The organism is Adhaeribacter terrigena, from assembly GCF_016623615.1.
Taxonomy (GTDB): domain Bacteria; phylum Bacteroidota; class Bacteroidia; order Cytophagales; family Hymenobacteraceae; genus Adhaeribacter_A; species Adhaeribacter_A terrigena.
The window spans coordinates 173,015-628,044 of record NZ_JAEHFX010000002.1; the positions used below are offsets into that span (position 1 = coordinate 173,015).

385 protein-coding genes, 3 tRNA genes, 1 pseudogene and 2 riboswitches (1 of these 391 cut by a window edge) are annotated in these 455,030 nt (G+C 46.4%); of the genes and pseudogenes, 200 read left to right on the forward strand and 189 right to left on the reverse strand.

From position 1 onward, the window contains the following. Window positions 1–88: the end of a GNAT family N-acetyltransferase gene (locus tag I5M27_RS04815; protein WP_200505048.1), read on the forward strand. Its footprint begins 458 nt before the window's first position; 88 of the gene's 546 nt are visible here — the last part of the coding sequence; its start codon lies off the left edge, out of view; the stop codon is at window positions 86–88. Here the strand turns inward: I5M27_RS04815 and I5M27_RS04820 are convergent. The 6 genes from I5M27_RS04820 to I5M27_RS04845 all read right to left on the reverse strand — a co-directional run bounded on the left by I5M27_RS04820 (window position 54) and on the right by I5M27_RS04845 (window position 6,730). Further along, window positions 54–2,132 (reverse strand): thioredoxin domain-containing protein, encoded by a 2,079-nt coding sequence (locus I5M27_RS04820; RefSeq protein ID WP_200505049.1) that lies wholly within the window; start codon window positions 2,130–2,132, stop codon window positions 54–56. The genes I5M27_RS04815 and I5M27_RS04820 overlap by 35 nt on opposite strands. 123 nt (window positions 2,133–2,255) lie before the next feature. Continuing rightward, the gene (locus tag I5M27_RS04825; protein ID WP_200505050.1) at window positions 2,256–4,589 is read right to left on the reverse strand and encodes a GSCFA domain-containing protein; all 2,334 of its coding nucleotides are present in this window, start codon (window positions 4,587–4,589) and stop codon (window positions 2,256–2,258) included. A 143-nt stretch (window positions 4,590–4,732) separates the two neighbouring features. Next, complete coding sequence (gene rplI, locus I5M27_RS04830) at window positions 4,733–5,176, reverse strand: 50S ribosomal protein L9 (RefSeq protein WP_200505051.1); 444 nt, start codon at window positions 5,174–5,176, stop codon at window positions 4,733–4,735. A 15-nt stretch (window positions 5,177–5,191) separates the two neighbouring features. Continuing rightward, window positions 5,192–5,443: a 30S ribosomal protein S18 gene (rpsR, locus tag I5M27_RS04835; protein WP_200505052.1), complete on the reverse strand. Its 252-nt coding sequence runs from the start codon at window positions 5,441–5,443 to the stop codon at window positions 5,192–5,194. After that, entirely contained in the window at window positions 5,440–5,820 is a 381-nt protein-coding gene (gene rpsF / locus I5M27_RS04840) for a 30S ribosomal protein S6 (RefSeq protein WP_200505053.1), read from the reverse strand. The genes rpsR and rpsF overlap by 4 nt, the downstream gene beginning before the upstream one ends. Window positions 5,821–6,028: 208 nt before the next feature. Then, the gene (locus I5M27_RS04845; RefSeq protein WP_200505054.1) at window positions 6,029–6,730 is read right to left on the reverse strand and encodes a uracil-DNA glycosylase family protein; all 702 of its coding nucleotides are present in this window, start codon (window positions 6,728–6,730) and stop codon (window positions 6,029–6,031) included. Window positions 6,731–7,289: 559 nt separating this feature from the next. On the opposite strand from I5M27_RS04845, the gene I5M27_RS04850 reads away from it, so the two are divergent. The 18 genes from I5M27_RS04850 to I5M27_RS04935 all read left to right on the forward strand — a co-directional run bounded on the left by I5M27_RS04850 (window position 7,290) and on the right by I5M27_RS04935 (window position 33,216). After that, complete coding sequence (locus I5M27_RS04850) at window positions 7,290–8,555, forward strand: c-type cytochrome (RefSeq protein ID WP_200505055.1); 1,266 nt, start codon at window positions 7,290–7,292, stop codon at window positions 8,553–8,555. A gap of 39 nt (window positions 8,556–8,594) precedes the next feature. After that, complete coding sequence (locus tag I5M27_RS04855) at window positions 8,595–11,591, forward strand: TAT-variant-translocated molybdopterin oxidoreductase (protein WP_200505056.1); 2,997 nt, start codon at window positions 8,595–8,597, stop codon at window positions 11,589–11,591. Window positions 11,592–11,610: 19 nt separating this feature from the next. Then, the gene (gene nrfD, locus I5M27_RS04860; RefSeq protein ID WP_200505057.1) at window positions 11,611–13,035 is read left to right on the forward strand and encodes an NrfD/PsrC family molybdoenzyme membrane anchor subunit; all 1,425 of its coding nucleotides are present in this window, start codon (window positions 11,611–11,613) and stop codon (window positions 13,033–13,035) included. Further along, complete coding sequence (locus tag I5M27_RS04865; RefSeq protein ID WP_200505058.1) at window positions 13,028–13,555, forward strand: DUF3341 domain-containing protein; 528 nt, start codon at window positions 13,028–13,030, stop codon at window positions 13,553–13,555. Before nrfD ends, I5M27_RS04865 begins: the two co-directional genes overlap by 8 nt. Window positions 13,556–13,614: 59 nt before the next feature. Beyond that, complete coding sequence (locus tag I5M27_RS04870; protein ID WP_234462400.1) at window positions 13,615–14,289, forward strand: c-type cytochrome; 675 nt, start codon at window positions 13,615–13,617, stop codon at window positions 14,287–14,289. Window positions 14,290–14,310: 21 nt separating this feature from the next. Further along, window positions 14,311–15,591, forward strand: a complete 1,281-nt coding sequence (locus tag I5M27_RS04875; RefSeq protein WP_234462401.1) for a quinol:cytochrome C oxidoreductase — start codon at window positions 14,311–14,313, stop codon at window positions 15,589–15,591. A gap of 23 nt (window positions 15,592–15,614) precedes the next feature. Further along, window positions 15,615–16,712, forward strand: coding sequence for a cytochrome c oxidase subunit II (locus tag I5M27_RS04880; protein ID WP_200505060.1), 1,098 nt, complete (start codon window positions 15,615–15,617; stop codon window positions 16,710–16,712). An 18-nt stretch (window positions 16,713–16,730) separates the two neighbouring features. Continuing rightward, entirely contained in the window at window positions 16,731–18,563 is a 1,833-nt protein-coding gene (locus I5M27_RS04885; RefSeq protein ID WP_200505061.1) for a cytochrome c oxidase subunit I, read from the forward strand. A 519-nt stretch (window positions 18,564–19,082) separates the two neighbouring features. Further along, entirely contained in the window at window positions 19,083–19,979 is an 897-nt protein-coding gene (cyoE, locus tag I5M27_RS04890) for a heme o synthase (protein ID WP_200505062.1), read from the forward strand. Window positions 19,980–19,984: 5 nt separating this feature from the next. Next, entirely contained in the window at window positions 19,985–20,593 is a 609-nt protein-coding gene (locus I5M27_RS04895) for a cytochrome c oxidase subunit 3 (RefSeq protein WP_234462402.1), read from the forward strand. 50 nt (window positions 20,594–20,643) lie between these two features. After that, window positions 20,644–21,387 (forward strand): cytochrome c oxidase subunit 3, encoded by a 744-nt coding sequence (locus I5M27_RS04900; RefSeq protein ID WP_234462403.1) that lies wholly within the window; start codon window positions 20,644–20,646, stop codon window positions 21,385–21,387. A gap of 158 nt (window positions 21,388–21,545) precedes the next feature. After that, window positions 21,546–21,890, forward strand: a complete 345-nt coding sequence (locus tag I5M27_RS04905) for a cytochrome C oxidase subunit IV family protein (protein ID WP_200505063.1) — start codon at window positions 21,546–21,548, stop codon at window positions 21,888–21,890. A 56-nt stretch (window positions 21,891–21,946) separates the two neighbouring features. Next, the gene (locus I5M27_RS04910; RefSeq protein ID WP_317193552.1) at window positions 21,947–22,564 is read left to right on the forward strand and encodes an SCO family protein; all 618 of its coding nucleotides are present in this window, start codon (window positions 21,947–21,949) and stop codon (window positions 22,562–22,564) included. Beyond that, on the forward strand, window positions 22,554–23,087 hold the full coding sequence (locus I5M27_RS04915) for a DUF420 domain-containing protein (protein WP_200505065.1): 534 nt from the start codon (window positions 22,554–22,556) through the stop codon (window positions 23,085–23,087). Before I5M27_RS04910 ends, I5M27_RS04915 begins: the two co-directional genes overlap by 11 nt. A gap of 37 nt (window positions 23,088–23,124) precedes the next feature. Beyond that, the gene (locus tag I5M27_RS04920; RefSeq protein WP_200505066.1) at window positions 23,125–23,382 is read left to right on the forward strand and encodes a hypothetical protein; all 258 of its coding nucleotides are present in this window, start codon (window positions 23,125–23,127) and stop codon (window positions 23,380–23,382) included. Between the two features lie 214 nt (window positions 23,383–23,596). Beyond that, window positions 23,597–27,289 (forward strand): sensor histidine kinase, encoded by a 3,693-nt coding sequence (locus tag I5M27_RS04925; RefSeq protein WP_200505067.1) that lies wholly within the window; start codon window positions 23,597–23,599, stop codon window positions 27,287–27,289. A gap of 1 nt (window position 27,290) precedes the next feature. Beyond that, on the forward strand, window positions 27,291–30,749 hold the full coding sequence (locus tag I5M27_RS04930; protein WP_200505068.1) for a hypothetical protein: 3,459 nt from the start codon (window positions 27,291–27,293) through the stop codon (window positions 30,747–30,749). A 541-nt stretch (window positions 30,750–31,290) separates the two neighbouring features. Continuing rightward, on the forward strand, window positions 31,291–33,216 hold the full coding sequence (locus I5M27_RS04935) for a TonB-dependent receptor plug domain-containing protein (protein ID WP_200505069.1): 1,926 nt from the start codon (window positions 31,291–31,293) through the stop codon (window positions 33,214–33,216). Window positions 33,217–33,338: 122 nt separating this feature from the next. On the opposite strand, the gene I5M27_RS04940 is transcribed toward I5M27_RS04935, so the two are convergent. The 5 genes from I5M27_RS04940 to rfaD form a co-directional block, all read right to left on the reverse strand. Beyond that, a complete protein-coding gene (locus I5M27_RS04940) occupies window positions 33,339–33,818 on the reverse strand; it encodes a DUF2231 domain-containing protein (protein ID WP_200505070.1) in 480 nt (159 codons plus the stop codon). A gap of 212 nt (window positions 33,819–34,030) precedes the next feature. Continuing rightward, window positions 34,031–34,240 carry a zinc ribbon domain-containing protein YjdM gene (locus I5M27_RS04945; RefSeq protein ID WP_200505071.1) on the reverse strand — a complete coding sequence of 70 codons (210 nt, stop codon included), beginning with the start codon at window positions 34,238–34,240 and terminating at the stop codon, window positions 34,031–34,033. A gap of 109 nt (window positions 34,241–34,349) precedes the next feature. After that, window positions 34,350–34,802 (reverse strand): SRPBCC family protein, encoded by a 453-nt coding sequence (locus I5M27_RS04950; protein ID WP_200505072.1) that lies wholly within the window; start codon window positions 34,800–34,802, stop codon window positions 34,350–34,352. Between the two features lie 116 nt (window positions 34,803–34,918). Next, complete coding sequence (locus I5M27_RS04955) at window positions 34,919–35,653, reverse strand: hypothetical protein (protein WP_200505073.1); 735 nt, start codon at window positions 35,651–35,653, stop codon at window positions 34,919–34,921. An 82-nt stretch (window positions 35,654–35,735) separates the two neighbouring features. Continuing rightward, window positions 35,736–36,701 (reverse strand): ADP-glyceromanno-heptose 6-epimerase, encoded by a 966-nt coding sequence (gene rfaD, locus I5M27_RS04960; RefSeq protein WP_200505074.1) that lies wholly within the window; start codon window positions 36,699–36,701, stop codon window positions 35,736–35,738. 243 nt (window positions 36,702–36,944) lie between these two features. Between rfaD and I5M27_RS04965 the strand changes: the two genes are divergently transcribed. The 4 genes from I5M27_RS04965 (at window position 36,945) to lpxB (ending at window position 40,676) form a co-directional block, all read left to right on the forward strand. Continuing rightward, on the forward strand, window positions 36,945–37,871 hold the full coding sequence (locus I5M27_RS04965; protein WP_200505075.1) for an ABC transporter substrate-binding protein: 927 nt from the start codon (window positions 36,945–36,947) through the stop codon (window positions 37,869–37,871). Beyond that, complete coding sequence (locus I5M27_RS04970; protein ID WP_200505076.1) at window positions 37,868–38,875, forward strand: FecCD family ABC transporter permease; 1,008 nt, start codon at window positions 37,868–37,870, stop codon at window positions 38,873–38,875. The genes I5M27_RS04965 and I5M27_RS04970 overlap by 4 nt, the downstream gene beginning before the upstream one ends. Window positions 38,876–39,068: 193 nt before the next feature. Next, window positions 39,069–39,497, forward strand: a complete 429-nt coding sequence (locus I5M27_RS04975) for a 6-pyruvoyl trahydropterin synthase family protein (protein WP_200505077.1) — start codon at window positions 39,069–39,071, stop codon at window positions 39,495–39,497. A 69-nt stretch (window positions 39,498–39,566) separates the two neighbouring features. Beyond that, window positions 39,567–40,676, forward strand: coding sequence for a lipid-A-disaccharide synthase (lpxB, locus tag I5M27_RS04980; protein ID WP_200505078.1), 1,110 nt, complete (start codon window positions 39,567–39,569; stop codon window positions 40,674–40,676). A 526-nt stretch (window positions 40,677–41,202) separates the two neighbouring features. On the opposite strand, the gene clpX is transcribed toward lpxB, so the two are convergent. Further along, window positions 41,203–42,423: an ATP-dependent Clp protease ATP-binding subunit ClpX gene (gene clpX, locus I5M27_RS04985; protein WP_200505079.1), complete on the reverse strand. Its 1,221-nt coding sequence runs from the start codon at window positions 42,421–42,423 to the stop codon at window positions 41,203–41,205. A 451-nt stretch (window positions 42,424–42,874) separates the two neighbouring features. Here clpX and I5M27_RS04990 point away from each other — a divergent pair, with 451 nt between their 5' ends. Both I5M27_RS04990 and I5M27_RS04995 read left to right on the forward strand, forming a co-directional pair. Further along, on the forward strand, window positions 42,875–43,027 hold the full coding sequence (locus I5M27_RS04990) for a hypothetical protein (RefSeq protein ID WP_200505080.1): 153 nt from the start codon (window positions 42,875–42,877) through the stop codon (window positions 43,025–43,027). A gap of 535 nt (window positions 43,028–43,562) precedes the next feature. Next, window positions 43,563–47,054, forward strand: coding sequence for a T9SS type A sorting domain-containing protein (locus I5M27_RS04995; RefSeq protein ID WP_200505081.1), 3,492 nt, complete (start codon window positions 43,563–43,565; stop codon window positions 47,052–47,054). Between the two features lie 239 nt (window positions 47,055–47,293). Here I5M27_RS04995 and I5M27_RS05000 read toward each other — a convergent pair whose 3' ends face one another. The 4 genes from I5M27_RS05000 to I5M27_RS05015 form a co-directional block, all read right to left on the reverse strand. Continuing rightward, entirely contained in the window at window positions 47,294–47,992 is a 699-nt protein-coding gene (locus I5M27_RS05000) for a ClpP family protease (protein WP_200505082.1), read from the reverse strand. 124 nt (window positions 47,993–48,116) lie between these two features. Then, window positions 48,117–49,442, reverse strand: coding sequence for a trigger factor (tig, locus tag I5M27_RS05005; RefSeq protein WP_200505083.1), 1,326 nt, complete (start codon window positions 49,440–49,442; stop codon window positions 48,117–48,119). An 89-nt stretch (window positions 49,443–49,531) separates the two neighbouring features. Further along, window positions 49,532–49,613 (reverse strand) — tRNA-Leu (locus I5M27_RS05010). 180 nt (window positions 49,614–49,793) lie between these two features. Then, window positions 49,794–50,528: a hypothetical protein gene (locus I5M27_RS05015; RefSeq protein ID WP_200505084.1), complete on the reverse strand. Its 735-nt coding sequence runs from the start codon at window positions 50,526–50,528 to the stop codon at window positions 49,794–49,796. Window positions 50,529–50,740: 212 nt separating this feature from the next. On the opposite strand from I5M27_RS05015, the gene I5M27_RS05020 reads away from it, so the two are divergent. Then, on the forward strand, window positions 50,741–52,942 hold the full coding sequence (locus I5M27_RS05020; protein WP_200505085.1) for a RelA/SpoT family protein: 2,202 nt from the start codon (window positions 50,741–50,743) through the stop codon (window positions 52,940–52,942). A gap of 352 nt (window positions 52,943–53,294) precedes the next feature. Here the strand turns inward: I5M27_RS05020 and I5M27_RS05025 are convergent, their stop codons facing one another. Beyond that, window positions 53,295–54,305, reverse strand: coding sequence for an acyl-CoA reductase (locus I5M27_RS05025; RefSeq protein ID WP_200505086.1), 1,011 nt, complete (start codon window positions 54,303–54,305; stop codon window positions 53,295–53,297). Window positions 54,306–54,512: 207 nt separating this feature from the next. Between I5M27_RS05025 and I5M27_RS05030 the strand changes: the two genes are divergently transcribed. From I5M27_RS05030 to fabD, 4 genes are all read left to right on the forward strand, one after another. Further along, window positions 54,513–54,860, forward strand: a complete 348-nt coding sequence (locus I5M27_RS05030; protein WP_200505087.1) for a 4Fe-4S binding protein — start codon at window positions 54,513–54,515, stop codon at window positions 54,858–54,860. 332 nt (window positions 54,861–55,192) lie between these two features. Continuing rightward, on the forward strand, window positions 55,193–55,960 hold the full coding sequence (locus tag I5M27_RS05035; RefSeq protein WP_200505088.1) for a phosphatase PAP2 family protein: 768 nt from the start codon (window positions 55,193–55,195) through the stop codon (window positions 55,958–55,960). Between the two features lie 691 nt (window positions 55,961–56,651). Then, a complete protein-coding gene (locus tag I5M27_RS05040; RefSeq protein ID WP_200505089.1) occupies window positions 56,652–59,291 on the forward strand; it encodes a valine--tRNA ligase in 2,640 nt (879 codons plus the stop codon). A 299-nt stretch (window positions 59,292–59,590) separates the two neighbouring features. After that, window positions 59,591–60,490 (forward strand): ACP S-malonyltransferase, encoded by a 900-nt coding sequence (fabD, locus tag I5M27_RS05045; RefSeq protein WP_200505090.1) that lies wholly within the window; start codon window positions 59,591–59,593, stop codon window positions 60,488–60,490. A gap of 91 nt (window positions 60,491–60,581) precedes the next feature. Here fabD and folK read toward each other — a convergent pair whose 3' ends face one another. Then, entirely contained in the window at window positions 60,582–61,082 is a 501-nt protein-coding gene (gene folK / locus I5M27_RS05050) for a 2-amino-4-hydroxy-6-hydroxymethyldihydropteridine diphosphokinase (RefSeq protein WP_200505091.1), read from the reverse strand. A 2-nt stretch (window positions 61,083–61,084) separates the two neighbouring features. Further along, window positions 61,085–61,939 (reverse strand): alpha/beta hydrolase family protein, encoded by an 855-nt coding sequence (locus I5M27_RS05055; protein WP_200505092.1) that lies wholly within the window; start codon window positions 61,937–61,939, stop codon window positions 61,085–61,087. Between the two features lie 101 nt (window positions 61,940–62,040). On the opposite strand from I5M27_RS05055, the gene I5M27_RS05060 reads away from it, so the two are divergent. Then, window positions 62,041–63,021: a polyprenyl synthetase family protein gene (locus I5M27_RS05060; RefSeq protein ID WP_200505093.1), complete on the forward strand. Its 981-nt coding sequence runs from the start codon at window positions 62,041–62,043 to the stop codon at window positions 63,019–63,021. Between the two features lie 174 nt (window positions 63,022–63,195). Here the strand turns inward: I5M27_RS05060 and I5M27_RS05065 are convergent, their stop codons facing one another. Together I5M27_RS05065 and I5M27_RS05070 are read right to left on the reverse strand one after the other, a co-directional pair. Continuing rightward, complete coding sequence (locus tag I5M27_RS05065) at window positions 63,196–64,329, reverse strand: acyltransferase family protein (protein WP_200505094.1); 1,134 nt, start codon at window positions 64,327–64,329, stop codon at window positions 63,196–63,198. A 55-nt stretch (window positions 64,330–64,384) separates the two neighbouring features. Beyond that, window positions 64,385–65,578 (reverse strand): acyltransferase family protein, encoded by a 1,194-nt coding sequence (locus I5M27_RS05070; RefSeq protein ID WP_317193555.1) that lies wholly within the window; start codon window positions 65,576–65,578, stop codon window positions 64,385–64,387. Between the two features lie 184 nt (window positions 65,579–65,762). Here I5M27_RS05070 and I5M27_RS05075 point away from each other — a divergent pair, with 184 nt between their 5' ends. Further along, window positions 65,763–68,039: an aconitate hydratase gene (locus tag I5M27_RS05075; protein ID WP_200505096.1), complete on the forward strand. Its 2,277-nt coding sequence runs from the start codon at window positions 65,763–65,765 to the stop codon at window positions 68,037–68,039. A gap of 485 nt (window positions 68,040–68,524) precedes the next feature. Here the strand turns inward: I5M27_RS05075 and I5M27_RS05080 are convergent, their stop codons facing one another. Further along, window positions 68,525–71,320, reverse strand: a complete 2,796-nt coding sequence (locus I5M27_RS05080; protein WP_200505097.1) for a S8/S53 family peptidase — start codon at window positions 71,318–71,320, stop codon at window positions 68,525–68,527. A 178-nt stretch (window positions 71,321–71,498) separates the two neighbouring features. On the opposite strand from I5M27_RS05080, the gene paaN reads away from it, so the two are divergent. Further along, the gene (gene paaN / locus I5M27_RS05085) at window positions 71,499–73,187 is read left to right on the forward strand and encodes a phenylacetic acid degradation protein PaaN (protein ID WP_317193556.1); all 1,689 of its coding nucleotides are present in this window, start codon (window positions 71,499–71,501) and stop codon (window positions 73,185–73,187) included. A 119-nt stretch (window positions 73,188–73,306) separates the two neighbouring features. Further along, window positions 73,307–73,993 carry an outer membrane beta-barrel protein gene (locus I5M27_RS05090; RefSeq protein ID WP_200505098.1) on the forward strand — a complete coding sequence of 229 codons (687 nt, stop codon included), beginning with the start codon at window positions 73,307–73,309 and terminating at the stop codon, window positions 73,991–73,993. Between the two features lie 92 nt (window positions 73,994–74,085). Here the strand turns inward: I5M27_RS05090 and I5M27_RS05095 are convergent, their stop codons facing one another. After that, window positions 74,086–74,397, reverse strand: a complete 312-nt coding sequence (locus I5M27_RS05095) for a sll1863 family stress response protein (RefSeq protein ID WP_200505099.1) — start codon at window positions 74,395–74,397, stop codon at window positions 74,086–74,088. Window positions 74,398–74,733: 336 nt separating this feature from the next. Here I5M27_RS05095 and I5M27_RS05100 point away from each other — a divergent pair, with 336 nt between their 5' ends. After that, window positions 74,734–75,171: a response regulator gene (locus I5M27_RS05100; protein ID WP_200505100.1), complete on the forward strand. Its 438-nt coding sequence runs from the start codon at window positions 74,734–74,736 to the stop codon at window positions 75,169–75,171. A gap of 78 nt (window positions 75,172–75,249) precedes the next feature. Here the strand turns inward: I5M27_RS05100 and I5M27_RS05105 are convergent, their stop codons facing one another. Genes I5M27_RS05105 through I5M27_RS05125 form a run of 5 tightly spaced genes read right to left on the reverse strand, consistent with a single transcriptional unit; the run spans window position 75,250 to window position 79,324 of the window. Further along, window positions 75,250–76,593: a sensor histidine kinase gene (locus I5M27_RS05105; protein WP_200505101.1), complete on the reverse strand. Its 1,344-nt coding sequence runs from the start codon at window positions 76,591–76,593 to the stop codon at window positions 75,250–75,252. Window positions 76,594–76,597: 4 nt separating this feature from the next. Next, on the reverse strand, window positions 76,598–77,650 hold the full coding sequence (locus tag I5M27_RS05110; RefSeq protein WP_200505102.1) for an ATP-binding protein: 1,053 nt from the start codon (window positions 77,648–77,650) through the stop codon (window positions 76,598–76,600). Then, window positions 77,640–78,053: an anti-sigma regulatory factor gene (locus I5M27_RS05115; protein WP_234462404.1), complete on the reverse strand. Its 414-nt coding sequence runs from the start codon at window positions 78,051–78,053 to the stop codon at window positions 77,640–77,642. The genes I5M27_RS05110 and I5M27_RS05115 overlap by 11 nt, the downstream gene beginning before the upstream one ends. Further along, window positions 78,037–78,447: an STAS domain-containing protein gene (locus tag I5M27_RS05120; RefSeq protein ID WP_200505103.1), complete on the reverse strand. Its 411-nt coding sequence runs from the start codon at window positions 78,445–78,447 to the stop codon at window positions 78,037–78,039. Before I5M27_RS05120 ends, I5M27_RS05115 begins: the two co-directional genes overlap by 17 nt. A gap of 4 nt (window positions 78,448–78,451) precedes the next feature. Next, complete coding sequence (locus I5M27_RS05125; RefSeq protein ID WP_200505104.1) at window positions 78,452–79,324, reverse strand: STAS domain-containing protein; 873 nt, start codon at window positions 79,322–79,324, stop codon at window positions 78,452–78,454. A 352-nt stretch (window positions 79,325–79,676) separates the two neighbouring features. Here I5M27_RS05125 and I5M27_RS05130 point away from each other — a divergent pair, with 352 nt between their 5' ends. The 8 genes from I5M27_RS05130 (at window position 79,677) to I5M27_RS05165 (ending at window position 87,385) form a co-directional block, all read left to right on the forward strand. Next, window positions 79,677–80,228, forward strand: a complete 552-nt coding sequence (locus tag I5M27_RS05130) for a YceI family protein (protein WP_200505105.1) — start codon at window positions 79,677–79,679, stop codon at window positions 80,226–80,228. An 8-nt stretch (window positions 80,229–80,236) separates the two neighbouring features. Next, window positions 80,237–83,140: a ligand-binding sensor domain-containing protein gene (locus I5M27_RS05135; protein ID WP_200505106.1), complete on the forward strand. Its 2,904-nt coding sequence runs from the start codon at window positions 80,237–80,239 to the stop codon at window positions 83,138–83,140. Next, the gene (locus I5M27_RS05140) at window positions 83,137–83,901 is read left to right on the forward strand and encodes a LytR/AlgR family response regulator transcription factor (protein ID WP_200505107.1); all 765 of its coding nucleotides are present in this window, start codon (window positions 83,137–83,139) and stop codon (window positions 83,899–83,901) included. Before I5M27_RS05135 ends, I5M27_RS05140 begins: the two co-directional genes overlap by 4 nt. 423 nt (window positions 83,902–84,324) lie before the next feature. Then, window positions 84,325–85,053, forward strand: coding sequence for a c-type cytochrome domain-containing protein (locus I5M27_RS05145; protein WP_200505108.1), 729 nt, complete (start codon window positions 84,325–84,327; stop codon window positions 85,051–85,053). Window positions 85,054–85,062: 9 nt separating this feature from the next. Beyond that, window positions 85,063–85,431 (forward strand): c-type cytochrome, encoded by a 369-nt coding sequence (locus I5M27_RS05150; protein WP_200505109.1) that lies wholly within the window; start codon window positions 85,063–85,065, stop codon window positions 85,429–85,431. Between the two features lie 13 nt (window positions 85,432–85,444). Beyond that, window positions 85,445–85,864 (forward strand): OB-fold protein, encoded by a 420-nt coding sequence (locus I5M27_RS05155; RefSeq protein ID WP_200505110.1) that lies wholly within the window; start codon window positions 85,445–85,447, stop codon window positions 85,862–85,864. A gap of 55 nt (window positions 85,865–85,919) precedes the next feature. Then, a complete protein-coding gene (locus I5M27_RS05160; RefSeq protein ID WP_200505111.1) occupies window positions 85,920–86,480 on the forward strand; it encodes a YceI family protein in 561 nt (186 codons plus the stop codon). A gap of 8 nt (window positions 86,481–86,488) precedes the next feature. Then, window positions 86,489–87,385 (forward strand): DUF5777 family beta-barrel protein, encoded by an 897-nt coding sequence (locus I5M27_RS05165; RefSeq protein ID WP_234462405.1) that lies wholly within the window; start codon window positions 86,489–86,491, stop codon window positions 87,383–87,385. An 88-nt stretch (window positions 87,386–87,473) separates the two neighbouring features. Here I5M27_RS05165 and I5M27_RS05170 read toward each other — a convergent pair whose 3' ends face one another. The 6 genes from I5M27_RS05170 to sucC all read right to left on the reverse strand — a co-directional run bounded on the left by I5M27_RS05170 (window position 87,474) and on the right by sucC (window position 92,445). Then, a complete protein-coding gene (locus I5M27_RS05170) occupies window positions 87,474–87,851 on the reverse strand; it encodes a VOC family protein (protein ID WP_200505112.1) in 378 nt (125 codons plus the stop codon). Window positions 87,852–87,906: 55 nt separating this feature from the next. Next, a complete protein-coding gene (locus I5M27_RS05175) occupies window positions 87,907–88,737 on the reverse strand; it encodes a carboxypeptidase-like regulatory domain-containing protein (RefSeq protein WP_200505113.1) in 831 nt (276 codons plus the stop codon). A 147-nt stretch (window positions 88,738–88,884) separates the two neighbouring features. Then, the gene (locus I5M27_RS05180) at window positions 88,885–89,490 is read right to left on the reverse strand and encodes a hypothetical protein (protein WP_200505114.1); all 606 of its coding nucleotides are present in this window, start codon (window positions 89,488–89,490) and stop codon (window positions 88,885–88,887) included. A gap of 19 nt (window positions 89,491–89,509) precedes the next feature. Continuing rightward, window positions 89,510–90,157, reverse strand: a complete 648-nt coding sequence (locus I5M27_RS05185; protein ID WP_200505115.1) for a hypothetical protein — start codon at window positions 90,155–90,157, stop codon at window positions 89,510–89,512. A 245-nt stretch (window positions 90,158–90,402) separates the two neighbouring features. Next, window positions 90,403–91,053: a hypothetical protein gene (locus tag I5M27_RS05190; protein ID WP_200505116.1), complete on the reverse strand. Its 651-nt coding sequence runs from the start codon at window positions 91,051–91,053 to the stop codon at window positions 90,403–90,405. A 189-nt stretch (window positions 91,054–91,242) separates the two neighbouring features. After that, on the reverse strand, window positions 91,243–92,445 hold the full coding sequence (gene sucC / locus I5M27_RS05195; RefSeq protein WP_200505117.1) for an ADP-forming succinate--CoA ligase subunit beta: 1,203 nt from the start codon (window positions 92,443–92,445) through the stop codon (window positions 91,243–91,245). 214 nt (window positions 92,446–92,659) lie between these two features. Here sucC and I5M27_RS05200 point away from each other — a divergent pair, with 214 nt between their 5' ends. Beyond that, the gene (locus I5M27_RS05200) at window positions 92,660–95,632 is read left to right on the forward strand and encodes a CHAT domain-containing protein (protein WP_200505118.1); all 2,973 of its coding nucleotides are present in this window, start codon (window positions 92,660–92,662) and stop codon (window positions 95,630–95,632) included. A gap of 131 nt (window positions 95,633–95,763) precedes the next feature. Here I5M27_RS05200 and I5M27_RS05205 read toward each other — a convergent pair whose 3' ends face one another. After that, the gene (locus I5M27_RS05205; protein ID WP_200505119.1) at window positions 95,764–96,492 is read right to left on the reverse strand and encodes a hypothetical protein; all 729 of its coding nucleotides are present in this window, start codon (window positions 96,490–96,492) and stop codon (window positions 95,764–95,766) included. Window positions 96,493–96,549: 57 nt separating this feature from the next. Beyond that, window positions 96,550–97,092, reverse strand: coding sequence for an RNA polymerase sigma factor (locus tag I5M27_RS05210; RefSeq protein WP_200505120.1), 543 nt, complete (start codon window positions 97,090–97,092; stop codon window positions 96,550–96,552). A 198-nt stretch (window positions 97,093–97,290) separates the two neighbouring features. Between I5M27_RS05210 and I5M27_RS05215 the strand changes: the two genes are divergently transcribed. The 5 genes from I5M27_RS05215 to I5M27_RS05235 all read left to right on the forward strand — a co-directional run bounded on the left by I5M27_RS05215 (window position 97,291) and on the right by I5M27_RS05235 (window position 101,942). Continuing rightward, window positions 97,291–97,521 (forward strand): hypothetical protein, encoded by a 231-nt coding sequence (locus I5M27_RS05215; protein WP_200505121.1) that lies wholly within the window; start codon window positions 97,291–97,293, stop codon window positions 97,519–97,521. Window positions 97,522–97,553: 32 nt separating this feature from the next. Further along, a complete protein-coding gene (locus I5M27_RS05220; RefSeq protein WP_200505122.1) occupies window positions 97,554–97,718 on the forward strand; it encodes a hypothetical protein in 165 nt (54 codons plus the stop codon). A gap of 60 nt (window positions 97,719–97,778) precedes the next feature. Beyond that, window positions 97,779–98,450, forward strand: a complete 672-nt coding sequence (locus I5M27_RS05225; protein WP_200505123.1) for an ABC transporter ATP-binding protein — start codon at window positions 97,779–97,781, stop codon at window positions 98,448–98,450. A 489-nt stretch (window positions 98,451–98,939) separates the two neighbouring features. Next, window positions 98,940–99,761 (forward strand): hypothetical protein, encoded by an 822-nt coding sequence (locus I5M27_RS05230; protein WP_234462406.1) that lies wholly within the window; start codon window positions 98,940–98,942, stop codon window positions 99,759–99,761. Between the two features lie 270 nt (window positions 99,762–100,031). Further along, complete coding sequence (locus I5M27_RS05235; RefSeq protein ID WP_200505125.1) at window positions 100,032–101,942, forward strand: RecQ family ATP-dependent DNA helicase; 1,911 nt, start codon at window positions 100,032–100,034, stop codon at window positions 101,940–101,942. Between the two features lie 258 nt (window positions 101,943–102,200). Here the strand turns inward: I5M27_RS05235 and I5M27_RS05240 are convergent, their stop codons facing one another. After that, window positions 102,201–103,400, reverse strand: coding sequence for a phosphoglycerate kinase (locus I5M27_RS05240; RefSeq protein ID WP_200505126.1), 1,200 nt, complete (start codon window positions 103,398–103,400; stop codon window positions 102,201–102,203). A gap of 212 nt (window positions 103,401–103,612) precedes the next feature. Here I5M27_RS05240 and I5M27_RS05245 point away from each other — a divergent pair, with 212 nt between their 5' ends. The 5 genes from I5M27_RS05245 (at window position 103,613) to I5M27_RS05265 (ending at window position 110,007) form a co-directional block, all read left to right on the forward strand. Continuing rightward, window positions 103,613–104,011 carry a hypothetical protein gene (locus I5M27_RS05245; protein ID WP_200505127.1) on the forward strand — a complete coding sequence of 133 codons (399 nt, stop codon included), beginning with the start codon at window positions 103,613–103,615 and terminating at the stop codon, window positions 104,009–104,011. 340 nt (window positions 104,012–104,351) lie between these two features. After that, window positions 104,352–107,057, forward strand: a complete 2,706-nt coding sequence (locus tag I5M27_RS05250) for a D-alanine--D-alanine ligase family protein (protein ID WP_200505128.1) — start codon at window positions 104,352–104,354, stop codon at window positions 107,055–107,057. Between the two features lie 111 nt (window positions 107,058–107,168). Next, window positions 107,169–107,954: a PASTA domain-containing protein gene (locus I5M27_RS05255; protein WP_200505129.1), complete on the forward strand. Its 786-nt coding sequence runs from the start codon at window positions 107,169–107,171 to the stop codon at window positions 107,952–107,954. A 20-nt stretch (window positions 107,955–107,974) separates the two neighbouring features. Continuing rightward, window positions 107,975–109,711, forward strand: a complete 1,737-nt coding sequence (locus I5M27_RS05260) for a T9SS type A sorting domain-containing protein (RefSeq protein WP_200505130.1) — start codon at window positions 107,975–107,977, stop codon at window positions 109,709–109,711. Next, window positions 109,711–110,007 (forward strand): rhodanese-like domain-containing protein, encoded by a 297-nt coding sequence (locus I5M27_RS05265; protein WP_200505131.1) that lies wholly within the window; start codon window positions 109,711–109,713, stop codon window positions 110,005–110,007. The genes I5M27_RS05260 and I5M27_RS05265 overlap by 1 nt, the downstream gene beginning before the upstream one ends. A gap of 51 nt (window positions 110,008–110,058) precedes the next feature. Here I5M27_RS05265 and nadB read toward each other — a convergent pair whose 3' ends face one another. The 9 genes from nadB to ric all read right to left on the reverse strand — a co-directional run bounded on the left by nadB (window position 110,059) and on the right by ric (window position 118,215). Then, complete coding sequence (gene nadB, locus I5M27_RS05270) at window positions 110,059–111,726, reverse strand: L-aspartate oxidase (RefSeq protein ID WP_200505132.1); 1,668 nt, start codon at window positions 111,724–111,726, stop codon at window positions 110,059–110,061. Window positions 111,727–111,890: 164 nt separating this feature from the next. Next, window positions 111,891–112,937 carry a quinolinate synthase NadA gene (nadA, locus tag I5M27_RS05275; protein ID WP_200505133.1) on the reverse strand — a complete coding sequence of 349 codons (1,047 nt, stop codon included), beginning with the start codon at window positions 112,935–112,937 and terminating at the stop codon, window positions 111,891–111,893. Window positions 112,938–112,948: 11 nt separating this feature from the next. Further along, window positions 112,949–113,419, reverse strand: a complete 471-nt coding sequence (locus I5M27_RS05280) for an RrF2 family transcriptional regulator (protein ID WP_200505134.1) — start codon at window positions 113,417–113,419, stop codon at window positions 112,949–112,951. 193 nt (window positions 113,420–113,612) lie between these two features. Beyond that, the gene (locus I5M27_RS05285) at window positions 113,613–113,921 is read right to left on the reverse strand and encodes a phosphoribosylpyrophosphate synthetase (RefSeq protein ID WP_234462407.1); all 309 of its coding nucleotides are present in this window, start codon (window positions 113,919–113,921) and stop codon (window positions 113,613–113,615) included. A 35-nt stretch (window positions 113,922–113,956) separates the two neighbouring features. Beyond that, window positions 113,957–114,328: a metal-sulfur cluster assembly factor gene (locus I5M27_RS05290; RefSeq protein WP_234462408.1), complete on the reverse strand. Its 372-nt coding sequence runs from the start codon at window positions 114,326–114,328 to the stop codon at window positions 113,957–113,959. Window positions 114,329–114,349: 21 nt separating this feature from the next. Next, window positions 114,350–115,678: a heme-copper oxidase family protein gene (locus I5M27_RS05295; RefSeq protein WP_200505135.1), complete on the reverse strand. Its 1,329-nt coding sequence runs from the start codon at window positions 115,676–115,678 to the stop codon at window positions 114,350–114,352. Continuing rightward, entirely contained in the window at window positions 115,662–116,516 is an 855-nt protein-coding gene (locus tag I5M27_RS05300) for a DUF2249 domain-containing protein (protein ID WP_200505136.1), read from the reverse strand. The genes I5M27_RS05295 and I5M27_RS05300 overlap by 17 nt, the downstream gene beginning before the upstream one ends. A gap of 146 nt (window positions 116,517–116,662) precedes the next feature. Beyond that, entirely contained in the window at window positions 116,663–117,160 is a 498-nt protein-coding gene (locus I5M27_RS05305) for a hemerythrin domain-containing protein (RefSeq protein ID WP_200505137.1), read from the reverse strand. A 101-nt stretch (window positions 117,161–117,261) separates the two neighbouring features. Continuing rightward, complete coding sequence (gene ric, locus I5M27_RS05310; RefSeq protein ID WP_200505138.1) at window positions 117,262–118,215, reverse strand: iron-sulfur cluster repair di-iron protein; 954 nt, start codon at window positions 118,213–118,215, stop codon at window positions 117,262–117,264. Between the two features lie 398 nt (window positions 118,216–118,613). On the opposite strand from ric, the gene I5M27_RS05315 reads away from it, so the two are divergent. Then, entirely contained in the window at window positions 118,614–118,865 is a 252-nt protein-coding gene (locus tag I5M27_RS05315) for a hypothetical protein (RefSeq protein WP_200505139.1), read from the forward strand. 57 nt (window positions 118,866–118,922) lie between these two features. Then, entirely contained in the window at window positions 118,923–122,249 is a 3,327-nt protein-coding gene (locus I5M27_RS05320) for a vitamin B12-dependent ribonucleotide reductase (protein ID WP_200505140.1), read from the forward strand. 84 nt (window positions 122,250–122,333) lie between these two features. Here I5M27_RS05320 and I5M27_RS05325 read toward each other — a convergent pair whose 3' ends face one another. The 3 genes from I5M27_RS05325 to I5M27_RS05335 all read right to left on the reverse strand — a co-directional run bounded on the left by I5M27_RS05325 (window position 122,334) and on the right by I5M27_RS05335 (window position 124,813). Then, window positions 122,334–123,578, reverse strand: a complete 1,245-nt coding sequence (locus tag I5M27_RS05325; protein ID WP_200505141.1) for a hypothetical protein — start codon at window positions 123,576–123,578, stop codon at window positions 122,334–122,336. A 138-nt stretch (window positions 123,579–123,716) separates the two neighbouring features. Continuing rightward, complete coding sequence (locus I5M27_RS05330) at window positions 123,717–124,163, reverse strand: hypothetical protein (protein WP_200505142.1); 447 nt, start codon at window positions 124,161–124,163, stop codon at window positions 123,717–123,719. Window positions 124,164–124,180: 17 nt separating this feature from the next. Further along, the gene (locus I5M27_RS05335) at window positions 124,181–124,813 is read right to left on the reverse strand and encodes a thioredoxin family protein (RefSeq protein ID WP_200505143.1); all 633 of its coding nucleotides are present in this window, start codon (window positions 124,811–124,813) and stop codon (window positions 124,181–124,183) included. A 345-nt stretch (window positions 124,814–125,158) separates the two neighbouring features. On the opposite strand from I5M27_RS05335, the gene I5M27_RS05340 reads away from it, so the two are divergent. The 6 genes from I5M27_RS05340 (at window position 125,159) to I5M27_RS05365 (ending at window position 132,035) form a co-directional block, all read left to right on the forward strand. Beyond that, window positions 125,159–125,593 carry a c-type cytochrome gene (locus tag I5M27_RS05340; RefSeq protein WP_200505144.1) on the forward strand — a complete coding sequence of 145 codons (435 nt, stop codon included), beginning with the start codon at window positions 125,159–125,161 and terminating at the stop codon, window positions 125,591–125,593. Beyond that, window positions 125,590–126,996, forward strand: coding sequence for a cbb3-type cytochrome c oxidase subunit I (locus tag I5M27_RS05345; protein WP_200505145.1), 1,407 nt, complete (start codon window positions 125,590–125,592; stop codon window positions 126,994–126,996). The genes I5M27_RS05340 and I5M27_RS05345 overlap by 4 nt, the downstream gene beginning before the upstream one ends. Next, complete coding sequence (locus I5M27_RS05350) at window positions 126,977–128,176, forward strand: proline dehydrogenase family protein (protein WP_200505146.1); 1,200 nt, start codon at window positions 126,977–126,979, stop codon at window positions 128,174–128,176. Before I5M27_RS05345 ends, I5M27_RS05350 begins: the two co-directional genes overlap by 20 nt. A 260-nt stretch (window positions 128,177–128,436) precedes the next feature. Further along, window positions 128,437–130,248, forward strand: a complete 1,812-nt coding sequence (locus tag I5M27_RS05355) for a nitronate monooxygenase family protein (RefSeq protein ID WP_234462409.1) — start codon at window positions 128,437–128,439, stop codon at window positions 130,246–130,248. An 8-nt stretch (window positions 130,249–130,256) separates the two neighbouring features. Continuing rightward, window positions 130,257–130,751: a 6-pyruvoyl trahydropterin synthase family protein gene (locus I5M27_RS05360; RefSeq protein WP_200505147.1), complete on the forward strand. Its 495-nt coding sequence runs from the start codon at window positions 130,257–130,259 to the stop codon at window positions 130,749–130,751. 222 nt (window positions 130,752–130,973) lie between these two features. Then, window positions 130,974–132,035, forward strand: coding sequence for a YncE family protein (locus I5M27_RS05365; protein ID WP_200505148.1), 1,062 nt, complete (start codon window positions 130,974–130,976; stop codon window positions 132,033–132,035). A gap of 358 nt (window positions 132,036–132,393) precedes the next feature. On the opposite strand, the gene I5M27_RS05370 is transcribed toward I5M27_RS05365, so the two are convergent. The 9 genes from I5M27_RS05370 to I5M27_RS05410 all read right to left on the reverse strand — a co-directional run bounded on the left by I5M27_RS05370 (window position 132,394) and on the right by I5M27_RS05410 (window position 140,649). Continuing rightward, entirely contained in the window at window positions 132,394–133,161 is a 768-nt protein-coding gene (locus I5M27_RS05370; protein WP_200505149.1) for an ABC transporter permease subunit, read from the reverse strand. A gap of 14 nt (window positions 133,162–133,175) precedes the next feature. After that, window positions 133,176–133,877: an ABC transporter ATP-binding protein gene (locus tag I5M27_RS05375; RefSeq protein WP_200505150.1), complete on the reverse strand. Its 702-nt coding sequence runs from the start codon at window positions 133,875–133,877 to the stop codon at window positions 133,176–133,178. Next, window positions 133,864–135,186, reverse strand: a complete 1,323-nt coding sequence (locus tag I5M27_RS05380; RefSeq protein ID WP_200505151.1) for a nitrous oxide reductase family maturation protein NosD — start codon at window positions 135,184–135,186, stop codon at window positions 133,864–133,866. Before I5M27_RS05380 ends, I5M27_RS05375 begins: the two co-directional genes overlap by 14 nt. 151 nt (window positions 135,187–135,337) lie before the next feature. After that, window positions 135,338–135,799, reverse strand: a complete 462-nt coding sequence (locus I5M27_RS05385) for a nitrous oxide reductase accessory protein NosL (protein WP_200505152.1) — start codon at window positions 135,797–135,799, stop codon at window positions 135,338–135,340. A gap of 34 nt (window positions 135,800–135,833) precedes the next feature. Next, entirely contained in the window at window positions 135,834–136,445 is a 612-nt protein-coding gene (locus tag I5M27_RS05390) for a hypothetical protein (protein ID WP_200505153.1), read from the reverse strand. 100 nt (window positions 136,446–136,545) lie between these two features. Further along, entirely contained in the window at window positions 136,546–138,576 is a 2,031-nt protein-coding gene (nosZ, locus tag I5M27_RS05395) for a Sec-dependent nitrous-oxide reductase (protein ID WP_200505154.1), read from the reverse strand. A gap of 45 nt (window positions 138,577–138,621) precedes the next feature. After that, entirely contained in the window at window positions 138,622–139,155 is a 534-nt protein-coding gene (locus I5M27_RS05400) for a c-type cytochrome (protein WP_200505155.1), read from the reverse strand. Between the two features lie 293 nt (window positions 139,156–139,448). Further along, the gene (locus I5M27_RS05405; RefSeq protein ID WP_200505156.1) at window positions 139,449–139,697 is read right to left on the reverse strand and encodes a hypothetical protein; all 249 of its coding nucleotides are present in this window, start codon (window positions 139,695–139,697) and stop codon (window positions 139,449–139,451) included. 397 nt (window positions 139,698–140,094) lie between these two features. Beyond that, window positions 140,095–140,649 (reverse strand): universal stress protein, encoded by a 555-nt coding sequence (locus I5M27_RS05410; protein ID WP_200505157.1) that lies wholly within the window; start codon window positions 140,647–140,649, stop codon window positions 140,095–140,097. 243 nt (window positions 140,650–140,892) lie between these two features. On the opposite strand from I5M27_RS05410, the gene I5M27_RS05415 reads away from it, so the two are divergent. From I5M27_RS05415 to I5M27_RS05445, 7 genes are all read left to right on the forward strand, one after another. Further along, on the forward strand, window positions 140,893–142,434 hold the full coding sequence (locus I5M27_RS05415) for a PAS domain-containing sensor histidine kinase (RefSeq protein ID WP_200505158.1): 1,542 nt from the start codon (window positions 140,893–140,895) through the stop codon (window positions 142,432–142,434). Next, window positions 142,431–142,883 carry a response regulator gene (locus I5M27_RS05420; RefSeq protein WP_200505159.1) on the forward strand — a complete coding sequence of 151 codons (453 nt, stop codon included), beginning with the start codon at window positions 142,431–142,433 and terminating at the stop codon, window positions 142,881–142,883. The genes I5M27_RS05415 and I5M27_RS05420 overlap by 4 nt, the downstream gene beginning before the upstream one ends. A 474-nt stretch (window positions 142,884–143,357) precedes the next feature. Further along, complete coding sequence (locus I5M27_RS05425) at window positions 143,358–144,584, forward strand: hybrid sensor histidine kinase/response regulator (RefSeq protein WP_200505160.1); 1,227 nt, start codon at window positions 143,358–143,360, stop codon at window positions 144,582–144,584. Window positions 144,585–144,587: 3 nt separating this feature from the next. Then, window positions 144,588–145,649, forward strand: coding sequence for a response regulator (locus I5M27_RS05430; RefSeq protein ID WP_200505161.1), 1,062 nt, complete (start codon window positions 144,588–144,590; stop codon window positions 145,647–145,649). A gap of 259 nt (window positions 145,650–145,908) precedes the next feature. Beyond that, window positions 145,909–147,501, forward strand: coding sequence for a serine hydrolase (locus I5M27_RS05435; RefSeq protein ID WP_200505162.1), 1,593 nt, complete (start codon window positions 145,909–145,911; stop codon window positions 147,499–147,501). Window positions 147,502–147,960: 459 nt separating this feature from the next. Continuing rightward, on the forward strand, window positions 147,961–149,223 hold the full coding sequence (gene hemA, locus I5M27_RS05440; protein ID WP_200505163.1) for a glutamyl-tRNA reductase: 1,263 nt from the start codon (window positions 147,961–147,963) through the stop codon (window positions 149,221–149,223). Between the two features lie 129 nt (window positions 149,224–149,352). Next, complete coding sequence (locus tag I5M27_RS05445) at window positions 149,353–150,096, forward strand: Mut7-C RNAse domain-containing protein (RefSeq protein ID WP_200505164.1); 744 nt, start codon at window positions 149,353–149,355, stop codon at window positions 150,094–150,096. A gap of 137 nt (window positions 150,097–150,233) precedes the next feature. On the opposite strand, the gene I5M27_RS05450 is transcribed toward I5M27_RS05445, so the two are convergent. Beyond that, window positions 150,234–150,884 carry an OmpH family outer membrane protein gene (locus tag I5M27_RS05450; protein ID WP_200505165.1) on the reverse strand — a complete coding sequence of 217 codons (651 nt, stop codon included), beginning with the start codon at window positions 150,882–150,884 and terminating at the stop codon, window positions 150,234–150,236. A 269-nt stretch (window positions 150,885–151,153) separates the two neighbouring features. On the opposite strand from I5M27_RS05450, the gene I5M27_RS05455 reads away from it, so the two are divergent. Further along, the gene (locus tag I5M27_RS05455; RefSeq protein WP_200505166.1) at window positions 151,154–152,656 is read left to right on the forward strand and encodes a T9SS type A sorting domain-containing protein; all 1,503 of its coding nucleotides are present in this window, start codon (window positions 151,154–151,156) and stop codon (window positions 152,654–152,656) included. 153 nt (window positions 152,657–152,809) lie between these two features. Here the strand turns inward: I5M27_RS05455 and I5M27_RS05460 are convergent, their stop codons facing one another. Next, a complete protein-coding gene (locus I5M27_RS05460; RefSeq protein ID WP_200505167.1) occupies window positions 152,810–153,535 on the reverse strand; it encodes a hypothetical protein in 726 nt (241 codons plus the stop codon). Window positions 153,536–153,766: 231 nt separating this feature from the next. Between I5M27_RS05460 and I5M27_RS05465 the strand changes: the two genes are divergently transcribed. The 5 genes from I5M27_RS05465 to I5M27_RS05485 all read left to right on the forward strand — a co-directional run bounded on the left by I5M27_RS05465 (window position 153,767) and on the right by I5M27_RS05485 (window position 158,543). Further along, window positions 153,767–154,114 (forward strand): DUF1801 domain-containing protein, encoded by a 348-nt coding sequence (locus I5M27_RS05465; RefSeq protein ID WP_200505168.1) that lies wholly within the window; start codon window positions 153,767–153,769, stop codon window positions 154,112–154,114. A gap of 31 nt (window positions 154,115–154,145) precedes the next feature. Then, entirely contained in the window at window positions 154,146–154,823 is a 678-nt protein-coding gene (locus I5M27_RS05470) for a response regulator transcription factor (protein WP_200505169.1), read from the forward strand. Next, window positions 154,824–156,200, forward strand: a complete 1,377-nt coding sequence (locus tag I5M27_RS05475; RefSeq protein ID WP_200505170.1) for a HAMP domain-containing sensor histidine kinase — start codon at window positions 154,824–154,826, stop codon at window positions 156,198–156,200. Between the two features lie 104 nt (window positions 156,201–156,304). After that, the gene (locus I5M27_RS05480; RefSeq protein WP_200505171.1) at window positions 156,305–157,867 is read left to right on the forward strand and encodes a SulP family inorganic anion transporter; all 1,563 of its coding nucleotides are present in this window, start codon (window positions 156,305–156,307) and stop codon (window positions 157,865–157,867) included. A 22-nt stretch (window positions 157,868–157,889) separates the two neighbouring features. After that, window positions 157,890–158,543 carry a carbonic anhydrase gene (locus I5M27_RS05485; RefSeq protein ID WP_200505172.1) on the forward strand — a complete coding sequence of 218 codons (654 nt, stop codon included), beginning with the start codon at window positions 157,890–157,892 and terminating at the stop codon, window positions 158,541–158,543. 126 nt (window positions 158,544–158,669) lie between these two features. Here I5M27_RS05485 and I5M27_RS05490 read toward each other — a convergent pair whose 3' ends face one another. Continuing rightward, a complete protein-coding gene (locus I5M27_RS05490) occupies window positions 158,670–159,551 on the reverse strand; it encodes a hypothetical protein (RefSeq protein ID WP_200505173.1) in 882 nt (293 codons plus the stop codon). Window positions 159,552–160,124: 573 nt separating this feature from the next. On the opposite strand from I5M27_RS05490, the gene I5M27_RS05495 reads away from it, so the two are divergent. From I5M27_RS05495 to I5M27_RS05535, 9 genes are all read left to right on the forward strand, one after another. Then, entirely contained in the window at window positions 160,125–160,469 is a 345-nt protein-coding gene (locus tag I5M27_RS05495; RefSeq protein ID WP_200505174.1) for a hypothetical protein, read from the forward strand. A gap of 167 nt (window positions 160,470–160,636) precedes the next feature. After that, the gene (locus tag I5M27_RS05500; RefSeq protein ID WP_200505175.1) at window positions 160,637–163,105 is read left to right on the forward strand and encodes a type IA DNA topoisomerase; all 2,469 of its coding nucleotides are present in this window, start codon (window positions 160,637–160,639) and stop codon (window positions 163,103–163,105) included. Window positions 163,106–163,259: 154 nt separating this feature from the next. After that, window positions 163,260–163,658: a nuclease A inhibitor family protein gene (locus I5M27_RS05505; protein ID WP_200505176.1), complete on the forward strand. Its 399-nt coding sequence runs from the start codon at window positions 163,260–163,262 to the stop codon at window positions 163,656–163,658. Between the two features lie 278 nt (window positions 163,659–163,936). Continuing rightward, the gene (locus tag I5M27_RS05510) at window positions 163,937–164,755 is read left to right on the forward strand and encodes a metallophosphoesterase family protein (RefSeq protein WP_200505177.1); all 819 of its coding nucleotides are present in this window, start codon (window positions 163,937–163,939) and stop codon (window positions 164,753–164,755) included. Between the two features lie 13 nt (window positions 164,756–164,768). After that, window positions 164,769–165,377, forward strand: coding sequence for a hypothetical protein (locus I5M27_RS05515; protein WP_200505178.1), 609 nt, complete (start codon window positions 164,769–164,771; stop codon window positions 165,375–165,377). Window positions 165,378–165,413: 36 nt separating this feature from the next. Beyond that, window positions 165,414–165,776, forward strand: a complete 363-nt coding sequence (locus I5M27_RS05520) for a hypothetical protein (protein WP_200505179.1) — start codon at window positions 165,414–165,416, stop codon at window positions 165,774–165,776. Window positions 165,777–165,916: 140 nt separating this feature from the next. After that, the gene (locus tag I5M27_RS05525) at window positions 165,917–166,138 is read left to right on the forward strand and encodes a DUF2905 domain-containing protein (protein ID WP_200505180.1); all 222 of its coding nucleotides are present in this window, start codon (window positions 165,917–165,919) and stop codon (window positions 166,136–166,138) included. Window positions 166,139–166,322: 184 nt separating this feature from the next. Next, window positions 166,323–168,098, forward strand: a complete 1,776-nt coding sequence (locus I5M27_RS05530) for a DUF885 domain-containing protein (RefSeq protein ID WP_200505181.1) — start codon at window positions 166,323–166,325, stop codon at window positions 168,096–168,098. Window positions 168,099–168,269: 171 nt separating this feature from the next. After that, window positions 168,270–169,034 (forward strand): YdcF family protein, encoded by a 765-nt coding sequence (locus tag I5M27_RS05535; protein WP_200505182.1) that lies wholly within the window; start codon window positions 168,270–168,272, stop codon window positions 169,032–169,034. A 270-nt stretch (window positions 169,035–169,304) separates the two neighbouring features. On the opposite strand, the gene I5M27_RS05540 is transcribed toward I5M27_RS05535, so the two are convergent. Beyond that, complete coding sequence (locus I5M27_RS05540) at window positions 169,305–170,669, reverse strand: NAD-dependent succinate-semialdehyde dehydrogenase (protein WP_200505183.1); 1,365 nt, start codon at window positions 170,667–170,669, stop codon at window positions 169,305–169,307. 253 nt (window positions 170,670–170,922) lie between these two features. Between I5M27_RS05540 and I5M27_RS05545 the strand changes: the two genes are divergently transcribed. From I5M27_RS05545 to I5M27_RS05565, 5 genes are read left to right on the forward strand one after another with little or no spacing between them, the layout of a single operon-like run. Next, window positions 170,923–171,258: an arsenosugar biosynthesis-associated peroxidase-like protein gene (locus tag I5M27_RS05545; protein ID WP_200505184.1), complete on the forward strand. Its 336-nt coding sequence runs from the start codon at window positions 170,923–170,925 to the stop codon at window positions 171,256–171,258. Then, window positions 171,258–172,313 (forward strand): arsenosugar biosynthesis radical SAM (seleno)protein ArsS, encoded by a 1,056-nt coding sequence (gene arsS, locus I5M27_RS05550; RefSeq protein ID WP_200505185.1) that lies wholly within the window; start codon window positions 171,258–171,260, stop codon window positions 172,311–172,313. Before I5M27_RS05545 ends, arsS begins: the two co-directional genes overlap by 1 nt. 45 nt (window positions 172,314–172,358) lie before the next feature. Next, complete coding sequence (locus I5M27_RS05555) at window positions 172,359–172,973, forward strand: TIGR04282 family arsenosugar biosynthesis glycosyltransferase (RefSeq protein ID WP_200505186.1); 615 nt, start codon at window positions 172,359–172,361, stop codon at window positions 172,971–172,973. 8 nt (window positions 172,974–172,981) lie between these two features. Continuing rightward, complete coding sequence (locus tag I5M27_RS05560) at window positions 172,982–173,503, forward strand: GNAT family N-acetyltransferase (protein WP_200505187.1); 522 nt, start codon at window positions 172,982–172,984, stop codon at window positions 173,501–173,503. Window positions 173,504–173,561: 58 nt separating this feature from the next. After that, window positions 173,562–174,257, forward strand: coding sequence for a DUF2461 domain-containing protein (locus I5M27_RS05565; protein ID WP_200505188.1), 696 nt, complete (start codon window positions 173,562–173,564; stop codon window positions 174,255–174,257). Window positions 174,258–174,291: 34 nt separating this feature from the next. Here the strand turns inward: I5M27_RS05565 and I5M27_RS05570 are convergent, their stop codons facing one another. From I5M27_RS05570 to I5M27_RS05580, 3 genes are all read right to left on the reverse strand, one after another. Further along, on the reverse strand, window positions 174,292–175,638 hold the full coding sequence (locus I5M27_RS05570) for a putative hexosyltransferase (RefSeq protein ID WP_200505189.1): 1,347 nt from the start codon (window positions 175,636–175,638) through the stop codon (window positions 174,292–174,294). Beyond that, window positions 175,635–177,107: a cellulose synthase family protein gene (locus I5M27_RS05575; protein ID WP_200505190.1), complete on the reverse strand. Its 1,473-nt coding sequence runs from the start codon at window positions 177,105–177,107 to the stop codon at window positions 175,635–175,637. Before I5M27_RS05575 ends, I5M27_RS05570 begins: the two co-directional genes overlap by 4 nt. Window positions 177,108–177,172: 65 nt before the next feature. Beyond that, window positions 177,173–177,865, reverse strand: a complete 693-nt coding sequence (locus tag I5M27_RS05580; protein ID WP_200505191.1) for a glycosyltransferase family 2 protein — start codon at window positions 177,863–177,865, stop codon at window positions 177,173–177,175. Window positions 177,866–177,991: 126 nt separating this feature from the next. On the opposite strand from I5M27_RS05580, the gene I5M27_RS05585 reads away from it, so the two are divergent. Beyond that, on the forward strand, window positions 177,992–178,456 hold the full coding sequence (locus I5M27_RS05585; RefSeq protein ID WP_200505192.1) for a peroxiredoxin: 465 nt from the start codon (window positions 177,992–177,994) through the stop codon (window positions 178,454–178,456). Here the strand turns inward: I5M27_RS05585 and I5M27_RS05590 are convergent. After that, entirely contained in the window at window positions 178,453–178,845 is a 393-nt protein-coding gene (locus tag I5M27_RS05590; protein ID WP_200505193.1) for a DUF6265 family protein, read from the reverse strand. The genes I5M27_RS05585 and I5M27_RS05590 overlap by 4 nt on opposite strands. Before the next feature lie 198 nt (window positions 178,846–179,043). Between I5M27_RS05590 and I5M27_RS05595 the strand changes: the two genes are divergently transcribed. After that, window positions 179,044–180,054, forward strand: coding sequence for an alpha/beta fold hydrolase (locus I5M27_RS05595; protein ID WP_200505194.1), 1,011 nt, complete (start codon window positions 179,044–179,046; stop codon window positions 180,052–180,054). A 255-nt stretch (window positions 180,055–180,309) separates the two neighbouring features. Here the strand turns inward: I5M27_RS05595 and I5M27_RS05600 are convergent, their stop codons facing one another. From I5M27_RS05600 to I5M27_RS05615, 4 genes are all read right to left on the reverse strand, one after another. Beyond that, a complete protein-coding gene (locus tag I5M27_RS05600; RefSeq protein ID WP_200505195.1) occupies window positions 180,310–181,635 on the reverse strand; it encodes a 4Fe-4S binding protein in 1,326 nt (441 codons plus the stop codon). 7 nt (window positions 181,636–181,642) lie between these two features. Further along, entirely contained in the window at window positions 181,643–181,861 is a 219-nt protein-coding gene (locus tag I5M27_RS05605) for a hypothetical protein (RefSeq protein WP_200505196.1), read from the reverse strand. A gap of 27 nt (window positions 181,862–181,888) precedes the next feature. Beyond that, window positions 181,889–183,202, reverse strand: a complete 1,314-nt coding sequence (locus I5M27_RS05610; protein ID WP_200505197.1) for an NAD(P)/FAD-dependent oxidoreductase — start codon at window positions 183,200–183,202, stop codon at window positions 181,889–181,891. A 135-nt stretch (window positions 183,203–183,337) separates the two neighbouring features. Next, a complete protein-coding gene (locus I5M27_RS05615) occupies window positions 183,338–183,721 on the reverse strand; it encodes a hypothetical protein (RefSeq protein ID WP_200505198.1) in 384 nt (127 codons plus the stop codon). Window positions 183,722–184,017: 296 nt separating this feature from the next. Between I5M27_RS05615 and I5M27_RS05620 the strand changes: the two genes are divergently transcribed. Then, the gene (locus tag I5M27_RS05620; RefSeq protein WP_200505199.1) at window positions 184,018–184,353 is read left to right on the forward strand and encodes a hypothetical protein; all 336 of its coding nucleotides are present in this window, start codon (window positions 184,018–184,020) and stop codon (window positions 184,351–184,353) included. Between the two features lie 54 nt (window positions 184,354–184,407). On the opposite strand, the gene I5M27_RS05625 is transcribed toward I5M27_RS05620, so the two are convergent. Together I5M27_RS05625 and I5M27_RS05630 are read right to left on the reverse strand one after the other, a co-directional pair. Further along, the gene (locus I5M27_RS05625) at window positions 184,408–184,779 is read right to left on the reverse strand and encodes a hypothetical protein (RefSeq protein ID WP_200505200.1); all 372 of its coding nucleotides are present in this window, start codon (window positions 184,777–184,779) and stop codon (window positions 184,408–184,410) included. A gap of 330 nt (window positions 184,780–185,109) precedes the next feature. Then, window positions 185,110–185,475 (reverse strand): hypothetical protein, encoded by a 366-nt coding sequence (locus tag I5M27_RS05630; RefSeq protein WP_200505201.1) that lies wholly within the window; start codon window positions 185,473–185,475, stop codon window positions 185,110–185,112. A gap of 494 nt (window positions 185,476–185,969) precedes the next feature. On the opposite strand from I5M27_RS05630, the gene I5M27_RS05635 reads away from it, so the two are divergent. Next, on the forward strand, window positions 185,970–186,989 hold the full coding sequence (locus tag I5M27_RS05635) for an SDR family NAD(P)-dependent oxidoreductase (protein ID WP_234462410.1): 1,020 nt from the start codon (window positions 185,970–185,972) through the stop codon (window positions 186,987–186,989). Between the two features lie 109 nt (window positions 186,990–187,098). Here the strand turns inward: I5M27_RS05635 and I5M27_RS05640 are convergent, their stop codons facing one another. The 3 genes from I5M27_RS05640 to I5M27_RS05650 form a co-directional block, all read right to left on the reverse strand. Next, the gene (locus tag I5M27_RS05640) at window positions 187,099–187,824 is read right to left on the reverse strand and encodes an energy transducer TonB (protein ID WP_200505203.1); all 726 of its coding nucleotides are present in this window, start codon (window positions 187,822–187,824) and stop codon (window positions 187,099–187,101) included. A 100-nt stretch (window positions 187,825–187,924) separates the two neighbouring features. Next, entirely contained in the window at window positions 187,925–190,459 is a 2,535-nt protein-coding gene (gene hrpB, locus I5M27_RS05645) for an ATP-dependent helicase HrpB (RefSeq protein ID WP_200505204.1), read from the reverse strand. 463 nt (window positions 190,460–190,922) lie between these two features. Continuing rightward, complete coding sequence (locus I5M27_RS05650) at window positions 190,923–192,380, reverse strand: aminoacyl-histidine dipeptidase (protein WP_200505205.1); 1,458 nt, start codon at window positions 192,378–192,380, stop codon at window positions 190,923–190,925. Window positions 192,381–193,487: 1,107 nt separating this feature from the next. On the opposite strand from I5M27_RS05650, the gene I5M27_RS05655 reads away from it, so the two are divergent. Continuing rightward, window positions 193,488–194,390 carry a hypothetical protein gene (locus I5M27_RS05655; protein ID WP_200505206.1) on the forward strand — a complete coding sequence of 301 codons (903 nt, stop codon included), beginning with the start codon at window positions 193,488–193,490 and terminating at the stop codon, window positions 194,388–194,390. A 24-nt stretch (window positions 194,391–194,414) separates the two neighbouring features. Further along, window positions 194,415–194,756 (forward strand): arsenate reductase (glutaredoxin), encoded by a 342-nt coding sequence (arsC, locus tag I5M27_RS05660; protein ID WP_200505207.1) that lies wholly within the window; start codon window positions 194,415–194,417, stop codon window positions 194,754–194,756. On the opposite strand, the gene I5M27_RS05665 is transcribed toward arsC, so the two are convergent. The 4 genes from I5M27_RS05665 to I5M27_RS05680 form a co-directional block, all read right to left on the reverse strand. Continuing rightward, window positions 194,716–194,931, reverse strand: coding sequence for a hypothetical protein (locus I5M27_RS05665; protein WP_200505208.1), 216 nt, complete (start codon window positions 194,929–194,931; stop codon window positions 194,716–194,718). The genes arsC and I5M27_RS05665 overlap by 41 nt on opposite strands. A gap of 313 nt (window positions 194,932–195,244) precedes the next feature. Beyond that, a complete protein-coding gene (locus I5M27_RS05670) occupies window positions 195,245–196,306 on the reverse strand; it encodes a ferredoxin--NADP reductase (protein WP_200505209.1) in 1,062 nt (353 codons plus the stop codon). A 42-nt stretch (window positions 196,307–196,348) separates the two neighbouring features. Further along, on the reverse strand, window positions 196,349–196,786 hold the full coding sequence (locus I5M27_RS05675) for an SRPBCC family protein (RefSeq protein WP_200505210.1): 438 nt from the start codon (window positions 196,784–196,786) through the stop codon (window positions 196,349–196,351). A gap of 134 nt (window positions 196,787–196,920) precedes the next feature. Then, on the reverse strand, window positions 196,921–197,286 hold the full coding sequence (locus I5M27_RS05680) for a winged helix-turn-helix transcriptional regulator (protein ID WP_200505211.1): 366 nt from the start codon (window positions 197,284–197,286) through the stop codon (window positions 196,921–196,923). A gap of 115 nt (window positions 197,287–197,401) precedes the next feature. Between I5M27_RS05680 and I5M27_RS05685 the strand changes: the two genes are divergently transcribed. The 4 genes from I5M27_RS05685 (at window position 197,402) to I5M27_RS05700 (ending at window position 201,277) form a co-directional block, all read left to right on the forward strand. Beyond that, on the forward strand, window positions 197,402–198,034 hold the full coding sequence (locus I5M27_RS05685) for a nitroreductase family protein (RefSeq protein WP_200505212.1): 633 nt from the start codon (window positions 197,402–197,404) through the stop codon (window positions 198,032–198,034). 153 nt (window positions 198,035–198,187) lie between these two features. Further along, on the forward strand, window positions 198,188–199,135 hold the full coding sequence (locus tag I5M27_RS05690; RefSeq protein ID WP_200505213.1) for an aldo/keto reductase: 948 nt from the start codon (window positions 198,188–198,190) through the stop codon (window positions 199,133–199,135). Between the two features lie 94 nt (window positions 199,136–199,229). Then, on the forward strand, window positions 199,230–200,084 hold the full coding sequence (locus tag I5M27_RS05695) for a pirin family protein (RefSeq protein ID WP_200505214.1): 855 nt from the start codon (window positions 199,230–199,232) through the stop codon (window positions 200,082–200,084). A 185-nt stretch (window positions 200,085–200,269) separates the two neighbouring features. Next, window positions 200,270–201,277 carry an LLM class flavin-dependent oxidoreductase gene (locus I5M27_RS05700; RefSeq protein WP_234462411.1) on the forward strand — a complete coding sequence of 336 codons (1,008 nt, stop codon included), beginning with the start codon at window positions 200,270–200,272 and terminating at the stop codon, window positions 201,275–201,277. Between the two features lie 192 nt (window positions 201,278–201,469). Here the strand turns inward: I5M27_RS05700 and I5M27_RS05705 are convergent, their stop codons facing one another. From I5M27_RS05705 to I5M27_RS05725, 5 genes are all read right to left on the reverse strand, one after another. Further along, window positions 201,470–203,617 carry an FUSC family membrane protein gene (locus tag I5M27_RS05705; protein WP_200505216.1) on the reverse strand — a complete coding sequence of 716 codons (2,148 nt, stop codon included), beginning with the start codon at window positions 203,615–203,617 and terminating at the stop codon, window positions 201,470–201,472. A gap of 442 nt (window positions 203,618–204,059) precedes the next feature. Further along, window positions 204,060–204,632, reverse strand: a complete 573-nt coding sequence (locus I5M27_RS05710) for a GNAT family N-acetyltransferase (RefSeq protein WP_200505217.1) — start codon at window positions 204,630–204,632, stop codon at window positions 204,060–204,062. Window positions 204,633–204,635: 3 nt separating this feature from the next. Next, window positions 204,636–205,124: a GNAT family N-acetyltransferase gene (locus I5M27_RS05715; protein WP_200505218.1), complete on the reverse strand. Its 489-nt coding sequence runs from the start codon at window positions 205,122–205,124 to the stop codon at window positions 204,636–204,638. Window positions 205,125–205,159: 35 nt separating this feature from the next. Then, a complete protein-coding gene (locus I5M27_RS05720; protein ID WP_200505219.1) occupies window positions 205,160–205,993 on the reverse strand; it encodes a GNAT family N-acetyltransferase in 834 nt (277 codons plus the stop codon). A gap of 79 nt (window positions 205,994–206,072) precedes the next feature. Next, a complete protein-coding gene (locus tag I5M27_RS05725; RefSeq protein WP_200505220.1) occupies window positions 206,073–206,993 on the reverse strand; it encodes an NAD-dependent epimerase/dehydratase family protein in 921 nt (306 codons plus the stop codon). Window positions 206,994–207,329: 336 nt separating this feature from the next. Between I5M27_RS05725 and I5M27_RS05730 the strand changes: the two genes are divergently transcribed. Next, window positions 207,330–208,859: a DUF5723 family protein gene (locus I5M27_RS05730; RefSeq protein WP_200505221.1), complete on the forward strand. Its 1,530-nt coding sequence runs from the start codon at window positions 207,330–207,332 to the stop codon at window positions 208,857–208,859. Between the two features lie 411 nt (window positions 208,860–209,270). Here I5M27_RS05730 and I5M27_RS05735 read toward each other — a convergent pair whose 3' ends face one another. Further along, the gene (locus tag I5M27_RS05735) at window positions 209,271–210,401 is read right to left on the reverse strand and encodes an NAD(P)/FAD-dependent oxidoreductase (protein WP_200505222.1); all 1,131 of its coding nucleotides are present in this window, start codon (window positions 210,399–210,401) and stop codon (window positions 209,271–209,273) included. Between the two features lie 85 nt (window positions 210,402–210,486). Here I5M27_RS05735 and I5M27_RS05740 point away from each other — a divergent pair, with 85 nt between their 5' ends. Further along, complete coding sequence (locus I5M27_RS05740) at window positions 210,487–211,194, forward strand: TIGR04283 family arsenosugar biosynthesis glycosyltransferase (RefSeq protein WP_200505223.1); 708 nt, start codon at window positions 210,487–210,489, stop codon at window positions 211,192–211,194. Between the two features lie 74 nt (window positions 211,195–211,268). Here I5M27_RS05740 and I5M27_RS05745 read toward each other — a convergent pair whose 3' ends face one another. Both I5M27_RS05745 and I5M27_RS05750 read right to left on the reverse strand, forming a co-directional pair. Beyond that, entirely contained in the window at window positions 211,269–212,297 is a 1,029-nt protein-coding gene (locus I5M27_RS05745; protein WP_200505224.1) for a hypothetical protein, read from the reverse strand. Between the two features lie 71 nt (window positions 212,298–212,368). Further along, a complete protein-coding gene (locus I5M27_RS05750) occupies window positions 212,369–212,962 on the reverse strand; it encodes a nitroreductase family protein (RefSeq protein ID WP_200505225.1) in 594 nt (197 codons plus the stop codon). A 414-nt stretch (window positions 212,963–213,376) separates the two neighbouring features. Here I5M27_RS05750 and I5M27_RS05755 point away from each other — a divergent pair, with 414 nt between their 5' ends. Further along, window positions 213,377–214,447 (forward strand): fatty acid desaturase family protein, encoded by a 1,071-nt coding sequence (locus tag I5M27_RS05755; protein ID WP_200505226.1) that lies wholly within the window; start codon window positions 213,377–213,379, stop codon window positions 214,445–214,447. A gap of 115 nt (window positions 214,448–214,562) precedes the next feature. Here I5M27_RS05755 and I5M27_RS05760 read toward each other — a convergent pair whose 3' ends face one another. The 3 genes from I5M27_RS05760 to I5M27_RS05770 all read right to left on the reverse strand — a co-directional run bounded on the left by I5M27_RS05760 (window position 214,563) and on the right by I5M27_RS05770 (window position 216,409). Continuing rightward, entirely contained in the window at window positions 214,563–215,324 is a 762-nt protein-coding gene (locus I5M27_RS05760) for a DUF72 domain-containing protein (protein WP_200505227.1), read from the reverse strand. Between the two features lie 254 nt (window positions 215,325–215,578). Continuing rightward, the gene (locus tag I5M27_RS05765; protein WP_200505228.1) at window positions 215,579–215,857 is read right to left on the reverse strand and encodes a hypothetical protein; all 279 of its coding nucleotides are present in this window, start codon (window positions 215,855–215,857) and stop codon (window positions 215,579–215,581) included. A gap of 93 nt (window positions 215,858–215,950) precedes the next feature. After that, entirely contained in the window at window positions 215,951–216,409 is a 459-nt protein-coding gene (locus I5M27_RS05770; protein ID WP_200505229.1) for a hypothetical protein, read from the reverse strand. Between the two features lie 68 nt (window positions 216,410–216,477). Between I5M27_RS05770 and I5M27_RS05775 the strand changes: the two genes are divergently transcribed. Genes I5M27_RS05775 through I5M27_RS05780 form a run of 3 tightly spaced genes read left to right on the forward strand, consistent with a single transcriptional unit; the run spans window position 216,478 to window position 220,844 of the window. Continuing rightward, the gene (locus tag I5M27_RS05775) at window positions 216,478–218,970 is read left to right on the forward strand and encodes a PIG-L family deacetylase (RefSeq protein ID WP_200505230.1); all 2,493 of its coding nucleotides are present in this window, start codon (window positions 216,478–216,480) and stop codon (window positions 218,968–218,970) included. A 39-nt stretch (window positions 218,971–219,009) separates the two neighbouring features. After that, window positions 219,010–219,144: a hypothetical protein gene (locus I5M27_RS18685; RefSeq protein WP_262896441.1), complete on the forward strand. Its 135-nt coding sequence runs from the start codon at window positions 219,010–219,012 to the stop codon at window positions 219,142–219,144. Further along, entirely contained in the window at window positions 219,141–220,844 is a 1,704-nt protein-coding gene (locus I5M27_RS05780) for a sodium:solute symporter (protein WP_200505231.1), read from the forward strand. Before I5M27_RS18685 ends, I5M27_RS05780 begins: the two co-directional genes overlap by 4 nt. A 772-nt stretch (window positions 220,845–221,616) precedes the next feature. Here I5M27_RS05780 and I5M27_RS05785 read toward each other — a convergent pair. Further along, window positions 221,617–222,483, reverse strand: coding sequence for a DUF2911 domain-containing protein (locus tag I5M27_RS05785; protein ID WP_200505232.1), 867 nt, complete (start codon window positions 222,481–222,483; stop codon window positions 221,617–221,619). A 199-nt stretch (window positions 222,484–222,682) separates the two neighbouring features. On the opposite strand from I5M27_RS05785, the gene glgX reads away from it, so the two are divergent. Continuing rightward, a complete protein-coding gene (gene glgX, locus I5M27_RS05790; protein WP_200505233.1) occupies window positions 222,683–224,863 on the forward strand; it encodes a glycogen debranching protein GlgX in 2,181 nt (726 codons plus the stop codon). Window positions 224,864–225,134: 271 nt separating this feature from the next. Beyond that, window positions 225,135–226,310 (forward strand): CapA family protein, encoded by a 1,176-nt coding sequence (locus I5M27_RS05795; RefSeq protein WP_200505234.1) that lies wholly within the window; start codon window positions 225,135–225,137, stop codon window positions 226,308–226,310. 116 nt (window positions 226,311–226,426) lie between these two features. Here I5M27_RS05795 and I5M27_RS05800 read toward each other — a convergent pair whose 3' ends face one another. Beyond that, the gene (locus tag I5M27_RS05800) at window positions 226,427–226,618 is read right to left on the reverse strand and encodes a cold-shock protein (RefSeq protein ID WP_200505235.1); all 192 of its coding nucleotides are present in this window, start codon (window positions 226,616–226,618) and stop codon (window positions 226,427–226,429) included. Between the two features lie 509 nt (window positions 226,619–227,127). Between I5M27_RS05800 and I5M27_RS05805 the strand changes: the two genes are divergently transcribed. Then, window positions 227,128–228,012, forward strand: a complete 885-nt coding sequence (locus I5M27_RS05805; protein WP_200505236.1) for an MBL fold metallo-hydrolase — start codon at window positions 227,128–227,130, stop codon at window positions 228,010–228,012. Window positions 228,013–228,039: 27 nt separating this feature from the next. On the opposite strand, the gene I5M27_RS05810 is transcribed toward I5M27_RS05805, so the two are convergent. Further along, window positions 228,040–228,522, reverse strand: coding sequence for a hypothetical protein (locus I5M27_RS05810; protein ID WP_200505237.1), 483 nt, complete (start codon window positions 228,520–228,522; stop codon window positions 228,040–228,042). A gap of 437 nt (window positions 228,523–228,959) precedes the next feature. Between I5M27_RS05810 and I5M27_RS18535 the strand changes: the two genes are divergently transcribed. The 4 genes from I5M27_RS18535 (at window position 228,960) to I5M27_RS05825 (ending at window position 230,629) form a co-directional block, all read left to right on the forward strand. Beyond that, window positions 228,960–229,148, forward strand: coding sequence for a carboxypeptidase-like regulatory domain-containing protein (locus I5M27_RS18535; protein ID WP_234462412.1), 189 nt, complete (start codon window positions 228,960–228,962; stop codon window positions 229,146–229,148). After that, a complete protein-coding gene (locus I5M27_RS18540) occupies window positions 229,145–229,366 on the forward strand; it encodes a calcineurin-like phosphoesterase C-terminal domain-containing protein (RefSeq protein ID WP_317193557.1) in 222 nt (73 codons plus the stop codon). The genes I5M27_RS18535 and I5M27_RS18540 overlap by 4 nt, the downstream gene beginning before the upstream one ends. 657 nt (window positions 229,367–230,023) lie before the next feature. Continuing rightward, window positions 230,024–230,296: a hypothetical protein gene (locus I5M27_RS05820; protein ID WP_200505238.1), complete on the forward strand. Its 273-nt coding sequence runs from the start codon at window positions 230,024–230,026 to the stop codon at window positions 230,294–230,296. A gap of 96 nt (window positions 230,297–230,392) precedes the next feature. Beyond that, window positions 230,393–230,629, forward strand: coding sequence for a hypothetical protein (locus I5M27_RS05825; RefSeq protein ID WP_200505239.1), 237 nt, complete (start codon window positions 230,393–230,395; stop codon window positions 230,627–230,629). 363 nt (window positions 230,630–230,992) lie between these two features. Here I5M27_RS05825 and I5M27_RS05830 read toward each other — a convergent pair whose 3' ends face one another. After that, window positions 230,993–232,987 carry a cytochrome-c peroxidase gene (locus I5M27_RS05830; protein WP_200505240.1) on the reverse strand — a complete coding sequence of 665 codons (1,995 nt, stop codon included), beginning with the start codon at window positions 232,985–232,987 and terminating at the stop codon, window positions 230,993–230,995. A gap of 312 nt (window positions 232,988–233,299) precedes the next feature. Here I5M27_RS05830 and I5M27_RS05835 point away from each other — a divergent pair, with 312 nt between their 5' ends. The 5 genes from I5M27_RS05835 to I5M27_RS05855 all read left to right on the forward strand — a co-directional run bounded on the left by I5M27_RS05835 (window position 233,300) and on the right by I5M27_RS05855 (window position 242,208). Continuing rightward, window positions 233,300–237,781 carry an alkaline phosphatase PhoX gene (locus I5M27_RS05835; protein WP_200505241.1) on the forward strand — a complete coding sequence of 1,494 codons (4,482 nt, stop codon included), beginning with the start codon at window positions 233,300–233,302 and terminating at the stop codon, window positions 237,779–237,781. 427 nt (window positions 237,782–238,208) lie between these two features. Then, window positions 238,209–239,063, forward strand: coding sequence for a leucine-rich repeat domain-containing protein (locus I5M27_RS05840; RefSeq protein ID WP_200505242.1), 855 nt, complete (start codon window positions 238,209–238,211; stop codon window positions 239,061–239,063). Window positions 239,064–239,867: 804 nt separating this feature from the next. After that, a complete protein-coding gene (locus I5M27_RS05845) occupies window positions 239,868–241,133 on the forward strand; it encodes a M20 family metallopeptidase (protein WP_200505243.1) in 1,266 nt (421 codons plus the stop codon). 18 nt (window positions 241,134–241,151) lie between these two features. Further along, window positions 241,152–241,799, forward strand: a complete 648-nt coding sequence (locus I5M27_RS05850; protein WP_200505244.1) for a trimeric intracellular cation channel family protein — start codon at window positions 241,152–241,154, stop codon at window positions 241,797–241,799. Window positions 241,800–242,046: 247 nt separating this feature from the next. After that, complete coding sequence (locus I5M27_RS05855) at window positions 242,047–242,208, forward strand: hypothetical protein (protein ID WP_200505245.1); 162 nt, start codon at window positions 242,047–242,049, stop codon at window positions 242,206–242,208. A 258-nt stretch (window positions 242,209–242,466) separates the two neighbouring features. Here I5M27_RS05855 and I5M27_RS05860 read toward each other — a convergent pair whose 3' ends face one another. Then, window positions 242,467–243,378: a formylglycine-generating enzyme family protein gene (locus tag I5M27_RS05860; protein WP_234462413.1), complete on the reverse strand. Its 912-nt coding sequence runs from the start codon at window positions 243,376–243,378 to the stop codon at window positions 242,467–242,469. A 424-nt stretch (window positions 243,379–243,802) separates the two neighbouring features. On the opposite strand from I5M27_RS05860, the gene I5M27_RS05865 reads away from it, so the two are divergent. The 12 genes from I5M27_RS05865 (at window position 243,803) to I5M27_RS05920 (ending at window position 257,321) form a co-directional block, all read left to right on the forward strand. Beyond that, entirely contained in the window at window positions 243,803–244,651 is an 849-nt protein-coding gene (locus tag I5M27_RS05865; RefSeq protein ID WP_200505247.1) for a DUF2092 domain-containing protein, read from the forward strand. Beyond that, complete coding sequence (locus tag I5M27_RS05870; protein ID WP_200505248.1) at window positions 244,648–245,010, forward strand: hypothetical protein; 363 nt, start codon at window positions 244,648–244,650, stop codon at window positions 245,008–245,010. Before I5M27_RS05865 ends, I5M27_RS05870 begins: the two co-directional genes overlap by 4 nt. Window positions 245,011–245,050: 40 nt before the next feature. Next, the gene (locus I5M27_RS05875) at window positions 245,051–245,521 is read left to right on the forward strand and encodes a YidH family protein (RefSeq protein ID WP_200505249.1); all 471 of its coding nucleotides are present in this window, start codon (window positions 245,051–245,053) and stop codon (window positions 245,519–245,521) included. A gap of 153 nt (window positions 245,522–245,674) precedes the next feature. Continuing rightward, window positions 245,675–246,394 carry a bestrophin-like domain gene (locus I5M27_RS05880; protein ID WP_200505250.1) on the forward strand — a complete coding sequence of 240 codons (720 nt, stop codon included), beginning with the start codon at window positions 245,675–245,677 and terminating at the stop codon, window positions 246,392–246,394. A gap of 85 nt (window positions 246,395–246,479) precedes the next feature. After that, window positions 246,480–247,337 (forward strand): bile acid:sodium symporter family protein, encoded by an 858-nt coding sequence (locus tag I5M27_RS05885; RefSeq protein WP_200505251.1) that lies wholly within the window; start codon window positions 246,480–246,482, stop codon window positions 247,335–247,337. Between the two features lie 138 nt (window positions 247,338–247,475). Further along, window positions 247,476–249,044, forward strand: a complete 1,569-nt coding sequence (locus I5M27_RS05890) for an arylsulfatase (protein WP_200505252.1) — start codon at window positions 247,476–247,478, stop codon at window positions 249,042–249,044. A 168-nt stretch (window positions 249,045–249,212) separates the two neighbouring features. After that, a complete protein-coding gene (locus I5M27_RS05895) occupies window positions 249,213–250,148 on the forward strand; it encodes an HAD family hydrolase (RefSeq protein WP_200505253.1) in 936 nt (311 codons plus the stop codon). Between the two features lie 73 nt (window positions 250,149–250,221). Beyond that, window positions 250,222–251,622 (forward strand): DUF1254 domain-containing protein, encoded by a 1,401-nt coding sequence (locus I5M27_RS05900; RefSeq protein WP_200505254.1) that lies wholly within the window; start codon window positions 250,222–250,224, stop codon window positions 251,620–251,622. A 97-nt stretch (window positions 251,623–251,719) separates the two neighbouring features. Beyond that, a complete protein-coding gene (locus I5M27_RS05905) occupies window positions 251,720–254,083 on the forward strand; it encodes an arylsulfatase (RefSeq protein WP_200505255.1) in 2,364 nt (787 codons plus the stop codon). A 215-nt stretch (window positions 254,084–254,298) separates the two neighbouring features. Then, a complete protein-coding gene (locus I5M27_RS05910; protein ID WP_200505256.1) occupies window positions 254,299–255,603 on the forward strand; it encodes a carbohydrate porin in 1,305 nt (434 codons plus the stop codon). Window positions 255,604–255,713: 110 nt separating this feature from the next. Further along, window positions 255,714–256,562 (forward strand): hypothetical protein, encoded by an 849-nt coding sequence (locus I5M27_RS05915; protein WP_200505257.1) that lies wholly within the window; start codon window positions 255,714–255,716, stop codon window positions 256,560–256,562. A gap of 42 nt (window positions 256,563–256,604) precedes the next feature. Continuing rightward, window positions 256,605–257,321, forward strand: coding sequence for a DUF2490 domain-containing protein (locus I5M27_RS05920; protein WP_200505258.1), 717 nt, complete (start codon window positions 256,605–256,607; stop codon window positions 257,319–257,321). A gap of 201 nt (window positions 257,322–257,522) precedes the next feature. Here the strand turns inward: I5M27_RS05920 and I5M27_RS05925 are convergent. After that, window positions 257,523–257,597: transfer RNA gene (locus I5M27_RS05925), tRNA-Glu, on the reverse strand. A gap of 203 nt (window positions 257,598–257,800) precedes the next feature. Here I5M27_RS05925 and gap point away from each other — a divergent pair. The 4 genes from gap to I5M27_RS05945 all read left to right on the forward strand — a co-directional run bounded on the left by gap (window position 257,801) and on the right by I5M27_RS05945 (window position 262,059). Continuing rightward, the gene (gene gap / locus I5M27_RS05930; RefSeq protein WP_200505259.1) at window positions 257,801–258,796 is read left to right on the forward strand and encodes a type I glyceraldehyde-3-phosphate dehydrogenase; all 996 of its coding nucleotides are present in this window, start codon (window positions 257,801–257,803) and stop codon (window positions 258,794–258,796) included. Window positions 258,797–259,760: 964 nt separating this feature from the next. Further along, window positions 259,761–260,603 (forward strand): universal stress protein, encoded by an 843-nt coding sequence (locus tag I5M27_RS05935; RefSeq protein WP_200505260.1) that lies wholly within the window; start codon window positions 259,761–259,763, stop codon window positions 260,601–260,603. Between the two features lie 227 nt (window positions 260,604–260,830). After that, window positions 260,831–261,709 (forward strand): diacylglycerol/lipid kinase family protein, encoded by an 879-nt coding sequence (locus I5M27_RS05940; protein ID WP_200505261.1) that lies wholly within the window; start codon window positions 260,831–260,833, stop codon window positions 261,707–261,709. 2 nt (window positions 261,710–261,711) lie between these two features. Beyond that, a complete protein-coding gene (locus I5M27_RS05945; protein WP_200505262.1) occupies window positions 261,712–262,059 on the forward strand; it encodes a translation initiation factor in 348 nt (115 codons plus the stop codon). A gap of 1 nt (window position 262,060) precedes the next feature. Here I5M27_RS05945 and I5M27_RS05950 read toward each other — a convergent pair whose 3' ends face one another. Continuing rightward, on the reverse strand, window positions 262,061–262,666 hold the full coding sequence (locus I5M27_RS05950) for a hypothetical protein (RefSeq protein WP_200505263.1): 606 nt from the start codon (window positions 262,664–262,666) through the stop codon (window positions 262,061–262,063). Between the two features lie 30 nt (window positions 262,667–262,696). After that, on the reverse strand, window positions 262,697–263,431 hold the full coding sequence (gene kdsB, locus I5M27_RS05955) for a 3-deoxy-manno-octulosonate cytidylyltransferase (RefSeq protein WP_200505264.1): 735 nt from the start codon (window positions 263,429–263,431) through the stop codon (window positions 262,697–262,699). Between the two features lie 165 nt (window positions 263,432–263,596). On the opposite strand from kdsB, the gene I5M27_RS05960 reads away from it, so the two are divergent. The 3 genes from I5M27_RS05960 to I5M27_RS05970 all read left to right on the forward strand — a co-directional run bounded on the left by I5M27_RS05960 (window position 263,597) and on the right by I5M27_RS05970 (window position 266,301). Further along, window positions 263,597–264,400 carry a DUF4905 domain-containing protein gene (locus tag I5M27_RS05960; RefSeq protein ID WP_200505265.1) on the forward strand — a complete coding sequence of 268 codons (804 nt, stop codon included), beginning with the start codon at window positions 263,597–263,599 and terminating at the stop codon, window positions 264,398–264,400. Window positions 264,401–264,417: 17 nt separating this feature from the next. Next, entirely contained in the window at window positions 264,418–265,404 is a 987-nt protein-coding gene (locus I5M27_RS05965; protein ID WP_200505266.1) for a septal ring lytic transglycosylase RlpA family protein, read from the forward strand. Between the two features lie 105 nt (window positions 265,405–265,509). Next, window positions 265,510–266,301, forward strand: coding sequence for a TIGR02757 family protein (locus I5M27_RS05970; protein WP_200505267.1), 792 nt, complete (start codon window positions 265,510–265,512; stop codon window positions 266,299–266,301). 422 nt (window positions 266,302–266,723) lie between these two features. On the opposite strand, the gene I5M27_RS05975 is transcribed toward I5M27_RS05970, so the two are convergent. Further along, window positions 266,724–267,170, reverse strand: a complete 447-nt coding sequence (locus I5M27_RS05975; protein WP_200505268.1) for a YhcH/YjgK/YiaL family protein — start codon at window positions 267,168–267,170, stop codon at window positions 266,724–266,726. Between the two features lie 167 nt (window positions 267,171–267,337). Here I5M27_RS05975 and I5M27_RS05980 point away from each other — a divergent pair, with 167 nt between their 5' ends. Further along, window positions 267,338–269,731 carry an endonuclease MutS2 gene (locus I5M27_RS05980; RefSeq protein ID WP_200505269.1) on the forward strand — a complete coding sequence of 798 codons (2,394 nt, stop codon included), beginning with the start codon at window positions 267,338–267,340 and terminating at the stop codon, window positions 269,729–269,731. 216 nt (window positions 269,732–269,947) lie between these two features. Here I5M27_RS05980 and I5M27_RS05985 read toward each other — a convergent pair whose 3' ends face one another. The 9 genes from I5M27_RS05985 to I5M27_RS06025 all read right to left on the reverse strand — a co-directional run bounded on the left by I5M27_RS05985 (window position 269,948) and on the right by I5M27_RS06025 (window position 280,629). Beyond that, window positions 269,948–272,233 carry a phospholipase D-like domain-containing protein gene (locus I5M27_RS05985; RefSeq protein WP_200505270.1) on the reverse strand — a complete coding sequence of 762 codons (2,286 nt, stop codon included), beginning with the start codon at window positions 272,231–272,233 and terminating at the stop codon, window positions 269,948–269,950. A gap of 280 nt (window positions 272,234–272,513) precedes the next feature. Next, on the reverse strand, window positions 272,514–273,530 hold the full coding sequence (gene murB, locus I5M27_RS05990; RefSeq protein WP_200505271.1) for a UDP-N-acetylmuramate dehydrogenase: 1,017 nt from the start codon (window positions 273,528–273,530) through the stop codon (window positions 272,514–272,516). Between the two features lie 143 nt (window positions 273,531–273,673). Beyond that, window positions 273,674–274,870, reverse strand: coding sequence for a BaiN/RdsA family NAD(P)/FAD-dependent oxidoreductase (locus I5M27_RS05995; protein WP_200505272.1), 1,197 nt, complete (start codon window positions 274,868–274,870; stop codon window positions 273,674–273,676). Between the two features lie 145 nt (window positions 274,871–275,015). Next, complete coding sequence (locus tag I5M27_RS06000; protein ID WP_200505273.1) at window positions 275,016–275,621, reverse strand: dioxygenase family protein; 606 nt, start codon at window positions 275,619–275,621, stop codon at window positions 275,016–275,018. Between the two features lie 88 nt (window positions 275,622–275,709). Then, window positions 275,710–276,393: a DUF2461 domain-containing protein gene (locus I5M27_RS06005; RefSeq protein ID WP_200505274.1), complete on the reverse strand. Its 684-nt coding sequence runs from the start codon at window positions 276,391–276,393 to the stop codon at window positions 275,710–275,712. Window positions 276,394–276,566: 173 nt separating this feature from the next. Beyond that, window positions 276,567–277,070 carry an SRPBCC family protein gene (locus tag I5M27_RS06010; protein ID WP_200505275.1) on the reverse strand — a complete coding sequence of 168 codons (504 nt, stop codon included), beginning with the start codon at window positions 277,068–277,070 and terminating at the stop codon, window positions 276,567–276,569. Then, window positions 277,060–277,386, reverse strand: coding sequence for an ArsR/SmtB family transcription factor (locus I5M27_RS06015; protein WP_200505276.1), 327 nt, complete (start codon window positions 277,384–277,386; stop codon window positions 277,060–277,062). Before I5M27_RS06015 ends, I5M27_RS06010 begins: the two co-directional genes overlap by 11 nt. 155 nt (window positions 277,387–277,541) lie before the next feature. Beyond that, window positions 277,542–279,212, reverse strand: a complete 1,671-nt coding sequence (locus I5M27_RS06020) for a DUF262 domain-containing protein (protein ID WP_200505277.1) — start codon at window positions 279,210–279,212, stop codon at window positions 277,542–277,544. Between the two features lie 61 nt (window positions 279,213–279,273). Further along, complete coding sequence (locus I5M27_RS06025; protein WP_200505278.1) at window positions 279,274–280,629, reverse strand: sugar MFS transporter; 1,356 nt, start codon at window positions 280,627–280,629, stop codon at window positions 279,274–279,276. A gap of 712 nt (window positions 280,630–281,341) precedes the next feature. Between I5M27_RS06025 and I5M27_RS06030 the strand changes: the two genes are divergently transcribed. The 4 genes from I5M27_RS06030 to I5M27_RS06045 all read left to right on the forward strand — a co-directional run bounded on the left by I5M27_RS06030 (window position 281,342) and on the right by I5M27_RS06045 (window position 285,476). Beyond that, window positions 281,342–282,514 (forward strand): THUMP domain-containing class I SAM-dependent RNA methyltransferase, encoded by a 1,173-nt coding sequence (locus tag I5M27_RS06030; RefSeq protein WP_200505279.1) that lies wholly within the window; start codon window positions 281,342–281,344, stop codon window positions 282,512–282,514. A gap of 36 nt (window positions 282,515–282,550) precedes the next feature. Next, entirely contained in the window at window positions 282,551–283,432 is an 882-nt protein-coding gene (locus I5M27_RS06035; RefSeq protein ID WP_200505280.1) for a hypothetical protein, read from the forward strand. A 3-nt stretch (window positions 283,433–283,435) separates the two neighbouring features. Further along, window positions 283,436–284,365, forward strand: a complete 930-nt coding sequence (locus I5M27_RS06040) for a GIY-YIG nuclease family protein (protein WP_200505281.1) — start codon at window positions 283,436–283,438, stop codon at window positions 284,363–284,365. 358 nt (window positions 284,366–284,723) lie between these two features. Beyond that, a complete protein-coding gene (locus I5M27_RS06045) occupies window positions 284,724–285,476 on the forward strand; it encodes a 3D domain-containing protein (RefSeq protein WP_200505282.1) in 753 nt (250 codons plus the stop codon). 137 nt (window positions 285,477–285,613) lie between these two features. Here I5M27_RS06045 and I5M27_RS06050 read toward each other — a convergent pair whose 3' ends face one another. The 7 genes from I5M27_RS06050 to pbpC form a co-directional block, all read right to left on the reverse strand. Beyond that, complete coding sequence (locus I5M27_RS06050; RefSeq protein ID WP_200505283.1) at window positions 285,614–285,883, reverse strand: hypothetical protein; 270 nt, start codon at window positions 285,881–285,883, stop codon at window positions 285,614–285,616. An 11-nt stretch (window positions 285,884–285,894) separates the two neighbouring features. Further along, the gene (locus tag I5M27_RS06055; RefSeq protein ID WP_200505284.1) at window positions 285,895–286,185 is read right to left on the reverse strand and encodes a hypothetical protein; all 291 of its coding nucleotides are present in this window, start codon (window positions 286,183–286,185) and stop codon (window positions 285,895–285,897) included. Between the two features lie 108 nt (window positions 286,186–286,293). Continuing rightward, window positions 286,294–286,539, reverse strand: a complete 246-nt coding sequence (locus I5M27_RS06060) for a hypothetical protein (protein WP_200505285.1) — start codon at window positions 286,537–286,539, stop codon at window positions 286,294–286,296. 54 nt (window positions 286,540–286,593) lie between these two features. Further along, the gene (locus I5M27_RS06065; protein ID WP_200505286.1) at window positions 286,594–286,941 is read right to left on the reverse strand and encodes a potassium transporter KefB; all 348 of its coding nucleotides are present in this window, start codon (window positions 286,939–286,941) and stop codon (window positions 286,594–286,596) included. Between the two features lie 80 nt (window positions 286,942–287,021). Next, the gene (locus I5M27_RS06070; RefSeq protein ID WP_200505287.1) at window positions 287,022–287,330 is read right to left on the reverse strand and encodes a winged helix-turn-helix domain-containing protein; all 309 of its coding nucleotides are present in this window, start codon (window positions 287,328–287,330) and stop codon (window positions 287,022–287,024) included. Window positions 287,331–287,337: 7 nt separating this feature from the next. After that, window positions 287,338–287,961, reverse strand: a complete 624-nt coding sequence (locus I5M27_RS06075; protein WP_200505288.1) for a hypothetical protein — start codon at window positions 287,959–287,961, stop codon at window positions 287,338–287,340. Window positions 287,962–288,685: 724 nt separating this feature from the next. Next, window positions 288,686–291,034 (reverse strand): penicillin-binding protein 1C, encoded by a 2,349-nt coding sequence (gene pbpC / locus I5M27_RS06080; RefSeq protein WP_200505289.1) that lies wholly within the window; start codon window positions 291,032–291,034, stop codon window positions 288,686–288,688. 225 nt (window positions 291,035–291,259) lie between these two features. Here pbpC and I5M27_RS06085 point away from each other — a divergent pair, with 225 nt between their 5' ends. Both I5M27_RS06085 and I5M27_RS06090 read left to right on the forward strand, forming a co-directional pair. Continuing rightward, the gene (locus I5M27_RS06085; protein WP_200505290.1) at window positions 291,260–291,724 is read left to right on the forward strand and encodes a LexA family protein; all 465 of its coding nucleotides are present in this window, start codon (window positions 291,260–291,262) and stop codon (window positions 291,722–291,724) included. A gap of 1 nt (window position 291,725) precedes the next feature. After that, the gene (locus tag I5M27_RS06090; protein WP_200505291.1) at window positions 291,726–292,997 is read left to right on the forward strand and encodes a Y-family DNA polymerase; all 1,272 of its coding nucleotides are present in this window, start codon (window positions 291,726–291,728) and stop codon (window positions 292,995–292,997) included. An 82-nt stretch (window positions 292,998–293,079) separates the two neighbouring features. Here I5M27_RS06090 and I5M27_RS06095 read toward each other — a convergent pair whose 3' ends face one another. From I5M27_RS06095 to I5M27_RS06140, 10 genes are all read right to left on the reverse strand, one after another. Further along, entirely contained in the window at window positions 293,080–293,463 is a 384-nt protein-coding gene (locus I5M27_RS06095; protein WP_200505292.1) for an endonuclease domain-containing protein, read from the reverse strand. A 93-nt stretch (window positions 293,464–293,556) separates the two neighbouring features. Then, window positions 293,557–293,805, reverse strand: a complete 249-nt coding sequence (locus tag I5M27_RS06100) for a hypothetical protein (protein WP_200505293.1) — start codon at window positions 293,803–293,805, stop codon at window positions 293,557–293,559. A 53-nt stretch (window positions 293,806–293,858) separates the two neighbouring features. Then, window positions 293,859–299,270 carry an alpha-2-macroglobulin family protein gene (locus tag I5M27_RS06105; RefSeq protein WP_200505294.1) on the reverse strand — a complete coding sequence of 1,804 codons (5,412 nt, stop codon included), beginning with the start codon at window positions 299,268–299,270 and terminating at the stop codon, window positions 293,859–293,861. A gap of 134 nt (window positions 299,271–299,404) precedes the next feature. After that, complete coding sequence (locus tag I5M27_RS06110) at window positions 299,405–299,704, reverse strand: HigA family addiction module antitoxin (RefSeq protein ID WP_200505295.1); 300 nt, start codon at window positions 299,702–299,704, stop codon at window positions 299,405–299,407. A 2-nt stretch (window positions 299,705–299,706) separates the two neighbouring features. Beyond that, window positions 299,707–299,988 (reverse strand): type II toxin-antitoxin system RelE/ParE family toxin, encoded by a 282-nt coding sequence (locus I5M27_RS06115; RefSeq protein ID WP_200505296.1) that lies wholly within the window; start codon window positions 299,986–299,988, stop codon window positions 299,707–299,709. Between the two features lie 43 nt (window positions 299,989–300,031). Further along, on the reverse strand, window positions 300,032–301,126 hold the full coding sequence (locus tag I5M27_RS06120) for an AI-2E family transporter (RefSeq protein WP_200505297.1): 1,095 nt from the start codon (window positions 301,124–301,126) through the stop codon (window positions 300,032–300,034). 110 nt (window positions 301,127–301,236) lie between these two features. Continuing rightward, window positions 301,237–302,076 carry a DUF4349 domain-containing protein gene (locus I5M27_RS06125; RefSeq protein WP_200505298.1) on the reverse strand — a complete coding sequence of 280 codons (840 nt, stop codon included), beginning with the start codon at window positions 302,074–302,076 and terminating at the stop codon, window positions 301,237–301,239. 213 nt (window positions 302,077–302,289) lie between these two features. Next, the gene (locus I5M27_RS06130) at window positions 302,290–303,711 is read right to left on the reverse strand and encodes a Glu/Leu/Phe/Val family dehydrogenase (protein WP_200505299.1); all 1,422 of its coding nucleotides are present in this window, start codon (window positions 303,709–303,711) and stop codon (window positions 302,290–302,292) included. Window positions 303,712–303,878: 167 nt separating this feature from the next. Continuing rightward, window positions 303,879–305,186 (reverse strand): UDP-N-acetylglucosamine 1-carboxyvinyltransferase, encoded by a 1,308-nt coding sequence (murA, locus tag I5M27_RS06135; RefSeq protein WP_200505300.1) that lies wholly within the window; start codon window positions 305,184–305,186, stop codon window positions 303,879–303,881. A 3-nt stretch (window positions 305,187–305,189) separates the two neighbouring features. Then, entirely contained in the window at window positions 305,190–305,855 is a 666-nt protein-coding gene (locus tag I5M27_RS06140) for a DUF4290 domain-containing protein (RefSeq protein ID WP_200505301.1), read from the reverse strand. Between the two features lie 247 nt (window positions 305,856–306,102). Between I5M27_RS06140 and I5M27_RS06145 the strand changes: the two genes are divergently transcribed. Then, window positions 306,103–306,819, forward strand: coding sequence for an endonuclease III domain-containing protein (locus I5M27_RS06145; protein ID WP_200505302.1), 717 nt, complete (start codon window positions 306,103–306,105; stop codon window positions 306,817–306,819). Window positions 306,820–307,004: 185 nt separating this feature from the next. Here I5M27_RS06145 and I5M27_RS06150 read toward each other — a convergent pair whose 3' ends face one another. Next, on the reverse strand, window positions 307,005–307,427 hold the full coding sequence (locus I5M27_RS06150) for a hypothetical protein (protein ID WP_200505303.1): 423 nt from the start codon (window positions 307,425–307,427) through the stop codon (window positions 307,005–307,007). A gap of 20 nt (window positions 307,428–307,447) precedes the next feature. Continuing rightward, window positions 307,448–309,685 carry an ATP-dependent helicase gene (locus tag I5M27_RS06155; protein WP_200505304.1) on the reverse strand — a complete coding sequence of 746 codons (2,238 nt, stop codon included), beginning with the start codon at window positions 309,683–309,685 and terminating at the stop codon, window positions 307,448–307,450. A gap of 775 nt (window positions 309,686–310,460) precedes the next feature. Between I5M27_RS06155 and I5M27_RS06160 the strand changes: the two genes are divergently transcribed. The 4 genes from I5M27_RS06160 to I5M27_RS06175 all read left to right on the forward strand — a co-directional run bounded on the left by I5M27_RS06160 (window position 310,461) and on the right by I5M27_RS06175 (window position 316,419). Next, on the forward strand, window positions 310,461–310,784 hold the full coding sequence (locus tag I5M27_RS06160) for a hypothetical protein (RefSeq protein ID WP_200505305.1): 324 nt from the start codon (window positions 310,461–310,463) through the stop codon (window positions 310,782–310,784). A 3-nt stretch (window positions 310,785–310,787) separates the two neighbouring features. Beyond that, window positions 310,788–314,786 (forward strand): T9SS type A sorting domain-containing protein, encoded by a 3,999-nt coding sequence (locus I5M27_RS06165; protein ID WP_200505306.1) that lies wholly within the window; start codon window positions 310,788–310,790, stop codon window positions 314,784–314,786. A 310-nt stretch (window positions 314,787–315,096) separates the two neighbouring features. Continuing rightward, window positions 315,097–315,759, forward strand: coding sequence for a carboxypeptidase-like regulatory domain-containing protein (locus tag I5M27_RS06170; RefSeq protein ID WP_200505307.1), 663 nt, complete (start codon window positions 315,097–315,099; stop codon window positions 315,757–315,759). 78 nt (window positions 315,760–315,837) lie between these two features. After that, a complete protein-coding gene (locus I5M27_RS06175; protein WP_200505308.1) occupies window positions 315,838–316,419 on the forward strand; it encodes a DUF3109 family protein in 582 nt (193 codons plus the stop codon). A 63-nt stretch (window positions 316,420–316,482) separates the two neighbouring features. On the opposite strand, the gene I5M27_RS06180 is transcribed toward I5M27_RS06175, so the two are convergent. The 10 genes from I5M27_RS06180 to I5M27_RS06225 form a co-directional block, all read right to left on the reverse strand. After that, on the reverse strand, window positions 316,483–317,922 hold the full coding sequence (locus tag I5M27_RS06180; protein WP_200505309.1) for a hypothetical protein: 1,440 nt from the start codon (window positions 317,920–317,922) through the stop codon (window positions 316,483–316,485). Between the two features lie 136 nt (window positions 317,923–318,058). Further along, a complete protein-coding gene (gene accC / locus I5M27_RS06185) occupies window positions 318,059–319,408 on the reverse strand; it encodes an acetyl-CoA carboxylase biotin carboxylase subunit (RefSeq protein WP_200505310.1) in 1,350 nt (449 codons plus the stop codon). 107 nt (window positions 319,409–319,515) lie between these two features. Next, complete coding sequence (gene accB, locus I5M27_RS06190) at window positions 319,516–320,010, reverse strand: acetyl-CoA carboxylase biotin carboxyl carrier protein (protein ID WP_200505432.1); 495 nt, start codon at window positions 320,008–320,010, stop codon at window positions 319,516–319,518. Between the two features lie 16 nt (window positions 320,011–320,026). Continuing rightward, window positions 320,027–320,590 (reverse strand): elongation factor P, encoded by a 564-nt coding sequence (gene efp, locus I5M27_RS06195; protein ID WP_200505311.1) that lies wholly within the window; start codon window positions 320,588–320,590, stop codon window positions 320,027–320,029. Between the two features lie 144 nt (window positions 320,591–320,734). Next, a complete protein-coding gene (locus I5M27_RS06200; protein ID WP_200505312.1) occupies window positions 320,735–321,733 on the reverse strand; it encodes a beta-ketoacyl-ACP synthase III in 999 nt (332 codons plus the stop codon). 33 nt (window positions 321,734–321,766) lie between these two features. Further along, window positions 321,767–322,708, reverse strand: coding sequence for a phosphate acyltransferase PlsX (plsX, locus tag I5M27_RS06205; RefSeq protein ID WP_200505313.1), 942 nt, complete (start codon window positions 322,706–322,708; stop codon window positions 321,767–321,769). Window positions 322,709–322,773: 65 nt separating this feature from the next. Beyond that, window positions 322,774–322,968: a 50S ribosomal protein L32 gene (gene rpmF / locus I5M27_RS06210; RefSeq protein WP_200505314.1), complete on the reverse strand. Its 195-nt coding sequence runs from the start codon at window positions 322,966–322,968 to the stop codon at window positions 322,774–322,776. Window positions 322,969–323,009: 41 nt separating this feature from the next. Further along, window positions 323,010–323,552, reverse strand: coding sequence for a YceD family protein (locus I5M27_RS06215; RefSeq protein ID WP_200505315.1), 543 nt, complete (start codon window positions 323,550–323,552; stop codon window positions 323,010–323,012). 69 nt (window positions 323,553–323,621) lie between these two features. Next, window positions 323,622–324,644 carry a 4-hydroxythreonine-4-phosphate dehydrogenase PdxA gene (gene pdxA, locus I5M27_RS06220; RefSeq protein ID WP_200505316.1) on the reverse strand — a complete coding sequence of 341 codons (1,023 nt, stop codon included), beginning with the start codon at window positions 324,642–324,644 and terminating at the stop codon, window positions 323,622–323,624. A gap of 213 nt (window positions 324,645–324,857) precedes the next feature. Further along, window positions 324,858–326,300 (reverse strand): leucyl aminopeptidase family protein, encoded by a 1,443-nt coding sequence (locus I5M27_RS06225; protein WP_200505317.1) that lies wholly within the window; start codon window positions 326,298–326,300, stop codon window positions 324,858–324,860. Window positions 326,301–326,865: 565 nt separating this feature from the next. Here I5M27_RS06225 and rsmA point away from each other — a divergent pair. The 7 genes from rsmA to I5M27_RS06260 all read left to right on the forward strand — a co-directional run bounded on the left by rsmA (window position 326,866) and on the right by I5M27_RS06260 (window position 338,894). Next, the gene (gene rsmA / locus I5M27_RS06230) at window positions 326,866–327,663 is read left to right on the forward strand and encodes a 16S rRNA (adenine(1518)-N(6)/adenine(1519)-N(6))-dimethyltransferase RsmA (protein WP_200505318.1); all 798 of its coding nucleotides are present in this window, start codon (window positions 326,866–326,868) and stop codon (window positions 327,661–327,663) included. Window positions 327,664–327,839: 176 nt separating this feature from the next. Continuing rightward, on the forward strand, window positions 327,840–328,793 hold the full coding sequence (locus I5M27_RS06235) for an NAD(P)-dependent oxidoreductase (RefSeq protein ID WP_200505319.1): 954 nt from the start codon (window positions 327,840–327,842) through the stop codon (window positions 328,791–328,793). A gap of 107 nt (window positions 328,794–328,900) precedes the next feature. After that, on the forward strand, window positions 328,901–332,638 hold the full coding sequence (locus I5M27_RS06240; RefSeq protein ID WP_200505320.1) for a TonB-dependent receptor: 3,738 nt from the start codon (window positions 328,901–328,903) through the stop codon (window positions 332,636–332,638). A gap of 50 nt (window positions 332,639–332,688) precedes the next feature. Continuing rightward, window positions 332,689–336,840: a T9SS type A sorting domain-containing protein gene (locus I5M27_RS06245; RefSeq protein WP_200505321.1), complete on the forward strand. Its 4,152-nt coding sequence runs from the start codon at window positions 332,689–332,691 to the stop codon at window positions 336,838–336,840. Between the two features lie 19 nt (window positions 336,841–336,859). Beyond that, window positions 336,860–337,915 carry a PorV/PorQ family protein gene (locus tag I5M27_RS06250; RefSeq protein WP_200505322.1) on the forward strand — a complete coding sequence of 352 codons (1,056 nt, stop codon included), beginning with the start codon at window positions 336,860–336,862 and terminating at the stop codon, window positions 337,913–337,915. Between the two features lie 89 nt (window positions 337,916–338,004). Beyond that, window positions 338,005–338,478 carry a transcription elongation factor GreA gene (greA, locus tag I5M27_RS06255; protein ID WP_200505323.1) on the forward strand — a complete coding sequence of 158 codons (474 nt, stop codon included), beginning with the start codon at window positions 338,005–338,007 and terminating at the stop codon, window positions 338,476–338,478. 23 nt (window positions 338,479–338,501) lie between these two features. Further along, entirely contained in the window at window positions 338,502–338,894 is a 393-nt protein-coding gene (locus I5M27_RS06260) for an HIT family protein (RefSeq protein WP_200505324.1), read from the forward strand. A 127-nt stretch (window positions 338,895–339,021) separates the two neighbouring features. Here I5M27_RS06260 and ruvC read toward each other — a convergent pair whose 3' ends face one another. Beyond that, window positions 339,022–339,597: a crossover junction endodeoxyribonuclease RuvC gene (gene ruvC, locus I5M27_RS06265; protein WP_200505325.1), complete on the reverse strand. Its 576-nt coding sequence runs from the start codon at window positions 339,595–339,597 to the stop codon at window positions 339,022–339,024. Between the two features lie 26 nt (window positions 339,598–339,623). Here ruvC and I5M27_RS06270 point away from each other — a divergent pair, with 26 nt between their 5' ends. The 6 genes from I5M27_RS06270 to I5M27_RS06295 all read left to right on the forward strand — a co-directional run bounded on the left by I5M27_RS06270 (window position 339,624) and on the right by I5M27_RS06295 (window position 344,865). Then, window positions 339,624–340,592 carry a lysylphosphatidylglycerol synthase transmembrane domain-containing protein gene (locus I5M27_RS06270; RefSeq protein WP_200505326.1) on the forward strand — a complete coding sequence of 323 codons (969 nt, stop codon included), beginning with the start codon at window positions 339,624–339,626 and terminating at the stop codon, window positions 340,590–340,592. Beyond that, window positions 340,589–341,734: a glycosyltransferase gene (locus I5M27_RS06275; RefSeq protein WP_200505327.1), complete on the forward strand. Its 1,146-nt coding sequence runs from the start codon at window positions 340,589–340,591 to the stop codon at window positions 341,732–341,734. Before I5M27_RS06270 ends, I5M27_RS06275 begins: the two co-directional genes overlap by 4 nt. Beyond that, on the forward strand, window positions 341,715–341,972 hold the full coding sequence (locus tag I5M27_RS06280; RefSeq protein ID WP_200505328.1) for a MarR family transcriptional regulator: 258 nt from the start codon (window positions 341,715–341,717) through the stop codon (window positions 341,970–341,972). The genes I5M27_RS06275 and I5M27_RS06280 overlap by 20 nt, the downstream gene beginning before the upstream one ends. Next, the gene (locus tag I5M27_RS06285) at window positions 341,973–343,154 is read left to right on the forward strand and encodes an ABC transporter permease (RefSeq protein WP_234462415.1); all 1,182 of its coding nucleotides are present in this window, start codon (window positions 341,973–341,975) and stop codon (window positions 343,152–343,154) included. A gap of 4 nt (window positions 343,155–343,158) precedes the next feature. After that, window positions 343,159–344,370 carry a PP2C family protein-serine/threonine phosphatase gene (locus I5M27_RS06290; protein WP_317193558.1) on the forward strand — a complete coding sequence of 404 codons (1,212 nt, stop codon included), beginning with the start codon at window positions 343,159–343,161 and terminating at the stop codon, window positions 344,368–344,370. A gap of 63 nt (window positions 344,371–344,433) precedes the next feature. Next, entirely contained in the window at window positions 344,434–344,865 is a 432-nt protein-coding gene (locus I5M27_RS06295; protein ID WP_200505330.1) for an energy transducer TonB, read from the forward strand. Window positions 344,866–344,937: 72 nt separating this feature from the next. On the opposite strand, the gene I5M27_RS06300 is transcribed toward I5M27_RS06295, so the two are convergent. After that, window positions 344,938–346,404: an O-antigen ligase family protein gene (locus I5M27_RS06300; protein WP_200505331.1), complete on the reverse strand. Its 1,467-nt coding sequence runs from the start codon at window positions 346,402–346,404 to the stop codon at window positions 344,938–344,940. Between the two features lie 2 nt (window positions 346,405–346,406). Continuing rightward, window positions 346,407–347,501, reverse strand: a complete 1,095-nt coding sequence (locus I5M27_RS06305) for a GumC domain-containing protein (RefSeq protein WP_200505332.1) — start codon at window positions 347,499–347,501, stop codon at window positions 346,407–346,409. Window positions 347,502–347,673: 172 nt separating this feature from the next. Between I5M27_RS06305 and I5M27_RS18780 the strand changes: the two genes are divergently transcribed. The 7 genes from I5M27_RS18780 to I5M27_RS06340 all read left to right on the forward strand — a co-directional run bounded on the left by I5M27_RS18780 (window position 347,674) and on the right by I5M27_RS06340 (window position 354,282). After that, window positions 347,674–349,077, forward strand: a complete 1,404-nt coding sequence (locus I5M27_RS18780) for an oligosaccharide flippase family protein (protein ID WP_317193561.1) — start codon at window positions 347,674–347,676, stop codon at window positions 349,075–349,077. Between the two features lie 12 nt (window positions 349,078–349,089). Beyond that, window positions 349,090–350,232 (forward strand): glycosyltransferase family 4 protein, encoded by a 1,143-nt coding sequence (locus I5M27_RS06315; RefSeq protein ID WP_200505334.1) that lies wholly within the window; start codon window positions 349,090–349,092, stop codon window positions 350,230–350,232. Then, window positions 350,232–350,861 carry a polysaccharide deacetylase family protein gene (locus I5M27_RS06320; RefSeq protein WP_200505335.1) on the forward strand — a complete coding sequence of 210 codons (630 nt, stop codon included), beginning with the start codon at window positions 350,232–350,234 and terminating at the stop codon, window positions 350,859–350,861. The genes I5M27_RS06315 and I5M27_RS06320 overlap by 1 nt, the downstream gene beginning before the upstream one ends. After that, on the forward strand, window positions 350,861–351,958 hold the full coding sequence (locus I5M27_RS06325; RefSeq protein ID WP_200505336.1) for a glycosyltransferase: 1,098 nt from the start codon (window positions 350,861–350,863) through the stop codon (window positions 351,956–351,958). The genes I5M27_RS06320 and I5M27_RS06325 overlap by 1 nt, the downstream gene beginning before the upstream one ends. Before the next feature lie 121 nt (window positions 351,959–352,079). Further along, the gene (locus tag I5M27_RS06330; protein WP_200505337.1) at window positions 352,080–352,850 is read left to right on the forward strand and encodes a TatD family hydrolase; all 771 of its coding nucleotides are present in this window, start codon (window positions 352,080–352,082) and stop codon (window positions 352,848–352,850) included. Between the two features lie 194 nt (window positions 352,851–353,044). Next, complete coding sequence (locus I5M27_RS06335; protein ID WP_200505338.1) at window positions 353,045–354,115, forward strand: asparaginase; 1,071 nt, start codon at window positions 353,045–353,047, stop codon at window positions 354,113–354,115. A gap of 76 nt (window positions 354,116–354,191) precedes the next feature. Next, window positions 354,192–354,282 (forward strand) — tRNA-Ser (locus tag I5M27_RS06340). Window positions 354,283–354,550: 268 nt separating this feature from the next. On the opposite strand, the gene I5M27_RS06345 is transcribed toward I5M27_RS06340, so the two are convergent. Continuing rightward, window positions 354,551–355,030 carry a phospholipase D-like domain-containing protein gene (locus I5M27_RS06345; protein ID WP_200505339.1) on the reverse strand — a complete coding sequence of 160 codons (480 nt, stop codon included), beginning with the start codon at window positions 355,028–355,030 and terminating at the stop codon, window positions 354,551–354,553. A 3-nt stretch (window positions 355,031–355,033) separates the two neighbouring features. Then, on the reverse strand, window positions 355,034–355,825 hold the full coding sequence (locus I5M27_RS06350) for a LexA family transcriptional regulator (RefSeq protein ID WP_200505340.1): 792 nt from the start codon (window positions 355,823–355,825) through the stop codon (window positions 355,034–355,036). Between the two features lie 323 nt (window positions 355,826–356,148). Here I5M27_RS06350 and I5M27_RS06355 point away from each other — a divergent pair, with 323 nt between their 5' ends. From I5M27_RS06355 to I5M27_RS06375, 5 genes are all read left to right on the forward strand, one after another. Beyond that, a complete protein-coding gene (locus I5M27_RS06355; protein WP_200505341.1) occupies window positions 356,149–356,571 on the forward strand; it encodes a type III secretion system chaperone family protein in 423 nt (140 codons plus the stop codon). Next, window positions 356,558–357,274 (forward strand): PspA/IM30 family protein, encoded by a 717-nt coding sequence (locus I5M27_RS06360; protein ID WP_200505342.1) that lies wholly within the window; start codon window positions 356,558–356,560, stop codon window positions 357,272–357,274. Before I5M27_RS06355 ends, I5M27_RS06360 begins: the two co-directional genes overlap by 14 nt. A gap of 319 nt (window positions 357,275–357,593) precedes the next feature. Continuing rightward, window positions 357,594–358,238: an OB-fold-containig protein gene (locus tag I5M27_RS06365; protein ID WP_200505343.1), complete on the forward strand. Its 645-nt coding sequence runs from the start codon at window positions 357,594–357,596 to the stop codon at window positions 358,236–358,238. A 2-nt stretch (window positions 358,239–358,240) separates the two neighbouring features. Further along, window positions 358,241–360,412, forward strand: a complete 2,172-nt coding sequence (locus tag I5M27_RS06370; protein ID WP_200505344.1) for a flotillin family protein — start codon at window positions 358,241–358,243, stop codon at window positions 360,410–360,412. Between the two features lie 267 nt (window positions 360,413–360,679). Next, window positions 360,680–365,635, forward strand: coding sequence for a DNA repair ATPase (locus tag I5M27_RS06375; protein WP_234462416.1), 4,956 nt, complete (start codon window positions 360,680–360,682; stop codon window positions 365,633–365,635). Window positions 365,636–365,694: 59 nt separating this feature from the next. Here the strand turns inward: I5M27_RS06375 and I5M27_RS06380 are convergent, their stop codons facing one another. Together I5M27_RS06380 and I5M27_RS06385 are read right to left on the reverse strand one after the other, a co-directional pair. Beyond that, window positions 365,695–368,247, reverse strand: coding sequence for a polynucleotide kinase-phosphatase (locus I5M27_RS06380; RefSeq protein WP_200505345.1), 2,553 nt, complete (start codon window positions 368,245–368,247; stop codon window positions 365,695–365,697). 236 nt (window positions 368,248–368,483) lie between these two features. Beyond that, entirely contained in the window at window positions 368,484–369,854 is a 1,371-nt protein-coding gene (locus tag I5M27_RS06385) for a 3' terminal RNA ribose 2'-O-methyltransferase Hen1 (protein ID WP_200505346.1), read from the reverse strand. A 322-nt stretch (window positions 369,855–370,176) separates the two neighbouring features. Here I5M27_RS06385 and I5M27_RS06390 point away from each other — a divergent pair, with 322 nt between their 5' ends. Next, window positions 370,177–372,756 (forward strand): KAP family P-loop NTPase fold protein, encoded by a 2,580-nt coding sequence (locus I5M27_RS06390; protein WP_200505347.1) that lies wholly within the window; start codon window positions 370,177–370,179, stop codon window positions 372,754–372,756. Window positions 372,757–372,798: 42 nt separating this feature from the next. Here the strand turns inward: I5M27_RS06390 and prfH are convergent, their stop codons facing one another. The 3 genes from prfH to I5M27_RS06405 all read right to left on the reverse strand — a co-directional run bounded on the left by prfH (window position 372,799) and on the right by I5M27_RS06405 (window position 375,875). Then, on the reverse strand, window positions 372,799–373,413 hold the full coding sequence (prfH, locus tag I5M27_RS06395; RefSeq protein ID WP_200505348.1) for a peptide chain release factor H: 615 nt from the start codon (window positions 373,411–373,413) through the stop codon (window positions 372,799–372,801). A gap of 5 nt (window positions 373,414–373,418) precedes the next feature. Then, window positions 373,419–374,828 carry an RtcB family protein gene (locus I5M27_RS06400; RefSeq protein ID WP_200505349.1) on the reverse strand — a complete coding sequence of 470 codons (1,410 nt, stop codon included), beginning with the start codon at window positions 374,826–374,828 and terminating at the stop codon, window positions 373,419–373,421. Window positions 374,829–375,077: 249 nt separating this feature from the next. Further along, window positions 375,078–375,875 carry a hypothetical protein gene (locus I5M27_RS06405; RefSeq protein WP_200505350.1) on the reverse strand — a complete coding sequence of 266 codons (798 nt, stop codon included), beginning with the start codon at window positions 375,873–375,875 and terminating at the stop codon, window positions 375,078–375,080. Between the two features lie 77 nt (window positions 375,876–375,952). Between I5M27_RS06405 and I5M27_RS06410 the strand changes: the two genes are divergently transcribed. Beyond that, window positions 375,953–376,129, forward strand: a complete 177-nt coding sequence (locus I5M27_RS06410; RefSeq protein ID WP_200505351.1) for a hypothetical protein — start codon at window positions 375,953–375,955, stop codon at window positions 376,127–376,129. Between the two features lie 118 nt (window positions 376,130–376,247). Further along, window positions 376,248–376,379 (forward strand): hypothetical protein, encoded by a 132-nt coding sequence (locus I5M27_RS18700; protein ID WP_262896442.1) that lies wholly within the window; start codon window positions 376,248–376,250, stop codon window positions 376,377–376,379. Window positions 376,380–376,412: 33 nt separating this feature from the next. On the opposite strand, the gene I5M27_RS06415 is transcribed toward I5M27_RS18700, so the two are convergent. From I5M27_RS06415 to I5M27_RS06445, 7 genes are all read right to left on the reverse strand, one after another. Beyond that, window positions 376,413–377,039 (reverse strand): hypothetical protein, encoded by a 627-nt coding sequence (locus I5M27_RS06415; RefSeq protein ID WP_200505352.1) that lies wholly within the window; start codon window positions 377,037–377,039, stop codon window positions 376,413–376,415. Window positions 377,040–377,097: 58 nt separating this feature from the next. Next, window positions 377,098–378,324, reverse strand: a complete 1,227-nt coding sequence (locus tag I5M27_RS06420; RefSeq protein ID WP_200505353.1) for a tetratricopeptide repeat protein — start codon at window positions 378,322–378,324, stop codon at window positions 377,098–377,100. A gap of 29 nt (window positions 378,325–378,353) precedes the next feature. Then, window positions 378,354–379,553, reverse strand: a complete 1,200-nt coding sequence (locus I5M27_RS06425; protein WP_200505354.1) for a tetratricopeptide repeat protein — start codon at window positions 379,551–379,553, stop codon at window positions 378,354–378,356. Between the two features lie 6 nt (window positions 379,554–379,559). Next, a complete protein-coding gene (locus I5M27_RS06430) occupies window positions 379,560–380,903 on the reverse strand; it encodes an ATP-binding protein (RefSeq protein ID WP_200505355.1) in 1,344 nt (447 codons plus the stop codon). Window positions 380,904–380,995: 92 nt separating this feature from the next. Next, entirely contained in the window at window positions 380,996–382,417 is a 1,422-nt protein-coding gene (locus I5M27_RS06435) for an RtcB family protein (protein WP_200505356.1), read from the reverse strand. Between the two features lie 115 nt (window positions 382,418–382,532). Next, a complete protein-coding gene (locus I5M27_RS06440; protein ID WP_200505357.1) occupies window positions 382,533–383,600 on the reverse strand; it encodes a nucleotidyltransferase domain-containing protein in 1,068 nt (355 codons plus the stop codon). A gap of 22 nt (window positions 383,601–383,622) precedes the next feature. Next, the gene (locus tag I5M27_RS06445; protein WP_200505358.1) at window positions 383,623–384,381 is read right to left on the reverse strand and encodes a nucleotidyltransferase domain-containing protein; all 759 of its coding nucleotides are present in this window, start codon (window positions 384,379–384,381) and stop codon (window positions 383,623–383,625) included. 141 nt (window positions 384,382–384,522) lie between these two features. Between I5M27_RS06445 and I5M27_RS06450 the strand changes: the two genes are divergently transcribed. Beyond that, window positions 384,523–384,942 (forward strand): endonuclease domain-containing protein, encoded by a 420-nt coding sequence (locus I5M27_RS06450; protein WP_200505359.1) that lies wholly within the window; start codon window positions 384,523–384,525, stop codon window positions 384,940–384,942. 96 nt (window positions 384,943–385,038) lie between these two features. Beyond that, window positions 385,039–386,784 (forward strand): WYL domain-containing protein, encoded by a 1,746-nt coding sequence (locus I5M27_RS06455; RefSeq protein ID WP_200505360.1) that lies wholly within the window; start codon window positions 385,039–385,041, stop codon window positions 386,782–386,784. Between the two features lie 1,522 nt (window positions 386,785–388,306). Here the strand turns inward: I5M27_RS06455 and argH are convergent. From argH to metH, 10 genes and pseudogenes are all read right to left on the reverse strand, one after another. Beyond that, a pseudogene (argH, locus tag I5M27_RS06460) lies at window positions 388,307–389,637 on the reverse strand (argininosuccinate lyase). A gap of 130 nt (window positions 389,638–389,767) precedes the next feature. Next, on the reverse strand, window positions 389,768–390,886 hold the full coding sequence (locus I5M27_RS06465; protein WP_200505361.1) for a M20 family metallo-hydrolase: 1,119 nt from the start codon (window positions 390,884–390,886) through the stop codon (window positions 389,768–389,770). 430 nt (window positions 390,887–391,316) lie between these two features. Further along, entirely contained in the window at window positions 391,317–392,117 is an 801-nt protein-coding gene (gene argB, locus I5M27_RS06470; RefSeq protein ID WP_200505362.1) for an acetylglutamate kinase, read from the reverse strand. Continuing rightward, entirely contained in the window at window positions 392,114–393,076 is a 963-nt protein-coding gene (locus I5M27_RS06475; RefSeq protein ID WP_200505363.1) for a Rossmann-fold NAD(P)-binding domain-containing protein, read from the reverse strand. The genes argB and I5M27_RS06475 overlap by 4 nt, the downstream gene beginning before the upstream one ends. Before the next feature lie 2 nt (window positions 393,077–393,078). Continuing rightward, window positions 393,079–394,218: an aspartate aminotransferase family protein gene (locus tag I5M27_RS06480; RefSeq protein WP_200505364.1), complete on the reverse strand. Its 1,140-nt coding sequence runs from the start codon at window positions 394,216–394,218 to the stop codon at window positions 393,079–393,081. Window positions 394,219–394,228: 10 nt separating this feature from the next. Next, entirely contained in the window at window positions 394,229–395,239 is a 1,011-nt protein-coding gene (gene argC / locus I5M27_RS06485; protein ID WP_200505365.1) for an N-acetyl-gamma-glutamyl-phosphate reductase, read from the reverse strand. After that, the gene (locus tag I5M27_RS06490) at window positions 395,229–396,416 is read right to left on the reverse strand and encodes an argininosuccinate synthase (RefSeq protein ID WP_200505366.1); all 1,188 of its coding nucleotides are present in this window, start codon (window positions 396,414–396,416) and stop codon (window positions 395,229–395,231) included. Before I5M27_RS06490 ends, argC begins: the two co-directional genes overlap by 11 nt. Window positions 396,417–396,566: 150 nt before the next feature. Then, a complete protein-coding gene (locus tag I5M27_RS06495) occupies window positions 396,567–397,151 on the reverse strand; it encodes a GNAT family N-acetyltransferase (RefSeq protein ID WP_200505367.1) in 585 nt (194 codons plus the stop codon). Window positions 397,152–397,718: 567 nt separating this feature from the next. Next, window positions 397,719–398,672, reverse strand: coding sequence for a methylenetetrahydrofolate reductase [NAD(P)H] (gene metF, locus I5M27_RS06500; RefSeq protein WP_200505368.1), 954 nt, complete (start codon window positions 398,670–398,672; stop codon window positions 397,719–397,721). A 247-nt stretch (window positions 398,673–398,919) separates the two neighbouring features. Continuing rightward, complete coding sequence (gene metH, locus I5M27_RS06505; protein ID WP_200505369.1) at window positions 398,920–402,633, reverse strand: methionine synthase; 3,714 nt, start codon at window positions 402,631–402,633, stop codon at window positions 398,920–398,922. Between the two features lie 67 nt (window positions 402,634–402,700). Continuing rightward, a riboswitch (SAM riboswitch) is annotated at window positions 402,701–402,807 on the reverse strand. A 313-nt stretch (window positions 402,808–403,120) separates the two neighbouring features. Next, window positions 403,121–403,227, forward strand: a riboswitch (SAM riboswitch). A gap of 140 nt (window positions 403,228–403,367) precedes the next feature. On the opposite strand from metH, the gene I5M27_RS06510 reads away from it, so the two are divergent. From I5M27_RS06510 to I5M27_RS06520, 3 genes are all read left to right on the forward strand, one after another. Next, window positions 403,368–404,552 carry a trans-sulfuration enzyme family protein gene (locus I5M27_RS06510; protein WP_200505370.1) on the forward strand — a complete coding sequence of 395 codons (1,185 nt, stop codon included), beginning with the start codon at window positions 403,368–403,370 and terminating at the stop codon, window positions 404,550–404,552. Window positions 404,553–404,559: 7 nt separating this feature from the next. Then, window positions 404,560–405,813 carry a homoserine dehydrogenase gene (locus I5M27_RS06515; protein WP_200505371.1) on the forward strand — a complete coding sequence of 418 codons (1,254 nt, stop codon included), beginning with the start codon at window positions 404,560–404,562 and terminating at the stop codon, window positions 405,811–405,813. Window positions 405,814–406,649: 836 nt separating this feature from the next. Further along, the gene (locus tag I5M27_RS06520) at window positions 406,650–406,940 is read left to right on the forward strand and encodes a hypothetical protein (RefSeq protein WP_200505372.1); all 291 of its coding nucleotides are present in this window, start codon (window positions 406,650–406,652) and stop codon (window positions 406,938–406,940) included. Window positions 406,941–407,482: 542 nt separating this feature from the next. On the opposite strand, the gene I5M27_RS06525 is transcribed toward I5M27_RS06520, so the two are convergent. Beyond that, entirely contained in the window at window positions 407,483–408,118 is a 636-nt protein-coding gene (locus I5M27_RS06525; protein WP_200505373.1) for a TlpA family protein disulfide reductase, read from the reverse strand. A 271-nt stretch (window positions 408,119–408,389) separates the two neighbouring features. Between I5M27_RS06525 and I5M27_RS06530 the strand changes: the two genes are divergently transcribed. Then, window positions 408,390–408,677: a cupin domain-containing protein gene (locus tag I5M27_RS06530; protein ID WP_200505374.1), complete on the forward strand. Its 288-nt coding sequence runs from the start codon at window positions 408,390–408,392 to the stop codon at window positions 408,675–408,677. An 83-nt stretch (window positions 408,678–408,760) separates the two neighbouring features. Here the strand turns inward: I5M27_RS06530 and I5M27_RS06535 are convergent, their stop codons facing one another. Both I5M27_RS06535 and I5M27_RS06540 read right to left on the reverse strand, forming a co-directional pair. Further along, the gene (locus I5M27_RS06535; protein ID WP_200505375.1) at window positions 408,761–409,723 is read right to left on the reverse strand and encodes a sterol desaturase family protein; all 963 of its coding nucleotides are present in this window, start codon (window positions 409,721–409,723) and stop codon (window positions 408,761–408,763) included. A gap of 36 nt (window positions 409,724–409,759) precedes the next feature. Then, window positions 409,760–410,200 carry a rhodanese-like domain-containing protein gene (locus I5M27_RS06540; protein ID WP_234462417.1) on the reverse strand — a complete coding sequence of 147 codons (441 nt, stop codon included), beginning with the start codon at window positions 410,198–410,200 and terminating at the stop codon, window positions 409,760–409,762. Between the two features lie 483 nt (window positions 410,201–410,683). Between I5M27_RS06540 and I5M27_RS06545 the strand changes: the two genes are divergently transcribed. After that, entirely contained in the window at window positions 410,684–411,721 is a 1,038-nt protein-coding gene (locus I5M27_RS06545; protein ID WP_200505376.1) for an LLM class flavin-dependent oxidoreductase, read from the forward strand. A gap of 92 nt (window positions 411,722–411,813) precedes the next feature. On the opposite strand, the gene I5M27_RS06550 is transcribed toward I5M27_RS06545, so the two are convergent. The 3 genes from I5M27_RS06550 to I5M27_RS06560 form a co-directional block, all read right to left on the reverse strand. Beyond that, window positions 411,814–412,227, reverse strand: a complete 414-nt coding sequence (locus tag I5M27_RS06550; protein ID WP_200505377.1) for a YeeE/YedE family protein — start codon at window positions 412,225–412,227, stop codon at window positions 411,814–411,816. Between the two features lie 39 nt (window positions 412,228–412,266). Continuing rightward, window positions 412,267–412,824: a YeeE/YedE family protein gene (locus tag I5M27_RS06555; protein WP_200505378.1), complete on the reverse strand. Its 558-nt coding sequence runs from the start codon at window positions 412,822–412,824 to the stop codon at window positions 412,267–412,269. A gap of 404 nt (window positions 412,825–413,228) precedes the next feature. After that, entirely contained in the window at window positions 413,229–414,641 is a 1,413-nt protein-coding gene (locus I5M27_RS06560) for an MBL fold metallo-hydrolase (RefSeq protein WP_200505379.1), read from the reverse strand. On the opposite strand from I5M27_RS06560, the gene I5M27_RS06565 reads away from it, so the two are divergent. Next, entirely contained in the window at window positions 414,640–414,816 is a 177-nt protein-coding gene (locus tag I5M27_RS06565; RefSeq protein ID WP_200505380.1) for a hypothetical protein, read from the forward strand. The genes I5M27_RS06560 and I5M27_RS06565 overlap by 2 nt on opposite strands. 145 nt (window positions 414,817–414,961) lie before the next feature. On the opposite strand, the gene I5M27_RS06570 is transcribed toward I5M27_RS06565, so the two are convergent. Next, entirely contained in the window at window positions 414,962–415,756 is a 795-nt protein-coding gene (locus I5M27_RS06570; RefSeq protein WP_200505381.1) for a sulfite exporter TauE/SafE family protein, read from the reverse strand. A 132-nt stretch (window positions 415,757–415,888) separates the two neighbouring features. Then, window positions 415,889–416,536, reverse strand: coding sequence for a Crp/Fnr family transcriptional regulator (locus I5M27_RS06575; protein WP_200505382.1), 648 nt, complete (start codon window positions 416,534–416,536; stop codon window positions 415,889–415,891). Between the two features lie 565 nt (window positions 416,537–417,101). Here I5M27_RS06575 and I5M27_RS06580 point away from each other — a divergent pair. From I5M27_RS06580 to I5M27_RS06590, 3 genes are all read left to right on the forward strand, one after another. Then, on the forward strand, window positions 417,102–417,935 hold the full coding sequence (locus I5M27_RS06580; RefSeq protein WP_200505383.1) for a serine O-acetyltransferase: 834 nt from the start codon (window positions 417,102–417,104) through the stop codon (window positions 417,933–417,935). 12 nt (window positions 417,936–417,947) lie between these two features. Then, entirely contained in the window at window positions 417,948–418,865 is a 918-nt protein-coding gene (gene cysK, locus I5M27_RS06585) for a cysteine synthase A (RefSeq protein ID WP_200505384.1), read from the forward strand. A gap of 196 nt (window positions 418,866–419,061) precedes the next feature. Continuing rightward, window positions 419,062–420,177 (forward strand): glucose 1-dehydrogenase, encoded by a 1,116-nt coding sequence (locus I5M27_RS06590; RefSeq protein ID WP_200505385.1) that lies wholly within the window; start codon window positions 419,062–419,064, stop codon window positions 420,175–420,177. 240 nt (window positions 420,178–420,417) lie between these two features. Here I5M27_RS06590 and I5M27_RS06595 read toward each other — a convergent pair whose 3' ends face one another. From I5M27_RS06595 to I5M27_RS06635, 9 genes are all read right to left on the reverse strand, one after another. Next, complete coding sequence (locus I5M27_RS06595; protein ID WP_200505386.1) at window positions 420,418–420,762, reverse strand: plastocyanin/azurin family copper-binding protein; 345 nt, start codon at window positions 420,760–420,762, stop codon at window positions 420,418–420,420. Continuing rightward, a complete protein-coding gene (locus I5M27_RS06600; protein WP_234462418.1) occupies window positions 420,759–421,337 on the reverse strand; it encodes a DUF4142 domain-containing protein in 579 nt (192 codons plus the stop codon). The genes I5M27_RS06595 and I5M27_RS06600 overlap by 4 nt, the downstream gene beginning before the upstream one ends. Window positions 421,338–421,721: 384 nt before the next feature. Beyond that, window positions 421,722–422,195, reverse strand: a complete 474-nt coding sequence (locus tag I5M27_RS06605) for a hypothetical protein (RefSeq protein ID WP_200505387.1) — start codon at window positions 422,193–422,195, stop codon at window positions 421,722–421,724. After that, on the reverse strand, window positions 422,192–424,021 hold the full coding sequence (locus tag I5M27_RS06610; RefSeq protein ID WP_200505388.1) for a glycoside hydrolase family 15 protein: 1,830 nt from the start codon (window positions 424,019–424,021) through the stop codon (window positions 422,192–422,194). The genes I5M27_RS06605 and I5M27_RS06610 overlap by 4 nt, the downstream gene beginning before the upstream one ends. 855 nt (window positions 424,022–424,876) lie before the next feature. Then, entirely contained in the window at window positions 424,877–426,313 is a 1,437-nt protein-coding gene (locus tag I5M27_RS06615) for a TolC family protein (protein WP_200505389.1), read from the reverse strand. After that, complete coding sequence (locus I5M27_RS06620; RefSeq protein WP_200505390.1) at window positions 426,303–429,509, reverse strand: efflux RND transporter permease subunit; 3,207 nt, start codon at window positions 429,507–429,509, stop codon at window positions 426,303–426,305. Before I5M27_RS06620 ends, I5M27_RS06615 begins: the two co-directional genes overlap by 11 nt. Before the next feature lie 25 nt (window positions 429,510–429,534). Then, on the reverse strand, window positions 429,535–430,617 hold the full coding sequence (locus tag I5M27_RS06625; protein ID WP_200505391.1) for an efflux RND transporter periplasmic adaptor subunit: 1,083 nt from the start codon (window positions 430,615–430,617) through the stop codon (window positions 429,535–429,537). A gap of 70 nt (window positions 430,618–430,687) precedes the next feature. Then, complete coding sequence (locus I5M27_RS06630) at window positions 430,688–430,933, reverse strand: hypothetical protein (RefSeq protein ID WP_200505392.1); 246 nt, start codon at window positions 430,931–430,933, stop codon at window positions 430,688–430,690. A 165-nt stretch (window positions 430,934–431,098) separates the two neighbouring features. Then, a complete protein-coding gene (locus tag I5M27_RS06635) occupies window positions 431,099–431,470 on the reverse strand; it encodes a hypothetical protein (RefSeq protein ID WP_200505393.1) in 372 nt (123 codons plus the stop codon). 296 nt (window positions 431,471–431,766) lie between these two features. Between I5M27_RS06635 and I5M27_RS06640 the strand changes: the two genes are divergently transcribed. Continuing rightward, entirely contained in the window at window positions 431,767–432,852 is a 1,086-nt protein-coding gene (locus I5M27_RS06640) for an NADH:flavin oxidoreductase/NADH oxidase (RefSeq protein ID WP_200505394.1), read from the forward strand. Window positions 432,853–432,964: 112 nt separating this feature from the next. Here the strand turns inward: I5M27_RS06640 and I5M27_RS06645 are convergent, their stop codons facing one another. Further along, window positions 432,965–436,666, reverse strand: coding sequence for a BamA/TamA family outer membrane protein (locus I5M27_RS06645; RefSeq protein WP_200505395.1), 3,702 nt, complete (start codon window positions 436,664–436,666; stop codon window positions 432,965–432,967). Between the two features lie 173 nt (window positions 436,667–436,839). On the opposite strand from I5M27_RS06645, the gene I5M27_RS06650 reads away from it, so the two are divergent. Beyond that, window positions 436,840–437,688: a hydroxymethylglutaryl-CoA lyase gene (locus tag I5M27_RS06650; protein WP_200505396.1), complete on the forward strand. Its 849-nt coding sequence runs from the start codon at window positions 436,840–436,842 to the stop codon at window positions 437,686–437,688. Window positions 437,689–437,691: 3 nt separating this feature from the next. Further along, window positions 437,692–438,432 (forward strand): (Fe-S)-binding protein, encoded by a 741-nt coding sequence (locus tag I5M27_RS06655; protein ID WP_200505397.1) that lies wholly within the window; start codon window positions 437,692–437,694, stop codon window positions 438,430–438,432. An 814-nt stretch (window positions 438,433–439,246) separates the two neighbouring features. On the opposite strand, the gene dapA is transcribed toward I5M27_RS06655, so the two are convergent. From dapA to I5M27_RS06675, 4 genes are all read right to left on the reverse strand, one after another. Beyond that, complete coding sequence (dapA, locus tag I5M27_RS06660; protein WP_200505398.1) at window positions 439,247–440,110, reverse strand: 4-hydroxy-tetrahydrodipicolinate synthase; 864 nt, start codon at window positions 440,108–440,110, stop codon at window positions 439,247–439,249. A gap of 208 nt (window positions 440,111–440,318) precedes the next feature. Next, window positions 440,319–442,370, reverse strand: a complete 2,052-nt coding sequence (ligA, locus tag I5M27_RS06665; RefSeq protein WP_200505399.1) for an NAD-dependent DNA ligase LigA — start codon at window positions 442,368–442,370, stop codon at window positions 440,319–440,321. 400 nt (window positions 442,371–442,770) lie between these two features. Further along, a complete protein-coding gene (locus I5M27_RS06670; protein ID WP_200505400.1) occupies window positions 442,771–443,277 on the reverse strand; it encodes a DUF4920 domain-containing protein in 507 nt (168 codons plus the stop codon). 100 nt (window positions 443,278–443,377) lie between these two features. Continuing rightward, a complete protein-coding gene (locus I5M27_RS06675) occupies window positions 443,378–444,010 on the reverse strand; it encodes a hypothetical protein (RefSeq protein WP_200505401.1) in 633 nt (210 codons plus the stop codon). A 164-nt stretch (window positions 444,011–444,174) separates the two neighbouring features. Here I5M27_RS06675 and I5M27_RS06680 point away from each other — a divergent pair, with 164 nt between their 5' ends. From I5M27_RS06680 to I5M27_RS06700, 5 genes are all read left to right on the forward strand, one after another. Then, entirely contained in the window at window positions 444,175–444,384 is a 210-nt protein-coding gene (locus I5M27_RS06680) for a hypothetical protein (protein ID WP_200505402.1), read from the forward strand. 1 nt (window position 444,385) lies between these two features. Continuing rightward, on the forward strand, window positions 444,386–444,748 hold the full coding sequence (locus I5M27_RS06685) for a hypothetical protein (RefSeq protein WP_200505403.1): 363 nt from the start codon (window positions 444,386–444,388) through the stop codon (window positions 444,746–444,748). 225 nt (window positions 444,749–444,973) lie between these two features. Next, complete coding sequence (locus tag I5M27_RS06690; protein ID WP_200505404.1) at window positions 444,974–445,606, forward strand: cytochrome c oxidase subunit 3; 633 nt, start codon at window positions 444,974–444,976, stop codon at window positions 445,604–445,606. A 55-nt stretch (window positions 445,607–445,661) separates the two neighbouring features. After that, window positions 445,662–447,689: a M1 family aminopeptidase gene (locus I5M27_RS06695; protein ID WP_200505405.1), complete on the forward strand. Its 2,028-nt coding sequence runs from the start codon at window positions 445,662–445,664 to the stop codon at window positions 447,687–447,689. Window positions 447,690–447,898: 209 nt separating this feature from the next. Beyond that, window positions 447,899–448,360: a hypothetical protein gene (locus I5M27_RS06700; protein WP_200505406.1), complete on the forward strand. Its 462-nt coding sequence runs from the start codon at window positions 447,899–447,901 to the stop codon at window positions 448,358–448,360. Window positions 448,361–448,438: 78 nt separating this feature from the next. On the opposite strand, the gene I5M27_RS06705 is transcribed toward I5M27_RS06700, so the two are convergent. After that, on the reverse strand, window positions 448,439–448,870 hold the full coding sequence (locus I5M27_RS06705; RefSeq protein ID WP_200505407.1) for a DUF2147 domain-containing protein: 432 nt from the start codon (window positions 448,868–448,870) through the stop codon (window positions 448,439–448,441). 159 nt (window positions 448,871–449,029) lie between these two features. Then, a complete protein-coding gene (locus tag I5M27_RS06710) occupies window positions 449,030–449,203 on the reverse strand; it encodes a hypothetical protein (protein ID WP_200505408.1) in 174 nt (57 codons plus the stop codon). On the opposite strand from I5M27_RS06710, the gene I5M27_RS06715 reads away from it, so the two are divergent. Both I5M27_RS06715 and I5M27_RS06720 read left to right on the forward strand, forming a co-directional pair. After that, window positions 449,196–449,372, forward strand: a complete 177-nt coding sequence (locus tag I5M27_RS06715) for a hypothetical protein (protein WP_200505409.1) — start codon at window positions 449,196–449,198, stop codon at window positions 449,370–449,372. The two genes, I5M27_RS06710 and I5M27_RS06715, sit on opposite strands and share 8 nt — an antisense overlap. 591 nt (window positions 449,373–449,963) lie before the next feature. After that, window positions 449,964–450,896 (forward strand): DUF6089 family protein, encoded by a 933-nt coding sequence (locus tag I5M27_RS06720; RefSeq protein ID WP_200505410.1) that lies wholly within the window; start codon window positions 449,964–449,966, stop codon window positions 450,894–450,896. Window positions 450,897–450,983: 87 nt separating this feature from the next. On the opposite strand, the gene I5M27_RS06725 is transcribed toward I5M27_RS06720, so the two are convergent. Further along, window positions 450,984–451,559: a C40 family peptidase gene (locus I5M27_RS06725; protein WP_200505411.1), complete on the reverse strand. Its 576-nt coding sequence runs from the start codon at window positions 451,557–451,559 to the stop codon at window positions 450,984–450,986. A 232-nt stretch (window positions 451,560–451,791) separates the two neighbouring features. On the opposite strand from I5M27_RS06725, the gene I5M27_RS06730 reads away from it, so the two are divergent. The 3 genes from I5M27_RS06730 to I5M27_RS06740 all read left to right on the forward strand — a co-directional run bounded on the left by I5M27_RS06730 (window position 451,792) and on the right by I5M27_RS06740 (window position 454,732). After that, window positions 451,792–452,223 (forward strand): hypothetical protein, encoded by a 432-nt coding sequence (locus I5M27_RS06730; RefSeq protein WP_200505412.1) that lies wholly within the window; start codon window positions 451,792–451,794, stop codon window positions 452,221–452,223. A gap of 131 nt (window positions 452,224–452,354) precedes the next feature. Continuing rightward, entirely contained in the window at window positions 452,355–454,187 is a 1,833-nt protein-coding gene (locus I5M27_RS06735; protein WP_234462419.1) for a M61 family metallopeptidase, read from the forward strand. Between the two features lie 47 nt (window positions 454,188–454,234). Beyond that, window positions 454,235–454,732 carry a DinB family protein gene (locus tag I5M27_RS06740; protein WP_200505413.1) on the forward strand — a complete coding sequence of 166 codons (498 nt, stop codon included), beginning with the start codon at window positions 454,235–454,237 and terminating at the stop codon, window positions 454,730–454,732. Window positions 454,733–455,030 lie beyond the last annotated feature (298 nt).

Consider the following 455,030-nt stretch of genomic DNA (forward strand, 5'->3'; position numbering starts at 1 on the left):
CCAGGCGGAACTCCTGAACGGCGGGTTTCAGGACTTGTACCTGTATTCGCTGCTTAAGCAAGACTGGGAAAAGCATTCGCAGCATTAGACCCCGAAGAATTGATTTGAGCCAACGCTTCCTCTACCGTTTTCACTGGCATCTGGCAGGTTTTATTAAAGCAAACGAAGATCAGGGTTTCATCCGTCATACCCAGGCGGCCTTCCAGCAGCGGTAAAGCGCTTTCGGTTTTATCGCTTCCCACCAGAATGGCATTCGGCAGAAAATAAGTGCTAATCTCTTCCCGCAGCTTTTCAGCTGCCGCACCAGCAATAGCAATTTCGGCGGCAGGTTTTAATTGCTGTAAATAAAAAGAGGCCCAGTTTGCTACATATGATGGTTCTTTCACTACCAGTTCCTGCACTTTTTTTAGCATGTTTACGGCACGTTCGGTATAAGGCCGTTCATAGAAAAACAAGCCTAGTTGCCACAGGTTTTGCGCCATTACCGAGTTAGAAGCCGGAATTACGTTATCGAAGAATTCTTTTTTTCTGGCGATCAGCTTTTCAGCACTTTGGTCGGTATAGTAAAAATGGTAGTCTTTTTCGTCCGAAAAGTGCTGTAATACATAATCGGTTAAAGCCCGGGCTTCGAGCAAATATTTTTCTTCGAAAGAAATCTCGTAAACCCCGATCAACGCTTTGATTAAAAGCGCATAATCCTCCAGGAAAGCCGGAATGCTGGCGTTCCCGCGTTTGTAATTCCGGTACAGCTGCGGCCCGAGCTTCATGTTCTGCAGCAGGAATTCGGCATTTACTATGGCCAGATCCCGGAATTCTTGCTCTCCGAAAGCTTTGTAAGCATCGGTTAAGCCGCGCAGCATTAAGGCATTCCAGCCCAGCAGAATTTTGTCGTCCAGCCCCGGCCGCACGCGTTCCAACCGGGCCTGCAGGATCTTTCGTTTCCAATCCTGCACCAGTTCCTGCACCACTGCCAATTCCAGTTCATTTTCTTGCGCAAAGGCTTCGTCGCTGGTTTTGCGGTGCAGAATATTCTGGCCGTGTTCCCAGTTGCCAGCAGCCGTAACGTTGTAGTATTTAGAGAAAAGCGGTTCCTCGTCGCCTAAAAGCTGCACCAGTTCTTCTTTCGTGAACACGTAGAATTTCCCTTCCACGCCTTCGCTGTCGGCATCTAAACTGGAGAAAAAACCGCCTTCGTGGCCCATTAATTCACGCTCTACAAAATTGATCGTTTCGTAAACTACCTGTTTATACAGCGGCTCTTTGGTAACCATAAACGCTTCGGAATATAAACTCACCAGATGCCCGTTGTCGTAAAGCATTTTTTCGAAGTGCGGCACCAGCCAGTTTTCATCGGTGCTGTAACGTGCGAAACCGCCGCCGGCCTGGTCGTAAATACCGCCGTAAGCCATTTCCCGGAGCGTTAAATGGAGCTGCTCCAGCGCCTTCTCGTTTTTTGAATGCTGATAGTAACGCAGTAAAAACTGGTAGTTCACCGGCATCGGGAACTTGGGCGCCTGGCCCATACCGCCGCGTTTTTTATCGTATCTTTTGCTGAAATTCCGGTAAAGCTGTTCCAGTTCCGTTTCCGAAAACGAATCTTCTTCCGTAAACTTCAGGCCGTATTTTTCCAGTTCGTTCGCGTTCAGATGCTCCACAAACTGCTCTGCCGAAGCGTCTAATTTTTCCCGTTCCTTGAAATACGCATTGGCCACGTTTTCCAGCACCTGAACCCATTGCTGCGGCGGGAAATACGTGCCGCCATAAAACGGTTTGGCTTCCGGGTTCAAAAAAACGTTCAGCGGCCAGCCGCCCTGCAAACCCATGGCCTGCAGTGCATCCATGTAGATCTGATCCACGTCCGGGCGTTCTTCGCGGTCCACTTTTATGCACACGTAGCGTTCATTCATCACCTTAGCGACCTGCTCGTTTTCGAAGCTTTCGTGCTCCATCACGTGGCACCAGTGGCAGGCCGCATAACCAATGCTTACAATGATGAGTTTATCCTCGGTTTTAGCCTTCTCCAGCGCTTCCCTACCCCAGGGATACCAATCTACCGGGTTATAAGCGTGCTGCAACAGGTACGGGCTCGATTCGTGCGATAAGCGGTTCGGTTTTTTAGCGTTTTCGGGCATGAAGATCAGATTTTAAACAAACGTTTTACGGAAGCGCAGTTTTTTGGTCGGAAAAGATACCGTTTTAAAAACGAAAAACCTCACAACCCAGGGGGCGGTAAGGTTTTTCAAGGTTTTACAAGTCTAAGCTTTCGGCAAAGTTTTTTTCTTGCGGCCAGCCGGTTTCGCTGCAGGATTTTTGGTACGGCTTGCTGGTTTCCTGGGTGCTTTCGCGGGCTTTTCAGGCGAAGTTTCCAGAGGGCTGGCCACGTTTTCGGCCGGCATTTCCGGCACTTTGGTTTCCGAAGCTTTTGCTTTCGCCGGGCGGGCGCGTTTGGGGGCCGGTTTCTTGGCTTTTTCCGGGTTTTCAGTTGGTTCTAAAGCTGAAGCCGGCATAAACGGAACGGCGATGGTCCCGGTTAATTCCAGTTCCGAAGCCGGCATAAACGGTACCGCAATGGTTTCCGGAACTGCGTGCGTTTCTTCCTGGGCAGCAAACAAAGCCGGCGTTTTAGGCTTGCGGCCCCGGCCTTTCGCGGGCTTGGGTGCTACCGTTGCTTCAGGGCTTTCTACCGCAGGAATTTCCGCCAGAGCCGACTGGTTTTCCGTGGTTTTTTCAATAGCTGGCGCTTCTGATGTTGTTTCAGGTACCGTTTCTCTGCCTTGGGTTTCTGCCGAAGGTGCCACGAATAATTCCGGGAAGGCTTTTTTCTTCCCGCGTCCGCGGACCGGCTTTTCAGGCATGCTTGGCAGCGGTGCAGATGTGGCTTCGGCCGCAATTGCATTTTCGTCAGGGATATTCGCAGCTGGAAGCGCACCAGGAGTTTCGGCTGCAAAAGGTGGTATTTCGGGAGCTCTTTCTTCTGAAACGGTAGCGTTTTCGCTTGAAAAACTCGTGTCCGGCAATTGTCCGGTTTCGGCGGCAATCATGGTTTCTTCCTGCACAAACATTTCTTCCTGCGGAGTGGCTTCTTCCGGCATTTGCGGGAAACCGGCTTGCTGCAACGCTTCTAAATTCTTTTTCCGGCGGCGGCTTTCGCGGCGTTTCGCCGATTTTGAAAGCGGCTTTTTTACCGGTGCTTCGGAAAGCGTTTCGCCGTAATGCGCGATCGGGTGCGTGGGGTCGGCTAAAATCTCGGCTAATTCCGCTGCCGGCTCGGAGGGCTGTTCAAGCGGTTCAGGTGTTTCTGATGGCGCCGCAGTAGCCACTTCTGAAAGCGAGGTCTCAGCTGTAGCCTGGCCGGATTTTTTCTTTTTGCGGCGCTGTTTTTTCTTGCGTTTCCGCGCTTCCGCCGTTTCTGTTATTTCCTGCGTTTCCGGGTTTTCCGCAGTAACTTCCGGGTTAAGCAGGTCTGCTACCACCAGTTCTTCTTCATCCGTTTCCGCTTCAACCAAAGCTTCCTCCGCTGCGATTTCTTCGTTGAAATAACCGGGAATAGTATCTTCTTCAACTTCGGCTTCTTCCGTTTCTTCTTCGTCGGTTTCTGCTTCCGGTTCCGGTAAAACGATCACCTGGCTTTCAAACCAGGCAAGTTCCCCGGTAACGTTTACGTTTGCCTGCAAAGTGCGCAGTTTTTCCAGCATGTTCTGAATAAAAGCCTGGTGCTGCGCCGATTCCGGGTGAAAAGGCTTGTGCGCCATGCCGCGCAAAATGGTATCCCATTCGGCCGTAAAACTCCGGAAAGCTTCCTCGAAGTAAGTCCCGGTAAATTTCTCCCAGATGTATTTTTCGGCCAGCGGGGTAGGGTGGAGCAGGTCTTCCTGGTAAAAACGGTAATCGCGCAGATCATCGATCAGCAATTCGTAAGCCGGAAAATAGGCGCAATCGGGCAGGCTTTCCGTTAAAAAATGCGTAGCCAGCCGCAGCACTGCTTTGCTTACGCTGTTCAGCTCCAGCGTGTCTTTTAAATGCCGTACCGGGCTCACCGTTAATACCAGTTTCAGGTTGGGGTTCAGCTGGCGCAGCAAACTGTGCGTTTCGGCCACGGCGGTAATAATCTCTTCGGGCAGCAGCGTTTCGCGGGTAAAGTTAGCGGCCGGCAGTTTATGGCAGTTGGCTACGGTTTCGCCGGTAATGTTCAGCCGGAAAACGTTGGCCGTGCCCAGCGTAAGCACCAGCACATCGGCTTTTTTCAGGAACCGGCGGGTTATTACAATGGCTTCGTCCAGCTTTTCGTACAGATCTTCCTCGGTTGCGCCTGAGAAAGAAGAATGAAAATCGTAGGAAAACCAGCGGCCGTTATTTTCTACAAAAGATTCGGCCAGTTCTACATCGGCGCCGGCGCAGATCTGCAGCAGTTTACAGGCCGAAAGCGGATTGAAAAGGGTGCCAAACGGATTGGTAAGGGTTTCTACCTTATATTTTTCCAGCTGGCCACCAATTACATCCGAAAAGCAGGAGCCTACCGTAACGACTTTCGAGGTCAGGTTCAATTGATACGGGGCAGGCTTGGGGTGCAATTCGGTTCTAAAATTCATGCGCAAACGGTATGGTTTCGGGGCGTAAAAGTATAAAATCTGTTTTTAATCTTTCGGATAAAAAGGCTCTAAAGTTGCCTGCGAAAAACAAAAAACGCCCTGTTTTTGAAAACAGGGCGTTCCTTATAATTATTAATGGCTAATTACTCAGCAACCACGTTAAATTTAACCTGGTGTTTTACTTCTTTATGCAGAATAATAGAAGCAGTGTATTCGCCGGCAGATTTCACTTCGCTGTCGAAAGAAATTTTCTTACGATCAACTTCAATGCCTTTGTTTTTAAGGGCTTCCGAGATCTGCAGGGTAGTCACCGCACCAAAGATTTTGCCGGTTTCGCCTACGCGGGCCGGAATTTCCAGGGTCATATCGCCAATTTTGTCAGCAATAGCCTGGGCTTCGGTTTTGATCTTTTCAGCTTTGTGCGCAGCCTGACGAATGTTCTCGGCTACTACTTTTTTATTCGACTTGTCAGCAATAACTGCCATGCCTTGCGGAATGAGGTAGTTACGGCCATAGCCAGGTTTTACAGTAACGATATCGTTTTTGAAACCTAAGCCTTTCACGTCATCTTTCAGAATTAATTCCATTTCTCTTAGATCTTCTTATTTTAACGAATCTGTTACGTATGGTAAAATTGCCAGGTGGCGGGCACGGGCAACGGCCTGTGACACACGACGCTGGAATTTCAGGCTGGTGCCGGTAATACGACGCGGTAAAATTTTACCTTGCTCGTTTACGAATTTCAGTAAGAAGTTACCATCTTTATAATCGATGTACTGGATACCGTTTTTCTTAAAGCGGCAATATTTTTTGCGATTGTCCTGCTTGTGGACTCTTTCGTTTACTAAGCTCATGCTGGTTGTGATTCTTTTTGTTGTTTTGCAGCTTTTTGCATGTTCATTTCGCCGTTGCGGCGACGCTCGTTGTAAGCAACAGCGTGCTTATCAAGGGCAGTGGTCAGGAAGCGAACGATGCGCTCATCGCGGCGGTAAGCCAGTTCCAGGGTATCTACAATAGTAGATGGAGCTGCAAATTCCACGAGCATGTAGAAACCGGTAGATTTCTTCTGAATTGGGTAAGCCAGTTTACGCAGGCCCCAGTTTTCTTCGTGGATGATGTCGGCGCCATTTTCCTTAAGCACCTGTCTGAACTTCTCGACCGTTTCCTGCACCTGAGCCTCGTTCAATAACGGGGTCAAGATGAAGACCGTTTCGTAATTTTTTAATACCATTTTGTTTAAATGTGTATGGTTATGGTTATAAGGGTGCAAAGATAAAAGCTTTTTCCATTTTTTGCAAATCGCTATGCTTTTATCTTGTAAAAGTCAGTAAGTTAACCGGCAACTGCATTTGCTATATAAATAAGGTGTAAGATCCAGTGCAATTCCTGAGGCTGTGGCTGCTTTTTTTTCAAGCTATAATAGAGAGGCAGCAATCCCGTTAACCAACCTGCTGAAAAGCTTGCAGGTATTTATCTATGTATACTTCTTTGGTTTTGGCTTTGTACTGCATAATAAAGCGGGGATGTTCCAGTGCAATTATTTCCTGAAAGAAATTTTCTTTTGCATTCAGCTTTCGCAGAAATTTTTCATTCTTCCCTTTGCCGAAGCAAAATCCAAGGTTCGTAGAAATGCCAAAGGAAAGTTGTTGTTTTAAAGTAGCTACTATAAAATCATAAACTGCTGCGGTAAGCAACGGGTCGTCGTAATAATTGTAGTTCACTTCCTGGCCCCGCGCATTGGTCTTGGTAAAGCCCAGCGGACAAATAGAATGCACGAAAAACCGGCTGTAAAAGGCCGCCGGCCCGCCAAAAGCGCGAATCATATCATACACAAAAACCGAAGAAGGTTCGTGGGTCTGTTTCCCGGAGTATGGTAACTGCAACTCGCTTTCCAGGCGTTTGGTATCGGTAAAAGGAATGCCGGTAACCGCCGAACCGAATCGCCCGGGGTTTATGCCTAGTATCATGTGCCGCGGCCTGGTATCGTTGTAATACCGCCGGTAAAACTCCGAAGAAATTGCCAACGCTTCCGGGCTTTCCCGGAAAGGGTTCATAATTTTTACACCTACTGGCAGAATGCCGGAAAAATGCAATTCTTTGTTAAATTCAATAATTTTATCAGCAAAGGTTTTCCAGCTCATGCAGCAAAAATAAGAAACAGCGGCAAAACGCTACGATTTTAAGGGTGAAAACTCAAGCGATAGCAGATAGGCCTAAAGAAAAAATCAAAATCAGCCTTACAGTGCAATAATTTTACAAATTCAGAAATAGTATTATGCAAATAAAAATTTAACTTAAAAAACGATATGGATGGAGAGCTGATCTTTCAACCGGACCGGCTTAAATTAAAACGCTAGGGTTGGAGCTTAAAAAAGTCAGAGTTGTATAACTCAAAATCGGTGGATTTGTTTTGAACCGGCTTCCCGTTAGTTTAATTTTGTAATATAAACAAGCCCTTAAAACTGCATTTAAACGGCGATTTTCTTATTTGTAAAAATTCTAAATAACGCTAATATTAAAAGTTAAATGATTGATATTGAATTGGTTAAATAAAAGTAATTTGTACTAAAAAAGTGGGAATTAAAAATCAGGAATATTAAGTTTGATTAATAAAAAACGGGTAGTAGATTTGTGGCCGTATTGAAGTTTCAAGTTGCCAAATAATAACAAATCGAAGCTATGATTAGCTGTACCCTTAGAATGAAGTACAAGCCCTTTTTCTCATTTCTCATTGCCCTTTTCTTCGCATTTACTGCTCTTGCTCAGGGCGAGCAGGCTGAAGTTGCCAAAGAAGGCGTAACGGCCCCGGCGGCCGGGGGTGATGCTGCATTGGCCGCTGCCGGCGATGCCTTGTATAAGAATAACTGTGCTTCCTGCCACGCCTTAGACGAAGTAGTGGTTGGTCCGGCCCTGAGAGGGGTAGACAAAAAGCACTCCGAAACCTGGTTGATCAACTGGATCCGGAACTCTTCTAAAATGGTTCAGTCCGGTGATAAAGAAGCTGTAAAGATCTTTAACGAGTTTCAGAAGCAGCAGATGCCAAGCTTCGCTATGTCAGATGAAGAGATCAAATCTATTCTGGCTTATATCAAAACAGCTCCGGCTGGCGGTGCAGGTGCAGAAGATAAAGCTGCAGCTCCTGGAGCCGAAGGCGCTGGAGCGGGTGCCGGCGCGGCCAGCGATGCAGGTAAATACCTGGATCTGCTACTGGTAATTCTGGTGGTAGTGTTAATCGTAATGGTAATTACATTGGTTATCATTGCTACCGTATTAAGCAATTACCTGAAAAAGAACCGTCAGTTAACGGCTGAAGATGAAGAAGTGCTGAATCAGCGTTTCGACATCGGTAAGATCCTGAAATCAAAAGCAGTACGCGGCTTAGCCCTCACCATTTTTGTAGTTGCGCTTCTTAATATCACCCTCGATAAAGTGCTGGGAGTAGGTATTCAGCAGCATTATCAGCCAAAGCAACCAATTGCTTTCTCGCACAAACTGCACGCCGGCGATCATAAAATTGATTGTAACTACTGCCATACTTCCGTTTACAAAGGCAAGAATGCCAACATTCCTTCGGCTAATATCTGTATGAACTGCCATAGCCAGATCAAAAAAGAATCTGCCGAGATCAAGAAGATCTATACCGCGATCGAGAAAAATCGTCCGATCGAGTGGGTTCGTATCCACAACCTGCCGGATCTTTCTTACTTCAACCACTCCCAGCATACCAAAGTAGGCGGCGTAGAATGCCAGACCTGCCACGGCCCTATAGAAACCATGGAAGTTGTTTACCAATACTCACCGCTTACCATGGGCTGGTGTATCAATTGCCACCGCGAAACCCCACTGAATACGCAAGGCAATGCTTATTACGATAACCTCGTGAAACTGCACGACAGCGAGAATAGCGGCAAACCATTCACTGTGTCATCTAACGGTGGTACCGAATGCTCTAAATGCCATTACTAATTAATTTAAAAAACTGTATCTGAGAATTCTATATATAGTATGCAAGAATCTAAAAAATACTGGAAAGGATTAGAAGAGTTAAACAATACTCCGGAATTCGCCCAAGCTGCTCATAACGAGTTCGCTGAATTCCTTCCGGTAAAAGAGACTTTTGGCAGCGATGCCACGGAGGCGGAAGTTGCTCCCCGTCGCGATTTCTTGAAATTGCTTGGTTTTGGTTTGGCTGCTGCTACGTTGGCTTCCTGCGAAGCACCGGTTCGTAAAGCGATCCCTTATCTGAACAAACCGGAAGATGTAGAGCCAGGCATAGCAAACTGGTATGCTTCTACGTATTTCCAGGGTGGCGACTACAACAGCATTTTGGTTAAAACCCGCGAAGGTCGTCCCATTAAATTAGAAGGTAACCCGCTTTCAGGGGTTACAAAAGGCGGTTTAAGTGCTAAAGCGCAGGCAGCAGTGCTAAGCCTTTACGACAATAACCGTCTTTCTGCTCCAATGAAAGCTGGAAAAGCCAGCAACTGGAAAGATATTGACGCGGAGATCATGAACCGTTTGGCTTCTGCAAAAGGCAAAGTGGTTTTGGTTTCTTCTACCATTATCAGCCCAACCACCAAGAAAGCCATTGCCGAATTTGGCGCAAAGGCGAACGGTTTCGAACACGTTGTTTACGATGCGAATTCTGCATCAGGCTTAGTAAAAGCGAACGGCGGCGTAATTCCGGGTTACGATTTCAGCAAAGCGAAAGTAATTGTATCCGTAGCTGCTGACTTCCTGGGAACCTGGATATCTCCGGTTGAATATGCGAAACAGTATATCCAGACCCGTAAGATCACCAAAGATAAGTCCGATATGTCGCGTCACTTCCAGTTCGAGAGCAATCTCTCGCTTACTGGTTCTAACGCCGACGTACGCGTAGCAATCAAACCTTCCGAAGAAGCGTTAGTGGTAGCGGCCATTTATAATAAAGTTGTAGGCGGCATTAGCGCACCTGCTTTTTCTAATAAAGCCCTAGACAAAGCCATCAGCGAATTAACTGCTGCTCGTGGTGCAGCTTTATTAGTAGCTGGCACCAACGATCAGGGGGTGCAAACCATGGTTCGTGCCATCAACCAGGCTTTAGGCGCTGAAGGTACAACCATCAATACAAATGCTCCTTCTTACCTGCGTCAGGGCGATGACACGCAGATGATCCGTCTGATCAACGACATGAAAAATGGTCTGGTTGGCGCGGCATTCTTCTATGATGCCAACCCGGCTTACGATCACCCGATGGCTGAAGAAGTATTGAACGGCCTGAAAAATGTAGATTTAAAAGTTTCCTTCGCCGATCGTATCAACGAGACTGCTAAGCTTTGCGATTTCATCTGTCCGGATCATAACTTCCTGGAAAGCTGGAACGATTTTGAACCGAAAAAAGGCTTCTTAAGCTTATCGCAGCCGGCTATTTCTCCGATCTTCAAAACCCGCCAGGCGCAGGAATCCCTGCTGAAGTGGAGCGGCAACAATACTGATTATTATACTTACCTGAAAAATAACTGGGCTGGATTTACCGGCAGTGGTTCTGGTTGGGACAAAGCTGTACACGATGGTGTACTGGAAAATGTTTCCACCACTGGTCAGGCAATGCCAAATGTAACTGCTCTTTCTACTGGTGAAATTGGGGCTACTTTAAATAAAGGGGCTCAAAGCGGAATTGAACTGGCGATCTACGAAAAAGTTGGTTTAGGTACCGGTTCAATTGAAGCCAATAACCCTTGGTTACAGGAATTGCCGGATCCGATCACCAAAGCTACCTGGGATAACTACGTAACAGTTCCGATTTCCATGGCGAAAGAAAAGGAAATCGAGCAAGGTGACTTAATTAAATTAACAGCCCGTAACGGACAGTCAGTAACTTTACCAGCGCTCATTCAGCCAGGTCAGGCTAAAAACACCGTTGGTGTTGCTATTGGTTACGGCCGTAAACTGGCTGGTAAAGTAGCCGATAATGTAGGTGGTAATGTTTACCCGTTAGCAACTGTAACCAAAGATGGCATCATCTTTAACAGTACTGTTTCTTTCGAAAAAGTAGGAGGCTCCAGAGAGATCGCCCAGACCCAGACGCACCAAACAGTAATGGGGCGTATCGTGGTGCAGGAATCTACTTTAGATAAATACAAAAAAGATCCTAAATCAGTAACCGAATACGTTAAGATCGCTACCCCGGATGGTCCTAAGAAGCCTGCTGCCGTTTCCTTGTGGCAGGATTATGAGTACAAAGACCACCACTGGGGTATGGTTATCGACCTGAACTCCTGCATTGGTTGCGGAAGCTGCGTAATCGGCTGTAATGTAGAAAACAACGTAGCCATTGTAGGTAAGCAGGAAGTAATCAATCGTCGTGAAATGCACTGGATGCGGATCGACCGTTATTACAGCACTGATGCTACCCGCGAAGATGGCTTTACAGAAATGGAAAACCCGGCCGAAAATCCATCGGTTATTTTCCAGCCAATGCTTTGCCAGCACTGTAACCACGCGCCATGCGAAACGGTTTGCCCGGTATTGGCAACTACGCACAGCACCGAAGGTCTGAACCAGATGACTTATAACCGTTGTGTTGGAACGCGTTATTGCGCAAACAACTGTCCATATAAAGTTCGTCGTTTCAACTGGTTCTCTTACCCTGATAACGAAAAATTCACGGATGTAAATACACCGCAAACTACAGATTTAGGCCGTATGGTGCTGAATCCGGACGTTACAGTACGTGCTCGTGGGGTAATGGAAAAATGCTCATTCTGCGTGCAGCGTATCCAGTCAGGTAAATTAGAAGCCAAGAAAGAAAAACGGAAAGTGAAAGACGGCGAAATTGTTACCGCTTGTGCGCAGTCTTGCCCTACCAACGCAATTGTATTCGGTGACCTGAAAGATCCAAACAGCCAGGTTCGTCAGATCATGGCACGCGAGCAAGGCGAAAGAGCTTTCACTGTTCTGGAAGAGATCAACACGCAGCCGAACATCAGTTACTTAACTAAAATCAGAAACCTAGCTTAGATTACTTAATTATAGAATTATGCAGCACGTATCTCCTATAAGAGAGCCTTTAGTAACCGGCGGGAAAACGTACCACGACATTACGCAGGATATTAGTCGCCACGTAGAGTCGAAGCCGAATATGCGCTGGGCTGCCGCCCTGGCCGTATCGCTGTTCTTCCTGGGCGTTTTTCTTTGGTCAGTATACCGCACCCTTTGGTATGGAATCGGGGAGTGGGGTCTGAATAAAACCGTAGGCTGGGCCTGGGATATTACCAACTTCGTATGGTGGGTAGGTATCGGTCACGCCGGTACACTTATTTCTGCTATCCTCTTGCTTTTCCGTCAGAAATGGAGAAGCTCTATTAACCGCGCTGCAGAAGCGATGACCATTTTTGCGGTAATCTGCGCGGCGATGTTCCCGGTACTACACATGGGGCGCCCATGGTTAGCCTATTGGGTTCTTCCTTTGCCAAACACCTTCGGTTCCCTTTGGGCCAACTTTAATTCCCCGCTTCTTTGGGACGTATTCGCGATCTCAACGTACTTCTCGGTATCCTTAGTATTCTGGTACATTGGTTTAGTTCCTGATTTTGCTACCATCCGTGACCGTGCAAAAGGCCCAATAGCAAAAACCGTTTACGGTATGCTGAGCTTAGGCTGGGTTGGTTCCGCTAAACACTGGTCCCGTTACGAAACAGTTTCCCTGATCTTAGCGGGGGTTTCTACACCGCTGGTACTTTCGGTTCACACCATTGTATCCATGGACTTTGCAACTTCGGTTATTCCGGGTTGGCACACCACCATTTTCCCTCCTTACTTTGTTGCTGGGGCTATTTTCTCTGGTTTTGCTATGGTATTAACGCTGATGATCATCACGCGTAAGACTTTCAAACTGGAAGATTATATTACGCTGGAACACGTAGAATCGATGAACAAGGTAATTATCCTTACCGGTTCTATTGTTGGTGTGGCTTATATCACTGAATTCTTCATTGCCTGGTACTCAGGGGTGGAATATGAGCAGTACGCGTTCATTAACCGGGCAACCGGTCCTTACTGGTGGGCATACTGGAGCATGATGACCTGTAACGTTATTACGCCGCAGTTATTCTGGTTCCGCAGTATCCGTCGTAGCTTAACAGCTACTTTTATTATCTCGATTTTTGTAAACATCGGTATGTGGTTCGAGCGTTTCGTTATTATCGTAACCTCCCTGCACCGCGATTACCTGCCATCAAGCTGGGCTATGTTCTCTCCGACAATCATCGACATCGGGATCTATGTAGGTACTATGGGCTTGTTCTTTACCTTGTTCCTGTTATTTGCCAAATATTTCCCGGTAATCAACATGTTCGAAGTAAAAACGATCCTGAAATCATCATCCGGCGTTGCTCACTCTACGCATCATACTTCGATGCACGCAAACGACCCTCAACTTGTTAACCATCCAAAACATGACTAATAAAAAATATGTCCTCGGCGTTTTCGATGATGAAGAAGTACTGCTTCACGCGATACCGAATGTAAGAGCTGCCGGAACAAAGATTTACGAAGTTTTTACCCCATTCCCGATCCACGGAATTGACGATGCCTTAGGGATCGAGCGTTCTAAATTACCAATCGCTGCTTTCTTTTTAGGCTGCTGTGGTCTGGCCTTCGCTTTATGGTTACAGATTTACACCCTGGGTGTAGACTGGCCGATGATTATCGGTGGGAAACCCCACATTGCATTGCCGGCCTTTATTCCGGTAGCATTCGAACTTACTGTTTTCTTTACTGCTCATGGCATGGTGCTTACCTTTCTGATCATATCAGGATTGTACCCTAAAACGAAAACGCAGGTTATGGACCACCGGTCTACGGATGATAAATTTGTGATGGCTATTGAAGTTAAGGAAGGTAAAACCGATATGACTCAATTAAGCAATCTGCTCCGCTCTAACGGTGCAATTGAAGTTAACGAGAAGGAGATAAACGCCTAATGAACAAGTTTTATAAAACAAGCCTTCAGGCCTCAGCTGTACTTTTTTCTTCTGCAATATTGGCAGCCTGCGATATCAATGCTCAGGCAGACCGTGCTATGAGTAATGACCCGGGTACGGAATATGCTCCACAGATGTATAATTCCATCCCTTACGAATCTTTAAAGCAGGAGGAAGCAAACAAATATAACCCTGGTGGATTGAACATGCGGGTTCCGGCCCGTAATACTATTGCCCGCGGCAAAATGGCTTTCGTGGACCATACAGCAGATTCCAGCAATATGGATGTAATGGGAGCGGGGCTTGTGAACCCGATACGCCCTAATGAAACGGTTCTGGAAGAAGGTAAAATTCTATATAACCGGATGTGCTCTGCCTGCCATGGCGAGGGTGGTGCCGGCGATGGTTTGGTTGCTCCTAAATTTAAAGGGGTTGCAAACCTTACCTCTGGGGCTATTAAAGCAAAACCAATTGGCCATATTTATCAGGTAATTACTAAAGGTAAAGGCCGGATGATGCCGCATAACACGCAGGTTAATCCGGAGGAACGCTGGAAAATTGCTATGTATGTAAAGCAGGTAATTCAGGGCGAAGGTGCACCAGCCGAAAGTGTTGACCAGGCTGGTTCAGCAGATAAAACAAATGCTTCTACAGACCAGAATACCAATCCGGTAACTGGAACCTCGGCTCCGGCCCCAGGCAGCACCGAATCTACGAACCCAGTTAAGAAATAAGAAGGATAAACGATTTCAATAATGATTGCAGAAGAAAGACTCATTATTCCAAAAAAGACAAGTAACCGGTTCCTGATGATGATCGGGCTGGGGCTTGTACTCTTGGTGCTTGGTATTATATTAATGATGACGGCAGGGCCAGCTCATCACGATGCGCATGGTGCAGCTGCAACCGGACATCATGCGGTTACCTGGTATGAACGTTTAATGTCGAACCTTTGGTTAAACAGCGTTTATTTTACGGGTATTGCAGTAGTAGGTTTGTTTTTTACTACCGTGCAATATGTAGCTTATGCTGGTTGGTCGGTGCTGATTAAGCGGGTACTGGAAGCTTTAGCATATTTCCTGCCGGTTGGTGGGGTGATCATGATCCTGGTATTTCTTTTACCAATAATTTTCACTGGTCATAATCCTCTTTTCCACTGGACAGACCATTCTTTGTACGAAGTTGATAATGCCAATTACGATCCAATTATTGCTGGTAAAGCTGGTTTCCTGAACCTTCCGTTCTATACCATCCGGATGGTTGCCTATTTTGCGCTATGGATCTTTTTTGCCTGGTGGTTACGGAAACAGTCGGTGGCTGAAGACCTGAACGGTGGCTTATCTTATTATGATAAAAGTATCCGTATCTCGGCCATGTTCCTGGTTGTATTTGGTGTAACTTCATCACTTTCTGCCTGGGACTGGGTGCTTTCGATAGACACGCACTGGTTTTCCACCATGTTCGGCTGGTATGTATTTGCAAGCTGGTTCATTTCTGGTTTAGCAGCAACCACCCTTACTGTTATCTTGCTGAAACAAGCTGGATATATGAAGATGGTGAACGCTAACCACCTGCATGACCTTGGTAAATTTGTTTTCGCTTTCAGTATTTTCTGGACTTACATTTGGTTTTCACAGTTCATGCTGATCTGGTATGCAAACATGCCGGAAGAGGTAGGTTACTTTACGGAACGTTTAGGTGGCTACGGCGGACATTATACCTGGATCTTCTTTACGAACCTGGTTGTTAACTTTGCTTTCCCATTCCTGGTGTTGATGACCCGTGATGCAAAACGTCAGATGATCATGTTAAAGATCGTTTGTATTGTGATTCTGTTTGGTCACTGGTTAGATTTCTACCTGATGATTATGCCTGGTACTTTACGGGGTGAAAGCGGTTTTGGCCTGATTGAATTAGGTACTGCCTTAACGTTCCTTGGTTTGTTCCTGGTACGTTTCACAAAGGGCCTTACCAGTGCTTCACTTGTTCCGGTAAACCATCCTTTCCTGGAAGAAAGTATCCATCATCACGTTTAGAATAAGATTTAAAACGATATATAATGATTAACGTAGCTATAGCCATATCAGTACTCTTAGTAGTAGTGGTATTAGTTTTACTGTTCAGAATACAGACTCTGGCTTCCATTTTTACAGGGAGTTCGGAAAAGCGCGTAAGCCACAGCAATAAAGTAAATGCAATTTTAATGCTTTTATTTCTGCTGATTGGTGGCGCAGCATTTATTTGGTCATGGATCAAAGATCAGGATAAATTTATTCTGCCGGTTGCCTCTGAGCACGGGGTTTGGATAGATGAAATGTTCTGGCTTACCATGGTGATTCTGGGTATTGTGTTTGCAATTACGCAGGTATTACTTTTCTGGTATTCTTATAAATACCAGCACCGCGACGACAAGCGCGCTTATTTTTTCCCGCACAACAATAAGCTTGAAATTTTCTGGACCGTTATTCCGGCAATTGTGATGGCTGTATTGGTTTTCAGAGGCTGGAAAACCTGGACTACTATTACGAACCCTGCTCCGGAAGATGCGGTTGTGGTGGAAGTTGTAGGTAAGCAGTTTAACTGGGTGATCCGTTACCCAGGTGCGGATAATAAACTTGGTAAAGTGAAGCATACCCTGATCGACGGTACGAACGAACTTGGGATGGACTTTTCGGATAAGGCTTCGATGGATGATTTCATCGTAAATGAGATCCACATTCCGAAAGGCAAACCGGTTTTATTCAAAATCAGATCCCGCGACGTAACGCACAGTTTCTATATTCCTCACTTCCGGGCGCAAATGCACGCTGTTCCGGGTATGCCAACCAAGTTCTGGTTAGTGCCTACCAAATCCACAGCAGATATGGCAAACGAAGTTGGAAATCCTGATTTTAAGTATGAACTGGTATGTAACCAGATCTGCGGTCGCGGTCACTTTGCTATGCGCGCGGTGATTGTGGTAGATGAGCCGGAAGATTATGAAGCATGGGTAGCTAAGCAGAAATCATTTATTTCTTCTAACCCGGATCTTCTGACCAATTTGAAAGGCGCAACTGTACCAGCATTAAACGCTGCTCCAGCTGCTGAAACTGAAACACCTGGCGAGAATGCTGCTGAAAAAGCAGAAGAAACTGTTAGGGAAGAAGCTACTTTATAAGAAAAAATTACAAGTATTATGGCGAATACAAATATTACAGCAGATACAGACGTGCACGCGGCACATGCTCATCATGAGCATGATGAGCATCACGATGAACACTGGCTTTTTAAGTATATCTTCAGCCAGGATCATAAAATGATTGCCAAGCAATTCCTTATCATGGGTATTTTCTGGGCGTTCCTTGGTGGTGCTTTATCTAGTTTATTCCGGATCCAGTTAGGCTGGCCTGAGGCTTCTTTCTCCTGGTTAGAACCAATTCTGGGCCAGTGGGTTGAAGGCGGTAAACTTAACCCGGAATTTTTCCTGGCCCTGGTAACCATGCACGGTACGATCATGGTATTCTTCGTGTTAACTGCCGGTCTTAGCGGCACTTTCAGTAACTTCCTGATCCCGTTACAGATCGGTGCACGTGATATGGCTTCCGGTTTTATGAACATGCTTTCTTTCTGGTTCTTTTTCCTTTCCAGCATTATCATGTTCGTTTCCTTATTTCTACAGACTGGTCCTGCTGCGGCCGGCTGGACGATCTATCCGCCATTGAGTGCCTTGCCACAAGCTATGCCAGGTTCTGGCGCCGGTATGACCTACTGGTTAGTTGCCATGGCTTTGTTTATTATTTCGCAGTTACTGGGCGGGGTCAACTATATTACTACCGTAATTAACCTGCGTACCCGGGGTATGTCTATGACCAAGATGCCTTTAACGATCTGGGCTTTCTTCCTGACGGCTGTTTTAGGTTTGCTTTCTTTCCCGGTTTTATTTGCAGCTGCCTTGCTTCTGATCTTTGACCGTAGCTTTGGTACCAGTTTCTATTTATCTGATATCTACGTTGCCGGACAAGCTTTGCCAAATACCGGTGGTAGCCCGATCTTGTTCCAGCACTTATTCTGGTTTTTAGGTCACCCGGAAGTTTACATTGTAATTCTGCCGGCCATGGGTCTGGTTTCTGAAGTATTGGCTACTAATGCCCGGAAGCCGATCTTCGGTTACCGTGCGATGATCGGTTCGATCTTCGGTATTGCGGTTCTTTCCCTGGTGGTTTGGGCGCACCATATGTTCGTGTCTGGTATGAACCCTTTCTTAGGATCGGTTTTCATGTTCCTTACCCTGATTATTGCAGTACCTTCGGCGGTAAAAGTATTTAACTGGCTGGCTACGCTGTGGCGCGGAAATATTGTTTTCACCACCGCCATGCTTTACGCCATCGGTTTCGTATCTATTTTTATTTCGGGCGGTTTAACGGGTATTTTGCTTGGTAACTCAGCCGTTGATATTCAGTTACACAACACGTATTTCGTAGTTGCTCACTTTCACCTGGTAATGGGTAGTGCTGCATTCTTCGGGATGTTCTGCGGGGTTTACCACTGGTTCCCGAAAATGTTTGGCCGGATGATGGATGAGAAACTGGGATATGTTCACTTCTGGTTGACCTTCCTGGGGGTTTACCTGGTATTTATTCCAATGCACTATGTAGGTATTGCAGGTTTCCCACGTCGTTATTACTCCTTTACTGCTTTTGAAACATTCTCGCAGTTTGCAGACCTGAACATGTTTATCAGTGCAGCGGCGATTCTTGCTTTCCTTGGTCAGTTTATTTTCCTGTTCAACTTTATTTACAGCATTTACCGTGGCAGACGCGCAAGCATGAACCCATGGCACTCTAATACCCTGGAGTGGACTACCCCGGTTAATCCGGGACACGGTAACTGGCCTGGCGAAATTCCTGCGGTTTACCGTTGGCCATATGATTACAGCAAACCGGGTGCAGCAGAAGATTTTATTCCACAGAATGTGCCTTTTTCCCAAACGGAATCTTCTAACCTTCCGAATGAAAGAGATTTTGAATAATCCTTTGGACCGTTTACTGACTATATAAGCAAATGACAGACTTTGAACTTGTTTCGGAGTCTGTCATTTGACTGAACAGGCTTTCCGTTTTTTGACTTTTTGTGCTTTAAACCCTAGCGTTTTGAATGCAATCAGTTTGTAATTCTGCATTCTTAATGTGGCCTTTAATCAACGAAGAGCCGGCATTTTGTTTTCGACTTTTTATGCCTCAAAGCCTAGCGTTTTCAGGAGTAAAACAGGTTTACGATAAGGAGTAAAAAGCAATGATTAAACAACTGATCTTAAGTTTGCCGGATAGGTTGGTTTTATTTTAAGCTATCTTCCTTCTTTAACACCAGAAACTGGCTGCCAAAGAATTGCTTTGGTTTTAGTAATTCCGGAAAGAAAGCGCAATATTTAAAGAGCAGGCCATTTTTAGCGGATTGTTTCCGGTAAAGAGTTCAGATTTACATTTTTATAACGTATTTTTACGCCACGAAATTTATAGCAGAAATGCCGGTAAAGGCCTAAGAGAAAGATATGTTGACGCAGCGAATAGAAGAGGAAGTTTCCGTTTCAGGTTTTGGACAAAAAGCAATTGCGTATTTTCAGTTATTGAAATTCCGCTTGTCGCTTACGATTGCCTTTTCCTGTGCAATAGGTTTTTTACTGGGTAGTCCGGAAAGGGACTGGTTCCAGGTTTTACTTGTTGTAATTGGAGGTTTGCTGGTTACCGGTGCTGCCAATATTATCAACCAGATCATTGAGAAAGACTTTGATAAGCTGATGAAACGCACGGCTAAAAGACCGTTGCCAGCGAATATACTTTCAAAGAAAGAAGCCGCAGTATTTTGTGTAATGCTTGCTTTGAGTGGTTTTGTATTACTGGCCGTTAATTTTAACCTTATCAGCGCTGCATTTTCGCTTCTTTCCCTGATTCTTTACGGCTTTGTTTATACCCCACTTAAGCGTATTTCCCCAATCTGCGTTTTTGTTGGAGCTTTTCCAGGAGCGTTTCCTCCGTTAATTGGCTGGGTAGCCGCTACGGGCGTCCTTTCTGCCGAAGCCTGGGTATTGTTTGGTATTCAGTTTATCTGGCAGTTCCCGCATTTCTGGGCCATTGCCTGGGTTCTGGATGATGATTATAAAAAGGCAGGCTTTAAAATGCTGCCGATGGCGGGGGGGAAAAACCTGAAAACGGCTTTCCAGATCATGATTTATACCCTGCTTTTAATTCCGTTGGGCATGCTGCCTTTGCAGTTGGGAATGACTGGAACGAACTCGGCTATAGTTGCAGTGGTTTGCGGCGTGCTGTTTCTGATGCAAACGCTTTATTTAATGCAGACCTGTTCCAAAAAAGCTGCGATGAATATCATGTTCGGTTCGTTTTTATACTTACCAATTGTGCAGATTGCTTACGTTTTAGATAAAATTTAATTACCATGATGTCTCAAGCTTTAGATAATAAATTAGCTGTAAATCTATCCTCAGGAAATTCTGTTGACAGATCACTTCCTTTTAGAATGCTTACCTGGCTTTTGATTGTAAGCATTATTATGTTGTTTGCCGCATTTACCAGCGCCTACATCGTTCGCCGTTCTGAAGGCAACTGGCAGGAGTTCGCATTTCCGCAGGGGCTGCTTTGGAATACTATTGTTATTGTGTTAAGCAGTGTTACTATGCAATTAGCTTATTTTGCAGCTAAAAAAGATAATTTTGGTGCTTTAAAAGTTACTTTGTTTCTTACTTTTGCATTAGGCATCGTTTTTCTGGCCGGCCAATGGTTTGTCTGGGAAGACCTGGTTGCTATAAAGATCTTTTTTGGGGGCAATAATGCGAACCCATCCGGTTCTTTTATTTATGTTCTAACCGGTGTACATGGTTTTCACCTAATAACAGGGTTAGTTTTTCTTTTAATTGTATTAGTATCAACTTTTAATTTTAAAGTTCATTCTAAAAAAATGCTGAGCCTGGAGTTATGCACTACCTACTGGCATTTTTTAGGTGCACTCTGGGTTTATCTTTACGTTTTTTTAACCATCTTTAAATAATTATTAGCCGTAAAACATAAAATTTTAAAACGAATACGAATCACTAAACTATGAACACAACAACACTGGAGCAGCCACGCACAGGTACCTGGGACGGCGGCAACGAGCCATTCAAGGCCAGCTACGGAAAGCTAATGATGTGGTTTTTCCTTTTATCGGATACCTTCACCTTTGCGGCTTTTCTTACCACTTATGGCTTTATCCGTCACAGTCATCACGCGTTTACCGGAAGCCACGATACCTTTAAATTTTCTGTAGACTACTGGCCTGTTCCTGATAAAGTATTCAATGCTTTTCCTGGATTGCATGGCATGGACCTGCCGCTTGCTTTCGTGGCATTAATGACCATGATCCTGATCTTAAGCTCGGTTACCATGGTACTTGCTGTGGAAGCTGGCCACCGCATGGATCAGAAAGATGTTCAGAAATGGTTATTATGGACTATTTTATTTGGTAGCTGCTTTATTGGCAGCCAGGTTTGGGAATGGACCCACTTTATACATGGCACTGAGGCCGGTATGACCCTGGTAGACGGCACGAAGATATTTGGAGCCAACTTGGTTCAGAATCAATACGGGCCGCCCTTGTTCGCTGATTTGTTCTTCTTTATTACCGGTTTCCACGGTACTCACGTTTTGTCGGGTATTGTACTGCTGATCATTATCTTTATCAATACAGTAAATGGCACATACCAGCGTCGTGGACATTACGAAATGGTAGAGAAAGTTGGTTTATACTGGCACTTTGTAGACTTGGTGTGGGTATTCGTATTTACCTTCTTCTACCTGGTGTAATTAATTAGTAATTAAAAATTAAAAATTAATAATTAAAAATTGAATTAATAGTTAAGAATTGATACGATTAAAACGGTATGCTTCTGGGTAAGTAAACCCAGCCTGGTTCGTTTAAAAGTTATTAATTCTTAATTATTAATTATTAATTTAAAAAGAATATGGCTTCACATTCCCACCACGATACACATCACGAGCCGGGCGTTATTCCGCCGGCCCAAACCAAGGCGATCTGGCGTACATTTTTTATTCTGTGCGCTTTAACCGCCGTAGAATTTGCTTTTGCTTTTGCTATGGATCCGGGCATGCTTCGGAACAGCATTTTCATTATTCTTACTATTTTCAAGGCCTTCTTTATTGTTGCTGAATTCATGCACTTAAAGCACGAAACCAAAAGCCTGATCTGGACGATTCTGATCCCAACTGCGCTACTGGTTTGGTTACTGATTGCCCTGATTGCCGAAGGTACTTCTGTAGGCGATTATATTTTTACTTATTTTAAATAATGATGAACACCAAAAAGGTACTGTTTCTAGGGTTACTATTAGTAGTACCTGTTTTGGTGTTTTTGTTACTTAAAGGCCTGGGCACGAATCGTTACGACCTTCGGTATTATTATCCAGAAGTTACCGATGAAGGCGAGGCTTTGGTACAAAAAGGCGATACGGTTTTCCGCAGAGTGCCTGATTTTAAATTAACCTCCCAGGAAGGCAAAACGGTTACGCAACACGACCTGGATGATAAAATTTACGTCGCTAATTTTATTTTTACTTCCTGCCAGGGCATTTGTAAGAAAATGACTTCACAAATGACCCGCGTGCAGGACCGTTTTAAAAATGACCCCTCTGTTAAGATCGTTTCTTACACGGTAGATCCTGAACGGGACTCGGTAGAAACGCTTCATCAATATGCTTCCCTGTATAATGCCGATCCAAAGATGTGGTATTTCCTTACAGGCCCTAAAAAAGAAATTTACGATCTGGCCCAGCACGGGTATTTATTACCGGTGCAGGAAAGTAACGACGGCACCGTTGATTTTGTACACAGCGAAAAGTTTATGCTTGTAGATAAAGATAAACATGTGCGCGGGATCTACGATGGCACCATTCAAAAAGAGGTCGACCGGCTGATCACAGAAATTACGGTGCTGCAGCACGCGTATAAACAAAATGAAAAATAACGATTCCCGTTACCTGGCCCTGATTGCGGTGCTTTCCATTGCAATTCCGGTTGTAGTAGCTTATTTGTTTTACATGCCAAAATCCGGCGATGCTACTCCGGTAAATGTATCCTTCCTGCCTAAACTTCACGCAATTTTAAATACCTGTACGGCTTTGGCGCTTGTAACGGGTTTTTATTTTATAAAAAAAGGAAACCAGGTTGCTCATCGGGCAGCAATGTTTACGGCTTTTGTGCTTTCTTCGCTTTTTCTGGTTTCTTATGTAACCTACCATTATTTTGGCCAATCTACTTCTTACGGCGGCGAAGGAATAATGCGGAGTATTTATTTCTTTATTCTGATTACGCACATAATTTTGGCGGCTATAATTGTGCCGCTCGTTTTGCTTACCATTTATTTCGCCATTACCGGCCAGTTCCGCCGGCATACCCGCATTTCCCGCTGGACATTTCCGGTTTGGTTATATGTATCCGTTACAGGCGTGTTGGTTTATTTAATGATCTCGCCGTATTATAATTTTTAATTAGGTTTATTTTTCTGGGGTTTTAATAAGGTAGATTATGAAAAAGTATCTGCAAGCGTTTTTTTTCAGTTTGTTTCTGGCTGCTTCGCTCAGTTTAATGCCGAATGAGGCCAATGCGCAGGGTTGCGTTATGTGCCGGGCGCAGGTAGGAGAGAGTAAAGATAATGACCATGCAAAGAAAATTGGTACCAGCCTGAATACGGGAATTCTTTACCTGGTTGCTATTCCTTATATCCTGGTAGGTACGGTTGGATTTCTTTGGTACCGGCAGTATAAAAAAAATCAGGTGGCTTAAGCTATCGTATCATAAATTATCCGGCACTTTCTAGGGCCAGAACCATAGCGTTTTCTATTCGTTTTTCTTTTGCAGTTCATCTGGCTGGGAAAAATAGTCTAGAAAACGCTATTGTTTTTCTGTTTAAAACCCGGGCGTATGCTTTAATTTTAAGCCCGATTTGATGAATTGCATGGTTTTTGTTTAACTTGGCCTGTAACCCATTTCCTGCGCATTGAACCTTACCCCCAAATCTTTTATACTCATAATCGGCGTACTGCTTAGCTTGATGTTCGGCTCGCTTTTTCACAGACCTTCCGGCGTGGGTTTGCTTACTTCCGAAGAATCGGTATCGAAGGTGGAAGTGAAGATCGATTCGGTGCTGGCCCGGGCAAACCGCAGTGCCAGCCACCTGGAAGGCGAATTAATGGCCGGCAACCACGACTTCAAAAACCTGCTCACCCATACCCAATACCCGACTTTTATATTTGAAGGAGGCAAACTCCTTTTCTGGTCCGATAATTCAACCCTTTCTGATTTCGAGAATATTTATGAACTGAAAGAAGAACAGCTGGTTGAGAATAAATTCGGGAAATTTATGGTTGTAAAACACGCCGTAGAGCCTGATTTTTTAGTGTTGGTTTGTGTGCCGCTGGAAGTGAATTACGGCATTAATAACCGGTACCTGGTTTCGGGACTGAACCCGGAAATTTTTGGGGATCTGAAGACCAGCCTGGTAGTAGATCTGGCGGCGAAATTACCCGAGATCTATTCGCCCCGCGGAAATTACCTTTTTTCCATTCTCCCGATTAAAGACGACGTTGCGGCGGTGCAACGCAATCTGCCGGCGTTTTTTTTATTTTCACTGGCCGCCATCTTCTCGGTTGCCTTGCTGCATACCTTCCGGAAGCAACTGTGGACTAAAAACATGCCTACCCGGGCGGTGTTGTTCTTTATTTCCGGCATAGTGGTTCTCCGCATTGTACTGCTGGTTTTTAATTTCCCTTCCGATATGCTCCGGATCGGGCTTTTCGACCCGAAATATTATGCGGCTTCCTTCTGGTCGCCTTCTATTGGTGACCTTTTGCTCAACGCATCGCTGGTACTGCTGATCGGGTTTGAGCTGATCGGTTTACAACGCGGTAAATCCGACTGGTACGCCAACCTGAAGCTGAATGCTGAAAATGCGATCTGGCTGAAGATCTTTACTTTGGTAGCATTTTATTTTCTGCTTTGGCTACTGTATCAGTTTTACGTGAGCGTATATACCAACTCGCTGTTGGTGCTGGATATTACCCAAAGCCTGGAATTCGATTTTTATAAGATTGCTTTGCTAACCGGGATCCTGATCAATACGGCAGCTTTCATGTGCTTTTGTTATTTGCTCATGATTGCGTATTTCAGTTTGCCGCGCTTTTCGTTTTACCCGAGTTTGTTTGTGCTTTTCGGCCTGGCGTTCGTGTTTACGATCACCAATTTTATGGAGCTTTCGGGTTCTTTTCTGGTGTTTGCGGCCCTGCTCTTTACCGCCATTTTGCAGGTTTGGGAAGCCCGCGTTACCAGTGCCACCAATTTACCCGACCGCCAGTACCTGTTCGGCATTCTGATCGTGGCGTTGAGTGCCTGGATCGGGAGCATGGCGCTTTACCGGCATTACCACGAACAATTACAGGTGCATAAACAGCAATTTGCCAAAACCCTGACCCAGGAAAACGATGTGGTAAGCGAATTTTTGCTTGAAAAAGTGGCTACCGAAGTGGTAGCCGATCCGCTGATTAAGAAAAAATTATCGGGTGCGTTGGTAGATCCGGAATTTATTAAACAGAAAATTCAGAAGTATTACCTGCGCAACGATTTTGAGAAATACGAAACCGTGGTGAAGATCTTCGATGCTGGCGGAAAACAAATTGGTGCGCCAGATTCCATTAATTCGGTGGTGAAACAGCGCATGTTGCTCGTTACGCGTGCCGAACGGACCAGCTACCCGAATTTATTTTTGCTGCGCTCTAATAATGAACTTAACAGCCGCAGCTACGTGAAAATTATTTCGGTGCCGGTCTCTAATAAAGGCAAAGCTACCATCATTATTGAACTGCATCCCAAAAAGCTAACGCCCCGCAGTGTAATTCCGGAATTGCTCGTGGATCAGAAATCGATCCAGCCCTTGCAATCCAAATCGCTGAGTTATGCCATTTTCAAAGACAAGGAATTGCGTACGAGCTTCGGCGATTATGATTACGGTTACCAGTTTGACCCGACCTGGCTGGAAAGCGAACGCATTTTTACCACCGGCCGCGAGGGCAAACGCCGTGATCACCTGGCCATCCGTCAGGTGGAAGATACCGTGCTGGTTATTTCTACGAACAAATATTTGCTAAGCGATATCTGGTCGAATTTCTCATTTTTGTTTCTGCTGCATTTAACGTTTTTGCTGGCCGCTTTAAGTATTTACCTGGTGGCAAGAGGCGAATTTTTAACGCGTTTCCGCACCAACTTCAGTACCAAGATCCAGCTATTCTTAAACTTCGGGATCTTTGTGCCTTTGCTGCTCATCAGTATTTCCATTGGAAGTTTAATTACCGATTCTTATCAGAAAGACCTTTCCGAAACGTACGAAAAACGCGGGCAGCTTATTCAGGATAATTTAACGGCCGCACTGAAAAACGGTACCGATCTGGCCGATAAAAGTCTGCTGGAAGGCATTCTGATCGATTTTTCGAATCTTTCGGAAACGGATATTAATTTTTACAGCGCCGACGGGAAACTGCAGGCAGCGAGCCAGCCGCTTATTTTTGAAGCCGGTCTGCTTTCCAAGCTCATCAATCCGCAGGCTTACGCAGCGCTTACAGAAGATAAAAAGAAGCACGTGCTGGTAACCGAAAAAGCCGGGTTGCTCAATTTTAGTTCGCTTTACCTGCCGGTTTTCGGCAATGGCAACCAACGACTTTTAGGCTTCATTTCCCTACCGTTTTTCGATTCTGAAAAAGAGCTGAACCTTAAACTGATCGAGCTGGCAACTACCATTCTCAATATTTTTACCCTCATGTTCATCGGGTTTATGGTGCTTACGTATCTGGCGGCCCGGGTACTGACCGTGCCGCTGAACCTGATCACTGAAAAGCTGAAACAAACTACTTTAACCGGCCAGAACGAACGCATTATATATAATTCGAACGATGAAATCGGCTTGTTGGTGAAAGAATATAACCAGATGATCTCGAAGCTGGAAGAAAGTAAGGAAGAGCTGGCGGTGAAAGAAAAAGAAGCGGCCTGGCGGGAAATGGCCCGGCAGGTGGCGCACGAGATCAAGAATCCGCTTACGCCCATGAAGCTTTCGCTGCAATACCTGCAAAAAGCCATTGCCGAAAAACGCGATAATGTGGATGAGCTGATCAGTAAAATTTCGCAGACACTGATCACCAATATTGATATTCTGAGCGATATTGCCACTTCGTTTTCTTCGTTTACCGCTTTGCCGGAACTGAAACCGGAACGCATAAACCTGGCCACTGTGCTGAAACGAAGCGTAGACCTGAATCACGACCCGCTAACGGCGAAGTTTGAAACCATCCTGGCGGCGGATGATGTTTACGTAATGGCGGATGAAAAACTGCTGATGCGGACCTTTAATAATTTGTTTCTGAACGCCTTGCAGGCAATACCGGCAGGCCGCGAACCGTTTATTCAGGTAGCCCTGCGCCAGGTTCCGGAAAATAAAGTGCTGGTGAGCATAAAAGATAACGGTGCCGGCATTCCGGTGGAAGTGCAGGACAAGGTTTTTATTCCGAATTTCAGTACCAAATATTCGGGTTCGGGCATTGGGCTGGCAGTGGCTAAAAAAGGCATTGAGGGCGCCGGCGGCCGGATCTGGTTCGAAACCGTAGAAAACGAGGGCACCACATTCTTTATTGAACTACCTTTGGCGTGATATGCAAAAGCGGCTTAGCTTATTTTTTTTCTTTTTCCTGCTAAGTCAGTTCGCATTTGCCCAGATCTCGAGCCGGCGCTGTAAATGGGTGAACGTTACTGAAAAGAGTTTTGCCCTCGATTCGCTTACCCTTTTGCCCAATTCGGTTACGTTTTTCAACAACGCGCAGGAAGTTCTGGATTATACCTACGACGTAAATACCAACCTGTTTACGTTTAAAAATGTACTCTGGCAGGATTCTATTCTGGTTTGCTACCGCGTATTGCCCCTTAATTTAGGCCGTCCGTATTTTAAACGCGACCTGCTCCGCATGGATTCCGTTTCCTTTGAAAGGGCTTATGCCTTCGAAGATTTTTCGGTGAAGGAAGAGCTTTTTAAAACGCCCGGCCTGAATAAAAGCGGTAGTTACACCCGCGGTCTTTCCTTCGGCAATACCCAGAACGTGTTCGTGAATTCGGCGCTGAACTTACAACTTGAAGGAAAACTTTCGGAAGACATCAACATCATTGCGTCGGTTACCGACCAGAATATTCCGTTTCAGCCGGAAGGCAATACGCAGCAGTTGCAGGAATTTGACCGGGTTTTTATTACCCTGCAGCATAAACGCTGGGCACTTACCGGCGGTGACGTGGTATTACGGAATAAGCCTTCCAACTTCCTGCGGTTCTATAAAAATGTGCAGGGCGGCGCGCTGGAAGTTTTTTCGGAACCGAAGGAACATAAAAGCTCTACCACTACTATTGCCGCCGCCGTTGCCAAGGGAAAATTCGCCTCGCAGAATATTACGCCCATAGAAAGTGTGCAGGGGCCTTATCGTTTGAATGGTATTGGCGGCGATAAATTCATTATTGTGCTGGCGAATTCGGAGAAAGTTTACCTGGATGGCCGGCTGTTGCAGCGGGGCTTCGATTATGATTACGTGATCGATTATAACCAGGCCGAAATTACGTTTACGCCCAAACACCTCATAACCCGCAACACCCGTATCCGGGTAGATTTTGAATATTCGGACCAGAATTACAGCCGCAGCGTAACGCATGCCAGCCATTACCAGACGTTTAAGAACCTGAAATTTCAGCTCAATTATTACAACGAAAGCGATAACCCCAATAACCCCAACCAGGTAGATCTGAAGCAAAACCAGAAACGGCTGCTTTCCCAGATCGGCGACGATCTGAACCAGGCGGTAGTTTCCGGGGCTGATTCGGTAGCGTTCGATGCCAAGCAGGTTTTATACGCGCGCCGCGATACAATCGTAAACGGGCAGGCTTTCCGGATCTTTGTTTATTCCCAGGATCCGGATTCGGCGCATTTTACGGTCCGGTTTTCGGATTTCGGGATCGGCAACGGCGATTATGTGCAGGAAAATACTTCGATAAACGGCCGGGTTTTTAAATGGATAGCCCCGATTAACGGCGTGCGGCAGGGAAGATACATGCCGGTACGGCAGTTACCGTTGCCAATAAAAAAGCAAATGATCACGGCCGGCGGCTCTTATCAGGTTACGAAAGAAACGTCGGTTTTTGCGGAATTTGCCACTTCGCAGTTCGATCGGAACCGTTTTTCGGAACTGGATTCGGAGGATGATAAAGGGCGCGCCATGAAAATTGGTTACGAAATGGTGGACAGGGTTATTCCGGCTTTAAAAAATTATCGCCTTCGCAGCACGCTCAATTACGAGTATACCGATGCCGATTTTGAAGCCATAGACCGCTACCGCGACATTGAATTTGACCGTGACTGGAGCGTGAATACCGATACGGCGCGCCGCAACGACAATATCCTGAATTTCTCGGCCGGACTTTTTAAAGATGAAAAGAACCTGGTGAATTACCGCATTTCGCGGCGTTACCGGCAAGGGCAGGTAGATGGTTTGCAGCATTGGGCCGATGTGGCGCAGCAATTTGATAAACTGGAGCTGAAAGGCAGTTTTTTCCTTTTAAACAATACCGTTTCAGAGTCGCAGAGCGATTGGGTGCGGGGTGATGCGGGCTTTAAATACAACCTGAAATACGTGGTGCCGGGCTACGTTTACCGTTTCGATAAAAACCGTTTGAGTTTAACCAGCGCGCCGGATTCGGTGATCGGTTCGGCTAATTTTTTTGATGAGCACGTATTTTTCCTGCAAAGCAACGATACTTCGAGTGTGCGTTACCGCCTCGATTATACCCGCCGCGACGACCGCCAACCCATTAGCGGCGAACTGCGGCCACGGGATCTTTCGAACACGTATAATGCAACCTTGAGCACGCGTTTGGGGGAGTTCAACGACCTGAATCTGCTTTTGACTTACCGCGACGTAACGACCAACGACACCATTAACGAAAACACTGTACTTTCTAAAATTGACTGGACCGGCGATTTTCTGGACCGGCACCTGCGTTCGGAATTGAGTTATGCAGTGGCCACCGGCCGGGAACAAAAGCGGGAATATGTTTTTGTGGAAACCGTGCACGGCCAGGGAACGCATTATTTGCGCGAAGGCGGCGATCCGAAAAATCTGAACGATTATTTTGAAGCGCAAAGCCCGGAAATTGACCGCCGCACGCACATTAAAGTTTATCTGCCCACGGATGAATACGTGACGGCTTATTCGAACCAGTTTTCGTACCGTTTGAGCGGTTCCATGCCGCGCAACTGGGAAGGGCAGAAGGGCTGGCGGGATTTTGCATCGCGCTTTAATACCGTTACTTATATCAACATCGATAAAAAAACGACCGATAAGAATATTCTCAACCGCCTCAATCCGTTCAGCCTCGATATTGAAGACCTGTTCTTGATCTCTTTGGCCAAATCTTTCCGGAATACGCTTTATTTTAACCGCAGCAATCCCAAATACGGCCTGGAGTTTACCATGCAGCAAAGCCAGCAGAAAATTCTGCTCAGCAACGGCACCGATACCCGCAACCAGAATACGCAGAGCTTTACGGCCCGCAATAACCTGAACGAAGTGCTCGCCTCGAAAGTGCTTTTAGAACGCAATATCCGCGAAAGCCAGTCGAGTTACTTGTCTACCAAGAATTTTAAAATAGAAAGTTATACCGCCACGCCGGAATTAGCTTATCAGCCAACCACCAAGCTGCGTTTCACCGGTAATTATTCTTTTTCCCGCAAACGGAATTTATTTGCGCCTCAGCCCATGCCCGGCCAGGAACCCGGCGAGCGCGAAGAAGCTGTTTTTAATGAGCTGGGCCTGGATTCGCGCCTGAGCCAGGTTGGCAAACGCACAGTAACAGCCACCATCAAATACATTCGCATCGGTTTTACCGGCGATGAAAATTCGGCGGTAGGGTATGAAATTCTGAACACGTTGCGGCCGGGAAACAATGCTACCTGGAATGTTTCGGTGCAGCAACGATTGAGCAACGGCCTTAATATTTCGCTGATCTACGATGGCCGGAAACCGGAGGCCGTGCGGGCTGTGCATACCGGCCGGGCGCAGGTTTCGGTGCTGTTTTAAAGTAACCGGAAAAACGGTAGGGAATAAACCCGAAAAAGTCTGCGATATATAATACGCCTGTTAAAATCTGAATAATTGACGCTTAACGCCTGTTTTTGATTTTCCACAGCAGGTGTTAAAAGTGGATTTCCCGATCATATTCGCCAGGATATACCTAAGTCTTATTGCATGTTAGATCCCGTTAGCGGATAAATTCAGGAATTTTATTCCTTATTTCCTTCAAACTATAAATCTCTTGCCTACATTTGAGCCGGAATTAGACGGTATATCACACGAAAATCCTGAACAAATGATATAATATATTACTTTGCCCTTATGATTCAGTTTTCTAAAAGCGGATGGTATTAGGTTATTATAAGGGATAAAATTCCTAAGTGCCCTAAACAGAGCCCGTTTTAGCCGCTTTCCTTCCAGGAAAATTCCCAAAGGTAAATTCAAAATAAAGTTCAAAACATGTTGCTGCTCTGAAGTCGTTCTGATTTATCCTGATTGGCAGGGTAAGCAAACCCATAAACAAATCTCTCTCTCAAAGCTGTTTATAATGTTTAAAAAATTAACGTTTAGTATTTCGCTGGCTGCGATAAGTTCCATGACTTTACAGGCGCAAGACCAGGCCTTACAAACAGATTCATTGCTTAGCCGTTTAGACGAATCAAAAGGTTCTGGCAAGTTGCTGAACGAGGTAATTATTCAGGAAAACCGCATTCAGTTACCATTTGCCCAGCAGAACCGCAATATCCGTATTATCGATCAGGCTATGAGCCAAATCATGCCCGTACGTTCGGTAAACGAATTACTGAGTTACGTGGCCGGTATTGATGTGCGGCAGCGCGGCCCGAAAGGCGTTCAAACCGACGTGAGCCTGGATGGCGGAACTTTCGACCAAACGTTGCTTTTGCTGAACGGCGTAAAAATTTCCGATCCGCAAACCGGGCACAACATGATGAATATTCCGGTTCCGCTGGATGCCATTGAACGCATTGAAATTCTGCGGGGGTCGGCCGCCCGGATCTACGGGGTAAACGCGCTGACCGGAGCCATCAATATTATTACTAAAACGCCTGAAAAAACCGGGGTTTCGGCCCAGACCTACGCGGGGAGCAGCTTTAAGAAAGACGATAGCACCGGCGATACTTATGCCAGTTTTGGGGTGCAGGCTACCGGCGCATTTGTAAAAGCAAACCAGAACCATGTATTGTCATTGAGCCACGATGCCGGAAATGGTTACCGTTACAATACGGCTTATAGGAACCAGAAAGCATTTTACCAGGGCAGTTTCAGCACCAAAAACCATAGCGAATTTGGAGTTTCGGGCGGGTTTATCCGGAATAATTTTGGTGCTAATGCCTTTTATGCCGCGCCCGGCGATAAGGAATCGGAAGAAACCGTGGAAACGGCATTGGCAGCCATTTCCTACAAAACCCGGATCAATGATTTCTGGACCTTGAAACCCCGGGTAAGCTTCCGCCACAACCAGGACGATTACCTTTACATAAAGCAGATGCCCGATAAATTTCATAATAAGCATAAAAGCCAGACGCTGAATGCCGAACTGAACAATACTTTGGAAACCGGGATCGGAACGTTTGGATTGGGGTTGGAAGCGCGCAAAGAAGATCTTAAGAGTACCAATCTGGGCGAGCGGGAGCGAACCAATCTGGGCGTTTTCAGTGAGTATAAATTCGATAAAGTAGAAAAACTGCTGGTAAATGTGGGGGCTTACACGAATTATAATTCCGATTACGGCTGGGAAGTTTTCCCGGGAATGGATGCCGGTTACGATATTTACCCGAACTGGAAAGTATTTATGAATGTAGGTTCCGGGCAGCGTTTGCCGACTTATACCGACCTGTATTATAAAGGCCCGACCAATATTGGAAACGACCAGTTGAAACCGGAAACCTCGAAATACGGCGAAGGCGGACTGAAATACAACAACCGGTTTTTATTCGTGAATGCCAGCTACTTTTACCGCCGGATCGACAATTTTATTGATTGGGTCCGCAGCGACCTTAGCCAGCCATGGCAACCGCAGAATTTCCAGCAAATAAATACGCAGGGTTATACTTTCAGCGCCGATTACCGCCCGTTTGGTACCGCGCAAAATGCCCGGAACTTCAATTTAACTGCGGGCCTGGCTTACACGTATCTCGATCCTAAATTCCGGAAAACCGAGGAGCAAACGCAGAAAATATCGCGTTATGCCCTGGAAAGCCTGCGAAACCAGCTGACCGCTACCCTTAACCTGGAGTTCTACCGCCACTTTAACGTAACGCTGGCTGCCCGCCATTGCGAGCGCATCAATTACAAGGCTTATACGCTGGTGGATTCGCGCCTGGAATTTAAAGCGAAATACTACAGCATTAATGCCGACGCAACCAACCTGATGGACATAACTTACGTGGAAGCCGGCGCCGTACCAATGCCGGGCCGCTGGTATAACCTGGGCCTTCGGTTTACGATGTGATTTTCCGCCATAAAACGCTAGGGTTTTAAGCTCAAAAAGTGCTTTCGGTTAAGGCTGAAAGCACTTTTTGGTTTCAAGGGTTTGGGCTGCCAGAAAAATTCTAGAGTCTGAAGTGCTTTTAATTAATGCGCATGGTTTTCTGACGGGGCATTCGTTTCGGATACTGAATTTACTTCGGTATGCCGGATCTCGCCGCCTTTTTTACCTGCCCACACCATGAGCCCGCAGGTTGCCAGGCTCAGGAATAATACCAGCCCAACCAGCAAACGGGTTTTCTGAGCTTTGCGCCGGAACATATACAAAGCCGTGGCTGCGCCCAGACCGGTTGCCAGCATGAGCCGGAAAGCCCATTCTGCCATTTCTTCGTGTTCATGAATGGCTTCGTGCGAATAACCGGCCATATTTTCCACAAATTCTTCTGCTTCTTCGCCGGTATGGTTTACCACGATAGTTACCAGTGCCAGGGCGACCAGTAAAAATAAAGCGGCTTTGGTAATGCCTTCGCTTTTCTGGATATAACCCGAGAACAAGAGTATAAACGCAATAAAACTGCCTACTATCGGGAAATGGGTTAGCGTGAGGTGAAGGTAGGTGTCGTTCATCGGTTTAGGTCAGATCAGCGTGAAATTTGTAAAGGAAAATTACCGTTTTAATCCGAAATTAAAAGTGATCCTGACCATACCTGGTGTCGCTTTTTGCAGTTTAATTTTTCAGGCAATGATCCGGACTTATAACGCTTAAAATGAAAATATCGCCGGAACGGTGGTGTTTGTACCTGCTGTTTCCGGCGATATCCTGAAGCAGAAAATAATTCTTACGACTTCTTCATAAATTCGGTTTTTAAAACAATTACGGAGCCGCCAACTTTGCCTTCAATTTCATTGGCGCTGTTGGTTAAGCGGATGTTTTTTACCACCGTGCCGCGCTTAATAATGGAAGAAGAACCTTTCACTTTCAGGTCTTTAATTACCGTTACCGTGTCGCCTTCGTTCAGGATGTTGCCGTTGCTGTCTTTTACTTCCATAGTGGTTTTTTGAATATTATATTAATGAATTAAGCCGAGCCCGGAATTTTTGCAGGATATTTCTGAAAACAAAAACAGCTTTCCGGGAGCGCGGGGTTGAAGCGCGAATTTAACTTTTTTCTGCAACTTTCTTGATCTGTACCAGGATCGGGGTCCAGCCTTCACCGTTGTTGTACATTTCCTGGTAGCGTTTTTCGCCGTTTTCTACGATCTTAAAATCGCCCTGCGTAACGGTTAAATTCGTTTTCCCATTATCACTGGTTAGCGCATAGGTTACGGTCAGGTAGTTTTCGGGTATATCGGGAATGGTAGTATGCGGATCGAAAACGGTGTAAGCCAACATTTCTTCCGGCTGAATGGCTACGATATTTCCTTTTACGGGTACAAAATCTTTGCCTTCGTGCTGCATCTGCCAGAGCAAAGGGCTGCCCGGTTTCCAATCGGAGATCGCTTCGCAGCCAAACATGTATTTTTTGGTTTGTTCCGGTTGCGTTAAAACTTCCCAGACTTTAGTTGGGTCGGCATTTATGGTAATGCTGTTGCGGATCTCGAGTTTTTCCATGGCTTTGGATAGCGTTTTTTACTTGTTTTTTCTTTGCAGGATTTTGATAACTAGGCTACAACGTCTGGGCTAAAAAACGTTTTAATGATTTTTAGCTTTTGTTGGGTTAAGTAATTTTATCTGTTTTGATCACAGGCATCCTCATTTCCAGACAATTCTAAAACTTTATAGAAAAGGTCGTTTAATGCTGTATCATGAGGACTAAATCTATATATGCTTTTGTATAATGGTTCTGGATAACCGGTAGGAAGTCTAAACCCTTTTACACGTAGATACCGGCCGTGAACTCCAGGCACACCATTATCTTCTTTCATTCCCCAGAAATCAGCATACTTTATCGCTTTTTTAAATTCTGCCCAATCTTTATCAAGTAAATCTTTAGTAAAGTTTTTAACTATCCTACAACGGCTGTTTTCATTACCTGCTACATATCGAAAGAAATGAATTTTCATTTTGTCATCCGATTTATAGATGGTGATACTTAAATCATAAGGACAATTATTTCCTTCAAAGTGAAACCTATATGCTTCTGACGCCTTTAATTTGTTCAAAGGAGACAAACTGAGGCAACTTTCTGAATAAGCCCATTTATTTTTGTTTTCTACTAAAAACTCAATTTGATTATTCCGTTCTTTCAAGAAGGCAGTATCATTTCTATAGTAAGCTCTTATATGACTGTAATCAGAATTTAAAGTATCGTGTTCTGGAAGGGAATCTAGTAATGTGAAATATTTTTTTAGTAACTCTTCTTTTGTAGCTGATTTACTTTTCTTCGAGGCTTCTTTACAAGAGAAGGTCATAAAAACAGCCAAAATTATTAAAGTCCCTGCTCTAATTTTTTTCTTTAACATTCTGGTTCTCTTAAATTTTATTTCACCCAACTACTGGATAAACAAAACAACTACGGTTATCAGCATTGTATCCGTAAGCTCCCTAAAAATACTTCCCCTCCAGCAAATAATGCTTCACATAATCCTGCACGCCTTCTTCTAAAGTATGGAACGGCTTGTCATAACCCGCATCACGGAGTTTCTGCATGTTGGCTTCGGTGAAATACTGGTAAGTGTCGCGGATATCCGATGGCGTGTCAACAAAGTCGATTTCGGCTTCACGGCCCATGGCCTGGAAGGTTTGGAAAGCCAGATCGAGGAAGGTGCGGGCTTTGCCGGAACCTAAATTGTAGATGCCGGAATGTTTGCGGTTCTGCATTAAAAAGTAGCAAACTTCCACCACGTCTTTCACATAAATGAAATCGCGCATTTGTTCGCCGTCTTTAAAATCGGGGTTGTGCGAGCGGAAAAGTTTCAGTTTACCGGTTTCCTGAATCTGCTTAAAAGCGTGCAGCACCACCGATGCCATGCGGCCTTTGTGGTATTCGTTCGGGCCATACACGTTAAAAAATTTCAGGCCGGCCCAAAAGAAAGGTTTGGCCGTTTGCTCTAAAACCCACTTATCAAAATCGTTTTTAGAATCGCCGTAGGGGTTTAGCGGGTGCAAAAGCGGAATGATCGTTTCGTCGTCGTCGTAGCCCAGTTTGCCGCTGCCGTAGGTGGCCGCCGACGAAGCATACACCAACGGGATCTGGTATTCGCAGCAGGCATTCCACATTTGTTTGGAGTAGTTCAGGTTCAGCAGATCGAAAATATCTTTGTTGAACTCGGTGGTATCGGTGCGGGCGCCGAGGTGAAAAATGAATTCTACTTCTTCGTAGTTTTTCTCCAGCCAACTGAAGAATTCCATGCGGTCTACATATTCCTTTATCTTTTTGCCTTTCAGATTATTTTCTTTTTTGGCAATAGAGAAATTATCGACTACTACGATGTCGTTAAAATTCGCTTCGTTGAGCCGCGTTACTAAACAACTGGCAATAAAGCCGGCCGCTCCGGTTACTACTATCATCTAAGGGAAGGTTAGGTGCCTGTAAAAATTTGGCTAAATTTACGAAAATTTAAAAGCCCGACTAAGGTTAATCTTTACATGTCATCCCGACGTTAGAAGGGAACTTACGCATACCGAACCTGCTGAAAGGAATTTATCGCTCAAATTCCATAGCAGTACCAGTTAGTCTAGCTACGCTGAATCTGCGATTTCTTCGACAGGCTCAGAATGACGCAATAAATAGAAGTGAATTTTCGACTTTTTATGCCCGAAACCCTATCGTTTTTCCAGAAATTCTTTTTCAGTTTTTTGCTGACAATTTTGCTTTCCGGCTGTGGAGAAACGACTGAAAAAACGCTATCAGATTCAGCCCAAAAAGTCGAAGCAAACAAAATAACCGTTACCGACGATCTGGGGCGCAAGCTCGAAATCCCGGCCCAGCCCAAACGCGTAATGGCGCTTTCAGCCGCGATGACTGAAATGCTTTTTGCTGTAGTGCCGGATTCTTTGATCGTAGCCCGCACCCAGGTTTGTAATTTTCCGGAAGCGGCATTAAAGAAGCCGGTCGTGAATTCGTATCCGCTGGATCTGGAAGGTTTGCTGGTGCTGAAACCGGAAATTATTTTTACCGAAGACGGCATTACCTCTATGGAAACAGCAGCCAAAATTGAGCAGCTCGGCATTCCGGTTTATTTTCAGAAGTACGAAAAAGTGACCGATATTTTCCGCGGCCTGAATGACATTGGCAAAATTATGCGTCGCGAAACCGAAGCCCAAAAACTCACCGATTCGTTGCAAACCGAATTAAACGCTATCGAAAACGAAGTAAAAACCCAGGAACTGAAGCGCGCTTTGGTGGTTATTAATACCGATCCGATCTACGTGTACGGCCGTAACACGCTCATGACCGATAAGCTTGAGAAAGCCGGCGGCCAGAACGCGTTGCAGGAAAACTTTCCGCAGCAATCGCCGCAACTTACCCGCGAATACGTTCTGCAGCTGAACCCCGGTTTTATTTTCGGCATCAGCCAGGTGCAGAACGAGGCCTTTTTCCGGCTTTACCCTGAACTCAAAAAAGTGGACGCCTATAAAAACAAGCGCATTTTTAATTTGAACGATGACCTGGCTGCCCGCCCGAGTCCGCGCGTAGTAGAATCGGTGCGGGAAATCAGAAATTACCTGCAAAAGTGAACCGGCCACTGCTCTACATTTGCATCATGCTGTTGCTCACGTTCGGGGTAACGATTGCCGGCCTGAAACTAGGCAGTTTTGACACAGATTTTCCTACCGTTTGGAACGCCCTTTTTAATCATAACGCAGAAGATCCGGCCCATTTTGCGGTACTGCATCTGCGTTTGCCGCGTTTGCTGCTAGCCATTTGCGTGGGCGCTTCGCTGGCTTTTTGTGGCTACCTCATGCAGGCAATGGTAAACAATGCGCTCGCCGATCCTTACATTTTAGGTACCGCTTCGGGTGCTTCGTTTGGCGCTTCGTTTTGCTTTTTTGCCTTCACCAACCTAACCGTTTTCGGAATTTACCTGCCGCCTTTCGCCGCCTTGCTGGGTTCGTTTGTGGTAACCATTGTGGTGGTAGCACTCGGAACGCGTTCCGGGCAACTGATCCCCTCGCAAATGTTGCTGGCCGGCATTGCTTTAACCTCGCTTATCGGTGCGCTAACCTCGCTTATTACCTTTTTATCTTCCTCCGAAGGCAAACTGAAATCGGTGATTTTCTGGGCGATGGGCGGTTTTGAAAAAGCCAGCTGGGAATCCTTGCCTTATCCGGCGACGGCTTTGATGTTGGCCTTGCTGGTTTTTATGTTCATGGAGAAACGTTTGAACGTCCTTTTACTTGGCCCGGATCGGGCTAAAATGCTGGGCGTAAACGTAGCGCAAACCCGGTGGATCATTTTAATTACCGTTTCGGTGGTAACGGGTTTTGCTGTTGCGCTTTCCGGGCCGGTAGGATTTGTGGGCCTCATCATTCCGCACGTAACCCGTGGTTTATTGGGCATAACCGGCAAACTGAACCTGATTTTCTGCGCTTTAACCGGCGGTTTGTTCATGCTTATCTGCGATCTCCTCTCCCGGATCGTTTTTCCACCCGCCGGATTGCCGGTTGGCGTAGTAACTTCGCTGTTCGGGGTGCCTTTTTTCGTATATTTGCTGCTGAAAAAGAATTATAAGTTTAATTAATGTGCTAATGTGGAGAATATGTTAATGTGCTAATGAGATCCGGAAACGAAATTTTATGCCATCAGGTCAGTTTCTGCTGACTTTTTTAGCCTTAAAGCCTAGCGTTTTTCAGAGAAATTAGCACATTTTATGCACCATATACTACTTAGAAAATTTTCACATTAGCACATTAAAAAATTAGCACATTAAATTAATGATCTACGTAAGCCGGACCGAGCATTTCAATGCCGCTCATAAATTAAATAACCCGAACTGGTCGCAATCCAAAAACCAGGAAATTTTCGGTCCCTGCGCCAATGCCAACTGGCACGGCCATAATTACGACCTGATCGTAACCGTAAAAGGCAAACCCGATCCGGAAACCGGTTTTGTGATCGATCTGAAAAAGCTCAGCACCCTGATCCGCGAAAATATCATCAAAAAAGTAGATCACAAGAACCTGAACCTGGATGTGGAATTCATGGAAGGCAAATTGGCCAGCACCGAAAACCTCATCATCGAATTCTGGAACATCCTGGCGCCAAAAATCGAAAAGATCGCTTCCCCGGCTTCTGGCGCCAAACTCCACAGCCTCAAACTCTACGAAACCCCCCGGAATTTCGTGGAATACTATGGCGAGTAATTTAATTGTTAATTGCTAATTGCTAATTGGTTTTTCTGGTAATTCAATCAACAATTAACAATTCAAAAAGTGAAATACTACCTCATAGCCGGCGAACGTTCGGGCGACATGCACGCTTCCAATTTAATGAAGCAACTCAAACTCCAGGATCCGGAAGCGGAATTCCGTTTCTGGGGCGGCGAGCAGATGCAGGCCGTAGGAGGGGAGCTGGTTACGCATTACCGCGAAATGGCGTTCATGGGTTTCGTGGAAGTAGCGGCCAGTATTTTCAAAATTTCCCGGTTTCTGAAGCAATGTAAACAGGACATTCTAAGCTGGAAACCCGACGTTGTGATCCTGGTAGATTATGCCGGCTTCAACATGCGCATTGCGAAGTTCGCGAAGGAAAAAGGCTTTAAAACGTTTTACTACATTTCTCCGAAGATCTGGGCCTGGAATCAGGGACGCGTGCACGGTATTAAAAAGTCAGTTGACCGGATGTTCGTGATCATGCCGTTCGAAAAGGATTTTTACCAGCGCTTCGATTATCAGACCGACTACATCGGCAACCCCGTTTCCGACAGCGTAAATGCGCATAAAGTTTCCGGAGATTTCCTGCGGAAAAATGGGTTAGGAGCCAAGTCTATCATTGCCGTTTTGCCCGGTAGTCGGAAGCAGGAGATCGAAAATATGCTCCGCATCATGCTCCAGGTAATGCCAGATTTTCCGGATCATCAATTCGTAGTCGCCGGCGTTTCTACTTTTAGTCCGGAATTTTACGCGCAGTTTACGCAAGGAACAAACATTAAAATCCTCTACGAACAAACCTACGATCTGCTTTCGCACGCCGAAGCGGCGTTGGTAACTTCCGGCACGGCTACTTTAGAAACGGCTTTGTTCAACGTGCCGCAAACTGTCTGCTATAAGACCAGCGCCATTTCCTACGCTATCGGTAAAATGGTGATCAAGGTAAACTATATTTCCTTGGTAAATTTAATTGCCGATAAAGAAGTTGTAAAAGAACTCATTCAGGAAAACCTGAACCCGCAGGAAATTTCCGCGGAACTGAAACGCATACTTTTTGATAAACCGTATCGCCAGAAAATGCTGAACGGATACGCTGAAATAAAAGCCAAATTGGGAACCGCCAATACTGCTGAACAGGCAGCCAAATTGATGATCGGTTATCTGAAGGCGTAAAGATTCAATAAGGTAATAATCGGATACCGAATTGATCTGCTACACTTTTTGCCTGATAACAAATCTGCAAAAAAACGCTACCATTTCCAGGTTAAAAAGTCGCAATAATTTAAGGCCATTTACCGTCGCAATACCGTGCGGACAGGTCGCGATCCAATGCCGTCAACTTAAGGGATTTTTTTAAAATTATTAGGTCATCCCTACCTTGGGAGGGAACTAACGCATACTGAACCCGCAAGGAATTTATCGCTCAGACGCTCAAAATTCCATTGTAGTACGCGTTAGTTTAGCTACGCTGAATCTGCGATTTCTTCGACAGGCTCAGAATGACGTAATATTATTTCGCTTAGTATCTTAAGTTGACGGCATTGGGTCGCGACCTGTCCCTGCATATTCACGGGAATCATAAAAATCAAAAACTCACAGTTCAGGCAATAATCCTGAAAATCGTGTTCAAAAAAAAGCTCCGGATCTCTCCGGAGCTTTTTTATATCAGATCGAATAATCGAAAATTCGAAAACCGAATCTACGCAACCTTGAGTTGTTTCAAAGCTGATTTTTCGAATTTTTCGCGGGCATAATCCAGGTCGATCAGCAATTCTTTGGTGTCTGCTTCGGAAGGCAGATCGAACATGGCGTCGGTCATGATGCTTTCGCAGATCGAACGCAAACCGCGCGCACCTAATTTATATTCCGCCGCTTTTTCTACAATGTAATTCAGCGCGTCCTCATCAAACGAAAGCGCAATATTTTCCATCTCGAACAAACGTTTGTACTGCTTCACGATCGAATTCTTCGGCTGCGTTAAAATCAGGCGCAAGGTATCGTTATCCAGCGGATTCAGGAAAGTAAGCACCGGCAAGCGGCCAATTAATTCCGGGATCAGTCCGAAAGCTTTCAGATCCTGCGCCGAAACGTATTTCAGGAAGTTATTCTGATCGGCTTCTTCAATGTGCGTTTTCGCAAAACCAATTGGTTTGGTATTTAAACGGCTCTTGATAATGCGTTCGATACCTACAAAAGCGCCACCGCAAATAAAGAGGATATTTTCCGTGTTGATCGAGATCATTTTCTGCTCCGGGTGCTTGCGGCCCCCTTGCGGCGGAACGTTCACCGTGGAACCTTCCAGCAATTTCAGCATGGCCTGTTGCACGCCTTCGCCACTCACGTCGCGGGTAATGCTCGGGTTGTCAGATTTACGGGCAATTTTATCGATCTCGTCAATATAGACAATACCGCGTTCGGCAGCTTCTACGTTATAATCGGCGGCCTGTAATAAACGCGTTAAAATGCTTTCCACGTCTTCGCCCACGTAACCGGCTTCGGTCAGAACGGTCGCATCGGCGATGCAGAATGGCACCTGCAGCATACCGGCCAGCATTCGGGCCAGAAACGTTTTACCGGTTCCGGTTTCGCCCACCATAATAATGTTCGATTTCTCGATCACCACATCATCTTGTTTCGGAGCTTGCATAAGGCGTTTATAGTGGTTATACACCGCCACGCTCATTACTTTTTTCGCTTCATCCTGACCTACCACAAACTGATCGAGGTATTCCTTCATGTCGCGCGGTTTCACCAGATTGAATTTCGGGGTTTTATCCTTCGACCGGATCTTATTTTCCTCGTTCAGGATCTGCTGGGCCTGGCCAACACAACGTTCGCAAATGTGTGCGTTTACGCCCGAGATCATCACCGAAACTTCTTTTTTCTGCTTGCCGCAAAAAGAGCAAATAATTTCTGCCATATAAAAATGTGGTATTGAAAGGCAATTTTTGCACCCTTCATTTACAAAGGTAATAAATTGAAGATGTTTCCGGATATAAAAAATTTCAACAGTCTGTTGATAACTCAGGCCAAAAATTGCTATATCTTAAAATAAAGATGAAAATATATAAGCCTGCGTTGCGCGTCAGGCCCCTTTTTTTTGTAGAAACATTGCCCGCCAGAATTAAACCAGACGGGCATATTTTTTTGAAACGCTATGCTTTTTCCCGCCAAAACTGCTCGCTGGCCTTACTTTACTCCCTTAATTACTGCATTACGGAGTATTTTGTGAATTTATGGTTCTAAATGTTACGCATAAAAACTTATAACCTTGTAATTATTCTTTTGTTGAAGCGCAGCATGGTAGTCCGTATTTTATTTCTGCTGGTTTTCTTTTTTCTTACGCAAGCTGCTTCTGCCCAATACCACATTTGCAGGACAAATTTTTTGCCGAACGGAACGTAGCGCCCGATACCATTTTTTACCTGAATAGAGTGATGCGCCTCGGTTCTTCGGTCAGGTTCCGGGAACTTGATCAGGTTGCAGCGTTGAAGGCTCATCACGAACAGAGCCGGCCCAGCTAAGCGGGTTTAAAGTCCTGCTTGAAGAATTAGACGAGAAAGTGATCCGGCCCCTGCAGATCCGGGTGCGTGAAAAGCTGGCAGCCATCTTTAACCTCACCTCGGAATGCTTTCCTCTTCCATTTAAGGAGTTGTCTGGGGCTGTTGGTTAAGTTATTGAAAAGGAAGCGAAAAAAAGTGATAACGTTTTTATAACGCTCGTTTCACGGACAATTAAGGGCGCGTTTTCCAGCCTTGGCGCCTGGAAATTTTGCTGTTAACAGTACCAGTTGTTCTAAATGAAATTCCTGGCTTTTGGCAAGTATTATTAAACAGCTCTCAAAGCGGAAAGGTCTTTTGTGTTTGCTTTATAATGGTACTTTAGAAGGGTTTATTTACCTGCGGGGACACTGCGGTGCAAGGTTACAGCTCTTAAATCTACCGTGTTTTTTGTCGAGAATTCGCGCTGGTTTATCGGGTAAAAGTATACTTTGGTCGAAATTTAGAATAAATAGAATGCTACCGTGATAATTTTAGTGAAAAAATAAGTCTGGGGCGTATGTATTTATCTGCTGAAAAAATTTATCGGGTAGGTTTAAAGCAAGCGGGGAAAATCCTGTATTTACTTCTTTTTATCATTTTTACCCAACAGTTTCATGCTTTTGGCCAAACGAAGGGCCTGATCGTTAAAACGGCTTCAGCCGCTACCTCCGGGGTGGGCAGAGCAGTGCTCGATCCGGATGGCGATGGGTACGTTTCAGTAAAAACCAACGGCCTTCAGCGGGGATTTCAAAGCAACGACCTGCTGGAAAGCGAAATTCCATACCGGCCCTTGCCGGTGCCAGCCGCCGAACCAATGAACGATCTGGCCCGCGGCCCGGGTGGTGGTTTTTCCGATTTTGCCGACATGAACAGTACCGTTTATCCGGTATCTTCCTACCTTTCACCGGCGGGCAATCTCATGTTCCGTTTTCGCTTAGGCAGCATTGCCCCTAATTCCAAAGGCTATAGTGTGCTGGTAGATGCCGACGGAAAATTCGGGTTTTCCGGCGCCAACGCAGATCCGGAAGCAAGCATCGATAACCCGGGGTTTGAGTTTGAAATTGTGCTGGCCACCAATTTTGGCGTGCGCCTTTACGATGTGAACAACGCAGCTGGTAATGCGACCCAAAGAGGAACCGATGCCGATCTGCCTTATGCAGTTTATGCGCAGAAAGCCATCGCGTTTACTACCAATTCCGGTGATGCTGATTATTTTTACGATTTCTATATCCCTTTTTCCAGGATCACCCAGTATTTCCCGACTGTTACTGCTGCCACGGCTTTAAGAATGGTAGCCAATACCATTATGGCGCCGCAAAGCGCAATCAAAGGCCCGATTTCCGATATTAGCGGCATCGATGCTACTTATAGCACCGCTTCCGCCTGGACCAAAATAATTTCGGGTTTTGTACCCACACCGGCAGCGGGTACAACTTCTTCTAATTTTCCGGCGGTCCGTTCCGATGCGCCGGTGGTTTCCAGCACGGTTTATGCCGGCACAACCGTGAGCGGCACCTCGTCTGAAGCAACCGGTACGGTAATTACAGTTTATAAGAACGGTACCCTTTTAGGCACTACTTCGGTACTTGCCGGAGGCACTTGGACCCTGAACTCCGGTTCTGTGGCAGTAAATGACCGCATAAAGGCTACGGCAACAGCTTCCGGCGAATCGGTATCTGATCTGTCGAATGAAGTGATCGCGATCCTGAACTGTACTTACAGCCGAACGCCGGAATTAGTTTGTGCTTCGGATAAAGGGTTTTCGGGGCGAGTGCCAGGCGTTGCCGCCAATACCCGCATTAATCTTTACAAGATCGGCGACCCGAATACCATTGTCATGACGGTTTATACCGGCACCAACGGCATGGCAACCGACGAATTCAAGTATCTGTGTTCCGGTAATTATAATAACGCTTCTTATTCAAACTGTAACCCGGGAGGCGGTTGCGTGGGAGCTTCATTAGGAAACGGCTCTTATTATGCCCGGGCGATAGAAACTGTAAACGGGGTTACCTTGTGTGAGTCGCCCAGATCTGGTACGCAATGTGTAGGCAACGGCGGTACCTCAACGGCTCCGACGTTAATAACCGATCCCATTACGCCGGCCACAACCGCTATCTCCGGCACGGGTATTTCCGGTTCGCGCATTGTGGTGCTGGCCGATAATACCTTAGTAGGCTCGGTAGAGATTCCCGCAACCCCAACCGGAACGGCTGTAAGCTGGACGCTTTCCGGCATTGTAGTGAGTGCTGGTAAAACCATACAGGTGCAGCAGGTAGAAGCCGGTAAATGCGCCTCCGGTTTTGTAACCAGATTAGTAACAGATCCAACTTCCACGCCGGTAATAAACGGCCCGGTCTATGCAAATGCCACTTTCATTTCCGGTATTTCCTTAGAACCGGCCGGAACGGTAATTACCATTTACAAAAATGGCATTTCAATGGGCACGGCAACGGTAACCGCTTCCGGGACCTGGACGTTGACTGGGGTAACCGGACTCGTGGCAGGCAATACCATAACCGCAACGGCTTTAGCCGCGAACAAGACCATTAGTGCTATTTCCAATACAATAACCGTTGCTGCCGCACCAGCTGCCACGCCGGCCGTGCCCACCATTACGCTCATTGGCGGGGTGGCTTATAAGGAAGGCGGTACTACTGTAAACGTGAGCGTACCAGCCAATACCCCAACCGGCACGAACATTAATCTGTACATAGATGGCTATCTGCTGCGCACCATTTCCACCACTTCTACCAGTACCAGTGCCGTAATCTGGCCCGTAACCGGTTTAAGTGCAGCCGAATATGAGCTTTATACCGGAGGGAAATTAACGGCTACGTTAGGCACCATCGGCAGCAACGAAAGTGCGCAATCTGCCAGTGTAACGGTAAATTGTATTCCGCCAATAACCAAACCCGCAACGGTGGTAACCAACCCGATCTGTGAAGGCTCGCAGGCGCAGTTCCAGATCGCCAATTCAGAAGATGGAGTAATTTATACGCTGAAAAACGGGGCTTCAGACCGTGGTTCTTCGGTTCTGGGTACAGGCGGCACCATTTCTTTCTTTACCTGGGAATTAAGCACTACCGAAACCTTTACGGTAACGGCCCAGAAAGTATCGGGTGGCACGTGCAGCCCGACGAGTTTTGCCGGCGGTACTATAACCGTAAACCCCAAGCCAAATGCCAGTAATACGGTAACGGCACCAGCCACAGTTTCAGGTGGGGCATCGGTAAATGTGCAGGTGCAGAATTCGCAATTGAATTACCGCTACCAGCTCCGCAAGAATGCGGTGAATATTGGCAGTGCAGTAACCGGAACGGGAGGGAGCATTAACCTGCCAACCGACCCGGTGATGGAAGAAAGCGTTTACGAAGTGCAGGTTACCGATATTACGCGTTCTACCAATTGTACAGTAATGCTTAACCAGGTGGCAAAAATTGCACTGGGCACTTTACCGGTCGAGCTTCTGAACTTCGCGGCAAAAACGCAGCCTAACTCAACTTTAGTTACCTGGGCAACGGCCAGCGAGAAAAATAACGATTATTTCGAGATCCAGAAAAGCTTCGATGGCCGCGATTTTACCGCCATTGCAAACGTAAAAGGCGCCGGCAATTCCGCCACAATTAAAGAGTATGCCTTTGAAGATCGTCAGATAACTTCCGGTTTGGTTTATTACCGCCTGAAACAAACCGATACCGACGGCAATTCTGAATTCAGCAAGATCGTTGCCGTAACCCGTAAACTGGAAAACGCATTTCCCGTGCTTTACCCCAACCCAGCCAGCAATAAATGCTACCTGAAAGTGCAGGCTGGTTACCCGGAAGAAGTTGTGATCGGGATCTATGAAACAAACGGTAGGCTTTTAACCCGGAAAACTGTGAAGCTGACCGCCGGTGAAAACAACATTCCGCTGGAAACCAAAACGTTGCAGCCCGGATTTTACGTGATAAAAATAAACGGTAATACGCTGCAGACTACGTTTAAACTCCAGAAAATTTCGGAATAAAGCCTGAAAAAACGCTATGGTTTGAAGCCTGAAAAGCCGGAAATTCAATCAGAATTTCCGGCTTTTTTTGTTTTGTAATTTTGCAATTTTCCGAAGGTTGGAAAAACGCTATGGTTTTAACCCAAAAAAGTGCTGTACATGTTATTCGCTAAAAGCGCTCAAAAAAGCCCTGCCGAATTTCTTCCGCAAGGCTTTCAAATCTTTTGTTCAATCAACAATTAGCGATCAGCAATGAATAATTACTTCGCCGGTCTTACCAGCACTTCATCGATCAAACCGTATTCTTTGGCTTCATCGGCGCGCATCCAATAGTCGCGGTCAGAATTATCGTGCACTTCCTGGTAGGTTTTGCCGGAATGCTGCGCAATAATGTCGTAAAGTTCTTTTTTCAGTTTCAGGATCTCACGCGCCGTAATTTCGATGTCCGAAGCCTGACCTTGCGTACCGCCCATTGGCTGGTGGATCATAACGCGCGAATGTGGAAGAGCAGAACGTTTGCCGGCTGCGCCTCCGCAAAGCAATACCGCACCCATAGAAGCCGCCAGACCGGTACAGATCGTAGCCACATCCGGACCAACGTACTGCATGGTGTCGTAAATGCCTAAACCGGCATAAACCGAACCACCCGGCGAGTTGATGTAAAGCAGAATATCTTTTTTAGAATCGGAAGACTCCAGGAATAAAAGCTGCGCGGTAATGATGTTGGCAATAAAATCGTCTACCTGCGTGCCCAGGAAAATAATGCGGTCCATGATCAGGCGCGAAAAAACGTCGATCTCACGGAAATTCGTCGGACGCTCTTCAATTACCGAGCGGGTCATATTGTTAATGCTGTGCAGCGTCTGGCTTTCTACGTGGTGCAAATATTGATCTACACCGAGTCCGCTCAAGCCTTGCCCTTTCACGGCAAACTTGCGGAATTCGTCTCTGTTCATCATATCGTATTTTTGAGTTTTTTGCGTTTACCTTATTACAGAAACAAGGTTACACAAATCGTGCGAAAATAAAAAAAGTCCGGCCTTTGTCAGCCGGACTTTTTCTTAAAACGGTATTGAAAATAGCTTAGAAACTCATGTTACGGAACTCTTCGGCCGTTACGGTTTTTTCTACTACTGTCATTTTTTCCTTTAAGGCTTCGATCACTTTCTCTGCCAAAATGGCTTCATATTCGTTCATGTAGTTCTTACCGTTGTCCTGACGCAGGTAATTGTCAGCGAACTGGTTCATGCTTTCCATCATTTCTTCCGAAACTTCCGGCATGTTGAACTGCGCCAGCATTTTTTCTTTGGTGCGTTCTACCACTTCCTGGTTTGTAACTTTCAGGCCGTTATCTTCCACCACTTTGTTGCGGATCATAGACCATTTCAGCTCTTTTTCGTAGTTCTCGATGTTTTCTTCGATCTGCTCAGCTGTCAGTTTGCCTTCGTTCGCCGTCAGTAACCACTTTTTCATGAACTCACGCGGAACTTCAATCTTGGTTTCGTTTACCAGCTTGTCCACAATTTTGTGGTTCAATACTTTCTCGGCTTCCTGCTTGTAGTTCTCTTCGATGGTTTCTTTCACTTTTGCATCAAACTCTTCGCGGCTTTTTACGGCTTCTTTCCCGAAAATCTTATCGAAGAAATCCTGATCGATCGGGGCAGCTTCGGTACGGGAAATATTATCAACTGTAAACTCGAAATTGCCTTTCAGTTCAGCTGCTTTTTCTTTGCCGGCGCCGGTTACGTTCGCTACCGCGTTCACATCGTTGCCGAAAGCTTCCAGCAGGTTAAAGGTAATTACATCGCCTTTTTTCTTGCCGATGAACAGATCCTGGTTGGCTTTCAGTTTGTTTAAAGGCAGCAGGGTAGAGGTTTTGAAATCGCCATCCAGCTGCTTCAGTTCGCCGAAAATATAATCGTTGGCTTCAGAAGTTTCCGGGCTTTCGGTTTTGCCGAACTGGCGCTGCATGTGCTCATAAGCCTCGTTAATGGTTTCGTCATCAACCTCTACTTTGTAACCTTCCACAGAAGCAGTTTCGCCTAAGTTCAGTTCGAATTCCGGCAACAAACCCAGTTCGTAGCTGAAATCGAATTCTTTCTGCGTATCCCAGTCAATATTTTCAACGCGCTCCGGAAGCGGCTCGCCTAAAATTTTGATCTTGTTTTCTTTAATGTAGTTGTTTACCGACTCGTGCAGCAATTTGTTGATCGCATCTACCAGCAGGCTTTTGCCATACATTTTACGGATCATGCCAGCCGGCACCTTGCCCGGACGGAAACCTTTGATCTGCGCTTTTTTGCTGTATTCTTTAACCTGTGCTTCTACGCCCGGAGCGTAATCGGCTTCAGCAAGTTTCACGCGCAAACGGGCGCTGGTCGGGTTTTGTTTTTCTAATGTAATATCCAAGGCTGAAAAGTATTTAGGTTTGGAAAACTGATTTCGGGTTAAAATTTAAAAACCCTCAACAACCTGGGCTATTGAGGGTTTTATTAATGTGCGGATGGAGGGACTCGAACCCCCATGCCTCGCAGCGCTAGATCCTAAGTCTAGTGCGTCTACCAATTTCGCCACATCCGCGGGTAATCTGCTTTTTCTTTAAAGCGTTGCAAAGGTAAAACAGATTTTTTAATTGCGCAATACTTTTTTCAGAGTTTTTTGTGGGAATTTGATAGCGTTTTGTAAGGGGTTTATTCTGAGCGGATTATACTGATTGCTGACTTTTCAGCGTTAAAAGGATAGTGTTTTATTGAGAAAAGCTCAATTATTTCTATCTGCCAGTTCCAGCATTACACCAATAATCTGAAACATCAAATAATAACTTCCTTTATCAATTACCGGTAAATCGGGAATAATAATATTGGAATTTTCTTGTTGCCACGGATTATTACTTATTGGCAAGATGTAGCCTGTTTTCAAACCAAACTTAATATCGTAAACGTGTTTCTTAAACCAACCGGTTTTATAATAGAATTCTGCACCAGCTTTTACATTTATATTTTGTATACTTTTTAATGTAATTAATGAGGAAGCACCTAAAGTTAAATTATTGATAGAATTTGCCGATGCTTTCGAAACACTATCAAACGATAATTGAAAGTTTGAATAATGAGCGCCTAGTGAGGGAAAGTAGATTTGCCATTTTCGTTTATTTAGTAAAACCCGCGATAGGTCGCCACCAGCATATACCCCAGATAAATGTACATAATTATATTTCGAAGCAATTTCGGAATACGTTTGACTTTGGTTTACTTCCAACAAGGTTAGAAACATATTTCCCATAAACACCTCATTCCCTAAATGTAATTGCCATTCTACTGCGCCGGCTTCATGTTCAAGTTTCGGAATTCCCAACGCATTTAAACTTTTGTTTAGTTCTCTGAGATCCATGGCATGGGCTCCTGCATTTAACGAAAGACCAACCAAACTGAAAAGATTATTGTTTTCAGGTATAAGTTCCGGATCAAATTGCTGCGCCCGTACAATTAATGGCAAAATCAGGAAAGTGAGAAATGATATGAATTTCATCAGAAAACTATGGGCTATAAAATTTTTGCTGTTCAAATTTAATAATTATATTTTGTTACGAATTATAAATTAAAAAACAGTATCGCTCGGAGCATAAAAACTCGCGTATAACCTAATATCTTTACCGAATTATTTTCACCCCATTCTGCGCAAGCAGAACCGAATACATAAATTTAGGAATGATCGATCCTGAAGCTGAACGCAAGGAAATTCTGCGCCATTACCGCCGGATTTTAAAATACGCCAAACCTTTCCTGAAAGGCAACGACGCCAAGCTCATAAAAAAAGCTTTTAATACCTCCGTAGAAGCGCACAAAGACATGCGCCGCAAATCGGGCGAACCGTACATTCTGCACCCGCTGGCCGTAGCCCAGATCGTAGTAGAAGAAATTGGCCTCGGCACCACCGGCATTGTAGCGGCTTTGCTGCACGATGTGGTAGAAGATACCGAAATGGAGATATCCGACATCGCGCGTGAATTCGGGCCGAAGGTTGCTAAAATTGTAGAAGGCTTAACTAAAATTTCCGGCGTTTTCGATTACGGTACCTCGCAGCAGGCCGAAAACTTCCGGAAAATGCTGCTTACGCTCTCCGACGACGTGCGGGTAATTCTGATCAAGATCGCCGACCGCCTGCACAACATGCGGACCCTGGATAGTATGCCGCGCGACAAACAGCTCAAGATCGCTTCGGAAACCATGTACCTGTACGCGCCGCTGGCCCACCGCCTGGGTTTATACGCCATAAAAAGCGAGCTCGAAGATCTTTACCTGAAATACACCGATACCGAAACGTACAAAGATATTTCGAACAAGATCCGGCAAACGCGCAGCTCCCGCACCAAATTTATCCGCGATTTTACCCTGCCCCTTGAGGACGAACTGCATAAGCACGGTTTCGAATTTGAGATAAAAGGCCGCCCAAAATCCATTTATTCCATCCTCAAAAAGATCAAGAAACAAAACATCACCTTCGATGAAATCTACGATCTTTTTGCGATCCGCATTATTCTGGACGTGCCGCCGGAAAACGAAAAAGCGGCCTGCTGGCAGGTTTATTCCATCGTAACGGACCATTATCAGCCCAATCCCGACCGCCTGCGTGACTGGGTAAGCACGCCCAAAGCCAACGGCTACGAAAGTTTGCACACCACTGTAATGAGCAAGACCGGCCAGTGGGTGGAAGTGCAGATCCGCAGCAAACGCATGGACGAAATCGCCGAAAAAGGTTACGCCGCGCACTGGAAATACAAACACGGTACGCCGAGCAGCTCTGAAAGTGCGCTGGAGCAATGGATCAACAAAGTGCGGGAAATGCTCGATTCCAACGATTCGAACGCGCTGGAATTCATGGATGAGTTCCGGAAAAACCTGTTCGTGGAAGAAGTGTTCGTGTTTACGCCCAAAGGCGACCTCATTATTCTGCCGGATAAATCTACCACCCTGGATTTTGCCTTCGAAATTCATACCCAGATCGGGTTGCAATGTCTGGGCGCCAAGGTAAACCAGAAACTCGTGCCGCTGAGTTACCGCCTCAAAAACGGCGACCAGGTTGAAATTCTGACCTCCATGAAACAAAAGCCGGCCGAAGAATGGCTCAATTTTGTGTCTACTTCCAAGGCCCGCGCTAAAATAAAAGATTTCCTCCGCGACGAGAAAAAGATCCGGGCCGAAGAAGGGCATATTCTGGTGGAAAGCCAGCTGGCCAAACTCGGCATCGATAGCAATCATCATAATCTAAACCGGTTGCTGATCCATTTCAACGTGCATAGTTTGCCGGAGCTTTATTACCGCGCCGCCACCGATAAACTGGACCTGAATGAAATAACCGAAGATATTTTCGACCCGCATAGCGAAGCTTCCAAAGCGGTTTCCAATAAACTGGAGCCCAAACAATTCGATCTGGAAGTGCAAAAAGCGCGCGGCCTTTCTGCGGATATGCTCGTGATCGGGGAAAATACCTCGAAGTTCGATTATAAAATTGCTACCTGTTGCAACCCGATTCCCGGCGACGATGTGTTTGGTTTTCAGACCGAAGACGAAGGCATTATCATTCACCGTACATCCTGCCCGGTGGCTATAGAATTACTGGCCAACCACGGTAACCGCATTGTAAAAACCAAGTGGACCGATCAGCAGGAACTTGCTTTCCTGGCCGGCATCCGCATAAAGGGCTCCGACCGCGTAGGTTTGGTAAACGACGTAACCCGCATCATTTCCAACTCGCTGAAAGTGAACATGCGCTCCATTACCATCGATTCGGAAGACGGGTTTTTTGAAGGCAACATCATGGTTTTCGTAAACGATACCGCGCATTTAGATAAACTCATCCAACGCCTAAGCAAAGTGAACGGCGTATTACTGGTAGAACGGTTCGATTGATTTAGAATGTAAAATTTTGTAATTAAAATAGTGGGCCATCCCGAGCTATTGCGTCATTCTGAGCCTGTCGAAGAAATCGAAGATTCAGCGGAGCTAAACTAACTGGTACTCCTATGGAATTCGAGCGAAGCAAGGAATTCCTTACTCAAGGCCTGAGATTAGTTTTCGTGCGGGTTCGGTACGCGTTAGTTTCCTCGGCAAGCTCGGAATGACGAAAATTTATTTTTAAGCATGGTATTCACCTGAATACCATGCTTCAGCTCAAAAACGGTATCGAATTCCACAAAAAAAGTCTGGCCTCAGAACCAGACTTTTTTGCGTTAAAACGGTAGCCTTTTCGGGTGAAAACTGCTTATAATTTCGCCAGGAAAGCCAGCGTATCTACGCCGTCCGCATAATCCCAAACCATGGGGCACTGCGCCTGGCCAAACGGGAAACTTTTCGGGTACCAGCCGGCGGAGGAAACCACGCATTGCGTTTTATGTTCTGCTTCCGCCATTTTCCGGTAAAGGTCGGGCAGGCCGTTAAAGGTTTCGTAGTGAATAACCGAAATAGGAGAGACCGTTTGCGCATTTTCGGTTAAAAGCAGAAAGCCGTTATCGAAATGCGGCACGCCGTTTACCAGCAGAATAGATTTGTTGTAGTCGTAATTATTCTGGTAGCGGTGGTGGTCTAAAATGGATTTGTAGCTTTCAATGCTTTCGTAAAATTTATCGAAACGGTAGCCTTCGGGCACAAAAAACTTGGAAATGTTGCGGCAGCCCAAACCGTAATACTGGAAAATATCGTTGCCTAAAGCATGCAGTTCTTCTTCGGTTTCGAAACCGGTTAAAACGGCCACGCTGCTGCGGTTTTTGCGGATAATGTGCGGCCTGCTGGCAAAATAATACTCAAAATAACGCGCCGTATTATCCGAACCCGTAGCAATAATGGCTTCCGATTCCTTTAAAAGTTCAGCAAACGAAATGTAATCGGCAAAACGCGGCTCGATTTGCAGCAATTCTTCTACCACAAATTTCACCAGGTGCGGGTCGTCGGAAGAGGTTTTTACCAAGGCGTGGTGCCCGGAAATTAATACGCTCAGCAGATCGTGGAAACCCACCAGCGGAATGTTGCCGGCCATTACAATGCCCACTTTTTTCGGCGAAATCTGCGGAAAATCGTACACAAAAAGCCACTCCCGCAGATATTGTTCTTCCAGCAGATTAGCAATGCCTTGAAAAGCAGCCGTTACGTTAGGCAGATCGAACCAGGAATTGGCGCTGCGGGCCCGTGAAGCCAGGTGTTGCAGTTCGTCAGGCGAAAGGTTTTTCAAACGCTGGCCTAATGTTGCAAATGCGGCGATCCGGTTCTCTAAGGTCATATTCTTTAAATTTGAAGATTTGAATATTTGGAAATTTGAAGTTCACCTTCGCGGCTCCGGTTTAAAAACGGTATTTAAAAAGGTGATAAAAGTCATTTCCGGGGAATAAAAACTCCGGAAATTTGATTACGTAGGAGATTGTTCCTACTTTTGCGCCGCGAAATTACGGATAATAAACTTTAAAAATATAAAACAGGAGATACGATTATGGCGATAATGATCACAGATGAGTGTATTAACTGTGGCGCCTGCGAACCGGAATGCCCGAACACTGCCATTTACGAAGGCGGTGCCAAGTGGACCTGGGGCGGCGGAACAACGCTTACTGAAGTAGAAATTGACGGTGGCGAAGTGATTGACGGCAAAGCCCCGCAAACCCCGATTTCTGAAGAATTCTATTATATTGTTTCTGATAAATGCACCGAGTGCGTAGGTTTTCACGAAGAGCCGCAGTGCGCTGCCGTTTGCCCGGTAGATTGCTGCGTAGATGACCCCGATTACCGCGAAACCCAGGAAGAACTGGCTGCCAAACAAGCCTGGCTGCACGCCAGCTAATCTGCCGTTTACATTCTTATTATTATGGAAACCCGCTTCGGCGGGTTTTTTTATTCCCAATTCTTTCCAGATTTAGAAGCGAATTTTGATTATTATTTGGGTCTTTCCAGGGAGAATTTAATTAAGTTATGAACCTGATTCAGAAATATTTAATTAAATTTATAGACCTATTAATCGATTTTTGGTTCAGTTTAAATTATTAGGGAATGCGGAATTTATTTACGGGCTTTTTTCTATTACTTCAATTTCAGGCTTTTGCCCAAACTCCCTATACCAGCCTGCCAGATTCTTCCCAATCAACCAAAGTGCGGAATTCAACTCTTACCCAAAAGTTGGAAAAGTTTGGACCCTTCGTTCAGAAATCAAAAGGTTTTGTAAAAGCTGCCTTAGAAACCCCACCCACGCGCGAATTAAAAATTCTGGGAAGATCAGCCCTGGTTATATCGGGCGTAAGTGCGGCAGGCGCGGCTACCTATGCTTTCGGCGACGAACCCTTACGGGATTTTACCCTGGCTAACCGAAGCGATTTTACTTCCAAAGTTTCCGGTTACATAGAGCCTTTGGGCCGCTCGAGCCGCATGATCGTGGCCGCCGGCGGTTTTTACGCTACCGGCCTGGCCCTGAGAAACCCGAAACTGCAACGCGCCGGAATTCTAACTGCCTCCAGTTTGCTCATCAATGATTTTGTAACCGGTAAATTAAAAGACGAATTTCAGCGCCGCCGCCCCGACGCTGCCGATGACAACCATTATTTTGAAGGTGGAGAAGGCGGCCGCAAACATCAGTCCTTTCCCTCGTCGCATACATCCACCGCTTTTACTTTTGCTACCTCTATTGCTACCGTTTACAAAGATCACAAATGGATCCCGCCGGTTGCTTACGGTATGGCTACACTCGTTGGTCTCTCCCGCATTCACGATAACCAACACTGGGCCACCGATGTAATGGCCGGGGCCGCCGTCGGATTTATTACCGCCAAAACCACCAACTTGATCCTGAAACAAACTGAAAAGCAACTTGCAAAACGGAAAGTTAATATTTACCTGGCCCCAAGGGTTTCTACTGGTTTGCTCGGCTTAAGTGTAGGCGGGACGTTGTGATTTACCTATCCAGCAGATGAATCAGGGAAGGGATTTTGTCTGTATTTGGAGGCATCAGATTATAGGATTAAAAGATTTTTCATTCAAGAAAATTTTTCCAATTCCGATTTCACACATATTCCGCCAGCGCAACGTATCCTGAACATCACGTTATTTGGAAGACTAAACTAAAAGAAATCTTACTACGAAGGAACCGACACCAGTTTCTGCGTGCGCGGCCTCCTATTCATACGGTGCATTCAGGCAGGCCGATAGGCCAGTTAGAATAGAAGACACGAACACAGAAACTGAAGATTCAGCGAAGCTAAACGAAGCCACCCGGCTTGAGGGAGAAAGTTTACTTAATAATTAAAAATTAATAATTAAGTAATAAAGTCCGCTATGAAAACGGTATCCTTTCTGCTCCAAAAAGTCAATTGCAAACTTCACTACCAACCTGATAAAATAACTCTGCCATAAAGGAGGCCATAAAAAAAAGGTACTCTTTCCCGCCAAAAAACTCTGCGAAATCCATTAATCCCTTTAATCCACGATCAAAAAACTCCAAAACCAAATTCCCTTCCGCAACATCTGAAAAAATCCCTAATTTTGCTTTTTACAGAATAAAGCCGGTTTAGCCGGGCTGAATACGGAATATGAAGAGCATCATTTTCAGATCTTCAGATTTCCAAATCTTCAAATTGCAAAACAGATGTCGATAGCGAAAACCTATAACCCCAAAGAAACCGAAGAAAAGTGGTATAAAACCTGGATGGAAAACGGCTTTTTCCGTTCCAAACCCAATCCTCGCAAGCAGCCTTATACGGTGGTAATTCCGCCGCCCAACGTAACCGGCGTGCTGCACATGGGCCACATGCTCAACAACACCATTCAGGATATTCTTATTCGCCGCGCGCGCATGCAGGGCAAAGAAGCGTGCTGGGTTCCCGGCACTGACCATGCCTCCATTGCTACCGAAGCCCGCGTGGTGGCCATGCTCAAAGAAAAAGGCATCGCCAAAACCGACCTTACCCGCGAAGAATTTCTGGAATATGCCTGGGAATGGAAAGATAAGTATGGCGGAATCATCCTCGAGCAGCTCAAAAAACTCGGCGCTTCCTGCGATTGGGACCGCACCCGTTTCACCATGGAGCCGGATCTGACTGATGCCGTGATCAAGGTTTTCGTGGATCTGTACCGCAAAAATAAAGTGTACCGCGGCGTGCGCATGGTAAACTGGGACCCGATGGGCCTCACTGCCATTTCCGATGAAGAAGTAATTCCGAAGGAAACCGTAGCCAAAATGTATCATCTGCGCTATTTCCTCGAAGGACCTTCGCAGACCATGGGCTCCGATTATATTACCGTAGCCACGTCGCGCCCTGAAACCATTATGGCCGACGTTGCTGTAGCCGTAAACCCGAACGACGAACGCTACAAACACCTGATCGGCCGCAACGTAATGATCCCGTTGCTGAACCGCGCCATTCCAATTATTGCCGACGAATACGTAAGCGTGGATTTCGGAACGGGCTGTCTAAAAGTAACGCCGGCGCACGACTTAAATGACTACGAACTCGGGCAGCGCCATAGTTTGCCGGTGATCGATATTCTGAACGACAACGGAACGCTGAATGAAAAAGCCGTGCTGTACGTGGGGCAAGATCGTTTTGCGGCGCGCCGGAACATTGTAAAAGACCTGCAGGAAGCTGAATTACTGGCCGACGTAAAAGAATATCCGAGCATTCTGCAAACGTCCGAAAGAACCGGTGCCGTGATCGAACCGAAACTTTCGATGCAGTGGTGGGTGAAAATGGACGCCATGGCGAAACCAGCTTTGGACGCCGTAATGAACGACGATATTAAACTGCATCCGCCGAAATTCAAGAACATGTACCGCTCCTGGATGGAAAACGTGCGTGACTGGTGCATTTCGCGGCAGCTGTGGTGGGGACAACGCATTCCGGCATATTACCTGCCCGATGGCTCGTTTGTAGTGGCCGAAAACCTGCAGGAAGCCCTGGATATGGCGCGCACCCAAACCGAAAACCCGGACCTAACCGAAGCCGACCTGCGCCAGGATGAAGACGTGCTGGATACCTGGTTCTCGTCGTGGCTCTGGCCGATCTCGGTTTTCGATGGTTTCAAAGACCCGGACAACAAAGACATCAACTATTATTACCCGACCAACGACCTCGTAACTGCTCCTGAAATCCTGTTTTTCTGGGTGGCGCGCATGATCATGGCTGGTTACGAATACCGCAAAGAAATGCCGTTCAAAAACGTGTATTTAACCGGTATCGTACGCGATGCGCAGGGCCGTAAAATGTCGAAATCTTTAGGCAATTCTCCGGACCCGCTGGACCTGATCGAAAAATACGGTGCCGATGGCGTGCGTACGGGCATGCTTTACAGTTCGCCGGCGGGTAACGATTTGTTGTTCGATGAAAAGCTGTGCGAACAAGGCCGGAATTTCAGCAACAAGATCTGGAATGCGTTCCGCCTGATCAGCAGCTGGGAGATTAACAATGAACTGGAAAATCCAAACGAAACCGCCATTGCCTGGTTCGAAGCCAAATTCAACCTGGGTCTGAGCCAGATGGAAGAACACTTCGAGAAATTCCGGATGTCGGATGCGCTCATGACGGTTTACAAACTGGTTTGGGACGATTTCTGTTCGTCGTACCTCGAAATGATCAAGCCGGCCTACCAGCAACCGATCGATGCGGCTACGCTGAAAGCCACGCACCAGTTCATGGAAAATGTACTGAAAGTGCTGCACCCGTTCATGCCGTTCATTACCGAAGAGATTTGGCACGAACTGAAAGAACGCCCGATAAAAGACTGCTTAATTGTTGCACCGTGGCCGAAAGTGGGCAAAGTAGACGTAATTCTGCTCGAAAAAATGGACCGCGTGTTAGACGTAGTAGCTGGCATCCGCAACATTCGGAACCAGAAAAATATTCCGAATAATAAAGCCCTCCCATTGCACGTAAAAACGCAATCCGCGCATTATTACGAAGGTTTTGAAAGCATCATCACCAAACTGGCCAATCTGGAAGAAGTAAATTACAGCGAAAATTCCCTGGAAAATGCCATTAGTTTTGTAGAAGGTCCGGATGAATTTTTCGTGCCGATGGAAGGCAACATTGACCTGGCCGCCGAAAAAGAACGCCTCGAAAAAGAGCTCGAATACGCCAAAGGTTTCCTTGATGCGGTAAGCAAAAAACTGAGCAACGAACGCTTCGTGAACGGTGCCCCGGCCATTGTCCTGGAAAAAGAATACCAGAAAAAAGCCGACGCCGAAGCCAAGATCAAAGCCCTGGAGCAAAGTTTAGCCGCATTGGTTTAAATAACGGTATCATTTTCCGGCTGAAAACCCGAATCTACAAACCTCCCAGGTCTTTAAGACCTGGGAGGTTTTTTGTTTGAAAAACGCTATGGTTTTAGCCCAAAAAAGTCGTTAATTTCCGCTGGCGCAAGTGTCGCATTCAGCTGAATACTTGCGCCAGATGCATTAAAAACGCTATGGCTTTGGCCCGAAAACGTCAAAAGCTTTCAAATCTTCGTCGTTCACCAAAATCCATCCGGTTTTTCAGAATTATCGCGTAAATTCGGGCCGAAAACAGATACTGACATTAATTATTTTTTATGAAAGCATATATTTTTCCAGGCCAGGGTTCGCAGTTTGTGGGCATGGGCAAAGACCTTTACGATAATTTTTCGCAGGCAAAAGACATGTTCGAGCAAGCCAACGAAATTCTGGGTTTCCGCATCACCGACCTCATGTTCAGCGGCACCGACGAAGAACTGAAGCAAACCAAAGTTACCCAACCGGCCATTTTTCTGCATTCCGTAATCCAGGCTGCCGTTTTAGCTGATTTCAAACCTGATATGGTAGCCGGTCATTCCTTAGGCGAATTCTCCGCGTTGGTTGCCAATAAAGTGCTGAAGTTTGAAGATGCCTTGCGTTTGGTTTCGCAGCGCGCGCTGGCCATGCAGAAAGCATGCGAATTACAACCTTCTACCATGGCTGCGATCTTAGGCCTCGACGATGAAAAAGTGGTGGATATCTGCGCTTCTATTCCAAATGAAATTGTGGTAGCGGCAAATTTTAACTGTCCGGGCCAATTGGTAATTTCCGGCAGTATTAAAGGCGTGGAAATGGCCTGCGAACAAATGAAAGCCGCCGGAGCAAAACGCGCGTTGATCTTGCCGGTGGGCGGGGCCTTCCATTCACCGCTCATGAAAAGTGCGGAACAGGAGTTAGCCTTAGCCATCGAAAACACCGAATTCAACAAAGCCATATGCCCGGTTTACCAGAACGTAGATGCGCGTCCGCATATCGATTCGGAAGTAATTCAGGAAAACCTGGTAAAACAACTTACCGCCCCGGTTCTCTGGACCCAATCCGTTCAGCAAATGGTAGCCGACGGTGCTTCGTTGTTCATTGAATGCGGTCCGGGAAAAGTATTACAGGGCCTGGTGAAGAAAATCAATAAAGATTCTGAAGTGGCTTCGGCGGTGGTTCCGTCGCCGGCGGCTTCTTAAATAACGCTACCCTTTTAAGCTAAAAAAGTAAAGCCGCCCGGAAATTATTTCCGGGCGGCTTTTTATTGTTAAATACCGAAGAGGGGACAGTTTATAAATCCAGCTTCCCGTGATGATAAATATGCGCCTCCAGGGTATCTGGGCAAATCTGCAAAAGCTCCGAAACCGATTTATGCAACGTGGGATGTACCAGGTCGGGCGCAATTTCAGCTAACGGCAGCAACGTGAAGCGGCGCAAATGCAGCTGTGGGTGGGGCACGGCCAGGTTAGGCATGTTAACCAGAAGTTTCCCGAAGAAAAGGATGTCAATATCCAGTTCACGTGGTCCCCAATGTTCAGTTCTGACGCGCCCGGCCGCTTTTTCGATGTGGTGAATCTGCGCCAGCAATTGCTCGGGCAGGAGCGAGGTTTCCAGTTCCAGCACCTGGTTCAGAAAAGCCTGCTGTTCGGTATTTCCCCAGGCCGCCGTTTCGTAAACGGAAGAGAGGTTTTTGATCTCGCCGGCCGTTTTTTGCAGCGAAGTAATGGCCAGATTCAGAAAAGAAAGCCGGTCGCCGAGGTTGCTGCCTAAAAGTAAAAATGCGTTGTTCATGGCTAAAGTTTTTCGCGGAAAAAGGCTACCGTTTTTTGAGCTACTTTTTGCAGGTCAGCCGGTAGTTTCCGGGTGTTATACGGATGAAAACCACCAAAACTATGATCGGCATTTTCTACAATATATAATTCGGAACCGGGCTGTTTTGCGTGAAGCATTTGGGCGCAGGCCAAAGGCAGCACTTCGTCTTCGGAACCATGAATTATTAAAAGGGGCTGAGTAAGTTTACTGGCAGCCAGGCTTACGTTATAGCGGTCGCCGTGGGCTACGTAATCCTCGTAAAGCTGGTACTTTAGCGGCATTTGCACATTGGTGCGGCCATTCAGATTATACAATACGCCTTCGGCTTCCCATTTTTTCAGCACTTCTTCGCCCCAGCCCGGGTTCATGTCGCATACGCTGGCCCAGGTCGTTACGGCTTTTATTCGGGCATCTTCGGCAGCTTTTAACAACACCAGACCGCCGCCCCGGCTGTGCCCGATAATGCCAATGCTATCCGGATCAAGTTCTTCTTTAAAAAAGCAGTCGTCACTTTCCAGGTAATTCAAAAGCGTATCTACATCGGCCATTTCCAGTGAAAAATTATTATTGCCGAACGCTTCCAGGTCGTGCAGATCTTCGTCGTTTTCGGGGGAGGTGCCGTTGTGCGAGAAATTCAGCTTGATAAAAGCGAAACCCTGCGCCGCAAAAAAGTCCGCCACCAGGTTCCAGCATCCCCAGTCTTTAAAGCCTTTAAAGCCGTGCACGAAAATTATTACCGGTTTCGGCCGGGCATCGGCCAGGAAGCGGGCATCGGCGCTGTAGCGGCGGCCGTGCGAAGGGTGCAAAACCAGCGAATGTTTATGAAGCGGAGTCATAATAGTAGAATGTAGGTTGGAAATAAGAGAAATAATCCGGGTTTTACAAGTGCCCGTTTGGAATAAATACGGAACCGTGGTAATATTGTGCAACCAAGAAAATGAAGATCAGCTTAAACCAGATTCAGGCCCCGATTGCCGCCGAAATGGACCTGTTCGAGAAGAAATTCCGAAGTTCCATGCAAAGCCGCGTACTGTTGCTCGACAAGATCATGAGCTACATTGTGAAGCGCAAAGGCAAGCAGATGCGGCCGATGTTCGTTTTCTTCACCGCTAAAATGTGCCATCACGGCGAAATTACCGATGCTACTTATCGCGGCGCCGCTTTGATCGAACTTTTGCATACTGCCACCCTAGTGCACGACGATGTGGTAGACGATGCCAATTACCGCCGCGGGTTTTTCTCGGTAAATGCCCTCTGGAAAAATAAAATTGCCGTTCTGGTAGGCGATTACCTGCTTTCCAAAGGCCTCTTGCTTTCGCTGGAAAACAACGATTTCGATCTGCTGAAACTGGTAAGCAATGCCGTGCGCGAAATGAGCGAAGGCGAGCTGCTGCAGATCGAAAAAGCCCGTCGTCTGGATATTACCGAAGACGTTTATTTCGATATCATCCGTCAGAAAACCGCTTCGCTTATTGCTTCCTGCTGCGCGGTGGGCGCGGCTTCGGTAAATGCTACCCCGGATGTAATTGAAAAAGCGCGTTTGTTCGGCGAAAAAGTAGGCATAGCTTTCCAGATCAAAGACGATCTTTTCGACTACGGCACCGCTGAGATCGGCAAACCGGTTGGCATCGACATCAAGGAAAAGAAGATGACTTTGCCGCTGATCTATGCCCTGCAAAATACCGACTGGCTTACCAAACGCAAAATGATCTACCTGGTAAAAAACAACGAAGGTAAAAACGACCGTGTGCAGCAGGTAATTGCGTTCGTAAAAAGCAGCGGCGGCCTTAATTACGCCATCGAGCGCATGAACCAGTTCCACTGCGAAGCCCTGGAAATCCTGCACACCTTCGAGCCATCGCCTTCCCGCACCTCTTTAGAACAACTCCTGGCTTACACCATCGAGCGCGAAAAGTAGATTTAAAGTCCTGCTTTTTTTGGTTTAAATGCATACCGTTTTTTACGGTTGAAACGCGATGTTTTTGCTTTTAAAACTTAAAAGTAAAACAGTAAAAGCAAGTCGGGCCGGTACCTTTATTCACATCAAAATTCTGTAAAATTCTCAAATCTGCATCATCTGCGTTCAGAAACGCTATGCTTTTTGCTTTAAAAAGTCGGGCTGCTGCATTTTTTTCTTTAATTCCCGGACATCGAATTTTCTTCTGATGTATTGGTTTACCGGCTCTTCGAATAAATAGTATATGCCAACTGAACAGGCTACCAGGAAAAAGAAAGCGGAAATGCGGCTGGCATGAACATGAAAGTAAAATGCTTCGAAAAACCAGCCGAAGTGAATCAGGTAAAACGCGTACGAACTTTTACCAAGAACTTGAAAGATTCTGGAACTGAGGATTTTACTGAAAACTGTTTGTTCCGAAATCAACCCGAAAAACCAAAGCGTGATAGCTAACGGAAATATAAAATTGTTGATGAGCAAAAAAGGTGAAAACGGAAATTCAAAAGTAAACTGCAGGTCAATTGCGTAGCCAATTACAACCAGGCCGGCAATTATTCCCAGGCTGACCAGCCAGGTAAAAACGCTGCCTTTTCTTTCGCGTTGTTCCCCTGATTTTATAAAGTGCGCTAACTTATAACCGCAGAAAAATTCAAACCCCCGCCCAAAGATCGACCAGCCCAGCATCAGATCATAATTACTTAAAAACGAATCTGAACCGGCTTGTTTGGCAATTAATACGAGCAGGCACCCGGAAGCAATCAATAAAACAACGGTACTTACGCCAATTTTCCGGAAACTCCAGAAAAGCAGCGGCGCCAGAAAATAAAAGCTTTCTTCCACCGTCAGCGACCAGCCCTGTAGAATGCCGGTATACTTTTCTTCCTCGAAAAAAGCTTTAAGCAAACTCAGGTTCAGAAACCACTGCCAGCCCGAATCATTCTGCTGCCAGAGCAACATAAACACCGAAAGCACGAGGTAAAGCGGGTAGATGCGGGCGAAGCGCCGGAGCATGTAGCTGCCAAACGCTATGGTTTTTTCTTTTAAAAGTGCTTCGTAGCGGTGCGCAATTAAAAAGCCGCTCAGCACAAAAAAGATGGTTACACCCGCGCCGCCGCCGGCAATTAATTTCTCCAGCATTTTCGGCAAACTTCCTTCCGGCAACCGCACGTGGTGCGCATAAACCAAATAAGCCGCCAAGGCCCGCACACCGGTCAGGGCCGGAAAATAGGCGGTATACTGTGGCTTACTAAATGCTGGGGCGGAATTCAAAACGGTGGGTTTATTTGCTTATAAAGTAAAATATAGCTTTCAGAATCTTAAAACGCTATGCTTTCTGCCTTAAAAAGTCAGGTTGCTGCTTTATTTTTTTGCGCAATTCCCGGGCATCGAGTTTCCTGCGGATGTATTGGTTTACCGGTTCTTCGAAAAGTAAAAAAATAGCTACCGCCGCTGCGCCGATTAGCAGGAATGAAAAGAACTTGTTGGTGGTAATATTGAAATAGATGAATTTGTAAAATACGCCGGCATGAATGAGGTAAAAAGCATAAGAACTTTTGCCAAAAACCTGTACCGGTTTTAAACTCAGAAACCGGCTGAAAAAGGTTTTTTCGGTAACCAGTCCATAAAACAGAAGGGCTATGCCAATGGGCAAAACAAAGTTGTTGGCCAGGTTCTCGGGCGTGGCCGGAAACGGGAACGTAAATTTCCGGGTATGAGCATAGGCAACCAGGCTAAAAGCCGCCAGGGCAGCTAAAACTCCGGTTACTGTAAAAAAGCTGCCTTTCTTGTCCATATCGGGGTTATGCTTCAGATAAACGGCAAGCCGGTAGCCACAGTAAAATTCGAAACATCGGCCAAAAAAAGTATACTCCATCATGAAAGGGAAATTATTCATGAAAGATAAACCGCCACCTTGCTGCGATAGCATTACTAAACCGATACCAATCAATAAAACTAAAAATACCGCCACGATCCTGAGTTTCCGGAAACCCAGGAAAAGCAAGGGCGCAGAAAAGTAAAAAACTTCTTCCACCGTGATAGACCAGGCCTGCGCGATCCCGGTGAATTTTTCAGCGTCGAAGAAGCTTTTCAGTAAGGTCAGGTTCAAAAACCATTCCCACGCCGAATCGTTCTTTTGCCAGATCAGCACAATAATGATCAGGGTCAGGTAAAGCGGGTAAATGCGGGCGAACCGCAGTAGCATATATTTGCTGAACCTGATGGTACCATTCTGGAAGGCCGTTTCATACCGATAGGTGATCAGAAAACCGCTGAGCACAAAAAAAGCTGGTAAAGCAACGTGAAACGTATACAATATCAGATCAAGAATTTCGGGTAGCTGCCCGGCTTTGGGCCGGTAGTGTTGCGCAAAGATCATGCAAGCCGCCACCGCCCTTACGCCCGTAAGTGCCGGAAAATAGCCAGCAGGCTGGTTAATAGAAGTATTTACCGGGGAAACCAAATGAAAAAAGGAAAGCCTGTATAACCAGCAATTTAACAGAAAGCCGTGGCATTTCAACCTTTTTCTGTTTTGGTGGTTAAAAAGGGTAGCGTTTTAAAGCGAAAAAGTGCAACAAGCCCCAGCTTAATTAGAATGGTTTTAAACAGCCTTTCCTAATAATTAAATTTTTGCTTATAAAAGCACATATTCCTTACATTTGCAAGAAAGATAGAAAATTAACTATAAACCCGAATATACAAAAATGGCATTCGATTTAGACATGATCAAGGCGGTTTACGCCGGCATGGGCGACAAGATCGCAGCGGCACGCACCATAGTAGGTCGTCCGCTTACCATGACTGAGAAAATTTTATACGCGCATTTATACGATGGCAAAGCCACGCAAGCCTTCGAAAGAGGAAATTCTTACGTAGATTTTGCTCCGGACCGCGTTGCCATGCAGGATGCTACTGCCCAGATGGCGCTTTTGCAGTTCATGCAGGCCGGTAAAGCCAAAGTTGCCGTTCCATCTACTGTTCACTGCGATCACTTAATTCAGGCTAAAATCGGTGCCGAGCAGGATCTTCAGATCGCAAACACCGAAAACAAAGAAGTTTACGATTTCCTGGCTTCGGTTTCTAACAAATACGGTATCGGTTTCTGGAAACCAGGTGCCGGCATTATTCACCAGGTTGTGTTGGAAAATTACGCATTCCCGGGTGGTATGATGATCGGAACCGACTCACACACGCCAAATGCCGGTGGTCTGGGTATGGTTGCCATTGGTGTTGGCGGTGCCGATGCGGTAGACGTAATGGCCGGTATGGCCTGGGAGCTGAAATTCCCGAAAGTAATTGGCGTGAAACTGACCGGCAAAATGAGCGGCTGGACTTCTGCCAAAGACGTAATTCTGAAAGTGGCTGGTATCTTAACTGTAAAAGGTGGAACCGGTGCGATCGTTGAATATTTCGGCGAAGGCGCTAACAATCTTTCTTGTACCGGTAAAGCTACGATCTGCAACATGGGTGCTGAAATTGGGGCTACTACTTCCCTGTTCGCCTACGACGCTAAAATGAAAGATTATCTGAACGGAACCGAGCGCGCTGAAATTGCTGCTTTAGCCGATCAGGTAGCCGAACATTTACGTGCCGACGATGAAGTGTATGCCAACCCGGCTTCTTTCTACGATCAACTGATTGAGATCGACCTGAATACCCTGGAGCCGCACGTAAACGGCCCGTTCACGCCGGATGCTGCCTGGCCGATTTCTGAATTCGCAGCTGCGGTTCGTGCCCACGAATGGCCGGCTAAACTGGAAGTAGGTCTGATCGGATCGTGCACCAACTCTTCTTACGAAGACATTACCCGCGCCGCTTCTATTGCCAAACAAGCCACCGACAAAGGTTTGACTGTAAATGCTGAATTTACGGTTACGCCGGGTTCTGAGCTGGTTCGTTACACTGTAGAGCGCGATGGTTTACTAGATACATTTGCGGAAATGGGTGGCGTAGTTTTAGCCAACGCCTGCGGTCCGTGCATCGGCCAGTGGGCCCGCCACACCGACGATCCGAAACGCAAAAACTCCATCATCACTTCTTTCAACCGGAACTTCGCCAAGCGTAACGACGGTAACCCGAACACGCACGCGTTTGTGGCTTCACCGGAAATTGTAACGGCGTTTGCCATTGCCGGCGACCTTACTTTCAACCCGCTTACCGATACGCTGAAAAACAAAAACGGCGAAGACGTAATGCTGGACGAACCACAAGGCGTGGAAATGCCGGTAAAAGGTTTTGCCGTAGAAGATGCCGGTTTCGTAGCGCCGGCCGCCGACGGCAGCCAGGTAAGCGTGATCGTAGATCCGGCTTCTGACCGCCTGCAATTACTGGAAGGTTTTACTCCATGGAACGGCCAGGACCTGACCGGTATGCGTCTGCTTATTAAAGCGCAGGGTAAATGTACCACCGACCATATTTCTATGGCTGGCCCGTGGTTGAAATACCGTGGTCACCTGGATAATATTTCCAACAACATGCTCATCGGCGCGATCAACGCATTCAACGGTGAAGCAAACAAAGTTAAAAACCAGCTGGTAAGCGGCACGCCGCATGCAGAAGTTCCGCAGGTAGCCCGTACTTACAAAGCAGCCGGCATCGGTTCGGTAGTAGTGGGCGACGAAAACTACGGCGAAGGTTCTTCCAGAGAGCACGCGGCTATGGAGCCTCGTTTCCTGGGCGTTCGTGCCGTTCTGGTAAAATCGTTTGCCCGTATTCACGAAACCAACCTGAAAAAGCAAGGTATGCTCGCGCTTACGTTTGCCAACAAGGAAGATTACGAAAAGATCCAGGAAGACGACATCATCGACATTGTTGGTTTAACTACTTTCCAGCCGGGCAAACCGCTGAAAGTTGTTTTGCACCACGCCGATGGCTCATCTGATTCTTTCGATGTGAACCACACCTACAACGAAGGTCAGATCGCCTGGTTCAAAGCCGGTTCTGCCCTGAACCTGATCCGTTTGCAAAACGCGAAAGCATAAGCAAAACGGTATGCTTTTTAACGAAAAAACCTGGCTGGAAACGGTCAGGTTTTTTTATTTTAAGGGTTTTTGATTGGAGCGTAATCCATATAAAAACGCTATGTTTTTCAATTCAAAAACTCAGAAGGCATACCATGTCGCCAGTTTAGGCGCAGCCGCAACTTGTGACGGAAATTAAAAGCCGGTTTTTAACTGGCGGAAGCACCAGGCCTCTTCAATACGACTTTTCTCTGGCTAAACCCTACCGTTTTTATAGATGCTGGTTTATTTGCCCTTCGGGCAAGATCAGTTACAAACTGACCAGAAATTTATCCACAAGTTACGGCTGCGCCTAAACCTGCGGGATATGCGTTTTATTCTGCGATTCTGAAATTCCGGATACAGTATAAACGCTATGCTTTTAGCTGCTAAAACGTTGAAAATTTCAATAAAAAAGCGCAACCGGTTCAGGTTGCGCTTTTCGTTTAGATCAATTCAGTTAAGTATTACCGGACGATCTGAATTTTCTGAGTCTGCACCATCCCGTTATTCCGCACTCTCAGTACATATAAGCCTGGGGCCAGCTGAGAAACATTTAAAGTAGCTCTGGTTCCGGCTTTTATAGTTTTAAAAGCTACCGATTTTCCAACCATGTTTAGCAGTTCCAGGTGCGTATTCGTTTTAGAAAATTGCTTTGGCAACTCCAGATGCAGCAGTTCAGATGCCGGGTTCGGATAAACGCTGATCGGCTGGGTTGCCAGGCCTGGTTTTATGCCCGTATTGGGTTTGGCATAATATTGCAATTGCGCTGCTTGTGCGCTGGCCTGCAGATCGGCCAGGCTATCGCCGGCCAGAATTGCCAGGGCGATAATGGCGGTATCAGTTGGTGCTAGGTCTGGTAATTTTGCCCCGATCACGTACGAAACATCATTCCCGAAAGCCAGGGAACCTGCCGTTTTGCGGGCCACGCCGCCTGCCAGTGCCTGATATTTTTCGGCGTTGGTAAAGCCGTTCGAAATATCGATGGTGCCGGCCGGCGGCGTGTTAAATTCAAACGCATAAAACGACGGTGCGCCGGGGGTAATCAGTTTCATGCCGGCAAAATGGGTGTTTTTGGTGGTGTGGCGTACGTAACCCATTTTGTGCACCGAGTCCCAGGCGGCTACGTTGCGTGCGGCATCAATAACATCCCAATCGGCATACATGCCGGCGTACAGGTTTTGCAAGGTATCGGTGCCCGGGTTTATTACCTGGTATTCCAGGATCACGAATTTATCATTCGGAGCATTTTGCCAGGCCATTCCTTTGTAAAAAACTTTCACGCCTACGTTGTTTACGCGTTGCGGAAAAGAATCCTGCATCATGCCTTCTGCCATCATGTCGGCCCGGGGCAGCGCATTTACAAAATGCACGTTGTTCAGCGAATAAAAATCGCCGTCCGGGTCGAAAGCCTCATTCCGGACATTGTCGGAAACCTTGGTAGGAGAGGAGCCGACCATAAAACCGCCTTCGGCCAGCAGGTTCTGTAGTTTATATCGCACGCCTTCACCTTGTTCCGGGTTCATATCATTATACCCAATATTGCCGCGGCTGGTAATCGTAACGTCCACTTCATTCACGTCTATGGTTACAAAATCCGGATTCAGGAACATTTCAAAATATTCGGAATCTGTAAAAGTGCCATCGGTATATTCGAAACGGATCGCAATTTTTTCGTTTACCGGCGTATTAGCAGCCAGCACAAAACTGAAAGGAATGGCAGTGGTTTTAGTACTCAACGTGGCCATGGCGCCGGCCGGGAAACTTCCCTGCAAAACCGTTACGTGCGGCGAAGCAGCGCTGACCACAACATTCAGGTTGGCAAGCGGGGCCAGGTAATTTTTAAAATCTACCGTTAAATACAAGGTATCGCCGGGATGAAGCACACCTTTTTTATTGGGGTTGATCTGAGTGTAGCGTACCGCTTTGGCATTGGTGGTACTCAGGGCTTTGGCAACATCTAACAGGCCGTGGCCTAATTGTCCGGCCGCACTGGCATTGCCGGGTAAATTGTAAATGCCGGCATTGGCCGTTGCGCGGATCTGTTCGGCTATTTGCTGGGCGTTAAACTGCGGAAATTTTTTCTTCACCAACGCCGCCGTTCCAGCTACCATCGGGCAGGCATACGACGAACCGTTTCCCTGGGCATAGGCGCTGTCGTGGCTGTTGGTAGTGGTAATGATTCCAAATCCGGGCGCCACTACGTCTACTCTATGCCCATAAGTCAGGCCTTTAACATTCTGCTGGTCGGTGGTGCCTACAGAAATTACATTTTTATAAGAAGCCGGGTAGAAATCGAGTTTGGCGCTGGTGTTTCCGGCAGCAGCTACCACCACCCGGTTTTTATTGATCGCAGCATAATTCACCACGTCCTGTTCGTAAAGCGAAGCCGGGTAAAACCCGCCCCACGAAAGGTTGATCACATCGCAACCGTGGTCGGCGGCAAAAACAATGGCTTCGTAACCGGCAAAGGTTCCGGTGGCCGTGCTCGGATAAATTTTTAAGGGCAGGAACTTGCTTTTAAAACCAACTCCTGCCACGCCCTTGTTATTCTGTGTAATAGCCGAAGCCACACCGGTTACCCCTACACCGTGCCCGTTCAGGTTCGCGGTCGCATCATTGTCGTTATCGGCCAGGTCCCAGCCCCGGAAATTGTCTACGTAGCCGTCGTTGTCGTTATCAATCCCATCTACCGGGTCGGCATAATTGTATTTCAGGTTGCCTTGCAGGTCTTTGTGCGAATACCGGATGCCCGTGTCCAGGATCCCGATCACAATGGCAGTATCGCCTTGTTCAAAATCCCAGCCGCGGTAAGCCCGGATATTTTTTAAATGGTATTGCGTATTAGCGGCGGTAGAATCGGCGAGCGGGTCGTTGCTCTGGAAAAGCGGCTCCAGAGCATTTAATTTTTCGACATAAGCCAGTACCCCGGTTTTCAGCAGTATTTTCATAGCGTTTTCCAGCGAAGCATTTTTATCCAGTTTCACTTCGTAGAGCAGCGTCAGATCTACGGCTTCCGGTTTATCAGAAAGAGTAGCTTTCGGGAATTTCTGATGGAGGCCGCCGGCTTTTATGGTGGCCAGGGCCTGGGTTAAAGCGGGCAACTGAATGGTATTTCCTTTGGCAAAGGCTTTATATTCGGGCTTCAGCTTGAAAACCAGTTTGCCGGGAATGGATTTAACCGCCGCCGGACTTTGGGCCTGGGCTGTATAATTGCTTAAAAACGGGAGCAATAACAGTAGTAAAAAGTAAAAACGGTGCATATAAACGGAATTGAAAGATCGGTTTGGTAAAAGTTTAATATCAGTTGTATAAATAAAGATCGGTAAAAATCCGGGAAGAGGTGGTAAGTTTAATACTAATGCCTTAAATTTAGGTTTCAGAATTCCTATTCTGAAGCAAGTTAGTAATTAAATTGCTTAACAACATCCGAAATCATTTTTGTCCTTCTATAGCAACATGACCAACCTGAAAGAAAAACACCAGTCTGCGCTCGATTCGGCCGTGAAGGCTTTGCACGAACGTAAATTCTTTACCTTATACCCGGAAAATCCATCGCCGGAAATTTACGGTGAAACTGCCGACAAAGAGGGCCGCGATAAATACAAAACCTACCTGAACAACAATTTTGCAGAGTTGCTGCAGGAGAATCCGGAGCAATGGGTTGGCCAGGAAGAGTCGCCGTATACCCAGGAAAAGCTGGGCGTAAAATATCCATACTTTTCACCTGAAACCCTGATCGACCGCGCTGAAAAGGCGTTCCACCAGTGGCGTAAAGTTTCCCCAGCCGACCGGGCTGCCGTTTTGGTAGAATCGCTGGAGCGCCTGAAAAACCGTTTCTTCGATATTGCTTACGCTACCATGCACACCACCGGCCAGGCGTACATGATGTCTTTCCAGGCATCGGGCCCGCACGCCGCCGACCGCGCGCTGGAAGCCATTGCGGCCGGTTTCGAAGAGCAAACCCGTTTCCCGAACCAGACCGAGTGGGAAAAACCAATGGGTAAATACAACCTGAAACTGAACAAGATCTGGGTAGCCGTTCCGAAAGGAATTTCCCTGGTAATTGGCTGCTCTACGTTTCCGACCTGGAACACCGTGCCGGGCATGTATGCCAGCCTGGTAACCGGGAACCCGGTGATCATCAAGCCGCACCCGAAAGCGGTTCTGCCAATTGCCATTGTGATTGCGGAAGTGCAGAAAGTGCTGCAGGAAAACGGGTTCGATCCGAATATCTGCCAGTTAGCCGTAGATGCGGAAGATCATTTAATTACCAAAGACCTGGCCGAAAACCCGAAAGTAAAACTGATCGATTATACCGGCGGAACTACCTTTGGTAACTACGTGGAAGGCCTGCCAGGCAAAACGGTTTTCACCGAAAAAGCCGGCGTAAACTCTATCATTCTGGATTCCATGACCGACCTGGATAAAGTAGCCCAGAACCTGGCTTTCTCCGTGACTTTATATTCAGGCCAGATGTGCACTGCGCCGCAGAACTTCTTCGTGCCGGAAACCGGCGTAGTTGTGAACGGCGAAAAAGTGCCTTATGAAACGGTAGCGCAGAAACTTGCCGAAGCCGTAACCGGCCTGGTAAATAACCCGAAAGCCGGTCCGCACGTTTTGGGCGCCATTCAGAACGTAGCCACTTCGGACCGGGTGAAAGATATGGCAGCCATGAAAGGTAAAAGTGTGCTCGATTCCTGCCAGATCCAGAACCCGATGTTCCACGAGGCGCGCACCTGCAGCCCGGTTATTTACGAAGTGAACGCCGAAGACAAGGAAGTGTACAGCAAAGAACTTTTCGGCCCGATCGTGCTGCTGATCAAAACCAAAAACACCGACGAAAGCATTAAACTGGCCAAAGAAATGGCCATGGAGCACGGCGCCATTTCCTGCGGCGCTTACACCACCAATCCGGAGATGAAAGAAAAGATCATGGACGAAATGAGCCTGGCCGGAACCCCGGTGAGCTTCAATTTAACCGGCGGCATTTACGTAAACCAAAATGCCGGTTTCTCCGATTTTCACGTAACGGGCGGTAACCCGGCCGGTAACGCTTCTTTCACCAATCCTGAATTCGTGATCAAGCGCTTTACCTGGGTAGGTTTCCGGGAGCCGGTTGTAGGCTAGTTTTTTGCCCGAAAACGATACCGTTTTTAACAGAAAAACCGCCCCAAAATTCCTCGGGGCGGTTTTTTTGTTTGGATTCTATTGATAACAATGGTAAATAGAGTTGTAATAATAAACCTATGAAAAGAATCTTGTTTATCACTCTTTGTATGCTTTGCAATTTTAAGGCAATGGCGCAGGTGAAATTTGGATTTGAATTAAACGCCTATTCTTCAACTTTTAGAAATATTTCTTCCGATTCCATTGTTCCTTGGGGCTATTCCGGAGCAAAAGTTACCCAGTCGCCTGCTAATGCTTTGGCTCCTGCTTTGATATTGCGAAAGGATGTTGGGAAGAGATTCAGTTTGGAAACGGGTTTAGGATATTGGAGTAATAAATATAAATTAAACCTTCAGGCCTATAATAGATGGTACAAGGCTACAGTAGATTCTACTCTCAATATTTCCTTAAAATATATTCAGGTTCCAGTTTTGGTTAATTATGAAATTCCAATGAAAGGAATTTTAAGTTTCGTTTTTACCGGTGGAATCAATACTAAAATACTCATTCACCAGCAGGATAATTATCAGGATATTATTTTTGAAAAGGTAGGTTTAGGCTCCTTCAATAAATATAAACGGGTTGTTTTAGCCCCTTCAATTTCTTTTGCAGGAAAATGGCAGTTTAATAATACAAATAGCTTAGAGTTAGGCGTGTTTGCAACCAGAGATGTTACGCCCTTTACTGGAAAACATTGGGGATTTTACCAAAATCTCTATCCGGCAAGAATTCTGCAAACCGGCATTCAGCTAAAATATTTCTTATAAATTTTGAAGAAAAACGGTATCGTTTTTAACAGAAAAACCCGGCCTTCTTTTCAGAAAGCCGGGTTTTTATTTATCAAGCAACAACAACAATTTTACATCTTCCCACCGGCAATCAAACCGCGCAGGTCTTCGCCCAGGTTATCGATCTTTTTCTTTATTTCATCCCAGGCACTTTGCGTTTTGGTTTCCGGCGAATCGAGTTTTTCGGCAATTAAGGCGCGTTTGGCTTCCAAAGCTGAAATATGTTCGTGGTAGGTATGGTTCGAGTCTGCAGTGGTGGCATGCACCTTTGCTTTCAGGGTTTTGATCTTATTGTCGAGTTCTTCCAGGCTTTTCTTAATTTCGGTTTCAGACAAATGGGCCGGAGCACGCATGTTTTCGGGTTTCAGGTTGTAAGTATCCATTGCGGTTGGGGTTTAGTTTTTAGCGCCAGAACGATACCGTTTTGGCTTTAAGTTTTTAATACTGCCTTTAGCCCGAAAAAGATTTGCCGGCCAATAACTAAAATTGTGGTTATTCCAGATTCCAGGCGGCTATATTACCATCATGGCAGTTTTAAAATAGATGCCAGGCCTCTAAAGAGTATTAATTGTAAAAACAAAATTTTGATAGAGCGGATCGTAAAAGGTATCTTTGTGTTTTGTACCAATATTTTATAAATCGGGCCGCATTTCTATATCGTATAAAAATTATAAGAAACGGGTTTAGAATTGTTAAGAGATATTGAAAGTAAACGCTACATGAGCAAAGCAATTAAACCACTGAAATTAATATTACTGGTTGACGACGACGATACCACGAATTTTGTGAATACGCGCCTTTTAACCAATATGAATATTGCTGAAGAAATTAAGGCAGTTCGAAACGGCAAAGAAGCGATCGAGTTTTTGAAAAAAGCTTGCTCCGAAAATCCGGAAGCCGGTTTTGTATGTCCTGATCTGATCTTCCTCGATATTAAAATGCCGGTAATGGATGGTTTTACCTTCCTGGAAAAATATAAAGAAGAAGGCCTGGATAAAATGGAGCACGTAATTATTATGATGCTTACTTCATCGGCCAGCTTTTATGACCTGGAAAAACTGAAATCGTACGATACGGTAAAAAAACACATTTCCAAATCCCTCACCGAAGCTTCGGTAAACGAGATCCTGAAACAGCATTTCGGTCAGAAAGCGTAAAAAAAAGAAAACGCTATCAGATCAATAAAAAAACTGCAGCTTTCGGGTTGCAGTTTTTTTTATTAAAATTTTTAAGGTTTAGTCAGCAGTTACAATTTCCCTTGCCGGCCAGTTGAAAACAAACCTCGATCCGCGCCCTTCCGATTGTACCCAAACCTTTCCGCCTTTTTCCAGGGTAATTTTTTTGATAATAGATAACCCTAAACCCATATTGGCGGAACCGCCGGAATTACTGATCGTTTCGAACTGGTTAAAAATACGATCCTGATCAGCGGCAGAAATCCCGGGTCCGTCGTCAGTAACAGAAAAGGTTAAAAATTCAGGATCAGCTTCGCAATTTATCCAGATATTTCCGCCCGGCTGGTCGTGGTGTTTAATGGCATTATTTATCAGGTTGTTAAATATCTGGCGCAGGAAAATTTCTTCGGTAAGTAAAACCGGCATATTTTCCTGGATATGAATTTGAAAACCATCGGGCACATTCAGGAAAGAAGTTACCTCGTAAAGCAGGTTTTCCACGTTTACAGTTTTCTTTGGTAAAGTGTTTTTCCCGGAAAGCGAATACGATAAAATGTCCAGGATCAGGTTGTCCATCCGGTTCGTTTGGTCCATGATCATATTCAGCACCGGCTGGGCTTCATCCAGGTTGCCTGTTTTCAGGTAGGCATCTATCACCATAGCCAGGCCTTTAATGTTCTGTAGCGGAGATCTTAGATCGTGCGAAACAATGTGAGCGAAAGCATCCAGTTCATGATTTTTTCGCTGCAAAAGTTCTGTTTGAGCTTCCCGTTCTGCCAGCAGGTTCGAAATATCTTCGTGCGATGAAAGCAGTTCCAGATTCAGGCGTTTGATCTCTTGCAGCTGGTTTTCCGTTTCCAGATTTTTAACCCGCAATTCTTCCAGAAGCTCGATCAGTTGCATGTTCTGATTTTTCATTTCCGCGTACGGCGAAACAGAGCTTTCCCGCGAAAAATCGGCCACCCAGTTATCGATCACCGTTTTGGTAATAATAGGGTGGGAGGCCGGAATTCTTTTCCGGAGTTTAACCCGCGTTCCTTTTTCGCTCTCGGTATCTATCTGAAAATCGTCTGCCAGGATCCGGGAATTTATAATGCCGTTGCCGCGACCCGTTACCGAAACTTTCTGATCTAAATAATAATCTAAATTGCCAATGCCCCGCCCACGGTCGGTAATATATGCTTCCAGGTATAAAATGCCGTTTTCGTCGGTAATACTGAACTGAATGGAACCTTCGCCCACATATTCAATCACGTTGCGGCAAATCTCGGAAACGGCAGTGGCAAATTTTGTCTGGTTGGGTAAAGCAATGCCGCACCGCTCAGAAAGCTGCATGGCGCGTTTGTAAGCCAGCACTACATCCAGCTCATTCCCGATCGTTATTTTAGTAATACTTCGTTGCATGGTTCTAACTTTTAGCTTTTGCAACAATTACCAGCACATCGTCGGTACCGCGGTTGAAATCCCGGTAAATTATGGCGGCAATCAGGCTGGGGTCGTGGCGGTGCAGGTCAGGGTATTTTGTTACATCCCAGCGCGATTTTATGCCGTCGGAATGCAGAACCAAAAGCTGGCCCATCTGAATTTCGGTACGCAGGTCGTGCATCGTATTCGGAATATTATGCCCCAGGGTACCATTATACGAAACCAGGTTTTTAAGTACACTTACCGTTTTCTGACCGTTGGAGCCAAAGATTTTACCGTTTATATTTCCGATACCACAAAAATCCAATTCCCCGGTTGCTTTATGAATATTGCAAACTGCACCCACCGCGCCCCTGGTCCGGCGGATATCGGCGTGTATTTGCCTTAAAGCATTGCTGGGCGAATCAATTAAGTTTTGTTTAAAGCTTTTTATGGCTTCGGTAGAAGCTGCATTGGCATCCGGACCATGACCTAAACCATCAAATGCTACAATGTAAGTATTCGTTTCGGTCTGAGCCATTTCCCAGCCGTCGCCGCATACAGTTTCACCGTTTTTGGCTACCATAATTGCACCAACTTCCAGCTTTTCCGGTTTTGGAATGGGTTTGCTTAAAAATGGCGAATCTACTACCTGTTTAAAGATCCGCGATAATAATACGGTACCGCTTTCCGGCAAGGTATAATAATCGAAAAAGGCAGATTGCCTTATTATGGCGCCTAACCCCTGCCCGGCCGTACCGTGGGTAGAAACGCCATCTTCCATCATGCGTTCCGGGTCAACCATGCCCGGCCCGTAATCTATGCTGATAATTTCGATGCCCGAGAGATCATCTCCAACTGGTTTTACCAGCACCTCGCCGCCGGCTGATGTGTGCTTTACCAGGTTCGAAACCATTTCCGAAACCACGATATTTATTTTCCCGATCTCGTTTTCGCTGAAGCCGTAATTTTCAGCCAGTTTGGTAATATCGCGTTTTACCAGGTTCAGGTAACTGCGGTCGGCAATAATAAAGCGTTGATGTTGTTTAACGTCCATTCTTCCAGTGGGTGATGGTAACTGTAGTTCCTTCGCCCGGTACGCTTTTAATATCGAATTCGTTTACAAGTCTTTTGGTGCCGGGAAGCCCCAGGCCTAAACTGCGGCCCGTAGAAAATCCATCCTTCATGGCGAGCTGAATATCTTTAATGCCTGGCCCTTTATCTTCGAAAGTAAGTCTTACTCCGGAAATACCGTTTTTACTGATAATCTCCAGCGTCACAATTCCTCCGTTGGCGTATTTCAGCATGTTTCGCACCAGCTCGCTGGCAGCCGTAATCAGCTTGGTCTGGTTTACCAGGCTCATACCAATTTTGGTCGCATATTCTTTAACCCGGCTCCGGAAGGGTACAACGTCCTGCTCCCGGATAATTCCCATGGAATCCTTAGAGATTACGATCATCTTCGTCGGCTTCCTCCTCCTCGTTATTTAACAGGTTTAGTCCGATCTTTTTCTGAAGAAGTTCCATTCCTTTTTCTACGTCCAGCGCAGTATAAACGCCTTGCAGTGTAAGCCCCAGTTCTACAAGGGTTATTGCCACGGCGGGTTGCATGCCAACCACTACGGTTTCGGCATCCATAATACGGGACATGGAGGCAATATTTCCCAATATGCGACCCATAAAGGAATCGACGATGCTAACGGCGGAGATATCGATCAATACGCCTCTGGCCTCCGTTTTACTTACCATGGTTATTAAGTCGTTCTCTAAGTTCAGCGCGAGCCGGTCGTAAAGATCTACCTGAATGGTTACCAGTAAAAAAGGGCCCATTTTAAGAATAGGAATTCTATCCATATACCTACTTCAACAATATATTTGATCTTCTGTCTACTTTTTTAACTTCCACGTTCATCATATCGAAAGCTACGCGTAAGGCACTGGCCAGCGAAGCTTTGGTTTTGATATTGGAAAGGTCGATGCCTAAATGAACGATGGTTTGAGCAATTTCTGCCCTGATTCCGCTAATGATACATTCAGCACCCATTAAACGGGTGGCACTCACGGTTTTAATTAAGTGCTGCGCTACCAGCGAATCTACTGCCGGTACGCCGGAAATATCCAGAATGGCAATGCTGCTGTTCGTAGCTACAATTTCCTGCAACAGGTTTTCCATCACGATCTGGGTACGGGCACTGTCCAGGGTACCAATGATCGGTAACGCCAGAATTCCTTCCCATACGCGGATTACCGGGGTAGAGATTTCGTTTATTTCGTCGGTCTGGCGCAGAATAATTTCTTCACGGCCTTTCAGGAAAGCTTCGAACGTGAAAATGCTTAAGGCATCGAGAATATTATTTACAGCAATTATTTCTTTGTACAGGCTTTCCGGCTCTTTTTTATATTCTTTTTCAATCGCATCGAAAAGGCTTTGTTTCAGGCTTAAAACGAACGAGGCAGTTTCGCGCGGCGAATAACCTCTGCGGGCCCGCATTACCGATATTTCGCCAAGCACATCCCGGATCGGGTCAAATTCGCGGGAAGAAGCATGCAGCGTTTCGCCGGTTTCCATTGCCCTGATAAGTGCATCGAGCAGTAGAACTGACTGTGCATGAAGTTCTTCATTGTTCATCAGATCATCACGAAGACCTTCATCGGTTAACTGGAACTTCATCCAGTTTTCCAGGATCTGGATTTTATTTTTTTTAACGGCCTGCGCTGTTGCTTTTTTCATATTACTGTGGTATGTTAATTAAGCTTCAAAAGTGGTTTTATAGTCAAATAACTTCAACCTTACGTTCATCTGCGGTTTTAAAGGTAAGCATTTAAACTTGATCCTGAAATTGAGTAGGGATGAATATTGATTGTTTTCCGGAATCGGAATGCAGCAACCGGTTTTGTGATTCAGAAATTTCATATCAATACCCGTAGGCAGAGGTAAAAAATAAAAACGCTATGGTTTCCGGGCAAAAAACTGCTCAGGAAAATCCGGGAAACATGGATAAAAAAATTATTGTTTTTTGTTATCTTTACAAGTAGCGAAATCAGGGTTCATCATTGCTGCCGCTAATTTAACAAAGATATTCATGCCGTTTATATTAATACTTTTCGCCTTGCTTTTGCCGTTCCGGTTGCCGGCGCCGCAGCAAACTTTATTCGTGGCCAAAACTGGCAACATCCAGTTTAAATCGGAAGCCCCGCTGGAACTCATCGAAGCGCGTTCGGCCAAAATGAAAGGCGTGATCAACACAGCCGAGCAGACCTTTGCTTTTTCGGTGCCCAATAATACTTTCGAAGGTTTTAACAGTGCCTTGCAGCGTGAACATTTTAACGAGAATTACATGGAAAGCAATAAATTTCCGAACTCGTCTTTTACCGGGAAAATTATTGAATCCATCGATTTTTCTGTTGACGGCACGCACACCGTTCGCGCGAAAGGCAAATTGCTGGTGCACGGCGTAGAACAGGAGCGCATTATTAAAGCTACGCTACAGATCAAAAAAGGCGTTATTTCGGTTTCCTCTAACTTCACCGTGCCGCTGGCCGATCACAACATTACCATTCCAAAAATTGTGTACCAGAAAATTGCCGAAGAAATTCAGGTAGATCTTAACGCCGTACTGCAACCGCAATCTTAAACTTCCCGATGCCGGTTTTTCGCCTGTTTCTGCTGTTTTTTTTACTCCGGTCGCTTGCGGTTTCGGGGCAGGAACTGCATTTCAATACGCGCACGTTTGAACACAACAACGAACCGCTGAAAGTAAAAAAGCTGTATCAGGATGCAGCCGGATTTGTGTGGCTGGGCACCGCGCAGGGGCTTTTTCAATACGATGGCTTTGAAACCAAACCGGTATTCCCGGAAAATTCAGGTCAGGCCATTCCTCCGGTTTCTGCGCTTTTCCAGGACAAGCATAAACGCCTTTGGGTGGGCTGCGAAAACGGGGAAATTTACCGCCTGCATCAGCAGAAGTTAACGCCCTTTAAACCGCAAAAGCACGCTCCCAAATCGGCGGTTTTAGCCATGCAGGAAGACGCGAACGGTTTTATCTGGCTGGCCACTTACGGCGATGGTTTGTACTGCTGGAAACAAAAGTTACTTTCCCGGTTCAATACCCAGACCGGTCTACCGGACGATTACGTGTACGCGCTCACAGCCGACCAAAAAGGAAATATCTGGGCCGGAACCGACCGGGGAATTGCTATCTGTAATTTCAGCACCGCTAAAAAACAGGTTTCTAAAATTGGTACCGCACAAGGCCTGCCCGATAATATTGTAACAGCGCTGGCCATTTGTCCGGGGAAGAAAACGATCTGGGCCGGCACGTATTCGGGTGGTTTTTGCCAGATAGATGCCGAAACCCGGAACGTAACGAAGTTAAAGATAGCGGAAAACTGGCCATACAGCGTGATCTCGGCCATTTTACCTACCACGGCCAGCGCCGCCCTGATCGCCACCCATAACCACGGCCTATTCGAATTTGATGGGGCGGAGCCGGAAAAAATGGTATGGGTGGAAGGCGAAAAACCGGCCGGCTTTAAAATTTCTGACCTGCTTTACGATGCGGAAGGTTCGGTTTGGGTAGCGGGTAATACTTCCGGAATCCGGCTGGCAAAACCAGCGCTGCGCTTTCTCAAATTCCCGGAAAAGCAAACGGCGGCAGGCGTGCTGGCAGTGCTGCCCGATAAAAAAGGCAATATCTGGTTCAGTACCGACGAAGGTCTTTTCTGCGCCCGGAAACAAAACCACGGTTTCAATATAGAACCCGCGTTTTCGGGCTTGCCCTTTCAGGAATTTAAGGTGATCAGTCTGTACGAAGATGCGCAGCAGTTTTTGTGGGTAGGCACCTTTGGCGGCGGCGTTTTCAGAATAGATCCGGAAACCGGAAAAGCCACTCAGTTCACCGAAAAGAACGGGCTGGTAAACGACAACGTGCTTTCCATTGCCGGTTCCGGAAACGAGATCTGGCTGGCAACCCTGGGTGGGGCCTCGCGGTGTAAACTTAAAAACAACCCCGAAGCCTCCCTCCAGTTCCAGAACTATAACCAGCACGACGGCATCGGGTTCAATTACATTTACCAGGTTTTTATAGACAGCAAAAAGCGCGTGTGGTTTGCCACCGACGGAAAGGGTTTAACCAAATTAGAGCACGGCCGCTTCACCAATTATGCCGAAAAAGAAGGCCTAACTTCCCGCACCGTTTATTCCCTGGCCGAAACCCGGGACGGAAACTTATGGGTAAGCACGCCCAAAAGCGGCTTGTTCCGGTTCGATAACCAGCGATTTGTAAATTTCAGTACGCCGGAAGGTTTGCGCGACCTCAACATAAACGCCTTACAAACCGATAATTTCGGCAATTTGCTGGTGCTGCACCAGAAAGGCCTCGATATTTTAGATCCGGAAACCGGGAAAATGCGCAGCCTGGGTTCGGAAAGCGGGTTGCAGCAAATGGGGCAGGACCTGAACACCATGGCCAAAGCAGCCGACGGAACGGTATGGTTTGGGGCGCAAAAAGTGCTGGTGGCTTATAAACCGGTTAAGGCGCAGGTGGCGGATCAGCCTAAGACCAACATTACCAGCGTGCAGCTTTTTTTGAAACCGGTTTCTGCTATTTCCAATACTGCCTTTGCGCACGACGAAAACCACATTTCCTTTGAGTATGCCGGGCTTTGGTTTCAGCAGCCGGAAGAAGTAAGTTACCGCTTAAAGCTGGAAGGCTACGACCGCGAATGGACAGTTTCGAATAACCGCAGCATCACGTATCCTAAACTGCCACCCGGAAGTTATACTTTTAAAGTCAGCGCTTCGGCCACCGGCAACTTTGAAAATGCGCCGGTGCAAACGTATCCGTTTCAGGTGCAGCGGCCTTTCTGGAATACGGCCTGGTTTTATTTGCTCAGTTTTGCGGCGGGCGGCGGTTTGCTGTTCGGTTTTATTAAAAGCCGCGAAAAACGCCTGAAAAAAGCCGAGCGCCTGGAAAAAGATAAAGTTACGTTCCAGTTCGAAACACTTAAAAACCAGGTAAATCCTCATTTTCTGTTCAACAGTTTTAACACGCTCATCGGCATTATTGAAGACGACCGGGAAGCGGCGGTGGAATACGTGGAAAAGCTTTCCGATTTCTTTCGTAACATTCTGGTATACCGCGAAAAAGATACCATTACGCTGGCCGAAGAACTGGAGCTGGTGCAACATTATTACTTTTTACAACAAAAACGCTACGGTTCTAATCTGGCTTTAGAGATCATTGTTTCTGCGAACGAACGCGAATTACTTATTGCGCCGCTAACCCTGCAGCTGCTCGTTGAAAATGCCATCAAACACAACGTGGTTTCCCGCAGTAAGCCGTTAACCGTGCAACTCTTTACCGAAGCGGGCGATTACCTGGTGGTGCGCAATACCCTGCAGAAGAAAAAAATGCCTGAACAATCCACCGGTATCGGGCTGGCGAATATATGTAAGCGCTATGCCATTTTAACCCGAAAACCGGTACAGATCATAGAAAACGCTATGGTTTTTGAAGTGAAAATTCCCTTAATTTCCGCAGTATGAAGGTATTCCTGATAGAAGATGAAGAAGTGGCGGCAGCCCGTATGGAGAAACTTTTACGCCAGCTCGACCCCGATCTGCACATTGCCGGCGTGGCCGACAGCATTGAAAGTTCGGTGGACTGGCTGCGGCAAAACCCGGCGCCGGACCTTATTTTTTCGGATATTCATTTAGCTGACGGCTCGAGCTTCGAGATTTTTAAGGAAGTGGAAGTTACCGCGCCGGTTATTTTTACCACCGCCTTCGACCAGTATGCGCTCGATGCTTTTAAAGTGAACAGCATCGATTATTTGCTCAAACCGGTAAAGCTGGCGGAGCTGGAAAAAAGCCTGGATAAATGGAAGAAACTGCGTTCGCATAACTCCAATCCGGTAATTGATTACCAACAGCTTTTGCAGGCTTTAAAACCAACTCAACAGCATTTCCAGAAACGCCTGGTGATCCGCTACGGCCCGCATATAAAAACCGTGGAAGTAGCCGACGTGGCTTATTTTTTCACCCAGGAAAAAGTGACCTTCCTGTGCACCTTCGAAGGAAAAAAACTGCCCGTAGATTCTACGCTCGATGAACAGGAAAAAGAACTTGATCCATCCGTGTTTTTCCGCATCAACCGCCAGTTCATCATCAACGTGCGCGCCATCGGCAACATGATCAGCTATTCCAAATCACGCGTGAAAATCGAGCTCAACCCGGCCTCCGATATCGAAACCATTGTCAGCACTGAACGCTCCGCCACGTTTAAGAACTGGCTTACCGGAAAGTAAGAATTGTTAATTGTTGATTGATTTTTTTAAGCACTGTCATCCTGAAAAAGAGTTAGCGCGAATGTCCGAAACCCGCAAACATTGATTAGAAGAGGCTTGAATCTGTATAACTGCAACGCTAACGCAGCTTAATAAAAAAGATAAACGCATCCGTTGAGAATAAATAAATCAACAATCAATAATCAACAATCAATAAAGCCGGTTCAGTTGCCACTTTTTCCCGTTCGGCGAAATTTGTTTTTTTCAGGTGATAATAGCCGCTTATTTAGCCGTAGAAATCACCAGAACAGGTTTCCGAATGATGATGGATGAATCCCAATTTCCGGCGGCTGAGAGAATGAGCGGCCGCCGGATTTTGGCCGGTTTATGATCGGAAAAATGAGTAAATTAGAACTGGCAAAAACTGAATCTGCAAACTGCCCGATGAAAGGAATTTTACTGCGATATACCCGTTTTACCTGCTTGCTTTGGCTTGGCTTTTTACTGGCCTGTAAACATGAAATCCCCGTACAGCCGGCGCCGGAAAATCCCGGAAATCCGGGCGGCAATAACCCGATAGATACCGGGCAGCCCTGCGATCCGAACACCGTTTATTTTCAGCGCGACGTATTGCCCATTCTGCTTTCGAATTGTACCATGAGCGGCTGCCATAATGCAACGGACCGGGAAGATGACGTAGTGCTGGATAATTATGCGAACGTAATGGCCACGGCCGATGTAAGACCCGGAAATGCCAGCGGCAGCGATCTGTTTGAAGTGCTGGTAGAAGATGATGAAGACAAGCGTATGCCGTACGGAATGAATAAGCTTCCGGCGGCCCAGATCGCAATTATTCAAACCTGGATAAACCAGGGCGCTAAGAACGAAATTTGTGGCACGAATGCCTGCGATACTGCTTCAGTTACCTATTCGGCCGTGATAAAACCGCTGGTTCAGACCAATTGCTCCGGCTGCCACAACAATAGCTTGGCTTCAGGCGGTTATAATTTCAGTACGCACAGCGGACTGGCCGTGGCCGCCAACAATGGCAAACTGGTAGGCGCGGTTTCACACGCTGCCGGTTTTAAACCAATGCCGCAAGGCGGAAAACTAACCGATTGCCAGATCGCGCAGATCAGAAAATGGGTGAGCTTAGGCGCACTTAATAATTAAAAGAACTTCATGAAAAAATATATTCTGGGCTTGCTGCTAAGCGGAACGTGCCTTTTTTCGGGCTGCTATTACGACGTGGAAAGTGAACTCTACCCCAAAGATCCGAACCAAACCTGCGACACCCTGAACGTGGGGTACCAGGCGCGCATCGAGCCGATCATAAAAAGCAATTGCGTAGCCTGCCACACCGGCAGCGGCGCGGGCGGTAACGTGAGTCTGGATTCTTACCAGGGCGTAAGGGATGCCACAATCAACCGGAATTTGTACGGTGCGGTGTCGCATACATCGAATAAACCCATGCCGCAGGGCGGAAACAAACTGCCCGACTGCGATATTAACGCCATAAAAAAGTGGATCGATAATGGTCATCCGCAATAAGCTGAAGAACAAAATGAAAAAGAAATATTATCTGATCGCGGCAGTCTTGCTCCTGATGCTGGTTGCATTCGGGGCTTACTACCAGTACAATAAGCCAGCCCGCAATCTGGCCAATGAATCAGCCGATCTGAGTTTACCGGCAACGGAACTTTACCGCCAATTTTCTGAAAATGAAGCGGGTGCCAATCAGCAGTATTTAGACAAGGTGATTCAGGTGAAAGGCGTTCTGCAGAACGTAAGCCGCGGCAACGATGGCTCCCTGAACCTGACCCTGGACACCGGCAGCCCGATGGGCGGCGTAACCTGCGAAATACCGGGCACGAATATTCCCGAAGGACTGAGTCTGAAAACCGGCCGCGAAATGACCGTGAAAGGGCAGTGTACCGGATTTTTAATGGATGTGGTGCTGGTAAAGTGCGTAGTTGTGCAGTAAGTTGTAAAGCTTCAAACCATACCGTTTTATTTAATTTCACTTAAATTTTACCAAAATGAGATCTACTTTTTTAACCTTGCTTTTCAGTGGCGTGCTGGCCATTTCCAGTGCTTTCGCCCAGGATAAATATTTTACCAAAAACGGCCAGGTTTCCTTCTTTTCCAGCACGCCCATGGAAAACATTGAAGCCAGCAACAACAATGCAACCAGCGTGATAGATGCGAAAACCGGTAAAATGGAATTTGCCATTCTCATGAAAGCCTTCAAGTTTGAAAAAGCCCTGATGGAAGAGCATTTTAACGAAAACTACGTGGAGTCGGGCAAGTATCCGAAAGCCACTTTTGCCGGCAACATTACCAATCTGAGCGGGGTAGATTTCAGCAAGAACGGCACTTACAAAGTGAACGTGAAAGGTAAAATGACCATTCACGGCGTAACCAAAGACGTGGAAGCGCCGGGCACCATTACCGTAGAAAACGGCAAAGTGAAAGCCAATTCGGTTTTTAATGTGGCGCCGGAAGATTATAAGATCGAGATCCCGAAACTGGTGCGCGAGAAAATTGCGAAAGAAATTAAAGTAACCGTAAATATGGATTACCAGGCCCTGAAAAGCTAACCGCCCCTATGAAGAGCTTCCGGAAATTCTTTTTGCTTGCCCTTACTTTTTTTGCCGTTTTGCCTACTGTTTTTGCGCAGGACGATCTGCTTTCATTAATTGAAGACGATAAACCGACTACCGAGTTTGCCAAAGCCAGCTTTAAAACCACGCGCGTGATCAACAGTCAGTCGCTGGAAAATACCGCGTCCGGCGTGCTCGATATGAAAATTTCGCACCGTTTCGGCCCTCTTAACGGCGGCGCTTATGAGCTTTTCGGCTTAGATGCAGCTACCATCCGGATCGGCCTGGATTACGGCATTTCGAAGCATTTAATGGTAGGCGTGGGCCGGAGCTCGGTGCAGAAAACCTACGATGGCTTCCTGAAAATGAAACTGTTGCGGCAAAGCAGCGGCGCCCGGAGCATGCCTGTTACGGTTATCTGGTTTTCCGGCATGGCTCTGAATTCTTTAAAGTGGCAAAACCCGGAACGCAACAATTATTTCAGTTCGCGTTTGGCTTACACGCATCAGCTTATTTTCGGCCGCAAGTTCTCCGAAGGCTTTACGCTGCAGTTTATGCCAACCTTGGTGCACCGCAACTTAACGGCAACTGACGCCGAAAAGCACGATGTAATTGCCATTGGTGTAGCCGGTCGCCAGAAATTAACCCGCCGCTTGGCCATAAACGCCGAATATTATTATGTACTGCCCGACCAGATTGCTGAAAATATGCGCAATTCCCTGGCCATTGGTTTTGATATTGAGACTGGCGGGCACGTTTTTCAGCTGCATTTTACCAACTCCACCGCCATGGTAGAAAAAGGTTTTATTACCGAAACCGACGGGAATTGGTTTGATGGCGATATTCGTTTCGGCTTTAATATTTCCCGCGTTTTTACCATTAAGCAAAGCAACAAAGATTAGTTTTAGTGCAAAAAACGCTATGGTTTTGAGCCAAAAAACTAAAATGCCTGACCAAGAAATTGGTCAGGCATTTTTAGTTTTTTGGGTTTCAGATTTTCTCCGCAAAAGCCAGCACATGTCCATCCGGATCAGCAACGTAACCAACGGTATGTCCCCAATCACGCGGCTGCATCGCGCTGATCATTTTACCGCCATTTCGCGCCGCACGTTCACAAACTTCAGCAGCATTTTCCTGGAACAAATAAAGTTCGCAACGCGGAATGCCGTTTCCGGAAGCAGGGTGGGGAAGGCGCTCGCCCAAAATTTTTGCTATTCCGTTTTCGGGCATCAAACCAAGTTTGCAGGTTTCGCTCAGGTCAAATTCCGTCATGCCGGACACATCTAAGGACGGCGTTTTTTGTAGCACATTCGTGTAAAATGCTTTGCTGCGGTTTTGGTCAGAAACGTAAAGAATAAATTCTATCATGAGTAAGGCCGGAGTTTTAAGAACTGAAAAGATAGCGTTTTTTGCTTTCTGCTCTTCATTTTTCGTGCACAACGGTAGCCCAGAAACCAAGCCCGGCCGGTACTTCAAACCAATTGCCATGGCTGGTTTTACGGCCGTAACTATCGGAATTAAAGAAACCGGCACTGAAATATAATCCGCGTTGCCCGTAATCTTTTATCCATTCCAGAGTGAGCAGGCAATCGGAATCAATGTAAATATTTTTGTCGGAGAGATCCAGGGTAAGGGTACCGAAATCGCCACTGAAATCCGTATAAAGCGGTTCTTTCAATAGGTTTTCGCCGATCTTTCCATCTTTAAAAGCATACATATTCACCCTGAAAAATACGTTATTATAGCTGTTATTAGCAATGTTGAAGTTTACGTTTTCTACCTTGCCGGGCTTTTTCTTATTGTAGCGCAAAACCGTTCCCACTTCCGAACCCAGATCGTTTGACGTAAAACCCGCCGACATAAACTTCGAATCGGTGGTGTTGCCGGCCGTGATCGTTTTGGTTTTGCGCGGTTTAATAACTACTTCCTGCAAATTGCGGGTTTGAGGCTGCAGCAAAATAGTGCCGTTTCCCTGCGTTAGTTTACTTTCAAAATCAGGCACCGAAAACAAACGGCTTTCATAACCCAGCATCGAAACTTTCAGTGTATCGCCGGAACGGGCTTTTTCGGTGTTCAAAACAAAATTACCATGTTCGTTTGCTACCGTTCCGGCATCGCGGTGCAGAATGCCAATGCTGGCAAATTCAACGGGTTGCTTCGTTTGCGCATCCAGAATCCGGCCTTGTAAGGTTTGGGCTTGTAACGAAAGCGAGTAAAATAAGGCAACCAGAAAGGTAGGAAACAGCTTTTTCATAAACTGGGAATTTTAATGATCATGGGCTTTGCAGAGAAGATGCCGTTTTTACCAGTTTGGTTGTATGAAGCAGGAAAGATTGTTTGAAACGCTATCGTTTTGACGAGTAAAAGTAGAAACGTTCAATCTGGACGTTTCTGTTAATGTTTAATGTCTGATAATGGCCGGAATAACAATTAAAGTTAACGTAGCTGAAACCACAACGCCAATGCCAAAATTCGTCCAGACTTGTTCCTGTTTTTTCTTGTGGGCTCTTTCGCCGTAGCCATTTACATAAGCTCGTTGCGAAAAGAGTATTTCCGATGGATAATTCAGATTATTTTTAGTAGGTCTGCAACTTGAAGTACTAATAGCTACGACCAGGCCAGCCGGTGGAAAAAGTAGTGTGGAAATGAACGTACCCGTAGCTGCTCCTTTATAAGCCTGGTAATATTTTTTCGCATCCAGCCGGCCAAGCTTCTGTAGGCTGTCGGGAGAAATATTTTTCGATTTTAAGGCTCTGATCGCCTCTTCTTTTTCAATGTTTTTTGCCCCATAAACAACCTTCGAACCATTCGCATATTTTATCATAAAGATCTCGGCTTTTGGAATGGTAAAAACCGAATCGCTACGTTCATACATAATGGCTGTTTGGGTTACTTCCTTAATTCTTACAACTATATCGCGGCCGGTTTTGGTCGTGATCAGGTCCTGCGAAAAGGCTTCCGGAAGTAGAAAGAGCAAACAGAAAAATAAGAATAAACGGATTTTCATGAGCAGGGAATAGAAAAAATTACTGCTGGTTGGCCGACAGGATAATAAAGTTTAGCACTACCAGCGAACCAAAACCAATCCCGAAGTTTTTCCAGACTTTGCCGGATTTTATTTTTTTAGCTTTCTGCTCGTAGCCCTTCGCATATTCGCGCTGCGAGAACATAGCGGCATCCGGATAATCTAAATTGTTGCGTGAAGGCGGCGTAACCGAAGTGCCAATTGCCGTGACGAGGCCGGCTGGCATAAACAAAATTGTAGTCAGTAAAGTGGCGGTGCCGGCGCCCTTGTAACCTTTATAATACAAATTCGCATCGTTGCGTCCTTTTAGGAGCAGGTTTTCGCCGGTTGCTTTATCTGCAACCGGCGCCGGCGCATTTACCCGGGCCGGCGCCGAAACGGCCGGCAGTTGCTGTAATTCGTTTGCCGGATTGTTTTCCTGAAAAACCTCCTTGGTGCCGTTTTCATACCGGATCATAAAAATGGAAGTTACCGGCAGCACTACCATTACGTCTGGCAATTCTTTGCGGGTATAACGTACTTCCGTAGCCGAAATTTCCTTTACTTTCCCCTGGATCTCGTCGCCGTTCCGCTTAATAATAGTGTCCTGGCAAAAAGCTTGCTGAAGAAACAGGACTGCAAAGCATAAAATAGCAAGAAGCTTTTTCATATTAAATAAAGTTTAAAGAGTCCTTAACCGCTCAGAAAGTTGTGACTGGGGTCTGAAAAACTGGATGAAATTTGCAGAAAGGTATTTGTTGCAAAATAACAACGAAAGTTTGTGTTATCAAATTTTCGTTGTTGAAAATAAGTACCAATGCTGATTTTTATTTTTGCGGCAATCCGCAGGCAGAACTGTAAAAGTTTAAGGCAAAAAAACGCTATGGTTTTAACCACCAAAACTATGGCTAACCATTATTGCCGCGATACATAGAGAATAGCAAGGCCCAAAGCCGTCCCAAAACCTGCCCCGAAATTGCTCCACACTTTCTTTGATTTTATTTTCCGGGCGTTGCCGTGGTAGCCCCGCACATATTCCGGGTTTTTGCCCAGGCTCGCATCCGGATAAGTAAAATTGCGGGCTTTGGGTGGGGTAGAGGCTGTGGAAATGGCGGTTACCATTCCTGCCGGCCAGAAAAGAAAAGAAGAAATAAAGGTATATGTTCCGGCTTCTTTATACCCTTTATAGTAAATACTGGCGTCGGCTTTACCCAGCGTATAAAGTTCTTTTAAGGTAAGCGTGTCGGCCCGGTTGAATGCGTTCGTTGCCGGTTTCCCGGAAGCGGTCAGCGGAAAATTTGCTTTCGGTTCGGGAGAAGGTTCCGGTAAAACCGGGTTTAGAAATAACTGCGAACCGTTTTCGTATTTTATCAGGTGTATATCCGTTTTAGCCATGGAATAAACCGCCGTTGTATTATCCGTCTTTTTATACCGGATAGTTTGTTCCGTTTCGCTTTCAATTTTCGCATGAAAGGCAATTCCCCTGATGGTAGTAATTACGTCCTGGCCAAATGAGCAGGAAACTTGCAGTAAGAACAGGAAAAGACTCAGAAAAAAAGACTTCATTGTTTGGTAGTAGGAATCAGGCCGGGACCAAGCGTTAATAAAGAAAAAGTTCGTTAATTATCGTTTCAAAGATAACATTTGTTGATTGTTTTAAAACCATAGTTGAATAAATTTGGAGTAGAGGTAACAAAAAAGCCTTCCTCATTGCTGAGGAAGGCTTTTAAAACGGTATGCTTTTCAGCTTAAAAACTAAGCGTTTACGCTTTCAATTACTTCTTTTACTTTCTGAGCAGCATCTTTCAGCAACACGGCAGAAGAAACTTTCAGACCAGATTCGTCGATGATACGCGCGCCTTCTTCGGCATTGGTACCCTGCAGACGAACAATGATCGGAACTTCAATGTTGCCGATGTTTTTGTAAGCTTCAACCACACCGTTAGCAACGCGGTCGCAACGCACAATACCACCGAAAATGTTGATCAGGATCGCTTTCACGTTCGGATCTTTCAGGATAATGCGGAAACCAGCTTCTACGGTCTTCGCGTTTGCTCCACCCCCTACGTCCAGGAAGTTAGCCGGCTCGCCGCCCGAAAGTTTGATGATATCCATGGTAGCCATAGCAAGGCCAGCGCCGTTCACCATGCAACCCACGTTTCCGTCCAGTTTTACATAGTTCAGGTTATGCTCGCCCGCTTCCACTTCCAAAGGATCTTCTTCGGTAATATCGCGCAGGTCAGCCAGGTCTTTGTGGCGGTACAGAGCGTTATCGTCTAAGTCAACTTTAGCGTCTACGGCTAAAATTTTATTGTCAGAAGTTTTCAGAACCGGGTTGATTTCGAACATCGAAGAATCGGTTTCTACATAAGCTTTGTAAAGCGCCGTGATGAATTTCACCATTTCTTTAAAAGCCTCGCCTTCCAGACCAAAGTTGAAAGCAATTTTGCGCGCCTGAAAACCCTGTAAACCAACTACCGGGCTGATATATTCTTTAAAGATCTTATCCGGCGTGTGCTCAGCAACCTCTTCAATATCCATACCGCCTTCGGTAGAATACATGATCACGTTCTGGCCCGTAGCCCGGTCTAATAAAATAGAAACGTAGAATTCTTTGGTTTCAGAAACACCCGGATAGTAAACATCCTGCGCTACGAGTACTTTATGTACATTTTTGCCTTCAGGGCCGGTCTGGTGCGTTACCAGATTCATGCCAATGATCTGGCCGGCAATTTCTTTTACCTGCTCCAGGTTTTTAGCCAGCTTTACCCCGCCGCCTTTACCGCGTCCACCTGCGTGGATCTGCGCTTTAATTACGTGCCAGCCGGTGCCGGTTTCTTCAGTTAAACGTTTAGCCGCTTCTACAGCTTCTTCAGCTGTGCTGGCAACAATGCCTTCCTGAATCCGAACGCCGTAGCGCTTCAGAATTTCTTTTCCCTGATATTCGTGTATGTTCATGAGTACAGTTTAATGGTCGCACGAAAGTAAGGCTTTCCGGTTTTATTTTCAAATTCCGCAGCTTTTTTAATTCCGAAACTGCTATTTATTGTGTGAACTTATTTAAATTATTGCAGCAATTAAGATATTGGTTCAATATTAGAGTTTGTTAACCATATTTAATATTGCCTATTGCCGAAATCCCTTAAATTTGCATTATTATAAAGAGTACCTTATGTTTAAACAAAAATATTTTTCTGCCGGCCTGATAAAAAAACTGATCCTCGCTTTGGTTTTTTGTGGCAGCATTCTGCCGGCCAACGCAACCTTGCCGGCTAAAAAAGTGCAAAATGGAAAAACGTTATTGCTGCAAGGCCAGAAACTAATTCATAGGTTGGCAGCCGATAGTGCATATTTGGCTTTTTCCGATGCCGCCAACTTGCTTAAAGATAAATCGCCTTCAGATTATATGCAGGCCCGGATTGGACAGGCAAGTGCCCTGCTGCAAATGAAAGCTACCTTTACCTGTTATCAGCAAATGCAGGAAGATGAACAGTATTTAAAGCAGCATATCAAGCCGACCGACGAAGCTTATAGCCAGTTTTACCGGCTCAAGGGTGAATTGCACTTTAGTAACCGCGAAGTAGAAAATGCGCTTGCCGCCTGGTACCAAGCCCGCCGATTAACAGTTAAAAAATACGGTAAGAACAGCCTGCAGGCCGTTCGGGTATATACTGATCTGAGTAAATGTTACTTCGCCGGCGGCCGCAAAGATTCTTCTTTCATGTATATCTCCAAAGCGCTTCAGATTGTTAACCAGCAGCCGGAGCCTTTAAAAACAGAGGTTGCCCCAATTGTTTATGCACTTTACGGCATGCATTTCAGAAGCTTTAAATTTGAAGAAAAAAGCAGAATCAGACAAGAAGTAATCCATAAAGGAAAGAAATACCCCACAAATTCCCATGTTAATTTAGCCTATCAGGACAGTGCTGAAATGGCTGCTTTAAATCTTTATGGAAAAGAAAATCAATATTTAGCCAAAATCTATACCCATAAAGCGTTTGCGTATAGTGAAATTGTTGGGGTGGAACCTGATCTGAAAAACAAGTGGGAATTAACGAACATGAAGGTGATTCCCTACCTTAAAAAAGGGATTGAAATTTATAAGAAATATAATAACCCGGAAATAGCCTATCTTTTATTATCACTAGGCGGCACTTCTGGCGAGATAACGAAATATAAAGAATCTTCTGTTGCGGAAAACAATTTGCAAGCCCTAAAGGCCTGTTTGCCAGACTATAAGGGGACCAGCCTTTACCAGGTGCCGGTTTTGACGAATATTCAATCTGAAAATCATCTGGGACTGATCCTGGAGCATATCAGCTACTATTTCCTGGGAAAGTATAATATATCAAAAGATTTAAAAGACCTGGAAGCTTTTAATCAGTATGGTCTCAGAAGCCTGGAGTTAGCCGATTACATCCGTAAAAAGAAAGCTATTTATGCCAGCGAGGACGATGCTCCCGCCATCCTTTTTCAAAACTGGAACTATGGCTTGTCTATTGAATCTGCTCACCTGCTTTATGAAAAAACCGGAAACGAAAAATACAAACAGCAGGCTTTCAAGAATATCGAAAAATTAAAGAATGCGAATTTATTGCAGGCTGCGCTTGGCCATCAGCTGGCCAATACCCTGCAAAACTACGATGTGCTGGATAAAAACTACAAACACCTTACCGCAGAAAACTTACGCAAAGAAGAACAAGCGGAGGTTGCCCGCCGGTATGCAAGTCTTCGCCATATAGCTCCGTTTAAAAATTCTAAAGCGCAGCTGGCATTAACCCGCCGGCAAATGCAGCAATTAACCAACGAAGCCAAAGAGAAATATCCGGCGTTTTACCAGGCCAGAATAGAGCAAAACAATGCTTTAAGCCTGGAAGAAGTGCAAAAGCGGTTGCCTGATGATAAAACGGCTAAAATAAGTTACTTCCTGCATGTGAATTACACCTATGACCGGGAAGTTTACATGCTGGTAGTGCAAAAAAAGCGCTCCGACTTTATCCGGATGGAATTGCCGCAGGACTACGAGATCAAGATCGATTCGCTGGTACAGAGCATTACCAATTCCAATCTGCCGGTTTATCGGAAATTAGCTAGCCAGTTTCACGACCTGCTGGTAAAACCAGCCGATAAAGTACTGGGTAAGCAGATTGAAAAACTCATGATCATGCCCGACGGTTACCTGTGGCAGATCCCTTTCGAAACGCTGCTTACCAAACAGGTGGCTACGTCCGATTACCGGAAAATGCCTTATCTGCTTAATAAATATCATATTAGTTATCAGCATTCTTCTACCTTAAACAAGCTTAGCAACGAGTTGGCCCAGGATCAGAATAAAAAGTTTGACAAACCAATTCTGGCCATGGCGCCTTTTGCCGATAAAAGCCTGGCGGGTCAGATCGCTTCCGGAAAAATAAACCTGATGAGTGGCGAAATGACGGCCGGTACCTACGCAAAACTGCCATATACCATAGATCTGCTGCTTAAACTGCAGCAAAGAGTGAAAGGCCTGTTCCTGATCGATAAGGAAGCCACAGAAGAAAATTTTAAAGCCAATGCCGGCAATTTCAGCATCATTCACCTGGCTACACATGCCGAAACCGATATGGCTAACCCGCTGAATTCTAAGTTTCTGATGGCCAAGGGTGACCAGGAAGACGGCGAACTGCACATGAGCGAATTGCTGAACCTGGACATCAGGCCAAATCTGGCCGTGCTGAGTGCCTGCGAAACCGGAAAAGGCATGATCGACAATAAAAACGATGCGATGACAAGCCTGAGCTGGGGATTCTATTATCTGGGCTGCCCGAGTACGCTTTCTACCCTCTGGAAAGTTGATGACCGCCAGACCAGCACGGTACTTTCAAGCTTTTACGATTATCTTTTTGCCGGCAAAACCAAACAGGAAGCGCTGCAGCAAGCCAAAATTGATTTTATTGCCAAAGCCCGTACTTCCGAAGAAGCAAATCCGTTTTACTGGAGCGGCCTGGTGCTGACCGGCGATGAAGGACTGCTGCCGGTAGGCCAAAAGCCATGGTGGCAGCAAACCTGGTTTATTGCCTCTGTAATAGTGCTGGCGGTGGTGGCAGCCTGGCTTTTTTGGAAAAAGCAACGCCAGGCAGATCCGTTAAGCAAGCAATTTGCCTGATCGCCCCATTTCCATTTGTATATTAATTTGAATAAAAAAATCCGCCGCTAAAGCCATCTGGCTTTAGCGGCGGATTTTTTTAAGGTAATCGGAAAAGGTAATCGTAAGTGAAAAACGCTATGGTTTAAGGCTTAAAAACTGTTTTCAAGAATTTCAACGGAAGCTTCTTGGAATGGATGTTCTTCGTTTGCGGCCATTTTTTGGAAAACAGCCTGAGCTTCCTCTTTTTTGCCGGCCTGCCATAGGGCCATGGCGCTGTAATAATCGGCTTTCTGCCGGAAAGCGGAAGCACTTTGTTTCCGGATCGGATCTAAATAATAAAAAGCAGAATCGGAATTTTGTAGTTTCAACCAGAAAATGCCGCGGTAATAAGCCGTGGTATCGGTGGTGTTGGCCGGTAAACTGTTCAGCGCATTTTTAAACTGCCCCTGGCGGTAAAAGTTCATGGCCTGGTTGTAGGCGCTTTTGTTGTTGCTCATCAGTACGGGTAAGCCCGGATCATTTATTAAAGCAGCCTCCCAGTTATTTTCTTTTTTGTTTTGCTGGTTCCACATAAAAATTCCAGCACCAAATATTGCTGCTACCGAAGCGGCAATGCCCAGTTTACGAAAGGCAATGCGCTGGTAAAATGGTAACGAGGTATGCTGCTGAAGTTGGGCTTCGTAGATGGCCATTTGTCCTAAAAGGCGCTCCCGGTGAAAAGTCTTGATACCCGTTTTTAAGGTTTGGTAAAGCTCAAATTCAGCCATCAGGTTATTATCTATAGCCAGGCGCTGCCGGAAATCTGAAGTTTCTTTCGCGGTCATTAGTCCGCCGGCAAAACGCTCAAGATCTTCCAGGTGTGATAGTTCAGGATTCAAAATGGTATCAGTTTGCGGTTAAAAACTAAATTCAGTCAGAAAAAAATAAGCGGCTATTTACCGGGATTTAAAAATGGAGGCGAGTTTACGCATGCAGTTTGCCTTTTTTACTTTCGCTACATTATCGTTTTTATAATTCAGCGCTTGGGCAATGGCAACCATACTCAGTTCCTGAAAATAAAATAACTCCAGTATTTTCTGACAATCGCCGCCAAGTTGCGTTAACGCGGCGTGTACTTTGGCCTGCTGCTCTTTTTCCAGTTCCGGTTCGTTATCGGTTTCTAACATGTTAATATCCGGAAGCTCGTCGAGGTTAGCGTACATAACAGCTTTTTTTTTGTCTCTCAGAATCTTGTATTTCCCGATCGCAAAAAGATAGGTACGCAGGCTGCTGTTCAGAACCGCAAGTTTGCCGTTGGTTACGTTTTCGTAAAAGCTGATGAGTGTAACCTGGAACATATCCCGGGCATCCTCCTGATCTAAAGAAAATTTCCGTTCGGCCCAATCGGTAAAATCACGACGGTAAAGCGTATAGATTTCCTGCAGACAACTTTCGTCGCCGCGCTTTAACCGTTCTATAAAATCGCTGTCGTTTGCCAAGATGGTTGATAGTTGTGAAGTACTGTAGGGATGTTAATGTTTGTTACGATGAGATCTTAAGCAGGTTATGTTGTATTATTTACAATCAGGCCATTGAAAGTTTTTGCGAAATATACTAACCTTTTTTAAAAAGAAAGTATTAACCTGTTATTAAACCGCCACTCCAGCTCCAATGCATTCACTACTAACCTACAAACAATGAAAATATTATATGCCATAACCTTTTGCGCCAAAAACAAACCGGGTGCAGGCTTGTTGCAGAAAATGAAACTGGTCGCTAAAGATCAGGTAGAAGCCGTGAAATTAGCTTCCCAAAAAGCCGAAGTGCTGAATCTGGAAGTAATCCGGGTAGAAGAGCTGGAACGGGTAAAGCAGGAGGCTGTTTCCATGTTTACCGAGCCGGAATTTAAAGAAGAGTTACGGCAATGAATAAATGTTTAAATTTTTGAAAATCAAATACAATGAAAAAGTGGAGAGTGAAATTCTGGCTAAGCCGTCAAAATGTTCAGCAACAGAATCAGTTGAAAGAAGTGGTGATAAAGGTGAACAGGATCTCGGAGATCCGTCCGCAATTGCAGCTTCACTTTCCTCAATGCCAGATCACTTCAGTAGTAGAAACGGCGTAATTTGGGCTAAAGAATCCGGGCAGCGTTTTCCGGCCGATTTTTTTTAGTAAGTTTGCCATCATGACAACGCCGGAGATACTGCTGCAAGCCACTAATATTTTTAAAAACTACGGTACCCTGCCCGTACTAAAAGGCATAGACCTTTCTATTGCCAAAGGCGAAGTAGTATCTATCGTGGGGGCCTCGGGGGCTGGTAAAAGCACCTTGCTGCACATTTTAGGCACCTTAGATGCTCCCGATCAGGGCGAAGTGCATTTCTCCGGACAAGATCTGACCAAAATGAATAACGGCGATCTGGCCCGTTTCCGAAACAAGTACATCGGCTTTATTTTCCAGTTCCATAATTTACTACCCGAATTTACAGCGCTCGAAAATGCCTGTTTACCGGGGTTTCTGGCGGGCCGCCCCGAGAAAGAAGTGAAAGCGCGCGCTACCGAACTGCTGGAAATGCTGCATTTAGGCCACCGGCTGGAACATAAACCTTCCGAAATGTCGGGCGGGGAACAGCAGCGTACGGCCGTAGCCCGCGCCCTTATCAATTCGCCAGAGATCATCTTTGCTGATGAACCCAGCGGTAACCTTGATTCCAAGAACGCCAATGAACTGCACGAGATCTTTTTCCGTCTGCGCAACGAACTCAACCAAACGTTTGTAGTGGTAACCCACAACGCCGAATTAGCCGGCATGGCCGACCGCAAACTGGTAATGAAAGATGGCCACATGGTGGCGTAATTGCTGATTGCTAATTGTTGATTGCGGATTGATTTTTAGTAATTGTAACCATTTTCCATTTCTACAAACTTTCCCATTTCTACCAACGCGTCACCTTAACCTTGGTCTGTGGCTCACCGACCAAAGCAATCCTGTTTCGGGTTCAGCAAAACAAATGGTTTTAGTGCCTGAAAACTAACGGTTTATCGGTTATTCATTTCCTTTAATGGCGCTGATTTCTGACTTTGTATACTTTCCTACAGCTTAGATAGCGTATTCCCTTTTTCACACTTTTTCAGCCCGAATCCCTGGCGTTTTTCATTGCTTTGTTAATTGTTGTTAAGCGGCTGTAGGTCAATGCTTTAGTAGAAACTAAAATTTTTCTCAATGTACTTGTAACTGCCTGATTATCAGACGGATTAATTGCTTAAAAAAGCTGTAAATTTTGCACTTTTCAGTATGCCTTTCTGTTAAGAAGTAACAAACAGAAAAAGCAAAATGAATCAGGAAATGAGAGAAGATAAAATGGTAAAAAAAGCGAAGGTAGAAAGTTATGACATTTCCCGTTCGGACGAAACCATGCATTTGGCTGTTGATTTAGCCAAGTTTATAAAAGAAAATAAATTATATCAGAATATCCAGGGTAAAGAATTCGTGAATGTGGAAGGCTGGCAATATGCCGGTTCACGTTTGGGGATTTTCCCGGTAGTGGAGCACGTTACTAACATGAGCAACGAGGCCGAAATGAAATACGAAGCCAAAGTTACCTTGCTGAACGTGCGTAACGGGCAAACGGTAGGCGCAGGTTTTGCCATTTGCTCGAACAAAGAGAACGGCAAGAAATATTACCAGGAATTTGCCATTGCGTCTATGGCGCAAACGCGGGCCATTGGTAAAGCGTACCGTAATATCCTGGCCTGGATCATCCGGGCGGCGGGTTACGAACCAACGCCAGCCGAGGAAATGGATTATACCGGTGCTCCTGAAGTAAAAGCAGTAGCGCAACCAACGCTGAAAGCTGAAAAAACGGCTCCGAAAGTTGCCGCGCAGGCAGAACCGGTTACCATGAAAGCAAGCCCGGCAGAAGCCGCGCCGGCCAAACCGGAAGCACCAGCGGCAACCATAGAAGAACCGGTAATGAAATACGCTACCGCCAAGCAGAAAGAAGAAATTATCCGCCTGCTGAACAATGTAGTAATTACGCGTCAGGAGAAAACCAAAATGCTCCTAAACATCAACAAACTGGACGAAGATCGGGCTGCACAGTCTATTCAGAAACTCCGGAAAGTGATTGAAGCCCGCGAAGCACAAAATAATGCCAGCGCCGCTTAATTTTAATTGCTTCCTTTAAAAACAGCGCAGGGCGAAAGTTCTGCGCTGTTTTTTTCCTTCTTTCTTTATAATCAATAAAATTCCATCTCAAAAACGGTAGGGTTTTACGCTTCAAAACTGCCAATAAATCTTCCAGGTTTCCGAGACCTGGAAGATTTATTATTTTCAATAACGCTATCCTTTTCGCCCTAAAAACTCTGCGTCCGAATTCCTGCTATAATTGGTAGTTTTAATTCGTAGTTTTGAAGCCTCAAATCATAGCGTTTTCCTTTGCCTGACATTCACCAGATCTTAAAGCAATATTGGGGTTACGACCAGTTCCGGCCGTTGCAGGAAGATATTATTCAGGCTGCTTTAGCCGGAAAAGATACGCTGGCTCTGCTGCCCACCGGCGGCGGAAAATCCATTTGCTTTCAGGTACCGGCCCTGGCTATGGATGGAATTTGCCTGGTCATTTCACCGTTAATCGCGCTGATGAAAGACCAGGTAATGCAGTTGCAGAAACGCGGTATTGCGGCGGTGGCCATTCATGCGGGCTTGAACAAACGGGAAATTGATATTGCGCTGGATAACTGCGTGTACGGCGCTGTGAAATTCCTGTACCTTTCGCCGGAACGTTTGCAAACCGATATTTTCCGGGAACGGGTAAAGAAAATGAACGTTTGTTTGTTGGCCGTAGACGAAGCGCACTGTATTTCACAATGGGGTTATGATTTTCGGCCGCCGTATCTGCAAATTGCCGAATTGCGGGACGTTCTGCCCGAAATTCCCATTCTGGCCCTTACGGCAACCGCTACCGAAACGGTTAAAAAAGACATTCAGGAAAAGCTGGCCTTTAAGCAGGAAAACGTTTTTCAAAGCAGTTTTGCGCGTGCCAATCTTTCTTATTCCGCCCAACCGGCCGAAGATAAAATAAACCGCCTTTCGGAAGTGTTGAAAAGCGTGCCCGGAACGGCCATTGTGTACGTACGCAGCCGCAAACGCACCGTAGAAATTGCCAACGAGTTGCTGCGACGCGGTTTTAAGGCAGCCCCTTATCACGCCGGACTTTCCTTTGAACAACGCAACCAAACGCAAACTGCCTGGCTCGAAAACCGGGTGCAGGTAATGGTGGCTACCAATGCTTTCGGAATGGGAATTGATAAACCGGATGTGCGTTTGGTGGTGCACATCGATCTGCCCGATACTCTGGAAGCGTATTACCAGGAAGCCGGCCGCGCCGGCAGAGACGGGCGTTATGCGTATGCGGTGGTTTTGTTTGCGCCGAATGATCTGCTGGAAGTGCGGGAAAAAATTGAAGAAGCGCATCCGCCAATAGAAGTGTTGCGCAAAACCTATCAGGCGCTGGCTAATTTTTACCAGATCGCCGTAGGCAGCGGGGAATTTGTGAGCTTCGATTTTAACCTGGAAGAGCTGGTTAAAACCTACAAACTCAACCCGCTGGAAACGCACCACAGCCTGAAAAAACTGGAAACGGAAGGCTTTCTGCAACTCAACGATGCGTATTTTTCGCCTTCCAAGGTATACGTACCAGCCGGTAAAGAAGAACTTTACAAATTTCAGGTAGCCAACCGCGATCTGGACCCCTTGCTGAAACTGCTGTTAAGAATGTACGGCGGCGAACTGTTTACCAATTTTGTGAAAATTTCGGAGCGCAGCCTTTCTCAGGCGCTGAAAGTTCCGCAACCGCAGATCGTAAAGATGTTGCAATTCCTGCACAAAGCCGGCGTAATTGTGTACGAACCGCCGCACGACAAACCGCAGGTTATTTTTACCACACCCCGCTACGATGCTGCCACCATGCCGCTAAACCAGAAAAAACTGCAGGATTTCCGCAAACTGGCTCTGGAAAAAGCTGATGCAGTAGTGCGTTACGTGCAAACCGCAAACCGCTGCCGCACCCAAATGCTGCTCGAATATTTCGGCGAAATTACCGATGAAAGTTGCCGCATCTGTGATTATTGTCTGCAGCAAAAGAAGCTCCGGAAACAACAGCAGGAAATGGCGGAAATTGAAAAGCAGATTCTGGAATTACTAAAAGATGAACCGCTTTTGCCTAAAATACTGGTCGGGAATTTCCCCTCCAAACACCGCGAAACGGCCGGAGTTTTACTCCGCGAAATGATAGACTCAGGGAAACTGAAATACCTTGAAAGCGGAGAGTTAACGGTTAGAAAATAAATGACTTACGCGTAAAGACGTAACTGGCGCAAGTGTTCAGCGAAGCGCCATTTGTGACTAAAACATGCTGGCTAGTCTTCATACTTGCGTGAATACTACAACTTAAAAAAAATCAGAAAGGAAGTCACGTAAGTCTGAAGACTTTCTGAAATGTATCAGGCACAAGTGATACTTCGCTTAACGGTTGCGCCCGATAAAAAAAAGCCCTGCCAGGTCCGGCAGGGCTTTCAAAAAATGCTATACTTTTCGGCGTAAAAACTACACCGTTTGAGTCTCCAAAGCGTGTACGCCCGGCAAGGTTTTGCCTTCCATGTATTCTAATAAAGCGCCGCCACCGGTAGAAACGTAAGAAACCTGGTCGCCGTAGTTAAATAAGTTTACTGCAGCCGCAGAATCGCCGCCGCCAATTAAAGAGAAAGCGCCGTTTCTGGTTGCATCAACTACGGCATCGGCTACCGCTTTGGTACCCAACGAGAAATTCGGCATTTCGAAAACGCCCATCGGGCCGTTCCACAGAATCGTTTTGGAGTTGCGGATCACGGTTTCAAAAGCTTCGCGGGCTTCCGGCCCTATATCCAGGCCCATCCAGTTAACCGGAATATGGTGGTTATCCGCCAGGTCTACGTTGGCATCGTTGCTGAATGCATCGGCAATTACTGAATCCTGCGGCAACAATAAATTCACGCCTTTTTCTTTTGCTTTTTGAATTAAAGTTAAAGCCAGGTCCATTTTATCGGCTTCCAGCAGCGAGTTTCCAATGTCGCCACCCTGCGCTTTGGCAAAGGTATAAGCCATGCCGCCGCCAATAATGAGGTTATCTACTTTGTCCAGCAAGCGCTCGATGATCATGATCTTGTCGGAAATTTTCGCGCCGCCCATAATGGCGGTGTACGGACGCTCTACGTTGTCGAGCACTTTGCGGGCATTGTCAAGTTCAGCCTGCATTACGTAGCCGCAAACGCGGTCGTTCGGGAAATAGCGGGCAATTACGGCGGTAGAAGCATGTTCGCGGTGCGCCGTGCCGAAAGCATCGTTCACGTAAACATTGCCTAAGCGGCTCAGTTTGCGGGCAAATTCGGCGTCGCCTTGCTCTTCTTCTTTGTAGAAACGCAGGTTTTCGAGGAGTAAAATCTGACCTGGTTCCAGATCCTGGGCCATGTGCAGGGCTTTTTCGCTCATGCAGTCATCGGCAAATTTCACGTCGGTATTAAACGTTTTGGAAAGGTGGTTTACCAGGTGCTTCAGCGAATATTTCTCTTCGGACCCGGTTTTCGGACGACCCAGATGCGACATTAAAATTACCGAACCGCCATCCTGCAAAATTTTATTAATGGTAGGAACGACCGCCCGGATGCGGGTATCGTCGGTAATTTTAAAATCTTTATCAAGAGGAACGTTAAAATCTACCCGGATAAGGGCTTTTTTACCGGCAAAATTATACTGATCTACAGTTTTCATAAAGTTTTATTTTGAGAATGAAGCTTACGCTGATAGTAAAGCAAAGATATTATTTTTTAGAGAAAATGCCGGGCTTCGTGCGTAAAATGAATTATATATAGTACTTAAACCTTAATAATTGCAATCTCAGAAGGTATAGCGTTATAAAATGGCATTCTTTAATACAATTTTCTTATTTTGCAGTTCTTATAATTTAAGCTAAACTGGTTGCGATGCTACTTTTACACGAATATCCGTTCCTGAAAATTGAAGTCGATGAAAAAACGGCAACCCTGATCATGAGTTGGAACGGTAAATTTACTTCGATGCAGTACCGGGAAGCTACCTTGAACTGTGTGGAAGCCGTAAAGCAATTCAACCTTAAAAACTGGCTCGCGGATACCAGTAAGATCGGTGAAATAAAGACCCAAGACCAGGATTGGACCAACGAAAATATCCTGATCCCGATCTCAGACCTGGGCGTAAAAAAAGTAGCGCTTATTATACCCGAAGACGTTTATAATCATTTGGCTATCAGTTCGATCATGGTTAAAGGCAAAAGCCGGTTCCGGTTCGAATCGCAATATTTCGTGCAAAAAAGAGAAGCGGTAGAATGGTTCGCTAAAAAATAATTATCACCTTTTTCCAGGCTTTATTTCGCCTTTCCCAGTTAATTTCCAGCTAGTTACCTTTATCCGGCTTTTACTTTTTTCGCCCCAAAGCCTACCGTTTTTTTTAATTCTGCTTTCTCTTTCCTGGCATTTCCTGCCCATAATACCTTTCTGAAAAACCATTTTAGCCCGTTTTACAGCCAGCTTCATCTAAAATCCCACTTCCAGGGGTAATTCCGGTTCATGCAAAATCAAAAAACGCTATGGTTTTCACCTCAAAAACTACCTTCCCGGAATTAGGATAGGGTTGGGGTGGGGTCATCAAAATTTATTAACTTTGCAGCAACTGTACCCATATAGAATGAGAATAGGAATAATTTTCGGGGGCCCTTCGCGCGAGCGGGAAATCTCTTTTGCCGGTGGCCGCACCGTTTTCGATAATTTAGATAAAACACTTTTTGAGGCCGTTCCGGTTTTTGTGGATAGCCTGGGCAACTTTATTTTGCTGGACTGGCACCTGATCTACAAAGGTACCATCCGCGATTTTTACCCGCCCGTAGATACCGTTCCGTATTCAGCGCACCATTTGCAGATCTACCTCGAATCTTTGGGCGAGCTGGAAAAGGAAGAGCTTGACGCCATTATTGGCAAAGTAGGCAAGAAAATTCAGCCGCATAAATTCAAGGAGCATTTCGATTTTGCGTTTCTGGCGCTGCATGGACCTTACGGCGAAGATGGCAACATCCAGGGCTTGCTCGAGTGGTACCGCATTCCGTATTCCGGTTCGGGCATACTGGCTTCGGCCATCGGCATCGATAAAATCGTGCAGAAGCAGTTCATGCAGAACAACGGTTTTGCATCGCCAAGTTATAGCGTTATTCCCGCCGAAGTATGGGCCCGGGTGGAGGACCGTCCGGCCATGTTTGAGCAACTGACCTATGAATTGGGTTTACCATTGGTTTTAAAAGCGCCGCACCAGGGTTCTTCCATCGGGGTTTCGGTTTTAAAAGATCCTGATTTCGAGGAATTTGAAACGGCGGTAAACAAGAGCTTTTTCACCAAAAATATTTCGAAAGACGCCTGGCAGGAACTTGATAATGCCGGCAAAGTAAACCTGGTTAAACAACTCACCGACATTCGCGAAGGCATCGGTTTGCCGGTTATTGCCGACGATGAAACCGAAATTTACCATCCGGAAGAACTGCTTAAACACCTGCAATCGGTTTTCACGCTTACCGGTACCGAATTTGTAAGCCTGACGAACGTGGAAACTGAACCGGCCGTTCTGGTAGAAAGCTTTATCCGGGGCAAAGAATTTTCGTGCATTGTGGTGCAGGACGCCGATGGGAAAGCCGTAGCGCTGCCGCCAACCGAGATCGTGAAAGGCAACGACGTATTCGATTACCGTTCCAAATATTTGCCGGGCTTAAGCCGTAAAATCACGCCGATCGATCTTCCGGAAGAACAAATTCAAAAGATCCGCCAGGAATGCGTGCGTTTGTTCGAAGCTTTCGGGTTTAACGTATATGCCAGACTCGACGGTTTTTTCTCTGAAAACGGTACCATTTTCCTGAATGACCCGAACACCACGTCGGGTATGTTGCCTTCGTCGTTCTTTTTCCACCAGGCCGCCGAAATTGGTCTGAACCCGTCGCAATTCCTGACCTATATCATCCGCACTTCGCTGGCGGAACGCATTAAATCGGGCAAAAACGTGCTGGCTTTAACGCAGATGCTCGAAACCCTGGACCGCGCCATTGCCGGAAACCGCATGGCTGTGCAGGACAAAATGAAAGTGGGCGTAATTATGGGCGGCTACTCATCGGAGCGCCATATTTCAGTAGAAAGCGGGCGTAATATTTACGAAAAACTGGCTTCCAGCGCGAAGTATCAGCCCATTCCGATCTTCTTAACTGGTTCTTCGGAGCAGTACAAACTCTACGAAATTCCGGTGAACATTATGCTCAAAGACAACGCCGATGATATCAAGGAGAAAATTGAATTCTACGAAAACGGCGGTCACGCGCACCCGGTTTTAGATAAGATCCGCCAGGAAGCCATTAGCATTACCGCTACTTTTGCCGGGAATGTATTGCAGGAACCGCAGCAGATCTCCTTCAGCCAGTTGGCCAACATGCTAGATGCGGTGTTCATTGCGCTGCACGGCCGTCCGGGTGAAGATGGCGCTTTGCAGGCGAAACTCGAAGAATTCGGCATTCCTTACAACGGTTCGGGCATTGCTTCTTCGCAGATCACCATTAATAAATACGATACGAACGAAATTCTGCGCAAGCACGGCATGCATGTAGCGCAGCACGCGCTGGTTTCCAAGGCAGACTGGCAGAAAAACGCTACCGATTTTTACGAAAAAGTAGAAGTGAATTTCTCGTATCCGTTCATTGCCAAACCTTCAGATGACGGTTGTTCTTCGGCGGTGAAAAAGATCAAGAACCGCGAAGAACTGGAAGCGTTCACGAATTTAATTTTCCGCGAAGGCGACGACCTGATCCCGGAACATGCCCGCACGCTGGCTTTAAACTACAAAGAGGAATTCCCGAACAAGCAGGTTTATTTAATTGAAAACCTGATCTCGGCGGAAGGCGCGAAGCACTTCCTGGAAGTTACCGGCGGGTTGCTCACGAAGTTTTTACCCGATGGCAAAGTTGCCTACGAAATATTCGAAGCTTCGGAAGCGTTAGCGGTGGGTGAAGTGTTATCGCTGGAAGAGAAATTCTTAGCCGGGGAAGGCCAGAATATTACCCCGGCGCGCTACGATTCGGATCCGGAAAGGCGCCAGGAAATCTCAGATAAAGTGAAAGCTGACCTGCTGAAAGTGGCGCAGATCCTGAACATTGAAGGCTACGCGCGCATTGATGCGTTTGTGCGGGTTTTGGAAAATGACGAAGTGGAAACGATCATCATCGAGGTGAACTCTTTGCCCGGCATGACCCCGGCCACGTGCATTTTCCACCAGACGGCTATAAACGGTTATAAACCTTACGACTTTATCGATAAGATATTGACCTACGGCATGGAACGTAATCATAAAAAAGCGCAGGTACATTAAATTAGTTGTTGGTTGTTCGTTTTTGGTTGTTGGAAAATATCCGGAACTTCATTCAAGAAATTTTTTGACCCCAAAAACTAACAACCAACAACCAACAACGAACAACCAAATATGAGTTTTTTTAAAGCAAATTCTTTTGCCGATGTGCTCAAGCATATCCTGGTAATTCTGGTGGTGGTTTTTATGCTGCTGGGGTTCTTCTTTTTTGTGTATCTGCCCAGCACAACCAACCACGGCGAAACCATTTCGGTGCCTAAAATTACGGGCATGACCTTGCCGGAAATTGAAGATTATCTCGACGACCAGAACCTGCGTTATTACGTTTCCGATTCGAGTTACAACCCGGGCATTAAACCCTACGTGATCTTATCGCAGGACCCGGTGCCGGGCGCCAAAGTGAAAGAGAACCGCAAAATTTACATCAGCGTGAACATGAAGAATCCGCCCATCATTAAAATGCCTAAACTGGTGGATGGTTCTTTGAAAAATGCGCAGATGATCCTGAAAAGCTACGATCTGATGGTAGGGGAAATTACCTACGTACCGGATCTGGCCCAGAACGCAGTTTTAAAGCAGTTCGTAAAAGGTAAGGAAATTAAGCCTGGTGATCCGGTAGCCAAAGGCTCGGTGGTAGATTTAGTGGTTGGCGACGGCGAAGGCAATACGGAATTCGATGTTCCTAACGTTGTAGGTATGCCGGTAGATGAAGCCAGCGTTTTACTGGTAGGGCAGGGGTTGCAGATCGGCAGCATTAATTACGTGCAGGAGGCCGGTAAGCCAAATGGTTCGGTGGTGCGGCAGCGCCCGGTTGCCGGGCAAGGTGCTAAAATTAAAGTCGGTCAGCTGGTAGATATCTGGGTAAATGGCCCGGAACCGGTACAAGGGTTGGAAGAATAAACATATAAACCATACTTTTTATGCGGAAAACGATACCGTTTGCGTTGCTTTTTTTCTTGTTCCAGGTAAGAGTTTTTGCCCAGCTTTCGCTACCGTTTTTCGACGATTTTGCCCGCTACAACAACCGCCTGGATGCTACCAAATGGTTACCCCAAAGCAGCGTTTATGTAAACGATCGTTTCAGCAATAATCCGGTTTCGAAGAATATTGTTACCTTCAACGGGTTTCTGGCCGATGGGAAAATTAATGCCAGCAGCAGCCAGAGTATTGTGGAAGTAGATACGCTTACCTCTCGGCCCATAAACCTGAGCAACCGCAGCGCCGCCGATTCGGTTTACTTAAGTTTTTTTCTGCAAACCGGCGGCATTGGCAATAACCCGGGTTCTAACGCCAGCTTTAAAGTAGAATTTAAGACCAATACGGGCGTTTGGGAACAGGCTTTTCAGCGCAGCGGTACGCCCACGCAGGCGGCTTTGCCAAACTTTACGCCGTTCTTTGTTCGCATTTCCGATCCGAAGTTTTTCCATGCTAATTTTCAGTTCCGCTTCCGGAGCACGGGCCGAACCAGTCTGGTGCGCGATACCTGGAACCTGGATTACGTGCTGCTGAACAGCGGCCGGCAAAAGAACAATGCGTTGATGGTAGACGATGTGGCTTTGATTCAACCGCTCAATTCAATCCTAAAGCGTTACAGTGCCATGCCGGCGCATCAGTTCATCGGCCACGTAGCTACCGAACTGAACGATTCTTTGTATACCGTTCTTAAAAACCTTTCCGGACAGCCCCGCGCCGATAGCTTACTGGCTTTGGTGCAGGTTGGTAACAATGCTCCGGTACGGTTCGATAATTCCATTGTAGCCATTAATCCCTTTCCGGCCACTTATCTTTATAGTGCCACACCAACTGCCGCCCCCTTCAGTTCAGTATCTGGTGCGGTAAATATTAAAAGCATAATAGTAGTAGAAAACAACGAAGCCTCGCTAGCAACCCAGTACAACGATACCATTACCCGCATTACGCCCCTGCAGAATTATTACGCTTACGACGATGGTTCTGCTGAAAGTGTAGTTAGCGTACAGCAAGGTGTAACAGGCCAGATCGCGCATAAATTCACGGTGAATAAAGCCGATATGGTAGAAGCGCTGACGTTTTACTTGCCCAAAGTACAGAATCAGAAAGGCACTTTTGTAAATTTTCGGATCTGGGATGAAGTGAACGGAAACCCAGCGCCAAGCCCGCGGTTTAACTACGGATTTTCCGTGCCTGATATTTCCCGGCTTGATACTTTTATTACCATTCCGGTTAATCCGCCGGTTTCTGTTTCGAGTTCATTTTACGTAGGCTGGAGCTCCAGCAACCAATATTTCTTTTCTGTAGGTTTGGACCGCAACGAATCCTCCCGGGGTAATGCCCGATTCCTTATAGCCGGAAATAGTTGGCAAAATTATTCTAATATTGATGGAGCTATCATGTTGCGGCCGGTAATGAACAATAATATTGTAGGCATTTCTGAGAATCAGCAGGCTAAACCAAACGTTCAGGTTTACCCGAACCCGGCCACCGCCGTTGTAAATATCAAAGGCAATTTTGATGCTGTGCGCTTGCTGACGTTAACCGGCCAGCTTGTTTTGGAAAAAGCCGGAATGGCAGCCGAAACACAATTGCAAACCAGCCATTTAAAACCCGGCATGTATTTGTTACAGGTCGTAAATAAAAACCGCATTCAAACGCATAAACTCATCATTCAACCAAACTAATGAACCAAGATATTACGCCTGCCGAACTGAAAGAACGCCTTGCCAAAGGAGAAAACCCATTTATCGTAGACGTGCGCGAAGACTGGGAGTACCAGGAACAAAACATCGGCGCCTTAAACATTCCGCTTGGTGCCTTGCCTGATCGCCTGGAAGAACTGGAAGACCACAAAAACGACGAAATAATTGTGCATTGCCGTTCCGGCGCCCGCTCGGCTTCGGCCAGAGCATTTTTACAGCAACAGGGTTTTACCAACGTGCGCAACTTAACCGGCGGCATTATGGCTTACAACGGCTAAAATATTGCAGTAAAAAATAAAAAAAGAGCAGCCCGAAAAGCTGCTCTTTTTTTATGTCTTCAGGCTAAAAACGCTATGCTTTCCGGCCGAAAAAGTGCCGGTTGGATTTTTAATGAAGGTCTTTTCGAAGGGTTTTTTGAACCGGTTAATGATAAATGAAACGCTTGCTGCCTTAGAATTTGATTTCGTTTCTACTTCAATAAAATGGCAACCAACGCTTTCGGTCCTATGTAAAGCCGCTTCCGTGATTAGCAAACCAACCTGCGCGAGATTCTGCAATTCCTGCAACGGTACCGAAAAAGCAAATTGCTGTTTAAGCTGCGTAGTTTCCGAAAGCAATTGTTCCAGTTTTTCACGGCATAAAAGCAAGCCCGGCACGGTGCGCACAATGCCCACATACGTCCACATCAGCTCCTGGATTCCTGCTTTTTTTCGCTGAACTTTTTGGTTTGGAAAAACGGGCAACTGAACAGAATTGGTTGTTGTTTCTTCCGGTTTCAAGTCCGAAAACGCTATGCTTTTGAGCGTTAAAAGTGCGGCTTCCGCAGCCCGACGACCAAAGATCCAGCCTTCCGGCAACGAATTGCTGGCCAGCCGGTTTGCCCCGTGAACGCCCGTACAAGCCACTTCGCCGCAGGCATAAAGCCCGGGAATGGAAGTCTGGCCAGAAGCATCCGTTTTAACGCCGCCGCACATAAAATGCGCCGCAGGCACCACCGGAATTAAGTCGGCGCGCATATCCAGGCCGCTTTCCAGGCAACGCGCAAAGATTTTCGGAAACCGAACAGGAATTTCTTCTGAAGGCAAAGGTCGTAGATCTAAATACACACATGCCGCATCTGCCTTTTGCATTTCCTTCTGAATAGCCCGTGAAACCACATCGCGTGGCGCCAAACTTCCCAAGGCATGATAGTTATTCATGAACGCAATCCCATCTTCATTCACCAGTTTCGCCCCAAAGCCCCGAACCGCTTCGCTTATCAGGAAAGTTGGTTTGCCTGGGTCGTAAAGTGAAGTAGGGTGGAACTGCACAAACTCCAGATCTTTCAGTTTAGCACCGGCGCGGTACGCCATCGCAAGGCCGTCACCGGTGGCTATTACTGGATTGGTAGTGTGCTGATAAACCTGTCCCGCTCCGCCAGTGGCCAGCATAACTGCTTTCGCATAAACCGGAAAAACGGTGTCTTTTTCAGTTGAAAAAGTCTGTACGCCAATGCATTTTTTTTCGCCTTCATTATTTTCTGAAAGCAGCAGATCAACAGCAAAATGATCTTCCAGCAGCGTGATATTCGGATGTGTTTTTACCGCTTTTAGCAGCGCTTCCTGAATACTCAAACCCGTGTAGTCGTGCGTATGCACAATGCGGTGGTGGCTGTGCCCGCCTTCGCGGCCGAGGTCTAAAGCTCCCTGCGCGTTTCGGGTGAAATTTACGCCGAGTTCCTGTAATTCCTGGATGCAAAGCGGTGCTTTTTCGGCTAACAGGCGTACCATTTCTTCGTCGCACATACCAGCCCCAGCCGTTAGGGTATCGGCAACGTGAATTTCAAAGGTATCTTTTGGATCAGTTACCGCCGAAAGTCCGCCTTGCGCGAAACTGGTATTGGTCTGGTCGGCTTTTCCTTTGCAGATCACGCCCACTGTGCCGAGTTTCGCCACTTTCAATGCAAAACCCAGTCCGCCAATGCCACTGCCAATTACCAAAAAATCGTAGGAAAGCATGCCTTTAAGAGGTTAATTCAAAAGATTCATCCAGGCCGAAGCTGAGGAAACTATTGCGTACCGAACCCAAACGTTAGGCAATTTTTACTTCGCTTCATAATAGTACCGGGCAGTTTCCTCGGCTTCGCTCGGGATGACCATAAATCAGAATGACACAATAGTTTTTAACTAAAAGCCAGCATCCGTTCAATTGGGATGAAAGCTTTCTGGCGGATGGTTTCATCGAGCTCGATAAGGAAAGCGGCTTCTTCCGGGCTGCCTAAAGCACGTAACGAGGCCAACGTGCGTTCCAGAGAGATCTGTTTCATGTGCGGACATTTGACGCAGGGAACAATAAATTCTTTCTGCGGATACATGCCGCGCAGAGTTGCGCCCAAATCACATTCTGAACCCAGAATAAATTGAGGTGCTTTGCTTTCGCCTACGTGCCGGATGATGTCGGAAGTGCTGCCTACAATGCCGCCGCCGCGCTCCAACGATTCGGCTACGGTCTGGTCTGGAACTTCCCAGTGGACAAGCACTTCGGCACCCGGATATTGCAGTTGGAGGCCTTTAATGCGCTGGGGCGTGAATTGTTCGTGTACTTCGCAGGCGCCGTTCCACAAGATCAGGTTTTTGCCGGTTTCTTCTTTAATCCTGGCCTGCAGGTTTTTGCCCATAAATTCGTCCGGCAAAAAAATCAGTTCGTCGCCCTCAAACGATTTGGCAATTTCCAGTGCATTCCGCGAGGTGCAGCAAATATCTACTTCGGCTTTGGTCTCGGCGTAGGTGTTTATATAGGCTATAACCGGCACGCCGGGGTGTTTGGCTTTCAGTTGGCGCACGTCTTTGCCGGTTATACTTTCGGCCAGGGAACAACCGGCTAACATACTGGGCAACAATACATTTTTAGCAGGGTTCAGAATTTTAGCGGTTTCGGCCATGAACTTTACGCCGCAGAAAATAATATTATCGGCCTGAACTTTTGTGGCAGCCACGCTTAGCGCTAAAGAATCACCTACGAAATCAGCAATGCCCCCGTCGGCTTCGGTTATCTGTAGTTCGGCGGGCATGTAAAAATGCGCCAGCACCACCGCGTTCTTTTCTTTTTTCAGCGCCCGGATCTCTTCCACCATTTCCAGCATTCGCGCATCCGGCTCAGCAGAACCCGGCGGCAGCATCGACATTAATTTCTGGGAAAAAAGGGCGGTTTCGGTTAAAATTTCTGACATGATGATTTTGTTTAACAGCTTTGAGGCGGAATAAGATCGGTGGGAATTTCGAAGCTGGTCAGGAAAGCCTCGCCGGCTTCAAGGTTGTTTACCAAGTCCTGCAAGGTACGTTTCCGGAAAAGCTGGGCCAGGCCGTCGCGGTACACTTTAAAATCCTGGTGCAACGGACAAGGGTGCTTATCGGAACATTGTTTCAGACCCAGGCCGCAGCGCTTAAAAGCTTCCAGCCCGTCTATTTCCCGGATCACGTCTAAAACCGTGATGCTGGCCGCCGGAAGTTCCAGAAAGAAACCGCCATGCGGGCCTTTGGTGGAAGCGAGCAAACCTTTGCGCACCAGTTCCTGCAGAATTTTGCCAATGAACGCCATCGGAATACCCAGCTCAGTCGCGATCTCTCTGATCCCGATCTTGTTTGCCGGCGAGGCATGCAGCGCAATGTAGATCATGGCGCGCAACGCATATTCCGTGGTTTTTGTAAGCATTTAATTTAACGTTTTTCGTGCAATTCTGCGGCAGTTTTTCGTGCTGAAACCCTACCGTTTTTTACGATGAAAGCTCTTTCCGATTACTTATTCTATCCCAAAATTCCGTAATAACCGAAGCCTAAAAAATGAGAAAAGTCACTTTAAGGAATGACTTTCTACGGAGTTTTTATACCGGAAAGCATAGCGTTTTTCAGGAAGTTTTCTGATGAAGCGCCTGCACCATTTCGTGCGTAAGTGCGCTGCTGGAAGGGCCGTAACCATTTACCAACGTGCCTTTAACCTTGTGCTTTGCCGAAGATATGGCATAAATAATGGCTTCGTCGCCGGGGTCTGTCATGCCTTCGAAACGGTAGGTTTTATCAACTGAAAACTCATGGGGGAAGATCTGCAGCATGTTGCCGTGGCATTCCAGGCAGTTGTCTTTCAGATTGAAATCGGTGGTGTAACCTTCGCGGTGCAAATGGTCTAACACTTCGGTAAGGGTGGTCATCTGGATCATGGCTATGATTTTTAAGAAGTGAAAAATCCCCGTATTCAGGTAAACAAATTATCCCAGATGCTGCCGGTTTTTTCGGGTTTTTTAGTGCCGAAGAAACCACCGTCGAGTTGCCGCTGGCCTTCTTCGGTGATCATTTCGGGCTCCCAAGCCGGGAACCACACTAGGTCCACTTTTACGGTGTAGCCCGGCAAATGGCGGCCCAGCAGATTGGTAACAGTGCCGGTAATGGTGTTGCTCATCGGGCAGCCAGGCGTGGTGAGCGTCATGGTCACTTTTATTTCCTTGTGTTCCGAAAGCGAAAGTTCATACACCAGCCCGAGGTCTACGATATTGATGCCAATTTCGGGGTCTATTACTTCCTTCAACAGCTCATTGGCCATACTCAGAATGCTTGTTTGCTCGTCCATAATATTGCGGTTTTACGGGTTTTAATTTTTTACTTTTTCGGCGGTTTTGGCTACCGTTTTCTGCGGAATTTCCGGCGGTTTTTGGAATACCAGCCAGACCATTTTAAATATGCTCAGGTTGTAAAGCAGGGCTGTGAGTACCATCAGACTTCCCCCAGCCAGAATGGTTTCCCGCTGAAAAAGGGCCGTGCCGATGATCAGAATGATGAAGCCAATGGCGTACACGAAGTTTTGCAGCTGCACCAGTTTTTCAGAGTACAGATCTTTGGGTTGCGGAATAGGCATTTTGCCGGCCAGGTCCTGGTAGCGGTTCAGCCAGACAATAAAGGGCAAAGTTTTAAAGGTTTGCCCCAGAATCAAAGCCGAAAGAAAGCCCATGAAAACCGAAATGCCATATACTAAATAAAGGTGCAAACGCAGCTTTTCGGGTAGCGGGAAAATCTCGCTTACGGCTACCATCAGCACGATCGGCAAGGTCATCATAACCACCGCCACCAGCGATTGTTTCATGCCGGCATCCTGGTTTTTGCGCATCCGTTTCCGGTAGGCATCCAGCACGAAAAGGCCGAAAAGAAGGATTCCCATTCCCACCAAAGCGCCATACAAAAGCTGAAATCTGGTCTGGAAAAAAAGCTGGTCGGCAGCAAATAAAAGCAGCCCGAAATTGATGAGGTAATAACTGGCGGAAAGCTTTTTGGTAGAAACGTGGTGGCTCAGTAAAAACATGGGCAGTAATTTAGAGCCCACACCAATAATGAGCAGCACAAACCAGCCGGCCATGCCGATGTGCGCGTGCAGTTTTAAATAATGCAAATGTTGCTCTGGCAGAAACGGGAACTGAAAATTAATGGCCATCAGCAAGCCGATAACGCCGGTGATGAAAAGCCAGATGCCCGAAGTAGCAATAAAGTCGGTTTCGATAGTCCATTGCTTTACTTTGCGCACCGTGAGAATCACGTTCAGGTTGAAAAGCGCAAAGGCCGTAACTAAGGCGCAGGCAGCAATGTGCAGCGGCCAGTGCACCTGAAAATGCCAGAAAGCAAAGGCAATTAAAACAGTACCAAACGCTAGTAAAAAAAAGGTAAAATAAGCCAGTTTGTTGCTGTAAAGCGGCACTTGCAGAATAACCGGCAAAAGCTGATAAAGCGCGCCGAAAATGATCATGGTAGCCCAGCCCAGCGCGGCTACGTGCGTAAGCGTAAGCAGTTTCGGGTGAAAAAAGTGGCCGCCAAAAGCATCGGTGGAAAAAAGCAGCAACACGTTCAGCGCCAAAAAAGCCAGCGCGGCGAACGCGTAATGCGGCAGCACCACGCTTATTTTGGTGGCATTGCTTTTAGTTAACGCTTCCATGGTTTTCGGGGTAAAGGATCAGGTCCACCCGCTCCGGCGAAATTTCCCGAAACGTGTAGGCAAACCCGCGTTCGGCTAGTTGCGGCAACAGAAATTGCGGCACCCGTTTATGGATCACGAACAATGCTTCACCGGGTTTTAAGTCGGCAAGCGTTTCTAAAATAGTGGTCATAGGCAGCGGCATTTCCAGGTATCGTACGTCAATTTCGCGCAGCCGACCGGCAAATTTTTGCTTCATTTCCCCGAAAGTATTTTTGGCATCCGGTTGTGCTAACGTTTCGACTTTTTCGGCTGCATTCGCTACCGTTTTATTCGCTACCTTTTTATAGAAATAGGTGTAAACCAGGTTCGCCGAAATTTCTTCCACGAAATGCCGGTAACCGCGTTTGTTCAGAATGGTAATGAGTGGCGTCGGCTCGAAGGTATTAATGAGCTTCAGGGCCTGTGATGGCTGCAGATCTTTCACCGCTTCCATGATCAGGTTGAAGGGATCGTTGCCGGTTTCGATGGCTTCGCGTACGTCCAGCTCCACAAAATCAGTGGGCATATCCGAAGGCTTCGCTTTTGTTTGTGACTGAACTGAAGCCGGGGATTTAGCCGCCAAAACGTTATCGTTTTCCGACTGAAAACCCAGCGGTTCCAGCTTCTCAAAAAACGTGGCTACGGTAGCATTTCCAATGCGCGCGGCATCGGCAATGGTAACACGGCTGGCCAGTATTTTGCGCAAAATAGGGTTACGCAACTTCTCGAAATGCGAATTGATGGACGCTATCGCATCGATGGCCTTCGGGTTTTCTTTGATGAGCGCCGAGATCTTGGTTTGCGGACTGATTTTCATAGCGTTTTTCGGTTTGGTTTACGCTGGTTTTTTGATTATGCTGTTACGCCGTTGTTGGTGCTTTTACCAACAACTTATAGCTGCAGAATTTGGGTTGTTGGTGAAAACACCAACAACGGCAAGATACTTATATCAGGTTATCACTACTACTTGCTCACCCAGAATTCCGGCTGGAAATTATCTTCCGGCTCGGCGTATTCTTCTGCTAGATGCTTGCCGATTTTAGTTAATTGTTCCAGGCTGGCTTGCTGTTCGAGGTAAGGGAAAAAAGTGCGTTCTTCGTAGCGAATGTGGTCAGTTAAATAGGTGTGGAGTGTTTCAAAAACCGCTTCCGAAAATTCGGTTTTAGCTTCAATCTGGTCAATGAGTTTTCGCACTGTTTCGTGTTCCCGCAAAATTTTATACCGCTGCACATCCGTAGCCGGTAAAATGTTTAAAAGCAGGTCTTCTTCGGCCAGAAAATGCTCCTGCAAACCAGTTTCCCAGAAATAAAGCACGTAGTCGCGCATGGTTTCCAGGCTGGCATTTTTAGCTAAACCTTGCTTGATTTTCCAGGCAAAAAGCAGCCCGAAATGGTGTTCCCGGCTCAGCGGCACCAGATTCGGATCGCGCTTGATAGGTTGTTTTTTGGTGGTAGTTTCCATAACGGTATGGTTTTGAGGGTAAAAACTCATGTAATGAAAGAAGGCAGGACCAGCCGCACCCGGCCCCGCCAACTTCTCTCACATCAACAATTGCGGTTCAACTACACAAAAAATTCTTTCTCCAGGGCAATTGCTTTCGGGAAGAGAATGTTGTTTTCCAGGTGAATGTGGTTGAAAAGATCATCCTCGAACTCCTGAAGTTTGGCAAATGCTACGCGGTAGGTGGCGCAGGCATCGGCCGGTAATTCGTAATTATTGGTCAGCTGGCGGATGGCTTCCATAGAGCTGCCAGCGGCTTCGTGTTCCATTTCCATCATGTTGATCGGGCTCTGGATAGTGCCAAATGCTGGACGGTCCATCTTGGCGCCGTTCTTTTTAGCTTCTTCTAGTTGCTTAATGTAAGGGAATAAAATGCGTTCTTCTTTTGGCATGTGCGAAGTAAGTTCGGCAGCAACCGCCGCGAAATGTTTAGCCACCTCAATCAATTCCGGATGGCGTTCACCGTGTACGCGGGCAATTTTAGTGGTGTATTCCGTTAGTGCCGGCAGCGATTCTACCACGTAAGAATGGTGTTTGTTTACGATGTAATCGCCCAGGAAACCGAGACCCCAATTGTCGTAGTTTTCAGTTTTTGGCGCCGGCGTATCGGTGAAAGCATTCAGTTCCGCTTCTACTTTATCGGCATCGATTCCTTTTTCTTCGCAGGCTGCTTTTACCGATTTTTTACCTCCGCAGCAGAAATCCAGACCGTATTTTTTGAAGACCTGCGCCTTGCGGTAATCCTTGGCCACCAACTCACCGATTGTTTCACCTTCTTCAGCGGTATTTTTGGTTATGCGCACTTCCCAGATCTCTGGACCTTGCTCTAAGTATTCCCACTTAAATATGTTGCCGCGTTCGCCAAGTAACTGATAATAAACTGGTTTCGGGTCGTGGTCGTTATGAATAATTAAGCTTTCGCCGCCCTGCAACTCGTCAAAACGCGCAAAAATAGTAGGGTGCTTCATCCGAGGTTCCAGCACAGTTACATCAATAAATACTTCAGTGGTTTCCATAAATTTCGGTTTGTTAAGGATGATACATTTAGGTTTCAAATAAATAAAGACTAGTTTGTCTTTTATTTTTCGCCAAGTTTTCAACTCTCCGATTTCTCCTGCGGAGCCTCATCATGTTCTTACCTGACATTACAAAAGTAGGGGGTAAAATTGCCGGCATGAATGACCTGCATCAAACTGAAAAGTGATTGATATCAGTTGAGAAAATATATTTTCTGATATGAGGAATTTGTTGTGGATTTTTCTTTTGGAAGAAAAAATTACCTTTCAGCATTGAAAGAAAATTCTTTTTAGCGCTTGGTTCAAACCCTATACTACAAAGAGAAAAATCTTCCTGAATTCCCTAAGAATAAAGAATTGAATTGCCCCTGGCTTCAGCCAAGGAATAAATAAATGCGATGATCGGCTATAGCCAAACCTGTTATTTAGGATCAGGAATTCTAGGTTTGGCTAAAGCGAAATATTTCACAATCTGGAAACTTTTGGCTGAAGCCAGGGGCAATTCAAACCGCATAAAAAATCCCGCAAACTGTGCTTCACTAAAACTTGCGGCATTAACCCCAACCGAAAAAGCCAGCCCTAAAACGCTAGGCTTTTTACCTCAAAAACTCCTGCTTTCAGGTTTTTGCAATTCTGAAAGCCTGTCCTAATAAATTCAAAAACCTTCATTCCCGTCTGAATAAGCTGACGGCCTAAAAAACTACCCTATGAAAAAGAAACCTACCAAAAATCCCGGCCTGCAGATCAGGCGCTTTTTCACTTCTTCAACCAAACCAAACCCGTTCGATCATTTCAAATTCACCCTTCGCACTTCGGCCATTAAAAACCCGAACGGTGAGGCGGTTTTCGAAATGAACAACGTGGAAGTGCCCGAAATCTGGTCGCAGATCGCTACCGATATTCTGGCGCAGAAGTATTTCCGGAAAACCGGCGTACCGCAACCCGATGGAACTTTGGGTGGTGAAACGTCGGTGAAGCAAGTTGTTCATAGATTGGCGGCGTGTTGGCAGGATTGGGGCCAGCGCTACGGCTATTTTGCATCCGAAGATGCGGCCCGAACGTTTTATGACGAAGTGGTTTTCATGCTGCTGGGCCAATATGCCGCGCCGAATTCGCCACAATGGTTCAACACCGGTTTGTACCACAGCTACGGCATTAAAGGCGATTCGCAGGGGCATTATTATGTGGATCCGAAAACAGGCAAACTGGAAGAATCGGAATCAGCATACGAACGGCCGCAGCCGCATGCCTGCTTTATTTTATCGGTGAAAGATGATCTGGTAAACGAAGGCGGCATCATGGATCTGTTCGTGCGCGAAGCCCGCATTTTCAAATACGGGTCCGGCGTGGGCACCAATTATTCCTCCATCCGCGGCGCCGATGAAAAACTTTCCGGCGGCGGCCAATCTTCCGGTTTGATGTCGTTTCTGAAAGTAGGCGATAGAGCGGCTGGCGCAATTAAATCAGGTGGAACAACCAGAAGGGCTGCCAAAATGGTAAGCCTGGACCTGGACCATCCGGAAATAGAGGAATTCATAAACTGGAAAGTTGAAGAAGAGAAAAAAGTTGCTGCTTTAATTGCCGCCGGTTACGCCTCCGATTACGAAGGCGAAGCCTACCGCACCGTTTCCGGCCAGAATTCAAACAACTCCGTGCGCGTGCCCGATACTTTTTTTGCCGCCCTGGATAATGATTCAGACTGGGAACTGAAAGCCCGCACCGACGGCCGCACCGTTAAAAAAGTGCCCGCCCGCAAACTCTGGAACGAAATAAACGAAGCCGCCTGGCATTGCGCGGACCCCGGCTTGCAGTTCGATACCACCATTAACGACTGGCACACCTGCCCGGAAGGCGGCCGCATAAAAGGCTCCAACCCCTGCTCCGAATACATGTTCCTAGACGATACGGCCTGCAATTTAGCCTCGCTGAATCTGATGAAATTCTACAATACCGAAAGCGGCATTTTCGATACCGAAGCCTTCGAACACGCCTGTCGCCTGTGGACCATCGTGCTGGATATTTCGGTGCTCATGGCCCAATTCCCGGCCAGAGAAGTCGCGCAGCTTTCTTACGAATACCGCACCATCGGCTTGGGTTACGCCAATTTAGGCGCCATGCTGATGGTTTCCGGTTTGCCTTACGATTCTGAAAAAGCGAGAAGTAATGCCGCTGCCATCACGGCAATCATGACCGGTACGGCTTACAAAACTTCCGCGGAACTGGCATCGGGTTTAGGTCCGTTTGCGAAGTTTGAAGCGAATAAAAACGCGATGTTGAGGGTCATTAAAAACCACCGCGCAGCGGCTTACGAAAACTTCCCATTTGATAATTTAGCTATTAAGCCTCAAAGAATAAGAGGCGAATTTTGTCCCGATTATTTACTGGAGGCCGCGCAAAAAAGCTGGGATGAAGCGCTGGAATTAGGCGAAAAGTTCGGCTACCGGAACGCTCAGGCTACAGTAATTGCGCCCACCGGCACCATCGGCCTGCTCATGGATTGCGACACCACCGGCGTAGAACCCGATTTTGCTTTGGTGAAATTCAAGAAACTTTCCGGCGGCGGTTATTTCAAAATTATCAACCAAGCCGTGCCGGCTGCGCTTCAGAAATTAGGATATTCCGAAACGGAAATTGAAGCCATTACCTTGTATGCCAAAGGCAGCGGCAGTCTGAAAAATGCACCGCACTTAAATCCGGAATTCTTAAAAGAGAAAGGCCTGACCGAAACGGAAATTCAGCACATTGAAAAATCGTTGTCAACTGCTTTCGACATCCGGTTTGCGTTTACGAAATTCATTTTAGGCGAAGCAGTTTTTGAGCGCATGGGCATACCGTTTGCACAACATTCCAGCCCTGATTTCGACTTACTCAATTTCTGGAAACTGAAGCCGAAACAGGTAAATGAGGCCAACGCTTTTGTGGCCGGCACCATGAGCGTGGAAGGCGCGCCTTTCCTGAAACCGGAGCATTACCCGATCTTCGATTGCGCGAACCGCTGCGGCGAAACCGGCACCCGCTTTATCAAAGCATCCGGCCATTTGGAAATGATGGCCGCCGTGCAATCGTTCATTTCCGGCGCCATTTCCAAAACCATCAACCTGCCCCACGAAACTACGGTAGAAGAAGTGGCGGCTTGTAACCAGCAGGCCTGGCAATTAGGTTTAAAAGCCTGCGCCTTGTACCGCGACGGCAGCAAACTTTCGCAGCCACTGAGCCAGCAGAAAAAGGAAAATGAGGAAGAGGAGAAATCGGAAAACGCTACGGTTTTTGCCCCGGAAACTGCCGCCGCCGATGCTCCGAAAATGCTGACCGAAGATCAGGTGTTGGAAGCCGCCATGGCCATCATCGCCGAATCGAAAGACACGAAATTCAAGCGGGCCCTGAGCGAAATTGTTAAACGCAAACGTCTGCCCGATAAACGCAACGGATTCACTCAGAAAGCTAAAATTGACGGTCACACAATTTACATCCGCACCGGGGAATACCAGGATGGCACCATCGGCGAAATTTTCATCGATATGTACAAAGAAGGCGCTTCGTTCCGGAGTTTGCTGAACTGCTTTGCCATTTCGGTTTCGTTAGGCTTGCAATACGGCGTGCCGTTAGAAGAGTACGTAAGCCGCTTCACCTTCACTCGCTTTGAGCCGGCCGGTCGTGTAGAGCACCCCAACATCAAGCAAGCCACCTCCATTTTTGATTACATTTTCCGTTTGCTAGCATTTGAATACCTGGAGCGCCACGATCTGGTACACGTTTTACCCGAAGAACTTCACGAAGAAGCGCCACAGCAATCTGTTAAAAATGTTACGGTTGAAAAAATAACTTCAGAACCTTTGGTTGCATCAGCACCCGGCGCAAACGGTACGCCAGTAATTCTGGAGAAAAAGCAAACGCTTATGTTCGAGCAAACCCAGCAGGTTTTAGCCAGTATGATGGGCGATGCTCCGGCCTGTCCGACTTGTGGACACATTACGATCCGGTCCGGCACTTGCTACAAATGTTTGAATTGCGGTGCCAGTTTAGGGTGTAGTTAATAGAAGTGATTTGATAAAAAAGGTAGCGCAGGTTTTAAACCCTATGCTACCTTTTTTAGTGTTATCCTTCGCTCGCGCTCAGGATTACAGCTTTGTAGTTAGCTTTTTTTGGTAGGAAATATTCAAAATAAACAACCCCAACCCAACCGGCAAACTAATACTCAATGCAAACATCCACCAATCATAATCCGGGATCATTCCCAGCTTCGCCCAGTAAAAAACTCCTTGTAAAAACAGCAAGGCTTCGGTCAAAAGAAAGGCCAATAAAAACACCACCAAACCAATTTTAGCCATTCGGTTTTTCATGGATATCCAGCCCATTTGCAGAAACCAGCTAAATAAAAACAAACTAATAAACCCGATCAAAACCAGATGCAAGTACCCGATAATAAAGTGCCGGATATTGTAAATTAAATCTGCGAAATAAGGGATAGCGGAAACGGCTTGCAACAGGATCTTTAGCGCAAAGGCGGTAAATGCCAAAAGCATTAAACTTCGGCTCCAGAAACCCAGTTTATCGGAAAGCTGCGGCCAAAACGCTAGGGAAATCCGCCCAAAAAGTGCCAGAGCAATAAGTTGAACCAAAGCAGAAATCCCGGCAATTAAGTAAACCCAAAAATCCGGTTTAATCCAGAGGATTGAAAGAAGGTAAGCCGGCAAACAGGCCCAGAAAAGTAATCTGAAAAAAACGGTAGCCTTTTGGCGGTTAAAAGTGATCTGGTAATGTTCCAGAAGCCAGAAAAATAAACTCAGCGCTGCAAAGGAAAACCAGCCGTTGTACTGGAAATGCAGGTAAAAATAAATGGCGTTGTAATAAAGCTGGGTAAAGCTGTTGCCGGTTGCCATGATAGGCCCCATCGCCCAGGGGCCCAGGCTGGAAAGTGCCAGGAAAAACAGCGCGGCTTTTATGAATTTAAAGGAAAATTGGTGCTGGTTTTTGACCAGATCGGATTGCTTACAATCTTTCAGAAATCGGTAAATAAAGCCGTAGCTGAAAAGAATGTGCAGCGTGGAAAAAGTTATAGAAAACATCGCGTAACCCTGAATGGGGAAGCAGATCAGCATGCCCAAAACCGAAGCCTGCGCCAAATAGAAAAGCCACCTGTAACTTTTTTTCCTGGAAAGGTTTTCGGGTAAATAACTGGGTAAAAACGCTATGAAAAAAGCAGAATAAAGCCAGCCTAATAACGCAACGTGGCTGTGCGCGTGCAGGAAATTCTTAAAGTTAACGCCTTCGGTAGGTTGTACAAACTGCCAGCGCAAAAACAAACCCAACATCGCTACCACCAGCAAATTCAGGAATGCAATTTTAAGCCAGGCAGGTTTCAAAAGCGTGTTCGTTTGTTTTCCGGAAGTTATTCAATTCAGCTCAAACGGCCAATTAAATACGTGTTTCCGGAGATTGTAGAGTGGCAAAATGTTGCGTCTCACTTGGCGCAAGAAAACATGTAAAAAAACGCTATCCTTTTATTCAAAAAAAGTCTGGAATACTGCCAAGCGATCTTTCAGGCGAAGTTGCGCGGCAGTTGAAGCTTCGATATTACTGCCCTGCAGAATTTTTACATCCTTCATGATCGGCGTCAGGAACGTGTGCAGTTCGTCGTGGGCCGGGCCGGTCATGGTGCATTGGCGGAATAGCGTGTTCATTTCGCCGTTCATGGTTTTTCCTAATTCCTGAAAAGCTACAATGTCGCCTACATTTTTGCCCGTATCAAAAGCATTCATGAGTTGCTGCATACTTTCAATGCTGGCAGAGGTGGGTTCGTCGGCGCGCCATTTCTGGTTATTCGGATCCAGTTTTAAGTCGGGCGCAACGGCTGCTTCCTGAATTTCGGTGGCCGGAATCCGGTCGGTTTCGTTGGTGCAGGAATAGGTAAATCCTACAAAGAAAAGTAAAATAAAAAGCTGTTTCATGGCTTTGGTTTTAGAAATTAATAAACTGGTTTCAGGCAGAAGGTGGCTTTTTTTATCAGGTTCAGCATGTCGCGCTGTAAAGTGATGCTTTTATCTTTGGCGTACCAAACCGCCAGTTGCTGGTGCAGTTCTTCTTTGCCGGCGTACGGATTTTCGGTTTTAAATTCCTTTACCTTCTGCTGAATAGCTTCCGGCCGCGGTCCCCAAGCAAATAGGGTTTCGTCGGTTTCGGCATTGAGGCAGATCAGTTTGGGAATGGCGCGACCACCGTTGGTCAGGTAAAGATCCATTAGTTCCGGGTTTTCATCGCGCAGCAAAATGGACAGTTCAATGTTGGGAGTTGCTGCCGCAATTTCGGCGATGGCTGGCACCAATTGGGCACCGTCGCCGCACCAGCTTTCGGTTATTAAAAGCCACTCCCATTTCTCCGGAAGGTGCTGCAACGTTTCGCGGAGTTCGGGCAGCATTTCAAACGTTCTATGGACGCGTTTCGAACGCTGCGCATTCAGTTTGGTGAAAGCAATTTTCTCTTCGGTTTGCTCCGGACCGGTGGTTTGTCCGGCCGCCACCAGCGCTTCTATTAATACAGCGTACAAATTGTAAGTGAGCGGATTTTCCAGCGTTGGTTTTATTTCAAAGGTAGTTTCCATGGGCTTGCTTTTTCTGCAAGTTTACCGCAAAACCTTACTAATAAGAATGATCCTGGTCAGTAAAAAAGATGCTTTTGTCTTTCTTTTTAGTAAAGTTGCGGTTTCCTGATTATGCGGTTATTTCAAATTCGATTTCCTGAATTATTCTCAGTTTTTTACTCCAAAACCATAGCGTTTTTAGTCGAAAATTTGAATTCAGAATAATCGATAAGCTGTAAAACTCGTGAAGTGACCAAGGTCATATTTTAAGCTGATGGCAATCATTGAAGCCGGCAGAAATCACCTCTAATTTCGGGTCGAAGAAATCCCGGGTTTTCCGGTCGTTTTCCCTAACGTTTTCTGCTCATGCCCGAACGCAATTTCAGCTACCACCGCTTTATTTACACCTTGCTGGGCGTAGGGTTTCTGGTATTTTCGGGCTTTGTATATACGCAGGCCGTTCCGGAAAATAATCATGTTATAAGTCCGAAAGCGGTAGCAGGCAAAATGCTCTGGCAGCAACATAATTGCAGTTCCTGTCATCAGCTTTATGGCCTGGGCGGTTATCTCGGCCCGGATCTTACCAACACGCTTTCCACCAAAGGCAAAGGAAAGAATTACGCCGCCGCCATCATGAAAAATGGTACGCAGGTTATGCCTAATTTCCACCTGAACGACACGGAAATTGAAGCGCTGCTGGCCTTTCTGGAACAAGCTGATAAAAGCGGCAACAACCGCGTGCACAGCTACGAAATTGGTTTGGATGGCACCATCACTTCGGAAGGAGAAACGCGAAAATGAAACGCAACTCAGCCACCATATTTATTGCCACGGCCTTAGCGGTTTTCCTGCTGGGAATGTTCTTCGGGTTGCTGGCGGCAGCGCAATACGTGATGCCCGGTTTGTGGCGCGATACTTTGCCGTTTACCAAGCTGCGGCCGCTGCACGTTTCCATGGTGGTTTTCTGGTTATTGCTTGGGGCTTCGGGCTGCGTGTATTACTTTTTAGGCACCGAAAAACTGCTGAAACGCCGCACCCGCAAATGGATATTGCTGCATTATGGTCTGGTTTGTTTCGTGGCCGTTGGCAGCGCCATCGCTTATTTTTCCGGCAACTTCGGCGGCCGCGAATACTGGGAATTTCCGCCGTATTTAGCCATTCCGCTGGTGCTGGCCTGGGTGGTTTTCCTGGGCGTTTTCTGGCGTTCGGTTTACGGAACCATGAAGCGCTGGCCGGTTTATTACTGGATGTGGCTTACCGGAATTGTTTTCTTTATTTTTTCCCTGGCCGAATCGTATTTGTGGTTGCTGCCATATTTCGGCGACGATCTGGTGCGCGACATGGCCGTGCAATGGAAAAGTTACGGCGCCATTGTCGGTTCCTGGAACCAGTTGATTTACGGCGCGGCGTTCTTTTTAATGGCGAAGATCAGCGGCGACAACAGCTTTGCTTTTTCGCGCAAAACTTACTTTTTCTGGTTCCTGGGTTTAACGAATCTCATGTTCAATTGGGGCCACCACATTTACGCGCTGCCGGTTTCGCCTTACATCAAACACACGGCTTATCTAATAAGCATGACTGAGTTGCTGATCTTCGGCAAAATTCTCTGGGAATGGAAGCGGAGCGTAAGCGAAATGCGGCAGTTTTTTTACCAAATGCCCTACCGTTTTTTGGCCGCTGCCGATGTCTGGATTTTCCTGAATTTAGGCGTAGCCATTTTAATGTCCATTCCGGCGCTAAACCTGCACACGCACGGCACGCACGTAACCGTCGCGCACGCCATGGGCACGACCATCGGTATCAATTCCATGATCTTGCTAGCGCTGGCATTCTACATTTTCGGGCAGGTTTTCGGCGCGTTGTCGCCTAAAAATATGATGAAAGCGAAGGTAGGTTACTGGCTGAGCAACGGCAGTCTGCTGGTTTTCTGGCTGGCATTAATGGGCGCCGGTTTAACCAATGCCTGGTACCAATGGTACGAACCGGAAATGCCACACGCCCTTTTAATGCAGAAACTGGTGCCGTTTTTTGCGGTATTCATCTTCGCCGGAATTTTCCTTTTCATCGGTTTTGCCCTGATTGTTTTTCCGCTATTGCAGCAATTCTTTTCCGGTAAGAAAGCGGATACCGAAACCAAAAATATTCCTCCTTTCGAAATACTCGAACCTTCTAAAAAGCAAGCATATGCAAACGAATACGCTTAACCATAACAGTACCACCCAGCCCGATTTTAATAACCTAACCAACGCCTTCGCGCACAAATCCGACCACGAATTGCGCCTGGCATATTGGCTTTTTCGGGTGGTAAATAATCCGGCCCTCATGAAGCTTTCCACCACGGCGGCTAAATGGTCGCTGGCTATGGGTTTGCCCGTTAAAAGCTTGCTGAAAGGCACCATTTACCGGCATTTCTGCGGCGGCGAAACCGTGAACGATGCCCTGCCCGTGATCGATAAACTGCATAATTACCAGGTAAGCACCGTGCTCGATTACGCCGCCGAAGCCGAAGTAACCGAAGCCGGTTTTGAGCACGTGAAAAACCAGATCCTGAATAACATTTCACTGGCTAAAAACACCCCCGGCATTGGCTACATCAGCGTTAAAATGACCGGCTTGGGAAGTCCGGAAATTTTCGAAAAAGTAACCGCTGGAAAGAAACTGAACGAAGCCGAAGATTTCTCCTTAGAGAAAACCTTTTACCGCCTGCACGAGATTTGTAAACGCGCTTCCGAAGCTGGCATCAGCGTGTACATCGATGCCGAAGAAAGCTGGATCCAGAAACCGATCGACGACATGGCTGAGAAAATGATGCGCATGTACAACCAGGAACGCACCGTGGTTTACAATACCCTGCAAATGTACCGCACCGACCGCTTAGCTTACCTCAAAGATTTCATTCACCGCATGGAAGACCGCCCGGGGTTGCTCGGCATTAAACTGGTGCGCGGCGCCTACTGGGAAAAAGAACGCGAACGCGCAGCGCAAAAAGGCCAACCTTCACCGGTTTTCGATACGAAAGAAGGCACCGATAAAAGCTTCGACGATGCCATTCTGCTTTGCCTGCGCCACCTGCCGAAAGTACACCTTTGCATTGCCACGCACAACCAGAAAAGCACCGAACTTTTAGTAAGCGAAATAACCAAAAGCAACATCCGCTTCCACCACAAAGTGCTCCATTTTTCGCAGCTCTATGGCATGAGCGATAACCTGACTTTCGCGTTAGCCAAAGCTGGTTTTTCTGCCTCCAAATATTTGCCTTATGGCGAAGTTAAAAAAGCCATGCCTTACCTTATGCGCCGCGCCGAAGAAAACACCGCCATCGCCGGACAAATGAGCCGCGAACTGAACCTGCTGGAAGCCGAAATGAAACGCCGGAATCTGTAAAACGCTAGGGTTTTGAGCCTGAAAAGTCAGAGTTAGTTAAATCCAATTTATTACGTCATTCCGAGCAACGTCGAGGAAACTTATACATACTTCTATGGAATTCGGCTAAGAAATGAATTTCTTACCAATTAGTTCGGTACGCGATCGATCCCTCGCAGGCTCGGGATGACAAAACAAAAAACGGTACTTAAACCGCAATAAAAAGTAACCAAATATTAGTCCGGCTGATAACCTATAAAACAGCCAAAAATTAAAACATTATGATGCAGCAACCAAATCTTCACGCGTTTCACATCCCGGTTATGGGCCTTGCTTTTTCCATCGATTCACCCCTTAAAGTGGGGCCATTCGGCATCAGTTCCGTGGTTTCCCTTTCCGACGATACCCTGATCGAACAAATGCGCGAACATTACAGCCGGAAATACCACGAGCCGTTTGAAGCCATCACGCCCGATCAGCCTGATTACCGCGCCCGTCGGATAAACGCTTACCTCAATTTGCTGCATAAATACGTGCAGATTTTAACCGGCAAGATCCGCGAAGAAGCCTTCGATGCCAGTTCCCGCATCAGCAAATATTTCAGGATGCTGCCCAACAGTTCCCCGCTGAAAAAGCTGTATAACCAGATGCTGCAAACCGAAGACGAAACCCAAAAGACAGTGTTGCAAAACCAGCTTCGCGAAGCAGTACAACCCGGCGCCGTAGATGTTAATATCATGACGAAGCTGGACAAAACAAACTACAAAAAAGACGGTACGCCGCTTCCTTTCGAGTTCTCCGATGCGCTGGCTGGCCTGCGCGGCTTTGCAACTTCGGAAGGCGTTTCTTCGGTAGTTTATTCGGCGGGCATGAACATGCGTTTGTACGGCTACATGGAGCAGTTTCCGGAAGCGTTTCAATACGGTAAAAACGGTTTCAAAAAGAAGATCATCATCAAAGTAAGCGATTACCGTTCGGCGGCCGTACAGGGCAAGATCATGGCTAAAAAAGGCCTCTGGGTTTCCGAATTCCGGATCGAATCTGGTTTGAACTGCGGCGGCCACGCGTTTGCTACCGACGGCTTTTTACTCGGACCAATTCTGGAGGAATTCCGCCTGAACCGTGAAGTGTTGCGCCAAGAACTTTTCGGCTTTTACAAAGCAGCCTGTGAAGCCAAAAGCTGGAACGTTCCTGCCGAAACACCGGAAACCCGGTTAACTGTGCAGGGCGGCATTGGCACGGCCGAAGAACAGAACTTTTTGCTCGATCATTACGGCGCCGATGCCACCGGCTGGGGAACGCCATTCTTACTCGTTCCAGAAGCGACCACGGTAGATGAAAATACCCTGCAAAAACTGGTAGATGCCCGCGAAGAAGACCTGTATTTAAGCCCGATCTCACCGCTTGGTGTGCCGTTCAATTCTTTGCGCAATACAACATCCGAAGAACTGAAATTAAGCCGCATTGCCAAAGGAAAACCGGGCAGCCCCTGCGTAAAAAAACACCTCGTTTCCAATACCGAATTTACTGACCAGCCCATTTGCACGGCTTCACGCAAGTACCAGGTGCGCAAACTGGAAGAACTAAAAGAAGCCAATTTAGCGCCGGAAGTTTACCAGAAAGAAGTGGAAAGCGTGCTGGCCAAAGAATGTTTGTGCGAAGGGCTTGCGCATACCGCTTTGGTGGTAAACGACATCAAGACCAAAAACCGCAACGCCGTAGCCATTTGTCCGGGACCGAACCTGGCTTATTTTTCCGGTGTGTATTCGCTGGAAGAAATGGTGGATCATATTTACGGCCGCCACGATATTCTGAACGATGCGTACCGTCCGCACATGTTTGTGAACGAGCTGAAAATGTATGTTACGTATTGGCTGAAATTGAAAAAAGCCCAGTTTGATAACCCTACCGACAAACAGGAGAAATACCTGCGCACTTTCCGCGAAAACCTGTTGCAGGGCATTGCTTATTACCGCCAGTTGTTGCCAACCTTGTTCCCGGAAAATACCAATGGTTATTTCCTGATGGAAGAAGAATTGTTCGAAGCGGCGGATGCCTTGCTGATCGATGAAAATGCTTTTGCCGGCGCTTAGTTTTTGAAATGGACAAGATACGATTAAGCCGCAAATTTACCTTCGAAACCGCGCACGCGTTGCTAGGTTACGACGGTGCGTGCCGGCACATTCACGGGCATTCTTACAAGCTGGTGGTAACGATCATCGGTGAGCCGTTGCTGGATGATCTTCACCCCAAAAACGGCATGGTAATGGATTTCGGCGACCTGAAAAAAACGGTAGAACTTGCCGTGATAAAACCCTTCGATCATGCTCTGTTGCTTAATGAAAAAGCTCCGGAACCATTGGTGGAACAACTGGAAAAGAACAACGAAAAACTGGTTTTGCTGCCGTATCAACCCAGCTGCGAAAACATGTTACTCGACATAAAAGACCGGCTGCAAAACCTGCTGCCGGATAATATAGAATTGCACAGTTTAAAGCTTTCCGAAACTGAAAATTCGTTTGCCGAATGGTTTGATGCCGATAATGTTGGTGCCGGAATTTTTGCAGTAGGAGTGGCCGAAGCAATGCTAACTTGATGAATTCTAAAATGGGTTAAAGGAAGCGGAGTAGCAGTTTTTTGCCTAAAAAGGATATCGTTTTCGCCTAAACTTCAGGGCTTTAAAAAGCTTTTTAAGTGGCCGGAAAATTATTGTATAGAAACGTGGTTATCTGAATTTGTCAAATTTCGGTAGCCCCGCTTTTTGGTTTCTAACTTAATGGTAAAGATCATGCGAACTAATCTTACTCCCATTCAAAAAATGATAATTCTATTTGGGCTGCTGCTCATGGGGCTGAACCTGAATTCCTGTAAAGATAAAGATCCCGAAGAAATTCCGAAGCCGATCCCGAGTTCTGAAACCGGTAAGATTTATGTTGCCAACGAACACGCGGGCACCATTTCGGTGATAGATGCGGCTTCGAACAAAGTGGTGAAAACCATCAACATTAACGAAGGAAGTTCCAATGATCTGATGGCGCATAACGTGCAGGTGGCACCCAACGGAAAAACTGTTTGGGTAACCGGCGTACCCATGGATCATACTACCGACGAAAAAATGGTAGTAATTAACGCAGAAGCCGACACGGTTTTGCGCAGGATTACGATGCCGGTGCATTTACACATGGCTCACGTGGTGCTGGATTCCGATTCGAGGTTTGCCTATGTAACCGCCACCGATGCGGGCCTGGTGCTTCAGATCAGCACCGAAACATTTTTTACTACAAATGTTTACACGCTGCCAGCCACGCACCAGCCACACGGGCTCCGGTATTTTAACGGCAAACTTTACGCCGCAAACATGGAAGGCAAAACCATTTCGGAAATTGATGCGGCAAACGGTCAGGTAACGGAAATTCCGGTAGGAGGAATGGCCGTGCAAACCGCGGTTTCGCCGGATGGAAAATATGTTTTTGCCTCGCTGTTCGATACCAAAGAAATAGTGCGCTACAACCTGCAAACCAAAACTTTAGACCGGATCCCATTACCCGCCACTGCGCAAGGGCCGATCCAGCTTTACCCAACGCCCGAAAGTAATAAGCTCTTTGTTTGCGATCAGGGCGTTTTACTGAACCGACCTGCATCAAATAAGGTTTTCGTGATCGATATTGAAAATGGAGCTGTTACGAATACGATTACGGTAGGCAATGCGGTGCACGGCGTGGTGGTTAGCAAAAGTGGCAAAACGGCTTATTCTACCAACACCAACGATGGTTCCGTTTCCGTAATAGATGTAGCTTCAGAGAAAGTTACTGCCACCATTCCGGTAGGAATTACGCCAAACGGCATTAGTTTTTGGTCAGAAACTGGCGGGATGCCATAGCTAAAATAAACCTGGCTTTCTGAATCGCATCAATGGCTTTTTCCGCCTGAATCCCCAGCGTTTTAAGACATCAAATTCATTCCGCAAGTTTAGGCACAGCCATAACTTGTGGGATTTTTATTTAGTCTGTTTTTAAAGTCGGAAGCATCCGATTCGGTATATCTGATTTTTCATAGCAGACAGGTTGTTTGCCTTGCAGGCAAGTTGCCAACATGCCAAAGAAATTCCCTCACGTTACGGCTGTCCCTAAACTTGTGGGTTGGATTAAAGAATGGATAATTAAAAAAGGTAGCCCAGGGTTTAAACCCTGGGCTACCTTTTTTAAAAAGCTCCCTCCCTGAATTAGGCTTGGGTGGGGTTACAGATCCTTCTTCACAAACTTCCGCTGCGCAAAGAATAACGGCACCATTACCCAGATCACCATCAGCCCAAAAGCCAGCGCAATGCCAACCCAGTTGCCGAAAAAGCTTTTGTACAAGGCGCCGGTATAACCCATTAAAGCGGAAACATCGATGTTTAGCAGTACCAGCACGCGGCCCAAATCAATTGGATTCAGCGATAGTAGCAGCAACGTTGCATTGTCCAGCGGGTAATCGGCGAAGTAGAAAAGGATAAACATCACAATGCCATCGTATAGCAAACTGAAGTAGAACCAGAGCATGAGCGCAATCCCAATTCCTTTGGCTTTGTCGCGGGTTAACACGGAAGCTAAAAAGGCTAACGATGTAAAAATAAAGCTTAGAAAAACGCCCGAAGTTACCAGGTAAATAGAAGTAGGACCGGGGTTGAAAAGCATGGCCGGAACGCCAACGCCCACTACAAATGCCATGGCCAAAGAAAGCGCCACGCCCAGGTATTCGCTTAGGAAAATTTTGCGCCGGTTTATGGGTTGCGAAACCAGCAATTCAATAAATTCGGTGGAGTTGTAAAAGTGGATCGTGCCGAAAATAATGCTGATGAGCGGCACAATTAAGAGCACCACGTTCAGCAAACTTAAAACGGCTTTGGTCGGGTCGCTTTCCAGGTTGAACAACCCGAACGACATGAGAAATAAAAAGGCGGTGTACCCGATAATGGTGCGGCTGCGCAGGATATCGTAAAGTACGTATTTGATGATCTTGTTCATGATTTTGCGGCTTTTTAAACAGCCATCATTTTTGCAATTGCTTTTCCCAACCGGGCTTCCTGGGTAATTTCCTTAATGGATTCAATGCTCTGGTAGAACCTGAAATTACCGTCCACGAGGCAGAAAATATCGTCGGCTACTTCGTCTATTTCGCTCATAATGTGGGAGGAGATCAGGATCAGTTTGCCTTTGTTTTTTTCTTTCAGAATTTTCGTTTTCAGGATCTCGGAACTGAGCGGGTCGAGGCCGGCTGTGGGTTCATCCAGCACCAGAATTTCGGTGTTGAAAAGGCAGGCCAACGCGGCGCTTACTTTCTGTTTGTTTCCCCCGGAAAGCGAGCCCAGGCTTTTTTGGAACATGGCCGGAATGTTGTATTGCCCGATCAATTCTTCGTCTAAAACTTTGTTGCTTTTCCGGATGTCGCGCATCATTTTGAAGAGCTGCTCCACTTTCATGTTTTCCGGGAAACGGCTGATCTGCGGCATGTAACCAATTTTGCTGCGGTATTCCCACTGCTTTATAACCGGCGCACCATCTACCATAATGCGGCCGCTGTCGGGCAAAACCATGCCCAGCAAACACTTGATCATAGTCGTTTTGCCGGAACCGTTCGGACCGATAATAGAAACAACCTGGCCGGCGTTAAACTGAGCCGAAATATTATTCAGCACCTGTAATTTGCCGTAGCTTTTACTCAGATTTTCAAGCGTGATCATAAGCGTATTGTCTTAAAACCGGACTGTCGTCTTTCAACATTTCCGGCGTAAAAGATGGAATAACTTTTTCCATCCGGTCCATTAAATCTACAATAAAACTGCGCAGGAACATAATGGAGCTCGGTACCCGTTCCACCACCAGCGAAAACAAACTCACCGGCCGGTACGGCACGTCGCCGATCTTGTCTTTATTCAGGTCGTAGCCTTCGTATTTATCCCAGTAATTATGGCTGAAATAATTGCTTGCGCTGTTGGCGTTCGTAGAAACGTCAAACGTGTTGCTCATGAAATTATTCAGCCGAAACGTATCTTCTGAGCAGCTCGAAAGCACGCGCAACGCCCAGCCATTTCCCTGGAACGTATTCTTTTCGATGTGCAGGTAAGTAGACCCTTCCATATAAATGCCGGCCGTATTTTTTATGAACCGGTTGTTTGAAATGGTGCTGCGACTGATGTCTTTCAACAGCAATCCGTACGCTGCCGGGCCCCAGTTGTGCTCAAAAGTATTGTGCTTCATCACAATATCGCGGGTGTACATCACGGCCACGCCGGCGCCGTTATTCCGGAAAGTATTGTGGGTATACACATTGCCATCAGAAAACATGAAGTGCAAACCGTACCGGATGTTTCCGAAGCTCAGGTTGTCTTTTATGGTGCAGCGTTTGGCGAATTCCAGGTAAATGCCGTCGCGGTGACCGCTGGTTTTATTGTCTGAAATCTTGATAAAATCGGAATACCACAAATGGATCGCGTTGCCTGAAGTCGTTTCCGTTCGCGCTTCACCTTCCACAATATTGCGGCTCACGGTACAGCTATCGGTGCGTTGTAAATAAATGCCGAAAAAAGCGTTTTTAATGTGGTTGTCGGTAATGGTAACGTGCGCGCCTTCGTACACTTTTATAGCCGAATAATCGCGCATGTAACTCACTTCCACGTTCTGCAATTCAAAGCCTTTGATCACTACGTGCCGCGTTTCCACCTGAAAGATGCCGCCTTTGTTTTTCGCATCGATAACCGGTTTCCCTACGCCAATAAGTTGCACCGGTTTTTTGATCTGGATGTTGCTTTCCGTATAATAACCTTTCTGTACCAAAATGCGGTCGTGCGGTTTGGCTGCATTCACTGCAGAAGTTACCGTTTTGTAATCGCAGGTTTTGCAGACTTTTAAGTCGGCCGCGTGAGTAGGATTTAAAACAAAAAACGTCAGGGAAAACAGCAGAAAAAGTGCTGAACATTTCAGGGTCAGTAGTCCGTCAGCTAAAGCAGACGGCAATGAATATTTCGGCAAATATAGATTCAGCCTTTTCATTTTCAATTGCCTAAATCCGTTGGTTAAAACCAACGGCAATGAAAAACGCTTTTTGAAAATCCGGGAGAAATTCATTGCCGCCTGCTTTAGCTGACGGTTCATCAGATTATCCAAAAACGCTATGCTTTTCGGGGTAAAAACTGCCGGGCAACTATTCGGGTCTTTCATTGCGCTTCACGGCTTGCACCGTCTCGTTCCAGGTCAGAATTCTGCCACCGTTTTTTTCCTGCATTTCGGTAGCCGCCGCGCGATTGGTAAACGCCGTTAAAAACATTCCCATCGGGCTCGGCAGGTTTTTGCTTTGCAGGAAGATGGCTTTGTCCGCATCGATCAGTTTTTCCGGCGTATTGAAATCGGTTACCAGGAACATCTTCGCTTTTTCTTTCGCATCGGCATTGTCTTCCAGGTATTTGATCATGCATTCCGAAGCATCGAAGTACAGCGCTTTGCCGGTTTTTAAAACCAGTTCGCTGGCGTATCGTTTGTCGGAAACGGTCATCTGGCAATGCGTGCAGTTAGCCTGGCCATAAGGAATGGGCTGTTGTTTGGCTTCGCAACCGGAAAGAAGCAGCGCGAAAAACGGTAGGGATAGAAGCAAAAAAAGTGTTTTCATATGTGCGGTATGAGTTAAGTTCAGAAGTTTTGTTTCAGGCAGTCTGGAGTTTATCAGTAGCAGACCGGGTTTTCTTCCGGTAAAAGAATTCAATATAAACGGCAATGGCGGCCAGTAAAATGGCGATTCCAATCGAGAGTCCGCCGATATCGGGAAGCGATAATGCCTTGAAGTTAAGCAATTGTTTGCTGCCTAAAAATGGCGGAATGTAGGTCATGCCCGGTACTTTTATGGGCGCCATCGGATCCAGGTTCGTTCCGAATTTAACCAGCCACATGTAGAAATCAATTAACCCGGCAGTTCCGCCAATTATAACGGCTATTAACCAGGTCAGTACCAGTTTGCGGGAATTTAAAAAAGCAATGATAATGCCGGAGCCAATTAAGAAATAAACAATGTAGGGCATGTATTTCAGTTCGGCAAACGAATCGGCCTTAATTTTTTCCATGCCGATGTAGTGGTTCAGAATGTTGAAGTTTTGGAGGGTATATTCGGTATTTCCTCCGAGTTTGTTTACCCAAATGTGCATTTCCAGTCCTTCCGGGTATTGCGGGGCTTCCAGGTAAATTTTCCACATGGGGAAGAAAAACAGGAGGCTCAGAGAAAGGGCCGCCAGCAGCATCAGAATTTTAGATACATTGCTCATGGCGATATGTTTTTAAGTTTGTTTATGGCTTTTTTTATAACTGAAAGCCGTTAAAAAATCGGAGCGGCTTTATAGGCCGCTCCGGTTAAAGTTTAGTTTATCAAGGTTGGCTAGGGGCTTTTCTTTTTTCCCCGGTAGAGAAAGCAATCGGCACGTTAGAACCTTTGGCAGAAACCCTGGCATACCCCTGCATTTCCTGGTGAAGCGCAGAACAGAAGTCGGTACAATAGAATGGGAACACCCCGGTTTTGGTTGGCACCCATTTGAAAGTATTCGTTGCGCCTGGCATGATCAGCAATTCTGCGTTTTGAGCACCCATCACGGCAAATCCATGCGGTACGTCCCAGTCTTGCTCCAGGTTGGTAACGTGGAAGTACACTTCGTTGCCCACTTCAATGCCTTCAATATTATCCGGGGTTAAGTGGCTTCGGATGGCAGTCATGTACACGTCGATCCGGTTGCCGTTCTTAACCACTTTGGTATCACCTTCTTTGCGGGTTGCATACTGGTTTTTATTCGCATCGAGCTTGTACATTTTGGCACTGTTCGGCGCGATTTTCTCAGCAGCAATGGCTTGTGCATAGTGCGGTTCACCAATTAGCGGGAAGTCTAAGAGCATTTTCATTTTCTCCCCGCTGATATCGATCAGCTGGCCAGCCTGGGCTAACTCCGGGCCGGTTGGCAGATAACGGTCTTTGGTGATCTTGTTCATGGCCAGCAGGTATTTACTGCTCGGGTCTTTGGTATCGCCACCCGGAATCAGTAAGTGACCAATAGAGTAGTAAACCGGAATCCGGTCTTTTACTTTAAAGTCTTTCAGGCTCCATTTTACTACCTCAGAAGATACGAACATAGAAGAATACGCATTACCTTTACCATCGAACTCGGTGTGCAACGGACCTAAGCCCGGCTCTTTCACTTCTGCTCTTAGTACTGATTCGTATTTCAGCACCGGAATGCCGTTAATGTCGCCGATATAATCTTTGTTCTTAATAGCAGTCTGCATTTTAGAAAAAGAGTGAACCGGAATTACGGAAGCCAGTTTACCAGAGATCACAATGTTCTCACCGCTTGGGTCCACGTCAACTCCGTGCGGCGATTTTGGTACCGGCACCAGGTAAAGCATATCCGGGCATTCTTCCGGCAATAAGATCCGCACCGTTTTCTTCATGGTAGAAGTAGCCTGGTTCGTTTCGTGGTTCATTTTGTTGTGCGCGTAGTTGGCGGGAATTTCGCGGGCTTTGCCTTCCGCAGCGTATTTAGCCGCTAATTTCCAGTTCACGCACAGCAGGTAATCTTTGTCGTTCTGAGAAGCACCAACTTCTTTCAGCGTACCGGCTTTTTCGGTATTGTAAGAAGTAAAGAAGATCCAGTCAGAAGATGGGCCTTTACCGCCGTTCGCTAAGTCGTAGTCAAAACCAGGTACCATGATCTGGAAATCCAGGTTCATATCGCCATGGTCTTTGTCTACTTTCAGGAAGGAAATGGTACCGCGGAATTTGTCTTTATATTCTTTCAAAGATATGTCCTGCAGTTTGCCTTCGGCCGTTACCGGTACCGAGAAACGCGTACCCGCCACTACATATTCGTTGTTGTTGGTTGGGTAAGGCGAACAGTGGTTACCGGCTGAGTTGGGAATTTCCACGATCTCTACGGTCTCAAACGTTTTCAGGTCGATCCGGGCAATGCGCGGCGTATTATTACCATTCACGAATAACCAGCGGCCATCGGTGGTCTCATTGGCGCGCGAAAGTTTCGGGTGGTGCAGATCGTCCCAAGGCACAAAACCGAAAGACGTGTTCAGCATGGGCTTGGTATTTTCGTTATAGCCATAGCCATTTTCCGGGTTCTGCGAGAAGACCGGGATCACTTTCAGTAATCGGCCGGATGGAAGTCCGTAAACCGCAACCTGCCCGCTGAAACCGCCGGAAAGGAAAGAATAATATTCATCGTGCTTGCCGGGCGCAACGTAAACGGCCGAAGCGGCATCCGAAGAAAGGGCCGAACTGGAAGAGCCGCCGGCAGCTTTATTATCGGTTTTGCTGCAGCTCTGCAAGCCAGGCATTACTGCCAGTGCTGCCACAAAAGCTGCGGCTGGCAGTAGTTTTTTGAAAGTGGATCTAGGGTCCATGGTCTTAACTATTTATAGTTATTAAAGAAAGTTAAATGGGTTCTACTATTTCGCTCCGTCGTTCTGACGCATGAATTCCAGCAGCGCGCGGGCATCCGGTTCGGAGATATCCTGATTTGTCATCTGGGTTAAGTGTTCGGCCAGAAGTTTTTTAGCCTGCGGATCTTTCTGAGTCATTTCTACCGGGTTAATAATCATGTTCATGATCCATTCCGGTTTGCGGCGTTCCGTTACACCAGCCAGTCCAGGTCCTACAATTTTCTGATCGGAAAGCTGATGGCAGGCTGAACATTTTCCTTCGAAGACGGATTTACCTTTAGCAGCTAAGGCGGCATCGAACTTGGAAACGTCTACTGATTTTACCGGGCCAACTCCTAAACCATTGTCCTCGGCAGGGGCACCTGGATCGTCGGCAAGTTCTACGGTGGGTTCTTCGGAAGAGGCTTGTTCCTGTTTTGCTGAGTCGCCGCCGCAGCTAACTAAAAAAAGGCAGCCGGCACCCAACAGGGCATTTCTAAACCAGGCAGGCACGCCGGCCAGGTTTCTGAATTGTGCGGGAGTTGTTTGTTGTTTTTTCATTTGTTCTGTGAAATTGGTTAAGGATGTTCTGTGGTTTATGGGCCTCAAAACGTTTTGTTAACAATACAAAGTAACCGGGTAAATGTTCGTTATTAAAAGACCTTAATCTCTTTTAATAATGACTATTGTCAGCTTTTTTATGTAAGCTTTAAATTCCTGCTTGTTCGCTTATAAGAAGAATAAAGCTGTAGTAAAACAGCTTTTTAAATTTGTTTTCTGTAGAAGAGGGAAAAGAGAGAAGGGCCGGATCTTTTAAACCGGATGTAAAGGAAAAGGTAAGTAAAATCGGACGATTATCGGGCCCGTTGGGCATCCTGCGAGGAAGAAATGGTATCTACCTTTAACCGGGTGGCAGAATCTTCAATGCCTTCCAGTTGGGGCGAAATTTCGGAACCAGCGCCTTCCTGAACAGATTGGTTTGAATTATCTTCTGAAGAGGTGTTTTCAACGCCGGCGGCATTTTCAGAAGTTTCGGAATTTTTTTGTGCGTTATCGCAACCAAAGACAAGCAAGCCGAAGGCCAGGAGAAAAATTCTATTCATAGTTTCCGGGTTTAGACTGATTTAAGGTTCTTACGAACTGTTAAATATAAGGTTATTCCTATCTATTTAATAGCAAAGCTTTTACCTTACACAATTTCTTAAATGATGCCGGAAATATTTGTTAGTATTGAACCAGATATTAAATTCCTTGTATTGGGTATGTTTACCTGATACAGGTTGTAATAACGCGTGATTTTTCAGGTCAGTACTAAGGAACTAACTAAAAGTAAAAAGCGCGCTTCGAAAATTTGCAGAAATTATGCTGTTTTTCACTTACTTTTTTCGCAGTAAAGCCTACCGTTTCTGCATGAAAATTCAGCAGATTTAAACTTTGTGGTGGCCGCGCCAAAGATCAGTTTTAAACCTGGTTGTATGAAATACCTGGCTGAAAAAGTACTTAAGCGGTTTTCAAAAGATTGGTTTGGGCCAGGTCGGCAACAATTTTTTTGTAAGCTTCTGTTCCGGCAGTATTGCCAAGTAACTGGCTGTTTGGCGGATCAAGTAAAAGCGTTGCGTATTGGGCAGGTGTGGTATTTGGCGGTAAACAAATAACCGGCATTTCGGCTTTTTTTAGAACTTCCTGACAGATTTTACCCGGACCATTTTTAGCTCTTTTGCCGGCGCCTTCGGTACCAATAATAAGTAGATCTGCTTTTATTTTTTTGCCTACTGCCAGCATTTCATCTACTGCAAACCCGGGTTTAAGCACGCGCGTAACCGAAAGACCAAACGTTTTATGAAGCTCATGCGCCAATTGGTCGATTCTTTCCTGAACTTCTTTTTCGAGCAAGCCGGTGTCGGCCCAGATCGTTTCTTCTTCCAGCAAAATGGCCGGATGATAAGCATGAAATAAGATCAGGCGGGCATTGGTTTGCCGGGCCAGCTCCGCTGCAAAAAAAGCTGCCGCATAAGCCGGCTGCGAAAAATCCGTAGAAACCAGTATATTCTTCATCGTAGGCAATCTTTTGGGTTCGGAGGCAAAGCAACACTTTCCGATAAAATTCTGTAATTTTAATCCGTTGCGTTTGTGGTTCGCCTCAGTATAATTCCGGGACATACAAAATTACCAGCCCGGCCCGGCAAACCGAATGACCAACTACAACCACGCAAATGATATTTATCATGAATCTAAATTTGGTGTACAGTATCTTTGCTGGTTCATAAAACGCTATCATTTTAAGCTAAAAAAGTAAACTTGGAACAAAACCTCGATAACCAGCAGCGGCTCAAGGCCATCATCGAAACTGCAATAGACGGCATTATTACGATAGATGCCCGCGGCAATATTGAAACCGTAAACCCGGCCGCGGCGCGTATTTTTGGTTATCAGCCCGAAGAAATGATCGGCAATAACGTAAAAATGCTGATGCCCGAGCCTGATCACAGCCAGCACGACGGTTACATTGAAAATTACCATCGCACAGGCGTAGGCAAGATCATTGGTATTGGACGCGAAGTTACCGGCCTGAAAAAAGACGGTACCCGGTTTCCGTTTCTGCTCAGCATTTCGGAAGTGAAGCTTAAAGATAAGCAGATCTTTACCGGCATTGTACACGATATTTCTACGCTTAAAAAAGCCGAAGATGCCCTGCGCGAAAGCGAAAACAAGATCAATTCCATTATCCAGGCGGCGGTAGACGGCATCATTACCATCGATTCCTACGGCATCATGGAAATGATAAATCCTTCGGCGGCCAGGCTTTTTGGCTACGAAATTGATGAGCTGATCGGCAAAAGCATCAACATGCTCATGCCCGAGCCCGACAAAAGCCGCCACGACGGCTACATTCACAACTACGAAACCACCGGTCGCGAACGCATTATCGGCATTGGGCGCGAGGTAACCGGTCTGAAAAAAGACGGCACCACTTTTCCGTTCTTCCTGAGCGTGAGCGAAGTAAAAACGCAAGGCAAGCGCATTTACACGGGTTTTGTGCATGACATTACCCAGCAGAAATTAAACGAAGAACGCCTGCGCCGTTACGCCGCCGAACTGGAACGCAGCAATTTAGAACTTCAGGATTTTGCCTACGTTTCGTCGCACGACCTGCAGGAACCTTTGCGCAAGATCCAGGCTTTTGGCGACCGCTTGCAGCACAAAGAGCGCGAAAGCCTGAGCGAGCAGGGGAAAGATTACGTAGACCGGATGCTGAACGCGGCTAACCGGATGCAGAACCTAATCAACGACCTGCTTTCATTTTCGCGGCTCACTACCCAAAGCAAACCCTTCGTACCTACCGATCTGGACCAAGTGTTAAGTGAGGTTATATCAGATCTGGAAATTACCATCGAGCAGACGCACGCCGAAATCATCCGGTCGCCGCTGCCAACCATAGAGGCCGAACCGACCCAGATGCGCCAGCTTTTCCAGAACCTGATCAGCAACGCCATTAAATTCCGGAAGGAAAACGAAAATCCGGTCATTAACATTTACGCCAAGCACCACCAGAAAAAAGCACATTTAACGGCCACGCCTGGCGACGAAATAACCGAAATTTACATCGAAGACAACGGCATCGGGTTCGACGAAAAATACCTGGACCGGATCTTTAATATTTTCCAGCGCCTGGAAGGGCAGAAGTACGAAGGCAGCGGTATTGGCCTGGCAATTTGCCGCAAAATTGCCATCCGCCACGGCGGCGACATTACGGCCAACAGTCAGCCCGGCGTAGGCACCCGCTTTATAATTACTTTGGCCCTGAAACAACCTAAACAAGAACAAACTCCTGCATTATGAGCCAGAAACAAAAATCCATCGTAATTCTGATCGCCGACGACGACGCCGAAGACCGCATGCTGGTAAAAGACGCCCTGGACGAAGGCCGCCTGAAAAACGACATTCACTTTGTTGAGAACGGCGAAGAACTGGTAGATTACCTCCATAACCGCGGCCGCTTCGCAGACAAAGAAAAATTCCCGACGCCCGGCCTGATTTTGCTCGATCTGAACATGCCTAAAAAGGACGGTCGCGAAGCGTTAAAAGAAATCAAAAACGACCCGCATCTGCGCCTGATTCCGGTAGTAGTTTTAACCACTTCCAAAGCTGAAGAAGACATTCTGCGTACTTACAACATGGGCGTAAGTTCTTTCATCACCAAACCGGTTACGTTCACGGCACTGGTAGACGTGATGAAAACCTTAAGTAAATACTGGTTTGAAATTGTAGAACTTCCGAAGATCGATTAATGTGCTGATGTGCTAATTTGAAGATTTGGAAATGAGTTAAAACGCTAGGGGTTCAAGCCGAAAAAGTCAGCGCTGTATTGTCTGAAATAGGATTTATAAGCGCTTTAAAAACTTTCAGATTTCAATATATCGCCAGTGCAGCATCAGTTGAAACGCTACAGGAGATAAAAAATCAACTACGAAGTACAGAATGACACCAGTTTCTGCGTGTGCGGCCTCCTATGGTTGCGTTCGGCCCGTTAAGGGCCAGCAAGTATAGAAGACGTGAACGCAGAAACGAGGCCACCCGGCTTGAGGGAGAAAGTTAATTAGAAATCGAGAATTACGAATTAGGAATGGACATCATTTGAAAACCCTAGGCTTTCAAACTTCAAAAGTCAGCTTCACTGCCAACCCGATGCGATCTCTCCTGGCGTCGAGATGACCAAAAAACGCTATCCTTTTCACCCGAAAAACCGCCAGAAAAAAAAACGCATGCCCGACAAAATAAAAATTCTGCTGGTCGACGACGACGAAGATGATTACATCATTACCAAGGAAATTATCGACGATATTCCGGCGCGCCAATATCATTTAGACTGGACCCCATCGTTCAGAGAAGCCCTGGAACTGATCGCCCAGAAAAAGCACGACATTTACCTGGTAGATTACCGCCTTGGGGCGCACGATGGCCTGGAACTCATTACCAAAGCCATTGAAATGGGTTGCACTGCGCCGCTCATTTTACTTACCGGCCAAAGCGACCGCGAAACCGACGAACGCGCGATGCGGCTGGGAGCTTCTGATTACCTGGTGAAAGGCGCTATCAGCCCGAACGAACTGGAACGATCCATTCGCTACAGCATTGAGCACAGCCTGAACTTGCAGGAAATTCAAACGCTGAACAGCGAACTGGAAGAACGGGTGGAAAAGCGCACGAACCAGCTGGCCGAAGCCATTAAAAAGCTCGAGAAAACCAACCGCAGTTTGCAGGAAGCCCAGCTGGAAATCCGCAAAGCGCTGCAGAAAGAAAAAGAACTGAACGAACTCAAAAGCCGCTTCGTAACTATTGCTTCGCACGAATTCCGCACCCCGCTGGCTACCGTACTTTCTTCGGCCAGTCTGATAGGCAAATACAAGAACACCGAAGATGACGACAAACGTCAGAAACACGTAGACCGGATCAAATCCGCAGTCAGTAATTTAACGGCCATCCTGAACGATTTCCTGAGCATCAGCCGCATTGAGGAAGGGAAAATTTACAACGTGCCTTGCAGCTTTAACCTGGAGGTTTTCTGCCTTGAAATTACCGAAGAACTGCAGGGTTTTGTAAAAGACGGGCAGCAGATCCAGTATCAGCATTTCGGAGCGCAGAAAACGGTGAATTTAGACAAGCAGCTTATGAAAAATATTCTGCTGAATTTGCTTTCGAATGCCAGTAAATATTCCGCCGAAAACAAGCTCATTTATTTTACCACCGAAATAAGGAACGGCGCGCTTACCATTACAGTAAAAGACGAAGGCATTGGCATTCCGGACGCCGACAAAGTGCATTTATTCGATCCTTTTTTCCGGGCGCAGAACGTAACCAACATTCAGGGAACGGGCCTTGGTTTGAACATTGTGAAAAAATATGTCGATATTATGGGCGGAACCCTGGCCTATGAAAGTGCGCTTGACCAGGGAACTACCTTTATTGTTAATTTTCCGCACACCGCATAACCTATGAAAAAGATCCTCCTGATAGAAGACAGCCAGGAAATCCGCGAAAACATTGCCGAAATTCTGAGCCTGGCCAATTACGAAGTAAGCGAAGCCGAAAACGGTAAAGTGGGCGTGGAGAAAGCCAAAAAAGAACACCCCGACCTGATCATCTGTGATATCATGATGCCGCAACTGGATGGCTACGGCGTATTGCACATGCTCAGCAAAGATCCGCAAACCTCCAGTATTCCGTTCATTTTCCTGACCGCCAAATCCGAGAAAGACGATTTCCGCAAAGGGATGAACTTAGGTGCGGACGATTACCTGGTAAAACCGTTCGACGATCTGGAACTGCTGGATGCCGTGGAAATGCGGTTGAAAAAGAACGAAATCCTGAAAGCGGAATTTCAGAAAAATGCCGAAGGCCTGAACAACTTTATGGAAGAAGCGCGTGGTCTGGAAGAGCTGAATAAACACCTTTCTACGGACCGCAAACTGACCGTTTTTAAAAAGAAGCAACTGCTTTTCTCCGAAGGAAATTACCCCAACGCGGTTTATTTTCTCAACAAAGGCAAGATCAAAACTTTTAAAACCAACGAAGATGGCCGCGAACTGATCACGGATCTCTATAAAGACGGCGATTTTATTGGATACCTCGACCTGCTGGAAGACAAAACCTACCGCGAATCGGCGATGGCGCTGGAAGATTCCGAAGTGATCATCATTCAGAAAGACGACTTTAATGTCCTGCTGCACAACAACCGCGACGTAGCCAATAAATTCATCAAGATCCTGAGCGGCAACTTAGCCGACCGTGAAGAACGTTTGCTGAAATTGGCCTATAATTCGGTGCGTAAACGCGTTTCTGAAGCCTTGCTTTTGGTGGTAAAACAGTTCCAGGAACAACACGGCAACAACACCGAGATCTCCATCTCCCGCGAAAATTTAGCCAGCATTGTAGGCGCTTCCAAAGAAGCCGTTATCCGCACCCTTTCCGATTTTAAAGACGAAAAACTCATTGATCTGAAAGGCGGAAAAATTACCATTCTGAACTTAGAGAAACTGCAGAAAATGCGGAATTAAGTTGTGAGTTTTTCGGGTTGAAACGGTAGCGTTTTTACTGAAAAACCCAAATGTTGATTCGATTTAAAATGTTAGCGCCGTAGCGTAGGATTTAAGCCCTACGCTACGGCGCTAACATTTTTGTGTCATCCTTCGCTTTCGTTCAGGATGACAATACTTGAAGCTTCGGGGTTGCCTGCACAATAAATTCGCCAATTCAGAGTAGTTATTTCTGAAATCAATGCCTAACTTCGGGAAATAATTTAGTAAATAGTTTTAAATGAATAAGTTGAAATTTAAGCAGTTAGCGTTTGCTTTTCTGTTCGTAGCCGGCAGCAGTACGCTGCACGTGCAGGCGCAAATGTCTTCTAAAAAGATCGATCAGCTGGTAGAAAACACCATGAAAACCTTCGACGTGCCGGGCATTGCGGTTTCGGTGGTGAAAGATAGCAAAGTGGTTTATTCCAAAGGCCACGGCGTGCGTTCCTTGAACACCAAACAGCCCGTGGATGAAAATACCTTGTTCGGGATTGCCTCCAATTCCAAAGCGTTTCTCACGGCTTCCATTGCCATGCTGGTAGACGAAAAAAAGCTGAAGTGGGACGATAAAGTTACCGACCATATTCCGGAATTCCGGATGTACAACCCCTACGTAACCGAAGAATTCACGATCCGCGACCTGGTTACGCACCGCAGCGGTTTGGGCCTAGGTGCCGGCGACCTGATGGCTTTTCCGGATTCGAATTCCTTTACCATGCCCGAAATTATTCATAACCTGCGTTACTTAAAACCGGTTTCGGGCTTCCGCACCAAGTACGATTACGACAACCTGCTGTACATGGTAGCCGGCGAAGTAGTAGCCAAAGTGAGCGGACAGCCCTGGGAAGTTTTCGTGGAAGAACGCATGATGAAACCGCTGCAAATGAATGCCAGCGCGGCTACGCATAAACGCCTGAAAGACAAGACGAACGTGATCGATCCGCACGCGCCGGTGGACGGAAAAGTGGCCGTAGTTGACCGCTTCAACAGTCAGATCGGGCCGGCGGCCTGGGGTTTATATTCGAATTTAACCGATATGAACAAATGGGTTTTGATGCAGCTGAACGAAGGCAAGTACGGCGAAAGCGGGAAAAATAAACTTTTCAGCGAAGCGGCGCAAAACGAAATGTGGAGCGCGCAAACGTTGCTGCCGCTGAGTTCTTATAATCCTTATAACAGTCATTTTCGGGCGTATGGTTTGGGCTGGTTTGTAACTGATGTGAAAGGCACGAAAGAAGTATCGCACACGGGCGGTATGCCGGGCATGGTGACGCAGGTTACCTTGCTGCCGGAAAAAGAACTGGCTATTATTGTACTTACCAACCAGCAATCGGGTTCGGCGTTTACGGCCATCACCAACCAGATCAAAGATTCTTACCTGGGCATTAAAAATACCGACCGGGTAAAAGAATACAACGAACGCCGCCTGGCGGGAGAAAAATATGCGGCCGGAATTGTAGCAAAAGTGGAAACCGAAATCAAAGAGCAGCAGGCTAAAAAACTTCCGGTGCTGGAAACGGCCGCCATTCTGGGAACTTACAAAGACAACTGGTTCGGTGAAGTGGATATATTCGAGAAAGACGGCAAAACGTGGTTCCGTTCCGCACGTTCGCCCAAACTGATCGGGGAGATGGTGCCCTACAAAGCCAGTACCTACCTGGTAAAATGGCGTGACCGCAGTCAGGATGCCGATGCCTTTGTGATGTTCAGCCTGGATAACGAAGGCAAAGCGACCGGCATTAAAATGAAACCGATCTCGCCGCTAACCGACTTCAGCTTCGATTTTCAGGATCTGGATCTGTACCGGATAGAACCGGCCAAAAAAGCTTCCTGATCTGAAAAAACGGTAGGGAATTTACCTCAAAAACTGCTTTCACTGCTTTCCAGTGGAAACAGCTTTTCATTGCTGTTACTGGTATTTTCCTGAGAAACTATTTTTGCCTCCTGAAGGAAATAGGTTGTACAATACCAGCAACAGCTGGAATGGCTTGGCATTGAAATTTATTTTATAGCGGTTCGCGATCTGAAATTATTAAAAACCTGCTTCAGCCGGTAGTTTTCCGGGTTGAGCAGGTTTTTATTTTTTAAGCGGACCAGGTTTATTTAGTTTACAATAGCCTCAGGTGCCCAAATGGTATGATCTAAATCCTGAAAAGTTTTGCCCGGAGGATGCAGGCAGCTAATTTTGTGGAGCAGATCATGTGGAACCTGATAACAATCTGCCACGAAAATGACTTTGGTCATCTTTTTTCGGGGGCTATCTTCGGAAATTTGTAAGGTATTTTAAAGCGTTATGAAAGACCAGTTTAAAGCAATTACTTTATCGTATAAAAATGCACCGATCGCCATTCGCGAAGCCGTAGCTTTGAACGAAGCCGGTTGCCGCAGCCTTTTGCATAAGATAAAGGAGTTTACCGGCGTGCAGGATGCTATGGTGCTTTCTACCTGCAACCGCACCGAAGTTTATTACGCTTCCGGTCAGGAACTTTCTACCGAAATAATCAAGCTGATCGCGATCGAAAAAGGCTTTATTGCAACCAAAAATATTCAGCCTTTCTTCCGGGTTTTAAACCATGCCGAAGAAGCGTATAAGCATTTATTTCACGTGGCCTTAGGGCTGGAAAGCCAGGTTACCGGCGATGTTCAGATCCTGAACCAGGTGAAAATTGCGTATAAGTGGGCGGCGGAAGAAAACATGGCGGGTCCGGTTTTGCACCGCCTTTTGCATACCATTTTTGCCACCAACAAACGCGTAGTAAATGAAACGGCTTTCCACGATGGGGCAGCTTCGGTTTCTTATGCCACGCTAGAGTTGGTGGAGGAACTTACGCGCCAGATCGAAAACCCGCGGGTGCTCATGATCGGGGTGGGAGAGATCGGCGCGGATGTTTGCCGCAATTTTAAAAAATCGAAGCTCGAAAATATTATTATTACCAACCGCACGTATTCCAAAGCCGAAGCGCTGGCCGAAGAATGTATGGCTACCGCCGCGCCTTACGAAAACCTGTGGGAAGAGATCAATAAAGCTGACGTGGTTATTTCTTCGGTACCCGGCGATTGCCTTTTTGTAAGCAAAGCCGAAATTGAAAAAATGGGCCAGCCGGTGTATAAATTTTTCATTGACTTGAGCATGCCGCGCAGCATCGATCCGGCTTTGGAAACCATGCCGGGCGTGTTTGTTTACAACGTTGACAGCATCCGGAACAAAGCTACCGAAGCCCTGGAACGCCGCATGGCGGCCATTCCGGAAGTGAAAAATATTGTAGTAGAAGCCATTGCCGAGTTTCAGCAGTGGACCCGGGAAATGTCGGTTTCGCCGGCCATTCAGCAATTCAAGCAAAAGCTGGAAGATATCCGCAACCAGGAACTGGCGCGCTACGTGAAGAAAATGAACGACCAGGAGAAAGAACTGGTAGAAGCTGTAACCCGGAACATGCTGCAAAAAATCCTGAAAGCGCCGGTACTGGAACTGAAAGCGGCCTGTCTGCGCGGAGAATCGGAAACGCTGCTGGAAAGTTTAAGCGCGCTTTTCGATCTGGAAAAAGAAACGGTTTAATTTCAAACCCCGGGAAATAAAATCTGGTAAAAGCTTCAGGCAATTTGTCTGGAGCTTTTTTTTATGGAGCACTTTTTCAGTGTAAAACGCTACCGTTTTTTGGTGGAAATTGCTTGAATTAAATTAAGTATGTCTTTTAGCGCAACATTTCTTTTTCACGGCCCTCTGAACGACTTTCTGGCGAAATCCAGGAAAGACGCGCTGATCGATTATTTGTTCGAAAGAAATCCCTCGGTGAAAGACGCCATCGAAGCGCTTGGCGTGCCGCATCCGGAAGTGGCCGGTGTGCTCATTAACGGCAAACCGGTGGATTTTCAGTATTTGCTGCAGACCGAAGATAAGGTAGAAGTTTTTCCGAAAACGGAAAATGCGCTTGATTTTAAAGCAAACACTCTACAGCCGCCGCTGCCGGAAACCATAAAATTTGTGCTGGATGTACACCTGGGTAAACTGGCCAAAACCTTGCGCATGCTGGGTTTCGATACGGTTTATCAGAACGATTATGCAGATAAAGTGATTGCGGCTTTGGCCCAAAATGAAGACCGGATCGTGCTGACCCGCGATATAAATTTGCTGAAAATTAAGACCATAACCTGGGGCTACTGGCTGCGCTCGCAACATCTGGAAGAACAGTTAACCGAAGTAATAAGGTATTTTGAGCTGGAAGAGAAATTTGCTCCTTTCACGCGTTGCCTCGAATGCAATGGTTTAATACTTCCGGTTGAGAAGCAAGAGGTTTTAAACGAACTTCCCCCCAATACCAGAAAGTATTTTCAGGAATTTTACCTGTGCGAAAACTGCCGGAAAGTTTACTGGAAAGGCTCGCATTTTGAACGCATGCAACAATTTATACAACGTTTCAGCCTAAAATAATTCGCTTAGCCCAACTGGAATTCTGCGAACATTCTGCGGATTCTATCCTGAAAACGGTAGTGTTTCCGGCGTAAAAAGTGGCGGGCATAAAAAAGGCCTGCAAAATAACTTGCAGGCCTTTTTTTGGGGTTTAGAAATTATTTCAGGCCCAGTTTCTTTTTTACCAGCGGCGTTACGTCGTGGCTTTCTTTGGAATAAATAAAAGCGCCAGAATTGGTATCGAAAATATAATCGTAACCATTTTCTTTACCCACCGCTTTTACGGCTTTCTCAGCTTTGTCCAGAATGGGTTTGAAAAGTTCGGCGCGTTTGTCAGCCACTTTCTGCTGACCGGCCATCTGCGATTCCTGCATTTGCATTTCCAGTTCCTGAATGGCCTGGATCTTGGTTTGTTTCACCACATCAGCCATGCTTTTTTCCTGGGTCTGGAATTCGGTAACTTTTCGCTGATAATCTGCCTGCATGCCGCCCAGGTCTTTTTCCAGCGTTTTTACATAGGCTTTCAGGCTGGCTTCTGCACGTTTGGTTTCCGGCATGATCTCGATCAGGTCGGCGCTGTTTATGTAACCGAATTTCTGGCCCGAGGTAGCTTCAGTGGCAGTGGTTGTTTCGGAAGTGATTACGGTCGTATCGGTTACTGCGGCGGCGGTATCGGCGGCAATTTCAGTTGGCTTTTCCGGTTCTTCGGTTTTGGCCGGCGTTTTTTCTACCGTTTTTGGTTTGTTATCGCAAGCCGAAAAAAGGCCCAGGGCAAACGGGAACGCGGCAAATAAGATAAGCTTCTTCATGATGCGGAAGGGGTTTGTAATTTTTCCAGTTACAAAGAAGCTATATTTCAGCGCGAAATCCTATTGGTTTTTTGAGTTTCCGGCGCGCGTTACTTTTCCGGCTCCAAACCTGATCTCGGATGAAGCGGATTTTAGGATTGCGCAGATTCTGGGTTGAAAAGGATAGCGTTTTAGGCTTATGCCATTCTTTTCGCACATTTCAAAAATAGTATGTTTAAATTTTGTTAATTTGATAACAAATTGATAAATAGTGGAATCGGAATTTAGCTATGAAAAAAATAATACTCTCCTTTTTAACCTTCGGCTTGGGGTTTCAGGCTCAAGCTCAACAGACAATTTTGCAAGAACGAAATTATTTGCCTCAACCTAATTATACCCAGATTGGAGCCAGCGCTGTAGATAAAAACGGCAACATATTTTACTCAGGCGCTACCACCGTTAGTGGGGGGAATTACTCTAATAGGTTTCTATTGGTAAAGCCCAATGCAGATACGCTTTGGACCAAAAGAAATCCGGTTACTCTTGTTTTGCCGAATCAATCCGTTCTTACGCTTAAGTCAGGGCAATATGTTGCCGGGGGAAATAGATTGAATCAATCTACTCCTGCAATTACTCTGCAGCAACTCGATCAATTTGGTTCTTTTGTTCGGACTAACCTTTTTACCAAACCAACTATGGTTAATATTATGCTGGCTCTCCCTAATAAAAGCATGTATTTGGGAGGTGGCAGTGGGAGATTTATGGAATTTTCATTTATGCATACCGATAGCTTGGGCAATCTATTATGGGACAAAGATTATTCCTGGCACATTAATGACAGATTTGTGGACATGAAGTTTGCCCGTAACGGCGATATTGTTGGGGCTGGGAATACTCCTTATCCGGTTGGACCTTATCATATTAAATTAATGCGGGTAAACCAGCAAGGAGATTCCTTAGATGCCAAACAGCTTATAGTTACAAACCCCAGTAGAAATGAAAGCATGAGTCCAAATTTTAACAGCATTACTGCTCTTACGGATAGCGGGTTTTTAATAACGGCTGCAACTGATACGACCACTGCAACAGCTTCAGTGAGTATGGGTATGGTAGTAAAAGTTGATAGCGCGTTCAATGTTCAGTGGCATTACGTGCATCGTACGCCAGCTTTAGAAACCTACGTTTTTACGAAAGCCAGGGAACTGACCGATGGCAGCGTTTTGGTATTAGGCTTTAAGCAAGCGCCTATTTCCGGCGCTAACCTCAACGGTTTTCAGCTGTATCATTTCGATCAGCAGGGGCAACTGATAAATACTTATCCCTTTACCAGTAATATCTGCTCGCAGGTTTGGGGGCTTACGTTCGATAACCTGGCCGACGGCAGCTTTATGATCGGAGGTCGGTGCGGCAATAATCCGCCGGTCAGTTTTGGGTTCTATGTCGCTAATGTAAAGGTCGCCGGTTTACCGCCGGTTGTTCCACCCTTCAACGTTCCTGCTATTACCGGCATGAAAGAGGAAACCTTTTTAGCCGGAATTACTCTAGGTCAAAGCTACCCGAACCCAACTACTTCCGAAGCCATCATTCCTTATTCCTTGCCAAAAAATTACAACAAAGCCAGTATTATTGTTCAAGAAATTGCTTCCGGCCGGGAAATAAGGAAATACGAGCTGAAACGGAATAGCAGCAGCTTAACTGTAGACTTGAGCAATCTGAACAGCGGTTTGTATTTGTACAGTCTGGTAGTAGATGATAGACCGTTGGCTACGAAGAAGCTGGCCGTAATGAAGTAAGCACTTTTCCGCCACCAAACCCTACCGTTTCTGATCACGGGGGAATCGGATTTTAGGATTGTGGAGTTTTCAGGGCGAAAAGGATAGCGTTTTAGCTCTTGAAACTGAGCTTCTAATGTCCTGAAAATCCTTAAATCCCGAAAATCCTGATCCTTAATTCTGGGCGTTCAGGTTGCTTACATATTTGAGTAAAATGCGTTTGGCCACCGGCAGCAACGATTGTTCGAACGGGCAGGGCACTTTGGCAATTACCGCAAACGTGGCCGGGTTCGGCAGCAACTTATCCTTTTTTACCAGCTCCAGTTTCAGGTTTTCGTAGGTATCGGTCAGGCGACGGTGTTTGCTTTCCAGGAAATCTAGATGCAGGCCGCGGTATTTTTCAAAGGAATTCTGAAACACCGAAAGCTGGTAACGGTAAAGCCGCGTTTCTTTCTGCGGAAACGTTTCCAGGAATAAATAACCGGTATCGTGGTAAATGGGCGTGATACCAACCGGCGTAATTTCCAGGTTATTCTCGATGAATTCGTAGATTTCTTTTCCTTCCGAAAGCGCATTGGAAAAACGGGGCGCGGCAAACTCCATGATCTCTTCTATCTGTTGCATGGTTTCGTCGTCCTGCACGATTTTCTCGTACATCAGCTCCAGTTTTTCAAAATCAGCGCGGGTTATGCGTTGCGGAAATTGTTCGTAAACCAGTTTTTTATGCTCGCGCACTTGCTGTAAATTCTGGTAATGCAGGATCAGATCGGAGAAAACCGGGTAGAGGCGCTGGCCTTCAAATTCTTTTTTTACGCTGGTCAGGTAATCGAGCAGCAAATATTTTTTGTATTCAAAATCTATCAGGCCGTTGGTAAGCCAGTTTTCAGGTAAATTTTTCATGATGTAAGGGTGTTCAGTAGTTTTTGGCTTCAAATGCCTAGCGTTTTTTTAACGGTATACTGGTTTTTTACGCAAACCGCCGGCTTAAAAGATTCAAAACCGTACAAATTTCTGCCTATATTAATAACGTAAGGCAAGCCCAAAAACGGTATTAAAATCAGACTAAAAACTATAAGCCTTTCGGAAAGCCGGCACTTTGCGTATTTTTGCAGCTTTCTAAATATCTGACCCATGGCCGATTTAACCGTAGAACAATACATCTCGCAGCAAACCGAACCGCAGCAAATGCTTTTAAATGCTTTGCATCAGTTCATTAAAAAAACGGCGCCCGAATTACAGGAAAGCATAAAATGGGGCTTTCCATCGTATGCCGGCAAGAGCAATGTGTGTTACTTGGCGGCGCAGAAAAATCATGTGAACCTGGGCTTTTACGAAGGCGGTTTGTTGCCGGATGCCGGCAAGTTGCTGGAAGGTACCGGCGCCAAAATGCGGCACGTAAAGGTCCGTAGCCTGAATGAAATCGCAGAAAAACCGCTGGCGGAACTGATCCGCGAAGCCGTAGCTTTTCAGCATAAATAAAACCAAATTTCCCGGAAGCGGTTAGCGGCATATGAAAATCTTACTCGTTGAAGACGAACCCAAAGTAGCAGCCTTTATTAAAAAAGGCCTCGAAGAGCAGGCTTACGAAGTAGACCAGGCCTTTGATGGTTTGTTCGGTAAAAAGCTGGCTTTGCAGAATGAATATGACCTGATCATTCTGGACGTAATTCTGCCGCACGCCAGCGGGCTGGAAGTTTGCCGCGAGATCCGCAAGCATAATACCACCGTGTCTATTTTAATGCTCACAGCATTGGGCGCTACCGACGATAAAATTCTGGGCCTCGATTCCGGCGCCGACGATTATCTGGTAAAACCCTTCGAATTTAAAGAACTCCTGGCCCGCATCCGGGCGTTAACCCGCCGTACTTCCGATGCGCCAACCGGTGAAATCCTGAAAATGGCCGACCTGGAAATGGACCTGGCCAAGAAAACCGTTACCCGGGCCGGCCAGCCCATAAACCTCACCGCCCGCGAATTTGCTTTGCTGCATTATTTAATGCGCAACCGCGAACGCGTGGTAAGCCGGGTTGATATTATTGAGCAGGTCTGGGAAACTTCCTTCGATACGGGCAGCAACGTGATCGATGTGTATATTAATTTCCTGCGGAAAAAAATCGATAAAGATTATACCCCCAAACTTATTCATACGCTGGTAGGCATGGGTTACGTGATGAAAGAAACCGAATAAATGAGTATCCGCAACAAACTCACCATGCGTTTTGCCGGCATTTTTGCCCTTTTGCTGATCCTTTTTTCGCTTACGGTCTATTATTTTACTTCCGATTACCGGCAGCGCGAATTTTTTGACAGCACCCGCGAACGCGCCCTGATAGCGGCCCATTTAATGCTGGAAGCCGATGAAGTTTCCCAGGCCCGCCACGAGCAGGATCTGCGCCTTTTTTACCGCACCCTGCCCGAAGAAATCGTTCGCATTTACACCGAAGATGGCAAACTTTATTTCGATGAAGGCAAAGGCGATCTGGTGATTACCCCCGAATTTATTGCCCGGGTGAAAGCTGAAAAACAGGTAGAACAGGAACAGGAAAACCGGCAGGTGGTGGGTATTTATTACCCCGATAACCAGGGCAATTTTATTATAGTAGCCTCCGATATAGACCGTTTTAGTTTACGCAAGCTCCGGAACCTGAAGAACATCATGATGGTCGGCTTTTTTGCTTCTATGCTGGTGGTGTTGGTGGCGGGTTGGTTTTTTTCCAAATCGGTGTTGCAGCCTATTACCAAAATTGTTTCGGAGGTAGAAAAGATCAGCGCCCTGGATCTGCATTTACGTCTTACCGGCGCCAAAGGCCACGATGAACTTTCGCAGCTGGCCAATACCTTCAATAAAATGCTCGATCGCCTGGAAACCTCTTTCGAAATGCAAAGTACCTTTGTTTCCAGCGCCTCCCACGAATTACGCACCCCGCTCACGGCCATGATCGGGGAACTGGAAGTGGCCCTGATGCAGAATCGAGAGCCGGAAGAATACCAGCGCGTTTTGGCCAGTACCTTAGACGATGCCCGGATGCTGGCCCGCCTTTCCAACGGTTTGCTGCAAATTGCCCAGGCCAGTACCGATGTTTCCAAAATAAAACTAAAACCGCTGCGCTTCGACGAACTGATCCTTTCTGCGCAGCAGGAAGCAAAAAAACGCCAGCCCGAGATCAAGTTTGAAGTAAATTTTGAAGCCTATCCCGAAGATGAAGAAGCCCTGATCCTGAACGGGAACGAATCGCTTTTAATGGTTGCGTTTCTGAACGTATTTGAAAATGCCGGTAAATTTTCGCGTAAAGGGCAAACGGTTTCGGCTACCATCGGTATTTCCAAAAAAGGATTTACCGTTTTGGTTAAAGACCGCGGCATTGGCATTCAGCAAAACGACCTGGTAAACGTGTTTGTGCCTTTTTTCCGGGCGCAGAACGTACGCGATATTTCCGGTCACGGCATCGGCCTGCCGCTCGCCGAACGTATCATTAAATTGCACCAGGGCACCATTCAGGTTAACTCTAAAATAGGGGAGGGAACTGAAGTTTTTGTTTATTTACCGGCGCGCCGTGCATTTTAATCTCATTTTAATTTCGTTTTAACGCCAGCTTAATTCCGCCCCTTTAAGTTTGCATTGTGATTGAAAGAAACGTTTTCTTTTAAATGATTAAGCAAATTTAAATTATGGGTTTAAGCCTGGCAAAATATAGGAGTTCATTAAAAAAAGATCTGCCGGCAGGTTTGGTGGTTTTTCTGGTGGCATTGCCGCTTTGCCTCGGAATTGCCCTGGCCTCCGGTGCACCTGCTTTCTCCGGCCTCATTACCGGTATTATTGGTGGATTAGTAGTAGCCTTGCTAAGCGGCTCGGCACTTAGCGTAAGCGGCCCGGCAGCCGGCCTTACCATTATCGTGCTGAACGGAATTACCACCTTAGGCAGTTTCGAAGCATTTTTACTGGCTGTAGTGCTGGCCGGCGTTTTTCAGATCATTCTGGGCTATGCTAAAGCGGGAATCATTGGTTTGTTCTTTCCTTCTTCGGTTATCAGGGGTATGCTGGCGGCCATTGGTTTAACCCTTATCCTGAAGCAGATTCCACATTTTCTGGGCGCCGATAAAGATTTCTTCGGCGATATGAATTTCTTTCAGCCCGATGGTGAAACCACCTTTACCGAGATCTTTAAAGCGTTTGGCAATATTCAGATGGGCTCCCTGATCATCGGGGTTGTTTCGCTGGCCATTATCCTGATCTGGGACAGTGCCCGGCTGAAGCGCTATACTTTTTTCCGGCTGGTGCCTTCGGCGCTGATCGCAGTTATCGTGTCTATTGTGCTGGGTTCTCTTTTTGCCAATACGCCAACGTTGAATATTACCTCGGAACATCTGGTCAATTTGCCGGTTATTCAGTCGGTAGACGATCTTTTGCGCGAACTTACGTTCCCGGATCTGAGCCAGTTTACCAATATTAACGTTTATCTTGTAGCCATTACCATAGCCATTGTGGCCAGCCTCGAAACGCTGCTCAGCGTGGAAGCAGTAGATAAACTGGACCCCCAGAAACGGATTACCCCTGCAAACCGCGAACTGAAAGCTCAGGGCGTAGGCAATATTCTGAGCGGTTTACTGGGTGGTTTGCCCATGACAGCCGTAATTGTAAGAAGCTCAGCCAACCTGAATGCCGGCGGCCAAACCCGGGTTTCTGCCATGGTTCACAGCGTATTTCTGTTGCTTAGCATTCTTTTTCTTGCAAATATTTTAAATCAGATACCTTTGTCGGCGCTGGCAGCGGTTTTGCTGGTAGTGGGTTTTAAGCTAACCAAACCGGCGCTATATAAAGGCCAGTTCCGTTTGGGCAAGGAGCAGTTCATTCCTTTCTTTGTAACCATTATTGCGATCTTGTTTTCTGATCTGCTGAAAGGAATTGGTATTGGAATGGTGATCGCGGTATTTTATATCCTGCGGGCTAATTACCGTTCGCCTTATTTCTTTAAAAAGGAAAAGTATGCCGAAAAAGAAATTATCCGGCTTAAACTGAGCGAACACGTTTCGTTTTTAAACAAAGCCAGCATTGTACTCACCCTCGACCATATACCGGCTAACAGCCACGTGGTTATAGATGGAACCCATTCGGAAGTAATAGACCACGACGTGCTGGAAGCGATCCAGGAATTCAGAACCAAAGCCTACGAAAAAAATATTAAACTAGAGTTGCTCAACGTGCCGGCAGTGGAAATTGTAGCAGCTCACTAACCCTAAAAAAAAATCACAGCATATGTCATTAGATAAACTTTTAGAAAGAAACCGCCAGTGGGTTGCCGAAAAGACCGCTGAGAATCCTGACTTTTTTGAGCAATTCGCCAACGGCCAAAACCCGAACTATTTGTTTATTGGTTGCTCCGACAGCCGCGTTTCGGCTAATACCATTTGCAATACCGGCCCGGGCGAAATGTTTGTGCATCGTAATATTGCCAACCTGGTAGTACATACCGATATCAATTTACTTTCGGTGCTGCAATATGCGGTAGAAGTATTAAAGGTGAAGCACGTAATTGTGTGCGGGCATTACGGTTGCGGCGGCGTGGCAGCAGCCATGAGCGATAAGCAATTCGGGTTAATAGATAACTGGCTGACCAATATCAAAGATGTGTTCCGTTTGCACGAAAGTGAGTTCACCTACATAAAAAACGATGAAGAACGTTTTAAGCGGATGGTTGAGTTGAACGTGATCGAGCAGATTCATAACCTGGCTAAAACCTCCATCATTCAGAACGCCATGCGCACTGAAAACCCACCGCAGCTACACGGTTTGGTTTACGATATCCGGGAAGGTTTGCTCCGTGATCTGAAAGTAGATATCGGCGATTTTAAACGTTTCGGTCATATCTACGATTCCAACCCCGCTGAAGAAAAAAAATGGCTCTCATAATTCTTGCCACAATACCCTGCCGTTTAGGGTGATGATTAAAAAATAACGGTAGGTTTACAAGCAAAAAAAGTCCCGAAACATTTCGGGACTTTTTTTTATGCTAAGCGATTATGTTTTTAATTGATCTTACCACTCATAATCGTCGCGGCGGGAAGAAGAGCCGTATTGGCCTGAACGGTTTCCGGAAGATTGATTGCCGGAGTTGCCATAACGGCTGCGCTGCTGGTAACGTCTTTCTTCGTCGCTGTCGTCTCCAACCCAACGGTCCCAGACATTGCTGATGCGGTTACCAAGGTGCTCAAAGAAGCCTTCGTCTTCGTTGCGATTATCGCGGTGCTCACCCCGGTTTTCGTAGCGGTTGCCGTACGAAGAGTTGCCGTAAGAAGAATTATCGTAGTTTTCTGAATAACGATTGGCGTTGGCATTGCCATGGCTATACGTTGGGTACTGCTCCGGATGATTCATCCAGTTCTGGCGCACGCGGTTGTCTTCATCGCCGGTCCAACGGTCCCAGGCATTGTTTATTTTATCGCCCCACTGTTCTATGCGGTCTTCGGCGCGGTCTGCCCAGTTTCCCATGCGGTTTCCGGTGCGGTCGGCCCAGTTCTCGTTCCGGTCCTGCCACGAACGGTTGTCGCCGCGGTACATATTAGAAGGGGAATTATAGGAATTATTGCTGTATTGTTCCCGCGAGTTCTGCTGGCTCCAGTTTCCACCCTGGCTTTGCGGACGTACCTGGCTGTAACGGTTATTTTCGTAACTGCCCGAGTGCTGATTTGATGGCTGCTGCTGCGATTGGTTTCTGCCGGAATAACCGCGGCCATAAAATCCTGGCTCGGTAGAATAATTATGTTCCGAAGCATCTACATCGCGGCTGGAACGGCCGTAAACACTACGCCCGCCCCGCGCATTACTTTCGTGGCTTCCGTAATCGCTTCTTCTTGAACTTTCATCTCCTGAGCGATACGTATTGAACGCATCGTAACCAATATTCTCGTGTCTTCTCATTTTGTGATGATTTTTAAAGTGAATGATAAACTTTATTACTTCATGCTTAAAAAGCAGTGAGGAGGTTTACGGCACCTTCGGGTTTTAAGTTTAAGTTTTGCTTTGTTACGATTTGGTTTTAGGAGATTTCTTTCAGGTTTATAAATACTGCAAAACGCCACGAATTTTGAATTGTGCTTAAAATCTATAAACCTGCTGCCTTTTGAATGAAAATGAAGTGGTTTCGGTTAAAAAAATATCAATACTTAATCAGGTAATTCTGAGAAGGCAAATCCGGAAGGTTTTTCGCTGAATAAGCACCGGTTTTCAGGGAAAGCATTTGGCCGGTTAAAATTATTTTTGTTGTTGAAAGGCTGCAATTTTACGTAAACAGCCGCAAAAAAATTGTAAAACCACTGATTTTATTGATATATGGATATATCTACTTCTTAAAATACTAAACTATTCTGTAAAAGCAATGTGTTATAGGGGAGCAAAACGCAATAAGACTTTTATCACAAACCAGAAATTATGAAATTTACAAGCATAGCAATATCATTTGCCATTTTGACTTTAACAGGTTGTAAAAACATTTTGGAACAAGAAGAAGTTAAAGTGGATGGATCAACTCCATATACAAAAGTAGCTGCACCGGCTGCTGAAAACGTTTATAAAGCCTCAGAAGGTTTTAAACTGCAAGGTAACTTTACCGATAAAGATAATATTAAGCAGTTAGACGTTAACCTGGTGCGCCTGGATGGCAATGCCGGTAGCGAAAACGTAGTATCGTTCCAGCGTAAGCCGGATGTACACTTTTATCAGTTAGATACCTTGCTGGCTCCCAATACGCTGGCCCCTGGTAATTACCAGCTTACGTTCCGTTCCGTAGACGGCCGTCAGAACGAAGGTACTACTGATATTAAATTCTCAGTAAATTAATTCCGAAGGGAATTTGTCTTATATAAACCTATAAAAAAGCGGTCTGCGTAAAGCAGGCCGCTTTTTTGGCTTTAAACCCTACCGTTTTTAAGGTTTTCAGAAAAGGAAAAGCCGGTTAAAAAACGTATATTTGTTAGTTTTTTAAGGTATAATTTAAAAGGTTCGAGTTGAAAGTCTGCATTGCCGAAAAGCCCAGCGTGGCCCGCGAAATCGCTACGGTTTTGGGCGCCAAAACTAAAATGAATGGCTATTTTGAAGGAAACGGCTACCAGGTAACCTGGACGTTCGGGCACTTTTGCCAGCTCCGCGAACCGGAAGATTACCGCCCGGAGTGGAAACGCTGGACGCTGACCGAACTGCCAATGGTGCCGGAACGCTTCGGCATTAAGCTGATCGATAACAAAGGCGTGGCCCAGCAATTCAACGTAATAAAGAAGCTGCTTGAAAATGCTACCGAGGTAATAAACTGCGGGGATGCCGGGCAGGAAGGAGAGGTGATCCAACGCTGGGTTTTAACCGAAGCCAAATTCACCAAACCGTTCAAACGCCTCTGGATCTCATCTTTAACCGAAGAAGCGATCCGACAGGGTTTTGCCAAACTCAAAGAAGGCAGCGAGTTCGACCTGCTTTACCAGGCCGGTAAAAGCCGCGCCATCGGCGACTGGCTGCTGGGTATTAATGCTACGCGCTTATTCACCATAAAATACGGCCAGAACCGGCAATTGCTTTCTTTAGGAAGGGTGCAAACGCCTACGCTGGCCATGATCGTGAACCGCTGGCACGAGATCCGGAATTTTAAACCCGAGCCTTTCTGGGAACTTAAAACCCGCTACCGCGACACCAATTTCAGTTACGTAAAAGGCAAATTTCAGCAGGAAGAAAAGGCGCTGGTAATTCTGGAAGCCATTAAAACGGCGGAACTGGTGATCACCAACGTGGAAACCAAGAAAGGCATTGAAAGCGCACCGCGTTTGTTCGACCTTACTTCTTTGCAGATCGAATGCAACAACAAATTCGGGCTTTCGGCCGATGAAACGCTCAAAACGGTACAAAGTCTCTACGAGAAAAAAGCTGTAACCTATCCGCGCGTAGATACCACGTATTTACCAGACGATATGTACCCGAAAATTCCGGGCGTACTGGAAGGGTTGCCGGGGCAATATCAGCAACTGGCTGCGCCACTTCTACAAACCAAGATCCGGAAATCGACCAAGGTTTTCAACAACAATAAAGTAACTGACCACCACGCCATTATTCCTACCGGCGCGTCAGCTACCAATTTATATGGCGCCGAAGGAAACGTGTACGATGTGATCACCCGGCGTTTTCTGGCAGCTTTTTACCCCGATTGTCAGGTAAGCAATACCACCGTTGAGGCCGATGTGGCTACCCATCCGTTCCGGGTGAAGGGCAAGCAGATCCTGGAGCCAGGCTGGCGCGTGGTGTACGACAAAGACGAGCCGAAAAAAGAAACTACTCCCGATAAAGAAGGCGAAGAAGAACTGGCTATTTTACCGGCCTTTACGCAAGGCGAGAGCGGCCCGCATGAGCCGTGGCTGGATAGAAAAATGACCAGCCCGCCAAAGGATTTTACCGAAGCTACCTTGCTGCGCGCGATGGAAACGGCGGGTAAACAAGTGGAAGACGATGAACTGAAAGAAGCGTTGAAAGAAAACGGCATCGGCCGGCCCTCTACCCGCGCCGCGATCATCGAAACGCTTTACAAACGGCAGTACATTAAAAAAGATAAAAAGAAAATTATTCCTACCCAGGTGGGCATCGATTTGATCGGTGTAATTCAAAACCCTACGCTTACTTCGGTGGAACTTACCGGTCAGTGGGAAAAAAAGCTGCGTCAGATCGAAAGCGGGGCGGTGAAGCCGGAAGAATTTATGGCTGAATTGCAGCAACTGGTTCATGAAGTAGCCAGCGAAGTAAAATACGACAACCGCAACCTGAAAATTGAAGCGCCGGCCGAAACTTCTGCCAAGTCTGCAACTTCAGCCAAACCAGTCGCTAAAAACGCTACCGAAAATGCTCCCAAAACTGCCAAACCCAAAACGGAAAAACCGGAAAAAGCTGCGGCCAGCGGCGAATTAGGAACCTGCCCGGCTTGCACAAGCGGTAAAATTCTGAAAGGGAAGTCGGCCTTTGGCTGCTCCCGCTGGAAAGAAGGCTGTACGTTCAGATTACCGATGGAATGGCATCAGAAAACCCTGACGGATAAGCAGGTTGTAGCTATTCTGAAGAATAAGAAACCGGTGCTGAAAGGTTTGCTTGCTCAGAATAATGAAAAGTTCGATGCCGCTTTGTTTTTAGATGAAAAACACGAATTGCAGTTCGAAAAAATAGCCGCCGGGCCCAAAGCCGATCCGTTTGAAACCTGCCCGGCCTGCAAGCAAGGCAAAGTTTTGAAAGGCAATGCAGCTTACGGCTGCAGCCGTTTCCGGGAGGGTTGTACGCTGCGTTTGCCGTTTGAACTGGCCGGAAAAAACCTGAGCGAAAAACAAATTACGGAACTGCTCCTGAAAGGCAAAACAGCCAAGATCAAAGGCTTTACTTCGCCCAAAACCGGCAATAAATTCGAGGCGCAACTGGTGCTGAACGAAGAAGGCAAGGTTACTTTTTTGTTCTAAACTATAGCGTTTTACCGGCCTGAACTGCAAATAAAAACCTCAGGAACGCTTCCCCTTTGAGGTTTTTCGTTTCAAAACGCTATCGTTCAGAAGATAAAAACTGTTTGCGGATTTTACGTAAGCAGCATTTCAGATCAATTATACTTCAATTACGATGGAAAATACGCTTGATAAATTGAAAAAGGCTTCGGCCGGTTTACTTTTCATGAGCGAATCGGATTACCCTTTCGAAACGGTATCGTTTCCGGCCGGAAAACTCCTAGCCCTGGACGAAGAAAGCGTGAAGCAGGCCTTGAATTTACCGGCGGAAGCAGGAATTGAAAAGCAGGAGCTAACCTATTTCCTGCGCAACCAGACCCGCGAATTGCCCGAATTTTCCGAAGAAGATAAGGCCCGCGCGCAACGTTTCCGGGAACTGGAAAACGTGTTGAAGCAGGAATTGAAAGACGTGGCCGTTTTTCGTACCGGTCAGACGCAGATAGATGCTTATGTGCTGGGAAAAATGGCTGACGGCAGCACCGGCGGACTTAAAACCAGGCTGATAGAAACCTGATCTTTTTAATTCATTTTATTTTAAAAACCCGGTCTGGATAAGGTCGGGTTTTTGAGTTTTAAATTATACCGTTTTTTAACTTTTTCCGGAATGGGCTGTTAATAAAATGAGTGAAAATTGAAAGCCCGTTGGCGCATATTATCCTGTTTTTGCAGCTAAATAAGGAAATATGTTGCTGAAATATAATGTTTTAAGAGATAGTTTGCGCTGGTTTGTAACTACATGGCTGCCGCAGCGGTATAGTGAATATAAAAGAATCCCTATTTATACTAAAAGCAATGTACTTATCTTATTTCCGCAAGCTGGCCATTACGGTTTGCCTGCCTTTATTGATTGGTGTTTCCGCCTGCGAAAAATTTGAATACAGCCCCAACGAAGTGCGGCTGGACGAAAGTGAACAAGACCTTACGCGCAAAAACCTCGAGAAGATCCAGGCTCTGGATCTTGATAAAAGAACAACTTTCCGGTTTGCGGTTATTTCCGATACGCAACGTTTTTACGACGAACTCGATGACGCCGTAGATGCGCTCAATAACCGCAATGATCTCGATTTTGTAATCATTACCGGCGATATTACCGATTTTGGCCAAACCAAAGAGTACCGCTGGATAAACGACCGGATGCAAAAGCTGAAAATTCCTTTCCTGACCGTGATCGGCAACCACGATTGCGTGGGAAATGGCAAGAAAATTTACCAGGCCATGTACGGCCCTTACGATTATACCATGAATATCGGCCGCAACCGCTTTGTGTTCATCAATACCAACTCGCTCGAATTTGATGAACCGGTGCCGGACCTGGATTTCTTCCGCAAAGCCTTGCAAGATACTGCCAATTTCGACCAGGCATTTGTGCTTTCGCATATCCCGCCCTTCGATGCAGATTTTGATAAAAGCATGGAAGAAGAATTTAACCGGATCTCGAACCAAAGTAAGGTAAAAGTTTCGATCCACGGGCACCAGCACGGCTACCGAGAACCCCGCAAGTATTATGGCGATGCGGTAGATTACCTGATCGTAGGAAGCGTGGAGAAACGTGGCTACGAAGAAATTGCCGTAACCGGCCGCCAGATAGAACTGAAACGCATCTTATTTTAAGCTTAAATTCTGAATGAAAACGTTTATAAAATATTGCCTGCTGCTTTTCATTGCCAATGCATCTTTTGGCGCTTATGCTCAGGATTCACATACTTCCGATACCGACCGGAAATGGTACATTCCGGATCATGCCGTTGCCCAGTTTGCCGGGAATATCGGGTTGATTTCAGCGGGCGTTGGTTACAGTTATTTGCACGACAAAGTGCAGACTGATATTATGTATGGCTTTGTTCCGGCTTTTGAATCGAATACCAGCATTCACATTCTTACTGCTAAAACCGCCTGGCACCCCTGGTCGGTAGATCTGGAAAAAGGATATTTGTTAGAACCCTTGCGCCTTGGAACCGGCATTAGCTATTCTTACGGGCCCCAGTTTTTTACCAGTCTCCCCAAACGTTACCCGGATAAATATTACTGGTGGGCTTCCAGCCTGCGTTTTACCCCTTTTATTGGGACCGCAATCAGTAAAAAGATCGGCAGGGATGCTACCATGATTAAACGCGTGCAGCTTTACGGCGAACTGGGAACTACGGATCTGGACGTAGTTAGTAAATTCGGAAACAAACACCTGCCAATCTGGGACATTCTGAACCTGGCCTTTGGTACCAAATTCATTTTTTAACCGTATTGGCAAAAACGGCAATTAAACCTGGAAGATATGGTAATTCATCACTTAGAATGGGCGCTTATTTTTTTCGGTTTAGCTGCTTTGGTGGGCTTGTATATGTTAAGCCGGGTGTTTAAAAAGAAACCCCGGCAGAACAGTGCCATGCTGCTGCATGGTTTATTTGCCGGTTTTGCCATCGGGATTTTGTTTTACTTCAGTGCGCAGGAAACTAATTCGGAAATACCCTACGCCAGCATTTTCTTTTTTATTGTTGCCATATTTGGCGGGGCGTTTATGGCCACCTGGGATAAAATCATGAACCGCGAAATGCCCCGTTACTTCCCCCTTCTGCACGCCAGTGCCGCCGTAACCGGTATTGTGCTTTTAATCCTTTTTGTAATAAAACACAATTAGGCCCAGATTTACCTGTAGAAGAATCGGGCGCTGCAAGGTTTATCTTGCTACCTAAAACGCGGGCCTGTTCGGGGTTTCATTTAAAAAGTCAGGTGATTATCTTCGTGAATTGATTTTAAAGGCTCTAAAGACAGAATAAAATGCCCGGTCTCGGAAAAATACTGGTGCTGGCCGGAATCGGTTTAGCGCTGCTTGGTCTGCTTATCTGGCTTCTTGGCGATAAATTGCATTGGTTTGGCAACCTGCCCGGCGATGTGCGCTACGAAAGTAAAAATGTGCGCGTTTATTTTCCGTGGGTAACCATGCTGCTGCTCAGTATTTTAATAAGCGTGATCATGTGGCTGGTGCGCCGCTTTTTCTGATCTTCAAGTCTTTAAAAACGCTATGGGTTCGGGCTTAAAAAGTCTGGAAAACGCTATGAGTTTCAGGTTAAAAACTACCTGCCGTTCCTTTCCGTAAGGCGCGTTTGTTTGCCAATAATTTAGAGCTTATCTTCCAACATTCATCGGTACGTCTGTACCTTTTTTGCCACACCATCCAATTTCTATGCGAACACGGGTTTTATATTTACTGCTTTTCCTGCTTGTTACCGGCGGCTTATTTTCCTGTTCTTCAGAAAGAGCAAAAGAAGAAAAGGCTGATGAAACGCCTGATCATAAATTCGACGAATACAAAAAAAGCTGGGTAGAAAAACTCTGGCGCATGAACCCCGAATGGGCCAGCGCTATGGGCTATCATAAATACGACAGTGTGCTTGTAATACCCACCGTACAGCGCCGCGCCGGAGTAATAAGAACCTACAAAACCCGGCTGGCAGAAATGGCTGCAATGGACTTAAAAGCGCTATCGGCTAATAACCAAACCGATCACCGCATGATGGAAAATTTTATGGAGTACGCCATCTGGCAAGACAGCGTGTTGCGGCCTCATGAGTGGGATCCTTCCGCGTATAATATCGGGAACAGTGTAGCAGAAATCCTGAATGGCCGATACGATAAGCTGAACGTGCGTTTACGGGCCCTTTCGCATAAACTCGACAAAGCCCCGCTTTATTACGAAACCGCCATTGCCAGCCTTAAGAATCCTACCGTAGAACATACGCAACTGGCCATTGTGCAGAACAAAGGCACCGCGGAAATTTTCGGCAAAGCCATGCTCGATTCGGTAGAAATTTCCGGTTTAAAACCCGAAGAAAAAGACGTGCTGCGCCAGCGGATTGCCACGGCCAAAATGGCTGTGAACGGTTATGCCCGCTACCTCGAAAATAGTTTGTTGCCGCAACTAAAGAATAGTAAAAATCCCCGTAGTTTCCGGATCGGGAAAGCAATGTTTGCCCAGAAATTCCGCTACGAAATTCAGGCCAGCAACTCGTCAGAAGAAATTTACCGGAAAGCCCTGGCGCGCAAAAAAATGCTGCACAGCCAGATGATAAAATTAAGCCGCCAGCTCTGGCCCAAATATTTTACCGAAGCAGCCCCGGCAGACAGCCTGGAAATGGTAGGGAAAATGATCTCAAAACTCTCTGAAAAACACGTTCCCCGCGAGAATTTTGTAAATGCGATCCGCAACCAGATACCGGAACTTGTAAAGTTTGTGAACGAAAAAAAGCTGCTTACCCAGGACCCGAGCCGGCCGCTGGTGGTGCGCGAAACGCCGCTTTACATGCGTGGCGGAGGGGCCGGAGCATCGGTTTCCGCCCCCGGCCCTTACGACCAGAAAGCCGATACGTATTACAACGTTACGCCGCTGGATGGATATTCGGAGAAAGAAGCGGAAAGCTACCTGCGGGAATACAACAATTATACGCTTCAGATCCTGAATATTCACGAAGCCATTCCTGGCCATTACACGCAGCTGGTTTACAGCAACAAAGCGCCCTCAATCATAAAAGCAATTTTAGGCAACGGGGCCATGATAGAAGGTTGGGCGGTTTACGCCGAAATCATGATGCTGGAAAATGGCTACCAGAACAGTCCGGAAATGTGGCTGATGTACAACAAATGGAACCTACGGGTAACGCTGAACGCCATTCTGGATTACAGCGTACACGTGCTGGGAATTTCTGAAAAAGAGGCCATGAACCTGCTGCGGAAAGAAGGATTCCAGGAGGAAATTGAAGCCCGCGAAAAATGGACGCGTGCCAAACTCAGCCAGGTACAGTTAAGCAGTTACTTTACCGGTTTTTCTGAGATCTACGACCTGCGCGAAGAACTCAAAAAGAAACAAGGCAAAGCATTCGATCTGAAAGAATTCCACGAGCAGTTTTTAAGTTACGGCAGCGCGCCGGTAAAATACATCCGCGAACTGATGCTGGCGGAATAAGATTCTGAAAAGCCGCTGGCAGCAATGATTTTTGGCTTTAATTGTGAACCGTTTTTTGCTGCGACAGTTTAAATGCGGCAGAAACTTCTTGCGAGTTTTCAGGCCTGAAACCATAGCGTTTTTGCTGCCGGAACCGGAATTGTTACCTTCGCAGGAAATCTGTCTGACCGTATGTTTTTCTACCTTTCCAAGCTGCTTGATTTTCTGCTGTTGCCCATTATCTGGATCTTTGTTTTGCTGCTGCTGGGGCTTATCCTGAAGAATCCCCTTTATCGCAAACGCTTCCTGATGGCAGCGATCGGGTTGCTGCTTTTATTATCGAACCCGTTTCTGATTAACGAAGCATTCCTTGCCTGGGAAAAGCCGCCAGTACCCATCAAAGAACTGCCGGTTTACGATGCCGGCATAGTGCTTACCGGCATTACTTCCGGCGATAAATCGCCGCACGACCGGGTTTATTTAAATAAAGGCGCCGACCGCATTATGCACGCTTTACATTTGTATCGTGCCGGCAAAATAAAGAAGATCATCATCAGTGGCGGTTCGGGTGCCATATTAGAAAGATACGCCACCGAAGCCGACGAACTGCATAAAATTCTGCAAATGGCCAACGTTCCGGAAAACGATATTCTGGTAGAAGACCAAAGCCGCAATACCCGCGAAAATGCCCTTTATACCAAAGAATTGCTCGGTAAACACCCGGAACTGAAAAGTACTTTGCTCATCACTTCTGCTTTTCACATGCGCCGTTCCGAAGGCTGTTTTAAGAAAGCGGGCTTACAACCCGATATTTTTCCGGCTGATTTTTACTCCGTAGACCGCAGTTTTACGCCCGACGATCTTTTGCTGCCCCAGGAATATTGCCTGCATTACTGGTCGGTTTTAGTGCACGAAATGGTAGGGTTTTTTTTGTATAAAGTGCTTGGCTATATTTAACTGCCTTACCCAAAAATCGGATGATCATTCCGCCAGTTTAGGCGCAGCCGTAACTTGTAGGAACGTAATTTTTCAGTTTGCACCTGAATTGCCTGCAAGGCAACCGACACAGTAGGTTTTGAAAACGGTAGGTTTTTGCCATAGAAAAGTCGCACTGCTCTCACCAGTTTTAAACTGGTTAATAGTACCATGTCACAAGTTACGGCTGCGCTTAAACTTGCGACATGGTGTAGTAAAAGTATCCCATGCCGTTGACTTCAGTCAACGGATCTAAGCCAGCCAGATGGTTTTCTGATTCACGAATTCGCGGATGCCAATATAGGAAAGCTCGCGGCCGTACCCCGATTTTTTTATTCCGCCAAAGGGCATTTCCGGGTGCGAAGCCACCAGCGCATTGATGAAAACTGCTCCCGATTCCATTTGCCGGGCCAGTTTCTGCCCTTTCGCATGGTCCTGCGTCCAGATAGAGCCTCCCAAACCGAAGCGGGAATTATTAGCTAAAAGCAGGGCTTCTTCTTCGTCGCTGGCAACAATAACGGCTGCAACCGGGCCAAATAATTCTTCGTCGAAAGCCGGCATGCCGGGTTTTACCTTATGAAGGATCATCGGTTGGAAATAAGCCGTTTCTTTGTCTTTTTGCCCACCTTCCAGCACAATTTCGGCCCCGGCCGCTACCGACCTTTTTACCTGATCGGCCAGGGTTTCGGCCAGGTCTTTACGTGCCAGCGGACCGTATTGAATATCTTCCGAAGCCGGATCGCCGGTTTTCAGCGCAGCCATTTTCGTTTTCATTTTCTGGATAAATTCTTCGGCTACCGGCTTTTCCACGATAAAGCGTTTGGCGGCAATGCAGCTCTGCCCGGTATTGATCATGCGCGATTTTACGGCGGTTTCTGCAGCGGTTTCCAGATCTGCATCTTTTAAAACCACGAAGGCATCGGAACCGCCTAATTCCAGCACCGTTTTCTTGATCTCTTTGCCCGCCACGCTGGCTACGTGCGCGCCTGCGCCTTCGCTGCCGGTAAGCGTTACAGCTTTCACCCGGTCGTCTTTAATAAGCGGATCCACGCCATCAGATTCCACCAAAACGGTTTGAAAAACGCCTTTAGGGAAACCGGCTTTCAGGAAAATTTCTTCTATGGCCAGCGCGCACTGTGGCACGTTGGAAGCGTGTTTCAGAATGCCTACGTTGCCGGCCATAATTGCGGGCGCCGCAAACCGGAAAACCTGCCAGAACGGAAAATTCCAGGGCATTACGGCTAAAATAATGCCCAGCGGATCGTAGGCAATGTAGCTGCGGGTGGCTCCGGTTTTTATTTGTTCGTCGGCTAAAAAAGCTTCGGCGTGGGCGGCGTAATATTCGCAGGCCGCGGCGCATTTTTTTACTTCGGCACGCGCTTCCTGAATCGGTTTGCCCATTTCCAGGGTAATGATCTGGGCGTATTTCTCCGTATTGCCGCTTAGTTCGCCCACGCAAAAACGCATCAGTTCGGCGCGGTGCGTAAAATTGGTTTTCCGCCACTGCTGAAACGTTTTTTCACCCTGCTGCAGCAGCTTTTCAATTTCCGCGGCTGTATGCGGTTCGAAGGTTTTTTCCACTTTGCCGGTAGCCGGGTTCAACGATTGTATAGCCATAGTTTTATTTTCAGGTTTTAAGAATGATTGAATGAGTGAATTGGTGAATGAGTGAGTTTTTGAGTTAGGGAATGATTTTTATTTTTCACCCGGGCACGCATTTGCTCATCGAATTTATAAATTTCTGAATTATCTCATTTTTATATTTCCACATTCAATAATTCACTCATTCAATAATTATAAAAAGAGTACCGTTTCGGGCACAAAAAGTTTATGCTTATCTTTAAGACGTACTTTAAACCGACTCACGCGCATGGAAAACAGCTATTATAACCCCGCCGACTTACCGAAATTTGGCAGCATAACCGATCTGCAGCCGGAAATGGGCAAGAAATTCTTCAGTTATTACGCCGAAGTTTTTAAGGAAGGGGCCCTGACGGAGCGGGAAAAATCGCTGATCGCGCTGGCGGTGGCTCACGCGGTGCAGTGCCCGTATTGCATCGATGCGTATACCACCGATTCGCTGGAAAAAGGCGCCGACGAAAACCAGATGATGGAAGCCATTCACGTAGCGGCGGCCATAAAAGGCGGGGCTACGCTGGTGCATGGTGTGCAGATGATGAATAAGATTAAAGAAGTGAGCATGTAATGTTGAAAAAATCGTTACAAGCCCAGGCCTTGCCTTTGGCAACGCCCGAATTTCAGCTTACCGTTTTAAACCAGCGTTCGAATTCCGGAAAAGAATTTCCCTTTTTCGGCGAAAAGCTGGCGCAACACGAACTTTTTCCGCTGAAACCAACCGGCATCCAGATTTTTCAGGTAAATGTGGGCAAAATGTGCAACCAGATTTGCCGCCATTGCCACGTAGATGCCGGCCCGGACCGCAAAGAGATCATGACGCGCGAAACCATGCTGGAATGCCTGGTTATTCTGGCCACCACCAGCATCGATACCGTAGATATTACCGGCGGCGCGCCCGAAATGAACCCGGATTTCCGGTGGTTTGTGGAAGAGATTTCGAAACTCGGTAAAAAGATCATGGTGCGCTGCAACCTCACCATTTTGCTGGCTAACCCGAAATATTACGACCTGCCGGAGTTTTTTAAAGCGCACAACGTACACGTGGTTTCGTCGCTGCCTTATTTTGCGGCTTCGCGTACGGATGCGCAGCGGGGCGAAGGTGTTTTTGAAAAGTCCATCAAGGCTTTGCAGATGCTGAACGCGGTGGGCTACGGACAGGAAAATTCGGGCTTGCAGCTGGATCTGGTATATAACCCGGCCGGCGCTTTTTTACCGGGGAGCCAAAGCAGTTTAGAAAAAGAATTCAAGCGCCGCCTGAAAACCGGTTACCATATCGAATTCAATAACCTGCTTGCCATCACTAATTTACCCGTTAGCCGTTTCCTGGATTATTTGCTGGAAAGCAGAAATTACGAAGCGTACATGGAAAAACTGGTAAACGCTTTCAACCCGATAGCCGCCGCCAAGGTCATGTGCCGGAATACGATCTCGGTGGGTTGGGACGGTTTTTTATACGACTGCGATTTCAACCAGATGCTGGATTTGAAAGTAGCGGCCAAACATTCGCAACACATCCGCGATTTCGACCTGGAAAAACTCAGCACGCGCCATATTGTTTTGAACCAGCATTGCTACGGTTGCACAGCCGGCGCGGGCTCTAGCTGCGGGGGCGAAACGGTATAGAAAAGGCCATAAAAAGTCGGGCATTCAATCATAAAAAGTTAAAATATGCAGGCAGAACAAGCGCTCATCATTTTCATCCGGAATCCGGAACTGGGCAAAGTGAAAACCCGGCTGGCCGCTACTGTGGGCAATGAAAACGCCTTGCGGATATACGAAGAATTGCTTCGGTTTACGCAGGAAATAACCGAAAATCTGCCGGTAAGAAAAATGCTTTTTTACGCTGATAAAATTGCTGAAAATGATACCTGGCCCACCGCCGTTTTTGAGAAATTCCTTCAACCGCCCGGCGATTTGGGACAGAAAATGGAAGCTGCTTTCGGGCAGGCTTTTTCGGAAGGTGCCAAACAGGTAATGATCATTGGAAGTGACTGTTACGAGCTTTCGGAAGGTATTATAAACGAGGCGTTTGAGCAGTTGGAGAAGCACGACGCGGTGATTGGCCCGGCGGCCGATGGCGGCTATTACCTGCTGGGTTTTTCGCGCCTAAATCCTGGTGTTTTTCAGCATAAGAACTGGAGTACCGCTTCGGTTTTTCAGGATACGGTGCAGGATCTGGAAAAGGAGAATTTCAGTTACTTCGTGCTACCGGTTTTAAACGACGTAGACGAAGAAAAAGACCTGGGCGAATTGCGGAAACTATTGTTTGTAAAAGCTGAATAATGGGAAAGATGATATTAGAAACCGAAAGGCTTTGGCTGCGCGAGATCACGCCGGAAGATGCGCCGGCGATGTATGCTTTAAACCTGGATCCGGAGGTAATAAAATACACCGGCGACCCGCCTTTTGAAAGCGTGGAAGCAACTGAAATATTCATCAGAAATTATCCCGATTACCATAAAAATGGCTACGGTCGCTGGCTGGTCGTGCGCAAAACCGATGCAGAGATCCTGGGCTGGTGCGGCCTGAAATTTTTGCCGGAAACGCAGGAAACCGACGTAGGCTACCGCTTTTTTAAGAAGTTCTGGGGAATGGGTTATGCCACGGAAGCGGCTGAAGCCTGCCTGCGATACGGTTTCGAAAAGCTTGGTTTGCAAACGATCGTTGCCCGCGCCATGCACGAAAATCCGGCTTCCGTTCAGGTGATGAAAAAGATCGGGATGACGTATTGGAAAGAAACTGAATGCGGAGATGAGCCTGGAGTTTGCTATAAAATTTCGAAAGCAGATTTTGCCGGAAAGAAGCCGGAATAAAAGAACTTTAGCGGGGCCAAAACTTGTTTCACCACTGTAAAAAGCACCTCCCAAAAGCATGAAAAAAAGACTGACGCAAGCCACGCTTGATTTTATAAAAGACCTGCAGCAAAACAACCAGCGCGATTGGTTTCAGGAAAATAAAGCCCGTTACGAAGCCGCCAAAGATGATTTCCTGGAGTTTGTGCAGCACCTGATCGAAGGCGCTTCGCAATTTGAACCCGCCTTGCAGGACCAGCAGGCCAAAGACACCATGTTCCGCATTTACCGCGACGTACGTTTTTCCAACGATAAGCGGCCGTACAAAGATCATCTGTGTGCGTATATGGCCGAAGGCGGCCGGAAAACCATTAACCCGGGATATTACCTGCACATCAATCCGAACAATCAGTCTTTTCTGGCCTGCGGGCTCTGGATGCCGCCGGCACCGGAACTAAAAGCGGTACGCCAGGAAATTGATTACAACCTGGAGGAATTCAAAAACATTATCGAAGCGCCGGATTTTAAAAAGAAATTCGGTAAAATTCAGGGCGAAAAGCTGAAAACCAACCCCAAAGGCTACGATGCCGAAAACCCGGCCATTGACTTGTTGCGCCATAAAAGCTGGAACGCCAGCTACCAGATCCCGGATGAATTACTGCTCAGCGACCAACTCTACGATACATTGCTGGGCCTGATGAAAACGGTAAAACCCATGCTCGATTTCCTGATCCGGCCGCTGCACGATCTGGCCATAGCAGAAAAAGAAAAGTAGAAATAAATAACCAAACCGGTAAAGCTTAAACGTTTTACCGGTTTTTTTGTGCGGAAAGTTCCGGGTTTTTCAGCCCAAAAGCATAGCGTTTTTCAAGCAAAATTGCCGTGAACAAACCGCCGTATTCCAGCGCCAGCAGCCACGGGTTTTCGGTGTGGGCATTGGTTTGGTAAGCTGCGTAGGAGAGTATGGCCAGGCCCGACCAAACAATAGCGTACCGCGAATTGGCCAGCACCGAAAGCGCAACCAGCGTGGTGAGGTACCAGGGGTGCACAATGGTTGCCAAAAGGAAATGCACGGTTAACGCCAGCAGAAAAAGCTTCGGGAGGTTAGAAAATGCCGGTTCTTTTTCGCGGAAGGCCAGGTATAAAACAGTGCCGAACGTGGCAAAAGAAAGCAGCGGCCCCAGGTTGGCGATCTGGTTATAGCCGTAAAAATACCAGCCAAATTCGCGCAGCACATAATACACACCCGCATTAAATTCAAACTTCTGAAAATACAGATTCAGGCTGTTGGAAAAATGAGCAATGAGCTCCGGATTTACAAATGGGAGAAATAAAACCAGGCACGTAATTCCGGTAATTCCGCAGTATAATGACCAGTTTTTAAGGCCAAGCCGTTTGAAAAGAAATGGTAAAACAATGAGCGGTAAAAGCTTGGAGCAAACCGCGAACCCTAAAGCCACCGCTGAAAAAGGGTAGCGTTTCTGGTGGAAAAAGTAAAAAGCCAGTAAACTGAAAAAGATCATCAGCGCTTCGAAGTGCAGGTTGCCGGTCAGCTCCATGATTACGAGCGGATTGAGTGCGTACCAAAGCACTTTTCTGGCTTCCAGGCCTACCGTTTTTATAAGCTTTAGCAGCAGCCAGATTGTACCTGCCTCGGCTAGTAAAATAAAGCCGCGCATCAGAATAATTCCGAGCAGGTTATTTCCCGGATCTATGAAAGCGGGCAGGGCAAAAATGAACTGGCAAACCGGCGGGTAAACCGAAAAATAATGCGGCGAATTCAGGCTTTGGTAAAGCGCTGTGTTCAGGCCCGGAATGTTTTGAAAATTATTTCCGGCATAAAAATCGGGCAGGTGCAGAAACGGGTTTTGAACGGCGGAGATCAGGCGGCCATCCCAGAGAAAGCGGAAATAATCGTCGGAAAGCGCGGGGACGGAAAACAGCAGAAGCAGCCGGAAAACGAAGGCAAAGGTTAAGCCGGTTTTCAGGGAAATTTCGCTGCGCAGCAAGTAAAAATAAATGCTGAAAAGTAAACCAAATAAAGTCGTTAATGCCAGGAAATTTTCGCGCGGAACGCTGTAGCCCAAAGCCAGATACGCCAGCGCGGAAACCAGCAACAGCAAACTGAATAGCGGTTTTTGCCCGGAGATTTTCATTTAACCAAACTGTGTTTCAGGGAATAGAAAAATACGAGGCTATAGCCCAGCGCCAGCATGAAATGAAAATACAGCATCCGGAAATCCTGCAGCCAGAAGGCAGCGAAAAGGGCCAGCCAGAAAAGCAGCGCGAGCATTCCTTCCACGATAGTAAAACCGGAAGTTCCGGATAAAGTATACGCCGTTTTTTGCCAGCTTTTTTGCTCGTTTGTCAGGTTATATTTAGGCGTGCGGATGAACGGGGTTTTCCTTCCCAGGTACCCCTCCAAAACCGCAATGGCATTGTAAAAAGCCAAGCCCATGGAAACGGTTAAAAACAAAAAAAACTGCGGCAGAAAATTCCACCATCGGGCATTGTTGTTCGTTTCGCGGTAAGCCAGCCAGTAAAAGAAAGCCAGCACCAGAAAACCGCTCAGAAAAACGGCCGAAACCCGGAAAAAAGCTGCGGAAAACGGTAGGGTTTTGCCGGCAAAAAGTAAGGCTACGCTGATCAGGGAAGCCAGAAAAACGCATAAGTAAACGCTGCTGTTGAGCAAATGGAACCAGGCGTGCAGTTTGGTTTCAAGGCCGGTTTTGGTGTTCCAGAGCAGGCTGCGGTGTTTTCTGGCGGTTTCGGCGGCGCCTTTGGTCCAGCGGTATTGCTGTTGTTTCAGGGCGGGCATGGCAGCGGGTAATTCGGCCGGCACCACTACATTTTGCAGGTAGCGGAACTGCCAGCCTTTTAACTGCGCACGGTAACTCAGGTCCAGGTCTTCGGTTAACGTATCAGCTTCCCAACCGCCCGCCGATGCGATGCAGGTTTTGCGCCAAACGCCGGCCGTGCCGTTAAAATTGATGAAATGTTTGCCAAAATTCCGGCCGCTTTGCTCTACGGTAAAATGCGCGTTCAGCCCGAAAGCCTGCAGTCTGGTGAGCATGGAATTTTGCGCGTTCAGGTGGCCCCAGCGGGTTTGCACCACGCCAATTTCAGGGGAAGTAAAAGCTGGAATGGTTTGCTGCAGAAAATCGGCTTCGGGTACAAAATCGGCATCGAAAATACAGATGAATTCTCCTGTAGCCTGTTGCAAACCATATTGCAAAGCGCCCGCCTTAAAACCGGTCCTTTCCGGCCGGCAAATGTGTACGATATTGATTCCCAGCTTTTGAAAGGCCGCGACTTTTTGGGCAATAATGCCTACCGTTTCGTCGGTAGAATCGTCGAGTACCTGGATCTGGAGTTTTTCCTTCGGGTAATCGAAAGCGCAAACGGCATCGAGCAGGCGTGCTACCACATAGCGTTCGTTGTAAACAGGAAGCTGAACCGTTACGTCGGGCCAGGTTTCAGGTGCCGGATAAACGGGTCTGGCTTGCTGCAGCGATCTTCGGAACAGGAACGTGAGGTGCAGTTGCATGAGGCTGTAGCAGAAAATAAACAGCAGACAGGCAAAATAGACCCCTAACAACAGCACCAGAAAAACTTGCAAAGCCATGAGCAAATATCGGAAGAAAAAGGCAGGTTGGGGGAAGAAAACGCTATGGTTTAAGGCACAAAAACTCAGCGGTAGCGGAAAAGCGTGTATAGAATTTTATATCCGGCTAAAACTGCCCCTTTTATCGTGCCCGAAATTTTAGATCTGCCAATGCGGCGGCGGTAGGGAACAGCAACTTCGGTGCAGCGGAGTTTGTGTTTGGCAGCTTTCAATTGCATTTCTACCGTCCAGCCGTAGGTTTTGTCCTGCATGTTCAGTTTCTCCAGGCTGTCGTAACGAATAGCGCGGAAGGGACCCAGATCGGTGAATTTTACCTTATAAAAGCGTTTCAGGAGTCTGGTTGCCAGCCAGTTGCCAAATACTTGCGGAATGGTCATCGAGCCTTTTTCCGCTTCGCCCAGCGTCCGGGAGCCGATCACCAGATCCGCATCGTTGTTCAGGATCGGGTAAAGCAGTTCGGGCATTTTCTCCGGATAATCGGAATAATCACCATCCAGAAAAATCACGATATTCGGTTTTTCTTCCGCCGGTTTTGTTCGCAGGTAAGCCAGGCCTTCCAGACAGGCATTGCCGTAACCGCGTTCCGGCTGAAATAGAACGGTAGCGCCGTTTTCTTTTGCCACTTTTGCCGTATCGTCGGAAGAATTATTATCTACTACAATTATTTCCGAAACCAGGCCGCCGGGGATATCGCGCAGTACGGGGCCGATAGAACTGGCTTCGTTGTAAGCGGGAATAATGACGGCGATCCTGGGCATTTGCTGACGGTTGGGTTAAACAAATATGCTGATTTTTTTTTATTATTTTAACCCGAACGTAAACCAAATTTGCCCGGAACAGTTTAGCTTTGAGAAAATAAAGTATTCTTTCAGTTCTGTGAACCTATGTTGCAACCCGGAGATAAAGCCCCTGATTTTAAATTACTGACCACTACCGGTGAATTGTTCCAGCTTTCCGATAAATTGCGCGAGGCTGCGGTTGTGCTTTATTTTTACCCGAAAGATGAAACCAGGGGTTGTACGGCGCAGGCTTGTTCGTTCCGTGACCAATATGAGGTTTTTAAAGAGCACGGCGCCGAAGTTGTGGGCATCAGTTCCGATAGTATGGCTTCCCATCAGGAGTTTACGAGCAAACACCAGCTTCCGTTTATTTTGCTGAGCGACAACGAAGGTCAGGTGCGGAAAAAGTATAAAGTGCCGCGCACCCTGGGCTTAATTCCCGGTCGCGTAACCTACGTCATCGATCAGCAGGGCGTGATTCGGTATGCTTTTAATTCGCTTATGAAACCGCTGGAACACGTAAACGGCGCCCTGAACTGCCTGAATGAATTGCAAAACCAGCAACGCTAATTCCGGGTTTTCTTCAGGTAATATTCGCTTTTTTTTACCTTGTTTTTAACAACTCCTTCAATCTGAACCAGCACAGAGTCTGGCCCGGCCTTTTGGTAGGTAATTTTCTGCGGAAAGTCGTGCTCCGGATTTTCAAAAATTAATTCGCTACCTGAATTTCCGGTAAGTTTAAACGCTACCGGTTTGCCGTTATTCTGGTCCGGTATGGTTACGGTGTAAAAGATATTTCTTTTTTTTGAAGCCACTTTTATGCTTTCGGCAAAGAGCGTATCGGTTCCTTCCAGCATAAAACCGCGCACCTGAAATTCATCGACCGGTTTTCTTTCCCAGATCTCTACCGTTTTTATTCCTTCACGCTGGTTTTCCCAACGCCCGGTCAGCCAATTCATTTTATTGAATTCCGTTTTAGTATTCTGGCAGGCTGAGGTCATAAAACCAAGGGCAGTAAAAAGCAGCAGTCCGGTAAGGTAATATTTAAGGGCAATCATCCTAAAAGTATTCTGAAGCCAAATCAGCCGAGAAACTGTGCCGGCAACTATTTGAAAAATAACCAAGTAAATGCTGGTAGATCGTTTAATTCTGAAACCATGAAGCTACGTATAATTTTTCTTTTATTGCTGGTCGCAAGCTTTTTTTCATTTGTTACCAGTGCCCAGATCAAGCAAAACATTAACCCGAGTTACGATGCCGAACTGACCCATTATAATTATCCGTTCGCGGTAAAGTTTATGCCGCTGCAATTAGAAAACCAGCTTTTAAAAATGGCATATATGGATGTGGCCCCAACCGGGAATAATCTGCAGCCACCGGTAATAATGCTGCTTCACGGCAAGAATTTTTTCGGGGCTTACTGGAAGCAAACCATTCAGTTTTTAACCGGTAAAGGCTACCGGGTAATCGTGCCCGACCAGGTCGGTTTCGGAAAGTCGAGCAAAGCCGATCTGCATTACAGTTTTCACCAGCTGGCGCAAAACACCAAAAAGCTGCTCGATACTTTAGGCGTAAAAAAAGTAGTGGTTGTGGGGCACTCTATGGGTGGCATGCTGGCTACCCGGTTTGCGCTGATGTACCCGGAAACCACCGAAAAACTGATCCTGGAAAATCCGATCGGGCTGGAAGATTACCGCCGGGGTGTTCCTTTTCAGAGCGTAGAGGAAGTTTATGCGAATGAACTGAAAAATTCAGAAAGCGCTATCCGCAATTATCATAATACTTATTACCCCGCCTGGAAACCGGAATACGACGAATGGGTACGGGTACCGGCCGCCCAGATCCCGCATTCCGATTATCCGAAAGTGGCCCTGGCTTCGGCTTTAACTTTCCAGATGATCTACCAGCAACCCGTTTCATACGAATTTCCTGATATTAAAGTACCAACTTTGCTTATAATTGGCCAGGAAGACCGCACCATTGTGGGGAAAGGGCTGATAAAAGACCCGGAAAAACTTAAACAGATGGGCCAGTACCCGAAATTAGGCAAGCAGGTAGCCAAAGCCATTCCCAAAGGCAGCCTGGTGGAATTGAAAGGCATTGGTCATATTCCGCACCTGGAAGCCCCGGATAAATTCCACGACGCGCTGCTGAAGTTTTTGAAGTAGGAATGAGGAAATGATTGAATAATTGAATAATAGAATGAGAGAGTAGTTTTGATTTTGGTATCTGAATATTGGTATCTGGATTTTTAAATAATTTAAAGCTCAAAACAATTTCGTTAGTCGCGTTCTTTATGCAATTGTAGTTTCCGAAATCTTTTGGCTGTTTGAATTTGCTACAAAAGATTTCGGGTTGTTCATTCACTTATTCCATAACCCAATAACTCACTCATTCTCTCATTCAAACATTCACTAATTCAATCATTCCAAAATTCTAAGATTCTCGGCGTGGAAGAATGGGGTAGGGGCGTGGCGGTTTTCGGGCTTTTTGTTTTCGAGTTTCAGGACGCCGCGCGGGCAAACGGTGGCGCACATACCGCAGCCCACGCAGGCCGCCCGGATAATGGGTTTTCCCTGTTGGGCATATTGTTTTACGTCGATGCCCATTTCGCAATACGTGGAACAATTGCCGCAGGAAATGCATTGGCCGCCGTTGGTAGTGATCCGGAAGCGGGAAAAATGTTTCTGGAGTAAACCTAAATACGCGGCCATCGGGCAACCAAAGCGACACCAGACCCGCGAACCGAAGATCGGGTAGAAGCCTACGCCAATTACGCCCGAAAAAATAATGCCGATAAAGAAACCATAACTGCGCGCAAAGCCCCCGGAAAGCGAACCCAGCAAACCACCTTGTAAATACGAATTCAGCCAAAGCAACGCGGTAGTTACAATTACAAAACCTAAAACCGGGTACACAATAGCCACTTCCAGTTGCCAGGCTTTTCGACTTTTATCCGATAAATGCCGGAACGGATCGCCGGCGGTTTCGGCCAGGGCGCCGCAGCCGCAAACCCAGCTGCAATACCAGCGTTTGCCCCAGAAATATGTAAGGACCGGCGTAACCACAAACGAAAGCAAAACGCTCCAGAAAATCATGAAAACCGGTAATCCGCCGGGGTGGGCCAGTATGTGGTGAATGGTATCGGGGAAAAGATATTCGAATTTAAGCGGCCAGAAATAAGAGAAATAAAATTCCGGCTGGTTGAAAAACACCAGGATATGCGGGAGCAAAAACGCGAAAACCAGCTGGAAGAAAATATTAACCGATGTCCGGAGTAAATGATGCTTGCTGTGGCGGTATTTCAGCAATGCACGGATTCCCATGATGATCACGGCCAGCGTGTAAAATGCCCCGTACAAAAACCACTGATCCGCTTTTTTATTTCGGAGCAACTGGCTCAAACCATCGAATTCCCGGATCAGAAATTCCAGCGTGTGGGGAAACCAGTAAAGAACCACGTAAAAACCGGTGAGTACCACGCCCAATAACCAGGCTGCAATTCCCCGGCTGGCCAGGTTTCTGAACCAGGTTTGGTGTTGCAGGTTGGCGGCATTGGTTTTTTTGAAACGCTTGAAAATAAGCCACAAACCGCTGCTGATGAATAGGAAAAAGCCAGCTTCGTTTAAAAACGGTATCCTTTCCGGAGTAAAAACTCCGATGCCAAGCAGCCCCAGACTAAGTAAAAGCAGCAAGCTCGCCGGCCTGACGCTTGGTTTGGATACCTGGGTTTTTGGTTCGAAAAACATACCGTTTTTAATGATGATGATCGTCGTGGGGTTTGGCGTAGATATTCCGGAACAAGCCGAAAACGTAAAGCGCGAGCCAGCAAGGGTAAAGCCATTCAAAATTCGGGATTTCTTTTTTCACCAGCACCAAAACCAGTTGGGCCAAAGCCGTCATGATCATTCCGGTAACGGCAATTACCTGGAAGGTGTGCATGTGGCGCGGGCTGTAAATTTTTCTCAGATCCATAACGTTGTTTTTCCGGCAGGGCAATTTTTAAAACCAGCGGAATTTCTTTTTTCGTTCCGGCAATTCCACTTCCGGATGCTGGGTTTTAAAGGCCTGCAAGATATCGTTTTCGTAGCGCCGCTGAAACTCCGGATCAAAATTCGCCTCTTTTAAATGCAATAACCCGGAAGCCAGCGGACGTTCTTCTTTTATCCATTCTTCGCAGACTTCCTGCCGTAACCTGATGCCCAACGCTACCAGTCCGGTAATGCTTCTGGCTTTATCGTTTACGTAATTCACTCTTAAACTGGCGGTGCCCTCCGGGTTTTGCCAGAAAAAGCTGGTTTCGTTTTTTGCCGGGTCCGGAACAACACGGCCGTAGGTCTGCAATTCCAGATCGAAGAATTTAGCCGAATTAAAGGGAATACCGCGTTCGTAAGGAATTTTCCGGCCGCAGATATTATGCGCGGCAATTTCACCCTGCATCCGGCCGGTGTACCAAAGCTGCTCTACTATGCCACCCTTAAAAGCAAGTTCGGTGCAATCGCCGGCGGCATACACATCCGGCTGGCTGGTTTCCAGGTATTCGTTTACCAAAATGCCCTGGTTGGTTTTGATACTGCAGGTTTTGGCCAGTTCCGTATTCGGGATTACGCCGGTGGCAATGCCGGTAAAGGTGCAGGGTATGCGTTCATTTTTATCTGTGATGGCCGCGCAAACGTTTCCGTTTTCGTCGCTTTCCAGTTCTTTTAAAGTGGTTTTCAGCCTGATTTCGATACCGTTTTTAGCAGCGCGTTTTTCAATCAGTCTGGCTTCTTCCGGCGGTAAATTCCGGCCCCAGTAATGCGCATCCCGAACCAGCATCGTAACTTTTATGCCGCGTGCGTGCAGCATTTCGGCCAGTTCTATGCCAATCAATCCGCCGCCTACAAGTACGGCCGCGCTGCAGTTTTCAGTAGCGGTTTCAATGTTTTGAAGGTCCTGCAGATGGTAAAAACCGTGCACGCCTTTTAAATTTTGCCCCGGCCAGTTCCGGAAATTAGTTTGGGAACCGGTAGCGAGCAATACTTTATCGTAGCTTATTTTTTCGCCGGAAGCCAGCATGGCAGTTTTCCGTTTAAAATCGATAGCGTTTACCCAGTCGTGTTTTAAAGCAATGTTATTTTCGGCCCAGAACCAGTCTTCGTAAGGTTTAATATCTGCGTAACGCATTTGTCCCAGGTATAAATACATCAGGGCGGTGCGGGCATAAAAATGCGCATTTTCGCCGGAAACGATCGTAACCTGGTACCCGGAAAGTTTGCGGATGGTAAGCGCTGCCGTAACGCCGGCAATGCCGTTGCCGATAATTAAAATGTGCATGGTTTGGTAGAAGCTACGCTGGTGAAGATAGCAGAAATTTATTTTCGGGCCGGCTTGAGCAAAAAATAAAAACGCCCGGAAGCTTTTCAGAACTTCAGGGCGTTTCAGGTAAAATATATATATATAAAGGAAGGTTTACTCTTTCGTTTGGGCTACCGTATTATTTTTCATAGTCAGTCCGGCATACGTATAAGGTTGTTCTTTACGGTATTCTACGAAAGCACTGTATTGTTTGGTATTCAGGGTGTTGAAGATGCTGGCCGCATACTGCTCTTCTATCTGATCGAGCCGTAGATCGAGGTAGCGGTTATCTTGTTCCCGAAGTTGAGCCAAAGCAGCAATTTTTTCCAGACGTTCCAGGTTCAGTTTTTTGATCTTCAGATATTCGCCTTCGTTCAGATTCATCCGGCCGGCCATTTCCCGGGTTTCTTTCTCAGCCTGGCTTTGCAAGTCTTGGGCAGCAAGAGGAGTAACACTAATAAGGGCAAAACCGAGTAATAAAGTAAGCATTGTTTTCATGGCAGGCTATTTTTAAAGGTTAAATCTGAACGTTTGAATTGCTGTTTTTTACGCCTTGATTTGGGTCTTGTTCCTTTAAATGCGGCCTTTTAGGACTATTTTGGCGGGTTTTGAAGGTGTTGTTGGCAGAGTGCTATGCATAGATAATTTTAGTGCAATTCAGCAATTGCCCGTTTCTGAATTGGCGCAGGAAATGTTTAAACCCAAGTGATAAAATCAGCCTGAAACATTACCTGGCTAAAGAACGGGCACCTGACAAATGCGTATAAAGAGTTTTACTTTAAAAATAAAACCGTATGAAAAACGAGGAAAAAAATCCTGAACACGAAAGCCGCAGAAATAAATCTGAAACTGAATATAAACGCGATCAGGCCAATGGAAATATTGGTCATCCGGGTTCAAAACGCAATATTGGTCTGGGGGGAGAAATGCAGCGGGCCGATCAGAAAGATGAACTCGAAAACCTGCATATCTCCGGAAACGAAGTAAGTGGTTATGGCGCTACCAATCATACCGATGCCGGCGAAAATGCGGCTGGCCCTGGTTTTGAAGCTGAAGGAAGTGAATACAGCAATGACAATCCGGTAAAAGATGACGATGATATCATTGATAAATCAAATGAATGCCAATAAAAAAAGCCCCGTGGAGTCGGGGCTTTTTTTTATTCTAAGGCAGCAGGAAGAGTGCTACTTTAATGCTTCAGCCGAGAAGGCAGTGTAATTACTCTTGTTTTCTTTGTAGGCAGCGTAAGCTTCCATTTGTTTGGAATTCAGGATGGAACGTAACTGGTTTTCATAATCCGCCTGCAATTCGGTGATTTTCATTTCCCGCACGGTGGCATTATTGGAATACATGGAGTTAATTTCCGCAGCCTTGGCCATGTGGTCGTAGTTGACCATTCTTAATTTGATGTAATCCATTTCATTCAAACCCAATTGGGCCGACATGCTGCGGGTTACCGTGGTAACGCGGGCATCCAGGTTTCCGCCAGGCTGGGCGAAACAGATACCGGTTGAGCACAAAAATGTAAATGCCAGGAAGATTGGTAGATTTTTCATAATAGGAAGTTTTAAGGTGTAAAGGTCAGATTGAGGTTAAAATAACAATTTTGATATATAATTGCATTTGTCAGTCTTAACGGCACACGCGAAAAGAAGTTTCATATTTTGAAAAATAGTAATAAAAAAAGTTTTATTTGGAATTATTATAAGAAAGACAGGCGTTTAAATTAAAAATTTCACACAAAAATTCAAAATATACTATTTATAATATTAGGAATTGAAATTGTATTATGGAAATTTTATCTGCAGAATTGCCGCTAGAATTTTATTTATTACTTTTCGCAGAAAAAGCCTACTGTAAGCTTTAAATGGGAAGAAAAGGTTTTTTTATTCGCTAACAGCAATAATGTTCAGGTTCGTTTTATAGCTGTTATACAGCGTGGCATAGGTTTCAAATTGTTTAGCGGTTAAAAGATTCTGGATCCGGTGGGTGTAAGCAGATTCTTCTTCCATGATCTTTTTGGTCATCATGTCGCGGTCGTTGCTGTACATATCCAGGATCTGAGCCACGCGAACAAGTTTTTCGGCAGTATACTTTTTCACCTGAATGTATTCCATTTCATTCAGTTCAACCTGGTTAGCCATGCGGCGGGCAATATCGGAGGCCTGGCTGTTTATATCATTAATATTGTTAGAAGCGCTGGCAGTTAAAACGGCAAAAGCAAAGAAGGCGGAAGTAATAAATTTTTTCATATTAGCGGTTTTTAAGGATGCTGTAAGGTTGATTAGGAATGCTTTTTTAAGTAGTATTTCTGTTTTGTAGCTTTAACGGGCTTATATGGCCTCCAGTTGTTGAAAATGCGATTAAAAATATGATTATTTTGTTTTTGCTCTTGCATTAAAGCAGGTTAACTTTATGAGGCATCCTAAATTAAAGCTCATGCTGGAAATATGCCGGGCATTTTTAATATAGATTTTGTACTATTTAATCCAAAAAGGCTAAAGCTTGATTTTTATTTCCGTTTACTTTTAATTTCATGTTCCGCTGTGCCGCTTCCTTATTTCTATATGGCTTAAAAAAACCTCGGTATAAACCGAAACGGCAGCAATAAACAGTTTTATGGGTAAAAACGATAGCGTTTTAGTTTTGTAGCAAATCTTGGTGATAAAGAACCGGCTGAAATCCTGAAGGAGGCGGTTTTCGTAAAGGGTATTCCGTAATGCTGCGGACTTTAAGCTTAACTTCTATGAACAAGCAATACCGTTCTCTCTTCTGGCTGGGTGCCGGTGCCGGCGCTTTATTGGCGCTTCGGGCTGTAACCAAAAAAATAAATGCTTATTCCTTTCAGGGCAAAGTAGTGATTATTACCGGCGGTTCGCGCGGTATTGGATTAGCCATAGCCCGGATCTTAGCCGAAGAAGGTGCCCGGCTGGCCATTTGTGCCCGTACTGCCCATCAGCTTAAAACCGCCAGCGAAGCATTAACCGACCTGGGCGCCGAAGTACTGGCTGTTCCCTGCGATCTGACGGACAGAAAGCAAGCCGAAGCCTTTATACAGCGGGTTAAAACGCATTACGGCCAGGTAGATGTACTCATAAACAATGCCGGTATTATCCAGGCCGGACCTTTGGAAGCCATGGCATTGCCAGATTTTGAGAACGCCATGAGCACCCATTTCTGGGCGCCTTTATATACCATGCTCAGCGTAATTCCGGAAATGAAAGCCCGGGGTACCGGCCGGATCGTGAATATTGCTTCGGTGGGGGGGAAAGTGAGTGTGCCCCATATTGTGCCTTACAGCGCCAGTAAATTTGCGTTGGTAGGTTTATCCCGCGGTTTCCGGCACGAATTAAAGAAAGATGGCATAAAAGTTACCACTATCAATCCCGGTTTAACCCGTTCGGGAAGCAACGTAAATATTCTGGTGAAAGGGCAGGCCGAAAAGGAATATGCCTGGTTCACGACCATGGGCAGCAGTTTACTTACTTCTTCCAGTGTAGAAAATACTGCCCGCCAGATCGTGGAAGCCTGCCGCTACGGCGAAGCCGAAATAGTAACCAATTTACCGGCCCGTTTGCTGATCCTGGCTAACGACCTTTTCCCGGAGCTAACTTCCGATATTCTAAGTCTTTCCAGCCAATATATTTTACCCGATCCTTCCGATAATAAATCCGAAAAAACCGGCCTGGAAAGCGATTCTAAATTGGTGCCGGAGCATTTACGGAAACGATCCTTTAAAGCAGCTCTTGAGAATAACGAATTCTAAACCAGACTTTTTAAGCCTGAAACCCTACCATTTTTACAGATCAAAGCCCGGCTCAGCAAACCGGGCTTTTTTATGATGCCATTGTAATTGGGCCCGATAATAAAACTGCTTAATTGAAACGAATAGGCAAAGTGAATAATACTTTAACCGGAATGCCTTCCTGTTTGCCGGGTTGCCAGCGGGGCATTTTATAGATCATTTTCAGCATTTCCTTTTCAAGTTTCTTGTTAACGCTTTTGGCAATTTTAGCATTAGTAACGGTGCCATCTTTTTCTACGGCAAAAGTGATGATCGTGCGGCCATAAGTACGTTTCATTAACAGCGCATCCTTTTTTGCCAGTTTTTTTAAGTTGGTTTTCAGGTAGCTGTAAAACTCCCGGTTTCCGCCCGGAAAAACGGGTGGGGTTTCGAAAGCATAAAAAGCGGTGTCTTTCCCGGTTCTGGTGTAGCATTTGCCATCGACCAGTTTTCCTTTTTTATACAGTTCCTCTCTGCGAAGCCGGCCGTTCGAGAAATACGTTCTGAAAGCGCCGTTCAATTTACCGGCTTTATAATTAGCTTCCAGCCGGCGCTTACCGGTAGCTTCATACCATTCTTTCCAGGGGCCGTTGCGGGTGTGGTTTTCAGGGGTTACAGATTCTTCTGAAACAAGGCGGCCGTTTTGCAGAAATATTTGTTTAAGTACCTGGTTTTGATTTATAGGTTTGGTTACCAGATAATACCGGGCGCTTACAGAATCTGCCGTGGGATTAAGCTTTTTATCGAAATACGTGCGTTTTTGAGCGTGGGCGGTGAAAAGAAAAAAGGAAAGTATAAAAAGCAGGAAGAATTTCATTGCGCTGTAAAAGCCTTCTCTACTCGCATAAACTATGCCGTTTTTGCTTTTTTAAAATTCATAAAACGCTATGTTTTAACCCTTAAAAAGTATGATGCCGTTATTTGGGTTTTCGTTTTACGCCCCGTACCGGGTCGGCTTTCAGCGGATCTTCGGGCCAGTGGTGTTTGGGGTAGCGGCCGCGCAGGTCTTTGCGCACTTCAAAATAGCCGCTGTTCCAGAAGCTGCGCAGATCTTTGGTAACCTGCACGGGCCGGTGCGCCGGCGAAAGCAGATGCATGAGCAAAGGCACTTTGCCGCCGCCAATTTTCGGGGTTTCCAGCATCCCGAAAACTTCCTGTAACCTTACGGCTAAAACCGGTGCCTCTGGTTTGGTGTAATCCAGCGGGATGTTGGAACCGGTCGGGACTTCCAGGTGCGTAGGCGCAAGGCGATCCATTTCGGTTCGTCTTTCCCAGCTAAGCTCAGTTAGTAACAATTCATTAAAATCAAGCCGGGAAACATCGTTCCAGCTGCGCAAGCCGGTTAAATGCGGTAATAGCCAGTTTTCCAGTTCGGAAGTTAAAAATGCCTCTGAAAGATCGGGCCAGTTTTCCGGATCGAGGTGGTGCAGGAAGGCTAAACGCTGGCGGGTTTTAATTGCTTTTTCGCTCCAGGGTAAGCGCGCAAGGCCTTTTTCCCGGATTACTCCCAGCAACACTTCCGCCATTTTATCGGGATCGGGCTTTGATAAAGTATTTTCTTCCAGAATCAGGGCACCGAGCCTGGTAATTTGCCGGGCTACGATCCGTTCCGCATTTGCTTCCCACTTTATTTCCTGGATCTTTTCGGTCTGGGCAGCAAAATGCTGCAGCAATTCGGTTTTGCTTAAAGGCGCCGCCAGCAAAACGCGGGGTTGTTGACCGGTCTCCAGGTGCGCGATTCCGTAAAATTCAGCTTCGGAAAAAAGTTCGGTGGCCAGGCGCGCTTTCTGGCCGGTAGCCAACCGCACCAGGCCCGAATGTTCGCGCTGGGCTATGCGCTCCGGATAAGCCAGGGCCGTGAGCAACCCGGCGGCATCGGGATCTAGGGTGTTTTGTTTTTCACCGAGGCGCTGTTTTAGCTGGCCGGCCTGATCTTTAATTCTCCGTAGGGCGTTTTCATCCGTTTGAAAACCAGGCGTGTGGGGCCTTTTACCGGATAGAATTTCCAGACGCAGATGCAGGTCCGGGTTTGGTTCGGAACGCTCCGCGGAAACAGATTTCAGGATGTCGCGTTCGGCCAGCAGCGAAGCCAAAGCGCAGGCGGTAGCTCCCAGGTTTTGTTCGTGCCCGCGCATCACCAAATGCCCCAGCCGCGGATTCAGTCCTAACCTGGCCAGCGCGCGTCCGTGTGCAGTTGGCTGGTTGTTTTCTGAAATTGCCTCGAGGCGGAATAGCAGGTCGCGGGCCTGAGCCAGGGCGGCAGCGGGGGGCACGTCGAGCCATTTCAGGTCCATGATGTTTTTTACGCCCCAAACTGCCAGTTCTAAAGCCACATTACTCAGATCAGCTTCACAAATTTCTGGCGAAAGCTGGGTTGGTAATTGTAACTGATCGGCGGCGGACCACAAGCGGTAACAAATTCCGGGTCCTAAACGACCGGCGCGTCCTCTTCGCTGATCGGCGGCGGCTTGCGAAACCGGCACCGTTACGAGCGTGGTAAGACCGGTGCGGGGCATGAATTTCGGAACGCGGGCGAAACCACCGTCTATAACCATGCGCACGCCCTCTAAAGTCAAACTGGTTTCAGCAATGCTGGTGGCCAGTACTACTTTTCTTCTGCCGGCGGGCGCGGGTTTAATAGCGGCTTGTTGCTGTTGCAAAGTCAGTTCGCCATGGAGTAAATGCAAATCGGTGTTTTCCGGCAGGCTGTTTTGCAGCATTTCGGAAACGCGCCGCATTTCGCCCAGGCCCGGCAGGAAAACCAGGATATCGCCTTCCGGATGTTCTTTTAAAGCTTTGCGGATGGCTTTAGGCACCAGCTCGGTTAAGCGTTTGGCAGGCTGATTTCCGGCGGCAGCCACTTCGGCAGGAAGCAGATAATGCGTTTCGATGGGGAATTGCCGGCCTGCGCTGGTAATTACCGGCGCTTCGAGCCAATCGCCGATGAAAGCGGCATCCAAAGTGGCACTCATTAAAACTAACCGGAGATCCGGGCGCAGCACATTTTGCGCATCAAGGGCCAGAGCCAAACTCAGATCGGCCTGCAAACTACGTTCGTGAAATTCATCGAAAAGGATAGCCGAAACGTTTTCCAGCGTTGGGTCATCCTGCAACATGCGCGTTAAAATGCCCTCGGTAACCACTTCGATCTTCGTTTCCGCCGATACGGCTTTTTCCATGCGCACGCGGTAACCCACGGTTTGGCCGGGTTTTTCAGAAAGCAGGTCGGCCATGCGTTGGGCGGCGGCTTTGGCGGCTAATCTTCGCGGTTCGAGCATGATGATCTTGCCCTTGCCCAGCCAGTTACTTTGCAGCAGCGCCAGTGGCACAAGCGTGGTTTTACCGGCGCCGGGCGGCGCTTCCAGAACCAGGCGCGGATTGTTTTCCAGGCTTTTGAGTAGTTCAGGCAATACCGTTTTTACCGGCAGATCAGGCAACTTGTCGAGAATCATGAGGCAAAGATAAGCAGGTGGGATTGGGGATTTGAGTTTTTAGGGGGAAAAGCATAGCGTTTTTGAGAAGAAATTATGGACTTGCTTCGCTACGAGCGGCTTTTTATGCTTCAGAAGACTATTGAATTACATTGCTGAAACGTCAACCACCCCCACCCCCTCCTGTCCAGGCGGGGAGCAGATTCCTAGCCAGATTATAGTTTAATAGAAACTCTATGAGCTGTTTTCTCATAATTCACCAATTGATAAACGCAATAGAAAAGCATCAAGAATTCAAAGAAGCAGTAAAAAAAGCTCCTTCCTTAACAAGAAGTGGCGGAGGGTGGTTGACTTCAGGAAAGTAATCTCTACTTGCCATGCTATCGGTTACCAGAAACACCAAGCCCGTTTCCAAAATAAAAAAAAGCCACAACCAACAGGCTGCGGCTTTTGAAAAACGGTATCGTTTCCGGCTTAAAAAGTCTTAAGCCGGAATGCGTTTGAGGGTTTCCAGCAGGAAGTTCCAGTATTTCTGTACCGAGCTGATCTGCACTTTTTCGTCGGGTGAGTGTGCGCCCGTAATGTTGGGGCCGAAGGAGATCATTTCCATTTCCGGGTAATTGCCGCCCACAATGCCACATTCCAGACCAGCGTGGCAAGCGTTTACGTGCGGCTCTTCTTTATACATTTCGCGGTACAGGTCAGCCATCAGTTTTACAATGGAAGAACCCGGGCGCGGCGTCCAGCCGGGGTAAGCGCCTTTGAAATCTACCTTCGCGCCGGCCAGTTCGAAAGTACTTTGAATGGCCTGGGCCAGGTCCATTTTTTCGGAATCTACGGAGCTGCGGGTGAGGCATTGCAGGGAATACGTGCCGTCTTTCACCAGCACGCGCGCCAGGTTGTTGGAAGTTTGCACCAGACCGGCAATATCCGGGCTCATGCGGTAAATCCCGTTCGGGCAGGCATAAATGGCGCGTACCAGTTTTTGCTGCAGTTCTTTGCTTAAAACCTGCGCCGGAGTTTCAGTGTATTCCAGAACCAGTTCGAATTTTGGATCGGTAGTGGCGTGTTCGCTTTTCAGGATTTCGCGTTGCGCTTCGATGAAGGTTTTGAAAGCAGCTTCCTGATCTTCCGGAACGGCAACCATAGCAAAAGATTCGCGCGGAATGGCGTTGCGCAAACTACCGCCGTCAATAGAGCCGATCTGCAAACCAAACTGCGAAGTTGCCAAGAATAAAACGCGGTTCATAATCTTGTTGGCGTTGCCGCGGCCCAGGTGAATATCCATGCCGGAGTGTCCGCCGGTCAGGCCTTTCACGCTGATCTTGTAGCCTTTGGCCTTACCGGAAACGGCTTCCGTTTGGTAAGAACCAATAGCGGTAATATCCACGCCGCCGGCGCAACCAATGGTCAGTTCACGGTCGTCTTCGGTATCAAGGTTCAGCATGATATCGGCTTTCAGCAAACCGCCTTTCAAACCCAGCGCGCCGGTCATGCCGGTTTCTTCGTCGATGGTGAAAAGCGCTTCGATGGCCGGATGCTCAATTTCTTTCGATTCCAGAATGGCCATGATACTGGCAACACCAATGCCGTTATCGGCACCCAGCGTGGTGCCTTTGGCCTTCACGAAATCGCCTTCCACGAACATATCGATGCCCTGGGTGTTGAAATCGAAATCGGTATCGGCGTTTTTCTGGTGCACCATATCGAGGTGGCTTTGCAGCAGCACGGTTTTGCGGTTTTCCATGCCCGGCGTGGCCGGCTTTTTAATGATCACGTTGCCGATCTCATCTTTGATCGTTTCCAGGCCAAGTTTCTTTCCGAAATCGAGGATGAACTGGATCACGCGTTCTTCTTTTTTAGAAGGGCGCGGCACGGCGTTCAGGTCGGCAAAATTACGCCACATTTCCTGCGGCTCCAGGTTTCTAACTTCTGTACTCATTGTTTTTATGCTTAAAATGCTAGCGTTTTTACTGCTGGAAGTATGGTTATTCAATTTCAGGTTAAAGGTAAGCAGGTTGATAGATTTATAGAAGTTCCGGGGGAAATAAGTGACAGAAATTGCTGAAAAGAATTTATAAGCAGTTTTATTGTTTGGAAACCTACCGTTTTTGCAATTATCCCGAGCGAAGTAGACGGAACTTATAAGGCTGCGTTCCCGAGTTTTTATGCCTGAAACGATACCGTTTTTCATAGCTGGCTTTGCTCCTTTTATTAAAGGCTAAAGCTGTTTTATAGCTTACTTCTGTGTTCTTTTTGTCCCCGAAAGGGTTCAGGACGTGCCGTTTGATACAAAAAAAAAACAACGGAAGTCAAGCGGCACGTCCAGAATCATTTCGGAAGCAAGCGCAAACTTCCCGCAAGCCTGCGGGACAGGCGCTGACCGCTCAAACAACGCTTTGACATTGGCCATTGTGATACATTTGCTACCCTGTAGAGAATTGACCAGTGCCTGGATAGTAAACGTCTCTGCTCTGGCAGGCGGCATAATTTGCTACCGTAAGCCAAATTATGCCGGTATTTCTTCGCTCTTCCTTGATCGTACTCCGCTATCGCGTTTGAGTGAAATCTCTTAAATATTCAATTCTGAAATTCTTTAATTGGCTACGCCGAACTTCATTTCTGAAAATTCTGATTCCGACAATAATCTGATCAATTCCTGAATCCGACAAATCCCAATTCAGACAAATTTCATAGCCGTCTACCTCAGCTGACAGATACTAAACGAGCAAGGAGGGGTTGAAGGATTGACCTGCTCCGGTGATTTCTAAATCTGAAGCAGAATAATTAAAGAGGAAAATCCTGCTAATCCCTAAAATCCTGAAAATCGTGTTCAGATTTCATCGCTGTCCGCTTTAGCTGACGGATTGCATGATCCAGGCTATTAAAGTAACCGGCGTGGAACGGCTTGGTACTTTTTCGGCCGCAAACCATAGCGTTTGGCTTTCCTAAGTTTGTTAGGTTTAGACTGAAAACCGCATTTCGAAATTAAACTTATCTTTGCTTTGGCGTAAGCGGTTTTTGGTTTGCGCTTTTTACCTGAAACGCTATGTACTTTCTGCCAAAATACCGCCGGGGAATCAAGAATAAATACCGCAAAGGCATGCCGGTTTTCGAAATGATCACCAAAGACCTCGGCTATGTTTTTACCGGATCGCTGAATTTTCTGAAAAACGGCTTTAAGGAAAAAACCATCGTTGCGTTTCCGCATTACCCGAGCCGGGGCGCTACGCTTTATAAAATTGCCAAACATCTGAACTACAACCTCACCAACCGGCTCGATGCAAATGCGGAGGCTACGGTTTTCTGGGAATATTTAACGTTCCGGCAGGAATTCGGGCCTTTGGATGAAAAGGCCGCTCAGGGATTGAAAGTGATTAACCTGAACAGTCGCGACATCAGCAAGTTGTACGTAGACGAGGCGTTTACCAGCGTTTTCGGTTACGGCACGCGCATCGATCCCACAACGTTCCAGGGTAAATATGTGCAGAAAAACGATACCAATGCGCTGCACGACGGAAAGGTTTTAACGCAGCCGCTGAAACAGGCCGAACCCGGATTTATTTACCAGATCCTGATCAATAACCAACACAACGACACGCAGGTAGAAGATATCCGGGTGCCCATTGTAAAGGAAGTGGTACCGTTCGTTTACCTGAAATACCGCGATATTAACGAACGCTTTAAGAATACGACCGTGAAAACGCTGGTGGTTCCGACCGAGAAAGTATTCAACCCCGAGGAAATTGCCAAGATCAATGCGTTTTGCCAGAAAGTGAACCTGGAATTTGGCGAGCTGGACGTTTTAAGAAACAAAGACGACGGTAAAATTTACATTGTAGACGTAAACAATACGCCGCAGGGCCCGCCGGCCAATACCAGCAAAGCCGATCAGGAATACGCCATTTCAGTGTTGGCCAAACAATTCAGTAAAGCGTTCCTGAAATCTTAATTTAACTCGTAGAGAATTAAAAATATGCTCAAGATCTACCATAATACCATGTGCAGCAAAAGCCGTTGCACGCTCGATCTTTTAAAAGAAAGCGGCCAGCCTTACGAACTGGTAGAATACCTGAAAAATGCGCCTTCGGAAACGGAACTGAAAGAAATTCTGCAGAAACTGCACCTGAAACCGGAACAATTACTGCGCAAAGGAGAGAAGTTATTCAAAGAAAAATTTGCCGGCCAAACTTATTCCGACGAAGAATGGATCAAGATTATGGCCCAAAATCCGGTGCTCATTGAACGCCCCATTGTGATAAACGGCGACAAAGCAGTTATCGGACGGCCACCTGAGCGTATCCTTTCGATACTGTAAGGGTCTTGGCTACCGGTTGTTCGGTAGAAAAGGAATTTCTGGCTTTGGGTTTGGTTATTTGCTGGTGTTGCACGAAGGCTACTACAGCGGCCAGGCAAAGCGCCACCACAAACATTAACAAATGGGAGGCCGGAGGTATTGGAAGAATCAGCTGGGGTTTAGAAGCGTTTAGCATAACGTTTTTTTTAGGGTTTACGGGAAGCAGGGGCTCCTGAGTTTCAGTTAGTATTCTAATTTAACCAAACTTTAACAAACCAATTGAGCCTCAGTTGTGAACAGCCCGGAATTCTACGTAAGCTGCTGTGCTTTGAGAGGGAAGGGTGCCGTTATTCTGGCGAAAGTTCAAAAAAAGCCGGCCTTTAAATTTTCAGGAGGAAGATTTTTAATTGCACTGTATTTGAAGCTTTATGAAAAAGGCGGGAAGTAAAGCCTGTTAATGACTTTTAAGGCCGAAAACGATACCGTTTTCAGAAAAAAGCTACAAGCTATTATATTTCCAAAGTTACATTGCCGCCCACAGGGTATGCCGTGCAGGTTAGGGTTAGTCCGGCGGCAGTTTCTTTTTCGGTTAGTACTTCGTTGTAGCTCATCCAGGTTTGGCCGGCGGTGCAGCGCGCAGCACAATTCCCGCATTTTCCGGCTTCGCAACTATAAGGAAGACTGAGGCCGGCTTTTTTTGCTGCCTGTAAAATGGTGTCCGGAAAGCGGCTTTCGAACCTGAATTCCTGGTTTTTGAATTTCAGCGTTACCAGGTGCGGATCGGTATCAGGCGGCTCTACTTTCATAGGTACTTTCCGGGTGCTGAAATTCTCTTTCCGGATATTTTCGAGGCGTACGCCGGCCACGTGCAAGCCGTACGTGCACATGCGCATGTAATTTTCGGGTCCGCAAACGTAAGCTAAAATTTCTGCGGGCGGCGCCACGGCCAACACTTTTACAAACGTTTGCAACAGCCCTTTATAAAGCCTGGCTTTAGCCAGATCGGCGGCATTGCTGAACAGGAATTCTACTTTAAACCGTTGCGGGAACTGATCGGCCAGCTGAACCAGTTCTTCCCGGAAAATGGCGTGATCGTGGGTTTTGTTGCTGTAAATTAACACCACCGGCAGTTTTGGGTACGCAAACAATACCGTTTTTATAAGCGAAAAAATGGGCGTGATGCCGCTGCCGGCCGCCAGGAAAAATAATTGTTTGTATTGGTCCAGGTTTTCGGGAAGGGTAAAAAAACCGGCCGCGCCGGTGGTTATTAATTGGTCGCCAACCCGGACTTGATCTATTAAATAGCGCGAAAATATGCCGTTTTCCATCCGCTTCACGCCAATAGCCAGCGGTTCGTTTAAAACAGAAGCCGAAATAATGGAATACGATCGCCGGACTTCCGGCTGGTGATGCGGTAAAAGAAAAGTTAGGTACTGACCCGCCTGGTATGCAATAGAACTGGCATCCGGACCTTCGAAGTAAAACGTTTTCACATCCGGCGCTTCGGTTTTTATGGCCGTAATGGTAAGCGTTTTAAACAGATCGTTGTTTTCCGGCGCGGAAGCATTCATGGATTCAGGTAGTTTGGGTTTCAGGCTTGCATACGCAGGTTTTTACTTTTGGCTTTCAGCAAAGGCCTTGAATTTATCGAGGTATTGCTGGCTTTGCTTTTTAAAAACGCCTGGCATAAGCCAACCCATCAGTTTCATGAAACCACTGAACTCGAATTCGGTATCGGAGATCCATTTGGTTTGATTTTCGGAAAGGGGAATGAACCGGTTGAACATCAGGTTATGAACTCCTTTGGCTTCGTAAATGCCATCAAAGGAATCGGGCAGGTTGTTTCTGGTGATCGTTTCGATCATTTCAATTTCCCGACTGCCCATTTTATACTTCAACCGCGATTTGGCACCTTCCTGACCGGGGGTGCCGCTGATATGCTCCATGCTCTGAAAACCGGGCTGCCAGTGTTTCATATTGGCTGGGTCTTCAAACAACGCTATTACGCGCGGGCGCGGCAGGTTTATAATAATTTCGTTCGTGTATTTCATGGGTTCTGGAGCGGGTCATTATTTATGCAGAAGTAAGAAATAAAAAACCGGCCGCATTACCAAATTATCCACTCTTTTGGCGGGAATTTGCATAGCGTTTGGCTGATTATTTTCCTGAAACTGACCGGCTCTTTTTAGGCTACCACGGGTTTTTCTTCGGGGTGCAGCATGCGTTCGCGGTGTTTCAGGCCCCAGTCGCGGAGCGCGTAAATTACCGGGTTCAGGCTGAGGCCGTATTCGGTAACGGCATATTCCACGCTTACCGGCGTAGTGTCATAGACGGTACGCTTTACCAAGCCGTTCACTTCCAGGTCTTTGAGTTCTTTCGAAAGCATTTTGGCCGTAATTCCCGGCACATCACGATGCAATTCTTTAAATCTACGTTTATGGATACATAAGGCGCTGATGATGGGAATTTTCCACTTGCCGCTGATCAGGTCGAGTGCGTCGCGGATGGGCAGAATATGGTTGATGCAAAGGTCGCTTTTGTGGTCTTTCATGGCGGTGGTTTCCTGAAGGTAACCGGTATACTTTGGTATAGTGGTTACTAATGTATACCAAATATAGGTAATTTTGCTTCGAAAAAAAACACTTTTAAAAACAAACACTCACGAAATGAATGTAATAGAAAGCCTGAACTGGCGCTACGCCTGCAAACGAATGACGGGTGCCAAAGTGCCACCGGAAAAAATAGATACTATTCTGGAAGCCATGCGCTTATCGGCTTCTTCTATGGGCCTGCAGCCCTATACTATCCTGGTAATCAGCAACGATAACCTGAAGCAGGAATTGTTTGAGAAAGCCATCAAACAACCGCAGATAAAAGAAGCGTCGCACGTGGTGATCTTTGCGGCCTGGGCTAAAATTTCGGAAGCGCAGATCTCGGAATACATCAACCACGTGGCCGAAGAACGCGGCGTAAACCCGGAAACGTTGGTGGATTTTAAAAGCAATATTGTGAACCTGGTAAAAAGCCGGTCCGACGAAGCAAACTTTAACTGGGCTGCGCGGCAGGCTTACATTGCCCTAGGTACCGGTTTGGTTGCCGCCGCCGCCGAAGCAGTAGATGCCACGCCCATGGAAGGCTTTAACCCTGCCGATGTGGATGCCGTTTTAGGGCTGGCGGAAATGAACCTGCGCACCGTAGTGGCCATGCCTTTAGGTTACCGCGACGAAGCCAACGATTTTCTGGCTAAGGTTAAAAAGGTGCGCCGCCAGAAAGAAAAACTGTTCATTCAATTGGATTAAAACGGTTAAGATCGGAAGAAAAGCCTTCTTTTGGAGGAAGGAAGGGGAGGCCCCGTATTGCTGATTATTAATGAACAGATAATGGGAATCTTCTCCCTAGCCCCTCCAGAGGAGGACTAAAAACGAACAATCGAACATTCTAAAATAAAAACTATGGAAAAAAGAAAACTAGGGAATTCCGGACTTGAGATTGCGCCTTTGGTTTTTGGCGGAAACGTTTTTGGCTGGACGATCGATGAAACCACCTCTTTCGAAATATTGGACGCTTTTACCCGGGCCGGTTTTAACTGCATCGATACGGCCGACGTTTATTCGAACTGGAAACCGGGAAATACTGGTGGCGAATCGGAAACCATTATTGGAAACTGGCTGAAGCAACGCGGCAACCGGGAACAAGTTATTATTGCCACCAAAGTGGGCGGCGATATGGGCCAGGGCAAAAACCTGAAAAAGGAATACATTGTGAAAGCCGCCGAAGATTCGCTGAAACGTTTGCAAACCGATTACATCGATCTCTACCAATCGCACTACGACGACCCGGCTACGCCATTGGATGAAACCCTGGAAGCGTACCAAACCCTCATTAACGCCGGGAAAGTGCGCGCCATCGGGGCTTCCAATTATAGTGCAGAACGCCTGGCCGAAGCCTTGAAAACCAGCGATGAAATGAATTTGCCGCGCTACCAGACCCTGCAACCCGAATACAATTTATACGCCCGCGAAGGCTTTGAAAAAGCCCTGGAACCGCTTTGCGTAAATAATAATATCGGGGTAATTCCTTATTATTCTCTGGCCAGCGGTTTCCTTACCGGTAAATACCGTTCCGAAGCCGATCTGGGTAAAAGTCAGCGGGGTGGCGGCATTCAGAAATACCTGAACGATCGCGGTTTCCGGATCCTGAACGCTTTAGACGAAGTTGCAGCGGAATTGAACGCTACACCGGCGCAGGTTGCGTTGAGCTGGCTCATGCACCGCCCCGGCATTACGGCCCCGATTGCCAGTGCTACCAGCCTGAACCAATTAAACGAACTGCTAAAAGCCGCGGAACTGAAACCTGGAAAAGACGCAATAGAAAAATTAAACCGGGCCAGTGCTTATTAATTTCCGGGGAAATAAAATCTGGCATCATTTTCCTGGGTTTTAGGGCCGGGAACCATAGCGTTTTTTTAGCGCAAACTTTCAACATTTTCAGGAAATGAAAAAAATTAAAAAGATTCATAAGGCCGTTTCTGCCCCTGTTGCCGATCTGACTACTTTTCGTGCCTTGCCCACCGGCTCGGTAAATCACCTAGATCCGTTTTTGTTTCTCAATCACCACGGTCCGCAACAATATGGTCCGGAGAACCGCGGCTTGCCTTTCGGGCCGCATCCGCACCGGGGTTTCGAAACGCTCACGTTTATTTTGCAGGGCGATATTGTACATCAGGATTCCGGCGGCGGAAAAGATACCATTCAGGCTGGCGGGGTGCAATGGATGACGGCCGGACGCGGCGTGATCCATACCGAAATTTCTTCGGAGGAATTCAAAGAAAAAGGGGGCATGGAAGAAGTGATCCAGCTCTGGCTCAACCTGCCAGCCAACCTGAAAATGACGCAGCCGGCCTATACCGGTTTGCAAAAAGATAAAATTCCGGCAGTTCCGGCTGATAATGGCAAGGTAATTATTCATCCGGTATCGGGAAACTGGGAAAACACGCAAGGCCCCATCCAATCGCTGACCGGAATAGAAATTGCGCGCCTTCAACTGAAAAAAGAGGCCCATTATACCCTGAGAATTCCGGCCGAGAGAAACATTTTATTTTATGTAGTAAACGGCGAAGTAAGGGTGAACGGCAGTTTGGCGGTTACCCATAACCTGGTAGAATTTAGCAATGCCGGCGAAGAGATCCTGATCGTTGCCATGCAGGATTCGGAACTGATCCTGGGTCACGGGCAGCCATATAACGAACCCATTGTAGCCCACGGACCTTTCGTAATGAACTCCGAAAAAGAAATTATGGAAGCCATGCGCGATTACCAGATGGGGAAAATGGGCATCTGGACGGAATAATTGCTGATTGTTGATTGCTGATTGTTTATTCATTCATGAGAATGAAAAGAATTGGTGATTTCGGGCGGCGCAATATATTTCCATTAACGATCAGCTTTGCATATTCTCAAATACTAAAAACACGCAACCAACAACCAACAACCAACAATCAACTATTAACATCAGCAATTAAAAAAATGTCCAGCATGAAACTCAGTGTATTAGACCAGTCGCCGGTGCGCAAAGGCGGCACGGCGCAGCAGGCTCTGAAGGAAACGACCGATCTGGCAAAATTCACAGAAAAACTGGGTTTTACGCGTTTTTGGGTTTCGGAGCATCATAATACGGCAAGTCTGGCGGGTTCTTCGCCCGAGGTGCTGATCGCGCATTTGGCAAACCAGACCACCCGCATAAAGTTGGGTTCCGGCGGAGTAATGTTGCCCAACCACAGCGCGCTGAAAGTGGCCGAAAATTTCCGGTTGCTCGAAACGCTTTTCCCGGGCCGCATTGATCTGGGTATGGGCCGCGCGCCGGGCACCGACCGGTACACCGCTTCGCTCCTGAACCCGAGCAATACCTTCAACGAAGATGATTTTACGCAGCAACTGGTAGATCTTACGCATTTCCTCAACGATGGCATTACCGGCCCCAACCAAACCAAAATTAAAGCCTCGCCGCTGGCTCAAACCGTTCCGGAGCTCTGGTTGCTCAGTTCCAGCGGACAAAGCGGCGTTTTTGCGGCGCATTTCGGCATGGGGTTTTCGTTTGCCCATTTCATAAACCCCAACAGCGGCGCGAAACTGATGAAACTATACAAAGAACATTTTCAACCTTCGGAACATTTAAAAGCGCCCAAAGCCAACGTTGCCATTTTTATTATGGTAGCCGATACCGAAGAAAAAGCGCAGCAGTTACAGGCCGTAATGGATGTGCAGATGCTGAAAATTGAAAAAGGGGTGCGCGAAGGAATTCTGCCTTACGAAGAAATAAAAGACCGGGAGTTTACCGAAGAAGAACAGGAACGCATTGATTACAACCGCAAACGCATGATCTCGGGCACGCCCGCAAAGGTAAAGCCGCGGCTCGAAAAGCTGGCCCAGGATTACGGCGTAGATGAAATTGTGGCCGTAACCATTACCCACGATTTTGCCGACCGCCTTCGTTCGTATGAATTGCTGGCCGAAATGTTTGAACTGCAGCCACTGGCCGTTTAAAACGGTAGCGTTTCAGGCATAAAAAGTAAGGGCGACCCTTGGGGTCGTCCTTTTACGTTATTGCCAAAATTCAGAAAAGAAAACGCTATGGTTTGGCGCCCGAAAAGTCTGTCTTGCTACCCGCCATAAATTCATTTATTTACATTAGACCTTTCCAAAAACGCTATGCTTTTAAGCCTGAAAACTCCAAACTCAGCTTAAAATAGCATCGGAAATTTTCCGGATATCGGCGCTTACCTTTTGAATAAAATCGAGCTGCGATTTGAGTAAATGTTCGTCGAAATTCTCGGGCAGGGTAGAGGTAAGTTCGGATTCTTCAGCAGGTTTGGAAACGTGGCTGGTCATAACGCTGGCTTCCATTTTTTTTGCGCTTTCAGTTAACATGGCGCAGGATCGTTTTACGGGTTTTACGTATTCGGGCGGGTAAACCTGGGGCTTGCGATTAAGCAAACCGGAAGCTGCTGTGGCAATAAACGACGACAGAATATGGTTGAGCACCACAAACTTATGCACTTCCTTGCTCTTGATCTGTTTCCGTTTCGGTTCCGACATCATGCGCTGAAAAGCGGCCGATAAGTTGGCCGAATGCACGTACACATTTTTGCGGGCCAGTTTGTAATCTTCAATACCAACCTTTTTGCCGGCCAGAATATCGGAGAGTTTTTGCAGGTAATTTACGTTGGCAGTCAGCATTTCGCGCATAAATTTTTTGAGCTGTTCCGATTCCCAGCTCGGGAATAAAAAGTAGCTCGCCGAAAAAGCAATGGCCGCCCCAATGAGCGTATCGATGATCCGTTCCTGGGCAATATTCAGGTTACCGGCGCCCAGAAAGTTAAACAGGATCAGCACGAATGGCGTCATAAAAATAACGCTTACCACGTAATTCATCCGCTGAAAACTGTAGGTTCCTACCATGCACAAGAGCAGGAAAATGAACTGGGCGGTCTGGTTCGGAATAAAGACCAGGATCAGAATTCCAATGGCCGAACCGGCAATGGTGCCAATAATGCGTTCGTTATTCCGCTGCTTGGTTAGGCTGAAACCCGGTTTCAGAATTACGATAATGGTAAGCAAAACCCAATAACTGTGTTGGCCATACGGCGCTACTTTGGTAACAATGTAACCAAACAAACACACCAGCGCCACCCGCACCGAATGCTTGAAAATAGTAGAATTAAAATTCAGGTTATTGCGGATCAATTTCAGGTCGTAAGCCTGCTGTGAAACAAAACGGGAGTACTCGAGCGGCCCGGTTTTCTTTTCAAGGTCCGAAGGCGTAGCGTTGAAATACTGCTGCATATCGTGCAGGCGGTGGGTTAAATTCCGGAGGTTTACCAGAATTTTTTTCAGGGCCAGGTTGCTCGTTTCTTTTTCGTCTTCGCCCACTTTATCGATGTGCAGTTTGAGTTGTTCAAGTTGCGGGTTCAGGTTAGAGGGCAAACGCAACCGGATGTTCGACTGAAAAGCAAAACCGATATCGTCGAGCTGGTCGGCGATCTGTAAAATTAGGCGGGCAACTTCGCTCAGCACCCCGGTTTTACCGAACTTATTGCGCAGCGCGGCATAATCGTAATGCGTGGCCATGATCTGTTCGTACAGGTCTATCAGGTCTACAAAAGTAAGCAGCAGAATGCGGCCCGGCGTGGTAGAAGCTTTAATGTACTGGCGGCTTTTAAAAAGCACCTCGCGTACCGCATCCTGCTTTTCGCTCACCACAATTTGCTGAGCCACAATTCTGCGATATTCATCGTCCAGGTTGGTGTAGGCACGGTAAAATTCGGCTTTGTAACGCAGGAAACGAGCCACTTCGTGAATGCATTCGCCTAAGGTTTGCTGGGCCTGCCGGTAAGGCATTATCTGGAAAAAAAATAAGCTTAAAAGCATGTACCACACGCCGCCGGCCGTAATTAAAGCGCTGTAACCCAGTATTTCCGAAGGTTTCAGAGCATTGTCCATCGTCAGGATCATAACGACCAGGCCGGCCGTACCAAGCGCGGTTGCGCGGGCCCCGTAAACCATAAGCATGGAAAATCCGAAACAGAAAAGCACGATCTCAGCGCCGAGCACGTACGGGTTTAAACGCGCAAAACCGGTAATGAACGCCACCATAAAAATGGCAACATTACAAAGCAGCATGGCGTTGCGTTTATGCACCACCGGCCCCGGCGAATCGGTAATGCTTACGCAAAGCGCACCTAACGATAAAATAAGGCCAATTTCGAAACGACCGAGTTGCGCAAAAAGCAGCGAAGGCAATAACACGCCCAGCGTAATGCGCAGGCCATCGGAAAAATACTGGCTGAATAAAAAGAACTGAATTTCCCTGGCCTGTTTTTTCATGGGAGTTGGAGATTGGGAAGCGGAATTTCGGGCTTAAAGCCAAGAGCAAAGTTAAAATTTAGCCGCTGGTATTTAATTGCAATTAATTGAAATCTGATTGGGCTTTTACTTCAGCTGGTTTCGGAGTTATCAAGAACGGTTCCGAAAGACCATAAAGCAATTTCGCAGAAATGGGTTGGAAACCTGAAGCCCTTATAGCTATAGGTATGGTGGTTAAAGCGGTTATTCATTCGGGAGGTTAGGTTGCATACAACGCTTAAACCATACGAACGAAAATGCTATCGGGATTATTTTTTACCGCAGAATTTTTAAACGGGCTTGAACCCAGCCACAAAACACTATGCTTTCAGGGAAAAAAAGTGGCGAACCGTTTTTAAAAACGCTATGCTTTTTACCTGAAAAACTAAAGCTTCTGTCGGAGTATTTTCTGATTTAAAATGCATTAAAGCTTGCTGGGATTGCGCGTTGCCGGATCTATGAGCGAGAGGATTACAGAATCCAGGAATTTGCCCTGAAAATAATAATCTTCCCGGAAATACGCTTCCTGCACAAAGCCGTGTTTTTCGAGCAGCTTCCGCGAGGCCTCGTTTTTGGGATTGATATTGGCCTCAATGCTATGCAGTTTCAGGGTCTGAAAACCGTAATCTAAAACCGCTTGCATGGCCTCGCGCATCAGGCCTTTATTCCAGAAATCGGGGTGCAGGCTGTAACCGATCTCGGCGCGGTGATTGGCTTTAATAAACCGCCAAAGGCCAATCGTGCCGATCAGTTTATCGGAATCTTTCAGGCAGATCCCCCAATTAATACCTTCATTTTCATGGATCGCTTTTTTATATTTTCCAATAAATTCCAGCGCTTCTGTTTCCGAGTTTAGTTTTTCCCGGTCCAGGTACTGCATGATGCGGTCGTCGGAACGGAAAATGAATATCTCAGGCGCATCCGTTTCCTGTACTTCGCGCAAAAGCAGCCTTTCGGTGTGCAGATAGGTAAACGGGTTTAATTCTATTTCGAGCATAATTTAAAAAGCGGGTTGCCGGGAAATGATAAATTTTTTATAAACCTCAATATCCGAAACTGTTTCCAGAAAATCGTTGTGCAGTAACACTTTGATGGAGGCCGGATTGCTTTCGGAAGTGTAGGCAATTACGTGGTCGAGGTTTAGGCCGGCAAAACCGTATTTTACGATTTCAGCAACCGCTTCGCGCATAAAACCCTGCCTTTCAAAAGCCGGATTCTGGGCATACCCGATTTCGCCGGTCTTGCCCGGGAAACCGCGGTAAAAACCGGCGGCGCCAATTACCTGGTTGCTGCTTTTCAGGGCCATACCCCAATGCAAAGAATTTCCGGCAGCAATTTCTTTTTCAATGCGGGAAAGTTTGTCTATGATGCCATCCCTGGTAGTAACGGGTTTACCGTCGAAATAAGAAAATGGCAATAAGTCGTCCAGATCCAGAATGGAAATGGGGCGTAAAAGGAGCCGGTCTGTTTGAAGAAGGGGTACCTGCATGGGTTTATTTAAAAAATATAAAGTTCAGAACGAAATCAGGTGAGCATTTTCCGCATTTCGTATTGGGAAATAAAATGAACCAAACCGGCATCGGAAAGTGCCTTTATCGTTTCCGGTGAATGGGCATCTACGTTGTTTATTTTGAATGAACGCTGCATTCTGGCAACTTCCTGCAGCAATTTAAGGCCATAATTTTCCGGGCTGGTTTTATCGAAACCAAGCTGCGCGATGTAACCGGTGGCAGGATTCAAAAGCAAATATGCTTTCAGCTGGTTGTTATCTGACAATTGCCAGCATTCATAATTATTCGCAGCTTTTATGCCATCGTTCATAAAATCCCAGGCAAAAACAAAAGGCTGCAAGGGTTTCAGTTCTTCAAAATCAATTTCTTTGCTCCTCTTTATTTCGAAAGGGATTTTGGAAATTGCCGGTTGAATTTCGCCCTGGTAGCAATGCAGGGTGCGGCCGATTTCAAACCCTACGTTGCGGTAAGCTTTTATGGCTTTTTCGTTCTGGGTGATCACTTCCAGCGTGCATTGGGTTATACCGGCATTTTTAAAAAGCGGAATAGCAAAATGGTAAAGTTCTGAAACCAGTTTTCGTCCCCGGAATGCCGGAATTACGCCCGTGCCAGCATTGTAAGCGGTTTTATGGCCGTTTAACTCCCCGACGCCGGTAAAGATGAAGGCCACTAATTTATCGTTTTCAAACGCCCCGACCGACAAATTAAAATCTACCCGGCTGGCGCGCCAGCGGTTTTGCATGGCTTCTTCGGTTGCGGAAACCGGTACAAAATAATCGGAAAAAGCTTCGTTGAAACAGGCTACAAGTTGGGAAGGCGCTGTGTTTTTTAGCGTTCTGATCTCCATACAGATAATATAATTTCCGGCAGTTTTTGAGTTGATTTCCCTATCGTTTTTTAACTTGCAATTTTAGAAAATTTAACGCTTAATTTTCCAGCATTTTAATTAATTGCTTTACACTTTCCTGCGGCAGGGTTGCTTTTATCCCGAAACGTTTTTCAAACTTGCTGCTGTCGAAGACATAATCGCGGTCGTACTGGTAAAGCATTTCTTTCGATTCTTTTACGATGGGCATAAACAATCCCAGCAGACTGATCATCCAGCGCGGCAATACCATCATTCTGGCTTCCGTGTTCAGTTCTTTGGCAAAGAGGGCGGTCCATTGGTTTACTGTGAGCGCGGGGCTGCTGGTTGGTAAATGCCAGACCTGGTTATAGGCATCGGGGGTGTTGCCCAGTAAAGCGGTTGCTTTGGCGGCATCGGGCGTGAAAATGAAAGAATGTACTTTATCGGCATCGAGGAACCAGTTCGCTTTTTTGCCCTGCTTCAGATTTTTGTAGACCATTTCCGTCAGTACGCTGTTTTTCGGGCCAATAAAATCCGGGGCGCGGGCAATTAAAGCGGTCAGGTTTCCGGAGCGGGTTTCTTTTAACAGCATTTCAGCAATCTGGGCGCGTACTTTGCCTTTTTCACTTACCGGTTTTACGGGCGTTTCCTCGGTCATGTGGCCCAGGTAAGCGGGATCGTACATGTACATATTATCGAAAAAAACCAGTTTTGCATTATGTTTTTTGCACGCGGCCAGCACGTTTTGCATCAGTGCCGGCCAGTTTTTCTGCCACACGCTTACCTTGTATACAAAACCAACTACCAGGTACACCACTTCGGAACCGGCAACAGCTTTTTCCACTTCTTCGGCTTTGGTCAGGTCGGCGGGGAAAAGCTGATCCGTAGCATTTACTTTTTCCGGGTTCCGGCTTACCAACCTGATTTCTGCAGTATATTTTTTCAGGGCTTTTGCCAGTTCTGTTCCGATTGCGCCGCCGGCGCCTAAAATTGTTTGCATAAGGAAGAGGAAAATGAAGTAGATGTCGTAAATATATGAAATTTGAAATGTTATAAGTGGCGGATCGTCTTAGTTTACTTCCGGAAGTGACGATTTTACAGATAAACAGACTTTTTGCTCGCTGAATGATACCATTTTTCGGGTCTGAAATTTTCCTGTAACTGGTTGAACTTTACGGCCTGAGAATGGTTTTGTAGCTATGTTAAAAAAATAAACAAGTTGCAGAATACCCGGAAGTGGGTATGCTGATAATTGACTGAATGTTAGTAACTTTGCTTGTTTGAAAACAAGTCGGTAAAGTAAGCCGGCCAACCACGCCAACCTAATCTCCTTTAAATGCAAAAACTTCTACCCCTAACCATTTTTTTTGCTTCTTTGCTTACTTTTGAAAGCAAAGCCCAGCAAATGCTCGGCCTGAGTTCGAGTAACTATGCCGGCATAAACCGGATGCACGTAAGCCCGGCCTCCATTGCCGATTCCCGCTCTAAATTTTCCCTGTTCATTTCGAGCTTCGACGTGAACATTTCTAATAATTACGTGGGCTACTACGGGTCCGAATCTATTTATAAAGTAATAAGAGAAGACCTGGATGTAAATGATGACAACCTGCAGGTTATTCAGAACAACCGTCCAAAATTACTTACCGCCTCGGTAGATTACCGTGGCCCTTCTTTTATGGTAATGCTGAGCAAAAAGCATAGCGTGGCCTTGAGTACCCGGGTGCGTGGCGGCCTTAACTTCAACAACGTTTCGGAACCGATTGCGGAACTTTTACGGGCCGGTACCACCAACGATGCCATGGTCGATAAAGTGTACGACAACAACCAGTTCAGCATGAATGCCAACGTGAACGCCGAAATTGGCGTTACTTACGCGCGGGTTATGCTGGATAAAGGTTCGCATTTTCTGAAGGCGGGAGCCACGCTTAAAAAGGTTACCGGCGTTTATTCGGCGCACTTCATTAATAAGGACATGAACTTTAAGGTAACCACCCGCGATTACCCGGCGCCCTCTACCGACGAATATCATAACGTAGAGATACAAAACATGGAAGCGCAGTTCGGTTATATGAGCGAAGATTTCATGGATGGCATTTCGTTTTCGAAAGCGATGGGCTGGATCGCGGCCAGCGATGCGCCGGGAAATGGCTGGGGTGCCGACATTGGTTTTACCTATGAATTCCGCCCGGATGTGGAGCAGTATAATTATATCGTAGATGGCAAAACCTACCAGAACGACCGCAAGAATAAATACAAGTTTCGGGTGAGTGCCAGTTTGCTGGATATTGGCGGAGTGAAATACAGCCATAAAGACAATATCCGGAGCTATACCATAAACGCACAGAACAAAGACGTGAACCTGGATGCTTTTGAAAATGCCGAAGACCCGGACGATTATGCGCAGGTAATTAACAAGGAATTAGGCAACGAAGCGTTCGATATTAAAACGGAATTTACTTCCGGCCTGCCAACAGCGCTGCACCTGGATGTGGATTATAAGCTGGCCAGTAAATTTTACGTGAACGGTACCATTTTTCAAAACCTGCGGGGCAAATACGCTATTGCTATGCGCCAGAGTTCGTTGGTTGCCCTAACGCCGCGATTAGAAACGAAGATATTGGAAGTGGCGCTGCCGCTATCGGTTTACAACAATTACCAGACCTTCGGTGTGGGTGCCATGGTACGGGTAGGCGGCTTTTTTGTAGGCTCCGATAATATTGGCGGTTTGTTTAATATCGGTCGGCCGTATGGCGCGAATGTTTACGCAGGTTTATCGGTACTGAATTTATCGAGAGGAAAAGTGAAACCGGCGAAAGTGAAAAAAGTAAAACCGGTAACACCAGCAACACCAGTAAAAAAGGCCTAAGTTCTCTTTCAGAATTTCTGATATAAAGCAAAAAAACTGCTTAGCTTTTTCAAACTACGCAGTTTTTTTGCTTTAAACCCTACCGTTTTTCTGCTTTTCATTTGTTTTTTGTCTTTAGAGAGCCTGTCATGCCGCAGGAAGGAGGGGAGGATCTTACGATCTTCGATTTATTTCCCTTGGCTTGCGGCGCACAGGCCAAAACACAGCAGTTAAAGGTTTGGAATACTTTTAAATGCCCTTCTGAAGCCGTCTTTGAGGCTGTGCCTCACTGAAGTTTAAAACTTCAGCTCATTGTAGCAAGGTTTGAAAACCTGAACCAGCAGGTTAAGAATGAATCGAAGTGAATCAGCTCCAAAGTAGAACTTTTCTTTGGGAATATGAAAATCTGAAATGTTTGGTTAAACCAGAAGCTTATTGCTGCAAGAGCTCCGCAATTTCATCGCCGGCGGTGCTGGAGAGGGAAACGCCGATGCCGTTGCAGGCGAAACCGACAACAATGCGGTCTGATGTTTTGCGGATGATGGGTTGCTTGTCTTCGGTAAAGCCCATAATGCCCGACCAGCGTTGTTCGATCTCAAATTTCTGGCCGGGCAAGATCACTTCAGCGAGCAGTTTTTCGAGTTCCGCTAATATCGTTTCGTTGTAACTAATATCGGTAGTGGCTTCGGCTTGGAATGCTAAATTTCTTCCGCCACCGAAAAGCACGCGCTGCCCTACGTTCCGGAGGTAGTAATACCCTTCGTCGAAATGAAAAGCGCCCTTGAATTTCAGGTCCGGAATAGGTTTGGTGATGATTACCTGGCCGCGGCCGGGCGTTACGCATAGATCTGGTAGCAAACGCTGGCTGAAGGCATTGGTACAAACCGCCACTTTTTGGGCCTGAAACGGTACCGTTTTCCGTACCGGATCCTGCACGTAAACGCACACCCCGGAACCGGTTTCCTTGATCTCCATTACCTCGGCGCCGGTTCTTATTTCCACGCCTTTTTCCTGGGCCAGTTGCAGCAGCGCTTTCATCAGTTTGCCGGTATGCAGGTGGCCTTCGTAAGGGTTGTGCACAATGGTTTTTACTTTTTCGAGGTTAAACCCTAGCGTTTTTACGAGGTCGGGGCGGTTGGTGTAAGTGCCTTCCGGGAAAAGCGGGCGCAGTACTTCGTTTACTTTTTCGATACTTTCCAAAGCGGGCAGTTGTTTTTCGGAAAGCAGTTCGAAGCCGCCGGTGTGCTGGTAATCCATCACTTCATCGGGGAGACGTTCGCGCAAGCGAGCCAGGCCCCGCCAGCGTTTTTCGGTGAGCGCCAATACGGTTTCCGGCGGGGTGTGCTGGAGATCGGAGAGGAGCTCGGTGAGAGAGCCGAAAGAAGCGAAACCGGCATTGCGGGTGCTGGCACCGGAAGGAAATAAGCCGCGTTCGAGCAGCAAAACGGATTTTTCCGGTGCTTTTTCTTTCAGGGAAATAGCCGTAGATAACCCGACAATGCCGCTGCCGATGATGATAACGTCGTAGTGAAGGAAGGATTCGGTTTCCCAGAAAGAGAGCATAAGCAAAAGAATGGTTATGGATGTACGAAGGTGCTAATTTTTTGCTTATTTTTAATACCGTTCCAGTAGCTTTTAAACCATTTTTATGAAGATCAGCGTCATAATTCCTGCCTATAACGAAGCAGCCGGCATTGGTGCGCTGATCGAATTTTTACAACAGCATTTATCGGAAATACCATACGAAATATTGGTGGCTGACGGCCAAAGTACGGATGCTACCAGAAATGTAGCAGAAATGGCTGGCGCTACCGTATTGCATTGCCCAGAAAAGGGCCGGGCGCGACAGATGAATTACGGCGCAAAAAAGGCAACCGGCACACTGCTTTATTTTCTACACGCCGATACTTTTCCACCAGCCAATTTTCCTGCTGCTATTTCAGATGCAACTGACAAGGGCGTAGATTGCGGGTGTTTCCGGTTAGGCTTTGACCTGGATCATTGGTTTCTGAACCTGAACAGTTGGTTTACGCGCTTTAATGTACGGTATTTCCGGTGGGGTGACCAGAGTTTATTTATTAAGCGCGAAGTTTTTGAAGCTGAAGGCGGTTTTCGCGACGATTTGAAAGTTATGGAAGATCAGGAACTTGTGATCCGGTTGCTAAAAAAATACCGGTTTAAAGTGTTGCCTTTTGCGGTAAAAACTTCGGCCCGGAAGTACCAGGAAAACGGCGTAATAAAATTGCAGCTCATCTTCACAACGCTCCAGATCATGTATCATTTCGGAGCTTCCCAGGAACAAATATTGGGTTTGTACCGCCGCCTGATCCGCGACGAAAAAGTTAACGTGAAATAATTCCTGCCTACTTGCTATCTGGTTTTTAAGGCGAATTTCTTAGCGATTGAAGGGGTTTGTTTTCAGGAATTGGTTTACTGTTTCTTTTGGAAGAGTGGATTGGGAATCGGATGGTTTATCGGTTCCATTTTTTTACCGGCAGCCAAGTATTGTGCGTAGCGTTGCGGTTCAATTTTTTTGCGGTCCACGAAATAAAGACCGGCATCAAAGCCGCGCTTCCGCACCCAATCGTTCAACATAAAAGCGTGCATTTTTTCTATAAAGTGGTAGTTTCGCACGGGTACGCCGTAATTTCCCTGAAAGTAAAGATCTGGTTTTATAGGAGGGCGCACAATGGAAGCCGCATCGTTGTGGCGGAGCTTTTCGGTGTCTTTTAGCCATGCACCATTAATAATATTAGATGCCGGATAAGGTGATGGATTGCCCCACATTACGCGTCTGCCGCCGCCGTTTACATTGGCAAACCAAGGCAAATGAGACATTACAAAGGCTGAAAAATAAGCAAATTCAACCGGGTCGTAATTTCTTTCCCGGAAAACCAGCGTTACTTCCCGGTTCTCGGTTTTGATAATGCGGCGCAGTTCTTTCCGGAATTTCGGATCGGCGATATAATGCCTGGCTTCAGCGAAATTGTTAAAAAGCAGTATCACGCCATTGTAATGAACCGCCCCGTGCAGATAATTTACTGCGTGCGGCATGCGGCGTTGTGGTCCGTGCGGAATTTCTGGAATGATAACCGATTTCCGGACCATACTGGCTAAAAAACGACCTACTTTCTCCGCTATTTCTGCATCAGTATCGGGTTTGAAATCTTCAACGGACCAATGCTTACTAACCGGCGTGCGGAAAGCAATATTTAAAGGCCAGATAAGTTCTTTTGTTTCCGGGATTATGCCCGTTACCCACGGATGGTCTTCAGCCAGCAAACCGGGAGGCATTTTGTGAATGGTAAGCAAACGCATTACCTGAAGTGCGCCCGGCCAGTTATGAATAATATTGCCCCGGATAATATTCTGCAACAGGAAAAATGGTTCGCTAATTGTTTTAAACCGGAGGCGCTTTGCGGGAGAATAATTGATTTCTGAAACGGAATAATTTCTCATAAAAATTGCTTTCGGTCTGAACGCGTTTAATTAAATATAAGACTTTTCTGGCGAATACAATAGCGTTTTACCTACTCAATCCACTGCCAATCAATCTTCTCATCGAGCGGCGTATTTCTTTTCCCTTCTGGTGTTTCTTTATCGGTGTAGCCTAAATACAGAATCCCTAAAACCAAGTCTTCTTCGCGGAGCTTTAAATAGGTTTTCATGGGCGGCTGGTAGGCCATGCCGCCCGAGCCCCAGTAACTGGCAATACCCAAAGCGGTAGCGCCGAGCAATAGGTTTTGCACCGCACAACTGGTAGAAGCAATTTCTTCGAGCACCGGAATTTTAGAGTTGTCGCCGCGCTGCATGATGGCAATTATTACGTGGGATGTAAAGTTGCCCATGCGCAGGAGTTTGTCGTATTTGGCTTGCTGAAAATTTTCCGGGTCGGTATTGTCCTTGTACAGTTCGGCGTGCTGAAGGCAGAATTGCTGTACTTTTTCGCCGGCAAAAACCTTAAAACGCCAGGGCTCGGTGTACGCATGGGTGGGTGCCCAATCGGCTAGCTCCAGGAGCTGGCTGATTTGTTCGTCGGGGATCTGGCGGCCGTTAAACTGGTTGGGTTTAATGGTGCGGCGGCTTTTTATAACCTGGCTCAGGGTGCTGAAAGTAGTATTCATATCGTAAAGGTGAAGTTAAGCGGTTTTTTAAATTTAGAAGGTGCCGTTTTTTTTTATATGATTTTTTTAAACGAAGAGAACGGTTTTCCGGAGATTTTCGGCTTCCTGTACCTGGTTTTATGTTGCTGAAAACAAGGCTTTTCCATTGGGCTTAAACTGCCCGGAGACCTACGTGAAGGCGCAATTCAAGCGGCCGACAAATTAGTGAACGCCCTTAATAAAATGGTAAAATGAACAATAGTGGAAGTAAAGCCGTTAAAGTAGGGAAACATGATATTAATCATATTTACTCTTAATCTGCATTTCTCCGGGTTTGCCGTTACGAAAAATATTTTTAAATGTATTACCTTTACTGAATCTGCAGCCGGGTAAATATCGTAAATGCTGCGGATATTAATAATTTAACTTTATTGCATGGCAGCACCAAGATTTCAAGCTCCTACCAACGATTTTTTTTCCGAATTAAAAAACCGTATCAACGATCATTTTGAGCAGAAAGGAATTACGCCCTCGGGCAATTCCAAACTTTTTACCAAAGCTATTATCCTGATCGTTAGCTTGATTGGTTTATATGTGCACCTAGTTTTCTTTACCCCGCCGGCCTGGCTGGCCGTACTGGAATGCGTTCTGTTAGGCGGCGTTGGAGCTTCTATCGGGTTTAATATCATGCACGATGGCGCCCACGGCAGTTTCAGCGATCGCAAATGGCTGAACAACCTGGCCGGACTTTCGCTTAATTTACTGGGCGGCAACGTGTTTATGTGGAATACCAAGCACAACGTAATTCACCACACCTATACCAACGTAGATGGCGTGGACGATGACCTGGATGCGCGCCCGTTCCTGCGCCTTTGCGAATCGCAGAAAAAATATAAGCTGCACCGTTTTCAGCATTTTTATTTCTGGGCTATTTACGCGTTCCTGTACATCTACTGGATCGGTTTCAGCGATTTTCAGAAATATTTTACCGGCAAGATCGGCGATTTTAAAATTGCCAAGATCAAGCGTTCGGAGCACATTTCCTTCTGGGCTTTTAAACTGGCCTTTGTAGTGATCTTTGCGCTGGTGCCCATTTATATGGTTGGCTTTGTAAGCTGGCTGGTTGGTTTTCTGGTATTTACCATGAGCACCGGTTTAATTATGAGCGTGGTTTTCCAGCTGGCGCATACCGTGAGCGAAACGCATTTTCCGCTGCCGGAACCGAAAACAAATAAAATTGAAGAAGCCTGGGCTATTCACCAATTACAGACTACGGCTAATTTCGCGACCAATAACAAGATCGTTTCCTGGTTTTCAGGTGGTTTGAACTTCCAGATCGAACACCATTTATTCCCGAAGATCTCGCATGTGCATTACCCGGAGATCAGCAAGATCATTAAAAAAGCCTGCCAGGATTATGGCGTAGAGTACATCGAATTCCCGAAACTGCGCACCGCTATTTATTCGCACATCATGCACCTGCGCAGCCTGGCTTTGGCCAATTAACCCGCAGTTTCCGTTTAAAATTCTCAAAGTCCGGTTCAGAAATGAGCCGGACTTTTTTTGTGTTTATGCCTACCGTTTTTTGGTTTTTAACGAAGTTCTTGTGGCAAAAAGGCTTTCAGAATTTACCATGCAGCGCTTCCGGTTTTCTTTGTAAAATCATTTCCTGCAACCGGCGGGCATTGAAAGCAGCGTATCCTTCCTGGTCGTTATCGAAGTAAAGGTACACGGACTTGTTTTGCGATTGCCAGGCCAGCAGTTTTTCGGCCCAAAACCCTAGCGTTTCGTCAGGATAACTTCCCTGGTATTTGTTTAAGCTTGGGCCATGCAAACGGATATACACAAAATCGGCGGTTACTTCCAGCGGCGACTGATGGCCGGCCAACTCGTAGATGCAAAAAGCGGCGTTGTGTTGCTGCAGCAGGTCGTAAATTTCGGGCATGTACCAGCTTTGGTCGCGGAATTCGAAGGTGTAACGGTGTTCGGGCGGGAGAATTTGCAAGAGGCTTTGCAGGCGTTCCGGGTTCACTTTCCAGGCAGGCGGCAACTGAAACAGCACCGGCCCGGTTTTTTTGCCTAAGCCCCGTAGGTTTTCGAAAAAGCGTAGGGTGCTTTGTTGCGGTTCTTTCAGTTTTTTCAGGTGGGTAATGTAGCGGCTGGCTTTTACGGCAAACACAAAATCGTTGGGTACGGAAGCGCGCCAGCTGGCAAAGGTTTCAAGCGTCGGCAGTTTGTAGAAGGAATTATTGATCTCTACGGTGCGGAAATAACGCAGGTAAAAATTCGTGAAATCTTGGGCTGGGGTGCCGGCCGGGTAAAAGGTGCCCACCCAGTGCTTGTAGTGCCAGCCTGAAGTGCCTATGTATATTTTGTTTTCCATGCGTGCAGGTCCGTTTTCCGGTTTTTATACTGCCGGCAAGCTGCAAGGTTTACGCGTTGGAATTCATTGAAAAGAAGGTGTTTGCGTGGTCCTGAATTTGCTTTGTGCAAAGAAAAATAATCTTTTTCCCGGGGCGAAATTCCGGAAGTTTAAATTACGTTTCAAACGGCACGATCCCAAAAAAAGCCTTCACGGCAAAACTTTCTTTATGTAAGCTTTACTGTGAAGGCATGGTGAAACCTGTTTTTCAGGCATTACTTTACCACATCTTTAGCTTTATTGGTGCCCTTTTTTACGCCTTTTTTGGTCGCTTTGCCCACTTTTTTAGTGCCTTTCACCGCGCCTTCACCTACTTCTTCTGCACCATGGCCCACTTTTTTACCACCCTCTTTTGCAGCATGGCCGGTTTTTTGGGCTCCTTTTTTAGTAGTTTCCTTCACTTTGTTCTGGCCTGGTTCGGTTTGCGCAAGTACGGTTCCAAAGCTAAATATCCCGGCAACTAAAATGGCCAGTAATGTTGTTGAATTTTTCATGGGTTTACCGGTTAAAGGTGAAATTATTCCTTAATTAAAACCGCTTCAGGCTGGTTTTGTTTCCACATTACCGGAAAAAGAAATATATCGGTTTTAATAAAAATTACGCAGGTTTTTCTTTTTGCTGAATTCGTAACTGATAATGGCCGGCACGTAAAATGAAACATCGGCCAGCAATTTAGCCAGCAAAATTCCCCACGATAAATTTCCCAGCAAAAGGGGCAGATAATACATCAGTGCCGGCCTGATCAGGAAACTGTCGAATACTTCCGCAATGCCAAATTCAATGAATAATGCCCGCAGATTCCGGATGAAAGTTTTGGAGCTGTAAACCATACCGTTTTGCCGCGCCGCTTTCCTGGTGTGCCAGACATCGAGCACTAAAATATAGCCGAAATAAAATATATTGCCTGCCCAGGTTGCTGCCAGGGCCGTTTTTACCCCGCTTTCCGTGTATTTAAAGGTAAGCGAAGCTGCCAAAAGCGTGGCTGCAATAGATAGAATTTCGGCGGGCAGGTACCGTTTGAGCCATTCTTTTACTTTATGCTTCATGGGGTGTTTAATCGGAAATTATAAAGAATATTAACTAAATTAGCCCGGTATTAAAGGTTTTTATTCCGATGTCGCTGCTCCGTTCTGCTTTAAAACAACTTATTCTTTTACTTTTCTTTTTTACCCTTTGCGAAACAACCCAGGCCCAGGCCCCCAAAAAGCCCGATGCTGCCGAAATTCTTCTGGGCCTGAAAAAACTAAATGTGCTGGGCAGTGCCTTGTACGTAGCTGCGCACCCCGACGATGAAAATACGGCTTTAATTGCCTGGCTTGCCAACGAAAAACTGGTAAATACCGGCTACCTTTCTTTAACGCGCGGCGACGGCGGGCAGAATTTAATTGGTCCCGAGATCCGCGAAAGATTGGGCATTATCCGGACGCAGGAATTATTGCAGGCGCGGCGCACCGATGGCGGACAACAGTTTTTTACCCGCGCCAACGATTTCGGCTTTTCGAAAGATTACCAGGAAACGCTTACCCTTTGGGACAAGGAACAGGTGCTGGCCGATATGGTCTGGACGATCCGCAAAGTTAAGCCCGATGTTATGATCACCCGGTTTTCTACCGAGCCCGGCGGCACGCACGGCCACCATACCACCTCGGCCATTCTGGCTTCCGAAGCGTTTGATGCCGCCGCCGATCCGAAACGGTTTCCGGAGCAACTGAAATACGTTTCCGTATGGCAGCCGAAAAGAATTCTCTGGAACACCTCTTCGTTTTTTTACAAAGACAAGAACTTCGACCCGACCGGGAAATTGCAGATCGAAACCAGCACGTTCAATCCGGTTTTGGGAGAAGCTTACACCGAAATTTCGGCTACCAGCCGCAGTATGCACAAAAGCCAGGGTTTTGGCTCCGGGCCGAATTACGGCAAAGTAACCGACTATTTAGAACCCATTAAAGGCAGCCGCGCGCAAAAAGATCTTTTCGAAGGCATAGACCTGAGCTGGAACCGGGTTTCGGGCGGAAAAACGGTAGGCAAAATGGCCCAAAAACTCGTAACGCAGTTCGATGCCAATAACCCGGCGGCCAGCATTCCTGCTTTGCTGAACCTGAAAACGGCCATCGAAAAACTTCCGGAGAACCCATATAAAGCGGCAAAACTGGCTGAAATTCAGGAATTGGTGAAGTTCTGCGCAGGATTATTTTTTGAAACAACGGCCGCCCATTATGCCGCAACGCCCGGCGAAAAAATTGAACTGACCGCCGTGGCCGTAAACCGCAGTGCTGCGCCGGTAACCTTGGAACAGGTCAGTATATCGCCGATCAGCCAGCAGATTTCGGTAAATAAGCTTTTAACGAAAGAATTGCAAACCACCAAAGCAACTGTAGCCCTTCCCGCCGATTTTCCGGTTTCACAACCTTACTGGTTGCAACAGCCGGGCACCGAAGGCATGTTTGCCGTAGCGGACCAGCAACTGATCGGTTTGCCGGAAAATCCTGCGCCAATACATGTTACTTTTTCGGTGAAGATCCATAGCGTTTCGTTCCAATATACCGTGCCGGTGGTTTATAAACGCGTAGATCCGGTGGCCGGCGAAATTTACCGTCCGTTTGCCGTAACGCCGCCGGTTTTTGTAAGCCTTGCCGAAAACGTTTACATGTTCACGACTGAAAAACCACGCGAAATTCAGGTTCGGGTAAGAGCTGGGAAAGAGAACTGCGCAGGCCAGGTGGCGCTGCAGGTTCCGGCGGGCTGGCGCACCGAACCGGCTTCCGCAGCTTTCAACTTAAAACTAAAAGACGAAGAGCAACTGATTTCCTTTAACGTATTTCCGGGGCCGGGCCAGACCGATGCGCAATTCCGGGCGATAGCAACTTTAGATGACAAAACCTACGATAAAAGCCTGGTAACCATTCAGTACGAACATATTCCTACGCAGGTGCTTTTTCCGGAAGCTACTGCCCGCGCCGTGAAAATAGACCTGCAACGCAAAGGGCAACAGATCGGCTATATTGCCGGCCCCGGCGACGAAGTTCCGGTTAGTTTGCGGCAAATTGGCTATACAGTAATGCCCTTGCAAAATGAAGAACTAAACCAAACCAACCTGCGGCAATTCGATGCGGTGGTAATAGGCGTAAGAGCTTTCAATACCAATAATTACCTGAAATTTGCGCAGCCCGTGCTCATGGAATACGTGAAAAACGGCGGCACTTTAGTGGTGCAATACAATACGAATCACGCGCTGGTTACCGAAAACTTAGGTCCTTATCCGTTAAAACTTTCCCGTGACCGGGTAACGGTAGAAAATGCGGAAGTCCGCTTACTAAAACCTGAACACCCGGTTTTAAACTATCCGAATAAAATTACGGCTAACGATTTTGCCGGTTGGGTGCAGGAACGCGGTTTGTATTTCCCGAACGAATGGGATAAAAACTACGAAGCGATTCTTTCCAGCAACGATCCCGGCGAACCCGCCAGAGACGGTGGTTTGTTGGTTGCGAAGTACGGCAAAGGTTATTACGTGTACACCGGTTATTCCTTTTTCCGGCAATTACCGGCCGGCGTTCCGGGCGCCTACCGTTTGTTCACGAATTTAATTTCGCTGGGGAAGAAGTAAGAAAAACGCTATCCTTTTTAGCTTAAAAACTACTAACCCATGCAAGAAAACGACAAAATGGATACGGGAAAACCACCTTTTTTTAAAACCTGGCGCGGCATGTATTTGCTGGTAATGGGCGTTTTAGTTTTGCAGATCATTGTTTATTACGCCATAACCCGCTATTTCTTATGAGTTATATCGATTGGCTAGTTTTAGTGTTTACCCTGGCGTTTATTGTAATTTACGGTATCTGGAAAACGCGCGGCAGCCGCAATATTGAAGGTTTCCTGAAAGGCGATAATTCCGATGCCTGGTGGCGGATCTGCCTTTCCATTATGGCTACGCAGGCCAGCGCAATTACTTTTCTTTCTACTCCCGGACAAGCGTATGAAGACGGGATGCGGTTTCTGCAATTCTACTTCGGGTTGCCGCTGGCCATGGTCATCATTTCGGTTACCTTCATTCCTATTTTCTACAGGCTGAAAGTTTATACGGCGTATGAATTTCTGGAAAACCGTTTTGATCTGAAAACCCGTTCGCTCGCCGCCTTTCTTTTCCTGGTGCAGCGCGGTTTGTCTACCGGCATCAGCATTTATGCGCCAGCTATTATTCTGTCGTCTATTATGGGCTGGAACATCAACCTGACCATTATGTTCATCGGCACGGTAGTGATTATTTATACGGTTTCCGGCGGTACCAAAGCCGTTAGCGTTACGCAGACCCAGCAAATGGCCGTAATGATGGGCGGTATGGTCCTGGCCGGCGTGATGATCGTGTATATGCTGCCGCAGGACGTTTCTTTCACTGATGCGGTGCAGGTTGCGGGCCATATGGGGAAAATGAACATGGTAAATTTCAGTTTCGACTGGAACGACCGGTATAATGTGTGGAGCGGGATTACGGCGGGTTTGTTTCTGTTTATGTCTTATTTCGGTACCGATCAGAGCCAGGTAGGGCGTTACTTGTCCGGTACTTCCATAGCCCAAAGCCGCATTGGCGTACTTTTCAACGGCCTGTTAAAAATCCCGATGCAGGTGCTGATCCTTTTTATCGGGGTGTTGGTTTTCGTGTTTTACCAGTTTGTGCAGCCGCCGGTTTTTTTTAACCAGGTAGAGAAAGCTAAACTCGAAAACTCGGTTTATGCCGGGAATCTGAGCGCTTTGGAAAAAGAACATACGCAGGTTTTTCAGGAGAAATCGCATGGCATTAAAAGCTTGCTGCAAGGCATTCGCCAGGAAGATGAAACGATCATATCGGCCGCGCGCGAAGATCTGGATGCTATTAAAGCAAAAGAAAAAAGTATTCATGGCCGGGTAGTTTCGCTGCTGGAAAAAGCCGACCCGACTGCTGAAGCAAAAGATACCGATTACGTTTTTATTTCCTTCGTGATGAAATATATGCCGGTTGGCCTGGTAGGTTTGCTGGTGGCTGTAGTCTTCAGCGCATCCATGTCTTCGTCGGCATCGGCTTTTAATGCACTGGCTTCCACTACGTTGGTTGATATTTATAAGCGTTCTGTTAAACGCGTAGCTTCCGAAACGCATTACCTGAATATGTCACGGGTTTTCACCATCGTTTGGGGTTTGATCGCGATCTTCTTTGCTACCCTGGCTTCCCGGATGGAGAATTTAATACAGGCGGTAAACATTCTGGGTTCTATTTTTTACGGTACCATTCTGGGAATTTTTGTGGTAGCTTTTTACTTTAAATACATCAAAGCGCAGGCCGTTTTCTGGGCAGCGCTTTTAACCCAAACGCTCGTAATTATTATCTACTGGAAATCGGAGATCGGTTTTCTCTGGCTCAACCCGATCGGCTGTTTACTGGTTATTTTCTTCGGGTCGGTTTTTCAGCTTTTATTTGGGAGGAAAGAAATGGTTATTGAAAAGTAAATTTGGGTTATGACTTTTGAAGCCGGAAAAGATACCGTTTTTTTTCGTCATCTCGACGTTAGGAGAGATCTCTTACAGTTGGTAGAATGTTTACTATTGACTTTTTATACTTGAAAGGGTACCGTTTTCATACCAAGCTTTCGATCTTAACTAATACCTTTTTACTTTAATAGGTAACTTTCTCCCTCAAGCCGGGCGGCTTCGTTTCTGCGTTCGCGGCTGCAACCCTTCCTGCCCTTGCGGGCTGCCTCGTTCCTCGGCACCGGAAGTCTTGGAGGCCGCTCTCACAGAAACTGGTGTCAGCTTCCCTTTGTAGCTCACTTCTTTTTAGTTTAGTTCCCTTTAATACGTGGTTTTCAGAAACGCTGCGCTGGCGGAATGTGTGAAATTGATAATTCTGAAAATCCTGATAATTCTGTAAATTCTGATTCAGATACGAATCCTGTCCATCCCATAAATCCTAAAAATCGTGTTTAGACAAGAAATCCTTAAATCCCTAAATCCTATAAATCCAAATTCAGGCAATACTCATTGCCGTCTGCTTTAGCTGATGATACTTTTGCGATTTTAAATTCTGTAAATTCTGATTCAGATAATTTGATCAGATAACCTGCGGACAGCCCGCGACCCTGTCCCTGTTTCGTCACGAAAGTCATAGCAATCATAAAAATCAAAAGAAACATACTTCAGACAATTATCCTGAAAATCCTGATCAAAAAAAGCCCTCCCCTGATTTTAGGGGAGGGCTGGTTGGAGTTAATTCACAAAGAGCTTATTTCAGCTTTTTCCATTCCGCAATTTTTTCATCGTTCATTTTTACATAATCGTCGTTGCCAGCAGCTTTTGCCAGCTCTTTCGATTTTTCGGCAGATTTAATCGCGGCTTTGTAGTCTTTATTTTTTGCTTCGATCTTTGCCTGGGTATGCAGATTCCAGAATTTCGGATCTTTTTCGTTTGCTTTCCGGATCCAGTCCTGCGCTTGTTTCGGGTCTTTGTTGTTTTCGAAATAATAAACCGCTGCCGAAGCATACATAGCTGGTGTAGCGTCTTTGCCGTTTATTACTTTTTCCTGGATCTGGGCCATTACTTTGCTTTCCACTTCGGTAGCAATTTTAAACTTTACCGAAGTTTTGTCCCAAAGCATTTCCAGGTTAGCCGTAGCCGGGGTAAGGTCGGCAAAATTGATGGTGAAAGTTTCCGTTCTGTCCTCGGCTTTGCCTGGTTTCACTTTAAAACGAACCACGTCTTCTGCCGTTTTATAATCTGCCACGCTGCCGCCTAATTTGGTGTTTTTATTCAGCACCACGGTCCATTCATTTTCGGCAGGAATGGTATAAAGTGCGTATTCACCGGCCGGAACTTTGGTGCCTTCAATGGTTACTTCATCGCTGAAGGAAATAAGGGTAGCGTTGTTGGCGCCGGTTCTCCAGCCTTTGCCATAAGCCACTACGTCGCCAAAAACTTTACGGCCTTTGGTGCTTGGGCGCGAATATTTTACGCTGATATCCGTCAGGCCTACGCGCTGCGATACAGTGCCCAGCGGGCTGGCGGCCGGCATTGAGATCTGGGCATTCACCTGCGAAGTACAAAATACGGTAGCAGCAAAAGCAACCACTAAACCGGTCTTTAAATTTTTCATAGTAAAGTATTAAATAAATTTATGGAATTACGAATTGGTGGTGAAAATACTAAAATAAGCTGAATTCTAAAGTATTAGGCGTTTTTAAACGATTTTAATTCTGAAAAAATGGTTCAGCGCCGTTACTAAATTCCAGTAAAGCCGTACTATACCCGGGATTTTTAAAAAAAGCTCCGATCCCTTCAACTGCAATTAATGTATGAGTTCAGCACCAGAAATTTATCCGGGAACCCCGTATCCGCTTGGCGCCACCTGGGATGGTAAAGGCGTGAATTTTGCCCTTTATTCCGGAAACGCCACGGCTGTGGAGTTATGCCTCTTTGATTCCGATAAACAAACCCACGAAACCCATAAAATAAAACTTAAAGAACGCACCCACCAGATCTGGCACGGCTATATTCCGGACCTGGAACCGGGGCAGCTGTATGGATACCGCGTGCATGGGCCTTTTGAGCCAGAGAATGGGCACCGGTTTAACCCCCATAAATTACTGCTCGATCCGTATGCAAAGGCCATTTCCGGCTCCATTCAATGGCACGATTCGCTGTTTGCCTATGAAATTGGGCATGAAGACGAAGACCTGAGTTTCAGTAAATCCGATAGCGCGCCGTTTGCCCCCAAAGCCGTGGTAATAGACAGTAACTTCGATTGGGAAGGCGATGAATTACTTAAAATTCCTTATCACCGCTCGGTGATCTATGAAACGCACGTGAAAGGCTTTACGCAGCTGTGCTCTGATATTCCGGAAGAGATCCGGGGAAGTTATGCTGCCCTGGGCCACCCGGCTACCATTAAATACCTGCAGGAACTGGGCATAACCGCAATAGAGTTAATGCCGGTGCACCATTTTATTAACGACCGGTTTTTAGTAGAAAAGAATCTGACCAATTACTGGGGCTACAACACCATTGGCTTTTTTGCGCCCGATGTGCGCTACAGCAGTTCCGGGAATTGCGGGGAGCAGATCGTGGAATTCAAGAACATGGTAAAAGCGCTGCACAAAGCCGGCATTGAAGTAATTCTGGATGTGGTATATAACCATACCGGCGAAGGCAACCAGATGGGGCCCACCGTTTCGTTCCGGGGAATTGACAATGCGGCTTATTACCGGCTTCAGGAAGAAAACAAACGGTATTACATGGATTATACCGGTACCGGCAATACGCTTAACGCCAACTTGCCTAATGTACTGCAGCTGATTATGGACAGCCTGCGCTACTGGATACTGGAAATGCACGTAGATGGCTTTCGCTTCGATCTGGCAGCTACGCTCGCCCGCGAACTGCACGAAGTAAACCGTTTAAGTTCGTTTTTCGATATCATTCATCAGGATCCGGTTATTTCGCAGGTGAAGCTGATTGCCGAACCCTGGGATATTGGTGAAGGCGGTTACCAGGTGGGTAATTTCCCGCCGGGCTGGAGCGAGTGGAACGGCAAATACCGCGATTGCATTCGGGATTACTGGCGCGGGGCCGACAGCATGCTGGCTGAGTTTGCCCACCGTTTCACCGGTTCTTCCGATTTGTATCAGGACGATGCCCGCAAACCTACGGCCAGTATAAATTTTGTAACGGCCCACGACGGTTTTACTTTGTACGACCTGGTTTCTTATAACGAAAAACACAACGAAGCCAACGGCGAAGACAACAACGACGGTGAGAGCCATAACCGTTCCTGGAATTGCGGCGTGGAGGGGCCTACGGAAGATCCGGAGATCAATGCTTTCCGCCAGAAACAAAAACGTAATTTCCTTACTACGCTTTTTTTATCGCAGGGTGTGCCCATGCTGGTAGCTGGTGATGAAATGAGCCGCACGCAGCAGGGTAACAACAATGCTTATTGTCAGGATAGTGAGATTTCGTGGCTTAACTGGCAAGATGCCGATAAAGAATTGCAGGAATTCACCCGCCAGCTGATCGCGTTGCGTCGGAACCACCCGGTTTTCTGCCGCCGCAAATGGTTTCAGGGCTTGCCTATAAAAGGGATCGGGCTCGAAGATATTGCCTGGTTTCAGCCCGAAGGCGTGGAAATGACCGAAGAACACTGGAACCTGGATTATGCCAAGGCTATGGGCGTTTACCTCAACGGTTACGGTTTACATTCCAGCAACTCCCGGGGCAGAAGGATAATAGACGATAGTTTCTTTATCATTTTTAATGCCCACCACGAAGCGCTGCAATTTAAGTTGCCTTTGGAAAAATACGGGCAGAAATGGATCAAAATTCTGGATACCCGCCAAAACAAAATTGAAGAAACAGAAACTTTCGGGCCGGAAGCCATGGTAGAGGCAGAGGGACATTCAGTAGTTGTGCTGCGGCAAAAAAATAAGTCGAAAACTGTCCTGAAACCGCTCGGAAAGAGAAAACCGGCTAAAAAATAAGATGCAGGTAAAATCCTGGCTCAGTCAATCTGTTTTCTGATAGCCACAAAAAAAGACCCCGGTCTCGGGGCTTTTTTTGTGGCTTTTTTTGGTGTGAACTACTAGGCTGAAGTAAAACGGTCAACTACACTTTTTTAGTAAAAACGCTATCCTTTTTACCCTGAAAACTGCCTTTAACTATGCCTGCCAAAAATTATCTGGGTCCCTGGATATTACCGTATAAAAGCAGGTGGTCAGGATATTCAATTTTATTTTCATTTTTGTATTAATCATGGCGACAGATCAGCGCTTTACCGGAAATGCCATGAACAGGGATGAAACTCCGCCTGGATTTCCTTGGCAGGAAAGCCCCGTAAGAATTTTCCTTTCCGGCGACGTAATGACAGGCAGGGGAATTGACCAGGTTTTGCCGCAACACGTAGATCCGGAAATTTATGAATCGTACGTAAAAGACGCCCGGGATTATGTAAGGCTGGCTGAAAAGAAAAATGGCCGCATTCCCCAGCCAGTTTCTTATGCCTACATTTGGGGCGATGCGCTGGAAGTGTGGCGAAAAATGGCTCCGGATCTGAAAATCATGAACCTGGAAACCAGCATCACCAATCACCCGGAACCGTGGCCTGGTAAACCAGTGCAATACCGGATGCACCCGGCAAATGTTGCCGTATTCAAAACAGCCGGGATCGATTTCTGTACGCTGGCTAATAACCATACGCTGGACTGGAACCGGGAAGGACTTCTGGAAACTTTACAAACCCTCCGGAAAGCCGGAATTAATTTTGCCGGTGCCGGTGAAAATGCTTTAGAAGCCCGGAAACCTTTCATTCATAAAACCCGCAACAGCAGAATTATTATTTTCGCTTATGGTTCGGAAAGCAGCGGCATTCCGGGGAATTGGGTGGCTACGACCACCAATTCCGGCGTAAACCTGTTGCCAGACCTGGGCGAAGAAACCCTGGGCATGATAAAAGCGCAGGTAAAAGCCATTAAGAAATCCGGCGATGTTGTCGTTTTCTCGGTACATTGGGATACTAACTGGGGTTATGAAATACCCCCAAACCACCGCAAGTTTGCCCGCCAGCTTATCGATGAAGCTGAAGTAGACCTGATTCACGGGCATTCTTCGCACCACCCGCGCGGCATAGAAGTTTATAAAGATAAACTCATCTTATATGGTGCCGGCGATTTTATAAACGATTACGAAGGGATCGGTAGTTACGAGGAATTTAGAGGTGACCTTTCGCTGATGTATTTCCCGGAAATAAACCCCGTTACCGGTAAACTGATCAGCTTAAAAATGGTGCCCATGCAAATGCGCAACTTCCGGCTAAACCGGGCCAGTGCCGCCGATGCAAAATGGCTGTCCAGCGTACTTGATCGGGAAAGTGAAAAATTTGGCACGAGGGTAACGCTGCAGGAGGATCATGTGCTAACTGCGCGTTGGTAACGTTTATCGAAAGACTCAGCAAGAATGTACCATGCTGGTTTTACTCAGGCCGGGCACAAAAAAAGCCTTACCATTGCTGGTAAGGCTTTTGTGATTTTTCGCTTTATATCTGAAGATTAAGCGCGTTTTACGTTAATAGCGTTTAATCCTTTTCTTCCTTCCTGAAGCTCATAGGTTACTTTGTCGTTCTCTCTAACTTCGTCAACTAAGCCAGATACGTGTACAAAGTATTCGGTGTTTGAATTGTCGTCTTTAATAAAGCCAAAACCTTTTGAGTCATTAAAGAATTTTACTGTTCCAATATTCATATTATAAATTTTTATACCAGCATTACAGATACTGGTCAACAAAGGTTCAAAATTATTTTCAATGTTCTATGATAATTTTGAAATTTTATTGTGAAAAAGCAGTTAAAGCTTGTAAACGGTATCATTTTTAAGTTAAAAACTCCTGTAAGGTAGGGCCAGCCTTTCGCTGGCTACTGGCTTTTCTTTGTTATGAAACCGTTTTAGGTCTGCTGAAAAGCAAGTCCGGTAAAATATTGCTTTAACTGAAATAAAAATGGCTGCGTTCTTTAATAAGAAGCGGCGTTAAACGAAGATCGGTTTGCTGCCAGGCTTAAATGCGGTACTCCGGAATTTTTAGGGCCTTGGTTTGTGTTGACAGAAAGGTACCGGGTGGTTTTCTTCCAAAAAAGCCTCGCCCGCTTAAAAAAGGCGAAAACACTTTCAAAGCAGCCGGGTTTTCTTAAAACGGTAGCGTTTTCCGGCTAAAAACCCGAAATTAGACTGGTATTTTGTTTCTTTGTGAACTGATTATGCAATTGTTTATTACTTCTCTTAATTCCGGCAGCAACGGTAACTGCTATTACATCGGCAACGAAACCGAAGCCGTATTGGTAGATGCCGGTATTTCCTGTCGCGAAACCGAGCGCCGGATGGTACGTTTGGGTTTGAGCATGGAGAAGGTCAAAGCAATTTTCATTTCGCACGAACATTCCGACCATATCCGCGGCCTCGATGTGCTTTCGCGCAAATACCAATTACCCGTTTACATTACCCCTAAAACGCTGCGTTATTCGCGCTTGAACCTGGCAACGGAACTGGTGCAGCATTTTACCGCGTACGAGTCTGTACAGGTAGGTGCGCTAACCATTACCGGTTTCCCGAAATTTCACGATGCATCCGATCCGCACAGTTTTGTGATTGGTAACGGGCATACCAATGTGGGCGTTTTTACCGATATTGGTTCGTGCTGCACGCACGTAGAAAAGCAGTTCAGGCAATGCCACGCCATTTTCCTGGAAGCGAATTACGACGACGACATGCTGGCCAATGGCTATTACCCGGCGCACCTCAAAAAACGCATTAGCGGCAAACGCGGGCATTTATCCAACCAACAGGCGCTCGATCTTTTTAACCTGCACAAACCCGGCTTTATGCGGCTGGTACTGCTTTCCCATTTGTCCCGCGATAATAACGATCCGCAGTTGGTGCAGGAATTATTTAGCCGCCATGCCGCCGGAGCAGAAATTGTAGTTGCTTCCCGTTACAACGAAACGCCGGTTTATGTGGTCAGCGCTTTTCCCGGCGATGAGCTGCCCGAAACGGTATGCTTTCCGGCCGAAAAAGTAAAGCCAAAGCGCAACAGCAAAACCAGGATCAAAGAACCCAATCCGCTGCAATTAGCCCTGGATTTTTAGGCGTAAAAAAACTGCTGAAAGCAAAATTTACTGAAAGCAATAATGCAGTAACTGGAAAAAATATCCTTCAAATTTCTCAGGATCAAATTCCTCTACCGTTCCCATAAAAGGGATCAGGGAAGTTTTATTGTACAGTTGGGAAGGTTTGGAATATAAAGGCAGGCCCTGAATGCTGAATTCTTCTTTTTCTGAATACCGGATAATGGAGATCTTACTTAGCGAATTATCCGCTTTCGATTTTACCAAAACGGACCTTTCTACAACATACGGGCTTTTAAAAGTCTCTGACGGTTCAATGCTGATAATGTACTGGTCTTTCAGTTCTGCTTTCAGGCTCCGAAGTTTTTTAGCTAATACCGTTGCATACAGCTTGTTAAAAGCATTTTCAAATTGATCGGAAGCCGTTAAATCATTAAATTCTACATCCGATAAAGAAGTAGCTAAAACTATGTTATGCTCTCCTGCCAAAACATTTATGGCACTGCTGTCTTTTTTCAGATTATTTCCCATCGCTTTTCTATTTTAATTTCTATAAGCCCCTGTTACTAAATATGATCTGTTCTTTTAACGACTGAAATTAAGATTCAAAGACCGGATTTCGGTTAAGAAATTGTTACCAAAATATTAAGGTTTGCCGGAAGCTTGTTTTCACGTGCCTGGAGATTTCATAAAAAGGCACCGGAGAAGCTGCAACCTAACATTAATTTAAAATTATGTGCCGCAGGAAAATGGTGCCGACTTTTAACCTTTATAACTAATTCGCTTAATATTGCCTTAATGGCCTCCGTATAGCTTAGCTGAAAAATTATCAGGCAACGTTATGAGTTTCAAAATTTGTACTTCTTTTCGTATTTCACTGGCGGCTATATTCCTGCTTTTGCTATAGCAGCAGTTTTGCGCAAACCCTGTAGATAAAAGGTAAAATAACCGACGAAACCGGGCAGGGATTGCCGGGCGCCAGCATGCAGGTAAATTATGCTGCCGATGTACTCACCGTTACTTTTATGGGTTACGCCCAGCAGGAAATTACGGTAGGCAATCGCGATTTCATAAACGTAGAACTTGCTCCCAATACCAGACAGCTGAACGAAGTGGTAGTAACGGTACGCCAGGCGGTTACGGCGTTTACGAAGTGAACGGCAGCGAAATTCAGTGGAATTATAAAAGGACCAATCTGCTCAGAGAGCATCAGTTACGCGTTTATCCGGTGGGGAAAGTAAAAGATAAGCCGGAATATTTTGCGACCAACGTCTGGAACTGGGACCCGGAATGGAAAGTGGAATGGCTGGAAGATGGCAGGAAAATGGGGAAAATGCAGTGCGAAACCGGCCTCGATCCGTTATCAGTAGAGTAGCACGAAGGCAGCGCCAAACCAGGCAAACACAAATGGGTAGAACTGCAGTTAACAGAGCATTAATTTTTTTGCCAGATCCATCGCCAACGCGCAAATAATTACCGTGCAGGTTACCGAAAGATTTAAAAATGTTTTCCAGGAAGGAATGCAGCTGAATGAACGGAAAAGTTCTTAGCGTAAAGTAGATCAGCAACTAGAATTTTCTGTAATAAGATTGAAAACCATTACATTAAAAAACGCGCCGGCATAACCGGCGCGTTTTTTAATGTAATGGTTTTCTAAGTCCGGTTAAACGGCAAATTCGCTATAGAGTTTTTAAGCCTTAAAGCATAGCGTTTTCTCACCGGTTTTTTTTCTCTGCCCATAAAAAGAAAAACCCCGCTTTCTAGCGGGGTTTTTGCTGCAATCACTTTTACACAATTACTTTTCAGAGCTTTCTGTTCAATAAAACTGTTTTTATACAATACAAAACTACAGCAAAGGTTTGACCGGAATATTAAGGCTGTATTAAGAAAACATGAATTCGGAAAAGGAATATTGATGGAGGAAAAATGTGGCTGAAACGCTATGGTTTTTAGGCGGAAAACTATAGCGTTTGTTTCAAAAGGTTAATGCTGCATTTACGCAGTGGTAATATGTCCAACGTACTTTTATGGCATGAAAGATCTAAACGCAACCATCATCCGGACCGCCTGCGGCAAACCCTTCGACCTGAAGAAAGCTGCTCCCCTGGCCAGCAATGCAAAAACCCCTTACGGTCCCCACAACTACGTGGTTTACAAAACTATAAATGGGTTTTACCTGAAAGGCTACAATACCGGCTGCAACGAGAAACTGCTGAATGCTTTCGAACTTATTTCCCGCAACGAAGCCATGCAGCACTTACAAATACCGGCTGCCCATAACCAGATTTCAGTAGTTTACTGCTGAATTATGTTGCTTTCCAGTTTTCCAGCTTTGAACGATCCAACCTGGAAAGATCAGCCAACCTTAAACACCTGTAATAAACTTAAAATGCTTTTTTAAATGGATCAGAAGAAATTTCAATGCCGTAACCAGGTGAGCGTTCTGTTTCAGAACAATCTCTCTCAGGATATTTCCCACGCTATTCTGTTTGAAAATGAAGACGTTTTTATTCAGCTGATGGGCGGGAATTTTAAAACCAGCCGCGAAGGTACCGATGTATTTTTGCAGATCAATTCCGAAACCGAACTCCTTAATATTCGACAGATCACCAGAATGCCAATGTTTATGAAATTCTGAAGGGCAAAATCAGCCGTATTATCAATAATTACAAGTCAATTTAATTGCCGGTTTCTGCAAAAATACAGCATCTTTTTTTCGATGGAAATAGTTGTTAATTGTTCACCGGGCTTGTTTGCCAATAAGTAGCTTTAACTGTAAAAAAACGAATATAATTTGTTGCTTTCGCCAAAAGATTTGTTGCTGTGTATCAACAAAAATACACACGTAAAGAAAGGTGAAGCTGCTTCGGGTATAAACCGTTTACTTGCCGCATTGAAACCTGCGATAATAGGCTTATTCCGATGCTCAGATTAGTTAATAAACGAAGCCAAGAAACTAGTAAGTATTGTGCTCAATAAAGGAGCCATTCATGAGCTAAGCTTAATACCTTCCCCCAACAGGCCGGTTATTTAAATCAGATCGTTCCGTAAACAAAGGTAATTTCAGCGGAGCCTCTTTTTCGTATGTAGCATCTGTCAAACTTTTCATAAACGCGATCAAATCCAGCTTTTCCTGAGCTGTCAGTTCCAGTTTATCGGCCGGCAACGTTTGATTCGGAACGTTTAAACCCAGACCCGCGCCGCCTCCCAGATCATAAAATTCCACCACTTCTTCCAGCGTTTTAAAAGCCCCGTTGTGCATGTAAGGTGCCGTGAGTGCAATATTCCGTACCGTTGGGGTTTTGAAAGCACCTTGAAAAACTTCCGTTTTTACTACCCCGGCGCGGCCGGGATCTGCATCTAAGGTTGGATGAGTAAAATCGGCATTTGCAGTTACGCCCAAAACTTCCGTTTCGCTTTCCAGGAAACGCGGCGGCACGGTACCATTAAAAATGGGCGCGAAATGACAGGTGGCGCAGGCGGCTTTTCCCATAAACAAGTTGGCTCCGCGAATAGCAGATGCGTTCAGGGTTTCCGTTTCCCGACGCATGAATTGATCGAAGGGCGAGTTAAGCGAAACCAGGCTTCTTAAGTAGGCGGAAAGTGCGCGGTTTACCGTAGTGGCATGCAGCGTATTTTTTCCTTGTTCCTTAAAAGCCTGTTTGAATAATTTTTTGTATTCCGCACTTTGCGCCAGTTTCGCTACAATTTCTTCGTAATTGCTATGCAACTCGTCGGTTTTTTTCACGACTTCCGGGATCTGATCTTCCAGGAAACCAGCGCGGCTGTCCCAGAAATAAGCGGTGGCAAAAATGGCGTTGAGCAGGGTAGGAGAGTTGCGCGAAACCGTACCTTTTTCGTTGAAAGCAACGCTCTGTATTTCGCCGTCGGAAAAGGCTTTTTGCGGATTGTGGCAGCTGGCGCAGGAACGCAAGTTATTGGAAGACAAAACCGGATCGAAGAACAGCATTTTCCCCAACACAATTTGCTGTGGGTTCTGGTCTTTGCGGTCTTGTTTGGCATAATAAGCCGTGTGCAGAAAATCTTCGCTGAATAAGCTGCTGGCCAGGTCATTCACCGGTTTTATGATCTGATTTTCAGCGCCGGAATTTATCAGGATTTCGCGTTGCAATTGGTTTAAAGCTGCGTACGCCGGGTCAGCAAATGTTCGCAGAAAATGCACGCGGTCGAAGGTGTCGAAATCCGGGTTTTGATGTAAATATTGCGCAGTTTTTTGCAGCTTTTCCCTAGCGTTTTTAGCTGTTATTGTAGCTTTGCCGGATCCGGCTTTTTCATAAAATTCCACTACTTCTAAAAGCGGTTCTAACGCAATATAAGCCAGTTCAATTTCGTGACCGGCAGCGGGTGCATCGAAACCGGTTATGCCTATGGTCATAAGGCGCAGCATTTCTTCCCGTGCGCTTTCCAGAATTTGTTTATCGGTTAAAGGCTGGTGCAACAGGTTGGTTTTTAGATTGGTAGCTGTTTCCGAGATCAGGTGTGCTAACCGGTAGGCTTCGGCGGTATCTGGTTTTTCTTCCGCGTAAAGCAATTCTTCCAGTACCTGTAAACCTTCGGGTGGCAACGTAATGAAAAGCGGCTCTTTTTGATCTAAAGCCAGGTAATCGGCATCGGAAATCACGACTTTGGGAATGGGCGCGCCGTTCAGTTTTTTAGCCAGATCGGGATCCAGATATTCGGTTAAATATTCGGTGCGTTTGTAGGCTTTTTTTACTTCCAGAAACGCTTGTTGCGCCGGTAAAAGCTGGCTCTGATTTTTCTGCAAAAGCAATAACTGCGTTTCCAGTGCGGCCGCTTTTGCTTGCAGGATTTCCAGGTCTTGCAGGAATTTTGCTTTCACGGCGGAGGTAACCCGGGCAGTCGCAGTTTCGGTTTTGTAAGCAGAAAACAACAAATTGAAGAAAAATAAAACCAGCGAAAACCACATCAGAAAGGCAACTGGTTTTTTTGCAGAAACGGTAGGGAAACCGGCCATAAAAGTCGAATGCTTAAGACCGGAGCAGGTGGTGAAAAAATCCGGTAGTGCAAAGTAAAAGGGCAGTTGTTAGTTTCGCGTTATATTTTTGTTAGCGAATTATTATCAAAAAAACGCTAGGGTTTTAAAGCAAAAAACAGCTAAAGAAACGTTGCAAATATTACCGGAAAGTTGCCGTATTATTAACTTTTAATCCGAAACATAAAATTCACATCAAACTCATATTCATTAATTTAAGGTAACAAGCGGCTAATATTCAGGTAATGCCGGCGTGGTTATTTTGGGGAATTAAAAACTCAAAAAAATAAAACCATGAGCAAACTTTACAAAACCCTGCTTCTGGCGACCATGTTTACAGTTGGCATTTCCGATGCCTCTAAACTGATCGCGCAAAGCCAGGTACAAACCTTTAGCAAACGCATTGCCAGCGGCAACGATGATGTGGAGGAAAACCTGGCAAGTGGCGGCCTGGATTTCACCAGCTCCGATCTGGAACTTACCGAAGATGGCGGAAATCAGATCATTGCCATGCGCTTTACCGGCGTAACCATTCCGGTGGGCGCAGTAATTACCAAGGCTTATATCCAGTTTGGGGTAGATGAATTGCATTCCGGGCCAACCAACCTGACCATTAAAGGCGAAGCGGTTAATAATTCGGCGGCGATCATAAACGTGAATGGCAATATTTCTGCCCGTACCCGAACCAATGCTTCGGTAAACTGGATTCCGGCTGCCTGGCTCGTTGCCAACGCTGAAGGACCTGATCAGGCCACGCCGGATCTTAAAAACGTAGTACAGGAAATTGTGGGCCGAAGCGGCTGGCAAAGCGGCAACGCCATGACTTTTCTGGTTACCGGAAACGGTCGCCGCAACGCGCATGCCTATGATGGCAAACCAGCGCAGGCACCGCAACTGAAAGTGGAATACGCCATGCCGATTGTTTTCCAAACCAATATTGCTGCTTCTTCTGACGATGCTGAAGAACGCGGCTCAAACGCTTCCATCACTCCGGGCGCGGTAGTATTAAACAGCTATGACCTGGAACTGACTTACGACGAGGTAACCACCGGGAATCAGTACGTGGGTCTGCGTTTCACGAACATCGATGTTCCGAAGAGCGCCATTATCACGAAAGCCTACATCCAGTTTACGCAAAATGAGATCAAAAATGAAATGATCGATAACCAGGCGGCTTTTATGATGATCCAGGGCCAAGCGGCCGATAACGCCGGTACTTTTACTACGGCTGTCAATAATATTTCTTCCCGCGCTACAACCAACAGTTTAGCGCTTTGGAATATTATGCCGGCCTGGAACGTGCAGGACGAAGCCGGTGCCAACCAGCGCACGCCCGACCTGACCAATATTGTAAACGAGATCCGTATGCGCGGCGGCTGGAAACCGGGTAATGCCATGAGCTTTATCCTGAATGGTTCCGGCCGAAGAATCGCGCAATCCTTCGATAAATCGGCTACGGCTTCCGCTAAGTTAGTTATTGAATACGCGCCAAATCCGCCGGCACCGGGCAATTTTCCGGTTGCCAGAAATTCGGTTTGGCAGTATCATGACCGCGGCATTGATTTGGGCACTACCTGGAAAGATGTAACGTTTAACGCCGCCGGCTGGGATTACGGTGCGGGCGTTTTAGGATACGGCGATCCGGTGGCTACAACTTTAAGCTTCGGAAACAGCAGCAGCAACAAACAACCCACTTCGTATTTGCGCCACGCTTTTAACGCCAGCAACGTTGCCTTATACGATACGCTGGTTTACAAAATCCGACGCGATGATGGCGCGGTAGTTTACCTGAACGGCGTGGAGCAATTCCGCACCAATATGCCAACCGGTACTATCACCTACAATACCTGGGCGGCTTCCACTACCGATTCGCAGAATGAAACCACGTATTTCACGTTCAAGGTTCCTTCCGCGCAACTGATAAACGGCCTGAACGTTTTGGCCGTAGAAATGCACCAGGATCGGGCAAATTCTTCCGACATGACCTTTGACATGGAAGTAGCCGGGCAGTTGAAATATATTAAGCCCGATTCGCAGGTTTTTACTTTGGGCAGCAATTGGAAATTTTTAGCTGATGGCACCGATCAGGGCACGGTCTGGGCTTCCGAGATCTTTAACGATGCTGCCTGGCAAACCGGCGATGCGGCATTAGGTTACGGCAACGGCGACGAAACTACCAACGTGGGTTTCGGAGCAGATGCGGCCAATAAGCACATTACTACCTACTTCCGCAAAACCTTTACCGTGGCTGATACGGCTGAATTCAAAGCGCTGGAAATGCGTTTGATCCGCGACGATGCGGCGGTGGTTTACCTGAATGGTACCGAAGTGCTGCGCTCCAACTTAATGGCTGGTCCGCTGAATTACCTGACTACCGCCGTTAATTTTGTAGAAGGCGCTGATGAAACTACCCCGGTAATTGCCTACATCGATAAGCAGCTTTTAAAGCAGGGCACCAACACGATTGCAGTAGAAGTACACAAATTCAACAACACCGAAACCGACCTGCGCTTCGATTTGAGTCTGAAACTGTTGCTGAATGCCCGGCCACTTACGCCGGTTACCAGCATCTTCGCCTGCGATCCGAAAACTTCCGCTGAAATTGGCTGCTTTACCTCGGTAAAACCAACGGCGCAAACGCAAACTTTTGTTTTCCCGGAAACGCACGATTTTCAACTGATTGCTAAATCGGGTACCACGCAATACACTTCCGGCGCTACCGGTGCCATTCCGGGCGGCAACGACTTCACTGGTTTTGTTGGCAAATTGGGCAGCAGCTCAGAAGGCTATCTTTCTATCAACCACGAAAATTCGCCGGGCGGCGTTTCCATGCTGAAGCTGCATTTAGATGCGGTGAACAAAGTTTGGAGCGTAGATTCGGTGAAGAAAGTGAATTTTGGCCCGGTGGTGTTAACCCAAACCAATTGCTCCGGCGGCGTTACGCCTTGGGGAACGGTAATTACTTCCGAAGAAACCTACGGAACCGGCGATGCCAACAACGATGGTTACCAGGATTTAGGCTGGCAAGTTGAAATTGACCCGGAAACCGGCAAAGTAATAGACCACGACGGCGACGGCACTCCGGATAAACTCTGGGCCTTGGGCCGCATGGCGCACGAAAACGTAGCCGTTGGCGCGGATAGCATTACGGTTTACCAGGCCGAAGACGGTGGCTCAAGCGCAGTTTACAAATTCGTAACGTCGCAAAAAGGCAAACTTTCTAACGGCACGCTTTACGTATTGCAACGCGACAATGCCACTTCCACCACCGGAACCTGGATTGTAGTACCGAACACCACGCAAGCCGACCGCAACAACACCAGAACCATTGCGCAAACTTTAGGCGCAACCAACTGGAACGGTGCGGAAGACATTGAATTCGGACCGGATGGCAAGATGTATTTCACGTCAAAAGGTACTGGAACAATCTGGCGCTTTCAAGACAATGGCACCACCGTTTCCGGCATCGAAGCCTGGGTAACCAACACGCAATACCCGATCACGCACAGCGGCGGTACCCAGAACGAAAACTTCGGTACCGGTATCGATAACTTAACGTTTGACAGTGAAGGAAATCTTTGGGCATTACAGGATGGCGGCCGCGCGCATCTATGGGTAATTCGTCCGGACCACACGCCGGCTAATCCGAAAGTGGATCTGTTTGCGACGACTCCGGCTGGTTCAGAATCTACCGGTTTAACCTTCACGCCCGATTTCAAATACGGCTTTATTTCCTTCCAACACCCAAGCGGTTCAAACAATGCAGACCAGATTGATGCGGCCGGTAATGTTGTTCGTTACAATGCGCCAACTACAATCGTTTTCGCCCGCAAAGAGAACTTAGGAAAAGCGGCAATGACCCCGGAATTTGAATTAGGCGCAGATGTTGTATTGTGTCAGGGCGATTCGGTGCAACTGAAAGCTTTCTCTGGTGCGGATGCAGTCGTAAAATGGACCGGAAACCAAACCGATTCGGTACTAACAGTTTCCACTTCGGGCATGTATTACGCCACCGCTTACGCTAACAATGGTAAAACCTACACCGACAGCGTGCGCGTAACGGTAGCCCAAATGCCGGTTGCCAACTTAGGCAACGACATCGCGCTTTGCGGAACGACAACCACTACTTTGGATGCCGGCAACGCAGGCATGAATTACCTTTGGAACACGGGTGCTACCACGCAAACCATTTCAGCTACAACTTCGGGCAAATACCTTGTAACCATTACCAATCCGCTGGGCGGTTGTGTGGCTTCTGATAGCATAAATGTTGCGTTCAACCCGCTTCCGGTGGTAAATTTAGGTCCGGATGTTACGCTTTGCGCAACCTGCAACATGACCCTGGATGCAGGAACCGGTTTTGTTTCTTACCTATGGAGCAACGGTGCCACCACAAGCACTATTAATGTTGCCACTGCCGGAACTTATGTCGTAACTGTAACTGATGCGAACGGCTGTACTGCTACCGATACCATAGTGATCGGGAAAATAACCGGCACGCTGGATGAAGTGCTGGCGAAGCAAATGATCAGCGTGTATCCGAACCCGTTCCAGACCGAAACCAACATTGAGCTGAACCTGACCGAAAAATCGGAAGTGAAAGTAGAGGTTTATGACCTGGCCGGCAAGAAGATCGAAACTTTGACTGATGGAAAATTAAGCGCTGGCAAGAACAGTCTGAAATTCCGGAGAGAGGGAGCTGCCGCTAAAGGTGTTTACTTCCTGCACATCACTATCAACGATCAGGTGGCGGTGCGCAAAATCATGAAATTGTAAGTTTTTTCAGATCATACATTTTAAGGCTGCGGGTTTTATCCGCAGCCTTTTTTAAGTTTTAACCCAGGTAGATTTTTAGGTGAAATGCATATCGTTTTTTTATCATATTCTTGTCATGTTGAACGCTAGGGAAACATCTTGTCGGCGGTTTGCAGTGCCGTTTAAGCAAGCTTGCTACTTTAAGCCAACGAGGTCCTTCAGAGCTACGCTCGCAAGTTTCGCACTTCCGTGCTCTCTTGTGCTCAGGATGACAAATATTGAATAAGTTTCTGTCACTTTTTACCCCTGAAATCCTAGCGTTTTTAAACCTGATTTCCTTTCATTTTCAACATCATTCTTTATGAATTTCAACCATTCTTTTCGATGCCTTTTTTTACTTTTTCTCCTTCAAAACCTAGCGTTTTCGGCTTATTCGCAGGCGAGGTTATTGCCCGAAGAAACCTTAAGTTCCACCAAAGTTTACTACAGCGTGGCCGAAGCGTTGCCGGAAAAATCAAACGTTTATCGCCTGAATATCCGGCAGCAGAATTATTACAGTTTTACTCCTGATCTGTGCGAACTGGAAAACCTGCAATTCATCAACGCCATGAAAAACCACATGGCGGATGTGGCACCAGAAATTGGCCGGTTGCAAAACCTGCAGGAGATCAATTTCCGGGAAAATAAACTGCGCGCTTTTCCTAATTCTTTCTTCACATTAAGCAACCTGAAAACCCTGGATCTGAGCCGAAATCAGTTCACGGAATTAAGCGCCGGGTTTGGGAAATTGAAGAAACTGGAAGTACTGCTGTTGCACGAAAATCTGCTTCGGAATATTTCACCGGAAATAAGGAAAATGAAAAGCCTTTCTGCTCTGAATTTAAGCCACAACCAACTGGAAATGCTGCCCCCGCAAATGGCCAAACTTCCCAACCTCCGCGACCTGGTACTTACCCAAAATAACCTGCGCGATGTTCCGGAAGCCCTTTACAAACTGAAGCATTTGCAGAACCTGGCACTGAATTACAACCAGCTTTCGGAATTGCCGGAACAGTTAGGTAAAATGCAGGAATTGCGTAGTTTATCGCTGAGCTATAACCAGCTGAAAACGCTACCGGAAACGCTCGTAAAACTCGAAAACCTGGAGCTGCTGGACCTGGGTTACAACCAACTAACGGCGCTGCCGCAAAACCTGGAAAAGATGCAGCAATTACAGACGTTGATTTTGGTTGGTAATAATTTTCCGCAAGCGGAAAAGCTGCGTATAAAAGCTGCTTTACCAAAGGCTACGGTTCTGTTTTAGATTCTGGTTAAGTATTAACTGTTAAAAGCACGGCCGTTTATGGAATTCACCCAAAGAGTTTTCCTGAATCTGTCAGATTGCTAAAGGACAGTAAAGCAATATCCAAGTCATTGAAAAGGCTTTCCAACTTGATGGAAGGCCTTTTTTTGAGCGTATGGCGTGTTGTCGCGTTTTTTTTTTCATGGTCCCGGCTTTTTTCTGTGATCCTTTAATACTTCTTCATTTGGCGTTTAAAGTTTCATCCTTGAAAAGCTATTTCAAAAAGTTAAACGCATTATGTAAATACAAAAGCGCATACCAAACTATCAGGATTTGTAAGCTTGAAATTCTCATTGGAATGTCCTTTGGATATCTGGGTTACACAAAAAACAACGTAAGTGAAAGGGCAAGAAGTAAAACACGAAACATTCCACCAAAAACTATAACTACAATTAATTTATTTCTATAAGCACTATTTAAAGGAAAGTACGTAACCTGTATAGTTAATCTAGTTGATCAGCCAAGAGGTATAAATTACAACTTTAACGCTTTCTGATCAATGTGGTAAGCTGTTTTATGGCTGGTATAGCCCTATTGCGGGAATTACTTTATGTGGTGAATTTAATTGGAGCATGGCAGTTTCTTTACCCTTTTATCTGGGCTTTTAAAACCGGTAAAGCATGCTTTGGTTATTATCAATAAAATATAGCAATAAGAGCCTCCCCGGGCATTTTGGGGCCTTTGCCGAAATGATGAAGCAACGTTAATAAACCACGTTCAGATTAAAAAAAGCAGCTGGTTTTCCTTCAACTTATATTTATTGCCATGGAAATTTCGAAGATCAAAGCCTTTAATAACAGCCTGGACCCTTTAATTGATGAGCTGCTTCCTGAATTGGAAGAAATTTATAAAGATATTCACCGGAACCCGGAGTTATCGATGGAGGAATTCCGGACGGCTAAAATTGTTGCGGATTATTTAACCAAGTATAATTTCGAGGTTTCAATCGGAATTGGGGTAACGGGTGTGGTAGGCATTTTGAAAAATGGAGAAGGTCCTGTAGTAATGCTTCGGGCGGATATGGATGCGCTGCCCGTTAGCGAAGACACCGGCCTGCCTTACGCCAGCACGAAAGTAGCCCGGGATGCCGAAGGAATAGAAGTTGGCGTATCGCATGTATGCGGGCACGATCTGCATGTAACGTGGCTGATGGGGGCTGCCCGGTTATTTTCTGAACACAGAAACCAATGGCAAGGAACCCTGATGGCCATTTTTCAGCCGGGGGAGGAGATAGGACGGGGTGCCCAAAGTATGATAGATGATGGCCTGATGGAGCGCTTCCCGAAGCCGGGTATTATTCTGGGACAGCATGTAATGGTAGGAGAAGCCGGTACGGTTGGGTACCGGAGCGGCACCATTTTAGCCGCCGGCAACAGCCTGAAAGTAAAACTTTTTGGCCGGGGAGCCCATGGTTCCCAGCCCCATACTTCGGTTGACCCGGTGGTGCTGGCGGCAGCTACCACCATGCGTTTGCAAACCATTATTTCGCGGGAAGTAGCACCGATAGAAAATGCCGTACTCACCGTGGGTGCGCTGCAGGCCGGTACCAAAGAAAATATTATTCCCGAAGATGCCACGCTGAAATTAAACATCCGCACCTTTAATACAGGTGTGAAAGACCAGATTATTTCTGCTGTAAAACGGATATGCTGCGCAGAATGTGTGGCTTCCAATGCCCCGAGAGACCCGGAATTTACCGAACTCGACAGTTATCCGCTTACCGAGAATGATGCCAACGCAACGGCGAAAGTAGCCGACGCATTTGCAGCACAATTTGGTGATAAGTGCTTTGAAACACAGCCTGCTTCTGCCAGCGAAGATTTCAGTATATTTGGGCGGAATTGGAACGTGCCCTACGTTTTCTGGTTTGTTGGCGGCACAGACCCTTCTGTATTTCTGGAAGCAAAAAAGAAAAATCAGCTAAACGCAATACCCAGTAATCATTCGCCCAAATTTGCGCCGGTAATACACCCAACTTTAAAAACGGGATTACAAGCAATGCTGACGGCCGCAGCTACCTGGTTGCGTTAAATTTTTCGGATTAACTGAATGGATAAATTATATTCCCTCTATTATGTTCTTGAACTGGCAGGTACTTTTGCTTTTGCCATAAGTGGCGCAACTGCTGCAAGAAAACGCAAACTCGATATTTTTGGCATCTGCGCCATTGCCTTTGTTGTTGCCTGTGGCGGCGGTATTCTTCGTGATCTTTGCATCGGGGCGCTACCACCTGCCGGCTTAACGAACTGGCATTACCTGGTAGTGGCCCTTATTGCTACTGCTTTAACGGTAGGGTTCTTTTCTCTGGTACAACGACTCAACCATCCAGTGCTGTTTTTTGATGCCATTGGTTTATCCCTTTTCGCTGTAACCGGTGCTCAGAAATCGTTGGCCTATGGCTATAATGGCGAGGTGGCAGTTTTGCTGGGAATTACAACTGCTGTAGGTGGAGGCGTAATTCGGGATATTTTACTTACCCGGGTACCTATTATCCTGGAGAAAGAGATTTATGCTTTAGCCGCACTTTTAGGGGCTCTGATTGTAGTAATCGGAGATCATTTTAAATGGGGCTCAGGAGGTTGGGTTGCAATTGCTGCGTTAACTGTATGTTTTACTTTACGCATTTTAGCGTTGCGTTATCACTGGGACCTGCCAACTCCGGGAAAAAACGATACTGGCTCAGAAAAGCATAATTAGGAGTTCTTCGTTTTATTTAAAGTTTACACTATCTAAATAAAAACAACCAAATTGTTTCGCAAAAACTGCTGCTGAATAAGTAGAAAGATCGTGAAGAGGATGGAATTCTCTGTAAGGTTAGTTACATTAGAAAGGAAGATTATTAACCGTGGAATCGGTACTTTTTTTCTGCCTGATTAATTGCCTTTTAAAGGAAAAGCAAAGGGGAATAGCTAATATAAAAGTTAAAGATAAATAAAACTACACGATGAGTACAAGATCAAGCGATCAGCAAAAGAAGCAGCGTCAGAAAGAATTCAAAGAAAGAAAAGAGCATCAGAAGCTCCTGAACGCGATGGCAAAAAAAGCTAAACGGGGTTCATCCGGGAAAGATATTGAAACTGGCGGCCTGCCTGAAACAGGAGAATAAGGCTTGACCCTATTTTCTTTATGCAATATGCGGCTCTTTGCGCTGATGTAGAAATACTGTAAAATTAAGACCGCCATCCGTGGTACGCCGTGGACTTAGAAGCCAGTAAATGTTGCGTATAAAAAGACTAAATTAAGAACTCTTTTTATTTAACGTAAACCAAAAGAGTGAATTGTCGAACTTTATCCATCAGGATCTGATGAGTAAAAAAAAATTAAACAGTTTATTTCTGAAAACTACCCTTATAAAAACTAATTTCTAAACTCTTTTAATACACCGGAAACCTAAATGGCAGGCCGCCGAATCGATCATTTGCGGAATGCGGGCGGCTGGGCGGTAGCGGTAGCAATAATTGATAGCACATAAATAGGAGCCACCTTTCAATACTTTCCTGGGGATTTTAATGTTTGGCTGGCGCGGGTCGTAACTGTTCTCCATAAAGCCACCTCTCGGATTCTGCGGAATGCAGCAAGCTTTTTGCGGGTTTTCCGGGTGTTTATCGCGGTACCAATCTGAGGTCCATTCCCAAACGTTGCCTGTCATATCGAACAAGCCATAGCCATTAGCTGGAAAGGCCCCGGCTGGTGAAATTCCGTCATAACCATCGAGCATCAAGTTTTGCCATGGAAATTCGCCCTGCCAGTAATTGGCCATCATTATCCCGCCGGGAGCTACCTCGTCGCCCCAGGTAAATTCTTTTTCCTCCAAACCGCCACGTGCAGCAAATTCCCATTCGGCTTCCGTTGGCAATTCTTTTCCGGCCCATTTGGCGTAAGTTTCCACGTCTTCCCAGGCAACCTGCGTAACCGGATAATTATCTTTTCCTGCAATGTTGCTGCCGGGGCCATGGGGTTGTTTCCAGTTGGCGTAAGGAATATAATTCCACCAGTTGGCCATATAGCGCAGATCAACCCGTTGCTTTGCCTTTTGAAATACCATCGAACCTGGTACCAGCATTTCCGGTAATGCTCCCGGGTAAGCATCCGGATTTAATGGCCGCTCGGCATACGTTACATAATTTGTTGCCTCCACAAATCTTCGGAATTTGGCATTGGTAACCGGACTTACATCCATCCAGAAACCATCCACTTTTACGGTATGTACTGGTGCTTCGTCTTTATAGTGCTTTTCAGAACCCATCTTAAAAGTACCGCCCGGTATCCATTTCATGCCTTCCGGTTTACGTTGACTAACATTGGGGACTAACAGTTTTTTGCTTTCAGTAATTGAAGATGTTTCCATGTGATAAACATTTAAATAATCGAAGTCCAGTAACTAAGTTTTATACCATCTAATGATCTGATTGTTTAAGAAATCTAACAGGTAAATAAACTAGAATATGTTTCCAATTCCCTTAAAAATAAGCTAAATACCGGATTTTTGGTTAACAATTTTCCATAAACATCTCTTAATTAGAGGTTAAGATGGTGTTTATACTGGCTAACGGCGGTTTTTACTTAGTGAACGGTTCAAACGAAAAAGTCTTTAACCTGTTCTGTACATTAAAGAAACTCACCTAACCTTAAACAAAACCCCCGACCAAACCCAGATAGTTTTTAATTAGCCCTATAATTTATCCTTAAATCTTTAAACTATGTACCATTCAAATTCAAAAGAAAACGGTACGGCCAGATGGCTTATATTTTCGCTGATCCTCTTTGGAGTTTTAAGCATCAGCTGGAAAATACTATCGGCTCTGCCCGAAAAGCCCGAAACAACTATCCTGCTTTCCACAAAAAACCAAACTCCCAAAATTGACAAGCAGGCCGACCAGATCCTTAAGCAAATGAGCGATTACCTTACCAGCTTAGACCAGTTCTCTTATAATTCTAAGGGTAGTTTCGAAGAAGTACTCAAGGACAATAAGAAGCATCAAACGTCCTATAATTCTGAAGTTTACGTGGACCGGCCCAATAAATTACGAGTGAACGCTGCCAGCGGCGAAAAAGCTGCATCAGTGTATTATGATGGCAGTCAGTTTACTGTAATGGGGAAAAAAATAAATATGTATGCCCAGGCTAGCGCGCCCCCCACTTTAGATCAGGCCCTGGATGCCGCCCGCGATAAATTACAATTAGACCCACCAGGCGCCGATTTGATCTATACCAATCCTTATACCGGTTTATTGGAAGAAATTATAGAAGGCAAATTCAAAGGCGATGAAAAAATTAACGGCATTTCCTGTTACCGCTTAGCTTTCAAAAGCAAGGAAGTAGACTGGGATATCTGGATCGAAAAAGGTGATAAGCCGCTTCCCCGCAAGTACGAGATCATTAGTAAAAATATGCCCGAAAAGCCAGCGTTCCTTGTAGAATTTTCGGATTGGAATGTAAAGCCTACACTTAATAATGAAATGTTTGCTTTTGTTCCCCCTGCCGATTCTAGGAAAGTTGATTTTGTGCAGGCTAAAGAAATGAAAGACGCTAAAAAGAATTCGAAATGAAAAATCTATCTAGCCTTAACCTGAAAAAATGCGCGGCTTTTATAGTGGCATTTTTCCTATTCGTATTAGGTGCCGAAGAAATAATGGCGCAATATATCCACAACGATGAAATTAGGCGAGATGTGCGCGGTACTGCCCGCAGATCTGCCCGACGGGTAGAAAGGCGCCATGATATTATTGAAGGCGATGTGGGCTATGTGGCACCGGTCGCCGCTGCTGCCGCTGTTACTACGGCAGCAATTCTTTACTCTTTACCGCATGGCTGCATCGACCGCTCGGGCATTTATGATTGTAACGGTATCCGTTACCGGCCTCAATACCAGGGTGCCAACCTGGTTTACATTCAGGTGAATGATTGAAAAAGCGAAATATTCTGAATTTCCGAAAGAATAAAACGGTATGGAAAACCCGCCAAAAAATACTTCAGAACCTACAGCCGATGAAACTTCCGTCCGCCTTTCGCGGCAGCGGACAACCTTGTCGTTCCAGCGTACCCGGTTGTCTGCCGACCGGACGCTAATGAGTATCATCCGCACGGCTTTGGCTCTTATTGGGTTCGGTTTTACTATTTTCCAGGTTTTCCGCTCCATGAAAGATTTGGTGGAAATAGATCTTAAAAAAGATCCCAGTGAACTTGCCGGCAAGTTGGGATTATCGCTGGTTGGTTTGGGAATTGGTATGTTGATCCTGGGCATAGTATATCATATCGCTTTTATGAAACAGGTGCGGGCCGAACGCGAAAAAATGGAGCTTGAAAAATTAATTATTTCCGGCGATACCTTCCCGATCTCGATGACCTTGATCATTGCTGTTCTGCTATTCCTGTTAGGGATTTATGTCATCTTTAAAATGTTAATCAATTATTACTAAGCTTCTAAGAATGCGCTGGAGATAGTAGGAAAATAGACTGAAAAAGGTTGGAAGCCAATTAATGAGATCCAGTTCCTGAAGATTATGAAAATTGGGCTATTTATAAATGCTTTACCCTTCTGGGCCTTTTTTTTACTACTTGTAGTAATCTCTATGCTTGCGGCAGAAGCAGGAGCGATAGTGGCTAATAAAAGAGTTAAGAAAGGGGCCAAGGAACCGGATGCTCCAATTGATACAGCCGTAGGCGCTGTTTTGGGCTTGTTAGCTTTTATGTTAGGGTTTACTTTTTCCTTAACCGAAGAACGCTTTTCCGACCGGAAGGAATTGGTAATTCAGGAGGCAAATGCTATTAATACGTGTTACCTCCGCGCAAATCTGATACCGGAAAAGCAAAAAAATGCTATCCGGAAATACCTGAGGGAATATACCGGGATTCTTTTAATGGTGGATGGTAAAAAGGTTAGTGAGCAATCAATTGCAAGAATGAAGGAACTTCATAACCTGATGTGGCAGGAAGCATCTTCCCTGGTAAAAGAAGACCTCGATTCCGAGATCAGAACCTTTTTTCTGGGATCCTTGAACGATGTAATAAATGTTTACGAGGAACGAAAAACCATTAGCCTGGTTTTCCGCATTCCGGATATTATCTGGTCTTCGCTGCTGCTGCTTACAGTTTTAGGAATTTTCTTCATCGGCTACCAGACCGGAACTTACGGCATCCGCAGATTATGGGGTGTTCCTTTATTAGCCGCTTCTTTTGCTATGGTTATGGTCCTGATCGCGGAAATGGATACTACCGGTGAAGGTCGTTTTAAAATTAGCCAGGAACCCTTAAAAAATGTGCAGGAAACTATGCAAAAAGATGCACTCTAAAAAGCCTGGTAGATTTCTCTGTTAAACCAAAAGGCTATCCAAACCATCCGAAAAAGTTAAAACGCAATTTTATAAACAGCCTGTTATGAATGCCATAACCCTAATTATGCTGGTCCTGAAAATAAGCCTCTTTCTCACGGCTTTGGGTTACGGTTTAAAAACTCCTGCAGCAGATGCTTTTTACTTATTCCGGAACCCCGGGCTTTTGGTGCGTTCCGTGCTGGCCATGAACATTATTATGCCGGCAATTGCGCTTGTAATCGTCCTGAATTTCGATTTGCCGCATTTGGTAAAAGTAGCGCTGGTTGCCATTTCAGTTTCGCCTATAGCGCCCTTATTTCCTAAAAAACCATTGCAAGCTGGTGGCCGCGAAGGCTACGTGATCGGGCTGATGATCATAGCCTCCATTTTATGCCTGTTTCTTATACCGCTTACCTTAAAAATGTTAGGCGGCTTTTACGATAAACCGGTTAATACTTCTATAAAAGGGCTCGTCATTACTGCGCTGGTTTCAGTAATTGTGCCATTAATTTTAGGAGTTGTTCTGAGATATTTCGCCTCGGTTCTTTCCGGAAAAATTGCGCACCCGGTTGCCCGCATTGCGCAGATCTTACTTCTTGTTTCGGCATTGCCAATTTTGGTTAAAATGTTTCCGGCAATCATTCATTTAATTGGTAACGGAACGGTGTTGGCCATTGCTGCTTTTTCGGTTACAGGAATGCTGGCAGGCCATTTTCTGGGAGGACCGTACCAGGAAAACCGTTCGGTTTTAGCCTTGGCTTCCGCTTCCCGTCACCCGGCAATTGCCTTTTCCGTAGCCAGCGCTAATATGCCCGACCATAAACTGGTACCTGCCGCCATTCTACTTTATCTGCTCATTAATGCTATCGTTTCTATCCCTTACCTGAAGTGGCTGGCAAAAGCAAATCAGACCCTGAAGTAAAACCAGGCGATTAAAGAAAAACGCTATGCTTTTAGCCTGAAAAACTGCTATTACTTAACTCCGCTATTCACCCGCAATTATTACTCCTGAAAAAAATCAAAAATGAATGATCCTTAACCATTTAGTCAAGCTAATTCTATGAAAAAACCAAATCCAAAAAAGAACGGCAAAGCCGGCAACGGCAAGAAAAAACCAAATATCCTCGTGATATGGGGAGACGACATTGGCATCTCTAACCTGAGTTGCTACTCCCACGGCCTGATGGGTTACAAAACGCCCAATATAGACCGGATCGCTAAAGAAGGTATGATGTTTACGGATAGTTACGGCGAACAAAGTTGTACGGCCGGCCGTTCTTCTTTCATAACCGGGCAAAGCGTATTGCGCACTGGTCTTTCCAAAGTAGGAATGCCGGGTGCGCCAATTGGAATGAATGAGCAGATAGTTACCATTGCCGCACTCCTCAAAGAGCAGGGTTACGCCACTGGTCAGTTCGGTAAAAACCATCTTGGCGACCTCAACCACATGCTGCCCACAAATCACGGTTTCGACGAGTTCTTCGGCAATCTTTATCATCTGAATGCCGAAGAGGACCCGGAAAACGAAGACTATCCAAAGGATCAACGATTCAGGGATATGTTCCTGCCGCGCGGCGTAATCCATTCATGGGCCACCGATAAGGATGATACCACTGTTGAGCCACGCTGGGGCCGCGTGGGCAAACAGAAAATAAAAGATACCGGCCCGCTTACCCGGAAGCGGATGGAAACTATAGACGACGATTTTGCTGCCGCAGCCAAGGATTTTATTAAGCGCCAAGCAGACGATGATAAGCCGTTTTTCGTGTGGCTGAATACGAGCCACATGCACTTCATAACCCATCCCAAACCGGAGAGCAAAGGAAAGGCAGGCCAGTGGCAGTCGGGCTATCACGATACCATGGTTGATCATGACAAACTAGTAGGAGAGGTGCTTGACTATCTAGACAAGCTTGGCCTTGCTGAAGACACCTTCGTGATGTACTCGACCGATAACGGACCACATAGCAATACCTGGCCAGACGGCGGCACAACCCCTTTCCGGAGTGAGAAGAACACCAACTGGGAGGGTGCTTTTCGCATTCCACTTCTCATCCGTTGGCCGGGTAAGATCGAAGCAGGATCTGTTTCGAATGAGATTGTGCAGCACCACGATTGGCTTCCAACTTTCCTCGAAATGGCTGGTGCTCCCGACGTTGTAGAAAAACTCAAAAAAGGCTACCAGGCAATTGGTCGAACGTACAAAAATCACATCGATGGCGAGAGCCTGCTTCGCTATATTACCGGTAAGCAAGAAAAGAGCCCGCGCAACTTCTTCTTCTACATCAGCGACGACGGCGACATTCTTGCTTTCCGCTACGATAACTGGAAGTTCGTCTTTATGGAGCAGCGCAGCCAGGGCACTATGCAGGTGTGGGCGGAGCCCTTCACCCGCCTGCGGGTACCAAAGCTCTTTAACCTCCGCACCGACCCTTACGAGTTCGCCGACATCACGTCTAACAGCTATTGGGACTGGTACTCACATACCGCTTATCTCTTCTTTCTGGCGCAGGCAGCAGCAGGAATGTTTGCCGAAACCTTCAAAGAATTCCCGCCGATCCAAAAACCAAACACTTTTACCATAGACGATGCCATTGCCAAAATGGGAGAATCTGTTTCCGGAGATTAAAAATGTGATGGCGGAGTAGATCTCCGGTTCCGCCTTTTTTCTTTAAACCCAAATCAAAAACGGTATGCATTTATGCGAAAAAACTGCCTGAAGAATCTGGCTGGTTTCCTGTTGCTTTTTAGCTTGATAACCAGTTGCAAACAATCCGAAAAGGAAACGAAAAACGCTATGGAAAAAGCCCAAAAAACCGCCGATGCCTTGCCTTCCTGGAAAGATGGTGAAGCTAAAGAACGCATTCTGAACTTTGTAAAAAACGCTGCCGATTCTGCTTCCAAAAACTACATTCCACCAGCCGAACGCATTGCTGTTTTCGATAACGACGGTACGCTCTGGAATGAAGCGCCCATGCTTTTCCAGGTCAGTTTTATGTTCGATCGCATCAAAAGTCTGGCTGCGCAGAACCCCGATTGGAAAACGCAACAGCCTTATAAAGCTGTGCTGGAAAATGATCATGAGGCCATGAAAAAATTTACGCACCAGGATTTCGGGAAACTTATGGCGGCTTCGCATGCGGGTATTTCCCCGGAAGAATTTAAAGCGGCTGCTACCCAGTGGTTCGATACGGCGCAGCACCCGGTTTACAAGCGTCCTTACCTTAAATGCGTGTACCAACCCCAACTTGAGCTCCTGAATTATCTCCGCGAAAATGGTTTTAAAAACTTTATCGTTTCCGGCGGCGGGGTAGATTTTATGCGGGCTTTTGCGGAAAAAACTTATGGCATTCCGCCGGAACAAATTATTGGCAGCAGTGCCAAAACCACAATGGAAAGCAAAGATGGCAAACCGGCGCTAATGAAAACCCCCGAGCTCCAGAGCTTCGACGACCGGGCTGAAAAAGTATCAAACATAAACCTACACATCGGGCGGCGGCCGGTGCTGGCTTGCGGTAATTCAGATGGCGACTTAAACATGTTGCAATACACCGCCGCTGGTACCGGTCCGAATCTGGAGATCTACATTCACCACGACGATGCGGAACGCGAAATGGCCTACGAAAAACACCCGCTCATGGGCGAACTGAAAGAAGGTTTGGTAGAAGCCAAAGCTAAAAACTGGATCATAGTCAGTATGAAAAACGACTGGAAAAAGGTCTTTCCAGATTAATAAAATCGCAATGGTTTGGGAGCAAAAAAGTAAGACAACCAAAAGGGATTCAAAAATTAAAACTACATAAAAAATGGAACCAGAAAAAAACGAAACTACTCAATTGGGAGAGAAATATAATTTTAGTAACGGTTATCCGACTGATGCAACTGCTAAAAAGGCCTATGATGATTCCGATCTGATCCGTGCGATACAGGCTTATAAATTCTTTTACCCGACTGTATCTGGCGCGGCGATAATACGTGGCAACGAGCAGATAGGTGTTACCCCAAACAAAGTGTTCGGGATTCTTGACTGCGCGCCGGAGCAATTGGTATTCACCGCCAATTCCGATACGCCTTATGGCCCGCTTTTGCTTGATCTGAGCATAGGACCGATCGTTGTCGAGCTCGACCCCGGTCCGCTGATTGTCTGCTCCATGGACATCAACCAGCGCTGGGTTGCCGATATGGGAGTACCAGGGCCCGATGCGGGCAATGGTGGTAAACACCTGTTAATTGGCCCTGATTACAAAGGTGAAGTGCCTAAGGAAGGCTATTATGTGCACCGCGCCAGCAGTAACCGTCAGATTGTCGGAGCCCGTTCGTTGCCTGTGGAAGGCGATGTGGCAGGTGCAAAAGAACGGTTAAAAACAATTAAAGTTTATCCGCTTGAAACTACACCTGAATGGCAAGAACCGCAATGGCTGGACGTTACTGGAAAAACCCAGGATACTACACCGGTAGAGTGGGAAAACAATTTCAGGTTCTGGGAAATACTGTATGAAACCCTGCAACAGGAACCTTCCTTTCAAGGGTATCACAATGAATATGGTATGCTAGCCGCTCTGGGTATTGAGAAAGGCAAACCCTTTGAACCCAATACGCGCATGAAGGCCATTCTTGAAGAAGCTGCCCGCCTCGGTAATGCGCAAATGCGGGTGCTTTCGTTTGGGGACCGCCGGGCTGATCGTTTCCCCTGGAAAGACCGCCAATGGCAATGGGCAAGTCTTCGCTACGAAGACGGCGACTTCAATACGAACAACCTGCTCGACCTCGAAGCGCGCGAAAAGTGGTTCTACCAGGCCGTCGGAGCTTCGCCAGCCATGTTCCGGCGCGATGCCAAAGCGGGCTCACTTTACTGGCTCGGGCTGCGCAATAAAGATGGTGCTTATCTCGATGGCGGAAAAAGTTACAAGCTTACCGTGCCTTTGCCTGTGCCGGGTAAGCTATTCTGGTCGGTTACCGTCTACGATTCCGGCTCCCGCTCGCAGATCCAAACCAATCAGAAAAAAGCTGCGCTGCGCTCTCTTTTCGAACTGAAGAACCTCGAAGGCAATTCCGTCGACCTTTATTTTGGGCCGGAAGCCCCGGAAGGGCATGATAACCACTGGATCAGGACCATTCCGGAAAAAGGTTGGTTCGCTTATTTCCGCATCTACGGACCGGAAGAAGCGGCTTTCAATGGAAGCTGGAAACCGGGCGACTTTGAGTAAGTGAAATAAGCTTAATGATATTCCGGAACGTTAGGAATCTTAACAAAAAAAGTCAGCAATAACTAATTCTTCTTAACCCTAAAACCAACATTAAACGATGAACAACACCAATAAACCAACACCGGAAAATAACAGCTCCGGAAAAAATTTCCGGGGAACGATAAACCTCGATGTCCGGGATTCGAAAGCAGACTGGCCGGCATTCCTGGCAAAAAAAGCCCCGAAAGATGCCCCAAACGTGCTGGTTATTCTTTACGACGATACGGGCTGTGCAGCCTGGTCTCCTTACGGCGGCCGCATCAACATGCCGACCCTTGACCGGCTGGCGAAAAATGGCCTTACCTACAGCCAATGGCACACTACCGCAGTTTGTTCACCTACGCGTTCCTGTTTTCTGACTGGCCGCAATCATCACCAAAATGGTTTTGGCTCTATCTCAGAAAGCGCCATTGGTTTCCCGGGATATAACGGCCACATTCCGCCGGAAAATGGGACGATCGCCAGCGTGCTGCGCGATGCCGGCTGGAGCACTTTCTGGATTGGCAAAAACCACAATGTGCCCGTAGATGCGTTCGATATGGGTTCCTCCAAAAAGCGTTGGCCTCTTGGGCTGGGATATGACCGTTTTTATGGTTTTCTTGGTGGTGAGACAAATCAATGGTTTCCGGAACTAATCGAGGACAATCACTTTGTTGAGCAGCCGTACCAGCCCGAAGAAGGCTATCACTTTTCAAAAGACATTGCCGACAAAGCCATCGGTTTCATTCGGGATTCAAAACAGTCACAGCCCGAAAAACCGTGGTATATGTGGTATTGCCCTGGCGCGAACCATGCCCCGCACCACGCCCCCCAGGATTATATTGATAAGTACAAAGGCGTTTTTGACGATGGCTACGAAGCTTACCGCGAATGGGTGCTGGCAAAAATGATAGAACGCGGCATTTTACCGGAAGGAACAGAACTCACGCCTATAAATCCGCTGCCCGAAGGAATTCTTCCTGATGCGGATAGCGTACGGCCTTGGGAAACGCTATCGGAAGATGAGAAAAAACTCTTTTGCCGTATGGCGGAAGTTTACGCTGCATTCTCTGAATACACCGATGCTCAAATAGGAAGATTAGTAGATTATCTGGAGGAATCAGGCCAGCTGGATAATACGCTTATTCTTTATTGTGCTGACAATGGAGCCTCCGGCGAAGGAAGTCCCAACGGGTCCGTAAACGAAAACCGGTTCTTCAACGGCTATCCCGATGATATTAATCAGAATTTGGAAATGATCGATAAACTCGGAAGTCCGGACACTTATAACCATTACCCAACCGGGTGGGCAACAGCTTTTTCCACGCCTTACCGCATGTTCAAGCGCTATTCCTCTTACGCGGGCGGAACAGCCGATCCGTTAATTATTCATTGGCCGAAAGGGATTACAGCGAAAGGCGAAGTGCGCCACCAGTATCATCACTGCACCGATATTGTGCCAACCATCCTTGAATGTTGCGGCCTCAAAATGCCCGAAATGCTGGACGGGGTTAAGCAATCGCCGTTGGCTGGGGTGTCTATGCGCTATACGTTCGATAACGCAAATGCCCCGACAACTAAAGAAACCCAATACTACGAAATGCTGGGTACGCGCGGCATCTGGCACAAGGGCTGGAAGGCAGCAACTGAACACGCGCCGGTGCCTTCAGATCAGGGCCATTTCGATAAAGACCGCTGGCAACTTTTTCATACCGATGCAGATCGGTCCGAAGCCCATGATCTGGCCGATAAGGAGCCAGAAAAACTTCAGGAATTGGTTGATCTCTGGATGGCTGAAGCTCAGAAATACAATGTTCTGCCACTTAACGATCTGGGTGTAAAGGATTTTCACGAACTGGAATTCAAGGCTGAATTGCCCGAAAATGGCCGCTACATTTATTATCCCGGTACAACAGAGGTTCCCGAAGCTTCAGCTGCAAGAACGTTAGGTGTTTCGTTCAAAATTCTGGCGGAAGTGGAATTTACTGGCGATTCGCAGGGCGTGATATGTGCCCAAGGTTCGCGTTTCGGCGGCTATTCGCTTTTCGTGAAAGGCGGCAAGCTTACATGGGTTTATAATTTTCTCGGAATTCCGCCGGAGCAACGCCTTTCCTGCGAAGCACCTGCGCTCGGCAAACACATTGTTGGGGTGGAATTCATTAAAGAGTCGATGAGTGAAAAACTTGAAACTTTAGGGAAAATGAAGCTTTACGTGGACGATAAAGTGGTAGCTGAAGCCCCGTTCCGGACGCAAAGCGGCCGTTATGCGCTCTGCGGCGAAGGTTTGTGCATTGGTTACGATGGCGGGGATGCGGTGAGCAGGGAATATCAACCCCAATTCCCTTTTTCAGGAGGTAGAATAGTGAAAGTAGTTTTCGATATCGGCAACGATGCTTACCAGGACCTGGAACAGAAATTTGCGGCCAGGATCGCGCGCGATTGAAACAACAATTTGAAATGGGATAGCCGCAGAACTGGGATCTTATTTCCTGGCTTCAGTTTCAAAGAATCAGAACCTGTTCCGGAATGATTTAGCGTAGTTTTCAGGTAGAAAATGATACCGTTTTTAGCTGAAAAAGTAAGACAAAAACGATGGTTATAACCGCTAAATTACTATGAGACAGGTTCTGATTATTATATGAATAAATCTTTAAAACTATGAAAAGAATTACCTGGCTTTTATTCCTGTTTGCAGGTTTTTTCGCTTTGCAAAGTTTCGCTCAGGAAGTACCAGATAGTGCCTCTGTCCCGCCGCCTGAGCCGGATTTCTGGCACCAGGAAGGACTTACCGGCCACTGGGGCGGCGCCCGCACAAAGCTGGAAAAAAAAGGTGTGGAAACAGAATTCAAACTTTCCCAGTTTTACCAGGGTGTAGCTTCCGGTGGCCTGGAAAAAAGCAGCGAGTATAATGGCAAGTTCCAGACGATCTTCAAATTCGACCTGGGAAAACTGGCCGGCTGGAAATTCTGGCAGGTAGATTTTAGAACCGAAACGCGTTTCGGTGGGCCAATGCTGGGCGGGACCGGGGCTATTTCGCCAGTCAATACAGCGGTTATCATTCCGGGTGCAAAAGGTACGGTTTTCTCTATCACTTCCCTGAATGTTACCAAGGCTTTTCCTGTAGATCTGAAGGAAGGAAAACTGATCGCAATTTCTGCCGGACGCTACAACCTGCTTGATCTTTTGGTGGAGGATTTCTTTACCGGTGGTGGTACCGAAAAATTCTTCCACATTGCGCAAATTGGTCCGCTTACCGTGCTGCGGCAGGTTCCGCTTATAACCAACGGAGCCAGTTTTGCTTACCTGCGCAAAGGGGAGCCATTCCTAACGTTTACGGTGCTGGACCCGAACGACCATTCTACCGATGCCGGACTATCTGAATTATTTGCGGACGGCGTTTCAGCAGGCCCGGGCATTTACATCCCGGCAAAACATTTCGGTAAAACGGCCAAACATTCTTTCGGCACTTTTATTACTACCAAAAAATATACCCCTTTCGACGAAATCCGGCAGGTACTAATTCCTGGTCCGCCGATCCGTCAGATTGAAAAGAAGGGCGGCTCCTGGTCGGTTAACTATGCATTCCGGCAATATCTGGTAGAACGTGGGAAAAAAGAGGGATGGGGGTTGTTTGCGCAGGTTTCTTTAGCCGATAAAGCTACCAGCCCGATCGACCGGTTTGCTACCGTTGGGATTGGCGGCAATGGCTTGTTTAAAAACCGGCCGCACGACGAATTTGGTTTAGCCTATTCTTACACCAACCTGAGCGAAGACCTGAAAGACAATATAGAACTGATCAGGCACGGCGGGAAATTACTGGCTGAGCACCAGGCAGAATTGTTTTATAACCTACACTTAACTCCTTGGTTCAGACTAACCGGAGATCTACAATACATCCGGCCAACCAGGCCCATTGCCGAACCTGCCCTTGTTCCGGGAGGCCGGTTACAGATCAGGTTTTAAACTTATATCTGTGAAAAAAGACTGGAGTTTTATTCCGAAAACACTTTCGTTTTTCGCGGAAAAAATAAGCATTTCAATTCTTAAGAATTCTGCATCTAAAACATTAAACTATGAAGTTATCTATTCGGTTTTTCTGCCTGTTTTTTCTGGGCTTTATGCTTACTGCCGCTTTAAAAGCCCAAGCCCAGACGCCTGATTCAACCACAACCAAACCAGCCGGGGAAGCCCATCAGGACCTTGCAATACAACTTCAGAACCCGGTTGCCAGTCTGATAAGTGTACCTTTTCAGAGCAACCACGATTATGGTTTTGGCGATAACCGGGGCTATAAACATACGCTCAATTTTCAGCCGGTAATTCCTGTTTCTGCTGGCAAAAACTGGAATATGATCGTTCGGGTAATTCTGCCAATTATTGACCAGAATGACGTTATCGGCGACACAGAACAAGATGGGATTGGTGACATCATAAACAGCTATTTTTTCACCCCGAAAAAAATGGGAAAGCTGGGCATAATCTGGGGAGTAGGTCCGGCATTTTTAATCCCAACGGCTTCAGAAAAAGTACTGGGTGCAGAAAAATTCGGTTTGGGTCCTACCATAATTGTTTTGAAGCAAACCGGGCCTTACACTTTTGGGATCCTTTCGAACCAGATCTGGTCGGTGGCCGGGGCGAACGAACGGGCAGATGTAAGTTCCCTCTTTTTTCAGCCCTTTATTTCGCATACCAACAAAAGCGCATTTACGGTGAGTTTGTCCGGCGAAAATACCTACGATTGGAAAGCTGAACATTTGAACGGCGCCGTGATTCTTGGTATTTCGCAGTTGGTAAAATATCACAAACAACCCATCAGTTTTGGCGTGAACGGCAAAACATTCTTTGGCCCGGAAGGTGCGCCGGATTGGGGCTGGCGGTTTGTAGCAACCTTCCTTTTCCCTACGGGTGGAAAGAAAAAATAACGTTTAAAAACGCTACGATTTAGCCCTGAAAAAGTAAATGGAATGCTGCGGTGGAAAATTAAGTTGCTGGTAGTTTTTTGCTTCGGAATGCTACCGTTTTCCGGCTTAGCGCAGCAAACAACCAACTGGCAACTCTGGAACGATTACGAGGTGGATATACCCTGGAAGAAAAACCTTTTCGATACCGAATTCAGTTACCAGACTATCTTTTCCCAGGATGAAAAATGGCGCAGCCTCAATGCCACGCCTGCCTATGAGTTTGCCGTCAATAAGAACTTAGACCTGATCTCTGAATTAGGGCTTTCTTATACTAACCAATCCGATTCTACTGATACCTTTGAAGCGAGAACCATGGTAGGCACCCGCATTAATTTTACGCCTATAAAAAGAATTCAAACCCGTCTAAGGTTTCGATTCGAGCGTCGCCATATGTATAATTTCGGGGAAGAAAATTGGCAGGTTAGCCACCGGAGTAGATTACGGGGCGAGGTCATCATTCCTTTAAACCGACCGCATTATTCCGACAATAAAATGCTGTATACCATTACCGATTTTGAAATGTTTTTTGTCCACGATAAAGACGTGAAAGAACGCTTTGCCAACCGTACCCGCGCGCGTTTCGGAATAGGTTACCGCCACAATTATAATTTCCGGTTCGAAGCCATTTTTACCCGTCAGCGTTCACGCAACCACCTGGAAGATGGTTTTTTAACCAGCGATAATATAATCCGGTTAAGAATCAAGCATTATTTGAAGTAAATAAACTATGATTTAATAAAATTTAAATTAATACAATTTTGCTTCTTCCACTTCAAAGATCTTCCTTTTGGGCAAGATGTGTGTAATGAGGCTTATCTAACCCGAAGAACCAGCTCCGTTTTTAAGCTAATTAACTGTTTTCAGAAGGATTGAAAGAAAATAAAAACGGGATAAATCAGCGAATTTCTGATTTATCCCGTTTGGTAGTCCATAGGGGAATCGAACCCCTGTTACCAGAATGAAAATCTGGTGTCCTAACCCCTAGACGAATGGACCATTTCTGGGAAAACGAACGCCTTTGTTCGTTTTGGTGGTGCAAATATAGAAGGCTGTTTTTTTACTGCAAAACTTTTTCAGTAATTTTTTTTGAGGTTTATGTAACAACTTCATTTAGAGAAAGAAAAATATTATTGGGTTTTCACAAAACAGAACCGTAACTTCGCGGCGTCATTCATTCACAGACTTATATATAAGCTCTTATGTCAAAAATTAAAGTTGCTATTAACGGTTTTGGCCGCATTGGCCGTTTAACTTTTAAAGCGCTGCAACAGCGCGAAAACGTGGAAGTGGTTGCGATTAACGACCTTACTGATCCGAAAACGCTGGCTCACCTGTTAAAATACGACTCCGTACACGGCAGATTCCCTGGTGAAGTAAAAGCTGAAGAAGGCGGAATTAACGTAAACGGCAAAAGCATTAAAATCTACGCTGAACGCGAACCGAAAAACCTGCCTTGGGGTACTCTGGGTGTAGATGTAGTGTTAGAATCTACCGGCCGCTTCGTAGATGAAAAAGGCGCTGGTGGTCACCTGGAAGCTGGTGCCCGTAAAGTAGTTATTTCAGCTCCGGCTAAAGGCAATATTCCAACCGTAGTATTAGGCGTTAATGATAATACTATTACCGGCGAAGAAACTATCATGTCGAATGCCAGCTGCACGACCAACTGCTTAGCGCCAATGGCGAAAGTATTGGATGATATGTTCGGGATCGAGAAAGGTTATATCACCACTGTTCACGCGTATACTGCCGATCAGAATCTGCAGGATGCCCCGCATTCTGACCTGCGTCGTGCCCGTGCTGCTGCTTACTCAATCGTTCCAACTTCAACTGGTGCTGCCAAAGCAGTAGGTTTAGTATTGCCACACCTGAACGGTAAACTGGATGGCGTTGCGATGCGCGTGCCTATTCCGGATGGTTCTATGACCGACTTAACCGTAGTTCTGAAAAAAGAAGCTACCAAGGAGCAGATCAACGCGGCTATGAAAGCTGCAGCCGAAGGTCCGATGAAAGGCATTCTGGAATATACCGAAGATGAGATCGTTTCTATCGACATCGTTGGCAACACGCACTCTTGTATCTTCGACGCAGGCTTAACTTCTGCAAACGGTACCTTGGTGAAGGTTGTAGGCTGGTACGATAACGAAGCTGGTTACTCAAACCGTGCTGCTGACCTGATCGTTCGTATTGGCAAGTAATTGCTGCATTCTAAACGTTAGCGTTTTTAGCGTTAAAACTCTTAAAGCCCCGCTGCAAAGCGGGGCTTTTTTTTGATCATGATTTTCGAAGATTTTCAGGATAGTTTTTTAAAACTGAATTTTAGCATTTACAGAATTGACTTGGTTATATTGCTAAGATTAAGGAAGGGCTTTGATCAGCTAAGGTGCTCAGCTAAAGTTGAACACGATTTAAGAGATTAAAATGATGGACAGAATTTTCGTCTGAAACGTAGTTCGGCGAAGCCAATTGGGATTTATAGGACTCAGGGATTTAAGGATTTTTTTTCTGAATCAGAAATTACAGAAACGAAGTTCGGCGTAGCCAATTTGAGAATTTACAAAATCAACAAACCGAATTTACTGTAGGGGCAGTACCCTCCTTATATATTCCATTCACGCCTATCGCCAGCGCAGCGTACCTTGAAAATCACGTTATCCAGAAAACTAATCTAAAAAGAAGCTCACTACGAAGGGAAACTGACACCAGTTTCTGTGAGAGCGGCCTCCAAGACTTCCGGTGCCGAGGCACGAGGCAGCCCGCAAGGGCAGGAAGGGTTGCAGCCGCGAACGCAGAAACGAAGCCACCCGGCTTGAGGGAGAAAGTTTAATTAATAATTAAAAATTAAGAATTAAGTACAGAAGCAATCTATAAAAACGCTATCCTTTCAAGCATAAAAAGTCAATAGCAAACTTTATTCTACCCAAAATCGATCCTGCCTTACCTCGGGATGACGCATTAAAAACGCTATGCTTTCACACCAAAAAAGTCTCAAAAACCAAAATTCAACCGCCTTTATTAACCAAAAATAAATTACCGCCAAAAACCAACATCTCACCAAAAACTGATGGAAATCGCTTTGTTTATATGAAAATTGGCCTATATTTGCTTTTGGTCTGAAAAACCACTCATCATCATTCTTAAGAAGAAAAAATTACCCTTTCTATGAAAAAGATCTTAGTACCTACCGATTTCTCCGCTGAAGCGCACCGTGCTTTTGATATTGCCACAGAACTGGCACACCTTTCCGGCGCAGAGGTAAAATTACTTAATGTAATTGAAGTGAACGGCACGCCTAATTTTTCGGCTACCGGCGATACCATGGCTGGCGGCATCGATCAGGTGTATATGGTGAAATTGCTGGAAGTTACCCATGGCCAGATGCAACGCATGCTGGCTACCAACCGTTTTCCGGATGTGAAAATTACTCACGAAGTAGACGTAGACGATATCTTCCATAATATCCGTAAAACGGTTACAGACGAAAACATCGACCTGATCGTGATGGGAACGAAAGGTGCCGATGGTTTAAATGAAGTGCTCATCGGCTCGAATACTGAGAAAGTGGTGCGTCAGGCGCATTGTCCGGTACTAACCGTAAAATCAAACACCGAAGTTTTTAACGTACGCAACATCGTTTTCCCATCTAATTTCCGGGAAGAAAGCCCGTATGTGGTAGATGTGCTGCGCTATTTCCAGAACCTGTTCAACGCGCAGGTGCACATGGTTTACATCAATACCCCAACTACGTTTGGTACTTCCCGCGAAAGCAAAAACCGGATGCAGGATTTTGCCAATCGGTTTGGTTTGCAGAATTACACGCTTAACATTCACAACGATTCGGTAGAAGAAGACGGTATTCTGCATTTTGCCGAAGAAGTGAACGCCGACCTGATTATTATGGCTACGCATGGCCGCACCGGTTTCTCGCATTTGTTAAGCGGCAGCATCGCCGAAGACATGGTAAACCACTCCACGTTACCAATTCTTACCTGCCACATCAAGTAATTTGAAGATCTGGAGATTTGAAAATTTGAAGATGCTCTCCGCTTCATAGCAATAATATAAAAATCCTCAGTTGTGCAGTAAATCACAATTGAGGATTTTTTTATGGAGCAGTTTTAAAGGCAAAAAGGATAGCGTTTTAGGAAATCAATTAACAATTAGCAATCAGCAATCGACAATTCAACTCAAAAACGCGTAAATTCGTAATCTGTAACGCTGAAAGTAACCGAATGCAGGAATCCGACAAAATACTATTTATTCTGAACCCGAAATCAGGCCGGAAAAGTGCTGTCAGTGTTCCTGCGCTTATACCACAATATCTGGCGGAAAACCGCTATAAGATCGTTTTAACTGAATTTGCCGGCCACGCGACTGAATTGGCCCGGCAAGGCGCTAAAACCGGTTTCCGGGTGATAGCAGCGGTTGGCGGCGATGGCACCGTAAACGAAGTAGCGCGGGGTTTATTAGGTACGAAAGCGGCTTTAGCCATTATTCCCAAAGGCTCCGGCAACGGGCTGGCCCGGCATTTAAATATCAATATGCAGGTTTCACAAGCCCTGAAAGATCTTAGCACAAGTAAATTTTCCCGCATCGATTCCTGCACCATAAACGGTCACCCTTTTTTCTGCACGGCCGGCCTGGGTTTCGACGGTTACATCAGCGGGGTTTTTGCCAATAATGCGCGGCGCGGGTTGCGGAGTTACGTAGAACTGGTGCTCAAAGAATTCCTGAAATTCAAACCCGGAAAAGCCAGCATAAAATTAAACCAGGAAAACATCGATACGCCCTGTTTTGTGCTGACTTTCGCCAATGCTTCGCAGTATGGGAATAACGCCTACATTGCGCCCATGGCCGATATCCGCGATGGTTTGCTGGATGTTTGCCTGATCCGCGATTTGTCGTTTAGGAAAGCGGTGGCGGTAAGTTACGGTTTGCTCACCAAAACCATTGCCACTACCGGCCACGCCGATTTTTTTACCAGTCCTGAAATTTCCGTGAAAACCGAAAAGCCCATGCCTTACCACGCCGACGGCGAATACGTAGGCGAAGCCAGCGAATTTCACGTACAGATCAGACCTTTAAGTTTAGAAGTTTTAACGCCGCAATAAGTATGGCCAAGCAATCAAGAAAAGACCGTGAAGGCGTGGTTTATTCCACCAGTTCCGATTTTAATTACGAATACAGTTCCGAAAACGAAACCGAAACCCTGCCGCCCCAACAGCAAAACCTGAAAGTGCAGCTCGATAAAAAAGCGCGCGCCGGTAAAAAAGTAACGCTGGTTTCTGGCTTTGTTGGCAAAGAAGACGACCTGAATGCCTTAGGCAAGCTCCTGAAAAACAAATGCGGCGTGGGTGGTACCGTAAAAGACGGCGAAATTGTAATTCAGGGCGATTTCCGGGATAAAATATTGCAGATATTGGTGGATAATAAGTATAAGGCGAAGAAAGTAGGAGGGTAGTTTACTCCTTGGCAAACAATTTATTAATAGCTTTTAAAATTGATGCCCTATTTTTTGCACTTTTGATAAAATTTGGGAGTCTTTCAACCATTGTCGTGTGCGTTGTTGTCTGCCGCTCTCTTAATTTGGCTGAAACGTATTTCTTAATTTCTTGTAAATGTTCGCGGTTATATGCCCAGAAAATTTCCCCTTTTATTTCTGTTTGAAACCATAATGGTAAGTTAAAAATCGGATCACAGATTTCCGTACATTTGTAAAATAATTTATAACCCTCATTTCTGGGTTTGTAAGTTCTTGCTATCCCGCAAAATGGACAAGGAATAGTCAATTCTTCAGTTTTTTCTTTATTGTTAGGGATAGTAATCTCAATTAAGTTTCCGCAATTATCGCAGTTTCTTTTAATAATTGCATTGAATCTGATTAATTCGTCGGCTTTTTCAGAATGATTACAATTATTACAAACTAACTTATCCTCACTTGTATCATATAATTGATTTGTAGTCACAATTGCCAGCTTTTTGCATTTTGGACATACTACCAAAAATTTTTTCATGTAAGATCTTCTGACTGTTGCTGGTCCGGAATACCTGAGATTTTCTTTTTCCATTCTGGAATATATTTATTTAGTAGTTCTTGCCTACAAAAACCTTAACGCCTTCTCCAGATCTTCCGGTGTATCAATGCCTAAATTCTCAATCTCCGTAACCGCAGTTCTAATTTTATAACCGTTTTCGAGCCAGCGCAATTGTTCCAGGCTTTCGGCTTTTTCCAGCTTGCCCATGGGTAGTTGCGTGATCTGTTCCAGGATATCGGTGCGGTAGCCGTAAATGCCGATGTGCTTGTAAAAGGTGTGGTGCAAAAGCCAGTCGTGTGGCGGCACGTTACGCAAAAACGGTATGGTTTGGCGGCTGAAAAGTAAAGCCTGTCCGTGAATATCCGTTACCACTTTAGGCAGGTTCGGGTTGCTCAGTTCTTCCGTGGTATGGATTTTCTTGATGAGCGTAGCCAGTTGTACCGAATTATCCTGCAGCAGATCGGCCAGCAGGTTGATCTGTTCGGGCTGAATAAATGGCTCATCGCCCTGAATGTTGATCACGTACTGAAATTCTTCGTCGTTTTTGCGGTAGGCCTCAAAGCAACGGTCGGTGCCGCTTTCGTGGTTTTCGGAAGTCATAACCACGTTGCCGCCAAAACTTTGTACATGCTCAAAGATCCGCGCATCGTCGGTGGCAACTACCACTTTTTGGAGCCGGGCTTTTTGCGCCTGTTCGTATACGCGCCGGATCATGCTTTTGCCGCCAATTTCTACCAGTGGTTTGCCCGGAAAACGGGTGGAAGCGTAACGCGCCGGAATTATGCCTAGAATGCTCATGGAAATTTCTTTTCGTTTGCACAAACTTACCAAAATTCAGGCGGCTTTCCTTTCAGGATGAATTTCCTTTTTTAATGCCAAAATTACTTCCGTATTTCCATATTTAGCTCGCCATTTTCTGACCTTTAACCCTTAACTTTACTTCAGAATTTACCAATAATACTCGTGCTGCAACGCCATTTTTTTTACGCTTTCGAAGGCGCAGTCTGGAAGATTTGCCCGGATCAGGAAACGCAGCATATGGTGCTTGAGATCCGGCAGAAAGATACGTTGCAAACCACGTTTTCGGTAGTAGATACCAGAACCGGCAACCTGCTTTTAAACAACTATAAAAGCACCGAACGCTGGTGGACTGGATTGGAAAATGCCCTAGGCGGAAATATGCTGCTGCACGGCTACAGCCCGAACCGCGAAACCGGCAAACATCTGGGCATAACTGCTGTTTGGGAAGCCTCCGGCGAAACCAGGTGGCACAAACCAGACCTTACGTTTTTAGGCCTGCATACTGAAAAAGCGCTGCTGGCAGAAAATGCCTCTGGTCAGGTAAAAGAAATTGCGCTGGAATGCGGGGCGGAAAATGATTTTTTTCAGGAGCGGGCATACGCGAAAAGCCGGGTGCAGGCGTTTGAAGAAAAACGCAGCCGGGCCATGCAGTTTCCGGTTCCTTATTTGCCAACCGATGCGCATTATTCGCTTTTGCAGCGGTTCCTGGAACAGAAAACCGGCAGGCTGGCCGAAGCGCAGATCGAGTACCTGGAAACCGGCAACCATATTATGCTGAGTTTTTATGCCCGGAACCCTGGCGTTTTGGCAAACTATTTGGTAGTATGCTCGGCCGCCGGCGAAGTTTTGTTAGAAATTTGCCTCGAACCCGAAGTTGCCGGATTTGCCTTGGATACTTTTTTTATCTTTGCATCTAAACTGTTTTTTATTCAGGAGAAAACCGGCCTGGCCTGTTACCTGCTTTAAACATTGAGAACTTGCTTATGTACCGAATTATTTTTTGCCTGGGATTAAGTTTGCTTACCGTTTCTTCGCCGTTGCTTACCCAGGCCGCTGCCGGAAAAATGGTGCAGACCGATCCGAAATACATTACCCATAAAGTTGTGGCCGGCGAAACCCTTTACTCGCTTTCGCGCAAATACGGCATAAGCGTTTCCGAAATTTCAAAGTTAAACCCGGAAGTGAAAGCCGGTTTAAAAGTTGGCCAGACCCTGCGTTTTCCGGAAAACTCTGCCAGCGGTGCAACCCCGGTGGCTGCGCCCAAACCCACTACCCCGGCTCCCAAACCGGCAGCGCCTGCAGCCAAACCAATAGCAGAGAAACCAGTTGCCGAAACCCCGGCTAAACCTGCTCCGGTTGCAGAATTACCCGAAACTTCGGGCCGTAAAATTTATAAAGTCGGACCGAAAGAAACGCTTTATGCAGTGGCGGTAAAACACGGCGTAACCATGGCCGAAATTCGGAAATGGAATAACCTGAAAGAAGATAAACTTGCCGTTGGGCAACAACTGATCGTAAACGCCCCGGCAGCCACGGCCGTTACTAAACCAGCCGAAACGCCGAAAGTAACGGTGGTGAAAGAAGAAGTAAAAACGAAAGCGGATAAAGTAAAAACCGAAACTAAAACGGAAGCGACCGTAACGGTTATAGATGAAAAAGATGACGACAACGAAGCTGAAAATGCCAGCGTAGAAGCGGCCGGTAAAATTACAGAAACGGGTTTAGCTGAGGTAATTACTCAGGCAGGCGATAATAACAAATACCTGGCTTTGCATAAAACGGCTCCGATCGGTACTATTCTGCAGGTTAAAAATATCATGAACGGCCAGAATGTATATGTACGCGTGATCGGTAAATTACCGGAAACGGGAGCCAATGAAAGGGTGATCGTGCGCATTTCTAAAAAAGCCTACCAGCGTTTAGCCGCCATCGATAATCGTTTCCGGGTAGAAGTTTCGTATATGCCGTAATTTAATTAGAAATCCAAAATTAGAAATTATAGAGGAAGCGCTTTGTGGTAAACAGGGCGCTTCTTTTTTGTCGGTTTTTTCTTACAAAACCCTACCGTTTTTCCCATGAAAACTCTTCTTTCGCCGCAACTGCAAAACGTAAAAGCCCTGCTCGATAACCGTTATCTGAAGTTCGATGATCCGGCTTTTATTCCGAACGATCCCATCTGCATTCCGCACGGTTTTACCTTAAAGCAGGACGTTGAGATCAGTGGTTTTTTTGCTTCTATTTTAGCCTGGGGCCAACGCAAAACCATCATCAATAAATGCCGCGAACTCATGCAGCGTTTCGATAACCGGCCGCACGATTTTATTAAAAACCATCGGGAAAGTGACCTGAAAAACCTGTTAGGCTTTAAACACCGCACCTTTAACGATACCGATCTGCTGTACCTGGTTTATTTCCTGCAGCAGCATTATCAAAAAAATGAAAGCCTGGAAACCGCTTTCACCGGTCTAAATCCTGTAAAAAATCTAACGCAGCGCGAACGGCTTATCCATTTCTATAATTACGTTTTCAGTCTGGAAGAAGCCCCGCACCGCACCCGAAAACACATTTCTTCACCGGCTAAAAATTCGGCCTGTAAGCGCATAAACATGTACCTGCGCTGGATGGTGAGAAAAGACGAGAAAGGCGTAGATTTCGGCCTCTGGCAAACCATGAAACCCGCAGACCTCATCTGCCCCTGCGACGTGCACGTAGACCGCGTAGCCCGCAAATTAAACCTCATTCAACGCAAACAAACCGATTGGCAAACCGCCGAAGAACTCACCGTTGCTTTAAGATTATTCGATCCCGAAGATCCGGTAAAATACGATTTCGCTTTGTTTGGTTTAGGAATAGAAGAGAAGTTCTGAATCAGGATTTTCAGGATTTAAGGATTTTTCATTCAAGAAAAATTTTTCCAATTCTGATTTCACACATATTCCGCCAGCGCAGCGTATCCTGAAAATCACGATATCTGGGAAACAAAAATAAAAGAAAGCTCATTACGAAGAAGAATGGCACCAGTTTCTGCGTGCGCGGCCTCCTATTCATACGGTGCCTTCAGGCAGGCCGCAAGGCCAGTTTGAATAGGAGGCCGCAAACGCAGAAACGAAGCCGCCCGGCTTGAGGGAGAAAGCAAATTTGAAAGAAAAAAGTTAGAAGTTGAAAGCGAAAAGCCAGCTATAAAAACGGTATCCTTTCAGCCATAAAAACCAAAAACAAACTTTCTTATTGGCCTAAATATATCTCTCCTGACGTCGAAATAACGCAAAAACTGAAATGAACAAAAAAGCTAAACCGCAATCTTCACCACTACTTTCTTCACTTTCTCCAAGGTAGTCATTGGCGCGTGCGCATCAGAAGGAAAAAATACTGTAAAATAACCGGCTGGCACATCAAACCACGATTCAGCGGCATCGGAAAATAATCCGTAATCCTTTTCAGTGTCGAAGGGTGTATGAACCTGTTCGCAGTGTAGAAGCGGTTTCCAGCCCATGTGATCCGTACCAGCAATAATAAATTGAATGTCGATGTATTTGCGGTGCACTTCCAGTTTGGCTTCATTTTTAGCTACGCCGTTTGCATCAGAAACGAGGGCAAAAAGTTCATCGCCTTCCAGCTCATATTTACCGGGTTCTACGGTTTCAAAATTCTGCGTACGAAGATAAGTAAACGCCTTTTCGAAGTGTTTGTGCAAATGTTGGTAATGAGTGCTGTTGGCCAGAATATCAAGTATCATAAAACGCTAGGATTTTCAAGTTAAAAAGTCTGTAATAAGGGCGTAAATTAAACAAAAAGCGGGCAAACAAAACCAAACTAATTCCGATAAATGAATGTTGCAAAAAGGTTTTCAGGATAAAGAATATTGAAAGCCGTATTTTTACCAAAAATCTAAACAAAACAAATTTGCTATATCCTCAGAATTTTGAGCAGAAAATTGGTTTCCAGCAGGTCCGTGAGTTGCTGGAAAGTTACTGCCTGAGCCCGCTGGGCCTTTATTTTGTCCGCCGCATGGCCTTCCTGGATCGTTTCGATCTGGTGCAAAGGCTCCTGCAGCAAACCGACGAGTATTTCCGGTTGATGAACGCCGGCGCCGATTTTCCGGTGCAGTATTATTTCGATGTTAACCTGCATTTGCAGCGTGCCGCTATTCAGAATACCTTCCTGGAGCCGCAGGCCTTCTACGAAATTAAGATGTCGCTGAAAACCATCCGGGCTTCGCTTACTTTTTTTGCCGATCCGGAAGTAGAAACCCTGTACCCGAACCTGAAAGCCTTGGGCGCGAATGTGTTGGTGGAGCGAGCCTTGATTGCCGCCATTGAAAAGGTGGTAGATGATAACGGTCAGGTAAAAGACGATGCCACGCCGGAACTTGCCCGACTGAAACGTGATCTGATCGCGCAGCAGAGCATGCTCCGGAAACAGATTCAGGGCATTTTAAAACACGCCAAAAGCCAGGGTTGGGTTAACGCCGATGCCGAACCAACGATTCGCGGCGGACGTTTGGTAATTCCGGTTATTGCCGAACACAAACGCAAACTGAAAGGCTTGATTCACGACGAATCTACGACCGGGCAAACCGTTTACATTGAACCGGAGCCGGTTTTTGAGGTGAATAACGACATCAAAGACCTGGAAAATGCCTACCAGCGCGAGCTGATCCGCATCCTTACTTTGCTCACAGATTACCTGCGGCCGCATATTCCTGATCTGAAAAAAGCGTATCAGTATTTGGGTTTGCTCGATTTTATCCGGGCCAAAGCCGTGTTGGCGCGGGAGTTAAATGCTTCGTTACCCAGACTGCATAAACAGCCGCTTATAAAGTGGAAACAAGCACAGCATCCGCTTTTGTTTTTAAGCCATAAAGCGCAGGGCCGTGGAGTTGTTCCCCTGAACTTAGAACTGAATCACAGCCAGCGCATTTTGCTTATTTCCGGGCCGAATGCGGGCGGTAAATCGGTGGCGTTGAAAACGGCCGGGCTGGTGCAATTCATGCTGCAATGCGGTTTGCTTATTCCGGTTGGCGAAGGTTCGGAAGCCGGCATTTTCGACGATATTTTCCTGGACATCGGCGATGAGCAATCCATTGAAAACGACCTGAGTACCTATTCATCGCACCTGCAGAACATGAAGCAATTCGTGAATTTTGCGGGCAAGAAAAGCCTGGTGCTGATCGATGAATTCGGGACCGGAACGGAGCCCATTTTAGGCGGCGCCATTGCCGAAGCGGTGCTCGAAAAACTCAATCATCAGAAAGTTTACGGTGTAATTACCACGCACTATACCAACCTGAAAAATTTCGCGGAGAAAAATCAGGGAATTGTGAACGGTGCCATGCGCTACGATCACAAGCAACTGCAGCCGCTTTACCAGCTCGAAACCGGCAAACCGGGCAGTTCTTTTGCCATCGAAATTGCGCGCAAGATCGGTTTGCCAAAAGATATTGTGGAGAAAGCAACATCGTTGGTTGGGAAAGATAAAATCCGCTACGACCGGTTATTGGAGCAGCTCGAAACCGAGAAAAATGCGCTGGAAAAACACAACGCCGAACTCGAAAAGCAGCAGCGCAAACTCGACAAAGCGGTGAAAGAATATTCGGCTTTGAAAGACCACCTGGAAGAAAGCAAAACCGATATTATCCGCGAAGCGAAAGGCAAAGCAAAACTGCTTTTAAAGGAAACGAACCAGCAGATCGAGGCCACCATTTCGCAGATCAAAAACAGCCAGGCCGACAAGGAAAAAACCAAAGAAGCGCGGCAGCAACTGCAGGAATTTACCGAGAAAAAGGTAGCCCCGGAAGTTAAAAAAGTAAGCCGCCTGGCCGATAACCGTCCGCTGCAACCCGGCGATAAAGTGTCCCTCATCGGGCAGGATTCTTACGGCGAGCTGGTAGGTATAAAAGGCAAAACGGCGGAAGTTTTATTCGGCGGCATGAAAACCATTGTGAAGCTGGCCAACCTGGAACGCGCTGCGGCCGGAGCTGCTAAACTGAAACCGGAAAAGGAAACTACTTCCGGGTCGCGTTCCAACATGAATATGACCAGCCGCATGGCCGATTTCAGTCCGAACATAGATGTGCGCGGCGAGCGGGCAGAAGATGCCTTAACCAAAGTAATGGCCTTTACCGACGACGCGATCATGCTCGGCATTCCGGAGATCAAGATCATTCACGGCCGCGGAACGGGTATTTTAAAGCAAATGATCCGCGATTATCTGCGTTCGCAACGCGAAGTTGCCAGCGTGGCCGACGAGCACATTGAACGCGGCGGTGATGGCGTAACGGTTGTAGTTTTGAAGTAAAAAACAGTAGCGTTTTTTTCGGTCATCCCGACCTTGGGAGGGATCTGTCGCAGTTTGTAAACGTAGCCGGATTCCGCACGAAGGCCCGGAATGAAGCTTATCAGCAGGACGCAACAGCTTTAACAAAACGCTATCTTTTTCAATGTAAAAAGTCAATAAAAAAAGGCGGCCCGGAAAGTTCCGGGCCGCCTTTTTTATGGGTTAAAAGTACAGTAATTAATAGATCACCACTTTGCTTACCTGCGTACCTTTTTCGCTGCGTAATTGCAGGTTGTACATACCTTTTGGCAGGTTACTGGTTTCGATATTAATATCTTGCTCACCGTTTACTTTTTGGCTCGTTTCATATACCGTTTTGCCGGTTACATCGGTCAGCGTAATGTTCACCTGGCTGATGTTTTTATCCGTTACCGAAACCTGGAAACGACCGGCATTCGGGTTAGGATATACCTTCATGGTTTTCACTTCAGCTTTCAGATCTTTGGCTAAGCCCAGTAACATAAAATTATAAGCCTTTACGCCGGCATTCTGGCCGTTAAAACGCGCGGCAAATTCCTGGTAATACTGGTTGGCCAGTTCCCAGTTATGAATGATGAGCGTATTTTCGTCGTTCTCAGTATCGGCGCCGTTGCTCCAGTTATGCGAACCAACCAGCAATTGCGGGTCAGAATTCTTATCACCAACGTCGGCCACCATAAATTTGTGGTGCATGATGCCGAAGTTATTGTCGATCAGAATGCGGTTGCCCAGCGCGTTTTTCATGATGGCATATGGGGTATTAGACGCTGAAGAAGAAGTGTCGTTCATTAAGATCCCGCTCATAGGCTGCATGCCTGGGTTGGTTGTCATTCGGTTTTTTATGGCATTCGCAATGTCGGTGCGGGTTACCAGCATGGTAGCGATGTTCAGGTCATGGTCGGCACTGTTAATGGTTTCAATAATGCGCGCATTTACGTTATCTGAAGGGCTGAAATAAAGCTGCACCGGCACGCCGCCAATGTTTAAATGATGCGGGGTGTTATCCATTTTAGCCGCACCGAAAACGCCGCCGTTCAACGTGCCATTACCAAACATTTCGTTGAATTCCATGGTGTAAACTTTAGCTAAGCTCTGGTCCTGGATAATGATCACGGAATTCGGATCGGTTATAACCTGGTTATCGGTATAGTTGGTAGAGCCGGTCCAGACAATGGGTTTATTCGGGTTAGCTGAGTTGGCATCTATTACCACAAATTTGTTGTGCATAATGCCGCGGGTAGTTGTGCGTTTTACCAGCGGAATGGTGGGCGACAGCGTGTTTAAAGCCGTATTCGTATTGCCCGATTCTGAAATCACCCGAACCACTACGCCACGGGTTTTAGCATTGTTCAGAGCAGTAGTCAGGTTCGAAAGATTGGCATTATCGAAGCTGTACATGGTGAAATCTACGGTTTGCTGCGCGCGGTTAATGTAGGCGATCAGGGTATCGTCGATGGCACCTTGCAGGGTTTTTGCCGGGTTGTTTACCGGACCGTACGTATGATCTGCAGGGCGGTTGAAATAGGCCGTCATTTTACCCGTAGAATTCGAAGCCGTGATCATGGGAATAGTGCTGGAAACCGACGAACCCACTGCATTGGTGGCAGTTACCTGCACGTAATAAACGGTAGCCGGCTGTAAACCGCTCAGGGTAATGGTATGGTTGGTTGTGCTGGTCGTATTGGTCGCGTTCGAGCTTAAAGTAGTTGGCGAAGTACCGTAATCTACTTTAGAAGTACCGGCATTCTGCGTTTTAAATGTTACGGTAAAACCGGAAGTAGTTATATTGATCGGGCGGGGAGCTTCCATAAAGTTTGGCGTATTGCCCAGATCGAAGTCTGAATACAAGCGGGGCAATAACTGGTAACCGCCGCTACCGCTTGGGGCAAACTGGCTCATAATACCGGTCAAGCCGAACGCGGCAGTAGGAGCGGGCTTTCCAACAATTCCGGTAGGTCCGGTTGAATTGGTGCTGGTGCGCACCAAAGTATTCGCATTGTTGTTCAGGCGGTAATTGGTGTTTCCGGCGAAAGTAGAAACCTGCGCTCCCGCGGCCGAAGTTATGTTGGTATTTCCGGTAATGGTTACCAAACGGCCTTCATATATTTCAGCAAAGGCACTCAGGGCATTGGCTGCGGTAAAAACCACCGGAGCCGGAACCGGTTTGTTGCGCGCCAGAATATTTACCGAAGTTACCGGATCGATTTCCAGCAAGCCGTTGTAATCTTTTAACGTGCCGATAACTTCCACGCTGTCGCCCAGAACCACATTGCCCATCATGGTAGAAGAATAAGCGGCAATACCAGCCACATTATCCTGCAGATACCGGATCGGCCCGAGTTCAGCCCCGTTGGTAACAATGCCGCGCACCGTTACCGTACTGTTTACGGCCTGTGCACGCGCCGCCGCAATACTGGATTGTGCCAGCACGTCGGTACCAAAACCAAAGGAAGCGAACACGATCAGAGATAAAATTTTTTTCATAAAGAAAATTTTAGTGATGATTTGTTTTTCAGGTTAAAGGAAATCTATATATTTGACTTAACTTATCCGAAATCAGCGCTTTAATGAAACAAAGCCTGCAAAGTTAGGAAATTTTCTTTAGTTCTGGTTTCCTTCCGGGTTACGAAATTGTAAATCTTGTTTATTATAGTTTTTAGGGGAAAAAGAATACCGTTTTAGGTGTTGATTCATAAAAAAAACCTCACAGGTTTCTGAAACTGCGAGGTTTTAAAACGCTAGGGGTTTGTAGCCCAAAAACTGCTTAATGAATGTTCACTTCCGGGCTCAATTCGATCCCGAATTTTTCTTTTACCGAAGCAATAATATCGTGGGCTAGTGCTTTGATCTTGTTGCCTTCCGCACCGCCGTAATTTACCAGCACCAGCGCCTGGTTTTTGTGCACGCCGTAATTCTCGATCTGTTTACCTTTCCAGCCCAGTTGTTCGATGAGCCAGCCGGCCGGTACTTTAATTTTAGTTTCCGAAACCACGTAGCCGGGCATTTCCGGATACAGTTTTTTCAGGCTTTCGAACACCGATTTCTCTACTTCCGGATTTTTAAAGAAACTGCCCGCATTACCGATCACCGCCGGGTCCGGTAGCTTGCTTTTCCGGATGGCACAAACCGCTTCGCTGATGGCTTTCAGGTTCAGGTCGGTAATTTCCATGGCGGCCAGGGTTTTCTGAATATCGCCGTAAGAAGTATTGAATTCTGGTTTTTTGCGCAGCTTCAGCGTAACCGAAACAATGATGTATTTGCCTTTTCCGGCTTTTTTGAAATAGCTTTCGCGGTAGCCAAAATCACAAGCCTCTTTATTGAAGGTTTCCAGCGCACCGGTTTCTACGTTTACCGCTTCCAGGCTTTCGAACACATCTTTCAGCTCCACGCCGTAAGCACCGATATTCTGCAAAGGCGCGGCTCCCACCGTTCCCGGAATCAAAGATAAATTTTCTACGCCGGCCAAACCATGCTCGATGCAGAACAGCACCATTTCGTGCCACACTTCGCCGCTGCCTGCTTTCACAAAGGCATAATCTTCGTTGTCAGCAATTACCGAAATACCTTTGATGTTGTTTTTCAGCACCACACCATTAAAGTCCTGGGTAAACAAAACGTTGCTGCCGCCGCCTAAGATCAGTTTTTCGGCATTCTCAATTTCCGGTTTCCGGAGCAATTGCTGCAGTTCCGGTACGTTTTCGAAGGTAGCAAAATAGCGGGCTTTCACCTCGATGCCGAAAGTGTTGTATGGTTTCAGCGAAAAATTTTCCTGTAAAAGCATGAATTCAGATTTGGCGCAAAAATACGAAAACCAATCCGGTTTTCAGGCGAATTGGTTTTTCTGATTAATTTTAAATGCAGGGGCAGAGCTTTACCTGTCCGCACGCATATTGCGTCTAAATTCGCTCAAACGGAAAAATCCGGTTACCGGAGTTTCACCAATATAGCCTGCGCCGCCAAATAAGCCGTAGAAAAACAGCCCTGCAACAGGAATCCGCCGGTAGGCGCATCCCAGTCCAGCATTTCACCCACAACTGAAATATGCGGAAAAGCTTTCAACGTAAAATCCGGATTAACTTCTTCCAGCGAGATGCCACCCGCGGTAGAAATAGCTTCTTCAATTGGCCTGAGCGATGAAACCGGAATGGTAAGCTGCTTTATTTGCCGCACAAAATTTTCCGGAAACACATAATCTTCTTTGGAAGAGAACGCTTTGAGCAATGTCAGTTGCGCTTTGCTGAGTTTGAAAACCTGTTCGTAATTTTTGGTTTGAATTTGTTTGCCGCGTACTTTTTCGAGCAATTGCCCTACCGTATTCTGCGGCTTGAAATCGAGCGTTAAAAAAGCCTCTTTACCTGCCTGCAACAATTCCCGGATCTTCGGCACTAGCGGATAAATGACATTTCCTTCCAGACCATAATCGGTGATCAGCGCTTCGCCTTTTAAACTGAAATTCCCTGCCGAAACCTGCAGATTTTTCAGCGGCGCACCACCAAATTTATTACGAAAATCATCGGGCCAGTTCACGTTTATCCCGCAATTGGAACTTTGAAACGCTAGGGTTTTGATGCCTGAAAGTCTGAAAGCTTCCAGCCAGTTTCCGGTAGAGCCCGTAACCGGCCAGGAAGCGCCGCCCAAGGCAAAAAGGTAATGATCGGCTTCGGGAAAGCATTCAGATTCCTGAAATTTCAAGATGGGTTTTTGTTCAGCATTAAAGCCAACAAACTCGTGCTGAAAATGGAATTGCACGCCATTTTGCAAAAGCCGGTCTTTGATCTGCTGCAGCACAGTAATTGGCTTAATGCCTTTCTCCGGAAAAACCCGGCCGCTGGAACCTACAAAAGTGGGGATGCCTAAACCGGCCAGCCAGGTGCGCGTGTCCTGGGAATTGAATGCTTCTAAGGCTGGTTGCAGAAATTCCATCGGCGTGTATTTGCGGCAAAGATCTTCGCCTTCCGCGCTGTTGGTCAGGTTGAAACCGCCGTTGCCGGCCACTAAGAATTTCCGGCCTAAAGCTTTTCCTTTTTCGTAAATGTGCACTTCTCCATGTCGGCTCAGCATATCAGCAGCCATTAAGCCCGCCGCCCCGCCGCCTATTATGGCGATTTTCTTTTCAGGCATTATGTAATTTTATTTGCAATGGAAAAGCGTAAATCGATGGCATAGAAGATTATTAATGCGAAAAGCGGGCCTTTTACTGATGGGGCTAAACAGATGAATAGTTAGCGTTGTTTTTGTTCTTAGTGGTTGCGTTTTATGGGAGAATTTATTTATTCCTTAAAGAAATATCGAAATTGATTGCCAGGGTGCTGTTAACATCGTCGGGGTAAATGTTCAGAATGCGATGTTTGGCCTTGCCTTGCGAAGCCCAGGGATCGGCCGGTATGTGCGGATCGCCATTAAAGTAAATTTGCGAGATAAGTTCTCTGCCCGATTTATGCGTTACCCGAAAATGGATATGCGAAGGCCTGTAAAGGTCGCCGTTCAGGTATTTGCCCGGGATAATGGTTTTAAAAGCATATTCGCCCTGATTATTGGTTTTCCAGCCGGCCCGGTGGCGGAAAGCCTTGGAGTCGTTATCATATTCGCCTTGGGTATCGCAGTGCCAGATCTCAACTAGTGCGCCCTGCAAGGGGGTACGGCAGTCTGCTCCCAAAACCTTTCCTTTTATCATGAGCTGGTTGCCTGTCAGTCCTTCAAAAGTAAGGTCCGTACGCAAAGGTGCATTTGGCCGGTAGAAAGGACCTAAAATATCGTTGGTCGTTTCGCAATCACCTACATAGTTTCCATCCAGCTTTTTTACTACCGAACCGAATGTTGAAAATGACAAAGCCAGAAGCGAATAACTAAGTAAAAACTTTTTCCGGTCCATTTCAGAGAGTTACAGTTTTTTGCTGGATATTTTAAAAAAAAGCTGACTAACCGTTTCCAGCCAGGTAAGTAATAAAAACGATTAATAATTAAAGCGCTTCCAAAGGCAGTTCTATTGCAAGCTTAAGATAATCATTTACTTTTTTGCCGGCCAGGTAATACTCCATCAAAACTTCCGGTAACGCATCTGAGGTAATAAGTTCAGGTGTTAAGTTCGCGGAATAATAGAATTGTTTGTTGGCAATCAAAGGTTCCCGGGAAGCAATTTCCTGCAGTTCGGCCGAAATGCGTTTGTTTTTTTCGCCCTGAATAGTACCGAATTTAGCTTTAAAGGTGGGGTCTTTATAAACTGCAGAAAACGCTTCCGGATTTTCTGCAAGGTAGTTTCTGATAAGCGAAAGTGTAGCGTTTTCAATCATATACGCCCCGCCAAAGATCGAAATCCCTTCCGGCGATAACTGAAAATAAAAACCCGGATAGGATTTATCTTTTTTACCGAACTTCGAAATGTTGGCCGCTACGTAAACGTTGTAAGGCGTTTTATCTTTCGAAAAGCGAATGTCCTTATTGATCCGCATAATGGCCTCAGAAGGTTTGATCTGTACTTCCGGCTCATGCTTCTGGATCTGATCGATCATTACCTGCACCAGTTTTTCGAAAGGCTTTTTTACTTCTTTTTCGTAGGTTTTGCGGTTCTCGTTAAACCATGCGGTAGAATTGTTTTTTGAAAGCGCTTCGAAGAATTGCAGGAAAGCGGGCGTTAGGTAAGACATTGGCTCTTATTTTAAAGATGATCTGATTCGTAAAGGTATGGTTTTCAGCTGCAGTTTCTGAAAACCATACCTTTATACCAAATTGGCAATATGGCCGAATTTAGCTTTCCCAAAAACAAATTGCAAGTTTGTCTGCTAATAATCCGGCCGCTACTTTTCAATCAGTTTACCCGTTAGGCTTGCTGTTTTGCCAATAAAGCATCCAGGTTTTCCAGGGCCATGGTCAGGCCTTCTTTCATGCCCATGTTTATTACCGTTTCCAGGTCTTCCGGTTTCGCGTAGGTAGTAACCATCGTAACGGTAGTGGTATCGCCGGTTTCCCGGAATTCGTTTTTAAAGTTAGCGCTTGGCAGTTCCGGGTTAATAGTTCCTTCCGAATCTACGAAACTATCTACGGCCCAGATACTGCTTTCCGGGTTAATGGTTTTGTAATCCGTCCGGCCCCAATGCTCTTCGCCTTCCGGCCCCTGCATGGCATAAAGCCAGTAGCCGCCTTCCCGGAAATCCATGGTTTTGGTGCGGGCTTGCCACGGCTTGGGCGCCCACCACTGGTCCAGCAGTTCTGCCTGGGTAAAGGCGGCCCAGACATTGTGCAGCGGCGCGGCAAATTCGCGCTCAACTACCAGCTTGTTGTTTTCTTTGTCGACGGTGAAATTCATGAGGAGGCTACTTTTCATTTTGCTTTTTATTTAAGTTGAACAATACCTGGTCCAGCTGATCGAAACGGGTTTCCCAGAGCTTTTTGAACTGCTCCAGCCACTTATCGATCTCTTTCATTTTAGCTGCATGAAGGTGGTAATAAATTTCCCGCCCTACTTTCTCCTGTTTCACCAATTCGCATTCCACCAGCATGTTAATGTGCTTCGAAACCGCCTGACGGGTCGTGTCGAAATGCTCGGCCAGAGCATTGGGCGTCATGGCCTGCGTAGCGATCAAAGCTAAGATGGCTCTCCGGGTAGGGTCGGCAATGGCCTGAAATACATCACGTTTCATGGTATAGAATACTTGATATGCAACTATATGGTTGCGAATATACGTGCAACTTTTTGGTTGCACAAAATTATTTTAGGAAAATAGGTTTAATTTAACTTTTATGAGAAATGTTATGTAATTGTTAGATTGATTTTATGAAATAGATAAAAAGGATTTTAAATTGGCCAAGTATTAAGTGCTAATTCAGCTAAATCTTCCTGTCTTTTAGTAATAGCTTCAATATTCCAAGTTGCATACTCAGCAATTTCTTTAGTTAATTCGAAAGAAGATTCATTGAACAAATCTTTCTTCACCTCAAAAGGAGAATTACCCACATCAGCATTAATTTTTGAACTCATTATAGCTAAATTCCCAATTCTATTTAAAAATGCTCTATGAGTTTCTGGATCAATTTCCCATGAATCATTTAATGTTTTAGGCATTACATGTTCCAAGTTGACAGCTGAAGTATCTGCATTCGGAATAAATTCTGGATGTTCTTCACCTTTTTTCGTTTTTTCTAAAGCCATTAAATAGTACCTAGATAAATAATGTTTTGAAACCGAAGCATTTTTAAACGCTTCTTTAAATTGAGTGTCGCTAGGAATAACTCTATTGAGTTTTTCTTTCAATTCATCATTATTTTTTATTTCTCCTGAACTTACTTCTTTAGCTCTTTCACTAAATTGAATTTCTAGAGCACCACCTCCTAAACCTCCATAAATCAAAAATCTTACAGAAACAGAAACCAAGAATTTTAATGATTTTTCAACTTCTCTAGCATTAAATTTTGAAAAGATAGACAAAAGTAATGGTCTCATTTGTGTCATTCTAAACAGGTTTAATGTAGCCATGTGGTTTTTTGCCGCAAAAGAATAATCATCCCAAAAACTACTATTAGTGTCTATAAGGGCAACATAAGTCCTTGCAGCTTCCACTAATTGCGTTGAAAAATCAATTGCCCTCTGCTTTGAGGTGATTTTTTCTTTAATTTTATTATAAAGATCCCTTTCTCTTGTAAGGCCATAATTAGATGACCAAAATTGCCTTAAAAATGTAACAACTAATTCTTCATTTTCTGTATTCTCCAAGAGTGTATACATTTTGGTCCAATTTTCTTGAACTTCATTAAGCCGGTTATCAGCTTGCCCCAATAGATAGTTTTTTAACAAATCTGAAATAGCAAGTTCTAAACCTCGGTCGTTTAGAGTTTCAAAAATTGTAAAAGCATTTGCATGGTCAGGTACTTTAACAAGTATAACTTTTATATGCTCATCAATAAAGTCACATAGATCGAGTAATGTTTCTGAAGGATTAGTTGTAGTAGATATAAAGGATTGAACTTTTCCCTTAGCAATACTGAATGCCCGTTTAATTTTATCATGGGAAGCTCTAGTAGGCTGTATAGGATTAGGAGGGTTAAGGATTATTAGGTTGTAAAAAAAGTTATTATCATTGATATTCAATTTTAAATTAGGAATAACTTCTTGGGATCTTCTGTCTCTACTTGAAAGGTATTGATTCTGTATGTCTTCAGCCCGATCTTTATCATCTGTAGAGAAAAAATAATCTCTTATTGCAGCTAATAAAATTGTAATGGTAGCTAATCGCTGTTGACCATCAACAACTTCATCCCTTTCTTGACCTGAGGAAATAACAATTGAGCCTATAAAATATTCATCTTCAGAATTTCTAATAGACGTCAATAAATCATCGTACAAGTCATTAACATGAGAATCTTCCCAAGCGTACGATCTTTGGTTTAATGGAACTGCAAGTTTATTATCGGAAATTGTATGACCGATGCCATCTAGATCAATAGTAAGTTTACTTATTTCTCGTGCCAAAATAGTTTTTCCTTTTTAAGTTTATTTATTTAACAAGTAATAACTTATAATTTATTATTACCTACCCCCGCTGCTTATACCCACTCCAACCATAATACAGCAAATACAAATAGCAAAGCGCCGGCACCAGGTAAGCAAACTGAATGTGCGATGCATCGGAGATCAAACCCATCAGCGGCGGAATTAACGCGCCACCCACAATCGCCATGATCAGGTAAGAAGAGCCTTGTTTGGTGTAAATGCCCAGGCCTTTAATAGCCAGCGGGAAAATGATCGGCCACATTACGGAGTTACAAACGCCTACCAGCACCATCAGCCACAAAGCCGTTTCGCCGGTTAAGGCTACCGAGGCTATTACCAGCAGCATGGCTACCGCACAAACAATGCGTAGGGCTTTGGCGTCGTTGATTTTGGTCAGCCACGGAATCCCGATGAACCTTCCGATCATGGAACCGCCCCAGTAGCAGGCCACGAATTTCGAACCGATCTGCTCCGTGAAACCGCCCAGGCTGGAAGACTGCCCCAGCGAGAAAAGCCAGCTGCTGAAACTGCTCAGGTCGGTAATGTGCAGGTCCTGGCCGTAGCGGATAATGAACGAACCCACGCCCACTTCCGCGCCCACGTACACAAAGATCGCCCCGATGCCCAGCACCAGATGGCGGAATTGCAGCGCGCTGGTTTTGTCCGAAGCGGCTTCTACGGGCGTATGTTCATCCTGCAAACTTTCGATGTTCGGCATTTTGGTTGCCTTGGCAATAAAGGCCAGCACCAGCAGCACCGCCCCGATAATGGCATAAGGCAAAATCACCAATCCGGCTTCGGCATTCAGGAAATTCTCTTTTTGCGCCGCCGGCATGTTGGCCAGTTGTTCGGCCGTATAATCTACCCCGCTCAAAAGCAGCATCCCGCCAATGATCGGGCTCAGCGTACCAGCCAGGGAATTGAAAGCGCCCATCAAACTCAATCGGCTGGCTGCTTTATGCGCCGGTCCCAGCACCGAAACGTACGGATTAGCCGCCACCTGCAACAAGGTCACGCCGGAAGCCAAAACCGCCAAAGCCAGTAAAAAGAAAGGGTACTGCCGCGTCATGGCTGCCGGTAAAAACAGGAACGCCCCCATGGCACAGATCCCCAAACCCAGCACAATACCGTTTTTATACCCGATCCGGTTCAGGATATTACCCGCCGGAATCGACATCAGGAAATAAGCCCCGAAAAACGCAAACTGTACCAGGCTCGACTGAAAATCGGTCAGTTCGCAGGCCCGTTTCAGGTGCGGGATCAGGATGTCGTTCATGTTCGTAACGAAACCGAACGTAAAGAAAAGCGCGATCACGATCATCAGCGGCCCGGTATAATTCCGGATAACCGCCTGGTTTGCCGTGGCTTGATTGGAAGTGGAAACAGGTGCTGCCATAAAAGGAAAAACGGTATGAGTTTAGCCTTTAAAAGTAATGAAAATGTCTGAATTTGGATTCGTCAGATTTCGGGATTTAAGGATTGTTTTGGTAGCGTTGGGTTTTTCTTGCTAAAAGCATAGCGTTTTACCCCACCTAAATCCTCCCTAAGCCAAGAGTGATTTTTCTGCACGGGTTTTTAAAGGGAAATTGATTGCGTTTTTAAAGTCCCCTTTGGAGGGGGTAGGGGGAGGAGTTTTTCTTCACATTTACTTACTGCTGTTGAGAGATTTCAGCCTTCGAAAGTCAACCACCCCCAAACCTCTCCTTGAAAAGGAGGGGAGTTTTTTCGTCGGCTAAAGCAGACGGCAATGAAACTGTCTGAACACGATTTTCAGGATTTTAGTGATTTACACGATTTCTGAATTTCAGAAAGGAAAACGCTATGCTTTTAAGCCCAAAAAGTCAAAAAGAAGCAGGAACCAAAAGCTCCCCGTCTTAGCAAGGAGGGCTGGACGTGGTTGGTTTCAAAGTGAGAAATTTTAAACTAAGCTACAAATAGCTACTAAACCCTGAATCACCCTTTCAAAATCAATCCTGTATTTCCTTTAAATCCCAAAAATCGTGTTCAGACAACAAGTCCCATAATCCCATAATCTGACGAATCCCAATTCAGACAAGTAATTCTGCCAAATTTTCGCAACTTTACAATCCCAAAAAACCAACCCGCTTATGAAACCTGCCGCTTCCAAAACTTTTCAAATGACCGCCACCACCCAATTCGGGCTAGAAGAAATTCTGGCAGAAGAACTTTACCAGTTAGGCGCTAAAAATATTGAAGTAGGCAGCCGCGCGGTGCGTTTTATGGGCGACAACAAACTGATGTACGAAGCCAATTTGTGGTGCCGTACGGCGGTTCGAATTCTAAAACCCTTCGCCAATTTCCCGGCCCGCGACGAAAAAGATTTATACAAACAGGTTCAGAAAATTGACTGGAGCGAATACCTGGACGTGGACAGCACCTTTGCCATCAGTTCGGTGGTAAACCAAAGCACGTTTGAGCATTCGCTGTTCGTTTCGCAGCTTACCAAAGACGCCATTGCCGACCAGTTCCGCGATAAATTCGGCAAACGCCCTTCCGTAGACCTCGATGCCCCGGACGTACGCATTAACCTGCACATGCTCGAAAACCGGGTGAACCTGTCGTTGGATGCCTCCGGCGATTCGCTGCACAAACGCGGTTACCGCCTGCAAACCAACGTGGCGCCGCTAAACGAAATTCTGGCGGCCGGCCTGATCCTGCTGACCGGTTGGGATAAAAAAACGCCTTTATACGACCCGATGTGCGGTTCCGGCACCATCCTGACCGAGGCCGCGATGATCGCGCACAACGTAGCGCCCGGTTTGTACCGCCGCGATTTCGGTTTCACACACTGGAAAGATTTCGACGAAGAACTTTTCAAGCAGGTAATTAAAGACGCCCGTGCCCAGGAAGACCCGGACAACGACGTGTTAATTGCCGGCTCCGACATCGACCGCGATTACGTGGAAGCCGCCCGCAAAAACATTTCCAGCGCCGAGCTCGACGATTACGTTCGGGTAAGGGTGGCTGACTTTAAAGAAACCCAGAAGCCCGCCGAAAAAGGCATCCTGATCGTGAACCCGCCCTACAACGAACGCCTGGTAAACGAAAACATCAACAACCTCTACAAAATGATCGGCGACACGCTCAAAACCAATTATCAGGATTGGGACGCCTACGTGTTCACCGGAAACCTGGAAGCCGCCAAAAACATCGGCCTCAAAACCTCCCGCCGCATCCCGCTTTTCAACGGTTCTATCGATAGCCGTTTACTGAAATATGAGTTGTATAGAGGAAGTAAGAAGGAGAAAGGGGAGCGGTAAGAAAAGAGAGTCCATTAAAATTATTAAGTATATTTTATGGCTAAACCATTAGAAAAAATATCGAAAGAATATCCAAATCGTGGTCCACTTAGTCAATTCCGATTTGAAAAATCAATATCATTTAATTGCCTTAGATGTGGTGAAGCTAAGACTTCTAAACTAATTACGATTTATAGTAATGATTGGGAAAAGAAACTTTGTAATGGTTGCTATGGAAATCTGCTTTCAATTTATGATATAAAGGGAGGGCAGTTAAGATTAGATGAAAAAGCTGAACAGTTATTAGGGCTATTAGAGAAATATGTTGATTCAAATAAAGTTAGAGAAAAAGTAAAAAAGCTTAATATTGCTAATAATAAATCAAGTTTTTTAACCCCTTCTTCTTTAAGGTTTTATGCTACTTCTGAATGCGTTGCTGAAACTTTAACGAAAGATCCAAATTTAGATTGGTCTCCAGCTATTATTGGCTTGTGTAAAGCTTTTGAATTAGAATTAGTTGAATTATTCATTAATCCATTAAAGGAGCATTGTAAAGCTGTAAAATTTAGCGACCAAGATTTAAGAGATAAGGACTTTGGTAAAATTGCAGCTTATTGTTCAGGTAAACCAATGAAATCACCAGAACTTGGTGTAGTAAATCATTTTATTCAAACGGCTGTAAATAGCAACGATCGATTCGAGAATAGTAGTTTCCTTCAAGAGGGCTTAAAGGTTTTTATAAATAAATTTCCAAACCACGGATGGTTGATTAATAAAAATGGATTAAATGCCGGTATAGATAATTTGACAAAAAATTACCGAAATAAAGCCGCACATACTGATGAGCTTAGTAAGCACGAGTATGAAAGTTGTAAAGATTTGGTATTTGGTGAAAATGGAATAATGTGGAATTTGATTTTAAGTTTAAAAATGTATTAGTATATGGCAACTTTTGGTAAAAGCGTTAGAATTTATCTTAAAGATGGGACTGTAACCGGAATTAAATTTGGTGAAGTTGTTAACCAAACTATACAATCAATTTCGTGCCCACGACTTAGAACGAGTGAACTTTCTAGTTATTCTGAAGCTAAAAGGCCCGGCGTTTATTTCTTATTTGGGCAAGACGCTGAAACTAATGAGCCAAAAGTTTATATAGGCGAAGCAGAAAATGTTTTTGATAGGCTTCAATCACATATTGCAAATAAAGAATTTTGGAATGAGGTTATTCTTTTCGTTAGCAAAGATGAAAACCTTACAAAATCTCACGTAAAATATTTAGAGAGCCGTTTAATTCAAATAGCTTTAACGACTAAAAGATATAAGGTAGACAATTATAATCAATCACAACTTTCTTCATTACCAGCTGCAGATAGGGATGCAATGGAAGAGTTTTTGACTTATATCAAATTACTGATTGGGGTACTCGGTCATAAACTGCTTGAAGAAATTACCTTAATTCCTGCCAAAAAGGAAGAACCTTTTCTTATGGTTGAAGCAGGTAGTGAAAGTGTGAGTTCACCAAAAATGTCTCTTTCTAATTTAGAGTTATTTTTAACAGTTTCTAATTTGAAAGCTAAAGCTTTACAGACAGAGGAAGGAATAGTCGTATTAGAAGGATCTGAGGCTGCAAAAGAGATTAAAGGTAGTTTATCAAATGGATATAAGGAACAACGTGAAAAATTAATCAATAATGGTGATTTAAAGTTGGTTGGTGATAAATATATATTTCAAAAAAATATTCTATTTGACACAGCATCTCCTGCTGCATCAGCAGTGGTTGGCTATAGTATTAGCGGCCCACTAAATTGGAAAGATAGCTCGGGCAAACCTTTAAAAGAAATTGAAAAGTTGAAATTAACTAGTGTTGAATAGGTTCGTGGTTTAAAAAATATATCTTTTTTAATTGTTTTGCAGGAAAACCAGTTACAAAATGCTATACTTTTCTGCCAAAAAGGTCAATCAAAAAGTCAGAATGCCCTCCACAAACAATCTCCACATCACCCTCCACCAAAATTACCCAAACCGCCCCACCATCATCTTCCTGCACGATTCCTTAGGCTGCATCCAGCTCTGGCGAAACTTCCCGGAGAAGCTCGGTAACCAGACGAGGTAAAAAACGCTATCCTTTTCAACAAAAAAAGTCAGTTCCCAACCCAGTTCAAAACCTCCGGATAACCTTTTGTAACTAATCAGGTTTTAGAAATAAAGCCATCCGTTAACAAAAGAAGCTATGCCTGCCAGATTAGTAATGCTGATCGTTTTGCTTTTGGTGACGGGCAAGGCATGGTCGCAAATCTCGCAAGCTGATTTCAATTATCCGCCACCCGAAAACCCGGCCAAGCTAAAGAAACTAAGGCTTTGGGCTTCCCACTATTTTGTTCATCAGTTTAAATCCGGCGGCAGCGTTCCCCTTGTTTACCGCAATGGCAAACCATCAGGCTTGTTCGCCGAGGCCTGCGATTTTTGCGAAGCTTCCTTACAGGGTACCGCGCATATCACCGATGCCGACGGCAACATCCATGTCATGAAATATGCCAGTTCCGGCCGCCGCACGTTTGTCGACTGCCGGAACTGCGAAAAATTTTCCGATAGCAACCAGGCCACGGTTAAGAATTGGGGAAAGTCCCTTTGGATAAAATCGACAGGCTTTAGCGGCGCTTTAAGAAGGTATAAATTAATTCCCTTCCGGTCCATTGCCGTAGACCGGAAAGTAATTCCTTACGGAACCGTAATTTTTATTCCGGAGGCCAAAGGGCAGGAAATCGAATTACCGGACGGCACTAAAATAACCCACGACGGCTATTTCTTCGCCGCCGACAACGGCGGATTAGTGAATAACAATCACATCGATGTGTTTACCGGAATTTCTACTGCCAACCCGTTTCCCGAGCTTATAAAATCGAGCGACAACCATACCTTTGAAGCCTTTGTGGTTACCGAGAAAGCAATCGTAAACTCTCTTAAAGAAGCGCACAAAAAATAAAGTTGGTTTATTTAAAAAAGGCGTTCCGAACTGTAAAATTCTACTCAAAAAATACCACGAAGAAGCAATGCAAGCTGCAAAACGCTATGCTTTTTTCTTGTAAAAGTCAGGTGAAAACTGAATCCCAAAAAGCTTTTCTACAGGTCATCGATTATATCCCCAAGGTCGCTAACGCCCAGCGTGAACCAGATAATTACGAAGCCTAAAATAACTTTAAACACCATCGGAACCGGACGGCCAAAGATCTTCATGCTTAAGGCATCGGCGGGCGGAAAGTAAAGCGCAGAAAGCAGCAGGAAAACAATGCCCGGAACGGGGTGCACCAGCAGCAAATTCGAAACGCCAATGGTAAAAACCACCAGCCCGATAAGCCAGCTGAACAACGGCGACAGATCTATATCTCTCATGGCTACGCTGCTTAACTACCCGCAAAAGGCGACCCGAAAATGCCTACCGCCAGTTCCGCCCAGATCAGGAAAAGCGCCGCCAGAATAGATAAAATCAGGATGAACCGGTTCACCGGGTTTTGGATCTTCCGGAACGCCAATTCGCATAAAAGCCCCGTGCCGGTCAGTAAAATGCCCATTATTATAAAATCCCCGGGGCTCCAGTCTACTTCATCGGTAAACTGCATGGCAATTAAGGGAATGCTCAGGATCAGGGCTACCGTAATTAAAATGGCAGAAATTCTTTTGTTTAGCATGATCATCGTAAATAGTTTTTAAAATGGTTGACTGAATGAATTGTTAAGTTTCTTATTAACCTCCTTGTATATATAGCAAGGCCAGAGATTTTCCAATTGCCTGGTCGTTTTGCTTCAGGCTACCGCCCAGGCCCAAAAAAGCATTAGCAGTGCCAGAAGGCCGCCAAGCAGCACGATCCGGTTGGTTTTATTTTTTACCTTCCTGAAGACAAGCTCGCACAGGAAAACTGTAATGGTTAACACACTCCCCGCCACGAGATAATCGAGTGCGGTCCAGGGAAAGCCGGCCATAACCGGGATCAATAAAATGCCGGCTACCAGCAGCAGGTTGCCGGGAAGTCTAAAGTTATGCGTTATCATAATTATTGGTTAAAAGTTTGGTTTTGAGATTTATATTTTCCGGATCAGGCAGGTTTAATTCCACCAGGTGCCGGCTAAGCCAAAAACAGTACCCAGCCACAGAATAATGATGTAACCTACAGTGCTCAGGAAATAAGCCAGGGCCGTTATCCAGCCGCCCTGATTTCGCAGAAAACCAAGAAAGTAAAATAACGCACCTCCCGCTGCACCGGCAATCGGGACCACGATCAACGGCCGGATCATCCAGTATTTTTCCCATTCCGGTTTGGGTTGCTGGGTAAACCAGCCGCCAGAGATCAGGAAAAACAAAATAAGGAGCAATGCAATTCCAGCCCCAATACTTAGGCAGTTACCCAGGGAAGCGCCATGTTGGGGAGTCGTTACGTTTTTTTGCTGTGACATGCTTGTTTTAAGTTAAGTGTAGAATACTTTTGCTTGTGTTTAAAGTACTTTGAAATACAAAGTAAAGGTCTAAAAAAATATTAATTGTCTTTACGGTTGCTTAAAATCAGTTGTTCCAGAGCATCCAGATGGTTTTTAAAAGCTTCCCGACCTAAGTCGGTGGCATGGTAAGTAGTATTTGGTTTTCGGCCTACAAACTGCTTCTCTACGCGTAAATATTCAGCTTCTTCTAGCGCTCGTAAGTGACTGGCCAGATTGCCGTCGGTTAATTGCAGCGTATCTTTCAGTGTATTGAAATCAACCCGTTCGTCCACCATCAGCACCGACATAATGCCGAGCCGCGCCCTGCTTTCGAAGGCTTTATTTATATTTTCGAGGTAACTTTTCACGGGTTTGTTAGCGTTCGTACTTAAAATACACCAGCATGCCATACACAATGTGCAGCACCCCAAACCCCACCGTCCAGGCTAATAAACCATAACCCACAAAAAAGCTCGCCAGTAATCCCAATACAATCTCGAAAATACCAAGATAGCGGATGTCGCTCAGGGTATACTTGCTGGCATTTAAGAGCGCACAACCATAAAAAATAAGCATCACCGGCGCCACTAAAAACAGCAGGTTGTGGTAGAACAATACTGCACAAAACAGGCCGCCCGCCGCCAACGGTATAAACAAGTTCACCAGCATGCGTTCCGTTTTGCTATCCCACACCCGATGATTGGATTTGCGCGCGTTGCGGACCGTAAAAAAAGAAGCCGAACAAAACGCCAGAATAAACACCAATGCCGCCACCAAAAGCATAAAGAAGATCGCATCGCTGCTCAGATTACGACCTAAGCTTTCGCTATAGTTTATTTCATGCTTCACCAGATACCATTTCACTGCTGTTGCTCCCAGAAGCGCCGAAACGCCGGCCGCCACGCCCGAAAGTCCGCTCAGGGAAATAAACCGGGATGAACGATCCATGATGTTGCGGATCTCATGCAGGGTTGCTAACTGGTCTTGCTGCTGGTTCATATAAAAGTACTTTGCATTTCAAAGTTAATAAGCATTTACGTAAAGGCAAGGGTTTTAGGTTATTTTATTTTAGGTTTCTGAATAAAATTCAAGAATTACCATTTTTTGGAGAACAGGACAATCTTAAACGATATGCTTTTGAACTGAAAAAGTCGAATGGTTAAGACAGTATTCTAAATCCTGAATTTCAATTTTTACAACTTTAAGAGTAAAGTAGATTTCCTAAGCGGTTAACTTAATATTCTGATTTCACGCCTATCGCCAGCGCAGCGTACCTTGAAAATCACGTTATCCGGAAAACTAAACTAAAAAGAAGTTAGCTACGAAGGGAAACGGACACCAGTTTCTGTGAGAGCGGCCTCCAAGACTTCCGGTGCCACAGGCAGCCCGCAAGGGCAGGAAGGGTTGCAGCCGCGAACGCAGAAACGAAGCCACCCGGCTTGAGGGAGAAAGCTACCTATGAAAGTTAAAAGTTATGAATTAAGTGTTAAAGGTTGCTATGAAAACGCTATGCTTAAAAACCTGAAAACTAAATAGCCGGCATTCAATTAACTTGATGAGATCTCTCCTGACGTCGAGATGACGCGGAAAACGGAATCATTTCTAAGTACTAAACTCATTAAACTGGCTTTATAAGTTTCCTCTAGAGCTACGCTCACAAGCTTCATGCTTCTTCCCTCACACACTCACTCTGTCACTCACTTGTGCGCGGAATGACCAAAACTCAATTCAAATACTTCACCTGCACAAAGCAATCCGAACTTCTTCCCTTATCATCCGCACAGGAAATCTTGAGCTGCCCGGGTTCCGGTAAAAAGAACACCTTTTCGTGCACCCCGGCTTCTTTGTAGAATTTATCATTCACGTACCAGTACACTTTTTTTACTTCCTTATCGGCCTGTGCGCTGAGCATTAATTGCTGGTTTTCTTCCCGCTCCACCAAATATTCCGTGCCGTCAGCCGGCGATGCAATGAACGGTGCATTCTCCGCAAAAACCCTTGAACAGGCCGGGTTATGAGTTGGAAGTTTCTGGTACGGAATTCCTTCCCGTTCGTAAAAAGCCACCAGTTCGCGGGGTTCGTTCGGGTAGAATTTTTTGATGTAACCGTTCGGCGGCAGGCAATCGCGACAGTAGGAAAATTGCTCATCTGCGGAAACGAACATTCTTCTTAAATGGCTGCATTTCGGGGTTTGGGTGATGCCCGGCAGGAAATAATCCAGTTGCTCGTTCTGGCAGAATTCTTCCGACTGCAAACCGCTTTCGGTGCAAACCGACCGGAAAGCCAGGGCAGGCGGCGGCGTGTACCAGTCGTTGGAAGAATTGTATTCTAGGGCGTTGAACAGGTCGAAGAGAAGTGGCGTGCCGATGTCGGTGCCGGTTAAAGCCGGAACGCCCACGCCGTTGAAATTGCCTACCCAAACGCCGATGGTGTAATGCTTGTTGTAGCCGATGCTCCAGGCGTCGCGGCGACCATAGGAAGTACCGGTTTTCCAGGCGATCTTCGGTAAATGCATACTGCTGGCATAGGTATTCGGCAGGTCCGGACGAGTAAGCTGGGCCAGAATTTCGGTAGTTAAATAAGCTGCCGATGGCGAAAAAAGTGGAATAGTTTGCAGCACGGAATCGGTCTGAAGCCACTGCAGCGGCGCGTATTTTCCTTCGTTGGCAAAGGTCGCAAACAAGTTTCCCAGCTCTTCCAGCTTCACTCCGCAACCACCTAGAACCGAAGACAATCCCAATTTCCGTTCGTCTTTCTTCACCTGCTCAAAACCAGCCTGCTTCAGCTGTTGCACAAAAATATTCACGCCCATTTGCTCCAGGATCTTCACCGCCGGCACGTTTAGCGAATAGGCCAATGCTTTTTCTACCGTAATGTTGCCGTTGAATTTCTTGTCGAAGTTTTCGGGTTGGTAGCCGCCAAAATCGGTTGGCACGTCGGTCAGCGTCATCTTCGGCGTGATTAGTCCGCGGTCGAAAGCCAGCGCATACAGGAACGGTTTCAGCGTACTTCCCGGCGACCGCACTGCCCGGATGCCATCTACCTGCCCGTAATTTTCCCGGTCTTCAAAATCAGCCGAACCCACGTAAGAAACCACTTTCCGGGTGCGGTTATCGATCACCAGCACAGCGGCATTTGTAATGCCCAGGCTGTGAAGCCGCTGCACGTAGTTGTTGGTGAGCACTTCGGTTTTAGTTTGCTTTTGCCGGTCTAAATTGGTGCGGATAATAGGCTGCTGCGGAAACTGCCGGAGCAAACGGTAGGCAAAATGCGGCGCAAACTTAGGCGCGGCGTGGCGCTTCGCAATTAACGGTTCCTGCAAAGCATCTTCAATTTCCTTTTCCGGGAACAAACCTTCCTGCCGGAAATACTCCAGCCAGCGGTTTCGTTCCTTTAAAATGGCATTATTGTTCTTGCCTAAAACCAGCGAAGTTGGGCGGTTGGGGATGATGGCGAGCGTAACGGTCTGGGCCAAGCTGAGGTAGTTAGGCGGTTGCTGAAAATAAAGCAGTGCCGCCGATTTTACCCCTTCAATGTTGCTGCCATACGGCGCCAGATTTAGGTAAAACTGCAGGATCTCGGCTTTGCTGAAATACCATTCCAGCTGCAACGCCCGGAAAAGTTCGACCAGTTTGTTGCCGTATGTCCGTTCCTTGGGCTCCAGCAAGCGCGCCACCTGCATCGTGATGGTGCTGGCCCCACTGGTTTTCCGCCCCCGCACTATATTGTTGAAAAACGCTCTGCAAATGGCCGCCGGATTTACGCCCGGGTGCCGGTAAAAATATTTGTCTTCCTTATAAACAATGGCCTTTTGCAAGGTCGGGGTAATTTCATCCAATTCCGTTTTCATCCGCCACTTCTGATTATGGTTCAGGAACGCGTGCAGTACCGTGCCATCTGCGGCCGTAACCAGCGGTGAATAATTGAGGTTGACTTTTAAAGGGAAAAGGAAGTTGAGTAAAAACGCTAGGGTTATGAGCCCAAAAACCGGTGCTAAAAACCAACGGACAACGGCGCGGAGGTAGCGGTTGCGGAGGATGGTTTTGAAGGTTGGTTTCCTGCTGAAATTCATAGCTTAAAACTGAAAGCAAATTATTGCATTGCTTCTCTTTAGAATAGTGAGGCATGACTGCTTTATAAAAGTACGAAAAGCCTTAAATGTATTCGTAATGCACTTTAAATAACCAATTTTAATAGTATTCACTGTTTAAATGAGATTAAATTGCTAAAATAATTAGTAATTATATAGATTTTTTGCATATTTGTGGCGTAAGACCTTTTTAAAGCCACTACAACTATGGAAAATGATATAATAATTTTAGCAAAACTGATAAGAGCCGGCTTCGAAGTGGTCGAAGCTACAAATTTAGAAATTGATATACCCTTTTATTCAACTCCAATTTCGGCCGGTTTTCCTTCGCCTGCTGAAGATTATTTGGAAGATAAAATCAATCTGCAAGAACTTTTAATTGCGCATCCTTCGGCCACTTACTTCCTGAAGGTTCGCGGTGATTCCATGCGAGATGCTAACCTGCACGAAGGTGATTTGTTAGTAGTAGATCGTTCATTAAAGCCACGCCTTAACCAAGTTATAATTGGCTTGCTGGATAATGAATTTACGGTAAAGCGACTGGTGAAAAATCAAAATCAGTATTACCTGCACCCTGAAAATCCGGCTTATCCGCCTATTCTCTTGCCCGAAGAAAGTTCCCGTTTTCAGGCTTGGGGCGTAGTAACCTGGTGCATCCATAAAGTCCAATAATATGACCAGTTTATTTGCTTTAGTAGATTGCAATAATTTCTACGCCAGCTGCGAACGTGTTTTTCAGCCGAAACTGAATGGCATACCGGTAGTAGTGCTCAGTAATAATGACGGCTGTATCATTGCCAGTTCTAACGAAGCCAAGGTAATATTGGGAGGGAGCAAAATCGGGCAGGCTGCGTACGAAGTAAAGGAATTGCTGGAGCAGCATAATGTACAAGCTTTCAGTAGTAATTATATTCTGTATGGCGATATGAGCAACCGCGTAATGAGCATTTTATCTACGTTTTCGCCGAACATAGAGGTATATTCCATCGATGAAGCGTTTCTGGATCTAGGGAATTTTTACAATGTCGATCTTCAGAAGTATAGCCGCCAAATAAAAGACACAGTTTTACAATATACCAGCATCCCGATTTCGGTAGGCGTAGCACCAACGAAAACGTTGGCAAAATTAGCAAACCGCTTGTCCAAAAAATCGGATAAGGCTGACGGCGTATTGGTTTTAACTGATCCAAACCACATTGAAGCAGCCCTTAAAAGAACATCTATTGGCAGTATATGGGGAATCGGACGACGCTATGCGAAGAAGCTTTCGGTTTACGGTATGGAAACGGCTTGGGACTTGTGTCAGGCACCGGATTCTTTTATTAAAAAGCATTTAACGGTGGTCGGTTTCCGGACGATGAAGGAATTGCGCGGCGAACCTTGCCTGGACTTGGAAATGACGTACGACCCGAAAAAGCACATCTGCACGTCCCGGTCTTTCGGCTACAAATTAACGGCTCTGCCCGATATTCAGGAAGCAACCGCCAATTATGCTGCCCGCTGCGCCGCCAAACTTCGGAAGCAAAAATCCTGCGCTGCCTGCGTAACAGTTTTTGTAATGCGAAAGCGCTTTCCGCAACCCGATTATCTGTATTTCAGCCAGACCGTAGCGCTACCGGTAGCCACCAACAGTACTCCGGAATTACTGAAATATGTGCGCAAAGCCGTTGAACAATTATACGTGCCGGGCTATAAGTATAAAAAAAGCGGCGTGATCGTGTCCGGTTTGTGCCCCGATAGCCAGGTGCAGGGAAGTTTGCTGGATACCGTTGACCGGGAAAAACACGCCAAAGCAATGCAGGCATTAGACAAAGTAAACCAGCGTTATGGAAAAGATATGGTGTTGAGTGCTGCGCAGGGATTTGTACGGCCCTGGAAAATGAAAAGCGAAATGCTGTCGCCGTGCTATACTACGCGGTTAAGCGATTTATTAGAGGTCTGGTGAGTTTTTTTGAAAAATGATAGCGTTTTAAAAACAAATTATCACGATCGACCCCTTTGGAGGGTGCTAGGGGGAGGACAGGTTATTATGACAAACTATTTTCCCCTTCAAAAATCCAAAATTCCAAAGTCCGCCATACATTCTCAATATCCTGCATCACCTCCCGATCCGAAAAACGCAATGTAGTAAAACCTAAAGCTTGCAATTGCGCATCCCGTTTCACATCTTCCTCCATTTTAAAATTATGAGAATACCCATCCACCTCAACTATCAACATTAATTCTTTACAAAGAAAATCAGCAATGTAATTCCCAACCGGCCGCTGCCTTCTGAAACCATAGCCAAGCATTCTTTTACCGGATAATATTTCACACCATAACCTGATTTCCGCCTTAGTAGAATCGTTGCGCATATTCCGGGCCAATGGCTTCAGGTTTTTGTTGTAGAAATTATTTTCCAGCTCAGGCATAAAATTTAGCAGAAAGTTTGTTCAATGCGGTCCCCCTCCAAAGGGGGACTTGATCGGATAAATTGAGAGAAAAAATCTTAATTGTATTAGAACCTAAACTTTCTTAACAAGAATCTTATCTGCTGGTACTAACCCATTAGGAGATTCATCTATTAAAGTCTCAAATATATAATACGGATCTGGTATACTTTTTTTGTATAAATCTCTATACTCCAAAACAATATCATCAAAGTTATTTGGGTGTAGCAAAATCTTATGTTCGTTTGAAAGATTATTGTCTAGTACATAATCCCGCAAAGTTTTATTAGATATTGTTCCTATGTATTTTGGCTCCTCCTTCATAGTTTTTAATTAATTTGAACGTTATTATCATTTTTATTCAATAGTTAAACTCCCTATTTAACCACCACAACCCCACTTCCCCAATAAGAATGATACTCCGCATTATACATCGCATCTGCGCTAACCGGACCCATTTTATACTGCCCTTTGCTAACCGCTCTAACTAAATAATAGAAGTTTTTCGGGCTGCTGGTGGCGGTGGTGAAGAGGTTGATCCGGTCGTCGCGAATGTCGAAATAATCGGGGGTGGCGGCGTCTTTTACCCAGGCCATTTCGGGTACGGCGCCAATGCGCGGGTTCTCAATTTCGAAGCCGGCTGGCAGGATGTCGGTGATTGCTACGTTCTCTACGGAGGTGCTGAAATCGGAGGCTTGGAGGGTGAGTTTTACCACGATCAGGTCGTTCAGATTAAAGGTGTTGCCGGTAATTTCGCGGCCGTTACGGTCGTAGAAATGCTTGCGCACTTTCAGGTAATTGTCTTCCTCTTTGTAAGCGCCCGTCGGACTGATGCCTTCCTGCTCCCAGAAATAGTACAAACTACCGCTGCCGCTTGTTTTGATCGTCAGGTTTTGGTTCGTGAGGTTCTGCGTGAGCACCAGTTCGTCGGCTTTAAAGCTGCCGATCTGTTTGCCGTTGGCCGTTACCGTGGCGGTAATATTCTGGTTTGCGTTGGCTTTGGAAAGCTTGCCTAGGGCCAGCAACGCAAAGGCGCGTTCCTGGGTGTTGAGCCAGCGTTCCGACTTCAGTTGCTGCGATAAATGCCGCGCCATTTCCCCGATGGCCGGGTGGTTTGGTTGGGCGGTGAGCAGGGCGTTCAGGGCCAGAGCTTCGTCGCGGATGGCGGAGTAAAAGCTGCCCCAGAGTTCGCGTTTCGAGTTTTCGCCGGAAAAGCTTTTCGGAAGAAGAGCCAGGAAATTGCGGTTGTTGCCGTACATCGCGAAGGCACTGGCCAGCAGATATTTGCTGTCGATGGCGAGCAAACCGGGGTTGGCTTTGTAATAATTCATCGCCGTTACGTCGTATTTATTTACCACCGCCAGCACGTAAAGCGAATAGAAAATTTCCTTTTTGGCGATGGTTTTGGTGTGTTCTTTTCCCTTTTCATCATAAAAAGTATAGCGTTCCGTTTCGCGGGTTTTCAGCTTCATTTGCAGGTACTCGAACATTTTGTTCAGCATTTTGGCGTTGACCTGGAAACCGGCGCGCTGGGCTTCCAAGAGGAAATGCGCCGCGTAAGCCGTGCTCCACCAGTTTTCCATATCTGTCCCCGGCCAGTAGGCCATTCCGCCGTTGTAAAGCTGCATCGTTTCCAGTTTCCGGATGGCTTCCTGCACGTTGTAGTCGGGGTTGTAGCGGGTGGCTTTTTTATCCTGCCTTAAACTTTTGGCCAGGTCGGCGTAATAAATTTGCGGGAAAGCGGCCGAAATGGTTTGCTCCACGCAGCCGTACGGGTACTGGATCAAATACCGCAGATCGCCGGCAAACTGCACCATCGGCGACTTGCTCACAATAAGGCGCGCCGAGGCAGAACCCGGCATAAAATCGGTCTTAAAACTGATGTCCTGACTTTTCCCGGCCGCAACCATACCGTTTCCGGAAACCTTTTGCAGCGAAGCCGGCGGCCGCACCGAAATGTCGGTTTTCTCCCGGAAGGTTTCGTTCAGCGCGTTCACCATTACCAGCACCGAACCGTTGCCGATGCTGTTTTTCGAATACACTTTAAACGTAACCTGCTTTTCGGAATTCGGCTTTATTTGCACCGTTTGAGAGGTATTTCCGGAAGCCTGCAACGGACCGGAAAGCTGCAGTTTAGCCGTAGCCGAAGTTGGTTTGGAAGTGGTATTGCTCAGCGTAACCGGCACCGAAACGGTATCGCCGGGGCTTAAAAACCGGGGCAACGCCGTAGAAATTACCACCGGGTCGGCTACTTTTATGAATTTTTCCGAAGCCCCGAACGCGTTGTATTTGTACGCCACCGCCATTACGCGCAAGGCTCCCGAAAACTGCGGAATGGGTACTTTGTAAGAAACTTCGCCGTTGGCATTGGCGGTCAATTTTCCGCTCCAGAAGGTTACTAGTTTCACGCGTTTGCTGGTGAGCGGGTTCACGCGTTTACTAAGGTCGTAGCCGTCGCCGCCGGAGCTGGAACGTTTGCCGCTCAGTTCGGGAAAGAGGTAAGGGTAGAGGTCGAACGGGTTAACTTCCAGCGCGCGTTTCTGGTAGAAAAATTTGAACGGGTCGGGCGTTTCGTAGTTCTTTAATTGCAGAATTCCTTCGTCCACCACGGCCAGCGTAACTTCCGCATTCGGTGTCGTTTTTACGTTTATGGTTTGCGTTTTTTGGCTGCGGCTTTGTACTGGCGCCGAAATATTTACCGCCAGTTTGGTGCTGGCTTTCGCTACCAGCAACGGCTTAAAACCGCGCGCCACCGTGAGCGGCAAACCGCTGTTCGCCGTCATCTGCCGGATAGCCGTTGCTGTGATGTACACGTTCGGCAGGAAAGCATCTTTGATTTCGAGGTTCAGGCTGGCGGATTTTTTATCGGTTGGCAAATAGTAGTGTTCGTAAACTTTATTCCGCTCCACCGTTACCAGAATCTTCCCGGCAAACGGCGACTTGAACAAAATATTCGCTTTTTCGCCAACCTGGTATTCCGCTTTGTCGAATTCGATGGTGACTTCACCTTCGTTGTTTACTTCGAAGGAATTGCTTTGCGTATCGCCGTAGCCATACGCGTAAAAGTGCTGTGCCACATAAGTTTCGGCGCCCGGTCTTCGCACGCGTATTTCATATTCCCCGGAATTCAGCGGATTGAAATTAAAGGTCGTACCGCTGCCGCTGATGGCAATATCGCGCGACGTAACTACCTGTTCCCGCATTTGCGAGTTATAGCCGTAACGACCACCTTCCCGACCTTGCACCACCGTTTCCCAAACTTTCCGGATGATCTGCACATTGGCCGTCGCGTTTTGTAGCGGTTTCCCGGCTTTGTTCAGGGCAATGAGGTGCATAGGCAAAACCTGCCGCGTATTCACCCAGGAATTAAAAGACTTAATGCCGAAGAAAGCGGTTTGGGTCGGTACTTCGAAGGTTTTCAGGCGGTTCACCGGTCTGCCGGTTTCGTCGAAAACGGTGGAGAAAACTTTACCTTCCAGCACGCCGAGATCTTTGTAATCAGGCACCTGGTATTCCTGCGTAGCAAAACCTGCTTCGTTCGTTTCGGCGGTCTTTAATTCGTTCTGAAACGTAATATTGTTGGCGCCTTCTAAATTGAAATTGTAATCGGTATACTTTTGGGGCGAAAAAGTCTTGCGCTTCAGACTGAAATCGAATTCAGCTTTGCGACCTACCGCCGGTGGTCCGAACAGGTTGGTTGCCGTGATTGAAGCTGTTTGCGTTTCGCCCGGTTTTACGTCTGGCTTTTGTAGTTTCAGGTCAACTTTTATGCGGTCCGGAATGAATTCTTCCACGCTGATCTTTTTGGAATTCAGCAGCACATCGTTACCCGAATAAACCTCGATAGTATATTGTCCCGTCATTGAAGCTGGCGGCAAATAGAAATCGCTTTGGAAAGCTCCCTGGGAATTTAAGGTCTGGCGGTAAGCTTTGTATTCGCGACCAGTTGGCAGTAGCAGCTTTATTTTTACCGGGATATTCGCCAGCGTTTTCCAGTCCTGGGTTCTTAAAATGGTGTTCACGTGTACGGTGTCGCCGGGGCGGTATATGTCGCGGTCGCCGTAAATGAAAGCGTCGTATTGGGCAGGGTTGCTGCGTAAACCACCCACCTCAAAACGCGAAGTTTCCACGCGGTTCCGTTCCAGGATCATAAAATTGAAATCCTGCCCTTTTTGCGCCGAAACCATACCGATCTTGAAGTGCTTGTTCAACGGCGAACCGGTGAATTTGGCCACGCCGTTTTTATCCGTCGTAACCGATTGCACCACCTGGTTATTCGTGCTGATGAAGTTTACTTTTATGCCGGGCAGTGCCGCAGTAGATTTTATGGAATTGGCGAAAACCAACACTTCATCTGCACCTTGCCGGGCAATTAAACCAATATCGGAAACCGAAATAATTTTGGAAGCCTGTAAATATTGCCGCTCCGTATCCCGGATCTGCACCACGTAAATTCCTTTGAATTCGGAGTTGTAATCCAGATCGGCCAGGCTTAAATTCAATAGGGTTTGATTACCGTTTTTCGGCAGGTTTTTGGTTTCGTAGGTGCGGGTTGAAACCACATCGCCGAAATCGGCAGTGTTGTAATATTGGTAGGAACGGTCCACGTATTCGCCGTCTGCGTTGGGTTGGTAATCTTCTTCGGATTGGTAATCGTAGCCGTATTCTTCGCCGGTGCGCATAAAGGCGTGCACGTTATTGGCATACACCCGCGCAATGGTTACTTTCACCTTCGGCACATCTACCAGGTTCACGGCTAAATTCCGGTTTCCGGCTGCGCCCAAATAAAAGGCTTTGGTGTTTACGAAACTTACCGAAGGCTGCAATTCTCCGAACGAAACGTACTGCGAATGCTCTTTGCCAAGCGTAATGCCGAACATACTTTTCAGCTCTTTGGAAATAACGATCTGGTAATTTTCGCCGCTCCTGAATTTGCCGCGCACTTCAAAACCATTGTCGTGCGCCTCCACCGTAACCGGAACGGTAGGGGAAATGCTGATAAAACTCTCCAGCTTTTCGGCTTGCACCGGCTGGTTCATAAACACGTTCATCACGCCTTCGCCTTCCACAAATGAACCCGAAATTTCTGCCACCTGGAATACCCCTTTCGGCGGAATTTCTGATTGCAGCGTTAAGTTTTCCGGGGTTTTCCAGTTGCCCCCCACCGGCTGCAAGCCTTTATCGATCACGATTTTCAGCGGTACACTTTCCGCCTGGTTTTCCGGCAAGGCATTAATGATGAAGCCAACTGTTTGACCTGTTTCCGAAGTTGCCAGTTCCTTTTTTACTTCCTTGCCATCTACAAAAATGTGTGCCAACCGATCCACATCCGTAGGTTTTACCGGGTAGTTGAAATTAACGTTCACCCGGATATCCACCGAATTTGCCTGCCTGGCCGACATCGTCCAGTAAACCTGCGTGCCGGTCAGCGAAAGCAACGGGGTGTGAAATACTATGCTGTCTTCAGCGTTGAGTTTTGGTTTGTCTTTGCTGAGATTTGCCAGCGCGGGCTGCAACTTAGCTACGTATTTGGTGCTGGGCGCAAAAGGCTCAAAAGGGGAGAAGGTCAGCTCCCGGGAATTGCTCCAGCGGAACTTGCCTTTTACCGCCGGTTTAAAGCTAATGTAAGCCGTAGAATCCCAGCGGTTCAACAACGAATCGCCAACCACATCTTTGTTGAACCGGAAAACCAGGTTCTGGTACTGAGCAATCTCCTCATCGAAGTTGCGGCTTTCCACTTCCAGGGTGTTGGAGAGTTTGGAGCAGCTGACTGAGAAGATTAAAAACACTAGGGAAAATGGGGTAAAAAGTCGGGCTTGGAATTGGCGGGAAAACATAGAAACGATTGGTTTTTAGGTCGTTTCTAAGGTACGCAAAAGCGGGAATATAGTGGTGAAGAAATGTTTAAGAATTGCGTTATTTTTCAGGCCGCATTAGCCTGAAAAGGCTTTATTTTTTCAAAGATCTGCTGCTTAGAATTAAGTTCTTCTTCCAGGTCAAAATCATCCTGTAACCCTAACCAGAATTTAGGCGAATTACCAAAATAGGCAGCCAGGCGTAAAGCGGTATCAGCCGTGATTCGGCGGTTTTTTTTCAAGATTTCGGAGATGCGGGTTTGCGGAATACCCGTTTCTTTCGCTAAACGGTAAGCAGTAATGTTCAGTGGAAGCAAGAATTCTTCCGCTAAAATTTCGCCGGGATGAATGTTAGGTAACTTTTCCATTTTCAATGATAATCCATAATTTCTACTTCGGAAGCCTGGCCTTCATTCCACTTGAAAATAATGCGCCATTGGTTGTTTATGCGAATGCTGTAAAATTCCTTCAGGTTACCACTCAATTTTTCCAGCCGGTTGGAAGGCGGAATTCTTAAATCGGTTACCGTTTGTGAGTTATGTAGCATCCGAAGTTTCCTACGGGCAATTTCCTGAATTTCAGACGGCAGTTTCTTTGACCTTTCACCTAGCCAGATTTTCTCAGTTTCCTTTGAGCCAAATGAAATGATCATACTTCCGTTTTACGATACTAACGCCAAAGATAAGTAATTTGTTCTACTTGGTAATATCTAATCCCGGATCTTTCCCCATCAAATATCCATACGGCCGGAGCTTTTTCACATGGTCGAAAATTACTTTAACAATGCCCAGGTAAGGAATGAAAAGGATCATGCCGGGAATGCCCCAGATGAAACCGCCGAAAAGCAAACCCATGAGCGTAACCATCGGGTTTAAGCGAATGCTGGCGCCGGTAATGTTAGGCGTGAGCACATAACTTTCGATCATCTGTAGAAAGATGAAAAATCCAATTAAGGCCAGCGGGTAAAAAAGTGAATCTTTGGTGAGTATGGCAAATAAAATGGGAACGAGGCTTCCTAAAATGGAGCCGATGTAGGGCAGCAGGTTCAGTATGCCGGCCATCAACCCGAAAAATAAAGCGTGTTCGATCCCGATCAAATAAATTCCCAGCGTATTGGCAGCTGAAAGGATGAGAATGACCAGAAACAGGCCGGATACGTAGGCATTGGCAACGTTTGTAATTTTGCTGATGATAATGCTCGGATCGCGGGACGGGGCACCGATAATGGGATGCGCCGAAGCGTGAATACGGGAGGTAACGGCCAAGAAAACGAAATTCTTCAGCTTTTGCCGGTAAAGCAAAAAGAAAAATGCGTAGACCATGGTTAAAATAAAACTGGCTAGCACGGTACCTGTCACGCGCAGGAAGCCCGCAATGTAAGTACTAAGCGATTGCAGGTATTCTTTTACTTCGGCTTTGAGGAATTCGTGTTGCTTTTGGGGCGAAACATTAATTTTGGTAGCTAACAGGTGGTGTAGCCGATTTAGTTTCGCGGTCATGGTTTCGCTTATCCGGGGCAGGTCGTTGAGCAGGCTGGTAAGCTGGTTTACCATTAAAAAAATGACCACGATCAGCACCACCAGCACCGTTAAAATACATACCAGCCCGGCAACCAGGCGCGAGAGGCCCCAACTTTCCAGTTTCTGACTCACCGGAATCAGCATCATGGCAAATAAACCCCCGATGGCAATGGGGATCAGAAATGTAGAAGCCAGTTTCATGAGTCCGAAAAACAGCAGTAAAGCCAGCAGGATCTGGTTGAATCGCTGTAAATTGGTGAGTTTAGCCATGGCAGTTTCGGGCGTGCATTTGCTACCGTTTTACTGCCGGAAAGGGAATTGGTTGTGGATGGGTTTGTATAAAATCAGGAGCGCAGGATTCAACCCTTCCGTTACTTATTTTACCGTACCGGCGGATGCTTTTTCATGAATTTCTTCAGGCCGAAAATTACCAGGAAAATAATGATCAGGAACGGCCAGATGTAGAGCATACCAACTACAAAAGAAAGTAGCAGGTCCCACCCGTTCCGTAAGGCATTCAGGATGCGGACCATAAAATTCTGTTCGCCGGTCTGGCGGGCGCTGTTCTCGTAAATTTGTAAATGAATGGTGCTGTAGGAAACCTGCCGGTTGATGTAATTGATCCGGGCCTGCGTGCTTTCGATTTCTTCCCGGATCTGGCGCAGCTGATTTTCGACCTCAATGATTTCCTTTACGTTTTTGGCTTGTTTCAGCAGTTCTAAATAGCGTTGCTCTACGGCTTGTTTGGTTTTCAGGCGGGCCGAAATATCAACGAATTCGGTAGTAACGTCTTCGGAAGAAAGATTTTTGTAATCGAGGTAAATGCTTTTTTCCGTTAGTTTATTTACCAGTGCATCGAGGTTTTTAGAAGGCACCCGGATCATGAGGTCATTTTCCAGGCTGTTGTTTACCCGCACTTCATTGCTCGAAACCAGGAAGGCTCCATAGCTTTTCAGCATATTCTGTATGGCGTTCAGGCTTTTAGGATAGTCGGCTACCTGGAAACGCAGGTTGGCATTCCGGATGATCTTTTGTTCAAATTGCGCTTCTTCCTGCTTGCCTGAAGGCTCCCGCGGTGCCGGCGGGGCTTCCGCGTAATCCATCGTAGCTGCCTGGTTGCCGGCCTCCTGCTTTCCTTCACAGTTCGAAAAGCTGAAGATAAGGAAGAGTCCGAAAAGGTAAAGCGGCAGTTTTAGAGGTAAAAAGGATAGCGTTTTCATGGCAGTAGCTTTTGCGTTAATACCTGCTTTGCCGGAAAAGTAACCTTTATGCTATTTGTTTAAAAGTAAAGCGTTATCCCTCGGCCGCGCTAAGGATGACGCAATAAGTTGAAATTTGAGGATTGATTTAATTAAAATCAAAAAAAAAGTCCGCAGCGGTTAAACTGCGGACTTTTTAAGTTAAAAACGGTAGCGTTTTCGCGCAAAAAACCGTTACGGAAAAATTCCTAGGGATTGGTAGCTGACCGCAATTTTTTCAGTGGCGCTGTAGAATGCTGCAGTACGCAGGTCTTTGATGTCGGGCTTGCGGCGCATGATCTCGCGCATTTCGTGATAAGCCAGGATCATGGTATCTTCCAGGCCGGAACGTACCAGCGCGATCTCATCGGAACCGCTGATAATAATGGCCCGTTCCCGGGCGCCGATGGACGTGCCGGTGGTGGTTTCCACCAGATCAACGATGCGTTTCAGGCTGGCTTCTTCCGCCCGCCGGCCCATCCGGCCAAAACGCACGTTCGATAAATTCTTCAGCCACTCGAAATACGATACGGTTACGCCGCCGGCATTCAGGTACAGGTCTGGCAGCATGAAAATGCCTTTTTTAAGCAGGATCTGTTCGGCTTCCTGGGTTACCGGACCGTTCGCGCCTTCGGCCACGATTTTGGCTTTAATAGTAGCGGCGTTGTGTACATCGATCTGGTTTTCCAAAGCGGCCGGCAGTAAAATGTCGCATTCGTAAGCCAGCAGATCGAGGGAGTTTGCAATGTTGGTAGCGCCAGGAAAATCCAGGATAGAGCCCGATTCTTTCCGATGCTTGAAAACCGCTTCCACGTCCAGGCCGTCTTTGTTGAAAATGCCGCCTTCGCGTTCGGCAATACCGGTAATTAAAACCCCGTCCTGCTGACAAAAATGAGCCGCGTGGTAACCCACATTTCCCAGGCCCTGCACGATCATCCGTTTGCCGCGCAACCCTGGTTCTATGCCTAACTGGTTCAGGATTTCGGTATCCTGTAAAGCTTCCCGAAGACCGAAATAGATTCCAAGGCCTGTAGCTTCGGTTCTGCCCCGGATGCCACCCTGCCCAACGGGTTTGCCGGTAACGCAGCCCAGCGCATTGGTTTCGCCGTATTTAAAGGTCATGTAAGTATCCGCGATCCAAGCCATTTCGCGGCCGCTGGTGCCATAATCGGGTGCCGGAACGTCTACGCCCGGTCCGATCAGGTTTTTCTTTATTAATTCGGTGGCATAGCGGCGGGTAACTTTTTCAAGCACCTCTACCGGCGTGGTTCGGGGGTTTATTTTTACGCCGCCCTTCGCCCCACCAAAAGGCACATCAACCAGGGCGCATTTAAAGGTCATGAGCGTGGCCAGGGCTACTACTTCGTCTTCATCTACGTGGGTGCTGAAGCGGATGCCGCCTTTGGTTGGGAGCTTATGGTGGCTATGCTGCGCCCGGATGCCTTCGAAAACGGTTACCTTGCCATCCACTTCCACGGGAAAATTTACTTTGTATAGGCTGTTGCAAACCCTGATCTGGGCCAGAATACCCGGTTCAACATCGGTGTGGCGGGCAGCTTCGTCAAAATAGCGGTGCACGCTGTTCAGGAATTGTTTGCCTTCAGTTTCTTGGGCCATAAGCAGGAGGTTGGTTTAGTTTGAAACCTTATTGAACGGGTTTGCCCTGATTGGGTTCTGAAACGGAAGTTTTAAAAGTTTAAAGCTACCTTTCAGAAAAGAATAAAAACAAAAAAGTCCGCAGCTTTATGCAGCTGCGGACTTTTTTAGCTTAAAACCATACCGTTTTAAATGCGGGTAATCTGCGCGCCTAGGGCGTTCAAACGTTTATCAATGTGCTGGTAACCCCGGTCGATCTGCTCCACGTTGTCGATCACGCTTTTGCCTTCGGCGGAAAGCGCGGCGATCAGCAACGCAACCCCGGCACGAATATCGGGCGAAGTCATGCGGATACCGCGGAGCGAAACCTGCTTGTTGTGGCCGATAACGGTGGCGCGGTGCGGGTCGCAGAGAATGATCTGGGCGCCCATGTCAATTAACTTATCGACGAAGAACAGGCGGCTTTCGAACATTTTCTGGTGAATGAGTACCGTTCCTTTGGCTTGCGTGGCTACTACCAGGGCAATGCTCAATAAGTCAGGGGTGAAGCCGGGCCAGATCTGGTCGGCAATGGTTAAAATGCTGCCGTCGATGTACGTTTCGATGGTGTAGTTTTCCTGGGTCGGGATGTAAATATCGTCGCCGTGGAATTCCATTTTAATGCCTAACTGCCGGAACGTATCCGGAATTAAGCCTAACTCATGGATCTGGCAGTTTTTGATCGTGATTTCCGAACCCGTCATGGCAGCCATGCCAATAAAAGATCCGATCTCGATCATATCCGGCAGCAATTTATGAATGGTGCCGCCGAGTTTTTCCACGCCTTCAATGGTAAGCAGATTCGATCCGATACCGGAAATTTTGGCGCCCATCCGGTTCAGCATTTTGCAAAGTTGTTGCAGATACGGTTCGCAGGCGGCGTTATAAATCGTGGTCAATCCTTCGGCCATTACCGCGCCCATTAGAATGTTGGCTGTTCCGGTTACCGAAGCTTCATCTAAAAGCATGTACGTGCCTTTCAGACGGCCTTCGGAGTTAATATGGAAGAACTCGTCGGAGGAATCGTATTTGAATTTCGCACCCAGTTTTTCGAGACCGATAAAGTGTGTATCCATCCGGCGGCGGCCGATCTTGTCGCCACCCGGTTTCGGTAATTTGCACATGCCAAAACGCGCCAGCATCGGGCCCATGATCATTACGGAACCGCGAATGGCGCGGCCAAGGGCAATAAACTGCTTGCTTTCCAGGTATTCCAGGTCAATATTTTTGGCCTCGAAGGTATACGTTTCCTCGTCTTCGCGGGTAACGGTAACGCCCATGTCGCTGAGGAGCTGAATGAGTTTGTTTACGTCCACGATGTCGGGGATATTGGTAATGGTAACGGGTTCTTCGGTTAAAAGTACGGCGCAGATTACCTGAAGGGCTTCGTTTTTCGCGCCCTGCGGGGTTATTTCGCCACTTAACTTCCGGCCCCCAATTACTTCAAAAGATGCCATTTATTAGTTTTTGTGTTTTTGACGGTGTTGCTGGTGCTGCCCGTGTTTTTTATGCTTGTGTTGCTGCTGCTGCGGTTCTTTCTGCGAATAGGTTTTCTGCTGCTGCACCCCCGGGCTCACATCGAACAGGGTGCTGGTTTCGCCCCCCGGAAGCTCGATATTCAGTTTGCCCTGGCTTAAAATGCGCATTTCAGAAAGGATCACTTCGTCGGAAACGGTGTCTTTGTTGTAGGCTTTGTAAAGCGCTTTCATGAGTTTGCCCAGCGAAATAATGGCCGCTTTGCGCTCGTCTTCGTTTTCGATCTCGCTTACTTTCTGCACCAGCGCTTCTACGTTCTTGCCATAGTGCTTGAATTTCGGAACTTTAGTAGGGATCTCCACGATCTGCGGTTTGTCGTTCAGGTATTCCATCGCGCTCAGCTCGAAAGGCGCATCCACATCCAGTTGGCCATCGGCCATTACGAATAAGTGGTTCCAGAGCTTTTGCTGAGCATCCTGCACGCTCCCGATGCTCGGATTGAGGCGGGCCATCAGGTTAACGAGCAATTGCGCAGCGCGAGTACGGTGCGCCCGGTCGTCGAGGGTAAGGATGTATTTTACAAGGTTGTGCACGTTAATTCCGTATTCGCGCAGCAATAATTCTTGCTTAAAGGTTGAACTGGCTACCATTTTAGGTTTTTTAGAAGCTCAAAGTTAGAAAATATTTCGATGTTCGCAGGTTCGATATTCGATTGTTCGGTTTCCTTACGGATAAAACTGATTTTGTTTGCTGACTTTTTAGGATGAAAAGGATAGCGTTTTATTTAACCTGAATTAATACCTAAAAACTGGGGAGTGCCTTTTTTCAGGGTTGTCAAAAATTTAGCTTTTAATCCCGGGTAACGCAACTACCGCTGTTAGTTTCGTAAAAGCGGTTATGGCCGAAAATTCTGAATCTTTACGCCAGAAAGCGTTACTGGCGCATGAGCGTTTTTGCACCACGTATGGCTGCCCGGTAAAATATTTCCATACCCTCGACCCGGTTAGTGAATTGGTGAGTTCTCTACTTTCGCACCGCACCAAAAATGCCGATAGCAGTCGCGCTTTCCGAAACCTGCGGCAGCAATTTCCCACGTGGGAGGAGGTGCTACAAGCGCCATTGGCGGAAGTACAAAATGCCATCGCGGCGGCTACCTGGCCTGAACAAAAAGCGCCCCGCCTGCAGGCTGTGCTGAAAGACGTTTTAGCCCGAAACAAAAACTCCTTCGATTTAAATTTCCTCAAGGAATTAACTGTTCCCGAAGCCCGGGCCTGGCTGGAGCAAATCTCCGGCGTTGGTCCCAAAACGAGTGCGGCGGTGCTGTTATTCAGTAACCTGCGGATGCCGGCAATGCCTGTGGACAGCCACCACCATCGGGTGGCACAGCGGCTTGGTTTGCTTCCGGATAAAATTGGCCCCGGCCCGGCGCACGCCATTTTACAAGCCCTGCTGCCTGAAGATTGGGATGCGCAGCAGGTTTACGACCACCACGAGGTTTTTATGTTTCACGGGCAGCGGTGCTGTTTTTTCCAAAGTCCTGATTGCTACCGGTGCGTGGTTCTGGATATTTGCCCTTATGGCCAAGAGCGGCTGGTGAAAGTAAAGCAAGTATGAATAACTTTACCAATGCCTGCTTTTTCTGAATTAAAATTTTTTTTATGACTTTTAGTGCCGGAAAGAATAGCGTTTTTTAATCAAAATTTTAGTTTCCCTTTAAGTGTAAGCTATTTTCTGTTAGAAAGAATAAATTAATGCTGAATACTTTCGCCTTTAAATAGTCATTTATCCTACTTCTTCAATTATAAAATTTTCAAACTAATTACTCTTATCCGATAAGCAATCACATCACAATCCATACTACTCACCTTAACATTTGATTTGTGCTTATATAGCTGGCCGGTTATTTCAACTTTTTTCTCTTTATAGCCATCAGTTTCATAAATGCTATCCAAAGTTTTGTTATTTTTCCACGTAGGGCTAATTACCTCACCAACTAAAAAATTGAATTTAGCATTATCCACTTTTAGTGTTTTAAATTCAAAATTTTCATTTGCGCATCCTTGAAATTCAGGCGTAGCCTCAATCTTTATTATAGCTTCGTGTTTCTGATTATATCGCCAAATTGAAAATCTATTAACTAAGAATACCAGAATAAAAGCTAAAGAAAGAAAGGCCGTAACTTTTAAAATAGCTATGAAAATCCGTTTAATAAGATTATTCATTTTACAAATTTAAAACTTTCCTAACTATGTATCCGCAATTTTGCGAAGCTTAGCAATAGCGTTTTTTCGCCGGCTTCTTCGAAATTGATGATCGCTTTTATACTATTCCCTTGCGTGTCCATTTTGGCTACCGTACCGAAACCGAATTTCGGGTGCTCCACGCGCATGCCTTCTGCCAGGTTCGAAGTATCGCTGGCAACAAAATCGGCTGGCGGGGTGTAGTTGGTAGCTTTGCGGATAGGTGCGGCGGCGGTAGTTGTGCCCAGCAACGGACTTTTCCGCTTCAGAACCTTATCGAATGCACCCTGACCGTCGGAAAATTTGAAGTTAAGGAAAGCCGGTTCGATCTCATCCAGGAAGCGGCTTTTTTCGCAAGCGCGGAGGTTGCCCCACTGGTAGCGGCTGGTGGCGTAGGAGAGGGTCAGTTTCTTTTCTGCGCGGGTAATGGCTACGTAAAACAAACGGCGTTCTTCTTCCAGGTCGGCGCGGCTCTGGATCATCATCTGGCTCGGGAACAGGTTCTCTTCCATGCCCACAATGTACACGTTCCGGAACTCCAGACCTTTGGCCGAGTGGATCGTCATCATCGTAACGTATTCGCCGTCATCGTCTTTTTTGGTATCTACGTCGGTAATTAAGGCAATGTCCTGCAAGAACGACGCGAGGCTTTTATCTTCCTTTTCCGGGTCATCCACAAATTCCTTGATACCATTCAGCAATTCCTGGATGTTCTCGTAACGAGCCAGCCCTTCAATGGATTTATCAGCATACAGGTCTTCGATCACTCCGGAAGCTTTGGCAATGTGCTTGGCCACTTCAAAGGCATCGTTTTGTTCGGCTAAAATGGCGAAGCTTTTAATTTTGGTTGCGAAATCGTCGATTGCGCCGGAAGCGCGGCCGAAGCCGAAGGAATGAATGTTGCTCGTAACCTCCCAAATGGTGTGGTTCGTTTCGTTGGCGGCAATAATGATCTTTTCGATGGTAGTATCGCCGATGCCGCGTTTCGGGTAATTGATCACGCGGCGCAGCGCCTGCTCATCGTTCGGGTTCACCGTGAGGCGCATATACGCGATCAGATCCTTGATTTCCTTGCGCTGGTAGAAACTCAAACCACCCACAATGCGGTACTTAATGTTCATTTTCCGCAGGGCTTCTTCCATGGCCCGGCTTTGCGCATTGGTACGGTACAGAATCGCGAAATCTTCGTAGCTCAGGTGGTTGTTCATCTTCTCTTCGAAAATGGAGTGCGCCACCAGTTTGCCTTCTTCGTTGTCGGAATTCGCCTTGATCACTTCAATTAAATTGCCTTCTTCGTTCTCCGAGAAAACACTTTTGCGCAGCTGTTCCTTGTTGTTTTTAATAACCGAATTGGCAGCCTGCACAATGTTCTGGGTAGAACGGTAATTCTGTTCCAGTTTCACGATTTCCAGTTCCGGGTAATCGCGTTCGAAATTCAGGATGTTGGAAATATCGGCGCCGCGGAAAGCGTAAATACTTTGCGCATCGTCGCCTACCACGCAGATGTTGCGGTCTTTGGCGGCCAGCTTGCGGGTAATTAAATACTGGGAGTAGTTGGTATCCTGGTACTCATCCACCATCACGTATTTGAACATGTTCTGGTATTTGTTCAGCGCATCCGGGTGGTCGCGGAACAGCACGTTGGTATTGAAAAGCAGGTCGTCGAAATCCATGGCGCCGGCTTTAAAGCAGCGCTGGTGATACTGGTGGTAGATCTCGCCAATTTTCGGACGCATGGCTGCATCGTCGTCGGCCTGAATGGTTTTATCGTTGCGGTATTGGGCTACGGAGATCAGTTTGTTTTTCGCGGCAGAAATCCTGCCCAAAACCAGGTTGGCTTTGTAAAGCTTATCGTCAAGGTTCATTTCCTTCACGATCTGGCGGATCAGGGTTTTGCTGTCGTCGGAATCGTAAATGGTAAAGCTGCTTGGGTAACCGATCTTGGGAGCTTCGGAACGGAGAATTTTGGCAAAAACGGAGTGAAACGTACCCATCCAGATATTTTTCGCTTCGTTGCCGACTACTTTCTCGATCCGCTTCCGCATTTCTTTGGCGGCTTTATTGGTAAAGGTTAAAGCTAATATGTTGAACGGATCTACCCCTTTTTGCAATAAATAAGCAATGCGGTAAGTTAGTACGCGGGTTTTTCCGGAGCCGGCGCCGGCTATGATCATCAGCGGGCCTTCCACGTGTTCTACGGCCCGGCGTTGCGGTTCATTTAATAAATTCAGGTAATCCATTCGCTACGAAAATCTTTCTTAAAAACCCTGCAAGTTACGAAAACGGAGGGACCCCTCCTAAATCCTACCTTAAAAACCGGGTAGGACTTTTCACTTCGCAGTTGTAAGCAGGTTGACTGACTTTTCAGAACGATTTGCATAGCGTTTTGATTCCAGTTCCTGGGTGTAGGACTTTTGGGGCTCAAAACCATACCTTTTTTCTAACTTCAATAACCTGAAATTAAAAGGAGGCAGGTCAAAAAGCAGCACCTGGAGTTTTGGCGGCCAAAAGCATAGCGTTTTTCAAGCTTCCGAAAACCGAGATGAGTTGTTTTTTGGCCCTTGCAGCCAGGTGAATTTTCGGGCAAAGCCAATCGCGTTCGGATGCCGGAAATTTGGATCGCTATCGGAGCCTTTCTCAGAGCCGGGTGGTATAAATAGGAAAGACTTTTCATAAATGAATAGGCCGTTTCACCTTCTGTTTTAGGTTGCCGGCTAAAAAAACATTATAATTTTCTCTTTTAAGTTGTTGCTTTACTTTTTTGGACTCAAATTGAAAGTAATGTTCACTTAAAGCCAGTAGCGGTTTTAGCTTTTTAAAAAGAAGCAGTTTCATGATTAAGTTTTATATATATAAATATAATTATGTAACTATTGATTTATCGGATAAAGGTCATTAGCTTTAAGCTTATCCGGGCCTGACGCCTTTTGATAATCAGGGTCATATCGGTTTTCACAACGAAATTTTATTCTGCCAAATTAAATCAGAATTCTTATGTTAAAAACAAATCTTCTCGTGTTTGCAATCTGGCTTGCAGGCGCTGCGTGCAATGCCGGCTTTGCCCAGCAACACAAAACTTTAGTTTCCGAAAAGGAACACAAAACTTTAGTTTCCGAAAAGGATAAGCTCCTTACACACGAAATGCTGGTTACCCAGTACCATTTCCCGGTGAAAAAGAATACCGGCAACCCTGAAAAAGACCAGCAGGTGTATGCAGCTACAAAGCAGAAATGGGTGGCTGCCAACCAGGAGTTATACCGCCGGTATAACAGCCAGGGTATAAAATCAAGCAAGGAAAACAGAAGAAAAACACAACCGGTTTTAAGTCCTTCAAAATAAGCTATGAGAAAGAACTACATGAAAATGGCCATCACTGCTTTTTTAGCAGTATGGTCGGGCCTGGCAATGGCGCAGGATTGTTTAACCGGAGGGTGTACCACTGCAGGGGCACAGTATCCGACCACCACGCAGACTACTAATTCGGGCATTTTTGTTCCTATTGCCACGGATATGTTTGCCGGGGAGCATGCCGTATGCAGCGTAACTGCCGGCGTTACCTACCAATGGTCGTTATGCGCGATCGATGGCGGAGCAACCGGCTATGATGCAGAATTAACGCTTCTGAATAATAGTACCAATGCCCTTATCTGTTACAGCGATGACTTTTGTGGTTTAGACCCGAAGATCGGCTGGACTGCAACCTTTACCGGTACGGTAAAGATACGGGTAACAGAAGGAAATTGTGGTACTAATACGTTTGGTACCACCTTGGTTTGGAGAACCGTAGCCGCTGGTGCTGATGCCACTGTTTCAGCAGTATATACGTTGGGCACCATTTCTACGGTACAGTCAAGCCCCCACGTGGTTTCTGCTGTAGTCGTGAACAATGGCTCAACGGTATTAACCAATTTGCCGGTAACCCTGAACGTTACGGGTGCGAATACTTTTACCAATACAGTAACCGTTCCATCGCTGGCAGTGGGAGCAAGCATAGTTGTTCCTTTCACCGGTTATTCAAGCGCCAACCTTGGTAATAATACAGTTACCGTTAGCGTTCCAACCGATAGCAATCCGGCCAACAATACTAAAACAGTCACCCAGGTAGTTACTTTAGGCAGCCAGTCGTATGCATACGGCACCACCATTGCCGGCGGAGTAGGCTTAAATACCGGAACTGGCGAAATTGCAGTGAAATTCAAAGCCGCCCCAGGAGCAACCTTACAACAGGTAAAACCTACCTTCGATGCCTCCGGCAAAGCTTTCCGGATCCGGATCTTTAACGCTGCCGGGGCCGGCGGAAGTCCTGGTACCTTACTTTATACCTCTGCTACTCAAACCTCTGTTCTGGGCCTTAATACGGTTACTATCAGCCCGGCTTTAGCGGTACCAACTTCATTTTTTGTAAGTATTGAGCAGGCTACCGCCGGCGTGAATATGGAAATTGGCTATCAGGAAGAAGTTCCGCTCCGGCCGCAGACATTTTTTGTAAATACTACCATTGCAGCGCCAGCCTGGATGGATCTTTCACCCTCACTCCCTTTCCGCATTATGGTAGAAACAGTGCTTTCGGGCGGTACTACCGGGCCAGATGCCGGAGTTGGAGAACTGTATACTTTAGGCACGATTTCTACCACGCATAATAATCCGCACATAGCCTCTGCTTTAATTACGAACAACGGCGCAAGTGCAATTACCAATCTACCGGTAACCCTGAATGTAACGGGTGCAAACACTTATACCTACACTTTAAATATTACCTCGCTAGCTGCGGGCGCAAGTACGGTAGTTACTTTCCCGGGATATACCAGTACAAGCGCCGGTAATAATACGGTAACGGTTTCTGTTCCGGCCGATGCAAATGCTACGAACAATTCCAAAGCGGTAACCCAGGTGGTTTCAGCTGCCAGTCAGTCTTATGCTTACGGTGCAACCATTACTGGTGGCGCAGGCTTTAATGCCGGCGTTGGGGAAGTAGCTGCAAAATTCCAGGCAGCTACAGGGGCTACTTTATTACAGGTAAAACCCACCTTCAATACGGCCGGAAAGATCTTCAGAGTTCGTATTTTTAATGCTGCCGGAACCGGCGGTACTCCGGGGACATTGATCTATACTTCTCTGGACCAAACTTCTGTACAGGGAGTTAATACGGTAACCATCAGTCCGGCACTTACGGTGCCTGCATCGTTTTACGTAAGTATTCAGCAGGTTACCACTGCCGATAATATGGCGCTAGGGTACCAGACGGAAGATCCTATCCGTTCGCAGACTTTTTACGCCAATACAAACATTGCTGCGCCAAGCTGGACCGATCTTTCGCCGGGAATTAATTTCCGTTTAATGGTTGAGGCGGTTTTATCTTCCTGCCAGTTACCGGGGCAGCCTGCTGCCATTTCCGGCCCGGCTTCAATTTGCGGCACTTCTCCGGTAACTTACACGGTGCCGGTAGTAACGGGGGCTACCAGCTATAACTGGGTACTGCCTTTCGGCTGGTCAGGTACTTCTACAACCAATAGCATTACTGTAACGCCTACAACTTCCGGTGGAAATATTACGGTTACAGCTACGAATTCCTGCGGAACCAGCGCTACTCAAAGCCTGACCATAACAGCAAACCCGGGTGCACCTGCACAGCCTGGCGCTATTTCCGGAAATACAACTGCCTGTTCCGGTGTTACCAGTACCTATTCGGTACCACAGGCTCCAGGAAATCCATCCTATACCTGGACTTTGCCTTCCGGTTGGTCTGGTACTTCTAATACCAACTCCATTTCGGTTTCAGCGGGTACAACCGGCGGCGTGATCAGCGTGGTGGCTTTTAACGGTTGCGGAACCAGTGCTGCACAAACCCTGACGGTAGGTATCACTTCCACACCTGGTGCACCTGGAGCCATTACCGGTAATACCAACGTTTGTCAGGGTTCCACCAACCTGTATTCTGTACCGGCAGTAGCGGGGGCTACAAGCTATACCTGGACACTGCCAAATGGCTGGACTGGTTCTTCAACCTCTAATTCTATAAACGTAACGGCTGGTACGGCAAGCGGTACAGTTTCAGTGGTAGCCAGCAATGGCTGCGGCAACAGTTCACCGGCCTCACTGGCAGTTAATATGAATTCTATTCCTAACCAGCCGGGTGCCATCTCTGGCCCTGCTAATTTATGCCAGGGTACAAACGGCACTTATTCTGTGGCTACCGTTGCCGGCGCTACCAGCTATAACTGGACTTTACCAACCGGCTGGAGCGGTTCTTCTACTTCCAACAGCATTACTGCCACCGCCGGAAACACCTCTGGTAATATTACAGTAACGGCTACCAATAGTTGCGGTACCAGTATTTCCCAGACCTTTGCCGTGAGCAGTACAGCTGGTTTACCGGCCCAGCCCGCCACCATTTCGGGCAACACGATTATTTGCCCGGGCGGGAACGCAACATATTCTGTAACGCCCGTAACAGGAGCAACCTCTTATACCTGGACCTTACCAAACGGCTGGACGGGTACCTCGACCACTAGTTCTATTAATGTGGTTTCCGGTACTGCTTCGGGTACTATAAGTGTAATTGCAAGCAATGGCTGCGGTACAAGTCCTGCCCGTACCTTAGCGGTTTCGGTGTCTGCAATTGTTCAGCCGGGTACTATTAGCGGAAGTTCTGCCGTTTGTCAGGGCAATACGGCTACCTATACTGTGCCTGCCGTGCCGGGAGCTACCAGCTATACCTGGACTTTGCCTGCAGGTTGGTCAGGAACTTCTACTTCTAACACTATTACCGTAACGGCCGGAGCCAATGGCGGTACGCTTTCCGTAACTTCCACGGATGGAAGTTGCACTAGTCCGGCACAAAATCTAAGCTTAAGTGTAAATGCACTGCCAGCAGTACCAACCATTACTACTGCGGGAGGTGTTTTGGCATCAAGCGCAGCTAATGGCAACCAATGGCTGCTGAACGGAACTCCGATTGCGAACGCTACCGGGCAGTTTTACACCCCGACTCAAAATGGCTTCTATACCGTTACCGTAACCAATGCCAATGGTTGTTCGGCTACTTCTGCGACATATTCTTATTCTACCGTAGGCATTTCCGATGCGTTTGCCCACGGCCTGCAACTGAAAGTGTATCCGAACCCGGCTACCGATATGGTAATGATTGAGGCTGATTCTCAGGAAAGCCTGCAGGTGGAAGTTTGCAACATTATCGGAAAAGTAGTGGTTAGGTCGGTGGCTCCGGCTGCCAATGGCAAAGTTGCTTATAAACTTAATACAGCTTCGCTTAGCCAGGGTGTATACCTGCTTCACCTGAAAACCAAGTCCGGCAGCACGACCAGCCGCCTGGTTATTCAGTAAACCTTTGTACTTTAACAGAAACGGCGCCTCCAAAGGGCGCCGTTTTTAGTTGGCAGCTACTTGAATGTTTGTTTTGAATCAGATCGTCCAAAAATAAGTAAAGGAATAGAACTTTTTAACGTCCGGGTGTTTATTAAAGCAATTGGAAGCGGACCGGAGAATTTTTCAGAAGAAAAAAGCAGGGAGTGAAAGCTAAGGGAAAGGACGGAAAAAGTTGTCTGTTAAGCTGAAGGGCCGGTGATCTAAGGCCATTCTGAACGCTTCCATAAACTTTAAATTAACCGTACCTTTATAAAATAAAAATCCCGAAATGAAAAACTACTGGTTTGCTTTGCTTTGCCTGTTATGGCTTACAAGCTGCAAGGAACTTGAAGAAATAAACGAAGTTAAAGTAACCGGCCAAACGCTGGATGCTACAACCAAAGCGCCGCTTGAAGGCGTAGTGGTTGAGCTTTACGAAGACAATGACGGCGCTTTTATGGGTAAGCATCTGTTGCAGTCCTTTACTACCGATCATTCCGGGGATTTCAATTTTAATTTCACTTACAAGGAAGGGCCTTACACCATTTTTGTTCACCGGAACGGCTACATTTACCAGCGGTTATTGAAAGATAATATTTTCAATAAGGAAGTATTTGTGGATTACCAGAATGTGGAATCATTGAAAAATGAGCAGCACCTGGTTTTTGAAATGGATCCGGTGGGCCTGCTTTCGGTGAAGATAATGAATACGGCGCCGGCTTTGAGCACAGACCAGTTAACGCTTGAGATTGGGAAAGGAGCCAATAACCTGCCTTTGTTTACGCGCACTTTTGAGGGCCTAACCAATACCGATTTTCAGGTGGGCAGCGTAACTGCCAACCGGTATGTGCCCATTAAGTATACTGTTCGCGAAAATGGCATTTTGCGAAGCGTGGAAGATTCGGTTTTACTGAAGCCTTCGGAAGCCTTTACTTACACGCTGAATTATTAATTCTATACTAAGACCGAAAATGTGCCGGAAGACAAACTATTTTCTGGTTAACTTTGTCTTTTGAAAAATTCCTGAATTATGATCGTTTTGCAGAATACCGTTATCTCCGATGACGTACGCGATAAATTTTTTGTTTGTAACCTCGAGAAATGCAAAGGTGCCTGCTGCGTGGAAGGTGATCTGGGCGCACCGCTGGAGGAAGGTGAATTAAAGATCCTGCAGGACAATTACGAACAGATCAAACCGTATCTGAGCCGTAAAGGCCGCGAGGCCATCGAAGAACAGGGGTTATATATAAAAGACTGGGAAGGTGATTTTTCTACTCCTACCATTAAAGACCGCGAGTGTGCCTACGCCATTTACGACGAAAGCTTAACTCTGAAATGCGGCATTGAACAAGCTTACCTGGATGGCAAAATTTCCTGGAAAAAACCGATTTCCTGTCACCTGTACCCGATCCGCATCACGAAGTATGATGGTTTCGAAGCGCTGAATTACGATAAATGGGGCATTTGCAGCGCGGCCTGCAGCTTTGGCGAAGAACTTGGGGTTCCGGTATATAAATTCCTGAAAGAGCCGCTGGTGCGCCGTTACGGCGCTGACTGGTATCAGGAACTGGAAAATCTGGTGGAGGAAGAGGCGAAGGCAAAAACGGTATAGTTTTGAGCCCTGAAAGTATAACGTTTAAAAAAAGGCCCGGTTCTAACCGGGCCTTTTTTATGGTTATTTTGCCGCTGGTATTTCGGCTTTTATCGGAAGTACCTCCGATGGAAGGTCTACGTGCCACATGCCTACTTCTTTCCGGGTGCCGTGAAAGATGAGTAATTTATTGCCTAAAACCCCGAAAACATCTTCCTGGGTATCTTTATTTAAAGCAGTAAGCGTGGAAATCTGGTTGGTTTGGGTGTTTACCAGCTTTACTTCTGCGGGGGTTTTAATTATTACTGAAAAAGGATCAGCAAAATGGCCCCGGTAACGGAAAATTCCCTGGTTAAAAGCTATGGCCGCCAAGCGGTAAGGCGGGATCCAGTTCGGGAAAGTATAACGGGTAACCGGGAGGCGGTAATTATGAAAGGATTCCAGTTTGCCAGCCGGCGAAAGCGTTAAATGTAGCAGATCCTGCGTCCGGACAGTAGAAAAGCCCATGTTCACGTACCCGAAAGTAACAATTCCTATGGCCATGCGCGGCAGTAAATGGCCCATGTAGGAAGTGCTTTTAAAGCTTTCGCCCACCAGATGCCAGTGGCCGTCCGGCGTGTATTGCAATTTTTCCCATAAAACCTTTTGGTTCTGTAAAGCCAGCATACTGCCCGCATTGCTACCGGTTGCATCGGCCAGCCGTTGGCCGGTTGGGCTGATGCGGGTAAAAAACATCTGGCCCGGTTTGTTTGGCGATGTGCGGGTTTTATTGAACCAGCGGCCGTTTAGGGCAATTTCCTGCTCCGGACCGAAGCCGATGGCCCCGAGCTCGCGCCGGTCGGTAGCCTGGTTTAATTTACTTTGGCCGGTAATGTTTCCGGTTTCGCCTTCCAGGCAATAGATCGTGTGAATGACTTTTCCGGTGCCCGGTTTGGTTGCTGCAATGGCCCAGATATGGTTTTTATTTACCAGCAGCTGCAGAAACTGAGCGCCTTTTTCCGGCGAAATCTTTTGTTCCCATAGCACGCTTTGCTTTAAATCGATCTTCTGAATAACGTAGCCTCTCGGTGATTTGGTAGCATAAACCAAAAGAAAAGTACTGTCGTTATCGGCCTTGCTGAGCGTGATCAGCTTCGGTTTTCCATAAGCGCGATAGCTGTTCTTTTTACTGATGATATCGCCGTTTTTTGCCAGAATAATGGTGCGCACCGTATCGGTACCAACCCGCTGAAATAAGTGGGCCGAATAATGGCCGTTTCCGGTGGAAGCTAAAGCAATGTTCCGGCGGTAAAGTTTATGCACCGAAGAAGTGGTAACCAGCGAGGTATCCATGCGGGAATAATAGAAAATGGAGTTATTGTCTTCTAATCCGCGTTGCCGGTAAAGCATACCAGCATGTTTATCGGAATTCTGGTTTAAACTGAACCGGCCGTTAAATAAGATATCGTCGTAACCAGCCTGCTGAGAAAAGCCGGAAAACTGAAGACATGAAAAAAAGAGCAGAAAGGAGAGTCGTTTAAGCATTTACTACTAAGAAATTTGAATTGCAAAAGTATATAATTCCTTTGTTATTTAGTTTGTTCTGATTTATTATTTCTTAAAAACAGAAAAACCCCGGCCTGTTAAGCCGGGGTTTTTGGGTATAAAACCATACCGTTTTTTAGTCTTTAAGCTGGCTGAAATCCCAGGTATCGAGGTAGCTCGTGGTGAAGTTACCTGATTTGAAGTTTTCGTCGTCCATCATTTTCAGGTGAAACGGAATGGTGGTTTTTACGCCTTCCACCACAAATTCGCTCAAGGCACGTTTCATTTTCACAATGGCTTCTTCGCGGGTTTGCGCCACCGAAATAAGCTTTGCGATCATGGAATCGTAGTTTGGCGGAATGGTATAACCGGCATACACGTGCGTATCTACCCGAATACCGTGACCGCCCGGAATGTGCAGCGTAGTGATCTTACCCGGGCTCGGACGGAAACCGTTGGCCGGATCTTCAGCATTAATACGGCATTCGATCGCGTGCATGTCCGGATAATAGTTTTTACCGGAAATAGGAATGCCGGCCGCAACTTTTATCTGTTCTTTGATCAGATCGTAATTGATCACTTCTTCCGTAACCGGATGTTCCACCTGGATACGGGTGTTCATTTCCATGAAATAGAAATCCTTGTTTTTATCTACCAGGAACTCAATGGTGCCCACGCCTTCGTATTTAATGGCTTTCGCGCCGGCAACCGCCGCTTTCCCCATCGCTTCGCGCAACTTGTCGTCGATGAATGGTGAAGGTGATTCTTCGATCAGTTTCTGGTGACGACGCTGAATGGAGCAATCGCGTTCCGAAAGGTGACAAGCGCGGCCTTCCTGATCGCCAACCAGCTGGATTTCAATGTGACGCGGTTCTTCTACGAATTTTTCCAGGTACAAACCATCGTTGCCGAAAGCTGCTTTCGATTCCGTTTTGGCATCGTTCCAGGCTTTCTGGAATTCATCGTCGCTGCGTACAATGCGCATGCCGCGGCCACCGCCACCGGCCGTAGCTTTCAGAATAACCGGGTATTTAACTTTGTTGGCAAGTTTAATTCCTTGTTCTACCGAATCTAAAAGACCTTCTGAGCCCGGAATGGTTGGAACGCCGGCTTTTTTCATGGTTGCCTTGGCCGAAGCCTTATCGCCCATAGAATTGATCATGGCCGGGGAAGCGCCAATGAATTTAATGCCGTTTTCGTGGCAAATACGACTGAATTCCGCGTTTTCTGAAAGGAAGCCATAACCCGGGTGGATCGCATCGGCATTCGTAATTTCGGCCGCAGCGATCAGGTTTGGAATGTTCAGGTAAGACTGAGCACTTGGAGGCGGTCCGATACAAACCGCTTCGTCCGCAAAACGTACGTGCAGGCTTTCTTTATCGGCGGTAGAGTAAACCGCTACCGTTTTAATGCCCATTTCCTTGCAGGTCCGGATGATGCGCAACGCAATTTCACCCCGATTCGCAATAAGTATTTTTTTAAACATCTTTTAAATGTGTTAATGTGCTAATGTGAAAATGTGCTAATATGTAATTGTGCATTTGATTTCTCAATAGCACATTAACACATTAGCACATTAAAGAATTAAACTTATTAACTAGGATCGATCATAAACAACGCCTGGTCGTACTCAACCGGAGACGCATTGTCAACCATAACTTTCACGATCTTACCGGAAACTTCGGCTTCAATTTCGTTGAAAAGTTTCATGGCTTCGATGATGCAGATCACCTGGCCCTTTTTTACCTCGTCGCCTACGTTTACAAATGCCGGAGATTCCGGGCTGGCAGAGCGGTAGAAAGTACCGATCATAGGCGCTTTAATGGCCTGGTAGTTTCCGCCTTCAGCAGCCGGAGCCGCAGCTGCGGCCGGAGCAGAAGGAGCCTGAGGAGCCGCTGCCGGAGCTGAAACCGCAGCCGCAGCAGGGGCCGCAACCGGAGCGTGGGCCGCCGGAGCCGCTACGTAACTTACTTTCTGGCTGGCATCGCGGGTGATGTTGATCTTAAACTCTTCCGTTTCAATATTCACTTTATTCAGACCAGATTTGGCAATAAAGTCAATCAGGTCCTGTAATTCTTTCGCTTTCATGGGCTGTTTCTTTTCGTTATTTAACTCGTTCGGCATAGCTGTATGTCCGGGTGTCAACTTTAATTTTTTCGTCCTGTTCAATAAACAAAGGCACGTTAATGGTAGCGCCGGTTTCTACAATGGCTTTTTTAGAAGCGTTGGTAGCCGTATCGCCTTTTATGCCTGGTTCGGTATAGGTTACCACCAGTTCTACAAATGGAGGGATCTCGCAGGTTAATGGCTGTTCGGTTTCGGCGTGGAAAAGGATGGTTACTTCCTGACCGTCTTTCAACAAGTCAGCAAACGGTACCATTTTCTCGTCTAAAACTACCTGTTCAAAAGAAGCGTTATCCATGAACGTGTAGCCCATATCGTCTTTGTACAGGAACTGGTGCGGTCGTTGTTCCACGCGCGCAGTCGTAACTTTTACGCCGGCATTAAAGGTGTTGTCAATAATTTTTCCGGTTTTAATATTGCGTAGTTTCGTACGTACGAAAGCCGGGCCTTTGCCGGGTTTTACGTGCTGAAATTCGGTGATCACGTAAAGATCGCCGTTGTATTCCAGGCACAATCCGTTTTTAAAATCAGCTGTAGTTGCCATTGGGTTTTAATTAAAAATCAGGCTTTACAGACCTGATTCGTAAGTTTTCACTAAAAAATGGTATCGTTTCAGACTTAAAAAGTCAATCCGAAAAACCGGCTCAAAATTAGCAGATTTTTCGGATTAATGTTTTGCTATAGCAGATTATTTCGGGTCATAGGCCCACTTTACGTAAAGCGCGCCCCAGGTAAAGCCGCCGCCGAACGCCGAAATAATTAAGTTGTCGCCTTTATGCAGTTGGTTTTCGTAATCCCACAGACAAAGCGGAATGGTACCGCTGGTGGTGTTGCCGTATTTCTGAATGTTCAGCATCACTTTCTCGGGGCCTACATTCATGCGCTGCGCCGTAGCATCAATAATGCGCTTGTTGGCCTGATGCGGCACCAACCAGGCCACATCATCAGCTGTCAGGTTGTTGCGCTCCATAATTTCAGCCGAAACGTCGGCCATGCCTTTTACCGCGAATTTGAAAACCGTAGTGCCTTCCTGGTAAACGTAATGTTCGCGGTTGCGCACGGTTTCTTCAGTCGCTGGTTTGCGGCTGCCACCGGCCTTCTGGTGCAGAAAAGCAGCCCCGGAACCATCGGCTTTCAGAATAGAATCCAGCACGCCATAGCCTTCGGTGTTGGGTTCCAGCATAACCGCGCCGGCGCCATCGCCGAAAATAATGCAGGTAGCACGGTCGGTATAATCAATAATGGAAGACATTTTATCGCCGCCCACAATTACCACTTTTTTGTACTTGCCGGTTTCAATGAACTGGGCACCGGTTGCTAACGCGAAAATAAATCCGGAACAGGCAGCCTGAATATCGTACCCGAAGGCATTTTTTGCGCCAATTTCGTCGGTAATTAAGTTGGCTGTAGCTGGAAAAACCATATCCGGCGTGGTAGTTGCGCAGATCAGCAGGTCAATTTCTTCAGCCTTGGTGTTGGTTTTTTTCAGCAGGTCGTTCACAGCTTTTACAGCCATGTAAGAGGTGCCCAGGTTTTCGCCTTTCAGAATGTGGCGTTCTTTAATACCGGTGCGGGAGGTAATCCATTCGTCGTTGGTATCAACCATCGTTTCCAGTTCCTTATTGGTAAGGATATAGTCGGGAACGTAACCGCTCACGCCGGTAATGGCAGCCGTAAGTTTTGTCATAGTTTTAAATGGTACTATGTAAAAATAGCGCCGTTAAGCGCTATGAGTTTTTTTGAATTTTTCAGAAACATCGGAACTGGCCATCTGATATGCCTGTTTCAGCATGTTACAAATGGCACCCGGCGAAGATGCGCCATGACCGATAATAGCGTTGCCGTTTATGCCCAGAATAGGAGTGCCGCCAACTGCTTCATAATCAAGCCGGTCAATAAAAGGATCGCAGATCTGTTTTTCTTTCAGAATGTCGTAGAAAGACTCGGCCATTTTCAGGATCACGTTTCCGGTATAACCGTCGCACACAATCACGTCGGCTTTATCGTTGAAAAGGTCGCGGCCTTCAATATTTCCAATAAAGTTAATATTGGGGTTGGCTTTCAGAAGCTGGTGCGCGGCCTGGGTGGCCATGTTCCCTTTGCCTTCTTCTTCGCCTAAGTTCATTAAACCCACTTTTGGGTTATCAATTTTCAATACTTCTTCTGCGTAGATCGAGCCGATCTCGCCGAATTGTTCCAGCACTTCCGGTTTGCAGTCGGCGTTGGCGCCAACGTCTACAATCACCCCAATGCCGCCGTTCAGTTTCGGAGCAAAGCTGGCAATGCAGGGACGCATAAAGCCTTCTACTGCCTTTACGCTGAAAAGCGCGCCTACCAGCATGGCTCCGGTATTCCCGGCACTGGCAAAGGCATCCACCTCCTTGGCTTTTAAAAGGGCATAGCCTTTTGCAATGCTGGAGTCAGGTTTTTGGGTGAGCGCCTTTGTGGGGTGCTCACCCATTTCTATAACCTGTGTGGTATGAATAATAGAAATCCTGGAGGAAGTATATCCGTGTTTTTGCAATTCGGCCTGAATCTGGGGTTCATCGCCTATTAGCAGGATTTCAGCTTTCCCGGCCAGCGATTCTGCTGCCAGTATGGCTCCTTCAACCGTTGCGCCAGGGGCAAAATCGCCTCCCATTGCATCCAGGGCTATCTTCATGTATGTAGCTTGTGGGTTATTTACACATTCAGTTTAAAACAGCAGGGCTATTTAGCAAGCTGAAATTAGGCAACGGAAGTATAATTCTCGATCACCATTTTGCCGTGACGGTATAAGTTACCTTCGCTCACGTAAGCGTGGTGAAATAAATGGATTTCTCCGGTTGTAGCGCAAGTAACAACTGCTTTTGGAGTCAGTTTGTCGTGGGTTCTTCTTTTGTCGCGACGGGTTTTGGAGATTTTTCGTTTAGGATGTGCCATCTTACTTAAAAACTATTTATTTACTTATTTGGAATTTATTACTATTTAATCTTTTTCAGGGCTGCAAAACGCGGGTCAGCCGGTTCATCGTCATCATCGTCCGAATCGTTATCCGGTTCGGTAGAAGAAGAGTAAATCAGGATATCGTCATCCGAATCGTCTTCGTCTATTTCCTGCTGAAATTCCGGCTTCAGTTTCTTCATCGGGATCTGCAACCCAATAAAATCGAACAGGTGCTGCGCAAGATTTAATTTCTGGGCACCGTGCTTGATCTGCAGAATATTCTCATCCAGTTCCACTTCTTCGTCGCCGTAGCGCACCCGCAGTACCTGCTTTGTGTCTATCGGGTAATCGAATTCTTCCAGGCTCCGGTCGCAGGTTAAGCGCACGGTACCGGTTATGTGGAACGTGAAATTGAGCAATAATTCCGACTTATCGAGCGTAACGTGGGCTTTTAAGTTGCCGCCGTTCACCAGATTCTGCTCGAAATGGGCAAAGAAAGCATCGTTCAACTCGAAATCGTATTCGTGCTGCTTATTGCTTAGTTTGTCTAGACCGATATCGAAGGTATGCAGGGCTTTCACTGTTCAGGATTTATCGCAAGCTGCAAAATTAGCAACTTATTTCCGATATTAAAAATATATTAAGTCTTTTTAATTGCGCGGATTGGCATTAAAATGGCGTTTCCGGATAATATCTACGGCCAGTAAAAGCGCTTCGCGGAACGAACTTTCCTGCGCAACATTCTGGCCGGCAATATTGTAGGCCGTGCCATGATCGGGCGAAGTTCTCACAATTGGCAGGCCGGCCGTGTAATTTACCCCGTTATCGAATGCCAATGTTTTGAACGGAATTAAGCCCTGGTCGTGGTACATGGATAGCACAGCATCGAAATGTTTGTAGCTCGCCGTGCCAAAAAAGCCATCGGCCGGAAAAGGGCCAAAGATCAGGTTGCCTTTTTCTTTCAGCTGGTTAATTGCCGGAAGTATGATTTCGGCTTCTTCGTTGCCTAGTAATCCGTTTTCGCCGGCGTGCGGATTTAAGCCCAATACGGCGATTCTTGGCTTCTGAATATGAAAATCGTGCTTCAGACTCTCCAAAAGAATGGTTAGTTTCTGGATGAGCAGATCGGGGGTTAGCCTGGCCGAAACGTCTTTTAAAGGCACGTGACCGGTTACCGTAGCCACGCGCAGGTCGCCGCCGATCAGAAACATTAAACTGTTGGGCGCTTCAAAATAATGCGTCAGGAATTCGGTATGGCCCGGGAACTGAAAACTCTCGGACTGGATGTTGTCTTTGTCGATCGGGGCGGTTACAATGCCGTCTAATTTCCCGTTTTTCAGGTCTTCAGCGGCCCGTTGCAATGATTTTAAGGCACTCTGTCCGGATTCCTGGTTTGGTTTTCCGGGGGTTAGTTCCAGATCTTCTTCCCAGCAATTAATTACGTTTACTTTTTTGGTATCTGCACCAGCCGTTTCGGAAATAACCTGCAAATGGAAATTCTCCAGGGCCAGCTGTTTTTTTACTTTGTTTAGTAAATGTATGTTGCCGTAAATTATTGGGGTACAGAAGTTTAAAAGGCGGTTGTCGGCTAAGGTCTTAAGAATTACTTCCGGACCAATGCCGTTGAAATCGCCGAGCGAAATGCCCAACCGCGGTTTTATTTTGTGTTCCATTTAAATGAGTGCAGTTTTGGTGGCAAAAGCTTTTCAGACATAAGTATCAGGACACAGGAATCAGGATTTTTTCTCAGAAAATGTTCTGAATTTTAGCTGAAAAGTATGTTGCCACGAGTTTTTCAGCCCGAAACCCTAGCGTTTTTTCAGCAGGTTTTCGGGTAATCTCAAACCTGCCAAGTTTTGGAAACCTGGCAGGTCTTCAGAAATAAATTATGCTTTTTTGCTTTTTACTTTGGCCGCCAGGAAATCGTAGATCAAACGCACGGCCGAACCGGTGGCGTGTTTTCCGCGGTATGAATCAGGCGCGGTTAAGAAAGCGGTGCCGGCAATATCTAGGTGGATCCAAGGATACGTAGTAAAATGTTCCAGGAATTTTCCGGCCGATATATGACCGGCTTCGGCCATGCCAATGTTTTTGATATCAGCAATATCCGACTCGATGTGTTTGCCGTATTCATCCCAAAGCGGGAATTCGATCAGGCGTTCGTAAGTATGTTCACCGGCGATTTTCAGCTGGGTTTTTACTTCTTCGCTGGCCGTTCCCATCATGGCAATGGCTTCTTTCCCGATCGCCCGCACGGCGGCACCGGTTAAGGTTGCCATGTCAATTACCAGTTCCGGGTCGTATTTTGCAGCAAAACTTAGGGCGTCGGCCAGAATCAAACGGCCTTCGGCGTCGGTATTTAAAACTTCTACGGTTTTGCCGTTGTGCATCGTAATTACGTCGCCAGGCGCATAGGCACGGCCACCCGGGCGGTTATCGGTTGCCGGTACCAGGGCCACAATGTGTAGCGGCAAATTGGTTTTGGCAACGGCATTCATAATTCCGACAACAGCAGCTGCGCCAGCCATATCCGATTTCATCAGATCCATGGAGTTTGGAGTTGGTTTTAAGCTCAGGCCGCCGGTATCATAAACCACACCTTTACCTACCAGCATGATCGGTTTTTCGTTCTGCGCATTTTCCGGTTTCCACTCCATAATGGTGAAAGTAGGAGGGTCGATGCTGCCCTGGTTCACGCTCAGTAATCCGCCCATTTTCAGGCTTTGGATCTGCGTCATTTCCAATACTTCGGTCTGGAAACCAGCTTCTTCGCCGATCTTTACAAACTCTTCGGCTAAATTCTCTGCGCTCTGGAAATTGTGCGGTTCGTTTACCAGGTTGCGCGCCAGGAACACGCTGTTCAGAACGTGGTTCAGGCCGGTAATTTCGGTTTCAGAATACTCTTCGCCGGTAATAATAATGCTTTCTAAAGCCGAAGGTTTAGCTTCCGATTTGTATTTCAGGAATTCGTAATTTGTCAGGAAAATGCCCACCGCCACAAAACGCGCCGCGTTGGAAGCGGTAAGGTCGGAAATGGCAATGTTTTTTACTTTATCAGCTTTTAAAACTTTCAGCAAACCGTGGCCCGCCATGCGCAATTCTTCCTGGTAACCTGCCATGGTTTTCTTTTCCGGTACCGCTACAATGTAAATTTTATAAGTATAGCGGTTAATGAAGATCATTTTGCCTTTGGAATCGAGCTGGCTTTGCGCGAAATTTTTCTCCGCATCGCTCAGCTTCGGCACCGAACCAAGTTCAGTTGGCTGAATAATGTAAACAATATCGGTGTTGTCCGGTACGGAAGCGGTATATTTTAATTGCGTTGGCATCTTGGTAAAACAGTTAAGTTCGGCGTGCAATATAGCAAATTGCTTTTTCAGACATAAGGTTTAGCCTTAAGACTTCATACTTTTTTCGTTTTCAGGAGCCGGATTTTCCGGATTTTCAAGTTTACAAGAGAATTTCCGGGCTCATAATTTTCAGAATCGAAGTTTGGCGCAATCAATTAGAGAATTTTCAGAATCAAAGTCCGCCGTTCACGTTTGTCTTAGTCTTCCGCAAAAGGAAAGGTTCGCCTGGGTGAATTCCGCTGACTTCCGTTAACGGGATTTCTATCCAGGTTTAATATTCCGACTTTTCAGGCCTGAAATCATAGCGTTTTTAAAGACTTACAATTCTTAATATCGATTAACTAAAGAGATTAATGCTAATAGTTTGAAAATTATGTTAAGTAATAGAAAATTTGTTTCATGATATTTTGTCTGAAAGCAAGGGTTTGGAAATTATGTTTAGTAAAATTTCAGGCTACCGGGTTTACCTTTTAAAATATTTCATAAAATAATCGTAGTTTTGAAGCAGATAAAATGAGTTTTCAGCCTTAAAACGATACCGTTTTTGGACAAAAAAGTAAGCCCCAAGAAACACCTCGGTCAGCATTTTCTTACCGACCTCAATATTGCCCAGAAAATTGTAGACCAGCTCACGCTTCCCGACGGCATAAAAGATGTGCTGGAAGTTGGGCCTGGAATGGGCGTGCTTACACAATATTTGTTGCAGCATCCGGAATATAAAACCACGGTAATTGATATTGATAAAGAATCAATTGCGTATTTGCAACACCATTTTCCGGAGCTGGAAGACCGCATCTTATCGGCTGACTTTCTGAAGCTCGATTTTGAAAAATATTTTCCGGGCAAATTCTCCATCATCGGCAACTTTCCTTACAACATTTCGAGCCAGATCTTTTTTAAAGTGCTCAAGCATAAAAACCAGGTGCTGGAAGTGGTTGGCATGCTGCAGAAAGAAGTGGCCGAGCGCATTGCTGCGCCTCCGGGCTCCAAAACGTACGGCATTTTAAGCGTGCTTTTACAGGCCTATTACCACATCACCTACAATTTCACGGTCCACGAAAACGTATTCAACCCGCCGCCGAAAGTAAAATCGGCCGTGATCAGCCTGGTGCGTAACGAGGTGAAAGAACTGCCCTGCTCCGAAAGTTTGTTTTTTGAAGTGGTAAAGCAAAGTTTTTCTACCCGCCGCAAAACCTTAAGAAATTGCCTGAAAACCTATAATTTATCGCCTGAAATAAGCGCTTTGCCTGTTTTTGATAAAAGAGCGGAGCAACTTTCGGTGGCCGATTTTATAGAATTGACAAAAATTATAGAAAATTTTAAATCCCAAGCAGCGAATTAAGCATTCGTCTTGTCATATACCTGAAGGCCGGAAAACGGTAGGGTTTTGCTGCCAAAAACCATAGCATTTTCTGAATCTTTAATTTGCACTATATATAAAGGTGTGAATTCTTAACCAAACAAATTTTCATCTGCCGGAAAAAGACTTTTTGCTTAAACCTGCGCGCTTGCCCAAACATGAAACCGAATTGCCTCATTGTCGACCTGATGCATCCCAGTATAATCGATTTGCTGGAAGAAGCCGGTTTCCATGTTTCATACCGCCCGGAAATTAAACCCGGGGAGGTAAAAGCAGCGCTGAAAGGCTTCCGGGTGTTGATGGTCCGCAGCAAGCTTCACATTTCGGAAGAACTTCTTTCGGAAGCCGAAGACCTGCAGATTGTGGCCCGCGCCGGCGCCGGCGTAGACAACATCGATGAAGACGCGCTCAAACGGCGCAACATTCAGCTGGTAAATGCCCCCGAAGGCAATCGCGATGCAGTAGGGGAGTTTACGGTAGGTTTGTTGCTCGCATTGTTCCGGAACATTGCGAAAGCCGACAAGGAAGTAAGAAACCTGGACTGGCACCGGGAGGCGAACCGGGGCGAAGAGATCTTTGGTAAAACGATCGGCATAATTGGCTACGGCAACATGGGGAAAGTGTTCGCGCGTTGTTTGTCGGGATTCAATTGCCGGGTAATTGCCAACGATATTGCCCCCGATGCCACTTTCGACGAAAATGCGGAGCGGGTTTCCCTCTCCGAAATTTTTGAACAGGCCGATGTAGTGAGTTTTCACATTCCCTACACGCCCGAAAACTACCATTTTGCTAACGCTGCTTTTTTTGGAAGTTTTAGCAAAAACGTGTGGGTGCTGAGCACGGCCAGGGGGGAAATAATGGATTATTCGGCCCTGGTAGGGGGGTTAAAAGCCGGAAATTTAAAAGGCGCTGCCTTAGACGTGCTTGAGAATGAAAAGCTTAGCACCCTGAACGCGCAGCAAAAGGAAAATTTCGGTTTTCTGGCCAAGGCCCCTAACGTGATCCTTACCCCGCATATTGCCGGCTGGACCCACCAGTCATATCAGAAAATTAATGAAATTTTGGTGCAAAAGATAAAAACGCTTCAGTATCAGGATGATGGCCTACGCTGATCAAGAAAAAAAGGTTTAAGTTTTTGCTAGTTATTTTTTTAACGTGTATCTTTAATGCTTTGAATTATACCCACTACCAATAATTTCATTCTTTTTTTTAACCCAGTATGATGCGAAAACTTTTACTACTGTTCGCTTTCTTAGGTTTTACGTATGGGGCGGCACTCGCCCAAACGGGTAAACTGGCCGGAAAGCTGATTGACAAAACAACCCGCGAGCCGATTCCTTTCGGGAACGTTGTGGTAAAGCTGAATGGTGCGCAGAAAGGCTACGGCCAGACTGACATCAACGGTTTTTACTCAATTTCTCCGCTTACTCCGGGTGCTTATACCGTTGAAGTACCAAACGTTGGTTACATAACCAGAGTTATTAACGGGGTAGAGGTAACGGTAGATAAAACTACCAGCCTCAACATTGAGCTTTCTCAAAACGTGCAGCAACTGAACGAAGTTGAGATCACTGCTTACGAAGTTCCGATCATCGGTCCTGAAAAAGTTGGCCAGACCCTGACCAAAGAGCAGATTATGAAAGTTTCTACCCGCGAAGTAACCACCCTGGTACAAACGGCTTCCAACGTTGGTTCTACCGACGACGGCAAAGCGGTTAGCATCAAAGGGCAGCGTCCATCTGGTACAGCTTATTATGTAAACGGGGTAAAGCAGATTGTAGCGCCAAACCTGCCAACCAGCGCCATTTCCCAGATGACGGTAATTTCTGGTGGTGTGCCGGCACAATACGGTGACCAAACCGGTGGTGTGGTAAACATTACAACTACAGCTCCTTCAAGCAAATTTATGGGCGGTGTTGAAGCAGAAACTTCAACCCCATTCGATAAATACCATAACAATCTGGTAAGCTTTAACCTTACCGGCCCGATCCTGCAGAAGAAAAGCGCCGATACTACAGACTTTACCAAAAACCGCACCATTCTTGGTTTCTTTTTAGCCGGTCAGTATCAGGGCTCCCGCGACGATAACCCATCTGCTCAGGGTGTATATACTTTAAAAGATGATGTAAAAACGCGTCTGGAGAAAACGCCACTGGTAGCCGATCCGCAGGGTGGTTATACTTATGCAGCGCAGACTTTAACGCTTAATGATTTTGAAAAAGGCAAGCTGCGTCCGAACGTAAAGAATAACAGTATTACTGTTAACACTTCTTTCGAATTCCAGCCGAAAGAAAATATGATGTTCAGCTTTGGCGGTAACATCAACCATTCACGTCGCGACCTTTATCAGAGAGCATACTCGGTTTATAACTCTGACAACAACCCGGAGCAGCGTATTAATAACTGGATGACTTACCTGCGTTTTACGCAGAACTTTAAAGATGCCCTTGGCGATTCTTCTGCCAATCCGTTGAAAAATGCTTACTACCAGATCCAGGCCGATTACTCTAAGTATGACCGCGTAATCCAGAACAAGCGTCTGAAAGATGATATCTGGCGTTACGGTTACATCGGTAAATTCGACCAGAGCGTTGAAGCTTTCTTTGCTCCGGGAACAGTTCGCGTAAGAACTAATCCAAACGATCCGAACGATACTACTACTACCGTATATAGAGATGCTATGGTTGACCTTGGTGACATCAGCACCAAGGTAGGTTTCACCAGAGACGCAAACACAAACCCGGTTACGGCAGCCTATACCGATCAGATCATCTCTGACCGCGCTAGTGCCGGCGATCCAATCTCTAACCTGATCGAACTTCAGATGCTGGGCGGTTTATTGAATGGACAGAACCCTGGTTCCGTTTATTCAATGTATTCCAATCCTGGTACAATGTTCTCAACCTACCAGTTGTTGAACAACGATCAGTTCCGTTTATCTGCTTTGGGTTCTGCAGAGTGGGGTAAACATACTTTTAAACTTGGTTTCGAATTCGAGCAACGCGTTGAAACGAACTACGGCGTAAATGCCAGTGGTTTATGGAACTGGAGCCGCGGTTTGTTAAGTACCGATATGAACGGCCTTGACAAAAACAACTATGTGGTTACAACCCGCGAAGATGAATTTGGCGTGGAGCAAACCTATATTGATTTCGGCTACAGCCCAAATACAAACCAAAGCACTTTCTCGCAGAACCTGCGTAAAAAATTAGGCCTTGCTGCTAACCAGCCTATTAATATAGATGCAGTAAGTCCGGAAGATCTTTCAACCAGCATGTTCTCTGCCGATGAACTGATCACGCCAGGTTTAGTTAGCTACCAGGGCTTTACTTATGATGGTAAACGCTCCACTAAAAAAGTAGCTTTCAACGATTACTTCTCTGACATTGCAAACCGTCCGCAGGATGCTGTTCGCCCGATCTATACGGCTGCTTTCATCGAAGATAAATTCCAGATCGAAGACCTGACCCTGCGTGCAGGTGTACGGGTAGACCGTTTTGATGCAAACCAGAAAGTGTTGAAAGATCCGTTTACATTAGTAGAAACCCTGAAAGCCGGTGATGTTCGCAGCCTGCGTTTTGCTGCTCTGGAAGGCGAGTCTAATCCATACACCATTCCTTCTAATATTGGCGACGACTACGTAGTTTATGTAAATAAGAACTCTGCTGATTTCCAGCAGGATCAGACTACTGCTTCCAGCTTCGGTATTGTAGGTTACCGCAAAGGGGATGTGTTTTACGATGTGAACGGTACCCCGACTGATAACTTAGCAGAAATTCAGAAGAACGGTACTTTCCCGCTGTTCGATCCTGCGCTGCAAGGAACAGTAGGCTCCGAATATTTACCTGACCGTCGTTTATCCGTTAAAGCATTTAAAGATTATGTGCCGCAGTTTGTAATTATGCCGCGTATTTCATTCTCTTTCCCGATCTCGGAAGATGCTCTATTCTTTGCCCACTACGACATTACTTCACAGCGTCCGGAACGTAACGGTACCCTGCCAAGCGATTATTACTTCCTGCTTGGTTCTATCAACGACCGAAACGAAATTAACAACCCGGATCTGAAACCACAGAAGAAAATTGACTACGAAGTAGGTTTTGAGCAACGTTTAACGCGTTCATCAGGCTTAACGATTTCAGCTTTCTATTCTGAGAACCGCGACCAGATCTCTTTCCGCAAATACACCGGTGCTTATCCGCAGGATTATATTACTTTCAGTAACCTCGATTTTGGGGTAGTGAAAGGTATGACTCTGGAATACGACCTGAGAAGAACCAGAAACATTGCATTAAACGCCAGCTATACCCTGCAGTTTGCAAAAGGTACGGGTTCGAGCGCAACGTCTGGTTACAACCTGGTAAGCCAGGGCCAGCCAAACCTGCGTACGCCTATTCCTTTGGATTTTGATCAGCGTCACAACTTCAAAGTGAACTTCGATTTCCGCTTTAAGGACAACGAAGGTCCGGTATTGTTTGACAAAAAAATATTCCAGAATGTAGGTCTTAATGTTAACCTGAATGCCGCATCCGGCACCCCATACTCACGCCAGGCTAACATTACTAACTTTATCAATGCTATTGGCCGTCCGGTACTGGAAGGAAGCCTGAACGGCTCGAACTTACCAGCCAACTTCCGGGTAGGTCTGCGTCTGGATAAAGACTTTAATATTAAAGGCAGTGAAGACGGAAAATCTTTTGTGAAAACGCTGAACGTTTATTTCCGTGTTCAAAACTTATTCAACACAATGAATGTGCTGAATGTTTATAAATACACCGGCTCTGCATCTGATGATGGATATCTGGATACTTACCGTGAGCGCTTTGGCAGCGAAGCAAATCAGGCACTGATCGATCTGTATACGATCCGCTTACTGAACGGTGATAATGATGCAAGCAATCCATCGAATTATTCTCTACCACGCCGTGCCCAGATCGGCTGTGTAATTTCTTTCTAATTCTGTAATTTTTATATCTGAGATATATGCGTAATAAACAACTATCTGGAATGCTGCTGGCATTAAGCCTTGGCTGCGCGCTGAACGTATCAGCACGGGCACGGGTTGATGTACCAGCAAACGCCGGAGGCAAGAAAAACGGCGGGGGAAATAATAAAATTACGGCGGCTTGTCTTACCAGCTCGTCAAATTCCTCCCTGGATATAAACAACGTTCGGGCCATGGTGCTGAACGGCGGCGATATGTGGTGGAACCTATCCGACCCACGTTATGAAGTACCTAGAGTAGACGATCCGAACTTACCGAAGAAACACTCGCTTTTTGCCGGTGCTGTCTGGATCGGGGGTAAAGATCCGCAGAATAACCTTTATCTGGCTGCCCAGACTTACCGCCAGGGTTCGCCTGCCGATGTTGGTTACTGGCCTGGACCACTGGATAATACCGGTAACGTTGCCAAAGAAGATTGTGCGATCTGGAATTACCACGCTAAAATTGATAAAGCCGTAGTAGATAAATTCCGGGACGATTTTGGTAAAGGCTTTTATGCTGACCGTGATGAAACGAAGTTGCCAAAAGCAATAAAAGACTGGCCGGCAAAGAAAAATCCGTTTATAAAAAATACGGATATGAATCATGACCTGGCGCCGTTCATTAACGTTGGCGGCCCGGCAGATGAGTATAACCCGTTTGATGGCGATTATCCTGATTTCCGGGGTGACCAGGGTATCTGGTGGGTAATGAACGATGCAGGTAACGTAAAAGTACCGCAATCGAGCACCATTGGTTTGGAGTTACAGGTTTTGGCATTTGCTTTCCAAACCAACAACCTGATCAACAACATGACCTTTTATAAGCAGAAGCTGATAAATAAAGGTCAGAATCAGTTAAATAATACGTACCTGGGCCAGTGGGTTGACCCGGACTTAGGTTTCTATAATGATGACTTTGTAGGTTGCGACGTAGGCCGTGGTTTAGGTATCTGCTATAACGGTGACAACGATGATGAAGGTGCAAACGGCTACGGCCTGAATCCGCCGGCAATTGGTGTGGACTTCTTTCAGGGACCTGCCGCAGACCCAAATGATGGGATAGATAATGACCGCGATGGAACTATAGACGAAGCTGATGAAAAAATTATCATGTCGAGCTTTATCTATTACAACAACGACAATAACCCGACTAACGGTAACCCACAAAGAGCCTCTGATTTCTACAACTACCTGCAGGCGATCTGGAGAGATGGTAAGCAGATTACTTTTGGCGGCGATGGTACAAACCAATCTGCTCAGCCTTATAAGTTTATGTTCTCTGACGATACCGACCCTAAAGGTTTAGGTTTCAGCAACCCTAGAAAACCGGATTTTGAATGGTCTGAAAATAAAACCCAGGCAACCGGCCAAAGCTCTAATACGCCAGCTGACCGTCGCTTCCTGCAATCAGCCGGTCCATTCACGCTGAAGCAAGGCGCTGTTAACGAACTTACCATCGGGGTAGTTTGGGCCCGTGCCAACTCTGGTGGTGCCAAAGGTTCTTTGGGTCTCCTGAAAAACGCCGATGATATTGCACAAAGCCTTTTTGATAACGATTTTAAGTTACCGCAAGGTCCGAACGCGCCTAAACTGGAAATTGCCGAGTTAGATCAGCAATTAATTTTAACCTTGATTCCACAGACTTTCCTTACTTCCAACGATGATAAGGTAACTACGGAAACTTATTTTGAGAAAAACCAAACCCTGGAAACTAACGGCGCTAAAGATGCTTTTTATCGCTTTGAAGGATACAAAGTTTATCAGCTGAAAGATCCTACGGTTACTTCTTCTGAATTGAGCAACCCGGACCGTGCCCGTTTAGTGGCCCAGGCTGATCTGAAAAACGGCGTAACTGAGATTGTTAACCGTGAATTTGATGCTGATATTAATGATTTCAAGAGTGTATTGAAAGTGCGTGGCGCCGATAATGGTCTGTTCCATACCATTAATATTACTACTGATCAGTTTGCTACCGGAAACGACCGGATCGTGAACTTCAAGTCTTACCATTTCATGGTTGTAGCTTATGCTTATAACGGTGACCCGGTTAATAAGAATGATAAGTATCTGGAAGGCCGCGTTACTGCATCTGGCACTGGTATTCCGCACAAACCACAGGTTGAAAATGGTGGTACTTTACTGACTTCGGCTTACGGAACTGCTGCTGGTATTACCCGCATTTTTGGTACCGGTAATGGTGGTAATGTACTGGAGATCATGCCAGAGGATGAGCAGGAAATTGTTCGTGCCAACCACAAACAAAAGATTACTTACAAAGGTGGCAATGCACCTTTCGCAGTAAAAGTTTACGATCCTAAGAAAGTTGTAGGTGGTGATTTTACCGTGAAATTATCCAGCCGCCTGGTTTATAAGAAGTCTACTGCATCCGGTAAACTGAACCTGAACGATACGATCCTGGCAACCGGTAACTTTAACCGCCCGGATGCTTATGACGCTACTAACTTCCCGAATACGGTTTCATATCCACAGGTTCCGGGCCGTGCTATTGTACGCAGAATTGTAGGTGTTGAACCTCTTCGGGATTCTACAGCTGCTGCCGGCGATTCGCTGGTAACGCTGGATATCGAAATGCTGAATGACCACCTGAACGGAAGATTCACCGTTGAGATCAACGAAAACAAACTGACCGGTACTGCTCCGAATCAGACTGTAGTGTTCTTTGGTTATAAAACTGAAACCAGACCGTTCCGTTCTTTGAATTCTAATTTTACTGCAGTAGCGTACGAATACGTGCAAAATGACCTGTGGAAAATTAAGAAACCAAATACTGATTGGGTATATGCTGACAAGCCGGTTAGTATTTTCAACGAACAATTGGTTCCTGAATATGGTGTTTCGATCGAATTTAAGCATGCAACAAACCCAGGCTACCTGGTTAATGCTAATTCATTGAATGGTTATCAGGGATCTTCTATAACGTTTTCTGCGGCCCCTAGATGGTTGGAAGGCGTTATGAATGGTTCTACTGCGGGTATGCGCCCTTGGTTGTTGAACAAGAAGACGAATACTACTTCTTCTGATCTTGATGGAATTGATCCTAACTATGTGTACCTGAATGTATTAAACGGTACATGGGCGCCATATGGTGCAACTGCTACCTTGCCTTTTGGACCAGCCTATAGCGGAGCAAGTGCCAGTAACCGCAAAATCTCTGATCTTCAGAATGTGGATATTGTTTACACCAGCGATAAATCTAAATGGACTCGTGTAGTAGTGTTGCAAGGTAATTCAGGTTTAAGTTCTGCTTTTGAACTGACCAAGAAAGGTAGCACTGCTAAATCGGTAGATGTAAACGGCAATGAAGATCCAAATGCACCAAGCCCTACCGGCATGGGCTGGTTCCCGGGATATGCTGTTGATCTGGACCGCGGCATCCGTCTGAACATGATGTTCTCGGAATTTGCCACGCAGGATGGTAAAGGCAGCGATCTGATCTGGGATCCTACTTCGGATGAAGATGGCGGTAGAAACTTTGTTTACGTAATGACAACCCGTTACGATGAAGGTGCACAGCTTGCCAGAGATTTCGACCAGACAATTACCCGTTTCCCTAACCAGGCTGCCCAATTCCAGGCTGCTACGCAGAACCTGATATTCACTAATGCAATGTGGGTAGGTTATCCGCGGTTGGCGAAAGGTGCTACCAAACTGGCCAGCGATGTCCGGGTTAAGCTTCGGGTGAATCGTTACTTTACATCTTATACAACAGATGAAAATTATAACGTGACGAACGATAACAAGCCTACTGCTTATAAAGGTAACTTTAACCCTGAGTACACTTTCTCTACCAATAGCCTGGTGCCGCAGGTAGAACAGACCAGCATTGCGAAAAGTGGTCTTGACCTGATCCGCGTAGTTCCTAACCCTTACTATGCTTACTCACAGTACGAACAGCGTCAGCTTGATAATACTGTGAAGATCACCAACCTGCCGCGCAAGTGTAAGATTGCGATCTATACAGTGAACGGTACATTGGTTAGAACTTATAACAAAGACGATTCTAAGACCTTCTTAGACTGGAACCTGAAAAATGATAATAACTTACCGATCGCTTCGGGTGTGTATATCATTCATGTGGATGCTGGCAATATTGGCAGCAAAGTGGTGAAATGGTTCGGTATTATGAGACCAATAGATCTTGAGTCGTTTTAATTAATTGCGGAGAATAAAAATGAAAAAATCAGTTATATGTATGGTTTTTGCATCATTACTGGCGGGCACTGCGCTCGCCGGTAATGATCAAAAAAGAGGGCAGGTAGGTGCTACGGAATTGCAGATCAATCCGTGGGCCCGCAGTTCGGGTATGGCCAGCTCTAATACTGCCCGGATCCGGGGGGTAGAATCTATGAACCAGAATATTGGTGGCTTATCCGGTATTACGGGAACCGAAATATTGTTTACCAGCACTAAATGGTTAACCGGTACCGATATTAATATCAATGCTTTGGGTATTGGCCAGCAACTTGGTGAAAATGGCGGTGTATTAGGGCTTTCGCTGATGTCTATGGACATGGGTACTTTTAAGCAGACTACCGAGAATGCGCCGGATCAGGATATTAATTTCAATGTTTCGGTTATTAACCTGGCTTTGGGTTACTCCAAGAAGTTTTCCAACAGTATTCAGGGTGGTATCACGGTTCGCGTTATCAGCGAGTCTGTTCCGGATGCTAGTGCTTCCGGTATCGCTTTCGATGGTGGGGTACAATATGTAACTTCTATTGGTAAAGGTGAACTGGCAAAAGATAACCTTCACATTGGCGTTAGCTTACGGAACGTTGGTCCGGAGATGACTTTCTCCGGCGATGGTCTTGCTTACCGCGGTATTGTGCAGAACGGTACGGTGGTTCAGGCATTGGAGCAGCGTTCTGCTTCTTTCGAACTGCCTGCTTTGCTGAACATTGGTTTGGCTTATGACTTCAACATGAATGAAGAAAGCCGCCTTACCCTGGCCGGTAACTTTGTTTCGAACACGGCCAGCAATGACCAGTTCCAGGTTGGTGCAGAATATGCCTTTACCGAGAAATTTATGGTGCGTGCCGGTTTCGATTACCAGAAAGGTATTTTCGGTGACAGCCGTAATTTTGCGCACAATGGCCCTACTGCCGGCGCCAGCGTTCAGTTGCCTTTCGGCGCTGACTTAGATAAAAACGTTGCTTTGGATTATTCTTTCCGTTCTTCTAACCCTTGGAGCGGAACACACAGTGTAGGAATAAAAGTAGGTTTATAATTTAAAATTTTACTACCTTTACAAAAGAACGGTTAGCGCAGGCATAACCGTTCTTTTGTTTTTAAACCCGATTAAAAAAAGATAAAGTAATGGCAAATGTTTCTTATTACACCCCGGAAGGACTGCAGAAACTAAAAGATGAACTGGCTGAACTGAAAGTAAAAGGCCGGTCTGACATAGCGAAGCAACTTGCTGAAGCGCGTGATAAAGGTGATTTAAGTGAAAATGCCGAATATGATGCAGCTAAAGATGCGCAGGGTCACCTGGAACTGAAAATTGCGAAACTGGAAGAAGTAATCGGCAATGCCCGGTTAATAGATGATTCGAACCTGGACCTGAGCAAGGCCCTGATCCTTTCTAAAGTGAAGATCAAGAACCTGAACAACAACATGGTGTTGGATTACACCCTGGTTTCGGAAGAGGAAGCAAATCTGGCAACCGGCCGTATTTCGGTAAAGTCGCCGATAGGCAAGGGTTTGCTGGGTAAAGAAGTAGGTGATGTGGCTGAGATCACGGTTCCGGCCGGAAAGCTGCGTTTCGAGATTCTGGAAATTTCGCGTTAATCCTATTCTAATCTAAACGGTATATGGCTTCTATTTTCTCGAAAATTGTGGACGGCACCATTCCTGCTTATAAAGTGGCGGAAGACGACCGTTTTCTGGCTTTTCTGGATATAAATCCCCTAACGGAAGGCCATACACTGGTAATACCAAAGCAGGAAACAGATTATTTGTTCGATCTGGATGCTGACCTGTATGCCGATCTGCAGAAATTTGCTTATAAAGTAGCCCAGGCTATTAAACCAGCTATGAACTGCAAGCGGGTAGGTGTTTGCGTGATCGGGTTTGAAGTGCCGCATGCGCATATTCACCTGATTCCGATCAATCAGATGCACGATATGAATTTCAGCAACCCGAAATTAAAACTGAAGCCTGAAGAATTTGAAGTAATTGCGGAGAAGATCCGGCAGGAAATTTAAATTTTAAGCACTTTTTAAAGCCAAAACCCTAGCGTTTTTACCGGAATTACCAGTTGAAAACGCTAGGGTTTTGGCTTTAAAAAGTAAGGGTTATTTAGCGGGAATTTCCGGATTAAAGCCGGTATATTTATTTAGAAGAAATGCGGCTTGGGTTATCGGTAAGGAAACTTTTCCAGGATTTGGTTCCGGCCTGGCTGTTATTACCGCGCTGGTAATGGTGGCAAAGGGCTACGGCTAACGCATCGGTCGCATCGAAAAGCTTGGGCATTTCGGCAATTTTAAAGATCTGCAGCAACATCTGGGCTACCTGTTCTTTAGAAGCGTTCCCGTTGCCGGTAATGGATTGTTTTACTTTTTTTGGCGCATACTCTACGTAAGGAATATCGCGGGATAAAGCAGCGGCAATAGCTACTCCCTGGGCCCGGCCGAGCTTCAGCATCGATTGCACGTTGGTTCCGTAGAAAGGGGCTTCGATAGCCATTTCATCGGGTAAATATTCGGTGATGAGTTCCTGGGTGCGGTCGAAGATCTTTTTTAGTTTTACGGCGTGGTTCGTCAGGCTTTTTAAATTGATGACATCGTATTTAAGAACCTGCATTTTAGAGCCTTTTACCACGAGCAGGGCATAGCCCATAATGTTGGTTCCAGGGTCTATACCCAGGATAATTTTTTCGGAAGGAACTAGGGGGAGCGTTTTGATCATAAGGTTTGCAAAATTACAAACAAAAATTGACTGTAGTTTTAAAAAATAAAGGCTGGCTGGCACTTAAACTTCTGGTTTTCGGGCTGACCAGCTTTTATTTGTACCGCGCCGTGCAAGGCCGCACCGATTGGTTCGCGCTTTTGCAGGAGCACGACAACGCGCGGTTACGGTTGCTGGTTTTTATGGCGGCAATGTTAATTCCGGTAAACTGGGGCCTGGAAGCCTGGAAATGGTGGTACCTGGCCCGTAAAATAGAAACGGTTTCTTTTTTAAGAGCGTTCCGTTCGGTAATGGTGGGGTTAACGCTGGGTTTTATTACCCCGAACCGGGTAGGTGATTACGCCGGCCGGATCCTGGAATTGCGTAGCCGCCGGCGGATCCATGCCATTGGGGCTATTTTTTTAGGCCGTTTTGCGCAGTTGGTCGTAACCGTTTTAGCCGGAAGCGTGGGAGGTTTTTACCTGTTCTGGCATTTTTACTGGCCCGAATTTCCCTGGGCAAAAGTAAGCGTCGGGTTATTTTTGCTGGCAGGAAATGCTTTTTGCCTGCTGTTTTTCTTCCGATCCACATTAATTCTGGCCATGCTGGCTACTTTTCCGCCGGCGCGCCGATTTTTGCCTTATTTACGGGTGCTGGCGCGTTATAATTTTGCTGAGCTGGGTTACACGCTTTTGCTGGCTGCGTCAAGATATGCGGTTTTCGGCTTGCAGTTCGGGTTGTTGCTCAATGCCTTTGGCGTGCAGCTTTCGATTTTGAAATATGTAAGTGGCATCAGCAGTACGTTTCTTTTAAAATCGATTGTGCCGAGTTTCAGCGCGCTGACCGATATTGGCATGCGCGAAGTTTCGGCGATGCATTTTTTTAGTCTGTTTGGCGAGCCGGAACTGAATGTGTTGAGCGCGAGCCTGAGTTTGTGGTTCCTGAACATTGTGGTGCCAAGTGCAATCGGTTTGATCTTTGTGGCGCGGTTGAAGTTTAAGAAAGGTACGGAATGATCGCGGTGCTGACTTTTCTGGTGCTTGGCTATAGCGTTTTTATTCTGGCGGCCATAATAGGTTGGCTGCGTTATTCTGCGCCTGAAATTCCGGAAAATTACAAACCGCAGACCCGGATCTCATTGTTAATTGCTGTGCGGAATGAAGCGGAGAATATCGGGCATTTACTTCGGGATCTGGCCGCGCAACGCTTTCCGAAAACGCACTTCGAAGTAATTATTATTGATGATCATTCGGATGACGGGACGGCAGAAATTGTCAGGACTTTTATGGCTGGTTCCGAAATGGACTTACAATTGTTGCGGCTGGAAAAGGGTAGGGGTGAAGGCAAAAAAAGTGCAATTGCCTTTGGGCTGGAACACGCTAAGGGCGAACTGATCGTACAAACCGATGGCGATTGCCGGGTGCAACCTGTTTGGCTTACATTGCTGGAATATCAATACGTTTCGGAAGGCGCTAAATTTATAAGCGGTCCGGTTTGTTTAACGGCGGAAGATTCCCTCTTTCAGAATATGCAGGTGGTGGAGTTTGCTTCTTTAATTGGCAGCGGCGCGGCTTCTATGGGTTTGGGCAAACCCAATATGTGCAATGGCGCAAACCTGGCGTACGAAAAAGCAGCATTTTACGCGGTAAACGGCTATGCGGGTAACGAAAAAATCCCTTCCGGCGACGATGAGTTTCTGATGCATAAAATGCAGGCGGCTTTTCCGGGGAAAGTAAAATTTCTGAAAGCAAATGCGGCTACGGTTTATACGGCCGCCTGTGAAACAGTATCGCAGTTTATGGCGCAACGCATTCGCTGGGCCAGTAAATGGAAATATTACAAAAATCCGGCGGCGCAAGTGCTGGCTTTGCTGGTTTTCGGGGTGAATTTTATTTTGCCGGTAGCATTAATTTTCTGGTTAACAGATCGTTTGGAAGGAAATATTTTCTGCTCGTTTTTTTTGCTGAAAACCACGGTCGATTTTGTATTTTTAGGGCTGATTTTGAAGTTTTTCCGCAGAACCAAATATTTAATTTATATCTTACCCTTACAGCTGGTGTATATGCCCTATGTGGTGTTAACTGCCCTGGCCGGTTTAGCCGGAACCTACCGCTGGAAAGGACGAACCCTGAAAAACGATGACGGAAACGGAAGCTGATATTCTGGACGAATTATATTTTGTAACTTCTTTTAAAGCCCTAAGCCAGATGCTGGATATTGATGCGGGAACGCTTTGCACGCATTTGCAGGCTTTGGTTTCGCAAGGCTACGTAAAATGTTTTTTCCCTGACCCCGACACAGAAGTTGAGTTTGCTCCGGAAACGTTTGCTGCCAATTGTGCTTCGTATTTCTTTCTGGCTACCAAAGCTGGTTTGCTGGCGCATAATTCCCGCTAAATGGCTCCCAACACACAAGTAATTCAAACGCCGGTTTATCATTCGCCGGGGTATTATATCCGGCAGCGGCTGTTGCAGAACGGGCCGGCCATGCTGGGCTTAACCTTAGTTTTGATCGCGTTTTTCATAGCGTTTTCGGGTTATTTGCTTTTGCCGGATGCTACGCCGAATGCAAACGACGGCATTGTGGCGCTGCAAAAGAAACCGGCCGGTTTTACCGTAAAAATACTGCGCGTTCCCAAGGCCGATAAACCGGAAGAAACCAGCTTTGTTGAAAAGTGGCTCTTTGGGGCTCCCACTGCTTACGAAAGTATTCCGATAGATAATTATAAAATTGAACGTGACTTTTTAGTGGCAGAACCCTACCGTTCCGGCGCGGGCTTAGATACCGCCGAAATGCGTTTCCCCTTACAAAAACTATTGCCGGCTTCAACAGTTCTTGAAAATAAAGACCTGGTGCAGCAAATTGAAGAATCCAACATCGAAAACCGCACCTATTGGCTGGGGACAGACAAAGCCGGCCGCGATGTGCTGAGCCGTTTGTTGCTGGGCACCCGCATTTCGTTGGGGATCGGGTTTCTGGCGGTGCTAATCTCGGTGACCATTGGGTTGCTGGCCGGCGCTTTGGCGGGTTACGCCGGCGGTTGGGTAGATAAAGCCATTATGTTTGTGATGACGGTGGTTTGGAGCGTGCCGGGCATTATGCTGGTTATTGCTATAAGCCTGGCCCTGGGAAGCAAAAGCGTGTGGGTTTCTTTTGTTGCGGTAGGCTTAACCATGTGGGTAGATGTGGCCAGAGTGGTGCGCGGGCAGGTTTTAAGTTTGAAAGAAAAAACGTATATTGAGGCAGCAAAAGTTGCGGGCCTACCTGAGATCCGCATTATTTTAAAGCATTTGCTGCCTAATTTACTCGGACCGCTGATAGTTACAGCTACCGCTAATTTCGCTTCGGCTATTTTAATGGAAGCGGGTTTGAGTTTTCTGGGTCTGGGAGTTCAGCCACCGGCACCTTCGTGGGGCATGATGGTGAACGAAGGTTTCCAGCTGATCGGCTCCCGGAACAGTTTGTTTTTGGTTATCCTGCCCAGCTTATGCATAAGTTTGCTGGTGCTGGCTTTTAATTTGCTCGGAAACGGGCTGCGCGACGCTTATGACCCTAAAATTATCGTTACCAATGCCTGAGACCGTGGAAAGGAATATACAGCAGGAGCTAAATCTGAAGGAATTGGAACTGGCCGCGCTGCTCGAAATTACGCAGGCAATTAACAGCAACCTGCCCGAAAAGGCGCTATACAAAATCTACCATTTCACCTTACTGGCCCAGTTAAAAATTAACCGGCTTACGCTTTTTGTGCAGGACGAAGCCTGGGAGTGCAAAGTTTGCTTTGGTACGGCCACTGATTATGTGAAACAGGAATTTCCAGAGGAGATTCGCAACCTGCGCGAAATCACCAAGCTCAATAACCTGAACCTGGATAAACGCTGGCGCGATTTCGACGTGGCCATTCCGGTAATTCAGGACGGAAAAGTGCTGGCTTTCGTGCTCATCGGAAATATTCACCCGTATTATTCCAACCTGGGGGCTTTGTCGTTTATTCAGACGCTGAGTAATATCCTGATCGTGGCAATGGAAAACCGGAAAATGACCCGGCAACGGTTATCGCAGGAAGCCATGCGTAACGAAATCCGCATTGCCCGCGAAGTGCAGGCCATGCTGTTCCCGAAAAGTTTGCCGAACGATAAAGACGTAGCCGTTTTTGCCAGCTATATTCCGCATTCTACCATTGGCGGCGATTATTACGATTACATTAAAATTGACGATGATCAGTTCCTGGTTTGCGTGGCCGACGTGAGTGGAAAAGGCGTGCCGGCTTCGTTGCTGATGAGTAATTTCCAGGCCGGTTTGCGGACCATTCTGCGCCAGACGTCCGACCTGGAAACGGTGGTTTCGGAACTGAATTACCTGATCTACCGGAACGCGATCGCCGAGAAATTCATTACCAGTTTCTTTGCCATTTATAACCGCAAAACCCGCGAGCTGCACTACGTAAATGCCGGCCACAATGCCCCCGTTCTGCTGCACGAAAACAACACCTGCCATTTATTGAACGAAGGCTGCACCATGCTGGGTATTTTTGAAGAACTGCCGTTCATGTCGGTTACCAAAGTGCTGATCCCGCATAAATCCATGCTGCTTTGCTACACGGATGGCTTAACGGAAGTTTTTAATAAGGATGAAGATGAATACGGGCTGGAAAACACCATTAAATTCCTGCAACAATCCCGCTACATGAATCTGCAGGTGCTGCACCGCGAACTATTGGAAGATATCCGGATCTATAACGATGCGGCCGGTTTCGACGATGATATTACCTTGCTGAGCTGCCGGTTCAAGTAAACCAAATCAGACTTTTTGTTGCTTAAACCATACCGTTTTTCTTTCGAAATTCAATGAAATTCAATGAAATCAAGCGTTGTTTGCTTTGCTGTATTTGCAGCTGTATTCGTTTCTGCCTGCTCCCAAAAAAGTGCGCCGGCAGTTTCCGGGAATTCTAAAACGGAAGTTCCGGCCAGTGATGAAGTGTATGTGATGGTGGAAGAAATGCCGCGCTTCCCCGGTGGCGAAAATGAAATGATAAGGTTTGTGAACAAACACATGCTTTATCCGCAGGAAGCCCGGGATAATGGCGAAGAAGGCCGGGTTATCGTGCAATTCGTGGTTACGAAGGAGGGGAAGTTAACCAATCCTGAAATTGTGCGAAGCGTTTCTCCAAGTATTGATAAGGAAGCGCTTCGTATAGTCGAAATCATGCCCCTATGGCAACCGGGCAAGCAAAATGGCCGGGCAGTTAATACCCGTTATACCTTGCCTTTAACGTTTCAATTGCAGTAAAAGCAAACAGTTTTTCAGCAGAAAAGCATAGCCTTTTTAAGCTGAAACTGCTTAAACTTAATCTTCAAAAATTTAATTTAACGCTTCAGATTGTTTTTCAGCCTTTGTCCAGATGTCGAGTTTGATCAGGAAGGCGAGGGAAATGAAATAGAACGAACCGATCTTATCTACTTCCAAGAGTTCGTTCAGGGTGAGGTGGAAAATAATAATGATCAGGCACAAGGCAGCCCCCACAATTACGGCCCGCGTTTCCGGATCTTTGGTGCGGTGGTAGAGCGTTTGCGGCAGAATAAGAATATACCCGATCAGGGTCAGGAAAAGTAATAATCCAATAATTCCCTGCTCAGCGAGCTGCAGTAAAAAGTAATTGTGTACGGTAGATTTTTCGGGGTTATCGCTTACGTAGGTCCGGAAACGTTTTACGGTGTAGCGCTTATATTCCGGGTAAAAGGTGCTTGGTCCGGTGCCGGTAAAAGGTTTTTCGGCTACCATGTGTAAGGCGGCTACCCAGCGGTAAACCCGTTCCATGCCCGAAACATCTTCGAGTTTATACGTGGCCTGTAAGTGCTTTCCGAAATTATCGCGGTTGAAAACGGTTTTCTCGAATTTAGGGGCGTAGTTCAGGTAGTTTTCGTTGTTCAGGAAAAAATACATCGCGAAAGCTGCTCCGAGGTATGCGCCGGCTACCATCAGCTTGGTAAGCTTAAACCGGATGGCCAGAAAATACAGCCCGGCAATGGGCAGCGAAAGCCACGAAGCCCGCGTGTAGGAAAAACCCACGCCCACCACCATAATTAGCAGGCAACAGATCAGGAAAAACTTCACCCAGCCTTTGCGGCCCTGCATTAACGTAAAAACGTAAGGAATGAAAAACGCGACTACCGTGGCATAAATTACGTGGTTCATAAAAAACGGCGTAACCGAGCGGTGCACCGCATGAAAGGCAAAACCTTTAAGCGCGTGTTTGAAGAGCGAAAAAAGGATCAGCCCGATCAGGGGAACCAGGAAAAACCACAGAATGCGTTTGATATCTTTTACATCGCGGATAATGGAGCCGGTTAGCAGCAAAAAAGGCACAATGTACCAAACTTTAGCCAGCAGATATTTTACCGATTTTACCCCGTCTACCGAAAAAGGCGTAACCATGAGTGCCCACAAATAAGTGGCCCCGATAAGCACTACGAGCGGATGCGACAGGAAACGTTTGTCGGGTTTGAAACCGATGAGCAGCGAGGCCATGAAACAGCCCGTAAGCAGGAGCATGAGCGGCTCAGCCGGAAGATCCATGCGCAGCCCGCCCACCGGCAAAAAGAACTCCATGGAGAATGGCAGGCTGAAAATTAGCAGGTAGTAAAGCGCGCGGTAATTGGTTAAAAGCAGAAGCAGCAGCAGAATGCCGGCCGGTATACCCAGCCATACCGACGTGTTTTTATAAACGCCCCAGCAAACCGCGCCAACGATCAGGCTACCAAAACCCCAGAAAATGAGTTGTTCGGTAACTTTTTCGGGAAGCGGCAGATGTGCTTTTAAAAACTTCATTATTATTCAAAGCGGTAGTTTTCGCGTTTGTATAATTCGTAAAGCGAAACGAAAATTACCGATAACAGGAACGTTACAATGGTAGAACCCGCCACGATGAGCCAGCGGATGGGTTTGATCTTGCGATTGGCCGCCTCGGCTTTCTGCACCACGTTTATGGTAGAGATTTTGCCGTTCAGCGCAATTTTAGCGTTGTCGAAATTGGCTTTGGCTTTGATGTAGCGCGAAAGCATATTCGACTGAATGGAATCGAGGTCTTTGGTAGCTTTCAGGCCGGCGGCATATTTATTTAAATTATACACGCTGCCGGAACTGGTAAGCGTAGCGAGTGCTTTTTCCAGGCCGTTAATCCGGGCTTTCAGGGCAGTCGTGCTGCCGCCGCTTTGCTGCATCACTTCCAGCTCGCCTTTGGCCTGGGCCAGTTCGGTCTGGGTTTCGATCACGCTTTTACTTAAATGGTAGCCTTCGTCGGCCAGGCCGTAAATACCGTAATTTTTCCGTACTTCGTTCAGGCTGTCGCGCAGGTTTAAATAGGCTTTGGAATAATAGTTATACTGATCTTTGTAAATCTCCATTACGCGCTTGCGGTTCTCAAGCGGAAGTTCCTGGTTCAGCACATCGATGCGGGCGGCAATGTCGTTGGCAATGGCGGCAGCTTTGTATTTGTCGTGGCTGATGAAGCTGATCTCCAGAGCGTCGCGGTCGTTGGGGCGCACATCGAGGTTGGTGTACCACATGTTCATGGCGCCAAATTTATTGATGTCGCTTTCCATGTCCTGATACCCGTAATCGAGGTAAAGTTTATACTTGTAGATCATGAAATAGGCCAGTTGCTCGGAAGTGGCAATGGTCGTTAAGCGGTCCAGTTCTACGGAAGAGCCGGTAACTTCAATTTTTTCGCCCTGCAGAATGCGGTCCGGATCTACGCTCAGGATATTGGCCGGGTAAATGATTGTTGTAGACTGGTATTCGTTGGTAAGTAGCAGGGAAATGCCGGCGCTGCCCAGCATAGCAATGATGCTCAGCACCAGGATAGGATATTTCCAACGATTCAGAACAGGCACCAATCCGAGGAGATTTTTCGGACGTTCAGACATAGTTTGCGTAACGCTCATGGTAAAGAATATTCCTTCAAAATTAGCCAAAAAACTCAAACTTTCCTAAAGCTAAGGAACCCGAAAATTAGGAATATTTGCTGCACCTTGCCTATTTATTGCGTTACTTTGCAGGCGCAAAACCCTACCGTTTATTAAAAAGCTACTCGGAAATATCAGTTTTATCTTGCTGCTGAACCTGCTGGTAAAACCCATCGGCATTGTGGTAGAAAATCTGGTGCAGAACCGGATCGGCCACGAAGCTTTTGGTTTGTTCAGCGCCTTGTTCTCACTGGCAACCATCGGAGCCGTGCTTTCTGACCTGGGAATCAGCCAGCTGGCCACCAAAAAAATTGCTGCCGACAAAAGCTATTTTGAAGCCTATTTCCCTACCGTTTTTCCCGTAAAGATCCTGCTGGCGCTCTTGTTTCCGATACTCATGACGGGGCTCGGGTTTGTTTTGGGTTACGATGCGCACGCACTTTATCTGCTGTTTTTCATAGCGTTTACCTTCGGCCTTTCGCAGTTCATTTTGTTTTTCCGGGCTACGCTGCAGGGCAACCAGAATTTTAACGTAGATGCGGTAGGATCAGTAGCCGATAAGTTTCTGTTGGTGTTTTTTGTGCTTGCGCTTTTACCGATCGGCCTTTCGCTGGAGAATTTTGTGTACGCGCGCACGCTGGCAACCGGGCTGGCTTTTATAGCGCTTTACTATCTGATCACCAAATTATATGGTCGGCTGCGCATAAAACTGAACCGCGCGCACTTAAAAGAATTGCTGCGCGATAGTTTGCCGTTTGCCCTGATTACGCTGGTTTATGGCATTAACGAACGCGTGGATATTGTGATGCTGGAACGGCTTTCGTCGGCGAAAGAGGCGGGTTTATATGCCGGACCTTACCGCTGGGTAGATGCCGTAATGATGTATTTGTGGACCATTCTGCCCATTTTCTTTGCCAAATTCGCCTTAACTGTGCAGGATAAAAATGAGCAGGAGAAACTTTTGCATTTCGGGCAGGTGGTGGTGAGTTTGCCCATTATTTTTATCTGCGTTTTTTCATTTTTTTACGGCGAGCTTTTCTTTTTTCAGTTCAGCAACAGTACTGCGGCCGAAATTGCCGCCATGGTACAAAACCTGCAGATCTTATTTCTGAACGTGCTGGTACACGGTTTTTTTGCCATTTACAGTACGCTTTTAACTTCAAGTAATTTTGAAAAACCAGTCAGCAAGCTGGTAGCGGCCAGTATTATTTTAAACCTGACCCTCAATTTTATTTTTATTCCGGAATTTGGTTCTTTAGCCGCTGCCTGGAACACCCTTTTTTGTGCAGTTTTCGTATCTGTAGGGTATTTTATGATGGTGGGGCGCATGGTGAAAATAAAACTGCCTTATGCGCTGCTTTTAAAACTGGTTTTGCTGGCTGTATTGCTTGGCTGGCTGTTTTTTGGATTAGATCTACTCTCCGGTTTGTGGTGGCTGAATACAATTATGGCAGGAGCCGCCTTTTTAGTTTTGGTTTTTATACTGCAGATTATTAGTTTAGCTCAAATACGGCAACTAAAAAACCGTAGACCTTAATCTCACCTGCTCTTGAAAATAGCTGTAAACACCCGCTTTTTGCTTGCCGGCCGACTGGAAGGCATCGGGAAATTTACTTTAGAAACACTCCGCCGGATGGTAGCAAACCATCCTGAACACGAATTCTATTTTTTATTCGACCGGCCTTTTGACAAGCAATTCGTTTTTGGACCGAACGTAATACCCATTGTACTTTCCCCGCCGGCCCGGCATCCGTTCCTGTTCTATATCTGGTTTGAATTTAGTGTGGCCCGAGCGCTTAAAAAAATACAACCCGACGTTTTTCTTTCTACCGATGGTCTGACCACGCTTTCCACCGATGTTCCGTGCGTAACCGTGATCCACGACCTGGCTTTTGAGCATTATCCGAAAGACCTGGGGCTGTTAGTCCGGAAATATCTGCAGCATTTTACGCCGAAATTTGCAAAAGCTTCGGAAAGGATCGTGGCCGTTTCTGAATTTACCAAGCAGGATCTGATTAAAACGTACGGCGTGCCTGCCGGAAAAATAGACGTGGTTTACAACGATGCCAGCGATAATTTTCAGCCGGCAACGGAAGCGGAACAAGAAGCCACAAAACAGAAGTTCAGCAAGGGCCAGCCCTTTTTTATATTCGTGGGAGCTTTGCATCCGCGCAAAAACCTGGTAAACCTGTATAAGGCCTTCGATAAATTTAAAAAACAAACCCGTTGCGAAGCCAAGCTTTTAATTGTGGGCCGCAAAGCCTGGAAGGCGGGCGAAATTTCAGAAACGTTCAGACAACTCGAATTTCAGGACGATGTGATCTGCACCGGCCGCGTAAGCGACGAAGACCTGCGTTTGCTTTATGGTACTGCGCTGGCCAATGTTTATGTTCCTACGCTGGAAGGATTTGGCATTCCGATCGTGGAAGCCCAGAAATGCGAGTGCCCGGTAATTGCTTCCAACGTGAGTTCCATGCCCGAAGTAGCCGGCGATGCTGCTTTGCTGGTAGATCCGTTTAACGTAAATGAAATTGCGGGTGCCATGCAGGATATCTGGAAAGACCAGGGATTGCGCATTTCTTTGGCATATCTGGGCCGGAAAAATCTGCAGCGTTTTTCCTGGGATAAGAGCGCTGAAAAACTTTGCGAATCACTGACCAAAGCCGTTCAATCTGCTTCTAAACTGGCCTGATGCAACTTTTTCGCTTACCAGATTTCGTCCGGACCCTTTTGCCGCAGCTCGAATGGCGGAAAAATGCACAGGAAAAAGTTATCTATCTGACCTTCGATGACGGGCCAATTCCGGAGGTAACCGATTTTGTGCTGGATCAGCTCGCGAAATATAAAGCCAAAGGCACGTTTTTCTGCGTCGGCGATAATGTGGCGAAACATCCCGAAATTGCCGCCCGCATTTTAATCCAGGGCCATCGCCTGGGCAACCATACTTTCAACCATTTAAAAGCCTGGAAAACCTCCACCAAACCGTATCTGGAAAACATAGAAAAGTGCGCTGCCGTTTTAGAACCGTTTATTTCCGAAACGGAAAAACCGCTTTTCCGGCCGCCCTACGGGCAAATTTCCTTGAGTAAGATCAACGTATTGCAGCCGCACTTCCGCATTATTATGTGGGATCTGCTCACCTGCGATTACGACCCGGCTTTGCAGCCCGAAATATGCCTGGCCAAAAGCCTGGAACTTACCCGCCCCGGCTCCATTGTCGTTTTTCATGATAGTCTGAAAGCGCGCCGCAACCTGGAATTCGTGCTGCCGCGCTACCTCGAGTTTTTCCACCAACAGGGCTACCTGTTTGATGCATTGTAATGGTTGTTTCGGTCATCTTTTTCATCGCGTACTTCAGCGTTTTTGCGCTCGTGCTGGGCCTGTGGGTTTTCCGGAAAAAAGCGCCCGAAACGGTAGGTAAAACCGCCGGGAAAGTGCCGGTAAGCATTCTGATCGCAGCCCGTAACGAAGAACACACCATCATCCGCTGTCTTCAGGCCATCGAAAAACTGGATTATCCGGCGGAACTAATAGAAGTACTTATCGGCGATGATGCTTCTACCGATCAGACCCATAACGTGGTGGCTGCTTACATTGCCGGCAAACCGAATTTCAAACTCATTTCCATAACCGGAAAACTGGGTCAGGCCCATGGCAAAGCCAACGTGCTGGCTCATTTAACGAAACGGGCTACCACCGGATATTTTTTTATTACCGATGCCGACGTGGCTGTGCCGCCGGGCTGGGTAAACGCGATGCTTGCAGCGCAGAAAAGCGGCGCGGGCATAGTAACTGGCATTACTGCCGTTTGCGGCCAGCAGTTTGCCGAACGCATGCAACGCCTCGACTGGCTTAATTCACTTGGTTTGATCCAGGTGGTTTCCGATCTGAATCTACCGGTTTCTACCATGGGTAATAACATGCTCGTAACGCGGCAGGCTTACGAAAGCACGGGCGGTTATGAATGTATTAAGTTCTCCGTTACCGAAGATATCGCGCTTTTCCGGGAAGTTCTGAAACGCGGTTTCGGCTTTAAAAACCTCTATGAACCCGCCGTGCTGGCCGAAACACTTCCGCCCGGTAATTGGAGAACGTTGCTGCACCAACGCAAACGCTGGATGCAGGGCATTATTTATCTGCCGCTTATTATGAAGCTGGTGCTTATTTTGTATGCCTCGTTTTATGTGTTCCTCATTCCGCTTTTCTGGCGGGTGCCGGCTGCAGTTGCGCTGGGTTTGCTGTTGCTGAAATGGCTGTTCCAAAGCATTTTTATTCTGGTTAGCCTCCAGAAGCTGAAGCAACGTACCTCGTTCAAAGATCTGGTGCTTTTTGAAGGGTATCAGCTTGTGATCACCGTTTCTATGCTGGCATTTTATTTTTTACCGGGTAAAGTAAACTGGAAAGGCCGGAAATATTAACCAAATTTGCAACCTGACTTTTAATGCCAAAAACCATAGCGTTTTTAAGGGTTCAAGTCGGGTAATTATGTTAAATATAATGGGCTAATCTGGTTAAACAAACAAGCCGCTTTTTTTAAAGATGAATTTAATAGATACCCACGCGCATATTTACGCCGCCGATTTTAAAACCGATCAGCGCGAAACCCTGCGCCGCGCGCAGGAGGAAGGCGTAACCAGGATCCTGATGCCCAATATCGACCATACTTCCATCGATGCGATGCTTGAAACCGAAGCGCAGCATCCGGAGTTGTGCCTGGCCATGATGGGGCTGCATCCGTGTTCGGTAAAAAAGGATTTTCAGCAGGAATTATACCGTATAGAAGCCTGGCTGAACCAGCGCAATTTTATAGGCATCGGCGAAGCCGGCATTGATCTGTATTGGGATAAAACGTTTCTGGCGCAGCAGCAGGAAGCGCTTCAGGTTCAGGTAGATTGGGCCGTTAAATTCAGGCTGCCCTTAATTCTGCACACCCGCGATTCTTTCTCCGAAACCTACGAAATCATTGCCCGCAACCAGCACGAAAACTTGACCGGCATTTTCCATTGCTTTTCCGGCACGGCCGAAGAAGCCAAGAAAGCCATCGATCTGAGTTTTTACCTGGGCATTGGCGGCGTTGCCACCTTTAAAAACGGCGGCTTCGATAAAGTTCTCCCGGAAATTCCCCTGGAGAAAATAGTGCTGGAAACCGATTGTCCGTACCTGGCCCCCGTGCCACATCGCGGTAAACGCAACGAACCCGCTTATGTAAAACTGGTAGCTGAAAAAGTAGCGCAACTTAAAAATATTTCCGTGGAAGAACTGGCCGAAGTGACTACCGCTAATGCAAAGAAACTGTTCGGTTTAAAATAAATTTCTGATCGGGCGTCAAGCAAAAAACGGTACTGTTTTCGGGAGAAAAACTGCTTCTGAAATTTATGGCAACTAATTAAAACCAGGTTACCCTATTGCTTCTCATTTTCGCCAGGTTTTATTCAATTTAAAATTTGCTTTCAGAAAGTTCTTATTGCGAAAGAACGCTATAAAAAAACGGCAAAAAACTCAAAATGAATTATACCAAATTAGATGTGCACACTGCCGCGCCGCTGCATCCGGAGGCTTCCGTTTTGTTGATTTACACGGGCGGCACGCTGGGCATGGTTTACGATATTTCGGGTAAGCATCTTATTCCGTTCAACTTCGACCAGATCCTGCACCGGGTACCCGAATTGCAGCAAATCAACGTGTTGCTCACTGTTTTGTCGCTGAACGAGCCAATAGACTCATCCAATATTTCCATTGAACACTGGCTTGACCTGGCGCATATTATAGAGGAACATTACCATTTTTACGATGGATTTGTAATTCTGCACGGCACCGATACCATGTCTTACACAGCTTCAGCACTGAGTTATTTGCTCGAAAACCTAGCCAAACCTGTAATTCTGACCGGTGCGCAGGTTCCGATTGGCAAAGTGCGCAACGATGCCCGTTTTAACCTGATCTCGGCACTTGAAATCGCAGCTAAGGGTGGGGCAGAAGGCAGTACGCACGTACCGGAAGTGGCTATTTATTTCGATAACGTTTTGCTGCGCGGCAACCGTACCAAGAAAGTAGAAAGCAGTCATTTCGATGCTTTTAAATCAGGGAATTACCCGCCGCTGGCTGAAGCCGGCATTGAACTGGAATTTGAGCAGCGGCATATTCTGCCCAACCCGGAAAAACCGCTTAAAGTCCATCGCAAACTCGATAACCGGGTAGCCATTCTCAAGCTTTTTCCCGGAATTTCGGAAATGGTAGTGCGTTCGGTGCTGAGCAGCCAGGGCCTGCGTGGCCTGGTACTGGAAACGTACGGCGCGGGTAATGCTCCAACCACAGACTGGTTTTTAAAGCTGCTCCGCGAAGCCATTAATAATGGCCTGATCATTCTGAATGTAAGCCAGTGTGATGAAGGAAATGTGAACCAAGGACTTTACGAAACCAGCCGTTATCTGGAAGAAATGGGCGTAATTGGCGGTGCTGACATGACAACCGAAGCGGCCATAACCAAACTGATGTTTGTGCTGGGGCAAGACCTGTCGTTGGAAGAAAGTAAGAAAATATTGCGGGGGAACCTGCGCGGCGAAATTACTTTATAAGTAAAAAACGCTATACTTTTAAGCTGAAAAACTTGCAACGCCGGAATTTTATCCGTTTCTTTGCAGCCTATTAAACAGAGAGGTGTCCGAGTGGTTGAAGGAGCACGCCTGGAAAGTGTGTATACTCCAAAAGGGTATCGTGGGTTCGAATCCCATCCTCTCTGCCAATATATTTATTAAAGCCCTGTAGGTTTTCCTTACAGGGCTTTTTTGTTTTAATTCGGACATATTGGACATCTTACATCAAACACCTTTTTTTAATAATAATATATAACAAGATAGGCTAATGCAATCTTGCTACTAGGGAGTTTATTAATTAAATAATAAGCTTCTTATCTGAAATGTGGTGCTTTAATTCCTGGATTAACTTTCCTTCAATTTTACTTAGTTATTTTCAAAGAATTTTAAGAAAGCCTGAACATGAATATGTGGAGATTATAATCCTTCAAACACCGACATTTCCTTCCAAAGCATATCGAATTCTACTAAAAAGAATTCCACTAAATCTTTTCCATTGGTAACAATCAAATTTTCGTGGTTATATATGGCTGCACTACGAGTCCAGTTGTAGCTGCCCGTTATCAGAACCTGGTGATCTATAATGGCGAATTTGTGGTGCATGTGGTTGCGGGTATTGTCTGTGCGAATCTCTACCCTGGCTTGCGCCAGTTCTTTAATGTCAGAGCCCTGGTCGAAGAGTTTCTCATTATCGGTTAATAGTTTGATTGGAATTCCCCGGCGGTGAGCAGTCAGAATTGCTCTGGTGATTAGATCGTCGCTGATGGTGAATACGCAAATTTTGATGGAGGTTTTGGCGTTGTCAATTGCGGAGATAATGGCCTGCTGACATTCGGTGCCTGGACTGAAATAGGCCTTGCTTATCACTTTTTCGGAAGATTTCAATACGGAAAACATAACTTATTTTTCAAGTGCTTTTATACGATCATTTAATTGCTGCACTACTTGTTCCAAAACGATTAGCCTTTCTTCCACCAGCGCAGGTGCTTTTAGCCGAGAACTGAAAACGCCCCGGACTTCCCAAATTTCCAACACTTCTTTTACCGGTAAGGTTACCAAATTGTATTCAGGATTATCTGCTTTAAATTGTAGTGTTTCACCTGATACAACTTCTGCTAACCGACGTATTAGCAAGCTGCTTTGCAATACCACTACGTAAACTTTACCTGGAATAACATCGCAATAGTTCTCAGGTTCAACCAACTCACCCAGAAGCAGGTCACCGGGAAAAATACCGGTTTCGAGATATTGCATTTCAGAACCGGGTTGCTCAAAAGCCCGACCTATATTCTTTAAATCCACTGGAAAATGGACCACCGGCAGGCTTTCTATGAATTTTTTCTCGTGCCGGTTTACAATGTATTCCAAGGTTTGGGCTGCTTTAATCAATACAGTTTCGGGAGCAGGAGTGGGGTTTGCTATTTTTTTGAGCGATGGGGCCTGCTTCAGTTCTTGTTTATAAATATCGAAGCCATAAAGCTCGTTTACGGTCAGCTCTTTGGTTAGCAGTAGGTCAATAGAAAGGCCGAATTGTCGGGCTATTTGCACCACAGTTTCCATTTTTGGCTCTGAACGGCCCTCTTCATAGGCGCCTACGCTGGGTCGGGCCAAATTAAAGAGTTGTGCAAAACCCGCCTGGCTCAAATTCCTGACCGTACGGATCTTCTTGATATTTTTTCCAATAAAAGACATAAAAAATAAAACCTGCTAATATTTTGAGCGTATCTATTTATTGTAGTATACTTGCATTGTAAATGTAGAAAATTTCACCATACTTCGTACTAATAACTGCTATTTTTTTGAGCCAAGGGCTCGGCTAAGAAATTTTTAAGTTCGTAATTGATTTTTTTTGGCAGGTATAACAACCAATTGCATTTTCTTTCTTACCTTAGGAATTGAAAATGCTCATAGAACTGACTTTGCACAGAAAAGTTGCTTCTACTAAAAAGCGCTTCTTTATTTCGCCACTTCGCAGGAATCGGCAATTTGAAAACGGAACTTTAAAAATTTTCAACATGAACAATCCTTACTTTACCAAAGTGAAGGCTTATTTACAGGACCTGAACTTTCATATTTCGCACGAAAGCGCCTTAGACGGGGTATTTGTGGTTGAAAAACCGGAACTGGGTATTCAGAATCTGGTTATTGGCTGCGCCGATCCGCTTCTGATCATGGAACAGCACCTGTTGGATTTGCCAGAGTTGACTATAGAAGTGCTGCAAAGTTTGCTTAAAAAAAACCGCGACATCATTCACGGTGCTTTTGTGCTGGATGAAACCGGCCGCAAACTGATCTTCCGCGATACTTTGCAAGTAGAAAACCTGGATCTGCGCGAGATCGAAGCTTCTTTTAATTCGCTGGCCTTATTGCTAAGTGAGTATTCCGAACAATTAATTCAATTTTCAAAAATTAACGAAAACAGCTATGAACATATTTAAACGCATCTTTAAGATCGGCCAGGCCGAAACGCATTCCGCCATTGATCAACTGGAGGACCCGATCAAAATGACCGAACAGGGAATCCGCGACATGAAAGCCGACCTGGAAAAAAGCCTGCGCGCGCTGGCCGAGGTAAAAGCCATGGCCATCCGGGCCCGCAACGAAGCTGAAGCCTGCCGCGCAAAATCTGATGAATACGAACATAAAGCCATTCAATTGCTGCAGCGGGCCCACAAAGGCGATCTGGAAAGCCAGGAAGCGGACCGTTTAGCTGGGGAAGCGCTCGTGAAAAAAGAAGAAAACCTGAAACTGGCGGAACAAGCGACAACGGATCAGGAAAAGTTTGAAAAATCGGTGCAGCAGCTGGATCAGAATATTAAAACGCTGCGCAGCACTTTAAGCAAGTGGGAAAACGAACTGAAAACCCTTAGAAGCCGCGTTACGGTTAGCAAAGCCACGCAAACCATAAACAAGCAATTGGCCCAGATCGATTCTTCCGGTACAGTAGCGTTGCTTGAACGCATGAAAGAGAAAGTAGCCGTAGAAGAAGCGTTAGCTGAATCGTACGGGGAAATTGCCAACGAAAGCCGCACCATAGATCAGGAAATAGAAAAAGCTTTGGAAAAAAGCCAGGCCCGCACTGCTTCAGATAAAGTTGCCGCGCTTAAATCGAAGCTTGGTTTAACTGAAGTGCCGGAGTAATTTTCAAACATTCAGCGGATTTTTTAGAGCATTTTGCCTAGCGTTTTGCGCAATCCTGATTCCTGAATTTTCATTAGATCTTTAATAAATAGAACATTTTATAAGGAATTTTCATCTGATTTTTTCAGGCAATAAGCCTAATGTTTTTGCTAAAATTAGTAAAACCTGAAAACAGTTGAAATGGGCGTTTAAAATCTCAGATGAGTACTTCCGGAGCTGTAAACCGGAAGAGTTCATTTGAAAATCCCTCACAAACGGAAAGCTAAAATACATATTAAGTGCTTCTGAAATGTGCAAATAATATAGATTACTTTTGCCTATGACCGAACTTTTACAAGCTGCCGTTGCGCCGGCCAACATTATTCCAACCACTTTGCTGGTGTTCATTCTAATTTATTGGGTTTCCGTGATCGTAGGATTGCTGGATCTGAATTCTTTTCATTTTGAGATCGGGAAGGAAATTCACATCGATACCCATTTCGATGCGCACCAGGATTTTTCGGTGGCCTGGTTGAACAGCATTCTGGCATTTTTTAATCTCGGCCGCATTCCATTCATGGTGTTCATGAGTTTTCTCATTTTACCGTTCTGGGTGCTGGCAATTTTAACGGTGCATTACGGAGTTTTTCTACCTTCCGGCATAGCGTTTTTAATGCTGATCCCCAACCTGATCGCCAGCCTTTTTATTGCCAAGATCCTGACTACGCCTTTCGTGAAAATGTTTGCGGCCCTGGAAAAAGAACACGACAGTTCAGTTACCATAATCGGAAAAGTGTGCACGGTTTTGTTGCCGGCCACGCCAACCGAATTAGGCCAGGCCGCAGTTAAAACCGAAGGCGCGCCGCTCATTCTGAATGTAAAAACCACCAAAGGCGCCTCCCTGCAAAAAGGTGAAACCGGCTTGGTGATCGATTTTAATGCTGATAATAAAATATACTTAATAGAACCTTTCGAATCCCTTTAACCATGATTGCACAGTTATCTTTCACTATCGTCGGAATTCTGGCGTTGGTTCTCTTTGGCCTGGTTGCCATCGTTATTAAAATGTACCAGAAAGCCATTCAGGGTGAAGCCTTGGTGCGCACCGGTTTCGGCGACACTACCGTTTCTTTCTCTGGCATTTTTGTGGTTCCGGTTATTCATAAACTGGAAGTAATGGATACTACTTTAAAGACCATTGTAATTGCCCGTACCGGCGCCGAAGGCCTGATCTGTAAAGACAACCTGCGCGCGGATATTAAAGTGAATTTCTTTCTGCGGGTAAACAAAACGCCGGAAGATGTAATGCAGGTTGCGCAATCTATTGGCTGCCGCCGCGCCTCCGACCAGATCGCGCTGGAAGGTTTATTCGACGCCAAATTTTCCGAAGCGTTGAAAACTGTTGGCAAGCATTTTAATTTCGTTGACCTGTATCAAAGCCGCGACGATTTCAAACGGCAGATCTTAGCCGCCATTGGTACCGATCTGAACGGTTACGTACTCGACGATTGTGCCATCGATTACCTGGAGCAAACCCCGCTTTCATCTCTAAACGAAAACAACATTCTGGATGCGGAAGGTATTAAAAAGATCATCGACCTTACGGCGCAGCAGAAAGTTCAGGCCAATTACATTGAACGCGAAAAACAAAAAACCATTAAAAAGCAAGACGTAGAAGCGCAGGAAACGATCCTGCAATTAGAGCGTCAGCTAGCAGAAAATGAAGAAAAACAAAAGCGCGAAATCTCAAACATCAAATCGCGGGAATTTGCCGAAATTGAGAAAGTACGTCATGAACAACGCCTGGTTTCTGAGAAAGCCCGTATTGCAACCGACGAAGAAGTAAAGATTGCGGAGCAGAATAAAGACCGCCAGATCCTGGTAGCCGAAAGAAGCAAGCAACGTACTGATGCCGTAGAAACTGAACGTGTAGAGCAAGCCCGCATGCTGGAAATAAACGAACGCGAACGCATTGTGGCTCTGGCCCAGATCGAAAAAGAAAAAGCGCTGGAAGAGGAACGGAAAAACATCCAAACCATTATTCGGGAACGCGTGGTAGTGGAAAAAGCTACGGTAGAAGAAGAAGAAAAGATCAAAGATACCCGTGCTTTTGCCGAAGCCGAACGTAACAAATCGGTTGCCATCAAGCACGCCGAAATGGAGGCCGAAGAAGCATTGGTTAAGGAAATTAAAGGGGCTGAAGCCTCCCGCAATGCAGCTGAATTCCGGGCAAAACAATTGCTTATCGATTCGGAGGCGGAGCAAGTTTCGGCTGCAAACCGGGCCCAGGCAATTAAAATGATGGCCGAAGCGGAAGCTGCTCAGGCGGCCGCCATTGGCATGTCGGAAGCCCGCGTGATGGAAGCCAAAGCCGAAGCGCATCAGAAAGAAGGTGAAGCAGAAGCCGTGGTTATTGAAATGCAGGCCGTGGCTACAGCCAAAGCCACCAAAGTAAAAGCCGAAGCGCAAGCTGAAGCCGACGAAAAAATTGGTATGGTAGCGGCCAAAATCACCAAAGAACAAGGCTTTGCCGATGCTACAGTAGTAGAAAACCTGGCTGCTGCCACCGAGAAAAAAGGACTGGCCGAAGCCCGTGTGAACAGCGAAAAACTATCTGTAGACGCGAAAGGAATTCAGGAAAAAGCCGAGGCCATGAAAAAACTGGACGGCGTTGGCAAAGAACACGAAGAATTCAAGTTACGTCTCGACAAAGACAAATCCATCGAACTGGCGCAGATCAACATTCAGAAAGATATCGCTTCCGCGCAAGCCAGCGTTATTTCCGAAGCTTTAAAAGCTGCGAAAATCGATATTGTGGGCGGCGAAACGATGTTCTTCGACCAGATCGTAGGTTCTATCACCAAAGGTAAACAGGTTGACCGCTTAGTAGGAAATTCGGAAGTGTTAGGCTCGGTAAAAGATACCTTCTTCCACGTGAACGGTAACGGCGAAGTTGATTTCAAAATGAACCTGCAACGCTTCATCAACCAGTTCGGCATGAACTCCGACGATGTGCGCAACCTAAGTGTTTCGGCGCTGCTCTTAAAGATGATGACCAATGCCGATGATTCTACCAAAGATGCTTTAAAGCAATTGACTACCACTGCCAACGCTATGGGTTTTGCGGATAAGGCGGTACATAGTTTTGGGTTGAATTAAGAATTTGAAAGCGTAAATAACCACCCCTGGCCCCTCCTTGAAAAGGAGGGAGCTGGTGACAGCCAGTTTTTAATTGCTGTTTTTTATAGCAGGCATAGAAAAACGCTATGCTTTTAATCTAAAAAAGTCATTTAGAAACACCGAACAAAAAGCTACCCTCCTTACCAAGGAGGGGCCAGGGGTGATTGTTTTATTGCCCCACCAATGAAGTGTACCACTTCGCCATAAACCACTTTTTACCCCAATTACCCTAGCGTTTTTTTCTTCATGAATACCAACCCTACTGCTGCCGAACCTACTGCTTCCAATGTGCAACTGGAGAACGGAACTTACGAAATTCTGCGGGGACGTTTGCAGGAAAACAGCCGGGAACTGCAGCAGCGCATTGAGCAACTAAATCAGGAACGGAAACAGGTTTTCGGTGCCATCGAAACTGCGCTGTTAGCTACCGAACGGATTACTACGGAAAACAACTGCATACCCTGGGACATGGTACCGGTTGGTTCCGCATTTTTGTTTGGTTACAACGTGGTGATCGGGCTGAAAAATGAGATCGAACTAACGGATGTTTTCAGCATTTATAAGTATGAGAACCGCATCTTTCATCCGTTGGGTTTAGAGCTGATAAACGATAGCGTTTTTGTGGAGGATTTTAAAAAGCTTTATAAGTATTACAAAAATACCCAGTTCGTAAAATTCGCCTTGATCGGGACCAGTTTATTCATGGTTTTCCGGATCGGCAAGGGCGTGAACGATATTAAAACGTTTAAATGGGCGATTAACGGCGGTACTTTAAAATATCTAGATAACCGCTCCGACCACGAATTTATTTACCCCACGCAGCACGATTTTTCCTGGAAGCGACCTACCCGCGAAGCGCACCGCAAAGGTAAATATCCGCATATCTCCATCGAAGACAAGGTTTTCGTAGAAACGCTGGGCGGCGACCTCACCATTAAAATTGAGGACAATACCGAAAGCGGTCAGGGGATTTATTCCGAAGAAGTAGAGGATAAAGACCAGACGCTCGACGATTCGGAAGTTTATTACGCTATTATCGGCAACATTATTATTCTGAAGATCCGGCCGTACCGCGAAAATAAATACCGCTACATCGTTTACAATTCCAAACTGCACACCGCCCGCCGGATCGATGCGTTGGAAGATTGCTGCATCATGCTGCCCGATGATCAAGGCATTATTTACGCTTACGGGTATTACCTGCAAACCGGCGATTTCAAACAGTTCGAAAACAACCTCAAAGACATGATCTTTGAGAAGCGCATTGCTTCGCCAAACGGGGAAGATTTCCTATATGTATTCTATAACAAAGAAGCCGGCACGTATCTGTTGCTTTCGTATAACCTGATCAGTCAGAAGATCGAAAACCCGATTATTTGCCACGGCTACGCGATCTTCGAGAACGGCGAACTTTGCTATTTCCGCGCCGATCCGGAAGCGAAAAAGAACCACGCCATTCAGGTCTGGCAAACGCCCTTTGTAAGTCCGGATTTTACGCTGCCGGTTTCCCAGGATTCGTATGTTTATAAGATCGGTAACAAAGATATTGTGCGGGCCATGGCTGAAAGTACTGAACTTTTGACCCTGCTGAACAAAGACGATTCTTATAGCAACCTGTACCTGGACCTGATCAAGCGCACCACCGATATTCTGGACGGTTACCACTGGCTCACGAAAGAAGAAATTTTCAATTTGGCCAAGCCACTGATCGCTATCCGGCAGACGGCCACCGCGGCGGTAGATGAATTTGAGAAAGTGGTCAGCCTCCGGAAAAATACCGAAAAGCAGATCAACCTGGTGCTGGATAAAACGGATGCGTTAATTCAAACCATCAAGATCCAGAAAGCCGCCGAAATTAACACGTTTGTAAGATATCTGGCGGAATTGCGGGCCTTGCGCGGGGAAGTAATTTCGCTGAAAGAGCTGCGTTATGCTGACCTGGAAAGGATAGAGGTTTGCGAGAAAAAACTCGAAGAAAATACCCGGTTACTTTCCAACGATTGCGTGGATTTCCTGTTAAAGCCGGATGCCTTGCAGCCTTACGAAGCCCGGGTGAAATCCATTGAAAACGCTATCGATCTGGCGCAAAAAGTGGTTGAAACGGATGCGACCGAAAAAGAAATAAATGCGATCTCGGTAGAACTGGAAATGCTGATCGAGGTGGTAGGAAATCTGAAAATCGAAGACGCAACCCAAACCACCCGCATCATCGATGCCATTTCGGCCATTTATTCCGGATTCAACCAGATCAAAGCGGCGCTTAAAAGAAAGAAAAAGGAGTTACTCAGCGTAGAAGGCAAAGCCGAATTCAACTCGCAGCTCAAGCTGATCAGCCAAGGCGTGATCAATTACCTGGATCTGTGCGATACGCCGCAGAAATGCGAAGAGTATTTGGCGCGCCTCATGGTGCAGCTCGAAGAACTGGAGGGTAAATTCCCGGATTTCGAAGAGTTTATTGAGCAATTAAGTGTAAAACGCGAAGAGATCTATAATACCTTCGAAACCAAAAAAGTGAGCCTGCAGGAAAGCCGGAACAAGCGGGCCAGCAGCCTGCAGCAATCCGCCGACCGCATACTGAAAGCTGTGCAAAGCCGGGTAGCCAAACTTGCTTCGATAAACGAAATAAACGGCTATTTTGCTTCCGATCTAATGATAGAGAAAGTTCGGAACATTACCGATGAATTGCTGAGTTTTGGCGACACCGTTAAAGCTGACACCATCCAAAGTCGGCTGAAAACGGCGCGCGAAGATGCGGTTAGGCAATTGAAAGACCGGCAGGAATTATTCGTGAACGGCCAGGATGTTCTGAAGCTAGGCAATCACCATTTCACGGTAAATACCCAGCCGCTGGCGCTCAGCATTGTGCACAAAGAAGGCGAAATGTTTTTTCACCTGGCCGGCACCAATTTCTTCGAAAAGATCACCGATCAGGAGTTTTTAAGCTACCGGTTGGTTTGGGAGCAAAGCCTGGTTTCTGAGAATGCAACCGTTTACCGGGGGGAATATTTAGCTTATAAAGTGCTGGAAGCAGCCCGGGAAAAACAAGTAAATGCTACCTTCGAAATTTCTGTAACTTCGGTACTTACAACCGATGAATTATTCCGGTTAACGCACGCTGAACTGTCAGAATACGTACAGCGCTTTATGGCCACGCGTTTTAATGAAGGCTACGTAAAAGGTGTGCACGACTATGATGCTGCCTTGATCTTGCAGGCTATGGTACGATTAACCAAAACCGCCGATCTTTTGCGGTTCGATGCCAATGCCCGGGCTTGTGCCTCACTTTACTGGAAAGCATTTGCCCCGGTTTCCCGCAAAGCAGAATTACACCACCAGCTGAAAGGCATTGGTTCCATTCTGCAGGTTTTCCCGAATACGCACCAGTTCGACGCCATCATTTCCGAACTTGAAAAGGAGCTGAACACGTTTATTGCAGAAACGAATTTATGCCAGAACGTAAATTCTACCGACGCAGCGACGTACCTGTTTCATGAACTAATACGCGGCGATCATTTCATCATCGATCATGAAGCGGGCTTGCTTTATCACGCGTTCCTGGATTACCTCAAAAATCACAAAGTGCTGGCAACATACGAAGCCTCAGTAAAAGCCTTGGATCGAAATCCGGCCATGCAATTTGCGTTGGTACAAAACTGGGTGCGCGCTTTCGTAAGCCAATCGGAGCACAACGATAAAGGAGATTATGTAGCCGAAACTGCGGTAGTTTTGTTTACGCATGCCTACCAGCCGGACCGGGTTGTTTCGGTTTCGTTGCGGGAAAAACTTACCGGTTTCCGCGGTTCTCATAATTTACTGGAAGCACAGAATTATCAGCTGCATTTCAATTCCTTCATGAACCGATTGCGGGATTTTGAAGCTAAAATAGTACCGCAGTTTAATCGGTTTACAGAGCTGAAAAAACACTTAACCCATACTTTTGAAGAAGAATTACGCCTGAATGAATTCAAGCCAAGGGTGCTTTCTTCCTTTGTGCGGAATAAACTCCTCGATCAGGTTTATCTGCCGTTGATCGGGGCCAATTTAGCCAAGCAAATTGGTAGTGCAGGTGAAAACAAACGCACTGATTTAATGGGCATGTTGCTGCTGATTTCGCCGCCGGGCTACGGTAAAACCACCATTATGGAATACCTGGCCAACCGGTTGGGAATTATTTTTATGAAGATCAATGGTCCAGCATTGGGGCACCAGGTTACGGCTCTGGACCCAACGGAAGCACCAAACGCTGCGGCGCGGGAAGAGCTGGAAAAGCTGAACCTGGCTTTCGAAATGGGCGATAACGTGATGATCTACCTGGACGATATCCAGCACTGTAACCCCGAGTTTCTGCAGAAATTCATTTCGCTTTGCGATGCGCAGCGGAAGATAGAAGGAGTTTACAAAGGCAAAAGCAAAACTTACGATTTCCGGGGTAAAAAAGTATGCGTAGTAATGGCCGGAAACCCTTACACCGAAACCGGCGAAAAATTCCGGATCCCGGATATGCTGGCAAACCGGGCCGATATTTACAACTTAGGCGATATCATCGGCAATACCGAAGACGTTTTCAAACTCAGCTACCTGGAAAATGCATTGACTTCCAATAAAGTGCTGGCAAATTTGGCTTCCAGAAGCCAGCAAGATGTTTATTCCTTGCTACAACTGACCGAAACTGGCAGCCAGGATGGACTCACTTTTGAAGGTAACCATTCGCCGGAAGAATTAAATGAATACAGCCTGGTACTGAAAAAACTGCTTCGCATCCGGGATATTATTCTGGCCGTGAACATGGAATACATTCGATCCGCTGCCCAGGCCGAAGAATACCGCACCGAACCGCCGTTCAAGCTGCAAGGTTCTTACCGGAACATGAACAAGCTTACCGAAAAAGTAATGCCAATCATGAACGACGAGGAACTGCAAACTTTGATCTTGTCGCATTACGAATCGGAGGCGCAAACTTTAACTTCTGGAGCTGAAGCGAATATGCTGAAATTTAAAGAACTAAACGGTATGCTTTCGGGCTCAGAAAGTCAGCGGTGGGAAGACATTAAAAACACCTACGTGAAAAACTTGAAACGAAAAGGCTTCGGTGATAATAATCAGGTTGGGCAGGTGCTGGAACAGATGGAAAATATTTCGGTAGGATTAATGGGCATTAAGGAAGTGTTGAATCAGTTTAAACAATCAGAGAATCTCTCTTAAAAATTCTAATTGCTTCCAAAACTACAAAAGCCTGCAACGTTTCTGTTGCAGGCTTTTTTTTACAACCTCGGATCCACCGCTTCACTTTCCAGCGCAAGCACTCCGAATACACATTCATGCACCCTGCGGAGCGGTTCTTTCTTTACAAACCGTTCCAGCGATTCCAGCCCTAAAGTAAATTCCTGCAGCGCTATTTCCCGTTTCATTTTCACGCTGCGTTGTTTCAGGGTTGGCAGGTTTTCGCCTAAGTCATATTCCGGGCCGTACACAATGCGCAGGTATTCGCTGCCCCGGCATTTCATGGCGGGCTGCATGATGCGGCCTTTATTGGTTGGGATAAACTCTAATGGTTTTACCACCATGCCTTCGCCGCCTTTTTCGGTCATTTCCAGCCACCAGTTTATGCCTTCCTTTACACTGGCTTCATCGTTGAGATCTACCAGCAGGTTGTTGGTGGACAACAGGAACACCTGGTTAAAAGCGCAGATGTTTTTAAGCTGTTCCAGGTGCCAGGTGTGAAGCTGGTCTTTATAGATTTTGCCTTCGGTAGCCAGAATGTGGAACGGGGCGAAAACGAGCCCTGCGATGCCGTTGGTTTCCTGACAGTAGTTGCGGTAAGCAGTCACGTAATCTGCAATGGCTTTTTCCCTGGCAACTGTTTCATGCAATAAGTCTTCTACCGGAATTCCTCTGGCCAAAGCTTTTGTCAATGCAGTTTCGGTTTGGGCAAGGCCGTTTAAAGCGGAAGTTCCTACGGCGGCGTATTGATTTATGATCAGGGCTTTGGCTTTGGAAGACCAGGGCAGCAATTCACCGTCCAGGCAAACCCAATCGGTATGGAATTGTTCCCAAAAACCGGAAGCCGTTAATGCCCGGTGAATTTCTGCCAGGAAAAGCTGTTCGTGCTCCGGGTTGTCGAAGAAGCGGCGGCCGGTGCGGGTGTACATGATTCCCGGGGCCGGCTGTTGCATGCCGAAGCGGGTAACGGCCACTTCCGGATCTTGGCAGACAATGGCGATGGCGCGCGAACCCATATGCTTTTCTTCGCAGATCACTTCATTTACTCCGTTTTTCCGGAAGTATTGAAAGACCTCTTGGGGGTGTTCCAGGAAGTTTGGCAGCGGGCTGGTTTCCGGCGGCGACATGGTAGGCGGGAGGTAGATCAGCCATTTTGGATCTACGGCAAACCGGCTCATTACTTCCAGGGCCGCTACCGCATTTTCTTCCCGGATAATTACCCGGTTGCCGAACCCGGTTTCTACCAGGTATTTGTCTTTAATGATGCTGATATCGAGCAAATCGTCCTGTTGCTGCTGGGCGGAAAGCGCCTGCGTAGGTTCCTCCGGCAGCAGCGGCCTTACCGGTTCTTCGTACACTTTTTTAGCAGAAACAGATATCGTTTCCCGCTCCGGATAACGCAGCGCCGTGAGTTTGCCGCCGAATACGCAGCCGTTGTCGATGTTTACGGTATTGTTGAGCCACTCCACGGTTGGAACCGGCGTATGCCCGTACACCACGGTGGCTTTTCCGCGGTAATTTTTGGCCCAGTTGTAGCGCACCGGCAACCCGAATTCATCGATCTCGCCGGTGGTTTCGCCGTACAGGCAAAAGGCCCTTACGGCAGCGGCCGCTCTCCCGTGCATTTCCTCCGGCAAACCGCCGTGCGCTACTACCAGGTTGCCGTTGTCCAGCACGTAATGCGCGATCAGGCTATCCAGAAAAGCCTTCAGTTCGACTTTAAATTCTTTGTTGGCATTGGTTAATTGCTGCACCGTTTTTTCCAGGCCGTGCGCCAGGTTTACGTCTTTGCCCAACAGGTATTTCTGAAGTTTGTCGTCGTGGTTGCCGCGGATGCACAGCGCTTTGCCGACTTTAACGGCATCCATTACCAGGCGCAACACTTCCGGTGAATCCGGGCCCCGGTCTACCAGGTCGCCGAGGAAGATCAGTTTGCGGTTTTCCGGGTGCTGCACGTGGTAATGACCATCGGGCAGTTTTTCGACCAAATACCCTAGCGTTTGCAACAGCTCATTCAACTCTTCGAAGCAGCCGTGCACATCGCCGATAATATCGAAAGGGCCGTGCTCTTCCTTTTTGTTGTTCCAGAGCGGTTGTCTTACGATGGTTTGCTCTTCCGAAGTATCTACAAAATAGGTGTAGCCAAAGCCTTCGTGTTTGATCGATTTCAGGGAGCGCTTATAGCTGTCGAACTGCTTTTCCAGCACGGCTTTGCCGAAGTTCCTGTCGGTGCGGCCGGCGTGGCGTTCGAAAGCGGTTTTGATGGGTGTTTCCAGCACAATGGCGGCGGCCAGGGCATAATTGTCTTTTGCCAGCTGCACCAGTTTGGCCCGGTCTTCCTTGCGGATATTCAGCGCATCGATCACGGTAAGTTTACCGCGTTTCAGGCGTTTGGCGGCTAAAAAATGCAACACATCAAAAGCATCTTTGGTGGCATCCAGGTCGTTCTCATCGTCGGACACCAGGGCCCGGCAGAAATCAGAGGAAATGATTTCGGTTGGCTTAAAGTACTTGCGGGCGAAGGTGCTTTTGCCGGAGCTGCTCGGCCCGACCAGCACCACCAGGGCTATTTCCGGTAGTTTTATATCTTTCATGGTATATGGTGACCTCATCCCCCGGCCCCTTCTCCTAAAAGGAGAAGGGGTGACTTGGGAGTGTGGGTTTTTCGTTTTGTTTTGGAGGTATTACTTGTATGGGCAGTACTTTAATTCTCCTGAAGGAGAAGTGGGGCTCCGGAGGTTTGGTTTTCGTTTGATCCTGATAGTTTTATTTAATTCGGCAGAGTATAAAAGTCCCTCTCCTCAAGGAGAGGGATTTAGGGTGAGGTGCCTTACTTCTTTGTAAAAACCGCGATCTGCGATGGCGCCCCCACTTCAGGTTCTTCCGGGCCGACCGGCGATATGCTTACCCTGTAGCCGTATTGTTCGCCTACTTTTTCGCACCAGTTCCGGAATTCCGGGCGGCTCCATTCAAAGCGGTGGTCTTCGTGGCGGAAGTCTTCGGCCTGCAGTTTCTGGTAGATCACGTTGTACTCGGCATTGGGGGTAGAAAGCACGATGGTTGGCGGACTGGCCAGCCCGAAAACCACTTTTTCCATGGCCGGTAAACGTTCTTCGTCCAGGTGCTCGATCACTTCTACCATCGCGAGGGCATCGTAACCGGAAAGCCTTTCGTCCTGGTACGTTACCGAGCCCTGGAAAAGCGAAAGGCGTTCGCGCAGGGCCGGGGCGGCATCGGAAAGGTGCAGGTTTTCTTTGGCTTTTTGCAGGGAGCTGAAGGATACATCCATGCCCGTGAGTTTTTTAAACTGGCCGTCCTGCAACAGCAATTTCAGCAGTTTGCCTTCCCCGCAACCCAGGTCTAAAACCGAACCGGCGCCGCTGGCTTTCAGCAGTTCAAAAGCTTTTTGCAGGCGCTGCTGGTGCAGATTTAGCGTTACCGCATTTTCCGGTTCCTCCGGGGCTAAGGCTTCTTCGCCGGCCAGCCGGAGCAGGGCTTCGTTGGAGTACCTCCGCAGGTTTTTAAAGTAGCGCCGCGTGATCCATTCTTTCTCCGGATGATCTTCCAGCCAGCCCTGGCCTTTCTGCAGCAGGATCTCGATGTCGTTGCGGGAGATCCAGAAGTGCTTATCGTTGTCGAGTACCGGAATGAGTACGTAGAGGTGGGAGAGCAGCGCTTTTAAAGGAAGGGTGTGCCGCAGCTCCAGGTTCACGTATTTGCTCAGGCCCCAGCCCGGGAAACGCTCGTCGAGGGGCAACTGCTCGAATTGGGTAGCATACCCCAAAGGCCCGAACAGTTTTTCCAGCAATTCCGGACCGCCATCTGCTTTCAGCGAAGCCAGCTTTACGGTAAAGGGCATGGGCGTATCTACCAGTTCCGGACGGGCGTTGCATTTGCCGTTCAGCGCCGAACCGAAGGCTTTGGTAATGGCAGAACTCAGGAAAGAATTGCTGGTATAGGGGCGGTCGTTTACGTAATGCTCCTGCAAGGTGGGCGAAGGACTTTTCCGGCTCCGTACCAGCTCCACCGGGTTGATATCCAGCATCAGGCAGGCGGTGCAAATTTCCGGACTTGCTTCCGGGTAGAAAATATGCGCCTTGCCGGTGCTGAGCGCAACGGTTTGCAGTTTGTCCGGGTGTTTATGCAGTAAATAGCCCAGGTCGGTTGCCGGCTGGTAGGTGGTGGTGATTTCCAGGATCATAGCGTTGGTACGGAAAGTTTCTTAAACGAAAAAATACGCAACAGTAGCTAAAGGAACAAACGCACCTGCCGAAACGCTATCGTTTCTGCCGGAAAAAGTAGCAGCGCCTGGCCTTTTGCTTTCGTTGATGATTCAAAATTGGGAGGCCGGTGCGCAGTCTTTTTGCGTAGGGGAGTATGTTTTTAAAATTTTTGAAAATATAGTTGTTGGAAATAAAGAGAAATTATTTATTCATTATTATGAAAGAAAACATAATATTGACGAAGAATTAAAAAAGTTCTTTTAAACTCTTTTAATTTACCTTTTCTATAATCTCAAATGAATGAAAAATAAAACAGAGTGGGAATTAAGTTGGACTAAGTTTCAGAATTGGCTTTTTAAGAAAGATACGATTTCAATATTAGTTTTTATTTGTGCTATAATAATCTTCAACAAGCCAATAGAAGGGCTACTGACTAAATTAGTAGTAAATCCTTTACTTTCATATTGTGATAGCAGCATTACAAATGATGTAATATTTGGTCTTCTAATTCTGGGATTAGTTTTTTATGCGATAAGTAAACGGAAAAAGATTGTTGCTAATAATAATTTATTCACTCTGGTAGCTGTAAGCACTCTTTATCTGTATTACAGAACCAACGGATTAATATGGGAGTTTAAACCATTCTCAATATTGCCTTTTATTTATTACGCGGATATCTTGTTGTTTGGGACTGGAATAGCCTTTATTTTTTGGATAAGAATAATCTTTAAAAACAAACAAGACAGTAGTTCTGAAGGCTCTTTTTTTGACGATGAACCTTTAAGCCCAAAAAAGCAAGACGAATTAGGGTATAATGAGTTTGCTAAAACTATTGCAAATAAAATAGAAGCTACTAATCTTGAAAAATCCTTTGCTATTGGGATTAATGCTAAATGGGGAATGGGTAAAACTTCATTCTTTAATTTAATAAAGAATAATCTAAATTCAGAAGAGAATATAATTATCGATTTTAATTCATGGAATAGTAGTTCCCCTAAAGCTATAGTTCAAGATTTTTTTGATACGCTTCAGGAGGAATTACGAAATTATTATTCCTCCTTGTCTCATGAACTAATCAAGTATTCAGATAAATTAGTAGCATTAAGTGACAATACTATTACGCAATCCGTCAAAGCAACTGCAGGTATTTTAAGTTCGGATAATTCAGTGGTTACGTTACATAATGAAATAAATATCAAGCTTAAAAAAATTGATAAAAGGATTATAATTTTTATTGATGATTTGGATAGGCTTGACAAATTTGAAATTATTGAAGTAATGAGGCTTATTAGAAATACTGCTAATTTTTATAATACAGTATTTTTAGTTGCCTATGATAGAGACTATGCTTTACAAGCAATTAGTGAGCATAATGCTCATAACTTTCAGTCTTTCCTTGAAAAAATATTTCAATTAGAGATTAACTTACCATATTTTGAACCCAGGATTTTTAAAGAAAAGTTATTGAAAAATTTAAAGGAGTTACTCCCTAACTTTCTTCATGAGATAGCTGAAAGTACTTTGTTTAATCAAATACCTGGTAACAAGGATGATATAAACTTCTTTAATTGGATTTCAAGTATGAGGGACGTAACAAGGTTATCTAACTCTTTAGCAGTAACCATGCAGGGGCTATACGGAGAAGTTTTGTTTAAAGACTTTTTATACCTTCAGCTTCTTCGATTAAAGTTCCCAAGTGTATTTGAACATATTTCTAAAAACTTTTACTCTTATTTTATTACAGAACATGATTATAAATACAAGCATTTTTATATTCTAAAATCTTTTGATAATAGGCATGGTAATAATAACACTTACCACTATGCTATAGATGAATATTTAAATAATAATTCTGAATCTTACTTTCTGAGTAAAGACTCAATAAACAATATAATGGCTTTGTTAAAATACTTATTTCTTAAGCAAAACCATTATTGGCCAGAAAAAGAGGAACATTTATCAGTAATTTATCCTTTGCATTTTCGAAAATATTTTGCCTATAATTTAGATGAAAATAGTATTTCGGAAATACAATTCACGAAAGCTAGGGCTTTTTCACAACAAGTGTTTAACGATTTAATAAAAAGCTACTGTGAAGCAGGGAAGCAACTAGAATTACGATATAGGTTGATTGACATCAAAGACTTTAATAGTAGAGAAGATTTTGAAACTGTAATTACTGGTATTTTCTTCTTTGCTAATCAAGAAGCAAAGTCACCATTTAATAGTTTTTCTAAATATGTTGGGTATGATCCCGATGACCTTTATGATAAATTAGCTGATTATAGTTTCTCTATAAGTAAGAAATATTATAATTCTGAAAGTTCATCTGAAGCATATAAAACTTTCCTTTTAAATTTATTTGATCAAGCTCCCTTTCCTTATTCATTTGAAAGTACCATTCTTGGAAAATGGATTAAGAGAGAAACCTTAGAACTGCCATTATCTCAAAGAGAAGCGGAAAGAATTTTAATTAAATTATTTGATGATTATTGTAACCAGACAGAAAAGCTAGATTCTTATCTCTGGAGCTTCTTTCATGACTGTAGAACCTTTGAAATTGTTGATGAGAAAAGAGTTGAAATAATTCCTGAAGCTGCAAAATCAATTTTTAAAGATTTCATTATAAAGAAAGATATTGACAGTTTCTTGGTTGATTTAATACATCAAGACCGCAGAAATGAAGGCAAGTATACCTTAGATAATTTTGTTGAAAAAATTTGGAAAAGCTGGGATGACTTCATCGAAATTATTGAAAGTAAGAAAGATAAAGACTGTATGTATATTCCTGAATTCCTTGAATTTTATAAAGAAGTGAAAAAAGTTGGTTTTGGGAATTATACAAATTTCAAATTCAATATCATACCTATTAAAAATTAAATTAATAAAAAGCCCCACTCCAAAAGAGCAGGGCTTTTCTAATTACAGCCGTTCGTTAAAAGTCCGCACCGCATTTCCTCTTTCCAGGGAAAGATGCTGTTCCCATTGGTTTTGCGCTTTGGTGGCAGCTTGTTCTACCTGCCACAGGTTCACCTTCGCTTTTAAGCGTTCCAGCGCTTCGGCTTTATTCTGGAACTGCGATCTTCTTTCCGAGGCCACCACCGTAATGCCCGAAGGAAGATGCCGGGCCCGAACCGCCGATTCTGTTTTATTCACGTGCTGGCCGCCGGGGCCGGAAGCGCGCAGGGTTTCGTACTGCACATCCTGGTTTTGCCAGCGGGCGAGTCGGGCAACTTCAAACGCCTGCAGGCCTACAAACCAGTTCTTCCGTTTGTGGTATTTGCGATAAGGGCTCGGCGCGATCCACTGAATGGTACCCGTCCAGGTTTGCAGGAAGGCCGTGGTTCCCGCACCTTTCACCTGCACCAGCGCCGACAGCAAGGTGCCGTTCAGGTTGCCTGGTACGGAGGCCACCACTTCGGCGGCCAGGTTCTGGGAGCGGGCTTCTTTCAGAAAAATTTCCAGTACCCGGGCTACTACGCGGCAGCATTCTTCCGGTCCGCGGCCGGCGCTTATCTGAATCATGTATGCTTCCATCAGTCCTATTCTTTATTCATCCGCACGATCTTGGGCATAAACTTTCCATGCACGTCTACCAGCGCCGTTTGTCCCTGCATCACGGTGTCGATGTCTTTGTAAGCCATCGGGCATTCTTCCGGGCTGCCGCCGATCAGCGTTACGCCGGCCGAAGCCAGCATTTTCTTCATGGCCGAAACCGTAAAGCTTTCCCTGGCCCGTCCGCGCGATAACCTCCGGCCGGCGCCGTGCGAGGCGGAAAACAGGGAATCGGGGTTGCCTTTGCCGCTCACCAGGTAACCGGCCGTGGTCATGCTGCCGGGAATAATGCCCAGCTCGCCGGCATGCGCGGGCGTAGCGCCTTTGCGGTGGACGATCACGTTGCGGCCATCAGGGAGCTGATCCTGCCAGGCAAAGTTGTGATGGTTTTCTACCTTCACCGCCGGCTTTTCGCCAATGGCTTTGGCCAGGTTCAGGTGGATCTGGTCGTGGCAGGCCTGCGCATAACGTCCGGCCAGTTGCATGCTCAGCCAGTATTCCTGCCCGGCTTCCGCATCCAAAGAAAGCCAGGCCAGGTTCTGCGCCTGTTTCGGCAGCTTGCAGGCATCCATGGCCAGGTTGGTGTAATGCTTGGCAACTGCCGCACCCATACCGCGGGAACCGGAATGGGAGAGTAAGGCCAGGTAGGTTCCGGCCGGCATGCCCACCGGGTTTCCGGCGAACAATTCGATGAGGCCGAACTCCACGAAATGGTTGCCGCTGCCCGAGGAACCCAGCTGGTAAACGGCTTTGCTGTGCAGTTTCCGCAGCAGGGGCGTGGCGTTGAAATCCGGATGGTCCAGCACTTCGTGTTCCTGCGCAAACGCAATGCCGCCGTTAATGCCGAAGTGCGTGTTTTCCTTCAGGGCTTTCTTTAAATGGTAGCTTTCCGTTTGCAGGTATTTTTCCGGGAGATCGAAGATGGAAAGCGCCATGCGACAGCCAATGTCCAGGCCAACGGCATACGGAATTACGGCATTCTCCACCGCCAGCACCCCGCCGATCGGCAAGCCGAAACCCACGTGGGCATCGGGCATGAGGGCGCCTTGCAATGCAACGGGCAAACGCATGGCCTGTTCCATCTGCAGTTTGGCAGCGCCTTCAATGTTTTTTCTGCCGTAGATCTTTACCGGTGCGCCTTCGGGTTTCAGTTCGAAGGCCTGGAAGGTCTGAGTTTCGGTTTTGACAACAAAGGTCCGGGCGAGCTGCGCCAGGGTTTCGTGCTCTAAAAATGCTTCGGGTTTTTCCTGTACTTCCGATAGCGTTTTCAGCACGTCTTTTTTGGGTAAGTGTTTGAAATGCTTCGCGGCCAGCATAATGGCTATGCTGCGGCTCACATCGTTCACAAACCCGATCTTACTCAGATCTTTTCCTTTAATATTATGTGATTTGCCCATGGGCTTATTTTCTTTTTTATTGAAAATTTATCTTTTAAGTATTTTGGCTTTCTTGAGCCGGCTACCCATTTGGAGGCTGCCTCTTGCAGGGTAGGTTTTGGGGTTAGGTTTTGCCGGGACATAGCTTTAAGATTTAATGGATTTTACAATTGTTTTATTTAAATGCGGCTTGGTTTTATAAGTCAGGCCATTTTATTAGCTGATTTGGATAGCGTTTTAGCTAGTGGTTTCAATTGCATATTTTATCATTCAGGAAAGCACTACTTCAGGATCATCCTGCCTGGCCATTTCTAAAATCCAATCCAGGGGTTTGTTTTTAAGCGGATTACTATAGCGTATTTTCTCTCCGATCCGGTGACTGTAGTAACCAGCCGCGCCGTGAGTAAGCCTGAAATACTTACCATTCAAAAAATTCCGCTCCATGTAATTATCGATCTCATCCATTCGCTTTTCCAGCACTGCATCCTTTATTCGGATCCGGGTTATGAGATTGGGTGCGATTTTCAGCCGGAACCGCCAGGGCTCCGTAAATCTGAAAACGGTACGCCATTCATGGTAAGCAGTTAATTCTTCAGCTTGCTCAAAATAGAAAGCCTGCTCTGCCGGAAGTTGCAGTTTGTGCCATTCATAGAGCGAAATAGAATCCAGGAGTTGCTCTTTCAGAACCTTGATCTTGCGACCCATAAAGCGCCTGGTTTTCGTGAATTTTCGCGTGTCGCTGTACTGAACCGTATTAATTTTATCCAGGATTTCCTGAAAGAAAGCTGCCCGGGGAGTTCTGGCCACGTCTTCACGCAAAACGAAAAACCGTTTAAAGCCTTTTTGCACCGGCGGTACCAAAGGTTCATACCCGAGTTTTCGCAACTGATCTGATAGCGTTTGGCGTTCTTTTCCAAGTTTCCGCAACTGTTTTTCGAAGTCGCTTTTAACCGCTCTTTTTCTTTGTCTGGCAGACCGGAAACGACCTGCCCAAAAGGCATTTACATTGCCCATGTTTTCCCATATACTTGTGTTTTTAATGCTTAAAAGGTAGGTTTTGGGAAACATAAACTGCAGGCCAGGATTACAGGATCGTAATTACTGATATCTGCGTTTGCTAAAATAGAATAATCCCAAAACGGTAGGTGCCTGCAGTAAAAACTGCAGGAAAGGCCGATGCGGCCAGTGTCGTAAAACCGGTTCAGGACTTAGAAAAAAAAGAAGAGGGAGCAAAACAGCGGACAGGAAATTTCAGGGCTTTAAAAGCCTTTCCGGTAACTGTTCTAAAAGTAAAGGGAATAGTTTTACTTACCTCAGACTAAGAGATGAACCGTGGGGACGATATGGAAGTAAGTTCTAGCAATGTATTGATCTCCTATGCTTTTGGGTTGAACATAATACGGAGGTAACGGGGCAAAGGTAAAAGAAAAATTTAATAACGTGCAAATATTTTTTTTTGAAGGTATGGGCGTTTTTCTGATCCTGAATAAAATAACAGGTGAATTTGGCTATTCGGGTCTGGAAGTGGATAAGCTGATCAGGCGACTGTTTGGGATGGAGCCGAAGAATTAAGATAGCAAATGCCTGGTTTTAGATGCTACCTTATCATGCCATTTTCTTTTCCGTAACTTTTTCCCAGTAATCTTCCAGATTGTCTGCTTTCCGGAAGAACGATTTTAGAATTGCAAATGCAAAACTGCTGCCGCCAATAAACATTAATAAGTTCCATGCTAATGGAATTGGTTTTGTGTTGGCTTCTACCAGAATGGCATCTTTGGCAATTTTCAGCCCGTCTTCTTCTAATAGTTGATATTGATCTTTCGTAAAGTTTAAGAGATCATTTTCGGTAATTCCGGAAATTGAAGTGCTGTCCGGCAGAAAGCAGTTTCCATCTTCCAGGCATTCACGCGACATATTTTTGATTTTAACCAATACTCGGGCTTCAACAGGTTTTCCTAAGCGGGCATCCATCATTTGGTTTGCACTTATGATCGGGTAAACTACATCGATGGGGGAACCAGGATTTTCTTCAAAATAGATCATTGGGTCGGCGGCAATCCCGTTGTTGATTTTAAGAAAACGCTTATGCTGCGTACCTGTTTTCTCCAGCTCCAGAATGTTCACTTCGTATTGCTGCTGCGAATGGTAATTAATCAGTAAACCATCTAACCCTTTCCATGAAAGAAATAAAAAGAGGAAACCAAAAATAAATTTATTGGCAATTGTTCTCATATAATTCTAATTGTAAGGAGCATTGAATTTGGAATTGCAGCAACAGCCCGGATGGCAACTAAAGCTGTTTCCGGAACCAGCAATAACCAATTAGTAAAAAATTAAAAATGTATAAAGCTGCTCCGGTTATTCCCGCATGCGGATTTTCTTCCGGAAAAAAATAACCCAAAATCAAGTAAAGCATTGCAGCTATAATCAGGTAGGAAATAAATGCAAAAGCATTTCTAAGCGATTCCTGGCTTTTCATGTAAAACAGGGTGACTAATGGCACTGAAAGCCCAAGCATAATATGGCCTAAGCTCAAAAGAACAGGAATTTCTGCAAATGCTCCTGCTCCATAAAAGCAAGCTGCTAAAAAGAATAAACCACCCAGCATTCCTGGCTGCGCTTTTTCGTTTTTCTGTAATAATTTACCGGCTTCTGCATGAAAGGAAACGATAAAATTAAAGAGTACATCGGTAAATAAACTCAAATGCAGCAGGATCAGGAAAAAGGGCAGAAACAAAGGAGAAACTTTAAATATGAGCCAAACCCCAAGCAGCAGCAACCATTTTTCTGACACCTTTGCTTTCAGCAAATTTGCTGAAACCTGCATAACGAAGCGGTAAAAATCATACTGCATTTTATGGGAAGCCAGTAAATACCTTTTAGCCAGCTCATAATCCGGATTTAGCCTTACTGCTTCTTTAAAGTACAAAATTGCATTCTTGTAATCGCCGGTTTCTCCAAGGGCAATGCCTTTATTGGTGTGGGTATAGAAATTTTCGGGATCCTGTTTCAGGCTGGTCCGAAAGTTTTCGGTTGCCGCTTCCGGTTTGCCCAGCCTTACAAAGATCCGGGCCTGCAAATTCAGGCATTCCACATCTTCCGGATCGTAGCACAAGCCGGTATTTACAACTTCCAGGGCCTCGTTAAGCCGATTCTTGTTAAACAATATCCGGCCAAGCAACGAATATCCGAATCCGAATTCCGGGTTTAAGGTTATGGCATATCGGGCAGCCTTTTCTGCTTCCGGTAAATTCTTTTCACGTTCATAAACCAGGCTAAGAAGTCGGTGGTTATAATCCGATGCTGCGTCGAGGGCAATGGCGCGGGTTGCCGCCGTGAAAGCTTCCGGATAACGGCTCGTTTTCAGGTAGCATAAGCCTAATAGGGCATGCCCAACGCTGTCTTCGGGATTGGTAGTCAGGACCTGGTGCAGTTCCTGTTCAGCCAGCGCATACTTCTGATGATCAAGCAATAACCTTGCTTTTTCCAGATGCGCATCAGAAACGGGAGTCCACATAAATTAAGCCTTACCTTTTGAAAACAACCTTAGTTCAGGGATTGCCTTAACCAGGTATAGCCGATTATGCCACCGTAGAAAAGCTTCATCACAGCCGGGCCGTCTTCCGGCGAAAAAACCACTGTTCCTAAAAACGCTATGCCGGCAGCCGCTAAAACCAAGGTAGCATAGAACGATTTTTTCCGGGCAGTTTTATTCTCCATACTCAGGGTACCGGCCACCGGAAACAGCAAGCCGATAAGCACAATTCCCAGCACTTCGAAGGATTCAATCGCTAAAAAATTGCCCGCCGTTAGCGCAGTAGCGCCACCGGTAAGAAATGCCAGAAAAATATTAGAGCCTTTTATTTGCTCTGCACTTAAAGCCTGCCGGCCATAAGTATTAAACCGGAGCAGGGTATTAAAGATCAGGTCGGAAAACCACGTAAAAAAGATCAGCACGAGGTAAAAAGGAATCAGGATCGGCATTACTCTTACAAAAAGAATAACCCCGATCATCATGCCCCAGCGCGCGCCGCTGCCTAAGCTTAGCATTTTATAATTTAAGTTCAGCACGGCGCGGTAGATCCAGTATTTCGCTTTCAGCGCCTCCACCAAACCTTCGCGGGCAAAATCAGAATTGGGGTTGAGGCGTAAAGCTTCCTGGAAATGCTCTAATGCCTTTTTATACTCCCCGGTTTCGATGTAGCTCCAGCCTTGGTTGGCATGGGTCAGGTCGTTTTCCGGTTCGTGGTAAAAAGCATTTTTGTAACTATCGGCAGCCAGCTTTTTATCGCCTAACAGGTTAAGCGCCCGGGCTTTCAGGTTTAAGCAATCCACATTTTCCGGATCGATGGTTAACCCTTCTTCGGCAATCCGCATGGCTTCTCGGAAATTTTTCTGCTTAAAGAAAACGCTACCTAAAATGTCGTAAAAAGTCGCATCGTAAGAGTCCAGGCGAATGGCTTCTTTTATGGCCGTTTCGCATGCGTCCAGCTTATCTTCGTTGTAGAAAATCAGGCTTTGGATGTAGTGCGGAAAAGCAAAATCTGGCTCTAAGGCAATGGCTAAATCGACTTCCTGTAAAGCTTCCCTGGTTTTTTGCTGGTTCATCAGGCACAAAGCCAGAAAAGCGTGATTTTGAGCGTTGTCCAAATCCTGAGAAAGGGCGTTGCGGAGTTCGGCTTCGGCCAGGTTAAATTTTCGTTGCTGGATCAGAAGCAAAGCTCTGTCCTGGTTTATTGCTTCCATGGCCGGTTATTTCTTTAAGTTTAAGTAATCCAGTATTTCATCGTAAAGCCCGTTTTCATTCGAATAAAGGGCGTAATTGCGAGCCGTGCCAAACCACTCTTTGGTAGAGGGATTTACTTTCTCTACGGCATTAATCAGGTCGCTCTGTTCGATTGGAAGGGGCAGGCCTTTTTTCATGGATTCGCGCAGTTTGTTTTCTACGGCAATATCCACTACGGCCCGCAGGTCGGCGCCCGAAAAATCTTTGGCCTTTTTGGTTACCGCTTCTAAGTTTAGCTTCTGTATAGGTTTATCTTTCAATAGAACTTCCAGAATGGTTTCTTTGGCTGCCTGGTCCGGAGGCGTTACAAAAACGATCCGGTCAAAGCGGCCCGGCCGACGGAAAGCCGAATCCATGTTCCAGGGAGTATTGGTAGCGGCCAGAATCAAAACGCCTTCGTTCGAATAATCCACCCCGTCCAGTTCAGAAAGGAACTGGTTGATCAGGTGCCGACCGCCACTTTTGCGCATGTCGCTACGGCTGGCGCCTAAAGCATCTACTTCATCGAAAAACAGCACGCAGGGAGCTTTTGCCCGAGCTTTTTGAAAAATGGCATGCAGGTTTTTTTCGCTATTCCCGATCCACATGTCCAGAATATCATTTATGCCTACCGAAATAAAAGAAGCATTTATTTCGCCGGCCGTGGCGCGGGCAATAAGGGTTTTTCCGCAGCCCGGCGGACCGTACATCAGAATGCCGCCACCAATTTTCTTGCCGTAAGCTTTATACAAGTCCGGATGCAGCAGCGGATGAATGATCTTTAAGCTGATCTCTTCCTTTACCTGGTGCATGCCGCCTACATCGCTGAATTTTATTTTTGGCTTTTCAACTTCGGTATTGTCTTCATCATCTGGCAAAACAGCAGGAACTTTCAGGTCGAATTCCGAATAGCCGGGATGGGCCTTTTCGGCAATCTTATTTTCAAGTGCACTATCTTTTAAAGCCTGATTCAGCTTAGTGGCCAGTATGTATTGGTCCAGCGCTTCTTTAGCTTCGCCGGTTTCGAAAAGCAGTTTAGCATGCAGGAGCACGGCTTCGGCCATTTCCGGATCGAGCTGCAATAGTTCTTCCACAACCACAAAAGCAGCTGAGTTTTTTTGTCGTTTAAAATAGAGTTTCGCCAACTCCAGCTTTAAGCCTTTGTGGTGCGGGGCTTGCTCTAAAGCGGATTTCAGATGCAGTTCCGCTTCATCCAGCTTGTTTAAGCGAATGTAAATATCGGCTACGTGTTTCCTAAGCGGAATATTATCGGGGGAAAACTTTAAGGCCTCGATTAACCCGGGTAATGAGGCTTCTTCTTGCTCGTTCATCGGAATTGGTTGATCAGTAACAGGGAATCAAGTTAAGGGAAAGATTTAGAATTGCCAATTGTTGGTTATTTTTGATTTCTGCAAACGCTTAATTAATCTACCTCCATATACTTTTCATCGCCGCACATGCGCACAATTTTCGGGGTGAAGGTGCCAATGACTTCCACCAGGTCTTTCTGGAATTCCATTACCTGGTGAATGTTTTTGTAAGCCATCGGTGCTTCGTCTAATCCGGAGCCGATCACATCTACGCCGGCATTCAGCAAGTGCTGCTGTACGGCCGCCAGGTTCAGCGTGTTCTTAGCTTTGGTTCGCGACATCGTTCTACCCGCGCCATGCGATGCCGAATTTACGGAAGCCTCCAAACCTTTCCCGCGCACGATAAAGCCCGGTGTGCTCATAGAGCCCGGGATCATTCCCAATACACCTTTGCCAGCCGGCGTGGCGCCTTTGCGGTGTACGATCAATTCCCGGCCAGTGGCATCGGTTTCTTTCCAGGCAAAGTTGTGATGGTTTTCTACCATGGCAATGGGTTCTACTCCTAAAGATGCAGCCATCCGGTCGTGGATCTGATGGTGACAGGCAGATGCATAATCACCGGCCAGGTTCATGGCCAGCCAATATTCCTGTCCGGCTTCGGTATTCAGGTCGAGCCAGGCCAGGTGGCGGGCTTCCTGCGGCAGAGGGCAATTCGCCATAGCAACTTTGGTGTAGTGCCCGGCAATAGTCGCCCCCAAACCACGCGAGCCGGAGTGCGACAACACGGAAAAATACGTGCCAACAGGTAAGTTAAATTCGTTCTGTGGATCCATAATTTCCACGGTTCCGAACTCTACAAAATGATTGCCGCCGCCAGAAGAACCAAGTTGCTTGTACGCTTTATCTTTTAACGTGCGAAGCAGCTTCATATCCTGAAATTCCGGACGGTCGATGATGGCGTGGCTCTGCGGTCTTTTAAAAGTGGCCGTGCCAAAGCGGGTATTATCGATCAGCATTCTTTTCAGGTTGTCGCGGTTTGGGTCAATGTAACTTGCCGGCAGATCGTAAATGCTCAGGCACATTCGGCAGCCAATATCCACGCCTACGGCATAAGGAATTACGGAATTTTCGGTAGCCAACACGCCGCCAATGGGCAAGCCGTAGCCTTGGTGCGCGTCGGGCATGAGCGCACCGGCAACCGTTACCGGCAGGCGCATGGCGGTTTCCATCTGTTTCAGGGCACCTTCTTCAATGGCTTCCGGTCCGTAAATTTCATAGGGCACTTTTTCGGCCCGAAGGGATAGCGTTTTCGGTTCTTTCGGGGTTAAAAGCAGTCCGGCCAGGGAAGCGAAAACCGGATGTTCGCTAAATTGGACTGGGTTTTCCAGTACCATTCGAAACTCCTCCAGTTTGGCTTCTTTGGGAAGGGCGTAACAGGCGTCGGCGGCTAGTTCGAGCGCCAGACCAATGGCTTTGCCGGCTGGGAAGCCAATAGCAAGCAGGTCATTTCCGGTTACTTTTTCGGTATTTTCCATAGCGTTTTTTTATTCGTTGATCTGGTACAAAGAAATTATACATGTGCGCAGCCTTTTTGCGCAGTGAAATTTTTCTTTTACAATTTTTTTAAATAAGTTTTGAATGTTATCAATTTTAAGAAACAGCTTTGTAAAACTCTTTTCGCACCCGGACCAACGTTTCGTTAATTTTTTCCAGGTCCGGCGTTTCTGGCAGGTTCGAACGTTCGTAGATTTTATCCATTTTTGCAATTCGTTCTTCTGCCATGGCAACCAGTTCGGCATATTCAAACTCTCCGGTGCGGATCTTCAGTAAAAACTTTCGGTTTGGCCTCCGCACGATGATCTTTCCGGTGCTACCAATTTCTTCGGCCATATCGAGCAGCCGGAACGTGTGCATCAGGTTTTTAGCGTCGTAATTCTTGCCATGGCTCAGCGTGTTTTGGTAGCGGGCATCGTTGCGCTTTTCCACCCATTCCCAGTAATCGAGGTACTCTTTGCAGTAGGTAGAATAAGCGTTTTTGTTGAACGTCATTAATGCTATTGGCTCCATGCCTTTCGGTATGGAGCTGAGCGAAACATCGTTGGCATTTTCATGCGGGGCTATTCCTTTAAAGTTGGTGCCGGCAGCATAGAAAAGCGCATAAAGGTCGGGCATGTGCGGAATTTTGGCCAGCCCGCATTGTTTTTGCTTGGTACCATTTTCTGCCAGGAATTGCTGCACCGGAACTGAGCCTTGTCCTTTTGCTACGTAGCAAAAATCCAGAATGGATTTACGTTCCGGCTCCACCGGGTTCACGATCTTTTTGTTCAGGCCTTTGGCTTTTTTCACCTGCGTGAGTGCGTAGCCAGCGAAGGTGTTTTTGCAAAGCCGGGAAAGGAAAAGCTCCGGTTTAAACTGGTCGTAAAGCGGGTGTTTATACAACACACAATCTTCAGGCATAGCCAGCATTTCGAGCATATTCGGATTGTTTTTTGCCAATAGATCAACAAAGCGTTTTAGTTCGTAATACACAATATCGTTGCTTTCATTGCTGAGTTGTTCAGTATAATCCAGGCCAAAATAATCTGCTTCGGGCAGCACAAAAACTCCCCGGATGTCGGTATCTGAAGTAGGAGTGTTGAGGCCATACGCTTTGCTACCGCTGATGCCTTCGAACAGCAACAGGTTTTTTGTTTTTAGATCTTGTATCGTTAAAGCCATCGTTTTTGCAGATGTTCAGTTTTTATTTAATTTCAAATAGTGTTTCCCGGAAAAGCTGGTTTATCGGTTCTGTTTCGCCTTTATGGGCTTTGATTTCAGGAGCTTTGCATTCGCAGTAATCCAGAATCGTTTTCAGATAATTTTCCAGTTCCGGTTCTTTCGGGTGCAGATATGTTTCGTCTTGCTGACTTTTCATGCTTAAAAGCATAGCGATTTTTTCCTGCGTATTCCTGTCTTCCACCAATGGCAATAAATCCTGAAACAGAAGTGGCGGAACAGAATTCTTTTCTATGATCCAGAAGCTGGCTAACGCAGTGCGCAGCAGATAAAAATAACTTTTCAATTTTACCATTTCCGATGCTTCGCAGGTTTTAAAATAACTGAAGGCCATGCTCAGGTAATGGTGCAATCCGGCCTTCGGTGAGAAGTAAGCGGGTGCCAGCTGATTTAGCTTTTCCCGGAATTCGGTTTGCTCCAGATAAATGATCGGCGATTGCAAACGTTCGAACATGGCCGCATTCGATTTTCGCAGCAATTGCAGACTTTTCCGGATGTCCCAGCCCACCAGATCCAGGTCACCGTTCAGGTATTCGATCGAATCCCTTTTTTCATCGATGGCAAGGTACCAATCTTGCGGGTGCATGTAGATGAAGCGTACGTCGTAATCGCTGTCCGGAGAAGGAAAGCCCCAGGCGCGGCTGCCGGTTTCGGAAGCAAACAGGACGGTTACGTCATATTCGGTTTCAATTTCTTTCAGTCTTTTCAGGATCAGCTCTTTCATGGTTCAGTTATTATTTAAACCAAAGGTAGGAGGGTACTGCGCAGTGTTTTTGCGCAGTGAAAATTATTTTCTATTTTTAACCTCAACCCCCGGCCCCTTCTCCTTGAGGAGAAGGGGGGACTATTCGATAATGGAAGTTAAATGAGCAAAGATCTTCATAAGGGAGCTAAAGCCAGGCAGTTTTTATTCGCTAAAGAAAACCGTAAAAAAGCAACTCAGGCTGAAGATTTCCTTTGGCAACATCTGCGGGGGAGGAAGCTAATGGGATTTAAATTCCGGCGCCAGCACCCGATATGTAATTTTATTGCTGATTTTTATTGTCATGAAGTTGGTTTGGCAATTGAATTGGATGGCGAAATACATAATGATAAAGAAGCGCAAGATTTTGACGCGGGAAGGAGTGCTGAACTTCAAAATCTTGGGATTAAAGTGCTACGGTTCAAGAATGAGGAAGTGCTTAAAAATGTGGTGGAAGTACTTGAAGAAGTTGGTAAGCACCTTATCCCCGGCCCTTCTCCTCAAGGAGAAGGGAGTTTGAATGAGAAAGATACGATTATATAAAATTTAGTTCGAGCAGCTAACAGACAATAAACATTTATTAATAGCCTCTCTCCCCTTCTCCTATAGGAGAAGGGGCCGGGGGATGAGGTTAAAACTATGCCCGTAAATCGCAATGCCCTGATCCGCTACCGTACCATCGATAACTGCCTGCGGAACAAATACCGGAAGTGGACTTTGGAAGACCTTATTGAGGCCTGTTCGGAAGCTTTGTATGAATATGAAGGCATTGACAAAGGCGTAAGCCGGCGTTCGGTCCAGATGGATCTGCAACTTATGCGCAGCGATAAACTAGGCTACAACGCGCCGATCGTGGTGATCGACAAGAAATATTACGCTTACGAAGATCCGGAATATTCCATTACCAACATTCCGCTTACCGATCAGGACCTGGGCAAACTGACGGAGGTAGCTGAAATTTTAAGGCAATTTAAAGGCTTTACCCATTTCAACGAACTGAACGGAATGGTGCAACGGCTGGAAGACCGGATCCATACCGCTAAAACGAAACAGGCACCGATTATTGACCTGGAGAAAAACGATAATCTGCGTGGACTAGAATATCTGGACGCGATCTACCAGGCCATAATTAAGAAGAAAGCGCTAACCATTACTTACCAGTCTTTTAAAGCGCGGGAGGCAAATACCTTTACCTTTCACCCGTATTTTATCAAGGAATTCCGGAACCGTTGGTTTGTAATTGGCGTGAAAAAGCAAAGCCAGCCGGTGCAGAATTTAGCGCTCGATCGCATCTGGGCATTGGAAGAGTCTGCTGAGCCTTACCTGGTAAATACCAGTTTCAATCTGGAGGAATATTACCGCAATGTAATTGGAGTTACCGTAAATCCGAACGAAGGGCCGGAGCAGGTTGAACTTTTTGTGAATGCCAACACCGCTCCATATGTGCTTACCAAACCGATTCACCACTCGCAAACCTTGCTGGAAAAGACCGGAAACGGTATCATAATTGGCTTAAAAGTGCAGCTGAATTTTGAGCTGGAAAAGGAAATTCTTGGGTTTGGCGAATGCGTGAAAGTGCTGCGGCCGGAACGATTTAAACGGCGGATTCAGGATCGGTTAAGCAATGCGGTGGAAAGTTATGAAAAGGAATTGCGCCTGCACGATCTGGAAAATAGTTTGAAAAAAGTGCAGCGCCGGGGCTTCGCTATTTTAGAAAATATTTACACCCATAAAGAAGTTAGCCGTCTGCTTTCCATCATCAATAAAGCCGCCGAAGACCGTACCAGATTCAGAAGAACAGACGACCTGTTTGCGATCAGGAATTTGCTAAAGGAATTACCTTCTCTGAAAAGGATTTTATTTAACAGCAACCTTTCAAAGTTGGTAAAGGAAGGTTTTGGCAAGGATTATTTTTTGACCAAAGCCATTTATTTCGACAAGCCGCCGCGCTCAAACTGGTACGTTACCTGGCACCAGGATATACCCATTAATGTGAATGGTAAAATTGAAACGGAAGGTTTTAATGCCTGGACCAATAAACAGGATCTGGTAAGCGTGCGTCCGCCAATGGAATACCTGAAAGATGCTTTTACGCTCCGGATCCACCTGGATGATACGGATGAAAAGAATGGGGCTTTAAAAGTAATTCCTAAAACTCATTTTGAAGTTTTAACCGATGAAGCAATTGGAATGTTGCGGGATAACTCGGAGCATAAATGTTGCCGGGTGCCTAAAGGAGGAGTTCATTTATTGAAGCCATTAACGTTGCATGCTTCTTCCAAAACGGAAAACGACCGGCATCGGAGGGTTATACACCTTGAATTTAATAATAAAGAACTGCCGGGGGAATTGGATTGGCTGGAGCGGGAATTCATTTTTAATTAAGATTAAGTAGAGAAGTATTTTAGAGCAAGTACAGGATTATTATCGTGCCTGTTTCTATAAGTAATTGGAATCTTCTACACAGGCTTTTTAGTTTAATTTTTTTATGTTTTCAGTATAAAGATCCTTGCTTTTCAATGTCTATTTAGAGCCGTAAGGTTTTATTATGATTAGAAGTATCGTTTTACTTTTTTTACTTTTTTCATTTTCTATCCAAGCGCAAAGCTGGCTAACGAAAAGCAATTACCGCAGCCCTTATACTTATATCTACAGAATAACCCATCAGGAGACAAAAACCATTTTTGAGATAAGGCCAGATCGGTTTCAAAGACCTTTTTTCATGCTGTAGTCGATTCTTTTGCCGTAAACCAATATTATTAATAAGATTTGCCGCAAGGGCATTACCTCTTCGTCCTTGCTCAGGGGTCTGACCTGGTTTATTCGTTAAATACCGTTTCTCCTATATCCCTAAAGGTTTGCAATTAAAGTCTGGTTTTTCTGTACTGGTGCATGACGGTTTGGGAAACCGGTTTCAAATGCAGTTGTTCGGTATGGTAAAAAAGTGGTAAACCAGTAAGTAGCCAGGTAGTTGTTCAGTTAACAAGTCAGAAAATCAAGTAAAGAAATCTGCTAAATTAAAACCATACCGGAAAGGCGGTCTCGATTACGGTATCGCCGTTCAGCAGATCACTGATGGGGGCTAAATTCTGGGTGGTTCTTCGCAATCTATAATCAGTGGCAATCCAATTCAGTCTTCAAAAGGGTAGTTTGATTACTTGATTTTAAAGTTGGATGCCAAAGGCAATAAAATCTGAGACAATGCCTTTGGAGGGGTAACACCAATAACCTTTTGGCTCTTCAGTAAACAAACCACTGACGGGGTTATATCCTGGGCGGAAGTTCTGAAGGCTGGGTAAGCCCAGACAAAAGCGAAACCAACAAAGGAAATTTTAACTTCTATGATTACTGGGTAGTTAAGATAGACTCCACCGGAAACAAAATGTAGGACCGGACTCAAGGCGGAAAATAAAGATTAAAGATTTTGGACAGTTCGGCAAACTCCGGATAAAGGATACATATTGGGTGGTTAATTCGATTCCGCTAGTAACAGTAATAAATCTGCTTTTTAACGAGAATACTGATGGAACCGCCATTAATCGGAGTGTAAGCTTTGGATGCCACTACGTTTTAAACTGGGTCCGGAAATTTTCGCCAGATGGTGATTGGGATCAGACTGATACTTCTACTTAAGATTTTCTTCTTAGCGAATGGGTCTTGTATATTACAGGAGGATAAATGTACCAGCAAAATAAAACGTTCAGCGGTCAACAGGTCCTCCTGATTTTCTGGAGATTTCAGATTTTACATTAATGTGGCTTTACAAAACATATTCAGCTTCTTTACTTGCTTGAAGTAAGTTCAGCTCTTAATCGCAGCATAGTGGAATTGAAATTTGGTATCTACATGAAAAATTTTAGCCGTTTGTTTCCTCTTAATAATTGGTATTGGTCAGGTAGCTTTCCTATTACTTCAGCAGGGCTGCAAATGCCTTTTCTACTTTGCTGAAATTAAATTCCTGCAAAACCTGCTCCATGGCATTTTCGATCTCCTGGTTGCACAAATTTCCGATACTGCCTTCATGGGTATGGTTAATTTTTTCCGGCCTTTCGAACGTGTTGTTTTCGATAGCAGCACCCACATTTTTATACGCATCCCGGAAGGGCACGCCTTCCAGGACCTGTTGGTTTACGGCTTCCACGCTGAACAAATAACGGTATTTTTCATCCTGCAGCATATCCGGTTTTACTTCCAGATTCTGCAGCATGTAAGTGGTCATTTCTAGGCAACTTTGCAGTTCTTTAAAAGCCGGTAAAAAGCTTTCTTTTACCAGCTGCAGGTCGCGGTGGTAACCCGATGGCAGATTGGTGATCATGAGCGCAATTTCGTTAGGCAAAGCCTGCAGTTTGTTGCACTTGCCCCGGATTATCTCAAATACATCAGGGTTCTTTTTGTGTGGCATAATGCTGGAACCGGTGGTCAGTTCGTCGGGCAGGGAAATAAAACCGAAATTCTGGCTCATGAACAAACAGGCGTCCATGGCGAGTTTGCCTACCGTAGCGGCCACTGAAGCAAGTGCGCTACTTACGTTCCGTTCGGTTTTTCCCCGGCCCATTTGCGCGTAAACCACGTTGTAATGCAGCGAGTCGAAACCCAGCAGCTGGGTGGTGAGCTGGCGGTTCAGCGGGAACGAAGAACCGTAACCGGCCGCTGAACCCAACGGATTTTTATTGCTGATCTTATACGCCGCCTGCAGCAGGATCAGGTCATCGGCTAAACTTTCGGCATAGGCACCAAACCACAACCCAAACGACGAAGGCATGGCAATCTGCAGGTGCGTGTAACCCGGCATAAGTTTACATGGTGCTGGTTGCTGAGCGAAATAAGTTGCCGGAAAAGCATATCCACCGATTCCACCGTTTTCTGAATTTCGCTCCGGATAAACAGTTTCAGATCGAGCAGGACCTGGTCGTTGCGGGATCGGCCACTGTGGATCTTTTTCCCCGCTTCGCCAATGCGGCGCGTAAGCAGTAATTCCACCTGCGAATGCACGTCTTCCACGCCTTCTTCCAGCGTAAATTCTCCGTCCTGTATGGCAGCAAAAATGTTTTTCAATTCACGCTGCACCAGTTGTAGTTCTTCTGCGGAAAGCAGATCGATGCTGTGCAACATTTTGGTGTGCGCCAATGAGCCCAGCACATCGAAAGGCGCTAAAAACAAATCCAGTTCGCGGTCTTTGCCAACGGTAAATTGTTCTACTTGCTGCTGTACCTGGGTTTCTTTCTGCCAGAGTTTCATAAGGGGTTTGGGTTTATTTGCTACTGTTTTAATTGGTTTTAACTTTTTGCTTCAGGCAGTTTTCAGGTCCAAAACCATAGCGTTTTTAGGTATAAAAGGGCAGGTTTCGTAGCTTTATTATTTGAAGAGCTTAGTCTGCATTATTTGTTTTCAGGGCCAGCCGGTTCAGCATTTTCACGTACAACTCAATGCCGTTTTTCAATTCAGCCAGGTAAATGTATTCATCGGCGGTGTGCGAACGGGCAGAATCGCCGGGGCCAATTTTAAGCGACGGTACCGGAAGCAAAGCCTGGTCGGAAGTAGTGGGGGAACCGTACATTTGCAGGCCCAAGGCCAGGCCGGCCTGCACAATAGGCGCTGTGCTGGCAATGCCCGAAGGCCGTAAACGCATAGACCGCGGCCTAACTTCCGAAGTCACATGATGGCGGATAATTTCCAGGATCTCTTCGTGGGTATAGCAATCGGTAACGCGTATATCTACGGTAAATTCGCAACGGTCCGGAACTACGTTGTGCTGGCTGCCGGCTTTAATCATGGTCACGCTCATTTTTACCGGTCCCAGAAATTCCGAAACCTTTGGAAAGCGGAAATTCTGAAACCAGCTGATATCTTTCATCGCGTTGATAATGGCATTTTCCCCTTCTTCGCGGGCCGCATGGCCGGCTTTCCCGTGGGCTACGCAATCCAGCACCAGCAAGCCTTTTTCGGCTACCGCCATTTGCATTTGCGTAGGTTCGCCCACAATTGCAAAATCGATCTGGCCCAGGTCCGGTAAGATCAGCTCCAACCCGTTTGTGCCCGAAATTTCTTCTTCTGCCGTAGCCGCCATTATAAAGTTGTAGGCCAGGTTTTGCTGGGGATAAAAATATACGAATGTAGCCAGCAAAGCCACCAGGCAACCGCCGGCATCGTTGCTGCCCAAACCAAATATTTTCCCGTTTTCAGTTTCGGCCGCGAACGGGTCGCGTTGCCAGCCCGGGTTTGGTTTAACCGTGTCGTGGTGAGAGTTAAGCAAAATGGTAGGCAAAGCCGGGTCAAAATATTTATTACGCGCCCAAACATTATGACTTTTTCGCCTTGAAACGATACCGTTTTCGGTTAGAAAAGCTTCGATCAGGTTGGCCGTCTGGTCTTCTTCGCGGCTATAAGAAACCGTACGGATCAGGTTTTTCAGCAAAGCTAAAGCTTGCTGGTAAAGCAGGTTTAATTCATTTGTGGCGAGTGTTGGTATTTCCTTTGTAGCCGGCATTTTAAATTGAAAACTGGAATTGTTTGGGTGGGAATATTAATATTTTTGGCTTTGTGTAAATAACTTTTGAAGCACTTTTTCAACTAAAAACCCTACCGTTTTTTTATGCTGGTGCGAGCTGGTAAGCTTGTACATTTTCCTGTTGATTCCTTAAAAGATTCGAGCTGCCAGCTCACTCCAGCAATGAAATTTTTGGTTAAAAGTATCCGGAAAAGCATAGCTTTTACCTGCTAAGATTTACCTTGGTTGTTGGAGCACAGACCAGCATGCTGCAGTATAGGTTTCTGCTAACTTTTAAGGGCAGCGCTTCGAATTACGAGCCACAGACCGAGGCGGAAGGCATACAGATTAAGGGTCATGCCATGATTAGCACGAAATGGGTTTCAGCAAAAGCATCAACTTCACAAAGGGAGTATTATGCCCGATTCTGCTATTCTTTAACCAGTTCTGTTCCCGCTTTTTTATCCTGAATGAGCATTTTTCCGATCGCATCGGCGTGGCAGATCACGACGGAATTTACGCCGGCTACCAGGGCTTTAAACGCATTGTCTAATTTCGGAAGCATGCCTTTGGCAATAAGGCCTTCGTGTTTCAGGGAGCGGTATTTTTCCAGCGTCAATTCTTCGATGATCGAGTCTTCGTTTTCAAGATCGGTGAGTACGCCATTCTTTTCGAAGCAGTAGTATAGTTTGGTTTCGTACTGCCCGGAAAGCGCAATGGCCAAAGCGGAAGCAATGGTATCAGCATTGGTGTTCAGCAGGCTGCCGGCTTTGTCGTGGGTCAGTGGGGCGAATACCGGTACGAAGCAGTTATCCAGAAAAAAAGCGATCTTTTCGCCCCGGATCACGCCCGGAATGATATCGCCGGCGTAACCGAAATCGAGTTTGCCGGCCGCGCGTTTGGCCGCCGGAATCAGGTTTGCATCGGCACCGGTAAAACCAATGGCGTTGCAGTCTTCAGCCTGTAACTTAGCCACAATGGTTTTGTTTATCAGGCCGCCGTACACCATGGTAACTACCCGCAGGGTTTCGGCATCAGTAATGCGCAGGCCGTTTACCATGGTGGTTTCAAGGCCCAGGTTGCCACTGATCTGGGTAACCGTTTTCCCGCCCCCGTGAATCAGGATCTTCGGCCCGGGGATCTGGGCAAAATCTTTCAGGAACCGGTTTAATTTTGTTTCATCGTCGATGATGTTGCCACCGATCTTGATCAGGTTTAATGTTTGTTTCATGATGGAATTGGGAAATTAGTTTCAAGCATTTTTTTTAGCACTACCTGTGCCGCCCACACGCGGTTTGCAGCCTGCTGCAGGACTAGGGAATTTGGCCCGTCCAGAATATCAGCACCAAGTTCCAGGTCTCTTCTCACCGGCAGGCAGTGCATCACCTTGCCGCTGTTGGTGTTTTTCAGGCGTTCCTCGGTTAGCATCCAGCCCGGGTCCTGGGTCAGGATCTGTCCGTATGGCTGGTAGGACGACCAGTTCTTTACATAAATAAAATCAGCATCTTGCAGGGCTTCGTCCTGGTTGTTGGTAATGGTTGCGCCGGAAGTATAGGCCGGATCCAGGTCGTAGCCTTTGGGGTGCGCGATCACCAGTTCAACGTCGGCTACGCTCATCCATTCTGCAAAGGAATTCGGAACGGCCTGGGGCAAGGGTTTAACGTGCGGCGCCCAGGTAAGCACCACTTTGGGTTTTTTCGCCGTTTTCAGTTCTTCGATCGTGATCAGGTCGGCCAGGCTTTGCAGCGGGTGTAAGGTGCCCGATTCCAGGCTGATAACCGGTAAATCGGAGTAGTGAATGAATTTGTTCAGGATATCTTCGCGGTAATCTTCGTCGCGGTTTTTCAGGTTCGGGAACGACCGTAAGCCCATGATATCGAAGTACTGACCCATAACGCCGGCGGCTTCCCGGATGTGTTCCACCGAAGTTCCGTTCATGATCACGCCATCCAGCGTTTCCAGCGCCCAGCCTTCTTTGTCGATGTTCATAACCATTACGTCCATACCCAGGTTTACTGCCGCTTTTTGGGTGCTGAGTCGGGTGCGTAAACTCGGGTTCAGGAAGATCAGCCCCAACGTTTTATTTCTGCCGGTTTCTTTATAGCCCAGCGGGTTTCTTTTTAAAACCAGCGCTTCGGTTACCAGGGCATTTACATCGGCAACGTCTTTTACGGAAGTGAATTTTTTCATTTTTACACCAGGGTTTTCGCTAACACATTCGAAAAAGCTTCCAGGAAAAGGTCGGCTTCTTCTTTCTTCAGATTTAATGCGGGAAGGATCCGCAGGGTATTTTTATTTGAAGCCGAGCCGGTAAAAATCCGGTATTCTTCCAGCAGTTCTTTCCGGAGCCCAGCCACCGGAAACGGCATTTCGATCCCGATCATCAGGCCCAGTCCGCGGACTTCTTTTATGCCTTCGATCTTGCTTAATTCCGCCATCAGGTACATGCCTGTTTGGGCCGCATTTTCCACCAGGTTTTCCTGCTCCATTACTTCCAGCACCGCCAGAGCTGCCGCACAGGCCAGGTAATTCCCGCCAAACGTGGTGCCTAGCATGCCGTATTTGGCTTCGAATTTCGGGTGCAACAAAATACCGCCAACCGGGAAACCGTTGCCCATGCCTTTGGCCATGGTAATGATATCGGCTTCGATACCGGCATGCTGATGGGCAAAGAATTTCCCTGACCGGCCGTAACCCGATTGAATTTCGTCCAGGATCAGCACAATGTGGTGTTGGTTGCAATAGGCGCGGAGCTTTTTAAGGAAGCTTTCGGATGGAATATTTACGCCGCCTACACCCTGAATGCCTTCTATGATTACCGCGCAGATCTTCTCCGGGTCCCTGATTTCTTGCAACGCTTCTTCATCATTAAATGGCATAAAAAGCACGTCGTGGCCTGAATTTACCGGAGCCTGAATGGAAGGGTCGTCGGTAAAGGCAACGGCAGCAGAAGTGCGGCCGTGAAACGATTGGCTGAAGGAAATTACCTTTTTGCGACCGGTATGGAAAGAGGCAACTTTCAGAGCATTTTCAATGGCCTCGGCGCCGGAATTTACCAGGAACAGATTGTAAGCCGGGTAACCGCAAAGCGCGGCTAGTTTATGGGCCAGTTCCTGCTGTTGCGGAATCTGCACCGAGTTGGAATAAAACCCGATCAGCTTAAGTTGGCCGGTAAGTTTCTGCACGTAATGCGGGTGGCTATGGCCAATAGAAATTACTGCGTGGCCGCCGTAAAGATCTAAATATCTGGTGCCGTTCTCATCCCACACATAAGACCCTGCAGCTTTTACCGGCGTGATATTGAAAAGCGGATATACGTTAAATAATGACATGTTCTTTTTTTTAAAAAGCCGAAGCTTTCAGTTTTAATCCGGCTGTTTCTTCCAGCCCGAAACGTAAATTCATGTTCTGAACTGCCTGCCCGGAAGCACCCTTTAACAGGTTGTCGATCAGACTGATGATTATCATTTGGTCGCCTTCTTTGGCCAGGTGCAGCACGCATTTGTTCGTGTTCACTACTTGCTTGAGGTTCGGGTTTTCAGAAGCAAGATGCACGAACGGATGGCTTGCATAAAATTCCTGGTAAAGCGCTGTGGCTTCCACTAAACTTAGCTCCGTTTGCAGGTAGCTGGTAGTTAAAATCCCGCGCGTGAAATTGCCCCGGTAGGGCACAAAATGGATCGCCGGAATTTCGGTTGGCTGCAGCTGGTTCAGGCTTTGTCTGATCTCGGCCAGATGCTGGTGCGTAAAAACTTTATAGGCCGAAACGTTGCTGTCGCGCCAGCTGAAATGGCTGGTTTCAGTTAAGCTTTGGCCTGCGCCCGTGGCACCCGTAATACCGCTGATGTGGACCGGAGAAGTCAGCTTTTTTTCCTGGGCCAAGGGCAGCAAAGCCAGCTGAATGCAGGTGGCAAAACAACCCGGATTCGCAATGTTTCTGGACCCTTTTATCGCTTCGCGTTGCAGTTCCGGTAAGCCGTAGGTGAATTCGCGGCCTTCCAAAACGCTATCTTTTTTCAGCCGAAAATTCTGGCTCAGGTCGATCACTACGGCGTTTCCCGTATAATTTTCCATGAACTTGCGGGCAGCGCCGTGGCTGCTGCATAAAAACAATACATCGATATCGGTGGAAATGGTTGTGCTGAAATGCAGTTCCGTTTCACCGATCAGATCTGGATGGACAAAGTGAACCGGTTTGCCGCCGTTGCTGGAACTATGCACGAAGGCAATTTCAACCTGCGGATGGTGCAGCAAAAGGCGCAACAATTCGCCGCCGGTGTAGCCTGCGCCGCCCACAATTCCTGCCCGGATCACGGCAGTTTTTACCTGATTTTCGATACCGTTATTTGCCATTTACTTTCTGATGGATCATGGTTTGGTTGCCGAAAATTTTACAGAAGCCTTTCACGTCTTCGCCGGTCCAGGTATTGTTCATTTCGCCGTAAGCGCCAAATTCGGCAGCCATCAGATCATAAGGCGATTCGATGCCGATCACGTAAAAGCGATAAGGCGCTAAACCCACGGTTACCGTGCCGCTTACCGATTCCTGGGTATCGGTCAGGAATTTTTCGATGTTGCGCATGACCGGATCCAGGAACTGGCCTTCGTGCAGCAGGTTGCCGTACCAGGTTGCCAGCTGTTCTTTCCAGTACAATTGCCATTTGGTGAGCACGTGTTTTTCCAGGGTATGGTGCGCTTTAATAATTACCAGCGGCGCAGCAGCTTCGAAGCCAACGCGGCCTTTAATGCCAATAATGGTATCGCCCACATGTATGTCGCGGCCAATGCCGAAAGGAGCAGCGATCTCACTTAATTTCTGAATGGCCTCTACCGGGTTTTCGAATTGCTGGTCGTTTATGCCTTTGAGTTCGCCTTTTTCAAAAACCAGTTTCACTTCTTCGGGTGTATTTTTGGTTTGCGGCGTCGGGAAAGCTTCTTCCGGCAGATAGCCCAGGGAAGTAAGCGTTTCCTTACCGCCCACAGAAGTTCCCCACAACCCTTTATTGATGGAATAAGCTGCCTTTTCAAAATTCATTTCCACACCCTGCGCTTTCAGGAAATCGATCTCGGCCTGGCGCGATAATTTCTGGTCGCGGATAGGCGTCAGGATCTGAATTTCCGGGATCATAATGTTGAAGATCATGTCGAAACGTACCTGATCATTACCGGCGCCGGTGCTGCCGTGGGCTACAAAATCGGCGTTCATTTCTTTTGCAAAGCGGGCAATGGCCAGTGCCTGGTAAATGCGTTCTGCGCTCACCGAAAGGGGATAAGTGTTGTTTTTCAGAACGTTACCGAAAATGAGGTATTTGATGCAGTGCTGGTAATAATCGTCGGTTTCGTTTAAGGTGGTATGGCTGGCCACGCCCAAAGTGTAGGCGTGGCTTTCAATTTCTTTTAGTTCTTGGGCAGAAAAACCGCCGGTATTTACAAGTACGGAATGCACTTCCAGGTTGCATTCCTGCGCCAGGTACTTTACGCAATAGGAGGTATCCAGGCCGCCGCTAAAGGCTAAAACCACTTTTTTCATGGCAGTAAAATTTAATTATGAAATGAAGGTGAGCGTAATTTTTAAGGGAAAAGCCCGCCGTTTGCAAAGGAATTACTTCCAATGCCGGCGACTTTTTAAGGGGAAAAGGCTACCGTTTTTTTAGCAGCACTTTAACAGGGGAGGGGGAAATCATCGTCGGACTACAGCCGTTTCTGTGGTGGGCGATTTCTTTTTAGTAACCAGTTCCGGATCGAAAAGCATGGCCGTGCACAGGCAGTTCTTCCGGTCTTTGGCCATCAGAATGTCGAAATTTACACAGCTTTTGCAGCCGCTCCAGAAAGCGTCGTCGTTGGTTAGTTCGGAATACGTAACCGGCTGGTAACCAAGGTCTGAATTGATACGCATTACCGCCAGCCCGGTAGTTAAACCAAATATTTTGGCTTCCGGAAATCTGGTGCGCGACAACTCGAAGATCTTTTCCTTGATGGCCTTGGCCAGCCCGCTTTTCCGGAATTCGGGCGCCACGATCAAGCCTGAATTAGCCACGTACTGGCCGTGGCCCCAGGTTTCGATGTAGCAGAAACCTGCCCAGGTCCCGGCTTCGGAAAATGCAATTACCGCTTTGCCTTCCAGCATTTTGGCCGAAAGGTATTCCGGGCTGCGTTTGGCAATACCCGTACCCCGGGCTTTAGCCGAAGCTTCCATTTCGCTGCAGATAGTATGCGCGAATTCCAGATGGCCAGAGGTAGCCACTTGCACAACGAATTTGTTCATTGTACTAAAAAAATAAAATAATAAATGGATAGGGATCAGAAACTGACCCTTCTGGGAAAATAATAAGCTGGGGAGATGCCTCTACCGCGTTCGGATTAACGTCGGATATTGAGGACCCGTCGGACAGAAACGGATACGGAAAATAAAATACTGGCAAACAACAACGCAACCTTCAGGGAAGGAGGTAACTGCTGGGCAGTTAAAGAAGTCGTTGGAGTTATTGTTTTCAATTTGGTAGTACCAGTTGGGTAATTACTTTAAGGGCACAAAGTTAAATAAAAAATATTTTATAAAATATAATTTCTTAAAAAAGTAAAAAAATATGCTGAGCGCCGGGCCTGCTCTTGACCAGTAGATCCAGCTGCCCGTTCCGCAACAGTCGCGAAAAGTCAGGATTGCTGGTAATTGCTAAGGATTTTTCGGAAGTAGGTTTTCAAAACAATTTTTTTTTATAGAGAGTATTTTTACTGGTTTTAAGCAGCAAAAGCGCGTTAGAACTTATTTAGTTGTTTTAATGCTCCTTGGTTGATGTTCTTTTGAGGGCATTTCCTGAATTGCCCACCAAACCTAAAAAAGCTGTTCCGCAATTCTTCTTACGGCATCTGATTTTCCCATGGAATAAAAATGCAGACAAGGCACCCCCGCCTGCATCAGTTCTTTAGATTGTTGCACGGCCCATTCCACGCCCAATTGGGAAGCTTCCAGGTTGTCTTTACAATTTTCCAAAGCACTGGCCAGGTCATCGGGAATTTCCAGATGAAAAAGGCTGGGTAATAAGTTGAGTTGCGTTTTAGTGGTGATCGGTTTCAGGCCCGGAATAATGGGAACGGTAATGCCGGCTTCGCGGCAACTGGCTACAAAATCGAAATATTTTTTATTGTCGAAAAACATCTGTGTTACAATATATTCCGCGCCCAGGTCTACTTTCTTTTTGAGCCACCGCAAATCGGCTTTGGCATTGGGCGCTTCGAAGTGTTTTTCCGGGTAACCGGCCACGCCAATGCAGAAATCAGTGTTGCAGCAATCGGCCTGTTCTTCATCGAGGTAGCGGCCCCGGTTCATGCCCGCAATTTGCGCTACCAGTTCGCTGGCATAATGGTGGCCGTCGGGCTCTGGTACAAACCGGGTTTCGCTTTTCACGCAATCGCCGCGCAAGGCCAGCACGTTATCGATACCCAGAAAATTCATGTCGATAAGGGCATTTTCGGTTTCTTCTTTGGAAAAGCCGCCGCAAATTAAATGGGGCACCGTGTCTACATTAAAGTGGTTCTGAATGGCGGCGCAAATACCCACCGTGCCCGGCCGTTTCCGGATGGAGCGTTTTTCCAGCAGCCCGTTTTCGCGCTTTTTGTACACATATTCTTCGCGGTGGTAGGTAACATCGATAAACGGCGGTTTAAATTCCATCAGCGGCTCGATGTGATCAAAAAGCCCTTTAAGCGTCTGCCCCTTTAACGGTGGCAGAATCTCGAAAGAGAAAAGCGTGTCTTGGGCATTCTTAAAATGCTCGGTTACTTTCATTTATTTCGTTGTTCGTTATTCGTTGTCGTTGCTCTGATTTGCAATTGACTTTTTAAAGCATTTTGCCTAGCGTTTTTTCGGTCCTTACTTTATTTGGTCATCCCGACCTTAGTCGAGGGAACTATCGCGTACTGAACCTACTGATAGGAATTTATTGCTTCGCTCAAATTCCATAGGAGTACCAGTTAGTTCCTTCGACAAGCTCAGGATGACAAAAGTGAGTTTTTATGCCTTTAACCCTAGCATTTTAACCCAGTTTTTTCACCGGTTCTTTCACCGGTTTCGGGTCATAATTCAGGTTTGGGGAAAGCCAGCGTTCCAGTTTATCCTTCGGCATATTTTTGCGTTCCGCAATATCGGAAACCTGATCTTCGCCAATTTTTCCTAGACCGAAATACCGAGAATCCGGATGTGCGAAATACAAGCCACTTACCGAAGATGCCGGATACATGGCCAGGTTTTCTGTTAATTGAATACCGGTTTCTTCTTCTACTTTTAGCAGGTTAAACAAAGTCGTTTTCTCCGTATGATCCGGGCAGCCGGGATAACCGGGAGCAGGGCGAATTCCCTGATATTTTTCTTTGATCAGATCTTCGTTCGGTAGGTTTTCCTGCGGCGCATAACCCCAGAATTCCTTGCGGACTTTTTCATGTAAATGTTCGGCGAAGGCTTCGGCTAAACGGTCGGCCAGGGCTTTGAGCATAATAGAATGATAATCGTCGTGTTCCTTTTCGTAATCGGCAAGCAGTTTTTCGATGCCAAACCCTACCGATACCGCAAAGCCGCCAATATAATCGGTAAGACCGGATTCTTCGGGCGCAATAAAATCGGAGAATGCTAAATTCGGAACGTTTGCGCCTTTTTTACCTTGCTGCCGCAGCGTATGGAAACGGGTTAGTTCCTTGGCTTTCGCTTCATCTTTATACACCACGATCGTATCATCGGCTTCTGTATTGGCTGAATAAAACCCAATTACCGCGCGGGCTTCGAGTAACTTTTTATCTACAATCTGCTGCAGCATTTCCTGCGCGTCTTTGTAAAGTTTGGTGGCTTCAACTCCGTAATCCGGATCAGTTAAGATTTTTGGGAACTGGCGTTTTAATTCCCAGGCGTGGAAGAATGGCGTCCAGTCGATGAAAGGAATTAATTCTGCAATCGGGTAATTCAGGAAAGTTTTATTACCCAGAATATTTGGTTTTTTAATGTCTTCGGCTTTCCATTCGATCGGAAATTTGTTGGCTCTTGCCTCTTCAATGCTTACAAACTGGCGGTCTTTGGTGCGGCTGAAATGTTCCTGGCGAAGTTCTTCGTACTCCGCTCTGATTTCCTGATAGTACGTTTCGCGGTTGCTGCCCAGTAAATTACTCACCACCGTTACGCTGCGCGAAGCATCGTGCACGTGCACCACCGGGCCGCTGTATTGCGGGGCAATTTTTACGGCTGTATGCACCCGCGAAGTTGTAGCGCCGCCAATCAAAAGTGGAATTCTCATTCCACGGCGTTCCATTTCCTGCGCCACGTAAACCATCTCATCCAAAGAAGGCGTGATCAGGCCGCTCAGGCCCAGCACATCTACTTTCTGCGCTTCAGCTTCGGCCAGAATTTTATCCAGCGCTACCATTACACCCAGGTCGATCACTTCGTAATTGTTGCAGGCCAACACTACGCCTACAATGTTTTTGCCGATATCGTGCACGTCGCCTTTTACCGTGGCCATCAGGATCTTTCCGGCAGCATTTCTTCCGCTGCCGGCTTTTTCTTTTTCCATGAACGGCAGCAAATACGCCACCGATTTCTTCATTACGCGGGCGCTTTTTACCACCTGCGGCAGGAACATTTTACCGGCGCCGAACAAGTCACCAACTACCTGCATGCCCGCCATTAGCGGACCTTCAATTACGTCTAAGGTTTTATTTGCCTGCTGTCTGGCTTCTTCGGTATCTTCGTCAATAAATTCTACAATGCCTTTTACCAGCGCATGTTTCAGGCGTTCTTCTACGGTGTTTTGGCGCCAGGTTTCGTCTTCTTTAGCCTGTGCTTTCCCTTTGCCTTTTATAGTATCGGCGTAGGTTACCAGTTTCTCGGTACTTTCCGGGTTCCGGTTGAAAATTACATCTTCGATCAGGTCTTTGAGTTGCGGCTGAATTTCGTCGTAATTTCCCAACATACCGGCGTTTACAATGCCCATATCCATACCGGCTTTCACGGCGTGGTAAAGGAAAATGGTGTGCATGGCTTCGCGAACCGCATCGTTGCCGCGGAAAGAGAAAGACAGGTTACTTACCCCACCACTTACCAACGCATGCGGCAGGTTTTGCTTGATCCAGGTTACGGCATTCAGGTAATCTACGGCGTAGTTGTTATGTTCTTCAATGCCGGTGGCAATGGCTAAAATATTCGGGTCGAAAATAATGTCCTGCGGCGGGAAACCAACTTCATCCACCAGAATTCTGTAGCTGCGTTCACAGATCTCTTTTTTGCGCTCAAATGTATCAGCCTGACCGGTTTCGTCGAACGCCATAACGACCACCGCCGCGCCGTACTGACGCACTTTTCGGGCTACTTTTATAAAGCTTTCTTCGCCTTCTTTTAAGCTGATGGAATTTACAATGGATTTACCCTGCACGCATTTCAAACCTTCTTCGATCACGCTCCACTTCGAGGAATCGATCATGATCGGGCGTTTGGAAATATCGGGTTCGGAAGCGATGAGGTGCAGGAAGTTGGTCATGACCGCTTCGGAATTCAGCATGCCTTCGTCCATGTTCACATCGATGATCTGTGCGCCGGCTTCCACCTGCTGACGAGCTACCGAAAGCGCTTCTTCGAATTGTTCGTTCAGAATCAGCTTGGCGAATTTTTTGGAGCCAGTCACGTTTGTGCGTTCGCCTACGTTCACAAATAAACTTCCCGGGAAAATGGTAAGCGGTTCCAGCCCGCTGAAACGTGGTAAGGGTTCAATTTCCGGCAACGGACGCGGCTGGTATTTTTCTACGAGTTCGGCAATGCGTTTTACGTGGATTGGCGTGGTGCCACAACAACCACCCAGAATATTTACCAAGCCTTCCTTCAGATATTCTTCCACAATAGCCGCCATTTCTTCCGCCGATTCGTCGTAGCCGCCAAAAGCGTTTGGTAAGCCGGCATTCGGGTACGCGCTGATGAAGGAGCCGGAAATGCGCGATAATTCCTGGATATGGGTTTTGAGCTGACGGGCTCCCAACGCACAGTTAAAACCAATGCTTAAAACCGACGCGTGCGAAACGGAATTCCAGAAAGCTTCTACAGTTTGCCCGGAAAGTGTACGGCCGCTGGCGTCGGTTATGGTGCCGGAGATCATTAATGGGAGTTGCTTGCCGCCGTCTTCTACAAATTGCTGAATGGCAAATAAAGCCGATTTACAATTCAGCGTATCGAAAACGGTTTCCACCAAAAGCAGATCGGCACCACCATCGGTTAAGCCTTTTACCTGTTCGTAATACGCCGTTACCAGTTCATCGAAAGAAATAGCGCGGAAACCGGGACGATTTACATCCGGGGAAAGGGAAGCGGTGCGGTTGGTCGGGCCGATGGCGCCGGCAACGAAACGTGGTTTGTCCGGCGTTTTTGCCTCAATTTCGATAGCGATTTCCTTGGCAATGCGGGCAGATTCGTAGTTTAGTTCATAAACGATGCTTTCCAGACCGTAATCGGCCATAGCAATAGTAGTACCGCTAAAGGTGTTGGTTTCGATAATGTCGGCGCCGGCTTTTAAATATTCGCGGTGAATGTTCTGAATAATATCCGGGCGGGTGATGGAAAGCAGGTCGTTGTTGCCTTTCAGGTCTTTGGGATGATCTTTGAAACGTTCGCCCCGGAAATCGGCTTCGGAAAGCTTGTAACGCTGGATCATGGTACCCATGGCGCCATCGAGCACGAGTACGCGTTGCTGCAGTAAATTATAGATCGGGTGATTTTTCATTGGTTTCTTTCTTCAGGTATTTAAACACAACCTATCAAGAAAGACAACCAAAACAGAGAGGCTGCAATCCTTATCTTCCCTTACCGAGTTTGGTAAGGAGGGAGGTAGCACCAAGTCGGAACAAGGTTGCTAAGACGTCATCGGGCCCAATCCCTCGGTCTTTCTTGATAAGAAGCGCAAATGTAATCCCAAATATTCTAATTATCCAAATTTTATTTTTAGCCCGACTTTTAGCCTTGTAAACCATATCATATTTTAAACGTGCTAGCTTCAGAAATTATCACTGCTTTTGCTAAAGGGTTTTTTACCAGCTCCAGGCGCGTTTTTAAAAGATAACAAAACGGGATGTTTGGAAAAACGATAGGGTTTTAAGTGAAAAAAGTATGGTTGTGAATATTTAAATATCTGATTAACAGGTTTGTAAAAATATTATTAAAAATAAATTTGGAAATTAAAAAAATAGCATCTTACCTTTGTCGCAATAAAATTCTTATCCAGAAAGGTGGAGGGACAGGCCCTTTGATACCTTGGCAACCTAACTTTTTAGTAAAGGTGCTAACTCCTGCTCCGCAGCAATGCGGGGGAAGATAAGCAAGATCGAGCAACTCGTTGTACCTAAAAAATACAAGCTCTTCTGTCTTATCGGAAGGGCTTTTTTTATGCCTTTCCGGTAAGCTTTCTGGATAAGTGGTTTTGAAAAATTATATCGTTTAACCATAAAAATTCAGAAAGAAATGAAATTAGCAACTACCCTTTTACACAGCATTCCCACCGATCCGTTAACCGGCGCCATTTCCGTTCCGATCTACCAGACTTCCACGTTCGTGCAGGAAGCGCCTGGCGTAAATAAGGGTTTCGATTACGCCCGCAGCAACAACCCAACCCGCAAAGTTTTAGAAGATCTGGTCGCAGTGCTGGAAGGCGGCAGCAACGGCTTTGCCTTTGCCAGCGGTTTAGCTGCCATCGATGCCGTAGTAAAATTGCTGGAAGCCGGCGACGAAATTCTTGCAGTAGATGACATTTACGGCGGCGCATTCCGCCAATTCACGCACATTTTCCAGAAATTCGGCATAAAAGTAACCTACGCCGATACCACCAAAGTTGAAAACGTAATTGATGCCATAACGCCGAAAACCAAACTGATTTGGCTTGAAAGCCCAACCAACCCGACATTAAAAATCTCCGACATCCGGGAGATCGCGAAAATTGCCCAATCCAATAATTGTTTGCTTTGCGTGGATAACACGTTTGCATCACCAATTGGCCAGAACCCGATAAAACTCGGAGCCGATTTGGTAATTCACAGCGCCACCAAATACCTGGCCGGTCACTCCGATCTGATCGCCGGAATTGTAGTTGCCAAAACCCCGGAATTAGGCGAAAAGATCAAATTTATCCAGAATGCTTGCGGGGCCATTTTAGGCCCATTCGATAGCTGGCTGACCATTCGCGGCATCGAAACGTTACCCTTACGCTTCGAACGCCACAGCAAAAGCGCCCAGCAAATTGCCGAATTCCTGACAACAGTTGATTGTATAAAAAACGTGTATTACCCGGGCCTGATCGATCATCAGAATTTTGAAGTTGCGGTAAATCAGCAAACTCAATTCGGCGGCGTAATTGCTTTCGATCTGCATGAAGATTCAGCCGAACTGGCTACCGAAGTTGTTTGCTTCACCAAACTTTTCAAACTGGCCGAAAGTTTAGGCGGCGCGAAAAGTTTGCTTTGCCACCCGGCTACCATGACTCACAAATCCATCCCACGCGAAAAACGCTACCAGTCTGGCGTAACTGATAGCCTGATCCGCCTTTCCGTTGGCCTGGAAGACGCCGAAGACCTGATCGAAGAGCTGAGAAACGTTTTCAAAACGATAGGGGAAAAGGTCAAAAAAGTAAACCAAACTACCACCCAAAACTAAGCGAAGCATGTCCAGAAAAAATTTAACCATTGGCCTGTTCGGTTTTGGTTGCGTGGGTTACGGCCTTTACGAAGTGTTGCACAAAACGCCTGGCCTGCAAACCACTATCAAAAAGATCTGTGTAAAGAACCCGGAAAAACAACGTCCGATTTCCGCAGGGAACTTCACATTCGATAAAAACGCGATCCTTTCTGACCCGGAAATTAATGTGGTGGTAGAACTGATCGACGATGCAGATGCGGCTTTTGAAATTGTTTCCGAAGCCATGAAAAAAGGGAAAGCAATAGTTTCGGCGAATAAAAAAATGATCGCGGAACACTTTCAGGAATTACTCGAGTTGCAGCAGGAATTTGGGGTACCCTTACTTTACGAAGCTGCCTGCTGCGCCAGCATTCCCATTATCCGGAACCTGGAAGAATATTACGATACCGATCTTTTGCAAAGCTTTGAAGGCATTGTGAACGGCTCCACCAATTACATTTTAAGTAAAACATTTGCTGAAGGCTTAAGCTATAGATCTGCTTTGGAGCAAGCCCAGGAAAACGGATACGTAGAAACCGACCCGACCTTAGACATTCAGGGAACTGATGCCAAATACAAATTGCTGTTATTGCTGGTCCACGCCTTTGGGCAAATCGTAAAACCCGAACAGATCTTCAATTTTGGGATAGACCGGATCTCAGATCTGGATCTTAAGTTTGCGAAAGAAAATGGTTATAAAATTAAAATGGTTGCACAAGCTTTTAAAAATGAAGACCAAACCGTAAGTTGTTTTGTACTGCCCAAATTCGTAAAACCCGGTGACAAACTTTTTGGGGTGGACGATGTATTTAACGGCTTAATAACCCAGAACAATTTTTCTGATACCCAATTTTTCGTAGGCAAAGGTGCGGGCGCTTTCCCAACCGCTTCGGCCGTTTTATCCGATCTTTCGGCCTTAACCTACGACTACAAATACGAATACAAAAAACTTAATCAGAATAAACGACTTCCCTTAAATAATGAATTTAAGATGGAAGTATTTATTAGCAGTAAAGAGGCTAGCACAACTATAATCTCTACCTTTTTTGAAAGGGTTTTAGGGGCTTACCGGGGTGAAGAAGAAAGCTATATAAGAGGAGTTATTAAATTCCAGCAGTTGCAGAAGTTGTTGCATCACCGGCCCTGTGTTTCAATAATTTTATTTGAAGTGGTTCCGGAATTAGAAAGTTTTTCCAAGCAGCACCGGAATGCGCAGCCATATTTTTTACCGGTATCCTAATTTGTTTATGTCCGCTACCAAGGCAATAGGCAAATAGTACTGATAAATTAAAACAGCGATTATTGGTATTGGAAATTAAACTTTGACCTTGTGTATTAGTTTTAATGCAAAACAAAAATCGCTCTTTTTAAGCATGAGCGGTTTTTGTTTTATAGATTAAAGGAGTGAAATACCGAACTTTATCTGCAAAACGGCGGCCCTGCTTTCAGAATATTTTCCCGCCTAATGGATATTGATTTACTTGCCACTTTGATCAAACTAAAATTTACTCCCATCTTTCTTTCTAAGTATTCCAGAAAGGTTTACCTTTTCACTGGTCTTTGCTCCAGCTAATTCATTTTTTAAAATGGCGATTGGGCAACGCAAATCCGGCCCCCTACTCGAATATAAATCATCTTTTTACCATTCTTTTTGGTAATATTTTCTGCATCAGTTTGTAAAGGCCGGTTGGTGGGTTCTGAGGGATCTGAAAAAATTGAAGGGCTTTAAACCATTGCAGTTTGCAAACAGATCGTTTTACCCTGTCTATCCAGGATGCTTTCAACCTTTTTAAAAATCTGAAAGTTTATTTGTTTTTTTTTGTTGTTTTTAAATGAATAAAAAATGCCTGTATTTTATTTCAGGGCCGTTTTTAATGCTTTCCTGATTCCTTTCATTTATGCAGGAATATAAAAAAAATAGAAACAACTTCTAACAGGCATCTTTCTTGCATAACTCAAAAATATAGGAATTAAAGCGGATCATTTGATAAAAAATTTACGAAAACCTTTTACCCGAATTTCCGCCAGGTAGCGGATCTTTAAAATCAATTATCCACCAATTAAATTTTTTAAGCTATGATCAGGTCACTCTTCATGTTAGCCATTGCCACCATTCTCATGTTAAGCAGCACTTCATGTTCTTCCAGCATGCGAACCGCCGAAGGCCGCAAGTATAAGCCTTTAACCAAGTTCAATTTCCGGTTTAATAATAACCAGGTAAGCTCCGCTTCTGTTTACAAACGATATGTGGCCTATAATAAAAAGCAGGAGTCGAAAGGCAGAAGCACCAAGCCGCAACAGGTAGCTAAGAAATCTGCTAAACCGCAATCTACCACGGCTAAAAAAGGTTTACTGGCTGTGCACTAGACCATTATTAAACCTGGCATAAAAGCGCGGCAGGCCCCGTTTTACTACCGGGTTGACTTTTAAGCGCCCTTTTGCCAACTATGAACCATACTTAAACGAAAACAAGAGGCAGGACTCATGGCAATTCCTTCCTCAAATACATTGCCCTGAAAATTACTACCCGCTGCACTCATAAAATAAAAAGCCCCGGACTGCAAACAAATGTCGTTCGGGGCTTTTTTTATGTAAAAATTGCACGGATAAGTCTAACTTCCGGTAATAAGTCCTGCGCTTAATTGAAAGGGCAAATTTGTAGGCATGACAGTCCTGGAGGTAAAAAGGTTGGGGAAGCAGGAAGTAAATTATGAGCCAGTTCTAACGCAAAAAAACGCTATTGTTTTTAACCGGAAAACCAGCTGAAAACAGAAAACGTACCGGCAAAGCCCGTACGTTTTCTGTGTAATTGATTTAATACTCAGTTAAACGTAAAAGTTTGAAAATGGTTATTAATTCTTTGTAATGCCCCATTTTTTCTTCAATGGCTAAACAATTTGTTTTGGAATTTACCGGGTTAAGCTGGTTAGATAATCCTCTACTTTTTTCGTGTTGTAGTCGGCCATGCCATCGTGCCGGGCAGCAATTTTTCCGTCTTTGCTTAAAATAAAAGTGGTGGGAATAGACCGGGTCTGGAAGGCTTCAGGAAGATTGCTGGCGGGCAAATAAACCGGAAAAGTATAGCCTTTTTTTGTAATGAATTTCTTTACTTTTTCCGCCCCCGCCTGATCTACCGAAAGCATTACGAACGCAATTTTCTGGTTAGAACCTACCTTTTCGTACAAACGCTGTATCCCGGGCATTTCGGCAACGCAGGGCGGACACCAGGTAGCCCAGATGTTCAGAAATATTACCTTGTTTTGCAGGCTGCTGAATTTTATGGTTTTGCCATTCAGGTCCTGCAACAGAAAATCGTTGGCCGCCAGGGCCTCAGTAGGAAACCTGTTTTCCGGAGGATTTTCAGCGGTTATGGGTGTTTGGGGGATTTCGGAAAGCTTGGGCTGCAGGATGCCGGTAGCCAGCAAGGCCCGCTGCACCTGGCCAATGGCTTCTGTGTGCAAACCGGTAAGGTAAAGAAAACCGAAAATTACCAGCATATATACCCAGCCGGGGAGATTTTTTACAGAAAATTTATTTTTATTCATGAGAGTGCTTGGTTAGGTTTAACCTGATTAACTGTTTATTGCGCTTAAAATTGCTTGCCAAAGGTACAAAAAGCAACTTCCTGGTATGGTGACTTAAGACACATTTCCGCCAGTAAGCTTTTGTAAAGAAATTACAGTTTCCCCTTGCTTTTGCCGTATGCAGGAAGACGAACGGGATTTGCATTGCTTGCAAGTGCATTCGGCGCGTTGAAGATCAAAACCCGCCGGAGTTTCGGATTTTGCTTGTATTTAAGAATAAAACGCTATGCCTATGAATCTGAAAACGAAACACGATGCTGCCAAAGCCGTTTCGGCGGCCATACTTTTTAAAGGCCAGGAAGGCACGGTTACCACTCTCCAGATCCAGAAAGAAGCGGAACTGAAAGAGCATATTACCAAAGTGCCGGCTTTGTTGGTTTGCGTTACCGGAAAGATCGTTTACGAGGATGAAAGTGGCGCACGCGAAACACTGTTATCCGGCGATTTCGTAAATATCGAGCCTATGGTAAAGCACCGCGTAAATGCTCTGGAAGATAGCCAGCTGCTGGTTATTAAGTAATCAAAAAGCTTTTTCCGGATAGAAACAAGAAAGGTGCGCCGGTTTTTCTCAAGCAGCTTTCTGAATTTCGCAACAAACTGGTTTTATAAGCTAACGGCGCTATTCAGCTCCGGTTCCTCCGGATCTTTTAATTGCGGATCTTCGGAAGCCGGTTCCATTTCCACCGGATTCGGAGCGTAGTTTTTCGCTTTAAAAGGATACCATTGCTGCGCAATAAATGAGGGTGGATATTTTTCAACTTCCTCAAATCCAAGCGCAATGTCGCGGCCATCTTCGGGCAGGTAGGCGGTCTGGAAAAGGTAATCCCAGAGGCTTAGGCTGATGCCGTAATTGGCGCCGTATTTTAAGGGCATGTGCTTGGCGTGGTGCCAGATATGCATTTGCGGATTGTTGAAAATGTACTTGAGCGGGCCGAGCGGCAACCGGATATTGGAGTGGTTGAAATGGCCGATGGATGTAGCGAAAATATGCACCAGGAAAAAATCCTGAATGCCGAAGCCGATCATGGCCAACGGAATGTATTCGAGCACCCGGTAAACTACCGTTTCGCCCCAGTGAAAGCGCAAGTGGGCGGCAAAACCCATTTGCTGAACGGAGTGATGCACTTTGTGAATTTCCCAGAGAAAAGCCGAGCGGTGCAGCAGGCGGTGTACGTTCCACTGAATAAAATCGCGGACTAAAAACAAGGTAAGCAGCTGCGCCCAGACCGGCCACGACTGCACTTCAAAAGCCACCAGGTTCTGGATGCCGAACAGGCCCAGCAGATCGTTGAAAGCCTGCACACCGATGTTGGAAATAGCATTGAACCCGATAAGCGAAAAAAGGAAAAAGTTAAAGAACATGTAAAAGCCGTCGAGCCAGAAATCCTGCCGGATGCGGGCCTGGTGCTGCCGCCAGGGCGCTATCATTTCGAGCAGCCAGAAAAACAACGACAAGCCAAGAAGCCAGTAAAAATAATTCCCCCAATGCGGGTTCAGGATTTCCCGCCCCAGGTAGCCGGCATAATCGGTGAACGAGGAGATAAAAATGTTCCAGTACTTTTCCATGGCAATTGGCTATGTTTAAAAGAAAAATGCGGGCGATTACTGTTCAACCGGCAGGCCGGCCGCTTTCAGGTCCTCAAACCCTTTGGCGTCGTAAACTTTCTTAAAGCCCAGGGTTTGCATTAAGGCTTTGGTTTCGCCGCTGCGGCCGCCCGAAGCGCAATAAACCAGGTAAGGTTTTTCGCGGTCTAAGGTTTTGATTCTGGCTTCAAAATCGGGTTCGTATTTATTGAGCAGCGTGGCATTTTTCAGGTGGCCTTTAGTAAATTCTTCCGGGGTGCGCACGTCTAAAATCACCAGTTCCTTTTCGCTGGCCACTAAAGTGCCGGCTTCTTCGGAGCTGATCGTTTTTACTTCCTGATCGGCAACTGCTGGCATTTGTTCGGTAGCGGTTTGCCCTGCGGCAACCGTTTTGCTGGCTTCCTGGCTACAGGCGGTGGCGGCAAGGGCACCGGCAAAAAGCAAATAGATCGGTCTCATATTTTCGTTTTAGATTTGGTTCCTGATTAAAGATTTCAGCCCGAATTTAGGGAAAAATGCTAGGTTCTTAAACCTGCAACAAGCGAATGCCGCGATGCGTTCCGGGGTAAAGTTGCTCACATCAAGAGTTTTTACCTTAAAAAGCTTAGCGTTTGCAGGAATAATTTTTGAAACTTCGTATTGGTTTTAAAACCTGGACGCGGACCTGAACTTAAGTTTTTAAATTATAGGGCCTGCCAGGCATTTTTGTTCGTACAAAGCCAGGTTTAAGCCTGCACCTGAACCGGGCATCCCGGGCTAAGGTGAAATTAAATGCATATAAAAGCACCTGCATCTACGTTAGAAATTGCTGGCTCGCTTCTAAAGGAGGCTTTTTTCCCAGCTGCGTAAGAAGTGGTAATTTCGTTAACTTTATAAACCTGATGCGGAAGTTGCCCGGGATAGTTCACCGTAATTACAACGCATCATTTCAGAAGAAAAATCATGGCATTAAATTCACCAAATATTCCTTATTCATTACTTGAGCTGGCAATTGTTTCCAGCGGGGTTTCTACGGCCCAAACTTTTGCAAACAGCCAGGATCTGGCCCGGAAAGCGGAAAGCTGGGGCTATAAAAGATTCTGGCTAGCAGAACACCATAACGCGCTCAGCATTGCCAGTTCGGCTACGCCGGTACTGATCGGGCACATTGCCGGCGGCACGAAAACCATCCGGGTGGGCTCGGGCGGGGTGATGTTGCCTAACCATTCGCCGCTGATCGTGGCCGAACAATTCGGAACGTTGGCCACGCTTTACCCGGGCCGCATTGATCTGGGGCTGGGCCGTGCCCCGGGCACCGACCAGGTTACGGCGCAGGCCATTCGCCCGGACCGGATGGTTTCGGTGCACAGCTTTCCAGAGGAGATCAGCCAGATCCAGCAATATTTATCGCCGGAAAACAGTACGGCTAAGGTGCGGGTGCCATTTGCTGAAGGCGTGGAAGTGCCTGTTTACGTGCTGGGTTCCAGTACCGACAGCGCCCATTTAGCCGCGCAGAAAGGTTTGCCGTACGCGTTTGCCAGTCATTTTGCCACCACGCATCTGTTCGATGCCCTTAATATTTACCATAACGAATTTCAGCCTTCGGGATTTTTAAAAGGGCCTTATACCATTGCCTGCATCAACGTGATCGCAGCTGATTCGGAAGAAAAAGCCGAATCGCTTTTTACTTCCCTGATCCGGATGTTTGTGGGCGTGATAACCGGCCAATCGGAATACCTGCAGCCCCCCATGCGCATGACCAGCGAACTGCGCAGCCTGTGGCAGCACCCGAGCGTAAACCAGATGCTCAAATATACTTTTGTGGGCACCAAAGAAACGGTAAAGCAAAAAACGAAGGAGTTTTTAAACCAGACCCAGGCCAGTGAATTAATGGTGGTTTCCAACGTGTACGGCCACGAAGACCGGCTTCGTTCCTGCGAGCTTTTCGCGGAAATAATGCAGGAGATTGATGCGGAAAAAGGCACCGGAAACGAAGCATAGTGGTTTCGGTTTCAGGTTGGCAACTTTGAGAATAGGCTGAAATTTCCGGCATTATACTTTTTAACCGGTTTTACCTGGCGTTTTCTGAAAGATTAATGCGGCAGCTTTTCCTGGATCACGCCATAAACGAAGGTGCCGCCAAGCGCGCCCAGAATTGCTACCAGGATTGGCCAGTAACCCTGCCCTAAGTTTACAAAAAGCGGACCCGGACAAGCGCCTACCAAAGCCCAGCCCAAGCCGAAAATGGTGCCGCCCGCCAGATACCGGGTTACCGATCTTTCTTTGTCGGTAAACACAATCGGGTTGCCCTGGATATCGCGCAGGTGGTATTTTTTAATCAGGAAGGTGAGCAAGGCAGCCAGGGTTACTGCCGTGCCGATAATGCCATACATGTGAAAGGCCTGGAAGCGGAACATTTCCTGGATGCGGTACCACGAAATGGCTTCCGATTTGCTCATGACAATGCCGAATAAAATGCCGGCCAGAATATATTTCAGAAACTTCATGCTAGTCTGTTTTTGATTTAAGAAGGAAAGCGGAATACATTAAAAGATAAGCGGCAGGAACACGTGCGTCATCACCAGGCCGCCGATAAAGAAACCGATCACGGCAATAAGCGAGGGCAATTGCAAATTAGAAAGGCCGCTGATGGCGTGTCCGGAGGTGCAGCCGCCGGCGTAGCGCGTTCCGAAACCGATCAGAAAACCGCCTCCCAGTAAAATCAGAAACCCTTTCGGGCTAAATAAAGCCTGGGTACTGAAAATCTCTTCGGGTTGAAGGCCTTTGGGTGCGGAAAATCCCAGGGCGCTAAGATCCTGCACCGTTGCCTGCGAAAGCCGAACTGCTTCGCTATCGGATAGAAACTGGTGCGAAATAAAACCACCGATGATGGCGCCGACCAGAAACATTAAATTCCAGATCTGGGCCTTCCAGTTAAAATCGAAGAACTTTACTTTTTTGCCGGCACCGCAGGCTGCGCAAAGGGTACGGAAATTAGAAGAAAAACCGAACGATTTTCCGAAGAAGAGCAGGCTGGCCATTACCAGAAAAATTACAATGCCGGAGGTGTACCAGGGCCAGGGCTGTTTGAGGAGGTCAAGCATGGGTGCGGGTTTATTTTGGGGTTTGAAATTGAACGTTTGCGTAAAAGTTTAAAGGTAGCGAACCCGGCTGGTTTTAACCAACAGGCCTTTATTTGTACTTGGAAGCTTGCCTCCATTGGATATCGCGGTAAATGGCGTGCATCCGGAGATGAGCATTTTTCCGACTTTCCTTCTTGAAATAACGTTTTTGGATTGACGTAAAAAAATGGCTGCAATTCCCCGGCCGGTTTTACGCCTGATCTTTTACCAGGAATCCAGGTAAAGATGGTTACGTGTGAGAGTCCGGCCGGAAGAACTGCAGTTTTTATAGATGCATTTATTTTTATTGACTTTTTAGAGCTGAAACGATAGCGTTTTCTCTTGTAAAACGCTGGATCTGGCTCATTTAAGATTCTGCCTCTCCGCTACACCTGGGTGGAAGGGCACACGAAAGCGGTTTTAGGGATACTGGTTTCCGCGATCGCCTGAAAGCCGCCAAGTACGTTTACCAGTTTTTTAAAGCCACGTGCTTTTAAAATGGACGCCGCGATCATCGACCGGTATCCGCCGGCGCAATGCAGGTAAACGGTTTCGTTTTTGGGTATGGCGGCCAGGTGATCGTTGAAGTATTCGAGCGGGGCATTTAATGCTGTTTCCAGGTGCTCCGATCCGTATTCGCTGGCTTTTCGCACGTCTATAATTTTCAGGTGCTTATCTGCCTGAAAAGCGGTTTCCAGTTCTTTGGCTGCGATGGAGTGGACCTGGTCGGTTTCTTTGGCGGCCTTTTTCCAGGCTTCCATACCACCCTGCAAATAGCCGATGGTATAATCATAGCCCACGCGGGCCAAACGGGTAACGACTTCTTCTTCGCGGCCCGGCTCGGCAACGATTAAAATTGGCAGTTTCAGATCCGGAATCAGGGTTCCTACCCAGGGTGCAAAATTACCGTCGATGCCGATGTTGATGCTGTTGGGAATAAAGTCTTTGGTAAACTCTTCGGGTTTGCGGGTATCTAAAACCAAAGCGCCTGTTTCGTTGGCAGCCGCTTCAAAAGCATCGGGCGTAAGCGGCTGTAAGCCTTGTTTTAGCACTTCGGTAATGTTGGCGTAGCCTTCGCGGTTCATTTTTACGTTCAGCGGGAAATAGGCCGGCGGTGCCAGCAGGCCATCGGTAACTTCTTTTATGAACGCTTCCCTGGTCAGGTCGCTTCGCAGGGCGTAATTGGTTTGTTTCTGGTTGCCCAGGGTATCGAAAGTTTCTTTGCGCATGTTTTTGCCGCAGGCCGAACCTGCCCCGTGCGCCGGAAAAACCAGCACGTCGTTGGCCAGAGGCATGATTTTGGAGCGCAGCGAATCGAACAAAAGGCCAGCTAATTGATCCTGGGTTAAGTCCGATTTGGCTGCCAGATCCGGCCGGCCCACATCGCCAATAAACAAGGTGTCGCCCGAGAAAATGGCGTGATCTTTTCCGGATTCGTCCTTCAGGAGGTACGTGGTCGATTCCAGGGTATGGCCGGGCGTATGCAGCACTTTCAGGGTTATGTTCCCAAGTTTTAGCTCTTCGCCGTCGCGGGTAATATACGCCGGGTAGGCAGGCTGGGCATTCGGCCCGAAAACGATCTGCGCGCCGCTGGCAAGGGCCAGGTCTACGTGTCCGGAAACAAAGTCGGCGTGGAAATGGGTTTCGAGCACATATTTAATTTTTACGCCTCGTTGTACCGCTTTTTCCAGGTAAGGGGTAATTTCGCGCAGCGGATCAATAATGGCGGCCTCGCCGTTGCTTTCTATATAATAGGCGCCCTGAGCCAGGCAACCGGTATAAATCTGTTCTACTTTCATGGCAGATGATCTTTGGTTTTTAATGTTTTTTAGTTTGGCTTGGGAAAGCGCTACTTATATCATTTCAATTCTGAAAATGCGTGAAACCTCCCCCTTACCCCCTCCAAAGGGGGACTTGACCGGCGTTCCTTCAATGCGGATTTTACCGGCAGACTTTTTTGCTTTGCAGGGATAGCGTTTTTACTTGCAGCACTTTTTCGGGAGAAAAGCCTACCGTTTTTTATTGGCTTTACCAGTCTTGAAAGCGTTTGCCTGAAATACAATACAAATTTCGGGAGAAAAAGAAAGGGCGTCAGTGACTAAGGTTACACTGCGGGGAATTAAAGAAAAATTTCTTTCAGGATGATGTAAATGCCCATCACCAGTACGAACCAGCCGAAACCGGTTTTGAGTTTATCGCTGTGAATGCGGTGCGAAAGGGCTGAACCGATGAAAATACCGGCTATGGAAAGCGATGAAAAGGCCAGCAAAAAACGCCAGTGGATGTCGTAATTGAAAATATCGCCTACAAAACCGAAGAGTGAATTGGCTGCAATGATTAGCAGCGAAGTACCCACGGCTATGCGCATGTCGAGCTTGCTGAAAAGTACCAGCGCCGGAATGATCAGAAACCCGCCGCCCGCGCCTACCATGCCCGAAATAAGCCCTACCGAAACGCCCTGGATCAATAAAGCCGGCACGTTGGGGGTGTGATCTTTTTCTTCCGCCGGCACAACATATCTTTTTTTTCGGATCATGCTCAGGGAAGCAAATACCATCAGGATGGCAAACAGGGTCATGAGCAAAACGCCTTTGGTAATTTCCAGCGAACCCAGGCTGGCAATATGTTCCGGAATGGCGGGCACCAGGAACCGGCGGGTCAGGAATACGGTGATCAGGGAGGGAATGCCGAAGGTTAAAGCGGTGCGAAAACTTACCAGGTCTTTCTGGTAGAATTTATAGCTGCCTACCAGACTGGTGGTGCCTACAACAAACAACGAATAGGCCATAGAAATTACCGGGTTCAGGCGCATGAGATACACCAGAATAGGAACGGTTAAAATGGCGCCGCCACTGCCGGTAAGGCCCAGCGATAGACCGATCAGCAAAGCAGCAAGGTATCCGAAAATTTCCATAAGAATCAATAATTTACGGATACAAAGTTACCAGCTTGTTTTCCGGCCTTCAGTGACATTTATCACGGAGCAAATGTTGAACAGGCAAATTTAGTTTTTTGGCCTGAAAGCATAGCGTTTTTAATTAGAGATTTATAGGATTTCCAGATCGTGCACTTCCAGGAAATTGCGGTGCAGGGTTAAGGCACCTTTTTGTTCCAGTTTTTTGAGCAGCCGGGAAATTACTTCGCGCGAACTGTTCAGGTCGTCGGCTATTTGCTGGTGCGAAAGTTTTATTTCCGGGCCGCTTACCTGCACATGGCGTTTCAGGTAAAATAAAAGGCGTTCGTCCAGGCTTTTGAACACAATGCTGTCCAGGGTTTGCAGCAGTTCTTCGAAGCGCACGCGGTAAGAACCGATCACAAAATGGTGCCAGCTTTTATATTTGCTTAGCCATTGTTCGGAAAATTGCTGCGGTACGAGCACCAGGTCGGAAGCTTGCACGGCTTTTACTTTTACCTGGCTGGTTTCTTCGCGGGCGGTGCACATGAACGAAAGTGCGCAGGCCTGGCCGGGTTCCAGGTAATACATCAGAAATTCGTTGCCTTCGTCGTCTTCGCGGTATACTTTCAGCAGGCCGTGCAAGAGCAAAATACTGGAACGCATATACTGCCCGGTTTGAAGAACGGGATCGCCGGCTTCGAGGTGTCTGATCACGCTTTCCTGTAGGATCTGCTCCAGCAAGGCTTGCTCGAACTGCGGGAACTGCTGATGTAATTGCTCCAGGCTGATAGGGTTCATGCGGATTTTTTCTGGTAAACTTCCGGTACGCGCAGCTTTTTTTCCGGGCTGCCTTCCGCCCCCAATTTACGCAATTCTTCCGGTTGGCCCGACCCGGATTTCCAGGAAAACACCTTAGGGAAGGATTTTTTATGAACCTGGAAAATGCCGGCCCGCAAAAATATTTCAGCAGCATGTTCTGAAACGTAAAACGGTAGGGGTGCAGGCCTGAAAATTAACCAAAGCACTTTTAAGCATCCAAACCTTACCGTTTTTTAGGGAAGCAAAATGCGAATGCAAGCCCGGTGATAAAGTACAGAAAACCAGATTTAAAACGGTAGGCAAATGGGCCGGAAAAGTAGGGGAAAGTTAGAATTCCGGCGTTTTGATCTCGTTTTCCATGGGCTTGAAAGTTGCAATTCATTTAAAAAATCATTCCGTTTCTTAAACAATTTGCTTTCAGATTGCTTAAGTATCAGGCCATAACCGGAAACCGAATAATGGTGAAGCAATTCCACTGAAGAAGGGAGAAGCAAATTAAAGCCAACCATACGAACGCCGGTATAATCAATCCGTTCAAAGCCAGATGAGCAGTCCGTTTATAAAAGCATTGTTTCAGCAGCATCACCGGGCGCGGCACCAGGTACCGGCTTCGGCCATTTGCCACGTGGTAGAAGGGGTGCTGGGTTTGTTTTTTCCGGTGCTGGCCGATCAGCGTTTCGAATCGGAACGGGAACTGGAAGCTTACCGGAATTCCCTGCAGTCTGACCTGGTCCGGATCCTGACCGGTATGGAAGAATTGCTGCCCGATCCGGCCGAAACTGTGGTAAATCAACTTGTAAAAGAATTGCCGCTTATCTACGAAGATTTAATAGCCGATGCCCACGCCATTTTAGCCGGCGACCCCGCCGCCCAAAGCCTGGAAGAAGTGATCCGCTCGTATCCCGGTTTTAAAGCGGTGGCTATTTACCGGTTGGCGCATGCTTTGCACCAGTTGCAGGTTCCCTTGCTGCCGCGCATTTTATCGGCTTACGCGCAGGCCAAAACGGGCATCGATATTCACCCTGGCGCCGAGATCGGTTCGCACTTCTGCATCGACCATGGCACCGGTATTGTGATCGGGGAAACCTGCATCATCGGCGATTACGTAAAAATTTACCAGGGCGTAACGCTGGGTGCGCTGAGCGTAACCAAAGCCATGGCCAAAATCAAGCGGCACCCCACCATTGAGCACCACGTGGTTATTTATGCCGGTGCCACCATTCTGGGCGGGAATACCGTGGTGGGCGCTTACAGCATTATTGGCGGCAATGTGTGGCTTACCGAAAGCGTGCCGCCGTATTCCAGGGTTTACCACCGGCCCCAGATCGACGTAAGACGTTCTGCCAACCCATCTGAAAGCATCGATTTTTCCATTTAAAGATCCTTAAATATGAAAGTAAATAATATCCTGGAATCAATTGGCCGTACGCCGCATTTACGCCTGAACCGCCTCTTTGCCGGTAAAGCCGACGTATGGGTAAAACTTGAACGGGCAAACCCCGGCGGAAGCATAAAAGACCGCATAGCCCTGGCTATGGTAGAAGAAGCCGAAAGAAATGGTATTCTGAAACCAGACAGCATTATTATTGAGCCTACTTCCGGGAATACCGGTGTGGGGCTGGCCATGGTAGCGGCGGTAAAAGGTTATAAACTTATTCTGGTAATGCCCGAATCGATGTCGTTAGAACGGAGAAGATTGATGCAGGCTTACGGAGCAAAACTGGAGCTTACCCCGCGCGAGCAAGGCATGAAAGGGGCGATAGAAAAAGCCCGGGAACTGCTTTCCGAAAAAAGCAACGCCTGGATTCCCATGCAGTTCGATAACCTGGCCAATACCCGGATCCACCAGGAAACCACTGCCCAGGAAATTCTTGAAGATTTTCCCGAAGGACTGGATTACCTCATAACCGGCGTGGGAACCGGCGGGCACATTACCGGCGTAGCCAAAATACTGAGATCGAAATTCCCGAACCTGAAAGTTTATGCTGTGGAGCCGGCTGCCTCGCCGGTCTTAAGCGGCGGCGCGCCGGGACCGCATCCGCTCCAGGGCATTGGCGCAGGTTTTATTCCGTCTATTATGGATACAACTTTGCTCGATGGCACCATTCAGATAGAACAGGAAGAAGCGTATGCGTACACCCGGCGGGCTGCCCGCGAAGAAGGTTTGTTCGTCGGCATTTCGTCAGGGGCTTCGCTGGCGGCGGTGGCTAAGAAACTGGAGGAAGACAAACCGGCGAATGCCAGAATTTTAACGTTTTGTTACGATACCGGCGAGCGTTATTTATCGGTAGAAGGCTTATTTGTGTAACCAAAGGCTGGTTGGTATTTAAGGTACAATTGAACAAAAGCCCGGCAATATTTCCGGGTTTTTGCTTTTAAAAACCTGCCATTTTACTTCCGGTAATTAGTAGCCAAAACAACTTCCCGCCGGAGTTTTTTTTCCCGTCTAAAACCTGGACCAGTCCTTAAACTACCGTAAAAACAAAGCCGTAAAAGCCCTGATTATGAAAGCAATTAACCTGGTACCCGGCACAAAATCTGTAAGTCTGGAAGAAATCTCCGAACCGCAAATTACGGCCGGCGACGAAGTAAAAATCAAAGTCTGGGAAGTAGGTATTTGCGGCACCGACCGCGAAGAAACTTCCGGCGGCCGGGCTACTGCGCCCGCCGGCCAAAAGAAACTGGTGATCGGTCATGAAATGTTCGGCCAGGTAGAAATGGTAGGCAAAATGGTGAAAAAAGTAAAGCCCGGCGATTTTGGGGTTTTTATGGTTCGCCGCGGCTGCGGCCAGTGTGCAGCCTGCCAAAACCGGCGCAGCGATATCTGCTACACCGGCAATTATACTGAAAGAGGCATACATGGCGCCGACGGCTTTCAGGCAGAATATGTGGTGGACAAAGAAGAATACCTGGTAAAAGTACCGGAAAAGATCAGGCATATCGGGGTTTTGACCGAGCCCATGAGCGTGGCGGCCAAAGCCATAGACGAAGCGTTGTGTTTGCAGAAAGCCCGCTTAAAGGAAATAATGGATCAGGAAAAATGGCTGAAGGGCAAAAAAGCGTTGGTTGCCGGTATCGGAGCAATTGGCTTGCTGGCAGCCTTCATTTTACGGCTGAAAGGAGCCGAGGTGATAGGCCTTGATATTGTGCCGGAAGATTCTTTGCGGCCGCAGCTTTTAAAGCAAATTGGCGGCACGTATATAAACGGCAAAGAAACCAAAACCCTCGCAATCGATAAAGAGATAGGGCAAATCGATTTTATTTTTGAAGCGACCGGTATTGCCGAATTACAGCTGCAATTGCTCGAAGCGCTGGGCATAAACGGCATATACGTTGCCACCGGAATTCCGGAAGGCAAACGCCCGGTTACCAATATTTCCGCCGACGTGATGAAACAACTCGTGCTGAAAAACCAGATTCTGCTGGGCAGCGTGAACGCCGGTTACGCGCATTACGAAATGGCGGTAGAAATGCTGGAGCAAAGCTACCGGAAATGGCCCGACGTTGTAAACAAGCTTCTTACTGCCCGCATCCCTTTTACGGACTTTAAAACCGCCCTGCACCAGCATGACGAGAATGAAATTAAAGTAGTAATAGAATGGCATAAAGCAAAAGCCTGAAACGCTATGGTTTACAACCTAAAAAGTCGGGGAGCTGCTTACCAGATCTGCTTTAAGAGAAGTTAATGCTTATGACTCTGGAAGGCTGCTAAATACTTCTTTAGCTTAAAGCAGAAACCCGGAAACAACGGTTGAGCTCACTGCTGTTAAGTTTTCTTGCAGGCATGCAACAAACTCAAAACTTTAATGATCAGTAAAAAAAACGGCCCGGATTTATTATTCCGGGCCGGTAAAGGTAACTTACTTCAGCGTTATTTTTCCTTTCATTACCGGGTGAAAAGTGCAGTAATAACTGGCGCTTTTGGTTGCCACCATACTCCATGATTTCCCGGTAGCCAGGTCCGGCGATTTCCAGGATTTGGCGCTTGCTTCGGTTACATTATGCACTACCATATCGCGGTTCACGAACACGATCTTGTCGCCGCTTTTTACGGTAATTTGCGCCGGTTTAAACTTCATCTGCACGATCTCCACCGTATGGGTTACCGGCTTTTTTTCCGGACCGGAAATAACGCTGCTGCTATAAAAATGCAATGAAGCTGCAAGGAGCAAAACTCTATATTTTAACTGCAAAGCAGGTATCATTTCTTGGTGTATTGTTTCTTATTGAATTGTTTCTGAACCATCTGGGCGTGTTCCAGGTGCGCATTCAGGATAGGCGCCACATCCTGTAATAATTTCTTAAGTTCCGCATTCTCAGTTTCCGGAATCAATACATTGTTCACGGTAGAAATTACGGCTTTGTGATAGGTAACTTCATTGTCAATATAAGCTTTGTCGAAGGCTGCGCCGGATTTTGACCGCAGCATGGTTTTGGTTTTTTCCGCATCGGCCATCAGTTTTTTGCTCGTAGCATTATCTTTGGGCGTAACGTTCAGTTTGGTAACCAGTGCCACCGCCTGATCAATTACCGACTGGTGGTCTTTTGCCATCATATCAGCAAACGCGATCACATCTGCATTCTTCGATCTTTCCCTGGCAATTTTAGCATAATCGATATCGATCTGGTTTGCCGTTACTGCTACGGAAGCTACCTCCGGGTCCGACAATGTAACCGTCGATTTAGCGGTTGATTTCTGGGCCTGGGCAGGAACCTGCACCACAAATAAACTGAATAGCGCGCCGGCTATCCAGCCCATTGCATTCTGGATCTTTCTCATAGTTTTGGTTTTTAGTTGATGGTTTATTTCTTGGAGTAAAAAAATAAGTAAAGGTTACAAAATCTAAAGCATAAATTATACGGCAGTAACAAATGGTTCCGGCTTATGTTTGGTCTTTTAAACGGGAAGCCAGAAAGCGTACTTTTTTACATGAAAAGCATAGCGTTTTCTGCCTTAAAATGCATTTCAGGATGCATTTCAGGAACTTTGTAAACTGACAATGGAAATTAAAACGTTATGGTTCCGGTAAGAAAAAGTGCTATTGTTTTGGGCAAAAAAGTGGCTTGAAAGCTGGTAGCTCGGAATTCTGCCGGTCCAGATTTTAAAACTGGATCAGTACCTGAATTTGCTAAATTTAAATGAAACGACTATCACTTCAGCGCTTTAACTATGATAAAAATAACCCAGAATGGCGCCGTAGATCAAATGCCCCAACAGGGTTACGATCGGGGTGCCTTTGCCGTAGTTCAGGGCAAAAAAACCGGGCGGCTCCAGTTGTTTGGTAGGAGTTGGCCCCTGAAAAGGCCGGGCCATGCGCGGGTGAAAAAAGGGAAGGATCTCCAGGCCCAGCGACAATACAAATGCCCCGTGCACAAACCCGATCGCCATTCCAAACCACCAGGTACTTAAGCCGGAACTTTCGAAAGCGGCACCGTAAATAAAAGCAAAAAGCCAACCCATACATAAATGAGCCAGAAACCCAAGCCAGGGCGCTTTGTTCCGGTTAGCAGTAAACATGGTGCCTAGAATAAATGGCAGATCCATGCGGGTAAATCCCAGCGGGCGGGAAGCAGCTACCAGAATGGTAAAAACAATGGTAGCGGCAAAACCCCATAAGATCAGGTTAGCAATGTTCATTTGGCAGTTTCCTTTCCGGTTAAGGCTTCGTTTAGGGTAAGAGCAGTGCAGATCAAACCAATGTGAGTGAAGCCCTGCGGGTAATTCCCCAGCAATGCCCCGGTTGCCGGATCAAATTCTTCCGCTAACAAACCCGCCGGACTGGCATATTGCAGCAGGGCTTCGAATACCGTTTGGGCTTCCCTGATTTCCCCGGCTAAAACTAAATTTTCGGCAAGCCAGAAATTACAGATCCCAAATGCCCCTTCGCCGCCCTGCAGCCCATCGTCTACGTGCTTGTACCGGTACACCAGATCCCGGTTCGTAAGCTGCTCTTTTATTTTCCGGATGGTAGAAAGCATGCGTGGGGAATCGGCGCTGCAGTAACCCATCAACGGGAAAACCAGGGAACTGGCATCTAACGTACCTCCGTTAAACGCGCGGGTGTAAGATCCCAATGCTTCGTTAAAGCCATACGCTTCCACCTCACTCCGGATCTTCAGACTTATTGCCCGGTATCTGGCAAGCGGGGCTTCTTTCCAGTTATATTTTTCAGCCAGTTTTATTAACCTATCCAGCCCCACCCAGGCCATTACTTTAGAGTGCGTATGGTGCGTATTTTCGGAGCGGACTTCCCAGATCCCGTTATCAGGCTGGTTCCATTGCCGGCAGATGATCTCGCCCAAACCCAATAAAAACTTCCTGGAGTCACGGGCAAACCCCTTTGCCAGCGGAGCGTATTCATAAACAGCATCCAGCACTTCGCCATACACATCCAACTGAAACTGATCGTGAGCACCGTTGCCGATCCGCACCGGCCGGGATTTCCCAAAACCCGCTAGCCAGCTCAACGTCCTTTCCTGCAGAAATGAATGCCCGAAAACCGAATACACTACCTGCAGTTCGGGTTGCGTGAGGCGGGTAGCGTGCAGGATCCAATCCATATACGCGTGCGCTTCTTCCTCAAAGCCCAGTTTTACCAGAACCCGGGTAGTGAAAGAAGCATCACGAAGCCAGCAAAATCGGTAATCCCAGTTACGTTCTCCGCCTAATTCTTCGGGTAGGGAAGTGGTAGGCGCCGCAATAATGGCTCCGGAAGGCGCATGGGCCAGTAGTTTTAAGGTAAGCGCGCTGCGTTTTACCATGTGCTGGTACACGCCCTGGTACTTGCATTGCTTTATCCAGTTTTCCCAGTATTGGTTTGTAAGCTGCAGCCTTTTCAGCGCCGTTTCTTTCAGTTCCGGTACAATTGCCGGACTCTGGCTCGAATAACTTAAGGAAAAAATAACCCGCTCGCCGGCGCGTAAGCTAAACGTTGCAGCGGCCTGATCGTTTGTTTTTGACCGGATTATGATACCGTTTTCGAGGGTGCTGAGCAGGGTATAAATATGTTCTTTCCATAAAACCTGAATGCCTAACTTCCGATGGTCTTCCAGCGTGGCTGCTTCTTTTCCGTAAAAAACCCGGGGCACGTATTCCATCCGGAACTCCACCTCACCCGAAATTATTTCCAGCACGCGTAAAATTTCGTGGTCGGGGAAAAGCGACCGGGCTTTTTCTGCTTCAGATAATGCCACAAACGCATCGAGCAGGCGGGCTTCACCGCTGCCAGAACGGAAGCGCGTTTCTACCACATTAGAATCGGGAAGATAATTTTGGGAACTGGTAAATGTTTCGGTCGGAGCAAGTGAAAAATGCCCTCCAAAGTCCGGATCTAAAAGGGCCGCAAAAATAGCCGGCGAATCGAATTCCGGCAGGCAGCACCAGTCAACCGAACCTTTATTGCTCACCAAAGCCGCCGCGCGGGAATTCCCGATAAGTGCGTAATCTGAGAGTTTGGCGGCCATTTTTAACAGATATAAGTTTCAGGAAAAACGATTGAACTACCGGACTTTTCTTTCCGCTGAAAAGCTAACCATCAGTATTATGCCCGCTTAAATGATAATATTTTCTACCTTTTTCATGCTACGAGAAATCTATAATCTGTTTGCTACCAACCTGCACATTCCTTCCGGAAAAACCTGGCTGGAAAATAAACCGAAGCTGCTTTTTTACCTCCCTCATTATATAACGAAATTGCTGGTAAATGACCGGCGAGAAATCGGGTTGGGATTTTGCCCTGGTATAAAATTATAGACTTCAGTTTTGTTTTTCGCAGGGCAGGTTTTCCAGGTTAATCCGCTAAAAACGTTAGGTTTTTAAAGTAAAAAACTCCCGCATCTTTACTCATCAATGTTTCTGTAAACAGGAGTTGCGTGTTGTTTTCATTCTCTTAGCAGATAGGTGTAAACGCCTTTCTGCCAAATCCGGATCCGGGAAATGCCAAAAGACGCCGGTTAAATAATTTTTATTTGCCTTTTAAGCCAAACTGGTTTTATGAAAATCGTGCCGCCTGAAACAAAAAACTTTCTACAGGTTAGAGTTCTTTCAGCGCAAAAGCGTTACATATTTTGCTGTTAATTTCTGCAAGCATTTTCTTTATCGACTTCAGCAAAGCCGGTAGATTTAAACATATTGTTCAAGAAGGTAAACCTATGCGATTATGGAATGTTTATTTATATTGAAGCCGGCTCCATTTGCTGATGCCAAGATCATTGATTCTCTTTCTTTAGAAAAGTTTTACGACAAAAAAAACCATTTTACAATCCTGTAAAATGGTTTTTTTCCGGTTTTACACCCGGATACTTAAATGAAACAGAAGCTTATTGGTTCCAGCCACCGCCCAGGGCCTGGTACATATTTACCGAAGCGTTAAGTTGCTGCATTTTAGTTTCGATGAGTTCAAATTTAGATTCCAGTGCATCGCGTTGGGTAAGCAACACTTCCATGTAATCGGCGCGGGCCGAACGGAACAGATCATTCGAGATCGTAATAGATTCGGTAAGCGCCTGCACCTGCCTTGCTTTCAGTTCGTAGCTTTTTTCCAGGTTTACGATCCGGTTCTGCTGATTCACAACTTCCAGGTACGCTTTCAGAACAGTTTGTTCATAATTATAAACCGCCTGAATTTGTTTCGCATTGGCGCTGGAATACGCTGCTTTTATGGCGTTCCGGTTTATGAGTGGTGCAGCCAGCTCGCCGGCCAAAGAATAGATTAACGATTCCGGTGTTTTTACAAAATAACCCGGGTTTAAAGCCCGAAGGCCAATGCCCGCCGAAATTCCTAACGACGGATAAAAATTCGCTTTGGCTACGTTTACATCCAGTTTAGCAGCGGCCAGTTCCAGCTCCGCCTGCTTAATGTCCGGCCGGTTTTCCAGCAATTGCGCGGGTGCGCCGGCCTGCATTGTAACGGGTACCAGGTTCGTAAACGCTTCGGCATTCCTGACAATGGGTTGCGGATAACGGCCCACCAGAAAGTTGATCCGGTTCTCCATTTCCACGATGCGCTGCTGAATGTCGTATTGCAGGCTTTGGGTTTTCAGCACTTCGGCTTCGAAACGGCGGACGGCCAATTCATTTACTTTTCCAGCCTGTTTCTGATACCTGACCACTTCAAGCGCGTTAGTCTGGATGCCGGTATTTTGCTTTACAATGGTCAGTTGGTTATCCAGCGCCAGCAGTTCGTAATAGGCATTCGCAATTTCCGCGATCAGGTGGGTAACTATAAAATTCCGGCCTTCTACTGAAGCTAAATACCGGTTTACGGCGGCCTTCTTCGCGTTGCGCAGTTTGTGCCAGATATCTAGTTCCCAGTTCGCAAAAGCGCCCACAAATATATCGGGCACCGGTTCCGGCATTTCTTTTCCCGGCTCAATTTCGGTAGTTGCTTCCATGGCCCCGATATTGGTATAGCGCCCTGCTTTCTCAACGCCGCCGCCAGCTCTTAATTCTACTGAAGGCAAATATTCCCCTTTCCTGGCCCGAATCTCATTGCGGGAAATTTCGATCTCCTGCCTGGTGATGTTAAGCTCCTGGTTATTCCTTAAAGCCGAATCGATCAGGGCTGTCAGGTTAGGGTCGGTAAAGTATTGCTTCCAGTTTATTTTGCCGGCAGAAACGGTATCCTTTGCGGTCGAAAAAGTGGCAGGAATAATTGTATTAGCGGTTTTTTGAACCAATGCCGGTCCGGTACAAGCCGTATAGGTAAGGGAAATGAACGCGATCCCCAACCAATTCCAGATATTTTTAATGAACATATTTTGTAGTTTCTACAGGTTGGGGAAAAGCGTCCAGGGCATGCACGTAATCTTCGGTTAACGTCGTATCTTCTTCGTCTCTTATCAGCTGACGGCCATCGGCCAGGTGCGCGAAAATGTAGTACAAGCCCGGCACAATAATTACCCCGAAAATGGTACCGAACAGCATGCCGCCCATGGCCGAAGCTCCGATGGTGCGGTTACCAATAGCGCCGGCACCGGTTGCTATAATCAGCGGAATTAACCCGGCAATAAAAGCGAAGGAAGTCATCAGGATCGGGCGGAAACGAACCTTTGCGCCTTCAATGGCCGCATCGGAAATAGAGTAACCCTGGTGGCGTTTCAGCACGGCAAATTCTACGATTAGCACGGCATTTTTACCCAGCAAACCCACCAACATAATGAGGCCGATCTGCGCATAAATGTTGTTTTCCAGGCCCATCAGTTTCAGCAGTAAAAACGAACCAAAAACCCCGGCTGGCAATGAAAAAACCACCGCCAGCGGAATGATAAAGCTTTCATATTGCGCGGCCAGCACAAAATAAACAAACACCAGTACGATCAGGAATACATATAGCGATTCATTACCCCTGATCGATTCGTCGTATGAAAGGCCTTCCCAGGCAATGTCGTAGCCATTCGGCAGGTTCTTTTCGGCTACTTCCTGCACGGCTTTAATGGCATCGGCGGTGGTATAACCCTTAGCCGGTTGCCCTTGAATGGAAGCCGAATTGTATAAATTGAAGCGCGTAATTTCGTTCGGACCCTGCGTTTTCTTCAGCCGCATAAAAGCCGAATAAGGCACCATTTCGCCCGCATCATTTTTCACGTAAAGCTTAAGCAAATCAGACGGCATGCGCCGGAATTGCGGATCGGATTGCACGTACACTTTAAAGAACTGGTTGAACTTGATAAACCCTTGCTCGTAGGTACTCCCGATCAGAATGTTCAGGTTTTCCATCGCCTTCCCAATCGACACGCCTTTTTGCATGGCCAGGTTATTATCGATTTCCAGTTCGTATTGCGGGTAATTGGCGGCGAAGAACGTAAACAACCCGGACAGCTCTTTCCGCTTGCCCAGATCATCCATGAATTGCTGGTTTATCTTATCGAATTCGTGGTAATCAGTTTCGGAATTTTTATCCAGCAAGCGCATCGAAAAACCTCCGGAAGAACCAAAGCCTGGAATAGCCGGTGGTTCAAAGAATTCCACTACCGCGCCTAAGCCCTGAGAATGTTCTTCCAGCTCTTCCATGATCTCTTTTACATTGTGCTTCCGCTGCGACCACGGTTTCAGGTTGATCAGGCAGGTACCGGCATTGGAGCCCCGGCCTTCGGTCATGATCTCGTAACCGGCCAGCGAAGAAACGGATTCGATGCCATCTATTTCTTTACAAACTTTCTGCAGCCTTTGCGAAACCTGATTTGTTTTTTCCAGGGTAGAACCTGGCGGCGTTTGGATAATGGCGTAGATCGTACTCTGGTCTTCGTTCGGAATAAAACCTGATGGCAGGATCTGGTTTTCCCAGAAAATTCCTAACCCGAATAGGAAAAGAATCCCGAAAGTAAGCCATCTCCGGCTCACCATTACTTTTAACAAACTCACGTATTTCCCGGTCAGTTTATCGAAGCCGCGGTTAAAACCGTCGAGGGCATTGGTGAGGATGTTTCTTTTGTGTTCGTTCCCGCAGTGGTTCTTTAACAGCATTGCGCAAAGCACGGGTGTAAGCGTAAGCGCAATTACGGCCGAAATAACGATGGAACTGGCCATGGTAATGGAAAACTGCCGGTAAAACGTACCAACCGGACCGCTCATAAACGAAATTGGCAGGAATACCGAAACCATAACCATAGTAATAGCAATAATGGCCCCGCTGATCTCACTGAGTACTTTTTTTACTGCATTGTAAGGAGATATGTGCGGCTCTTCCTCAAATTTTGCGTGCACGGCTTCCACTACCACAATGGCATCATCCACCACAATACCAATGGCAAGTACAAGTGCAAAAAGGGTAACCAAATTGATGGAAAGCCCGAAAAACTGGATCACGAAAAATGCGCCGATCAACGAAACCGGCACCGCCAGAATGGGAATTAAAGTCGAACGCCAGTCGCCAAGGAAAATGAAAACCACGATGGCTACCAGAATGAAGGCGTCGCGAAGGGTATGAATTACCTGTTCGATGGAAGCATCCAGGAACTGGGAAACGTCATAACTGATCTTATAATCTACGCCCGGCGGGAAAGACGTTTTCATTTGCTCGAGCTGGGTTTTTACTTCCGCAATTACGTCGGAGGCGTTACTGCCGTAGTTTTGCTTTAATACAATGGCCGCCGAAGGATTCCCGTCCAGGTTGGAATAAATATCGAAAAATTCGCTGCCTAGTTCTACTTTGGCAATGTCGCGGAGATGGATACTTTCCCCTTCGGCATTGGCCCGGACAATGATGTTTTCGTATTCTTCGGGTTTGTTGTAGCGGCCTTTGTAAGTAAGCACGTATTCCAGCGATTGCGCGGCAATGCCGGAGCTTTGCCCCAAACGTCCCGGCCGGCCGATAATGCTTTGCTCGGCCAACGCTTCCATTACTTCTTCCACGGATATGTTGTAAGCCCGCATCCGGTCCGGGTTAAGCCACACGCGCATGGCGTAGCGCCGGCTACCCAGGATCTGCGCCCGCGCCACGCCTTTGATCCGCTGAATTTCGGGGATCATTTTCACAGTGGCGTAGTTGAACAGAAATTTTTCGTCCATGCTCTTTTCCTTGGAATAAAGGTTCACGTACATCAGCATACTCGGCTGAATGGGCGTAATTACCACGCCTTCGCGCTGCACCAATTCCGGCAAAAGCGGCATTACCTGGTCTACACGGGTTTTCACCCGGATCACCGCATCGTTCGGATCAGTACCCGGTTCGAAAATGATACGGAGAGTAGCCTCACCGGCGCTGGTAGCATCGGAAGCAATGTAGCGCATGCCTTCCACGCCGTTAATGGCCTGTTCCAGCGTAATTAAAGTTGATTTCACCAAAACATCGGCGCTGGAACCCGGGTAGGCAATGAAGATATTAACGGTGGTGGGCGCAATGTCCGGGAACTGGGAAATGGGCAGTTTTTTGATCGCCAGGGTTCCCACAAACACGATCATAATGGAGATCACGATCGCAAAAACGGGCCTTCTTATAAATTTACTAAACATGTTTTCTGATTTTTAAAATCCTGAATTATTCCGCGTACAGATTCAGCTGCGACATTACTTTTTCCGGCTTCACAAATTGGTAATGGATCTTTTCGTTTTCGCGTACCTGCCGCAAGCCTTCCAGCAAAATTTTATCGTCTTCTGCCAGGCCGTGCTGCACCACGTAAATGTGCGGCAGTTCGGCGGCTACCGTAATTTCGCGCGACTTGATTTTACCCGCTTTATCAACCACGTACACGTACTTTTTATCGAGCACCTCGTAAGTAGTTTTTTGCGGAATAAGCATAGCGTTTTTGAATGGAATGGTCATGAGAATGTTGCCGGTTTCGCCGTGGCGCAGCAAACCATCCGGGTTTGGAAAAGTAGCCCGGAAAGCAATATTGCCGGTTTCGTTGTTAAAATCGCCTTCTATGGTTTCTACTACGCCGGTATAAGGGAAGGTTTGGTTATTAGCCAGTTGCAGTTTTACTTTTACCGGATCGTTGGTTTTTATACTGTTCTTGTAATCCAGGTATTGCGCTTCCGGCACGTTGTAATACACCCACATTTTGCGGTTATCAGACAAGTTGGTAAGCAATTCCCCTTCTTCCAGCAAACTGCCCAGGCGCACATGAAACCGGTCGATGAGGCCATCGAAAGGGGCGCGGATCTCGGTAAACTGCAGGTGCACATTGGCTAAGGCTAATTCGGCTTTGGCCTTTTCCAGTTTGGCTTTGGCCATGGCCTGTTCGGTTTTGGCTACCACGTTGCGACTGGCCAGCGAAGCGGTATTCTGGTATTCGATATTGGCGAAATTTACCTCTGCCTGCGCTTTTTTCATTTCCGCTTCGTAGAGGTTCGGCATGATCTGGAACAGGAGCTGCCCTTTTTTTACCAGCTGACCTTCATCTACATAGATCTTTTGCAGGTAGCCTCTTTCCTGAGCCCGTAATTCGATATGACTATTGGAATGGACCTGGCTGACAAAGGTTTCGGTAAGGGTGGTGTCCTGCTTTAGCGGGCTGGTGACCAGGAATTTGGTTTCGTGTTCTTCTTTCTCTTTTTTGGATCCGCAACCGGTAAATGCTATACACAGGCACAGGCCGAAATACATGAAAATTTGCTTCATGAGTTTTTTTTTAATTATAAAATTTTGATTTTAGGAATTGATATTGGAATTGCGTGTTTTTCCTGAACGTTTAGCATGTCGCATGGAGCTGAGCAGACTGTTTTGTAAACAGCTGGCTTATGCAGGCTTCTGGTTTCAAAAGAACCGCAAGGGGTTTTCCGGAAGCAGGCAACGTGCCTGCTTCTCTGGAAAAGAAATATGTGAGAGTATTAAAATTGGTTAGGGAAAAGTGCTGAATGTTCGGTTTGTTTTTTGCAAACACGGGAAATGAAAACTGCCCTAAACCGGCGCGCAAAACTGGTTGCCGGAGTGCCATAAAAGCTTTTGGTAAAGAAAAAAAACGATAAAACGGTAGGGTTCAGGCCTTAAAAGTGCCGGTGCCAGCGTTGATCTTACCAGGAAAATATAGCTTGAAATGGAAACAGCACAGCTTTCCGGCGCCGGGATTTGCGCATAGAAAAAAGAAAGCCGGAAAAAAAAATTACAATCGGAAAACGGAATTGACCAGGAAAATTGCGGGTAAGCTGCTTTTGATCGCTTTCCCGTAATGCACCAGAAAATGTTTGTTGAAAAGCCGGAAGTCCGGAATGAAGGCGTAAAAAGTATTGTCGTGGCCAAAGGAAAGCTGCAGAGTAACAAACGAATCGTCTTCATCTGATTCTACCTTGTTTATCTGCGGGGCCTGCACGTCAATTCCGGAGTTTTTCTTCACCACAAAGCCCTCCGAAAGATGCGTATCGGGGGAAGAAAGCGAATGCGCAGTTTGTGAAAGAACGCCGGCCGCAAAAGTATAACCACCCGCTATATTGAAGAAGGTTATGCAGATAACGATTTGAAGCAGAAATCTTTTCACGGTTCTGGGTTTACAGCCGCAAAGTTAAATCGAAAAATTCCATATAAGTGCAACTTTTCACATAAAAATTTATTACTTAAATCTTGTTAACGGCTGCTTAAGGGTAAAATATATGTTTAAGCGGCTCGGCACGGCACTTTTAGTTGTTCTGAAAAATAAAACCGGGGCTGAATTACCCTGAAAATCGAAAACGTTTCAGAGCCTATCCGAGGTTTCATTAAAAAATTATCAGTAACTTTTAATAACTAAAACCGCTAAACATACGCCTGGTAAATCCTAATATTAAAAAAGAACGCATGGATCATCTATTCTCACCGATAAAAATTAAAAGCCTCGAATTTAAAAACCGGATCGTGGTTTCGCCTATGTGCCAGTATTCAGCCGAAGACGGTTTTGCCAACGACTGGCACCTGGTGCATCTGGGCAGCCGGGCGGTAGGCGGCGCGGCTTTGGTTATTGCCGAAGCCACCGCCGTTTCGCCGGAAGGCCGGATCTCGCCCGGCGACCTGGGGATATGGAAAGACGAGCATATTACATTTTTGCAACGCATAACCGATTTTATAGAGGCGCAGAAAGCAGTTCCGGGCGTGCAACTGGCCCACGCGGGCCGTAAAGCAAGCAAAAGTGCGCCCTGGCTGGGCAACGAACATTTAAGCCCGGAAGAAGGTGGTTGGGAGGAAGTTTATGCTCCCAGCGCCATTCCTGTAAATGAAAATACGCCCCCGCCGCTGGAATTGACCGAAGCACAGATTGCCGTGGTAGTGGAAGATTTTAGAATGGCCGCCAAACGCGCCCTGGCTGCTGGGTTTAAAGTGATCGAACTCCACGCTGCGCACGGTTACCTGATCCATGAATTCCTGTCGCCGTTAACCAATACGCGAACCGATCAATATGGCGGAAGCTTCGAAAACCGCATCCGGTTTTTGTTGGAAGTAGTAGCGGCGGTAAAAAAAGAATGGCTGGAAACCTTACCCTTATTCGTCCGGATCTCGGCAACCGACTGGGTAGCAGATGCACCGGAAAGCTGGACCCTGGAGCAATCTGTGGAACTGGCTAAAATATTAAAAACGAATGGTGTAGATCTGGTAGATTGTTCTTCGGGCGGCAACGTGCCGGTTTTGCAGAAAATAAAACCCGGCCCCGGTTACCAGACGCCTTTTGCTCAGGAAATAAAAAAGCAAAGCGAGATTTTGACCGGCGCAGTCGGCTTGATCACTACCGCGCACCAGGCCGATCATATCATCCGCACCGGACAGGCCGATATGGTGGTAATTGCCCGCGAATTTTTACGCGACCCTTATTTTGGTTTAACCGCTGCTACGCATTTAGGGCAGGAAACGGAATGGCCGGTGCAATACGAACGCGCGAAGCCCAGAAAATAAACAATCTAGAAAATAAACAAAAACGCTATACTTTCCGGCCTGAAAAGTATAGCGTTTTTGTTTTAGGAACGGAATTTTCAAAACACTTTTTCTTGCAGGAGCCCTACCGTTTTTAACGATCCAGCACCAGCCCCAGGGAAAACTGCACCAGTAAGGCTTCCTCTGCCGAATGCCCGAAAAGTACGTTGAGCGCATAACGGTGTTCGATTGGGGCAATGTAAAAGCCGGCGCCGTAGCCTTTGTGCAAACCACCTTCATCGCTGCCCTTGTACCATACTTTTCCCTGATCATAAAAAGCCACCACACCATAATAAAATGGCAATACTACCGTGCGTACGCGGCCTAAATGAAAGCGTAGTTCAGTGTTCAGGTAAGCCGAGCGGTCGCCGAAAAAACGGTTATTTACGTAGCCGCGCAAATTATCGGATAAGCCCAGCGAGGTGTATTTATAAAATGGCAGGTCTTTTCCATAGTTGCGAGCACCGCCCAGTTTCACTGCCAGCGTAACCGGGATTTTAATGCGCGCTGTGCCAAAATACTGGCCCGAAAGCCCGGTTAAACCAAAGGCATTTTTTTCGCGGGTAAGCCGCTGGTACGTGGTATGGCTGAATTTGAAACGCAGGCCTTTTGTGGTGAAACTGGCATTGTCGCGCAGGTCGAAATCGAGTTCAGTCAGGCCTCCCAATAAGCTTTCTTTGCCGGTGATCAGGTCGCGGGCAGTTTCTTCGTTTAAAATGGTACCGTTTTTTGGCTTGGAAACCAGGTATTCGTACAACGGCCCGATCCGGAAGGTGCTTTTGCGCAGGAAAGTGGTTTGGGTAAAGCCATTCAGGCGCAAACCTTTGTAGCGCGAACGGTAGAAATTTTCGTCGTAAAGGTTATCGTCTTTTTTGGTGTTGTTGCCTAAACCGAAGAAATTATAATGCGGGAAATACGAGCCGTAGGAAGCCAGACCACCTACACTCCAGGTTTGCCAGACGTTATGCCAGATACCGCCACCTGTCAGTTGAAAAGCGCCTTTGTTGGTACCGCGAATATCGACGGTGTAAATGCGTTTTTCTTCGGGTTCGCGGAAGGCGTAACGGCCAAGTTTCAGGGTCAGGCTCGCGCCCAGGCCATCGCTGCGGTTATACACAATGCCCGGAATGGGAGACATGTAGTTGTAGCGGAATTCCTGCCGGTTGTAATCGTTGATATTCAGGGCGTTCGAACGCATGTCTTTGGTTTCCGGGCCGGCCTGTAATTCGGTTTTGGTAACGTCGTACACGCGGGTATAATGTTTGCGGCCGGGCACCAAAGAATTATCGCGGATAATGTCTTCACCTTCCCCGCCGATCACGCGCACCAGAATGCTGCTTTCGCTGCTGCCGGTAATGTCGATCACGTCTTTTCCGTCCAGGGCAAAAATTCTTATTTCCTGGGTTTCGTGCGGGTAAAAGGTGCGGTCAAAATACGCTTCGCCTTCCGGGCCGTTGGTTTCTTTGTCTTTTTCGTACTGGCGCACGCGCACCATATTGCCGGGCAAGCGTTCCACCTTAAAATATTCGTTTTTGTTCGAACCTACCACGTCTACTACCAGGGCCAGGTTTTCGTAAAATTCATCTACGGCTTTCGGTAGTTTTTTAATGCGGTTTTTGAGTTTATGAGCGATCAGGTTGCCTGAAACCGGAATCACTTCGGCGGGTTCGGCGGCAATGGCTTTATCGATGGTGGCTTCGGTCATTTCGGTTTGCAGTTCACGGGCAATTTTCTGCCAGTCTTCGCGCGAAAGGTTTTGCAGAAGTGCCCGGTCCAGGTGCCGCGCCGGGTGGGTTAGACTTCTTATTCCTTTATAATCGTGCCCGAAATTCTGAATGGTTTTCACGCCAAAAGGCTGATCGGCGAGCCAGGGAAAAAAGCCGTCCCAGCGGGAAAAAGCGTGGTCGCGGTCGCGCGGAATGGGTTTGTAGATCCGTTCGCCCTGTTGGTTTTTAAAACCAGCCCAGCGCCAGTTATCGTCGTGCTTGCCAAAATCACCTACCCAGATATCAAAAGCGCGGGCTTTGCCAAAGGCGTAGGCATCCAGGCGGTTATCATGGTCGTCATAAAGCTTGCGGAAAAGGCTGTAAGTCCGGATCACATCGTCGGCGCCGGCGAAGCCTTTTTTGCCTTTTTCCGGATCTACGGGGCGGTCTTCCAGCATGCCAAACAAGCCGGCATACTGCGCGCGGTAAGGACCTAAAGCCGGATCGTTGGGCAACACATACAGCTGCGGGCGCGCATGCAGGATATCGGTAGAATCGAGCAGGGCGGAAACAATAATGGCGCCGTAAGGTTGTTCGGTAGCCGTAATATCGCGGAGCACATTGGTTACAAACGTTTCGCGCAGGGCCAGGGGCAGGGCTTTTACCGGGTCTTTGTCTACAGAACGGAATACCAGATCGCGGCCGCTTCGGGAGCGGAATTGCAGCGAAGTGGTTTGCCGGCCGCCGCCGCGCCCCACCGGTTTCAGGCCGCCGTACGTTTTGCGCAGATCAAGCAGCGGCACCTGCACCGGCGTGGTCCAGGTGGTGCGGTAAAGCCTGCCAAAGAAGATCTTTTTAAGCCAGTTGGCTTTGTATTGCGGGCCCGGCACCACGGTTACTTTACCGTTCTGGATTTCCATATAGGTATCGGGCACTGAATCGGGCGCTACGCACGGAATAAAAAAACGGTTGGTCGGGGCCAGGGAATCGGAAAAATCGGCGCAAGGCGACTGCAACAGAGTTTGCGAATTAAGCGGGGCTACGCTGGCGCGATTCAGCTCAAAGAAATGCACTTTTACTTCCCCGTTCGGGAAATATTCAAGCTTGGTAAAACCGGTTTTGGCGGCGCTGAACATGGTTTCGGGGCTTTTGCCCACGGCTTCCTTTTCGGTTAAACTTCCTGAGATCAGGTGGTAGGTTTCGTCGGTATAATTGAGTTGCAAATTGTATTCGTGCGCCGAAGCGTAAATCAGGCCGGGGCTTTGCTTAAAAATTTTCTGCATTTGCTCCCTGAAAGCTTCGTAGCGGAAATTGCTCAGGTCGCGCGGGGTGCCGATGTTCTGGCGGTAAGCGGCATAAATGCTCCCGAAAACGGGTAGCGGAATGCGGTTGCGGGGATTTTTATCGGAAAGCGGGAAAATGTGTTTTTTCAAGGTCATGCGACCACCGTATACGCCGTTGGATACCACCGGATGATGCCCCACCACCAAAATATTGCGGTTGTCGGCTTCGGTAATTTCTTCCTGTAGTTCTTCCACAAATTCCTGGCGGGTAAGAATTTTGCAGTCCGTATCGGTAACTTCGGGTTTGTCGTAAGGGTGCATCCACCAGGAAGAATTAATGGCTACAATACGCAGCAAGGGATTTACATCGAGTACTTCGGGGCCCGGACAACCGCTGCCCGGCACGAAACCGTTTTTATAAGGCAGGCGGCTTTGCAGGTATTTTTCCAGGCGGCGAACCGCTTTTAAGCCCTCTTTGCCGGAGTTGTTCCAGTCTTTGTCGCCGGGAATGAATATGATCTTCCCTTTCGGGTTGTCTTTCACCAGGTTCACGAGCTGTTCCAGGCGCAGGGCATCTTCGGGTTTCGGGTTTTCGGACCAGCCTTTATTCAGGGCAATATCGCCGAGGTGAACGATGGTGAACGGATTATTCTGGCGGTCAATTTCCTGCTTCAGCAAAGTATAACTTTCCGGGGAAAGCGGTTTGGTAGCGGTATTGCCGAAAAGATAAACCGGGTAGGAAACATTCTGAGCGAAAACGGTATGGAACAGGAATATAAAAGTAAGCAGCGAAAAAATGCGGGCCATAGAAACTGAAAATACTGAAAAAGCTATATCGGTGCAAAGGTATGTTTACTCCTGAAACGGCCTTTAAGTTTTTTGTTTGGGCGTTCTGAGTTTTTTAAAGGAAAATGATACCGTTTTTGCCGCGTTGCTACTACGGGAATGCGTATATTTACGGCGCTATTTCTGAAATTCCTATGAAAATAATCGAGTGCCCGCGCGACGCCATGCAGGGAATTGCTGAATTCATTCCCACTGAAACCAAAGTTCACTACCTCAACACCTTGCTGAAAGTTGGCTTCGATTCCCTGGATTTCGGTTCCTTTGTTTCGCCCAAAGCCATTCCGCAATTGCGCGATACGGCCGAGGTTCTGGCGCAGCTCGATCTTTCGGCAACCAAAACCAAACTGCTGGCCATTATTGCCAATCTTCGCGGTGCTGAACAGGCCGCCTCGCATAAAGAAATTCAGTATTTAGGGTTTCCGCTTTCCCTTTCTGAAACCTTTCAGCAGCGCAACACCAATAAAAGCATTGCCGAAGCGTTGGATGAAGTAGCGCAGATCCAGGAGGTTTGCGTGAAAAACAGCAAGGAACTGGTAACGTATCTTTCTATGGGTTTCGGAAATCCTTATGGCGATGCCTGGAGCGCGGAAACGGTAGGAGAATTCACCCAAAAACTCGATGCGCTGGGCGTGCAAATTATTTCGCTTTCCGATACCATCGGCGTTTCGGATCCGGAAAATATCACGTACTTGTTTTCAAGTTTAATACCGGCTTTCCCGCACATCGAGTTTGGCGCGCATTTGCATACCAACCCGAATACCTGGCAGGAAAAAGTGGAAGCCGCTTACCTGGCTGGTTGCCAGCGATTTGATGGCGCCATGAAAGGTTTTGGTGGCTGCCCGATGGCCAAAGATGAGTTGGTTGGAAATATGGCAACGGAAAACCTGGTACAGTATTTCCGGAGTAAAGGTGTAGATTTGAATTTGAACGAAGCCGCTTTTGCCGAAGCATTTGCTGAAGCCGGTTCCGTGTTTTTGCATTAATATATGGCGCGTAAACCCCTTGTAGATATTTTTATTCCCTGCTTTATAGACCAGCTTTTGCCGGAAACGGGCATGAACATGGTGAAGGTTTTGAAGCGTGTTGGTTGCGAGGTGCGTTACAACCCCAACCAGACCTGCTGCGGACAGCCTGCCTATAACGCCGGTTTTTACAACGAAAGCCTGGAAATCGCCAATAAATTCCTCGACGATTTTATTTCTGAAGAAAGCAATTACGTTGTGAGTCCCTCGGCGAGTTGCGTGGGCCACGTACGCGGTGCCTGCGCCGAAATGTTTGTTACTTCGCCCCGTTTCATCAGTTACCGAGGCCTGGAAAAAAAGACCTTCGAGTTCACCGAATTCCTGACCAAAGTACTGGACATTGAGAAAATTCCGGGCGCCAGGTTCGAGGGAAAAGTTACCTACCACGATTCCTGTAGTGCGCTCCGCGAGTGTAAAATTGCTGCCGGTCCGCGTGCACTTTTGCATTATGTAGAAGGCCTGGAGTTGGTTGAAATGGCGGAAACTTCCACCTGCTGCGGTTTCGGCGGCACCTTTGCCGTTAAGTTCGATGCGATCTCGGTAGCCATGGCGCAGCAGAAAGTAGAAAATGCCTTAGCCACCGGCGCGTCCGCCATCGTTTCCACCGATTCTTCGTGCCTGATGCATTTGGATGCTTATATCAAAAAGAACAAGATCGATCTGAAAGTGATGCATATTGCGGATGTTTTGGCGAGTGGGTGGTAGAATGTTTAGAATCGCGGATTTTAGGGATTAATGGATTTCGCTGAATTTTTGTGCTTGGAAGTATACCATTTTTGTTTGTCATCCCGACGATAGGAGGGATCTCATCCAACTGGTAATTAAGTTTGCTATAGACTTTTTCTGCTCAAAAGGATACCGTTTTTCATAGTAAACTTTACCTCATTGATCATTTGATTAAGTAGTTCTTATCTCACTTCAGTGTTCTTTTTGTCTTGACACAAAAAGAACCAAAAAAGTCAAGTCAAGCGCAAACTCGCTGACCGCTCAAACAGTGCGCTTGACAAAAGCGCACCCTGTGAACTTTCTGTATTTCATAGCCAACCGAACAGTGCCTAAATAGTAGATTTCTCTGCTCTTGCAGGCGGCAAAATTTGCTGCCGTAAGCGCAAATTTTGCTGGTAGTTCTTCGCTTTAGTTGATCGTACTCCGCTCGCGCGTTCGAGTGAATTGGTTGTTTGAAGCAGGAAATAAAAGCTCCCCTCCTTAGCAAGGAGGGGTTGGGGGTGGTTGACTTGTACTTCCAATTGCTAAACCTGAAGCAGACAATTAATGAGAAAGCAAAAGTCCTGTCTATCCTTTAAATCTTTAAAATCGTGTTCAGATAAAAAATCAGATAATATTTGATCAGATAACCTGCGGACAGGTCAAGCCCTGTCCCTACATCGTCACGATAATCATAAAATTAAAAGAATCACAGTTCAGACAATCCTGGAAATCATGATCTTAAACTGAAAACTATGAATAAAAAAGCCTTCTCGGTTTCCAGAGAAGGCTTTTGTGATTTCAGATAGAAAAACTACAGCAATTGTTGGATCTTCGTTTTCAATCCGGCGGAAGCCTCGATCAAAGGCAAACGCACGCTGTCTTCGCAAATGCCATAAAGTTGCAGCACCGCTTTCACGCCAACCGGGTTACTTTCTTCGTACATGAGCGGATTTAGTTCCAGGAAATCGAACATGAGTTTGGATGCTTCAGCAAAATTATTTTCCAGCGCCAGCTTTACCATGTTGCTGAATTTTTCCGGGAACGCGTTCGCTAAAACAGAAATTACGCCGTCCATTCCGAAGGAAATCATTGGCACCGTTAAAATGTCTTCGCCGCTGATCACCATAAAACCTTCCGGCTTGTTTTTTACGATGTGCATGCATTGCTCCAGGTTGCCGGAAGCTTCTTTTATGCCGATGATATTATCGTGATGCGCCAGTTTTAAAGTAGTTTCGGCGGTCATGTTGCTGCCGGTGCGGCCGGGCACGTTATACAGAATTACCGGTAACGGACAGGCATCGGCGATGGCTATATAATGCTGGTAAATACCGGCTTGTGATGGTTTATTGTAATAAGGACTCACCGATAAAATGGCAGTAATTCCGGTAAGATCGGTGGCAAGAATGGTGTCTAAAACGGCCTGCGTGTTGTTGCCGCCAATCCCGTAAACTAACGGAACACGACCATCCACGTGCTTGCGGATCGTATCCAGAATCTGCTTTTTTTCTTCGGTAGTAGTGGTTACCGATTCAGCTGTAGTACCGTTGATCACAAGGTAGTTTACGCCGCCGTTAATGTTGAAATCAACCAGCTTTTTCAGGCCATCGAAATCTACACTTAAATCTTTGTTGAAGGGAGTTACCAGTGCAACACCAGTGCCTTTTAATTTATCCATTTTTTTTCCGATTATTCGAATATTCAAGGAAAGAATTTTCGATTTTATGCTTTTTATTTTTAGTTTTTCAAACCGGTTCTATACCAAAGAGAACAAGTTTGCATTTTAAGACTTTTTTATTGATTTCAGTACCGTTTTCTTTAATCTGAATATTTCCGATTAAATTTTAGATCGAAAATACAAACTTCGGAAATTCGAACCATCGAAATCATTCTATCATTTTCAAAAATTCCTGTTCCGAAATGATCTTCACGCCCAGGCTGTTGGCTTTTTCCAGTTTGGATGGTCCCATTTTATCGCCGGCTACTAAGTACGAAAGTTTTTTAGAAATAGAGCTCACAATTTTGCCGCCGTTCCGGGTTATCAGATCTTGCAGTTCGTCGCGGCTGAATTGTTCGAAAACGCCGGAAATGACGAACGTGTTGGGTGCCAGTTTGTCGCTGGTCGGGCCGGTTTCGGCTTTTTCTGGAAGTTCCAGTTGCAGGCCTTGCGCGCGCAGTTTTTCGATCATTTCCAGGTGTTCGGGTTTGCTGAAATAATGCTGCACCGAAAACGCAATGCGGTCGCCGATCTCGGGAACGGAAACCAGTTCTTCTAAACTTGCCTGCTTCAGATTATCGATATTGCGAAAATGAGCGGCTAATTTTTGCGCCACAGTGTTTCCCACAAATCGAATTCCCAAGGCAAAAAGTACGCGGTCGAAAGGGATTTCCTTCGATTTTTCGATGGCATTGAGCATATTTTCCACGGTTTTTTCGCGGAAGCTTACTTTGCGGGTTTTGCCGGTTTCTTCGTCTTCAAAAACTTTCTCCAGGCCTAATAATTTCTCGAAAGTCAGCTCGTAAAACATATCCGGCGTGCGCACCAAACCGCGGTCGAAAAGCAATTCGATCTTGCCTTCGCCCAAGCTTTCGATGTTCATGGCTTTGCGCGAAATAAAATGCTCCAGTTTGCCTTTGATCTGCGGCGGACAACCGTCTTCGTTCGGACAATAAAAATTCGCTTCGCCTTCCGCCCGGATTAGTTCGCTGCCACAAGCCGGACAATGATCGATGTACGCCACCGCCATACTTCCCGGTACGCGTTTAGAAACATCTACGCCCGTAATTTTGGGAATGATCTCGCCGCCTTTTTCTACAAACACCGTATCGCCTTCATGAATATCGAGGCGCAGGATTTCGTTGGCGTTGTGCAAAGAAGCGCGTTTTACGGTGGTGCCGGCCAGCTGAACAGGTTTAAGCAAAGCCACCGGCGTAACGGCGCCCGTGCGGCCCACCTGGTATTTGATGCCCAGCAGCGGCGTGGCGGCGTTCATGGCTTTGTATTTATAAGCAATGGCCCAGCGCGGACTTTTAGCCGTGTAACCAAGTTCTTCCTGCTGCGCGAAATTATTTACCTTCACCACAATGCCGTCGGTGCCGATCGGTAATTCAAAACGCTTGCTTTCCCACTCGTTGATATAAGCCAGTACTTCTTCAATAGTATTGCATTTGCGGTAGGTCTGCGACACATCAAAGCCCCATTTTTTCAGCGCTTCCAGCGTTTCGGAGTGGGTTTCAAAGCCCAGTTTTTCGCCGAGCAAACTATACACGTAGCAGCTCAGTTTGCGCTTGGCAACCACGGCGGAGTCCTGCATTTTCAAGGTTCCGGAAGCGGCATTTCTGGGGTTTGCCAATAAAGCTTCGCCGATATCTTCGCGCTCTTTGTTTAAGTGGTCGAAAACCGAAAAAGGGATGAACACTTCGCCGCGCACTTCCATTTTTTCGGGGAAATCTTTGCCTTGTAAATGCAGTGGGATATTTTTTATGGTGCGCACGTTGGCCGTAATATCGTCGCCGCGCGTGCCGTCGCCGCGGGTTACGCCGCGCACCAGTTCGCCATTTTCGTAAGTCAAACTCAAAGCCACGCCGTCGAATTTTAGTTCGCATACGTATTCAAAATCGCCTTCCAGAACTTTACGCACCCGGTTATCAAATTCACGCAGTTCTTCTTCGGAATAGGTGTTTCCCAGCGACAGCATGGGATAGGTATGGTAAACTGTGGGGAAGGTTTTGGTAATGGTGCCGCCTACGCGCCGGGTAGGGGAGTTGATCGCCTGCAGGTTCGGGAATTCGGTTTCCAGCTTCATGAGTTCTTCCAGCAGCATATCGAATTCATAATCCGAAATTTCGGAAAGGGCGTTCTGATAATACTGGAAATTGTAATGGTTTATGAGGCGGGTAAGTTCTTGTATGCGTTCGGCGGCCTGGGTTTCGGTCATGGTAAAAGCTTGCGGATTTCAACGGAAACAAAAGTACGAAAAACCTGAACAGCTTGCCGGCAAAAAACGCTATAGTTTCCGGGCAAAAAAGTGAAGTTTGCTAACGAACAGGAGGTTTATTTTAGGTTTTTACTATCCCCTTGAGGACAAGCCAAACGAGAGTTTGAATTTGCGAGGGAAGCTCATAGGGTTGTTTACACATTATCTGATAAAAAATTACAAATTTTAACACCCTCAGGCTCCGCTGAAGGGGAGAGTTCTGTAGTTTTAAACGGCCTTGGGCTAAAAGAAAATTACGTTTGTCGTGCAAGAAAAAACGCTATCCTATTCGGTCTAAAAAGTAAAAGGCCGCCCGGAGGCAGCCTTAAACGATAGGGTTTTACACTTGAAAAGTGCTGAATTAAAGAATAATAATGCCTTTGGCGTTGAAGGTAATGGTGGTATCGGGCTGGGTGATGGCCATGATCTCTTCTTTGCTCTTGCCGGCATCTTCTAAATAATGGCGCTGCTCGTCTACCGGGATGATCTTGCGGTAAGCTACGCCCTGCATAATGGCATTTTTACCGGAAACATCTTTCGGTACGAAATAATCGTCTTCGCCGAACATAACGCGCATCGCTTCGCCGGAAGGCATTTTAATGGTTACCCAGCAGCCTTTCATCTGGCAAACTTCTTCTATTTCGCCGGTGAATTTTACTTCCATGCTATCCTGCGCCAGCATAGATTTCTCCAATTCGGCCGCAGCCACAGCGCCTTCCGGGGTTATTTTTTCACCGTAACTCTGGCCGCTGTTGGCCGACGTTTCGGTTTTTTCAATTTCGGTGGTTTCGGTTTTGGTCTCCGATTTGGTGCAGGCCGCAAACGTGAACAAGCTGCAGGCTAAAGCAGAGTAAAGAATTTTTTTCATGAGGAATGAATAATGAATGTGGCTGCCAAATTAGAAAAGTTAATCGGTTTTTGAAAGCCGCGCATCAGCAGAACTGGAATTTGGAAACGGATTAGATTGATTAGAAAGTAAGGCCGGCTTTTAAAGTTAGATAATGGGCTGACCAGGTTACACTCTGGTAAAATGGGTAACTATTGTAGTAATAATAGGGGATATTCTTGATAGTAACTTCTTGGAAACGATAACCGAGGCTGAAGTTTAATGCTGTTTTTTCACTTAAAGCAGTGGTAACGCCAAACGCAGGATTAATCATAATACCGCCAATATTATTATAGTATTCGGAATCACGAAACTCAGTCAGCTGGCGAATGCAAAACATATAACCAACTGCTTGTGAAAAAAATGGCTGGGTTTTTCCTTTTCCGAAGTGTACCCGCATATCGGTAAAAACTGGTAAGTAAGTTTCTCCTGTTTTGTAACCATTCTCATTATAATTTTCATAAAAGTACTGATCTACGCCCACGCCAATACCTGCGGAAATATGTTTGTTAAAACGGTAGCCATTAATAGTTTGTAAACCGGTGTAAAAACTTGTGTTCTCTTTCAGGAAACCTTTGGAAAAACTTAATTCCGTAGTATTAAAATAACCTGCGTTTTGGTTTGTGTTTTCAGCAATAGAAACCTGATTTTGTGCTGAACTTATTTCTGTAATACAAAAAACTGCAGCCAGCAGGAAAAGGAAACGTTTAAGCATAATCTGTTTTTAAGAATTTCTGCAAAGGTAGTTTCTTTTGTTAAATTTGCAATCTGGTTTATTTTTTTAGCCTGAAACCATAGCGTTTTAGAGATTAATTTCAGTTAAAATGCTGCATTATTGCGTTTATTTTACTTATTTCGAATTATACCTTTGAAAATACGATGGGAAACGATAACAAAAATACCTCCGGATTGCCAGATATGGCCTTTGCGATTTTAAACCAGTTAGGCAGCATGAATGCCGAATTCAGTTTCGATTTTGAGAACATGGAATTGCAGATGCCGGGGAAAAATACCTCGGAACCAGGCAATAAATTTCTGCTGAACGGCACGCTTCGCATTAAAACCAAAGGCAACAAAAACCCGCAGTAATTTGATAGGACAGAACTTCGATCTCGACGCACAACTCGTAGTTTCGGCCAACGACTCCCAGTTTGTGGTAGTGGCGCAGCAGAACTACATCATCGTGAATTTTCCCGATTTCAAGGCGCTGGAAAGTCTGAAAAAATTGAACGGCCCGCAGAAAAAATCAACCGGGAAAACAACTTCGGAAAAGAAAAGTAATGGCGGCCCGCTAAAAAAGCTGCAACAGGTAAACGATAAAATTCTGGACCTGGGGCTGGTGGTAGATGTACGGGTAAACAATAAAACCTACATTGAATTTGGTAATGGCAAATCTGCCAAAATCAAAGCCGCTGCCCTTTTCGGCATAATCGGGTCTTTTTTCGGGAAATAAGTTTTAGAATTATGTAAAGTAAGGTTTGTGCTGCAAGGTGCAAACCTTTTTTTGTTCGTGATTATGGTTTCGGTTTTTGAACTTAAATCCCTACCGTTTTTCAGGCTTAGCTTACCATAAAATCCCGACCAGACCAATTTTCTTATAACCACCAGGCGACTAAAAACCGTATGCAAGAGTACAGGAAATCAAAAGGTTGGCTTACATTCTGGCAGGAGCAAAAGCATGAAATCGGATAACAAAAATAAAATCGGGGCAACGCATAAATCTTCTTTTTCCCGGATCGATAAAATTCACCCGGTTAAAATGCTGTTGTATCTGTGCCTGATCGGCATCGGCACTATTTTTCTGATCCTGCTGCTGGCGTATGCCCGCACCGAAGTTGCTATGTTGCAGAAAGTAAACGTTGGTTTTCCTAAATTTTTCAGCGTAAGCACCGTCCTTATTCTGGTGAGTAGTTACACGCTTTTGCGTACGCCCCGCTTTTACCGCAAAGATAACCTCACCAAAATGACGCGTTACCTGGGAATTTCGCTGGCTCTGGGTTTCGCTTTTTTGCTCTCGCAGGTTGGCGGCTGGTACGAACTGGCTAAATACGGCATCTATTTTAAAGGAAAACCCTACGGCTCTTATCTTTATCTGATCACGGCCCTGCACGCCCTGCACGTAGCAGCCGGCATGATGTTCCTGATTTACATGTATTTCAAAACTTTTTTTGCCGCCGCAGACCCTATTCGCACGCTGGTTTTTATCCGCGATCCTTTCCGGAAACTACAGCTTGGATTGCTTACCTCTTACTGGCATTTTATGGGGGCGTTGTGGCTTATTCTGTACTTTGTATTCCTATTCCTTTTTTAGCCGGAATTTGGCTAAAATAAGTTTAATAAGAACGGAAACCTGTCTGAAATTCAGTATGTTTGTAAGTACGGACGTTCGTTCCGGCAACACCACGCAGCAACCTTTTTATATGCTAAAAAAAATTACTACCGGCTTGTTTTTACTGGCTGTATTATGGGCAAACCAGGCATTTGCACAGGGCAGCCAGGCTTGTGCCAATGCCCGCACCAACTCTAACATGCGCACCGCGCTGGCTAATGCCAACCAGCAGAGACTGATGAATAAATACGACATCAATTTCTATAAACTGGATGTAGCCCTGGAAAGAACCTCAACTTATATTGCCGGAAATGCGTTGATCCAGGCGCGTACCAAAACCATTCCGCTCGATACGTTTGCCTTCGAACTGCACCAGAACCTGGCAATTGACTCCATTATTATTAACGGTACCAAACGCACGTTTACCCGCCAGACCGGCATGACCTATGTGCGCTTTTTAACCCCGGTTCCGGCCAATTCACCCATAAACGCTACGATTTTTTATAAAGGAACGCCGCCCACGGCCGGAGCTGCGGCCATCGGAGAGGGGATGACCAGTGCTACTTCGCCTTCCTGGGGAAACCGCGTTACCTGGAGCCTCAGCCAGCCTTTTTCCGCCTACGAGTGGTTTCCGTGTAAGCAGGTTTTAACCGATAAAGCCGATTCGGTAGAAGTCTGGGTTACTACCAGCCCTTCGAATAAAGCTGGCTCCAACGGGGTTTTAAAGCAAACCACCACCTTGCCAAACGGTAAAAAAAGATACGAATGGAAATCGCGCTACCCGATCGATTATTACCTGATCTCGGTGGCCGTGGCTGAATACAACGAATACACCATTTTTGCCAACCCGGTTGGCGCGCCAAACCCGATTCCCATCGTAAATTACATTTACAACAATCCCGGCACGCTGCCGCAGTTTCAGGCGGAGATAAACAACACGGCGCCCATGCTGGTGAAATTTTCGGAACTGTATGGCTTGTATCCTTTTTACAAAGAAAAATACGGGCATTGCATGGCACCGCTTTCCGGCGGAATGGAACACCAGACCATGACCACACAGGGCTTTTTTGAATTTACCTTAACCGCCCACGAACTGGCACACCAGTGGTTTGGCGACAACGTTACCTGTGCCTCCTGGCGCGATATCTGGCTGAACGAAGGGTTTGCGAGTTATTCAGAATACGTAGCGCTCGAAAATCTGCGGCCTACCCAGAAACGCGCCTGGATGGATAATACTCATTCCAGTGTGCTTTCCAACGGAACCGGCAGCGTTTATATTCCGGCGGCAGATTCTATGAACGTGGGCCGGATCTTTAACAGCCGCCTGACTTATGACAAAGGAGCGACGGTGGTGCATATGCTGCGTTTCGAATTTAATAACGATTCTTTGTTTTTTGCTGCCTTGCGAGCGTATCAGCAGCAATTTAAAGACGGAACGGCAAAAACTGCAGACTTTAAACAGGTAGTGGAAACCGTATCGGGTAAAAACTTAACGCCTTTCTTTAACCAGTGGGTTTACGGCGAAGGTCACCCGACTTTTGACCTGATCTGGAACCAGACCGGCAAGCATTTACTTATCAACAGTATTCAGACTCCCTCGGCTGGGGCCATTACGCCGCTTTTCGAAACCGATGTGGAACTTAAACTGGTGCGCAGCATCGGCGATACCATCATCAGAGTGCGGCAGGATCAGTTAAACGAATTCTTTTCCGTGAAGGTAAGCGGCGCGGTAAGCAGCATTGAAATAGACCCGAACCAGTGGATTTTAAATATGGATGGTGTTGTTTCCCGCGATGCCAACCTGGTTAACGGTACGCCTTCAGAACTGGCTGCAGAAAAAATAAAGCTTTATCCTAACCCGGCAACGGCTTTCTTAACCATTTCAGACCTAGGTTTCAGACCGCAATTTATCCAGGTTTACGATGCAGCCGGGCGTTGCGTAAAAAATCTAAAAGCCAGCGGATTCGATTCTAAGATTAAGGTAAACGACCTAGCCGAAGGATTTTATTTATTGAAGGTTGGAAACGCCGAAAACGTAATTACCAAGCCATTTCAGAAGCTGTAAATTGCACTAAAACGCTAGGGTTTCGAACTCAAAAAGTAAAGCCGGCACTGTGCAGAACGGGCCGGTTTTACTTTTTCAGGTAACATTTCCGGAGATATTTCGTTTTTAGCAGACTTTGATTATATTTAAATAAATACTTCAAGCTTTTTCTCCACCCTTTCAGAGCTTTAATATCTTATTAATGCTTTGAATATCAACTACTTAGTATTATGGCTAAAAAAAAGACCGAACTAAAACGCCAGCTACTCCAGGAATGCCTCCGGATCCAGAACGAACAAATCAGTGCCGCAAAAATTGCCATGGATGAAGCCCAGGAAAGTGCCAACGAACACCACGGTGCCATGGAAGATAAGTTTGAATCTTTCCGGGAAGCCTGCCAGATCCAGCGCGATATGTTTGCCCGCCAGCTCGATGAAGCCATGGGAGTTTACCACGTGCTCAAACGCATCAATTCGATGAAGGAAAATTCAGAAATTATGCTGGGCACCGTGGTAGAAACCGATACGCAGGATTTTTTTGTTTCCGCAAGCCTGGGAGCTATTAAAGTGGCCGATAAAACCTACTTCGCTATTTCTGCTTTGTCGCCCCTTTTTAAAGCCATGGCCGGGAAAAACAAAGGCGAATCTTTTGCCATGCGCGATAAACAATACACGATCAAGAATATATACTAAGCCGGCAGTTCCGGAGAACATAAAAAAAACTCCTGCAGCACATGCAGGAGTTTTTTGCGTTAAAAGCATACCGTTTTTTTATTGTACCCGGGTCCAGATCTGCGAACGGCCAATAAGCGAAATGCCAATATAACCTTTCACTTCAATTTTATTTTTGTCGAGCATCTGCATGTAAGAGCTGTAGGTCTTGCCGCTTTTCGGGTCGTAAATGGTGCCGTCGTCCCATTTATTATGTTCGTCGTATTCAAAACCCTGGAGAAAAACCAATCCGATCAGGGGCCGGTCCTGCATTTTTTTATCGGGATTGTTCACGTCGGTTTTGGGTTTGCCGTTACGGTTTGGTTCTGCCAGCCAGGTTATTTTGCCGCAAAGTTTGTCGCCGCATTTATAAATTTCGAAGCGGGCTTCTTTTTCCTGGTTCGTCCAGATGCCAATAGGGGAAAGGCTTTGCGAGAGCGCAATACCATGAAGGGCCAGAAAAAACACGAATGCTACTAAATATTTTTTCATAAAAGCACAAAAAAGAGGTTGATGAATACGAAATATACAAACTAATCTGCTTACATACAATTAATTTATCCGGGCTTTTTGTTAAAATTATCAGGTTTACTTTAAATACTTTAACAACATGAAAGCATACCGTTTTTTGCTTCGTTTAAATGGCCTTTTTTATTTTCTTGCCGGAATATGGCCGATTTTACACATCAGCAGTTTTATGGCGGTAACCGGCCCAAAAACGGATATCTGGCTTGTAAAAACGGTTGGCTTATTAATTACGGCCTGCAGCATAGGCATGTTGGCGGCATCGTTCCGGCAGAAAGTCCAGCCAGATGTTGTGCTCATTGTTTTAGGGTTTGAAGTTTTCCTGGTCTGGGTAGATATTTATTACGTGGCCCGGGAGGTGATCTGGCCGGTTTATCTGGCCGATGCTGTGGTAGAAATTATCCTGATCCTGCTGTGGCTCTGGTGGTGGTTCCGGAAGAAACCAGCATTACCTGCATCGGCGAAATAAAATAAAAAATAATAAAAAATTCAGGGAAATACTTTGGAACTAAGTTGCTCCGTTTTAACTTTATCAAATGCAGCGAGTGCTGCGGCCGGGTTTAAAAAAATAGCTATTTTGAAATAATGGCTACGCTTTTTGCCAGGTTATGTCGGACTTAAAGAAAGGAGGTAAAAATGTCTAATCCCCAACGAATCTTATCAGGCCTGAGTAATGGTGTTCACTTTAAAGGTGAACTGGTGTAACCACCACTATAAGTATTGCGGTTACACTGCAAACGTTGCTTTAAGATCGCTTAAGGGCGTTACCTATGATTTTTTATAAATCTAAAGCCTGGTAAGATTTTAAAGGATTCTATACCTGACTGTTCGATTTCTGCGGAATGAAAACAGTCAGGTATTTTTTTTGTGTATAAAGCTTTTAAACCCAGCAAATCAAGGAGGAAGCGGGAAAATAATTTTCTTTTTTTAAGAAAGACCAGAATAATGGCGTAATAAAGCTTTAGTAGTTTTGTTCATACGGGCTTAATCCATATTTTTAGCGAAGTTCAAATAAGTTAAGGACTGTTTAAGGATTACTCACTTTACTAAAAGGATGTCTATGAAGTCAAAACTACTTATTACTACGCTCTTATTTACCTCGCTGCTGGCTGCGGAACTGCGGGCCCAGGAATTTACCAAACGATACCGTTATACCGCTCTGGGCGTAAATGCGATGGCTACCGGATATTACGGCGACGTTACGCCCGGGCCTTCCATTCTGAGCACCGATCCTAAACTGATCCGCTATAACGTTGGTATTTATGGCCAGCGGAAATTCTACGCCAACTGGAGCGCCCGGGTGAGTTTATCGTATGGCCGGTTGCGTGGCGATGATGCTGAAAGCGCCAAGCGGTTCGAAGCCGAAGATGCGGGTCGTTGGGAACGTAACCTGAGCTTCCGCAACGATATAAAAGAACTTTCTCTCGTTGCCATTTACGATCTGAAAGCCAATTATGCCACCTTTTTTAAACGCCCGGAATTCACGCCGTATATTTTTGGCGGGGTAGCGGTGTTTCATCATAACCCCAAAGCCTATTACGAAGGCGGCCTCATTGAAACGGGCTGGTATGCGCTGCAGCCCTTACAAACCGAAGGCGTGAAATACAGCAAAGTCCAATTCAGCATTCCGTTTGGTTTTGGCGCCCGTTTCCGCCTGAACCAGAATTTCGACCTTGGATTTGAAGTGGGCTGGCGGGGAACCTTTACCGATTACCTGGATGATGTGAGTACCAAGTACGCCGATAAAGGCGACCTGAATGCGGCCCATGGAAAAGAAGCCTGGGTTTTAGCCGACCGGTCCATCGAATTACCAGACTTGGCCGATAAACAAATTACGGTAATTGGCAGCGACGGACAGTCGTATCCGGCTACCTCCATGAGTAGCGCAGGCCAGCAACGCGGCGATCACACCCGAAACGATTGGTACGTTCTTACCGGTTTTTCGCTTAATTATATCTTAGACCAGTCGTATAAAACGCCAAAATTCCGCTAGTAATTTTTTAACCGGAATTCTTCAAAACAAAAAAAAGCAGCCCGACGATCTTCCGGCTGCTTTTTTTGTTTTTCATAATTGTTGTTTTTATAAAACCCGCCGTACTTCCAGGAAGCGGCGCTGGTAATTGGTGCCGGGTACTTTACTCACCTTCACGCCGCCATTAGACGAGGCATGCACAAATTCCAGGGGTTCGCCCGTTTTACTGATCACAATGCCCACGTGGCCGGGTTTACGAACCGATGGGTTGGTGCCGGTAAAGATCAGGATATCTCCGCGCCGGGCTTTGGCTGGGGCTACCGGTTTGCCGGCACTGGCCATCAGCTCGGAAGAACGCGGAACTTTAATGTTGAACTGGCCAAAGGTGTGATAAACAAAACCGGAACAATCAAACCCTTTATCGGAGGTTCCGCCATAAACATATGGGATACCGATTCTTTGCAATCCGGCCTGGATCAGCGCATTGGCTAATTCTTTTCTTTCCATAGCCACCGAATCATGGATGGCTTTTTCGGTTTCCGCTTTCAAACGGGCAACTTCTATGGTTTTTCTTACTTTAGGCGAGGGGGCTTTGTTCTCGTAGATCGCCAGAAGTTGGCTTCCGCTCAGGATCCCGATCAGGGTAATTCCAACAAAAGTCCATCGTTGCCAGTTTTTACTCATAATTGTATGCGTTTGGTTACGGTTTTGTTCCGACTTAACGCATTGATTGTGGATTTTAGTTCGTGGGCATGGGTAAAAGGCCGGAAAAAACCTGAAATCTTTTAAACTGATATGCGGTTTGTTTACCCTTTAAATTGTAAAATTTACTAATATAAAAGCAACTAATTTGTTAATAGCTTGGTACTTATATTTATATGTTTTACATTTAACTAACCTCTAAACCACCAGACTTATGTTGATTTACAAATCCGATATTATTCGGGTGCAATACCAGGAAGCGAAGAAGCAGATCGAGCTTACCTGCACCGGAAATATCAATTCCAAAGAACTCAAGATCTGCTATCGCAAGGCTCTGCAGTTTGCTGAGAAAAACAAAGTTAAACATTGGTTATTCGATTTTTCGGGTCATTACCAGCTTACCGAAGAAGATCAGAATTGGCTCCATACCTGTTTTTTTCCAAACCTGATGATCGCCTTAGGGCCGGATAATTACATCGGAATGGTGGTGCCAAAGCCTACTTACAAAAAAATGATTGAAGAGGCCGGGCAGATCGGTTTACAGACCTACAATTCCTTCATTAAGATGAACACCTTTACCTCCAGCCCCAAAGCTACCCGCTGGCTCGGAAGCCAGACCAGCACCGATAATTATTTTGCATTATAAATCAGTAAAAATTTGACAATAAGCCTACTTTACTAATTCAGTACTTTAAAAACGCTATCCTTCCGGCTTCCAAAAGTCGGTAACCGGCAACCGCCCGCATTTTGATTTCCGGCCAAATAACTGTATTATGCATGTTTTTAACGCATACAGTTCATTTCATGGTCAACCGCATTATCCCACCTTCCAGGTTAATTTTACTCCTCGTACTCACGTTTTTTGCTTTTGTAGCGCAGGCTGCTCCAAAGCTGGCTTACAAGCTCGCCATGCCCGAGCCGCAAACCCATTATTTTGAAGTGGAAATGCTTTTGCAGGATTTTAAAGACAAATACCTGGATATTAAAATGCCCGTTTGGGCGCCGGGGTCTTACCTGGTCCGCGAATTCCCGAAGCACGTGGAAGGATTTTCGGCCACGGCCGGTTCTAAAAAACTGAAAGCCGAAAAGATCAATAAAAACACCTGGCGGGTTTATGCTGATAAAAACCGCGATATAAAAGTGAACTACAAAGTGTATGCGTTTGAGCTTACGGTACGCACCAGTTTTGTAGACGAAATGCATGCTTTTGTAAGCGGAACGAGTGTGTTTATGTACCCGGATAAATATAAAAACCTGCCATCGGAAGTTACGGTGGAACCTTATGGCAACTGGAACCAGATCTCTACCAGTTTACCAACCATCGGCGGCAATAAATGGAAACTGAAAGCGGATAACTACGATATCCTGGCCGATTCGCCGATTGAAATCGGTACGCATAAGATCCTGAATTTTGAAGCTTCCGGCGTGCAGCACGAAGTTGCCATGTTTGGCGACAGCAATTACGACGAAGTGAAAATTCTGGCCGATATGAAAAAAATTGTGGAAGCATGCACCCTGATTTTCGGCGAGAATCCGGTTAAAGGCAAATATGTTTTTATCATTCACAACATTCTGAATGGCGGTGGCGGCCTGGAACATTTAAATTCAACCACCCTACAGGTGGCGCGCTGGGGTTACCAGCCCGATAATGCGTATCACGGTTTTCTGAGTTTGGTGGCCCACGAATATTTCCATCTCTGGAATGTGAAACGCCTGCGCCCGCAGCCCCTTGGACCTTTTAATTACGATGCCGAAAACTACACGAACCTGCTTTGGGTTTCGGAAGGATTAACGAGTTATTACGACGACCAGCTGGTGCGTCGGGCAGGTTTTTACAGCCCGGAACGCTACCTCGATATTATTACCAGCGCCATTAATAACGTAGAAAATACGCCGGGCGTGAAAGTGCAATCGCTGGCTGAATCGAGTTTCGATGCCTGGATAAAATCGTACCGCCCTAACGAAAACTCCCGCAACGCCGAAATTTCCTATTATTCCAAAGGCGCTTTAATTGGGTTGCTTTTAGATCTGGAGATCCTGAACCAGAGCAAGGGGGAAAAGTCGCTGGATAACGTGATGCAGAACATGTACCGCAAATATTATAAGAAACTGGATCGCGGCTTTACCGACGAAGAAATGCAGGAGGAACTTGAAAAAGTAGCCGGCATTAAACTCGATGATTTTTTCCGCGATTATATTTATGGCACCGTTACCCCCGATTACGCCAAATATTTAGCCTACGCCGGCCTGAAATTTACCAATCTGAACGCGAACAACCAAGAGGTAGCATTAGGGGCAACCACGGCGAACCAGGGTGGCAAAATTGTGGTTACCAATGTAGCACGTAACGGCAGCGCCTGGAACGGAGGTCTGAACGTGAACGATGAAATTATAGCCCTGAACGGTTACCGGATCGCTGACGACCTGAATAAATCGGTAGCCGGCCGCAAGGAAGGCGAAAAACTGAACCTGATCGTGAACCGCGACGGCCGACTGCTTTCAATAGATCTAACTTTGCAAAAGAACCCGAATGTACGGTACCGGATCGAGAAAATGCCGGAACAGACCGCAGCCCAGCAAAAGATCTATCAGAAATGGTTGCGCCTGTAATAACGAAGCCAAAACGCTATCTTTTTAACCCTTAAAACGCTGTAAACATGTACCGGAAAATAGAAGATTTTTTAAGCGACTGGGAGTATGAAACGGAAATGACGGCGAAAGTTTTCGGGAACCTGAAAGAAGAACACCTGAACCATTCCTTTCATTCTGACAACCGTACCCTGGGCCGTTTGGCCTGGCATATCACGCATACTTTAGGCGAAATGATGCACCGGGCCGGCTTGCCGGTAAATGAGATGGATCCGGAGCCGGAAAGCCTGACCCTGGAAACGGTAATTGCCTTTTATAATCGCGATGCCGTAGCCGTGAAGGAAGCCGTAAAAGCTACCTGGACGGACGAAGAACTGGAAGAGAAAGTGCCGATGTACGGGGATAACTGGAGTAAGGGCTACATTCTTACAATCCTGATCCGTCACCAGACGCACCACCGGGGCCAAATGACTGTACTCATGCGCCAGGCCGGGCTAAAAGTTCCGGGCATCTACGGGCCATCCAAAGAAGAATGGATCGAAATGGGCATGCCGGCTTTACCTTAGTTTGTGATTAGAGATTAGCGATTAATTTTTGTTTCTGAAGGAAAAATTTCTGAAAATTCAGCTTTTAACAAAATAATTGTTTCAGAAATTAGAATTTAAAAGGGCCTGCGTCTTGATAGATGCAGGCCCTTTACTTTTTTACCTGAAAAGGATAGCGTTTTTAAGGCGGAGATCTTCTGCTGAAAAGGCAACCTTCTCCGCAGAAAAGCATATCCACTAATCACTAATCACTAATCACTAATCACTAATCACTAATCACTAATCACTAATCACTAATCACTAATCACTAATCACTAAT

Bases quoted from the DNA above. Each gene is read 5' to 3' on its own strand.
- I5M27_RS04820 (WP_200505049.1), bottom strand. From the start codon at position 2,132: ATGCCCGAAAACGCTAAAAAACCGAACCGCTTATCGCACGAATCGAGC.
- I5M27_RS04825 (WP_200505050.1), bottom strand. From the start codon at position 4,589: ATGAATTTTAGAACCGAATTGCACCCCAAGCCTGCCCCGTATCAATTG.
- rplI (WP_200505051.1), bottom strand. From the start codon at position 5,176: ATGGAATTAATTCTGAAAGATGACGTGAAAGGCTTAGGTTTCAAAAAC.
- rpsR (WP_200505052.1), bottom strand. From the start codon at position 5,443: ATGAGCTTAGTAAACGAAAGAGTCCACAAGCAGGACAATCGCAAAAAA.
- rpsF (WP_200505053.1), bottom strand. From the start codon at position 5,820: ATGGTATTAAAAAATTACGAAACGGTCTTCATCTTGACCCCGTTATTG.
- I5M27_RS04845 (WP_200505054.1), bottom strand. From the start codon at position 6,730: ATGAGCTGGAAAACCTTTGCTGATAAAATTATTGAATTTAACAAAGAA.
- I5M27_RS04850 (WP_200505055.1), top strand. From the start codon at position 7,290: ATGAAGTACAAGCCCTTTTTCTCATTTCTCATTGCCCTTTTCTTCGCA.
- I5M27_RS04855 (WP_200505056.1), top strand. From the start codon at position 8,595: ATGCAAGAATCTAAAAAATACTGGAAAGGATTAGAAGAGTTAAACAAT.
- nrfD (WP_200505057.1), top strand. From the start codon at position 11,611: ATGCAGCACGTATCTCCTATAAGAGAGCCTTTAGTAACCGGCGGGAAA.
- I5M27_RS04865 (WP_200505058.1), top strand. From the start codon at position 13,028: ATGACTAATAAAAAATATGTCCTCGGCGTTTTCGATGATGAAGAAGTA.
- I5M27_RS04875 (WP_234462401.1), top strand. From the start codon at position 14,311: ATGATTGCAGAAGAAAGACTCATTATTCCAAAAAAGACAAGTAACCGG.
- I5M27_RS04880 (WP_200505060.1), top strand. From the start codon at position 15,615: ATGATTAACGTAGCTATAGCCATATCAGTACTCTTAGTAGTAGTGGTA.
- I5M27_RS04885 (WP_200505061.1), top strand. From the start codon at position 16,731: ATGGCGAATACAAATATTACAGCAGATACAGACGTGCACGCGGCACAT.
- cyoE (WP_200505062.1), top strand. From the start codon at position 19,083: ATGTTGACGCAGCGAATAGAAGAGGAAGTTTCCGTTTCAGGTTTTGGA.
- I5M27_RS04895 (WP_234462402.1), top strand. From the start codon at position 19,985: ATGATGTCTCAAGCTTTAGATAATAAATTAGCTGTAAATCTATCCTCA.
- I5M27_RS04900 (WP_234462403.1), top strand. From the start codon at position 20,644: ATGAACACAACAACACTGGAGCAGCCACGCACAGGTACCTGGGACGGC.
- I5M27_RS04905 (WP_200505063.1), top strand. From the start codon at position 21,546: ATGGCTTCACATTCCCACCACGATACACATCACGAGCCGGGCGTTATT.
- I5M27_RS04915 (WP_200505065.1), top strand. From the start codon at position 22,554: ATGAAAAATAACGATTCCCGTTACCTGGCCCTGATTGCGGTGCTTTCC.
- I5M27_RS04920 (WP_200505066.1), top strand. From the start codon at position 23,125: ATGAAAAAGTATCTGCAAGCGTTTTTTTTCAGTTTGTTTCTGGCTGCT.
- I5M27_RS04930 (WP_200505068.1), top strand. From the start codon at position 27,291: ATGCAAAAGCGGCTTAGCTTATTTTTTTTCTTTTTCCTGCTAAGTCAG.
- I5M27_RS04935 (WP_200505069.1), top strand. From the start codon at position 31,291: ATGTTTAAAAAATTAACGTTTAGTATTTCGCTGGCTGCGATAAGTTCC.
- I5M27_RS04940 (WP_200505070.1), bottom strand. From the start codon at position 33,818: ATGAACGACACCTACCTTCACCTCACGCTAACCCATTTCCCGATAGTA.
- I5M27_RS04945 (WP_200505071.1), bottom strand. From the start codon at position 34,240: ATGGAAGTAAAAGACAGCAACGGCAACATCCTGAACGAAGGCGACACG.
- I5M27_RS04950 (WP_200505072.1), bottom strand. From the start codon at position 34,802: ATGGAAAAACTCGAGATCCGCAACAGCATTACCATAAATGCCGACCCA.
- I5M27_RS04955 (WP_200505073.1), bottom strand. From the start codon at position 35,653: ATGTTAAAGAAAAAAATTAGAGCAGGGACTTTAATAATTTTGGCTGTT.
- rfaD (WP_200505074.1), bottom strand. From the start codon at position 36,701: ATGATAGTAGTAACCGGAGCGGCCGGCTTTATTGCCAGTTGTTTAGTA.
- I5M27_RS04965 (WP_200505075.1), top strand. From the start codon at position 36,945: ATGCCCGAAACCCTATCGTTTTTCCAGAAATTCTTTTTCAGTTTTTTG.
- I5M27_RS04975 (WP_200505077.1), top strand. From the start codon at position 39,069: ATGATCTACGTAAGCCGGACCGAGCATTTCAATGCCGCTCATAAATTA.
- clpX (WP_200505079.1), bottom strand. From the start codon at position 42,423: ATGGCAGAAATTATTTGCTCTTTTTGCGGCAAGCAGAAAAAAGAAGTT.
- I5M27_RS04995 (WP_200505081.1), top strand. From the start codon at position 43,563: ATGTATTTATCTGCTGAAAAAATTTATCGGGTAGGTTTAAAGCAAGCG.
- I5M27_RS05000 (WP_200505082.1), bottom strand. From the start codon at position 47,992: ATGATGAACAGAGACGAATTCCGCAAGTTTGCCGTGAAAGGGCAAGGC.
- I5M27_RS05020 (WP_200505085.1), top strand. From the start codon at position 50,741: ATGATCGATCCTGAAGCTGAACGCAAGGAAATTCTGCGCCATTACCGC.
- I5M27_RS05025 (WP_200505086.1), bottom strand. From the start codon at position 54,305: ATGACCTTAGAGAACCGGATCGCCGCATTTGCAACATTAGGCCAGCGT.
- I5M27_RS05030 (WP_200505087.1), top strand. From the start codon at position 54,513: ATGGCGATAATGATCACAGATGAGTGTATTAACTGTGGCGCCTGCGAA.
- I5M27_RS05040 (WP_200505089.1), top strand. From the start codon at position 56,652: ATGTCGATAGCGAAAACCTATAACCCCAAAGAAACCGAAGAAAAGTGG.
- fabD (WP_200505090.1), top strand. From the start codon at position 59,591: ATGAAAGCATATATTTTTCCAGGCCAGGGTTCGCAGTTTGTGGGCATG.
- folK (WP_200505091.1), bottom strand. From the start codon at position 61,082: ATGAACAACGCATTTTTACTTTTAGGCAGCAACCTCGGCGACCGGCTT.
- I5M27_RS05055 (WP_200505092.1), bottom strand. From the start codon at position 61,939: ATGACTCCGCTTCATAAACATTCGCTGGTTTTGCACCCTTCGCACGGC.
- I5M27_RS05060 (WP_200505093.1), top strand. From the start codon at position 62,041: ATGAAGATCAGCTTAAACCAGATTCAGGCCCCGATTGCCGCCGAAATG.
- I5M27_RS05075 (WP_200505096.1), top strand. From the start codon at position 65,763: ATGGCATTCGATTTAGACATGATCAAGGCGGTTTACGCCGGCATGGGC.
- I5M27_RS05080 (WP_200505097.1), bottom strand. From the start codon at position 71,320: ATGCACCGTTTTTACTTTTTACTACTGTTATTGCTCCCGTTTTTAAGC.
- I5M27_RS05090 (WP_200505098.1), top strand. From the start codon at position 73,307: ATGAAAAGAATCTTGTTTATCACTCTTTGTATGCTTTGCAATTTTAAG.
- I5M27_RS05095 (WP_200505099.1), bottom strand. From the start codon at position 74,397: ATGGATACTTACAACCTGAAACCCGAAAACATGCGTGCTCCGGCCCAT.
- I5M27_RS05100 (WP_200505100.1), top strand. From the start codon at position 74,734: ATGAGCAAAGCAATTAAACCACTGAAATTAATATTACTGGTTGACGAC.
- I5M27_RS05105 (WP_200505101.1), bottom strand. From the start codon at position 76,593: ATGCAACGAAGTATTACTAAAATAACGATCGGGAATGAGCTGGATGTA.
- I5M27_RS05110 (WP_200505102.1), bottom strand. From the start codon at position 77,650: ATGGACGTTAAACAACATCAACGCTTTATTATTGCCGACCGCAGTTAC.
- I5M27_RS05115 (WP_234462404.1), bottom strand. From the start codon at position 78,053: ATGATCGTAATCTCTAAGGATTCCATGGGAATTATCCGGGAGCAGGAC.
- I5M27_RS05120 (WP_200505103.1), bottom strand. From the start codon at position 78,447: ATGGATAGAATTCCTATTCTTAAAATGGGCCCTTTTTTACTGGTAACC.
- I5M27_RS05125 (WP_200505104.1), bottom strand. From the start codon at position 79,324: ATGAAAAAAGCAACAGCGCAGGCCGTTAAAAAAAATAAAATCCAGATC.
- I5M27_RS05130 (WP_200505105.1), top strand. From the start codon at position 79,677: ATGCCGTTTATATTAATACTTTTCGCCTTGCTTTTGCCGTTCCGGTTG.
- I5M27_RS05135 (WP_200505106.1), top strand. From the start codon at position 80,237: ATGCCGGTTTTTCGCCTGTTTCTGCTGTTTTTTTTACTCCGGTCGCTT.
- I5M27_RS05140 (WP_200505107.1), top strand. From the start codon at position 83,137: ATGAAGGTATTCCTGATAGAAGATGAAGAAGTGGCGGCAGCCCGTATG.
- I5M27_RS05145 (WP_200505108.1), top strand. From the start codon at position 84,325: ATGAAAGGAATTTTACTGCGATATACCCGTTTTACCTGCTTGCTTTGG.
- I5M27_RS05150 (WP_200505109.1), top strand. From the start codon at position 85,063: ATGAAAAAATATATTCTGGGCTTGCTGCTAAGCGGAACGTGCCTTTTT.
- I5M27_RS05155 (WP_200505110.1), top strand. From the start codon at position 85,445: ATGAAAAAGAAATATTATCTGATCGCGGCAGTCTTGCTCCTGATGCTG.
- I5M27_RS05160 (WP_200505111.1), top strand. From the start codon at position 85,920: ATGAGATCTACTTTTTTAACCTTGCTTTTCAGTGGCGTGCTGGCCATT.
- I5M27_RS05165 (WP_234462405.1), top strand. From the start codon at position 86,489: ATGAAGAGCTTCCGGAAATTCTTTTTGCTTGCCCTTACTTTTTTTGCC.
- I5M27_RS05170 (WP_200505112.1), bottom strand. From the start codon at position 87,851: ATGATAGAATTTATTCTTTACGTTTCTGACCAAAACCGCAGCAAAGCA.
- I5M27_RS05175 (WP_200505113.1), bottom strand. From the start codon at position 88,737: ATGAAAAAGCTGTTTCCTACCTTTCTGGTTGCCTTATTTTACTCGCTT.
- I5M27_RS05180 (WP_200505114.1), bottom strand. From the start codon at position 89,490: ATGAAAATCCGTTTATTCTTATTTTTCTGTTTGCTCTTTCTACTTCCG.
- I5M27_RS05185 (WP_200505115.1), bottom strand. From the start codon at position 90,157: ATGAAAAAGCTTCTTGCTATTTTATGCTTTGCAGTCCTGTTTCTTCAG.
- I5M27_RS05190 (WP_200505116.1), bottom strand. From the start codon at position 91,053: ATGAAGTCTTTTTTTCTGAGTCTTTTCCTGTTCTTACTGCAAGTTTCC.
- sucC (WP_200505117.1), bottom strand. From the start codon at position 92,445: ATGAACATACACGAATATCAGGGAAAAGAAATTCTGAAGCGCTACGGC.
- I5M27_RS05200 (WP_200505118.1), top strand. From the start codon at position 92,660: ATGTTTAAACAAAAATATTTTTCTGCCGGCCTGATAAAAAAACTGATC.
- I5M27_RS05215 (WP_200505121.1), top strand. From the start codon at position 97,291: ATGAAAATATTATATGCCATAACCTTTTGCGCCAAAAACAAACCGGGT.
- I5M27_RS05220 (WP_200505122.1), top strand. From the start codon at position 97,554: ATGAAAAAGTGGAGAGTGAAATTCTGGCTAAGCCGTCAAAATGTTCAG.
- I5M27_RS05225 (WP_200505123.1), top strand. From the start codon at position 97,779: ATGACAACGCCGGAGATACTGCTGCAAGCCACTAATATTTTTAAAAAC.
- I5M27_RS05230 (WP_234462406.1), top strand. From the start codon at position 98,940: ATGAGAGAAGATAAAATGGTAAAAAAAGCGAAGGTAGAAAGTTATGAC.
- I5M27_RS05240 (WP_200505126.1), bottom strand. From the start codon at position 103,400: ATGAAAACTGTAGATCAGTATAATTTTGCCGGTAAAAAAGCCCTTATC.
- I5M27_RS05245 (WP_200505127.1), top strand. From the start codon at position 103,613: ATGCTACTTTTACACGAATATCCGTTCCTGAAAATTGAAGTCGATGAA.
- I5M27_RS05250 (WP_200505128.1), top strand. From the start codon at position 104,352: ATGAGAATAGGAATAATTTTCGGGGGCCCTTCGCGCGAGCGGGAAATC.
- I5M27_RS05255 (WP_200505129.1), top strand. From the start codon at position 107,169: ATGAGTTTTTTTAAAGCAAATTCTTTTGCCGATGTGCTCAAGCATATC.
- I5M27_RS05260 (WP_200505130.1), top strand. From the start codon at position 107,975: ATGCGGAAAACGATACCGTTTGCGTTGCTTTTTTTCTTGTTCCAGGTA.
- I5M27_RS05265 (WP_200505131.1), top strand. From the start codon at position 109,711: ATGAACCAAGATATTACGCCTGCCGAACTGAAAGAACGCCTTGCCAAA.
- nadB (WP_200505132.1), bottom strand. From the start codon at position 111,726: ATGCTTTCCTACGATTTTTTGGTAATTGGCAGTGGCATTGGCGGACTG.
- nadA (WP_200505133.1), bottom strand. From the start codon at position 112,937: ATGTCAGAAATTTTAACCGAAACCGCCCTTTTTTCCCAGAAATTAATG.
- I5M27_RS05280 (WP_200505134.1), bottom strand. From the start codon at position 113,419: ATGCTTACAAAAACCACGGAATATGCGTTGCGCGCCATGATCTACATT.
- I5M27_RS05285 (WP_234462407.1), bottom strand. From the start codon at position 113,921: ATGATCCAGATGACCACCCTTACCGAAGTGTTAGACCATTTGCACCGC.
- I5M27_RS05290 (WP_234462408.1), bottom strand. From the start codon at position 114,328: ATGGACGAGCAAACAAGCATTCTGAGTATGGCCAATGAGCTGTTGAAG.
- I5M27_RS05295 (WP_200505135.1), bottom strand. From the start codon at position 115,678: ATGGAAGCGTTAACTAAAAGCAATGCCACCAAAATAAGCGTGGTGCTG.
- I5M27_RS05300 (WP_200505136.1), bottom strand. From the start codon at position 116,516: ATGAAAATCAGTCCGCAAACCAAGATCTCGGCGCTCATCAAAGAAAAC.
- I5M27_RS05305 (WP_200505137.1), bottom strand. From the start codon at position 117,160: ATGGAAACTACCACCAAAAAACAACCTATCAAGCGCGATCCGAATCTG.
- ric (WP_200505138.1), bottom strand. From the start codon at position 118,215: ATGGAAACCACTGAAGTATTTATTGATGTAACTGTGCTGGAACCTCGG.
- I5M27_RS05315 (WP_200505139.1), top strand. From the start codon at position 118,614: ATGATCGGCTATAGCCAAACCTGTTATTTAGGATCAGGAATTCTAGGT.
- I5M27_RS05320 (WP_200505140.1), top strand. From the start codon at position 118,923: ATGAAAAAGAAACCTACCAAAAATCCCGGCCTGCAGATCAGGCGCTTT.
- I5M27_RS05330 (WP_200505142.1), bottom strand. From the start codon at position 124,163: ATGAAACAGCTTTTTATTTTACTTTTCTTTGTAGGATTTACCTATTCC.
- I5M27_RS05335 (WP_200505143.1), bottom strand. From the start codon at position 124,813: ATGGAAACTACCTTTGAAATAAAACCAACGCTGGAAAATCCGCTCACT.
- I5M27_RS05340 (WP_200505144.1), top strand. From the start codon at position 125,159: ATGCCCGAACGCAATTTCAGCTACCACCGCTTTATTTACACCTTGCTG.
- I5M27_RS05345 (WP_200505145.1), top strand. From the start codon at position 125,590: ATGAAACGCAACTCAGCCACCATATTTATTGCCACGGCCTTAGCGGTT.
- I5M27_RS05350 (WP_200505146.1), top strand. From the start codon at position 126,977: ATGCAAACGAATACGCTTAACCATAACAGTACCACCCAGCCCGATTTT.
- I5M27_RS05355 (WP_234462409.1), top strand. From the start codon at position 128,437: ATGATGCAGCAACCAAATCTTCACGCGTTTCACATCCCGGTTATGGGC.
- I5M27_RS05360 (WP_200505147.1), top strand. From the start codon at position 130,257: ATGGACAAGATACGATTAAGCCGCAAATTTACCTTCGAAACCGCGCAC.
- I5M27_RS05365 (WP_200505148.1), top strand. From the start codon at position 130,974: ATGATAATTCTATTTGGGCTGCTGCTCATGGGGCTGAACCTGAATTCC.
- I5M27_RS05370 (WP_200505149.1), bottom strand. From the start codon at position 133,161: ATGAACAAGATCATCAAATACGTACTTTACGATATCCTGCGCAGCCGC.
- I5M27_RS05375 (WP_200505150.1), bottom strand. From the start codon at position 133,877: ATGATCACGCTTGAAAATCTGAGTAAAAGCTACGGCAAATTACAGGTG.
- I5M27_RS05380 (WP_200505151.1), bottom strand. From the start codon at position 135,186: ATGAAAAGGCTGAATCTATATTTGCCGAAATATTCATTGCCGTCTGCT.
- I5M27_RS05385 (WP_200505152.1), bottom strand. From the start codon at position 135,799: ATGAAAACACTTTTTTTGCTTCTATCCCTACCGTTTTTCGCGCTGCTT.
- I5M27_RS05390 (WP_200505153.1), bottom strand. From the start codon at position 136,445: ATGAGCAATGTATCTAAAATTCTGATGCTGCTGGCGGCCCTTTCTCTG.
- nosZ (WP_200505154.1), bottom strand. From the start codon at position 138,576: ATGGACCCTAGATCCACTTTCAAAAAACTACTGCCAGCCGCAGCTTTT.
- I5M27_RS05400 (WP_200505155.1), bottom strand. From the start codon at position 139,155: ATGAAAAAACAACAAACAACTCCCGCACAATTCAGAAACCTGGCCGGC.
- I5M27_RS05405 (WP_200505156.1), bottom strand. From the start codon at position 139,697: ATGAATAGAATTTTTCTCCTGGCCTTCGGCTTGCTTGTCTTTGGTTGC.
- I5M27_RS05410 (WP_200505157.1), bottom strand. From the start codon at position 140,649: ATGAAGAATATACTGGTTTCTACGGATTTTTCGCAGCCGGCTTATGCG.
- I5M27_RS05420 (WP_200505159.1), top strand. From the start codon at position 142,431: ATGAGCCAGAAACAAAAATCCATCGTAATTCTGATCGCCGACGACGAC.
- I5M27_RS05425 (WP_200505160.1), top strand. From the start codon at position 143,358: ATGCCCGACAAAATAAAAATTCTGCTGGTCGACGACGACGAAGATGAT.
- I5M27_RS05430 (WP_200505161.1), top strand. From the start codon at position 144,588: ATGAAAAAGATCCTCCTGATAGAAGACAGCCAGGAAATCCGCGAAAAC.
- I5M27_RS05435 (WP_200505162.1), top strand. From the start codon at position 145,909: ATGAATAAGTTGAAATTTAAGCAGTTAGCGTTTGCTTTTCTGTTCGTA.
- hemA (WP_200505163.1), top strand. From the start codon at position 147,961: ATGAAAGACCAGTTTAAAGCAATTACTTTATCGTATAAAAATGCACCG.
- I5M27_RS05445 (WP_200505164.1), top strand. From the start codon at position 149,353: ATGTCTTTTAGCGCAACATTTCTTTTTCACGGCCCTCTGAACGACTTT.
- I5M27_RS05450 (WP_200505165.1), bottom strand. From the start codon at position 150,884: ATGAAGAAGCTTATCTTATTTGCCGCGTTCCCGTTTGCCCTGGGCCTT.
- I5M27_RS05455 (WP_200505166.1), top strand. From the start codon at position 151,154: ATGAAAAAAATAATACTCTCCTTTTTAACCTTCGGCTTGGGGTTTCAG.
- I5M27_RS05460 (WP_200505167.1), bottom strand. From the start codon at position 153,535: ATGAAAAATTTACCTGAAAACTGGCTTACCAACGGCCTGATAGATTTT.
- I5M27_RS05465 (WP_200505168.1), top strand. From the start codon at position 153,767: ATGGCCGATTTAACCGTAGAACAATACATCTCGCAGCAAACCGAACCG.
- I5M27_RS05470 (WP_200505169.1), top strand. From the start codon at position 154,146: ATGAAAATCTTACTCGTTGAAGACGAACCCAAAGTAGCAGCCTTTATT.
- I5M27_RS05475 (WP_200505170.1), top strand. From the start codon at position 154,824: ATGAGTATCCGCAACAAACTCACCATGCGTTTTGCCGGCATTTTTGCC.
- I5M27_RS05480 (WP_200505171.1), top strand. From the start codon at position 156,305: ATGGGTTTAAGCCTGGCAAAATATAGGAGTTCATTAAAAAAAGATCTG.
- I5M27_RS05485 (WP_200505172.1), top strand. From the start codon at position 157,890: ATGTCATTAGATAAACTTTTAGAAAGAAACCGCCAGTGGGTTGCCGAA.
- I5M27_RS05490 (WP_200505173.1), bottom strand. From the start codon at position 159,551: ATGAGAAGACACGAGAATATTGGTTACGATGCGTTCAATACGTATCGC.
- I5M27_RS05505 (WP_200505176.1), top strand. From the start codon at position 163,260: ATGGAAAATACGCTTGATAAATTGAAAAAGGCTTCGGCCGGTTTACTT.
- I5M27_RS05510 (WP_200505177.1), top strand. From the start codon at position 163,937: ATGTACTTATCTTATTTCCGCAAGCTGGCCATTACGGTTTGCCTGCCT.
- I5M27_RS05515 (WP_200505178.1), top strand. From the start codon at position 164,769: ATGAAAACGTTTATAAAATATTGCCTGCTGCTTTTCATTGCCAATGCA.
- I5M27_RS05520 (WP_200505179.1), top strand. From the start codon at position 165,414: ATGGTAATTCATCACTTAGAATGGGCGCTTATTTTTTTCGGTTTAGCT.
- I5M27_RS05525 (WP_200505180.1), top strand. From the start codon at position 165,917: ATGCCCGGTCTCGGAAAAATACTGGTGCTGGCCGGAATCGGTTTAGCG.
- I5M27_RS05530 (WP_200505181.1), top strand. From the start codon at position 166,323: ATGCGAACACGGGTTTTATATTTACTGCTTTTCCTGCTTGTTACCGGC.
- I5M27_RS05535 (WP_200505182.1), top strand. From the start codon at position 168,270: ATGTTTTTCTACCTTTCCAAGCTGCTTGATTTTCTGCTGTTGCCCATT.
- I5M27_RS05540 (WP_200505183.1), bottom strand. From the start codon at position 170,669: ATGGCTATACAATCGTTGAACCCGGCTACCGGCAAAGTGGAAAAAACC.
- I5M27_RS05545 (WP_200505184.1), top strand. From the start codon at position 170,923: ATGGAAAACAGCTATTATAACCCCGCCGACTTACCGAAATTTGGCAGC.
- arsS (WP_200505185.1), top strand. From the start codon at position 171,258: ATGTTGAAAAAATCGTTACAAGCCCAGGCCTTGCCTTTGGCAACGCCC.
- I5M27_RS05555 (WP_200505186.1), top strand. From the start codon at position 172,359: ATGCAGGCAGAACAAGCGCTCATCATTTTCATCCGGAATCCGGAACTG.
- I5M27_RS05560 (WP_200505187.1), top strand. From the start codon at position 172,982: ATGATATTAGAAACCGAAAGGCTTTGGCTGCGCGAGATCACGCCGGAA.
- I5M27_RS05565 (WP_200505188.1), top strand. From the start codon at position 173,562: ATGAAAAAAAGACTGACGCAAGCCACGCTTGATTTTATAAAAGACCTG.
- I5M27_RS05570 (WP_200505189.1), bottom strand. From the start codon at position 175,638: ATGAAAATCTCCGGGCAAAAACCGCTATTCAGTTTGCTGTTGCTGGTT.
- I5M27_RS05575 (WP_200505190.1), bottom strand. From the start codon at position 177,107: ATGGCTTTGCAAGTTTTTCTGGTGCTGTTGTTAGGGGTCTATTTTGCC.
- I5M27_RS05580 (WP_200505191.1), bottom strand. From the start codon at position 177,865: ATGCCCAGGATCGCCGTCATTATTCCCGCTTACAACGAAGCCAGTTCT.
- I5M27_RS05585 (WP_200505192.1), top strand. From the start codon at position 177,992: ATGTTGCAACCCGGAGATAAAGCCCCTGATTTTAAATTACTGACCACT.
- I5M27_RS05590 (WP_200505193.1), bottom strand. From the start codon at position 178,845: ATGAATTGGCTGACCGGGCGTTGGGAAAACCAGCGTGAAGGAATAAAA.
- I5M27_RS05595 (WP_200505194.1), top strand. From the start codon at position 179,044: ATGAAGCTACGTATAATTTTTCTTTTATTGCTGGTCGCAAGCTTTTTT.
- I5M27_RS05600 (WP_200505195.1), bottom strand. From the start codon at position 181,635: ATGTTTTTCGAACCAAAAACCCAGGTATCCAAACCAAGCGTCAGGCCG.
- I5M27_RS05605 (WP_200505196.1), bottom strand. From the start codon at position 181,861: ATGGATCTGAGAAAAATTTACAGCCCGCGCCACATGCACACCTTCCAG.
- I5M27_RS05610 (WP_200505197.1), bottom strand. From the start codon at position 183,202: ATGCACATTTTAATTATCGGCAACGGCATTGCCGGCGTTACGGCAGCG.
- I5M27_RS05615 (WP_200505198.1), bottom strand. From the start codon at position 183,721: ATGAAAACAATGCTTACTTTATTACTCGGTTTTGCCCTTATTAGTGTT.
- I5M27_RS05620 (WP_200505199.1), top strand. From the start codon at position 184,018: ATGAAAAACGAGGAAAAAAATCCTGAACACGAAAGCCGCAGAAATAAA.
- I5M27_RS05625 (WP_200505200.1), bottom strand. From the start codon at position 184,779: ATGAAAAATCTACCAATCTTCCTGGCATTTACATTTTTGTGCTCAACC.
- I5M27_RS05630 (WP_200505201.1), bottom strand. From the start codon at position 185,475: ATGAAAAAATTTATTACTTCCGCCTTCTTTGCTTTTGCCGTTTTAACT.
- I5M27_RS05635 (WP_234462410.1), top strand. From the start codon at position 185,970: ATGAACAAGCAATACCGTTCTCTCTTCTGGCTGGGTGCCGGTGCCGGC.
- I5M27_RS05640 (WP_200505203.1), bottom strand. From the start codon at position 187,824: ATGAAATTCTTCCTGCTTTTTATACTTTCCTTTTTTCTTTTCACCGCC.
- hrpB (WP_200505204.1), bottom strand. From the start codon at position 190,459: ATGATTCTCGACAAGTTGCCTGATCTGCCGGTAAAAACGGTATTGCCT.
- I5M27_RS05650 (WP_200505205.1), bottom strand. From the start codon at position 192,380: ATGAGTACAGAAGTTAGAAACCTGGAGCCGCAGGAAATGTGGCGTAAT.
- I5M27_RS05655 (WP_200505206.1), top strand. From the start codon at position 193,488: ATGTACTTTCTGCCAAAATACCGCCGGGGAATCAAGAATAAATACCGC.
- arsC (WP_200505207.1), top strand. From the start codon at position 194,415: ATGCTCAAGATCTACCATAATACCATGTGCAGCAAAAGCCGTTGCACG.
- I5M27_RS05665 (WP_200505208.1), bottom strand. From the start codon at position 194,931: ATGCTAAACGCTTCTAAACCCCAGCTGATTCTTCCAATACCTCCGGCC.
- I5M27_RS05670 (WP_200505209.1), bottom strand. From the start codon at position 196,306: ATGAATGCTTCCGCGCCGGAAAACAACGATCTGTTTAAAACGCTTACC.
- I5M27_RS05675 (WP_200505210.1), bottom strand. From the start codon at position 196,786: ATGAAATACACGAACGAAATTATTATAAACCTGCCGCGCCCGCGCGTA.
- I5M27_RS05680 (WP_200505211.1), bottom strand. From the start codon at position 197,286: ATGAAAGACCACAAAAGCGACCTTTGCATCAACCATATTCTGCCCATC.
- I5M27_RS05685 (WP_200505212.1), top strand. From the start codon at position 197,402: ATGAATGTAATAGAAAGCCTGAACTGGCGCTACGCCTGCAAACGAATG.
- I5M27_RS05690 (WP_200505213.1), top strand. From the start codon at position 198,188: ATGGAAAAAAGAAAACTAGGGAATTCCGGACTTGAGATTGCGCCTTTG.
- I5M27_RS05695 (WP_200505214.1), top strand. From the start codon at position 199,230: ATGAAAAAAATTAAAAAGATTCATAAGGCCGTTTCTGCCCCTGTTGCC.
- I5M27_RS05700 (WP_234462411.1), top strand. From the start codon at position 200,270: ATGAAACTCAGTGTATTAGACCAGTCGCCGGTGCGCAAAGGCGGCACG.
- I5M27_RS05705 (WP_200505216.1), bottom strand. From the start codon at position 203,617: ATGAAAAAACAGGCCAGGGAAATTCAGTTCTTTTTATTCAGCCAGTAT.
- I5M27_RS05710 (WP_200505217.1), bottom strand. From the start codon at position 204,632: ATGCTCGAAATAGAATTAAACCCGTTTACCTATCTGCACACCGAAAGG.
- I5M27_RS05715 (WP_200505218.1), bottom strand. From the start codon at position 205,124: ATGCAGGTACCCCTTCTTCAAACAGACCGGCTCCTTTTACGCCCCATT.
- I5M27_RS05720 (WP_200505219.1), bottom strand. From the start codon at position 205,993: ATGGAGATCAGAACGCTAAAAAACACAGCGCCTTCCCAACTTGTAGCC.
- I5M27_RS05725 (WP_200505220.1), bottom strand. From the start codon at position 206,993: ATGCAAACAATTTTAGGCGCCGGCGGCGCAATCGGAACAGAACTGGCA.
- I5M27_RS05730 (WP_200505221.1), top strand. From the start codon at position 207,330: ATGCAAAAACTTCTACCCCTAACCATTTTTTTTGCTTCTTTGCTTACT.
- I5M27_RS05735 (WP_200505222.1), bottom strand. From the start codon at position 210,401: ATGCTCTCTTTCTGGGAAACCGAATCCTTCCTTCACTACGACGTTATC.
- I5M27_RS05740 (WP_200505223.1), top strand. From the start codon at position 210,487: ATGAAGATCAGCGTCATAATTCCTGCCTATAACGAAGCAGCCGGCATT.
- I5M27_RS05745 (WP_200505224.1), bottom strand. From the start codon at position 212,297: ATGAGAAATTATTCCGTTTCAGAAATCAATTATTCTCCCGCAAAGCGC.
- I5M27_RS05750 (WP_200505225.1), bottom strand. From the start codon at position 212,962: ATGAATACTACTTTCAGCACCCTGAGCCAGGTTATAAAAAGCCGCCGC.
- I5M27_RS05755 (WP_200505226.1), top strand. From the start codon at position 213,377: ATGGCAGCACCAAGATTTCAAGCTCCTACCAACGATTTTTTTTCCGAA.
- I5M27_RS05760 (WP_200505227.1), bottom strand. From the start codon at position 215,324: ATGGAAAACAAAATATACATAGGCACTTCAGGCTGGCACTACAAGCAC.
- I5M27_RS05765 (WP_200505228.1), bottom strand. From the start codon at position 215,857: ATGAAAAATTCAACAACATTACTGGCCATTTTAGTTGCCGGGATATTT.
- I5M27_RS05770 (WP_200505229.1), bottom strand. From the start codon at position 216,409: ATGAAGCATAAAGTAAAAGAATGGCTCAAACGGTACCTGCCCGCCGAA.
- I5M27_RS05775 (WP_200505230.1), top strand. From the start codon at position 216,478: ATGTCGCTGCTCCGTTCTGCTTTAAAACAACTTATTCTTTTACTTTTC.
- I5M27_RS18685 (WP_262896441.1), top strand. From the start codon at position 219,010: ATGCAAGAAAACGACAAAATGGATACGGGAAAACCACCTTTTTTTAAA.
- I5M27_RS05780 (WP_200505231.1), top strand. From the start codon at position 219,141: ATGAGTTATATCGATTGGCTAGTTTTAGTGTTTACCCTGGCGTTTATT.
- I5M27_RS05785 (WP_200505232.1), bottom strand. From the start codon at position 222,483: ATGAAAAATTTAAAGACCGGTTTAGTGGTTGCTTTTGCTGCTACCGTA.
- glgX (WP_200505233.1), top strand. From the start codon at position 222,683: ATGAGTTCAGCACCAGAAATTTATCCGGGAACCCCGTATCCGCTTGGC.
- I5M27_RS05795 (WP_200505234.1), top strand. From the start codon at position 225,135: ATGGCGACAGATCAGCGCTTTACCGGAAATGCCATGAACAGGGATGAA.
- I5M27_RS05800 (WP_200505235.1), bottom strand. From the start codon at position 226,618: ATGAATATTGGAACAGTAAAATTCTTTAATGACTCAAAAGGTTTTGGC.
- I5M27_RS05805 (WP_200505236.1), top strand. From the start codon at position 227,128: ATGCAATTGTTTATTACTTCTCTTAATTCCGGCAGCAACGGTAACTGC.
- I5M27_RS05810 (WP_200505237.1), bottom strand. From the start codon at position 228,522: ATGGGAAATAATCTGAAAAAAGACAGCAGTGCCATAAATGTTTTGGCA.
- I5M27_RS05820 (WP_200505238.1), top strand. From the start codon at position 230,024: ATGAAAGATCTAAACGCAACCATCATCCGGACCGCCTGCGGCAAACCC.
- I5M27_RS05825 (WP_200505239.1), top strand. From the start codon at position 230,393: ATGGATCAGAAGAAATTTCAATGCCGTAACCAGGTGAGCGTTCTGTTT.
- I5M27_RS05830 (WP_200505240.1), bottom strand. From the start codon at position 232,987: ATGGCCGGTTTCCCTACCGTTTCTGCAAAAAAACCAGTTGCCTTTCTG.
- I5M27_RS05835 (WP_200505241.1), top strand. From the start codon at position 233,300: ATGAGCAAACTTTACAAAACCCTGCTTCTGGCGACCATGTTTACAGTT.
- I5M27_RS05845 (WP_200505243.1), top strand. From the start codon at position 239,868: ATGGAAATTTCGAAGATCAAAGCCTTTAATAACAGCCTGGACCCTTTA.
- I5M27_RS05850 (WP_200505244.1), top strand. From the start codon at position 241,152: ATGGATAAATTATATTCCCTCTATTATGTTCTTGAACTGGCAGGTACT.
- I5M27_RS05855 (WP_200505245.1), top strand. From the start codon at position 242,047: ATGAGTACAAGATCAAGCGATCAGCAAAAGAAGCAGCGTCAGAAAGAA.
- I5M27_RS05860 (WP_234462413.1), bottom strand. From the start codon at position 243,378: ATGAAATGGATACCGGGCGGTACTTTTAAGATGGGTTCTGAAAAGCAC.
- I5M27_RS05865 (WP_200505247.1), top strand. From the start codon at position 243,803: ATGTACCATTCAAATTCAAAAGAAAACGGTACGGCCAGATGGCTTATA.
- I5M27_RS05870 (WP_200505248.1), top strand. From the start codon at position 244,648: ATGAAAAATCTATCTAGCCTTAACCTGAAAAAATGCGCGGCTTTTATA.
- I5M27_RS05875 (WP_200505249.1), top strand. From the start codon at position 245,051: ATGGAAAACCCGCCAAAAAATACTTCAGAACCTACAGCCGATGAAACT.
- I5M27_RS05880 (WP_200505250.1), top strand. From the start codon at position 245,675: ATGCTTGCGGCAGAAGCAGGAGCGATAGTGGCTAATAAAAGAGTTAAG.
- I5M27_RS05885 (WP_200505251.1), top strand. From the start codon at position 246,480: ATGAATGCCATAACCCTAATTATGCTGGTCCTGAAAATAAGCCTCTTT.
- I5M27_RS05890 (WP_200505252.1), top strand. From the start codon at position 247,476: ATGAAAAAACCAAATCCAAAAAAGAACGGCAAAGCCGGCAACGGCAAG.
- I5M27_RS05895 (WP_200505253.1), top strand. From the start codon at position 249,213: ATGGAAAAAGCCCAAAAAACCGCCGATGCCTTGCCTTCCTGGAAAGAT.
- I5M27_RS05900 (WP_200505254.1), top strand. From the start codon at position 250,222: ATGGAACCAGAAAAAAACGAAACTACTCAATTGGGAGAGAAATATAAT.
- I5M27_RS05905 (WP_200505255.1), top strand. From the start codon at position 251,720: ATGAACAACACCAATAAACCAACACCGGAAAATAACAGCTCCGGAAAA.
- I5M27_RS05910 (WP_200505256.1), top strand. From the start codon at position 254,299: ATGAAAAGAATTACCTGGCTTTTATTCCTGTTTGCAGGTTTTTTCGCT.
- I5M27_RS05915 (WP_200505257.1), top strand. From the start codon at position 255,714: ATGAAGTTATCTATTCGGTTTTTCTGCCTGTTTTTTCTGGGCTTTATG.
- I5M27_RS05920 (WP_200505258.1), top strand. From the start codon at position 256,605: ATGCTGCGGTGGAAAATTAAGTTGCTGGTAGTTTTTTGCTTCGGAATG.
- gap (WP_200505259.1), top strand. From the start codon at position 257,801: ATGTCAAAAATTAAAGTTGCTATTAACGGTTTTGGCCGCATTGGCCGT.
- I5M27_RS05935 (WP_200505260.1), top strand. From the start codon at position 259,761: ATGAAAAAGATCTTAGTACCTACCGATTTCTCCGCTGAAGCGCACCGT.
- I5M27_RS05940 (WP_200505261.1), top strand. From the start codon at position 260,831: ATGCAGGAATCCGACAAAATACTATTTATTCTGAACCCGAAATCAGGC.
- I5M27_RS05945 (WP_200505262.1), top strand. From the start codon at position 261,712: ATGGCCAAGCAATCAAGAAAAGACCGTGAAGGCGTGGTTTATTCCACC.
- I5M27_RS05950 (WP_200505263.1), bottom strand. From the start codon at position 262,666: ATGGAAAAAGAAAATCTCAGGTATTCCGGACCAGCAACAGTCAGAAGA.
- kdsB (WP_200505264.1), bottom strand. From the start codon at position 263,431: ATGAGCATTCTAGGCATAATTCCGGCGCGTTACGCTTCCACCCGTTTT.
- I5M27_RS05965 (WP_200505266.1), top strand. From the start codon at position 264,418: ATGTACCGAATTATTTTTTGCCTGGGATTAAGTTTGCTTACCGTTTCT.
- I5M27_RS05970 (WP_200505267.1), top strand. From the start codon at position 265,510: ATGAAAACTCTTCTTTCGCCGCAACTGCAAAACGTAAAAGCCCTGCTC.
- I5M27_RS05975 (WP_200505268.1), bottom strand. From the start codon at position 267,170: ATGATACTTGATATTCTGGCCAACAGCACTCATTACCAACATTTGCAC.
- I5M27_RS05985 (WP_200505270.1), bottom strand. From the start codon at position 272,233: ATGAAAAAAATTTTATCTCTGATCGTGTTCGCTTCCTTTGGTTTTGGT.
- murB (WP_200505271.1), bottom strand. From the start codon at position 273,530: ATGCTTTTACAGGAAAATTTTTCGCTGAAACCATACAACACTTTCGGC.
- I5M27_RS05995 (WP_200505272.1), bottom strand. From the start codon at position 274,870: ATGCCTGAAAAGAAAATCGCCATAATAGGCGGCGGGGCGGCGGGCTTA.
- I5M27_RS06000 (WP_200505273.1), bottom strand. From the start codon at position 275,621: ATGGACCGGAAAAAGTTTTTACTTAGTTATTCGCTTCTGGCTTTGTCA.
- I5M27_RS06005 (WP_200505274.1), bottom strand. From the start codon at position 276,393: ATGTCTTACCTAACGCCCGCTTTCCTGCAATTCTTCGAAGCGCTTTCA.
- I5M27_RS06010 (WP_200505275.1), bottom strand. From the start codon at position 277,070: ATGAAAAGTAGCCTCCTCATGAATTTCACCGTCGACAAAGAAAACAAC.
- I5M27_RS06015 (WP_200505276.1), bottom strand. From the start codon at position 277,386: ATGAAACGTGATGTATTTCAGGCCATTGCCGACCCTACCCGGAGAGCC.
- I5M27_RS06025 (WP_200505278.1), bottom strand. From the start codon at position 280,629: ATGGCAGCACCTGTTTCCACTTCCAATCAAGCCACGGCAAACCAGGCG.
- I5M27_RS06030 (WP_200505279.1), top strand. From the start codon at position 281,342: ATGAAACCTGCCGCTTCCAAAACTTTTCAAATGACCGCCACCACCCAA.
- I5M27_RS06035 (WP_200505280.1), top strand. From the start codon at position 282,551: ATGGCTAAACCATTAGAAAAAATATCGAAAGAATATCCAAATCGTGGT.
- I5M27_RS06040 (WP_200505281.1), top strand. From the start codon at position 283,436: ATGGCAACTTTTGGTAAAAGCGTTAGAATTTATCTTAAAGATGGGACT.
- I5M27_RS06045 (WP_200505282.1), top strand. From the start codon at position 284,724: ATGCCTGCCAGATTAGTAATGCTGATCGTTTTGCTTTTGGTGACGGGC.
- I5M27_RS06050 (WP_200505283.1), bottom strand. From the start codon at position 285,883: ATGAGAGATATAGATCTGTCGCCGTTGTTCAGCTGGCTTATCGGGCTG.
- I5M27_RS06055 (WP_200505284.1), bottom strand. From the start codon at position 286,185: ATGATCATGCTAAACAAAAGAATTTCTGCCATTTTAATTACGGTAGCC.
- I5M27_RS06060 (WP_200505285.1), bottom strand. From the start codon at position 286,539: ATGATAACGCATAACTTTAGACTTCCCGGCAACCTGCTGCTGGTAGCC.
- I5M27_RS06065 (WP_200505286.1), bottom strand. From the start codon at position 286,941: ATGTCACAGCAAAAAAACGTAACGACTCCCCAACATGGCGCTTCCCTG.
- I5M27_RS06075 (WP_200505288.1), bottom strand. From the start codon at position 287,961: ATGAACCAGCAGCAAGACCAGTTAGCAACCCTGCATGAGATCCGCAAC.
- pbpC (WP_200505289.1), bottom strand. From the start codon at position 291,034: ATGAATTTCAGCAGGAAACCAACCTTCAAAACCATCCTCCGCAACCGC.
- I5M27_RS06085 (WP_200505290.1), top strand. From the start codon at position 291,260: ATGGAAAATGATATAATAATTTTAGCAAAACTGATAAGAGCCGGCTTC.
- I5M27_RS06090 (WP_200505291.1), top strand. From the start codon at position 291,726: ATGACCAGTTTATTTGCTTTAGTAGATTGCAATAATTTCTACGCCAGC.
- I5M27_RS06095 (WP_200505292.1), bottom strand. From the start codon at position 293,463: ATGCCTGAGCTGGAAAATAATTTCTACAACAAAAACCTGAAGCCATTG.
- I5M27_RS06100 (WP_200505293.1), bottom strand. From the start codon at position 293,805: ATGAAGGAGGAGCCAAAATACATAGGAACAATATCTAATAAAACTTTG.
- I5M27_RS06110 (WP_200505295.1), bottom strand. From the start codon at position 299,704: ATGGAAAAGTTACCTAACATTCATCCCGGCGAAATTTTAGCGGAAGAA.
- I5M27_RS06115 (WP_200505296.1), bottom strand. From the start codon at position 299,988: ATGATCATTTCATTTGGCTCAAAGGAAACTGAGAAAATCTGGCTAGGT.
- I5M27_RS06120 (WP_200505297.1), bottom strand. From the start codon at position 301,126: ATGGCTAAACTCACCAATTTACAGCGATTCAACCAGATCCTGCTGGCT.
- I5M27_RS06125 (WP_200505298.1), bottom strand. From the start codon at position 302,076: ATGAAAACGCTATCCTTTTTACCTCTAAAACTGCCGCTTTACCTTTTC.
- I5M27_RS06130 (WP_200505299.1), bottom strand. From the start codon at position 303,711: ATGGCCCAAGAAACTGAAGGCAAACAATTCCTGAACAGCGTGCACCGC.
- murA (WP_200505300.1), bottom strand. From the start codon at position 305,186: ATGGCATCTTTTGAAGTAATTGGGGGCCGGAAGTTAAGTGGCGAAATA.
- I5M27_RS06140 (WP_200505301.1), bottom strand. From the start codon at position 305,855: ATGGTAGCCAGTTCAACCTTTAAGCAAGAATTATTGCTGCGCGAATAC.
- I5M27_RS06145 (WP_200505302.1), top strand. From the start codon at position 306,103: ATGGCCGAAAATTCTGAATCTTTACGCCAGAAAGCGTTACTGGCGCAT.
- I5M27_RS06150 (WP_200505303.1), bottom strand. From the start codon at position 307,427: ATGAATAATCTTATTAAACGGATTTTCATAGCTATTTTAAAAGTTACG.
- I5M27_RS06155 (WP_200505304.1), bottom strand. From the start codon at position 309,685: ATGGATTACCTGAATTTATTAAATGAACCGCAACGCCGGGCCGTAGAA.
- I5M27_RS06165 (WP_200505306.1), top strand. From the start codon at position 310,788: ATGAGAAAGAACTACATGAAAATGGCCATCACTGCTTTTTTAGCAGTA.
- I5M27_RS06170 (WP_200505307.1), top strand. From the start codon at position 315,097: ATGAAAAACTACTGGTTTGCTTTGCTTTGCCTGTTATGGCTTACAAGC.
- I5M27_RS06175 (WP_200505308.1), top strand. From the start codon at position 315,838: ATGATCGTTTTGCAGAATACCGTTATCTCCGATGACGTACGCGATAAA.
- I5M27_RS06180 (WP_200505309.1), bottom strand. From the start codon at position 317,922: ATGCTTAAACGACTCTCCTTTCTGCTCTTTTTTTCATGTCTTCAGTTT.
- accC (WP_200505310.1), bottom strand. From the start codon at position 319,408: ATGTTTAAAAAAATACTTATTGCGAATCGGGGTGAAATTGCGTTGCGC.
- accB (WP_200505432.1), bottom strand. From the start codon at position 320,010: ATGAAAGCGAAAGAATTACAGGACCTGATTGACTTTATTGCCAAATCT.
- efp (WP_200505311.1), bottom strand. From the start codon at position 320,590: ATGGCAACTACAGCTGATTTTAAAAACGGATTGTGCCTGGAATACAAC.
- I5M27_RS06200 (WP_200505312.1), bottom strand. From the start codon at position 321,733: ATGACAAAACTTACGGCTGCCATTACCGGCGTGAGCGGTTACGTTCCC.
- plsX (WP_200505313.1), bottom strand. From the start codon at position 322,708: ATGAAGATAGCCCTGGATGCAATGGGAGGCGATTTTGCCCCTGGCGCA.
- rpmF (WP_200505314.1), bottom strand. From the start codon at position 322,968: ATGGCACATCCTAAACGAAAAATCTCCAAAACCCGTCGCGACAAAAGA.
- pdxA (WP_200505316.1), bottom strand. From the start codon at position 324,644: ATGGAACACAAAATAAAACCGCGGTTGGGCATTTCGCTCGGCGATTTC.
- I5M27_RS06225 (WP_200505317.1), bottom strand. From the start codon at position 326,300: ATGCCAACGCAATTAAAATATACCGCTTCCGTACCGGACAACACCGAT.
- I5M27_RS06235 (WP_200505319.1), top strand. From the start codon at position 327,840: ATGAAACCGAATTGCCTCATTGTCGACCTGATGCATCCCAGTATAATC.
- I5M27_RS06240 (WP_200505320.1), top strand. From the start codon at position 328,901: ATGATGCGAAAACTTTTACTACTGTTCGCTTTCTTAGGTTTTACGTAT.
- I5M27_RS06245 (WP_200505321.1), top strand. From the start codon at position 332,689: ATGCTGCTGGCATTAAGCCTTGGCTGCGCGCTGAACGTATCAGCACGG.
- I5M27_RS06250 (WP_200505322.1), top strand. From the start codon at position 336,860: ATGAAAAAATCAGTTATATGTATGGTTTTTGCATCATTACTGGCGGGC.
- greA (WP_200505323.1), top strand. From the start codon at position 338,005: ATGGCAAATGTTTCTTATTACACCCCGGAAGGACTGCAGAAACTAAAA.
- I5M27_RS06260 (WP_200505324.1), top strand. From the start codon at position 338,502: ATGGCTTCTATTTTCTCGAAAATTGTGGACGGCACCATTCCTGCTTAT.
- ruvC (WP_200505325.1), bottom strand. From the start codon at position 339,597: ATGATCAAAACGCTCCCCCTAGTTCCTTCCGAAAAAATTATCCTGGGT.
- I5M27_RS06275 (WP_200505327.1), top strand. From the start codon at position 340,589: ATGATCGCGGTGCTGACTTTTCTGGTGCTTGGCTATAGCGTTTTTATT.
- I5M27_RS06280 (WP_200505328.1), top strand. From the start codon at position 341,715: ATGACGGAAACGGAAGCTGATATTCTGGACGAATTATATTTTGTAACT.
- I5M27_RS06285 (WP_234462415.1), top strand. From the start codon at position 341,973: ATGGCTCCCAACACACAAGTAATTCAAACGCCGGTTTATCATTCGCCG.
- I5M27_RS06295 (WP_200505330.1), top strand. From the start codon at position 344,434: ATGAAATCAAGCGTTGTTTGCTTTGCTGTATTTGCAGCTGTATTCGTT.
- I5M27_RS06300 (WP_200505331.1), bottom strand. From the start codon at position 346,404: ATGAAGTTTTTAAAAGCACATCTGCCGCTTCCCGAAAAAGTTACCGAA.
- I5M27_RS06305 (WP_200505332.1), bottom strand. From the start codon at position 347,501: ATGTCTGAACGTCCGAAAAATCTCCTCGGATTGGTGCCTGTTCTGAAT.
- I5M27_RS06320 (WP_200505335.1), top strand. From the start codon at position 350,232: ATGCAACTTTTTCGCTTACCAGATTTCGTCCGGACCCTTTTGCCGCAG.
- I5M27_RS06325 (WP_200505336.1), top strand. From the start codon at position 350,861: ATGGTTGTTTCGGTCATCTTTTTCATCGCGTACTTCAGCGTTTTTGCG.
- I5M27_RS06330 (WP_200505337.1), top strand. From the start codon at position 352,080: ATGAATTTAATAGATACCCACGCGCATATTTACGCCGCCGATTTTAAA.
- I5M27_RS06335 (WP_200505338.1), top strand. From the start codon at position 353,045: ATGAATTATACCAAATTAGATGTGCACACTGCCGCGCCGCTGCATCCG.
- I5M27_RS06345 (WP_200505339.1), bottom strand. From the start codon at position 355,030: ATGTTTTCCGTATTGAAATCTTCCGAAAAAGTGATAAGCAAGGCCTAT.
- I5M27_RS06350 (WP_200505340.1), bottom strand. From the start codon at position 355,825: ATGTCTTTTATTGGAAAAAATATCAAGAAGATCCGTACGGTCAGGAAT.
- I5M27_RS06355 (WP_200505341.1), top strand. From the start codon at position 356,149: ATGAACAATCCTTACTTTACCAAAGTGAAGGCTTATTTACAGGACCTG.
- I5M27_RS06360 (WP_200505342.1), top strand. From the start codon at position 356,558: ATGAACATATTTAAACGCATCTTTAAGATCGGCCAGGCCGAAACGCAT.
- I5M27_RS06365 (WP_200505343.1), top strand. From the start codon at position 357,594: ATGACCGAACTTTTACAAGCTGCCGTTGCGCCGGCCAACATTATTCCA.
- I5M27_RS06370 (WP_200505344.1), top strand. From the start codon at position 358,241: ATGATTGCACAGTTATCTTTCACTATCGTCGGAATTCTGGCGTTGGTT.
- I5M27_RS06375 (WP_234462416.1), top strand. From the start codon at position 360,680: ATGAATACCAACCCTACTGCTGCCGAACCTACTGCTTCCAATGTGCAA.
- I5M27_RS06380 (WP_200505345.1), bottom strand. From the start codon at position 368,247: ATGAAAGATATAAAACTACCGGAAATAGCCCTGGTGGTGCTGGTCGGG.
- I5M27_RS06385 (WP_200505346.1), bottom strand. From the start codon at position 369,854: ATGATCCTGGAAATCACCACCACCTACCAGCCGGCAACCGACCTGGGC.
- I5M27_RS06390 (WP_200505347.1), top strand. From the start codon at position 370,177: ATGAAAAATAAAACAGAGTGGGAATTAAGTTGGACTAAGTTTCAGAAT.
- prfH (WP_200505348.1), bottom strand. From the start codon at position 373,413: ATGGAAGCATACATGATTCAGATAAGCGCCGGCCGCGGACCGGAAGAA.
- I5M27_RS06400 (WP_200505349.1), bottom strand. From the start codon at position 374,828: ATGGGCAAATCACATAATATTAAAGGAAAAGATCTGAGTAAGATCGGG.
- I5M27_RS06405 (WP_200505350.1), bottom strand. From the start codon at position 375,875: ATGTTTCCCAAAACCTACCTTTTAAGCATTAAAAACACAAGTATATGG.
- I5M27_RS06415 (WP_200505352.1), bottom strand. From the start codon at position 377,039: ATGAGAACAATTGCCAATAAATTTATTTTTGGTTTCCTCTTTTTATTT.
- I5M27_RS06420 (WP_200505353.1), bottom strand. From the start codon at position 378,324: ATGTGGACTCCCGTTTCTGATGCGCATCTGGAAAAAGCAAGGTTATTG.
- I5M27_RS06425 (WP_200505354.1), bottom strand. From the start codon at position 379,553: ATGGAAGCAATAAACCAGGACAGAGCTTTGCTTCTGATCCAGCAACGA.
- I5M27_RS06430 (WP_200505355.1), bottom strand. From the start codon at position 380,903: ATGAACGAGCAAGAAGAAGCCTCATTACCCGGGTTAATCGAGGCCTTA.
- I5M27_RS06435 (WP_200505356.1), bottom strand. From the start codon at position 382,417: ATGGAAAATACCGAAAAAGTAACCGGAAATGACCTGCTTGCTATTGGC.
- I5M27_RS06440 (WP_200505357.1), bottom strand. From the start codon at position 383,600: ATGGCTTTAACGATACAAGATCTAAAAACAAAAAACCTGTTGCTGTTC.
- I5M27_RS06445 (WP_200505358.1), bottom strand. From the start codon at position 384,381: ATGAAAGAGCTGATCCTGAAAAGACTGAAAGAAATTGAAACCGAATAT.
- I5M27_RS06450 (WP_200505359.1), top strand. From the start codon at position 384,523: ATGAGCAAAGATCTTCATAAGGGAGCTAAAGCCAGGCAGTTTTTATTC.
- I5M27_RS06455 (WP_200505360.1), top strand. From the start codon at position 385,039: ATGCCCGTAAATCGCAATGCCCTGATCCGCTACCGTACCATCGATAAC.
- I5M27_RS06465 (WP_200505361.1), bottom strand. From the start codon at position 390,886: ATGCCGGCTACAAAGGAAATACCAACACTCGCCACAAATGAATTAAAC.
- argB (WP_200505362.1), bottom strand. From the start codon at position 392,117: ATGAAACAAACATTAAACCTGATCAAGATCGGTGGCAACATCATCGAC.
- I5M27_RS06475 (WP_200505363.1), bottom strand. From the start codon at position 393,076: ATGAAAAAATTCACTTCCGTAAAAGACGTTGCCGATGTAAATGCCCTG.
- I5M27_RS06480 (WP_200505364.1), bottom strand. From the start codon at position 394,218: ATGTCATTATTTAACGTATATCCGCTTTTCAATATCACGCCGGTAAAA.
- argC (WP_200505365.1), bottom strand. From the start codon at position 395,239: ATGGCAAATAACGGTATCGAAAATCAGGTAAAAACTGCCGTGATCCGG.
- I5M27_RS06490 (WP_200505366.1), bottom strand. From the start codon at position 396,416: ATGAAAAAAGTGGTTTTAGCCTTTAGCGGCGGCCTGGATACCTCCTAT.
- I5M27_RS06495 (WP_200505367.1), bottom strand. From the start codon at position 397,151: ATGAACAAATTCGTTGTGCAAGTGGCTACCTCTGGCCATCTGGAATTC.
- metF (WP_200505368.1), bottom strand. From the start codon at position 398,672: ATGAAAGTAACCGAGCATTTTAAGAATGCCCAAGACACGCTTTTCTCT.
- metH (WP_200505369.1), bottom strand. From the start codon at position 402,633: ATGAAAAATCACCCGATCTATAATTTACTGCAGCAACGCGTACTCGTG.
- I5M27_RS06510 (WP_200505370.1), top strand. From the start codon at position 403,368: ATGAAATTAGCAACTACCCTTTTACACAGCATTCCCACCGATCCGTTA.
- I5M27_RS06515 (WP_200505371.1), top strand. From the start codon at position 404,560: ATGTCCAGAAAAAATTTAACCATTGGCCTGTTCGGTTTTGGTTGCGTG.
- I5M27_RS06520 (WP_200505372.1), top strand. From the start codon at position 406,650: ATGATCAGGTCACTCTTCATGTTAGCCATTGCCACCATTCTCATGTTA.
- I5M27_RS06525 (WP_200505373.1), bottom strand. From the start codon at position 408,118: ATGAATAAAAATAAATTTTCTGTAAAAAATCTCCCCGGCTGGGTATAT.
- I5M27_RS06530 (WP_200505374.1), top strand. From the start codon at position 408,390: ATGAATCTGAAAACGAAACACGATGCTGCCAAAGCCGTTTCGGCGGCC.
- I5M27_RS06535 (WP_200505375.1), bottom strand. From the start codon at position 409,723: ATGGAAAAGTACTGGAACATTTTTATCTCCTCGTTCACCGATTATGCC.
- I5M27_RS06540 (WP_234462417.1), bottom strand. From the start codon at position 410,200: ATGAGACCGATCTATTTGCTTTTTGCCGGTGCCCTTGCCGCCACCGCC.
- I5M27_RS06545 (WP_200505376.1), top strand. From the start codon at position 410,684: ATGGCATTAAATTCACCAAATATTCCTTATTCATTACTTGAGCTGGCA.
- I5M27_RS06550 (WP_200505377.1), bottom strand. From the start codon at position 412,227: ATGAAGTTTCTGAAATATATTCTGGCCGGCATTTTATTCGGCATTGTC.
- I5M27_RS06555 (WP_200505378.1), bottom strand. From the start codon at position 412,824: ATGCTTGACCTCCTCAAACAGCCCTGGCCCTGGTACACCTCCGGCATT.
- I5M27_RS06565 (WP_200505380.1), top strand. From the start codon at position 414,640: ATGGCAGATGATCTTTGGTTTTTAATGTTTTTTAGTTTGGCTTGGGAA.
- I5M27_RS06560 (WP_200505379.1), bottom strand. From the start codon at position 414,641: ATGAAAGTAGAACAGATTTATACCGGTTGCCTGGCTCAGGGCGCCTAT.
- I5M27_RS06570 (WP_200505381.1), bottom strand. From the start codon at position 415,756: ATGGAAATTTTCGGATACCTTGCTGCTTTGCTGATCGGTCTATCGCTG.
- I5M27_RS06575 (WP_200505382.1), bottom strand. From the start codon at position 416,536: ATGAACCCTATCAGCCTGGAGCAATTACATCAGCAGTTCCCGCAGTTC.
- I5M27_RS06580 (WP_200505383.1), top strand. From the start codon at position 417,102: ATGAGCAGTCCGTTTATAAAAGCATTGTTTCAGCAGCATCACCGGGCG.
- cysK (WP_200505384.1), top strand. From the start codon at position 417,948: ATGAAAGTAAATAATATCCTGGAATCAATTGGCCGTACGCCGCATTTA.
- I5M27_RS06590 (WP_200505385.1), top strand. From the start codon at position 419,062: ATGAAAGCAATTAACCTGGTACCCGGCACAAAATCTGTAAGTCTGGAA.
- I5M27_RS06595 (WP_200505386.1), bottom strand. From the start codon at position 420,762: ATGATACCTGCTTTGCAGTTAAAATATAGAGTTTTGCTCCTTGCAGCT.
- I5M27_RS06600 (WP_234462418.1), bottom strand. From the start codon at position 421,337: ATGAGAAAGATCCAGAATGCAATGGGCTGGATAGCCGGCGCGCTATTC.
- I5M27_RS06605 (WP_200505387.1), bottom strand. From the start codon at position 422,195: ATGAACATTGCTAACCTGATCTTATGGGGTTTTGCCGCTACCATTGTT.
- I5M27_RS06610 (WP_200505388.1), bottom strand. From the start codon at position 424,021: ATGGCCGCCAAACTCTCAGATTACGCACTTATCGGGAATTCCCGCGCG.
- I5M27_RS06615 (WP_200505389.1), bottom strand. From the start codon at position 426,313: ATGTTCATTAAAAATATCTGGAATTGGTTGGGGATCGCGTTCATTTCC.
- I5M27_RS06620 (WP_200505390.1), bottom strand. From the start codon at position 429,509: ATGTTTAGTAAATTTATAAGAAGGCCCGTTTTTGCGATCGTGATCTCC.
- I5M27_RS06625 (WP_200505391.1), bottom strand. From the start codon at position 430,617: ATGAAGCAAATTTTCATGTATTTCGGCCTGTGCCTGTGTATAGCATTT.
- I5M27_RS06630 (WP_200505392.1), bottom strand. From the start codon at position 430,933: ATGGCACTCCGGCAACCAGTTTTGCGCGCCGGTTTAGGGCAGTTTTCA.
- I5M27_RS06640 (WP_200505394.1), top strand. From the start codon at position 431,767: ATGGATCATCTATTCTCACCGATAAAAATTAAAAGCCTCGAATTTAAA.
- I5M27_RS06645 (WP_200505395.1), bottom strand. From the start codon at position 436,666: ATGGCCCGCATTTTTTCGCTGCTTACTTTTATATTCCTGTTCCATACC.
- I5M27_RS06650 (WP_200505396.1), top strand. From the start codon at position 436,840: ATGAAAATAATCGAGTGCCCGCGCGACGCCATGCAGGGAATTGCTGAA.
- I5M27_RS06655 (WP_200505397.1), top strand. From the start codon at position 437,692: ATGGCGCGTAAACCCCTTGTAGATATTTTTATTCCCTGCTTTATAGAC.
- dapA (WP_200505398.1), bottom strand. From the start codon at position 440,110: ATGGATAAATTAAAAGGCACTGGTGTTGCACTGGTAACTCCCTTCAAC.
- ligA (WP_200505399.1), bottom strand. From the start codon at position 442,370: ATGACCGAAACCCAGGCCGCCGAACGCATACAAGAACTTACCCGCCTC.
- I5M27_RS06670 (WP_200505400.1), bottom strand. From the start codon at position 443,277: ATGAAAAAAATTCTTTACTCTGCTTTAGCCTGCAGCTTGTTCACGTTT.
- I5M27_RS06675 (WP_200505401.1), bottom strand. From the start codon at position 444,010: ATGCTTAAACGTTTCCTTTTCCTGCTGGCTGCAGTTTTTTGTATTACA.
- I5M27_RS06680 (WP_200505402.1), top strand. From the start codon at position 444,175: ATGGGAAACGATAACAAAAATACCTCCGGATTGCCAGATATGGCCTTT.
- I5M27_RS06690 (WP_200505404.1), top strand. From the start codon at position 444,974: ATGAAATCGGATAACAAAAATAAAATCGGGGCAACGCATAAATCTTCT.
- I5M27_RS06695 (WP_200505405.1), top strand. From the start codon at position 445,662: ATGTTTGTAAGTACGGACGTTCGTTCCGGCAACACCACGCAGCAACCT.
- I5M27_RS06700 (WP_200505406.1), top strand. From the start codon at position 447,899: ATGGCTAAAAAAAAGACCGAACTAAAACGCCAGCTACTCCAGGAATGC.
- I5M27_RS06705 (WP_200505407.1), bottom strand. From the start codon at position 448,870: ATGAAAAAATATTTAGTAGCATTCGTGTTTTTTCTGGCCCTTCATGGT.
- I5M27_RS06710 (WP_200505408.1), bottom strand. From the start codon at position 449,203: ATGAGCACAACATCTGGCTGGACTTTCTGCCGGAACGATGCCGCCAAC.
- I5M27_RS06720 (WP_200505410.1), top strand. From the start codon at position 449,964: ATGAAGTCAAAACTACTTATTACTACGCTCTTATTTACCTCGCTGCTG.
- I5M27_RS06725 (WP_200505411.1), bottom strand. From the start codon at position 451,559: ATGAGTAAAAACTGGCAACGATGGACTTTTGTTGGAATTACCCTGATC.
- I5M27_RS06730 (WP_200505412.1), top strand. From the start codon at position 451,792: ATGTTGATTTACAAATCCGATATTATTCGGGTGCAATACCAGGAAGCG.
- I5M27_RS06735 (WP_234462419.1), top strand. From the start codon at position 452,355: ATGTTTTTAACGCATACAGTTCATTTCATGGTCAACCGCATTATCCCA.
- I5M27_RS06740 (WP_200505413.1), top strand. From the start codon at position 454,235: ATGTACCGGAAAATAGAAGATTTTTTAAGCGACTGGGAGTATGAAACG.